The organism is Paenibacillus sp. FSL R5-0914 (genome assembly GCF_038004525.1).
Taxonomy (GTDB): Bacteria; Bacillota; Bacilli; order Paenibacillales; family Paenibacillaceae; genus Paenibacillus_AQ.
In genome coordinates this window covers 576,557-1,037,929 of record NZ_JBBORH010000002.1, presented here as the reverse complement: position 1 = coordinate 1,037,929, position 461,373 = coordinate 576,557, and the positions used below count along the sequence as shown (strand labels likewise).

The 461,373-nt window shown below is 41.9% G+C and carries 395 protein-coding genes, 7 pseudogenes, 1 riboswitch and 1 other annotated feature (2 of these 404 only partly in view); of the genes and pseudogenes, 77 read left to right on the top strand and 325 right to left on the bottom strand.

From position 1 onward, the window contains the following. The 7 genes from treP to MKX60_RS20735 all read right to left on the bottom strand — a co-directional run. Positions 1-1,158, bottom strand: the 5' portion of a protein-coding gene (gene treP, locus MKX60_RS20765; protein WP_076283739.1) for a PTS system trehalose-specific EIIBC component. The gene continues 813 nt to the left of window position 1, outside the view; the window shows 1,158 of its 1,971 coding nt (coding positions 1-1,158); the start codon lies at positions 1,156-1,158; the stop codon falls past the left edge of the window. Positions 1,159-1,208: 50 nt separating this feature from the next. Beyond that, on the bottom strand, positions 1,209-2,912 hold the full coding sequence (treC, locus tag MKX60_RS20760; RefSeq protein WP_341060849.1) for an alpha,alpha-phosphotrehalase: 1,704 nt from the start codon (positions 2,910-2,912) through the stop codon (positions 1,209-1,211). Between the two features lie 310 nt (positions 2,913-3,222). Further along, positions 3,223-4,404: a NupC/NupG family nucleoside CNT transporter gene (locus tag MKX60_RS20755; RefSeq protein WP_042188403.1), complete on the bottom strand. Its 1,182-nt coding sequence runs from the start codon at positions 4,402-4,404 to the stop codon at positions 3,223-3,225. 15 nt (positions 4,405-4,419) lie between these two features. After that, on the bottom strand, positions 4,420-5,766 hold the full coding sequence (locus MKX60_RS20750; RefSeq protein WP_256721589.1) for a purine/pyrimidine permease: 1,347 nt from the start codon (positions 5,764-5,766) through the stop codon (positions 4,420-4,422). A 3-nt stretch (positions 5,767-5,769) separates the two neighbouring features. After that, positions 5,770-6,477 (bottom strand): purine-nucleoside phosphorylase, encoded by a 708-nt coding sequence (deoD, locus tag MKX60_RS20745; RefSeq protein ID WP_076283741.1) that lies wholly within the window; start codon positions 6,475-6,477, stop codon positions 5,770-5,772. 161 nt (positions 6,478-6,638) lie between these two features. Then, positions 6,639-8,072 (bottom strand): helix-turn-helix domain-containing protein, encoded by a 1,434-nt coding sequence (locus MKX60_RS20740; RefSeq protein ID WP_341060848.1) that lies wholly within the window; start codon positions 8,070-8,072, stop codon positions 6,639-6,641. Between the two features lie 119 nt (positions 8,073-8,191). Further along, positions 8,192-8,743 carry a biotin transporter BioY gene (locus tag MKX60_RS20735; RefSeq protein WP_076283743.1) on the bottom strand — a complete coding sequence of 184 codons (552 nt, stop codon included), beginning with the start codon at positions 8,741-8,743 and terminating at the stop codon, positions 8,192-8,194. A gap of 247 nt (positions 8,744-8,990) precedes the next feature. On the opposite strand from MKX60_RS20735, the gene MKX60_RS20730 reads away from it, so the two are divergent. Then, positions 8,991-9,968, top strand: a complete 978-nt coding sequence (locus MKX60_RS20730) for a biotin--[acetyl-CoA-carboxylase] ligase (RefSeq protein ID WP_076299795.1) — start codon at positions 8,991-8,993, stop codon at positions 9,966-9,968. A 138-nt stretch (positions 9,969-10,106) separates the two neighbouring features. Here MKX60_RS20730 and MKX60_RS20725 read toward each other — a convergent pair whose 3' ends face one another. The 7 genes from MKX60_RS20725 to MKX60_RS20695 all read right to left on the bottom strand — a co-directional run bounded on the left by MKX60_RS20725 (position 10,107) and on the right by MKX60_RS20695 (position 18,269). Then, positions 10,107-11,006 carry an NAD-dependent epimerase/dehydratase family protein gene (locus MKX60_RS20725; protein ID WP_076283745.1) on the bottom strand — a complete coding sequence of 300 codons (900 nt, stop codon included), beginning with the start codon at positions 11,004-11,006 and terminating at the stop codon, positions 10,107-10,109. A 172-nt stretch (positions 11,007-11,178) separates the two neighbouring features. Continuing rightward, positions 11,179-12,057, bottom strand: a complete 879-nt coding sequence (locus MKX60_RS20720) for a LysR family transcriptional regulator (RefSeq protein WP_076283746.1) — start codon at positions 12,055-12,057, stop codon at positions 11,179-11,181. A 76-nt stretch (positions 12,058-12,133) separates the two neighbouring features. Next, positions 12,134-13,486, bottom strand: a complete 1,353-nt coding sequence (locus MKX60_RS20715) for an MATE family efflux transporter (RefSeq protein WP_076283747.1) — start codon at positions 13,484-13,486, stop codon at positions 12,134-12,136. 242 nt (positions 13,487-13,728) lie between these two features. Beyond that, positions 13,729-14,412: a MarR family winged helix-turn-helix transcriptional regulator gene (locus MKX60_RS20710; protein WP_081393031.1), complete on the bottom strand. Its 684-nt coding sequence runs from the start codon at positions 14,410-14,412 to the stop codon at positions 13,729-13,731. A gap of 764 nt (positions 14,413-15,176) precedes the next feature. Continuing rightward, on the bottom strand, positions 15,177-15,698 hold the full coding sequence (locus MKX60_RS20705; RefSeq protein ID WP_341060846.1) for a PadR family transcriptional regulator: 522 nt from the start codon (positions 15,696-15,698) through the stop codon (positions 15,177-15,179). Between the two features lie 30 nt (positions 15,699-15,728). Beyond that, entirely contained in the window at positions 15,729-16,577 is an 849-nt protein-coding gene (locus tag MKX60_RS20700; protein WP_076299789.1) for a sialate O-acetylesterase, read from the bottom strand. 177 nt (positions 16,578-16,754) lie between these two features. Continuing rightward, a complete protein-coding gene (locus tag MKX60_RS20695; protein ID WP_341060844.1) occupies positions 16,755-18,269 on the bottom strand; it encodes an NAD-dependent epimerase/dehydratase family protein in 1,515 nt (504 codons plus the stop codon). A gap of 170 nt (positions 18,270-18,439) precedes the next feature. Between MKX60_RS20695 and MKX60_RS20690 the strand changes: the two genes are divergently transcribed. Then, entirely contained in the window at positions 18,440-18,997 is a 558-nt protein-coding gene (locus MKX60_RS20690) for a TetR/AcrR family transcriptional regulator (RefSeq protein WP_076283751.1), read from the top strand. Here the strand turns inward: MKX60_RS20690 and MKX60_RS20685 are convergent. Continuing rightward, complete coding sequence (locus tag MKX60_RS20685) at positions 18,978-21,638, bottom strand: family 78 glycoside hydrolase catalytic domain (RefSeq protein WP_341060843.1); 2,661 nt, start codon at positions 21,636-21,638, stop codon at positions 18,978-18,980. The two genes, MKX60_RS20690 and MKX60_RS20685, sit on opposite strands and share 20 nt — an antisense overlap. A gap of 210 nt (positions 21,639-21,848) precedes the next feature. On the opposite strand from MKX60_RS20685, the gene MKX60_RS20680 reads away from it, so the two are divergent. After that, entirely contained in the window at positions 21,849-22,727 is an 879-nt protein-coding gene (locus MKX60_RS20680) for an AraC family transcriptional regulator (protein ID WP_076283753.1), read from the top strand. Between the two features lie 53 nt (positions 22,728-22,780). Here MKX60_RS20680 and MKX60_RS20675 read toward each other — a convergent pair whose 3' ends face one another. The 8 genes from MKX60_RS20675 to MKX60_RS20640 form a co-directional block, all read right to left on the bottom strand. Then, positions 22,781-23,563: an ABC transporter ATP-binding protein gene (locus MKX60_RS20675; RefSeq protein WP_076283754.1), complete on the bottom strand. Its 783-nt coding sequence runs from the start codon at positions 23,561-23,563 to the stop codon at positions 22,781-22,783. Between the two features lie 38 nt (positions 23,564-23,601). After that, on the bottom strand, positions 23,602-24,288 hold the full coding sequence (locus MKX60_RS20670) for a FadR/GntR family transcriptional regulator (RefSeq protein ID WP_076283755.1): 687 nt from the start codon (positions 24,286-24,288) through the stop codon (positions 23,602-23,604). Between the two features lie 164 nt (positions 24,289-24,452). Next, complete coding sequence (locus MKX60_RS20665; RefSeq protein ID WP_042188380.1) at positions 24,453-24,830, bottom strand: VOC family protein; 378 nt, start codon at positions 24,828-24,830, stop codon at positions 24,453-24,455. Positions 24,831-25,061: 231 nt separating this feature from the next. After that, complete coding sequence (ppsA, locus tag MKX60_RS20660) at positions 25,062-27,674, bottom strand: phosphoenolpyruvate synthase (RefSeq protein ID WP_341060841.1); 2,613 nt, start codon at positions 27,672-27,674, stop codon at positions 25,062-25,064. A gap of 231 nt (positions 27,675-27,905) precedes the next feature. Further along, entirely contained in the window at positions 27,906-30,557 is a 2,652-nt protein-coding gene (locus MKX60_RS20655; protein WP_341060839.1) for an endo-beta-N-acetylglucosaminidase, read from the bottom strand. A gap of 247 nt (positions 30,558-30,804) precedes the next feature. Continuing rightward, a complete protein-coding gene (locus MKX60_RS20650) occupies positions 30,805-31,731 on the bottom strand; it encodes an aminoglycoside phosphotransferase family protein (RefSeq protein WP_341060838.1) in 927 nt (308 codons plus the stop codon). Positions 31,732-31,974: 243 nt separating this feature from the next. Beyond that, entirely contained in the window at positions 31,975-32,307 is a 333-nt protein-coding gene (csaA, locus tag MKX60_RS20645; protein WP_341060837.1) for a chaperone CsaA, read from the bottom strand. Between the two features lie 42 nt (positions 32,308-32,349). After that, positions 32,350-33,258 carry a DMT family transporter gene (locus MKX60_RS20640; RefSeq protein ID WP_341060836.1) on the bottom strand — a complete coding sequence of 303 codons (909 nt, stop codon included), beginning with the start codon at positions 33,256-33,258 and terminating at the stop codon, positions 32,350-32,352. A 151-nt stretch (positions 33,259-33,409) separates the two neighbouring features. On the opposite strand from MKX60_RS20640, the gene MKX60_RS20635 reads away from it, so the two are divergent. Continuing rightward, positions 33,410-34,351: an AraC family transcriptional regulator gene (locus MKX60_RS20635; protein ID WP_042188375.1), complete on the top strand. Its 942-nt coding sequence runs from the start codon at positions 33,410-33,412 to the stop codon at positions 34,349-34,351. A gap of 60 nt (positions 34,352-34,411) precedes the next feature. Here MKX60_RS20635 and MKX60_RS20630 read toward each other — a convergent pair whose 3' ends face one another. The 5 genes from MKX60_RS20630 to MKX60_RS20610 all read right to left on the bottom strand — a co-directional run bounded on the left by MKX60_RS20630 (position 34,412) and on the right by MKX60_RS20610 (position 38,075). Beyond that, entirely contained in the window at positions 34,412-34,891 is a 480-nt protein-coding gene (locus tag MKX60_RS20630; RefSeq protein WP_042188373.1) for a DUF6530 family protein, read from the bottom strand. 75 nt (positions 34,892-34,966) lie between these two features. Next, complete coding sequence (locus MKX60_RS20625) at positions 34,967-35,326, bottom strand: GIY-YIG nuclease family protein (RefSeq protein WP_042188371.1); 360 nt, start codon at positions 35,324-35,326, stop codon at positions 34,967-34,969. 53 nt (positions 35,327-35,379) lie between these two features. Next, positions 35,380-36,591 carry an MFS transporter gene (locus tag MKX60_RS20620; protein WP_341060835.1) on the bottom strand — a complete coding sequence of 404 codons (1,212 nt, stop codon included), beginning with the start codon at positions 36,589-36,591 and terminating at the stop codon, positions 35,380-35,382. Between the two features lie 291 nt (positions 36,592-36,882). Then, the gene (locus tag MKX60_RS20615) at positions 36,883-37,407 is read right to left on the bottom strand and encodes a GNAT family N-acetyltransferase (protein WP_341060833.1); all 525 of its coding nucleotides are present in this window, start codon (positions 37,405-37,407) and stop codon (positions 36,883-36,885) included. Then, positions 37,407-38,075, bottom strand: a complete 669-nt coding sequence (locus MKX60_RS20610; RefSeq protein ID WP_341060831.1) for an epimerase — start codon at positions 38,073-38,075, stop codon at positions 37,407-37,409. Before MKX60_RS20610 ends, MKX60_RS20615 begins: the two co-directional genes overlap by 1 nt. Before the next feature lie 367 nt (positions 38,076-38,442). Here MKX60_RS20610 and MKX60_RS20605 point away from each other — a divergent pair, with 367 nt between their 5' ends. Next, a complete protein-coding gene (locus MKX60_RS20605) occupies positions 38,443-39,300 on the top strand; it encodes a class I SAM-dependent methyltransferase (protein WP_341060830.1) in 858 nt (285 codons plus the stop codon). Positions 39,301-39,365: 65 nt separating this feature from the next. Here MKX60_RS20605 and MKX60_RS20600 read toward each other — a convergent pair whose 3' ends face one another. The 4 genes from MKX60_RS20600 to MKX60_RS20585 form a co-directional block, all read right to left on the bottom strand. After that, entirely contained in the window at positions 39,366-44,288 is a 4,923-nt protein-coding gene (locus MKX60_RS20600; protein ID WP_341060829.1) for an S-layer homology domain-containing protein, read from the bottom strand. A gap of 25 nt (positions 44,289-44,313) precedes the next feature. Beyond that, positions 44,314-45,405, bottom strand: coding sequence for a peptidyl-prolyl cis-trans isomerase (locus tag MKX60_RS20595; protein ID WP_341060827.1), 1,092 nt, complete (start codon positions 45,403-45,405; stop codon positions 44,314-44,316). Positions 45,406-45,598: 193 nt separating this feature from the next. Beyond that, on the bottom strand, positions 45,599-47,764 hold the full coding sequence (locus tag MKX60_RS20590; protein ID WP_076283768.1) for a GH92 family glycosyl hydrolase: 2,166 nt from the start codon (positions 47,762-47,764) through the stop codon (positions 45,599-45,601). A gap of 63 nt (positions 47,765-47,827) precedes the next feature. Continuing rightward, positions 47,828-50,005 (bottom strand): beta-galactosidase, encoded by a 2,178-nt coding sequence (locus MKX60_RS20585; protein WP_341060825.1) that lies wholly within the window; start codon positions 50,003-50,005, stop codon positions 47,828-47,830. A gap of 307 nt (positions 50,006-50,312) precedes the next feature. Here MKX60_RS20585 and MKX60_RS20580 point away from each other — a divergent pair, with 307 nt between their 5' ends. Then, positions 50,313-51,554 (top strand): response regulator, encoded by a 1,242-nt coding sequence (locus MKX60_RS20580; protein WP_341060823.1) that lies wholly within the window; start codon positions 50,313-50,315, stop codon positions 51,552-51,554. Continuing rightward, complete coding sequence (locus MKX60_RS20575) at positions 51,535-53,313, top strand: histidine kinase (protein ID WP_081382913.1); 1,779 nt, start codon at positions 51,535-51,537, stop codon at positions 53,311-53,313. Before MKX60_RS20580 ends, MKX60_RS20575 begins: the two co-directional genes overlap by 20 nt. A gap of 307 nt (positions 53,314-53,620) precedes the next feature. On the opposite strand, the gene MKX60_RS20570 is transcribed toward MKX60_RS20575, so the two are convergent. The 14 genes from MKX60_RS20570 to MKX60_RS20505 all read right to left on the bottom strand — a co-directional run bounded on the left by MKX60_RS20570 (position 53,621) and on the right by MKX60_RS20505 (position 76,250). Next, positions 53,621-53,869, bottom strand: coding sequence for a hypothetical protein (locus MKX60_RS20570; RefSeq protein WP_042188352.1), 249 nt, complete (start codon positions 53,867-53,869; stop codon positions 53,621-53,623). Between the two features lie 220 nt (positions 53,870-54,089). Then, positions 54,090-55,118 (bottom strand): cache domain-containing protein, encoded by a 1,029-nt coding sequence (locus MKX60_RS20565; protein WP_341060822.1) that lies wholly within the window; start codon positions 55,116-55,118, stop codon positions 54,090-54,092. A gap of 63 nt (positions 55,119-55,181) precedes the next feature. Beyond that, positions 55,182-57,629 carry an alpha-L-rhamnosidase-related protein gene (locus tag MKX60_RS20560; RefSeq protein ID WP_341060820.1) on the bottom strand — a complete coding sequence of 816 codons (2,448 nt, stop codon included), beginning with the start codon at positions 57,627-57,629 and terminating at the stop codon, positions 55,182-55,184. Between the two features lie 99 nt (positions 57,630-57,728). Further along, positions 57,729-59,156 (bottom strand): ABC transporter substrate-binding protein, encoded by a 1,428-nt coding sequence (locus tag MKX60_RS20555; protein WP_143759488.1) that lies wholly within the window; start codon positions 59,154-59,156, stop codon positions 57,729-57,731. 141 nt (positions 59,157-59,297) lie between these two features. Beyond that, on the bottom strand, positions 59,298-60,182 hold the full coding sequence (locus tag MKX60_RS20550) for a carbohydrate ABC transporter permease (RefSeq protein WP_076286758.1): 885 nt from the start codon (positions 60,180-60,182) through the stop codon (positions 59,298-59,300). 5 nt (positions 60,183-60,187) lie between these two features. Then, a complete protein-coding gene (locus tag MKX60_RS20545) occupies positions 60,188-61,120 on the bottom strand; it encodes a carbohydrate ABC transporter permease (RefSeq protein WP_218640913.1) in 933 nt (310 codons plus the stop codon). Between the two features lie 274 nt (positions 61,121-61,394). After that, the gene (locus MKX60_RS20540; protein WP_076299771.1) at positions 61,395-63,500 is read right to left on the bottom strand and encodes a hypothetical protein; all 2,106 of its coding nucleotides are present in this window, start codon (positions 63,498-63,500) and stop codon (positions 61,395-61,397) included. Further along, complete coding sequence (locus tag MKX60_RS20535; RefSeq protein WP_076299770.1) at positions 63,493-66,135, bottom strand: glycoside hydrolase family 2 protein; 2,643 nt, start codon at positions 66,133-66,135, stop codon at positions 63,493-63,495. Before MKX60_RS20535 ends, MKX60_RS20540 begins: the two co-directional genes overlap by 8 nt. Before the next feature lie 653 nt (positions 66,136-66,788). Beyond that, the gene (locus MKX60_RS20530) at positions 66,789-69,593 is read right to left on the bottom strand and encodes a glycoside hydrolase family 2 TIM barrel-domain containing protein (RefSeq protein WP_341060818.1); all 2,805 of its coding nucleotides are present in this window, start codon (positions 69,591-69,593) and stop codon (positions 66,789-66,791) included. A 230-nt stretch (positions 69,594-69,823) separates the two neighbouring features. After that, positions 69,824-70,936: an alpha/beta hydrolase gene (locus MKX60_RS20525; RefSeq protein ID WP_341060817.1), complete on the bottom strand. Its 1,113-nt coding sequence runs from the start codon at positions 70,934-70,936 to the stop codon at positions 69,824-69,826. A gap of 238 nt (positions 70,937-71,174) precedes the next feature. After that, on the bottom strand, positions 71,175-73,634 hold the full coding sequence (locus tag MKX60_RS20520) for a GH39 family glycosyl hydrolase (RefSeq protein ID WP_341060816.1): 2,460 nt from the start codon (positions 73,632-73,634) through the stop codon (positions 71,175-71,177). Positions 73,635-73,736: 102 nt separating this feature from the next. Further along, positions 73,737-74,873: an MFS transporter gene (locus MKX60_RS20515; RefSeq protein WP_076286764.1), complete on the bottom strand. Its 1,137-nt coding sequence runs from the start codon at positions 74,871-74,873 to the stop codon at positions 73,737-73,739. Between the two features lie 131 nt (positions 74,874-75,004). Continuing rightward, complete coding sequence (locus MKX60_RS20510) at positions 75,005-75,631, bottom strand: FMN-dependent NADH-azoreductase (protein ID WP_341060815.1); 627 nt, start codon at positions 75,629-75,631, stop codon at positions 75,005-75,007. A gap of 34 nt (positions 75,632-75,665) precedes the next feature. Then, complete coding sequence (locus MKX60_RS20505) at positions 75,666-76,250, bottom strand: DUF3238 domain-containing protein (RefSeq protein WP_042188329.1); 585 nt, start codon at positions 76,248-76,250, stop codon at positions 75,666-75,668. A 152-nt stretch (positions 76,251-76,402) separates the two neighbouring features. Here MKX60_RS20505 and MKX60_RS20500 point away from each other — a divergent pair, with 152 nt between their 5' ends. Beyond that, entirely contained in the window at positions 76,403-76,876 is a 474-nt protein-coding gene (locus MKX60_RS20500; protein ID WP_340969498.1) for a MarR family winged helix-turn-helix transcriptional regulator, read from the top strand. A 133-nt stretch (positions 76,877-77,009) separates the two neighbouring features. On the opposite strand, the gene MKX60_RS20495 is transcribed toward MKX60_RS20500, so the two are convergent. Beyond that, complete coding sequence (locus MKX60_RS20495; protein WP_341060813.1) at positions 77,010-78,113, bottom strand: Gfo/Idh/MocA family protein; 1,104 nt, start codon at positions 78,111-78,113, stop codon at positions 77,010-77,012. 24 nt (positions 78,114-78,137) lie between these two features. Next, positions 78,138-78,797, bottom strand: coding sequence for a ThuA domain-containing protein (locus tag MKX60_RS20490; protein ID WP_340969496.1), 660 nt, complete (start codon positions 78,795-78,797; stop codon positions 78,138-78,140). Positions 78,798-78,964: 167 nt separating this feature from the next. On the opposite strand from MKX60_RS20490, the gene MKX60_RS20485 reads away from it, so the two are divergent. Further along, positions 78,965-79,801 carry an AraC family transcriptional regulator gene (locus MKX60_RS20485; protein WP_076299762.1) on the top strand — a complete coding sequence of 279 codons (837 nt, stop codon included), beginning with the start codon at positions 78,965-78,967 and terminating at the stop codon, positions 79,799-79,801. A 140-nt stretch (positions 79,802-79,941) separates the two neighbouring features. Here the strand turns inward: MKX60_RS20485 and MKX60_RS20480 are convergent, their stop codons facing one another. From MKX60_RS20480 to MKX60_RS20470, 3 genes are read right to left on the bottom strand one after another with little or no spacing between them, the layout of a single operon-like run. Beyond that, positions 79,942-80,922 (bottom strand): aldo/keto reductase, encoded by a 981-nt coding sequence (locus MKX60_RS20480; protein WP_341060811.1) that lies wholly within the window; start codon positions 80,920-80,922, stop codon positions 79,942-79,944. 41 nt (positions 80,923-80,963) lie between these two features. Beyond that, positions 80,964-81,359, bottom strand: coding sequence for a cupin domain-containing protein (locus tag MKX60_RS20475; protein ID WP_076299760.1), 396 nt, complete (start codon positions 81,357-81,359; stop codon positions 80,964-80,966). Positions 81,360-81,414: 55 nt separating this feature from the next. Beyond that, positions 81,415-82,257, bottom strand: coding sequence for an SDR family oxidoreductase (locus tag MKX60_RS20470; protein ID WP_341060810.1), 843 nt, complete (start codon positions 82,255-82,257; stop codon positions 81,415-81,417). Positions 82,258-82,584: 327 nt separating this feature from the next. On the opposite strand from MKX60_RS20470, the gene MKX60_RS20465 reads away from it, so the two are divergent. Then, complete coding sequence (locus tag MKX60_RS20465) at positions 82,585-83,148, top strand: TetR/AcrR family transcriptional regulator (protein WP_341060809.1); 564 nt, start codon at positions 82,585-82,587, stop codon at positions 83,146-83,148. 64 nt (positions 83,149-83,212) lie between these two features. Here the strand turns inward: MKX60_RS20465 and MKX60_RS20460 are convergent, their stop codons facing one another. Next, positions 83,213-83,779: an NADPH-dependent FMN reductase gene (locus MKX60_RS20460; RefSeq protein ID WP_042188313.1), complete on the bottom strand. Its 567-nt coding sequence runs from the start codon at positions 83,777-83,779 to the stop codon at positions 83,213-83,215. Positions 83,780-83,798: 19 nt separating this feature from the next. Next, positions 83,799-84,854 carry an LLM class flavin-dependent oxidoreductase gene (locus tag MKX60_RS20455; protein ID WP_076299756.1) on the bottom strand — a complete coding sequence of 352 codons (1,056 nt, stop codon included), beginning with the start codon at positions 84,852-84,854 and terminating at the stop codon, positions 83,799-83,801. A gap of 245 nt (positions 84,855-85,099) precedes the next feature. Between MKX60_RS20455 and MKX60_RS20450 the strand changes: the two genes are divergently transcribed. Next, positions 85,100-86,146, top strand: coding sequence for a stalk domain-containing protein (locus tag MKX60_RS20450; RefSeq protein WP_341060808.1), 1,047 nt, complete (start codon positions 85,100-85,102; stop codon positions 86,144-86,146). Between the two features lie 47 nt (positions 86,147-86,193). Here the strand turns inward: MKX60_RS20450 and MKX60_RS20445 are convergent, their stop codons facing one another. From MKX60_RS20445 to MKX60_RS20390, 12 genes are all read right to left on the bottom strand, one after another. Continuing rightward, positions 86,194-87,474, bottom strand: a complete 1,281-nt coding sequence (locus MKX60_RS20445; protein WP_341060807.1) for a M20 metallopeptidase family protein — start codon at positions 87,472-87,474, stop codon at positions 86,194-86,196. Then, a complete protein-coding gene (locus MKX60_RS20440) occupies positions 87,471-88,808 on the bottom strand; it encodes an LLM class flavin-dependent oxidoreductase (protein WP_341060806.1) in 1,338 nt (445 codons plus the stop codon). Before MKX60_RS20440 ends, MKX60_RS20445 begins: the two co-directional genes overlap by 4 nt. A gap of 75 nt (positions 88,809-88,883) precedes the next feature. Next, positions 88,884-89,363, bottom strand: a complete 480-nt coding sequence (locus MKX60_RS20435; protein WP_341060805.1) for a DinB family protein — start codon at positions 89,361-89,363, stop codon at positions 88,884-88,886. Then, entirely contained in the window at positions 89,363-90,538 is a 1,176-nt protein-coding gene (gene solA, locus MKX60_RS20430; RefSeq protein WP_341061137.1) for an N-methyl-L-tryptophan oxidase, read from the bottom strand. Before solA ends, MKX60_RS20435 begins: the two co-directional genes overlap by 1 nt. Continuing rightward, a complete protein-coding gene (locus MKX60_RS20425) occupies positions 90,535-91,716 on the bottom strand; it encodes an amidohydrolase (RefSeq protein WP_341060804.1) in 1,182 nt (393 codons plus the stop codon). The genes solA and MKX60_RS20425 overlap by 4 nt, the downstream gene beginning before the upstream one ends. A gap of 51 nt (positions 91,717-91,767) precedes the next feature. After that, positions 91,768-92,784, bottom strand: coding sequence for an LLM class flavin-dependent oxidoreductase (locus tag MKX60_RS20420; RefSeq protein ID WP_149645630.1), 1,017 nt, complete (start codon positions 92,782-92,784; stop codon positions 91,768-91,770). 11 nt (positions 92,785-92,795) lie between these two features. Continuing rightward, the gene (locus tag MKX60_RS20415) at positions 92,796-93,548 is read right to left on the bottom strand and encodes an amino acid ABC transporter ATP-binding protein (protein WP_149645629.1); all 753 of its coding nucleotides are present in this window, start codon (positions 93,546-93,548) and stop codon (positions 92,796-92,798) included. Next, positions 93,545-94,255: an amino acid ABC transporter permease gene (locus tag MKX60_RS20410; RefSeq protein WP_341060803.1), complete on the bottom strand. Its 711-nt coding sequence runs from the start codon at positions 94,253-94,255 to the stop codon at positions 93,545-93,547. Before MKX60_RS20410 ends, MKX60_RS20415 begins: the two co-directional genes overlap by 4 nt. Further along, on the bottom strand, positions 94,252-95,037 hold the full coding sequence (locus MKX60_RS20405; RefSeq protein WP_076299747.1) for an amino acid ABC transporter permease: 786 nt from the start codon (positions 95,035-95,037) through the stop codon (positions 94,252-94,254). The genes MKX60_RS20410 and MKX60_RS20405 overlap by 4 nt, the downstream gene beginning before the upstream one ends. A gap of 33 nt (positions 95,038-95,070) precedes the next feature. Then, entirely contained in the window at positions 95,071-95,922 is an 852-nt protein-coding gene (locus MKX60_RS20400; protein ID WP_042188293.1) for a transporter substrate-binding domain-containing protein, read from the bottom strand. A gap of 4 nt (positions 95,923-95,926) precedes the next feature. After that, the gene (locus MKX60_RS20395; protein ID WP_076299746.1) at positions 95,927-96,442 is read right to left on the bottom strand and encodes a GNAT family N-acetyltransferase; all 516 of its coding nucleotides are present in this window, start codon (positions 96,440-96,442) and stop codon (positions 95,927-95,929) included. A gap of 118 nt (positions 96,443-96,560) precedes the next feature. Further along, positions 96,561-97,454: a LysR family transcriptional regulator gene (locus tag MKX60_RS20390; protein WP_341060802.1), complete on the bottom strand. Its 894-nt coding sequence runs from the start codon at positions 97,452-97,454 to the stop codon at positions 96,561-96,563. A gap of 363 nt (positions 97,455-97,817) precedes the next feature. On the opposite strand from MKX60_RS20390, the gene MKX60_RS20385 reads away from it, so the two are divergent. Next, positions 97,818-98,351 (top strand): GNAT family N-acetyltransferase, encoded by a 534-nt coding sequence (locus MKX60_RS20385; protein ID WP_076299744.1) that lies wholly within the window; start codon positions 97,818-97,820, stop codon positions 98,349-98,351. A 134-nt stretch (positions 98,352-98,485) separates the two neighbouring features. Here MKX60_RS20385 and MKX60_RS20380 read toward each other — a convergent pair whose 3' ends face one another. From MKX60_RS20380 to MKX60_RS20365, 4 genes are all read right to left on the bottom strand, one after another. Further along, complete coding sequence (locus tag MKX60_RS20380) at positions 98,486-100,423, bottom strand: hypothetical protein (protein WP_341060801.1); 1,938 nt, start codon at positions 100,421-100,423, stop codon at positions 98,486-98,488. 216 nt (positions 100,424-100,639) lie between these two features. Further along, positions 100,640-101,533 carry a sugar phosphate isomerase/epimerase family protein gene (locus MKX60_RS20375; protein ID WP_076299742.1) on the bottom strand — a complete coding sequence of 298 codons (894 nt, stop codon included), beginning with the start codon at positions 101,531-101,533 and terminating at the stop codon, positions 100,640-100,642. Between the two features lie 25 nt (positions 101,534-101,558). Next, positions 101,559-102,416 (bottom strand): sugar phosphate isomerase/epimerase family protein, encoded by an 858-nt coding sequence (locus MKX60_RS20370; protein WP_341060800.1) that lies wholly within the window; start codon positions 102,414-102,416, stop codon positions 101,559-101,561. Further along, positions 102,413-103,471 carry a Gfo/Idh/MocA family protein gene (locus MKX60_RS20365; protein WP_076299740.1) on the bottom strand — a complete coding sequence of 353 codons (1,059 nt, stop codon included), beginning with the start codon at positions 103,469-103,471 and terminating at the stop codon, positions 102,413-102,415. The genes MKX60_RS20370 and MKX60_RS20365 overlap by 4 nt, the downstream gene beginning before the upstream one ends. A 123-nt stretch (positions 103,472-103,594) precedes the next feature. Here MKX60_RS20365 and MKX60_RS20360 point away from each other — a divergent pair, with 123 nt between their 5' ends. Together MKX60_RS20360 and MKX60_RS20355 are read left to right on the top strand one after the other, a co-directional pair. After that, positions 103,595-104,464 (top strand): helix-turn-helix domain-containing protein, encoded by an 870-nt coding sequence (locus MKX60_RS20360; protein WP_042188277.1) that lies wholly within the window; start codon positions 103,595-103,597, stop codon positions 104,462-104,464. 180 nt (positions 104,465-104,644) lie between these two features. Continuing rightward, positions 104,645-105,214: a hypothetical protein gene (locus tag MKX60_RS20355; protein WP_076299739.1), complete on the top strand. Its 570-nt coding sequence runs from the start codon at positions 104,645-104,647 to the stop codon at positions 105,212-105,214. Between the two features lie 35 nt (positions 105,215-105,249). Here the strand turns inward: MKX60_RS20355 and MKX60_RS20350 are convergent, their stop codons facing one another. The 6 genes from MKX60_RS20350 to MKX60_RS20325 form a co-directional block, all read right to left on the bottom strand. Then, positions 105,250-106,149, bottom strand: a complete 900-nt coding sequence (locus MKX60_RS20350; protein ID WP_081382910.1) for a glycerophosphodiester phosphodiesterase — start codon at positions 106,147-106,149, stop codon at positions 105,250-105,252. 141 nt (positions 106,150-106,290) lie between these two features. Continuing rightward, positions 106,291-106,494 (bottom strand): biotin transporter BioY, encoded by a 204-nt coding sequence (locus tag MKX60_RS20345; protein WP_076299738.1) that lies wholly within the window; start codon positions 106,492-106,494, stop codon positions 106,291-106,293. A gap of 153 nt (positions 106,495-106,647) precedes the next feature. Next, positions 106,648-107,637 carry an ABC transporter substrate-binding protein gene (locus MKX60_RS20340; protein ID WP_149645619.1) on the bottom strand — a complete coding sequence of 330 codons (990 nt, stop codon included), beginning with the start codon at positions 107,635-107,637 and terminating at the stop codon, positions 106,648-106,650. A 130-nt stretch (positions 107,638-107,767) separates the two neighbouring features. Then, positions 107,768-108,742 (bottom strand): helix-turn-helix domain-containing protein, encoded by a 975-nt coding sequence (locus MKX60_RS20335; RefSeq protein WP_076299736.1) that lies wholly within the window; start codon positions 108,740-108,742, stop codon positions 107,768-107,770. A 284-nt stretch (positions 108,743-109,026) separates the two neighbouring features. After that, complete coding sequence (dhaK, locus tag MKX60_RS20330; RefSeq protein WP_341060799.1) at positions 109,027-110,787, bottom strand: dihydroxyacetone kinase subunit DhaK; 1,761 nt, start codon at positions 110,785-110,787, stop codon at positions 109,027-109,029. 1 nt (position 110,788) lies between these two features. Beyond that, on the bottom strand, positions 110,789-111,925 hold the full coding sequence (locus tag MKX60_RS20325) for a glycerol dehydrogenase (RefSeq protein WP_341060798.1): 1,137 nt from the start codon (positions 111,923-111,925) through the stop codon (positions 110,789-110,791). A gap of 202 nt (positions 111,926-112,127) precedes the next feature. Here MKX60_RS20325 and MKX60_RS20320 point away from each other — a divergent pair, with 202 nt between their 5' ends. Further along, positions 112,128-113,162, top strand: coding sequence for a PocR ligand-binding domain-containing protein (locus MKX60_RS20320; RefSeq protein WP_341060797.1), 1,035 nt, complete (start codon positions 112,128-112,130; stop codon positions 113,160-113,162). Here MKX60_RS20320 and MKX60_RS20315 read toward each other — a convergent pair. The 12 genes from MKX60_RS20315 to MKX60_RS20260 form a co-directional block, all read right to left on the bottom strand. Then, positions 113,125-113,661 carry a redoxin domain-containing protein gene (locus MKX60_RS20315; protein ID WP_341060796.1) on the bottom strand — a complete coding sequence of 179 codons (537 nt, stop codon included), beginning with the start codon at positions 113,659-113,661 and terminating at the stop codon, positions 113,125-113,127. The genes MKX60_RS20320 and MKX60_RS20315 overlap by 38 nt on opposite strands. Continuing rightward, positions 113,658-114,377, bottom strand: a complete 720-nt coding sequence (locus tag MKX60_RS20310) for an ABC transporter ATP-binding protein (RefSeq protein ID WP_076299731.1) — start codon at positions 114,375-114,377, stop codon at positions 113,658-113,660. Before MKX60_RS20310 ends, MKX60_RS20315 begins: the two co-directional genes overlap by 4 nt. Next, the gene (locus tag MKX60_RS20305; RefSeq protein ID WP_076286793.1) at positions 114,370-115,191 is read right to left on the bottom strand and encodes an ABC transporter permease; all 822 of its coding nucleotides are present in this window, start codon (positions 115,189-115,191) and stop codon (positions 114,370-114,372) included. The genes MKX60_RS20310 and MKX60_RS20305 overlap by 8 nt, the downstream gene beginning before the upstream one ends. Then, on the bottom strand, positions 115,191-115,748 hold the full coding sequence (locus MKX60_RS20300) for a nitrous oxide reductase accessory protein NosL (RefSeq protein ID WP_076286794.1): 558 nt from the start codon (positions 115,746-115,748) through the stop codon (positions 115,191-115,193). Before MKX60_RS20300 ends, MKX60_RS20305 begins: the two co-directional genes overlap by 1 nt. After that, entirely contained in the window at positions 115,745-117,103 is a 1,359-nt protein-coding gene (locus MKX60_RS20295; protein WP_341060795.1) for a right-handed parallel beta-helix repeat-containing protein, read from the bottom strand. Before MKX60_RS20295 ends, MKX60_RS20300 begins: the two co-directional genes overlap by 4 nt. Before the next feature lie 202 nt (positions 117,104-117,305). After that, positions 117,306-120,473 carry an ATP-binding cassette domain-containing protein gene (locus MKX60_RS20290; RefSeq protein WP_341060794.1) on the bottom strand — a complete coding sequence of 1,056 codons (3,168 nt, stop codon included), beginning with the start codon at positions 120,471-120,473 and terminating at the stop codon, positions 117,306-117,308. A gap of 102 nt (positions 120,474-120,575) precedes the next feature. Next, on the bottom strand, positions 120,576-120,992 hold the full coding sequence (locus tag MKX60_RS20285) for an SRPBCC family protein (protein WP_042127759.1): 417 nt from the start codon (positions 120,990-120,992) through the stop codon (positions 120,576-120,578). Further along, positions 120,992-121,321 (bottom strand): ArsR/SmtB family transcription factor, encoded by a 330-nt coding sequence (locus MKX60_RS20280; RefSeq protein ID WP_371915753.1) that lies wholly within the window; start codon positions 121,319-121,321, stop codon positions 120,992-120,994. Before MKX60_RS20280 ends, MKX60_RS20285 begins: the two co-directional genes overlap by 1 nt. Positions 121,322-121,473: 152 nt before the next feature. Then, positions 121,474-122,382 carry a hypothetical protein gene (locus MKX60_RS20275; protein WP_256721774.1) on the bottom strand — a complete coding sequence of 303 codons (909 nt, stop codon included), beginning with the start codon at positions 122,380-122,382 and terminating at the stop codon, positions 121,474-121,476. Further along, positions 122,379-122,936, bottom strand: a complete 558-nt coding sequence (locus MKX60_RS20270) for an RNA polymerase sigma factor (RefSeq protein ID WP_076286805.1) — start codon at positions 122,934-122,936, stop codon at positions 122,379-122,381. Before MKX60_RS20270 ends, MKX60_RS20275 begins: the two co-directional genes overlap by 4 nt. A gap of 319 nt (positions 122,937-123,255) precedes the next feature. Beyond that, on the bottom strand, positions 123,256-124,029 hold the full coding sequence (locus MKX60_RS20265) for a hypothetical protein (protein WP_076286797.1): 774 nt from the start codon (positions 124,027-124,029) through the stop codon (positions 123,256-123,258). Then, positions 124,026-124,892, bottom strand: coding sequence for an alpha/beta fold hydrolase (locus tag MKX60_RS20260; RefSeq protein ID WP_076286798.1), 867 nt, complete (start codon positions 124,890-124,892; stop codon positions 124,026-124,028). The genes MKX60_RS20265 and MKX60_RS20260 overlap by 4 nt, the downstream gene beginning before the upstream one ends. A gap of 157 nt (positions 124,893-125,049) precedes the next feature. Here MKX60_RS20260 and MKX60_RS20255 point away from each other — a divergent pair, with 157 nt between their 5' ends. From MKX60_RS20255 to MKX60_RS20245, 3 genes are all read left to right on the top strand, one after another. Next, positions 125,050-125,748: a MerR family DNA-binding transcriptional regulator gene (locus MKX60_RS20255; protein ID WP_341060792.1), complete on the top strand. Its 699-nt coding sequence runs from the start codon at positions 125,050-125,052 to the stop codon at positions 125,746-125,748. A 626-nt stretch (positions 125,749-126,374) separates the two neighbouring features. After that, the gene (locus tag MKX60_RS20250) at positions 126,375-126,671 is read left to right on the top strand and encodes a DUF2089 family protein (RefSeq protein ID WP_076287105.1); all 297 of its coding nucleotides are present in this window, start codon (positions 126,375-126,377) and stop codon (positions 126,669-126,671) included. Positions 126,672-126,673: 2 nt separating this feature from the next. Further along, entirely contained in the window at positions 126,674-126,958 is a 285-nt protein-coding gene (locus tag MKX60_RS20245; protein WP_076287106.1) for a hypothetical protein, read from the top strand. Between the two features lie 533 nt (positions 126,959-127,491). On the opposite strand, the gene MKX60_RS20240 is transcribed toward MKX60_RS20245, so the two are convergent. The 3 genes from MKX60_RS20240 to MKX60_RS20230 all read right to left on the bottom strand — a co-directional run bounded on the left by MKX60_RS20240 (position 127,492) and on the right by MKX60_RS20230 (position 129,540). After that, positions 127,492-128,358, bottom strand: coding sequence for an SDR family oxidoreductase (locus MKX60_RS20240; protein WP_341060790.1), 867 nt, complete (start codon positions 128,356-128,358; stop codon positions 127,492-127,494). 3 nt (positions 128,359-128,361) lie between these two features. Continuing rightward, positions 128,362-128,865 (bottom strand): hypothetical protein, encoded by a 504-nt coding sequence (locus tag MKX60_RS20235; RefSeq protein ID WP_179086706.1) that lies wholly within the window; start codon positions 128,863-128,865, stop codon positions 128,362-128,364. Between the two features lie 108 nt (positions 128,866-128,973). After that, the gene (locus tag MKX60_RS20230) at positions 128,974-129,540 is read right to left on the bottom strand and encodes a MarR family winged helix-turn-helix transcriptional regulator (RefSeq protein ID WP_341060789.1); all 567 of its coding nucleotides are present in this window, start codon (positions 129,538-129,540) and stop codon (positions 128,974-128,976) included. A gap of 51 nt (positions 129,541-129,591) precedes the next feature. On the opposite strand from MKX60_RS20230, the gene MKX60_RS20225 reads away from it, so the two are divergent. Beyond that, complete coding sequence (locus MKX60_RS20225; protein ID WP_341061136.1) at positions 129,592-129,987, top strand: transposase; 396 nt, start codon at positions 129,592-129,594, stop codon at positions 129,985-129,987. Between the two features lie 292 nt (positions 129,988-130,279). Here the strand turns inward: MKX60_RS20225 and MKX60_RS20220 are convergent, their stop codons facing one another. The 3 genes and pseudogenes from MKX60_RS20220 to MKX60_RS20210 form a co-directional block, all read right to left on the bottom strand. Beyond that, on the bottom strand, positions 130,280-130,942 hold the full coding sequence (locus MKX60_RS20220; RefSeq protein ID WP_341060788.1) for an NAD-dependent epimerase/dehydratase family protein: 663 nt from the start codon (positions 130,940-130,942) through the stop codon (positions 130,280-130,282). 59 nt (positions 130,943-131,001) lie between these two features. Next, positions 131,002-131,130 (bottom strand): annotated as a pseudogene (locus MKX60_RS20215) (MarR family transcriptional regulator); the annotation flags it as partial. A gap of 135 nt (positions 131,131-131,265) precedes the next feature. Beyond that, positions 131,266-131,520 (bottom strand): cold-shock protein, encoded by a 255-nt coding sequence (locus MKX60_RS20210; protein ID WP_076301118.1) that lies wholly within the window; start codon positions 131,518-131,520, stop codon positions 131,266-131,268. A 113-nt stretch (positions 131,521-131,633) separates the two neighbouring features. Between MKX60_RS20210 and MKX60_RS20205 the strand changes: the two genes are divergently transcribed. Both MKX60_RS20205 and MKX60_RS31730 read left to right on the top strand, forming a co-directional pair. Continuing rightward, complete coding sequence (locus MKX60_RS20205) at positions 131,634-131,774, top strand: hypothetical protein (protein ID WP_179085873.1); 141 nt, start codon at positions 131,634-131,636, stop codon at positions 131,772-131,774. A gap of 27 nt (positions 131,775-131,801) precedes the next feature. Continuing rightward, a pseudogene (locus MKX60_RS31730) lies at positions 131,802-131,870 on the top strand (GMP synthase (glutamine-hydrolyzing)); the annotation flags it as partial. A 59-nt stretch (positions 131,871-131,929) separates the two neighbouring features. Here MKX60_RS31730 and MKX60_RS20200 read toward each other — a convergent pair. The 3 genes and pseudogenes from MKX60_RS20200 to MKX60_RS20190 all read right to left on the bottom strand — a co-directional run bounded on the left by MKX60_RS20200 (position 131,930) and on the right by MKX60_RS20190 (position 134,014). Next, positions 131,930-132,945, bottom strand: a pseudogene (locus MKX60_RS20200) (phosphotransferase family protein). Further along, on the bottom strand, positions 132,942-133,859 hold the full coding sequence (gene rsgA / locus MKX60_RS20195) for a ribosome small subunit-dependent GTPase A (RefSeq protein ID WP_341060787.1): 918 nt from the start codon (positions 133,857-133,859) through the stop codon (positions 132,942-132,944). The pseudogene MKX60_RS20200 and the gene rsgA overlap by 4 nt, the downstream one beginning before the upstream one ends. Further along, the gene (locus MKX60_RS20190) at positions 133,844-134,014 is read right to left on the bottom strand and encodes a hypothetical protein (RefSeq protein WP_341060786.1); all 171 of its coding nucleotides are present in this window, start codon (positions 134,012-134,014) and stop codon (positions 133,844-133,846) included. The genes rsgA and MKX60_RS20190 overlap by 16 nt, the downstream gene beginning before the upstream one ends. A 369-nt stretch (positions 134,015-134,383) precedes the next feature. Between MKX60_RS20190 and MKX60_RS20185 the strand changes: the two genes are divergently transcribed. Further along, positions 134,384-134,584: a hypothetical protein gene (locus tag MKX60_RS20185; protein WP_341060785.1), complete on the top strand. Its 201-nt coding sequence runs from the start codon at positions 134,384-134,386 to the stop codon at positions 134,582-134,584. Positions 134,585-134,927: 343 nt separating this feature from the next. On the opposite strand, the pseudogene MKX60_RS20180 reads toward MKX60_RS20185, so the two are convergent. From MKX60_RS20180 to MKX60_RS20165, 4 genes and pseudogenes are all read right to left on the bottom strand, one after another. Continuing rightward, a pseudogene (locus MKX60_RS20180) lies at positions 134,928-135,347 on the bottom strand (tyrosine-type recombinase/integrase); the annotation flags it as partial. Positions 135,348-135,731: 384 nt separating this feature from the next. After that, positions 135,732-136,229 carry a hypothetical protein gene (locus MKX60_RS20175; RefSeq protein ID WP_076301117.1) on the bottom strand — a complete coding sequence of 166 codons (498 nt, stop codon included), beginning with the start codon at positions 136,227-136,229 and terminating at the stop codon, positions 135,732-135,734. Between the two features lie 163 nt (positions 136,230-136,392). Continuing rightward, positions 136,393-136,854, bottom strand: a complete 462-nt coding sequence (locus MKX60_RS20170) for a GNAT family N-acetyltransferase (protein ID WP_076286962.1) — start codon at positions 136,852-136,854, stop codon at positions 136,393-136,395. A 123-nt stretch (positions 136,855-136,977) separates the two neighbouring features. After that, entirely contained in the window at positions 136,978-137,367 is a 390-nt protein-coding gene (locus MKX60_RS20165) for a tautomerase family protein (RefSeq protein ID WP_341060783.1), read from the bottom strand. Between the two features lie 425 nt (positions 137,368-137,792). Here MKX60_RS20165 and MKX60_RS20160 point away from each other — a divergent pair. After that, positions 137,793-139,010: pseudogene (locus MKX60_RS20160) on the top strand (IS110 family transposase). A 211-nt stretch (positions 139,011-139,221) separates the two neighbouring features. Here the strand turns inward: MKX60_RS20160 and MKX60_RS20155 are convergent. Together MKX60_RS20155 and MKX60_RS20150 are read right to left on the bottom strand one after the other, a co-directional pair. Continuing rightward, positions 139,222-139,575, bottom strand: a complete 354-nt coding sequence (locus tag MKX60_RS20155) for a VOC family protein (RefSeq protein ID WP_341060782.1) — start codon at positions 139,573-139,575, stop codon at positions 139,222-139,224. A 76-nt stretch (positions 139,576-139,651) separates the two neighbouring features. After that, positions 139,652-140,452 carry a phosphotransferase gene (locus MKX60_RS20150; protein ID WP_341060781.1) on the bottom strand — a complete coding sequence of 267 codons (801 nt, stop codon included), beginning with the start codon at positions 140,450-140,452 and terminating at the stop codon, positions 139,652-139,654. A gap of 335 nt (positions 140,453-140,787) precedes the next feature. Between MKX60_RS20150 and MKX60_RS20145 the strand changes: the two genes are divergently transcribed. Then, positions 140,788-143,784 carry an ATP-binding protein gene (locus MKX60_RS20145; RefSeq protein WP_341060780.1) on the top strand — a complete coding sequence of 999 codons (2,997 nt, stop codon included), beginning with the start codon at positions 140,788-140,790 and terminating at the stop codon, positions 143,782-143,784. Between the two features lie 55 nt (positions 143,785-143,839). Here MKX60_RS20145 and MKX60_RS20140 read toward each other — a convergent pair whose 3' ends face one another. The 5 genes from MKX60_RS20140 to MKX60_RS20120 form a co-directional block, all read right to left on the bottom strand. Then, positions 143,840-144,634 carry an SDR family NAD(P)-dependent oxidoreductase gene (locus MKX60_RS20140; RefSeq protein ID WP_341060779.1) on the bottom strand — a complete coding sequence of 265 codons (795 nt, stop codon included), beginning with the start codon at positions 144,632-144,634 and terminating at the stop codon, positions 143,840-143,842. 92 nt (positions 144,635-144,726) lie between these two features. Next, positions 144,727-145,755 (bottom strand): AraC family transcriptional regulator, encoded by a 1,029-nt coding sequence (locus tag MKX60_RS20135; RefSeq protein ID WP_076286970.1) that lies wholly within the window; start codon positions 145,753-145,755, stop codon positions 144,727-144,729. Positions 145,756-145,795: 40 nt separating this feature from the next. Continuing rightward, a complete protein-coding gene (locus MKX60_RS20130) occupies positions 145,796-146,746 on the bottom strand; it encodes an LLM class flavin-dependent oxidoreductase (RefSeq protein ID WP_341060778.1) in 951 nt (316 codons plus the stop codon). Continuing rightward, on the bottom strand, positions 146,727-147,089 hold the full coding sequence (locus MKX60_RS20125; protein ID WP_042188220.1) for a hypothetical protein: 363 nt from the start codon (positions 147,087-147,089) through the stop codon (positions 146,727-146,729). The genes MKX60_RS20130 and MKX60_RS20125 overlap by 20 nt, the downstream gene beginning before the upstream one ends. Positions 147,090-147,141: 52 nt before the next feature. Next, positions 147,142-147,591 carry an OsmC family protein gene (locus MKX60_RS20120; protein ID WP_076286972.1) on the bottom strand — a complete coding sequence of 150 codons (450 nt, stop codon included), beginning with the start codon at positions 147,589-147,591 and terminating at the stop codon, positions 147,142-147,144. Positions 147,592-147,742: 151 nt separating this feature from the next. Between MKX60_RS20120 and MKX60_RS20115 the strand changes: the two genes are divergently transcribed. The 3 genes from MKX60_RS20115 (at position 147,743) to MKX60_RS20105 (ending at position 150,533) form a co-directional block, all read left to right on the top strand. Further along, positions 147,743-148,225, top strand: coding sequence for a nucleoside deaminase (locus tag MKX60_RS20115; protein WP_076286973.1), 483 nt, complete (start codon positions 147,743-147,745; stop codon positions 148,223-148,225). Between the two features lie 141 nt (positions 148,226-148,366). Then, on the top strand, positions 148,367-149,341 hold the full coding sequence (locus MKX60_RS20110; protein ID WP_076301109.1) for a glycoside hydrolase family 43 protein: 975 nt from the start codon (positions 148,367-148,369) through the stop codon (positions 149,339-149,341). 49 nt (positions 149,342-149,390) lie between these two features. Then, positions 149,391-150,533: a glycosyl hydrolase family 8 gene (locus MKX60_RS20105; RefSeq protein ID WP_341060776.1), complete on the top strand. Its 1,143-nt coding sequence runs from the start codon at positions 149,391-149,393 to the stop codon at positions 150,531-150,533. An 83-nt stretch (positions 150,534-150,616) separates the two neighbouring features. On the opposite strand, the gene araA is transcribed toward MKX60_RS20105, so the two are convergent. From araA to MKX60_RS20090, 3 genes are read right to left on the bottom strand one after another with little or no spacing between them, the layout of a single operon-like run. Then, positions 150,617-152,041: an L-arabinose isomerase gene (gene araA, locus MKX60_RS20100; protein WP_149645589.1), complete on the bottom strand. Its 1,425-nt coding sequence runs from the start codon at positions 152,039-152,041 to the stop codon at positions 150,617-150,619. Positions 152,042-152,073: 32 nt separating this feature from the next. Further along, positions 152,074-152,769, bottom strand: a complete 696-nt coding sequence (locus MKX60_RS20095) for an L-ribulose-5-phosphate 4-epimerase (protein ID WP_042188210.1) — start codon at positions 152,767-152,769, stop codon at positions 152,074-152,076. A gap of 16 nt (positions 152,770-152,785) precedes the next feature. Further along, entirely contained in the window at positions 152,786-154,393 is a 1,608-nt protein-coding gene (locus MKX60_RS20090) for a xylulokinase (protein ID WP_341060775.1), read from the bottom strand. 261 nt (positions 154,394-154,654) lie between these two features. Between MKX60_RS20090 and MKX60_RS20085 the strand changes: the two genes are divergently transcribed. Next, entirely contained in the window at positions 154,655-155,737 is a 1,083-nt protein-coding gene (locus tag MKX60_RS20085) for a GntR family transcriptional regulator (protein WP_042188207.1), read from the top strand. Between the two features lie 103 nt (positions 155,738-155,840). On the opposite strand, the pseudogene MKX60_RS20080 reads toward MKX60_RS20085, so the two are convergent. The 4 genes and pseudogenes from MKX60_RS20080 to MKX60_RS20065 form a co-directional block, all read right to left on the bottom strand. Next, positions 155,841-156,955 (bottom strand): annotated as a pseudogene (locus MKX60_RS20080) (glycoside hydrolase family 11 protein). A 312-nt stretch (positions 156,956-157,267) separates the two neighbouring features. After that, positions 157,268-158,101 carry a formylglycine-generating enzyme family protein gene (locus MKX60_RS20075; protein ID WP_341060774.1) on the bottom strand — a complete coding sequence of 278 codons (834 nt, stop codon included), beginning with the start codon at positions 158,099-158,101 and terminating at the stop codon, positions 157,268-157,270. Positions 158,102-158,241: 140 nt separating this feature from the next. After that, positions 158,242-158,877 carry a glycoside hydrolase family 11 protein gene (locus MKX60_RS20070; RefSeq protein ID WP_076121559.1) on the bottom strand — a complete coding sequence of 212 codons (636 nt, stop codon included), beginning with the start codon at positions 158,875-158,877 and terminating at the stop codon, positions 158,242-158,244. A gap of 357 nt (positions 158,878-159,234) precedes the next feature. Next, complete coding sequence (locus tag MKX60_RS20065) at positions 159,235-160,158, bottom strand: ketopantoate reductase family protein (protein WP_341060773.1); 924 nt, start codon at positions 160,156-160,158, stop codon at positions 159,235-159,237. A gap of 148 nt (positions 160,159-160,306) precedes the next feature. On the opposite strand from MKX60_RS20065, the gene MKX60_RS20060 reads away from it, so the two are divergent. From MKX60_RS20060 to MKX60_RS20015, 10 genes are all read left to right on the top strand, one after another. Further along, positions 160,307-160,858, top strand: a complete 552-nt coding sequence (locus tag MKX60_RS20060; RefSeq protein WP_341060772.1) for a TetR/AcrR family transcriptional regulator — start codon at positions 160,307-160,309, stop codon at positions 160,856-160,858. 287 nt (positions 160,859-161,145) lie between these two features. After that, positions 161,146-162,933: a cache domain-containing sensor histidine kinase gene (locus MKX60_RS20055; protein WP_341060771.1), complete on the top strand. Its 1,788-nt coding sequence runs from the start codon at positions 161,146-161,148 to the stop codon at positions 162,931-162,933. Continuing rightward, positions 162,926-164,479: a response regulator transcription factor gene (locus tag MKX60_RS20050; RefSeq protein ID WP_341060770.1), complete on the top strand. Its 1,554-nt coding sequence runs from the start codon at positions 162,926-162,928 to the stop codon at positions 164,477-164,479. The genes MKX60_RS20055 and MKX60_RS20050 overlap by 8 nt, the downstream gene beginning before the upstream one ends. Positions 164,480-164,610: 131 nt before the next feature. Next, on the top strand, positions 164,611-165,567 hold the full coding sequence (locus MKX60_RS20045; protein ID WP_341060769.1) for an ABC transporter permease: 957 nt from the start codon (positions 164,611-164,613) through the stop codon (positions 165,565-165,567). A gap of 9 nt (positions 165,568-165,576) precedes the next feature. Further along, positions 165,577-166,479: a carbohydrate ABC transporter permease gene (locus MKX60_RS20040; RefSeq protein WP_149644533.1), complete on the top strand. Its 903-nt coding sequence runs from the start codon at positions 165,577-165,579 to the stop codon at positions 166,477-166,479. Positions 166,480-166,554: 75 nt separating this feature from the next. Then, positions 166,555-168,306: an ABC transporter substrate-binding protein gene (locus tag MKX60_RS20035; RefSeq protein ID WP_341060768.1), complete on the top strand. Its 1,752-nt coding sequence runs from the start codon at positions 166,555-166,557 to the stop codon at positions 168,304-168,306. Positions 168,307-168,431: 125 nt separating this feature from the next. After that, a complete protein-coding gene (locus tag MKX60_RS20030; RefSeq protein ID WP_042188184.1) occupies positions 168,432-169,526 on the top strand; it encodes a GerAB/ArcD/ProY family transporter in 1,095 nt (364 codons plus the stop codon). Continuing rightward, positions 169,523-170,974, top strand: coding sequence for a spore germination protein (locus MKX60_RS20025; RefSeq protein ID WP_341060767.1), 1,452 nt, complete (start codon positions 169,523-169,525; stop codon positions 170,972-170,974). Before MKX60_RS20030 ends, MKX60_RS20025 begins: the two co-directional genes overlap by 4 nt. Then, positions 170,971-172,110 (top strand): Ger(x)C family spore germination protein, encoded by a 1,140-nt coding sequence (locus tag MKX60_RS20020; RefSeq protein WP_076287027.1) that lies wholly within the window; start codon positions 170,971-170,973, stop codon positions 172,108-172,110. The genes MKX60_RS20025 and MKX60_RS20020 overlap by 4 nt, the downstream gene beginning before the upstream one ends. Before the next feature lie 249 nt (positions 172,111-172,359). Further along, positions 172,360-173,613 carry a HAMP domain-containing sensor histidine kinase gene (locus MKX60_RS20015; RefSeq protein ID WP_341060766.1) on the top strand — a complete coding sequence of 418 codons (1,254 nt, stop codon included), beginning with the start codon at positions 172,360-172,362 and terminating at the stop codon, positions 173,611-173,613. A 74-nt stretch (positions 173,614-173,687) separates the two neighbouring features. On the opposite strand, the gene MKX60_RS20010 is transcribed toward MKX60_RS20015, so the two are convergent. The 9 genes from MKX60_RS20010 to MKX60_RS19970 all read right to left on the bottom strand — a co-directional run bounded on the left by MKX60_RS20010 (position 173,688) and on the right by MKX60_RS19970 (position 205,700). Continuing rightward, the gene (locus MKX60_RS20010) at positions 173,688-179,993 is read right to left on the bottom strand and encodes a discoidin domain-containing protein (RefSeq protein WP_341060765.1); all 6,306 of its coding nucleotides are present in this window, start codon (positions 179,991-179,993) and stop codon (positions 173,688-173,690) included. Between the two features lie 97 nt (positions 179,994-180,090). Continuing rightward, positions 180,091-188,586, bottom strand: a complete 8,496-nt coding sequence (locus MKX60_RS20005) for a glycosyl hydrolase family 95 catalytic domain-containing protein (RefSeq protein WP_341060763.1) — start codon at positions 188,584-188,586, stop codon at positions 180,091-180,093. A 91-nt stretch (positions 188,587-188,677) separates the two neighbouring features. Beyond that, complete coding sequence (locus MKX60_RS20000) at positions 188,678-195,691, bottom strand: discoidin domain-containing protein (RefSeq protein ID WP_341060762.1); 7,014 nt, start codon at positions 195,689-195,691, stop codon at positions 188,678-188,680. A 210-nt stretch (positions 195,692-195,901) separates the two neighbouring features. Continuing rightward, the gene (locus MKX60_RS19995) at positions 195,902-198,970 is read right to left on the bottom strand and encodes a glycoside hydrolase family 2 TIM barrel-domain containing protein (RefSeq protein ID WP_341060761.1); all 3,069 of its coding nucleotides are present in this window, start codon (positions 198,968-198,970) and stop codon (positions 195,902-195,904) included. Positions 198,971-199,007: 37 nt separating this feature from the next. Further along, positions 199,008-199,829 (bottom strand): carbohydrate ABC transporter permease, encoded by an 822-nt coding sequence (locus MKX60_RS19990; RefSeq protein ID WP_042188171.1) that lies wholly within the window; start codon positions 199,827-199,829, stop codon positions 199,008-199,010. Then, on the bottom strand, positions 199,829-200,641 hold the full coding sequence (locus tag MKX60_RS19985; RefSeq protein WP_371915743.1) for a carbohydrate ABC transporter permease: 813 nt from the start codon (positions 200,639-200,641) through the stop codon (positions 199,829-199,831). The genes MKX60_RS19990 and MKX60_RS19985 overlap by 1 nt, the downstream gene beginning before the upstream one ends. Before the next feature lie 228 nt (positions 200,642-200,869). Continuing rightward, positions 200,870-202,180: an ABC transporter substrate-binding protein gene (locus MKX60_RS19980; RefSeq protein ID WP_042188169.1), complete on the bottom strand. Its 1,311-nt coding sequence runs from the start codon at positions 202,178-202,180 to the stop codon at positions 200,870-200,872. A gap of 185 nt (positions 202,181-202,365) precedes the next feature. Further along, positions 202,366-204,144, bottom strand: a complete 1,779-nt coding sequence (locus MKX60_RS19975; RefSeq protein WP_149644523.1) for a sensor histidine kinase — start codon at positions 204,142-204,144, stop codon at positions 202,366-202,368. Further along, positions 204,141-205,700, bottom strand: coding sequence for a response regulator transcription factor (locus MKX60_RS19970; protein WP_341060760.1), 1,560 nt, complete (start codon positions 205,698-205,700; stop codon positions 204,141-204,143). Before MKX60_RS19970 ends, MKX60_RS19975 begins: the two co-directional genes overlap by 4 nt. 389 nt (positions 205,701-206,089) lie before the next feature. Here MKX60_RS19970 and MKX60_RS19965 point away from each other — a divergent pair, with 389 nt between their 5' ends. After that, positions 206,090-206,311 (top strand): DUF3955 domain-containing protein, encoded by a 222-nt coding sequence (locus tag MKX60_RS19965; protein ID WP_149644521.1) that lies wholly within the window; start codon positions 206,090-206,092, stop codon positions 206,309-206,311. A 103-nt stretch (positions 206,312-206,414) separates the two neighbouring features. On the opposite strand, the gene MKX60_RS19960 is transcribed toward MKX60_RS19965, so the two are convergent. After that, positions 206,415-207,308 (bottom strand): hypothetical protein, encoded by an 894-nt coding sequence (locus tag MKX60_RS19960; protein ID WP_340969392.1) that lies wholly within the window; start codon positions 207,306-207,308, stop codon positions 206,415-206,417. 472 nt (positions 207,309-207,780) lie between these two features. Between MKX60_RS19960 and MKX60_RS19955 the strand changes: the two genes are divergently transcribed. After that, complete coding sequence (locus tag MKX60_RS19955) at positions 207,781-208,323, top strand: RICIN domain-containing protein (RefSeq protein WP_076285732.1); 543 nt, start codon at positions 207,781-207,783, stop codon at positions 208,321-208,323. A gap of 82 nt (positions 208,324-208,405) precedes the next feature. Here MKX60_RS19955 and MKX60_RS19950 read toward each other — a convergent pair whose 3' ends face one another. Then, on the bottom strand, positions 208,406-209,902 hold the full coding sequence (locus MKX60_RS19950; RefSeq protein WP_341060759.1) for a glycoside hydrolase family 43 protein: 1,497 nt from the start codon (positions 209,900-209,902) through the stop codon (positions 208,406-208,408). A 139-nt stretch (positions 209,903-210,041) separates the two neighbouring features. Between MKX60_RS19950 and MKX60_RS19945 the strand changes: the two genes are divergently transcribed. The 3 genes from MKX60_RS19945 (at position 210,042) to MKX60_RS19935 (ending at position 212,840) form a co-directional block, all read left to right on the top strand. Further along, positions 210,042-210,905 carry a helix-turn-helix domain-containing protein gene (locus tag MKX60_RS19945; RefSeq protein WP_076285734.1) on the top strand — a complete coding sequence of 288 codons (864 nt, stop codon included), beginning with the start codon at positions 210,042-210,044 and terminating at the stop codon, positions 210,903-210,905. Between the two features lie 111 nt (positions 210,906-211,016). Continuing rightward, positions 211,017-212,153, top strand: a complete 1,137-nt coding sequence (locus MKX60_RS19940) for a glycosyltransferase family 61 protein (RefSeq protein WP_076285735.1) — start codon at positions 211,017-211,019, stop codon at positions 212,151-212,153. Positions 212,154-212,294: 141 nt separating this feature from the next. Further along, the gene (locus MKX60_RS19935; protein ID WP_341060757.1) at positions 212,295-212,840 is read left to right on the top strand and encodes a TetR/AcrR family transcriptional regulator; all 546 of its coding nucleotides are present in this window, start codon (positions 212,295-212,297) and stop codon (positions 212,838-212,840) included. Between the two features lie 92 nt (positions 212,841-212,932). Here the strand turns inward: MKX60_RS19935 and MKX60_RS19930 are convergent, their stop codons facing one another. The 9 genes from MKX60_RS19930 to MKX60_RS19890 form a co-directional block, all read right to left on the bottom strand. Continuing rightward, the gene (locus tag MKX60_RS19930; RefSeq protein WP_341060756.1) at positions 212,933-215,206 is read right to left on the bottom strand and encodes a glycoside hydrolase family 3 protein; all 2,274 of its coding nucleotides are present in this window, start codon (positions 215,204-215,206) and stop codon (positions 212,933-212,935) included. 36 nt (positions 215,207-215,242) lie between these two features. Beyond that, positions 215,243-216,556: an MFS transporter gene (locus MKX60_RS19925; protein WP_341060755.1), complete on the bottom strand. Its 1,314-nt coding sequence runs from the start codon at positions 216,554-216,556 to the stop codon at positions 215,243-215,245. 167 nt (positions 216,557-216,723) lie between these two features. After that, on the bottom strand, positions 216,724-219,255 hold the full coding sequence (locus tag MKX60_RS19920) for a GH39 family glycosyl hydrolase (RefSeq protein ID WP_341060754.1): 2,532 nt from the start codon (positions 219,253-219,255) through the stop codon (positions 216,724-216,726). A gap of 142 nt (positions 219,256-219,397) precedes the next feature. Continuing rightward, a complete protein-coding gene (locus MKX60_RS19915) occupies positions 219,398-221,251 on the bottom strand; it encodes an ABC transporter ATP-binding protein (protein ID WP_081393174.1) in 1,854 nt (617 codons plus the stop codon). Next, positions 221,238-222,977, bottom strand: coding sequence for an ABC transporter ATP-binding protein (locus MKX60_RS19910; RefSeq protein WP_076285739.1), 1,740 nt, complete (start codon positions 222,975-222,977; stop codon positions 221,238-221,240). Before MKX60_RS19910 ends, MKX60_RS19915 begins: the two co-directional genes overlap by 14 nt. Before the next feature lie 11 nt (positions 222,978-222,988). Further along, positions 222,989-223,474, bottom strand: coding sequence for a nitroreductase family protein (locus tag MKX60_RS19905; RefSeq protein WP_076285740.1), 486 nt, complete (start codon positions 223,472-223,474; stop codon positions 222,989-222,991). After that, on the bottom strand, positions 223,461-223,844 hold the full coding sequence (locus MKX60_RS19900; RefSeq protein WP_052404285.1) for a hypothetical protein: 384 nt from the start codon (positions 223,842-223,844) through the stop codon (positions 223,461-223,463). Before MKX60_RS19900 ends, MKX60_RS19905 begins: the two co-directional genes overlap by 14 nt. A gap of 244 nt (positions 223,845-224,088) precedes the next feature. Next, positions 224,089-224,958, bottom strand: coding sequence for a methyl-accepting chemotaxis protein (locus MKX60_RS19895; RefSeq protein ID WP_076299042.1), 870 nt, complete (start codon positions 224,956-224,958; stop codon positions 224,089-224,091). A gap of 18 nt (positions 224,959-224,976) precedes the next feature. Further along, positions 224,977-226,434 carry an aldehyde dehydrogenase family protein gene (locus MKX60_RS19890; protein ID WP_179086679.1) on the bottom strand — a complete coding sequence of 486 codons (1,458 nt, stop codon included), beginning with the start codon at positions 226,432-226,434 and terminating at the stop codon, positions 224,977-224,979. A gap of 258 nt (positions 226,435-226,692) precedes the next feature. On the opposite strand from MKX60_RS19890, the gene MKX60_RS19885 reads away from it, so the two are divergent. Further along, complete coding sequence (locus MKX60_RS19885; RefSeq protein ID WP_042188137.1) at positions 226,693-227,139, top strand: OsmC family protein; 447 nt, start codon at positions 226,693-226,695, stop codon at positions 227,137-227,139. 128 nt (positions 227,140-227,267) lie between these two features. Beyond that, positions 227,268-229,160 (top strand): squalene--hopene cyclase, encoded by a 1,893-nt coding sequence (shc, locus tag MKX60_RS19880; protein WP_341060753.1) that lies wholly within the window; start codon positions 227,268-227,270, stop codon positions 229,158-229,160. Between the two features lie 391 nt (positions 229,161-229,551). Here the strand turns inward: shc and spoVB are convergent, their stop codons facing one another. Then, positions 229,552-231,108 carry a stage V sporulation protein B gene (spoVB, locus tag MKX60_RS19875; protein WP_341060752.1) on the bottom strand — a complete coding sequence of 519 codons (1,557 nt, stop codon included), beginning with the start codon at positions 231,106-231,108 and terminating at the stop codon, positions 229,552-229,554. 321 nt (positions 231,109-231,429) lie between these two features. After that, a complete protein-coding gene (locus tag MKX60_RS19870) occupies positions 231,430-234,219 on the bottom strand; it encodes a glycoside hydrolase family 3 C-terminal domain-containing protein (protein ID WP_341060751.1) in 2,790 nt (929 codons plus the stop codon). Positions 234,220-234,403: 184 nt separating this feature from the next. Between MKX60_RS19870 and MKX60_RS19865 the strand changes: the two genes are divergently transcribed. After that, entirely contained in the window at positions 234,404-235,855 is a 1,452-nt protein-coding gene (locus MKX60_RS19865; RefSeq protein WP_341060750.1) for an MFS transporter, read from the top strand. A 68-nt stretch (positions 235,856-235,923) separates the two neighbouring features. Here MKX60_RS19865 and MKX60_RS19860 read toward each other — a convergent pair whose 3' ends face one another. The 7 genes from MKX60_RS19860 to MKX60_RS19830 form a co-directional block, all read right to left on the bottom strand. Beyond that, on the bottom strand, positions 235,924-237,252 hold the full coding sequence (locus MKX60_RS19860; protein WP_341060749.1) for a family 43 glycosylhydrolase: 1,329 nt from the start codon (positions 237,250-237,252) through the stop codon (positions 235,924-235,926). Between the two features lie 37 nt (positions 237,253-237,289). Beyond that, the gene (locus MKX60_RS19855) at positions 237,290-238,132 is read right to left on the bottom strand and encodes an NAD-dependent epimerase/dehydratase family protein (RefSeq protein WP_341060748.1); all 843 of its coding nucleotides are present in this window, start codon (positions 238,130-238,132) and stop codon (positions 237,290-237,292) included. 43 nt (positions 238,133-238,175) lie between these two features. After that, the gene (locus tag MKX60_RS19850; RefSeq protein WP_341060747.1) at positions 238,176-239,399 is read right to left on the bottom strand and encodes an enolase C-terminal domain-like protein; all 1,224 of its coding nucleotides are present in this window, start codon (positions 239,397-239,399) and stop codon (positions 238,176-238,178) included. A 299-nt stretch (positions 239,400-239,698) separates the two neighbouring features. Continuing rightward, entirely contained in the window at positions 239,699-241,258 is a 1,560-nt protein-coding gene (locus MKX60_RS19845) for an extracellular solute-binding protein (RefSeq protein WP_340969369.1), read from the bottom strand. Positions 241,259-241,311: 53 nt separating this feature from the next. Beyond that, a complete protein-coding gene (locus tag MKX60_RS19840) occupies positions 241,312-242,196 on the bottom strand; it encodes a carbohydrate ABC transporter permease (protein ID WP_042188123.1) in 885 nt (294 codons plus the stop codon). A 39-nt stretch (positions 242,197-242,235) separates the two neighbouring features. Continuing rightward, positions 242,236-243,162 carry an ABC transporter permease gene (locus MKX60_RS19835; protein WP_042188121.1) on the bottom strand — a complete coding sequence of 309 codons (927 nt, stop codon included), beginning with the start codon at positions 243,160-243,162 and terminating at the stop codon, positions 242,236-242,238. A gap of 206 nt (positions 243,163-243,368) precedes the next feature. Further along, positions 243,369-245,174, bottom strand: coding sequence for a cache domain-containing sensor histidine kinase (locus tag MKX60_RS19830; RefSeq protein WP_341060746.1), 1,806 nt, complete (start codon positions 245,172-245,174; stop codon positions 243,369-243,371). 131 nt (positions 245,175-245,305) lie between these two features. On the opposite strand from MKX60_RS19830, the gene MKX60_RS19825 reads away from it, so the two are divergent. Continuing rightward, positions 245,306-248,035, top strand: coding sequence for an alpha-mannosidase (locus MKX60_RS19825; protein WP_076299030.1), 2,730 nt, complete (start codon positions 245,306-245,308; stop codon positions 248,033-248,035). A 56-nt stretch (positions 248,036-248,091) separates the two neighbouring features. On the opposite strand, the gene MKX60_RS19820 is transcribed toward MKX60_RS19825, so the two are convergent. The 7 genes from MKX60_RS19820 to MKX60_RS19790 all read right to left on the bottom strand — a co-directional run bounded on the left by MKX60_RS19820 (position 248,092) and on the right by MKX60_RS19790 (position 256,827). Continuing rightward, entirely contained in the window at positions 248,092-249,720 is a 1,629-nt protein-coding gene (locus MKX60_RS19820; RefSeq protein ID WP_341060745.1) for a response regulator, read from the bottom strand. A 219-nt stretch (positions 249,721-249,939) separates the two neighbouring features. Further along, positions 249,940-251,418, bottom strand: coding sequence for an Lsa family ABC-F type ribosomal protection protein (locus MKX60_RS19815; RefSeq protein WP_341060744.1), 1,479 nt, complete (start codon positions 251,416-251,418; stop codon positions 249,940-249,942). Between the two features lie 317 nt (positions 251,419-251,735). Further along, the gene (locus MKX60_RS19810) at positions 251,736-252,236 is read right to left on the bottom strand and encodes a DinB family protein (protein WP_076285748.1); all 501 of its coding nucleotides are present in this window, start codon (positions 252,234-252,236) and stop codon (positions 251,736-251,738) included. Between the two features lie 308 nt (positions 252,237-252,544). Continuing rightward, a complete protein-coding gene (locus tag MKX60_RS19805; protein ID WP_076285749.1) occupies positions 252,545-253,093 on the bottom strand; it encodes a CueP family metal-binding protein in 549 nt (182 codons plus the stop codon). Between the two features lie 180 nt (positions 253,094-253,273). After that, positions 253,274-254,140, bottom strand: coding sequence for an SDR family oxidoreductase (locus MKX60_RS19800; RefSeq protein WP_341060743.1), 867 nt, complete (start codon positions 254,138-254,140; stop codon positions 253,274-253,276). A gap of 183 nt (positions 254,141-254,323) precedes the next feature. Then, positions 254,324-256,075 carry a sensor histidine kinase gene (locus MKX60_RS19795; RefSeq protein WP_076299026.1) on the bottom strand — a complete coding sequence of 584 codons (1,752 nt, stop codon included), beginning with the start codon at positions 256,073-256,075 and terminating at the stop codon, positions 254,324-254,326. After that, positions 256,072-256,827 (bottom strand): response regulator transcription factor, encoded by a 756-nt coding sequence (locus MKX60_RS19790; RefSeq protein WP_042188104.1) that lies wholly within the window; start codon positions 256,825-256,827, stop codon positions 256,072-256,074. Before MKX60_RS19790 ends, MKX60_RS19795 begins: the two co-directional genes overlap by 4 nt. 308 nt (positions 256,828-257,135) lie before the next feature. Here MKX60_RS19790 and MKX60_RS19785 point away from each other — a divergent pair, with 308 nt between their 5' ends. Continuing rightward, positions 257,136-258,053, top strand: a complete 918-nt coding sequence (locus MKX60_RS19785; protein ID WP_143759379.1) for a M23 family metallopeptidase — start codon at positions 257,136-257,138, stop codon at positions 258,051-258,053. A gap of 163 nt (positions 258,054-258,216) precedes the next feature. Next, positions 258,217-259,095, top strand: coding sequence for a deoxyribonuclease IV (locus MKX60_RS19780; protein ID WP_341060742.1), 879 nt, complete (start codon positions 258,217-258,219; stop codon positions 259,093-259,095). 57 nt (positions 259,096-259,152) lie between these two features. Here MKX60_RS19780 and MKX60_RS19775 read toward each other — a convergent pair whose 3' ends face one another. From MKX60_RS19775 to MKX60_RS19730, 10 genes are all read right to left on the bottom strand, one after another. After that, entirely contained in the window at positions 259,153-259,476 is a 324-nt protein-coding gene (locus MKX60_RS19775; RefSeq protein ID WP_076299024.1) for a hypothetical protein, read from the bottom strand. Between the two features lie 100 nt (positions 259,477-259,576). Then, positions 259,577-260,797 (bottom strand): GNAT family N-acetyltransferase, encoded by a 1,221-nt coding sequence (locus MKX60_RS19770; protein ID WP_076299023.1) that lies wholly within the window; start codon positions 260,795-260,797, stop codon positions 259,577-259,579. Between the two features lie 128 nt (positions 260,798-260,925). Continuing rightward, positions 260,926-262,299: a Na+/H+ antiporter NhaC gene (nhaC, locus tag MKX60_RS19765; RefSeq protein ID WP_076299022.1), complete on the bottom strand. Its 1,374-nt coding sequence runs from the start codon at positions 262,297-262,299 to the stop codon at positions 260,926-260,928. A 253-nt stretch (positions 262,300-262,552) separates the two neighbouring features. Next, complete coding sequence (locus MKX60_RS19760; RefSeq protein WP_341060741.1) at positions 262,553-265,060, bottom strand: hypothetical protein; 2,508 nt, start codon at positions 265,058-265,060, stop codon at positions 262,553-262,555. A 37-nt stretch (positions 265,061-265,097) separates the two neighbouring features. After that, a complete protein-coding gene (locus tag MKX60_RS19755) occupies positions 265,098-266,438 on the bottom strand; it encodes an ABC transporter substrate-binding protein (RefSeq protein WP_076299020.1) in 1,341 nt (446 codons plus the stop codon). Between the two features lie 38 nt (positions 266,439-266,476). Further along, a complete protein-coding gene (locus MKX60_RS19750; RefSeq protein WP_340969350.1) occupies positions 266,477-267,637 on the bottom strand; it encodes an efflux RND transporter periplasmic adaptor subunit in 1,161 nt (386 codons plus the stop codon). Between the two features lie 20 nt (positions 267,638-267,657). After that, entirely contained in the window at positions 267,658-268,491 is an 834-nt protein-coding gene (locus MKX60_RS19745) for a carbohydrate ABC transporter permease (protein WP_179086678.1), read from the bottom strand. Positions 268,492-268,549: 58 nt separating this feature from the next. After that, positions 268,550-269,416 (bottom strand): carbohydrate ABC transporter permease, encoded by an 867-nt coding sequence (locus MKX60_RS19740; RefSeq protein WP_076299069.1) that lies wholly within the window; start codon positions 269,414-269,416, stop codon positions 268,550-268,552. A gap of 204 nt (positions 269,417-269,620) precedes the next feature. Next, positions 269,621-271,090 carry a DUF4179 domain-containing protein gene (locus tag MKX60_RS19735; protein ID WP_076299018.1) on the bottom strand — a complete coding sequence of 490 codons (1,470 nt, stop codon included), beginning with the start codon at positions 271,088-271,090 and terminating at the stop codon, positions 269,621-269,623. 20 nt (positions 271,091-271,110) lie between these two features. Then, complete coding sequence (locus MKX60_RS19730; protein WP_076299017.1) at positions 271,111-271,605, bottom strand: RNA polymerase sigma factor; 495 nt, start codon at positions 271,603-271,605, stop codon at positions 271,111-271,113. Positions 271,606-271,789: 184 nt separating this feature from the next. On the opposite strand from MKX60_RS19730, the gene MKX60_RS19725 reads away from it, so the two are divergent. Further along, the gene (locus MKX60_RS19725) at positions 271,790-272,545 is read left to right on the top strand and encodes a DeoR/GlpR family DNA-binding transcription regulator (RefSeq protein ID WP_076299016.1); all 756 of its coding nucleotides are present in this window, start codon (positions 271,790-271,792) and stop codon (positions 272,543-272,545) included. A gap of 50 nt (positions 272,546-272,595) precedes the next feature. Here the strand turns inward: MKX60_RS19725 and MKX60_RS19720 are convergent, their stop codons facing one another. From MKX60_RS19720 to MKX60_RS19700, 5 genes are all read right to left on the bottom strand, one after another. Beyond that, positions 272,596-273,402, bottom strand: coding sequence for an alpha/beta fold hydrolase (locus MKX60_RS19720; protein ID WP_076299015.1), 807 nt, complete (start codon positions 273,400-273,402; stop codon positions 272,596-272,598). 13 nt (positions 273,403-273,415) lie between these two features. Further along, positions 273,416-274,489, bottom strand: coding sequence for a Gfo/Idh/MocA family protein (locus tag MKX60_RS19715; RefSeq protein ID WP_081382806.1), 1,074 nt, complete (start codon positions 274,487-274,489; stop codon positions 273,416-273,418). A gap of 17 nt (positions 274,490-274,506) precedes the next feature. Beyond that, a complete protein-coding gene (locus MKX60_RS19710; protein WP_076299013.1) occupies positions 274,507-275,322 on the bottom strand; it encodes a sugar phosphate isomerase/epimerase family protein in 816 nt (271 codons plus the stop codon). Between the two features lie 146 nt (positions 275,323-275,468). Then, complete coding sequence (locus MKX60_RS19705) at positions 275,469-277,853, bottom strand: polyprenyl synthetase family protein (RefSeq protein WP_076299012.1); 2,385 nt, start codon at positions 277,851-277,853, stop codon at positions 275,469-275,471. 176 nt (positions 277,854-278,029) lie between these two features. Next, on the bottom strand, positions 278,030-279,124 hold the full coding sequence (locus MKX60_RS19700) for a saccharopine dehydrogenase family protein (protein WP_341060740.1): 1,095 nt from the start codon (positions 279,122-279,124) through the stop codon (positions 278,030-278,032). 129 nt (positions 279,125-279,253) lie between these two features. Here MKX60_RS19700 and MKX60_RS19695 point away from each other — a divergent pair, with 129 nt between their 5' ends. Next, the gene (locus tag MKX60_RS19695; protein WP_341060739.1) at positions 279,254-280,339 is read left to right on the top strand and encodes a helix-turn-helix transcriptional regulator; all 1,086 of its coding nucleotides are present in this window, start codon (positions 279,254-279,256) and stop codon (positions 280,337-280,339) included. On the opposite strand, the gene MKX60_RS19690 is transcribed toward MKX60_RS19695, so the two are convergent. Both MKX60_RS19690 and MKX60_RS19685 read right to left on the bottom strand, forming a co-directional pair. Then, positions 280,330-280,983, bottom strand: coding sequence for a hypothetical protein (locus tag MKX60_RS19690; protein WP_341060738.1), 654 nt, complete (start codon positions 280,981-280,983; stop codon positions 280,330-280,332). The genes MKX60_RS19695 and MKX60_RS19690 overlap by 10 nt on opposite strands. 196 nt (positions 280,984-281,179) lie before the next feature. Next, positions 281,180-282,715: an MDR family MFS transporter gene (locus MKX60_RS19685; RefSeq protein ID WP_341060737.1), complete on the bottom strand. Its 1,536-nt coding sequence runs from the start codon at positions 282,713-282,715 to the stop codon at positions 281,180-281,182. A gap of 275 nt (positions 282,716-282,990) precedes the next feature. Here MKX60_RS19685 and MKX60_RS19680 point away from each other — a divergent pair, with 275 nt between their 5' ends. Continuing rightward, positions 282,991-283,425: a MarR family winged helix-turn-helix transcriptional regulator gene (locus MKX60_RS19680; RefSeq protein ID WP_340974838.1), complete on the top strand. Its 435-nt coding sequence runs from the start codon at positions 282,991-282,993 to the stop codon at positions 283,423-283,425. An 84-nt stretch (positions 283,426-283,509) separates the two neighbouring features. On the opposite strand, the gene MKX60_RS19675 is transcribed toward MKX60_RS19680, so the two are convergent. From MKX60_RS19675 to MKX60_RS19630, 10 genes are all read right to left on the bottom strand, one after another. Beyond that, positions 283,510-284,046 carry a hypothetical protein gene (locus tag MKX60_RS19675; protein ID WP_339248051.1) on the bottom strand — a complete coding sequence of 179 codons (537 nt, stop codon included), beginning with the start codon at positions 284,044-284,046 and terminating at the stop codon, positions 283,510-283,512. A gap of 151 nt (positions 284,047-284,197) precedes the next feature. Then, on the bottom strand, positions 284,198-284,539 hold the full coding sequence (locus MKX60_RS19670) for a DUF1801 domain-containing protein (RefSeq protein WP_076285765.1): 342 nt from the start codon (positions 284,537-284,539) through the stop codon (positions 284,198-284,200). Between the two features lie 50 nt (positions 284,540-284,589). Next, positions 284,590-285,852: an RNA polymerase sigma factor gene (locus MKX60_RS19665; protein ID WP_340969336.1), complete on the bottom strand. Its 1,263-nt coding sequence runs from the start codon at positions 285,850-285,852 to the stop codon at positions 284,590-284,592. After that, positions 285,849-286,283 (bottom strand): YciI family protein, encoded by a 435-nt coding sequence (locus MKX60_RS19660; protein WP_076285767.1) that lies wholly within the window; start codon positions 286,281-286,283, stop codon positions 285,849-285,851. Before MKX60_RS19660 ends, MKX60_RS19665 begins: the two co-directional genes overlap by 4 nt. A gap of 19 nt (positions 286,284-286,302) precedes the next feature. Beyond that, the gene (locus MKX60_RS19655) at positions 286,303-287,112 is read right to left on the bottom strand and encodes an alpha/beta fold hydrolase (protein ID WP_341060736.1); all 810 of its coding nucleotides are present in this window, start codon (positions 287,110-287,112) and stop codon (positions 286,303-286,305) included. Between the two features lie 233 nt (positions 287,113-287,345). Next, on the bottom strand, positions 287,346-291,269 hold the full coding sequence (locus MKX60_RS19650) for a discoidin domain-containing protein (protein ID WP_341060735.1): 3,924 nt from the start codon (positions 291,267-291,269) through the stop codon (positions 287,346-287,348). A gap of 275 nt (positions 291,270-291,544) precedes the next feature. Continuing rightward, a complete protein-coding gene (locus MKX60_RS19645) occupies positions 291,545-291,895 on the bottom strand; it encodes a DMT family transporter (RefSeq protein ID WP_042188045.1) in 351 nt (116 codons plus the stop codon). 17 nt (positions 291,896-291,912) lie between these two features. Further along, on the bottom strand, positions 291,913-292,239 hold the full coding sequence (locus tag MKX60_RS19640; RefSeq protein WP_042188043.1) for a DMT family transporter: 327 nt from the start codon (positions 292,237-292,239) through the stop codon (positions 291,913-291,915). Between the two features lie 13 nt (positions 292,240-292,252). Next, on the bottom strand, positions 292,253-292,786 hold the full coding sequence (locus MKX60_RS19635) for a TetR/AcrR family transcriptional regulator (protein ID WP_341060733.1): 534 nt from the start codon (positions 292,784-292,786) through the stop codon (positions 292,253-292,255). A gap of 91 nt (positions 292,787-292,877) precedes the next feature. Further along, entirely contained in the window at positions 292,878-293,354 is a 477-nt protein-coding gene (locus tag MKX60_RS19630; protein WP_339271170.1) for a GNAT family N-acetyltransferase, read from the bottom strand. Between the two features lie 125 nt (positions 293,355-293,479). On the opposite strand from MKX60_RS19630, the gene MKX60_RS19625 reads away from it, so the two are divergent. Continuing rightward, on the top strand, positions 293,480-295,147 hold the full coding sequence (locus MKX60_RS19625) for a ribonuclease J (RefSeq protein ID WP_042188039.1): 1,668 nt from the start codon (positions 293,480-293,482) through the stop codon (positions 295,145-295,147). Positions 295,148-295,203: 56 nt separating this feature from the next. Here MKX60_RS19625 and MKX60_RS19620 read toward each other — a convergent pair whose 3' ends face one another. Both MKX60_RS19620 and MKX60_RS19615 read right to left on the bottom strand, forming a co-directional pair. Then, the gene (locus MKX60_RS19620; protein ID WP_341060732.1) at positions 295,204-296,301 is read right to left on the bottom strand and encodes a phosphotransferase; all 1,098 of its coding nucleotides are present in this window, start codon (positions 296,299-296,301) and stop codon (positions 295,204-295,206) included. A gap of 89 nt (positions 296,302-296,390) precedes the next feature. Continuing rightward, positions 296,391-297,947: an ABC-F family ATP-binding cassette domain-containing protein gene (locus tag MKX60_RS19615; RefSeq protein WP_042188035.1), complete on the bottom strand. Its 1,557-nt coding sequence runs from the start codon at positions 297,945-297,947 to the stop codon at positions 296,391-296,393. 230 nt (positions 297,948-298,177) lie between these two features. Here MKX60_RS19615 and MKX60_RS19610 point away from each other — a divergent pair, with 230 nt between their 5' ends. Next, positions 298,178-298,762, top strand: coding sequence for an AAA family ATPase (locus tag MKX60_RS19610; RefSeq protein WP_076298999.1), 585 nt, complete (start codon positions 298,178-298,180; stop codon positions 298,760-298,762). A gap of 117 nt (positions 298,763-298,879) precedes the next feature. Here the strand turns inward: MKX60_RS19610 and MKX60_RS19605 are convergent, their stop codons facing one another. From MKX60_RS19605 to MKX60_RS19580, 5 genes are all read right to left on the bottom strand, one after another. After that, entirely contained in the window at positions 298,880-300,913 is a 2,034-nt protein-coding gene (locus MKX60_RS19605; RefSeq protein WP_341060730.1) for an acyltransferase family protein, read from the bottom strand. A gap of 538 nt (positions 300,914-301,451) precedes the next feature. Continuing rightward, positions 301,452-303,251: a vWA domain-containing protein gene (locus MKX60_RS19595; protein ID WP_341060729.1), complete on the bottom strand. Its 1,800-nt coding sequence runs from the start codon at positions 303,249-303,251 to the stop codon at positions 301,452-301,454. 2 nt (positions 303,252-303,253) lie between these two features. Further along, entirely contained in the window at positions 303,254-304,315 is a 1,062-nt protein-coding gene (locus tag MKX60_RS19590) for a MoxR family ATPase (protein WP_341060728.1), read from the bottom strand. 75 nt (positions 304,316-304,390) lie between these two features. Next, positions 304,391-305,374: a phosphotransferase enzyme family protein gene (locus MKX60_RS19585; protein WP_341060727.1), complete on the bottom strand. Its 984-nt coding sequence runs from the start codon at positions 305,372-305,374 to the stop codon at positions 304,391-304,393. Positions 305,375-305,576: 202 nt separating this feature from the next. Further along, positions 305,577-306,110, bottom strand: a complete 534-nt coding sequence (locus MKX60_RS19580) for a YdhK family protein (protein ID WP_341060726.1) — start codon at positions 306,108-306,110, stop codon at positions 305,577-305,579. A 176-nt stretch (positions 306,111-306,286) separates the two neighbouring features. Between MKX60_RS19580 and sleB the strand changes: the two genes are divergently transcribed. After that, complete coding sequence (gene sleB / locus MKX60_RS19575) at positions 306,287-306,928, top strand: spore cortex-lytic enzyme (RefSeq protein ID WP_445670764.1); 642 nt, start codon at positions 306,287-306,289, stop codon at positions 306,926-306,928. 104 nt (positions 306,929-307,032) lie between these two features. Further along, positions 307,033-307,273: a binding site (T-box leader), on the bottom strand. Between the two features lie 11 nt (positions 307,274-307,284). On the opposite strand, the gene MKX60_RS19570 is transcribed toward sleB, so the two are convergent. From MKX60_RS19570 to MKX60_RS19480, 19 genes are all read right to left on the bottom strand, one after another. Next, positions 307,285-307,818 carry a GNAT family N-acetyltransferase gene (locus tag MKX60_RS19570; protein ID WP_076298993.1) on the bottom strand — a complete coding sequence of 178 codons (534 nt, stop codon included), beginning with the start codon at positions 307,816-307,818 and terminating at the stop codon, positions 307,285-307,287. After that, positions 307,815-308,144, bottom strand: a complete 330-nt coding sequence (locus MKX60_RS19565; RefSeq protein ID WP_341060725.1) for a GNAT family N-acetyltransferase — start codon at positions 308,142-308,144, stop codon at positions 307,815-307,817. Before MKX60_RS19565 ends, MKX60_RS19570 begins: the two co-directional genes overlap by 4 nt. Positions 308,145-308,393: 249 nt before the next feature. After that, positions 308,394-309,410, bottom strand: coding sequence for a zinc-dependent alcohol dehydrogenase (locus MKX60_RS19560; protein WP_341060724.1), 1,017 nt, complete (start codon positions 309,408-309,410; stop codon positions 308,394-308,396). A gap of 145 nt (positions 309,411-309,555) precedes the next feature. Beyond that, positions 309,556-310,161 carry a TetR/AcrR family transcriptional regulator gene (locus MKX60_RS19555; RefSeq protein WP_341060723.1) on the bottom strand — a complete coding sequence of 202 codons (606 nt, stop codon included), beginning with the start codon at positions 310,159-310,161 and terminating at the stop codon, positions 309,556-309,558. A gap of 94 nt (positions 310,162-310,255) precedes the next feature. Beyond that, a complete protein-coding gene (locus MKX60_RS19550; RefSeq protein WP_042127555.1) occupies positions 310,256-310,522 on the bottom strand; it encodes a CD3324 family protein in 267 nt (88 codons plus the stop codon). Between the two features lie 189 nt (positions 310,523-310,711). Next, a complete protein-coding gene (locus MKX60_RS19545) occupies positions 310,712-312,106 on the bottom strand; it encodes a protoporphyrinogen oxidase (protein ID WP_341060722.1) in 1,395 nt (464 codons plus the stop codon). A 171-nt stretch (positions 312,107-312,277) separates the two neighbouring features. Beyond that, the gene (locus MKX60_RS19540) at positions 312,278-314,881 is read right to left on the bottom strand and encodes an ABC transporter permease (RefSeq protein ID WP_341060721.1); all 2,604 of its coding nucleotides are present in this window, start codon (positions 314,879-314,881) and stop codon (positions 312,278-312,280) included. Further along, positions 314,878-315,561, bottom strand: coding sequence for an ABC transporter ATP-binding protein (locus tag MKX60_RS19535; protein WP_042127549.1), 684 nt, complete (start codon positions 315,559-315,561; stop codon positions 314,878-314,880). Before MKX60_RS19535 ends, MKX60_RS19540 begins: the two co-directional genes overlap by 4 nt. Positions 315,562-315,656: 95 nt before the next feature. Further along, on the bottom strand, positions 315,657-316,658 hold the full coding sequence (locus MKX60_RS19530; RefSeq protein WP_076298990.1) for a sensor histidine kinase: 1,002 nt from the start codon (positions 316,656-316,658) through the stop codon (positions 315,657-315,659). A gap of 1 nt (position 316,659) precedes the next feature. Continuing rightward, positions 316,660-317,343: a response regulator transcription factor gene (locus MKX60_RS19525; RefSeq protein ID WP_076285781.1), complete on the bottom strand. Its 684-nt coding sequence runs from the start codon at positions 317,341-317,343 to the stop codon at positions 316,660-316,662. A gap of 169 nt (positions 317,344-317,512) precedes the next feature. Then, positions 317,513-318,313: a GNAT family N-acetyltransferase gene (locus tag MKX60_RS19520; RefSeq protein ID WP_341060719.1), complete on the bottom strand. Its 801-nt coding sequence runs from the start codon at positions 318,311-318,313 to the stop codon at positions 317,513-317,515. A 393-nt stretch (positions 318,314-318,706) separates the two neighbouring features. Then, positions 318,707-319,033, bottom strand: a complete 327-nt coding sequence (locus MKX60_RS19515) for a class I SAM-dependent methyltransferase (RefSeq protein ID WP_341060718.1) — start codon at positions 319,031-319,033, stop codon at positions 318,707-318,709. 14 nt (positions 319,034-319,047) lie between these two features. Continuing rightward, positions 319,048-320,259, bottom strand: a complete 1,212-nt coding sequence (locus MKX60_RS19510) for a DUF2812 domain-containing protein (RefSeq protein WP_341060717.1) — start codon at positions 320,257-320,259, stop codon at positions 319,048-319,050. Then, positions 320,240-320,587 (bottom strand): PadR family transcriptional regulator, encoded by a 348-nt coding sequence (locus MKX60_RS19505; protein WP_371916540.1) that lies wholly within the window; start codon positions 320,585-320,587, stop codon positions 320,240-320,242. The genes MKX60_RS19510 and MKX60_RS19505 overlap by 20 nt, the downstream gene beginning before the upstream one ends. Before the next feature lie 165 nt (positions 320,588-320,752). Then, positions 320,753-321,070: an iron-sulfur cluster biosynthesis family protein gene (locus MKX60_RS19500; protein WP_341060716.1), complete on the bottom strand. Its 318-nt coding sequence runs from the start codon at positions 321,068-321,070 to the stop codon at positions 320,753-320,755. Positions 321,071-321,191: 121 nt separating this feature from the next. After that, positions 321,192-321,650 carry a DMT family transporter gene (locus MKX60_RS19495; protein WP_076298986.1) on the bottom strand — a complete coding sequence of 153 codons (459 nt, stop codon included), beginning with the start codon at positions 321,648-321,650 and terminating at the stop codon, positions 321,192-321,194. Between the two features lie 38 nt (positions 321,651-321,688). Then, positions 321,689-322,114, bottom strand: coding sequence for a DMT family transporter (locus MKX60_RS19490; protein ID WP_076285787.1), 426 nt, complete (start codon positions 322,112-322,114; stop codon positions 321,689-321,691). 190 nt (positions 322,115-322,304) lie between these two features. Further along, complete coding sequence (locus MKX60_RS19485) at positions 322,305-322,706, bottom strand: NUDIX hydrolase (RefSeq protein ID WP_341060715.1); 402 nt, start codon at positions 322,704-322,706, stop codon at positions 322,305-322,307. Positions 322,707-322,763: 57 nt separating this feature from the next. Then, on the bottom strand, positions 322,764-323,987 hold the full coding sequence (locus MKX60_RS19480) for an MFS transporter (RefSeq protein WP_339271134.1): 1,224 nt from the start codon (positions 323,985-323,987) through the stop codon (positions 322,764-322,766). A gap of 133 nt (positions 323,988-324,120) precedes the next feature. On the opposite strand from MKX60_RS19480, the gene MKX60_RS19475 reads away from it, so the two are divergent. Then, positions 324,121-325,017 carry a LysR family transcriptional regulator gene (locus tag MKX60_RS19475; RefSeq protein ID WP_340969305.1) on the top strand — a complete coding sequence of 299 codons (897 nt, stop codon included), beginning with the start codon at positions 324,121-324,123 and terminating at the stop codon, positions 325,015-325,017. A 44-nt stretch (positions 325,018-325,061) separates the two neighbouring features. Here MKX60_RS19475 and MKX60_RS19470 read toward each other — a convergent pair whose 3' ends face one another. Further along, positions 325,062-326,804 (bottom strand): ABC transporter ATP-binding protein, encoded by a 1,743-nt coding sequence (locus tag MKX60_RS19470; protein ID WP_341060714.1) that lies wholly within the window; start codon positions 326,802-326,804, stop codon positions 325,062-325,064. Positions 326,805-326,818: 14 nt separating this feature from the next. Next, positions 326,819-328,264: an ABC transporter ATP-binding protein gene (locus MKX60_RS19465; RefSeq protein WP_341060713.1), complete on the bottom strand. Its 1,446-nt coding sequence runs from the start codon at positions 328,262-328,264 to the stop codon at positions 326,819-326,821. Positions 328,265-328,696: 432 nt separating this feature from the next. Between MKX60_RS19465 and MKX60_RS19460 the strand changes: the two genes are divergently transcribed. Next, the gene (locus MKX60_RS19460; protein WP_341060712.1) at positions 328,697-329,497 is read left to right on the top strand and encodes a polysaccharide deacetylase family protein; all 801 of its coding nucleotides are present in this window, start codon (positions 328,697-328,699) and stop codon (positions 329,495-329,497) included. Between the two features lie 69 nt (positions 329,498-329,566). Here MKX60_RS19460 and MKX60_RS19455 read toward each other — a convergent pair whose 3' ends face one another. The 23 genes and pseudogenes from MKX60_RS19455 to MKX60_RS19345 form a co-directional block, all read right to left on the bottom strand. Beyond that, the gene (locus MKX60_RS19455; protein WP_341060711.1) at positions 329,567-330,709 is read right to left on the bottom strand and encodes a copper amine oxidase N-terminal domain-containing protein; all 1,143 of its coding nucleotides are present in this window, start codon (positions 330,707-330,709) and stop codon (positions 329,567-329,569) included. A 146-nt stretch (positions 330,710-330,855) separates the two neighbouring features. Continuing rightward, positions 330,856-332,016 (bottom strand): alanyl-tRNA editing protein, encoded by a 1,161-nt coding sequence (locus tag MKX60_RS19450; protein ID WP_341060710.1) that lies wholly within the window; start codon positions 332,014-332,016, stop codon positions 330,856-330,858. Between the two features lie 234 nt (positions 332,017-332,250). Beyond that, a pseudogene (locus MKX60_RS19445) lies at positions 332,251-332,349 on the bottom strand (SDR family NAD(P)-dependent oxidoreductase); the annotation flags it as partial. A gap of 48 nt (positions 332,350-332,397) precedes the next feature. Further along, complete coding sequence (locus tag MKX60_RS19440; protein ID WP_076298977.1) at positions 332,398-333,009, bottom strand: suppressor of fused domain protein; 612 nt, start codon at positions 333,007-333,009, stop codon at positions 332,398-332,400. A gap of 127 nt (positions 333,010-333,136) precedes the next feature. Continuing rightward, the gene (locus tag MKX60_RS19435; protein ID WP_341060708.1) at positions 333,137-333,718 is read right to left on the bottom strand and encodes a hypothetical protein; all 582 of its coding nucleotides are present in this window, start codon (positions 333,716-333,718) and stop codon (positions 333,137-333,139) included. Between the two features lie 136 nt (positions 333,719-333,854). Further along, positions 333,855-334,334, bottom strand: coding sequence for a DUF4265 domain-containing protein (locus tag MKX60_RS19430; RefSeq protein ID WP_339803671.1), 480 nt, complete (start codon positions 334,332-334,334; stop codon positions 333,855-333,857). 577 nt (positions 334,335-334,911) lie between these two features. After that, positions 334,912-336,363 (bottom strand): serine hydrolase domain-containing protein, encoded by a 1,452-nt coding sequence (locus tag MKX60_RS19425; RefSeq protein ID WP_341060707.1) that lies wholly within the window; start codon positions 336,361-336,363, stop codon positions 334,912-334,914. A gap of 385 nt (positions 336,364-336,748) precedes the next feature. Next, positions 336,749-338,242 carry an SMI1/KNR4 family protein gene (locus MKX60_RS19420; protein ID WP_341060706.1) on the bottom strand — a complete coding sequence of 498 codons (1,494 nt, stop codon included), beginning with the start codon at positions 338,240-338,242 and terminating at the stop codon, positions 336,749-336,751. A gap of 447 nt (positions 338,243-338,689) precedes the next feature. Then, the gene (locus MKX60_RS19415) at positions 338,690-338,917 is read right to left on the bottom strand and encodes a hypothetical protein (protein ID WP_076285799.1); all 228 of its coding nucleotides are present in this window, start codon (positions 338,915-338,917) and stop codon (positions 338,690-338,692) included. Between the two features lie 89 nt (positions 338,918-339,006). Next, a complete protein-coding gene (locus MKX60_RS19410) occupies positions 339,007-340,632 on the bottom strand; it encodes a DUF4179 domain-containing protein (protein WP_341060705.1) in 1,626 nt (541 codons plus the stop codon). Beyond that, positions 340,610-341,200, bottom strand: a complete 591-nt coding sequence (locus MKX60_RS19405; protein ID WP_076285801.1) for an RNA polymerase sigma factor — start codon at positions 341,198-341,200, stop codon at positions 340,610-340,612. The genes MKX60_RS19410 and MKX60_RS19405 overlap by 23 nt, the downstream gene beginning before the upstream one ends. Before the next feature lie 147 nt (positions 341,201-341,347). Further along, positions 341,348-342,634, bottom strand: coding sequence for an amidase (locus tag MKX60_RS19400; protein WP_341060703.1), 1,287 nt, complete (start codon positions 342,632-342,634; stop codon positions 341,348-341,350). Positions 342,635-342,708: 74 nt separating this feature from the next. Continuing rightward, complete coding sequence (locus MKX60_RS19395) at positions 342,709-343,911, bottom strand: MFS transporter (protein ID WP_445670770.1); 1,203 nt, start codon at positions 343,909-343,911, stop codon at positions 342,709-342,711. 8 nt (positions 343,912-343,919) lie between these two features. Beyond that, complete coding sequence (locus MKX60_RS19390) at positions 343,920-345,476, bottom strand: ABC-F family ATP-binding cassette domain-containing protein (RefSeq protein ID WP_341060700.1); 1,557 nt, start codon at positions 345,474-345,476, stop codon at positions 343,920-343,922. A gap of 443 nt (positions 345,477-345,919) precedes the next feature. After that, the gene (locus tag MKX60_RS19385; RefSeq protein WP_341060699.1) at positions 345,920-347,230 is read right to left on the bottom strand and encodes a voltage-gated chloride channel family protein; all 1,311 of its coding nucleotides are present in this window, start codon (positions 347,228-347,230) and stop codon (positions 345,920-345,922) included. 68 nt (positions 347,231-347,298) lie between these two features. Then, positions 347,299-347,360: riboswitch (Fluoride riboswitch) on the bottom strand. Between the two features lie 7 nt (positions 347,361-347,367). Then, positions 347,368-348,087: a YebC/PmpR family DNA-binding transcriptional regulator gene (locus MKX60_RS19380; protein ID WP_042187963.1), complete on the bottom strand. Its 720-nt coding sequence runs from the start codon at positions 348,085-348,087 to the stop codon at positions 347,368-347,370. A gap of 168 nt (positions 348,088-348,255) precedes the next feature. Then, positions 348,256-349,365: a 5-methyltetrahydropteroyltriglutamate--homocysteine S-methyltransferase gene (locus MKX60_RS19375; RefSeq protein ID WP_341060698.1), complete on the bottom strand. Its 1,110-nt coding sequence runs from the start codon at positions 349,363-349,365 to the stop codon at positions 348,256-348,258. Between the two features lie 16 nt (positions 349,366-349,381). Then, entirely contained in the window at positions 349,382-350,314 is a 933-nt protein-coding gene (locus MKX60_RS19370; RefSeq protein WP_042187960.1) for a LysR family transcriptional regulator, read from the bottom strand. A gap of 122 nt (positions 350,315-350,436) precedes the next feature. Then, on the bottom strand, positions 350,437-351,552 hold the full coding sequence (locus tag MKX60_RS19365) for a phosphodiester glycosidase family protein (RefSeq protein ID WP_341060697.1): 1,116 nt from the start codon (positions 351,550-351,552) through the stop codon (positions 350,437-350,439). A 175-nt stretch (positions 351,553-351,727) separates the two neighbouring features. Then, positions 351,728-353,266 carry a TPM domain-containing protein gene (locus MKX60_RS19360; protein WP_076298964.1) on the bottom strand — a complete coding sequence of 513 codons (1,539 nt, stop codon included), beginning with the start codon at positions 353,264-353,266 and terminating at the stop codon, positions 351,728-351,730. A 209-nt stretch (positions 353,267-353,475) separates the two neighbouring features. Further along, positions 353,476-353,838 (bottom strand): acylphosphatase, encoded by a 363-nt coding sequence (locus MKX60_RS19355; protein ID WP_341060696.1) that lies wholly within the window; start codon positions 353,836-353,838, stop codon positions 353,476-353,478. Between the two features lie 252 nt (positions 353,839-354,090). Next, positions 354,091-355,029, bottom strand: coding sequence for a cysteine synthase A (gene cysK / locus MKX60_RS19350; protein ID WP_339803634.1), 939 nt, complete (start codon positions 355,027-355,029; stop codon positions 354,091-354,093). A 70-nt stretch (positions 355,030-355,099) separates the two neighbouring features. Further along, positions 355,100-356,125, bottom strand: coding sequence for a LacI family DNA-binding transcriptional regulator (locus MKX60_RS19345; protein ID WP_341060695.1), 1,026 nt, complete (start codon positions 356,123-356,125; stop codon positions 355,100-355,102). A gap of 326 nt (positions 356,126-356,451) precedes the next feature. Between MKX60_RS19345 and MKX60_RS19340 the strand changes: the two genes are divergently transcribed. Further along, entirely contained in the window at positions 356,452-357,504 is a 1,053-nt protein-coding gene (locus tag MKX60_RS19340) for a 2,3-butanediol dehydrogenase (RefSeq protein ID WP_042187954.1), read from the top strand. A 79-nt stretch (positions 357,505-357,583) separates the two neighbouring features. On the opposite strand, the gene MKX60_RS19335 is transcribed toward MKX60_RS19340, so the two are convergent. Together MKX60_RS19335 and MKX60_RS19330 are read right to left on the bottom strand one after the other, a co-directional pair. Continuing rightward, the gene (locus MKX60_RS19335) at positions 357,584-358,180 is read right to left on the bottom strand and encodes a GNAT family N-acetyltransferase (protein ID WP_076298960.1); all 597 of its coding nucleotides are present in this window, start codon (positions 358,178-358,180) and stop codon (positions 357,584-357,586) included. Continuing rightward, entirely contained in the window at positions 358,177-358,857 is a 681-nt protein-coding gene (locus MKX60_RS19330; RefSeq protein WP_076298959.1) for an HAD family hydrolase, read from the bottom strand. Before MKX60_RS19330 ends, MKX60_RS19335 begins: the two co-directional genes overlap by 4 nt. A gap of 128 nt (positions 358,858-358,985) precedes the next feature. On the opposite strand from MKX60_RS19330, the gene MKX60_RS19325 reads away from it, so the two are divergent. Continuing rightward, positions 358,986-359,480 carry a DUF6803 family protein gene (locus MKX60_RS19325; protein ID WP_076298958.1) on the top strand — a complete coding sequence of 165 codons (495 nt, stop codon included), beginning with the start codon at positions 358,986-358,988 and terminating at the stop codon, positions 359,478-359,480. Between the two features lie 66 nt (positions 359,481-359,546). Here MKX60_RS19325 and MKX60_RS19320 read toward each other — a convergent pair whose 3' ends face one another. Then, the gene (locus tag MKX60_RS19320; RefSeq protein ID WP_341060694.1) at positions 359,547-360,995 is read right to left on the bottom strand and encodes an MDR family MFS transporter; all 1,449 of its coding nucleotides are present in this window, start codon (positions 360,993-360,995) and stop codon (positions 359,547-359,549) included. 152 nt (positions 360,996-361,147) lie between these two features. Between MKX60_RS19320 and MKX60_RS19315 the strand changes: the two genes are divergently transcribed. Further along, on the top strand, positions 361,148-361,696 hold the full coding sequence (locus tag MKX60_RS19315; RefSeq protein ID WP_076298957.1) for a PadR family transcriptional regulator: 549 nt from the start codon (positions 361,148-361,150) through the stop codon (positions 361,694-361,696). Between the two features lie 60 nt (positions 361,697-361,756). Here the strand turns inward: MKX60_RS19315 and MKX60_RS19310 are convergent, their stop codons facing one another. The 4 genes from MKX60_RS19310 to msrA all read right to left on the bottom strand — a co-directional run bounded on the left by MKX60_RS19310 (position 361,757) and on the right by msrA (position 365,764). After that, complete coding sequence (locus tag MKX60_RS19310) at positions 361,757-363,163, bottom strand: sensor histidine kinase (RefSeq protein WP_341060693.1); 1,407 nt, start codon at positions 363,161-363,163, stop codon at positions 361,757-361,759. Then, a complete protein-coding gene (locus MKX60_RS19305) occupies positions 363,160-363,867 on the bottom strand; it encodes a response regulator transcription factor (RefSeq protein WP_179085832.1) in 708 nt (235 codons plus the stop codon). The genes MKX60_RS19310 and MKX60_RS19305 overlap by 4 nt, the downstream gene beginning before the upstream one ends. 21 nt (positions 363,868-363,888) lie before the next feature. Beyond that, positions 363,889-365,079 carry a cell wall-binding repeat-containing protein gene (locus MKX60_RS19300; protein ID WP_341060692.1) on the bottom strand — a complete coding sequence of 397 codons (1,191 nt, stop codon included), beginning with the start codon at positions 365,077-365,079 and terminating at the stop codon, positions 363,889-363,891. A gap of 172 nt (positions 365,080-365,251) precedes the next feature. Beyond that, the gene (gene msrA / locus MKX60_RS19295) at positions 365,252-365,764 is read right to left on the bottom strand and encodes a peptide-methionine (S)-S-oxide reductase MsrA (RefSeq protein WP_076285815.1); all 513 of its coding nucleotides are present in this window, start codon (positions 365,762-365,764) and stop codon (positions 365,252-365,254) included. Positions 365,765-365,927: 163 nt separating this feature from the next. On the opposite strand from msrA, the gene MKX60_RS19290 reads away from it, so the two are divergent. Then, the gene (locus tag MKX60_RS19290; protein WP_339271080.1) at positions 365,928-366,836 is read left to right on the top strand and encodes an aldo/keto reductase; all 909 of its coding nucleotides are present in this window, start codon (positions 365,928-365,930) and stop codon (positions 366,834-366,836) included. Between the two features lie 55 nt (positions 366,837-366,891). On the opposite strand, the gene MKX60_RS19285 is transcribed toward MKX60_RS19290, so the two are convergent. From MKX60_RS19285 to MKX60_RS19175, 24 genes are all read right to left on the bottom strand, one after another. Beyond that, positions 366,892-367,698, bottom strand: a complete 807-nt coding sequence (locus MKX60_RS19285) for a class I SAM-dependent methyltransferase (RefSeq protein WP_341060691.1) — start codon at positions 367,696-367,698, stop codon at positions 366,892-366,894. Between the two features lie 54 nt (positions 367,699-367,752). Continuing rightward, on the bottom strand, positions 367,753-368,382 hold the full coding sequence (locus MKX60_RS19280) for a class I SAM-dependent methyltransferase (protein ID WP_341060689.1): 630 nt from the start codon (positions 368,380-368,382) through the stop codon (positions 367,753-367,755). A gap of 74 nt (positions 368,383-368,456) precedes the next feature. Beyond that, positions 368,457-368,855, bottom strand: coding sequence for an RrF2 family transcriptional regulator (locus MKX60_RS19275; protein WP_042127470.1), 399 nt, complete (start codon positions 368,853-368,855; stop codon positions 368,457-368,459). A 108-nt stretch (positions 368,856-368,963) separates the two neighbouring features. Further along, entirely contained in the window at positions 368,964-369,368 is a 405-nt protein-coding gene (locus MKX60_RS19270; protein ID WP_341060688.1) for a hypothetical protein, read from the bottom strand. 67 nt (positions 369,369-369,435) lie between these two features. Then, positions 369,436-370,209 (bottom strand): DUF817 domain-containing protein, encoded by a 774-nt coding sequence (locus tag MKX60_RS19265; RefSeq protein ID WP_339271074.1) that lies wholly within the window; start codon positions 370,207-370,209, stop codon positions 369,436-369,438. A gap of 66 nt (positions 370,210-370,275) precedes the next feature. Beyond that, positions 370,276-370,491 carry a helix-turn-helix domain-containing protein gene (locus MKX60_RS19260; protein ID WP_042187934.1) on the bottom strand — a complete coding sequence of 72 codons (216 nt, stop codon included), beginning with the start codon at positions 370,489-370,491 and terminating at the stop codon, positions 370,276-370,278. A 10-nt stretch (positions 370,492-370,501) separates the two neighbouring features. After that, positions 370,502-370,975, bottom strand: a complete 474-nt coding sequence (locus MKX60_RS19255) for a DUF2975 domain-containing protein (RefSeq protein WP_339271072.1) — start codon at positions 370,973-370,975, stop codon at positions 370,502-370,504. Positions 370,976-371,179: 204 nt separating this feature from the next. Then, a complete protein-coding gene (locus MKX60_RS19250) occupies positions 371,180-371,395 on the bottom strand; it encodes a helix-turn-helix domain-containing protein (RefSeq protein ID WP_042127458.1) in 216 nt (71 codons plus the stop codon). Positions 371,396-371,405: 10 nt separating this feature from the next. Beyond that, a complete protein-coding gene (locus MKX60_RS19245; protein ID WP_076298949.1) occupies positions 371,406-371,888 on the bottom strand; it encodes a DUF2975 domain-containing protein in 483 nt (160 codons plus the stop codon). Between the two features lie 220 nt (positions 371,889-372,108). Further along, a complete protein-coding gene (locus MKX60_RS19240) occupies positions 372,109-373,308 on the bottom strand; it encodes a hypothetical protein (RefSeq protein WP_341060686.1) in 1,200 nt (399 codons plus the stop codon). 24 nt (positions 373,309-373,332) lie between these two features. Next, the gene (locus MKX60_RS19235) at positions 373,333-374,178 is read right to left on the bottom strand and encodes a hypothetical protein (RefSeq protein WP_076285824.1); all 846 of its coding nucleotides are present in this window, start codon (positions 374,176-374,178) and stop codon (positions 373,333-373,335) included. After that, positions 374,175-374,861, bottom strand: coding sequence for an ATP-binding cassette domain-containing protein (locus tag MKX60_RS19230; RefSeq protein ID WP_076285825.1), 687 nt, complete (start codon positions 374,859-374,861; stop codon positions 374,175-374,177). Before MKX60_RS19230 ends, MKX60_RS19235 begins: the two co-directional genes overlap by 4 nt. Next, on the bottom strand, positions 374,858-375,268 hold the full coding sequence (locus MKX60_RS19225; protein ID WP_341060685.1) for a GntR family transcriptional regulator: 411 nt from the start codon (positions 375,266-375,268) through the stop codon (positions 374,858-374,860). Before MKX60_RS19225 ends, MKX60_RS19230 begins: the two co-directional genes overlap by 4 nt. A gap of 281 nt (positions 375,269-375,549) precedes the next feature. Continuing rightward, entirely contained in the window at positions 375,550-376,101 is a 552-nt protein-coding gene (pgsA, locus tag MKX60_RS19220) for a CDP-diacylglycerol--glycerol-3-phosphate 3-phosphatidyltransferase (protein ID WP_341060683.1), read from the bottom strand. Next, a complete protein-coding gene (locus MKX60_RS19215) occupies positions 376,098-376,748 on the bottom strand; it encodes a uridine kinase family protein (protein ID WP_341061134.1) in 651 nt (216 codons plus the stop codon). Before MKX60_RS19215 ends, pgsA begins: the two co-directional genes overlap by 4 nt. Then, a complete protein-coding gene (locus tag MKX60_RS31725) occupies positions 376,741-376,827 on the bottom strand; it encodes a DUF3977 family protein (protein WP_445670769.1) in 87 nt (28 codons plus the stop codon). Before MKX60_RS31725 ends, MKX60_RS19215 begins: the two co-directional genes overlap by 8 nt. Positions 376,828-376,982: 155 nt before the next feature. Continuing rightward, positions 376,983-377,639: a CatB-related O-acetyltransferase gene (locus MKX60_RS19210; RefSeq protein ID WP_076285829.1), complete on the bottom strand. Its 657-nt coding sequence runs from the start codon at positions 377,637-377,639 to the stop codon at positions 376,983-376,985. A 174-nt stretch (positions 377,640-377,813) separates the two neighbouring features. Continuing rightward, the gene (locus tag MKX60_RS19205) at positions 377,814-378,287 is read right to left on the bottom strand and encodes a DUF2691 family protein (protein ID WP_341060682.1); all 474 of its coding nucleotides are present in this window, start codon (positions 378,285-378,287) and stop codon (positions 377,814-377,816) included. A gap of 112 nt (positions 378,288-378,399) precedes the next feature. Beyond that, positions 378,400-379,896 (bottom strand): malate:quinone oxidoreductase, encoded by a 1,497-nt coding sequence (locus MKX60_RS19200; RefSeq protein ID WP_042187913.1) that lies wholly within the window; start codon positions 379,894-379,896, stop codon positions 378,400-378,402. Between the two features lie 246 nt (positions 379,897-380,142). Next, a complete protein-coding gene (locus tag MKX60_RS19195; protein WP_076285831.1) occupies positions 380,143-380,403 on the bottom strand; it encodes a hypothetical protein in 261 nt (86 codons plus the stop codon). Between the two features lie 207 nt (positions 380,404-380,610). Beyond that, positions 380,611-381,612 carry a Gfo/Idh/MocA family protein gene (locus tag MKX60_RS19190; RefSeq protein WP_341060681.1) on the bottom strand — a complete coding sequence of 334 codons (1,002 nt, stop codon included), beginning with the start codon at positions 381,610-381,612 and terminating at the stop codon, positions 380,611-380,613. 30 nt (positions 381,613-381,642) lie between these two features. Then, positions 381,643-382,731: a Gfo/Idh/MocA family protein gene (locus MKX60_RS19185; protein WP_076285833.1), complete on the bottom strand. Its 1,089-nt coding sequence runs from the start codon at positions 382,729-382,731 to the stop codon at positions 381,643-381,645. A gap of 30 nt (positions 382,732-382,761) precedes the next feature. Next, positions 382,762-383,523 (bottom strand): sugar phosphate isomerase/epimerase family protein, encoded by a 762-nt coding sequence (locus MKX60_RS19180; protein ID WP_076285834.1) that lies wholly within the window; start codon positions 383,521-383,523, stop codon positions 382,762-382,764. 24 nt (positions 383,524-383,547) lie between these two features. Next, entirely contained in the window at positions 383,548-384,711 is a 1,164-nt protein-coding gene (locus tag MKX60_RS19175) for a Gfo/Idh/MocA family protein (protein ID WP_076285835.1), read from the bottom strand. Positions 384,712-384,866: 155 nt separating this feature from the next. On the opposite strand from MKX60_RS19175, the gene MKX60_RS19170 reads away from it, so the two are divergent. From MKX60_RS19170 to MKX60_RS19155, 4 genes are all read left to right on the top strand, one after another. Beyond that, on the top strand, positions 384,867-385,703 hold the full coding sequence (locus tag MKX60_RS19170) for a helix-turn-helix domain-containing protein (protein WP_305953478.1): 837 nt from the start codon (positions 384,867-384,869) through the stop codon (positions 385,701-385,703). Between the two features lie 78 nt (positions 385,704-385,781). After that, a complete protein-coding gene (locus tag MKX60_RS19165; RefSeq protein WP_341060680.1) occupies positions 385,782-386,213 on the top strand; it encodes a GNAT family N-acetyltransferase in 432 nt (143 codons plus the stop codon). Between the two features lie 31 nt (positions 386,214-386,244). Then, entirely contained in the window at positions 386,245-387,135 is an 891-nt protein-coding gene (locus MKX60_RS19160) for a LysR family transcriptional regulator (protein ID WP_076285838.1), read from the top strand. A 317-nt stretch (positions 387,136-387,452) separates the two neighbouring features. After that, complete coding sequence (locus tag MKX60_RS19155; RefSeq protein ID WP_076286350.1) at positions 387,453-388,613, top strand: asparaginase; 1,161 nt, start codon at positions 387,453-387,455, stop codon at positions 388,611-388,613. Between the two features lie 66 nt (positions 388,614-388,679). Here the strand turns inward: MKX60_RS19155 and MKX60_RS19150 are convergent, their stop codons facing one another. From MKX60_RS19150 to MKX60_RS19135, 4 genes are all read right to left on the bottom strand, one after another. Further along, complete coding sequence (locus MKX60_RS19150) at positions 388,680-389,372, bottom strand: ABC transporter ATP-binding protein (RefSeq protein ID WP_042187892.1); 693 nt, start codon at positions 389,370-389,372, stop codon at positions 388,680-388,682. Then, positions 389,369-390,487, bottom strand: coding sequence for an ABC transporter permease (locus tag MKX60_RS19145; protein WP_076298941.1), 1,119 nt, complete (start codon positions 390,485-390,487; stop codon positions 389,369-389,371). Before MKX60_RS19145 ends, MKX60_RS19150 begins: the two co-directional genes overlap by 4 nt. A 69-nt stretch (positions 390,488-390,556) precedes the next feature. Further along, complete coding sequence (locus MKX60_RS19140; RefSeq protein ID WP_076286352.1) at positions 390,557-391,933, bottom strand: sensor histidine kinase; 1,377 nt, start codon at positions 391,931-391,933, stop codon at positions 390,557-390,559. After that, a complete protein-coding gene (locus MKX60_RS19135; RefSeq protein ID WP_042187886.1) occupies positions 391,930-392,607 on the bottom strand; it encodes a response regulator transcription factor in 678 nt (225 codons plus the stop codon). Before MKX60_RS19135 ends, MKX60_RS19140 begins: the two co-directional genes overlap by 4 nt. Positions 392,608-392,751: 144 nt before the next feature. On the opposite strand from MKX60_RS19135, the gene MKX60_RS19130 reads away from it, so the two are divergent. After that, the gene (locus MKX60_RS19130) at positions 392,752-393,225 is read left to right on the top strand and encodes a ferritin family protein (protein WP_076286353.1); all 474 of its coding nucleotides are present in this window, start codon (positions 392,752-392,754) and stop codon (positions 393,223-393,225) included. Between the two features lie 22 nt (positions 393,226-393,247). Here the strand turns inward: MKX60_RS19130 and MKX60_RS19125 are convergent, their stop codons facing one another. The 5 genes from MKX60_RS19125 to MKX60_RS19105 form a co-directional block, all read right to left on the bottom strand. Beyond that, positions 393,248-394,060 carry an SDR family oxidoreductase gene (locus tag MKX60_RS19125; protein WP_341060679.1) on the bottom strand — a complete coding sequence of 271 codons (813 nt, stop codon included), beginning with the start codon at positions 394,058-394,060 and terminating at the stop codon, positions 393,248-393,250. Between the two features lie 52 nt (positions 394,061-394,112). Further along, the gene (locus MKX60_RS19120; RefSeq protein WP_076286354.1) at positions 394,113-394,559 is read right to left on the bottom strand and encodes a MarR family winged helix-turn-helix transcriptional regulator; all 447 of its coding nucleotides are present in this window, start codon (positions 394,557-394,559) and stop codon (positions 394,113-394,115) included. Between the two features lie 147 nt (positions 394,560-394,706). Next, on the bottom strand, positions 394,707-395,900 hold the full coding sequence (locus MKX60_RS19115) for a metallophosphoesterase (protein WP_341060678.1): 1,194 nt from the start codon (positions 395,898-395,900) through the stop codon (positions 394,707-394,709). 188 nt (positions 395,901-396,088) lie between these two features. Further along, positions 396,089-396,499, bottom strand: coding sequence for a bacteriohemerythrin (locus tag MKX60_RS19110; RefSeq protein WP_081382799.1), 411 nt, complete (start codon positions 396,497-396,499; stop codon positions 396,089-396,091). Between the two features lie 142 nt (positions 396,500-396,641). Further along, a complete protein-coding gene (locus MKX60_RS19105; RefSeq protein ID WP_042187882.1) occupies positions 396,642-397,511 on the bottom strand; it encodes a cation diffusion facilitator family transporter in 870 nt (289 codons plus the stop codon). Positions 397,512-397,818: 307 nt separating this feature from the next. On the opposite strand from MKX60_RS19105, the gene MKX60_RS19100 reads away from it, so the two are divergent. Then, a complete protein-coding gene (locus MKX60_RS19100; protein WP_341060677.1) occupies positions 397,819-399,177 on the top strand; it encodes an outer membrane protein assembly factor BamB family protein in 1,359 nt (452 codons plus the stop codon). A 43-nt stretch (positions 399,178-399,220) separates the two neighbouring features. Here MKX60_RS19100 and MKX60_RS19095 read toward each other — a convergent pair whose 3' ends face one another. Together MKX60_RS19095 and MKX60_RS19090 are read right to left on the bottom strand one after the other, a co-directional pair. Further along, the gene (locus tag MKX60_RS19095) at positions 399,221-399,724 is read right to left on the bottom strand and encodes a ferritin (protein WP_042127399.1); all 504 of its coding nucleotides are present in this window, start codon (positions 399,722-399,724) and stop codon (positions 399,221-399,223) included. 96 nt (positions 399,725-399,820) lie between these two features. Beyond that, a complete protein-coding gene (locus MKX60_RS19090) occupies positions 399,821-400,030 on the bottom strand; it encodes a hypothetical protein (protein WP_231573442.1) in 210 nt (69 codons plus the stop codon). A gap of 49 nt (positions 400,031-400,079) precedes the next feature. Between MKX60_RS19090 and nagZ the strand changes: the two genes are divergently transcribed. After that, positions 400,080-401,150 carry a beta-N-acetylhexosaminidase gene (gene nagZ, locus MKX60_RS19085; protein WP_341060676.1) on the top strand — a complete coding sequence of 357 codons (1,071 nt, stop codon included), beginning with the start codon at positions 400,080-400,082 and terminating at the stop codon, positions 401,148-401,150. An 18-nt stretch (positions 401,151-401,168) separates the two neighbouring features. Here the strand turns inward: nagZ and MKX60_RS19080 are convergent, their stop codons facing one another. From MKX60_RS19080 to MKX60_RS19030, 11 genes are all read right to left on the bottom strand, one after another. Continuing rightward, positions 401,169-402,257, bottom strand: a complete 1,089-nt coding sequence (locus MKX60_RS19080) for an efflux RND transporter periplasmic adaptor subunit (protein ID WP_341060675.1) — start codon at positions 402,255-402,257, stop codon at positions 401,169-401,171. 30 nt (positions 402,258-402,287) lie between these two features. Beyond that, on the bottom strand, positions 402,288-403,670 hold the full coding sequence (locus tag MKX60_RS19075; protein WP_341060674.1) for an ABC transporter permease: 1,383 nt from the start codon (positions 403,668-403,670) through the stop codon (positions 402,288-402,290). Further along, a complete protein-coding gene (locus tag MKX60_RS19070) occupies positions 403,660-404,379 on the bottom strand; it encodes an ABC transporter ATP-binding protein (protein WP_341060673.1) in 720 nt (239 codons plus the stop codon). Before MKX60_RS19070 ends, MKX60_RS19075 begins: the two co-directional genes overlap by 11 nt. A 39-nt stretch (positions 404,380-404,418) precedes the next feature. Next, positions 404,419-407,004 carry a hypothetical protein gene (locus MKX60_RS19065; RefSeq protein WP_341060672.1) on the bottom strand — a complete coding sequence of 862 codons (2,586 nt, stop codon included), beginning with the start codon at positions 407,002-407,004 and terminating at the stop codon, positions 404,419-404,421. 136 nt (positions 407,005-407,140) lie between these two features. Next, positions 407,141-408,475 carry a hypothetical protein gene (locus MKX60_RS19060; protein ID WP_341060671.1) on the bottom strand — a complete coding sequence of 445 codons (1,335 nt, stop codon included), beginning with the start codon at positions 408,473-408,475 and terminating at the stop codon, positions 407,141-407,143. After that, positions 408,472-409,560, bottom strand: a complete 1,089-nt coding sequence (locus MKX60_RS19055) for a DUF58 domain-containing protein (RefSeq protein ID WP_341060670.1) — start codon at positions 409,558-409,560, stop codon at positions 408,472-408,474. The genes MKX60_RS19060 and MKX60_RS19055 overlap by 4 nt, the downstream gene beginning before the upstream one ends. A gap of 3 nt (positions 409,561-409,563) precedes the next feature. After that, positions 409,564-410,541, bottom strand: a complete 978-nt coding sequence (locus MKX60_RS19050) for an AAA family ATPase (RefSeq protein WP_341060669.1) — start codon at positions 410,539-410,541, stop codon at positions 409,564-409,566. Between the two features lie 139 nt (positions 410,542-410,680). Beyond that, positions 410,681-411,769, bottom strand: coding sequence for a GerAB/ArcD/ProY family transporter (locus MKX60_RS19045; RefSeq protein ID WP_341060668.1), 1,089 nt, complete (start codon positions 411,767-411,769; stop codon positions 410,681-410,683). A gap of 21 nt (positions 411,770-411,790) precedes the next feature. After that, positions 411,791-412,945 carry a Ger(x)C family spore germination protein gene (locus MKX60_RS19040; protein ID WP_076286364.1) on the bottom strand — a complete coding sequence of 385 codons (1,155 nt, stop codon included), beginning with the start codon at positions 412,943-412,945 and terminating at the stop codon, positions 411,791-411,793. Continuing rightward, complete coding sequence (locus MKX60_RS19035) at positions 412,942-414,384, bottom strand: spore germination protein (protein ID WP_076286365.1); 1,443 nt, start codon at positions 414,382-414,384, stop codon at positions 412,942-412,944. Before MKX60_RS19035 ends, MKX60_RS19040 begins: the two co-directional genes overlap by 4 nt. Before the next feature lie 159 nt (positions 414,385-414,543). Next, positions 414,544-415,404, bottom strand: a complete 861-nt coding sequence (locus MKX60_RS19030) for a DUF421 domain-containing protein (RefSeq protein WP_076298929.1) — start codon at positions 415,402-415,404, stop codon at positions 414,544-414,546. A 208-nt stretch (positions 415,405-415,612) separates the two neighbouring features. On the opposite strand from MKX60_RS19030, the gene MKX60_RS19025 reads away from it, so the two are divergent. Further along, entirely contained in the window at positions 415,613-415,819 is a 207-nt protein-coding gene (locus tag MKX60_RS19025; RefSeq protein ID WP_036678243.1) for a DUF1657 domain-containing protein, read from the top strand. Positions 415,820-415,904: 85 nt separating this feature from the next. Here MKX60_RS19025 and MKX60_RS19020 read toward each other — a convergent pair whose 3' ends face one another. From MKX60_RS19020 to MKX60_RS18980, 9 genes are all read right to left on the bottom strand, one after another. Further along, a complete protein-coding gene (locus tag MKX60_RS19020) occupies positions 415,905-417,653 on the bottom strand; it encodes a sensor histidine kinase (protein WP_076286367.1) in 1,749 nt (582 codons plus the stop codon). Between the two features lie 16 nt (positions 417,654-417,669). Continuing rightward, positions 417,670-419,256 carry a response regulator transcription factor gene (locus MKX60_RS19015; protein WP_076298928.1) on the bottom strand — a complete coding sequence of 529 codons (1,587 nt, stop codon included), beginning with the start codon at positions 419,254-419,256 and terminating at the stop codon, positions 417,670-417,672. Positions 419,257-419,424: 168 nt separating this feature from the next. Next, positions 419,425-421,110, bottom strand: a complete 1,686-nt coding sequence (locus tag MKX60_RS19010; RefSeq protein ID WP_143759369.1) for an extracellular solute-binding protein — start codon at positions 421,108-421,110, stop codon at positions 419,425-419,427. A 72-nt stretch (positions 421,111-421,182) separates the two neighbouring features. Further along, positions 421,183-422,079 (bottom strand): carbohydrate ABC transporter permease, encoded by an 897-nt coding sequence (locus MKX60_RS19005; RefSeq protein WP_042127373.1) that lies wholly within the window; start codon positions 422,077-422,079, stop codon positions 421,183-421,185. A gap of 29 nt (positions 422,080-422,108) precedes the next feature. Then, positions 422,109-423,077 carry an ABC transporter permease gene (locus MKX60_RS19000; protein WP_042127372.1) on the bottom strand — a complete coding sequence of 323 codons (969 nt, stop codon included), beginning with the start codon at positions 423,075-423,077 and terminating at the stop codon, positions 422,109-422,111. A 263-nt stretch (positions 423,078-423,340) separates the two neighbouring features. Next, on the bottom strand, positions 423,341-424,561 hold the full coding sequence (locus tag MKX60_RS18995) for an FAD-dependent oxidoreductase (protein ID WP_341060667.1): 1,221 nt from the start codon (positions 424,559-424,561) through the stop codon (positions 423,341-423,343). Positions 424,562-424,643: 82 nt separating this feature from the next. Further along, positions 424,644-425,204: a YeeE/YedE thiosulfate transporter family protein gene (locus MKX60_RS18990; RefSeq protein WP_256716256.1), complete on the bottom strand. Its 561-nt coding sequence runs from the start codon at positions 425,202-425,204 to the stop codon at positions 424,644-424,646. A 22-nt stretch (positions 425,205-425,226) separates the two neighbouring features. Next, positions 425,227-425,454, bottom strand: a complete 228-nt coding sequence (locus MKX60_RS18985) for a sulfurtransferase TusA family protein (protein ID WP_036678256.1) — start codon at positions 425,452-425,454, stop codon at positions 425,227-425,229. Positions 425,455-425,519: 65 nt separating this feature from the next. After that, positions 425,520-426,209, bottom strand: coding sequence for a YeeE/YedE thiosulfate transporter family protein (locus MKX60_RS18980; RefSeq protein WP_341060666.1), 690 nt, complete (start codon positions 426,207-426,209; stop codon positions 425,520-425,522). 174 nt (positions 426,210-426,383) lie between these two features. Here MKX60_RS18980 and MKX60_RS18975 point away from each other — a divergent pair, with 174 nt between their 5' ends. After that, the gene (locus MKX60_RS18975; RefSeq protein WP_341060665.1) at positions 426,384-427,262 is read left to right on the top strand and encodes a LysR family transcriptional regulator; all 879 of its coding nucleotides are present in this window, start codon (positions 426,384-426,386) and stop codon (positions 427,260-427,262) included. A gap of 2 nt (positions 427,263-427,264) precedes the next feature. Here MKX60_RS18975 and MKX60_RS18970 read toward each other — a convergent pair whose 3' ends face one another. From MKX60_RS18970 to MKX60_RS18900, 14 genes are all read right to left on the bottom strand, one after another. Beyond that, the gene (locus MKX60_RS18970; RefSeq protein WP_341060664.1) at positions 427,265-427,480 is read right to left on the bottom strand and encodes a sulfurtransferase TusA family protein; all 216 of its coding nucleotides are present in this window, start codon (positions 427,478-427,480) and stop codon (positions 427,265-427,267) included. A 33-nt stretch (positions 427,481-427,513) separates the two neighbouring features. Next, positions 427,514-427,948, bottom strand: a complete 435-nt coding sequence (locus tag MKX60_RS18965; protein WP_341060663.1) for an NUDIX hydrolase — start codon at positions 427,946-427,948, stop codon at positions 427,514-427,516. Continuing rightward, entirely contained in the window at positions 427,939-428,832 is an 894-nt protein-coding gene (locus MKX60_RS18960) for a PhzF family phenazine biosynthesis isomerase (RefSeq protein ID WP_076286372.1), read from the bottom strand. The genes MKX60_RS18965 and MKX60_RS18960 overlap by 10 nt, the downstream gene beginning before the upstream one ends. A 36-nt stretch (positions 428,833-428,868) precedes the next feature. After that, positions 428,869-429,606: a DUF5071 domain-containing protein gene (locus MKX60_RS18955; RefSeq protein WP_076298923.1), complete on the bottom strand. Its 738-nt coding sequence runs from the start codon at positions 429,604-429,606 to the stop codon at positions 428,869-428,871. 27 nt (positions 429,607-429,633) lie between these two features. After that, positions 429,634-430,041 (bottom strand): DUF7674 family protein, encoded by a 408-nt coding sequence (locus tag MKX60_RS18950; protein ID WP_143759367.1) that lies wholly within the window; start codon positions 430,039-430,041, stop codon positions 429,634-429,636. A 109-nt stretch (positions 430,042-430,150) separates the two neighbouring features. Further along, the gene (locus MKX60_RS18945; RefSeq protein ID WP_179086670.1) at positions 430,151-430,591 is read right to left on the bottom strand and encodes a hypothetical protein; all 441 of its coding nucleotides are present in this window, start codon (positions 430,589-430,591) and stop codon (positions 430,151-430,153) included. A 9-nt stretch (positions 430,592-430,600) separates the two neighbouring features. Next, a complete protein-coding gene (locus MKX60_RS18940; RefSeq protein ID WP_143759365.1) occupies positions 430,601-431,311 on the bottom strand; it encodes a hypothetical protein in 711 nt (236 codons plus the stop codon). Positions 431,312-431,321: 10 nt separating this feature from the next. Beyond that, complete coding sequence (locus MKX60_RS18935; RefSeq protein ID WP_076298920.1) at positions 431,322-431,837, bottom strand: TlpA family protein disulfide reductase; 516 nt, start codon at positions 431,835-431,837, stop codon at positions 431,322-431,324. 136 nt (positions 431,838-431,973) lie between these two features. Continuing rightward, positions 431,974-432,501 carry a ClbS/DfsB family four-helix bundle protein gene (locus MKX60_RS18930; RefSeq protein ID WP_341060661.1) on the bottom strand — a complete coding sequence of 176 codons (528 nt, stop codon included), beginning with the start codon at positions 432,499-432,501 and terminating at the stop codon, positions 431,974-431,976. A 1-nt stretch (position 432,502) separates the two neighbouring features. After that, positions 432,503-432,853, bottom strand: a complete 351-nt coding sequence (locus MKX60_RS31720; protein WP_443189890.1) for a DUF3024 domain-containing protein — start codon at positions 432,851-432,853, stop codon at positions 432,503-432,505. A gap of 30 nt (positions 432,854-432,883) precedes the next feature. Continuing rightward, complete coding sequence (locus MKX60_RS18915) at positions 432,884-433,741, bottom strand: S66 family peptidase (protein ID WP_076298918.1); 858 nt, start codon at positions 433,739-433,741, stop codon at positions 432,884-432,886. 20 nt (positions 433,742-433,761) lie between these two features. Continuing rightward, positions 433,762-434,397, bottom strand: a complete 636-nt coding sequence (locus tag MKX60_RS18910; protein ID WP_341060658.1) for a pyridoxamine 5'-phosphate oxidase family protein — start codon at positions 434,395-434,397, stop codon at positions 433,762-433,764. An 11-nt stretch (positions 434,398-434,408) separates the two neighbouring features. Beyond that, on the bottom strand, positions 434,409-435,170 hold the full coding sequence (locus MKX60_RS18905; RefSeq protein ID WP_076286376.1) for a class I SAM-dependent methyltransferase: 762 nt from the start codon (positions 435,168-435,170) through the stop codon (positions 434,409-434,411). Then, on the bottom strand, positions 435,167-436,153 hold the full coding sequence (locus MKX60_RS18900; protein ID WP_341060657.1) for a phosphotransferase enzyme family protein: 987 nt from the start codon (positions 436,151-436,153) through the stop codon (positions 435,167-435,169). Before MKX60_RS18900 ends, MKX60_RS18905 begins: the two co-directional genes overlap by 4 nt. A gap of 147 nt (positions 436,154-436,300) precedes the next feature. Here MKX60_RS18900 and MKX60_RS18895 point away from each other — a divergent pair, with 147 nt between their 5' ends. Together MKX60_RS18895 and MKX60_RS18890 are read left to right on the top strand one after the other, a co-directional pair. Beyond that, complete coding sequence (locus MKX60_RS18895) at positions 436,301-436,795, top strand: hypothetical protein (protein ID WP_339270991.1); 495 nt, start codon at positions 436,301-436,303, stop codon at positions 436,793-436,795. A gap of 97 nt (positions 436,796-436,892) precedes the next feature. Further along, entirely contained in the window at positions 436,893-437,651 is a 759-nt protein-coding gene (locus MKX60_RS18890; protein ID WP_076286378.1) for a hypothetical protein, read from the top strand. A gap of 70 nt (positions 437,652-437,721) precedes the next feature. Here MKX60_RS18890 and MKX60_RS18885 read toward each other — a convergent pair whose 3' ends face one another. From MKX60_RS18885 to MKX60_RS18870, 4 genes are all read right to left on the bottom strand, one after another. Then, entirely contained in the window at positions 437,722-438,195 is a 474-nt protein-coding gene (locus MKX60_RS18885) for a GNAT family N-acetyltransferase (protein WP_076286379.1), read from the bottom strand. A 24-nt stretch (positions 438,196-438,219) separates the two neighbouring features. Next, entirely contained in the window at positions 438,220-438,915 is a 696-nt protein-coding gene (locus MKX60_RS18880) for an HAD family hydrolase (RefSeq protein ID WP_076286380.1), read from the bottom strand. Positions 438,916-438,993: 78 nt separating this feature from the next. Beyond that, positions 438,994-440,040, bottom strand: a complete 1,047-nt coding sequence (locus MKX60_RS18875) for a Gfo/Idh/MocA family protein (protein ID WP_076286381.1) — start codon at positions 440,038-440,040, stop codon at positions 438,994-438,996. 18 nt (positions 440,041-440,058) lie between these two features. Further along, positions 440,059-440,946: a sugar phosphate isomerase/epimerase family protein gene (locus MKX60_RS18870; protein WP_076286382.1), complete on the bottom strand. Its 888-nt coding sequence runs from the start codon at positions 440,944-440,946 to the stop codon at positions 440,059-440,061. A 123-nt stretch (positions 440,947-441,069) separates the two neighbouring features. Here MKX60_RS18870 and MKX60_RS18865 point away from each other — a divergent pair, with 123 nt between their 5' ends. Next, on the top strand, positions 441,070-441,954 hold the full coding sequence (locus MKX60_RS18865; protein ID WP_042187825.1) for a helix-turn-helix domain-containing protein: 885 nt from the start codon (positions 441,070-441,072) through the stop codon (positions 441,952-441,954). A gap of 64 nt (positions 441,955-442,018) precedes the next feature. On the opposite strand, the gene MKX60_RS18860 is transcribed toward MKX60_RS18865, so the two are convergent. From MKX60_RS18860 to MKX60_RS18835, 6 genes are all read right to left on the bottom strand, one after another. Continuing rightward, positions 442,019-442,846: a hypothetical protein gene (locus MKX60_RS18860; protein WP_076298914.1), complete on the bottom strand. Its 828-nt coding sequence runs from the start codon at positions 442,844-442,846 to the stop codon at positions 442,019-442,021. Between the two features lie 75 nt (positions 442,847-442,921). Continuing rightward, a complete protein-coding gene (locus tag MKX60_RS18855; RefSeq protein WP_076298913.1) occupies positions 442,922-444,025 on the bottom strand; it encodes a Gfo/Idh/MocA family protein in 1,104 nt (367 codons plus the stop codon). A gap of 20 nt (positions 444,026-444,045) precedes the next feature. Continuing rightward, entirely contained in the window at positions 444,046-444,768 is a 723-nt protein-coding gene (locus MKX60_RS18850; RefSeq protein WP_076286385.1) for a ThuA domain-containing protein, read from the bottom strand. A 49-nt stretch (positions 444,769-444,817) separates the two neighbouring features. Next, positions 444,818-445,978, bottom strand: a complete 1,161-nt coding sequence (locus tag MKX60_RS18845) for a Gfo/Idh/MocA family protein (RefSeq protein WP_076286386.1) — start codon at positions 445,976-445,978, stop codon at positions 444,818-444,820. A 1-nt stretch (position 445,979) separates the two neighbouring features. Next, positions 445,980-447,080, bottom strand: coding sequence for a LacI family DNA-binding transcriptional regulator (locus MKX60_RS18840; protein ID WP_179085848.1), 1,101 nt, complete (start codon positions 447,078-447,080; stop codon positions 445,980-445,982). Positions 447,081-447,190: 110 nt separating this feature from the next. Then, positions 447,191-448,066: a LysR family transcriptional regulator gene (locus tag MKX60_RS18835; protein WP_341060655.1), complete on the bottom strand. Its 876-nt coding sequence runs from the start codon at positions 448,064-448,066 to the stop codon at positions 447,191-447,193. A gap of 129 nt (positions 448,067-448,195) precedes the next feature. Here MKX60_RS18835 and MKX60_RS18830 point away from each other — a divergent pair, with 129 nt between their 5' ends. Continuing rightward, on the top strand, positions 448,196-449,089 hold the full coding sequence (locus MKX60_RS18830; protein ID WP_076286388.1) for a DMT family transporter: 894 nt from the start codon (positions 448,196-448,198) through the stop codon (positions 449,087-449,089). 84 nt (positions 449,090-449,173) lie between these two features. On the opposite strand, the gene MKX60_RS18825 is transcribed toward MKX60_RS18830, so the two are convergent. From MKX60_RS18825 to MKX60_RS18800, 6 genes are all read right to left on the bottom strand, one after another. Then, the gene (locus tag MKX60_RS18825; protein ID WP_076286389.1) at positions 449,174-450,673 is read right to left on the bottom strand and encodes a DHA2 family efflux MFS transporter permease subunit; all 1,500 of its coding nucleotides are present in this window, start codon (positions 450,671-450,673) and stop codon (positions 449,174-449,176) included. Between the two features lie 253 nt (positions 450,674-450,926). Continuing rightward, positions 450,927-451,676, bottom strand: a complete 750-nt coding sequence (locus MKX60_RS18820) for a stalk domain-containing protein (protein WP_341060654.1) — start codon at positions 451,674-451,676, stop codon at positions 450,927-450,929. A gap of 126 nt (positions 451,677-451,802) precedes the next feature. Then, positions 451,803-452,567 carry a M15 family metallopeptidase gene (locus MKX60_RS18815; protein ID WP_341060653.1) on the bottom strand — a complete coding sequence of 255 codons (765 nt, stop codon included), beginning with the start codon at positions 452,565-452,567 and terminating at the stop codon, positions 451,803-451,805. Between the two features lie 50 nt (positions 452,568-452,617). Then, positions 452,618-453,523: a hypothetical protein gene (locus MKX60_RS18810; RefSeq protein WP_341060651.1), complete on the bottom strand. Its 906-nt coding sequence runs from the start codon at positions 453,521-453,523 to the stop codon at positions 452,618-452,620. A gap of 68 nt (positions 453,524-453,591) precedes the next feature. Further along, positions 453,592-454,917, bottom strand: a complete 1,326-nt coding sequence (locus MKX60_RS18805; protein ID WP_081382797.1) for an FtsW/RodA/SpoVE family cell cycle protein — start codon at positions 454,915-454,917, stop codon at positions 453,592-453,594. After that, positions 454,914-455,246: a PadR family transcriptional regulator gene (locus tag MKX60_RS18800; protein ID WP_076298908.1), complete on the bottom strand. Its 333-nt coding sequence runs from the start codon at positions 455,244-455,246 to the stop codon at positions 454,914-454,916. The genes MKX60_RS18805 and MKX60_RS18800 overlap by 4 nt, the downstream gene beginning before the upstream one ends. 337 nt (positions 455,247-455,583) lie before the next feature. Here MKX60_RS18800 and MKX60_RS18795 point away from each other — a divergent pair, with 337 nt between their 5' ends. Together MKX60_RS18795 and MKX60_RS18790 are read left to right on the top strand one after the other, a co-directional pair. Then, complete coding sequence (locus MKX60_RS18795; RefSeq protein ID WP_341054452.1) at positions 455,584-456,117, top strand: PadR family transcriptional regulator; 534 nt, start codon at positions 455,584-455,586, stop codon at positions 456,115-456,117. A 57-nt stretch (positions 456,118-456,174) separates the two neighbouring features. After that, positions 456,175-456,993, top strand: coding sequence for an SDR family oxidoreductase (locus tag MKX60_RS18790; protein ID WP_076286394.1), 819 nt, complete (start codon positions 456,175-456,177; stop codon positions 456,991-456,993). A 159-nt stretch (positions 456,994-457,152) separates the two neighbouring features. Here the strand turns inward: MKX60_RS18790 and MKX60_RS18785 are convergent, their stop codons facing one another. Next, the gene (locus tag MKX60_RS18785) at positions 457,153-458,607 is read right to left on the bottom strand and encodes a DHA2 family efflux MFS transporter permease subunit (protein WP_042193817.1); all 1,455 of its coding nucleotides are present in this window, start codon (positions 458,605-458,607) and stop codon (positions 457,153-457,155) included. 49 nt (positions 458,608-458,656) lie between these two features. After that, a complete protein-coding gene (locus MKX60_RS18780; RefSeq protein ID WP_076286395.1) occupies positions 458,657-459,226 on the bottom strand; it encodes a TetR/AcrR family transcriptional regulator in 570 nt (189 codons plus the stop codon). 162 nt (positions 459,227-459,388) lie between these two features. Between MKX60_RS18780 and MKX60_RS18775 the strand changes: the two genes are divergently transcribed. Then, a complete protein-coding gene (locus MKX60_RS18775; RefSeq protein ID WP_076286396.1) occupies positions 459,389-459,823 on the top strand; it encodes a DUF4395 domain-containing protein in 435 nt (144 codons plus the stop codon). 3 nt (positions 459,824-459,826) lie between these two features. Here MKX60_RS18775 and MKX60_RS18770 read toward each other — a convergent pair whose 3' ends face one another. From MKX60_RS18770 to MKX60_RS18760, 3 genes are all read right to left on the bottom strand, one after another. Beyond that, entirely contained in the window at positions 459,827-460,360 is a 534-nt protein-coding gene (locus MKX60_RS18770; protein ID WP_042187799.1) for a hypothetical protein, read from the bottom strand. Positions 460,361-460,463: 103 nt separating this feature from the next. Beyond that, on the bottom strand, positions 460,464-461,339 hold the full coding sequence (locus MKX60_RS18765; protein ID WP_341060649.1) for a serine/threonine protein kinase: 876 nt from the start codon (positions 461,337-461,339) through the stop codon (positions 460,464-460,466). A gap of 22 nt (positions 461,340-461,361) precedes the next feature. Then, positions 461,362-461,373, bottom strand: partial view of a GNAT family N-acetyltransferase gene (locus MKX60_RS18760; protein WP_341061133.1) — the 3' portion only. 225 nt of this gene lie beyond the right edge of the window; only the last 12 of its 237 coding nucleotides appear in the window; the start codon falls outside the window, past its right edge; its stop codon occupies positions 461,362-461,364.

Here is a 461,373-nt window from a genome sequence, read left to right as displayed (position 1 = left end):
CACACCGAGGAATGCAGAGACGGAAGATGTAGCCGCCAAGCCTTTTGCCTTCTGTTCTCTGACTACGAACATCATTGCAAGTGCCGCGGCACCTTGTGCAATATTGGATAACGCTAACATCGGCCAGAGGAAAGTGCCGCCCTCGCTGCCGATGAGCTGCACATCAACCGCCAAGAAGGTATGATGCATACCGGTGATGACCAGAAGCGCATAGAATCCGCCGTAAATCAAGCCACCAAGAAGCGCAAAATGATCAAATACAAAGATCAGGCCGGAGGTGATGGCATTGGCAATGCCAAACGTAACCGGACCGATAATGGTGAAGGCCAGAAAACCGGTAATCAGTAAAGTCACTGGCGCAACAACCAGCAGTTTAATGGAATCATGCACCCGGCGGTTGAGGAACTTCTCCAGCCTTGCCAGAATATAGGCCGAAACCAGCACTGGCAATACTTGTCCCTGATAACCGATCTTCTCCAAATGCCAGCCGAACAAATTCCAGGTTGGAACAGTACCCTCAGTGGAAGCACTTGCATAGTTATAGGCACTTAATAGATCTGGGTGCACGAGAATGAGACCCAAAACGATCCCGAGCAGAGGACTGCCGCCGAAACGTGTAACAGCTGCCCAACCGATAAGTGCTGGTAAAAAGGTAAAAGCTGTGCTGGCAATCGTATTAATAATCGCAGCAATGTCTTTCCATGCGGGATAGACATCCACCAGCGACTGATTATCAAAGAAGATACCAGGCCCGGTCAAAATATTATTGATCCCAAGCAGCAAACCTGCGGTTACGATAGCTGGAAGAATAGGAATAAATATATCAGCCAGCGTCTTGATCGCACGCTGCAGCGGATTCTGTTTTCGGGCAGCAGCGGATTTCACTTCATCTTTGGAAGAACGAGAACCGCCAGTGATCTGAATCATTTCATCGTATACTTTATCTACAGTTCCCGGTCCGATAACGATCTGAAACTGCCCTTGGCTAGAAAATTGTCCCTTTACTAGTTCGTTGCGGTCCAAGGCTTCCGAATCCACCTTGCTCTCATCATACAGCGAGAATCTCAGCCGGGTTACACAATGTGTCGCAACCTCTATATTCTCCTTGCCCCCAACTGCCCGTACAATATCCTCAACATTTTTGCGGTCTATAGCCATATTTTCACTCCTTACATAATTGATTTGTGCTCCTTCTCAAGTACACCTCGTTAGCGGATTAACCACATGTAGGAAGCATAAGGACTAAGCTGAAGCTCTTGTGTTAATGCAGGTGTTTCTGTTGTATTTCCAATCAGAAGCTCGTCTTTACCACTTGATGATAACTCTGCCCAGTGACTATCTTCAAAGCGGAAGGTAATCTCTTTACTGCTGAAGTTCGAGACCACTACAAGCGCCTCTCCATCACCTGTTCTGGCGTAAGCGAACACTTCAGGATGACCATCATCGAGTCTCTTGAATACACCTTCAATGAATATCCCATAATCCTTGCGTAGCGCAATCAGCTTGCGGTAATGATGGAAGATGGAATCGGGATTGGCTAGCTCCTTCTGCACATTGATGTCCGAATACCGCTCATCAACTTTCAGCCATGGAGTACCTGTGGTGAATCCGGCATTTCGGCTGTCATCCCACTGCATCGGCGTACGGGAATTGTCCCGTGAACGTTCCTGAAGAATACTCAGGGCAGTCTCAGGGCTTTTCCCCTGTTCACACAAAATACGGTACATATTCAGTGACTCAATGTCACGGAACTCATCGATGCTCTTCCATACCGGATTTGGCATCCCGATTTCTTCCCCCTGATACACATAAGGTGTTCCCTGAAGGCCATGCAGAGTTGTTGCAAGCAGCTTGGCACTCTCTACACGGTAGACCTTATCATCAGTGAATCTGGAGAGGGCACGCGGTTGATCGTGATTGTTAAAAAATAAGGCGTTCCAGCCCTGACCTTTCTGCATTCCGGTCTGCCACTCTGTGAACAAGCTTTTCATCGCCTCAAAATCATAGGGCATTAGCTCCCACTTCTGTCCATTCGGATAATCGACTTTTAAATGATGAAAATTGAAAGTCATGGAAAATTCCCGCTCTTTAGGACTCGAGTATCGGATGCAATGCTCCAATGTAGTTGAGGACATCTCTCCGACTGTCACCATCTCATACGGACCAAATACCTCTTCGTACATCGCTTTGATGTATTCATGAACCCGTGGACCGTCAGTATAGAACTTGCGTCCATCCCCCGGTGGAACACTCCCGTCATCGTTAGGGAAGCGTTGATCCTTGGAGATTAAATTAATTACATCCATGCGGAAGCCGTCGACACCCTTTTTAGCCCAGAATAGCATCATATCATTCACTGCTCTACGTACCTTCTCGTTCTCCCAATTCAGATCCGCCTGGGTTTTATCGAAGAGAGTAAGATAATATTGTCCCGAAGCTTCATCAAACTGCCAGGCAGGACCTCCGAACTTCGACTGCCAATTGTTGGGTAAGCCACCGTCCGGAGCGGGGTCCTTCCAGATGTAGTAATCACGATAGGGATTGTTCCTGCTTGAAATGGACTGTTTGAACCACTCATGTTCTGTTGAAGTATGGTTAACCACGATATCGATCATTAGCTTCATTTCACGTCTGTGCAGTTCCTGTACTAACTCGTCGAAATCCTCCATCGTACCAAAATCCGGGTTGATATTTTCATAATCCGCAACATCGTAACCGTTATCATGTTGTGGCGAGACATAGACCGGCTGTAACCAGACAATATCAATTCCAAGCTTCTGCAAATAATCTAATTTTTCAATAAGTCCTTTAATATCTCCTGTTCCGTTGCCTGTAGTGTCCTTAAAGCTCTTCGGGTACACCTGATACACCGTGGACCGGCGCCACCACTCCGAATACTGGGACTGACTCAAGTTGAACACCTCCAAAAGAATTACTTTATGTCAAATATTAAACCTGTATATACAAGTTCAAACACTTCACACAGTTTAAACCTGTATATACAGGTTGTCAATACTTTTGCTATCTGACTCGGAAAAAGAGTAAAAACTGGCGGTTCTTCTTTAATTAACCCATTTGATAATCAATTATTCTTTTTCCTATTTCCTATCTTAATAATTGTTCTATAATCACAACAAAAAAAGCCGCTAAGTAAGCGGCTTTTTATATACAAAGATGTCTTGTGCAGAATTCATAACGATGACGAAAATCCGCTAAGTTTAACTAAAAAATGATACCGATGATCAGAGCGGATAAAACGCTTACAAGTGTGGCGCCAAATAACAGTTTCAATCCAAATCGAGCCACAATATTCCCTTGTTTTTCATTTAAGCCTTTCACTGCACCCACAATGGTACCAATGGACCCAAAGTTAGCAAATGAGATTAGAAAAACCGAGACAATGGCTGTAGTACGCCCACTTAAACCATCTTGGATCTTAACAAAGTCAAGCATAGCAACGAATTCATTCGCAACAAGCTTTGTCGCCATGATACTGCCTGCATCAACAGCTTCATGCCATGGGACACCGATAAGAAAGGCAATGGGTGCAAAGACATACCCTAAAATTCCTTGAAACGAGATACCGAATACTCCGCTGAAGACCCCGTTAATTAATGCAATGATCCCAACGAAACCAACCAACATTACACCAACTACTATGGCTACTTTAAAGCCATCCATAATATATTCGCCTAGCATTTCAAAAAACGTTTGTTTTTCTTCTACCTGAACTTCAACAATATCTTCTTCAGGTGTAACTTCATACGGATTAATGATGGATGAAATGATGAATCCACCAAATAGGTTTAATATCAATGCAGCTACTACATAACGAGGTTCTAGCATCGTCATATATGAACCAACAATTGACATGGATACCGTCGACATTGCAGACGCACATAATGTATACAAGCGATGTTTTGGTAATAATCCAAGCTGGTTTTTCACCGAAATAAACACTTCATTTTGTCCTACAATTGCGGCTGCAACTGCATTATAAGACTCCAATTTGCCCATGCCATTTATTTTACTTAGTACCAAACCAATATACTTGATAATGAACGGGAGAATTTTGTAATGCTGCAATATCCCAATTAATGCCGACATAAAAACAATTGGCATCAAAACATAAAGGAAAAATGTATGGGCCCCTTCATTTGCAATCCCACCAAAAACAAAGTCAGTCCCTTCATTGGCGTATCCAAGCAATTTTGCAAAACTATCGGCAAACCCTTTAATTAAGAATTCACCTATACTTGTTTTTAGTATAATTAATCCCAAACCGATCTGAATAGCAATCATTACAATGATTGGTCGATATTTAATCTTTTTCTTATTGTTACTTCCTAGCCATGCCAGTAATAGAACAATGACCAAACCAGCAATAGAAATTAGATAATGCATTTTTAGCCCTCCAAATTATCGGTTAATTTTCTTGGAATCCTCATATCGAAATGCATCTTTCCACATTAACCCTTGTTCCAAAATAATCGCCAACAGACTTCCGCATATTAATCCATTATTTAAAATGGCTATCACGATCGGAGATAAATGGGCCGTAGCTGATGAAGGGATAAACATTAATCCCACACCCACTAAAAGGGAAATTCCACTAACGATAAATGTTCGTTCTTCATGAATGACCTTCTTCAATTCCTTTAGCGCTAGTCCGACCATCTTCACAAAAATGACGAAGGTAACGGAATAGCCTATGGGAGCTGGAATCGCTGAAATAACATTCATCATTGGCGGAAATAAGGATATTGAGATCACAAAGCAACATCCAATTAAAAATGATCTGCGCTCCTTCATCCCTGTTTGTTCAACATATCCTGCCGCTCCCGAGATAGGGACAGAACCGACCGCTCCTAAACCGCCACTAATAAGATGCGTAATTCCAGAAGTAAACCCGGCGCGCAAATAACGATGATGATCCACTTGCTTTTGTTTCATAACGGTCTCCATCAAACGGATCGACGCAACTGCATTGGTTATTAATAACAGCGTTAATAAAAATGCAGTAGTGATTGTCCCAGCATCGAATTGAGGTCTGCCAAATGGGAATATTTTCGGTAGCTTAAATATAGTATCCGCATGAGAAAACACTGGTATATTACCGCAGATAATAAATAATAGGCAGCCTATCAATATACTGAAAATTATTGAAAACTGGCTGAGTACTACAAAGCGACTTTTTCCTAACCAAAAGGTAATGCAAACCACAATCATACTAAGGATGAATACTTTAACATCTAACGTGGTGTGGGCTATGGTAATCCCCATCATCCCTTTCATAAAAGATCCACTTAATTGAAAGATCAATAAAAGTAAATAAATAAAAGTGATGGTGGGAGTAAATAGACGAGCGATTTTATCCATTAGCTTAAATGCTGAAATTAGGATAAATAACACACCGCTAATGATCATTGCCCCACTTAAAGCTTGTAAAGCACCATTGTTAGAAGAATAAAGTCCCCCCACTAAACTTGCGTAAATCGTAAAAATACTCCACCATAATCCTGCCGGACCTTCATGGATAGGGAATTTATGACCCATCAGGCCTTGTAAAAATCCAGCTATCCCTAAAGTAATCATTGTGCTCTGGATAAGCCCGGAAGTCTCTATGGGTGTTAAGTTATATAAATCTGCGATAGCAATGGGTGCAGCAATTGCACCAGCGATCATAAAAATCATCCACTGCAATCCTGACAGTATTACCTTCATTTCTTTCTCACTCTCTTTTCTAACAACACTGCTCTTATCCATAAATCAGCCATCAATGACTGTGTTAAGGGCTATTTCGACCATTTCATAAAAAGATTGTTCACTTTCTTTATGAGTCAGGTGTTCCTGTCTTAGCAATTGACTGCCGACTGTTAAAATCGATAACGCTTTTACACCATATTTAGCGGCTAAAGTGTATAGGGCTGTACTTTCCATTTCTACTGCTAATACACCAAAATCCATAAACTTGTGAAGTCGATCTAAATTTTCACGATAGAATTCATCAGAATTATAAATGTTACCAACAAAAACATTTGCATTTTTAGCTTGTGCTTGTTGATACGCTTTCATTAACAATGAGAAATCTGCTGTAGGTGCAAAATTACAACCATGAAAGATCTTCTCCGTCATATTACTGTCTGAAGACACCGCTTGGGCTATTATAATATCGCGGATATTAATTTCACTTTGCATCGCACCACATGTACCAATGCGAATCAATTTCTTAACTTCATAATCGACGATCAATTCTGTAGCATAGATACTCATCGATGGATTTCCCATCCCTGTCCCCTGAACCGACACCGGTACACCCTTGTATAATCCAGTGTATCCATACATCCCTCTTACTTCGTTATAACAATTAGCCCCCTCTAAAAAGTGTTCTGCTACAAATTTTGCACGTAAAGGATCTCCTGGGAGCAAAACGCGCTCTGATATTTCTCCCTTATTTGCACCTAAATGCCTACTCATAGTTCTTCCTCCAACTTTTAATAGTAAACTGAGGTTTACCGAAATCGCTTTCCACTTGCCCTCAAGTAAAATCAGTTTCGAAACTAGATTGAGCATAAGGTTTTTTAACATTACAAACTAGACCAAAAACTTACGTAGGTAACGGAAAATAATTGGTCAAATTATAAAAGCAATTCTTTACGGATATTGTCCAAATCTCTTTTAGAAGGGATCGTAGAAATAATAACAACAGGCACGGTCTTTAGTGCAACCGGGATATTACTAATGACAAGATCAATATTATTTTGCTGCATGATCTCGTCGGTTAGCCCTTTCATAATGGAGGTATTAAGGATCAACTGATCCCCTATTTCCTTCTTTATCAAATCTGCTATGTAATGACGAATTGAAAATTCCTCTCCGATCACTAAGAAAGCCCTCTTACTCTTATAACGTAAACTCGAACGGACAATTAAGGTTAGTTTTGTTAAATGAAAATTATTGAAGAGAACGGAAGGGTAAGTTTTATTCCACGTTTGCATACAGGTTTGCATTTCTTGATAAATCTGCTGGCACTCCTGCTCTACATATGTTGTTAAATGACTTTTCGAAATCATCATCCATTCCGGAATGGCATTTTCGATTAATAACTTGTCAAAGAACCCGTAAATCTCCAAGATAAATCGTTCATGCATATCCAAGTTCGGGTATACCTTTGCCAACAACATTAGAAGCAGATTCCCCATTTGATATTCTTCTTTATTTTTGTGTAATTCGACTTCTTTAATCGGAGTGATCTCTGACCCTTCATAATAATGATATTGGCTGAGACTAACCATGGATTGCATAAAGAATATTTCACTCTTTGGAAATTCGATAGACAGCTTTTCTTCAAGACGCTCTGCTATGGCTCTCACTGGTATATAAAACATCCCCTTTTCCCAGGGGTATGCATTTTCGTCGATGGTTACACAATTTCCTTTCCCAGCTCTTTCTATTACAATTGCCAACAAAAAGGACAATTTCCTTTTGGAATTGATAAAATATACAATGTTATTCTCAATCTCTATATTTGTGATCAACTGATTTATATAAGCAAAATCGACATTCGCAAAGGGCCATCCTGTAAACTCATACGCATCACAATATAAATTCCAATAAAAATACCGAATATTCATTTCATTCCCTTTGATCACAGGTGTAGAGTAACTAATGCGTAACTTATACGCTTTTAGATCATTATTATTTAATTCCACAATCAGCTTCTTCAAAGACGAGGTACTCATAAACATGGCTTCAGAAAGCTCCTCCACAGACATTCGACCAGCATTCGTAAACAATAAATGCATCAGCCGATAAAAAATGGTTTGTCTGAACATAGAAGAAATCACTTCACTTATCGTACTTTGCCCATCACGTAGAAGAACGATTCCCTTACCTCTAGAAACTTCAATGGTTACAGTAGAGGGTAGTTGCTTACTGATTTCCTCCACCATCTTCCGTATTGTCTTATCTGAGATCCCTAAACTTTTTTCCACTTCGGCTAAGGTAAACCATCTTTGTTCTGTATCAAGCAGCGTTAATAGTTGGCTAGCTAAATTAAATCCCTTATCCATTGTTATCCACCCTATTTCAATTTCATTTTAATTTTTATAGTATAAACAAATTCACATCTATAACCATATTATTTTTCAATAAAAAACTCGGGTTTCATTTACCCGAGTTGCACATCACATTATATTTGTGTTTTTTCTTCAATAGGGCTAATTGCTTTCAGCTGCATCGTTATGACGGCTGCTATAACGGCTTTGATGATGTCCCCCGGAAGAAAGGCTAACGCTCCGACAAGTCCAGCCCAGATCGACGTATTGGTTATTAATGCCATGACTGGTGCACCAATCAGGCTCACTAGTAATACACCAAAGATTATGTTGATCGCTATCAGCTTCCAAGTTCGGACCTTCGGCCAGATTTTTTCAGAATACCAGCCGATAAGGCCGGCCGCGATAGGGAAGCTAAATATGTATCCTGCAGAAGGACCAATGAGCACTGCGATTCCGCCACGGCCTCCAGTCAGTACAGGCAGTCCAATGGCTACCAGAATGATGAAAATGACTAGACTGAGGGCGCCCATCCGTTTCCCCAGAAAACATCCAGCTAACATGACGCCAAGCGTCTGGGCAGTGATCGGAACGGGGATGAAGCCGAGGGGGATGGGTGGAATCATGCCCAGCACCGCGATAAGTGCTGCGAATAATGCAGCATAAATTAGTTCTTTTGTCTTCAAAAAATTGACCTCCATTGGATATAAATAATTGTATTCTGGTTAGTAAATACGTCCAGTAAGCTGAATTATAATGGAGATATTCATGATTGTAAACCAAAAATTAATTTATAGTTCACAATAGAATGAAATACCAAGCTTGAGTTTTTCCAATTGTTATATAGAATTAGAGTATTCAGTCGCAATCGTTGGATGTTATTATATTCAATGGGTTTTGGTCGGAGAGTTATACTTTTGGAGGTTTAAGTTCATGACAGTAAAAGAACATATTCTTGCCTTGCTCGACAGTAATAAGGGTGAATACTTTTCCGGCGAGGAAATAGCCGTTCAGTTATCCGTGACGCGCAGCGCTGTCTGGAAAGCCATAAAATCGTTACAGACAGACGGATATTCCATACAAGCTGTAACTAATAAAGGATATTCCATGTCACCTCAAACAGATATCCTATCTGCAAGTGCAATTTCAAAATATCTGGATACCCAGGGGCAAAAGTTACGTTTAGAAGTCTTTAAGACACTATCTTCAACGAATGAAGCAGTAAAAAGTCTTGCCTCAAATGGAGAAGCTGAGGGTAAGGTGATCCTTTCCGAAGAACAGACCGCTGGACGCGGGAGAATGGGCCGAAAATTCTTTTCTCCACCGGGAACGGGTATCTATATGAGTATCCTGCTGCGTCCCAAGCTGTCAGCAACAGATTCCGCTCTGCTGACCACTTGCGCCGCTGTTGCAGTCGCCCTTTCCATCGAGAGCGTATCCGGTAAAGAAACGCAGATTAAATGGGTGAATGATGTCTTCATGGAAGGTAAAAAGGTGTGCGGGATTCTTACTGAAGCATCCGTGTCACTGGAAAACAGCTGGCTTGATTATGCCGTTCTTGGTATTGGTATCAATGTAGCGCTGCCGTTCGACGGCTTTCCTAACGACCTTACCGAGATTGCAACAACTGTAATTTCTGAAAACAATTCTTATGGTGATCTCCGCAACCGACTGGTAGCAGAAGTACTGAACAATTTCATGGGATATTATGAGCAATTAACGGACAGATTGTTTCTTTCCGAATATAGAAAACGGTTAATTTCACTTGGCAAACCCGTAACAGTGATAAAGAATAATGAACAGCTTAAGGCAACAGCCATTGATATCGATAACGATTGCCATCTGAAAGTCAGATATGAAAATGGTGACGAGGAATATCTTTCAAATGGAGAAGTCAGTGTTAAAATTTAGCTATTGTTCTTTTTAAGATAGGCTAGCTTATGACGTTTTTCGCAGAAGAAGCCACCTTGTAGGCGGCTTCTTTTGCGTATATGTTATTCGTGGTGATCGTCAAATTTAAACATGGAGAAATCATTTTTCAGTGGTTTATTATTGCAAATTATTTTTTATCCAGCTAAGCAGCGACTCTTCCTTCGGAGCCCAAGCAAGTAGATTTCTTGCATGGGTGGCACGCACACGGCTGTTCGAGGCGATAGCAAAACGCGCCCAGTCTCCAAGTTCTGCTATCGCTTCGTCTGCGGGCCAGCTTATGGTCTTGCCCCCAAAGCCTAACGCCTCGCTGACAGATTTGGCGATGTCCCCATAAGATTCCTCCCCATTTTCGGCAAAGAAATACGATGCAGACGGTGCTTTTTCAAGTGCCAATACATACAGTTGTACCAAATCTTTGATGTGGACATTAGACCAGCGATTTACGCCTTTACCTACGTGAACGCCTGCCTGCAGCTCTCTCGACTTGCGAATAATCTGCGGCAATTGATCGCTTTCCACAGGCAACGCTAGTGCATCACCATAAATCATAGATGGGACTATCACGATGCTTCTCACCCAATCCTCAATTCCAGCCTTGCGTACGAGGTTGTTTATCGCTACGCGGTTTTCCCTAATATCCATAGGTACAAATGGTGTTTCCTCGTCAAAAATTTGTTCGCTCGCCGTTTCGCCACGGGCATCATCTCCAACCACACTTGAACCCGATGTATGCAAAAATGGCTTTCCACTTCCACGTAGAGCAGCTATAAAAGTTTCAACTGCCAGCAAATGATCAGAATCGGCTGTGTGAATTACTGCGTCGCTGAGCTTAGCATATTTCGTTAGCGTATCCGTATCTTCCAACGTGCCGAGTATAGGCTCTATACCAATATCCCTTAATGCTTCCACCTTATCGGGATTGCGAACCAGACCGAAGACAGTATGCCCGGCATCAAGTAAACCTTTAGCCACCGACCCGCCGATATAGCCTGAAGCTCCTGTGATAAACACTTTCATAATAATATTTCCTCCTCATCTATGCTGTTGATGCTTGTCCATTCGACAAAGTGTAGTGCCAGTCTCAATTATTTATTAATTTTGCTGCTTCTTTATTGTAAGCTCCAAAACATAAATAAAACAAATTATGAAATAGCCACTTATTAATAAATAATTTTATAAATAATACTAGCTAATCCATCTTCTTTTCCCTTAGGACAGATATGATCTCATGAATCAGAGGCAAATGCTTATTCTTTAACTGATAAGCGATATATAACTCGTTTTTTACTTTTAAATGCTTAGAAACAACTTTTGATTTGCCTTCTTTTAACGAGTTTCGCAAGAGGTATGTAGGTATGACACTCAAGCCCACCCCGAGCTCAACTGCCTTCAGGATCATGTGTAAATTAGGAATGATATGAATAGGTCTAATTTCAGGACGTTTCTTAAAATGTTCTCTCCAAATTCTTCTTATTATCGGCAATTCCAAGCCATAGCTGATCCATTTCTGTTCAGAGAGCCATTGCTCTTCAAGCTTCAGAGTATCAAATTCAAGGATTTCATAATCGCTTGGAGCTACTATAACAAACTCTTCATCCATTAGTTTCAGATACTCGACACCGGGAGTTTGGAACCTTTTTGACATAATGAGGATGTCTAGCTTGTCTTCCTTCAGGAGCTCTAGCAATTGCTCGGCGGTTCCAAAATGCGAAATGGTGCAAGTATTAAATTCAGGAAGCAGTGGCAATATTTTTTCACTAAAAAACTCATGCGCCGCTCCCAGCTTGATTACACTCAGCGTAGGCAAAGAAGCCGATTTAAAGCTTATTGTCGTATTCTCTAATGATTCTATAAGTGGAGCGAGCTGGGAATATAACTCCTTTCCCCGCTCTGTTGGGGTGATTTTTCTAGTCGACCGAATAAATAAAGTTTCTCCCACCTCCGCCTCCAAGGCGGCTAAGTGCTGACTCATGGCTGGCTGCGTCATCATGCGGGTTTTTGCGGCTTCAGAAATCGATTGATACTTATATATTGTGCAAAAGCTTCTATACCATTCAAAATCAACCATACTCTAGGCTCCACCTTTATACTGTAAAATTTATATTAGAAGATGAACTTAATATATCAACTTAAGACCCTGTATTCTACTGTGCTAAAGCATCTAAATCCGGCTGCATCTTGTTCCGCAGAACATACAGCATGATGGCACCGACAAGGAACGCAACGGCATCCGAAATGACGAGCGACCAGACCACACCATGGAAACCATTCATTCGATTGGCTATATACAACACAGGAATCAGAGTAACTCCTTGAATAATTGACATTATAAATGCAGCAGTTCCTTGCGCTGTAGCTTGGAAGATCCCGGTAAACAACGAAGTCATTCCTGTAATGAACAAGGATAAAAATGTCACATGCAGAATGTAGCTGCCCATTTCAATTAATTGCGGGTCATTCGTAAATAAGCCAATTAAATGGTCGGAAATCAGATAGACGATAACGCCGAACACGACAGCTAAAGCTATTATCGCTTTGATCGTGAATCCGATGGTATGCTTCATGCGTAATTTATTCGCTGTAAAAGAGTAGGCAATGAGCGGCACGACTCCCTCGCATAAACCCATCAGAATACACTCAGGTAATTGCAATAAACGGGATGAAATTCCGAACCCCGCTATGGCTTGATCTCCATATTCGACAAGAAAATGGTTCAACACGAGTGACATTGCACCCAAGAAGATGCTCATAATAAAGACAGGGATTCCAATTTTGAATACATTGCTTAGTATATCCTTGGTAGCTTTGAACCATTTAAAAGAGACAGTTAAGAATTGGCTTTTATAACCCAAATGGTAGGCGTAGAATGCACTCGCAACCAAATTAGAGATGACCGTAGCAGTCGCAACGCCAATCACGTCCCAATGGAAGACGAAGATAACTAGCGCATCGAGAATAATATTCACGACAACACTTAGAATCATCCCGATCATCGATGTGATTGCTGAACCTTCCGAGCGCACGATATTCTCCAATGTGAAGCATAATACAACGAATGGTGAGCCGATAAGCATAATCGTTACATAGTCCTTTGTAAATCCGAAGGAGTCGGGCGTCGCTCCCAGGCTATGAACAATTGGATCAATCAACGGGAGGCCAACAGCCATCACGATAAGACCGATAACTAAACTGCTGTAAAAAGCGAATGAAGATACATGCTTTACATCATCATATTTTTTCTCCCCTAGCAAGCGGGAGATGAATGTACCACTGCCCATGCCAATCAAGTTTCCTAGCGCCATAATGATCGCGAATAACGGCAAGGTTAGTGCAAGTGCGGTTAACATAGCCGTATTGCCCAGTGTGCCAAGGAAATAGGCATTCAAGATGGAATATATGACACTCATTGACATACCTAACATCATCGGTATACCGAAGTGAGCTACGGCTTTTGAGATGGGTGCTTTTTCAAAGTAATGAAGGTTTTCTGCATCCATGTGGGTCACCACTTTCTTCATCTATTTGGTATTCAAATTACTTAGAATTCTAACTATTTATTGAATATGAGCCATGACGCAGCAACAAACAACCCCGTACCGTAACATCGACTTTACGGGGTTGGTGTGCGAAATTAACTGTTCTTCAGTTTCCAAGAAAGTACGTCATTGCACCGCCTTTGCCGTTCATCTTTCTTTTGTGAAAGGCACGCCACTGCTACTGTTTGACGAAAAGACTTTTCTTACTTATCGTCCGGATCATGTGACTGGTCTGGTGACGAATTCCTTCCATCTCTGGAAGGCCAGCCGAATCCGCGCATGTCACGATGCCCTTCCCCGCCAAAGCCAGGGAACCTTCCGCTAAAGCGTTCGTCCCTAGAATTCCCCCACATTTTTTGCATTTGTCCACGCATGGCCATTAGTTTTTCGAATTCCTCTGTTCCCATACGCTCCTTTGCAGCCTCCATCCACATAGCCATTACATCACGTTCTCCGTCCGTTCCAAGCTCTTCTTCTAAAGCCATAATTACGCGGGTTAAGTAATCCCCGAAAGTGACCTGCTCTTCTGAAGATAGGCTAGAAAATATGTTGACGCTGTCTATCTCTTGCCCCTCTTCCTCTTGTCCTTTTTGTGTTAAGTAAATCAACATGATGCGTTTGTCTGTTTCTGATGGCTTACGGGTGATATATTCGGCTTTTTCCAGTTTTGCAAGCAATTCATTGAGGGATGATACACGGATGTCCAGCATATAGGATAAATCTTTGGTGCTGATACCATCTTTCATCCGGAGAAATGCCAGTATCCTGCCTTGCCCGCGGGATGTGTCGGCCATAGGGCCAACAGCAGCGTGTGTTTTTAAGTGTTGGCGTTGCAGCAGCCATTGCAGTTTCGCGAGTTTTTCGTATAATTCAGTATTCATGTCCATATTGGATCCTCCATAAAGTTTGTATGGTACCTGTTAATCTTTGTGACGGTACCTGTTGATTTTTATTATAACGGTACCTGTTAGATATGTCAAAATGTTTTTTACAGGTACCGTTAGTATATTGTTGATTGTTACCGTGACAATGTAGCGGACAAAATTACTTACATCCTTATTACATTTTTTATCATATACTTACTGTAAGTTCGCTTGCACGATCGTCCAGCCCTCACAAAAGATCAAGTATTTCAGCAGAAAACGGAGTTTACAGCAGGTAATTATGGCAACTATTTAAAATATATACTAGTAGTGGGCAGGATTCTAAAATAAGTAAATACAATTCACGAAACGCAAAACGAGCCTAAAAGGGATTTTAGAGGCTCGTTTTTGCCTTATTTTACAAGGAGGGTTATTAATAAATGAAACACCCCATTCTAAGTAAAAAATCGCTCATACTAATATTTTTTTTGATATTCCTTATAGGAATATACTTTTTATTCTTCGGATTACCATGGAAGTCCATAGCCCATAAAAAACAATTCGAAGTCTATTTAGAAGATAAGTATCAAATTGACTTCAAGTTAAAAAAGATGGACTATGATTTTATGCACCGAACATATCTTACTTATGCATATCCCGCGAGTGACCCAACTTTAGTTTTTTTTGTAGGTCAAGATATTGAAAGCAAAGAAATTCATGATCTTTATCAATATGAACTAGAAAAACGTATGTTCAAATAGGTTACTAGAATAACCGTTGTGCTGTGATCAGTTTTCTTTTTTTATATCTTCAAGCAAACCTTCAAACCATTGAACATTTACTATATGGTGGGAAAGTGAATTTTCTAACATTTTTTTAAAATAAGCAGTGATATTTTCATCGTTCTCAAGAGATAGCTGTATTAAAGAAATCTTATTTTTAGTTTGTTCGATTTGTATTTCTATTAATTTAGTTAGCTCTTCTTTTTTATATTCATCTGAAAATAACATTGCTACATAAAAAGATAGGTTTATATAGTCTGTCTTAGACCCATATTTGAACATCAACTTTTCAAACTCTTTTTCCCCTAATTCCGTGATGTTATAATTATGTGTCTCTCTGGTGCTGTCTCTTTGGTCAACTTTTACAATATACTTTTTCTCTACTAATTGCCCAAGATTATAATAAAAGGACCCTTTGGTGAAATTCACTATATATTTATAGTGTTTTTCTTCCATTAAGGATAACAATTCATAACCGTGAGCCCCTGGATTTTGTTTTAATAATCCTAAAATTAGTAATATTATCAACTCAACGCCTCCGTCAAAATGCTACTAGGTTTAATCATTGTTGATTTGTATAAACTTGGCTTGAAATTCGTCAAATGATATTTTTCCCCATGCAAAATCCATACTCAATATATACATTTTTTCCGCTTTAGTGTGTGTTCTTGCATTATGGAGACTTAACAACTCCTGTTCATTAATTAGCGGCTCAAGTACATGTTGCTTATTAATAAAAGCTTCAAAATATCGCAACCCAAATTTTCTTTGAGATATTGCATCGATATGAATACCATCCGGATTAGAAGTTAAACCTGAAGCTGTAACAAAGTAACAATCATCTTGTTCAAAAGCAAATTTTTGTAACTCTTGATTCATCAACTCGTATTCAGTGCAATGTTTCCCAAATCCTTCTTTGCCTAAAAAATCCCCTAAGCCACCAATTATAAATGGAATATTTGGAGCATCTGACTCTTTTCTAAGGGCCGTAACCATTAAAAGTAATTTCTGATAATAGACTTTGTAGCTGCCATTACTACTATCACTTTCTCCTTGATGCCATAAAATCCCCGTTAATTCACTATTTTGCATAGCAAATTTAGTTTCTTGCAATGCATGTTTAAAAAGTGCCCCATCTACAGCCCATTCATCAATGGTGCTCCCACCCTCAGCACAAGGAATTAACCCAATGATGTCTTCTTCATTTTCACGACACCATGCATCCGCAAATGATCCTGCCAGACTTATTCCTGAAACAGGACGGTCATAATTAATAGGTTCAGCCATCATTTGCCATCTACCATTACGTAGCATTTGTATTCTCTCGTTATAAATTGGGGGTACTTCATGTATAAATCCTCGTCCAGCCATATTTGACTGTCCAATCATTAGAAATGATTTGATCATTATTCTCATCCTCTCTACAATAGTCTAATTAGACTGTTTATATTATTAGTCTAATTAGACTATTTGTCAACAAATACGCTTTTATTCTCTCCCTCTTTATGAAATCAAAAAAGCTGATCTTCAAAAAGATCAACCTTTGTATGAAGTATTAACATCTCAGAAGTGAGGTAATACCATCTAATTCTGATACGATTTCATATACTCGCGTCCGTCTGCCTTTCTTTGAATAGGGTTCCAAACCTGAGCAAAGAACGGTTCACGCTTCGCACGTTCTTTGTAATTCCAGCTTTCGAGCTCACACTGCGGGCAGAAATGTCCACCTTCTAGCATAAGCTTGGGGCTAGCCGTAAAGGTATGGTCGAACGCACATTTGAAATCAAGTTTGCCTGCCCAATTCCCCGTTTCCATATCTGTTGAAAGACATTCACCACCACGAAATTTCGCAGCACCCTTGATATCTTCAAGATTTAATTGCGATGTTGGCTTATTCTCATCATACCCGTGGTCAAGTTTGATGACTTTATCCCAATCTGCGAATTTCTTCATTTCAGACACCTTTGCAGGAATCGCCTCCCAGTTGTTCTTGCTGCCCCAATAAGCGTCTATTTTCTCAATGTCATTTTCCTCGATAAAACGTATCGTTCCTCGCTCTTTTACTGCTTGCTTTTTCATCGTCCGCTTAATCATCGCACCCATCAATTTTTGACCTCCGGGCAATTTAGTGATGACTTTCGCAACAGGCACAAGTGCGCCTAGATTATCAAGGTAGCTTTGATAGAAATAATCTATTGAATCTCGGCGAAAGTGAAAATACTCCTCCAGCTTATCAGAGTCCAGATAATATTGTCCGTGAAAATTCCGTGTTGCATACCATTTAGGATCTATCACATAATCAAGATTTGTTAAACCTAACTTACCATAAAGCACCTGATACATCTCAAGCGTGCTGACTCGACAGCTCTCGCCCCCGCCAATGTTGTAAATATGTTGCCAAAATCCTTCATTTAATTCTCCGTCTATATCCGAGATGCAGAGGTTTCGCATTAAACGTCCTGAATCCCGATCTGATACGTATTCAAGCACATTTTCTAGACAGTTATGGAACATAATAGGGTCTTCTATCTTGCTCATCGCTGGCCCCATAATACCTGTTTGGCGGAGGCTCACCCAATAGCGTAGTCCTGATTCAATTACCATACGCTCGGCGGCAATTTTCGAAACGGCATAGTAGTCATAAACACTTGGTTTGAGAGGGTCGCCCACACGTCCCCAATGGATCGGCGGCATACGGTCACCCGTTTCCGCAATTGTACCGATATTTACGAAACGCGTTACATGGGCACGATCGCTTTTCTTGATGGAATCGACGATGTTCTTCGCTGAACCATAATTAATCTGCATCGTTCGTTCGGGAAACTCATCTGCAGCAGGAGATACAAAGGCTGCTATATGAAGCACAATGTCGGCATCTTTCACACATTCATAGACAAGGTCGCAGTCTAGTAAATCGCCATAGACTACTTTAACGCCACTTAGTCTCTCATATTCTTTCAGCTTTTGGCGGCTGGTTGAATTGTCTAAATCAAAGAGTAACAGCTCGCATTTCGCTAAATCGTTTCTAAGAAATTTCAATGTTTCGCCACCCATATTGCCCGCTGCACCTGTTATCATGACTCGTTTTTTCTTTACCATATTCTTCACCTGCATTATAAGATTATTGACAAGTCATTCGTCTCCCTTCAGAATACAGACACAGTGTCTATTTCACAACCACCAGTTGATTATCAAACTGATGTAATATAGACAGTCGAAGATATTCTGTCCATTAGTTTTCAAAAATTTTTATAGGGGGTGAATCAACAATGAATCAACGTGAACGGTTAACCAAATTGCTGCTGAAGCAAAGCTTGATTCGTCTGCTCAAAGAAAAAAACATAAGCCAAATCAGCGTAAAAGAATTATGCGCTTCAGCAGGCATCAATCGCTCTACCTTTTATTTGCATTATGCAAATGCATACGATCTGCTTGAACATGTTGAGCAGGAGATTATTGATAACACAAATGCATATCTAGAAAAAATCGAAGCTAATGACAATGGCATCACTTATATATTGACCTTCTTAGACTACATCAAAAAGAATGATGATTTATTTGCCATCATGCTACTCAAATCAAATGAAAACGAGTTGTTTTCAAAACGTTTGCTTAATGAAGTACTGATGAATATTGACACTTTCCTTCAGCTTGACGTTCCCGAAAATATGAAGCGTTTTACTTACGCTTATTTGGTTAATGGAAGCTTAGCAATTATACAGGAATGGATATTAGAAAATTTCATTATATCAAGCGATGAATTGGCTCAACTTATTTTCTCTTTGGCGGATCATTCCTTATTAACGTTTAAGTCATCGGAAACTTGAAGTAATAGTCACCAGATCCAACTAGTAGTTTAAGGCCTTCTGACATTTGTTCCACACTGGATAGACCTATGACTTGTTCTATTGGTGTCCCAGACTCCAAGATACTGTCCTGATTCATCGTTGGAATAATAATCTCAGCTGTTGTATTGGATGGAATCAGCACTTGCATTTCTACTGAATCTTCGTTCTGTTTTTTCCAAGTTACCTTGATCGTTCCATGGACAGATTCAAGCGAAGCATCAACCCACGTCAAATGTTCCCCGATCTGCGGCTGGATCCGTATTTTTTTATAGCCTGCTTCTAATAGTTCGATGCCACCGGCAGTGCGATAGAGCCAATCTCCAATAGCACCGTAAGCATAATGGTTATAGGAGTTCATATCATCGCTCCAGAACGAACCGTCCTGTTTTATTCCATCCCAATGTTCCCAAATGGTTGTAGCCCCTCGGATTACAGAATATAACCAGGAAGGATACTCTTTCTGCAGTACCAATTGGTAGGCTACATCCGTATTACCAAATCTAGAGAGAACTAGACACAGATAGGGAGTTCCTACAAAGCCGGTCGTTAGGTGCACTCCATTTTCTTCGATATGGTCGGCTAGCATCTTGGCCGTCCGATGACGATCCTTTTCCTCTAATAAGTCAAACATAAGGGCAAGTGTATACGCAGTTTGTGTCGGTGAGGCCACCCGACCATTTGGCGTTACGAACTCTTGACGGAATGCCAGAACAATCTTCTCATGCAATGCTTCATATTTTAAGGCATCTTCGGGTTTTCCAATGACAGCCGCTGTCTTAGCTAGTAATTCCGTTGAATAAGCATAGAACGCAGTAGCGATCAACTCTTTTAGTGTTGCTCCGACGTAGCTGTTTTCTTTGGCATCCAGACCTAACCAATCTCCGAAGTGAAAACCTGTATTCCAAAGATATTCGTCTTCACCTTGGGCCCGAATATACTCGACCCATGCTTTCATACTTGGATATTGCGTTTTCAGCACACGAATGTCCCCATAACATTGATAAAGCGTCCAAGGACAAATCACTGCGGCGTCTCCCCAAGCAGCAGAGCCGTATCCTGCCGCTGGCACATCGGGAATAACATGCGGAACTCTTCCGTCTTCTTCTTGATCCGCGGCCAAATCCTTTAGCCACTTTTCAAAGAACGGGACGACATTCATGTTGTAGGCAGACGTGCGAATAAAAACTTGAGCATCCCCCGTCCATCCCAATCTTTCGTCTCGTTGAGGGCAATCTGTTGGGATATCTAGAAAGTTCCCCTTTTGTCCCCATAAAATGTTGTGCTGAAGCTGATTCAAGAGTTCATCTGAACAGTTGAAGTTTCCCGTTTGCTCCAAGTCCGTATGGATGACGCAGCCGATGAATTGTTCCAATAATTGATCTAGCGTTATGCCAGTCACTTTTACATAACGGAATCCTTGGAAGGATAAATACGGCTCAAACGTTTCTGCCTCCCCGCCATGGCATATATAAGTAACAGTCTGCTTTGCAGATCGTAAATTTCCGATGTAGAAATTCCCCTCGCGGTCCAACACCTCAGCATGTTCTAAAGTAATTATCGTTCCAGCTTCAGCATGAACCGTAAATCTTACCCATCCAACCATATTTTGTCCCATATCCAGCACGTGTTCGCCTTTAGGTGTAGTAATGACTGCAATAGGCTTGATGGTTTCTATAACCCTGGTCGGTTCGTTTTCCTGAGCAACCAATGAAGTCTCTGGACGGTCCTTGAGAATAGTCTTTTGCCACTTTACATCCTCAAAACCGGGAGAAGACCAACCTTCTACCTCGAGCCTCGCATCATACGTTTCGCCATGATACAATTCTGACATCAAGAGAGGACCTGTAGAAGTACGCCAGTTGTCATCCGATACAATGATTTGTTCAGAATTATCAGATAATGTGACGTGTAGCTGGATAAGCACAGCACGATCCTCACCAAAGATGTCTTTCTTTCCTTCCCAAGCTAAATATCCTTTATACCACCCGTTTCCCACCATGCAACCAAGAGCGTTATTGCCAGCAGCAATCAAAGAAGTCACGTCATAGGTCTGATATTGAAGCCGTTTATTATAACTGGTCCAGCCAGGGTTAAATAACGTGTTATCTGCTGGTTTACCGTTTATATATAAGCGGTACATCCCAAGAGATGTTGCATACACACGCGCTGATACAACATTATCAGGGATTGAAAATTCCGTACGAATATAGTCACAAGGATCAGCCCCATTCTCTTGATGACTCGGAGGTGCTGCTATCCATTTTGCCTGCCACTCATCTACCGATAACAATGCCGTTTCCCAGAACACAGGTTCACTCCATTCTGAAACTATCCCATGATCGTCCCAAGCTCGAACCCTAAAGTAATACCGAGTGCGGGATTGTAAGGCGGGACCTTCGTATTCAATATGCACATTGCTATCCGATTCTACCTTTTCAGAATCCCATATGATTTTTGAAAAGAATTTGTGATCATTCGCGACTTGAACTTGATAGGCTGATTGGATAAATCCCCGTATTTCTGTTCTGATCCACCAACTAAGCCGCGGATGTAAATCATCAATCCCCAACGGATTCTTTCTATAGTTCACTTTAAGATTTGTAACTTCAAAATTGGACATTTGTATCAACCTCCTATATTCATCCAGTAACCTGCCGGAACACTTTGAACTGTATTCATAGATCTTTGATCCGGCAGCTATTTCTATTGTATGAGTTGAGAGAATTTAGAATTGGGGGTGTTTCAGACATTTTTATAGGTGGATCTAGACATTCATTCATTAGTTTCGTACGATATGTCTAGCCTTAGCAATTTGAAAGGGGCCACGATTATGAGTATCAGACGCAGCACTTTTGTCATGTCTGGAGATAGCTTTTTCGAGCCTGGTGTGCCAATTTATGTGAACAGGGCTTACGAAACGTTCGAATTGAATGCGCATTCCCATGAGTTTATCGAAATTACTTATATCAGTGAAGGAGCAGGCGTTCACTACATTGACGATGAGGCTGTTCCTGTCGAGCACGGTACGTTATTTTTTATCCCCATTGGGCGCAGTCATGTATTTCGACCTAAGACCCCGATGAAAGACCGCCCGCTCATCGTTTATAACTGTTTATTTCCAGTAGAGTATTTATCAGAACTTCAGGCTACCTTTCCTCACGCTACAGATATTTGTGAATTTTTCACAGACATGCAATTGCTATGGTTCTCTATGAAAGATGTCAATGGCGCATACCATATTATGTTTCGTGAACTGTTTCGTGAATTCTCGGCAAAACCGCCAGGATATCTAGCTGTCCTCGATGCTCTTTTCGTACAAATATTAACAGGCTTGTTTAGACACCGGTTGCAGATTGTTGCGCCGTCAGGGGATAAGCCGCAATGGATGGCAGTGGATGATGCGATTGCATTTATAAATTACAACTATGCCAATGGGCTTAAACTTAGTGATCTCGCCAGTAAAGCGAACCTTAGCGAACGGCAATTCAGTCGCCTTTTTCAGCATCAGACTGGAATGAGCTTTACAGATTATACGCAAAGTATTCGAATGGATGCTGCATGTCGTATGCTTTCAGGAGGTCATAGAAGTGTAAGCGAAATTGCCGCTGCAGTTGGATATGCTGACCTCAAATTTTTTCACCAAATATTTAAAAAAAAGATAGGAATGAGTCCCCGACAATATAGTAATTCTATTCGAAGTGAGCACTAGCTTCTAACATTCAAGATAATAAAAGCTGCCTAGCAATTGCTAGGCAGCTTATCCTACTTATCACCGGCAAGTGTAAGCCACTTACGATTGTGATGCTCCTGAACTTCAACGGGGGTATCAAAGAAATCACTCAACACATCCGACTGCAAGCAGTTTTCTGTCTCATCCCCTTTATAGATTTCTCCGTTCTTCACCAGCAAAGTATGTGTAAAGCATGGTGTTATCTCCTCGATATGATGCGTTACATACAGCAAAGTTGGTCCGTTGGTTTGCTTCGTAATCTTCTCAATCATTTGCAACAGCTGTTCTCGGGCAAAAATATCGAGTCCTGTGCAAGGCTCATCAAGGATCAATAGATCTGGATTGGCCATAAGTGCGCGTGCAATGAGGACTTTTTGACGCTGACCTTGCGACAAGGTATCGTATGTACGAGCGGCTAAGGAAGAGCAGTCTAGAAATTCCATCAGCTCCTCGGCTTGCTTTTGATCCTCTTCATTCGTCTTGTCGTATAAACCGATAGTTGCGAATTTTCCGCTGAGGACGATGGTCAGCGCAGTCTGATGGCCATATAGCTTCTGTTGCAGCGAGGTGCTGACCCAACCGATTCGTTTCCGTAACTCTCTAAGATCCACATCGCCAAAGCGGTGGTCTAACACTTCGACTTGCCCAGTCGTCGGCCATATATAGCCGTTTACTACGTTCAGCATCGTCGTCTTGCCTGAACCGTTTAGTCCGACGATACACCAGTGTTGCCCTTGTTTCACTTCCCAATTCATATCGCGTAAGATCATTGTTGTATCACGTTGCCATGATACATTTTTGAGTGATATAATCATGCCCAAATTCCTCCTCTACATGAATGTCTATATTGAACTTAAAGCTCAGAAAGTGTTCCATTTAAAATTTTGAGCGTCAATTGTACTGCTTGATCTGAATCCCCATTTTTAATAGATTCATACACTTGTTCATGGTAATCGGATTGAGGATCATGGGAACTATAATTACGGTTTAATTTACTCATTGCATCTGACAAAATATGAGTAAACGTTCTATATAAGTCAATGATTACAGCGTTTTTACTTGCCATCGCTACAGCCATGTGGAATTCTATATCCGATTTGGCATACAGTTCACGATCATTCTGCTTTAGAGCCATATCTCTTGTATCCAAATGTTTTCGCATGTTGAATAAGTCAGTGTCATCATGCCGTAGAGCTGCTAATCTTGCGATTTCTAATTCAATCATTTTTCGAGCTTCAAAGACCTCAATCAATTCTGCACGAAGTAAACGATGGGTAAGTGGTTCTTGAATAATAGGACTGGATTTTAAGTAAGTTCCAAAACCCTGCTTTTTCTCCAATAGACCAGCATGAACTAACACACGGACTGCTTCTCTTATCGTTGATCGCCCTACATTAAATAATTTCATTAATTCAGGTTCTGGAGGTAATTTGTCTCCTGGCAGGATTGTTCCTGTTGAAATTTTTTGTTGTATTTGATTAACAACATCGTCCACTAACTTAGTGGCTTGAACGGGTTGGAACGACCCCTTTTCAAACATCTGATCATCTCCTCTTTTTGCAGAATAACATGATATTCTTTACTTAACAAGTAAGATTTTGAAGTTTATAACGGTCATTATGGGTATGAAAAAGCAGCTAATCATTTTGATTAGCTGCTGACGTAATTTATTTAACTATCCCCTTATTGCATGTTCATTCAATTTTATTGTCCTTTTTCCATTACAGCAAAGTAGTTATTTTCACCGTCTGCGAAATTGAATACTCTTCCACCAGGAATTTCTACAATATCTCCAACCGTAACATTTTTGTCCTTCAACTCTCGATTCAATTGATCAAAATTATCCGAAAAGAACATTAAAGAAGGTGTTCCGAGATTCATTTCAGGATTCATTTGGGCAACCAACTCTTTATTATGAAGAACAATGCTAGTCGCTGCACCTTTCGGAGCAAGCTCGATAAATCTCATAGGGCCATTTGTTTCGTCTAAAATCACTTCGAATCCTAGCTTTTCTGTCCAGAATTTTTTGGATTCCTCTTGGTTATTTACATATAACATAATTTGTCCAATTTTATTAATCATAAGTTATACTCTCCTTCTTAGTCGGGATAATTTATTGCTTTTACAATATACCTCATGAAGAATATTCACGTCAAGGAATATTAATTCGAACTCCCCTTTTGCAAATATAAGTTGGCTTTGTTTCCGGAGGTTGTCCATATCCCCATATTATTTACTTTCTTTTCCTACATTAAACCGAATTTCAGACCAGCGAAAGAGAACATCGATAATTATTTTTATTTTTAAATACCTCTACAATATTTCAATATAACCTTCTGTTCCATTCACACGAATTCGTTGCCCGTCTTTTATCAGCTTGGTGGCATTTTCCACTCCGACAACTGCTGGCAAGCCATATTCACGAGCGATAACGGCTCCATGGGTCATCAGTCCGCCAACTTCGGTGACCAGGCCTTTAATAGATACAAACAATGATGTCCAGCCAGGGTCAGTAAAGGCGGTGACTAATATATCGCCATCTTCCAGATCTGCCTCTTCCATGTTTAAGATGACACGAGCTCGTCCCTCTATTACTCCGGTAGAAACAGGGAGACCTATAATCGCGTTGTCTGGCAAATTTTCTCGTTTGTATTCACCTGTAATAATTTCACCATCAGATGTGATTACACGTGGCGGAGTAAGTTTTTCAAAAAAATTGTAATCGTCTTTTCGTTTACTGATGATCTGATCATCCAGTTTATTTGTGCGTACGACTTCGTGAAGTTCTTCAAAAGTGAGATAGAATATATCTTCTTTTTCATGAATAACGCTAGCTTGTACAAGTTGTTCGGCTTCTTTCAGTAAAGCCTGCTTATAAATGAAGTAGCGGTTAATCATTCCGTATTTTGGATATTCACGGTAACCGATATAATTCCGGATAAAACTGATTACTCGTTTTGTCTCTTCAGCTTTTAGTTCTCCATCCGGTAATTGCTTCAATCGATCTAATAACTCTTGTTCTTTTTCTAAAGCCTCCTGTCGGCCTTGCTCAAATTTTCGATTGCCAGCATTAGGCTCAAAGTTTTTGATATTACTGAGAATCATGGGGACAAGTGTAATCGGCTTTTCACTCCAACGAGTTCTCGAAATATCGATTTCACCGGCACATCGCATTCCGAATTTGTTGAGATAAGCATAGATTGCATCTTGAGTTGCCTGTCCACCATCAAACTTAACCAGTTTATCCAAAAAACCATCATCTTTTACATGTTGTAAATAATCAACTATTTCCGGGTAAGGACGAATCACATCTGCAACATCCAAAAGCGCCAGACCCATTTCTGAGGTAATGTTGTTTGGTACAGATTGAGAAAGCATATCTGCTGCGTTTTTTTCACCTAACCACTCGTACATTTTTTCATTAATCCATGACGAAGCGTTCATAGCAGTCATAAAAACCTTTGTACTTTGTGGGTCAGATAAGAACTTCTTTAATTCCTGGAGATCTTCAAGAATAAAATCAAATAGATCTGCTCCTGATTTCGTTCGGATGTTTTGTCTTAATTCTTCTATCGACGTTTGACTGTTCTTAATCAAATCAGAAACGATTGCCGGATCATTTTCGATTAATGCTTGAAAACCTTCTGACGAACTATCTTTACTGCTATTAACGGGACTCTGTTCTTTTCTATCGTCTGGTAACGATTTTATATATTCTCGTTCTATTAGGGTCATAAATGCGTCTTTTATGAGCGGATCGGATTTCCCAAGGGCATTTATGAAATTTTCTCTGCTGACAGGTGAAGCCAGCATATGTGTAACATCAACAAACAACCTTCCACCGGCCTTACGCATGGGTGCAGGAGTGATTAACAGGTAAAAAGACAATCCTAGTGGTTTCATGGGATCCGTCATCATTTGTTGATGACCGACAGATACGTAAACGTGATTTTCTTGATAATTTACTTCAGGGATCGGGTATAAAGTAGTGATTGGCCGGCTTTGAACAATATAAAAAGTATCATGATCCAAACACCATTCGATATCTTGTGGACAACCAAAATAAGCTTCAATCTCTCTACCTATGCGTGCCAGTTGTAAAATTTGTTGTTCGGAAAGGGTTTGAGTCTTTTGCTGATCGAGATCGATTTTCAGGGTCTCTGTTCCACCTTCTTTTAATCCATAGATAGCCAATTTTTTGGTTGCTATCATCATATCGACGATTTCCTCTTCCTGTACTTTATAACAATCGGCAGATACCAAGCCAGAGACCAGAGCTTCGCCAAGCCCAAAACTGGCATTAATAGATAGCAGCTTTCGATTAGAAGTCATCGGATCAGCTGTGAATAAAATTCCTGAAGCCTGAGGGAAAACCATCTTTTGCACGATAACAGATAAATATACCTGTCTGTGATTAAATCCATTTTGCATGCGGTAGATTACCGCGCGATCCGTAAATAGAGATGCCCAGCATTTGCTGATGTGCTGCATGATTGCTTCTCTTCCGATGATATTTAAATAGGTGTCCTGTTGACCGGCAAATGAGGCATGTGGTAAATCTTCAGCAGTTGCACTAGAGCGTACTGCATAAGCCTGTTCTTCACCAAGTTGGGAGAGATAGTGAGTAACTGCCGTCACAACATCGGAAGGAATTTCTACTTCCATGAGGAGTTGTCGAAGCTTCTTACTGATTTCACCAATTTGCTCTCGATCGTCTACGTTTAATATGGATAGTTGATCCAATAAAATATGATACTTTTCGTTCTTTTCGATGGCTTTTTGGTAGCCCACTGTTGTAACACAAAATCCTTCTGGTACTTTTATTCCTTCGATAGTTGATAATCGCCCTAAATTCAACCCTTTTCCGCCCACGAGCAAAAGCTGTGTGGTTTCTATTTCCTGAAAACCAAGAACCAATGAATGCATACAAAATCTCTCCTAACCATTAAAATGAGAAAAAATTTGACAAGAGTTTAGCTGCATGGTATATTATAAATATAAGATGCATTATCTGTGCCTTTATATTTTTTGTAGTCGTGATCCGATTATATCATCGTGTCTTTTTATATGCAATATAAAAGAACCTGAAAGCTATTCAGGTTCTTTTTTGTGTTTCCCGCTATTATTTGTTATTCAAAAACCATGGTTCGAACCGAACTACAACCCATAGACTTCAAACTCATAAATTCGTGCTGCTGTATCGGCTCCTTGGGTGGGCTTAAGAGTTATTAATTTTACATAGCGAGCTTTCACCAAAGCAATCGCGTCTGTCGACTCAGCTGCCGAGTTTCCTTGCACGTTTACAACATCCGTCCAGTTCGTTCCGTCGTTACTCACCTGAATGGTATAATCGCTTGTATTAAACCCGGACCATTCTCCTCCACTCTGAGCATGCTTGATGATAAAAGTGCTGATTTGATGTTCGGCTCCTAGATCGACTTGTAGCCAATGAGGCAGATTTCCAAGTGCACACCATTTGCTATTATCCGTCACTTTACCGTCAACTGCGTTTGGTGCGCCTTCTTTGTCTCCACATGCATGATCGGCTGTTGCAGGTTTTCCAAGTGCTAAATTCCTCACCGCACCAGCTTCCTTACTCACTGTAATGAGCGCCTTTTTCATAATTGTGTCTTGGCCCGAACTGTTGGTTGCAGTTAGTGACACGTTATATATGCCCTCCTGATTGAACGTTACAACCGGGTTCTTCGATGTGCTGACAGCTGGGCTACCGCTTTCGAAGCTCCATGACCATCCTTCTGTCACTTCGGTCGACAGGTCGGTGAAGTTTACGCTTTCACCTGGAGCTACCAAGGTCCGATCAGCCTTGAACTCTGCAATCGGCTTCGGATAAGCTGGCCAGCTGATCTTCACGCTGGAGGCCTGACCTTGCTCGTATCTTCCATTGATTGCAACGACCTTTAATGCTGTTAGTGTTTCTTTGTCTATTCTTCTCATCTCAGGAACGTAAAACACATGATTTGGCGTTGCGCCCAATAAAACCTCACTGCCATCAGGAAGTACTCGATAGATTTCGTATTGCTTCACCTGCTGGTCAAGTGGTTTCCACTCCAATCTAGCATCTCCATAAATTCCATCGCGGAAATCGGATTGGGTAACCTTCAGATCGCGAACCGCTGGTAGCGTTTTGATCGGGTCGTTGGCATTTTGGATGGAGAGCTGGCCAATTTGAATACTATAATTATTAATCGTATCCTTGGAATCAAAATAAAGTGACAATGCTACGATTCGTTTCCCTTTGTATGGGGTCAAATTCAAAGTTTCGGTAGTCCAGCCTGGTGCTGTCTTATCCTTCACGTTAAGAAAGATAAATTGATCTGGTTGGTCTGCAAAAGCAAGACCTACCTTCATGCTAGGCTTGTTCAGTGTTTTATAAGTAACCGATAGCTTTGTGCTTGCTTCGATTTTAAGGTCTGTCTTGTAGAGCTTCAGATGTGTTGCATTGTTATGGCTCAGATCACCTGAAATCTTCAGCGAACTGCCACCGTAATACGCATCTGACCAATCGAGCTCTGGAGTAAGTGAAGTTCCTTTGCTGTCTGCGATCCAGCGCCATGTTGGCAGGATATCCTGCAGGCTCCGGTTATTCCATCCCTTATCTCGTACCTGCTGCCCTCGGACATAATATTTCTGCCCGCTTCCTGTATTGAAATTGGTGATGAAAGGTAGCTTATTTACAGGGGATGATTCTACCACATTGTTCGCGATTCCTTTCCAGGCCTGATCGCTCACGGTGTTACCCGGATTCCCGTTTGGCCCCACCCAGAATTTGTTCTCGCGTGCGAAGAAATCCTCCATGCTTTCTGCGCTGTTGAAAGCCCAGTCTGGACGGTAGATACCAAGGGAAGTGACGGCAGGTTGACCATCCGGAAACAGCAGATTCCAGTTCACATTCGTATCGTAGCCCTTGGCTTCAACATCTATCCCTGCATACAGGTCATACGGACTTCTATCTAAACTTTTGGCCTTCTCTGCCGAGCTTTTAAGATCTTTCCACCAGAAGTTCAGGAACACATTGTCTGTTATTTTCTTATTATTGTCTTGCAGGAACATTGCATTCTTGTCATTTAGCGCATTTTGCCAACTGATACTGCCCTCCTTGGTCATGGAGTCGTACCATACGATTTGCATAGATGCAGATTTGTGCGATTCTAGATAACTTAGGAAAGCTTTCATTTTCTGGGCATCAGCTGGTGTTCCACCCTCAGTCTCCTGGTTAATAAACCAACCGTCAAATCCGTAATACTTCGCAACCTGGATCAGCTTATCTGCGGCAGGAAAGGAACCGTCGCTGTTCTGCTGAAGCATTTGCTTCACCCATTCAAATTTCCCTCCATAAACAGTTGGCGGGAAGAACACCGTTCCGACGATCGGTACGCCATTTTTATGTGCTGCGTCGATCGTATCACCGCTTGGTGGTACGATAATTCCTTCCCCGGCAGATCCGCCCCAATAGACCAGCTTGTCAACATATTGCCAATAAGTAAACGTATTAGCTCCAAATTTGTCTGATCCCTGTGATGGCACACCACTTGTTCCCGAGTTCAGTGCTGATAAAGCCATAACTTTTGGCGCTTTTGTCGCATGAGCATTGACTCCATCTGTCACAAAGCGGTCTTGCAGCGGAATTGTACTTCGGTTGAATACCGCATCCGGGTCGGATGCAGGACTCCACTGAAGCAATTGCTCTGGAAACCAGTAGGATGAATAAGGCTGTTTAGCGAACGCAGTAGTGGATAATGCTACGAACATCACAAATAAGAATATAAAACCTGCACCAATCTTTTTCATGCCGTACTCCTCCAATCGATTATTTTATGATTGCGCTTACATTTTATCAAGTTGGACAAAGCTCTAGATAGTGGATTAATGACAAGTCCAGGTGCAAATATTACAGATTGTAAGTCTGAAGCTAGTATCAGACAGCACTCCATAAATAAAAGAGCCCTCATTTAAACAAATGGGGGCTCTCAATCTTTTTATGTCATTTAGAATCAATACTGGACTTGTTTGGGATTTCAAGTTATGTATCCTGACGTTAAGCATTCAGATTTAAAAGAAATTGCCGTGTGTTCTGATAAGCATCGTTCCATCCCATTTTAGCATAGAAGCGTAGTCCGTCGAGCCCCTTGAAATAATAAGCTCCCATTAGCCGCTCTTTAAAATAAGGTATCTTTATGCTGGCTTTCTCTTGATTGATTTGATATGTCTTAATGACATCACTCCACGGCATATGCCGATCGAGAATCGCAAGGTCTATGAGAGAATCACCGTACATGCAATTCCCATCGATGATGCCGGTAATTCGTGTTCCATCGGACAAAATATTCCACTGTTGAAAATCTCCGTGTATAAAGCTTCTGTACGATTCATTATAGGGTACGTAGTCCATCAACCGACCGTATATTTCTTCATATACATCTCTCTCCAAGCGAGAAGTACGGAAGAGATCATGCCAGTTCTCCCAGAATGTTCCCCTTTGATCCTCTGCATTTACAGCAACGACGAAGTCTTTCCATGATACATAGGATCCGTTGCCGTCAGCAGCGATCCACCCATAGCCGTTAGTTGACCCAATATCTGCTTCAGCCATTTTTTTCAAAATACTAATAATCTCAGTCAACTGATGAGTTTGTTCCTCTGCTGTGAAATCGGATAGATTCCGTCCTTCAATTCGTTCCATGATTATATAGGTTAACTGGTTAATTCTCCCTAACGCCAAACATTTGGGGAAAGGGATGTTTTGACCTGAGAGCAAATTGGATACATAGTGTTCCGTTTCATATGCTCCTTCCAGATCACTGAATTTCATAACATACCCCTTCCCTTCGTGGTTGAATGAAAACACATTACTTATGTTGCCGCCAGAAAGCGGTTTAATCTCAGTCGAACCAGGCCCAAGATGATTGTCTAATAGTTTTTCAATTGCACTTATGGCCAATTTCGGTTTCTCATAAGTCACCATTGCTTCAACTCCTATAAATCGAATAGTCTCGGATCTATATCCTTTGAGGACTACTTCAAAATTTTCTTAGCCTTTCGTTTCCTAATACGATCAATTTACGTACAGCTTACCAGATAGTATTGATAAACTGGATAGTAAAAACAATTATAATTGAATTATCCGCAACTGAGCATTATTGAACAGAGGGGACATTTTTAGGGGACCAACTAGTTAAGTATTAGACTTAATTATATTTCTGGAAAATCATCCTATGGGTGTTCCATTAGGCAGTTTCATATCTGGCTTCAATAGAATTACGTCACCCTTTTCAGGTACACCTCCAAGGACTAATACCTCTGAATTAAAGCCTGCAATTCGTCGAGGAGGAAAATTGACTACCGCAATTACTTGCTCTCCGATGATATCTTCAGCCACATATCTTCTAGTAATTTGTGCACTAGATTTCTTTATTCCGATCTCATCTCCAAAATCAATCTCAAGCTTGATCGCAGGAACTTTTGCTTCGGCGAAGAATTCAGATTTAATTATTGTTCCAACACGAATATCCAGTTTCAAAAAATCATCAATAGTAGCCATATAGCATTCTCCCTTTAAATGATATTTTCTTAATTTATTTGCTTATCTACTTTGATTCTGATATTTAACAGTAGTGTAATTGAAGGCTTTTACCCAGAAATACATCCCCATGCCGAGTAGAGTCATCATCCCTCCTATAAATTGAAAGCTAGTGATTGTTTCTCCCAAGAATAGATAAGCTAGTATTATGGCGAGAACAGGCTCACCAATAATCCCTACAGAAATAGTAGTTGCACCTAAAGATTTCAATAACATATTAATAATAGATTGTCCCAAAATAGTTGGGATTAATGCGAGTAAAAAGAAATAGATCCAGTCCGAAGTGTTATAATCTATCAAAGAGAAATGGTTTGACAAATTGTAGATTAACAAGACGCTTCCGCCAAGGAAAAAAACAATAACACTGTATAAACTTGCTCCTATTTTATGACTTACTTTTTGTCCTGCCAGCATATACGCTGATACAAAAACGGTTCCTAATAATGATAAGCCATCCCCTATTAACGCCACTTTAGAAACTCCAAAGTCTCCCCAAGCGATAACTATTGAACCCAGAAGTGCAATCACTAAACAAAGAATGTTTACCACATTTACCCGTTCTCTGAAGATGAAGTATGAACCAATCATTACAAATAAAGGCTGCAATGATAATATCACCATAGAGCTTGCAACCGAAGTATAAACTAAAGACTCCATCCAAAATAAGAAGTGTAATCCAAGAAAGAGACCCGCTAAGAAAACAATACTCCAGTCTTTTTTACTCATCTCCAGACAGCGAAGCTTTTTCCATGATACAAAAGGAAGCAATAAAATTACAGAAGCAAACAATCTATACATGCCGGCTACAGAGGTGGGAGTATTTGAAAATTTTATCATGATGGAAGAGATCGAAATAGATAAAATACTAATAAAAAGCAAAATGTACGGATATGACGGTTTATTTGATTTCACATATAATCCTCCAAAATGTTCTATCTACTTCCTGTGCACAGAGTGATAAAATCAAGATTGGATATAATAATATCATCATCATTGTTTAAATTGTGTCATTATATCGTTGTATTATATATAAATATCATCATTTTAGAAGGGACGTCATTAGATGTCAAAACTGCTGCACGAGAACATTCTTTTTCCTGATGCTTCATTTCCATACATTATGTACACAGCTAACTCTCGGAAAATTATCCCTGAAGGACGAGGATTTAATGACTTACATTGGCACGAAGAACTTCAGATCACTTTGGTTACTCAAGGTAAACTAGTTATACAAGTGAATGGTATTGATTATGAATTGAAAAATGGCCAAGCCATTTTCATCAATAAAGGTGCCCTTCATGTTACGACGCACCTGACTCCTGACGGTCAGTATGTGAGTTTCAATTTTCCTGAAAAGCTGTTGGTCTTTTATGCAGATAGTGCTATGGAAAAAAATTATGTATCACCTTATACGAACTCTTCCTTACTGTCTCTAGTAATTAAAGGAGATGCTGAATGGCAAAGAGATGTACTAAACATGCTTTTGGAGCTGAAGAATAGATTTGATATGCCAAAGAAATGGGGATGGGAATATGAGGTTTCTATCAGAACCGTACAACTCTGGTTAACCTTGATATCTAATATTTCTCTCTCCTTTGAGGACACAGCTAAATACGTAAAAAGGCAGCAAGAACGACTTCAACTCATGCTTTCTTTCATCCATCAGCACTACGCAACTAATATAACTTTGCAAGATATTTCTGATGCTGCTCATTTAAGTGTTTCAGAATGTACCCGTAGTTTCAAAAAGACCCTTCATATCACACCGTATGAATATTTAATAAAGTACCGGATTAAGAAAAGTATGGAGCTATTAATTTCAACTGATTATACAGTAACTGAAATTGCCCATAGAGTTGGTTTTAATCATGTTAACAACTTCATTCAGTCCTTTAAAAAACATCAAACAAGAACACCTAAAGATTTCCGGAAATTAAGAAATGAAATCAAAATCCAAGATACTTTGCCAATAGATACTCCTGGACGGGGGCCGGAATTGTTTTAAACTATATAAAAAGTGGCAGTCACGAAGGCTTTTTTGCCCTGTTTGACTACCACTTACTGTTTAATATCCCATATCCTTCAATATTTTGGATAACGTGCTCAGACGCTCACCGATCATTTCATCGTCATCGCTAAGAGCTTGATTAAATAGCTTAATATCTTCATTAATTCGCTCATTATCTGTACATACCGCTACAGTCATCGCATCCCCTTGCAAGCCAACTCTGTCGATGACGGGCTGCTCCGGGTCATATAAATTCTCATATCGATACGCTTCGCGGAAATGTTCTAACGACCGGCAAATTAGAATGGACAAATCAAGCACGCGATGAAGAGGCAGTTCCTCAGATTGTCTGGACCATTTTTCCCCGGTATATCTCCATACCTTAGCCGAAATATCGACCTTTCCTCTATCATTCCACTGCGCCAATCCTAAGGAAAGACCTTTCGCATCTGTGTTTCCAGCCATTCGGCCGTCAACCTTCTCATAATTCTCCGATACGACAACAGGCTTATGTTTTAAAGTTGTAGGTATTTTCATGTTTTTTTTCTTCCTTCCAGTTACTATTTTACTAATTTACTAAACGTCGGTTTCATCTTATCTTGGATTTCATCGTTAGTCAATTCGTGGTTTGTTATAACCTTTATCTCCGTAGGGCTGTAACTTCTCTAACCATGGCTTTAAGATTTTCTTCCGTTCCCAGCGCATATCAGTTACCTTATCTATCTCCTTCTGTTCTAGTACCTCATAGGTAAACGCATCCGCACCGAATTCTTTCCAATCCTTCTGGAGCTGGGCATTTGCAAATCTCCCTGAATCCAACTGCATTTGCAGGGTAAGCCATTTGTTTTTCAAATTAGGATAGCTGTCGATAAATATTTTGCCGTTGATTTGGTTTTTGATTTGAGCAACACCCATATAAATCTTAATTTGTTTGTACTCCTCGATCAGCTCTTTGCGTTTATTCATATCCATATCTTTCTCTCCTTATCTTAGATAATAAATTCATGGAAATTGTAGTTGGATTTTCATTTTCCCAGCGATTCCAGCTGCACTTTACTTCTTTTCTTAACCACAATAGGAAGCAGAAAAAGCGCACCAATAATCACAAATACACCACTCGCCATAAATACGCCCATCAAGGAGAACGTATCCTTTAGGTAGCCGGAAATGAACATGCCAACCACCATCATTCCCATAAAAATAGGCATGATTGCTCCTGAAACTCGGCCAATAAAGGCCCCTTCGGTATTTCGCACAAGAAGTGTCTGAATCCCTCCTTGAATGCAAGGGTAAAACAAACCACTGATCACCAAGAAAATAATCGTCAGCCAAATTTGCTTAGAAGCACCCATTCCAACCGTACAGACGGCATTGACGAGTAAGCCTATCAAAAGCAATAGCTGTGGCCTTACTTTTTTGGCTATCCCGATTATTGCAGCTCCGCCTACTAACATGGCTGCCCCACTAGCCATCACAAGCCACTGAAGAAATTGTTTGTCCTTACCTAAATTTTCGATGACAAGAAAAATCTGAAGCGGCTGAGTTAGTCCTGATGCCAATCCCACCGCCGAGAAAGTTAAACTAAGTGTTCGTAAGGGTTTACTCGATCCGATGTAACGCAAGCCAGCCGTTAACTCTTTGATGAAGCCGCTGGCTTTACCTGACTTCGGTTCTTCTTCATCCCGAGGAAGGGAAGACAATATAAGCGAAGAGCCCAGAAACATAACGGCTGTCAGGATCAGAGATACGTGAATTCCAAACTTAATAAAAATAAACGTACCGATAACAGGTCCCAAAACCATAAAGACAGCGACAAGGGTTTGGGACATCGCCATAACGCCTTGCAGCTGTTCAGCTTGCACATGTCTCTTGTACAGTTTCATCGCCGAAGGCTGAGAAAATTGAGATAAACTGGCAGATACAAAAGATCCGATAAGAAGCGCAATCCATCCGCCATTCATGACCGCAATCAGCACCACCCCGACGGACAAGCCAGATAACAAATCGCTCCATACCATGGTTCTCTTCGGCCGCCATCGGTCGGCAAAGGTCCCACCAATAAGACCAAAAAGAAAGATCGGTGCAAATTCGGCAACCGATATCAGAGATACATCTACCGGATTATTATTCGTCAATTCAGATACATAAAGAAGGACGGCATAATTCCGGATCCATATTCCGAGCTGCAATAACACACGGGAGAGGATAATTGTTCGAACATAACGATTAGAAAACATTTTAATTCCCCATATCCTTTACTATTTTTTACACCTTCTCAAAACTCTCCAACATGACAACAGGATTATGTTTAAACGTTGTTGGTATTTTCATTGCACCACTCCTATTTAATAATTTACTGATTTACTAATTTACTAAATCACTGCTTCATTTTATACAGGATAGTGTCGTTCGTCAAGCCGTTTTCAGTCTCGATATTCCACAATCCTTTTTTTAAAGGTGTTAATTGATTCTGTAAACAAATAAAAAAGTGGAGCAACTGCCGTAGCATTTGCTCCACTTTTTTACGTTTATCTAATATCAAAAAATTCTTTAGCGTATTCGACAACGCCATGGACATCTGAGAGACCGTCATCTATAAGCTCAACGGCCATAAAATTATCGTCTGAAACTTCGAAAGGTGCATCTATACCAAATTGACTAGCTTTTTTATAACCAAACTTCGGATAATACTTATCATGACCCAAAACGACAGAGCCTTTATATCCAAGCTGTGTTGCGATTTTGTGGCCTTCAGTAATCAGTAGCTTCCCTATACCCTTGCTTTCCATTTCTGGTAGTACTGCAACAGGTGCAAGCGCAACCAGAGTTTGATCACCCACTAGAATTTCTGTAAAAAGGATATGACCGACGATCTTATTCTCATATTCAGCTACAAGAGATAACTCCGGAATAAACTTTGTCGAGCTCCTTAGTCTATTTACCAAATTGTGCTCATCATGATCTGAATGTTCCGCATTTTCAAATGATTTTTGGACTACATGGTAGACTTCGTTAATATCTTGAGCTTTTTCTTGTCTAATGATAATGTTCATTAAATTAACCTCCTGATCATGGATTTGAGCTCATTGCTTTCTATTCTGGGTCTTGGATAACCGTTAATCGTTACCTGAATCATAGCTCGTCCCAATTGTTCCGATGTAATGACACTGTTTAACTTCTTTAGTATGGGATAAAGTGGCTTCATCACATCATAAAAAATCTGATACACTTTTGTTTTGGATTGTATGCCATATAGGGGTAGAATTACACCTGGTCTGAACATATAAGCGTCCTTAAAAGGTAGCTTCAACAGATCGTTTTCTGTCTTCCCTTTCACTCTTGCCCACATAGAGCGTCCTTTTTCCGAACTATCTGTCCCACTTCCAGAAACATATACAAAGGTCATTTGAGGGTTCAATCTTGCTAATGTTGTTCCGGCGGATAGCGCGATATCATATGTTACTCTTTTATATTCATCTTCCTTCATACCAGCAGAGGAAACCCCAAGGCAGAAAAAGCATGCATCATAACCTGTGATTTCATGTTCTATACTTGATAATTCAGCTACATTGGATAGTTGAATTTGTCTTAGTTTTGTATGTTGATGCTCTGTCTTTTTACGCCCAATCGTAAGTATTTCTTGAACTCTATCATCCATCAAACATTCACGCAACGCGCTTTGACCAACCATACCTGTAGCTCCAAAAATAATGACCTTCATATCATTGACTCTCCAATCTAAGAGATGATTCTATTTCCAATATTAACAGGCATTTCCGAAGCCAACAATCTTTTGGCGTAATCATGGCTTGTAACAATGTGCTTGCTTCTTGATCCTTTATAATCATGTAACAACAGAAGGATTCCCAATTTCCGCTTCACCTAATATAAAGTCCTAGAAAGCTATACTATAAATCTATTAAAGTTTGACCTTGTTTAGGATCAGTGAGACGAGCATATTCTATCCAGATTGATAATAGTATGAAAGAAATGAAACCCACTCCAAGCCCTTCAACTGAACTATGATGCCCTAACCCCAGCTTGGCCTGGGAGGAATAAGTGAAACGATTAACGGAGGTGTTTTTTATATGCAATGTATTTTGTGTGGCCCTGCTCCAGCTATTACCGTATTCCATGAGTATCATTCGTTTACGTTGATACGGTGTAGCAACTGTGGTCTTATCTTTAGAGCGAATATTGCGGAGGTTGATACAACCGGCTTAATCGCAGATATTTATAATACAGAATGGATTGCAATGCGTGAAAAATATGCTCAAGCTACCTATTCTGATCATGCTCTGTTTAATTTAATGCTGCTGGAAATGTTCAGTCCAGAAAAAGGAGCATTGCTAGAGTTTGGTTCTGGAACAGGTGAATTTTTACATGCTGCTGAAAATGGCGGCTGGAGAGCGGTTGGCATTGAACCCTCACAATTGTCACGAGCCTATGCCAAATATAAATACGGTGTGGATCTGGTTAAAGATGAATGGAAACGCACCCAAGACGATGACTCGGCTGAAAATCCTGATCTTCCTCGTTATGATGCGGTAGTGTTCTGGCATGTGCTTGAGCATATTTCCGATCCATTTTCATTTTTGAAGGATATTCGTAATCTTTTGACAACGCAAGGGAAAATTTATTTCAGTATTCCCAACAGCCATTCTTTAACCAACGAAGTCTACGGACCTGAATCACCGTTATTTATTGAACCCGATCACCTGTATCATTACACGGACGCTAATGTGCGTGAATTACTCAATCAGGCTGGATTTGATATCAATTCGATATTCACGCGGCAACTGGTCTCCGTTTCGGATGTATTGATCGATGCACATCCTCACTATGGGCCGAATACTCCATTTGTTGAACGAATGGCTCTTTTGGCCAGATGGCAAGGTGAACGTCGCGGACATGAGATATGTTGTGTGGCCAGTCTGAAGGAATAATTTATTATACTTGCAAGAAAAAAAGCTGGAGCCAAATACACTTGGCTCCAGCTCTTTTGTGATGATTACAATCCCATAATTCTATAAATCAAAGCAGCAGCCTCCGCACGGGTGGTCAGATTCAGTGGTCTGAAGGTTCCGTCGGAATAACCATTGATTATCCCTGACTGCTGCAGGTACTCAACTGCTTCCCTGGCATAAGCTCCGATTTGCTTCTGATCAGCAAATACTACGGTTTTGCTGGAGTAATCCGGCTGAAGAGCAGCTAAACTCCGAGCGCGAAACAAAATAACAGCCATTTCTTGGCGAGTAATCGGTTCTTTTGCGCCAAAGAAGCCTTCGCTGCGTCCGTTAACAATCTTTAGCGCCTGAGCTGTTGAGACAGCTTGGTAATACCAAGCGTCTGGACTCACATCTTCGAAAGTATTGCTGTTCTCAGCCTGAAGGTCCAGTGCCGATACCAGCAGTTGAACAAACTCCGCTCTTGTGATTTGGCGGGCAGGCTCATATTTGCCATCTCCTGTGCCGTGCACCAGGTCACGGGAAGCCAACGCTTCTAGGATAGCAGCGAAGTCCGAATTGACATCAGAGAAGTGTATATCTCCATTCGCTGCAGCGTATAATCCGAAGTTCCGTGTTGTGAAGGTGATGCTCTCTGTACCTGAAACGTATTTGGAGTTCTTGACCACTTCCGCCAGCCCCTCGCGGGTAATAGAATAGACGATGGCTTGATTCGGCGCTTCACTAGGATTCAATTTATATCCAAACGATACCTTCATTGCCGCAGATTGACTTAATGTTTCTATTTGCTTTCCGTCTACCATCAAGGAGATCCGGAACACGGCATGCGTTTTCCATTTCTCTTTTAATGCAACAGAAAGGGTTGAAGGATCAACAAAATGAATGGACAGCTCTAACTGCTTGGAGCCCTCCGGAATATTGCTACCCCTCTTGTCAATTGGGAACGTTACGGTGGTTGCACCTGCTTTTATTGTAAGAGAGGTAACATTATCTTTCAGTTCGGTAACGGGCAATTGAAAGGTTACACCCTTAGCTGTGGCATCTAATTTAGTAAGCTCAAGTACCAATGCACCATCTTGCACACCATTCATCGCTTTTTGAATTTCTCCAGTAGGAAGCTGTGCAAGGCGCATTCCTTCAGTATCAGGTGAAGCCTGAATCTGAATATGGCCGGCTGAGATTATATTCACTGGATTAACTATTTTCCCTCCACTGTTACTATTGTTCCCGCCATTATTGTTGCCGGACGAACCGCCGGGCGTTTCTGTTCCCCCGCTGTCTTCACTCCGTACCACTTTCAAAGTGTAGGTCTTTGTTGTTGTTCCATTTGCGGCGGTAACTTTGATGCTGACGCTATTTTCTCCTACTTTTAGTTCACTTCCGCTAGTTACTGTTAATTTGGCTTTCGGATCTAAAGGTATCCCTGTTACAGTCACGGCTGTTTTAGAAAAGGGTACATTTATTGTATAGGTGAGTGTGTTCCGGTCAAACCCGGAAATATCTGTACCGTCCATACTCAAAAAGCTCAAATCAGCATTATCACTCGGTTGTGTCCCCTCCTCATCTTCGACATTCATAAACTGGAAGGTGCGGAAGAGTGTCGCATCTTTCGCAGCGCCAATGCCTGATCCCCACTCAATATACCCTTTTCGGCCCGCACCATCATTATCGTTAACCAACATCGAGAAGCTCAAGATATTGCCTAATGCTGCCCGAATTGGACTTACTTCACTCCAAGGTAGTGCCAGTGCATATGAGGTAATCTTAGCCGCTTCATCTCGGGTTACACTTAGAGTTCCTTTGGTCAACACTCCAGTAGCAGCACCTTTCATGGACAGCCAGCGGTATATTTGCGGCCCCTCCGGCGTCTGTGAAATTCCGTATTCATACCAGGATTGGCTATCGCCCGGTACACCGGGAGCAAGGCTGAATTGAATACTGTCATTTTGCCAAATATTAATCCCGGAAGCGTTATGGCTGAATACATCATCACGGATGTCGGCGGTTAAATAAATGTTATCCGCATCCCAGCGTAATTGCGCTGTTCCGCTAAGATCATCCGCACCGTTATACCCGCTCAACAAAGGGGTTCCGTCTGCAAGATCAATCAGCGCGGGAGTTTCTGTGTCTGACTGATGCTTCATCCGGTTAATATCTATGTTTTGCTTGAGGTGAACTGTCTCATAGCCTTCAAGGTCAACGGTCAACTCTAGTGGATATTTAACGCTTTCAGAGAATCCCGGCAAGGGTATTGGATAAGTAAATCCGCTATTCGGAGCGATTTCAGCTAGTTGCGACTGGCTACCACTGAGCTGATCACTTCCTTCTCCTATTTTCCAGGAAATTTTGTTAATTCTCAGAGGGTCTACTCCAGAACTGTTTGTAAACTGAAGTTGAAGGGATATGCCTCCGTTTCTACCATCTGTAATATGAGGAGCAATTTTTAAGCCTTGAAAATATAATCGCAGATCATCCACAGGTGCTTCAGGCAGTGTGGCAGGATCAAGTCCGGGTCCATTATAGGCTCCGATATTCGGTGGATTTTCTGCTGAGATAGAGTTGCCCCAATAGTCACGGCCTCCGTTGTCTGCAATGATTGCACCAGCCCCAAGCGCAGGGGAGCCTTCTCTTAACTTGTAACCGTCCACTGTATTCCAGCCAATTCCACCGCTGCCCTGAGCAACCAAGAGCGGATTCGCTGTGACGGGATTCGTATTTTCCGGCTCGCTTACCGGATGATTTCCATACAACAGGTTGTGGTCGAAGCTGCCATTTACCCCAGGCAGATTATAACCTCCCTGTCCAAGGTTGTAGACCAGATTGTTCCTGAACGTATAGGGAGCGTTGATATTTCCTGCGTCGTCCCATTCATGGTCGATTATTTTGGTGTTTTGCCCAGTGCCGATATAGATCGTATTGTTATAGATTTGCGTATCCGGCGTAACCCCACCTGCAAAATTAAACGTATGCGTCAGATCATTCTGGCTGATGTTGTATCTGACTACATTGTTAGAGGAGCCGGTCAGCACTCCTGGAGTTAAACGGGCATCGACAAAAAGCATGAATCCGCCCTTATTGCCATGGCTGTAATTATATTGAACTACACTGTCCATAGTATCAATATCCAGATTGAAGCCCTGACCATCTCCCTCTGGTTTATTTGTGTTAAAGGACTCATTAAACTGCACGATATTATTCTTACCCCGGGTCGGCCAGATTGCGGCTGAGCCGTTAAACTCGCCTTCTTCGGAGTAGTTCCCACCTTCTTCTGCTATGTTATGCTCAATTAACGCTCCGTCCGCACCGAAGGTGAGAATGCCGTCGCTGTCTGCTTGTTTGACATAATTTCCGCGGATCGTAACATTGACCGTAGCATAGTCGGCTCCGTTGAAACGCTGATCCCATACGACAATTCCTGTCCGTCCAATTCGTTCGACCGTGTTGCCTTCGATCCATACCCCATCGAATTTGTCCGTGCCCGTCGTTCCGCCCACATATACGGAGATTCCACCGAACGCATGTGGACCCCCTTCTGCACCGGAAACTGTCGGATAACGGAAGCTGCTTGATACATCATGAACATAGTTATCCTGGATGAGGATATTTCTTAATGTCCCTCCGTTTGCGTTCTCCACCATTATGCCTTCCCGGTAAACCGTTCCTCTCTCGGAAGCATAATTAGTAACCTCAAGATCCCGAATTACCCAGTTTGAGGCATTACGCAGGTATACAGCTGCTCCGGCCATGCCTCCACCATTGATAGTCGGTTTACTTCCGCTGCCATAGGCAGTGATTGTTATCGGTTTATCGTCTGTTCCGCTACCCTTAGGATATAATTGTTCATTCCAGATTCCGCCCTTCTTTAACAAAATTCGGTCTCCAGCCTCAAAGGTGGTCTCGTTCACTACAGAGAAGGTCTTCCAGGCTGTCTCAGGTGTTTTTCCATCATTGCTGTCGCTGCCTGCAAATGAATCGACGTAATAATCTCCGTCTCCACCGCTGTTCCCTCCATCTCCAGGCAAGCGGTTGGACAAGGAGACCGATCCTAGCTGCATCAGCCAAGGGGCGGAATCGCCGCTGAGCTCGATTTTTAAATAATGAATGCCGGAAGGAATCCCTTGTGCTGGGGTATAATTCGTCCCGGTCCAAGCTGCATCTCCTGTAGATTGTGGAGCTTCATGTATTGCTGAAATCTCTGTCCAGGTGGATGCATCCGCCGATCCATAGAACTTTATGCTTCCGCTAGACCCGGCAAAGGAATGCAGACGGACGATGAAATGCTGCAAATTATGCAAATGGTACACAAGTGATTCTGCCGAATCTGCTGTTCTCACAGCACGAGAATGATCTCCACCAAAAAAAGTGGGATTGCTTGTATCTAAAGACCAATTTGTACTAAATGCATACAGCTGTGAAACATCATCAAGCTCATCATTAATCGTTTGGGGTGCAAGTGATACATTGGAGAGCGTAAGGTGTCCAAGCTGTATCAGCCAGCTGTCGAGGTCGCCGCTGATCTCGATTTTGAGATAATTGACATCATTCGGAAGTGCACCGGCGGGCGTGTATACTGTTCCATACCAACCAGAACCGGTTGCTGTGGGACTGTCATTAATGACTGGAAGCTCCGTCCACGCTGTCGCATCACCCGATCCGTAGAACTTGATTACAGCTGTTGAGCCAGAGAAATAATAGGCTTGAAGCGTAAACGACTGAATTCCTGTTAATGAATAAACGGCATAACCGGTATCCGTGGATGTCCTGACCAACCGCGTAGCATCTCCGCCGAAGAATTGAGGATTGCTGCTGTCATTCAACCAATTCTCCGAACGCAGCTCCGCTGCTGGCAGTGCCGAGAAATCATCGGCATACGTCTCTTCAGCATGGGCAGAAGCACCCATTACAGGGAACACTGTCGTGAAGATCAGCACCATCATTAGCAGTGATTTTGCGAGTTTTTTTAACATTGTTGTGTTATTCCCCCTTGAACATTTATTGAATGACTTGGTTTGCGAGTCTTTCAGCCATTGGGTAATTCCATTCTGGGACAGCTTTGGATAGCTTATCGTCCACCATGGATCTAAACTTCTGTTGCGCCAAATGAAGTGTGATAGCATCCTTCACTTGATCGAAAGGTATAACTCCTGCATCCTCTACCGATAGACAGTAAAGTAGATGGATGGCCCCATTTTCAGCAAACAAGCCACTAATCTGTCCAGGTGCAAGCTGATCTGCAGCAAGCAATACCTTAGGATTTTCCAGCGCTGCTGTTCGTCGGGAAGCACTTGTTATTTTGACTTCGCCCACGTTTATACCCAGCTCTTTTGCCTGCTGATGGATGCCTGTGTCTGATCTTATTTCTGCTGCTATTACTGCTGCCCGGAGCAATTCCATTTTCTCCAAGGCCTTCTGCTGATCTTTGTATTCTGTTTCCGGACCAAAAGGCAGTGACGCCCATTCAAGATGTATAGCTCCCGGCCGAGAATATTTAGCAGCTAGATTTGCTTCATATTCCAGCCTTACCTGTTCATCTGAAATCACGATACCTCCGTTGCTGCGCATTGCCTCAATCGTGGCATCCTCAAGGTTGCTCATGTAATAACTGTAATAGGCCTGCGCTTCCAGATGAAGAGGACCATACACCACTTCCTTATTCGCTGCCGCCTGACTCCGCCGTTGATTCTCACGCCCCATTCCTTTTAGAAAACCTTCATAGCTGATATCCGATACCACACCTGCTTCTTGAGCAAGCTGCAACTCCATCCGCTTCGTCAGTAGCTGCGTCTGGGATTCTTTTATCCACCTGTGGATTGGTTTTTCGCCGGAATAGTCGGTAGACCAGAATTTCTCTGAGTAGTCGGCATCGTAGGTCTGTTTGAAGTAATCAGCAGTCAGTGCCCGATTCATTTGAAGATGCCAGTTGAACTCCGCTGCAGTGACCTCCTGTCCGTTAAGGGTCAGAAGTGGTTCTTCTGCTTGTGGAGCCTGCACATTCATCGCGCCAATCAGCAGCAGGCTTCCCGCAATCAGAGCGAATAGAATAGTGATAAGTCGATTTCTTTTGGAATGAAGCCTTAAAGTCATAAGTTGATTCCTCCTCTCCGCATTCTTATTAAGCGCTTTCATTCTCTTCGATATTAGACATGTTACCCTTGAAAAAACAGGCGGGAATGCTGCGAAATGGTTTGCCATTTCACGATTTGACCAAAAAGAGCAATTTCACTCCATCCAAAAAACAAAAACAGCCCGAAATAATCCGGACTGCCTTGCATTGTTTTTAGGACGGGACTACCCCCGGACACATACTGAAGCTCAGGACGCCGCCTTTGATAATCTCTTCATGAGGCAAAGAGTGGTGCTCCCAAAGCGTGTGGTTCCAGTGGATTGATTTACTGTACACATTGGCGGGGCTGTTGTTTTGTGCTTCAATGACCCATTGCCGCCCATTTTCAAGCCGAATCGTTACTTTATCAAATAGTGGGCTGCCCAGTACATACTCGGGAATCCCGGGACTTAACGGATACAGTCCGATGGCGCTCCAAATATACCAGGCACCCATGCTGCCATTATCCTCGTCGCCGGGTAACCCATCCATTCCACAATTGAACAGTTTAGCCATGGTTTTGCGAACCCAGTACTGTGTTTTGGACAACGCCCCGAGTCTGGCGAAAATATAAGGAATATGGAAGCTGGGTTGATTGCTGATGGCAAACTGCCCTAGATCGGCCGCAGCCATTTCCGACATTTCATGAATTTCCAAGCCATAAGATCCCACTTTGAATATCGGTTCCTCGGCCATTAACTGGTCCAGACGCCGAACAAAAGCTTCCTCGCCACCCATCAGACTGGCTAATCCCGGGAAGTCATGGGGCACTGCCCAGCTCCCTTGCCAAGCTCCACCTTCACAAAACGGATCACCCCACGCCAAAGGATCAAATCCTTCCTGCCAAGTGCCATCCTCGTTACGGCCTCTCATAAACCCAACCTCGGGATCAAACAGCAGCTTGTAATTTTGCGCCCGGTCCATAAAACGCTCATAATCATCCATTTTGCCGAGTGCTTTGGCTATCTGGGCTATACAGAAGTCCCCGTATATATAATCCAGCGTGTTGCTTACACTTTCATGAAAACGATCATGCGGCAGATAGCCGTGCTGCAAATACAATTCTAGCCCCCGTCTACCCAGCTTCTCGTCTGTAGCCGGACGATCTGCATGTTTCAGCAAACCTTCATATATTAGCTCTACGTCGAAGCCGCTGATGCCCTTAACCACGGCATCCGCAGCTGCCGCATCGATCAGTGTGCCGGGCATGGCACTGCGTTCGCCTGGTGACAGCCATTTTGGCAGCCAACCACTTTCACCGTAAGCTAATGTCCAAGCCTGCATGATCTCACCGAGCAAGGATGGAAACAGGATACTGTATAACGGGAAGCTAGTCCGGTATACATCCCACAGTCCGATATCTGAATACATTGGACCCCGGCAAATGCTGCCGTTAAAAGGACTGTAATGAATTTGCTCGTCCTGCTCGTTATATTCATGCCATGTTCTAGGAAACAGGCAGATCCGGTACATACAGCTGTAAAAGGTACGGAGGTTCTCTTCATCCGCGCTTTCGACAACAATGCGGCTCAGCCGTTCTTCCCAGCCTGCCTCTGCTTTGCTCAAGATCTCTCCGAAGCTGTGCCCACCGACCTCCCGATCGAGATTCAATTGCGCTTGCTCCCCACTAATAAAGGAAGTGCCGCATTTCACTTCTATTACACCGGATTCCGGTATGTTTAATTCTACGTATGCGCCCAGCTTATCGCCGGTTCCTTCATACGTCCTTAGAGGTTGGTACTCCCCGTCAAAGATTCCCGAATCCTCCATGAGGATGTCTGTGTCGAATTGGAAGACGAAATACATCGCGAAATTATCGGGTACCCCGGCGGTATGGCCTCTTGTAAAGCCGATGATCCTGCGTTTCTCCGGTTGAAAGGTGAGTTGAGACTCGCCTTTAAGCGGTGCTATTATGAGCCTGTTCTGTTGTCCCTTAGCGTATGTTATTCTAATCACCGCACAGCGCTCTGTAGGGGTCAGCTCCAGTCGGGTACGATATCGTTGAAGAGACACACCGAAGTAGTGTGGGGACACTTGCATCTCTTCCGGTTTAAAGGAAGATGAGCGCGAATCAGGACTGAGCAATAACGGTCCAGTCTGTGGCAACAGTGTTAGATGTCCATAATCTCCGATCCAAGGACTGGGCTGGTGAGTTAGTCGTATGCCCTCCAGGTGGCGATGGTGCGGATGGAAGAACCAGGTCCCCCCTGCTTCGTGGGTTTGTGGGCTCCAAGCCGCCATGCCAAATGGCATCGCTGTAAGCGGCAGCGTATTGCCGTGTGAGTAGCGGAAATCCGACTTAGTCCCCTGTAATGGATTAACATAATCTAACAAAGCCAAATGGATACACTCCTTTGGCTGGCTTACACCAGCTCTATAATCTCCGACCTTAACTGCTGCCGGCTAAGATAATCGAAATACTTGAACATCTCCAGCTTCTACCCGTATAGACAGGTGAGTTGTTGAAGGTTCAAACGGATTTATTGGCTGAATTTTGGCATTCCCATCGTCAAACCATGGCTCTGCTGAAGTATAATTGGCAGGCAGCGTAACTTTGGCTTCTGCCAACGTCTTCCCTTCATTATGCACATAGAGGAACGCACCTCTGTCTTCTTCAACTTCCCACTCGGAAAGATCAGCGCGGACACCTCCGCTTACTTGCACATTCGGCTGTAGCTTCAATTCCTGCTGTAAAAGATCGCGCACCAACTGGAGCGTTCCGGTATGTCCATCCTGCCAGTAGGCAGCCGCAAGTAAGGTACCGAACCACACAGCACGCCCATTTCCATAAGCAGCGGCCGTCAACACAGGCATGTTGTCCTCGGCAAATTCGGCTAGGACCTTCACATGACTTTGCAGCGAAATATCTGATTTGTAATAGGAGCCGTGTGCCTTATCATCTGCGGCTGCTTCCCCTTCCTTGCTGTGCTCCATTACATTAAGGAGTGGGATCGCCGTCCGTGATTCGAATGCTACCTGATGATAGCTATGATCCAGATTCTCGGCAGAATGAATCCAAGTCTCCCGAACCCCAAAGACTTCATCAAATCCGTAACCGGGAACTGTATAGCTGTGACAGCCATTCTCTGCCTGAAGCGCGCCGAAGGAGCATTCCGAAATCAATATGCCTCCCTTTTCTACCCACTCACGCAGGAGGTCACACAGTTTACGGTTCAGATACAGTGGATAAGGCATCCACAGGCAGCGGTATTGCTCCAATGTCTTTTCCGTAACATCCGACTCATGCAGAAATTCCACTTTATAATTAAGATCATGTAGCAGTTTATGGACGCCTTGAAGGGAATCGTTATAGGTGTCCAAATGATCATGGGCAGCAAAGTTTGCGATTTGGTTCTGTGGGCTGAATAGAATAGCAATCCCGTCCCCACGCCGTTTTGCCTGTAAAAGCTCTTGCTTATTGTCTTGCACAAGCTTATTTAGTTGGGCCATATCCTTGTACCATGGGGTTGGACTGCCGTCCAAATACACACTACCCCAAGCCGGAGCCTCCTGTCCTAATACCTCCGGTCTATACTGCCAGAACAGATATCCCGTGATGCCACGGGCGAGCGGGGTCAGAATATGCTGCTTCATTTCTCGCAGCTCCGGCTGGCGCGGTTTCATCGCCGTATTGCCAGGCAGCGCATGAATCTCTGAGTTGATGATCGGTTTGCCTTTGGCGGCAGAGATCAGTAGATCAGCCGACCAAGCTGAGGACCCTAGGCTATTGCCTGTCAGGTCACAGGGCTCAGCCAGCTTAAAGTCGTCTGAACCTGCTGTAATCATATTAAAAATAGGAGCTGGCACAGTATGTGCCATAACAGGATGCAGCAGATCCAGTGACTTCACAGTATCTACCCGGCTCCGCAGCTCATCTGTTAAAGTACCGGACATGTACAGCCGCCAGTCCACCAAATCATTGAATACGCCTTGCCCACGCGGTGCCTCTACTTCCTCCCAGCTTCTGTAAGTCCGCTGCCATGATTCGTTCAGAGCTTCCAGAGCAATATATTTATTTTTCAGCCATTCTTGGAATGCCAGCACTGAGTGCTCGCAATAACATACCTGGTTGTCAAATGACAGCTTGCGCTTAATCCCTGTCGTCAGCTCAGGCTCATTCCATAAATCCCACACCCAGAGTGCAGGATGATCTTTGAAAGTCTTCACTGTTTCCGCCAGAAATTTCGCCTTCTCCGTGGCTGCAGCTGCATGGTGATAACAAGGTCCAGGAGCTCCGCCAATCTGGCGGCAGTTAATTGCCCTTGGTTCCAGAACGGAACCGTCTGCTGTGATCATTTTGGAATCAGGATGTTTTTTATAAAACCAGGCTGGCGCCACATCGAAAATCACGTTCAAAATGACCTTTAAGCCATTCTGTTCAGCAATATCCATCAGCTCCTGAATATCATCGAACTGGTAGATCCCTTCTTTGGACACGCTGGCGCGCCACTGCACCCAATACTTCACACAATTGAAGCCCTGCCCGGCAATATTGCTTAGGTCTTTCTCCCATTGATCCCGGAATGGGGTTGGGGAACGGTAATATTGAAACCCGAATGGAATAAATGATTTTTGTATCAAGGGTACTCCTCCTACAGCGTTCAATTTCGATGTCATGTATTTATAAAAGCGCTTACCGCTCTTTTACGGTTAAAGTCTATCACAGTACATTTTGCAAAAGTTAGGATGGAATCCTATGAAACGGTTTGTTAAGCTGTTGAAATGTTTAGAACTTCCGCTATGCGGACATTTTTGTACTTAGCCACCGGTGAACATACTGCGAAATCGTTTGTGATCCTGACAACTGAGAAATTACCGCTCCTCTAAAAGAGGTTTCATGTTTATAATGACTGTAAGACATATTAGAAACTACTTCGAGGTGAGGCCAATGTTGAAAGCGCTTATAGTAGATGATGAATATCTCGTCCGTATGGGCATCACCCAAACCATAGACTGGGCAGAATACAACGTCGAGATCATAGGAGAAGCCAGCAATGGTGAAGAGGGTTTGGAGCTTGCACTACAGCACCGCCCGGATGTGATTATTACCGATATCCGTATGCCGTATATGAACGGTCTTGAACTTATCGAGAAAATACGGGAGCAGGACATGATCGTAGGCATTGTCGTACTTAGCGGTTATGACGAATTTCAATATGCGCAGGCTGCATTACGTTATGGTGCCTCCACCTATTTGCTGAAGCCCATTAATATAGAAGAACTCGCAGATACAGTACGAAGCGTTGGCGAAGAAATTCTGGGGAAAAAGCAACTCTCCAAGCGATATTCACAGCTTAATGAGGAAATTGCCGCGATATCCAAACAATTCTGGCAGGATTTACTGCATGGCCAGCTGCATAGTGAGGAATTCATTACCAGCAAAATAAAGCTGCTGGAGCTGCAATTGGAACCAGGAAAAGCTATGCTGCCGCTGTCCATAGCCTTCCCTGCTGATAATGGTCTTCAAGGAACTGATGTAGGCAAAGCGTTGGAGGATGAAGCAGCGGTTATTCTGGAAGCGTATTCTTTTGAACAGCTCTGTCTATTCCGCGATAGTCATCTGGAGTGGGTTATGATTCTCCGAACCGATGAACCTGAGCTTGCCGGCGATTCTGCCCGCAGATTAGGTAAGCAGCTATCGGAATGGAGCCAGCAGCACTTCGGCCAGGCTCTTAGCGTTGGCATCGGCAAACCAACTGAAAAATGGAACGGAATCGTAGATTCATACAAACAGGCTGTGCTTGCTGCGCAGCGTGCATTGTCTGGTATTGAACGCGTGTTGTACGCTGAGGAAGAGGCCGGAGCTCGATGCCGGCGTGAAATCAGAGACGCCCTCGCTTTTATCCGGGAGCATTATGCTGGGAACATTACCGTGGAGATGGTTGCTGCTGCTGTGTTCGTCAGTCCAACCCATTTAATGCATCTATTCCGCAAAGATTTGAACAAGACTTTCTATGAATGTCTGACGGAATATCGGATTGAAACAGCCAAACGTATGCTACGCAATCCGATGTACCGGGTCTATGAGGTGGGCAATCAGGTTGGTTTCACCGACTCCAAATACTTTAGCCAGATTTTCAAAAAGATGACGGGCATCCCGCCGAGCGAATATGCAAAAACCTATGGTTAAGCTAACGATGGCCAACCGGATGGATTCTTGGATGCGGAGGTTCAAGATCAAAAGTCGGATTGTTGTTGTCCTGTTAGTGGGATTGTCTCTGCATCTGGTGCTGATGCTTGTTATTTTCAACTTCTATTCCTATACCTATCTGCAGAAGGATCTGTATCGCCATGTGGTCCAGACTCAACGCCAAATTGGGCTCAGTGTGGAGTTGATGGTCGATGACATTCAGATGTTGTTCCTGCGATTTCTGGTGAACAGCGACATTTACCAGATCATTAATAACGATTCCCTGCCGGCAGCAGACAAGGAATTACGGATCGGGGCTATCATCGACGGTATGCTGGCACAGAATGATCTGGTGGGCAATGTAATCATCAACACCAATGATAATATGCTTTACTCTTATCAGTCCAAGGAGCAGATGCTCGAGGTTCCCGAAGCCTTGTTCATTAAACGTATACAGGAGAGCAGCATGCCTGTTGTCGGTGAAATCAAACGGGATGGGGACGGCAATGCCTATATCCCCTTCGGACAGCAATTCCGGAACTTCAATACGGGGCAAAATATCGGGGTCGTCATCATCTATGTCAGAGAAGCCGCCTTGGCAGATCTTTATTCCTCCAGTTTCACTGGCATTGGCTACTCCTTCCTGACTTCCAGCGAGCGGATTATATCTCACCCCGACAAGCGGCTCTTGGGCAATTTTTTGGAGGAGAACGCACCTCTTCGCCCGGGTCAGAAAGAAGGCTACCGCACCTGGTCAGATAACGGGAATTCCTATATCATTGCTACTTATCCTTTGAATCCTAGGTTGGAAACGCTTGGCGTTAGCTGGGAGTTCACCAGTGTGATTTCTAGCCATAAGTTGCTGGAGGGAATTGCCAAGGGTAACCGAAATGCCCTTCTTTTCGCCAGTGTTACCTTCATTGTCCTACTGATTCTTTCCTTTTATCTGGCGGCCAAAATCACCCGACCACTACTGAACTTGAAGAAGAAGCTGAGTCTGTTTGGCAAAAAAGACTTAGCAGCTGTCTATGAGCAGCGGGCACAGGTCGATGAGATTTTCCAGCTAGAGAACAGCTACTATCAGATGGTAGAACGGATCAGCCAATTAATGCTTGAAAAAGATGAGGAAAAAGAGAAGCAGCGCAAGGCGGAGCTGACTGCGCTACAGTCGCAGATCAATCCTCATTTCCTCTACAACACGTTAGATGCGATTGCCTGGATTGCCCGGCTGAAGAAGCAGCCCGACATTGAGCGGCTGATTTCTTCTCTGGCGACCTTTTTTCGGATTAGCCTGCATAAAGGCGATAAATTCGTTACTGTCGACGAAGAAATCCGTTTGGTGGAGAGTTTTGTGACGGTCGAGCAAATGCGTTTCCCGAATAAATTCGAGATTGAATACGATATTGAGGAATCGCTGCGCAAAGTCCGCATTCTAAAGCTGATTCTTCAGCCTATCGCAGAGAATGCGATCAAGCACGGCATCAGCGAGAAACGTGGCATGGGCAGAATCTGGATTAAAGGCGAGCTGCTGGAGGATGAGATTCGCTTTACAGTGACGGATGATGGAGTCGGCTTTGCCAACGGCGCGACACTTAGCCAAGCTAAGGAAGATGTGCTATTCCAGAGCGGATATGGGTTGCGAAATGTGGACGAACGGATCAAGCTGGAATACGGTCCTCAATATGGGCTAAGCATTTCCAGCACTCCGGGGCAAGGCACAACGGTTACGATTAGCTTGAAGAAGGAGCTGCCCAATTAACTAAGATTGTTAATGAATGCGGACACTATAAAGAAATCGATCTTTTTGAGAAATAGGTGGTAATTTCACTTTACTCATAAAGAGCGATTTCTTTTTTTTTTACGTTTGAGTAGTGTAAATAGTTATTCTGTTCAAAACGGAGGAGAGAACGAACCGTCTGTGGGCTAGCGGTTCAGCAGAAAATAATGTAGTAGAATGCCCCTAGAAATAGAATCAGCGACAGCAATGGACGAGAAAATAAAGCCCTGGACTGTCGCTATTACGTTTTAGTAACGTTTCCCGTTTGCTCAATGCTGTCAATACTGGTTTAGTAAATAATATCGTGTTGTTCCCCGTCTTTGGGATCGTTAATAACAACCCACTGTTCCTCAACTATGTTTAGTTCCTCATTGCAGAATTCCATTGCTTCTTCTAATGTTTCATAACAATAGTCAGCATTTGCACCCTTATTTTCATGAGTTTCAAATAGAAATAAATAAACACGATACTTTGATTCATAAATCATTACCTTACTTATGTCCCCTATTGGTTCTGTAAGAAGAGCATACATTCTCATATTTTCACCCCATATGTTCTATTGCATTATCTTACCATAACGTTATCCAGCCCAATAGTTGAACAAGCCCCTACGAAGTAGATTCGCTGTGATCGGTTCCCACCCAAGTAGATATAAGCACTGCTAGCCAGTGACCTTTTGCAGATTTTAGCGGGTAACCTGAAATTCCAATGCTTCATAGATTCTGTCTGCCATTCTGCTGCCATTCCGACTGCCAATCTTAGTCTTTCATCGTGGAGTTAATTTTCAAATACAACTGTTTCAGCGGATTAACAATACTGCCACTAAGCATTGAAATCAGCAACCAGAACACTATGAACACGACGATGTTTAAAACGATCATTAAATACTTAAATGTCCGCAGCTCTGCATTCATCCCGTCTGCAGAGATATAGGTGACAATCCGCTCGTCCGATTCGGGCAGCGGATAGAGCAAAATCAAGCCGTCGGCCGTTTCACGCTCCAACAAATCCATAGCACCGCTACTTGAACTATCTTGTTCTTCCGGCATAGCTGGATTATCCTTCTCCGGTGTGGTCAGCGCAGTTCTAATTTCTTGCAGTCGCTTCATGGGCACATCCGCCGCATTCAGCAGCTTTCCGTTACTTGTCAGCAGATAAACTTCATTCTCGCCGTAGATCGTATTCTTGCCTGACAGGTAGAAGCTGTACAGCTTGTCAATCTCAACTTCGAGCGAGAGCAGACCTAAAATTTGCCCCTTCGTATTCTGAATTTTTACCTCAAGTAGCAGACGGTCGCGCAGATCAGAAGGCGCGTTCATCAGATGTTCCCGGTTCAGCACCGTCCAGCGTAAAGTCTGTTCCCGGTTATCCAGAAATTGTTCCATCCCCGGAACCTTCTTGATCTCTGCAAAGGGGAGAAGCCCCGACACATTGCTCGAGGAGTAAGTCCCTCCTGCTTCACCCCAAATATAAATGCCGAGAATGTCACTGCTAGAGGAGCGAATGCCCTCAAGTATCGGAGAAATTGCTCCGTCGTACGCTGGTTTTTTCAGAGCGTTTTGTACCACCTGATTGTTGGAGATAAGCTTGGAGGTCTCCTCCAGCCAGTTCATGAACAAAAGAGTATTCTTATGCTGCTGGCCAGTGTATTGAACAGATAACTGCCGCAACATATCCAAGCTTCTATGCTCCATAGTACGGTACAAAATGAAACTCGAAGCGACAATGTAAACGGTAATAAACAGCACCAGGACAAGGCGGATGTTGCGGCCAAATGATCTGAACATATAACTCCCCATCCCCCTCTGGTGTATGAATCAACGAAACGAAGATCAATTGAAATCAGACTATCAGCTAAAGTGACTAATGTCGATCTCCTTATAAAAAGAACCTGCAGCTGTCAGCAGCACTTCATGATTAGGCAAGATAATTGTAATTGACGAACCGGCTGGCCAGTTAGCTTCAAAATGGAAGTTTTTATGTCCCGCTTCTGAATGGATTTCCCATTTTACATGTATTGGACCCAGACTTGTGCTTACGATTCCACTGGCCTGTTGCAGTTCGCCGCAATGTGGCTTTACGGTTATTCCCTCTATCCCTTGCTGGACACCCAATATCCCTCTGGTGAACTCAGTGATCGGCAGCGCGCTCCAGGCGTGACAGTCACTTCTGGTTCCGACAGAGTCCATTTCTGGGAGTGTAGTGAGGTTCAAATCCAGCTGTTTCATCCAACGAGCCCATAGTCCGAAGGAGCGGTCATACAATCCGCAATGTTCCAACGCGCGAAAAAGATAATAGCTCATCGGCAGCGAAAGTTTAGCCAGTGATGTGTCAGCCATTGTAGCCTCTAGTAGTGCTGCCCCCTCTACAATGTCCACCGTGCCAGCTAAAATCGCCCAGACCTGCGTATGCTGGCTCAGTTGCGTTTCCGCTGTTGCCGCCGGACTGTCGCGGAACATCAAGCTGTTCGATTGGCGACAGCAATCCAGTACCGCAGCGTTGACCGCGGCTTTGCGCTGACGCAATTCAATTGCAATCTGCGTCCACCCGCTGGCGGCAAGCAATTCAGCCGCTTGCTCCAACGCGTTCGCATACATCAGGCTAAGCACGGTTGCAGGTGCATCATCCGTACAGTCTGGTGCACCAAGTGGCCATTCTTCTACCCAGTCGAAATAATTCCAATATTGGCGAGGTGTTCTGTCCACCAGACCCTGCGGTGTCAGTCGCTGATCGAACCAGTCCAATACGGATAACAGTGGCAGTCGATACCGTTTTACGATATCCAAATCCCCAAAGGATCTGTAGTGGTCATGAATCATCCCGATCCAATACAAGGAGAAGGAGGGGATGACCTGTGGCAGTACGGAGGGGAAGCGGCTTTGCAGCATGCCGTTTGGCAGCTGCGAAGCCCTATAATCTTCCATTGCCCTCTGTGCCAATCGGTCGTCTCCTGACAACAGGTACGTAAACTCCATCATCAGTTTGGTATCCATGGTATATTGCAGCTGTTCATAATACGGCGTATCCTCGTAGGTCTCATGCATGCAGCGTTGTAGGGTTCGGACACTCAGCTCCCAGAGCTGGTTATATCGTTCATCGTTGCAATGAAAGCTTCCTTCCGCCAGTAACGGATACCCAGTCTCTCGATAACTGAAGCCGGATATCGTCAAAGGTTCAGCTCCAGTATGCACCTCCAGTCGGACATACCGGAAGGTACGAAACCAGAACGGTTCATAGGTTTCCATCTGCACCGAGGTGCCATAACCGGCTGGGTGGTAGCTGTCATATCCGCCTCTTAGTACATGCTCCCGCATATCATCGCGGACAGCTTTGCGGCGGATCTCGTCATCCCCAGTCTCTTCTTCGTAGCACTCGGCGTAAAGCAGGGTGATCCGGCTACCTTTCCCCCCAAGAAGCTTAAGCTGCGGATAAGCTGTGATTAGCTCACCTGCATCCAGCTCCAGCCAGAGTTGCTGTCCCGCTTCCACGTGTATTCCTGCTAATGGCGTCGAGGCTCCACCAGCTTCATTCCGCAGCTCCAGACTATGCCCGTTTTCAAAAAGGGCTTCCCCTTCACCACTGCTGCTGCGCATCAGCTTCAGGAAGAGTTGCTCGCGCTCATACAGCAGCGGAATCGGTCGCTCCGCCAATTGCCAGGGGGTTAATTGACCATAATCATCCCGCACCGGCTGTACAATCCCTGCGGCTAGCCAGGCGCTGTCGTCATATTCCGGCAGAGTCCATTCCAACAGCGACAAGTCCCCCTCCACCTCTTCCAATCCGCCCATCCAGCGCATAATCGGAAACGGCTGAAGCCGGTAGCTGTGGTCCCTAATGCTTTTCCATGAGGTATCCGTATTGAGTTCCTGCACAAGCTGCCCATTGTTCATAACATCCGCTTCTACAAGCAAGCCGCCTTTTTGCGAGCGCCAAATCGATAGAGGACCGTCTTCACCCAACTCAAATGGCGAAGTCCCAGCATAATGAACTACCACAACAGCAATCACATTTATACCTGGTTGTAAAATGTCGTCCAAACTGAACTCCTCATAATAGTGTACATAACCATGACCCTTGCAAGGACCGGCCCATAAACGCTGCCCGTTAACAAAGAGTCTGTAGCGACTGTCAGCAGTAATGGCCAAATTCAGACTGTAAGCCCTCCCGGCTCCAGCTGGCAGCTCAAACATTTTGCGAAAATACACCCGCTCGTGTTGCTCCTCCCAACTTTCTGTCCCTTCCTCATCCAAAGGCCAGATCCATCGCGCGTTCCATTCTCCCCATTCTTTTGCTGCCATATAATGCACCTCTCCTTTATCCCTTAGAGTAGATTTGGCAATCTACGCAGAAACGGCATCGCCGCCCTTCAGAAGGTCGACGCCGCCGTTTGACTGTGCTTATTTCACCTTGTCGAGATAATCACGTTGGAATTCTTCAGCAGCCTTAGTTAAAATCTCCAGTGGATCTGCGTTTTTGTCCGTTAGGACAGTTTGCAGTACAATATCCAGCTTCTGGTACAATTCCTGAGCGTTGACCGGCTCTTCTGCCCGCATGCCTTTGCTGCCGTTGTCCATATAATCACGGAACAAATCCAGGTTCACATTGTTGTATTTGTCGAGAATCTTCTGTTCTTCACCAATCCGTTTCTCATCTGTCCAAATCCGCAGGCCGTAAGGGCCTACGATCAGCCCCTGATCACTCAGTGTCTTTTTCTCGATATCCCAACCAGTTAATGCCTCTTCTGAGGACTCCGGTGTGAAGCCGTAGGTTTTTAGCCATTTGAATCCAGCATCAATCTGCTCAGGGGTTACATTAGGCGAGAACATATATAGACCACCGCCGAGCAGAGTTACAGGTTTCCCGATCGGTCCAACTGGAAGGGCGGACATTGCTACATTATCTTTAGACATTTTGGTCTGCTGCTGGATGACTGGAGGCCAGTCATTCATGCCGAAGCTCATAGCGACTTGATCGGTTCCGAACATGCGGAACATGTCATTCGTAACATCCACCAGATTATTGTCCGGCAGGACATCATATTTCCATTTCAAGTCCTTCACATATTGCAGGGCCGCCGCTGCCTCTGGAGAATTGAACACCGCTTGCCATTTTCCATCCACCTGTTTCTCGAATTCCGCGCCGTAAGCCCAAGCAATGTTCATGAACATCCAGCCGCCCTGGCCGCTTTTGGTTGGCAGGAAGATTCCCGCCTTACCGGTCTTTTGCTTGATGATCTGCGCAGTTTGTGCCAGCTCTTCATATGTTTTAGGGAACTTTGGTATGCCCTTATCGTCCAGCAGTCCAGCTTCCTTGAAGAGATTCATATTGTACAGCATCCCCATCACGTAGCCGTCCTTCGGAATCCCGTAATATTTGCCGTCCTTGGTCACCATCTTCAGCAGATCTGGATTGATCGCTTTGTCATAGCCATATTTTTTCATCGTATCCGTGATATCTGCCGCGTAATTTGCCTTAATGATTTTGCTAGTTTCTGTAAAAAAGGTTTCGTACACCGTAGGAAGCTGACCGCTAGCCGCTTTAGGCAAGAAAGAGCTGACATCATAACCCCATTCATCCTTGTCCACAGTGATATCTGGATAATTAGCTTTCATCTTCGCCATGAGCTGCTCATACTGGGCAATTTTGGCTTCCTCATTCGGCTTCGGCCAGTTGCTGACCTTGATCGTCACCTGTTTGTTGCTCGCTTCCTCCGTATTCACTCCGGCGTTCTCATCTTTGGAGCCTCCGCAGCCAGCCAGACCGGCCGTAAGGAGCAGCGTTAGCGCCAGTGTAGCTGTAATTTTTTTGGTGTGTTTGATTCTCAATGTAATTCCCCCTAGTCTTATTGTTAAAGCATTCTTCACAACATGTAAAGCGCTTTCTTTTAAATCTGAAATCATCTTACCACGCACCTTCTGCAGCACCCTACGGGGCAAAGCTGTGAAATGGTTTGTGATCGGGTGATGTTACCCTTTAATGCTGCCGCCCATGGATTGTCCGTTCATAATGTACTTTTGGAAAAAAACAAACAGAATAATCGGCGGCAGAATCGCAAACGTCAGCGCAATAAACTGAATGTCCTGCGGCAAAGTCGCTTTCAGATTATAGATGGCCACAATGACCGACCAGGTCGATTTATCCTTCAGCACCATAAAAGGCCAGAAGAAGTCCTGCCAGACACTGTTCATCGTTAGTATCGTAATTGTGGCCATAACTGGTCCGCTAAGCGGGAGGATTATCCTGATAAAAATGCCGATGGTGCTCGCTCCGTCAATTTTGGCCGCTTCCAGCAACGCCAGTGGGATGGTATCAAAAAAGTTCTTGAAGATCAGAATTACCACTGGATTCACGGCAGCCATAAACCACATCGGCCAGTAGGTATTGGTCAGATTCAAGTGCAGCAGTGGAAAATCAATCAGGTTTTTGAAAAGCGGCACCATACCGACTGTATTCGGAACCATCATAGTCCACACGATCAGGGCAAACAGCAGTGCACTCCCTCGAGGCTTCAGCTTAGAAAAAAAATATCCTGCCAGCCCGTTAAACGTAAGACAGAACAGTACAGAACCGACAGCTAAGTAAGCCGTATTCAGATAGTAACTGAGAAAGTTAAATTCCTGCCAGGTCTCCCATAGCTTGCTTACATTGAATGAGCGAGGAATCAGGGTAGGCGGGATCGCATAGAACTCTTTGATGTCTTTAAGACTCGAAACCATAATCCAGACCGGAGGCAGAATACAGACGGCGGCAAGCACAATCATCAGAATGAACATGCACCAATACAGCACGCGTACCCAAGGTGACCTGTATTCTATATTGCCGATAATGCCAAATGCTTCTTTTGTTTTCATAGCTTCTACTCCCTGTTCAATTTCTTATCCAGCCGGAAATATATAATAGTTAGCACCATCAGGACAAGGAAAGTAATAACCCCCAGCGCCATGGAATGGCCTGCTTCAAAACTCCGGAACGCATAGTAATAGCTTTGGAGCATTAACGTCATAGAGGCGTTGTTCGGCCCACCTTCGGTCATAACCAGAGGCTCGTTGAAAATCTGGAATACACCGCTGATCTGCAAAATCATCATCAATCCGATCATGCTGGAAATTTGCGGAATGGTGATGCTTTTAAATCTCCGCCATACATTCGCACCGTCGATGGAAGCCGCTTCGTACAGATCATGATTAATGCTTTGCAGACTGGCTAGATAGAGCAGCACCGTTCCCCCGAAATTCCGCCAGGTAATCGTGAAAATAATCAGCATAATCGTCATGTCCGGGTCCTGAAGCCACTGCTGCACCGGGAATCCCAGAGCGCTCAGCATAATATTCAGCACGCCGCCCTTCCCAGGCTCAAACAGAAACATCCATAACATCGAGGCAGCTATGCCGGGAACCATGCTCGGAAAAAAGACCGAAAAGCGGAAGAACGATTTCCCATGCCTGAGCTCATTGATCACAACTGCGACTATAATGGGTACAGCAAAACCGATCAGCAGCGACCAGAACACATACACAAAAGAGTTGGTCAGTGTCTGTTGAAACGCTGAGTTCTGTATCACATCCTTGTAATTCTGCAGTCCGGCAAAGCTTACGGCATTATAACCCTCTGTATTGAAAAAAGAGAGCACAATGCCCTTGACGAGCGGCTGCCAGGAAAAAAAGAAAAAGGCAAACAGCGTAGGGACAATTAATATCCAAGATGACCAATCTCTAAATAGACGCCGCACAGGATAACCTTTCTTTTTCTTAGTCATTAAAGGATTTAGTTCAGTGGTTTTTCCAATCATGCTCCTGTCCTTCCTTCCTCCCGAAGCCAAGAATTCACTCCGGTCAGGCGTTGTATAGTTGTTATATTTAAATGATAGCGCTTCCTACAAAACCTCGAAATCCGGTAACCCTGCGAAAGCGTTTGTAAAGCTACTTATTTTGCTGGCAAGCAATCATGCGAGAAATATAAGAGATTGTGTATGGTATGAAACTTATACTTTCTTATATTTCAAAAAAGCGATGTACGCACCGGAATGGTCGTACACCGCTTATGTTCATGGTATGACGTTTTGTTTAGGCCTCACTTAGCCCTGAGCTAATGCATAGGACGGCTGCTTCCGCTCGAAATGCTTCGCTCGCCGGATTGGGCTGCTCCTCCAAAATGCGGAGTACCGCCTGCGGCTCCACGCCGGGCTGCGGCACACGGGATGGAGATACTACGTTCCAGTCCTGTTCACCCTTGAGCCTGTAAGATAACTCATAGAGATAATAACCCGCATGCTGCCCGTCAGCGAGTTGACTTACCCCATCCTGCCACGAGCAGAGTTCAAGAGGATGCTGTTTGTCAGGTAAAACACCGGACGCGAGGGTAATGCACTCATTACGGACTACCTGCTGCTTCTGTTCCCAAGCCTGCTGATCTAGGATTCCCAGCTCTAGGCGGTATTCCATTCCCGGCTCTCCATAAAGAGTCCAAGCCACTGGACTACCCACCGCTACGAACTTCGGTGCCTCCAGAAAAACTGGCTGAGGAACCGGAACAAAACGTTCCGTCTGCTCCCACTCGCCCACAGCTGGACTGCGTCTGCGATAATGCACCGTCCCCGTGAATTCAAGCTCCTGTTCCTGTAGTATAGCTTTTAGACACAGAGCAGCCTGCTCGTAAAGGTCCGTGCAGTTGTTATGCCCGAAGCGGTAGCCGATCTCATGGCGAAGTGGAATGCCGTGACTCCGGACCAAGGCCGCGAAGGCAAAGCTGAATCGGCTGAGGGTAAAGGCATCATGCGTGCCATGGTTTATCAGTAGCTTAGTGCCGCTCGCTTTAAGACCGTCTAAGAAGAAATCGGATTCCAGTCCGGTCGTTTCCCGCAGACTTGCAGAGTCACCAGCTCCCGTAAGTGTCTGTAGCAGAGTCTCGATACCTGATCTTCCGGTCTGAGGATGCCGCCAGTCCTTCTTCCAGATATCCCGGTAACCGGTGTCCACCTCTGCCACATGCCAGATCAACGGGCATGCCCCTTCCGCAAACTCACGGGTAAGCCCATTCAGAATTAACGGAGGTGCATAACACAATGTGTACCGCACCCGGTACGGCAGCCTTAGAGGATTGCCTCCCGCCAGCAACGCGGTCAGCCCACCGCGTGAGCCACCCACGGCCACAACCTGCTCCGCATCACCACCATAGCTATCTTGGCCTCTGGCAATTGCCGCACCAATCCCGGCGTAAATGGAGCTTTGCAGGGAGCGGCTGCCGATGTAACCTCCACCGTTCCAGAGAACACCAACAATACCTTTGCCTGTGCTGGCTAGAGTCTTTCCGATGATTTCCAGAAATGAGGGACCTACAGTGCTGAAGGTATTTTCATTGGCATCATAATAACCGTTGAATAACAGCGGATAGCCCTTAACACTTTTCGCACTCCAATTGGGCGGCAAAATATAGGACGCAAGGCTATGCTGACCGTTCTTCGTAACTAACAGACTGCCGCTGATGAGCTGAACCACAGGCGCATTGCTTAAAAGAGCCCCATCGTCAGCGGATTCATTACGGTAGACCACCGGATACCCGAAGGTCTTCAGGATACGGTCGCTCAAGGAGATGGCAACTAAATCATCTACTGCATAGAGACTGTAGCGGTCACCAATATAGCGTTCAAATTGCGGGGTTTTAAGTTCTTTATCCCCTTCGTTACTGCCGAACAACTGATAATCTTCGGTATTGTATACATAAGGGCTATCTGGATCGTTATTATAGAGCCGTACATGCTCAGCTACAACCTTCTCTCCAGCTTCGTCCATCCGCAGGGTCCCGATGCCGTCGGTCCCACCATAACGGAAGCCGCCTTTCCCCTCAGCAGCACTGTTATCCCAGTGTGACACTACTGGAAGCGTATTGATCAGTAACGGACTGACCAATACGAACACTCCTTCCTCTGAATTCTGGGTTCCTTCCGCCTTTTCAGCCTCGACTGTATCCTCTCGCAGGGTTGACCAACCGGCTTTGTGATAAGTTACTTCACCGCTCCGCAAGCAGGCTAGTAGTAGTTCTGCATCGTGCATTTTTAAGTAATCGGCCACAGCCCTAGTAATGGGTAGAGCAATGGGTTCAGATCCACCACTCAGAATAAAACGACTTAGCGGAACGTATTTCCCCGGTACAAAACACAATGATTTACTCATAAATTCCTTCTCCTTCATCTGGTATCGTATCGCCATGTGCTGTCAGAAACGAGCAAAATTTAATTTCTGGCAGACCGTCGGTACTACAGTAATTCTCCCCAGCCAGAAATCCTCCCGACAGTTTTGGTGTGCAAGTAACCGTCACCGTCCTTTTTTCTCCTGGAAAAAGGGTGAGGAACTGTTCTTCTGCTTCCATCCAGTAGCGGTCCCCCTTCTCCTCTGCATGTACATGTAACAGTACTTCACTACCAGTATTATGGAGAGTGAAGTGAGCTTGGTGACTTATCTTTCCTACACCAGTAGGTTGCCATAAGCTTTCCTGCCGCACCTGAAGATTGCCACCTGTAAGATCAAGTGCTGGGGCATAAAGATGTTGGTTAGCGGTAGAGAGCACATATAAATTTTGCTGCGATTCTTCTTCAATGTTCCGGAATGACAATCTGACAAAATATAATAGATCCTCAGGCTCAGGCACGCTGAAATTCAACTCCCCAACACAGACAGCACGATCTTTGTCTCCTTCTGCCTCGAAGGTTTGCCGATATAGGCTTCTACCCGTTGCATCTAGCACTTCTGCATCAACCTTTACCTTGCCTCCATCCACACCATGCACGAATACATTTCCATGAAATCTAGTACCAGGCGTTAAAAGTAGGCTGCGATAATCTAGCGAAGCATGCTGCGGACGGAAGGCTTGTTTCACCCAGTGGTAGGCCATTTTAGTTTCACCATAATAATCTACAAGATTGGTGCAAGACACATTCGGCCATGGCTCGTTGAACTGCCAGACAATGCTGCCGCTGTTCCGGAATTTGCGGCGACGGTTAGCCTCAAGCACGAAGCGGATTCCTTCTGCCTGCATCCATTGGCTGCAAGCAGAGAACTGCTTCAAATCATTCATGCTACCGAACATTTCTTCTTCACGGCTTAGCGTATCCCACCACTCCCCGTGATGTCTCCATACGGCGCTGTTCTCCATCGAGACAGGCTGCTGGTTGGCTTCATTCAGAAATTTCTCTAGGCTTTTGAGAGAACTCAGACCGTCCACTCCAAATTCGCTATGCAGCAGATTATCGTTACTGCCATATAATTCGTAGTGATAGGGGTTGCCCATATACTTCCAGTAGCCATGAACATCATGCCCCTGGCCCTTGGCTTCTGTAATATATTCCACTGGACCGGACGCCGAGGTCGGCAGAAAGAGCCGCTGCGGATCATACTGCTCCACCAGACTCTTCAGCATCGCCAGATTGGAATCGCTGAGGTCTGATGGCTTGTTCGGTTCACTCATTAATTCATTACCACCGCTCCATACCGTCAGCGATACATGATTGCGTTTGTCACGGAGTGCGGTGCAAGCCGTTGTGTGTAGCAGTTCCAGAAACTCAGGCTGCTTGGACGGAATATTATCTATGCCGGAGCTCGATTGAATGAACTCCTGCCAGATCATAATGCCGTTCACATCACATAAATCGTAAAAGGCTTTTTTCTCAATGATTCCGCCGCCCCAAACCCGAACAAGATTGATATGTGCCGCTTTCATTAAATAGATCATCTGCTGATACTGTTCGATCGTCACATTTCCGTAGAGATGATCCAAGGGTGTCATATTTACACCTTTTATATAAATCTTGCGCCCGTTGATCACGACCGTATAAGGTAGTGCGTTGTCGGGGCTTCCTTCATTAAGGATATAATCGAGCTTGCGGATGCCTGTCTGTAACCTCCGGGTATCCAGCACCATATCCTCTTCGTCCAGCAGCTTCAGCTCAAGGCTGTAGAGCGGTTGCTCTCCGTAGCCGTTCGGATACCATAGCTGAGGCTCAGGAATATCAAGCTCCGCGTTCAGAACTTCTCCCGCGAGAACCGAGTATGTCTGAACCACCAGCGGATTCCCCTCCGGATCAGAACAAGTGATACTCGCTGTCAGCCTTCCTGTATGTTCAGGACCAGCCATCTGTTTGATGCTTGCCTGAATAGAAATTCGACCAGACACCTGCCCGTCATTTTCACCAAGCTCCGCATCTGTAGTGATTGACACGTCTTGCCAAGAACAATCCCGGTGAACCCTCAGTACCACATCATCCCAGATTCCGACGTTAACTAACCTGGTGGAGAAATCCCATTTATAATTAAAACGGCTCTTCTGCGTGAAGGTGGCCGAGGTTTTGCCGATTTGCCCCATTTCATCCGGTGCCTGCTTCAGTAGCACTGAGATTTCCAGACTCTCCCGCTCCGAGAGGAGATCTGTAACATCAAATACAGCCGGCTCGAACATTCCCTTATGTTCACCCAACAGGATATTGTCGGCGTAAACAGCTGCTTCATAGTCTAGCCCCTGAAAGACCAGTTCAACTCGGGATGCCTTCAGCTCAGGATGTTTCAAAGTCGTGCGGTAAACCCACCAACGGTTCTCTACCCATTCACAGCTTAAGCTGTTCAACTCTTCATAAGGATTGCTAATCCAGCCCTGTCTGTAGAGATCATAATGAACTCCACCCGGCACAGTAGCTGGCATCCAGTCTGTAACTCCCATCAATTCCTGCCCCAGCTCCATGCTGGTGCCCTTTAACGGCACCCAAGGCCAGTACCCTTTGACTTCCCACTTTAGATCGTTCAATAAAATTTGTTTCATGTCTTCTCCCGTTCCCCCAAATCCTGCTTAATTTGGCGCTGTTCATGACTAAGAACGGCTCTGGCGCCATCGGTTAATGCGCTTACAATTCTATTCATCCAGCTTCATTACCAATGATAGCATCGGGTTATCATTTTCGAAGGCCCCTAACCCTGTGAAATCGTTTGTTAATCTGCGCAGTTGCAGATAAATACAAACAACTATTCTAGAACCAAGCCGTTTGTAGAACGCGAAAAAGGAGTTCCCTCAAGCCGTGAAAGGCCACTGGGGATCTCCTTTGCTTTTTGTTTGGTTTGAGATTCAAGAACTCCTGCAACGACGTAGCACCTATCGGACTGAGATGACCCTAAGCGCAGTATTATTACACTTTTGGAATGCTAACGGACCCCGAGTCGCTATTCGCATAAAAAACTCTGTAATTGAGCCTCTTTCTGAGCAATAGGTTCACTGGAGTCCGAAACTCTCACAAGCTAGAGGATGATTACACTGTTGAAGTTGAAGTCTGCTCCCTAACTAGCACCAAAAGAGCAGCGGTTCTCTCGTAACTTAGAGAATCGCTGCTCTGCTGTTAAACGGTCCATCGTATATAAAGAAGCACTGTCCCTGTGTTCTGTTCATCCATATGAAATACAATGAAGAGTCTTAGCAAACCCCTACTTGATTAACTCAAGAAGCTCGTTAACAGTTGCTTTGTATTGTGGTTTGAACGCTGCGGATTTCATGTAACCCGCAAGGCTTGATAAGAACTGTCTTCCTTCAGGCGTATCGCTTACCTTGTCTGCATCTAAAGCGCACACTAGTAAGTTGCCTGCTCCTACGCTGCATTCCACGAGGAAACTAAGCTTATGATTTCTTTCAAAATTGTCGATGGTCTGCACCACGGGATTCCAACTTCGATCAGCTTCATCCATGATAATGGATTTTGAGTGCTGAACGATATTCCACCATGGATAGGTTGAATACTCCTCGGTAGGGAACTCGTGGAATACAGGATGGCTGTTATCAATTAACAGCCCCATGGTACCCACAGGAACTGGCCGGTTCATGCTCTCTGAGATAGAGCGGAACATTGGGTAACACCAGAAATCTGTGCAGTAATAACCCTCGACAGCATTTTGGAGAGTTTCCGGTTTCGGCATCAGCAGCACGCTCTCACCTTGCTCCAGCAGTGCAAACGCATCACTAGACAGCTTGTCGAATACATGGATGCCTTCCAGCATATTGCCGCTCTTTTCTGGGTAAATCCATAGATCGTAGCTCTTGCGAATATCTGTCCCCTGTATCGAGAGAGACAATACGATTGTACTCATCCGGTCAACTACAGGCAGCGTTATTTCCAAATCGCAGATATCGATGTAATTCGTTCCTGCAGGAACGTTCACCTCGGTTGTCCCTTCTGCCAAAATACCATTATCCACAGTCAGTTCCCAACGTAATTCAAGTGTATCTTGCAAACCGCTGCGGAAGCAGCTTAGCTCTACATGAGCATCGAACGGTTCACCGGAGACATAGTTATACTTAGGAAATCTCGCCAGCAGAACGGCATCATTGCAAAAGGTTCGCCATTCCTCAGGGCTAATCATTCCTTTGGAATCCATAAAGGCGTCGAGGACACCTACTAATGCTGTTCCCTGACCGCTGAAATCCTGGAGATCCAGGAGCTGGAAGCCGGCAAGCCGCCGGGAGCGGAATGCCGCCTCGAGTTCCTCTTTGTAACAGGCTACGGCCAGCTGCCCTGAACATTCGAAGTATTTAGCGGCTAAATGCCCCAGTCCCTTACTTTCCAAGCGTTCACGGAAAATTTTGAAATTCTCGGCCTTGAGTGGTCCGTTGTATTTTTCGATCTCTTCAAAATTTGGATAGGTTGCGTATTGTCCAATCTCATGCGAAACAACAGGAATGTGCGGTATCCATTCTCCGGAAGCCTCATCTGCCTTCACGGTCTTTGCTTCGGTACCATACTGAATCTGGATCTCACCGCCAGCTGTATCTTCCATCTTCTCTCCATTCAAGAGATCCAAAGGTACGATTTGATCATCATAATCCTTCATTGTACTCGGCAAGGCAGTCTGTACATGTCCTAGTGGTGCATCACACATGGCATAAGAGCCTCTAAATAGTCGTTCTCTGGAAAAGCGTACCCCACTGAAGAAATCGTCATGTTCCAGAATTTCCGGTACCCATTGGTGGTTATTGGAGCCCTGTGTATAGAGAATCCGTTTATCGAACGCTTTATAGTCCTTCAGGAAAGAATCAATTTTAGCTTTACTGCCCCATAACTCATTACCAAGGGACATCATCACGAAGGAGGGATGATTGCCGAAGGCCTGGAGAATGGCATAACCCTCACTGATCAGATAATCCTGCTCTGCTTGATTATGGCCATCATCGGTTTTTTCCGTGATTGTACCCCAGAATGGAAGTTCTGGTTGCATATAGATCCCAAGCATATCCGCAGCGGTAAATGCAGCCTCCGGTGGACAGCAGGTATGGAAGCGATAATGATTGATACCGTAGGACTTGGAAATGCCAAGGATTCTTACCCATTCCTCGACATCAGTTGGGGCATAGCCGGTGAGCGGGAAGATCAGGCCGTCATGTTTGCCGCGGAGAAAGGTTTTCTCTCCGTTGATTGTAAACTTGTCGCCCTCCGCTCGGAATTCCTTCAAACCAAAGATGAGCTCCTGTTGGTCAGTAATATGTCCATCCCTGTCTTTCAAAACAAGGGTTATATTATAAAGATTGGGAGCGCCTTCACTCCAGAGCAACGCGTTTTGGCCCAGCACATAATCGACGGAAAAAAGCCCCGGTGAAACAGGAAACTCACGCTCGTCCACCGCGTGTGTCTCTTCACTATTGAAGCTTTGGGCAGACACCGCAAGCGTAGTTTCACTGTTGCTGTCCAAGGTTGCTGTAATACGAACCGTACGTGCAGCCAGATTCGACTCCAGTCGGATATTAGTAAGCTGCGATTCCCCATAGAACTGAAGCTCCATACGACCGGTAATTCCATTCCAGTTGGTCTGGGTATCCTGTGAAGTCAAATGTCCGCCTTTGGTTGGGTAATCGGTATTGTCCACACGGACGGTGATTGTATGAATTCCAGCTTGTAGCTTCGGCAATTCATATATATGCGGGGTGTTCAGACTGTTACGCCTACCGATCTCCGTATTGTCCAGCCAAAGCGTCGTAAGTCTCGTCCGTTCCAAAAATAGATAGCAGGCCTTACCGGCCAGCTCATCCGGAATGAATACCTCTCTTGCGAACCAGACTTGCCCTTCAAACAAATATTCATCGGTTAGAGCGCTTACTAAAACTACCTCGTTCTTTGGTCCTTTACGTGCGTATGACGTTGTTCCCGGCAGTGTGATAACATCTGTAAAAGGCAAGGTTAGTCCCTGTTTTGTCTCATCCAATTGCAACTTCCATTCGCCTTCTAGGTTGATCTTTGTCTGCAAAATATCACTCCTATTATGGTAATCACTGAACTCTAGCAGTATAATGCTCTACTATATAAAGCTTAGCATATTAAGCCAGATAATTCAGTAGAGTGGTTAACACTCATTTGAATGACGACAGGTCTAAACTTACAATATAGCCGGAGCATGAATGTGCCTGATGACAAGATTTAATAGTAATTTCAGAACAATAAAAAAAGCCGCAATGAGCGGCTTTTGAATAAAATTTATTACACATTCTCCAGCATGAAATTCCCAATTTCAATCAAACTATCTTCCGCTTGCGGTGTGACCCCCACCTGATCGGCAAAGCCGTGAGAAAGTCCTTTGTACCGTACCGTTTTCACTTTGACGCCCGACTCCTTCAGCTTTAAGGCATATGCATCATCCTCAATCCGCAGAAAGTCATATTCGCCAAACAAAATAATGACAGGCGGCATCCCTTTCAGATCTCCTCGCAGCGGGCTCACATGAGGGATTGTATCATCGGGCACGCCCAGATATTCACCTAATCCGACAGTTCCTAAACCACCGCTCAACAGATCCAATATAGATCTAATTTCTTTTTCCTGAGAAGGGGATATTTCATAAACATCTCTGCGCTGCATATGTTCCTGCATACCTGCTGCGTCCACGCTTGGATATAGTAGTGCCTGTGCCTTTACCATCTGCGTTCCTTCATCCCGATCTTTCATTGCGCATACCGTGGCTAGATTCCCACCTGCAGAATCACCGGAAATACAGATGCGATTCGGATCACCATTAAATTCTTCGGCGTGAGCATATATCCATTTCAACACGGTATAACAGTCGTCGAGCCCAGCGGGGTATGGGTTCTCCGGAGCTAAGCGGTAATCAACCTGAATCGATACACAGCCCGTATTTGCAACCACAAGCTTGCACATCTCCTCTACTACTTCGGGTCCTCCTGCTACGAAACCGCCTCCGTGGATGTAATAGAACACTGGCTGCAACTCTCCACTCTTCTTCTGCGAAGTGTAAATTCGCACCGGGACAGCAACATCACCGTTTTGAACGTTAGCATGCCTCACATCAACACCTTCAGTAATCGGAATGCTGTTCACGCCATTCATCATCTTGCGCATTTGAGCTGCACTTTTTTGGATATTTTTCTTTCGGCTGCCTTTCAACATCATCTTAACCAGCATTCCCTTGAAACCTTTTAGGATTGACTCCATACTTTGATAAAAGCGAGGATCCAGCACACCAGGCTCATCGGTTTCAGGAATAGGCTTAATCAGGATATCCAGTCCATTTTCATTAATTACATGTTGCCTTTCAAGCATCGATGTAAGAAGCTGTTGCGAATATTTACGTTCCATGATGATTACTCCTTTTCAAATGTTGTATGGTAAAATGATTTGCGGCGATTTGTATTGGTTGCCATAACTCAATTATAGGTTTGGGTTTACAGAAAAAATATCGCATTATTTCTTTTGTTATATCCTTCTTTTATCATTATTATTGAAAGCGATTTCAAAAATGATGTCGAGAGCAAAAATACAATATAAAAAACAAAAAAGGACAACACTAAAGTCATCCTTGTTATACATTCTCTATTTAACGTGTTAACCTAATCACTTGTACCTCATGTGGTTGTACAACAGCATTTACCACAAAATTTGCTGTCACCTGCAGCGAACGCATTTGAAATAACGGCAGGGACCGACCTTCAAGATAAGACCATTCTTCTGGACGCATGTCCTTAGGTGCCCCCATATTCAACCATTCATCAAAGGCGCTTCCCCCAGCCGGACCTACTGAATACCTTCGCTCTGTATAAACACCCGGCGTTAAGCCGTCTAGACGAATGTGATACTGACGGGTATTGCGTATATTGAACACGTTGTAACGTTCGGTTTGAGTCAAGTGAGTGGTATGACGGTAGCGATATAGAGTATCATAATGACAATAATTATATAGAAATATCTGTATTTCACCTTTCGAGGAAGTTATAAAATACCCATCACCTTCAGCTATCAGACCGCTTCCTGCATAACGCAACAATTGTAGCGCCCGATAACAGCTTTTGGACAAACCTCCGCGAGTGAATAAACCAAACCCGCCATGAAAAAGATCCGACGAAGGAACAATTTCCTCCATATGGTCACTAAGCGACCAGTATCCCATAGCCTCAAAGTGGTCGTAATTCTCCAGAATATTTTTGAAAAGAAAAGCAGATTTGTAGGAGGTATCATTACACAAATCACGCTGCCATATGTTATTACTCCACTCTTCAAGAATCACAGGCAGACTAGCGAAACCACGTTGACGCAACAGCTTTTTGACCTTATGTAACGCGTGTTTCATAAACTGTTCATCGCCGCTTACCGCAAGTGGAAAAGCTTCATCCTCTGCCATGAGCTGAAGACCAGTGTCTTCCTGACCCGGTAAGATGCTGTGATAAGCACGTAGAGCCAGAGAGTCGGGCAAACAATTCCCCTTACTGCAAGACACTAGGAATTCGCTGATAAAATTACTAGAATCAATGTTGCTTCCTGGACCAACAATATGTAGCTGCGGATCGATAGCACGGATGGCGTGGCTGGTTTCACGGTAAAGCACCCAGTATTCTTCCATGGTAAACACACCATATCCTGAGAACTCTGGACTCACGAAAGGAGCAAACCTCCATTCCCGCACGGACTCAATCCCATACCGATCAATGAAATGCCTAACAAGGGAAGTCACAAGGTCGAGCCATTTTTCAAGATGCTCAGGCATAGAAAGGATGCTTGGCCTCTTAAATGGAAACACGGCTTCCCTCGCTAATGCAGAAGGCATATAACTAAATTCAACATAAGGCTTTAACTCGACTGAAAGCATGAAGTCCATTACCTCATCTACATAAACAAAGTTGTAATCTGCGCTACCAGACATTTTCCTGACATACAGCATCATGTCATCGTCTAACAGACCTTTGCAGCGCATATAGCGAAAGCCAAGCTCCTTTTGCAACTTTCGTATTTGCGCCTGTACCGCGCCATTCAACAGATCCTTGGCGTAACCTGCATTAATCAACGTCCGCCAGTTATGACTCAGCGTCCGAATCTTACGGCCAGTGTCCACATGAAGATCATATCCCTCATTGACCTGAGGTTGGACAATGGAGTGCTCGTTGTGATGCAAATGCCGCATTAGTGAAGTGAAATCGGTCGTAAATCCCGCTGTGACCATTATGTTCTCCTGTGGATCTGTCGCATCATGCTCATTTACTAGACGGTATTGCCCTGGTGTAACACCAAAGCGCCGTTTGAAGGCGTCGATCAAAGCGTTGGTACTTGGAAATCCAACTTCTGAGGCGATGTCCGTGATCGTTCTTTCACTACGAAGAAGTGCCACTGCCTGACTCAGTCTGACATTTGTAAGGTAGGCAGTAAAAGTAAGGCCTAGCTGTTTCTGAAATAAATGGGACAGGTAGGAGCTACTTAAATAGATAGTAGAGGCAAGTCCACTCAGAGTAATATTTTCCCGATAATGTCGGTGGAGATAGTCGGTTGCTTTGCGCAATCTTTCCTTACTTGAGGATTTGGAGGGATCCTTCTGCTTGTTCTGCTCAAGAAAAGTATGCACTAGACTGTTCAGCAGTACACCTACACGACTACGCATTAGTATAGGTAAACGAGATTCGTTTTTGTAATAGGCCTGGAATACACTGGCGAACTCACTTCGGATTACATTAAAGCGAGCTTGTTCGTCCTTAGGGTATAGAAAAGACTTACACTCTATAATTATACTTTCAATCTCAGGACAAAAAGCTGCCAAAAATGCCGGCGAGATAAACAGCGATAGCGCCTTGCCAGAACCTTTCATATTTAAAGCGTGCAGTTGGTAGCTATTCAATACAAAAATGTCATCCTGCTGAACTTCATAGGTAAACTGATTGTCATCCAACTGTAGTCCCCCAGTTCCCTGCAAGATGTACATTACCTCAAGTTCTTGATGCCAGGAAGCGATAGCGTCTTCAGGGAGATTAATTGAAAACCTGAAATCCGAGGCTATCAATGTATTTTCTTGCATACCCAACCTCCTATTCTTAATCTTAATAGAGCCTTGCCTCATCCAAAATCCTATCATATAAACCCATGAAATCAAGTTTACTGTCTTATTGATAACGAAGGTTCAGGTTGTTTTTAGTGTCTTTTTTACAATCAATATAAAAAGCACCAGACTAATAAACCCAGATATAGCACAAGTAATAAATACCATCTGATATCCCATAAGCTGTGAAACAAATCCAAGTAGTATAGCTCCTAAACCAATTCCTAAATCAAAAGCAGTAAAGAATGTAGCGTTCGCTACACCTCTTTTCGCTGGTGGGGCTAATCGAATCATCGCTACTTGAAGCGCTGGTTGAGCTGATCCGAATCCAATTCCGTACAAAATAGCTGTAATAACCACTCCAGCAATTCCTTTAGTCATTGTTAGGACGAATAGTGCGACTATCAATATGAAAAGAGCAGGTACAATAATGACCCCTTCCCCATACTTATCGGATATCTTCCCTGTAAGTGGTCTAATTACTGTAAGTGTGACTGCATACACTAAGAAAAAAGTACCCGTGTTAACTTCAATATTTGCCGCAAACAGTGGTAAAAAAGTTGTAATACCACCAAAAGTAAATGATAAGAAAAATGTAACGATAGCGATAGGTAAAACTGTTTTTTCATAAAATGATATTGTTTTTTTTGATGTGTTTTGAACTGTTGGAATTTTTGCACCAAATCCAAGTATGAATGCAATCAAAGCTAATGCTGTGCATAGAAGAAATAGGTAATGAAATGAATAAGATTTTGTTACCCAAAGACCAATGATTGGTCCTAACGCCATTCCTAATGTCATTGCTAGTCCATACCATCCCATTCCTTCTCCACGACGAGATTGTGGAATAACATCAGTCACAGCCGTTCCTATCGAAGTTGTAGCAACTGCCCAGCTGACTCCATGAAGGATACGTAATATTACTAAAAATATAATGCCTGTTACCCAATCATAAAAATACATGGTTATAGCAAAAAATAGTAATCCGCTTATTATAAATGCACGTCGACCAAACCGATCCATTAATCCTCCAATAATAGGACGAAAAATTACTGCCGATATTGTAAACACTCCAATTATTAATCCAACTTGAGATTCACTTCCACCTAGTTGTTTGATAAACATAGGCAATGTTGGCATTAGTAAATAAAATCCACTAAATAGTAATAAAGCTGTAAGGGTCAGCATGATATAGTTTTTTGTCCATAAACGTTCCATTGTAATGTAATCCTTCTTTCTATCGACTTTACGTACTCCCCAAAAATAGTGAAATAGGCGAATAAAAAAGCAGCACCACCGCTATAAAAGTGTTGGTACTGCCCTATATAGACTGATACACGCTTGGTTAATTATAACGTCCTTGATACTTTAACAGCTTTTTCAAGCCCTGCGACAATAATCTCTTCTGCCTTATCAGGGAATTGGCTGTGCCCTTCAATGATAATAGTCTCTATATTTTTCACACCAAAGAAGTTCATCATACTTGTTACATATTTAACAGCCATCTCTAAATCAACTTTTGGTCCCTCAGAATACACACCACCACTTGCGTTTAATAACACTATTTTTTTATTTCCAATAAGCCCTACTGGACCTTCTGGCGTATATTTAAATGTTTTGCCTGCGCGGTTTAAGTAATCAATATATGTGTGTAGTACAGCTGGGATGGTTAAATTCCATAAAGGGAACCCAAATACGACTTTATCAGCTGCAAGGAATGGATCTAAATACTTATCAGCAACAGCTACTGCTTTTGCTTCTTCTACTGTTAAATCTAATCCTCTACTAGACTTAAATGTTCCGTTAATCATATCTGCACCTACGTAAGGCAATTCCTCATTGTATAAATCCAGCTCTACTACAGTGTCATTTGGATGTGATTCTTTATAGCTCGCTAAAAAAGCCTCAAATAATCTAACACTTACCGACTGATCTGCTGGTCGATTGTTTGCTTTTACAAATAAAACGGTTGTCATTCCTTGTTCCTCCTGATGTGCACTCTTATGTTGTTTATAATATTTTTTTGAAGCTATACTCCATTTCTCCAGCCATAGCTTCAGGAGTATCACCAGTTACTCTGTAATCATGTGTATAAATTTGTTCGAACGTTCCAAAGTTCACTTGTTTATAAAATTCAAAACAAGGAAATCCATCATGTGCTCCTTGCATATTGACAGTACCATCCTTTTGAATATGAACTATTAAAAGATAGTCAACTGGAGGTGCAAATGCATTTAATGGATTGCTAGCACTTGCACTCATTTGAAACCTAACGTCTTCAGAGCCCCACACAATATCAGTGCACAAAATACCTTCTGTAGTAGCTTTTCCTGTTTTTTTATTAACAGAACCATCTGGAGTAGTGACTCTTTCTGTTGTAATACCAGTATTTGCATATGTGAAAATATCTTTTTTGTAAAAATCTACAACTACTTCTTGTTCCACTCTGGAGCGCATAGCGTTGACAGCATAGGGTGTGAATTCACGTGAGTCACCTTCAAAATGGATTACGTTTCCTGTTTCTTCATCCTTCCTAGGATCAGTCCACGGTGTTGGAATAAATACACTTGCTCTAACTTTAACAATATTAGTCATGAGAACCCTCCATAATTTATTAATTCTGTTTCAGTAATTCCTGTTTCTTTCACAACAGAAAATATAGTCAACTTGATTGACTACTTTTCGCATAGTACAATGTATTTCGTACAAAGTCAACTAAGTTGACTTTATTTAAGGAGGTTTTATGTATGACTCAGGAAATCTTTAGTGAATTGGATCTGACAACACTTTTATCATTATCCTTTAGTACATCAATTAATGAACTACATGATAGATTGCGTGAATTAGGATTTGCAGATATTAGACCTGTACATGGTTTTATGTTTAAGTGTATTGCTCCAAACGGAGCAACAGGTATAGAATTAGCCGAATATTTAGGAATTACGAAGCAAGCTGTAAGTAAAATGGTAGATTATCTTGAGAAAAGTGGTTATGTAATTCGCGAAAATCATCCCACTGACAAGAGAGGAAAAATCATTGTTTTGACTGAGCGAGGTTGGTTAGCAGTGAAAGCAAAAGAGGAAATACTAACTGAGATTGAGCAACGTTGGATTGAAATCATAGGTACTGAACGACTGCAAATGCTCAAAGATGATTTAACAACACTTGTATATAAAGCAAATGAAGATAAATCTACTATGAGATCAAGACCTGTCTGGTAAGTGTATGGTGAAAATTTGGTGTATGCTGTGATTCATCAAACCAAAAAGGGTAGAAGACTTAAAGATCTGTCTTCTACCCTTTTTGAAAGCTGATTATCTGCAGCGTACATTTAGTATTTGCTCTGGGAAATTACTACTCTAAATACCCTTTGACTAAGCCCAGCGGCAATGGCTTGGGCTGCTCGCAGCTGGTTACCAGTTGAGCATATTGCTTAGAGTCGGAACTTGTATGGAATGCATGCATGATCTCAAGTACGTGATTGGCGAGTTCTCCGTTTGCACGAGGAGTCTCCCCCGTGTCGATGCAGTGTGCCATATCTGCTACTCCTATGCCTCTACTATTATCTGCATAATTGTAGATAAGTGGGATCTCTTGGAATTCCGAGCTGTGTGCCGGGCGTAAAAGGATCGGCCCTCCAAAGTTGTTAGGGTCCGGTACGATCAAGGTTCCTTGCGATCCGTAGATTTCGATCCTCGGTAAAGTACTGTGCCAAACATCAAAGCTGGTAATCATGGTTGCCACAGCGCCACTGTCAAACTCAATCGTTCCAGCAACATGTGTGGGCACCTCTACATCAATGACTTTGCCAAACTTTTTGTCGCTCGTGATCGTTCTATGAGCAAAGGAGGTTTTAGTGATGCCGCATACTGTTTTAGCTGGGCCTAGCAAAGATACTAACGCAGTTAGATAGTAGGGTCCCATGTCAAACATGGGTCCTCCACCGGCTTTATAATAAAATTCCGGATCAGGATGCCAGCTTTCATGTCCATGACAAAGCATAAAGGCAGTTGCTGCCACCGGCTCCCCGATATAACCATCCGCAATCAGCTTACTGCAGGTTTGCAGACCGCCTCCAAGGAAAGTATCTGGTGCGCAGCCAAGGAACAGGTTCTTTTCCTTCGCCAGACGAACTAGCTCAGTGCCATTTTCAAGGGAAAGGGATAAGGGCTTCTCCACATACACATGCTTGCCAGCTAGCAAGGCTTGCTTGCACACGTCAAAATGAAAATTAGGCGTTGTTAGATTAACGACTATTTCAATCTCTTCCGAAGCAAGTAATTGTTCTGTCGTCCATACATGAGGAACGCCATATTTCTCCGCCGCATGCTCTGCACGACCTTTATCCAAGTCGGAACAAGCATAAACCTCAGTATTAACGAAAGTCCCGTTCAAATTTTCAAAATAAATGCTGCTGATGTTTCCGCAGCCGACTATACCTACCTTCACTTTGCGCAAGATCATTCCCACCTTATCTCAGTTTTAGTTAGCCGCCCACAAAAAGCCTTTTCGCATCAGTTCCTTGGCTTCCGGTATATCGAAAACGTCTGCATGATGGCCAAGTGAATTATAGAAAACCTTCCCTTTTCCCCATTTCTTCGTATATACAACGGGCATCGTGATGACACCATTTGCTGAATGCTCACCCTCACTCATTACAAACGTAGTTGTTGCCAAGACATCCACTGCAGGATCTACATGTAAATAATATTGTTCCGATTTCACCTTGAAGTCTTGGATGCCCTCCACAATGGGACTGGAGCCAGAATGCATGATATTAACTTCGTACTCTACCCCATCGTTAAATGGATGTGCTACCCATTGTGACCCGGTCAAAAATTGCCACTCTGTATTGTTACGGAAAGAGTCGCACATCCCTCCATGACAACCGGCAATTCCTACTCCAGAAGCTACTGCCTTCAGAACTGAGGATACCTGATCATTACTGATTTCTCCCATGGTCCATACTGGTACAATAAGGCTTAAATCCGTAAGCTTATCTACACTGTTGAAGCTATCCAGCGTATCAGACACTTCAACTTCAAAGCCTTCAGCCTCTAGAATGCCAGCAAAAATTGCGGCTACTTCATTTGGTTCATGCCCATCCCATCCACCTTTTACAATCAATGCTTTCTTCGTCATCCTGCAATCTCCTTTTCCTTTATATATGTAATCAACCTTTCGTCCATCTGATGAAATTGTAATCCAGATCAGAGAGGTGTGCTCGCCATTTCACTTGTAGGAATGGTCATTTTTTGCTAAGTTTTAGAGGTGAACCTAAAATTCAAGCCACATGAACAGGAGATCTCATGAAAGCCTTTCACGAAAATAGAACTTACCATTCGACTTTCCCCTTCACTGTAATAATGTCTAATGATATTGATTTTCTAGCCCACTGGCATAACGATCTTGAGATAGTCTATGTATTTGAAGGTTCAATTCGGATGGGAATTAACTCCGAAACGAGGATCTTGAAAGCGGGAGATATGGCTATATGCAGCAGCGGAGACATCCACTACTATGACAGTAAAGACAGCAGCTCCAAGATAATGATGGTGATATTCAATCCTTCATTAATCGGCTTTCCTGGTGGATGGCCTTTGAATGTGAGGCTGACTTCCCCATTTATGGAGAAACGAATAGCAACACGAGAAGAAGAAGTCCGTATCAACAACCGTCTTTCTCTGATCCTGCAGGAACTTATGGACGAATATAATCAGAAGCTGGAATATCATGAACAGGTAATCATTGGCCTTTTGCACGAGTGGAGCGGACTCATTTTACGGCATGTTCCCTTGGATAAGATTAATCCACAGAAAGATAAAAGGCGCATCACTAACATGAAGATTATGCAAGGGGTTCTTGAATACCTCGACGTCAACTACATGCATCCCATCACACTTGCTGACGCCGCAAGGCAAGCCAATATGAGCCTCTTTTATTTCTCCCGCTTCTTTAAGAGTCTTTCGGGTATGAGCTATATTGCATACCTTAGCAACATCCGAGTCAACCAGGCAGAACAGCTGCTGCTGACCACAGACAAATCCATTTTAGATATCGCACTGGAATGCGGTTTCACTAATATCCGTACCTTTAACAGAGTATTTAAACAGATTAAACAACGGACTCCAAGTGAATTACGTTAAAAGATACATGGTCTGTTATCTTATTAAGTAAACAAAAAACCGAAGATCTTTTGGTTTAGATCATCGGCTTTATTTTAATATTCGAATGCACAAAGACGGCGAAAAGGTCTACGTTTAAGTGACAGCTTACCCAGTCCTCATTACTGAGCTCCAACTATTGGATGTGGAACATACAACTCTTCAAGGAATGAAATTTCTTCAGGTGATAATTTCACCGATAGAGCATCTACTGAATCTTCGAGCTGAGCAATTTTCGTCGCGCCCACAATTGGAGCAGCTACAGAAGCTTTTTGCAACAGCCATGCAAGTGCGATATGAGTACGTGGTACGCCTCGTTTCTCTGCTAACGACGCTACTCGCTCAACAATTAATCGATCTACATCAGCGGTTGAATCATACTTTGATTTTTGAATGAGATCGGTTTCGGATCTGCGTGTTGTTTCCGACCAATCGCGAATCAATCTTCCTGATGCCAGAGGACTATAAGGAGTTACTGCAATTTTTTGATCCTGACAAAGCGGCATCATTTCCCTTTCCTCTTCTCGGTAGATGAGATTAAGGTGATTTTGCATGGATACAAAGCGAGTCCAGCTATTTGTCTCGGCCACATGTAATGCTTTTTGGAATTGCCAAGCATACATAGCAGACGCACCGATATATCTAGCCTTTCCAGACTTCACCACATCATGCAAGGCCTCCATGGTTTCTTCAATGGGTGTGTTATAATCCCAGCGGTGAATGATATAGAGATCCACATAATCGGTCCCAAGTCTCTTCAAACTGTTATCTATTTCGCTCATAATAGCTTTTCGAGAAAGCCCACCACCATTAGGACCTGGACGCATCTGGCCCCAGACCTTCGTGGCAAGTACAATTTCATCCCGATTCGCATAGTCCTTAAGCGCACGTCCGATAATCTCTTCACTGGAACCACTTGCGTAAATATTAGCTGTATCAAAAAAATTGATGCCGAGCTCAAGCGCTCTTTTAATGATAGGACGACTGTTCTCCTCATCGAGCACCCATTGGTGCCCTCCAGGCAGCACTTTTCCAAAGCTCATACAACCAAGGCAAATCCGAGAGACGTCCATTCCCGTATTTCCAAATTTGATATGTTCCATAAAGCAAGCCTCCATTTCTATGTTTAGATGAGTTTTAGTTCTTACAGAGCTTCAAACCATTCATCCTCGACAGCTTCAAACCATTCTGTTTCGCCTGGAGTCATAGCCAAGTGAACAAACCAACTATCCTTTGTCGCGCCATGCCAATGTCTCACATTAGCTGGAATGTTGACCACATCACCTATTTCGAGCAATTGAGCAGGTTTTCCTTCTTCCTGATACCAGCCATTTCCACCAGTGACTAACAGAACTTGTCCAACCTGATGAGCATGCCAGTTATTGCGTGCGCCTGGAGCAAAGGTTACATTACCAATTGCGGTATTAAGCGGCTTCGGATCTGTAAACACCATTTGCAAATAAGCGTCACCCGTAAAGTTTGCTTTAACCTTTTCCCCTAAAGGAAAAATAGTGCTGCTACTAAGTTGTTCATTTTTCATCGTTCATTCCTACTTTCTGCCTATAGTTAATGTTTATTAGAGCCCTGCGATCCTCTTACTCTCCCGCTGGAAAATCAGTAGAAGCTGCCAGTTCAGTCTGCTTCTCATAGTCGGCAACACGAGCTTTGAGGGTCGAAATCGTGCTTGCCAGTGCATGAGATCCAAGTATCATTCGTATCGGTGCCGGTTCTAATTCAACACTTTCTATGATTCGGGCAGCCATCCGCACAGGATCTCCAGGAGCTAAACTCTTAGAAGCGTCCAGCATGTTCAAAAAGTTATGCGCTGGGTTGCCTTCGTATTCTGTCATGAGTTTCGTTACCTGTGCGCTCCCATAACGGAACTCGGTACGGGCTCCTCCCGGCTCCACCAATGTAATACCGATGTTAAAAGCTTCAACCTCCTGAGCAACGGACTCACAAAAGCCCTCTATCCCAAACTTGGTCGCATGGTACATTGAATTTCCTGGGAAGGCGATCTGCCCGCCATAGGAGGAGATCTGAATAATGCGTCCACCACCCTGAGTGCGCAAATGCGGGATAGCTGAACGAATAAGCTGGATGGACCCCGTTAGATTCGTGGCAATGATATGATTAACCTCGTCGTCAGAGAGTTCTTCTGCAGCCCCGAAAAGTCCATAACCAGCATTGCTTATGATAACGTCGATTCGTCCAAACTTTTCAAAAGATCTATCGACAAGATTTCGAATGGCAGGAAAATCGGTCACATCTAGAATCTCGCAACTGAAGGTTTCGGGATAGTTCTCAATGAGGTCAGCGACCTTGCTTTTGTTACGAACAGTACCGATAACCTTATTGCCCTTTTCAAGAAGCTGTCTCGTCATCTCATAACCAAAACCACTGCTCACACCGGTGATAAGCCATGTGCGATTGTTCATAATCATTTCCTCCTAAACTTCATATTCCGATTTTGCTGCTGGAATACTTAGCACATGAGTAGTTGTGACGAATATTTAATACGCATAATTACAATAATGATCACATGTCTATTATTATAATCAGATCAAATTTGGTGCCAATTGTTAATTTGATGCGTTTTGTACATTAATAAACAAAACCATCGAAATTGTTTATTTCCTACTGCGTATTCGCGATTCTTTTATATAAATTTATAATCAGATGTCCCATTGATGAGCTCGTTATAGTATGTTATATAATGAATTCTTACTCTTTTGTTGATGAATAAAGAAAGTTCGGTGAGCAAATTGTCTAAAGTCGATCGAAGAATCTTAAAAACACAGGAAGCCCTGAAGACAGCAGTCATTGAACTAATGAATGTGAAAAATTTTGATGATATAACCCTTCAGGAAATCTCTGATAAAGCAAACGTGAGCCGTGGTACTATTTACCTTCACTATATGGATAAATATGATCTTCTTGATAAGCTTATCGAGAAGCATATCAATGAACTTCGTGAAAGATGTGAAGCAGCCTCTGATTTGGATTTTGTAACGGGGTCCGTGATTTGGACGGAATACTTTGAGAGTAACTATGCCTTTTTCTCCATGATGTTAGCTAGTAAAGGAGCCCCTTTCTTCCGGAGTCGTTTTCTGGAATTTCTTATAGAAGAGTTCAAAGACGAAGTGGATATCACAAAGGGTAAAAACGAAGGTTTAAATAAGGATCTAGTCGTACAATTTGTAGCTTCTTCGTATGTAGGTGTAGTTGAATGGTGGTTCACGAACGAAAGACCAGTAACCTATCAAGTATTAGCAGAACAGCTTGGAGCCTTATTGGAACGAAATTGTACAAATAACCCCTCATCCTAAAGGATGAAGGGTGACTTGGAAAATAGTAACTAGTTTGCGAAATGTTAGCCTATTTCGATCTTTCTTAGAAACCATATTTTGCTTCTTCAGCCTCTCGAATTTTGGCATAGGTCTCAGAGAGTACATAGGTATCTTCCACTAAGCGGTCTATACGGAATAGCACATCATCATTTACTATTTCTTTTCGATAAAAATCCTTCTCTTCTATAAATACATACGTTTGAACAATTTGCGCTTTCATATAGGCCAATATCGGTTTCAATTGCTGCTCAGCTACCAGATAGTGACGTGCAGAACCTGCCGTGACGAGCATACTTACAACCTTGTGTTGAAATGCTTTTTCGGGTGCTAAATCGAATATATTCTTTAGTGTTGCTGGGATGGAAGCTTGAAATATTGGCGTTCCGATTACGATTACATCTGCTTCCATGATCGTTTGAATTACGTACTTGGTGTCCCCTTCGTATTCCAGATAATTGCGACCATCACTGAATTGAACATCATACTCCGCCAGATCTAGAAGCGTAACTTCTGCATCTTTGTATTTTTCATGAAACGAATTTATTGTGTAATTCATAGCGATTCTGGTTTTCGATCCTATCTTTGACCCTGATAATGCTACGATTTTCATAATTCTGACCTCCTGGAGTTTATTTTTTTGCCGTATATTTTTTAATAGCTGGTAGAATTTCAGAACCGATTAAATCTATGTTTTTCATTAAATTTTCAAAAGGTACGCCACCAAAATCCATTTGTGCGATATATCGTTGATGGCCGAAGAGTTCATGTTGATATAGAATTTTTTCAATGATTTCCTGTGGGCTGCCAATATTCATAACATCGCGCGGATCGGCTCCTTGAGCAAACGCCTGTTTAGGAAAACCACGTCCATTGGTTAATTTCATTCCTTCGTTTATATATGGATAATAGGCTCTTTGTGCCTTCTGTGTTGTTTCATCCGCGTAAAAGAATCCAGCAGTCGCTACAGGCAGCTTCGACGGATCGAATCCGTTCTGGCTTGCAGCTTCACGATAAGCATCAATGGATCTTTTAAACAAGACTGCGGGACCCCCTAAATGGGCCAAAAACATAGGAACACCTGCAATGCCTGCTTTGATCGCACTGGCAGAAGTCCCACCTACAGCTCTCCATATCGGTAAGTTTCCCTCAGGACGGGGGAGGATTCTTGCATTTTTGAGAGGGTTACGAAATTCTCCCTTCCAATTCATAACTTCGTTTTCATTTATCTTTAATAACAAGTCGAATTTTTCTTCAAATAATTCCTCATAATCATTAAGATCATAGCCCAATAGTTCATATAACCCCACTCTAGAGGCACGGCCAGCTATTATTTCAGCTCGACCATTTGAGATCAAATCAATTGTAGCGAAATCTTCGTACACCCTAACCGGATCAGAGGTGCTTATAATCGTAGATGAGCTACCTATTTTCATTTTCTTAGTAGCCTGTGCAATAGCTGACAGCACAACGGTATGCGCCTGAGTAGCAAAATATTCTTGATGACTCTCTCCTACACTAAAAAAATCAATTCCTGCTTGCTCCGCTAATTGAGCCAAGTCAATAATTTCACGTATGCGTTGTTTGGCAGATATTCGGCTCCCAGTTTCAGGGTTCGCTAGATGATCACCTAATGTATAAAGTCCAAACTCTAAGCCGTTGTCTGCATTGATCCGATATTGTTCCATGATTATCCTCTTTTCTTTAAGAAGTAAGAATTCATTTATGATTTGTCGATTAAATATAATTAAGTAAGTCACTATAATAAGTATAGTGAAGTGCTTGCATAATGTCAAACTAATGATCCTGTTAAGAAAAAAACTACTCGATTTAAGCCTTGTGCTAAGAATCCCCTATAATAATCTCCACATGGTATATTTAGGATATTGATTTGATTATTAAAGTGATAAACAAAAAAAGGAGACTTGTATTCATGCACAACCGCCGCTTCATGAACGTATTACTTATTCTTTTCTTATCGGCTTCCAATTCGACTCCGATCTTTGCATCGGCTTCGGTTGTACCGAAGTTATCCGATTCTATCAAACGTTCTGCAATCCAACCCTCCGTCACAATTAATGGCATAAACTTTTCCTTTCAAGATGAGTTGCCTACGTTAATAGAGGGAAAAACGTTCGTTCCAACCCAACTTTTTGAGCATCCCGACATACAAGCCGATATTTCGAAGTTTATAGATAACCCTTATCCGCATGTTTTTATATCACATTTTAACGGAGCACTTTCTATTTATCCGGATAAAAATGATTATATGTTTAGCGATTACGACGAAGATATAGAGGATTCTGATGTTTGGATCAATTGGAAGAGTCCTACACCTTATCTCTCCGGCAGTGATATTATGGTTCCATTGCGCGCTATTGCCGAACGAATCGGGATCTCCGTTGATTGGGATGTAACAACTAGAACAGCGATCATTACCACGGATGATGACTTTCGTGCTGAACTCGAATCTCCTGAGGAGTGGGAAGATTGGCTAGGAATGAAACCTATCGAGATGGATGATCCCTCAGGAGAGGCAATAACAGAGCAGGAGTTAACTGAATTTGCTATTTTGAGCGGACTCCCAGTTCTGGATTCTCGGATTATTGATAAATATACAGCTGTACTCTTACATATCGAAGAGGAAGATGGCGTAGAATCGCTTACGTTGAAATACGTCGATCGTTTAAAAAACGGGAGTTTGGACTGGAGTATGGATTTAGGCATGGGGGATGATGGAGACGACGTCCAAGTGAAGAGGAGCGGACAACTCGTTAGTGTCGGTATGTTCGATCAAGGTCTTAAGAAGCAATTCAGTCATTTCGAGGTAAGTTACAAAGTTCATGATAAGAAAGTAACTCACACCTTTGATATCGCGGGTAAACAAGGCATGTTTTTTGACATTCCTGAGGAAGTGACAAGCGGTGAGATAACTTTCTTTGGGAAAAACGGTTATACATTCGAAACGTATTTCTGGTGAGTTGACAAGCCTAAACAAAAGTAAAAGGTATCCCATTGGGGTACCTTTTACTTTTGTTTGCCGCTGGCCGATCCATTATGCTGTATTGCGAGTCTAACCAGTATCCTCGCACCATGAACTAGCATCGCTTCATCGATATTAAACTGTGGCTGATGGATAGCATGGACAATTCCCTTCTCCTTATTACCGCAACCAATAAAGGCGAAGGCACCGGGAACCTTTTCAAGATACCAACCAAAATCCTCACCAGCCAGACTTGGCTGCTCCAGAAGTATTACCTGATCCTCACCTAGAACTGCACGGGCTGCATGAAGCACCTGCTGCACCGCTTCCGCATTGTTCACTACTGCAATTCCTTCACGCAGCTCCAGCTTGTATTTCCCTCCATAAGACTCAGCTATAGCTGAAGCATGGCGCTGTAAACCATTTGTAATTGCAGCTACCGTCGTCTTGGTAAACGCTCTGAACGTTCCTGTTAGTTCACTGTATTCAGCGATCACATTAACAGCAGTACCAGCCTTCAACGTTCCGAAGGCCAACACCGCCGCCTCCTGCGGATCGATTCGATTAGCCATCATTCCGTTAATCTCTCCTATATATCGTGCCGCCATCTGGATCGCATCTACAGCTCTGTGCGGAGCACTATGATGACCGGATATCCCCTGAAATTCCACCTTAAAATGGCTGGACGCTGCCATGGCATCATGAGGGTGAATACCAAGCGTTCCGACCGGAAGCTCTGGCATGACATGTAGCGCGTAGGCATGGTCGACACCTTCCAGCACGTTATCCTCAATGAGATCGCGGCCGCCTGAGAGTAATCTTCCATCAAGCGGACTCTTGACCGCGCCTTCCTCAGCTGGTTGAAAGACGAAAATGATCGTGCCCATCAATCGTTCCCGGAAGGCTGCCAAGGTTCGGGCAGCGCCCAACAGCATAGCGGTATGGGCATCATGGCCACAGGCGTGCATGATGCCGTCATTGACTGACTTGTAAGGCAACTCATTGCACTCTTGTATCGACAGGGCATCCATATCTGCCCTAAGAAGAAGAGTGGGCCCACTATTGCCATTGTCTGCTAAGCCTTGCAGGAGGCCGACCACCCCCATTCCGAAATGTTTACCGACATTTCTACGTACTGTGATCCCCCACTCCTCTAACAAATCTGCTACTTTATTAGAAGTGCGAACGACATCATACAGTAGCTCCGGATGGGCATGCAAATCACGACGGTATTCAATCATTTCATCCTGCAGCTGGCCGGCGTAATGCATCATCTCCGCAATATTCGAGTTTTGGTGGATTGCGAATACTGGATCAACCGTCAAATTTGCCCTGCTGGCTGAGAAGCTTTGGAATAGCGGTTCTCCGGCAACGGAATGCCGAGGTTTCCACGCAGCGTGTCACTTTCGTATTCAGTGCGGAACAAACCCCGCTCCTGCAGAATCGGTACCACCCGATCGATGAATTCCTCCAGTCCGTTAGGGACGGCAGCCGCGATCATAAATCCATCTGCCCCACCACTCTCAAACCAAGTTTGAATCTGATCAGCTACTTGCTCCGGTGTGCCAATGAAGCTGCTGCGTGGGGTAGCCGACTGCAAGGCGACCTGTCGAAGCGTCAAGCCTTTCTCCTTCGCATCCTTTTTGATTTTATCCGTGCCGCTCTGAAAGCTATTGCGCCCCAACTCGCCAAGCTCAGGGAACGGCTCATCCAGTGGATATTGCGAGAAATCATGATGCTCGAAGAATCTGCCTAAGTAGTTCAGTGCATTCTCAATCGTTACAAGGCCAGCAACCTCCTGGTACTTGCGCTCTGCCTCCTCCGGCGTGTCACCGATGATTGGAGCAATTCCAGGGAAGATCAGCACCTCATCCGGATTCCGGTCAAACGAAGCTACCCGTGTCTTAACATCGTTATAGAATGCTTGGGCATCTTCTAGTGTTTCGTGTCCAGTGAAGATAGCATCTGCTTCCTTGGAGGCATAATTCTTACCGACTTCCGAGGAGCCTGCCTGAAATACGACTGGCTGCCCCTGTTTCGAACGAGCAATATTCAGCGGCCCCTTCACAGAGAAGAACTCTCCTTGATGGTCCAGGGTATGCATTTTTTGCGGATCAAAGAATACACCTGATTCCTTGTCTCGTACAAACGCATCATCCTCCCAAGAATCCCATAGTCCGCGTGTCACCTGCAAATATTCGGTGGCAATACGGTAGCGCTTGCCATGGTCAGGATGCTCTTTTTTGCTGTAATTTGACGCAGAACCTTCCAGAGGTGAAGTCACCACATTCCAGCCGGCCCGGCCGCCGCTGATTACATCCAGTGAGCCGAATTGACGCGCTACGGTAAATGGTTCACTGTACGAGGTAGACAAGGTACCAACTAAACCGATGTTAGTGCTGACGGCTGCGAGTGCGCTAAGTATGGTCAGCGGCTCAAACCGGTTAAGGAAATGAGGAATGGACTTTTCATTAATGTACAGACCGTCTGCGATGAAGATCAGATCCAACTTGCCTTCTTCCGCCTTCTGTACCCACTCTTTGTATAATTCAAAGTTTACACTGGCATCTGGTTTGGCATCTGGATGGCGCCACATCGACGTGCTGCCTCCTACCCCATGCAGCAGTGCACCCAGCTTCAGTTGTCTTGGTTTGGTCATGTTCATTCCTCCTAAAAGTTTTGTGAGCATACGCTTCCTTGATTTCACTTCATGCAAAACTGACTTCGGAAGCAATCATTGCACAAACGATGCATTAGCTGCGCCCTGTTTGATTCGCTCGATCTGACCAAGATGTCTCTCCACATGTCCAGTGAAGCCGTGCACGATATCGGAAATTTTCACGGTCTCCCCCTTGAAATTAATTCCGCTTTTCTCCCAATCTTCTTCGCTAAGCCGTTCAAACAAAAGGCTGTTATAGTAAAGCAGGCTGCGGAACAGCTCCAGATTGTCGGAAGCATTGCCGCTGTTGGCGTACTGACCGCTGACCCAAGCATCCTGATTGAAGACTGGAAGCTGTGTAGTCGTAGCAGCGAGAATATCACGAATGCGGAACGAAACTACGATGCTGTGATCAGCCAGATGAGTCAGTACCTCAGTCACACTCCAACTGGCGGGTTCTGCCTTCCATTTCAGTTGTTCCTCCGTTAACCCGGCGGTCGACTTTACTAATTGATGATACGTCCTTAGATAATCACTGATTTGAAATCTGCTCATTAAATCCCCTCCAATATAAGACTTGTTCGCGAATGATCCGGTGGTGCGAAACGAGATAACGAAAAAGGCTGGATGTTATGAGTTGTAACTCCGCCGATCGCTAAGTCAGCCAGTATTTCACCCACAACACTAGAAAATTTAAAACCATGCCCCGAAAATCCTCCAGCTATCAGCACATTGGAATGGAGCGGATGGCAGTCTATAATGAAATCTTCATCAGGCGTATGCTCATATTTACATGCAGAACCTTTTAGCAATCGACCAGCCGCACCGGGCATGTAAGACTCCAGTACCTTGCGGAGGTCACCCTCATCGCTGGCTTCACTGCCGAACGGGGCAAGCTGTGTACCCGGCTTCCATTCCAGCCCTGTATCATGCCGGCCGATCTTCAGGCCAGCTCCATCAATGCTGGGAAATCCGTAATAGCCACCTTCCTCTGCTCCTAACGTAAAGCCAGGGAAATTACCAGCAGCAAAAGCAGGGGAGCTCTCAAACCAGCCCACAACTTTTCGGATTGCTTTAATCGGCAAATGTACAAAAGGTGCCAATTTGCCAAACCAAGCTCCGGCACTAAGAATAACTGCCGCTCCGTGATAATCGCCATTTGTCGTATGAACCGTAACGCTGCCTTCGCGAGCGGTGACATTCACTACTGGAGTGTTCGTCAACAGTTCCGCACCATGTCCAAGGGCAAGCTGACGGTAGGCGGAAATACAGCGTTCGCTGTACAAATATCCGGCATCTGGTTCATACATTGCCGCGAATGATTCCGGTATGTTCAATGCCGGCCAGCGCCGCCGGATCTCTTCGGCATCCATATGATGGACCAGCACCTTCCGTTTCTTCGCTTCTTCGAGTCGACCGTTGAAGGAATACACTGTGCTATCCGCGAGATTCAACACGCCTGAGCGGACAAGGAGTTCTGTTTCGCTCAACTGTTCCGCTTCTTTCCATAGTGTATCTGCCCGCAAAGCTAAATCAATGTAGGCGGGATCACCGCTGTAAGCATGCCGGATCAGCCGGGATTCCCCGTGATGGCTGCCCTGTGTATGTGGAGGATCGAAGGCATCCACTAGTAGCGTCTTCACTCCGCGCCTCGCAAGATTGTAACCAGCGCTCATGCCCATCGAGCCTGCGCCTACGATAATTACATCGTAACTCTTATGTTCAGCTATAATTCTGCACCTCCACCGGAATTGTAGTACTCAAGGGAACGTACAGCCGCATCCGCAAGGAAACGTGCTGCCGCAGGCAGTGCCTGTTCATCCAGATTGAAGGCTGGATGATGCCATTCTTGGCTTCCTTCAGTACCTATAAAGACGAATAATCCCGGTACCACGCGCTGATAGAAGGCAAAATCCTCTCCGGCCAGTGAAAGCTCTGGTTTGACCGCTCGGTAGCCAAGAGCTTCAGCCGACTCTACCCCTAACGCCGCTAAGGCGGCGTCGTTGATGACCGGAGGCGGCCCTTCGATCCAGCGGACAGTGGCTTTAGCTCCAAGAGCAGCTGCCACACCAGTCGCCACTTCCCGAAAGCGGTCAAGTACTTTGCTGCGCACCGTTTCATCAAAGGTACGGATTGTACCCTCAAGCACGGCTTTTTTGGGGATGATATTCCATGAATTTCCGCTGTGAATCTGCGTCACACTGACCACCGCACTTTGTAGGGGACTGACATTGCGACTTACAATGGATTGAAATGCAGTCACGATATGCGAAGCAGCTACAATCGGGTCTATCCCAGCTTCTGGAACGGCAGCATGAGAACTGCCACCCTGCACTTCAATGACAAATCCGTCAGCCGCTGCCATTAAAGGGCCCGCCGTAATACCGATCGTTCCGACTGGCAGTTCCGGCTTGTTATGCAGCCCGATTACTGCCCGGACTTCTTCTAGCGCCCCGCTAGCAATGATCCGCTGTGCCCCTTGCGCCTTCTCTTCAGCCGGTTGAAACAACAGGCGTACCGTTCCTAGTAACTGACCCTCTCGCTGCTTCAACTGATAGGCGGCACCGATCAAGGCAGCCGTATGAAAATCATGTCCGCAGGCATGCATTTTGCCGGGATACAACGACGCATAAGCTGCTCCAGTTTCCTCCTGGATTGGCAAGGCATCGATATCTGCGCGCAGCGCGATGACCGGACCGGGCTGCTTGCCCCCAATTTCTGCGATCACTCCGGTAGACAGACCGTAATCTACGACCCTGACTCCTGCCCGCTCCAGCAGGGAAATAATATATTTTGTTGTCTCATATTCTTCGTTCGACAGTTCCGGGTGCCGATGCAGATGACGGCGTATCCCGATTAATTCTTCTCCAAGCGCTTCCGCACTCAGCTCTTTAGCTTTACTAGTCATATACAGTCACCCTCCTTTAAACGATTTCCCGTGTGATCCTGATCCGCCCGCTTATGCCTCTGCCGGCACTTCAGCGATTGCTTCGCTCAGTAGCTCAAAGGAGCGGAACCGTTTGTCAAAAGGCTGCACATTCGTAGTTATGATGAACTCCTCAACACCGGATGCCTCTGAAAGTGCCAACAGCTGTTCACGTACAGAGTTCTTTGTTCCTTTGGTAATCTCTGGTTCCAACTCTTCAATCGTGTATGCTTCATTGCTCTGGCGGGCAAACTCCTCCGCCTGTTCCCGGGTTCCAACGGTTAGCTTCTTCCCGCTTGCCAGCTGAATCCGAATCAACTTATGTGCGCCCGCCAGTTCCTTCGCTTCCTCTTCGGTATCAGCCACCACTAGTGCTAAAGCGATAATTGCTTGCGGTTGTCTGCCCTGTGAAGAAACAAAACCACTGCGGTAAGCACGAATAGCATCTAGCGCTACTGTCTTATCGCTATTAATAAATAGGGAGAACACATAAGGTAATCCAAGTTCAGCAGCAATCTCTGCACTGCCTACACTCGCACCAAGCACATACAGCTCGGGCGGAATACCAGGAAGGGGACCTGCCTTCAACCCAGCCAGCGGGTGGTTTTCTTCGAGCCGGTTATGCACATATTTCTCCAGCTCGATGATTTTGTCCGTTAAGCTAGGGGATTCGGTTCTTTCCTGCTGAAGCGCTTGTGTGCTGCGCGGGAGACCGCCGGGAGCACGTCCCACTCCGAGATCCACTCGGCCAGGAGCCAGAGTAGCCAGCACATTGAAGTTCTCCGCCACTTTATATGGGCTGTAATGCTGGAGCATGATGCCTCCAGAGCCAATGCGGATACGCTCTGTTTTGGCCAGCAGATGTGAGATAAGGACTTCTGGAGAAGAACCGGCTACCTGCTCAGAGTCATGATGCTCGGAAACCCAGAATCGATGAAATCCAAGCTCCTCAGAGAGTTGTGCCAGCTTAATGGTATGCTGGAATGCTTCCTCTGGCGTTTCTCCCGGAAAGATCGGACTTTGATCGAGTACGCTGATTGTAATAGCCATTGTTTTTCCTCCTATATGGAATAGTTAAATTCAGGTGTGATTCGCTTCAGGAACTGCTTCGTTCTTTCTTCGCGCGGATGATTAAATAGCTCTGTCGGCGTTCCTTCTTCAACAATGACGCCTCCGTCCATAAAAACCACATGATTCGCCACATCACGAGCAAATCCCATTTCATGGGTGACTACAATCATTGTGATGCCTTCCTTGGCAATTTTTCGGATAACAGCCAGAACCTCACCCACTAGCTCAGGGTCCAGAGCCGATGTTGGTTCGTCGAATAAGATAACCTCTGGCTCAAGCGCCAAGGCTCGGGCAATTCCTACACGCTGCTGCTGACCTCCGGACAGCTGACTCGGGTAAGCATCCAGCTTGCTGGCAAGACCAACCTTTTCAAGCAGTGCAATACTCCGCTTTCTCGCTTCGTACTTCGGAAGCTTTTTGACAATTAACAGCCCTTCCATCACGTTCTCCAGCGCGGTTTTATGACGGAACAAATTGTACTGCTGAAATACCATTGCCGTTTTTTGCCTAAGCTGATGAATCTCCTTTTTGCGGGCATGTTTGCAGTTCACTTTAAAATCGCCAATGGCGATCTCTCCGCTGCTTGGCCTCTCCAGATAATTCACGCAGCGTAAGAGAGTCGTTTTGCCGGAGCCACTGGGGCCGAGAATGACGACAACCTCTCCCTTCGTCACCGTTAAATCTATATTGTTTAATACCTGATTCCGACCGAATGACTTCGAAATTTGCGCAAGCTTGATCATGCTACTCCACCTCGATTGTACAGATTAATCCTTTTCTCAATGACCGACGTCACGCGTTCGATCAGAAATGTTAGTGCCCAGAAGATCAGCGCAGCTGCCAGATAAGCCTCAAAAAACTTCCAGTTCGTTGAAGCCACTATCTGTGCCTTAGCATTGATATCCACCACCGAAACCGTAAAAGCAAGGGTAGATCCGTGCAGCATACCGATTACTGAATTCGAAAGATTAGGCAGACTTGCCGCCAGCGCTTGAGGAAAAACAATCCGCTTTAGTGCTTGGGGCGTAGTCATACCGATAGAGTGGGCTGCTTCTAGCTGACCGCGATCCACAGCGAGCAGACCGGAACGGACGACCTCGGACATATAAGCTCCAGCAGTAATCGAGAACGAAATATAAGCAAAACCGATCATCGGAATCGAAACCGACCTAAAGCTCCAGCCGAAATGCGCCGCCAGAGCATCAATCAGCACAGGAAGCCCAAAATATATAAGCAGCAGATGCGTCAGCATCGGTGTCCCGCGGATGAACGTAACATAACCGACGGCCAGCGGATGCAGCAGTGGAATTCTGTATAGCCGGATCAAGGCTACAGCCACTCCAATCACAAAACCAATCAATACAGAGACAACGGTAATATATAAGGTCGTAGGAATTGCACTTAGAATTTGTACCAGAGCAGTCCATATAAACGATGGGTCCAGTTTCATAATCCGGTGCCTCCTTTGCCCGGTCCCAATTCTGCAATAATGCGTCGGTAGGACCAGCTTTTGTTGATTTTAAACAATTTTTTCTCAGGCGTATTTCGCTTTTCATGCCGTAGCAGATGGTGTTCTGCTACAAGCAGCAGCTTCTCAATCGTAAAGCTGATGACCAGATAAATAAGCGCAAGCGCGATATAGGTTTCAATAAAATGCTGTGTTAAGCTGCCAAGCGTCTGAGCTTTACCTGACATTTCCATCACCCCGAGGGTAAAAGCTAATGACGTATCTTTCAGTAGTGCAATTACTAGATTGGAGAATACAGGAACTGCTATACCTAGCGCTTGGGGCAGCACGATTCGTGTAAAAGCTTGAAACCCCGTCATCCCTGCAGCGTATGCTGCCTCCACCTGCCCCTTATCCACCGCCATCACAGAAGCCCTAATCATTTCGGACATGTATGCTCCCGTATGCAGACCGTAGGTTAGAATCACAAAGACAAGTACAGGAGTTCGGGTCATATCCACATGGACCAGCTTCATGATTTCAGGCAGACCATAATAAAACAAGAAGAGCTGGATAAGAATCGGAGTTCCCCGAAAAAAAGAAATATAGATTTCGGAGAGGGTCTTTAACACAGGCACTTTATAAAGTCTTGGCAGAGCTACGAGAAAGCCGACAATAATTCCTGTCAGTAGAGAACAGGCGACAATCAGAAGCGTGGTGCTTAAAGTCCCTAGTAACTTAGGCAAAAACGAAAATACAAAACTGATATCAAACTGTGCGCCCATATATTCCCTCCCTTCCCGTGCTCACCGGCTCAATCATTTAACCGAATCCGCTGTAACATCCGCACCCAGCCATTCCGTGCTCAGCTTACCCAGTGTTCCGTCCGTCTTCAGCTCTTTAATCGCACTGTCAATCGCATCTGACAGCTTTTGTGAATCGGCATCATCCTTACGGAAAACATAGAGAATGTCCGCGGAGGACAGCTCGTCGCCCGTAGCTTTTAGCTGACTCTGCGGATCAATGATCGGCAGGACAAAATCTGCAGCCAGCGTAGCGTCCACACGCCCAGTACTAATCTGTGCGACGGTATCATTCGCTGCACCGTTCTGATACACGATATTAATCGCATTGTCATGCTCTTTATTGTAGTTTTCCAGAATTTGCGCTTGTGCGCTTGTCGCACCGACTAATACCTTTTTTCCTTTAAGATCATCCAGTGATTGGATCGAATCATTATCCTTCGCCACTACGATGCGGTTTCTCCAGTGGGCATAGGCTTCTTTGTTAAAAGAATATTTCAACTCCCGCTCTGGATTTTTCTCCATGACATGGGCAACCAGGTCGATTTTTTTAGTTTCCAGACTCAGCAGTAAATTGCTGAAATCCATGGTTTGAAACTCGAATTCATATTCAGGCAGCTGCTTATCGATTTCTTTGAGCAGTTCCACATCGAAGCCTGTAAGCTTGCCGTTCTCATCTATGAAGCAGACCTTCGGAAAAGCAGTACCCGTGCCTACGATGATCTTAGTTACCTTTGTCGAACTATTTGCCGTTGCCGAAGCTTCGGCTGCATTTCCATTCTGACTACTGTTCGTGCTGTTATTTCCGCAACCTGCTATCGCCAGTGTCAATAACGATGCAATTACTAATGAAATGGACTTTTTCATTGTTCTATCCCCTTTGAATGATTTGTGGTTTATCTATAAGTGTTTTTTTCATCAGAAACATAATGCCGTCACCATTCTGCTGATCCAGTTCCAGAAACCGTTCATACCCCCGGCGTTCATACATTTGAACTAACCATGGGTGCTTCTTCGCCGTTGCCAGCGTGACCGCAGCCGAACCCAATTGTCCAGCAATAATGTGCTCTTCCACCCAACCTAGAAGCTTTCCACCATAACCTCTGTTACTGTAATCCGGATGAGCAGCAAACCATTTAATAAAAGGCAGTGGGCTAATCTTCTTAATCTCTTCTTCTTTTGAAAGTGTTATCGTCGCAACTATCGTTCCATCAACTTCAAGCACATAACACTCATTCGTAGCAATATTGTCTTCAATAAGTGCCAAGTCAGCTGTAGCCGCCGGCCAATGCAGCCCGAGCTCACGAATCAGCTCATACGCACGATATGTAACCTCAAGCAAAATCTCCGCATCTTTCAGTTCTGCTAGTCTGTATGTCTCACTCATCGCAAGCCCTCCATCCTTACGAAATTAAATTTATAATTCCTATCGAAATAGTCGTCATTATATGCAATTAACTTTATCACTGCATGTGTCCATGCGCTAATAGAGTTTTTTAATACATCTATACAATTAGTCGATCTCCCGTTTTACCAATCCCGAGTTCAAGTAGAGTTTCTATGAATTCAGCGTTCTCCCCATTTAGTGAAATCAGGCTGGTACGTAAGGAGATGCCTTCCGTCTCCGCAATATCCACCCGTACTAACGTCCCAGCTGCTACTTCCTCTTGCACACTATGTGCCGGAAGGAAACAGATACCTGCTTTTTTCAACACCAGCTTCTTGGCTGTCTCCAGGTTATCCACCTGATATTCAATTTTCGGCGGCTGTTCCATGCTCTCAAATACACGATGCAGTCGCATCCAATCCAAAGACCCGCATTCAAAAAAGACTAACGTCTCCTGGCGAATATCCTCCAGCGATGTACGTTGTGCCTTAGCTAAGCGATGCCCCTTCTCTACATACAGCGAAATGGGGTCTTCGCAGAAAGGAAAGGCTTGAATGGCTGGATTTACGACCTTACGGATAAAAGCCAGATCTAGCTCTTTCGATTTCAGCTTATCAATCAATACCTCCGTAGAAGCTGTCGTCAGCTTGATCGTGATATGCGGATACCTGCGCTTCAAATGAAGCATCAGTTGCGGCATTAAATAATTGGATACCGAGACAGTACTGCCGATCCTCAGTTCATTTGGAATAAGCCCCTTGGCCTGAACCTGATATTTACCGTTCTGATAGATCTGGAGAATCTGCTGGGCATAGGGAAGAAATTGCTTACCTTTATCCGTTAGGCTAATCTGCTTACCTAACCGATCAAACACTCTGCAATCCAATTCCCTTTCGAGCGATTGAATCCGTGCCGTAACTGTCGGCTGAGAGAGATATAGGACTTCGGCCGCTTTATTGAAGCTTCCATAATGATTAATGTAGACAAAAGCCTCAATATTTTCAATGTTCATCCCTACTCCCCCTAAACTAATATTAATTTTACTATTCCGATGAAAAAACAATGAAATAAAACGATGCTTTCCTATAGATTTTGTTTATATCTTATGCACCCCCCTATTTTTTGTCAACTTAAATTCCGTGTAAAATAATCGGATTTCCACAAAACTTCATTCATAAATGATTAATAATTTAAAATTTGAAACTACAGAAGTTATAGTAAATCCCTTTATAATCGACTGTTATGTTTATTTCATATAGAGCTTTTCTATTCATTTATCAAAATAATAAAATACCCCTTATATAACTCGGAATTATCGTTTATAATGACTTCATTCGTATGAACTATACATTAACTGAAAGGGGATCGCGAGATTATGTCACAAAAGATTATTATCCGTGAAGCTGAGAATAATGACCGTGATGCCATCGCTGAAGTGATACTGGACGCTTACCACCAATATTCGGAAATCATGCCCGAGCCGTTGTGGCTAGCGTACCGGAAATCACTTCTTGAATCTGTCCATGGCGATGCCCCGATCGTGCGGATCATCGCTGAAATCGACAAGAAAATCATTGGTAGCGCACTCTTGTTTAGCTCCTCGGAAACGGCTTACGGTAAACCAGAACTAGGCATTCACTCCCCTATCCTACGCTTGCTTGCCGTATCCCCATCCGCTCGCGGCCTCGGTGTTGCAACCCATCTAATTCACGAAGCTGCTAGGAGATCTCATGAGTTAGGAGCCACCACTTTAAATCTGCATACTTCAGAAATGATGGCTTCAGCAATCAAGCTCTACTATCGCTTAGGCTTCAAACGGGCGTATGAGACCGATCTTATGAACGGGGAAACCCTGGTACAGGGTTTCCAACTAGACCTACAGAATTCCGTCCGTACTTCAGCAGGATAATTATAAAATTCAAGTACAGACTAACTCGATGAATATAACGCATTCTTAAGCATTGTCTTGAAATAATAAAAAAGAAACCTCGGGAAGCTTCCAATGATCTTATGTGATCATTGCGGCGAACTTCCGAGGCTCATTTAATTTCCTTTTTTATAGGTAATTTCTTTAAAACTCACAGTGATATCGCCTTCAGTATCTGCATCATCCAGGCGATGATCTAAAATTACAGTTGCTTTGGCGGGGATGGACGAAAAGCTAGCCCCCTTCTGCTTCTTCTTTACATCATAGAGATAATAAGAAACATTCTTAACCTTCAGCCCTATAGTATCCTTGTACAAAAGTTCTACGGAATAGGATTTTATCACAGCTACATTAGCGTCCATCCATCCTACAACTTCAACCGCTGCATCTTCTTGGTCGCTTTCAGTCTTAATGGAGCCGATGGGAAGCCCATCCTGATTATAAAAATTAATTTTTTGTGGAGCGATTTTCAAATAATCGATGTCGATGTCATGGATTCGGTTTTGGTTCATCTCTGCTGTATCCATCCAGGCAATCGTGCCCGCCGGGTTCCACTTTATTTTCTCAGAAGGTACATACTGCTCTTGTGGTAACTGCACAGTACGTAGCGAAGCTCCATTATTATCATAAAAGGTTAATTGGCCGCTCTCATCATCATGTACAAATCTCTTAAAGGTTGGTGAAAGAAACAGGGATGGCGCACCGGTCGTCGAGTGAGGGATTACCGGATATTTTAGAAGATGCACATCGTCCTTTCCTTTCCTCAGATCAAACAACCATACATTGCCGAGGTAACTTTGCATAAATAATATTTGTTCATCCGCATTCCACTGGAATTTATAGATGTAGTCAGAATCATCAGAAAGCGGCCAAAAGTCTTCCCGAAGTCGCTCAATATCTCCTGTAACAACATTATAAGAGGACAAATGATATTTCCCAGCTTCTTTCGTCAGATCCGATTCCAGAAATAATAGATGATCCTCGTCCAACTTGATTAGCATATTATAGTTGTTCATAAATGCATTGTTCCAACGGTTATCGGTATCGATCAGCTCATCGCTCCATTTCACCATCACCTCATCCGTAGCAGGATCATGGGCTAGTAAAGCGTTAACTGCATTATGGTCGCCATAGAAAAAATGAATGGTATGATATAAGATTCCTTGTAATTCAACCACTGCCCCACCGTTTAATAGATAGTTATTTTCGGTTATGCCAATTGGTTTAGCCACCAGTTCTCCATTTGAGCTCCGTACTGCATTAAACTCCAGCCCCTTAAAGTTTGCTTCCAAGAATATAAGCTTTTTTAACTCGATAGTTGATTCCTTAGTAAGTGTGTAGCCTGTGCTTGTTTCGTTCACATTCATTAACATGCCTTGCTCGCTTGTTTCGTTAATCCATAGATGAAAGGCATATTTATTATTATTTGAAATTAGAACAATATCATAGTTAGGCGTTGCGGTATTTAAATTTCCTGGTATTTGTACAGCGGTACGGATGGCTCGGACGAAAGTTTCTATGCTTTCATGATCTATGTATTCAGCCTTTATGTTAGCATTCACTGAACCATGTGCTAGAGATTTCGCTACTGTGATTCGCTTGATTTCCTCGTCAATTTTTAGATTATCGGCTTCTACTTGTTGCTCATTGGGTTGAAATAAATCAAGTAAAACTACTTTTTTTGTTTCCGGCAGCTTGTAATGTCCATTTTGTCCTGATTTGGTGAAAAGACCATTATTCTCGCCATTAATCCAGAATGAGAACTTTTCGTTTTCTTTATTCTTCAATTCAACAGTAGCTTCATAATCAGGTGCTGCAATATCAAGCTTGGCGCTGTCATACTCAGCAGTATGTATGGCTTCATTGAATTGTTCTATTAAATTATTGTCCGTTATGGTCATGGATTCACCGCTATCGTTCTGGATTGTTATGGAATTAACAGAGCTCAGATCGATCAGGGTTTGATTCACTTTATCCTTATTCCCTGTATTGATACATCCAACAATGATTACTGAAATGACTGCTAAAAGGGCTAGTAGATTTATCTTTTTCATATAGGCTCCCCCTTCATGTTCTCTCTTCTTTAACGCCAAATAGAGGATAAAGTTGCAATAAATGAGATTAGCAATTGGATCAGATTCTTATCCTGAATTAAGTAACATTGTTTGTAGCAATAAAAAAAGCCACCGTACAGGCCTGTTCTCCTGTAAGGCAGCTTCTCTTTTATCCCAAAGGTTGGATGAACTATTTAATCATTATCACTACCATGTTCAGACCCGAAAAGCCTTTAAAAAATTCACAGCCTGGCGGATATCTTCCTCTGGATTAGTGCCAACTTCCCGTTCTATGGTCAGGAAACCTGTATAACCGATGTCGTTCAGCGCTTGTAGATAATTGTTCCAGTCGACAGAACCTGCTCCAAGTGGAACTTCACGGAACGCCGAGCCGGTCTCGGCCATTTCAGCCATCTTCTCATGGTCTAATGCGGGTGCTTCATAACCATATTGACCGTAAACATCGCGCGGATCGATATCGGCAAGTTTGAGACCATCTTTAGCATGGGTGTGTACAATGTAGTCTTTTAGTGTATGAACACCTTGCACGGGATCATCACCAGTCACCATCACCATGTTGGCCGGATCAAAATTAACAGAAACCCCTTTGGAACCCAAACCGTCGAGGAACGTCTTTAGACGCGCAGCGGGTTCTGGCCCAGTCTCAATCGCAAAGTAAGAATTCATCTCATGTGCGTATCTGCTTAGTTCCTCACAGGCGATATGCATGGTTTCATAAATTTTACTGGTGTGGTCAGAGGGAACAATTCCGATATGTGTAGTTACGATATCTGTACCTAGCTCCTTAGCCAGCTCCATAATGCGTTTGGACTTTTCGATTTTGGCACGGTTCTGTGCAGGGTCCTGAAATCCATGTCCGCCTAAATCTCCAACGAGGGCAGAGATTTCGAGACCCAGTGAAGCGATGTATTCCTTCCATTCACGGCGGGCTGAAGGAGAAAGGTTAGCGGGATCAAATTCACCTTGCACCGCATAAATCTGAACTCCATCAGCCCCTGCTTCTTTTGCCTTGCGCAACCCCTCTTTTACTCCGACCTGAAAACTGTCTACGATAACGCCGATTTTGTTAGTGATAATTGGTTTAACCATGGCAATAATCCTCCTTTAAAATGAATTAGTTTTGGTTCCAAACCCGCTTGATGTATTGGAGCCCAAGTCTTGTCCCCTTACGGCACTCTTCCATTCCCTCAAATTCTACAGAGATATATCCGTCGTAGCCACTTTCCTTAACGGTTCGAATGACACTCGGCATATCAATGTCTCCTTGACCAACGATGGCACCCCTCAACCAGTTCCCACCAGTAGACTGGAACCAGCCTTCGCCAGGCTGGCGATCCTGCGGACGAATATAGAAATCTTTGAAATGCACCATCGAAGCAAGCTTAATATTGTTAGTCACAGCAATAAGCGGATTCTCATCTGCGCACAGGAAGTTACCAATGTCGAGTGTTGTACGGAAGTTATCTCTTTCTACTGCGTGAACCAACGCCTGTACACGATCGCTGTGCTGAATAAAGTATCCATGATTCTCCACACTGGTCGTGATGCCCAAACCTGCGGCATAATCGGCAATTTCTCGACAGGCTTCAGCCAAATGTGGAAGCTCTTCCAAAAAGTGCGTAATTGATAGATCATTTGACGAGGCTACATCATGCCGCATCCGCTGAATGCCTAATGCCGCACAGACGTCTACTTCCCGCTTTACCCGCTCGACTTCCCGCTGTCTTTCCGCTGTCTCCAGCCCGGCAAAATTCGCCCCGATAGCATAATTAGACAACTCTAGTCCACGACCTGCTGCCGTTCGTACAATCTGATCAATTAGCTCAGGATTCTCAACCAAATTGATGCCCAAGGGTACAATCTCCGCATGCTCCGCGCCCAGATCGGCGATCGTCTCAATGACTCCTTCAAGCGTAAGCTCACCCGTTGAAAAAGCTGAATGCAAACTGTAGGTACTGATTCCTAGCTTCATAGTTTCACCTCTTCACCTTTGGCAGCGGATTCATAGATCGCGCCGAGAATCTTCATGATTGTAACGCCGTCCTGCACAGGACTAATCGGTGTAGAGCCGTTGCTGATGTTGTTCGCAAAGTGATTAATCTCATTTTGAAATGCACTGTTGAACTCAAACCCCTTATGATCGGTCTGCGGATAGGTATTGACGATCGTATCCGACAGTTCTTTGACGAGGACTATCTCAGGATCAATTTCAAACCCACCCTTGTCACCGTACAGGCGGACTGAGCGCTCGTCTTCTTTGGCATGCAGTGTAAAGCTTACATCAACCATCAGCGAAGCTCCATTCTCAAAACGAATTAGTGCATTTGCTAAATCTTCCACCGTATTGTTCGCTGCGTCGTAATCAGCGGCTTTATAGAAAGAAAGGTTCTTGATATTGGAACGATTGCCGAGCTTCCGGTAAGTATTGGCGCTTACTGATACTGGATTCGGACGGCCCATCAAATACCAGCATAGATCGATCACATGGACGCCGATATCAATCAATGGTCCGCCGCCGGAGCGTTCAATATCACTGAACCAGCCGCCGGGATTACCAAGTCTCCGGAACGTCGTTGCCTTCGCATAGTAGATTTCACCGAATTCTCCTTGTTCCACCAATGTCTGAAGTAGCTGGGCATTAGAGTCATAACGTCGTACAAAGCCTACTTGCAAAATTTTACCGCTCTTTTCCACTGCCTGCTGAACCTGAAGCGCTTCTTCAACCGTGCGGCAAAGGGGCTTTTCCACAAGTACATGTTTGCCTGCCTCAAGTGCCGCGATGCTAATCTCAGCATGAGAGTTGTTCCATGTGCAGATGCTGACTGCATCTATTTCGGAATTAGCCAGCAATTCACGATAATCCGTGTATACGTTCTCCACGTTATACTCAGCAGCAACAGCTCGTGCACGCTCTTCATTCAGGTCACAAACCGCATATATGATTGTCTGCGGATTATTCCGATAAGCACTTAAGTGCATGCTGGAGATAGAGCCGGTTCCTATTACGCCAATTTTGATCATATCCATAAATACTCTCTCCTTTATTTTGCATAGGTTATGATTCGTATTATAATGATTTCAACCCTAAACACCATGCAGAACCTTGCGGTTTCATTTGTACAATTGTGCTATAGGAGGTGCAGTCAATAAATGTTGGACTATGATAAACATCTACAGGAACCCATGGACATGCCGGATCCCGAGTTTCCGATTAAAGTACATACCCAGCGCTTCAACCAAGAAGGAGTTTTGTTGTTCCCACATCATTGGCATGAGCATCTTGAGTTTCTGTTTATTGAAAGCGGTGAGGCTGTTTTTGAATGCGGACGAACACCGATCAACGTACGGGCTGGTGATTTAGTTGCTGTAAACAGCAACGAGCTGCATTATGGGGTGAGCGCTTCTTCTGATTTATTGTATTATGCGATCATTGCAGATACTTCTTTGCTGCATAGTGCGGTAAGCGACGCTGCCGAGACCAAGTTCATCGCCCCGATTCAGCAGAACCAGCTGCTGTTACGTAATCATATCCGGGGAGATCAGCACATTACAGACTGTGCGCTGGCGATTATTCGGGAACTGGAACTTCGCGAATTCGGATATGAGCTGGCCGTGAAGTCCGAGCTATACCGCCTGCTAACGTTGCTATTGCGCAGACATATCGTCACCGTACTCTCACAGGCTGAGCAAGAAAGACGTATTCAAACCGTTGAACGCTTCGCACCTGTTTTGCGTTATATCGATACCCATTACCAGGAGCCCATTCAAGTTGACGAACTTGCGGCTCTAACAGGGCTAAGCCGCTTCCATTTCAGTCGTCTCTTCAAGGAATTAACTGGGCATACGATATCGGAATATATAAATGCTGTCCGTTTAGACCGTGCAGATTATTTGCTAAGGCATACCCAGTTAACGATTTCTGAAATCGCTACCACAACTGGCTTCAGTGATATCTACTATTTCAGCCGGACTTTCAAAAAACATAGAAAAGTACCCCCAAGCAGTGTGAGAGGGTTCTAGTTAGGGTGAACAAAGGAAGCAGTCTTGTACTTGCTATCGCTCCTTAATTTTAACATCAAAAAGGTCAGGAAAGGGTAATCCCCTCTACTGACCTTTTTTTATTTTATTAATTGCATAAAAGAAACTATCTTCCATCTTATGGGTATAATTAACATAACAAAAATATAGGAGGAGATTTCATTGAGAAAAATAATTAAACTGACTATATTAGCACTTTGCATAATGATTCTACCGGGAACAATGATTTATGCCGCATCGAACCAATCAGAAGTTTCATTATATTTCAATAATGTGGTACAAAAACAGGCAGCAGTAATATCCGAGGGGGACATTCTCTTACCTGTTGAACAGCTCTCTAAAAATTTGTTTGCTTTAATCGCTTTAGATGAAACAAGTAAAACGGTTCGAATCTACAAGCCAAATGTGAACATGGTATTGCTTGATAACAATGGAGAGATTTTCGGTAAGGTAAAAAGCCCTGCGCGGTTTGCCTTTTCAACCTTATTACAAGTAGATCATTTAAAAACAGAAATTTCAGATATAAAACTTACGATCACTGATCCCGCAGATAAAACAGAAACTATCGATAATCAACAAATTAAGAAGAGTGAAGAAAACTTTTGGTTCAAAACTAACGAATTTACTTATTCGTTTAATACAAAAGGCACCTATACTATTCAAGTATTTTTTAAAGACGTAAATTCAAAAACATGGTATCCTGTCTCTGAAATCGATGTATTCGGCATATGAGTTTCCGATAGTTGAATTCCCGTTTCCGTACTTCCTCACTTCTTATTATTCTTAATCACTTCATTAAAACGGTCAGGAAAGTTGGTATGTACCCCGTCTACCCCCCAAACCACAGCTTTGTCCATATTCACTTGATAATTCACTGTGTACGGAAATACCTTTAGACCCGAATTTTTCACCTGTGCGACATAGGAGGAATTTATTCTTTGAAAGTTAGGGCTAATACCAACTGCATAAGTTTTCACCCGATTGATAAAAGACTCTGGTACTTTGTAAACCGGAATATTATACCAAACAATTTGATAAAGCGGGATCTCTGGGTTAATCGAATGAAGCTTACGTAAACTCGCCTCACTAAATGAATGTACGGAAACATGATCAGACAGATTATATTTTTCAATTTGTTCGTTTAATATGGTTTCGATATTCGGATTCAAAGCAGGATCTTTAATCTCAATCATATAGTCCACTTCTTTTCCAAACCTTTCAAATACCTCTTCTAAAGTCGGAATACGTAATCCAGCATATTGATCCCTAGCAAACATGGGATATTGTTCGTTAAACCAAGAGCCAGCGTCTAATTTCGAAAGCTGCTCTAAAGTATAATTCTTAACATACCCCGTTCCATTTGTCGTACGATTAATAGTTTCATCGTGAATAACAACAGGAACACGATCCTTTGTTAACTGAATGTCTAACTCGATATAATCGGTATCCATATCAATGGCTAGTTCGAATGCAGGTATAGTATTCTCAGGAGCATATCCCGAAGCGCCACGGTGAGCAATGGTATAGACTTTGTCCGCAGGCTCGAGAATTTCCTTCACTTTAGTACGAATCCATGGAGAATAGGCATACATTGAGGTACACAATAAGATCAATAAAAATATGTGAATAAATATAAAGTACATTTTAGAATTTTGAATCCTTTGCATAAAACTTCCCTCTTCTTTTCAATAATTTATTGTTGTTTACTTGGTGCTGTTTTCTACATCATATCCAGTTAATTACCATCCATAATCCTATCAAATCTCCTCTTGATTTATAATTATGTAAAACCTGCGGATTATTCTAAGCTATATCGCAATGATGGCTGCAATAACCGCTTTAATGATATCACCTGGAAGAAAGATCACCACACTTGTTAATCTAGCCCAAATGGAAGTATTCGTAATCAATGCCATGATAGGCGCACCTATCAGATTAATCAACATTACACCAAAAATCAAATTTACGACAATCAGCTTCCAAGTTCTGACTTCCAGCGAATCATGCAGCATATACAAATTCTTTGATTTTCATGAAGAAACCCTTCATAGGAAAATTGAATGCATTGATTAGATTCATAAAGTTGGAAGAATCTCGAACTAAAAAAACACTGATCCAGATTAGGATCAGTGTTTTTTAGCTACACAATTTTAAACAGAATAGCTTTACTTGTTGATATGTTCATTGATTTGTTCAGCGATTTGTTCCAGTAATGCCTCTTTCCCTAATGCAAAGAATGCTTCATTGTAATTTTGTCTGCTTGTCATGCGATATATATTTTTCGATTTTACAGCTTTTAAGCTGCTCCAGACCTTACTTTGGTCTAGAACATTCCGGTCATTATCAGATAATAAAATGATGTGGTCTGGATTAAAAGTAGACAGTGCTTCTAGACTTGTTACTTTTCCTCCCCATGGGTCTGGTTCCGGTGTACCTGGCGCGATGAGTAATCCAAGATCATTAAAAATCATATCTGCAATACCTGTACGGGAATAGATCCGGATTTCTTTCTCTGTAGCTTCGATTACCGCAAACGTTTCTTCTTTAGTTATCTTTGTGATTTGATCATGCAGTTGTTGAGCACGTTGATCATAGGCCTTCAGCCACTCATCCATTTCTGTTTTCTTATCAAGTACCTCTGCAACAAAGGCAAACCGCTCTCTAAAAGCATTAAAGCCATAAGGAACCCTCACTGTTGGAGCAATCATATTTAGTTGATCATAGATTTTCTCTTGCGTAGGCCCTGCCAGTATCAAGTCAGGACTTGCTGCACTAATCGCTTCCAAGTTGACTTCCGTTTGAAACCATCCAACGGGCGTTACATTAGGCAGTTCTTTTTTTAGAATAGGTGTGATTTCCAGTGAATTAGCCATGTCTGTATTCCCGGTAATCACAGGTTTATATCCAAGCACTAAAAGTTCTTCAGTTGAGCCAGATACATCGGCAATTCTAACCGGGTTTACCGGTATTTCAACATCTCCCTTGGCGTCCTTAATGGTACGTGTTTCGGAGGAATTCGTAGCGACGGGTTCAGATTTTACCGCAGGTGGGGAGTTCTCCCCTTGAGCCTCCTGCCCTGAATTCCCACATCCGTACAACATCACCATCATAAATAAGGCGATTCCGACAAAAGAGATACGTTTTAAACTGAACATTTTTTCCAACCCTCTCCAATCTATTGATAATCATTCTCACTACTAGCAAGTCCGATCATACACTCTGCTGATAGGGCTGAACTACCGATAGAGGGATTGAATAACGGTTTGGCGGATATTTATTTGTTGTCTAACGTTTTTTTATTATTTCAGAAGGATTTATTCCATATTGCTTCCGAAACGCCTCCGCAAAATGACTAAAGTTGTTGTAACCTACCATCGTCGCTGTTTGACTAACACTACTCTCCCCGGAACGCATGATTTCCCATGCTTTTTCTAAACGTTTGTTCCGTAAATAGGCAAATACAGTCGTACCATACTCTTCCTTAAAACCAACTTTTAATTTGTATTCGTTAATACCCGCCAGCTTGGAAAGCTCTATGAGTGATGGAGGGTTTGCCATTTGCTCGAGTATGATTTCCCTGGCTCTCCGAATGCTTTCCCGGTCAGTGCGAGATAAATGCAAGCTACGTTTAGTATGACTCTGCTCAAAAAGAAAAGCGCCCAAATATGCGGAAAGGAGTTCTAATGCCTTACCCTCTGCGTATAACCTGCGCATTGAGGTATGATATGGGCAATCTCTCAATTGAACCAATATTCGGGAGGTTTCTGGAAGAATAGGCATACGGAACATACGAAATGATTGTGTATCTAACAGCCCGGATAAACTGCAAGTATGTAGAGATCCTTGCTCTACCATCCATGAATCGAACAGTGTTACCGGTACACCAATGGACAGTAAACGGATGGGTTCAGCACTGCGATAGTGAAATTCGGCTTGGAAATCTCGCATGAGCTGCAATGAACAACTGTCGGGCACCAACTCGTGACTATTGCCTGTTACCTGAACTTCTCCGCTGCCCTGTAGACAAAAGCTTAGCTCAATCATAGCTGCTTCGGATTGAACTCGGACTAAACGATCCTCAGTGAAACGGTAATCACTATCTACAATTTCGATCCCGGAAGATGTGATAACCCTATCGACGTATCCATGGTCACTAGGTTGTGAGAAATGCATTCGCTCTGTGGTGTCCCTTATAGCCGGAGTCTCAAACAATGCATTGAAATACCCGTTGTAGATGTTATGAATTGATTTTCTTGTCATTAATTCATACCCTCAGCAGATCTGTAGTATGCTGTAACCCCAATGTAGTGTTTTATCATGAGGAGATCACCTTTATTCATGTATTAAATGATAACGATTATCATTTAGATCATTATATCCGAGACATTAGCTAAACTGCAACGAACAGTTTATGAGGAGTGTTAGCGTATGATTCCAAATACAAACACCCCCTCATTCTAATGGATAAGGGGGTGTCGATTTCTGTTAATCAGCTTTTAACTTTCGTAGCATTATTCAGATCCGGATTCAGTTTATATTATCTCTTATCTCATCGCTTTAGCTAGCTCTGTGAAAATAACTCCAAGCGCGTAAGCTCCTGCATCCGGATAACCAATGCTTCGTTCACCTACCGTGCCTGCTCTTCCCATACGCGCGACGATATCGGAAGTCTTCCGGGCACCGAGAACCGCCGCCTCAGCAGCTTTGATAGCTGCCAGCTTTATATCTTCGCCTTGTTCTGCGCTTTGTGTCCAGGCATCCGCAAAAGGTACAAGCGCATCAATTAAAGTCTTGTCTCCAACGACAGCACCTCTCCCGAAAGACCTTTCGCCCGTATCTTGAATTCCTTTGACGACCGCTTGCATCATATTGGCAAATTCCTGAATGGATAACTCCTGCTTCTGCTGCGCAGTCTTGCTCGCAGCGCGGAATCCCGATCCCCAGATTGGCCCGGAAGCTCCTCCACAATGCTCCATAATGATCAATGAACAAGCATCAAGGAAGTCACCGATATCACTCTGATGATTAGCTAGAATATCTTCCCATTCTACTTTCAACTGCTTAAAGCCCTTGGCTACGCTCATCCCAAAATCACCATCTCCGGCGTGGGCGTCTAGCTCGCAGAACGGTACCTCATTCTCGATAATGACCTCACTCATTTGATCGATCAAAAATACGATATTTTGTAAGGAAAACTGGTTGTTCTTAATTACCGCTGCTTCAGCATCCGTATTATTCTTGAAGGATACCGTGCTGTCTGCTTTCTCTTCCTTGATGACTTCCGTATATTTCACAGGCTCAAATGAACCTTTAACCGACAATGCCGGAGTATCACACGGAGCAGACAACCATTTCTTCAGCGTCTCATCCAGCTTCATAATCGACACTGATGCGCCAGCCATATCGATGCTGGTCATATAGTTGCCAACAAATACTTTAAACACTTGCTTATTCTTCGCCGTCAATTCACGGATCACAGAATTATTCAACAAATAAAGCTCTTGCAGTGGTGTTCCACCAAATCCATTGATCAAAACAGCAACTTCTTGCTGCGACTCATCGTTCATTTGCAAGTTGCTCAGCAAGGACGTAACCATTCGCTGAGCGAGTTCATCCGCTGACACGGCTTTTTCTCTGCGAATTCCAGGTTCACCGTGAATTCCAACACCGTATTCCATCTCATCCTCTTCGATATGAAACGTCGGGGTTCCTTTGGCAGGAACGGTGCAAGATGTAAAGGCGAAGCCGATGGTGCGAACATGGTCAATCGCATGTTGCGCCGCTTCTTTTACTTCCGACAGGGACAGCCCTGCTTCTGCCGCAGCCCCGGCTACTTTATGAACGAGAACAGTTCCGGCCACCCCTCGTTTCCCTACGGTATAGAGACTGTCTTCAACGGCAATGTCATCGTCTACTTTGACATATTCCACTTGTATGCCATCTTCACTTGCGAGATGAGCCGCATTTTTAAAGTTCATGATGTCACCGCTGTAGTTCTTAATAATAATCAGCGTTCCCTTTTTACTAGCAGAGCTACGGATCGCTTGGTAGACCTGAATCTGGGATGGAGAAGCAAACACATCGCCACACACGGCTGCATCCAGCATACCACTGCCTACGAACCCGGCATGGGCCGGTTCATGCCCACTTCCGCCACCGCTTATAAGTGTAACTTTATCGGTGTTGATCTCTTTTTTAGAAATCACTTTGAATTTATCGTTGAAATCCAGCTCAGGATGCGCTAAGACAAGTCCATTACACATTTCCCGGACTAGCGTTTCCGGCTTATTCATAATTTTCTTCATCTTAAAGCTCCTTACTTAATTTGTATTGACGGCCTAATTGGTCGGCAGCCATAATCGCCGATGCTACGGCTTCTTCTGTAATGGGGAACGGCATCGAATGAATCGATTCCTCAGCAATACAAGCTTTTTTAGCAACCTCAAGAAGTTCTTCGTAAGTTACTTGCTCCACTCCGATATCTGCTAAGCACACCGGAAGCCCAATAGACAGGCAGAAATCCAATACTTCTCTTAATTCGGTACGGTCTGCATTTTCAAGCACCAATTGAGCAATTGTACTGAAGGCTACCTTCTCACCATGATAATAATGATGTGTTCCTTCTAAAGCTGTTAAACCATTATGGATCGCATGAATCGCAGCCAATCCTCCACTTTCAAAGCCTAGTCCCGATAACAAAATATTCGTTTCGATGATATTCTCCAAGGCTGGGGTTACGATATTCAGATCGCAGGCCTGCTTCGCCTTGAACCCATTTTCAAGCAAAGTGTCATAACACAGTTTGGCAAGACCTAGTGCGGTTATTGTTCCTTTAGCTTCCCCACAAACACCCTCACGAACCCCGCAAGGCAATCCCGCATTCACATTGGAATAAGAATTTGCTGTAGCTCTTGCTTCGAAATAAGTGGAGAGTGCATCTCCCATCCCTGCAACAAGAAATCTTGTTGGTGCTTTGGCAATGACTGTTGTGTCGATCATGACTACACTTGGGCTTTGCTTGAAATAAGCATAATCATCAAACTCACCTTCTGGGGTATAGAGTACTGCGGAGTGGCTTGTTGGTGCATCAGTGGCTGCTATCGTTGGAACGATAATCAACGCTTCTCCTTCTGCTACGCATTTTGCCGTATCAATCGCCTTACCTCCACCCAAACCAATCGTACATGCACATCGATGTTCCTTAGCCAGAGCCTGTAATCTTGCGACTTCTTGTCTTGAGCATTCCCCATGGAAGCCACTTTCAACAAGCGTTATATTAAATTTCTGTTTAGTTGACTCCAATTTATCTTTCACACGTGTAACATCATCTGGATGTGCAATGAGCAGTGCGGAATCACCGAATGTTTTTACAAAATAGCCTAAATTCAAAAGTTCATTCTCACCTTGCACATATTTCGTCGGACTGATAAACGCTCTTCTCATTTTCATTCCTCCTAGGTTGTATATAGTTATTATTATAGATTGCTCTATTTCGGTATGCATGAAACAATAAGATCAGAATAAAGCGTTTTCTTATCGAGTTTTTTTGTCTTCTTATTAAGGAATAGTATTATCTTGTCCTTTTGAGCAAAAATTCGCTATAATGTTCAATATGTTTCTATAACTTACCTAGGAGAATATCGTGATGTCCAAATCTCGATTTAATTTAGAAGAAATAATTGATTTGAAGAAATGGGAGAAACTGCAGGATTCTTTATCACTCGTGACTAAAATGGCGATTCTTACCGTAGATTATAAAGGCGTTCCCGTGACTAAGCACAGCTTCTGTCAGCCTTTCTGCCAAGGCGTTCGCCAAGATTCTAATCTCTCTCCTTATTGTCAAAAATGTGATGCTCGTGCCGGCATTGAGGCTGTACGCCAGAACAAGCCTTATATTTATTTATGCCATTTCAATATTATCGATATCGCGATTCCAATTATTATTGACGATCAATATTTGGGTGCAATTATGGCTGGACAGCTTAAGCTTCGTGAACCTGATGTGTCACAGCTGGAGCAGATAGTATCTAGGCCACCTAATGTTGAGTCGAACATGAAGTTTCAAGCGCTTAAAGAGGATTACGAAGCACTTCCTGTCCTATCCTACGATGAAGTAACCAAGTGCGTGGACCTACTTCTACAGTTAAGTACTTACATCGTGGAAGAAGCCATTCAAAAGCGTACCACCGTTGATTTGTACAAAAGAGTACTGACCACAGATATCGATATATCTGCTTCAGCAGAATCTTTCGAGGAGACAGACCTTACTTATCGCAAAATTCAGTCTCTGCAGCAAGAGTTGTCAGGAGCGCTTATTGAGACCAAATTGAAAAATGGAGCACAAAAGTTGGTCTCTTCAAATGCAGTGCTTCAGCCTGCGTTCGATTACATCTATGCGCACAAAAATGAAAATTTCAGCCTAAAAGAAATGGCCAAGCTTTGTCATATCAGCCCCAGTTATTTCAGTCGCATATTTACAAAAGAAACAGGCGAGAACTTCTCCCTCTTCGTTGCCAGGCTCAAAATTGAATGGGCCAAGCAGTTGCTGGAAACCACAGACGCACCTATTAATCAAGTGAGCGATGATTTAGGATTTTGTGATACTGGTTATTTTATTAAAACCTTCAAACGGTTCGAGAATCTCACTCCAGCTGTATACCGGAATATGTATATGAGTTGATTAGCTGCATTAAGGGGAAATCTGTGATTTCGCCTAATATAGCCTCTTTGATCTTTCCCTCTCCGTTTATAATAAACGTAGCAGGAAGCGCACTAACTCCGAATGAAGTAGATATTTTTCCGGTAACATCGATGACAACTGGAAAAGAAAAACTGTGATCCTTAAGATATTCTGATACTGTCCCTTTAGACTCACCAACATTAATAAACAAGGTTTCAATTTGAGAACTAGTGGATTTGTGAATGTCCTTCAGAAGGGGCATTTCACGCACACATGACGTGCACCAGGAAGCCCAAAAGTTAAGCACCACAATCTGTCCCTGAAAATCGCTTAGTCGAACCTTTTTACCTTCTATAGTAGTAGCTTCAAATTCGGGAGCGATAGAGCCCACTGCAATCCTCTCAGATGAATCTCTTGTTTCATTATGGCTAAATATCCATACAACAGTCGTGACAGCTGCGATGATCACCAGCAAAGCAATGATTCGACGCATGCTCATTTCAGACCCAGACTATGATTAAAGGCTGTATACAGAGAACCAAATTTCGCATGAAATTCTTTGGTCGGACCTGAACCAACATTTCTTCCATGACTTAAAAAGACAATCTGATCTGCGATCTTATCAGCGATTTCTAACTGGTGTGTGGAGAAAATAACAGTATGCCCTTCTTCCTTGATTCTTTGGAGTAGGTCTACAAATTCATTCATCCAGAAAGGGTCAAGACCGTTTGTGGGTTCGTCCATAATTAGCAACGAAGGTTTGGCCAGCAATGCCTGAGCAAATAAGATACGCTGACGCATTCCCTTTGAAAAGGTGTTGACCAGACGATTTCGTTTATCCTGTAGACCTACTAAGCCAAGGACTTCGTTTACTCTCGCTTTGCGATTGGGTACCCTACGGAGAGCGGCCCAAAAAGTCAGAGCTTCCTCTGCCGACAGCCCCTGATTGAATTGATAATCATCCGGCATATAACCAATTTGTTTCGAGAATTGTTTGCGTGATTTGTGCCAGTATAAACCTCCCACTGAGATTTCGCCCACCGAAGGCTGAAGAATACCCGCAACCATTCGCAAAACGGTACTTTTGCCAGCCCCGTTACCGCCACATAGTGCAAGTATGCTCCCAGTGGGGATTTGAAAGCTAATCTCTTCAACTATTGTTTGCTTTTTAATAACCTTAGAGATTCCTCTTACATTCACTAAGGGGTTATCCACGAGAGCGCCCCCTTTCCCATATCCAATATACAAACAGGATCGAGCTCAACATCCAGACTAGACAGACTCCCATAAACAACAAACTACCCTTCGAACCATTTATCCATTCTACCCATTGGTAATATTCAGGTCCCAGCACTGAACCTCCGCCCAGCTTAATTACAACGAATAACCGAACAAGCTCTGCTGGGTTGAGTATTGTGAATACGACCAGCAAGGGCTTAATCCAGAGATAAGGCATTAAACCTAAAAAGGCGATCAAAAAGGTCGGCCACCCTATTACTGTGAAAAACCACACAGCAACAGAAACAGTCAGCGCCTGCCAGCGGTTTCTTGATAATGAACCGATAAACAAGGCGATGGTCAAGAATAGTAAAACAAGTCCTGCGGAAAACAACAAAAATAGAAAGTAAGTAGTAGAATCATAGGCCATGCCCAAGAATCCACTAATCATTCCCATTAAACCATAGCCGAAAGCCACAACCGTAAGTAATACGACAGCCAGCCCCACATACTTGCCAAGAATAAATGACAATGTTCCTATTGGATAAGTAGATAAAAGCTGCCAACTACCTTCTTCCTTTTCTGAGGTCAGTGAAAAAGAGCCTAGGAATAAGGTCATAAGCGGCAGCAGATACAAAATCAGACTTAGCATGGAACCTGTAACTGCGGTGTAGCCTTGAATCTCATTTTGTGCATTAATCAGCAGTAAGCCAAGACTAAACGCACAAAATAATGCCAAAAAAGAATAAGCCCATGGATTTCGAAACCCCATTTTAATCTCTCTGCGTGCGACTTGCAGGATATCAACCATTACATATCCATCTCTTTATCCGATGTCATACCTTCCATTTCCTCAGACTTATGCTCGTCCATATGACCTTCTCCGCCATTCATATCCATTTGCATCATATCCGTATTTTGTTTCCATTCATGCTTGGACAGATCACTTGCTGACAGAACGCTGCCAACACCTTGTTCCTTCACAAAAGCTTCGGCTGAAGCAGTGTCCTTGAAGCTGATAACTCCATAAGCCATAGGTGTGCGTAGTGTCTCATCATAGACAAAGCTTGCCTTACTGAATTCCACCCATTCTTTGTCGTTATAGTCACGGACATAATCCTTTCCGATGTTTTTGGTTCCATTCTTGTTCTTCCATTCATTCATACAACCAATATCATCAAACTTATAATTCTTCCCGTCTTTCGTTGTTAGCTGAGTAGCAAAGGCATCGTCCTTAACCTGCATATTGCAAATCGCGCAAATATCAACTTCTTCATTAATCGCCAAAGGTTCAAACTTTTTGGAACCACAAGCCGCTAGAATTAACAAACCCACCATCAACATCAGCATTAAACTCCATTTTTTCATAACCGTAATACCCCCATATATAGTATTGTGATCACAGAGAAAAACAAAAGCAGCCAACCGGCTACCATCACCGACCCTTGCCCCTCACTAACTTGTCCAACATCTGCATGAACTGAATCCAATTGCATAAGCGGCTCTGGATCGGTGGACCATTGTTCTTTATCATTTGTATACAGATCGCTTAAAAATGTCATGCCCGGTGATTGAAAAAAGAGCTGATAAGCAGCATTTTCTGTAACTAATTGCTGATAAAATGGATTAATAGCATATGGCAGATCACTTAAGCCATCACCCGATACATCCAGCCCTGCGAATGAATCCCAAAAATTTCTCGTCATCTTATTATTCTTAGAATCCGTTGCCTGTGCTTCAATCACATTTGCAATAAAAGCATTCTTCTGAAAGCGGTTGCCTTCAGAACCCTCAAATTGAATCCCAATATAATTTCGGAGCACCATATTATTCTGGAGAGTGTTGTCGGAGGATTGTTGCATATAAATTCCTACCCGATTTCCTTCCACGAGGTTATTTACAATCTGAGAGGTACGAACGTCAAAGAGCAGGATTCCTTGAGAATGAACATTCTGATTTTGTTTACGAAAAGAGTTTCCTGATACCATAACGTCGCTCACTCCCATCACCATCGCGCCAGTAATGTTGTATTCTCCAATATTGTTCGTAACAGATGATCCATTGATATACATACAGTGAACACCGTATCGTAAATGATAGAGCCGATTGTGATCAACCTTTGTATTGCGACTCTTCTCTAAATAAATGCCATCTCGGAGATAAGAGATTTCATTCTCTCTGATATCTGAACCATGAGAGTTATAGAGATCGATGCCATTACCTCTTTTTCCCGAAGCAGCACCTTTAGGTATAAACCAACGGATTTTATTGTTTACTATAACTCCACTATCAGACTCACGTAGCATAATGCCAAAGCCAAATGTATGTATGACTAAATCTTTCAAAGTTACCTGATCGGCTTCCACCCGAATCGCTGCTGCTTCTCCCCCGTTATGCTGCTGTATATTAAGTCCTTGAAGCTTTACCCCATCAGCCTGAATCATAACTGCAACCTCAGCATCGGGAGATGAATTTAATAGTGTTGCCCTTCCTTCCCCGCTAATCGTCAGCCTTTTATCAATTTGAACCGGACCCAGGTAAGTACCTGGAGCTAAAGTAATCGAATCTCCGATTTGGGCCGCATTAATAATCGGCTGGAGTGGAACCGCTTTCGAAGTAGTATTTGCACTGGCACTCCCACTGTAGGTCGTGATTATTAAGAAAAGGCTGAATAACATCATTAGCATTACTCTGAGGTGACAGAAACTTTTGCGTATAACCATTGTTCACCCCCTATCAGTAATTCATTCTCTAATCTATCATTTGCCTAATTGTAAAGAAAAGGAAGTTGCATGCCTATAGCTCAATGTAGCTATCCCTATTAATAAGATGTGTCTAAATTGTGAGTTATGTCACATCGTTTACTATCCCAAATGTGTGTCCATATAATAAAAAACCGCGCATAGCGCGGTTTCATTAGGTTAACTAATTATTTTCAAGGTAATGATAAACGGCCATCATTTCTTGTTTATTTAACTCCCGAATACGATTGAAAATTGGAATATCTGCTACAGCCTCAATATTTGAGCTTTCAGACATAACATCACTTACATTGCCAGTTAGCCAAGTTTGTACTTCAATGCCTTCGACAATTTCTTTACGCCCTTCATCATTAATGCCACTTGCGTAACAACTAACACATGGAATCGTTAACTTATAAACGCCATCGTGAAGTCCATCTTCGGATATGACTTTCTTTCCTTTACAGAATGGACATGGCTGACTAGCTTTTATTTTATTAATTTGAGTGACCAGTTTTTTGTAACCAAACGCTTCATAAACATAGGTCAGCTTTTTGTATTTTCCATTCGTGAAAAACTTATCAATGATGTATTCTCTGGTTTCGGTGATATTCTCAAAATCACAAATCGTAATCTGATTATTCAAGCTAATAGATTCAATACTGCCGCTAATATCGCCCCAGAATGGCAGTGCATTTTGCAATACCATTTCATAGTGTGCAAAGCTCGCTACTTCAAGTTCAAGCATTTTTAGAGCAACTTGTATTTCCCTAGGTAATAGAGAGACATCCACTGTTAGAACCATATCACCGCCGACAATAGCTTTCATTTTTTCAAGCATCGGTAATTTGCCAACGGTACTGATCACTTGATCAAGAGGTAGTCCAATGATCTCACGAATATCTGTGTCGCCAAACTTTAGCTTCTTATGATGATTTAGTACGGTTCCTTCACAGATTGGACAGGTAATCAGTATTTTGGACTGTTTAATATGCTCTTTAATAATCGCTTTTGATATCACCATGTAGTTCCCAATGATGTAATTAAAGCCTTCCCAAGTTCTTGTTGCCTTGCTTGCTTTATCATAAAATGACTTTTCCCAATATCCGTACCAAAAAGTATGCTTTTCTGCATCCGTCATCTCATTATAGCTCTTACTGATATCTTGTCCGAGTTCATTCTTAATCTCATCAAAGATGAATTTTATTTTGGGGAATTGATAGAATTTCAGAATATCCATTGCATCTGGATGTAATAAGCCATCCCAAAATGGCACATTTTTATCCTGAAGAACAACTTCAAAATCAAATTTTTCAATGACTCGACGTCCCTTGCAGCATGGACAATGATTGTCTTGATTATAGAAATCGAAGCTATTTGTATCTTTATTAGTTGGATGTGCCGTTACAATTTGGTTGATCAAGCCACCAATTTCATATAGAAAAGTATATTGACTATATAAGTGTCTTTCCAGATCAATGGCGATTACAGGTGCAATGGTATCTGATTCATATTCACCATATATCAAACGCGCCATAGAGGATAAACTTTTTAAGATGCCACCTTTATAAACGTTTTCCGCATTTTTAAAGTAGGCAATTTGATTTTCTTTTAAATAGTTAATGCCATTTTGTTGACGCAGTGTTGAAGAAATTTGCAATGGGGCGACATGATCTTCACTGTTTTGCTCGAGATAATAATTTTGATGACCGACAACTTCTAGATGCTCAACAGGTTCAAGCTGTCTTTTACCAAAATCAACGATAAAATCAGAGTTTTCCAGCATATACGAGTTATGTTCAATCATCATTATGGAGACCGATTCGTCCTGAAGAATGACTCTAATGCTATCAATGAATTGATTTAGAATATTTTGTGATAACCCTTTGGAAGGCTCGTCAAAAATGAAAAGTGTATTTGGGTTTCTTGAACCTGCAAATAGTTCGGAGACTAAATGAACACATTGAAATTCACCTGTGGATAAAGACTGTGTTTTTCTTTCCAACGTTAAATAACCCAGCCCAAGCTTGATCAATAAACTTAAACGTTTATGAGCGATGTCTTCATTTGGCAGTTCATCAATAATATCTTCAATTGAGCGCTGAAAAATATCATCAATCTCTTCGCTATATTTTGTGAGCTTTCTCTTAATATCAAGAAAAGTCGCAACCGTAGACCGGCTGGTAATCGATTGATTTCGATCCTGCCCCACAATCACCAGCTTATCCTTGGGATATCGCTTCACAAAATCCTTGGACATACACTCATTGACCAATGTAGATTTACCGCAGCCAGATTCCCCTGTGAACGTTACAAGTCTATTACGAGGAATCTGAATTTCGGCGATTTGAATATTACGACAGTAAAGATCATGAAAATGATAATATTCAGTTGGAGCTGCCTGATTTATTTCTCCATTGATCGGCGCAGGACGTGGCGATTCTTCAACGATTTTCCCGCCATATTTACCACTTCCTGGTCCAAAGAACAATCGCTCGTCCGTTATGTCTAATACAGTATCCGAATGATCAATAAGCCAAATTTGATTCTTAAATCCTAGTTGTTTTATCTGCTCTAATATTTTCAAAAGGGTTTGGTGATCCAGACCCACAGAGATTTCGTCAATGATAATTACTGTATTTTCACTTGTTGCCATGAATTCTGCCAAGTAAAGTCGTGTTAACTCTCCACCTGACAAGGTACCCATTATACGATTTAAGGTTAGATAACCAATATTCATATGGATTATGTTCTTTAGAATGTTTTGTTTACCTTCACTAATGTTTAGAACTTCTGCTAGAGAAAAAATGGTTTCAATGCTTAAGTCATTAATATCGGAAATACTCTTGTCTTGGTCTAATAACTCCATTTTGTATTGTTCAGCTTCGTGATTATATCGCTTACCCTTACACTTTTTACATTCGACATTTTTAGTAGTGCCGCGACCTTTACAATCTGGGCACCAGCCTAATTCATTATTAAATGAAAAAACCTCTGGCGATAGGTTATATTGTTCAGCAATCGCAACTCGAATCTCTGTGAACACACCCGTATGTGTGCCAATGGTTGAACGAGGATTGGAAGAAATAGATGATCTCCCTAGAAAAAGTACAAGTGGCATTTCTTCCATCTGAATCGCACTGAAATTAGTCTCCATAATGTTAGGGAATAAATACTGATATTCTGCCTTTGGCAATAAAGAAACGAGACGTTTCTTGGATTCTTCGCCGATGGTTTGACAAAAGGTGGTTTTACCAGATCCGGATAAACCAGCAATCCCTAGGGATTGCTCAACTGGAAGTACTGCATCTAACTTATTAATATTGTTCGCAATCAATCGATTGATTTTCATAGTGGTATCATCTCATCTCCATTCTCTTCATTTAGTATTGCCATCATTTATTCCATTAAAAAGGGCACTTTCCATTTTCAGAAAAGCGCCCTATTCTTGAAATTACAGTTCTGCTAATACTTTTTCAAGCTGACTGCCCATATTCGCCCAAGCATATTTAGCTCCTTCAATAGCGCCTTGGCGAGCTTTGGTCTCCTCACTAAATCCAGATTGAGCAAGATGCAGATGAACCTTACCATCTTCCTCTTTGCTCAAAGTCCAAGTAACTGTTGTACCTTCTCCGGCACTATGCCAAGTATAGGATAATGTATGTGGCTCATCTACTACGAGAACCTCGCAATCTACAATACCATCCCACCATTCATTTGGCTCTGCACGAAATTGAAATTTATGCCCTACGACTGGTTTAAAGTCATTACTCCAAATCCATTTCGCAAGTGTATCTGAATCCGTCAAAGCGTTCCATACCTTCTCGATGGAGCTTGTAAATTGATAATCTAAGGATACATCTGGTTTCATTATTCTTCCTCCAATAAAAGTTTTAGTTTATCGATTCTTTCTTTCCAGAAGCCTTCGTAAAAAGATACCCAATCCCGAATTTCTTTCAATGGATTGGCATTCAAACGATACCTCGTTTCTCTACCAACCTTTCGAGCAACTACAAGATCAGCCTCTTTAAGAATAGACAAGTGCTTAGATACTGCAGTACGGCCCATTTCGAAATGAATCGTGATTTCATGTAGGGGTAATTCATCAACATCAGCCAGGATTTGAAGTAATTTTCGCCTTGTTGGATCTGCAACAGCGTCATATACATCCCTCACTTGACTATTATCGTTCAAAACCACCCCCACCTTTTCCGTAATATTACCTGTAGTGTGACCGATTATACTTCATCAGTACCCAATTGGACACCATTTAGTGTCTATTTGATTATAGGACACCAAAAGGTGTCGTGTCAATAATCTTAAAATTATATTATTTATTTTTAAAGGAATACTCAGTAAAGCGGCAACACTTCTTGTTTTAGCCCTGAAAAAAGATCTCCAGATTGTTCAAAAAAGGTGTCAGGCAAATGATAGTAAGCATCTCCCATAGATACGACTTTTAATTCAGGAATGATATACATGCCCATATAGGTTCCATCCTTGAGGTTGAACTTTAACTGATACGATTTCCCTTGGGATTGCGCCTCTGCAATAGCCTCGTATTCTTTATTACTTAAATCAGCTGTTTTTGCGCTGTACAATCCATCAATGATAGACTCCACAGAAGCATGATCTGTCATCTTCTTTAACACGTCATTTCCCACATGATTAAGAACATGGATATCTTTTGCATGCTCTTTTAGATTAGACATATCCAGATATTCCTTAGCGGTCATCGTTGAATCGTTAGTCTTCGCCACGATTTCTGCCAAATAATAATGCTCCTCAACTTTAACAGCGATGCGGAATTGGGATGGGTATGTCGGAATTTCATATAACTTACCTCCAACAGCGAACGTAGACGAAAAATCCTTTTCTACAACTTCTCCTCCATTGTTCTTCCCGGTCTCTTGGTTAATATCAAAATCTATGGTACCAAGTGATTTTTCAGGCTTCATTCCTGTGAACTTAAACTGAGCACCATCACTTACGAATGCATAACGAAATCCGTTGTAATTTAAAATTTTCCGAACTCCGGTAGGAGCTGAAACTGGCGTTTGCTGCGAGATTTGTGGTGAATTCGTTAATGAAGACTTTAGAGGAGATGTATAAATGGCCACTCCTAACACAAGTGCAGCACAAGCAGCCATGGTTCCCCACTTCGCATATGTTCTCTTATTAGTACGCCTCGCTGTGTTGGCCTTTTCCACCAGATTGCCGTCTACATAACCAATAGTCTTAAATAGATCTTTATTATTCATAGGATATAGCCCTCTTTCATAAGGTATAATTGGAGTTTTTTTCGTGTTCTAAAAAGAACCGATTTCGTTTTACTTTCACTTATTGAGAATCGAGTTGCGATATCAGCCAAAGAATCGGAATACCAGTAACGTCTCAGAAAAATATTCCGATGATCTTCATTAATCTTCAGCAGAAAATTGCTTATAGATTCAGCGATTTGTTCTTCCTCATATTGACTTTCGACATTGTCTGGAGAGGATAAGCAATCATTTAATTCATCAAGAATCGTATCGAATGTTTTATTCCGCTTTTTGGCCATGTAATAATCGTGTTTATTTAACGCGATATTTCGTGTGATCCTCCCCAAAAAAGATGAGAGCTTAGCAGGCGTCTTCGGCGGTATCGTTTCCCACGCTCCTAGAAAGGTATCGTTCACGCATTCTTCCGAATCTTCAAAATTAGACAGAATGTTATGAGCAATCTTGGTACAATAATTTCTATATTTTTTGGATGTTTCTTCTATTGCTGTTTCCTTGCGGGCAAAGTACAGCTGTATGATTTCACTATCGTCCACTCCATCACTTCCGTTCAGTTTGATTAAGGCCTCACTTATAAAGTAAGAAAAGAAGGGTTTTGGTTGCAAAAAAGTTTTTTTCTTATGTACTAGTGTGGGAAATCATTTTATGTCTTCATAAGCTTCGACATTCAATGCCAATAATATGACGTGTGATCTTATCCTTTTGATTCCTATGAAAAAAGCCGGTGTACCCTATAATGGGCAACACCGGCCAATATATTAAAAGTAGAAACTATAGAGGAATTGCTGCAGCTTCATGATAGAAGCATAGACGCTCCGCGATTTCGTGAACTGACCTTTTTTTGTTCAAATCATGCTATTCAGCCACAAACCGTTTATTGTTTAAATCCAATTTGTAAAAGATATCTTTTGCCTCTGCTTCTTGTGTACCTGCTCCAACTGGTGGATGGACTACTAAGATATTATTTTCGACACTTGGTAAAGGCTCAGCTTCTGAATAAAGAAGTGTTTTCGAGACTTGATCCTTCTTTACGATTTCTAATGGGAATACATCTTCATTTTGCTTATCAATCGCGAAAATATATCCTTCCACGCCATGACCTGTTTGATATTGAGGAGTAAGGATGTAAACCTCAGCTTCTTTAAAACTCAGCTTCTCAAAAGATATTTTTTTGCTGGATGGTCGGAAAAACAAGTAATTGGGTAGTTCCATTAAGACTTTGTCCTGATCTCCCTGTCTGTAGATAATAGAGTAATTACTCTGAAACGTCTGATCACCCTCTTGTCCCATCGTGCTCGATACGACCAAATGCCCAAGTTCTTCTCTACCTTTGGCTATCATCAATAATGTTCCCTTTTCCGTTTGCTGTTCCGCCCGAATTGATTTATCCTCATTTACTGCGTCAATTACAATAGAATCCATGAGATCGTTTTTTGGAAATAAGCTAACCTCTGATAGTTTTTGTTCCTGAGTAGATGAGTTGATTTGTTGATGGTTACAGGCAACGAGTAAACTAAATGCTAAAACCGATGATGCTACTTGCAAAATAAGCTTGTTAATTGTAACCCTCTCACTTTCATTTACAGCTGGGTACAACTGCTCCCGAATTACAGTCCAGTCTGTATTCATAATTGTTTTATAAACCAGGGCTTAATTAATGGTATTACCATGGCTGGTTGCATAGCTTTTGTATGATCCATTTGGCTTCCCGTTAGCACTTCAACATCCCAGCCTAAATCACACAGCTTCGTCGTATTCTTCTTTAATATCCCAGCAATATCAACGGTAACATTTCCAAAATTTTCACCATATACGATAGTATCATTTTCTCCTGCAAAAGCTAATTTTGGAAGACTAAGCAATTGGTGAATACTACGATCATCAAAAGCAGTGAGGCTCTCGTATAAGGCAACAAATTGAGCTGTTACACGGGTATCCATTGATACTTTGATGTTGTCCCAGTCTATCTCATCAGGATTCTCTGTTTCCATAGAGCTTTTTTCAGCTGCCTCATTTTGATTATTCAAAGCTTGGGTATGTGTTTTTTGAGTTACAATCAGCATCTCTTGATAGGGACCATTATAAGGCGGAAAACCTCCCATGACCAAGCTTTCCAGACGATTTGTTCTGATAGCCAATTGTAGTCCAATTAAAGCTAGCCAGGAATAACCGTAGTAGCTAAAGCTCTTAACGTTCATTTCATTAGCAATGAGGAGCAGATCCTTCACAATATGGTCTACGGTTAAGTTGTCCACTGGATGTTGAAAGAGATGACCTTCATAATCAAAATAAAGCACTTGAAACGTATCCGCTAGACCTTCAACAAAATGTTTACCTAATTCAGGATCTACGCCCCATAGCTTTAGATTTTCTGCCTCCTGATTGTACACGGATTTTTTAGCGATAGGTAACATAATGGTTGGACGATCTGATCCTCCTGTCAATCCTACTTCTATTGCTGAATGGTTGGTTAATCGTATGATTTTTTTCAAACAATCCTCTCCTTACTGTTTTATAAAAATATCATATAACATTCATGCAATCTTTCGGTTTATCCCATACTAAGCCTTGATATATCTAATTAAATTAGATTTAATGTTGTTGTAGCACTTGAAGGTTTAACTTTAATGTTCTGGGGCGATGACGATTATGGGAGATAATTATACACCAACAATGATAGCTAAGAAATTAAATGTAAGTACCACTACATTAAGAAGATATGAAGATCAAGGCTTAGTTCCCGAAGTCCCAAGGACTCCTAGCAATCGCCGGTGTTATACAGACATTCATGTCCAAGCTTTTATTACGATTCGGGCACTTTTACAAGGATATGAGATTCCAGTTGTGTACGATGTGATGAGAAAGATTAAAGCTCGGCAAATTGAGGATGCACTTTGGTCAATCAATCAGGAACAGTTTAATACACAAACGGAAAAGCATAGGTTAGAGGATGTGTTACGCATGTTCCGAAATGCAGATTTATCAAAATACAACGATTTAGAGGTCACAAATGCAATGACTATTGGTGAAGTTGCACAAATGGCAGGCGTTAAGCCTTCAGCCATTCGACATTGGGAACAAGAAGGCCTTATTACTTCTAACAGAAACAAAGACAACGGCTATAGGGTCTATACTATAACGGAATTAAGAAAGATTATACTGATCAGCAGTTTAAGGAAAACCGTGTATTATATCGAGAACATGAAACAACTCCTGAATGAAATAGAGACACAAAACTATAAAAAAGTAGAATTGACATTCGAGCTTGCGTTACAAAAATTAAACAGTCAATTAATGAAGCAGTTTTTAGGGATCGCTGAGCTTATGAAATATGTGAAATACTATTAAACTTGATAACTTGATAACTTGATATCAACAAGCAATCTTCCCAAAAAGAAGAAAACTTAACTCAAATACCAGTGCACCTGCATCCCCCTTCTTTCGGCAAGAAGTCCTTACAGCAATAAACATATTCTGGCTCAGAATTCGATCGAAAGCATAGATTTTTGGGAACATAATTAATCCTTCTTAAAATCATTTATAAGAACGCAAAAAACTCCTCCCTTAAGGGACGGAGTTGATTTCGCGTTACCACCCTGATGGATGTATTCATGAATACACCCTCTCTGTTATCGTCTAATAACAATGCTCCCTTGTAACGGCAGAATCCCGGAACTATTTAGACAGCCGCTAGTTTATTGAACTAACGTTCCCCGTTAGCTTAATCATAATTCCCAAAATGAAGGAGGAACTGTTTTTATTGTATCTACTTTATACACCCTCATATCCCTTAAAAAAATCATTATTAAGCGTTTCTAATCTCTTCATCAGCAAGAAAATTGAAGTAAATATAACTTATATACTTATATAAATTAATTAGTAGTTTAGATTCATGTTAAATAAAGTTTATATTTTGTTTGATTTAATTAAAGTGATGTGTTACTGTATTAATGAGAAAGGAGGGGGAACATGCCATGGATATAAAAAAAGTGCCTAACTGGATATTATCCTTGGAAAATGAGGACTTAGAATTCATAAAAAATTTAGTTCTCAAATCAGGTTCTTTGAAAGAAATCGCAAAAGTATATGAAGTGTCATATCCAACAGTAAGGATTAAGCTCGATAGATTGATCGAGAAAATAAAAATCAATGACGCTATAGATAATGAGGACTTCATCAAATTCATCAAAAAACTATCGATTGATGATCGCATAAACGTAGAGGACGCAAAACTGATCATTGAAAAATATAAACAAGAAAGGAAAGAATAATAATGGATGATTTATACAGACTTTTGGTTATAGTCGGGATATTAGCGGTTCAATACTTTTTTTCAACCAGGAACAACGTTTATTGGGGATCAGTTATACCAGTAGCCTATATTGTGTTTTTAATATGGATGTTTGTTACTAATCGTATCGAAAACACTTTAGGTTTTATCCTTTATCTACTATTAGGGTTGCTTTTCCTTATTGCAGAATGGAGTGCAGGAAGAAAGTCCCTTAGCCAGAAGAGAAAAAAAGAATTGGATAAGATAAAGACTCACGACTTAAAATAGTTTGTATTCAGAAGAAATCAAAGAATGGTCATCTCCTAGAATTAGATGATCATTCTTGTCATGTAAATTCAACTATCCTGCCCGTTAGCCATACATGCAGCGCAAGCGCCGCACCACAGATGATGAAAATGGGTAAAATCAGTCAATACTACTACTACGGCTGGCGAAGAAGGTCGATGAGCTATGGTGCCTTAGAGCCCATCCCTTAGTCTGACTCCAACGACCCCGGTGCATCACAGATTGTCGCTCCCTTTCGGGAAGCACTCATGGGAGATTAATCCTACTCTGGTTTTTGCACCAGCCTAGTCTTTAGTGATTGTAGAACGAAGTTTGTTGTTTTTCTGTCTGCCTAACTTTATTTAAGTACACATAAGGCTCAGCCTTTTTTTAAAAAGTGTCTTTCTGGGTCTTCTTTCTTATGTTCTTTTTCTAGTTTTGAGCTATTTTAATTTTCATGGGAGCTCAAAAACTTGTCTGAGATCGGAATTAAATGCTGCCAACGACACAAATTTCAAAATAGGTGGACTCCGCCTCTACCGGAAATTTTCTACACACTCATGCAGAAAGGCATTTAGCGTGCGTGGCTCTCTGCCGAGCAAGCGCTTCACAGTGTCATTTGGACTTTCTGGCACCACCGTAGACATGGTTTGAATTTCCACAACGTGGTTCGCGAGCCAAGGAGGCATATGGCCGTACTCGATAAGATTACGTAGTAGTACTTGGGGTTCCATGTTGATGTAGCTTATCGGCCGATTAAGCAGGGCGGACAGTTGACTCGCGATCTGGGGATAACTGAAAATCTCCGAACCAGTAAGCGTATATATTTGGCCTGATACCTCGCGGTTGGTCAGAACTTCTGCAGCAACATCAGCGATATCGCGACAGTCAATGAAGTTACACGGTGAATCGCCCATGGAGCCGAAGAAAACATTTTGGGTTGTGATCGTTGGTGCAAGGCGCATTAAGTTTTGCATGAACGCATAAGGGCGCAACACGGTGTGGGTGAGACCCGATTCCCTCAGCGTTTTCTCGATTTCTTGATGCCAGCCAGCCACTGCCACTGGAGAACTCTGCTCAAAAGCAGGGCTGGATATTTTTACGATGTGTTTGATTCCGGATTCAGCGGCAATCTGAATGATTGAAGTTTCCAATTCAATTTGTCTTGGACTGTTGGACATGGCAAGGAAGAGCTGGCTAGCACCTGCAAACGCGCAGCGCAGCGATTCGGGGTCGGAAGCATCCGTCAATGCGACCTCGATAGTCGAGCGGCCTTTTTCTCCGATCTGATCACGCAACTTCTCTGGCTCTCTGCTCAGCGCCCTGACGGGTAAGCCAAGATCAACCAAACGTTCCAAAAGCGCACTGCCTATCGTACCTGTTGCTCCCATAATAACTATCATTTTTTATCTTCTCCTTTTGGATGAAAAATTTGTTGCGACGGCAAGACGCCACCGCCATGTCACTATCGTACTTGCTATGAATCCAGACAAGGGGAAATCGGTCCAGACACGACCGACCCAGGCCAAGTCATTGCTCGGAATCATAATTTCTAGTAAACCAGATGTCGCCCATGCGGCGAATAGGCCAAACGAGGACCCGGCCAATGCGAACACCCCTACCACAACCAAGTGAGGTGCACCGATGACCCATCCCAAATGGCCCACTCGGCTGCGCAACAAAAGGCCAATCATCAAGGCCATCAAGGCCGATGCAGTGCCGATTGTGGTCAATGCCCCTATTTGAAGCCCCCTATCGGAAGTAACCAATCCCCCGATACCTGCCATGATGGCAGGAGCAGCATAGGCCATTACAACTTCGCGCCATAGTACAAAAGTCTTTTTCTTGGAACCAACAGCCTTGATACCGTAAACATCATCTGTCTGATTCTGGTATTTCATCTGGTTCATTTAGTTGCTCCCTTCTTCTTTGAAATAGTTCAACGATTGCTTTCAGTGAGCTATAATTAGGCACCTAACTATATAAGAGTAAAAATAGGCTAGCTTCACTAGCCCATTCTACTCATTACTGATGTTTCCCTTTGGTTTCGAGACAAGTTCGCCCGTAAGTGCTGAGATGCCTTGTGTAACTCGGCCTAGCAAGTCGAGAAATACGCTGCGCTCATCAATACTGAGTAAGCCCACCATTGCTTCCAGCCGAGCGAAATGCTCAGGAGCCATTTCACGGAGCTTCTTCGCTCCTTCTTCCATCAAAATGACCGATCTCTGACGGCCATCGTCTGAGCTTGATCGCCGAGAAACTAGACCATCTCGTTCAAGAATGTCGATAAGACCAGTCACTGTAGCACGTGTAACCCCTAGATGCTCCGCTAATTGCGAAGGCAACTCTTCTCCTTCGTTATCTTCAAGATCTGCCAATAAACGATATCGCCCTGTTGATAAACCGAATCTAGAGAAATGAATTTCCGAGGCATGTCCAAGCTTGGCTCCCGCTGCCATTAGCCTAGACGCGACGAGTATAGCCTGTGCGTCTATGTCTAGGTTATAGCGATCAATCTGACGCTTGGATTGTACAAGCGAGGGAATAGCATCGATGTCATTTATTATTTTATTATTGTTGTTCATATATATAGTATGGCTCCTAATTACTTTTGTGTCAACACATTTTTATAACACATCAACACCTCGGCTTTTCCGAAAAAGCTGCTTCTCATTGATGCCACTACGATGACTGTTGGGAAAATGCGTTTGCCCTGGGCTCCTTATCACGATGAACGTGCAGGTATCAAACTTCATGTGGCCTTGTGGGCTGAAACAGTGCAACCTCTAAACGTCATGGAAACGATCGGATCCAGACATGACAGGCCGGTAAGTGAGCATTTAGAACATCCCGACTATATTATGGTAATGGATCGAGCTTACGAAAAGTTGGAGCGTTTGGATCGTTACAAAACAGACAAGCAATCCTTTGTTATTCGGCTTCGGGACTTTGAAGATAGAGAAATACGCGTTGTTACGGATTTGATGCAAGTAACACCAGAACAAATCGCTCAAATCTATAAAGCTCACTAGCAGATTGAAGTGTTCTTTCGCTGGATCAAACAACATTTGAATATTCCTAAGTTATTTGGCACGACAGAAAACGCAGTATATGGCAAACTATTAGTGGCTTTAATGGTCTATGTGCTGTTTAAATGGCTTTTTGATTCGGCCAAGCATGCGTTACCTCGCCACGCTATTACGCATATTCTGGATGCGCTTTGTACTTGAGGAGAGCGATACATTGAGAATAATTACCCGGATAAAACAGCTGTATTATTGAGCTCAGATGAATTAGATTATGAGATCAGCCAAAAGTACCCGGTTAAGATTTAGCCAATTTAATGATATCCTTGCTCTCCAGAATAGATTTATCATATCCTTTTGTAACAGTATGAATCATTGCAACACCAAGCTCCTTTAAAGACACAGTAAAGTTTGGAAATAGTCTTCTTAGAATAGGATATAGCCACATCAATGCATAATAAGATTTATGCGTATTTTTTAATCCCTTTATTGGATGGATGTAGGCAGGGCGAAACATGTACGCTTTTTTGAAAGGCAGCTGCATGAGGTGATTTTCTGTCTTGCCCTCCACTCTTGCCCACATCCTTTTTCCTAATTCTGTACTATCCGTTCCCATTCCGGAAACATAGCAGAATACCATATCTGGATTCAAGCTTGAAAGTATGCCTGCCACATGCATTGTAAGATCATACGAGAAGCGCGCGAACTCTGCCTCCTTCAAACCAACAGAGCTTACACCCAAACAAAAGTAGCATGCATTATAGTTACTTAATTGAGACTTTATTGCAGATAAATCAAAAAAATCTTTGTGGATGATTTCAGTTAATTTGGGATGTGAAACGCCGCATGGTTTGCGGTTAATCACTAAAACGTGTTCCACATCAGGATGCTGCAGGCATTCATGTAATACACCCTCGCCAACCATCCCCGTAACTCCTGTAATTATCGCTCTTATTTTCACGATGGATCCCTCCTTTTTCTCAATTAAATTGTTATTAACCAATTCGTCTGTCCATAGTGAAGCTTGGCTCCCGCTGCCATTAGCCTAGACGCGACGAGTATAGCCTGTGCGTCTATGTCTAGGTTATAGCGATCAATCTGACGCTTGGATTGTAGAAGCGAGGGAATAGAGTCAATGTCATTTATTATTGTTGTTCATATATAGTATGGTACCTAACTACTTTTGTGTCAACACATTGTTATAACACATCAACACCCCGCCTTTCTTCATATCTGGAACTGTATTCCTCCTCGGTTACATTCATGAAGTACGTTTCGATTCCTTCAATCCTCTAAAATTTGCAGATTCTTAGCTGTCCAACGCTGAGAATCAACTATACTCGGGAACTCGAATAGGTCGAATGCAACTTTTTGACCCTCTTTAAGAAACCGAAAGCCGTTCGGTAACCTAATAGGGTCTGGTAGTATTTCGCTAAAGTGAACAAAAACATGGTTACCGTCCTGCCCGTCTAGCATTATCCGTCCGTAACCTTTATCTTCTTTGAACCATTTGACCATTCCACATCTTCTTTCCGCCATTTAAGCACCTCCTCTGTCACTTTATTAAGTATCATGGAGATTGAGCTTTTTTTCCCCGCTTCCGACGCATAAAAAACAGATGCCGTTCTTAATGTGAAGGTGAGGACTTGGCCATGACTTTGACAAAACGTAAGATATTGCAGGGGTACAGCCTTGAAGCACAAGTCGAAGAAGTTAAGGCCAAATGTCGGCAGGAATCCAGGAAGTTTCCAGTAACGATGACGTACATCGGAGCTTCCGATGTGACGCCGTAAACATTTGTCAATTCCACTGTTGATTCACCGACTGGAATGTCCCGCGTCGTCTACGACATCACGAGCAAGCCGCCGGGGACGATCGAATGGGAGTAATGGAAGAAACTCCGAAAACCCATTACATTCAAGGGTTCTCGGAGTTCTTTTTTTAGAGTTCAACCCTGCGTAGGGCTGGTCTTCATTTCATAGATTTTTTGGAGCGTATGGACACGCTTCGTCTTCTCGTCATCGTCCTCTGTGTGGAGATACCACTCCACAAGCCTGTAACCGAATATGAGAAGGATCAGCTCGTAGACGCAATGATCAGCGATAGGGGATACATCCGCATACTCCGAAAAGCCTTTGTAATACGCGGGGACACATCGCTGGTAGTATTCGACCATGTGATCGATATCCGCTTCATCCGCAATCAAGCTTGCGAGATCCTCGCCCAGGTAGCCCCATCCGCATGTATCCCAGTCGATGAGCGCGATTTTCCCGTCGGCATAGATCAGGTTAGTCACCCAGAAGTCCCGGTGGCATAGCACGAGGGGCAATTTTTCGATGCGGGCGAGTATCTCGTCTACGTGCTCATCGATGTCGATGTGCATTTGCCGCACGTGCTGCGGGAATTCGCAGTCCTCCGAGCGTATATAATCGTAAACGACCGGCCATGACCGGTAATGCAGATACGTATTCTTCATGAGATCCGCATGGCTCAGGTTGGTCAGGCTCTGCAGCACAGTGGGCTGTTCCGCATACAGCTTGCCTCGATAACGTCCCAACTCCAGCGCGGCCTGTTCATACATGTCACCGGTCAAGTCTAAACCGGTTACGCCATCGATATATTCCAGCCACAACTTGAATTCATTTTCTTCGGCATTGATCTCGGCGTGATAACATGTCGGCCAGCGGAAAGCATCCGAGAACGTCGCTCCCAAGTCAGACGCATAGAGATCATATTCCCGGCCCATGAACTCGGATCGCCGTAACGCTCACATTTTTTCTGGATTTTCAGCACGATACGGTACGGCAATTTTTCGCCATCCGCGGTTTCGGCGATCCCCGTTACCAGGTACACATTTCCCAAAGTTCCGCCCTGTAACGGCATGGTTTGGCAGTCGGCCGAGATGATATCCTTCTTGAACCGTTGGCTTAAGGCATAGATCAGCGTTTTGAATTTAATATTCATTTCTTCCATCCTCCTTTTTTCTTCGTTTGCTTGCTCCACAAGGCGATCGTTTTGTTTCGAGCCCTCTTGTCGATGAGGTAGCTTGTTTTATCCTGGACATACTTGTGCTCATGCTGCTGGGCAACATAATGCTCCCACCGTTCACGCGGCAACGAACCGGCGGCAAGCGCGGCGAGAACGGCACAGCCCGGCTCGGCTTGATGGCGGCAATCTGCAAACCGGCATTGTGGGAACCATTCCTCCGCATCGGTAAAGCTTGCGCGTATGCCTTCGCCGGCATCAAAAAGCCCAAGTTCACGCATTCCCGGCGTATCGATGACCATCGTACCGGAGGGGAGCATGAACAGCTGACGGTGCGTTGTCGTATGCCGCCCCCGGCTGTCAACCTCCCGGATCGCCTGAACCCTCATTACGTCCTGTTCTATCAACGCATTGAGCAGAGACGATTTGCCGACGCCAGACATACCGAGAAAGACGACTGTTTTACCAGGCATCAAGTAGGGAGCGAGTTCGTTCAGCCCCAGGCCGGTATGACTGCAAATCGCATGAACTGGCACATCAGGGATGCTTTGTGTAACTTCTGCGAGCGGGAGATTATAATCTTCAACGAGATCAGCCTTGGTCAGAATGACGACTGGCTGACTGCCGCTCTGCCTGACTTGTGTCAGGTACCGCATGATGCGGGTAACGTTGAAATTCCAATTCAGAGAAGAAAGGATAAACACATAATCAAAGTTGGTTGCGACGACCTGTTCCAGCACGGTTTTGGCATAGCCTGCGGCATGCCCTGAATAATCCGCGCGTGAGAACTTGGAGCGGCGGGGCAGTACCGTAACGATGAGAGAATCTCCGCTTTCGTTGTAGTGCAGCAAGACGAAATCACCGACGCACGGAAAATCTACGCGTGTTTCCACGCTGTGATAAACGCTCCTTTGAGCAACGCCGTTACTTCGCCGCGCTCGGTCATGACCGTGAAGCGCTCGCGCCGAAGCTCCGTCACCCTGCCGGGCAATGATCCGTCGGGAATTGCTTCTATTTCTGTGTAGCCATAGGTTTTCAAATCCATCATGTTTTTTTTGTTAGCTCCTTCAATGTTGTTTTTTGGACGCAAAAATGCCGCGTGACAGCAGCCTCTAAAAGAAGCTGCTGTCACGCGGCATCAGGACGCAAAAAAAGATACGACCTTCATCGTATTCTGCAAACAGCAATATTCACGAAAGGTTACTTTGGATGGCATACCAAATAACACGGGCGTTTTCTCGCTTTTTTCGCGTATGCCTTCTATTCAGTTTTAAGACCAAACCACCATATAAATAGTTGCCATTAAAACACATCTCCCTTCGTGTCAAGAACTTGCTTATCGCTAAGCTGTCTATAAAATAACCTATTTTGGAAAAAAATCAATGCCGGACAGCGCAGATTGTTTCGGCCTGCTCCATTGAGTCATAAAGAACTCACGAGCATCAAAAGTCAGCGTGAGCGCTTCCTCAAGTTGTTTGAAGGAAACGGCGTCGATGACGACCTGTTCGTCGAACTACTCGGCGAGTTGAAAGACCGTCATGAGCGGCTGTTGTCCCGGAGGAGCGAGGTCGAGCGCAAACTGGAGGACAGCATGGCGGAGTCCATTCCCCTTCCGTAAGTCAGGCAAGCGTTGACACAGTTCCACAATCTGCTGAAGGAATCCCCGCCCGAGACGAAGAAGACGCTGCTCCACACCGTGGTCAAGCAGATTCACATGAAAGACCGAAAAAAAGAGTTCGAGTTCGACCCGACCATCCAAAAGCATTTTTTTGAACTGGCCCCTTCCGCCAAAACGGCGGAGGGGGACTCATCATTTTGTGACCCCAAAAAGCTCGCAGAAGCCCGTTTACGCCGATTTCGCCACCAAGCTTGCCCCTTCCTGAAGCCATGTCCGGCAAAGCGCCCTTCCAAACGTGCTGCGAGCTTTTCTCCAAAAAACTTGCCCCTACTTATGGTACGGTTCACCGTAACGTATCTAAACACAAAGTGAAGTTTGACCATAAAATATACATCAGTATATAAAGGAGAAACCACTCCCAATAATGGAATGGTGTCTGACAAGAGATCTTCAGATGAATTACATCTTCCTCCATCAAAAACTTAGGAATTCGCTTATCCATTTTGGGTTCACGTAGTTTGAGCGAAGGGTTGGTAGGTAAATAGGTTTCTTCATATGCAAAACGGAATAGGGAGCGCACAAAACGGATGCGGTGCTCTAGGCTACTTGGCTTTAGTCGGTCTGACTGCTTAGCTAGGTATTCCTTCAGCAGATTCAGAGTTACCTCGGAAATAACTATATCCCCAAGATATATAACCAGCATCCGGAGCTGCAGAGCATATGCTTTCAATGTATTTGAACTAAACCCCTCGAGTCGCTTGTCCGCTTCATAATAACGCCAAAGTTCGCTTTAAATTATAATAAAACCTCCTACTAGAGCAATTAATTCTAGTTTGCTTCTAATAGAAGGTTTTAGACTATTGATTCAACTAGCATTTCCCTTTAGCTGTATCAATGTAATAATTATCCTTTTGTTTAAGCCAATTTATGATGATGTTTTTAAATGTTAATGTTGGCAACTCGCAATAGGCTCTACTATCAGAATATGGGTCAATAAGTTCAACCCTCATAGTCACACCTCTTATTCATGCACTACTTTCTTCAATAGTTCAACATTGATTTCGAACTACCCTGCATATTAGTTGAACAAAGGCAGTCGATTCACTGATCGGCTGCCTTTATGTCGTAATTGAGCTATCGTGTCCCGTTAGCGTAATGACTTTCCATATTTTTTTTTCCAATTATCACTCCACTCTTTATAACTTAATCCTGTTACTTCCTCCAAGGTTTTACCATCCAGTGAATAACATCCTCCGTCGCTATCGTTATCAGGAAATGAATAGCCACCGATAACTTCACTCTTAGAAAGCATGATATAAACATTTATTTTCGATTTATATATCTTTTCCAACGGATGGTTTTGAACTGTGTAGCCATATATTTTTATGACTTTCCCAAAATATTTTTCTGGTTCTACCTTTTGAACGCCCCAAGTCTGTTGAAAAGGTATTGATTCTGTACTTTCGAAAAGTTTGCTCTTTTCTAAAGTATAGCTATAAACTTCGCCTTTGTAGGTGATATCTTTATAACCTTGAGCCATAACGTATTGTTCGGCTATTTTTTCATCACCTGTGACTTCATTGTTACATCCAACAAGAATTAATAACATCAAACCAATCAAAATACCGAAATTTAAATATCTCAATTTAAACGTCCCCCAACATGGAGAAATCCTCCTAATATCTAGACGGAATCGAAGTAAATGAAGTTGCGTTAAACTGCCCAATAGTTGAACAACAAGAGGAGCAGCTGCCGCGGCACTCTGCTCCACTATCGTGTCCCGTTAGTTGAATAGTCGAAAGTATTAATTATTCAATCTTTAACTTATATATAGGTTGCTGGTAAGTATTTTCTTGGTTTTGGCTTATAAACCCCGCCTTCTCATATAAATCAATAGCTTTCTCGTTTTCTTTTTCTACTGTTAAAGATATAACCTTACATTTACGGTGTTTTTCTTTTATATATTCAATAATTTTATTTAGAGCCTGTTTTCCGTACCCTTTACCTTGAAGTTCCTTATCAATCTGAAATCCACCAATCCAATAATTTTCCTCACTGTTTGGTGTATAGCTAATATAAAACGCACCAATAATTCTATTGTTTTCATATAAAACGTAAGGGTCCAAAGCCTCATCCCAAGGTTTTATATAAGCAAACGCAAGTGATTCTGCAATATTTGGAACAAAAGATTTTTGGCTTTCGTGTACTGATAGTTCAAATGCTTCTTCCCAATTGTTCTTTGTGATTTCTTTAATACAAATATCATACATTTACTTTCGTCCCCCAATACTTCAAATAATTATATTTTACAACATGAATCAAAATTCTCTTAAACTAAACTGAGTCGTTCCAAAATTAAAATAGGCAACCAAATCTGATCGCCTTATTAAAGACTATACATTTACATTGTAATTAAGCTGAAGCTCATCACCAGGTAATCCCCTAATTCCCCAATTTGATTTAAGAGTCTCGATGATTGTTATTTCAATATCTTGTGGGGAAATTCTTAGTTCTTGTTGGATGTGTTCAAAAAGCGACCGTATCAAATATTTTTTCGATTCCACCGAACGCCCTTCAAATATACTTAGTTCAATTATGGTATATGCTTCTGTACGTTCGGGGGCATAATGAAAATCTTCCCTATCCATTGGAAAAAAACGATGGAATTTTTTATCGGCGGGTAATTTAAATGCTTCAACTACACATGTATGAATTACCTCCGAAAACCTTTCCTTTATTGGGTTTAAATTTTCCTTCAAACCAAAAATTTTCACTTGAGCCATGCTCCTCATCTCACCTTTCTCTTCTCAACTTTTCTCGACTATTTTCGGGTACAACCAAATTATAACAGTTACTTTCAGACTATAAAACCCGTCTGCCCGTTAGCGTAATAAAGGCTACCGATTAAATTAATCGGCAGCACAGCTGGTGTTTATTGTGCTATCGTGTCCCGTTAGCCATACATGCAGCGCAAGCGCCGCACCACAGATGATGAAAATATATGTATCTGTTAATACTGCTATTATGGCTGGGAGAGGAAGGTCGATAAGCTATGGTGCCTACGAGCCCATCCGTTAGTCTGACTCCAACGATCACGGTGCATCACAGATTGTCGCTCCCTATCGGGAAGCACTCATGGGAGATTAATCCTACTCTGATTGTTGCACCAGCCTCTTACCTAATTTAGCCGTAGAGAGGATACTTTAGAGTGGAAATCGTAGTTGAACGGGCATGTGGTATGGATATTCATAAGGATAACATTACCGCATGTATTCTAACGTCTAATGGAAAGGAGATTCAAACGTTTCCGACTAAAACAGTGTTTCTTTTACAATTAATTGACTGGATTAAACAACATGAATGCACTCACGTCGCTATGGAAAGTACAGGTGTATTTTGGAAGCCTATTGTAAATTTTACTTGAAGCTGAAGGCGTTGAATTTTTAGTGGTGAATGCCCAGCATATGAAAGCTTTGCCTGGACGTAAAACAGATGTCAAAGACTCCGAATGGATTGCAAAGCTTCTTCGTCATGGGTTACTTAAAGCAAGTTTCATTCCAGATCGAAATCAACGGGAGCTTCGAGAACTTGTTCGTTACCGTCGGAGTATTATCGAAGAACGAGCTAGACAACATAATCGAATTCAAAAAGTGTTAGAAGGAGCCAATATTAAGCTCAGCTCTGTTGTCTCTGATATTATGGGTGTCTCCTCTCGTGATATGCTTCATGCTATTGCTGATGGTGAGGATGATCCTGAGAAACTAGCGAACTTTGCTAGACGCACCATGAAACGAAAGAAGAATGAACTTGAACTTGCTTTACACGGCTATGTAAACCCTCATCAACGCTTGATGATTAAGACTATTTTAACTCACATTGATTTTTTAAGTGAACAAATCACAGTACTAGACCAGGAAATCGCTACGAGGGTTGTTCCATTTTCTGACGATGTCGAACGTTTAGATTCAATTCCTGGAATAGCTACTCGAATGGCAGAACAAATCTTAGCCGAAATTGGGACCAACATTAAGAAGCAGTTTCCCAGTGCTGCGCATTTATGCTCATGGACTGACTTGTGCCTGGGCATAACGAAAGTGCAGGAAAAAGAAAATCTGCTAAATCTAAAAACGGAAACAAATATTTGAAGTCCGCCTTAGTTGAAGCAGCCCATTCCGTAGCAGCCTCAAAGAACTATCTTGGTGCCATGTACAGACGAACAGCGGCAAGAAAAGGAAGAAAAAGGGCTGCAATCTCTGTCGCGCATGCTATGTTGAGAATAGCCTACTATTTGTTGACTCGTGAAGAAATGTATGTGGATCTAGGCGAAGATTACTTTGACAAGCAGAAGCAACAATCTATTGTGAAATACGCAGTTCGAAGACTAGAAAACTTAGGCTATTCTGTAACTATTGCAGAAGTCTCCTAATTCATTAAGACACTCATATTCTTATTTCGGATGCTGTGACATTCAAAAAAATGAATGGACTGCGTCTTATTTACTTTGCTTTTTTACAGTTACTGCAGATTTAATTTTCATGGGAGTTTAATAATAAAAGGAGCTACCCTATAGGAAGCTCCTCCACTATCGTTTCATGATTGTTTAATAATCTAGATTTCTGCACGCCGTGATCGTTTATCTAATGTCCATGAGCAAGGATGTTGATAAGTTTGCCAAATGGGTCGCGGACATAGAATCGCCGAACACCCCAAGGCTCATCAACAGGTCCATATTCTATTGTATATCCAGCACTCTTCATACGTTCATACACAGCATCGACATCATCAACTTCAATCGATAGATCAGGAGTAGGCGTATTGGAGCCGCCCTCTGATGCGAAGCTTATTTGAATGTTCTCCTTCCCCAGTAAGCCGTATGTTTCAATCCAACCATGATCCATCAATAAATCAAGCTCGAGTACGTCCTGGTAAAAGCTTTTTGCTGCCGAAACATTCTGAGTTTTAATATTTGTGACAATTCGTTTTACTCTCATTCTCAGACCTCAATTCTAATGGTATACTTTTTTAATTTTATTCTATGATCCTGTCCGTGAGCGGAATATCCGAATTTTATATCCAATCCTCGAAATGATCTGTTACAAACCGAATCTCGCTCTCATAGTGGGCCAAGTGACCCTCATCAACCATTTTCTGAAAGGCAGGATTCCCATCAGCAGCACCATTTCTCAATGTATCACACAGTACTATCAAACGTTGTATAATCCACTGTCGCAGATTATTTGGGACGGGAATTCCATAAGCTTCAAAAAACAAATGAATTCGCCGACGTCGCTCTACGTCATGTATTTCACATTGGTATGCTACTATGGTTCCAGAAGTATGGTCAGGTGCAAAACTCGCAAGTGGAACAGATGTGTAAAGGGTGTACGCAATGTCCCACATACGCGGACCTGGACCTGCCATGTCAAAATCAATGAGCGCCACAGGAGCCTCCTTTTGAAAGACAACATTATACAACGCTGCGTCATTATGACAGATCACTTCATATTCGGCATCATCGGCATAGCTAAGCTGCCATCTGTCCTCCATATTGGACCTGAACACTGTAGTCACATCATGGAAACGACGTATAAGGTGTGCCAGACCCACAAGCGTTTCGTCCGTCCACATATACGGTTCAAGGTTTGGATAATTATTCCCTGGAACTTCTCCAGAAATAAATGTCAATATTTCACGACCTGAATCATCGATTCCGAGGAATTTTGGTGCTCCCTCATAGCCCTGTTGTTCCAAATGTTTGAGTAGTTCATGAACATTCGGACTCCAATAACCTATAGGGCGGCGAACAGTGTTCGCCATACGGACTATATGATTTACATTACCGCCTTTTAACACTTCTTCCTTAGGCATTAGGTTCATTCCTTTTCTATTCAGTGCATTACCTATTGCAGATTTTGACCTGTTAGCGATGAAAACTCCCTCTCTAATAATAACAATATTTACTAGTTATTGTTTATAAAGAACAATTATAACTATACTGTCCTTTAAGATCATTGCTGGCATTTGCTCATCTTATATAAATATAAATCCATTTTAGAATCTAGATCAGAATTATTTGCTATAATGTTCTCATGAAAAATAATACGATCCTAAACAAATTAGCAATTATTCTACTTTTTATCAGCATTCTCTTTGGCCTACGCTGCATTTGGTTCAGCATATTTAAGGTTTCCAACAATGTACCTATGATTAGCAACGGTGTACTGGATTTACGTGGCCAGGATCTGGAGAAAGCTAACTTATTCAGGCTAGATGGTGAATGGAGCTTCTATCCTTCGCAATTTGTTTCATCCAAGACTTCCACTAGCCCAAAACAATCCCAAGCGCTTCAAGTTCCTGGGAAATGGAGCCACGCTATCGGAACTGATAACACAACTTCATATGGATACGGGACTTACCGTCTGCGTATTTTGGTAGAACCGCTTCAGGAGCCTATCTCGTTCTGGATCAAACAAATTTATTCCGCCTCCAGTGTGGAAATTAACGGTACCCCTGTTCTCAATAATGGGACAGTTTCTCTCGATGCCAATACATATGCACCAAAAACTACCTCATTTACAGCATCATATTTTTCGGAAAATATGACAGAAATAGATGTACTTATTCAGGTAGCAAATTTTGATCACCCCTATAAAGGCGGTATTAGTGGGCCTATTTTCTTTGGCTCTCAGGAAGTGGTTAACCGGACAAATTTTTATACCGTTGGATTTCAAATACTTACTGCAATCATCCTGCTACTACATGGGCTGTATGCCTGTATTCTGTATTTATTTAATCCTAAAGAACGTGCCCTGTTTCTTGTAGGGCTAATGACATTATCTGTAGCCGTAATCCTTTTAGCCCGAAATGACAATTTAGTTTTAGCATTACTGCCGATTAATTACACTTGGTCATTAAAAATCCGTTTAATCGCCTTCTTATGGCAGAACCTTTTTATTCTGCTTGTTTTCAGGAAATTCACCTCAGGTGCCGAAGTCAACAAGTGGTTACGTGCTTACACGTGGTGTCTTTTCCTTTATACCTTATTTATATTTATCGTTCCTGCTTATTTGGTCAGTACATCGATTCACTGGGGAATCATTCAAGTGTTTCAGTATATCCCCTTCATCTGGTTAATATATAGCTTGGGGCGCTTATTGTTCAAAAGGCAAGATGAAAAAGATGTTGTTTTTCTACTGATATCAGGTGCGGCCATCATCTCTAATTTGTTATGGAATTTGTGGGATAATAACGGCCATTATTCCATTGTTTACTATCCTGTGGATATTATTGCCGCCATCGTTGGCTTCTCAGCTTATTGGTTTAAAAAGTATTTTCAGAATGCCAAAGAGAACATGGAGCTAAATGAACAGCTGAAAAAAGCGGACAAACTCAAGGATCAGTTTCTCGCCAATACTTCTCACGAGCTGAGAACACCAGTTCATGGAATTATGAATATCGCGCAAAATATAATAACGAAGGAAAAGGATAGACTCTACGAGAGTAGCCGGCAAGATATGGAGTTACTGATTACTATCAGCCGCCGTATGTCCCATATGCTTGGTGATCTACTGGATGTAGTACGTCTTCAAGAGCATCGCGTTATTTTGCATCAGGAGCCTATTTTGGTTCAATCGGTGGTTCCCGGAGTCATCAATATGCTTCAATATATGATTGAAGGCAAACCGGTACGGCTATCCATGAACATACCAGAATCTATGCCTCCTATTCTTGCGGATGAGAAACGACTAGTACAAGTATTATTAAATTTAGTGCACAACGCGCTCAAATACACCGAGCAAGGACTTGTTTCTGTTTCAGCTGAGGGAAAAGACGCTCATGTCTTTATATATGTAACAGATACCGGAGTAGGCATGACCGAAGAGACCCTGGCGCGAGTATTCCTCCCCTATGAGCAAGGCCCTCACGGAATAAATGACGGGCGTGGAATTGGACTGGGACTAAGCATTAGTAGGCAGTTGGTAGAACTACACGGTGGCAGCTTGAGCATACATTCTGAACTCGGCAAAGGTTCAACTTTCAGTTTTGCACTCCCCCTTGCTGATTCCTATAGTGAACAGATAGTAAGAGAGGTTGCACCTATAACAACGTATACACCTGATGAGATTTATAAGCAGATGGCTGAATGGGGGATTTCCGAACAAACTAATCAACACACTGACAAAATCCCGCCACTCTTTACAGATGCGAAGGTGAATCTCTTGGTGGTAGATGATGACCCTGTTAATCTGAATGTGCTAAAGGGCATTCTCGAAAGCGAACCTTATCTCATTACGACAGTGAACTCAGCGCAAGAGGCACTGGATTGGCTAGATAAAAAGAGCTGGGATTTACTGATTAGTGATGTAATGATGCCGCATATGTCAGGATATGAATTAACGCAAAAGGTTCGCGCTCGTTATTCCCTATATGAGCTTCCAGTGCTATTGCTGACTGCCCGCAGTCAACCTGAGGATATTTACACTGGATTCTACTCCGGTGCAAATGATTATGTTACCAAACCGGTGGATGCAGTTGAACTCAAATATCGCATTCGAGCTTTAACAGCGATGAAAATTTCTTTTAATGAACGGGTGCGTATTGAAGCGGCTTATCTACAGGCACAAATACAACCCCATTTCTTGTTCAATACATTGAACTCTATTGCGGCACTCAGTGATATGGATACTAAAAAGATGCAAGAGCTCATCACTGCATTTACTTCCTTTTTGCGAATCAGCTTTGACTTTTTAAATATCGGAGAACTCGTGAACCTTTCTCATGAACTAGAGCTGGTAGAATCTTATTTGTATATTGAACAAACACGATTTGCAGAACGAATTTCCGTTGTTTGGGAGGTAGATCCAGACATTAATATCCTGTTACCCCCTCTATCCATCCAACCCTTGGTAGAAAATGCTATCAAGCATGGTCTGCTCAAGCGTCAACAGGGGGGTACCGTTTATATTCGGATCTCACGTCTGAACAATGCTGTAAAGATCGAAGTGGAGGATAATGGGCAAGGTATGGATCATAGAACGCTCGCGTTGTTGCTGGAACCGACCATAAAAGCTAAAAGTGGCATCGGACTGGCTAACACCCATCGAAGACTGATGCAATTGTATGGTCAGGGTCTTTTTATTCAAAGTAAACAAGATGAAGGTACTTTGGTATCCTTTGTTATACCGGAGGACAGTGAATAATATATCAAATAAAAAAGCCATTCCATAAGGAGTGGCTTTTTGTGTATCGATACATTTAGAAAATAGTAGGTACCATGCCCCCATCCATACGGATCGGAGAACCTTTAAATGCAGAGGCATAGGGACTGCTCATAAATGCTGCTAGTCTACCTATTTCATTAGGTTTAATAAATCGCTGTATTTCAGATTGCGGTAAGTTTTTAGCCATGAATTTTTTCTCTTTTTCTGAAAAAGTCAACGCTTCATCTGGGTACATTCCATCAATGATTTGGTGCACGTTTTCAGAGAGTGTTGGTCCTGGCATGATAGTATTGACGGTAAGTTCTGTTCCGATTGTTAATTTAGATAAGCTTTTTGCTAATGATAATAGCATTGATTTTGTCATTGCATAATGTGGCATTTGAGCTGACGGCATTATTGCTTCTTCACTAGCGATAAAGATCACGCGACCAAAATTGTTTTCTAACATTTTTGGTAAATAAAATTTTGTTAATCCATTTGCAGCAAGAACATTCGTACGGATGTATTTTTCAAATATTTCATCATCAACGTCGTCATAGCTCATCAGTTCATAAATCCCCATATTATTAACTAAAATATCGATATGGGAGTGTTTTTCAAATAAAGCTTCTCTTTGCTCCATATCTACAATATCGGCTGTAGCATTCAGTGGAGAAGTTTCCGGAAATTTTGCTTTAATTTCATTTACTGTTTGTTCTACCTTTTCATAATTACGTCCATTTATTAGTACATTAACGCCTTCGTTGGCAAGTTCAAAGGCGATAGCTTTACCAATACCTTTTGTAGATCCTGTAATTAAAGCTGTCTTATTGTTTAATCCCATATCCATATTTCATTTCTCCTTTAATCATGGCGAATTAATTAGCAGTTTCTCAAGAACTGTACTGAGCATCGGCTAGTATTTATACTATCTTACCGGGATTATTCAGTAACTAGTGTCTTGCGCCAAACTTCTTGTTTAACACGCCAATTTGAAGGAGTATCTCCTTCCCAAAGTCGGAAGGCACGGTAGAACGAGTTCTGATCTTCATATCCGATCAAGAAAGCTACCTCTTTAACATCGAGAGATGGATCTGCTAAATACGCTCGCGCCTGCTCATGTCTGGCTTGTGTCAGCAAATGCTTGAAGCTCGTATTTTCTTCAGTAAGCCTCCGCTGTAAGGTACGAGCACTCATCCTTAGCTCTTTAGCAACAGTTTGAATCTCGGGTTGCCCCCCGCTAAGGCTGCGTTTCATGATCCATTTGACCCTTTCAGTAATTGAGCGACTGTCCTGCTGTTCAGCAAGTGTCCGATCCAAAACGGGAGTCAGAATTTCTAGCAACTCTTCGTTATACGAGATAAAGGGCAGATCCAAATCACTTCGTCGTAGTGTTAAGCGGTTAGTCTCAGCACCGATCTGAATTCGACAGCCGAAATAAGCCTCAAGAACCTGTAAATTCCCTATGGGTTGTGAAAATTCTACAAACTGCGCTGTCATAGGTATACCAGTTCCCCGCCGCCCAAGCTCCAATAAAAACGCCAGTGTAAGACCAAGCAGCAGCGGTGGACCGGAATACTCGGGATGCTGCCAATTCAATTCGATTGCACACAACTCTCCCTCCTCGACGATATGCAAGCTTTCTGGAGGGCACATTCGTTTATAGCGCACCATTCGGTTTAGAGCGTCGCGATAATCTTTAGCATGATAAGTGGCTAAGACGGTCGGCGGATATTGTGTGGTTTCAAAAACGGTTGCTAGCTTGATGATTCCCTCAGCAGTGTCTCCAACGAGATCCGAATATGCCTGCCAGATAGCGAAATATTGGGCTGTGGTGACTGCTGACTCCGTGATAAGGCTCAGGGGAAGACTTGCTTTACTGGCTATATCTTGAGCGGTTATCCCTAATTGAATTAATCCAGCCCAAAATCCGGGAGGGATTTTAATGGAGTCAGAAGTATGAGTCTGCATCTATGTGGACCTCCTTTAGCATCATTGCATGAAGAAAGGGCTAGTTAGAATTCAAGCAAGCACGGGCAAGCAACTCAAACGAATGCAACCGTTTCTCATAGTCTGGAATCATAGTAACGATAATGAATTCATCAACTCCATACAAGTGAGATAACTGTTCCAGCTTTTCTTTGATGCTTTTGGGTGTGCCTATCAGCAGTTTACGTTCCAAAAGCTTGGATTTCTCTTCCTTTGAGCCTTCTTGTTGAAATAATGTCATACCGGAAGAGGCTAGCCGCTCTGCTTCTTCCTCAGTCTCGGCGCAAATAACGCCAACAGCTACGATAGCCCGAGGGCTAGCATTAACTGAAGAAGGGATAAAAGCTTCACGGTAAGCTTGCAAAATCTCTTCCCCAGCTACATCGCTCATGAATTGACCAAACACATAGCCTGCTCCAAACTCGGCAGCATATGCCGCACTTTTCTTGTTTGTACCCAGCATCCACAGCTCTGGCGATTCGGGTGGAGTCGGACGGGCGGTTATCTTACGTCCTTCATATGAATAGTTCCCCTGCAACAATTCGGTGACTCCCTTAAGCAGTTCCGGCATTTTCCAAACATTTTCGAGAAAATTTCCGCTCAGCGCTAAGCTTACTTCAGCAGCACCGCCAGGAGCCCTGCCTAACCCAAGGTCGATGCGTCCCGGATATAAACTTGCCAGCAAATGAAAAGATTCCACTACTTTTAACGGCTTATAGTGCGGCAGCAATAAAGCTCCCGATCCGATGCGGATATGCTGTGTTCTCGCTCCGATATGCGATAAAAACACCTCTGTGGAGGTACACGCTAAACCCGGCATATCATGATGTTCGGCAACCCAATAACGAGTATATCCCAGTCTTTCAGCTGTTCGAGCCAGTTCCACCGCTTGTCCTAATGCAAAGCTTGCATCCACATTATCAAATACAGGTACAAGGTCCAAAACGCTAAGCTTAATGGATGTCGTTGTCATGGCTACGTCCTACTCGAGGGTTTCGGTAAAATTCAATCATATCAATAAAAGTAACCTTGTAATCGCCGGCAATCGCTGCCAGATTATACATTCGTCCATGGCCGTCTTCTTTGGACGCGAACACAACATCATGCCGCAGCTTATCCATAATCACTTTGCCGATGAACTGGTGCTCGTATTCCGCATATTTCTTTTTAAACTCTTCATTAAATTCCAGCAGGTCCTGATAAGAACGCTCAAGCATTGCATTTACCAAGGTCAGTTCATTGCCCTCTTTTTGTACCGCTACGTAATAATTCCCACGCTCATCCTTGATCAAATCCTTATACAACTCAACGTTCAAAGTTAATTTCTCCTCTCTGATTCCTAAGGGATAACTCCTTTAGAACTTAACCTTACATACTTGATGTTAGCACTGTTGGCTCTGTGGTAATTTGTACGTTTCCTGCTACAGCTCTGGAAATCATACAAGAGCCTTCTGCTTTATGGGCAATACGAATTGCTTTATCAATATCGTCCTGTGACGCATCTTCGGTAAGTGTGATGATGGGTGAATGTTTGATCGCTTCATATGTAAAAATGTTATTTGTTACATCCACTGTCGCCTCTGATGTTAACGTCAGGCTGGAAGTCGTAAGCCCTGATCGCTCCAGCATAGCTGCTAGTGTAATGAGATAGCAGGTTGCCGCCGCACCCAGTAGCATCTCATCCGGATTCGTTCCAACTCCTGGCCCGCCCATTTCTTTCGGAATGGAGATTTGAGTCTTGAGTTGTCCAGCTTCAATCGTTCCCTCACTATTACGACCGCCGTTCCATACGGCATTTAATATAAATGGGTGTTTCATTTCTAGATGTCCTCCCTATCTTGAAATTGCATGACATATTTTTAATCGAATACTTTACATGCTAACATAGAAGAATGCGGTGAACAAACAGGCTCAGGCCTACTGTTCGTGAGATTTATCTATAAATTAAATTTCGGGAGGCTCTATCATCATGTTAAACGATACCGATATCAAACATCTTCAGCGTTGTATTGAACTTGCCCGAATTGCACTCGAGGTTGGGGACGAACCTTTCGGCTCCATCCTGGTCTCAGCAAATGGAGAGGTCTTGGCCGAAGACAGTAACCATGTAGGCGGTGGTGACCATACTCAGCACCCCGAATTCGCTTTAGCTCGCTGGGCAGCTCAGAATATGTCACTGGAAGAACGTAAGCAGGCAACTGTGTATACTTCCGGGGAACATTGCCCTATGTGTGCGGCGGCTCACGGTTGGGTTCAATTAGGAAGGATTGTATATGCCAGTTCTTCGCAGCAATTATCACAGTGGTTAAGCGAAATAGGCATTGCAGCATCACCTGTCCGTAATTTGACCATTCAGGAAGTTATCCATAATGCAGTCGTAGATGGCCCTGTAACGGAGCTTGCAGAACAAGTGCGGGAACTTCATCGACAATTCCACGGACAAAGACAGTAGTAAAAAAAGAACCTTTGAATAAAGGTTCTTTTTTATGTTCTAAACTTTGTGGGGTATAAACTATAGTTGCTATATATACAGAGTCCTAAAGTTCTTATACCATTAACTTTGTAAGCGATTAACTTTATAGGAGGAAATGATTTGACAAAGCCTGTGCAGCCCAATGAACCTCTCGTAACTCATATTTATACTGCGGATCCTTCCGCTCATGTATTTGAAGGTAAAATTTATATTTATCCCTCACATGACCTGGATCACGAAATGATCTCTAATGACAACGGTGACCAATATAATATGGAGGATTACCATGTTCTTTCTATTGATGGAGATGGCTCCCCTTGTGTTGACCACGGTGAAGTGCTTCATGTGAAGGATGTTCCATGGGCTAAGCAGCAAATGTGGGCTCCGGATGCAGCATACAAAAACAATACCTACTATTTGTTTTTCCCAGCTAGAGACCATGACGATATTTTCCGAATTGGGGTCGCCACCTCAGCTTCACCTTCCGGACCCTTTACACCTGAACCAAGCTACATTCCCGGCAGTTATAGCATTGATCCCGCCGTTTTCGTTGATGATGATGGTAAATCGTATATATACTTTGGGGGTCTTTGGGGCGGTCAACTTGAAAAATGGCAAACCGGCTCATTTGTTCCGGATGCCGAGGGGCCGTCTGAAATGGCACCAGCTCTTGGACCTATCGTAGCTGAATTGAGCGAGAATATGCTGAGCTTTGAAGGTGAACCTAGAGAAATATCCATCATCGATACGAACGGAAATCCGATTCTTGCTGGAGATGAAGAGAGAAGATATTTTGAAGGCCCATGGGTACATAAATACAACGGATTTTATTATCTTTCTTATTCCACTGGTACTACCCACAATATTGTATACGCTATCAGTAAAGATCCGCTTGGACCTTATGAATATCAAGGAAAAATCCTTTCTCCAGTGTTAGGCTGGACAACGCACCATTCTATTGTTCAGTTTAAAGAGAAATGGTATTTATTTTATCATGACAGTTCTTTGTCTGGTGGAGCTGACAACAAGCGTTCTGTAAAATATACAGAGCTGAGATACAACGATGATGGCACCATTCAAACCATCCATCCTTAGTTTTTATTAAAATGGACTGCATGCTGTAGTTCACAGGAGGGCGTTTTTGATGACAATGAAACAACAAGGTGCTTTTTATACAGGGGAATATCGCAATATATTTAAGGAGCTCGGCTTTTCTGAAGATGATATCAACGCTAAACTCAATGAAACTTGGAATGATTTGTTTTACGGAGATCCGAACGTACGAATATACTATCCACAGGACGAGGATAAAAGCTATATCCTGGATACAGGTAATCTAGACGTTCGGTCGGAAGGAATGTCCTACGGGATGATGATGGCCGTTCAAATGAATAAAAAAGAAGAGTTTGATCGTCTATGGAACTTCTCAAAGACGTTTATGCAGCACAAAGAAGGTCGCTATGCCAATTACTTTGCTTGGCACTGCAAGCCTGACGGTACAAGGATTTCTCAGGGACCTGCACCGGACGGCGAAGAGTTTTTCGCCATGGCTCTGTTTTTTGCCTCAAAACGTTGGGGGAACGGTCCGGAACCTTATAATTATTCTGAGCAGGCCCGAACGATATTGCATGCTTGTGTACATAAAACTGAAACAGGAGATGGCGACTCAATGTGGGACGTGGAAACGAAATTGATCAAATTCGTACCGGAATCCACCTTCAGTGATCCGTCTTACCATCTCCCCCATTTCTATGATTTGTTCGCCTTGTGGGCTGACGAACGTGACCACATGTTTTGGCGAGAAGCCGCGGAAGCCAGCCGCACATATCTGCATACTACATGCCATCCGATAACTGGCCTTGCTCCCGAATATGCTAATTTTAACGGGTCCCCGGCAGAACCCCAGCCTCATGGTGATTTCAGCCATTTTTTCAGTGATGCTTACCGGGTAGCGGCTAATATCGGTCTGGACTGGGCTTGGTTCCAAAAGGACATCTGGCAGGTCGATCAATGTAACCGGATTCAGGCCTTTTTTAGGAATATCGAAGTTTCCGATTACCGGCGGTATACCATTGAGGGACAGCCCTTCGACGAACCGGCGCTGCACCCGACAGGTCTGTTGGCGACCAATGCCATGGCTTCCCTTGCTTCTAATGGCCCGGAGGCAGAGTATTTTGTCCGTTTGTTTTGGGATACACCATTGCGCACTGGACTCCGTCGTTACTATGACAACTGTCTGTACTTTTTTAGTTTACTGGCTTTGAGTGGAAATTATCGCATCTATTGAAGGAAATCGAACAAAAAAATAGGACTCCATTCCTCGAGCCTTTTGAAGAATGGAGTCCTATTAATCGTAATAAAGCTTTGCTATTATTTAATAACTACATATTCCAAGTTTACAAGTTTTGCATAAGCAATAATTTGGTCTGTTGTAAGCGTTAATGAAACTACGGTGTGGTGACCGCCACCATTTTCGATCCAAGCTTTAACCCCATCTTGGAAGTTAGGCTTAACATTCCAAAGTACACGAGCTACTGGAAGGTTGGGAGCTGGAACCGTTGGTTCGAAAGCAGTAACTTCATTGATCAACAGTTTGTAATGAGTCCCAAAGTCAGCCATGGAAACAACCACACCGTCTCCTGCTTTACCGTCAAATACTAAACGTGCTGGATCGTCTTTACCACCAATACCCAGTGGAGATACGATAATTTTTGGTTTGTTGCTTGCCAAAGTAGGATCTACTTCAAGCATATGGGATTGAAGAATGGATTCTTGACCAACCGTCAATTCATAAGTGTAATCTTCCATAAAGCCAGTGGATTGGTTATGGCTCATCACTTTAAGCAAGCGATCGAGAGCTGCAGTCTTCCAATCTCCTTCTCCAGCAAAACCATAGCCTTGTGCCATCAGTCGTTGAACAGCAAGACCTGGAAGTTGTTTCATTCCGTGTAAATCTTCGAAGTTCGATGTGAAGGCGTTGTAGCCACCTTGATCAAGGAATCGTTTAATAGCAATTTCATAGCTTGCTTGAACTCTCACGCTAGCTTCCCAAGCTTCTTTGCTGTTAGTCCCATAATCAAATTCATACAGCTCTGAATACTCAGCGAATAAGGCATCGATCTCTTCTTCTTTAACTTCATTAATGATTTGTACTAGATCGCCAATACCAAAGTAGTCAACAGTCCATCCAAATTGAATTTGGGCTTCAACCTTATCTCCTTCGGTTACGCCAACGTTACGCATATTGTCACCAAAGCGAGCGACCTTGATATTAAAGCTTTCGTTATAAGCAACGGCTACGTCCATCCATTCTGCAATTTGCTTTTGGACTTCAGGACGTTCCCAGTAGCCTACTACCACTTTGTTTTGTTTGTTCAAACGGGCGTTAATAAAACCATATTCACGGTCACCATGAGCGGCTTGATTTAGATTCATGAAATCCATATCGATCGTTGCCCATGGAATACTTTCATTATATTGCGTAGCTAGATGTAGCAAAGGCTTTTGTAGCATTTTAGTTCCGCGGATCCACATTTTTGCAGGCGAGAAGGTATGCATCCAAGTGATAACACCGGCAACTTCGTCGCGGTAATTGACTTCTTTCATGATGTTTGTGATTTTATCTGCGCTGACAGCCAAATCCTGCAATACTAGTGGGTAAGGCAAAACTCCACTTTTATTCAAAGCATCTGTCATCGTTTGGGCATGCGCCTTAACTTCAGCCAAAGCTTCTTCCCCATAAAGATGTTGTGAACCTACGACAAACCAAAATTCTTTTGCTACTGCTGTTGACATATTCATCCTCTTTTCGTTATTTTGTGGTTTAATTATTTTTGTCCGTAATAAGCGTCTTTTCCATGTTTTCGCAAGTAATGTTTATCTAAAATACGTTGTGGCAACTCCTCAGCAAAATGGTTCAGCTCTCTTGCAAACAAATTCATTTTGGATACTTCATCCAAAACTACGCTGTTTATTACCGCCGATTTCGCATTTTTCCCCCAAGTAAAGGGTCCGTGTCCTTTAAGTAAAACACCAGGAACCGCCATAATATCGATCCCACGTTGTTCAAAGGTCTCGATGATTACATTACCCGTTTCCGCTTCGTAACCACGATCGACTTCTTCTTGCGTCAAGAAACGCGCACAAGGAATGGAACCATAGAAGGTATCAGCATGGGTCGTTCCCATGACAGGAACATCTAGTCCTGCTTGAGCCCAAATGGTCGCCCAAGTGGAATGTGTGTGCACGATTCCCCCGATCTCGGAGTAATGCTTATAAAGCACGGCGTGAGTAGGTGTATCGGAGGAAGGTCTCATATCTCCTTCAACCACATTGCCATCCAGATCAACAACTACCATATCGCTGGCTTTCATTGTTTCATAATCTACACCACTAGGTTTGATTACGAATAATCCACTTTCACGATCAATTGCACTCACATTTCCCCATGTATATTTAATAAGTCCTTGTTTCGGCAATTCCAGGTTGGCTTGAAAAACCTCTTCTTTAAGTTGTTCTAACATCTTGCTACCTCCATTTTCACACTAAATTGTCAACAGCGGACTGCTCAATCGCCAGACCCTTTTTATAACGTTCGATAAAGGTTTCAAATCCTTTAATGTCGGTTGCCTCTGGATGAATTTCTTCCCCCTTAACATCTTTGAACACTTTTTGATCGAGGAAGTCTTCTAAACTTTCTTCCTGATTTTTATTCATCATGTAAGCGGCAAGAATAGCCATTCCCCATGCACCGCCTTCACCGGCAGTCGACATTACGGAAACAGGAACATTCATTGAAGCTGCCATCATTTTTTGGCCCACTACCGGAGTCTTAAATAAACCGCCGTGACCTAAAATACTATCAATGGCTACATTCTCTTCCTTCGTCAAAATGTCCATTCCAATTTTCAAAGCACCAAAGGCGCTGAATAGATGCGTACGCATAAAGTTGGACAGATTGAATTTGCTCTCCGGCGAGCGGACAAATAGCGGACGACCTTGTTCTAACCCAGTAATATTCTCTCCTGAGAGATAACCATAGCTTAGTAATCCACCGGCATCAGGATCTGCTTCCAAAGCTTTATTTAATAGCACGCTGTACAATTTATTGGCATCCACTTTGTGTCCCATGGCTTCATAGAACTCGCGGAATAACCCGAGCCAGGCGTTGAGGTCACTTGAACAGTTATTCGCATGAACCATGCCCACTGGACTTCCGTTCGGAGTAGTAACCATATCAATTTCCGGATAAACCTTGGAAAGTTCTTTTTCTAATACAATCATGGCAAAAACAGAGGTTCCTACTGATACATTCCCGGTGCGTTTTCTTACGCTATTCGTTGCAACCATCCCGGTTCCAGCATCCCCCTCTGGAGGACTAAGCGGAATACCTGATTGTAAATGCAGCGATGGATCCAGAATTTTAGCTCCCGCTTCGCTTAAAATACCTGCTTGCTCTCCTGCAACATACACCTTAGGAAGTAAATCACTGGTCTTCCACGGATAAGCTTTGCTTGCAACCAGTTCATCAAACTGCTGTATCATGGAAGCGTTAAAATTTCCTGTAGTTTCATCAATTGGGAACATACCGGATGCATCACCAACACCAAGTGCTTTATTTCCAGTCAATAGCCAATGAATGTATCCTGCTAGTGTCGTAACAAAACGTATCTGTGGCACATGTTCTTCTTCATTCAAAATCGCCTGATAAAGATGAGCTATGCTCCAGCGTTCTGGGATATTAAACCCAAACAGCTCGGTCAATGCTTTGGCAGCCGCACCCGTAGTTGCATTACGCCAAGTCCGGAATGGAACAAGTAGTTCATTGTGCTCGTCGAAAGCCATGTATCCATGCATCATTGCAGAAAAACCGATTGAACCAACCGTTTGAAGGGTGATTCCGTATTTTTGTGCAACTTCTTCCTTCATCTCGCGATAGGCGTCTTGCAGACCTTTGATAATATCTTCCAAGTTGTACGTCCAAAAACCGTCCTTCAACTGATTTTCCCATTCGTAACTTCCAGAAGCGATCGTTTGAAAGCTATGATCGATAAGTACAACTTTAATGCGCGTGGACCCAAATTCAATACCAAGCGAAGTTTCTCCCTTATTAATCGCTTGTTCGATGCTTAATCGATTCGATATCACGTTTGTCACCTCTCTGAGAGCGCTTTTTTAAAAGGTCATGATAAGAATTTGCTTTCTTAATTGACAGCTATAGTATAATTTTTTGTACGTACATTTGTCAATTGAATAGTTATATATACATACAAATATGGAGATAATAATGATTTAACATATAAAAAAAGAGCCCCTTTCTATTTTTTTCGTTGTCATGCTATAATTTGTACATACAAATTTACCGAATATACGAATAACTTAGCGAACAAGAATGGAAAGAGGAATTACATGAAACCAAAGTATCAAGTGATATTAGATGACATAAAAAGCAAAATCCTTTCGGGAGATTACAATGTTGGTGAACAAATCCCTACTGAATCTGCCTTGCAGTCCATGTACGAAGTTAGCCGGCAGACTGTTCGAAAAGCAATTTTAGAACTTTCCAACGAAGGCTTCCTCCGAAGCGAAAAAGGGTCTGGTACTTATGTCAGCAACCAATATCGTTCGAAGACCGGCGGGAGTTCCCATAAGAAGACGATCGGCGTAATTACGACCTATATTTCCGACTATATCTTTCCTTCCATTATCCGTGGGATCGAGAGCCGGCTAAATGAGGATAATTATTCTCTACTATTAGCTAGTACAAATAACGATGTTGCTCAAGAAAAAAAGGCCCTTGAAATGATGCTGTCCTACGGTGTAGATGGTTTAATTATTGAACCGACGAAAAGCAATCTATATAACCCCAATATTGCTTACTACCTTTCTTTTAAGGAACAGGATATTCCGATTATAATGATTAATGCCTTTTATGAAGAAATAGAACTGCCGTACCTTTGTCTTGATGACGTGCAGTCCAGCTATTTGGCAACAAAAGAGTTGATAACCAAAGGGCACACCCAAATAGGGCTCATTGCAAAAATGGATGATTTACAAGGAAAGTATCGGATGAAAGGGTATATTAAAGCACTCGGAGAATCCAAATTACGATTTTATCCTGAGCAGATTTTTTCATTCAATACGGAGACAAAACAGACGTTATCTACAGACTTGAAGGATTTTCTGAATAAAAATAGAGATACGCTCACTGCTATTGTTTGTTATAACGACGAGGTTGGGTTGGAAGTGGTTCATGCCTGCAGACAGCTGGACATCACTATTCCGGAGGAATTATCGATTATCGGACAAGACAATTCCTATATCGCCAAAAACGCGAACATCAAACTAACCACCTTGACACACCCACAAGAAGCCATGGGACGCGATGCAGCGGATTGGGTCATTAAGAAACTACAAGGAAAAAAAGACCTTCCAAACAACACTTATTATCAGCCTGTGTTAATTGAAGGTGAGACCGTTGTTGAGAGATAGGTTGTAACAAGGCAAGCAACCCACCAGTCATGGCTGGTAGGTTGCTTTTTTCATTTTGTCTCTACATTAAGCAGTCCGGCTCCAATTTCCGTGTTTGGAATATTTACTGGATTTCCAGATAATCAAGATAAGCATCCCATGTCCCGTTATCAGCTGTTACGACGAGCTGGATTTCTTGATTTCCGGTTCCATGACTGACATTGTTTAGAGTATAAACGGCGGGACTGCTTCCCCCGAAGTAAAAGGTGCCCTTGGTCACTCCACCGATTTTCAAATCGACTCTCGCCATATTAGAGTTATTCGAAGCCCCGCGGAGTGAAAAATTATGGGTACCGGTCGTAAAATTCTGTGTGTATTTCACTAGATCATTGTTGGCGTATAAAGAAACTCGGAGAATGGTGAGCTTATATTGGAGGTATACTGACCACTTTTAGTCATGTTTTCAGCTTCTATTTTTGTGCTTGTGCCTGGATTTGGTGTGGAGGTTGGTGTTGGGTTTGGCGTTGGCGTCGGATTCGTACCTCCGCTACCTCCGATCGTAATTGTATTGCTAGTCACGGTAGCTGTTCCACTACTTTGATAACCCTCTACCGTAAGCGAAGTTTCATACATCTTCCCCATTGACATTCCTCTGCTCTCCCACGCTTTAAAGTGTTCACTAACAGATATGGTTCCGCTTGTACGTTTGGTCGTCCGGACACTCCAATATTGTTTAAAGGTTGCTGTGCCTTTAATTGAAGGTTGGTTGACTCTGGTAGTCTCATATATGTCATATGTTCCCCCATCAACGGTAATGGTACCTTTAGACGTTCCACCAGGCGGACGCCAGCTCCCCCAGCTATCAACGATGTAATATTCGATTAGTGGATCAACGGTCCATCCGTAGACACATAAATACGAATTTCCGTTTGGTTGGTAGTTGGCACTGTAGTTAACAGTTATGTTTCCAATTTGCTGGTGTGTCTGGGTCTCATCGAACTTCTTACCTTTACGGAACAGAGCATTTCCGATGTTGCTCCACTGAGCACTGAATGTACCTCCACTATCAAGAGTCATACTCGTGGTACCGGAATCCTTCCATAGCTCATAGTAGTAGCCGTCTTGGGTGCCGCTTTGATTAGATGTGATCGTTGTTGCGGCATTTACACTTACTGCAGGCAATGCAAGCATAAAACAAATAATGATTACTAAAAATAAACGCATTCTCTTCTGTTTTATTTGCTGTCCTCCTCTTGGTTATACTGCAACTAGTCTTACTAAGATGCTGTGCAACCCGTTTGATTAACCTCCTTTTTATTCCATATTTATTAATATAAGCGGAAACAATCAGATTCTATCATTGTCCTAATTTTTTCATATGCATAAACTAAAGCTTATACCGTGAAAAGTTTAGATCTTTTGTAGTTGGAAATAAACGAAATTAAATAAGCTGCTTCCGGTAGAGTACCGGAAACAGCTTATTGGCTAGATCATTTTATCATTGCCTACGAAATGGAGTCTTAACTTAAAAGAGAATAACCTTCCCGCCGTTTACTCACCACGACTCACACGAAAGCCTTGATCAGGTCCCATGCCATTTGCGTCGAACTTGCCTTGAAAAGATATCTCGTTGTTGGTGATGTTGCCGATCCAACCGCCGCCCTTCACAACCCGGTAATATCCGACATCGCTTCCCCTATCCCCATACCAGTTCCAACACCATTCCCTTACATTCCCTGACATATCATAAAGTCCTAACTCGTTGGGCTGTTTGACACCAACATTTTTTGTTTTATTATTGTTGTTTTCAATGATAGGCCAGTTCCATTCTCCCGATAAGTATTTATCTCCAGCGTTTTTCCAATACCATGCTACCTCATCTGCATTATTGCTTCCACTGTAGGTGTAACTCTTGCTTAATTGACCTCCACCTGCAGCATATTCCCACTCTGCTTCTGTCGGTAATCGATAACCATTAGCACCTTTATTGATCGTTACGGTCCATTTTATATTATCGTTTTCGCTCTTATTATTTGTATCTATTTTATTCTTATCTATATTGTAATAGGGTGTTAAACCCTCTTTTATACTCCGCTTATTACAGTACTCAACAACGTCATACCAGCTAACCATTTCAACCGGCAAATTGTCGCCCTTGAATTCTGAGGGATTACTTTCCATTACCTCAATCCATTCTTTTTGAGTTACCTCATATTTACCGATATAAAAGTTCGATAGGGTTGCACCATTGTAGTTGGACTTTGTGTCTATAAAAGTCCCTCCCTTTACAAATACATTGTCATTACTCGTTTCAGGCTTTTCTTGTGAGCAAGCGCTGATAACAACTATTGTTGCTATGAATAGGAAACTCAATAGTTTTCTCATTGATTTATCTCCTTTGAACGGATAGGAACATAATAAGTCGTTAGTAGTATGTAAGTCTTCTTTCGGAATAAATAAGGCCGCCGGTTGTGAGACCGGCAGTCCTTAGTATTATCATCGATTAAGAGGCTACAGTTTACCTGTTACCACACCGTTACGTTAGAGCTCCCACTACTTTGATATCCTTCAGTAGCTAACACTTGGTAAGCCCAACTACTTCCCAAATTCATTCCATATTTCTTCCATGCATTAACGTGATTGCTAAAAGTGATAGCAACATTACTCCCAGTTGCTCTCTTCGACTGTCTTACACTCCAGAACTGAGTGAAAGTTGCAGTGCCGTCAATAGAAGGTGCGTTGGTTCGGGTAGTCGTATAGATGTCATATGTGCCACCATCACTGGTTACGGTACCTTTAAATGTTCCAGTTGGTCTATAAGTGCCCCAGCTATCAACGACGTAATATTCTATGAGTGAGTTTCTCGTCCACCCATAGAGTGTCAAATATCCATTACCGGAAGGCGCCCAGACTCCGGCATTGTAGTTTATTGTCCTTGTTGGTGATCCGGTATTCCAGCCTTTACCGACAACAAAGTTCCCGGTGTTTGACCATGTAACACTGTAATTCCCACCGGATCCATTCGTAGCATTTACTGTTCCTCCACCATCAGTCCAATTTTGCCAATAATCTGTCGCTGCATTTGTAGTTGCTGCAAACAAGCTAAAGCTCATAGTAGCTGCGAAGAATACAGTCAAGATTTTCTTATTCATCTTAAACATAATCTACCTCCTAAGATTTTTTTGATTACATACTACTTGACTGACCTCTAGTATTCCAAGCAATCGTCTGTGGTTTTCTTTGTTGTTTGGTAAAACTCCCGAGATCACCACATCCTTCCATTTATATAATTGTAAGCGATTTCAAATAGAAGTTTATCATAGCTTACGCACAATTTAATCTGTTCAAATTAAAGGTTTTACCCCAAAAAGTATTGTTCTTTTGTGGTTATAAATGGAAATATAAAGAAATTACAGACAAAAAAAGAGGACTTAGCGTCCCCCTTTTACTTGTCATATATCAGATTAATTATGTTCATTACAAGCCCCTCCACAATACTATAATATTTTAACAAAAAATTACTGAACATGTATTTCTGATTTGATATCATGTTGACTTAAAAATTTCATTAAATCATTACTCAGCTGCACAATCTCATTGTTAGCATTATTCGCATAATCCGGCAACATCATATCCCTAACCATTTTAGTTCGTAGCCATCTCATAAAGAAAAGGTCCAAAAATAAGTTTGGAAATTTAAGCACCATTTTAAGCATTGGAGGATCAATTGAAACGCCAGCTTTTTGTATTGCCCTTAGATACGCTTTTAAAGTGAATGTTATTTCACGTGCCGTCTTTCTAGTTCTGGCTGTTTTTTTGTCAATGATCTTATTCTCAGAATGCAAAAAGCTCAACATGGCAATGTCTGATACGGAATGTGTGATTAGATACGCTTGCATATCTTTTTTAATAACGTAGGGAAGCTTTGCAGTTTTAAATAATTTTGCAAGGTTTTCTATGCGCTCTGTCACTACACCATTAATTTCTCCAAATGCAGTTGCCGCTATAAACTTTGGTAGAAATCGAGCATGCAATACTCCATCTTTAATCTGTCCGCCGAAGCCGGGAAAAGCTGGTAAAAGTCTATCCCCTACGATATCCAGCCACGAAGAAAATCCAATTGAATTACTAGTCATCGTAACTATATTTTTGCTTTGATTATCTTTTAGCGCTAACAACGCTGCTTCGGACCGATCATAACGAACGGTAACGAAAATAAAATCGTATACATCGTCATTTTCGAGCGTATCAATGACATTCACTTGTATCGATCTAACTGTACCTTTTTCTATATACTGCAGGCCATTTTCTCTTAATGATTTATATCTATTCGAATGTGCAAACAAGCTAACGTCAAACCCAGCTTCAATAAGCTTAATTGCGTACATGCTCCCGATGACACCTGCACCAAAAATTAAAATTCTATCTTGTTTTGCTGACATATAAACCACCCCTACTTATTAATATTCCCTTTTGATTATCCGACAACATGTTGTATGATGTGATTATAAATCTTCATTATTCCTTGATCAACCATCAGTTTTTTATGATTTGTCGGATGATATTCTTATTCACTAATAGGAGGGAAACATGAAAAAGCAACCCCAAATAACGGAGAAAACAAAACAAAAGTTTGTAGAAGTTTTTTGTGAGTTATATAGCCAAAAGCCGATTGAGAAAATCTCGGTTCAGGAAATTTCGAATAAGTCAGGATATAACCGCAGTACCTTTTATCAATACTTTACTGACATTTACGAATTGTTAGACTCTGTTGAAAATGACTTATTGAATGAAATGAAAAAAGAATTGGCGAATAAAGAGCTATCGATGCATATGGTTCAAGATACGCTCTATTGTCTGGACAAAAAAGAACATCTCCTGGTTCTAAACGCCCTTTTGGGTGATTATGGAAGTGCCAGTTTTTTAAAACGCTTAAAAAAAGAAATCACTTTGGATCAATTAGAATTAAACGTTCCGCAAAACCATTCCTTAACGCCATACTTCATTGAGTTTTACCTGACAACTTCCCTTTCTTTATTTCGTCTTTGGCTTCAGCGTCAAAAGGATTTATCGTCAGAAGAATTTTTCAAGTTAGTAGAGAACCTATATTCAAGAGGGATTACACCCTATTTTAAAGAATGAGTCTGTTATTCAAACCAAATCCTCATAAGGGTCCGCATTCTGGTTTAAGAATTATTCTTCGGTAAAGAAAATCGAGACCATTCAATTGGATAAAAAAAACCATTGATCTAGTTGACTAGATCAGTGGTTTTCTATTTTTTTTGTAGATTTTTATATAATATACCTCTTTCCAAAACTCCATAACAGAAGACAATAAATCCCTAAATGATCACATATAATGGAAGTTTGTTTAACGATATACTTTTATGTAAGCGTTAACATTCTGTTGAAGGAGGTGGCCCATAGTCGTGTATGCTCGTATCATCACTCTTATGAATAATCTAAGACTCAGAACGAAATTATTTCTGTCATTTGGCTGTGTTGTTCTAATCCCGGTCTTAATTGTAGGGCTGTTCCTTACAAATGAACTACGGAATATGGCAATGGCTAATGCGCTTGAGCAGATTACAGCCAACGTGGATCGTGTGAAAAAACGGACTGGCGAAATGCTCAACATCCCGCTTGATATTGCTTATCGCCTATCGAATGATAGCCGCCTTGAAGAAGTTGCCAATCATCGTTATGAGTCTGTCTATGATGTTGTTGAAGCTTACTGGAACTATCCTGATTTCCGTGATTTTGTTCGACTATACAACGAAGTTTCCAGTATCCGCTTATATATCGATAATCCAACGGTTCTTAACAACTGGGAGTTTCTACAGACGAATGAGAGTGTTACGCAGGAACAATGGTACCAAACCGCACTAGCCCAAAGGGGACTGGTCTGTTGGAATTATATTCGAGACAACCGTAATGGACAATATTATTTAAGTCTAATCCGAAAGGTCAATTTTTTTAAGGCGAGAACCACCGGTGTGCTAGTCGTGAATGTGAATACCAAAAAGCTCAATGCGATCCTCAACCAAGAATCTTTTGAAACTCTTATTATGGATGAGAACGACAATATTGTCGCCTCAAATCGTGTAGATACACAAGATAAATCACTGTCGAATATTGACCTAGCAACCTTATCCGCTACAGGGCAAGGTCCCCACGATGTAACCATTGATGGCAAACCCTTCAAAATGGTGATCGATCACTGGCAACCTGGAGGAAGCTTGAATAGCCTGCGTATCATTTCCATTTTTTCTGTAGCAAGCATCGTCGATGAGCCCAACCGAATTATCTTTCTAGCTTCAATTGTAATTCTTTCAGCAATGATTATGGCTATTCTCTTGATTTACTATGTCTCACGGCTACTCACCGGAAGGATGCTACATTTGAGCAAACATATTTCTAAGGTCGCTGCGGGAAATTTAGGAGCCACGCTTGTTATTGACGGTAAAGATGAAATCGGTCAGCTTGCCAGACAATTCAATCATATGGTTCTGAACATTAATGAACTAATGAGTGAGGTACAAGAATCTAATCGACAGAAAAATGCGACTCAGCTTAAGCAAAATGAAATTAAATTCAAGATGATGGCCAGCCAGATCAATCCTCACTTCCTCTTCAATGCCCTAGAATCAATCCGCATGAAAGCTCTTGTCAGAGGACAAGCGGATATTTCTCAAGTCGTTCGACTGCTGGGAAAAATGATGCGTAAAAACCTTGAGGTCGGCAATGGGAGGATCAGTCTGCAAAGTGAGCTAGAAACCGTAAACAGTTACCTAGTCATCCAAAAATTCCGCTATGATGACAGACTCACTTATGAGCTACTTGTGGACCCAAAGGCGAATCCTTTTCAAATTCCCCCTTTAATTATTCAGCCACTGGTAGAGAATTGTGTCATCCACGGATTGGAGAATCGAATTGAAGGCGGCATGGTTCGGGTGGAAATCCGCTTAGAAGACAGTTATCTAAAGGTTCAGGTATCTGACAATGGAGTGGGTATTTCAAAAACACGGATACAAGAAATTAGGAAGATGTTGAATAACAATGATGACTATGAAACTAATAATATTGGGATGCGCAATATTCATTTGCGGCTGCAGCTGACCTACGGTCCACAATTTGGGCTGACCTTAGCAAGTCAAATCGGATTCGGAACGCAAATCAGCTTTGCGATTCCATTAAGGAGTGATTCTTATGTATAGCGTGTTGATAGTGGATGATGAGCTGGCGATCCGTGAAGGACTAGTTGCTCTGCTAGACTGGGAGAGTCTTGGATATCAAGTCATCGATTCCGCCGCAAATGCCATTGAGGCTAAACATAAATATGAACTTTACTCCCCTGATTTAATGATCGTAGATATCCGTATGCCCGGTAGAGATGGTCTAGAACTTGTTGAAGAACTGAGAGCACTTGATCCGGAAATGCACATCATCATCCTCAGTGGCTATGCGGATTTTAACTATGCTAAGCGAGCGTTATCCTTTGGCATTGATACCTATTTGCTCAAGCCTGTAGATGAAGATGAACTACAGCTATACTTGGAGAATCTGTCCATTGAGCAGGATGTACGTAATACTGATCGTAAGAAACAGGCCGCAGTCAAAGTATGGAACCGGGAGATGCTAGTTCAATCCTTGTTAATGGATCGAAGTGCGCAGACTCCGTCAATAATGGAGGCAACCGTTCTTGAAGCAGAATTACTATGGGATTCCTATCAAGTGGTTCTGATTAGGCTGATACTTCAGGACAATGCGGATCATGGACCTTCAACAGTCGTAAAGGCGAGACTTGCAAAAAGCTTTGAAGAAAATGACTGGGGCATAGTATTCTTGCTAGATTCTTATTTGGGGGTTCTGCTTCAGCCCTCATTTCAGAAAGAACTTGTACATAAGTTAATGGTCCAGAATATACAGCAAGTAGTATTTGACCATGAACTTGAATGTATCATCACCGCAGGTGATATGGTGAACTCTCTGGAGGATATCTCCGTCTCCCACCTATCGGCGCTGGCAAGGATGAAAGAGCATTTCTTCTATGACGAGACGGGGATGATTGGACCGGATTCCATGAAAATAAAGAATGGGCTGACAGTTAGTCCAGAGGAAATAGAGAATAGGCTGGAGTCCGTTTTAGAACGGATGTTTTTTTGTATGGATATCGGCAGTTGCGCGTTACTCTTCACCCTGATTCAAGAAGCTGGAGAACTTATGATTACCGCCGATTATTCCGAGATGGCCGTGAAATCGCGTTATGTGCGTATCGTCTCTTATCTACTCAACAAACTCTCGTTTCAATATAAGGAGCTGAGTCCTCTGCACAGCAACATGGATGAGCAAATTGAACAAATCTATAAACATACCTCTCTGCCTCAATTGCAGCGCTATGCCTCCACTCTTCTTGAGTATTATGCAAAAGGCATTACCCGCGACGATATGGAGGTCTTCCTAAAGCGGATGCTGGACCTCATCCATCGACATTATAATAAGAATCTTAAGCTCGACACGCTAGCGGATGTATTTAGTTATAGTAGCGCTTATCTAGGGAAGCTTTTTAAGAACAGCACGGGGTATTCCTTTAACAGCTATCTAGATAATGTCCGCATGGAGAAGGCCAAGGAACTGCTTACTCAAGGCTACAAAATCCATCAGGTCGCAAACGAAGTGGGCATCAGTGATGTAGATTATTTTCGTGAAAAATTCAAGAAGCATGAAGGTGTCTCTCCCTCCGACTACCGCAGAAAGAATTGAAAAAGACTCAACATTTTTCAGAAAACGCTTACGAAAATAACAGATATACCCCTGTTTTTTATATAAAATATTCGGGTGTTTCTTTCACTTTCTGTAGATTATGATTATGGCATATCGAAGGAGGGACATAAATGAAAGCGATTACCTCAAAAGCTCAACCGGAGCTGAAGAAGCCTGTTTCACGCTTTTGGCCAACTTTTATACAGCAGAAATACCTCTATATGATGGCCTTCCCATTTGTGCTCTGGGCATTTGTATTTAATTATTTTCCTTTATGGGGCTGGACGATGGCTTTTCAGAAATACAAACCCGGGAAATCCTTTTTCGATCAAAAATGGGTCGGCTTACAGTACTTCAGAGAGCTTTTTCAAGATGATCAATTCTTTAATGCACTTCGCAACACACTCGCTATGAGCATCATGGGCTTGTTGGCTGGATTCATTATTCCCATCATTTTTGCTATCCTTCTGAACGAGCTACGGCTTCAGTTTCTGAAACGGTTTGTACAGACAGTCTCCTATCTCCCCCACTTCGTATCTTGGGTGGTTGCTGCCGGAATTATTACCAAGATGCTCTCTACCGATAACGGTGCGGTAAACGACCTGCTGCTAAGTCTTCATCTAATTAGTGAACCTATACAATTCATGGCTAAAGGTCATTTATTCTGGGGGATCGTCACAGCTTCTGATGTTTGGAAGGAAACCGGGTGGAACACAATCATTTACCTTGCAGCTATCTCAGGTATAGGTCCAGAGCTTTATGAAGCAGCAAGAGTAGACGGTGCAAGTCGCCTGCAGCAAGTACGAAACATTACACTTCCAGGTATTCAGACAACCATCATTATTCTCCTCATTATTTCCATCGGGCATTTAATTAGCATTGGGTTCGAGAAGCAGTTCCTGCTAGGCAATAACCTGGTGCGCGACTACTCACAGACGCTGGATCTCTACTCATTGAACTACGGGCTCGGCATGGGCCGCTTCTCCTTCGGTACAGCCATTAATATCTTCAATTCTGTGGTAAGTGTGATTCTGCTGTTTGTCGCCAACGGGATATTCAAAAAAATAACAAAAGAAAGCATCATATAGGAGGCCCTTATGCTAAGTAAAAAACTGGCCGCCGTGTCATGGTCGGACCGCATATTCGATCTGGTAGTCTATATTGCGATCACTGTAGTGACCATAGTTACGCTATATCCTTTTCTGAATGTGTTGGCAATTTCCTTTAACGACTCCACAGACAGCATTAAGGGTGGAATTACGATATATCCACGCGTCTTCACTATTAAGAACTATGAGACGATCTTCGCCTATTCCGGGCTGATGACCGGACTCAAAATCTCTATATTACGTACGGTGATTGGCACGATTCTTGGGTTGGTTAGTGCCTCCATGTTAGCTTTCACTCTGAGTCGGGTAGACTTCCAAGCCCGAAAGTTCGTCTCTACATTTCTCGCGCTTACGATGTATGTCTCAGGTGGTCTCATCCCTGGCTACATCCTGATTAAAGATCTTCATATGATAGGAACCTTTGGCGTGTATGTCCTCCCCGGTCTAGTCAGCGCATTTAATGTATTTGTCATCCGTTCCTTTATCGATGGCTTGCCCTATGCGCTGCAGGAATCCGCTAAGTTGGACGGGGCTAATGACTTCACGATTTATTGGCGGGTTATTCTTCCGCTGACCAAACCTGCGCTGGCAACCATCGCTCTCTTCCTCGCCGTTGGCCAATGGAATTCATGGCTTGATACTTATCTTTACAATGGTTCCAAGGATGCGTTGACTACCCTCCAGTTCGAGCTAATGAAGGTCATACAGAGTACGACAACTAATGCAGACAATTTCCGAGGTCGCAATATGACAGAGGTTATGGCACAAATTTCTCCGGAATCAGTCAAAATGGCAATCACGATCGTAGTCACAGTGCCTATTCTAATCGTCTATCCATTTTTGCAGCGCTACTTTGTTAAAGGTATGACTTTGGGTTCAGTAAAGAGTTAGTACGGTAATGGTATAAGCAGGCTCAGCCTGTATACACAATACATTTTTGACCAGAAAAAGGGAGGGTTTCTATTCATGACAAGAAATACAGTAAAATCGCATGTGATGTTGATGGTCTTGACTTTACTAATTAGTGTGCTGGCAGGTTGTAGCGGATCAAGCAACAAAACAGCAGATAACAACGAAGGAACTAAACCAACGAATGAAGTTAGTGCCACTGCAGAGGCTACCGCGGAAGCAACTGCACAAGCCGAAGATTTAAGCCCGCTTACACTCTCCTTCTTCGCTGAAGATCCAAATCCGAACTGGAACAATATGAAAGACGACATCAGTAAAGTGATTACAGAGAAAACAGGCGTCACACTCGATGCGGAATTTGCGGTAGGTGATCCACAACAAAAAATCGCCTTAATCGCTGCTGGTGGTGATTATCCGGATATCATCTCTGCCAAAGCTGATATCGGTAAACTTGTAGATGCTGGAGCAGTCATCGATTTAACGGAGTTAATCGACAAGTATGCACCAAATATTAAACGTGTGCTTGGTGACAACCTTGCCCGGGCAAAATACACGAATGAAGACCAATCGATTTATGCCATTCCTACCTGGGCAGCGGTTGATGAGAAGAAATTCGTGGCTGGCGGTGGATTTGAGCTTCAACATCGCGTCTTGAAGGAAGCCGGATACCCTGAAATCAGAACAGTCACCGATTATGAGAATGTAATTAAAGCCTATCTTGAGAAACATCCAACTGATGAGAACGGCAACAAGAACATCGGAGTCTCCCTTAACGCGGATGATTGGCATATGTACATTTCCGTCACTAACCCTGCTGTTGCAACGACAGGCGGTTCGGATGACGGGGAATATTACGTAGATCAACAGACACATGAGGCGATCTACCACTTTCGCCGTCCGGAGGAGAAAGAGTATTTCCGCTGGCTGAATCATATGAATGATATCGGATTGCTAGACAAAGAGAGCTTCGTGCAAAAGTATGACCAGTACAAAGCTAAAGTAGCCACAGGACGTGTGCTTGGCTTGATTGATCAAGATTGGGATTATAATGATGCTCAACAAGCGTTGAAAACGGCAGGAAAGTTCGATCAAACTTATGGTCATTATCCGGTAACATTAACGAAAGAATACAAGGAAACTAGCTTCTGGCCTACCGGCTTCATGGGTGGTTATGGCATCTCGATCTCCAGCACAAATCCGGATCCGATTCGTACAATTAAGTTCCTGGATTTTCTCGCTTCTGACGAAGGACAAATCTTGAATAACTGGGGAATTGAAGGTAAGCATTATGTGGTAGAGAACGGCAAACGGATCGTTCCGACAGATGTACAAGATCGCATCAACAATGACAACACAGCCTTCACCAAGGAGACAGGAATCGGCTTCTACTGGAATATGATGGTTCATTACGGAGACGGCGCTAAGGATGCAAGTGGAAATTATTACACTAAAAACTTCCCGGAACAACTTGTACTTGGGTATAGCGATGTTGAGAAAGAAACTTTAGCTGCCTACAAGGCAACCACTTGGAAGGATCTATTCCCGAAAGAAGAAGAATTCACTGAAAAGGCCTATGGTGCAGCATGGAATATCGCGATTCCAGGTGAAGATGAGGTCACCATTTTAGGTAACAAAATGAGAGATATTACATGGAAACGTATTCCGGAAGCCATTCTTGCCAAACCAGCAGATTTCGATAAAATCTGGGCTGACTACATGGCAGCTTTGGAGAAAGCCGGAGTAGAAAAAATGGAAAAAGGCTATACCAAATATGTGCAGGATCGTGTTGCCTTATGGAGCGCTAAATAATAACACTTTGAGCCGAGCGGATATCCGCTCGGCTCTTTACGTTTTGCACTGCTCAATTCTCCAGAATAAATCACCTCAAAGAATGGCATTATAAGGTAGACGGTGGGTCCGGTTTATTTAGGAGGATGAGGAAAATCAAAACAAATATTACGTTTATTCAATCCATCATGATTATTATGCTGAGTACAGGCCTTCTAAATCATGTCATTATCATCCCCATCCTATTGGACGCGGCAAAACGTGACGCCTGGATCTCAGTGCTGCTTGCTGGGGCATGTGCGCTAGTTTGGATCTTTATCCTGCACATTAGTACTACAAAAATCAAAAAACAGCATCTTTTCGCTTGGCTGGCTAAAGCTTACCCTCCTATCGTGAGCCGTATACTTGCGGTAGTCGCTAGTGTATATTTGTTTGTCTTATGCATGATTACAACTAGAGACACTGTATACTGGGTGCATCTGACCTTCTCACCAGAGACACCTATACTGGTCCTTACGTTCGTATTACTTTTGATTTCTGTGATAAATGCTTATTTAGGTATTCACTCCCTCGCGAATACCGCTGCTATTTTGCTGCCTTTTGTTATTATATTGGGTTTTTTTATAATGTTCTCTAATACAACTCATAAAGATTATTCCTTATTAAGACCGATGCTTGAGCACGGTATGCAGCCCGTTTGGAAAGGGAGCGTGTACGTAGGAGCAGGTTTTGTTGAGGTCATCATGCTTTTCTTTATGCAACATCACATCAAATCGCGATTGTCATATCTATCGTTTATGATCATGATCCTGCTTATCTTAGGTCTAACCATGGGTCCGATAATTGGTGCAATTGTTGAATTTGGTCCGGATGAGGCTGATAAACTCAGATTTCCCGCGTATGAAGAATGGAGATTGCTGACGATTGGACGATACATTGAGCATCTAGATTTTTTTAGCGTTTATCAATGGTTCAGTGGTGCTTTTCTGAGAATTTCTCTAACAATGTTTCTAATTCTCGATATACTCCAAATTCAAAGCAAAAAAGTGAAAATGTTGGTTCTTGGAAGCATTTCTTTTGCTATTGTAGTGTTCACAGCCATTCCATTTAGTGATCAATTTTTTCTGAGTATGTTAGCTCACTATGTACTTCCTTTTTCTTTATGGGGGGTACTCGCTTTTTCTGTAATTATTGCAGGGCTGATTAGCTTGGCTCAACGAAAGGGGAAAGCAACATCATGAAAGAGCCTGAGCAAAAGGAATCCAATACGTTCGAGGATGTGTTCACACGAGTATTTGGTTCAAGTTCAGACATTAAGAGACTAACTATCTCTTTGTCTGACTCGGACAATGCCGTTCAACTGGTGTATTGCCAGGGGTTGTGCGATGAAATCAAAGTGGAAGAATATATCATCCCGGAATTAAAAAAGATCCCGGAATCTATTCTCACATCACGTGAACTCGATCTTATGCAAAAGGTTCCGTTTCACATGACCCCCCTTCCATCAAAAGAGATTAATGCTTCAATGATTGATACTGTGCTTAATGGTGATCTTTTCCTTCTTTTTACGCCATCGAATCAATACTATGTTGTGAAATTGGCTGATCCACCTAAACGGCAACCTGAAGAACCCAATACAGAAGTGTCCACAAGAGGGCCTAAGGATGGTTTTACGGAAGAATCATTTACCAATATTGCCCTTATTCGAAAAAGACTTAAGACCGAATTATTGGCTGTTGAACAATTCAGTATTGGAATCCAAACCGCGACTGAAGTTCATCTTTTATATCTCAAGGAAACGATTAAACCTCATGTACTAGATGAGATCAAGTCAAAACTAACCAACATTCAAATCCAGGGATTGGTGAGTAGCACCCAGCTTGAAGAAAGTCTGACTGGGTTTTCATTTTTTCCATTATTCGCATATACGGGCAGACCTGACTATGCTGCGAATTCACTGCTTCATGGCAAATTTGTGCTTTTGACGAATGGTTCGCCTACTGTGATTATAGCGCCAGTGAGCTTTAGCTTCTTGTTGAATACTTCGGAAGATGCACATATGGTAAATATCTTTGTTGCTTTTACTAGGTTATTAAGAGTCCTAGGGGTTATGCTTTCCTTGTTTTTGCCGGGCTTTTGGATCGCGCTTACTACGTTTCATCAAGATCAAATCCCCTTTACGCTGCTTGCAACGCTAGTAAATTCGAGACAAGGCGTGCCTCTTCCGGCTCCCTTGGAGGCGATTGTGATGCTCATTTTGTTTGAGATTTTTCGGGAAGCAGGGATGAGATTACCTACTGCTTATGGCCAGACCTTATCGGTAGTTGGAGGTTTAATTATCGGTCAGGCAGCCATTAGCGCCGGCATTGCAGGTCCAGGTACGATTGTGGTAATAGCCATTTCAGTATTGGCTACCTTTACATTGGTCAACCAGTCATTAGTTAGCGTTGTTAGCTTGCTTCGAATTGCTATTCTCATCATTAGCGGGTTTCTGGGGTTGTTTGGTACGATGACATGTCTGCTTGCACTGATCCTCTTTATGGTCAATCTACGTTCTTTCGGCACCTACTATCTTTCCCCTCTATCCCCGCCTCACTGGAAGGATTTTTATAAAGTTATTTTCAGAATGCCGTGGGGAAAGGGAAAATTCACGGACAATACGGGAAATAAAGGACGAGAGCGATCATGAAATTGATCCGATGCATGCTTGTTACTGCTCTGCTCTCCATGCTGCTTACAGGTTGTTGGGGATCAAAAGAAATTGAGCATATGATCTATGTGAATACATTAGGCGTCGATTATGTAGATAACAAAGTCGTTGTTTATATTCAAATGGTTAACTTTAGTGGCATTGCGAAAAAAGAGGCGGGGCAGAGCCAAGAACAAAAAACCTTCATAGGGAAAGCAGAAGGAGATTCGTTTGATGCGGCAATATTTAATTTATATGCCACTAGTCCACAAAGAATTATCTGGAGTAATGTGAAAACAATCGTATTTAGTGAAGCAGCGCTAAAGAAGGGTAGCGTCATCAATCAAGTATTGGACGTTTGGGATCGATATTATGAATTTCGATATACCGTTTGGACCATGGCAACCAACGATCCTATGGAAGAAGTGCTGACTACCCCGTCGATCGCCGATCTGTCAGTGATCTACTCGCAGCTTAACAGTCCCATGCGAACCTATGAACAGAGCTCGGTTGTCGCTCCGTTGTATCTGTACAAGTTTATATGGAAATGGAGAGAGAAAGCCGAAACGGTTCGATTACCTTTTCTTGAAATTGCGCCAGACTGGACCAGTAATAAGGAACCTTCCCCTAACATTAGCATGACGGGGATCTGCTTTCTGCAAAATGAGCAATTTCGTGGTTGCCTGAAGTCTAAAGAGATATTAGGGGTTCGATGGCTGGAAAAAAAGACGCAACGAACGCCTCTGATAATCAAAGATGACAAAGAAGTACTTGCTGTGATCGTCATGAACAAAGTTAAATTCTCTATTAAACCCAAGATGAAGCATGGCAAACCTATTTTCGATATTAAAGTGTCTATGCAGGGCACTCTTCCGGAATTGAGCGCAAACCTTAATCGAAAAGATATTGAACTGAAAGCGATAAAAGTAATTGATGATCAGATTAGGGAAACTTACTTGAAAGGTTTAGAAATAAATGCCGATGTATATGGACTCTCAGGAATATTCTATCGTAATCTTCCAAAAGAGTGGAACAAACTGAATGATAAAGGAATCTTACCGCTCGATTCAAGCAGCATCGAAAAGATTGATATCAAGGTGAATCTGATCAGTGGTGGGATATCTAAGATTGAGTAAACTCAGATGAAATGATCAACTAAAGGCTGATGAACAACTTTTAATTACTAAAAGTTGTTCATCAGCCTTTTTACTTGAAATGATTAAACGACAGGTTTCGCACGCACAGTATAATTCTTCCTGTATATGTAACTTTCTTCTCAATAGTTATTTTTAGTGCCTTCACATCGCTCCCTCAGAAGGAGGAATTCATAGTCACAACGAATAAACAGTATATCAAATTCTTTCTAAACTATTGGGAGGGCTAATATGCTGTATGTTAAGGATATTTTACTGCAATTATTGTTTGCCCTAACCCCTTTTGTCCTTTATACCATTTACTATCGTGACAAAGCCGAAAACTATTCAAAACAATTTATTACGATTGCTTGTATGTTTTGCCTTTTTATGTCGATGACCTTTCCTGTTAGTGTACAAAATGGAATCATATTCGACATTCGTTACGTGATCATGTTTTTCGGAATGGTGTATGGCGGCATAACTACTGGAGTGTTTCTTCTCGTTGAGTTTCTAGTATACCGCTTGCTTATAGGTGGCCAGGGACTATTTTCCGCGATAATTATTCTCTCCATCACTTTCTCCTTATCCGCATTGTTATCCAATCTATACCGTCGTCGTTCCGAGTACCGAAAGCTTATTACACTCATTGCAGGGATATGCTTTTCCATTATTCCAATAGGTACTATGTTTGCAACGGAATACCAATACACGATACAGCATTTAAAGTTCAATATCCTCGTTATGCCAGTACAAAATTTCCTCGGAATTTGGATATTGATTTCCCTTTTTAATAAAGCAGTTTCTGATAAGGAATTATATCTCAGGTATCTTCAAAGTGAAAAATCGGAAACGATTGCTCATGTCGCAGCCTCTCTAGCTCATGAAGTCCGTAATCCACTTACAGCCGTTATGGGATTTTTAAAATTATTGAAGGATGATTCGATCACAAGAGAAAAGAGTCAGAGATATATTGAAATTTGCCTTGAAGAGATTAAGCGGACAGAAGTTATTCTTTCTGAATATTTATCGATAGCTAAACCCAATCATTCTATGGTAGAGAAAATTGAACTTGTGCAGCAAATCTACTCAATTGTAGACATCATAACGCCGTACGCCAATATGAATAACGTTACTTTGGAGATGCACCCCTTGGAGGATAAACTATATGTATCTGCAAATCCTACTGAAATCAAACAACTATTCATAAATTTCATCAAAAACGCGATAGAAGCTTGCACTGTTCATTCAACAGGAATTGTGAGCATCCGTATTGAGCGTCAATCCCAATTCGCAAAAATAATAATAATTGATAATGGGGTTGGAATGAGCAGCGAGCAGATGGATCGACTGGGAAGCATTTATTTTTCAACTAAAAGCAAAGGTACCGGTTTGGGACTTACGCTTTCTTATCAACTGATCCGTTCGATGAACGGTGATGTAAATGTACGAAGTAAATCAGGAGAAGGAACTGAATTTATTCTCTCGATTCCATTAACTGACTGAGTACTTAGATGCTCCAACGAAACAAAAAAACTCGGCTCAAACTTATCGTTTGAACCGAGCCTATTTAATATTACTTAATTCATAAACTTCAAATATTGCAAAAGCTGTTTAATCATCAACGCTGCCTCAGCACGTGTTGCTGCGTCTTGCGGAGCAAATGTTGTTTCTGTTTTCCCTTTGATTAATCCTTTCTCTACCGCTTCTGTTACCGCTTGGGTAGCATAATCAGAGATTTGTTCCTGATCGGCAAATGGAGTCCGGATTTGAGCTTCTGCTCTATGATCTCCTTGAACGAACTGAATAGGGTTCATGATCATCACAACCATTTGCTCTCTCGTAATCCGTGAATCCGGACTAAATTCCCCTTCACCAACGCCTTGAACCAAACCAAGTTTCGCTGCTGTATTCACATCCTGTGCATACCACGCAGTTGTACTAACATCTGCAAACATATTCGTTAACGACTCCGTCGATAACCCCAGTCCTCTTACCAGTAGTGCCGCAAATTGAGCACGTGTAACTTGGCCTGCTGGTGCAAACGTCCGATCCGACATTCCGTTAATGATCAGTTTAGAGACTAAGGTTTCAACATCCTTTTGTGCCCAATGTCCAATCATATCATCGAATGTTTTCTTGTTCTGAACGATGGTGTATAGACCATTTGCATGTCCGAAGATCGAGACTACAGTCTTACCGTTTTTCACATTAAACACCGATGGCACGAAACGCATTTGTCCTGTAACCGGATTGAATAAAACAGCGGTCGCAGTCGATGGATCTTGAATAACGCGATCCATATTTATGACACGTGTCATAAACGGATTTCCGAAACGTTGAAGCTCTTCTTCTTTATCATTCGATTTAAGAATGACTTTGTACGCGATAATGTCGCTTACTCGTTTCATTCCTTTTTCTACTATGGATTGTTCAAACTTCTGCTCATGCTGTGAAGTCACATTATCCATTCGAATGATTAAGGTTGCACCCGCAACTTTAGCTGCTTTCTCAAGTTCTTCACGATTAAGATTGGCAAGCGGAAGTTCATAACTGCCTAAATGGCCTCTTAGTGTTATGATTGTGTCCTTATTTGCTTTCAAGCTGTTGTACAAGACATCCAGTGGAAGATTCACTGCATTCCATGAATTCACTCCTGGAATCTCAATATCGAGATTAGGGGTTCCTGTAGTTTTGTTAAGTGCTTCTAATTTCTTCGCTAAAGCTTCTTTATCAATGTTAATGGTCAGGCTCGTTGTTCCATTCTGTGCAGTTTCACTTTGCAGTTCTTTTCCCACTGGAACATAACGATGTGGATCTTCTTTCGCCGGTGGTGTCGTTGGATTGCCTGGATCTACGCCCGTTCCTGGACCTGTACCTGGATCAATAATTTGCATTTGACCACTTATGGTTATAACCATGTCTCCTTGGACACCAGAACCATCAACTGCTGTAGCTACCACCTTCACAGTCCCGTCTTTCACAGCTGTGAGCAAACCGGATACATCAATGGTTGCGATATCCGTTTCTGTTATACCATCCACTTCGTATACAGCCCATGTTACTGACTTATTCGTAGCATTAGCAGGTAGCACGGTAGCACCTAGTTTCAAAGTTCCATTCTTAGCAGTAATCGCGGACACATTTCCTGAGCTTGTGATGTCAATCGTTCCAACATACACTGTTTCAGTACCCGGATCGATAATGTCCGTTTGACCACTTATGGTAATATCCATTTCATCATGAACACCTGAGCCATCCGTTGCTGTAGCTACAACCTTCACGGTACCATCTTTCACAGCCGCCAGCAAACCGGATAGATCGATGGTTGCTTTGTCCGTTACTGTTATACCATCTACTTCATACACAGCCCATGTTACGGATCTATTAGCATTGGTAGGCAGCACGGTAGCGCCTAATTGGAGAGTTCCGTTCTTAGTCGTAATCACTGATGATCCACTTGTAATCGTGATCGATTGAACCATCTCATGTTTATTGATACTCTCCTCCATCACTTGCAAGGCAGCAATTAAGTCATTCGCCGCTTGCTGCAATTGCTGCTGGGTAACAGATAAGCTATCGCGCACTTTCTTCGCTTGATCAATGGCTTTTTGCAATGTTTGTTTTGAACCTTCTGGATACTGACCCTCTTCATTCCCTTCTACAGCACTATCGTGCTTACTTTGCACACTTGTAATGAGCGCTACAAGGGCTTGATAGTCCTCCTCCATCTCATTCTTCATGATGTTAATCTCTGCTGCGGAAGCCAATCCACCATGACCTTCGATAGCAGTAAGTCTCAGGTATCTACTAGCAACCGGAACGAAATCCGCGACTTTCTCAGTATTGTCTTCATCCCAGCTTCCGCTTATAACAGGTGTAAAGTTAACTCCGTCCAAACTTGTTAATATCTCATAAGAAGTAATATTTCCGTTTTGTGCCCCATTTTGTCTTGGCAAATACTTTAGTTTCGAAATGACATGCGTATTACCAAGATTAAGGGTGATCGACTGTGGCAGCGGATTAGACAAATCCCACTTCGTATGCCAGATTGTTGACGAATTACCGTCGATGGCTTGCGAAGCGTCATTATTCTCGCCGCTTGTCTCTTCACTCGTTGCCGTAGCTGTCATTTGCGATTGTGGAATCAACGACGTATCAACCGGAACCGCGCCATAAACATCAAATTCCCAGAAGCTCGCCCAACTATCGGACAACTCCGTCACTTGGATTCGAACATATCTTGCGTGTGTATTGAAATAGTCAAACTGCACTTGCTGTGAGCTTGACTTTTTCGCTACTGACACCCAGTTTACATCATCATCCGAAACCTCGATTTGATATCCATAATTCTTATTCTCCATTTCCCATTTCACCCTGGTACCCGATAAGTCATAAATCGCCCCAAGGTCAACCTTGTACCAGTGCCCAACATTACCGTCGGCTACGCTCCAACGAGTCGTTTCATTTCCATCGTTACCTGCCGAGACAGGGTTATTATTTTGCGAGCTGTCAGCGGTAGCAGGCTTATTAAGCGCAATGTTCTTAGGATCGCTGTAGACTTGAATTTCTTTGATCGCTGGCTTCTCCGTACCACTGCCCCCTGCAAGAGAATCTACAAATACTCGTACATATCTAACGCCAGTTGCCGTGTAGTTGTCTGGTCTCATATCTTGACCTGAAGCCGAGCGGCCCGCCACTTGCGACCATTCTTTACCGTTGGAGGATACCTCTAATCTGTAGGAGTAATAGATGTTATCCCTTCCCCAAAGGATTTTACTGCCTGAAAGATTGTAGGAAGCACCCAAGTCGACCTGCCACCATCCAGGTGCATTGCTGCTAGCCTCCCACCAAGTGGCATTGATTCCATCGTTTGCATTGTAAGCTTCGTTGCCAGTTACCGAACTGCTTGCACTGACGGACTTATTTAATGCGACATTCACCAACTCTGGATGCCGCGTCGCCTGATTTTGAAACGATGCTACTCCAAATACTTTTATCTCATTCAAACTAGCCTGACCTGTTTGTGCACCCGTTAACGTTACGCGCACATACCGTGCGTTAGCAACGAGCTTATCCCTTTGCAGCGCCGTTGCCGTCTTATATTGGGTTTTATCCAAAATAGTCGTCCAATATCCCTGATCTTCAGATACATCAATTTTGTACTGATTATTGGAGCTCTTATTCGCACAAACGATTTCAGATCCCGTAATGTTATAGGCTTCTCCTAAATCGACTTCCCACCATTGATCCGAGCTGCTATTTGAAGCTGTCCATCCAGCATTTTCGTCTCCATCATTGCCGTTTGTTCCTGGATTACCGCTTTGCTCGCTACTTGTTATTACAGGTTTGTTCAAAGCAACATTCTCACCTTCAAACCAGTTGTCACCTCCATCACTTCCACCAGGAACGAATACACTGTGACTTGCAATACTGGTGATTTCAGCGCTTCCAGGGAGCAATCCACTCGCTGATGCCGTTAATTTCAAAGTGCCATCCGTAAGTGAGGATTTCACGATTGCAGCGGCAACGCCACCTTCCACGGCAACAGGGTTGGCAAACGTTCGCGTTACACCATTACCGATAAGTCCCCCCGGACCGCTCAAGTTTAGGGAAACAGAAATAGAGTTTGTTGGAACAATGTTATTGTCAGCGTCCCGCACCGTAATATAAGCCATCACTAGGTCGGAACCGTCTGCAACAAGATCCTTCCCTTTCGTATCGTACTCAACAGCCAAATGATGTGGCTTTCCCGGTGTTTTCACGGTATGAGAAGCCACGATCTTGCCGTCAATCAATCCGTCAGCTCGTAATGTTCCCGCCGCCCAGGACACATTGTTGAATGTAAATGTCGGATGGGTAACATACTTTAATCCACTATCGGGACTTTGGGTAGCGATGAGTGTATCGTTCAAATAAAGCTTAACTTGCTTCGTATTACTAGCGACTGTGACATTTCTTGACGAAGATGGTGTCCAATAATTAGCGATATAGACCATCGGTCCAGATTCGACACCACTTAGCTTCACAGCAGGATTACGCTGGCTCTGGAAGAAATAATAATTAAATTTCGGATACCGATCCAGATCCACTAGGCCTGAATATGCCGGGTCAGAATCCATACCCCGGTTGTTGTCGCTAAAGCTCCAAACCGAATGTCCGGCTATACGTGAATTGGCATTGAGGCCCGCCCAGTCGAAGTAGCCTTCACCATTTAGCGCCTTTTGACGCATGATCATGGAGTTGAGCATGTCGGTTTCGCCCACTTTGCGTACCGATCGATAACCCGTTGGACTTGTCGCGCTTTCCGACCAATCGTCTCCCCATTCCCTCGTAAAGAGTGGTTTGAATGCTGTATCTAATTCTTTGTAGTTTACATCATAAACTTCTTTACCGAAGAATCCGTATTCTGCAGATGTGTACGTCTGATCTCCAGGATATTCTTCATGGGTAGCTTTATGAGCATTTTGTGCATACTCCAGCGAGTATGTCGTTTCATTCAAGCTGGACTCCCACATAATAATACTCGGATGGTTTCGATCACGGCGTACCATATCCCGAATGGCTTGATAGGAACGCTCTTGGAAGACAGAATCTCCGAAGAACTGCCAGCCTGGCGTTGGGGAGATGACAGTCAATCCAACCTCGTCTGCCGCATCAAGGAATGCTGGATCCTGTGGATAATGACCCGTTCGCACGTTATTAAAACCGCCTTCTCGAAGCTGCACAGCGTCTCTGTACTGTCCAGAATTAGGCATTGCATTGCCGACATACAAATACTCTTGGTGGCGATTTGCGCCATTTAACATTAATTTTTCTCCATTGATGAGAAAGCCTTGATCAGGTGTAAATTGAATATGACGAATCCCGATACGGGTCTTGTAGCTATCTACATAAGCAGCCCCATCATTCACAGCTGTATACACCGTATACAAATTAGGATGGTCAGGATGCCAAAGCTGTGGTTTAGATATCTTCGTCGATTGGATAAATGTATAATCGCTTCCCGCTCCTATTTTCTGTGGATCACTCACCATTGTAGCAACCACTTGATTATTGCTGTCTACAATTGTGGTTTTTACACTGGTGTTCTTAGCGATCATGTATTCATTGATGATATTTGTCTTCACCTGCACCATCGCTTCCTCTTTACTCACCTCTGGGTAAGTAACAAAGATGCCACCGTCCGCCACCTTATTTGCGTATATAGCATCGGAGACGTGTAAATTGTCCATGACATGCAGTTTAACATCTCGATAAATTCCTCCGAAATATTGAAAGTCCAAACCACTTTGCGGCTTGCCAGGTGGCGTTTGTGGGTCATCTCTGTTATCCAGCTTGACTGTAATGACGTTTGTTGCCCCCTCTAATTGAACATAGTTCGTGATGTCGAATGTAAAAGGGGTGTAGCCTCCGTGATGGTTTCCTAGATAAGTGCCGTTTATCCACACTTCAGCATTGATCATCGCACCTTCGAATTCTATAAATAGCTTCTTACCGCTGTAAGAATTGTCGAGCGTAAAATGTCTTCGATACGTTGCAAAGTCTTGATAGCTTTGATTAGAGCCGCCGCTGATCTTCGGCTCCAGACGCACACTATGAGGTAGATTGACTCCCTCCCAGCCGCTATCGTCAAAATTTGCCTCTTGGGATCCGCTTACATCTTCACGTTTGAATAACCAACCTGTGTTGAAATTTAGTTCCTCTCGATTTGTCGAATCGGATGACAGATTCAAAAAGTTATGCTCTGGGATAGCAGATAATCCCGTAATAACGCTTACATTTTCTGCTTCAGCTTTTGGAACATTTATAGGTTGCTGTACAATTAAACCTACCGTTAATAAGCTGACAATCAAACGTTTGGCTAAAGATTTGATTTTGAACAAAATCATACTCTCCTCTTTTGTTTATGAAATAAGTAGATAAACATTGTGCTCGGCTCAATCTTAATAATTCAACCGAGCACAATATATTAATCTTTTACTAATTCATAAACTTCAAATATTGCAAAAGCTGTTTAATCATCAACGTTGCTTCAGCGCGTGTTGCTGCATCTTGCGGAGCTAATGTTGTTTCTGTTTTTCCTTTGATTAATCCTTTGCTCGCTGCTTCTGTTACCGCATTACTAGCATAATCAGAGATAAGGTCTTGATCAGCAAATGGAGTACGTACTTGAGCTTCCGTTCCATGATCATCTTGAACGAGATGAATAGCTTTCATGATCATGACGATCATTTGTTCTCTCGTAATCATTGTATCCGGGCTGAATTTGCCTTCGCTTACGCCTTGAACTAAGCCTAACTTCGCTGCTGTGTTCACATCCTTCGCGTACCACTTCGTAGTACCAACATCTGTAAATACGTTCGATAATGAATCCGTCGTTAGCCCAAGACCTCTTACCAAAAGCACCGTAAATTGAGCACGAGAAACCTGGCTTGATGGATTGAACGTCCGATCCGTCATTCCGTTAATGATCAGCTTGGAGGCTAAGGTCTCAACATCCTTTTGCGCCCAATGTCCAACCATATCATCGAATGTTTTCTTGTTCTGAACGATGGTGTATAGACCATTTGCTTGACCGAATATTGTGACTTCAGTCCTTCCGTCCTTCACAGTGAACACCGATGGCACGAAGCGCATTTGTCCTGTAACCGGATCGAATATAACAGCGGTCGCAGTCGATGGATCTTGAATAACGCTATCCATATTTATGACACGTGACATAAACGGATTTCCGAAACGTTGAAGCTCTTCCTCTTTATCATTCGATTTTAGAATGACTTTGTACGCAATGATGTCGCTTACTCTTTTCATTCCTTTTTCTACTATGGATTGTTCAAACTTCTGTTCATGCTGTGAAGTCGCATTATCCATTTGAATGATTAAGGTTGCACCCGCAACTTTAGCAGCTTTCTCAAGTTCTTCACGATTCAGATTGGCAAGCGGAAGTTCATAACTTCCTAAATGGTTTCTAAAAGCTATGATTATTTCCTTATTCGTCTTCATGCTGTTGTACAGAACATCAAGCGGCAGATGTACTGCATTCCATGCATTCACTCCTGGAATCTCGATATCGAGATTGGGGGTTCCTGTAGTTTTGTTAAGTGCTTCTAATTTCTTCGCTAAAGCTTCCATATCAATGTTAATGGTCAGGCTCGTTGTTCCATTCTGTGCAGTTTCACTTTGTAGTTCTTTAGTTGTTGGAATATAACGATGTGGATCTTCTTTTGTAGGAGGGATCGTTGGTGTAGGTGATGGCGTTGGTCTGGTTGATGTCGTTGGGTTACCTGGATTTGTTCCTGGATCTGGAGTAGGCTCTGGACTTGAAGTAGGGTCAGGAGTGTCATTTTGACCGCTAATCACAATCTCCTTAAATCCATGAACCGCAGAACCATCCATTGCACTGGCAACCACTTTTACAGTTCCGTTCTTCACAGCTGTCAACAACCCGTTTACATCAATAATTGCTTTATTCGTAGGTGTGCGGCCATCGGCTTCGAATACAGCCCATGTTACAGACTTATTAGTTGCATTGTCAGGTAACACGGTAGCGCCTAATTGAAGGGTTACGTTCTTAGCGGTAATCGTCGACACATTACCTGCGCTTGTGATGTTAATCTTTTCAACATTCACAGGATCAGTGCCTGGATCAATAATGTCCGTTTGACCACTTATGGTAATAACCATGTCCCCTTGAACACCAGAACCATCCACTGCTGTGGCTACCACTTTCACAGTTCCATCTTTCACAGCCGTGAGCAAACCGGATACATCAATGGTTGCAATATCCGTTTCTGTTGTGCCATCTACTCCATATACAGCCCATGTTACCGACTTATTGGTTGCATTGTCAGGTAGCACAGTAGCGCCTAATTGAAGAGTCCCGTTCTTAGCGGTAATCGTTGACACATTTCCTGAGCTTGTGATGGTTATTCTTCCAACATTCACTGGATCAGTACCTGGATCGATAATGTCCGTTTGACCACTAATGCTAATATCCATTTCATCATGAACACCAGAGCCATCCGTTGCTGTGGCTATCACCTTCACAGTTCCATCTTTCACAGCCGTTAGCAAACCGGTTTGATTAATTGTCGCTTTGTCCGTTGCTGTTATGCCATCTACTTCATGCACAGACCATATTACCGACTTTTTCGTTGCATTAGCAGGCAGTACAGTAGCGCCTAATTGGAGAGTTCCGTTCTTAGCAGTAATCACTGATGATTCACTTGTAATCGTGATCGATTGAACCATCTCATGTTTATTGATACTATCTTCCATCACTTGCAACGCAGCAGTTAAGTCACTCGCCGCTTGCTGTAATTGCTGCTGTGTAACAGGTAAGCTATCGCGTACTTTCTTCGCCTGATCAATGGCTTTTTGCAATGTTAGTTTTGAGCCTTCTGGATACTGACCATCTTCAGTCCCTTCTACAGCACCGTCGTGCTTGCTTTGGACTCTTGTAATGAGCGCTTTAAGGGCTTGATAGTCCTCATCCATCTCATTCTTCATAATGTTAATCTCTGCCGCTGAAGCCAATCCACCATGGCCTTCGATAGCAGTAAGTCTCAGGTACCTACTAGCGACCGGAGCGAATTCTGCGATTTTCTCGGTGCTGTCATCATCCCAGCTTCCGCTTGTAAACTGTTTAAATGTTGTTCCGTCTAAACTGGTTGATAATACATAAGAAGTAATATTCCCGTTTTGTTCCCCGTTTTGTCTTGGCAAATACTTTAGTTTAGATATGATTCTCGTATTTCCAAGATCTAGGGTGATCGATTGCGGCAAATCCGCCATAGGATCCCATTCAGTATGCCAGATGGTTGAAGGGTTTCCATCTATGGCATTATCCGCTTCGTTTCCACTGCGATTACTGGTAGATGAAGCTGTCATTTCACTTTGCGGAATATCATTTGGATCTGTAACTGCAGGTGTATAATCATTCGTTCGCGTGACAATAAATCCTTGAGTTGCTTCTACGGAATCCGTACCAGGGATCATGCGATTGAAGTTGATTTTCTTGTCAACATCACTTTCTTTAAAACTATTCCCCGTGACAGTAACAGCTTTAGAGGCATCAAATGTAAGTTCAATACCACCTTGATTTGCAGTATTGTTCGTAAACGTTAACCCGTCTACACTCTTTGCATAAATCTCAGAATTGCCGCCCACCTTGTTAAACTGGTTGCCGTCAATCTCAATATGACTATGCACGGTCTTATCGGGATTCGTCAGGGAAGTATTCGGATCAATACTGATCACCGCGTTACTGTTATTATTAAACCTATTGTTACGGATCAAGACGTCCTTCACCATTCCTGATTCGTACCAGCTACTAGCATCATGTGCGATCAAGATCGCACTCATCTGCATGCCATTAAACGTATTGTTCTCGATTCGAACAGAGCCGCGCGTTGTTACGAGGAGGCCTCTTGTCGGTATCGATTCAAACGTTGAATTCTTAACGGTGACATTCGGCGTCCATGTGGCATTTTCAACGACATACTCATTCGCAGTTATCGAAGAAGGCACCGGTTTATCTAGCGTAAGAACAATTTGAGTATCATTTAGGCGTGTCACATCGGTGACCACTGCACTTTCCTTCGAAAGTAAAGTCGACTTGTTGATATATTCGATCGTATCTCCGACGGCAAATGCATCAAAGCCCCAGCTCTCAGGATGCATAAATTGTACTTTGACCTGATTGGATGACGTTACTTGCACAATTTGCAGATGAGTGCCGTGAATGTTAATCGCATCATCGTGAGCTCCGGAAAAATAAGAGTTTAACACCCGAATCTCACCCTTGCCTCCAGAAACTTGCAGGAAGTCTGCCATTGATGCGTTCGTCCGTCCACTGCCTGTCTTAGGTGCAAAGTTCAAGTTATCGAGCGATACATTTTCACTATATTGGCTGATAATTCCAAGCCCAGGTGCAGCATAGAAGTCAACATCTGACCACGCAATATTCTTGCTTCGATAGATCAACGCACCTTGTTCTCTTCTTGTTGTATCCCGAAACTGAAACGTGTTTCCTACCGACAAATTTGGGCTCTTAGTGAAGTTGAATTGCACCTCACGTTTACCGAGATCCTTCGTGCTTGTTGTGCCGTCTAGAGGATTGGCCACTCTCCATGTCTGTTTCGTAGCTGGGTTATACTCTTGCACAGCGCGTACATTTTGTGTTCCGTTCTCTGTCCAGTTCTCCTCACCGAACCATACTAATTGATTATTCTGAATAGAGTACCATGAATCCGGATGTATACTCGCTTTCATGTAGTTGTTGCCTACTTCAGTAACAGTCATCTCCGATACGACAGGACGATTGAAATCGATGTTAATTCCGTTCACTTTAATATTTGTTGCATGGTCGAATACGATAGGTGTCATCACACCATGGAATAACAAGGTCGAACCATTCCCTCGAATGGTAAGATCATCGATATCCTTGAATATAAGACCTACCTTACGAGTGCTACTAGGTGTCTGTTCTTTTGTGGTTGTATTTGAAATGAAATATTGCACTTGATTTGCGGTTAATGCTTTAAAATGATACGTTTCTGTAGGAAAGTCTAGGATGACAGGCTTCTGCGCCGCTTTGGCAGCCTCGATTGCCGCTCTTACTGCATCACCTGCGTCTTCACCATTATAATTCAGGGTGATTACGCTATGATTAACTCCGTTAATTGTTTCTATAGTCTGTATATAATAATCTTCGGCTTTGTCCACGCTCTTAACTACACGAGACTGAATATCCGCTCGATCAACTGAAATATATGTGTTGTTCGAATTGTCATTCTTTTGATCTGTCACCCGAATTTTGAGTACATGCTCCTGATTCAACATCTCAGAGCTTTCAAAGAGCAGTTGTTGATCTAAACGTGAAGAGGCGTAAGTATCAACCAATTGTTCAGGACCATCATCGATAGAGAATGCAACGATACCCTGATTATTGTTCTTAGCCCCATACAATTGCACTTTAGAGCCATTAAAACGCAAGAACGCATATGAATCCGTCTCGTTTGAATAATGATTGTCACGATTGTATGCCCCGGATTCGAATCCGCTATACTCCCATCCCGAGCCATATACAAACTGGTCATTCCCTGATCCGGTTGCATTGTCGTTCACGGTTCTATCTAATGAAAAAGCAAACTTCTGGTTACTCCCCTTACCGGCTTTATTTTGTACGAATTGTTCACCACTAGAAACACTGTTATTTGGCATGTCGATCACTTTGCCGCTAGCCCGATTTCTCAATTGATAATAGCCATCACCAGCATCTACGACTGACCATTCATCATTGTAGGTTGCATCATCGGTGAATGTGGCTTGAATTATCCCTGCACCATCCGCTGTTGACGCATTCTCTACAGCCAACACTTTTGAACTGCTCATTGAGATAATTTTGTAATAACCCGGGGTTGTCTTCATAAACATCCATTGTTGATTTTGACCCGAACTTTCGGACCATTGTATGATAGCGGCGCCATCTGATTTAGAATCCTCGTTCACGTCCATACGAAGATTGCTGTGTTGGATGGTTAGATTGAACTTTTGCTGATCAAAAAAGTCTCTCACAGGATCGATTCTCACCAATTGCTCATCAGAATCTGTGATTGAAGATTGGATCAACTCTATCCCAGTCCCTGTGCTAGTGTTTGAAGCTGTAATCGCTTTACCACTACCACGATTAACCAACTGAGAATAACCGTTCCCTTTATCAACGAGAAGCCATTCATCATGATAAGAGTTGTCTGAAGTGTAGGTTTGTTGAACGAGCTTTGCACCATCAGACATTGATTCATTTAGCACAGCAATCACTTTACTGCTCAAGCTATTTGTGATTTTGTAGTATCCATCACTTACGCTTTCTGCATACCACTGCTGACTCTGTGATAACGATCCTGCTGTCATTTGAACAACCGCTGCTTGTTCTTGCTCCGATGCCCCTTCAATATCTAGCAAATGACCACTATTTTTCATTGTCATTGTCAACAATTGTCCATCTTGTAAAGGAATTGAACCAATCGTGTAAACGTCTCCAACTTGAGTGTCGAAAGAAATCTGATTGTTATTGTCTACGGAATACTTTACATTTTGTCCCGCTTGATTCATGACAGTTGCTCCAGCTATGCTTGGATAAGAAACAACTGCACGATTGCCTTTATTAGATTTGACACTGATGCTTGTAGCTCTAGCATTGTTCCAATTCACACTAACCTCAAATCCCCCGCGGGCAACCAAGCCCGAATAACTTCCTTTCGGCCATGAAGCAGGGAGCGCTGGCAAAACATCAATATTGTCCAAATGACTTTGTAGCAGCATTTCAGACATGCCGGACGTAGCTCCGAAGTTGCCATCGATTTGGAATGGCGGATGCGTATCGAATAAGTTGTTTAATGTACTTCCAGTAAGCTGACCCTCTAGAATCGTATGTGCATGTGTGCCATCTTGCGCACGAGCCCACATGTTAATTTTGTTAGCTTTGCTCCACCCGGTACCCTCGTCTCCTCGATGCTGCAATGACACTCTGGCAGCTTCCATAAGCTCAGGTGTATTTTTGTTAATTTGCTTGCCTGGATATAAGGCAACTAGTTGGGACAAATGGCGATGCTTGTTATTCGGATCGTCGATGTCCTCTTTCCATTCTTGAATTTGACCGTACTTTCCTATTTTAATTGGAGACACCTGATTTAATTTACTTTGTACTTCCTCACGAAAATCGGAATCGACAGCTAATGTTGTACTTGCCTCCAAGTAGTTAGTAAATAAATCTTGTACAAGCTGCTGGTCATAGGCACATCCTGTACTGATCGTACCTTGCTCTGGTGAGTAACATGGTGTGGATACCAATGTCCCATCCGTATCTTCTACTAAATACTGGGTCCAAAATCGCGTCGTTTCCTTCAATATTGGATAAACACGTGACTTTAGTAGATCGACATCTCCGGAAAATTTATAACTCTCCCAAATGTTATTCGAGATAAAAGCATTGGATGCTGGTGACCAGCCCCAATCAAAATTCCAACCCGGCGCAGTATATCCGAACGGATTGTTTGCCACTCCAATCGACCACGCATTAGTAATGCCATAATATTTTTCGGAAGAAATACGCCCAGGAGTACGCAGCGAATCTATGTAATCGATCAGTGGTGTCATTGTCTCCGAGAGATTCGTTACCATCGCTGGCCAATAGTTCATTTGAATATTGATATTAAAATGATGATCGCTGCTCCAAGGCGCTCTATTAGAATTATTCCACACGCCCTGTAAGTTGGCCGGTAGTGAACCGGGACGAGAAGATGAAATCAACAAATATCGGCCATATTGATAAAATAAAACCTCAAGCGCTTTACTTTTCGTTCCTGCATAGGTGGCTAAGAGCTCGTCTGTCGGAATCGTAGGCTTAGACTCTCCCAAATCTAATTTCATACGATCAAATAATGACTTATAATCTTTCTTATGATTCTCAAGTAATGTTTCGTAAGATTTACTCTCAGCGGCATCCAATATCGCAACTTCCTCATTATGCGGATCAGTGCCTCTATAATTAGGATAGCTGTTGGCATAGTTGGTGCCTAATGATGTAAGGATGGTTAATGAATCTACATTCGCTGCATGGATCTTTCCGTTACCTGATGTTATATTTCCACCTTGATTTAGGACGCGGAAGTTACCTTCATATAGCATATTGTTGTCTAGTACATTACCCCTAATATTAATGTTGTTGCCATTCGCCGTGACGGTCCCTCCCTGAGCACTTGTCGGGCGTACATCCAAGGACAGCTTACCCGGCTGATTGGCTGTCAGGCGAGTAACCATTACTTTATCTGGATAACTGACAAAGTATTCTCGTGTATACTCTACTCCATCCAGCGTGTATTTAACTCGAGATATCGCGTCTTCAAGATCAAGCTCCCGGCGATAATTCTCTACATTGGTTGTTGAGGACTTCTCAAAGTCCAGGTACAAGTCACCAAAGGTTAGATAACTTCCTAAGCCTTCATTCAAGCCTGTAAGATTCTCATCCGCTTCTTTGTGAGCACCATCGATATCCCCCGCGCGGAGTTTAGCTCGGACACTCTCTAAATGATCCGCACCACCCTCACGATTACCGAATGTATATGGGATAGAAGTCGTTGGATCATCCGTGGAAGGCCAAGTATATACAAAAGAAGAACCTGGACCACCGGACCACAACGTTTTCTCATTTAACTGAATGCGTTCTTGCTCGATGCCACCAAAGATCATCCCTCCCATAAGGCCATTGCCAATTGGAAGCGCATCCGTTTCCCAATTTATCGCTGGTTGTCGGTACCATAGGGACAATTTATGTTCCGGTGCATCGGATAATCCAGTGATAGCGCTTACAGGATTTGCTTTAGCTATGGGGATAGATAAAGGATGCTGAATAATTAAGCTCAATGATAAAGCGCTCACAATCAAACGTTTAGCTAAAGATTTGATTTTAAACAAGATCATTCCCTCCTCCTTATATAACTAGTTGATAATTATTGTGCTCGGTTCACAGATCAGTGTGAGCCGAGCACAATTTTTAAACATTTATCTAGTTCATAAACTTCAAGTATTGCAAAATTTGTTTGATCATCACTGCTGCCTCAGCACGTGTGGCTGTATCTTGCGGAGCAAAAGCTGTTTCTGTTTTGCCTTTGATTAATCCTTGGCTTGCTGCTTCTGTTACGGCTTGGGTAGCGTAACCAGAGATACTAGCTTGATCGGCAAATGGAGTGCGCAATTGAGCTTCTGCTCTATCATCTCCTTGAACGAGCTGAATAGCGTTCATGATCATCACGACCATTTGCTCTCTCGTAATCCGTGAATCCGGACTAAATTTCCCTTCACCAACGCCTTGAATCAAACCAAGTTTCGCTGCTGTGTTCACATCCTGTGCATACCACGCAGTTGTATTAACATCTGCAAACACATTCGTTAACGACTCCGTCGATAACCCCAGTCCTCTTACCAGTAGTGCCGCAAATTGAGCACGTGTAACTTGGCCTGCTGGTGCAAACGTCCGATCCGACATTCCGTTAATGATCAGTTTAGAGGCTAAGGTTTCAACATCCTTTTGTGCCCAATGTCCAATCATATCATCGAATGTTTTCTTGTTCTGAACGATGGTGTATAGACCATTTTCATGTCCGAAGATCGAGACTTCAGTCTTGCCGTTCTTCACATTAAACACCGATGGTACGAAACGCATTTGTCCTGTAACCGGATCGAATATAACAGCGGTCGCAGTCGATGGATCTTGAATAACGCCATCCATATTTATGACACGTGTCATAAACGGATTTCCGAAACGTTGAAGCTCTTCTTCTTTATCATTCGATTTAAGAATGACTTTGTACGCGATGATGTCGCTTACTCGTTTCATTCCTTTTTCTACTATGGATTGTTCAAACTTCTGCTCATGCTGTGAAGTCACATTATCCATTCGAATGATTAAGGTTGCACCCGCAACTTTAGCTGCTTTCTCAAGTTCTTCACGATTAAGATTGGCAAGAGGTAGTTCATAACTGCCTAAATGGCTACTTATTGTAATGATTGTGTCCTTATTCGCTTTCATACTGTTGTACAAGACATCCAATGGCAGATTGACTGCATTCCATGAATTCATTCCCGGAATCTCGATGTCAAGATTAGGGGTTCCTGTAGTTTTGTTAAGTGCTTCTAACTTCTTCGCTAAAGCTTCCTTATCGATGTTAATGGTCAGGCTCGTTGTTCCGTTCTGTGCAGTTTCATTTTGTAGTTCTTTACCAGTTGGCACATAACGATGTGGATCTTCTTTTGTAGGAGGGGTCGTTGGTGTAGTTGTAGGACTCGTTGATGTCGTTGGGTTGCCTGGATTTGTTCCTGGGCTTGGAGTAGGCTCTGGGCTGTCATTTTGACCGCTTATCATAATCTCTTTTATTCCGTAAACTGTGGTGTTATCAACGGATGTTGCAACGACTTTCACAACGCCGTTCTTCGCAGCCGTTAACAACCCATTTGTATTGATGATTGCTTTATCCGCTATAGTTTTTCCATCTGCTTCATAGACCGCCCACGTAACGGTTTTGTTCGTAGCATTAGCCGGTTGGACTTCCGCTTGTAACTGCAGAGTTCCTTTCTTCACTTCAATGGACGACGAAACGCTCGTGATTGAGATAGACTGTACTTTAACATGTTGATTCTTTGAAGCCTCTAATACTTGAATTGCTGAATTCAAATCATTTGTTGCTTGTTCTAACTCAGACTGTGTAGCTGAATCATTGTCAAGCACTTGCTGTGCCTCCATGATCGAATCCATCAGTTTCTGTTTCGAACCTATTGCATACTGACCAACAGCCGTTCCTTCCACGACTAAATCATGAATGGCTCGTGCATCTGCGATTCGTGCGGCAAGTTGTGCTCTATTAACATCATCGCTTACGATCACATTCGCAACAGCTGGGATCACTGTGCCGTCTACCGCTCCACTTACGCTAAAGACACCCGCTTCGGCATACTGTGAAGGATCAATTACGTCCCATACAACTGGTTTATTTTGGCTTGTTCCATCGCTGTACACAGCCGTTACAACTGTAGGCAGTACAGGTGGAGTTCCAATCACCGTAGCTACATTGACTGGCATGATATTTGTAATCACTGGTGCAGCTACAGGCTCCCATTTCGCATAGAGAGTAATATCATTTGCCGGAACCGTATCAACAGTAAAATCCCATACTGTATTCAAGGCTGCGTCTTGATACCAATTCACAAATTTAAATCCATCACGAGTCGGTTCTGTAGGCGCAGTAATTTTCGTACCGACTTCAACCCCATACAAGGAAGAAATCGAACTTCCTCCATTACTATTGAAGTTAATAGTCGTACCGGTCTTGAATAGAGAAGTATCCCACTCATCATGCCAACTTACCGCAATTCTGCGATTCTCGTTATCGAGTTCAATCGGAAGCCAAACATATCTGGAATCACTCAAATTACTCGGGTACCAGCGATCGGCCATAAAGATAAATTTATTCGGTACCAGAACACCATTACCATCCCGATAAGGCAGTACAAACGTGCTTTGGCTCCTGAAGGTATTTCTATTGTCATTAACCATAGGATTTCCTTTATTTTCCCACGGTCCAAACATTCCCTCAGTGGAGACGCGGTATTGGGCTTCGTTAGGATCCCAACCGGACAAACCGGACGTAATCATATAATAGACTCCGTCTTGCTTAAAGATCGTTGGTGCTTCTCTCCAATCTTTAAACGCTCTCACATAGTGAGTTCCTTCTAAGGATTCACCCTTCTCATTCTGGGCTGGACCAGTATAATCATCGTTCAACATCATGATTATGGTCGTAGCATTTTCTTCGGAAGAAAAAATCAAGTAGGCTTTGTCATCCGTCGCTTCATTACCATCGTCATCGACATACAAGGTCATATCACGAAGCATTCCTTCATTGCCATGTTCATCACCTACATTTGGCAATCGGGATGAGCCGAGATATTTAAATGGTCCAGTCGGCGAATCACTGACAGCAACACCACCTTCGGCTGTCCAATATTCGCCAGCAATCGGTCCGTCTTGATGCCACCACAACACATAATTGTTGTTCTTCTTGTTGTAGACGACTTTAGGACGCTCGACAACTTTATCCCAGTTGAAATTCTTATACATCTTTTGCTTCTCTTCATTCGAATAATTCGCATACAGCGCATTTAGCTCAGCGATTCGAGCTGGTGAATTATGTTTACTGAGCGTATTGTTTGGTGCTTTCATGTTACCTGTATAATCTTCATCTTTACTTTTAATTTCTACTTTCCTATCCGGATCGTATGGAACCCCGCTATTCTTGTACGTTTCAGAATTTTCATCTAGATATAATGGCAGGTCATTTCCAGCCGGCACTACAGCTTCGCCAAGTTGAGGGTTATTGAAGACAGGCAATACAATGCCTTTATTTTGCCATTTGTACAAATCTTTGGACGAATATGCGTGAACTCCAGTAGGAAGATAACCTTCCGTCTTGTCTTCACCGTACCAGTAATATGTCTTATTCTTCTCGTTGTACAGAATGCCTCCGCCATGTGCTTGAATCGGCACGCCTTCCGTATCCAACCATACTTCACCGCTCTTAATGGAGTTTCTGTTATTTACAGTCAAATAGAGATTGTATAAGTCATTTATCTGTCTGGTGTATTGCGAAATGCTTTCTTCGGTTAAATCACTAAGATCACCGATCGTTGTAATTTGCTTTTCTATCGCAGCTTCCACTTTTGGACTAATGTCTGACAACGTACGCAATTGATCGATTGCTGATTGTAGTTTACTAGTATCAAAAGTCGCTGTTTGTTTCTGACTAACTGCAATTTCTGCAGCGCTGAGTGTGTTACCGTCACCGCCAGTAGTTATAGCCTGAATCGCGATATACCGAGCTTCAACGGATTTGAACGTTGCGGATTGAACACTCGTGCTATAGTCATCAAAAGAGCCATTTGCTGCAAATTTGAAATTCTTGTCCAAATAATCTTGCGTACCGACAGCGTCAGCAGGTAAATCCTTCAGATTCACATCGCTGTAATAGATTTTGAATCGTTTGATGCGGCCGTTTGCCTTGTCTTGTCTTGGTGTAACAAGCACCTTACCAACGTCACGCATGCTCTCACCCAGATCTACAACGATATAATCGCCAGATTTATACTTCACTCCATTCTTGTCCCAGTTCGATTCGAAGTAGGTAGATATGTCGTTATCCACCATTAGATTGGCTGGATTCGCGTAATAAGCTTCTGGTGTATAGAAAAGGCTCATTCCCTTAATATTTGGATCACTGTTTTGAATACTGGATATTTCAGTTAAGATACGGCTGGCAAATTTCGCGATCTCTTCTTGTGTCGCTGTTGCGCTATTTAGCAGAGTACTAGCTCGACTAAGGATCGCGTCCAGATTCTTGAAGTAAGACTCATCTTTCCCAGAATCTGTTTTGAACTTCTCTGCAGCTTGAATTGCGCTGTCTAAGCTGGAGAAATCCACTTTATATCCCTGCTTGTTAAAAATATTGATCTCTGCAGCAGATGCATATTGCTTACCTGCATCGCTTCTCGATTCAAGTGCAGTAAATCTAACATATTTAGCACCCTGAGCATTAAAGGTTGCTGTTTTCTCTGTCTTATCGGCATTCCAAGTTCCTTCTGCAACTACTTTGGTGAATTTATCACCATCGTCACTTACAGAAACTTCGAACTTAGTGACTACACCATTCCAGTCTACATCCTGTCGTGGCAAATATTGAAGTTTATAGATACCGTTATATGCTTTACCGAGATTATAAGTAATGGAATGCGGAAGTGTTGAATAATCGTTGTTATATGCAGTATGCCATTTGGTCCAAAGATCGCCATCAATAGTCTTCTCCGGTCCATCCTCAGATGCGGAATTGTCAGACGCTGCCGTCATCTGGCTTTGTGGGATAAGTCCTTGGCCTAAAACGCTATATTCGACGTTCAGTTTGTAAAGGATTTGTGTGATCTCTTCCTGTGTTGCTAAAGTGTTCTTTTGAACAACTTTGGCTTCAACCACCAACTTTTGCAAATCCGATACATTTACATTTGCGTTATTAGCTGAGATATAGTCTTCTGCTCTAGAAATTGCATTAGCGAGTGAAGTCGTATCCACTGTGAAATTGGACTTTCTCATAATATTTATCTCTGCAGCCGATGCGTACTGTGCTCCAGACCCATTACTTTCATCTACGTTTAACCTTACAAACTTCGCTTTCTGCGTAGAAAACGTTGCAGTTTTTTCGGATTTATCGTTCTTCCAGGTTCCTTTCGCAACCGGTGTGAAGTTATCGCCATCGGAACTAACTTCGATGGTGAACTTCGTTACAATACCGTTCCAATCGTTATCTTGTCTTGGCAAATAACTCAGCTTGTTGACATCTTCATAGTCAGCTCCAAGATCATAGGTAATCGTATGTGGTCCCTCAGCTTTAGGGTCCCACGAAGTGTGCCATTTGGTCCAGTTATCTCCATCCAATGTTCTCTCAGCTTCTTCACCTGACTGAGCGCTACTTGCTGTTGCCGTCATATCACTCTGAGGAATTAGAGAGTCGCTTGTATAGGTAGCGCCATCAATTACGAAGGTTGTGATGGATTTTGCTCCAACAGTCGTTTGCAACATATTATCCAGAACAGGAACTTTAGTCTTCTGTACGACATTCTCTGTCGCGGAAGAAACATAAGGCGTTGCATCTCCAGTGACCGTATCAAACTGTGACAAGTCTAAAGAAATATTTTGACTGGTTACGTTAGGATTTCTATATACAACATGAATTTTGTTAGTTGAAGGATCATAAGCGGCCAACGTGTTATCGTCTGTATCCCCTATGAAGCGTGAACCCTGTGGAATAAATTTGCTAAATTGCTGCATAGCGTAATACTTCTTCGTGTACCACCATTCTTGCGTGTCGAAATCCGCGTGAAGGAGACCCCAGTTACTGTTCTCCTTATCCTTCTGCATGTTCTTCTCGCTTTCAATCGCTTGCCAAGTAATCCAAGCCTTAGGTTCAAGCCAAGTAATGTCCGTCATAATTCTTTCTGCCAATGCTAGTGCTGGTTCGAAATCTTCATGGTCGTGGGCAATCCCGGAAGGACCTAAATCCACTTCAGACATCCATAACGTTTTGTCTGCAGCTTTAGCGGCATCTCTGATCTCAGCTCGCTTTGAACCACCGTAGGAGTGGGTATTCATTTTACCAACATTAGCTTTGGTTGTCTCATCATAAGAGTTCCAGTTACTTACAAAGGTGTCCAGAATAGATTCATCCATGGCAGCAATTTGTATAGATTGTAGATTTGCCGCATCCAATTTAGCACGTGTCGTATTAATGATCTTCATCTGAGAACCAACATCCCAGTGGGAACCTTCCTGTCTCCCGCCGAATCCCCAGTAATTCGTATTAGGTTCATTCATTGGTGATAGATAATTAAAGTCAATATTCCAATTTTCTTTGAAATGCTTCACTACATCAGTTAAATAGGTAGCAAAGTTCTCGTACTCATCCGGCTTCAAGTTGTCTTTCCCCGAATCCCAATGACCAGTCGTACTTCCGCTTTCCGTCATATAATACGGAGCAGAGTTCGAGAACGCTTCCAGAATATTGGCGCCTCGATCTTTAGCTGCCTGCAGCCACCAACGTTGATTAGCATCTTGCGTCCAATCGTATACTCCTGGAGATGGTGAGAAGCCAGGTACTTCCCCCCCTTGACGCATCGTATTGTAGGCAGGATTCTCACCGCCACCTATATTATATCTGGCAATATTAAAGTTTAATCCTTCTGGAGAATATAGTGCATCAGCCATTGCATTTTTGACTTTATCGTTCCAACCACCAGTGATATTACCGAACCAGGCAAGTGAGGTTCCCCATCCCTCCCAAGATTGCTTCATATGGTTTGGATCTAATTTAATCGTAGTATTCGCTGCATCTACCTTCTGACCTGTTAAACCCATAAACATAGGTGCGACTAAAGAAATAGAAAGAAAAGACATGGTCAACCTTCGTTTAACTGTAGTAATCATCCAGATTACCCCCTTCTCATAAAAATAATCATAGAAACCACTTCTTTACTATCTTCCGATCAACATTGCAAACTATTTTTTAGATTACAAACACCTCCTTCATAAAATGTAAACGATTACAAATATGTATAAATAAACTATTACATCATTCACAAATAGGATTTGGTTGCCCCAACCTTATCCATTGAGGCAACTGCTATCCGGCTCTAATTATGCTCTGCGAATTGTAAATTCAAAATCCAAATCTATTGATGGATCAATTAAATATTCATCAAGAACTGGTGCTCCCCAGCTGTCATCCCCGCCAACGCCCATTTGACGACCGGCAATCGTAACAACGGTATGATGAATGTTCGGTAGCTCATAATGATGCGTCGCATTCTCCAGCTCCATTGCCGAATATGGCGATATGTTGGCTTCAACAGGGGCTGAGACTGGTGAGGATATAATAATCCCTTGACCAAGATCGTTGGTTACGGATACTTCGCGCACACCTGTACGGTTGCCCGATTCCTGCGGTACCAAATAGGACGATACATTGTCCACCGCATGATTCTGAAAGCGACACAATCTCGCGCCAAACGAACGGTCAATATAATTTTCTTCTGGCCCATTCGCATACCAATTCAGCTGGTAATAATCCGCTGGCACCTTGAAGGTTAAAGCGAAGAGGGGAAACTTCGGTAAACCCGGCTCTCCATGGTAGCTTGATTTTACCTTTATGCTCCCATCGGAGAACACCGTGTAAGTTACACTTACTCGTACTCCTTCTGACACACTCAGTTTATACACATAAGTCACAGTCGCTCGGTCTTCTTCTTCCATAAGCTCGAAGCTTAAGGTTCTTCGGCTCAAGCTTGCAGCATACCAAATGGAAGAGTCGAAATGCATTCCCGCCCCCTTGTCGTTGTCTGTCATCGCTCTCCAGAAGAGCGGTGCCGGCGGCGAAGAGATCATTTCCCGTCCCGAATATTTGACGGATATTAGTGTACCAGCCTGCTTCGAGAACATTACAGAGAAGTCACGACCGTGAACGCCAATATTTACATCCCCTTCAACTACGCGAAAATCATTTACATTAGTGCTTACCTTAGGCTGTGTTGTAACCTCATCTTCTGACTTGTTCTCCACTTGAAATACATACTGTCCAAAAGCGATTTCATAACCAGCGCTTGCCCATAACGAATCTTCTTTGAGCACAAGAGAAACATCTAAACTATACTCACCAGACAGGTTAGTCTCTGGTAAATCAAGTTCTACATATCTTTCTTCTCCGGGTTTAACCTGGGCGAATACAATGCCACGATGAAATTCTTTGCCCTCATAATTCAGACAATAGTTCAATTTATAAGTATCCAAGCCAACAAATAAATTCTCATTTCTGATGGTAACCCCATAGCAATCAGGGGAAAGTTTGACGTTCTGATATAGAAATTTCACTTCCTGCATTTTCGGAGACCATCTGCGATCCGCATACACAATTCCGTTTCCGGAGAAGTTGTAATCGGTTGAACGGTCATCGAAGTCTCCACCATAAGCCATATAAGGTTTGCCATATCGATCATTTTTTACGATGACCTGATCCATGAAATCCCAGATAAATCCACCTTGATACATTGGATACTTCTGCTCTAGCTCTGTGTATTTATGCAATCCTCCAACGGAATTCCCCATCGCATGCATGTATTCGCAGCTAATATATGGCTTTAATGGATTCTCTTTTAGATACATTTCGATATCTGCTGCTTTCGCATACATCCGGCTTTCCATATCACTCGCATCATCATAATCCCGGTTATGGAACACCCCTTCGTAATGAACCAGACGCGTAGAATCCTTCTCACGAAAATAATTCGCAACGTTCCGAATGACTTCTCCGGCAAAAGACTCGTTGCCACAGGACCAAATCAGAATCGATGGATGGTTCTTGTCTCTCTCCACCATGGAAATCGCACGATCCATTACGATATCCTGCCATTCAGGCTTACTGCCCGGTATGTTCCAAGACGGTTCTACAACACCCATTTTTTGCCATGATCCATGCGACTCTAAATTCATCTCGTCAATAACATACACACCGTATTCATCACACAGCTCATACCAGAGTGTTTCATTCGGATAGTGCGACGTCCGTACAGCGTTGATATTCGCCTGTTTCAAAGTCTTTATATCCCACAGCATATCTTCTTTCGTAATACTGCGTCCGAAGCGCGAATTAAACTCGTGCCGGTTGACACCTTTGAATACAATACGTTTACCATTTAAGTGCATAATCTTATCGATCATCTCGAATTTTCGAAATCCAACCTTTTGCGGCACGACTTCCACAAGATCCCCGGATGCGTTGAAGACAGATACGTAAAGGGTATACAAATTAGGATCTTCTGCGCTCCACAGATGAACCTTTGATGCCTCAAGCGTAAGCGAAACGGAATCTCCTGAAACTCCAGTCTCACTACGAACTACAAGATTACCTGCCTTATCCTTAAGTTCAAGGACCACTTTCGAAGCAGGCTTACCCATCAACTGCAATACAGCCGTTAGCGTTCCCTGCTCAAACTTCTCATCCAGATCGGTCTGAACGTGGAGATCCCTCACGTGAACATCAGGCACAGTATATAGATACACATCGCGAAAGATTCCGGAGAAGCGCCAGAAATCCTGATCCTCCAACCAACTTCCGGTACTGCGCTGATAGACCTCAACCGCCAGCTTATTCTCACCTGCCGTCAAGTACGGTGTCAGATCAAATTCACTCGGCGTAAAGCTATCCTCGCTATAGCCAATAAACTCCCCATTTAGCCAGATATAAAAAGCGGATTCAACTCCCTGAAAAGAGATATACAGTGGACGTTGTTCCCAGCCTACAGGCACTTCAAAATATTTAACATAGCTGCCTACAGGATTGTGATCCTCAGATATCATCGGAGGTCTAAGATGCTCATGACCATCCCATGGATACATCGTATTCACGTACTGAGGCTGCCCAAAACCCTGAAGCTGGATATGTCCAGGAACCTCAATATCATCCCACCCTCTACAGGACACGTTCTCCTTATAAAAATGCGCCTGTCGTTCCATAGCATTGTGGGCGTAGCTAAATTTCCAGCTTCCGTTCAGGCTATGGCGCCAACGCATATCTCCAAGCCCTTCGGCTTCAAATTTCGTCTCGTAATACCGATGATCGGAGTGCGCGTGTATTCTGCCTACTGCATAAATGGAAGGGTCTGACAACCATTCCAAACTTGGAGATACGCCCCGTTCAACCTGCTGCTTCATCTAATTTTCCTCCTTCTGCTTTAAAATGATAGCTTTCTTATTTAACTGAACCCGTCATACCAGCTACAAATTGCTTTTGCATCATGAAGAATACAAGGGCAGTCGGCAGAGTCGTAATGACAATCGCGGACATAATCAGACCATAGTCAGGCGCATAACCCGATCCGAGATTCGATATTAGCAATGGCACGGTCATATTTTCTGGTGATTGCAATACGATCAAAGGCCATAAATAGTTGTTCCAGCTGTTAAGGAAGGTGATAATCGCCGCGGCAGCATAAGTTGATTTCATCGTTGGCATATATATGCGGAAGAATAAACCAAATTCCGAAAGACCATCGATGCGACCGGCTTCCATCATTTCTTTAGGAAACATTTTTGTATTTTGACGAAAGAAGAAAATTAAGAATGCTGTTGTAAATGTCGGCATAATAACTGCTGCTGCTGTATCGATACCAAGGAACGGCACAACACTCGATACTTTTGCAAACATTTGAAATAGAGGTACCATGATTGCCGCGAACGGAATCATCATAGAGGCTAGTAAGATATTAAATACGATATCTTTACCACGGCTGCGGTACATTTCAAAACCATATCCAGCCGCCGATGCTACCAATAGTGAAAGTAAAGTAGTAACAACAGAGATTTTTGCAGAGTTCCAAAGAGCCTGCCACATATCCACTGAACTAAAGAGATTGTCTATATTCTTAAAGAGATGCGTACCAGGAAGTAATGTCCCTTTTGTTACATCAACCGACTGATTTGTGGCACTAATAACCATCCAGATAAATGGAAAGATAGAGATCAGCGCAGCGATGACTAGAAACAGGTAAGTAAACATGCGTTTAGTTTTCATTATCTCTTGTCTCCTCCTACTTTGTTCTGAATCAGCGTCAGAATGAGTACCATTACAACAATCGAGTAGGAGACGGTTGCAGCGTATCCAAAGTCAGGTGTGTATTCAAAAGAAAGGTTGTAAATATATTGGGAAATCGACATGGTTGCATTGCCGGGTCCACCTTTCGTGATGTTAACCACCTCATCAAACAACTGAAGTGTTCCAATGGTCGATGTTATCGTCGTAAACAAGATAATCGGTTTCAATAGAGGAATTGTGATTTTGAAAAATTGAGTAAATGCACTAGCGCCATCTATGTGAGCAGCTTCATAAATAGATTTGTCTACATTTTGCAGGGATGATAAATAGAAAATCATATTATAGCCAGTAAAGCGCCAGGTGATAGCAATGATGATCGTAACTTTGGCCCAGAAGGGGTCAGTAATCCATTGAATCGGTTCGCTGATTAGATGAAGATTCACCAGAAATTTGTTAATGATCCCTTCGGCTCCAAACATGTACTTGAAAACAACGGAATACGCTACAAGTGAGGTTACCGTCGGCAGAAATATAGCCGTTCTGAAAAAACCCTTAAATTTCAGTCTATCGTCATTTAGCAGGACGGCGATAAAGAGCGCCAGTACCAGCATGACTGGAACCTGAATAATCAAATAAATAAATGTATTTTTGACGGCAGTAAGAAAAGTAGTATCGCTAAACAAGCGAATATAGTTATCTAGTCCGGTAAACTGAAGATTGTTGCCTCTACCCGTCTTAAAGGATAGAATTAACGCTTGGATCATTGGATAAAAATAGAAAATACTGATCATAATGACCGGCACAAGGACGAATAACCAACCCGTCAGACGGATCTGCCGTGACCCTTTAGAGCTCTTATGTTTTTGCGGGCTTAGCCCTGTCTTTATAGTTTCCACTCCACTCCGCACCCTTCTGTCTTATATATTAGAGATGAAAGCCCCTGCTACCTATCCTTCTGTATAAATCCAATTTACAGGAGAAGAAGGAGCAAGGGCATCGGTTGTACAGCCTAAGTGCGATTAGCGAATTTGAGTATCCGCTTGCTTCTGCGCATCTTTCAAAACAGTATCTACATCTTTGCCACCTAGATAAGATTGTACTGCTACAACCATAATGTCCTCGATTGCGTAAGTGTTCATGCCATAGTTGACGTTAGGAATTTGCTCGGTCCATGCTGCAAAGTCTGATACGACCTTTTGGCCTTTGAAAAATTCATCCGCAGCTGAGTAAGCTTCACCGCTCGCCGCAGCTTTCAAGGTGCCGATAACACCAACTTTTGTATTCAACGTCTGATACAGTTCAGCATCAGAGGCAAAAGTCTTAGATAGGAACTCAGCTGCTGCTTCTTTACCATCTACATTCATTACGTACCAGGAACTACCTCCAAGGTTGGAAGCGTGAACAGAGCCTTCTGTTGCTCCTAACTTAGGTAGTGGAGCTACTGCCCATTTACCAGATTGAGAAGCTTCTGCTTTAATCGAAGGTGTAATCCAGTTACCTGTAGGTACACTAGCCACTTCACCACCATTGAATGCACCTACAAACTGACTCCAGTCTGAAATTACTTTTACGATACCGGAATCCATCATTTCTTTGTACATTACAAGCGCCTCTTTCAAAGCAGGGTTGCTTTCTATAGTCGGAGTCTGACCATCATCTCCGGTATACCATGCGCCCGCCGATTGGATCATCACTCGGATAAGTCCTAGATCGTTCGGATCAAGTGTTAGCATGCTTTTGCCGGTTTTCTCTTTTACAGCTTTACCGATCTCGATATATTGCTTCCAGTCGATATCCTGTAATGCATCCAGGCTGTAGCCTGCTTGCTCGAGATAGTCTGTCCGTACATACATTCCAGTTACGCCAGAGTCAAACGGAACACCGTATTGTTTGCCGTCAACACTGGTAGGGCCAATCTTATAATCCGCAAAGTCAGCAGCCTTTACAACATCCGTCAATTCATAAAAAGAATCTGGATAAGCTTGTAAGAAGCTCTGTGCACGATAATCTTCGATCAACACAATGTTAGGAAGACCCTTCGTGGAACCAGAGTTTAGCCCCGTATTCAGCTTTTGAACGATATCAGCTTGCGCGTTCTCAACGACATTAACCGTTACGTCCGGATTAACTTTCGCATAAGCATCTTTGGCAACATTCATAGCGGCAATGTTAAACGCCGGATCCCAAGCCCAAACTGTAATCTCTTTTGGCTTGCTGCTACCTTCGGCACCGGAGTTACCAGAGTTGCTCGTTTCATTTTTCGTTCCACCTGTGGAACATGCCGACAGTAGAACCACACTAGCTAGCATTACGGATAATAATTTTTTCACTACGTAAACCCCCTTGATAGTCTGAAAAATAATAAAGATGGAAGCGTTTTCTCTGCTACGCCTCCATCTTATCATTTTGTATTCGTTTTCTTTGGCAGTATCTTTGTTAGGTTTGGTGATATTATTGGGTCCTATTTTGATTCTCATATCGACTCTGGTACTATTTTTAGATTCATGTAAAATTTTTAGTTTTTTAACAATGGAAGCGTAACAACGATTTGTGTACCTTCATTCCGTTTGCTTGTAATATTAATCCCGTATCTCTCACCGTATAACAATTTGATTCTGTCATCCACATTCCGTATACCGATCCCGGAGAACAGTTGGCGTTTGTGCTTCGAAGCTGGTAGCTGCTCCTCTTCCAGCAAATTCGGGTCAAGATCCATTCCATCACCGTTATCTACAACTTCACATACTAGTTGCTCTTCCTGCACGGAAATCATGATGAGAATTCTTCCCTCATCTTTAAGGTTGAATGCATGAAAGAATGCATTTTCGATAAAAGGTTGAAGAATTAGCTTCGGCATATGATAATCCAAGCTCTCTGGCTCCACAAAGTAATTCACACGGATCTTCTCACCATATCTCACGTGATTGATATACACATAATGCTTCAACGACTCCAATTCTTGACTAACAGGAATGGTAGAATGAACATCGCTTACTGTATTTTGCAGGAGTGAGATTAGTGAATTTATCGTTCCAGCTGCTTTTTCCTTATTGCCCTGCTGCACCAGAAATTTGATAGAAGCCAGCGTATTATATAAAAAATGTGGGTTAATCTGCATTTGGAGTGCCGCCAGCTCCGCATTACGTTGTTGCTTTTGAGTCTCCATCAGCTTATCAACATAATCATGAAGTGAATCAAGCATAAAATTGAAGGCGTTACCTAACTCCTTAACTTCATAACTACTATTAGTGACATCTACATGATTATCGAAATCACCTGTAGGAATACTCGACATCTGTTTAACGAGTACACGCAAGGACTTCGTCATTTTTCGGGTAATCAAAAAAACAATAATGAGCGATATTGCCACGATAGCCATGATTGTCAGTGTCACCGCTTTGGCATTCACCATCTGTCCGGTCACGGCGTTCTTATCTATCAGGTTCACCATATAAAAATCAAATTCAGGTAAGTATTCCGAGAAAACAATTCGTTCATTCCCCATCACATAGGTAGAATCGCCATTTTTACCTCCATCCTCTACTTCTTGCAGCAGCTTTTTATCGCGGAGCCCAATCATTTCTGTCTTGCTGCTGGATACAATTAATCCCTTCTTATTCAGCAACACAACGTCATTACCCTCACTCGTAAAGTTAGCATAAAAGGGCTTGAAATCTCGATCACGAATGGCAACGTACATGGTGCCATAAATTCTTCCGGTCGAATGATCAAATAAAGCTTTGGAAGCTACCAGCATAGGCTCTTTCACGTTCTCTTTATTTTCCCTTAGATCGAGCTGATACAGGATTTGATCAGGATGGGATATGGTTTCCTTCGTTATTGGGTGAGCCATTAGTTCATCTGCGGAAATGTCCCAATACCATGGATCTGTTGAATAACTCCTGCCATTTACACCCACGATCATGATACCAACATCAACGGCGCTGAGGTTAGAGCGGATTGCCCGCATGCCCTCTGTCATGTGATATGTTTTGATCGCAAGATTCACTGCATCCGTCTCTCCGCTAGATAAATAATTCCGGATAGCTTCATTTTGAGCCATCATAGTAGCACCGGTAGCAATAATGTTGTTATACGATTCCAGGTTTGACTTCATCTGATTCAGCAGTTTGCCGTTTGTAATACTAAAGGTCTGTAAAAATAATTTCTCCGACATACTAATTGTAATAGCCAGCGTCAAGAGTGATACAGTTACGATGCTAATTAGGGTCACGAGAAACAGCTTGAGGAATAAGCCCTGCTTTCTAATATTGTTAATGAAATTTCCAATCATGGCTGCTCTACGTCCCGTCTCCGGTACCGGCTTGGAGAAATGCCAGTCTGCTTTTTAAATACCTTGGTGAAATAACTCTGATCTGAATATCCCACGCTTGCGCTAATATCAGAAATTGATTTTTCTGTTGTCTCGAGCAATTCCATAGCTTTTTCCAAACGGACTTTATTCAGGTACTCACTAAAGCCTTCTCCATTATGGGCAGTAAAATAACTCGATAAATAAGAAGCATTGAAGTGGAACTGTCTAGCTACCCCTGTCAGTGTGATCGGATCTGCATAATGATTCTGAATATATTCGAGTAGCTTTGTCATATTGGGGTTAACCGATGAATTCGTCTCACCAATCGTGCGCTCAACTTCTCGAATGAATGCTTCGGTAACAGCAATAGCATCACTTGCATACATCGCTTCATCTATTTTTCGGAAGTAGTCGTATTTGGTCTCCTCCAGACCTCCGATCTCACACTTCATTTTTCCAAGCGTGGTCGCTACGTTAAATATAAAGTTGCCCAATAGCGATTTAAATTCGAAAATATCAATGCGATAATCCATTGAACGCAGATGGACATATTCAAGAAACTCTGTAAATGCCTTCTGGAATTGCTTACGTCTCAACTGGTCCATTAATTCTCCCATATCAATTTCCTGATATGCTCCCGGAAGACCCGGCAAGTGATCATTCTCAATCAGACTTCGTTCTGGCAAGTAGAAACTGTATCGTGTAAGCTTCAAGTAATTGTCTCGATAAATCTCACCAAGTCTCTCAAAGTGCGCAAAGCTCTGACTGATAATAAAATGTGTTTCTCTCACACGATGTTCTATTTCTGAGATCAGATAACGGAGTTCAATCACAAGCTCGTCCCAATGTTCTGGATTAACGTTAAGCAAATAAATGACCGAGTCGTTAACAAACTTTAACCGAATAAACACAACATCGTCCAAAGCTAACTTTTGAATTCCTCTTTCGATTTCATTTGCGAACGTTAACTTATCACCAGAATCTTTAATATGCTTCATATCTGCTCCGAAAATTGCGAATTGTGCGTGTGGAAACTTGGAATGAAGCAAAGCAGGTTCTAGCACTGACTCATAACCCGTCATGAGCTTCTCGATCGCGAACAAAAGCTGCTTTTCCTCTGGATCTGCCCCTGGGTCGCTTATCTTCATCCCTGCCATCTTAGCTGTAGTTTTATTTAGGATGGACAACAGATAATCGGCTTCCAGCTTTGGCTTAAGGATATAATCTGCTACCCCACTCTGAAATGTGGAACGGACATAATCGTATTCACTGAAGCTGCTTAAGACGATTACTTCAATGTGTGGGTACTTCTCCTTAACGATCTTGACTAGCTTCTCCCCGCCCATTATTGGCATTACGATATCCGTAATAATAATATGAGGATTCAGCTCATCCATCATACTCAGTGCTTCAACACCGTTAGAGGCCTCTCCGACGATTCGATACCCTTCTTGTTCCCACTCCAAAAGATGTTTAATTCCCTGTCTAACCAGCATCTCGTCATCCACAATCATAATCTTAAATATTGGTTTCATATCTGCCCCCTTGCAGCTGTTCAACCTGTTATTATGTTCATTCACTGATTGGACAAATTTAAAAAGTCATACAAATGACCAGAACGCCATTCCTTCATACTATCGAAGCATTGGATGTAACCGTTTTCTATTTATCTGTTACAGTTCAATCCATCCGACTCGGAGCGACCTTCTATACAAATAAAGCCTTGAGACTTACTTAAATTTGTTTAAACCAAATAATAGTCCTCACCAGCAATTATGGTCAAGTCCCCATTTTCAAATCCAATTCCAAGCACAAGTTAATTCATTTGATTTACAATAATGATATATCGAATTACAATAAATTAATGTTGATTCGCGAATGTTTTTTGTGTATTATATGATTATCAAGCAAAGGAGAATGTCATATGAAAAAGAAATATCTAATAGCCGCTTCACCATTATTATTAAGCATCATCAGTTTAATGATCTCACGTATGGTGGGTTCAAGCGTGGGACCGGATGGAATCTTGCATGAGCCGGCTTTTTTCTTAATTCCGCTTAGTTACCTATTTTTTTTCTGCAGTATTGTAGCATTCCTATTCGTAGGTCTCGGGTCAGTCCTCAATAATAGAAAAAAGATTTCGTAATAGCGTTGTATGGGGACATTAACTTTTATAGCAAAAAGAAAGAAGCCGCAATATTTCGCGGCTTCTTCTGCGTTGGATGTTCATTTTAAATTTGACATGGACTCTATAAACTCAATTTCTGCTGGAGTAAGACTACCAGCTCTTCAGCTGTATCCCAAACGATTGGACGGATATTTTTCACTTGTACAAAAAGATCATTGGCATCGCTGCTGTTCACAGTCCAAATCACTGGAATGTTCAACCCGAGCGCATATCCTGCAGTAAAATACACTTCAGGAGATTGGCCGGTTAAATCAGCGATAATCAGTTTACTCTCCTCTATAAGCTCCAAAGAATACGGTTCAAGGTTTTGCATTGACGTATGCCTTAGTAACCGTGGTATATAACCAAACTGCTCGATTTTAGGAAGCAGCTTATCCACCCACTCCGTGTGCAAATCCTCCGCATCTGACAATAGAACGATACAGGGTTTTAATTTTTTACCTCCTGCGATTGCGGCAGCTTCATTCCATCCCTTGTCCGTCAGCTTAAAAGTCATGCCTTCCCTGATCATAAACTGCTCGTTAATCAGCTTATCTATGATATATACCAGTTCTTGCAGATTAGGCGAATACGTTAGGTTATAGCTACTGGAGAGTGGCTGAATAACAACGGATTCCCCAGGGGCTTCAGAATGTCTGTATAAGTATTGCAGTAAACGGTTTCCTTTATCTTCAATCGTCACTGGAATTTTCGAGGAATTTACAATGGATTCTAAATCGTCGGCCGATAGACTGACCTTTTCTCCACGATCTGTCAGCTCCCGTATATAAGCCGATATCACATGAAACATATCGCGTTTCTTTGGATGCGCGAGAGAATTTATAGGCTCATAGCTGTCTCTCAATAAGTTATAGAACCCGTCAGGAGAACAATTACAGCCTAAAAATCTATCGTAATCACCTTCCGATGTAATGGATACCATCTCATCACAGAACAAGCAGTATTTCTTAATCATTACAACTCATCACCTCTTATTCATTGATATCCCCTTACCTTACCAAGAATATCTTAAAAAGTAGACAAGAAGATATTTCCTTTAGCACTGAACAAAGAAGTGAAACATCATAAATGTCCACAAAAAGACACTGACTTGTATCCGTGTCTTTTTATGGTCCGATGAGTATTTTTTTGGTTTTTGATATGCTCATTTAAAGCTGTTGATAGTATTATTTTTATATAAATAGCGAAAAAAATCATATTGACTCATTATTTGAAATTAAAGTATATTCTTAGCAAATGAACCATTATTTATTTATATTTTATGTATTTACTTTTGAGGATAGAGTCCTTTTTCAGATTCTATCGAATGACATGCAATACATTTACTGATTTAGGAGGTGATTAAGTTGAATACATAAAACTTGTTTTTAAAATGGACAGGCGGCAGGTTAAGAAATTAATTATAATTGAAGAAGGAGTGTATTTTCATGAAACGAGTTCAAATTAGGTACGGAGTGAAAATGTTTTTGGCACTTGTGTTAGTTGTATCTGCATCGTCACTCGCACTAACTTCAACGACGCACGCTGGAGTGCCAATTCCTCTCAAAATTATCAATGAACACAGCAATAACGTGCTGTCAGTCAGCGGAGCGGATTCACAAGCAGACGGTGCGCTTATCGTACAATACATCGATCAAGGAGCAGAGTATCAAAAATGGTATCTCGAAATTGCAGAAAACGGATATTATAATTTCAGAAACATAGCTAGCGGAGATTTATTGGATGTCAACGGAGCATCTTCATCCGATGGGGCCAGTGTTATTCAATGGCCGAGCAATAACGGGTGGAACCAACAGTGGGAGCTTATTCCAACTGGTGAAAAAAACATGTATAAAATTAAAAACCGAGCCAGTGGCAAGTTATTGGATATATCGGGACAAGATAAAACCAGCGGTGCGCAGGCCATTCAATGGAGTGATAACGGCGGTCACAATCAGCACTGGTATATAGAATATATACGAAAAAATTAAGCTATTTCCAAATACAAGAAATGGCGGTGCAGGGAAACATCCCGAGCATCGCCATTTCTTAATTTAACATATTTTAGGATTGTTATTCCTTTTGATAGCGGAACCAATCATAATATGCGATTGTTCGGTTGATAGAGTAGTTATACATCCCAAAGAACACTCCGGTAAATCCGCCTGCCACTTCAGTAGAGATCAAGTGTGTCTCCGCTTCACCTAGTGGATGCCATAACTGATCTGCACCTCGATAAGAGAACAAATATTTCTCAGGTAATGCTTGAATCTTCAATTCTACGACTGTGTCTTCCAATGGAGAAGAATATTTCACATCACTTATGCTACCCACTTGTCTTCGCAGCGTAATCACATTTTCACCTTCTACCTGGGTTAGTCCGATTTCGTAGTGATACATCTGATCCATAAACACAACAAGACCCGCTTCATCACCATCTAGTGGGTTGAATTCCATTTTAGTGGAAATTTCACAATCCAAGTGACGCTGTCTACAGCCAATAAATGCAGGCGTTCCCTGTTCGCTTAATCTCACATCAGCTCCATGTAATGCTAGCCACCCTGGTCGCTCCTGCAAAGACCAATCGACTTTTTTAGCATTGCGAATACAATTCCAGCTCATTCCTAAATCAGATCGATTAAAATCATCGGTCTCAGGCTCGTCTTCCCATAGCACTGGTGGTGGAGTGTCAGCTTCCATTTCTAATCCAACAACACCGTGATCTCCAATCATCGGCCATCCATCTTCACTCCAATGGACCGGAGCAAGAAATGTCTCTCTGCCAAGATGATGTCGATATGGATATCCTACTGGTCGAATCCCTAGAAATACCGCCCACCAGCTGCCATCCTGTGCTTCTACCAGATCGCCATGTCCCGTAGCTTGTATAGGGTAATCCGAGCTCCGGTGAGTCAAAATGGGATTCCGGGGTGAGGATTCATAGGGTCCATAGGGTGATTTACTTCTTGCTATGGTTTCCATGTGTCCATATTCTGTCCCGCCTTCAGCACACATTAAATAATAGTAGCCATTTATTTTATAAAGATGTGGTCCTTCAGGAAATTTACCGCCACTGCCTGTCCATATCAAACGAGAATCGCACAGCTTATGGCCCGTTTCAATATCAATCTCACATTGGTAGATTCCCATACCATCCTTGGTGCCAGTGCTTGTAAAATATACTTTTCCATCGTCAAAAAATAAGGATGGATCAATCCCTTCCTGATCCACATAAATAGGATCCGACCACTCACCTGCTGGGTCAACCGTCCAAACGTAGAAGTGTCCACCGCTATCCTGATTTGTCGTCACCATGTAGAATCGACCATTATGATGACGAATGGTTGGTGCCCACACCCCTCCAGACACGACCGATTTATCAAATTGAAGCTGGGAATCACTTGTTAAGCAATACCCGAGCTGCTTCCAATGGACTAAATCTTTACTATGCCAAATGGGTATTCCCGGAGAGTAAGCAAATGAACTGTTTACCAAAAAGTAATCCTCGCCTACTCTGCAAATGCTTGGATCTGGATAAAAACCTGGTAATATCGGATTGTTATATTTCATGAAGCATTCTCCTTTTGTTGAACATTTGCATCTATGTCAAGGATTATACTCCACTAGCTAAACGATAAACCTTGATTATCCAGTCGTAAAATAGCATGATATAGACATTCATCTAGACATACTTTTGGAGGGTTACGAATTGAGCGAATTTTATTTGAATTGGTTTACATCAGATCAGAAATTCCCATTCTTTATTCAATACGGCTTTCACGACAATGATACTGACCTTCATAGACATGTGGACTTTTCAGAGCTCGTAATCGTCTTGAGTGGTACTGCTACTCATATTGTGAATACCGAAGAATCATTCATCAAGAAGGGGAATGTTTTTGTGATTAACGGTTCAACCCCGCATGCTTTTAAAGATCCTCAGGATTTTAAGATCTGTAATATTATGTACAAGCCTGAAATGCTGTCGACGGCTGGATCGGATCTGCGAACTTCGAACGGCTTTCAGGCGCTGTTTGTATTGGAACCGTTGTATCGTCATAAACATGCCTACACAAGTAAACTAAGCTTGCCAATTCCCATGCTGGAGTTTGTCACTGCACTCATTGCCGGTATGATTGAAGAATATAGCCACAAGCTTCAAGGATATCAGACGTTGCTCGTCTCACGGTTTATGGAACTGGTTGTCTATTTATCAAGGCATTATGAAAAGCAGGATAAAAGCAGCCAGGATAATCATCTAATACATTTGGCGAAGTCGCTCTCTTTTATGGAAGACCATTATCTTGAAGCGTTGTCGCTGGATCAAATCGCCGTACACGCAGGGATATCTGTTAGACACTTAAACCGGATCTTTCGCTCTTACTATCAGACGACTCCTATCTCCTATCTCCATCGATTGCGTCTGGAACGGGCTTGCAGCTTGTTGAAGCATTCTAACTTCAGTATTACTCAGATCTCACATGAAAGCGGGTTTAGCGATAGCAATTACTTTACACGACAATTTACCAAAACCTACGGTATGTCTCCTAAGGCTTATCGGAAGAAGCTATAAAGGAACTGTTCACTCGCCCTTTTCAGAAGGAATTGTGTCGTTAAGTTCCTTGTTCCATAGAATAGCTTAATGATGTTTCTGGAGTTCAACTTGGCCAAAAGAGGTGAAACGATGAGTTTTTCTGTGAACGGGGGAGCGCCCTCTGGATATTACCGGAGTGTCTTGGAACTTGAAACAGAATGGGGACAAAAAAGAACTATCCATGAAGCTGGACAGGTTATTCCGTTTGATTTCGGTCAGGTGGCCGAGTTCACCGCTCCTAAAAGCATTGAATCGAGTATTCATTCTGCACTGACGCCTTATTGTTTACAGCCGTTTGGTGGATACGTAGCCACCATCTCGAGTGGAAGGGTATGGGGAGAATCTGGTGCTGTTCTATCTCCGGAGGGAAAGCTGATCTTTGATCTGTCACAGGAATATGACGCCGTTCAAAATAGAATGCTAGAAGCAGAGGAACACCCTGTGTTCCACCGGTGGAATGATCCAAAACTTCAATATTTAGAAGGAACCGTGGCTGTATTGACGTTTTGCGGAAGCCATAACTATTTCCACTGGTTGTATGATGTGCTCCCTAGGCTGGCGATGCTCAAAACGAGTGGAATTCCTTATACCTCTATCATCATGAATCCAAATCCATATGGACCATTTGTGGAACAAACCTGGGCTATGCTCGGTATATCAGAGTCTTCAGTAATCCGGACAAATCCTGAAGCTTACTTTGAAGCTGATCAGCTACTTGTCCCTTCTTTGATGATGAATTCCCACTATCCCCCGTGGACCACGGATACACTACGTAAATTATTATTGCCTCACAGGGAATCAACACTCGCTACACCTGAGCGTATTTATATTTCTCGAAACAAAGCAAGCACCAGGCGTTTGGTTAATGAAGAGGAAGTTATACGCTGCCTTGAAGAATATAGCATTCAACCTATTTATCTTGAGGATTGGACGGTTGCCCAGCAAATCCAGTTATTCGCTTCGGCAAAGGTAATCATGGGAGCACATGGCGCTGGACTGGCCAATCTGGCTTTTTGTCAATCTGGAACACAAGTTATTGAAATTGTTCATGAACAGCATGTCGTTCCAACGTATTGGATGATCAGCAACCATAACGCTCTTGATTATTACATGATGTATGGTCAAGGCTGGCCAGATCCTGCTATTCGTTTTCCGGGATTCGAAGATATCTATGTGGATATAGATCGTCTGAAGCAGATTTTGCATTTGGCAGGTTTGAATACTTAGCCTATCGTCATTGAGCTTGTCTACGCTTCTTAAAGAGAAATTTGCGGGTTTCTGGTTTTTTAAAGCGATGTGTGTGTTTTGTTCAATACTGAACAGGTCCTATAAAAGTGTTCATTTTTTTGAAAGTAAGGAGAAAATCAAATGTCTAAAGTGGATAGAAGGATTCTTAAATCACAAGAAGCACTTAAAAAAGCTGTTATTGAACTGATGTCCGAGAAGAATTTTGACGACATTACCATACAGGATCTCTCCGACAAGGCAAATGTAAGCCGAGGAACCATTTATCTTCATTATCAGGATAAATATGATTTGTTAGACAAGCTTATCGAGGAACATATAGAAGTTCTTAGAGTACTTTGCGAATCGGCAGCAGATTTAGATTTTATTGAGGCCACGTTGAAGTGGACGGAATACTTCGATAATCATTATTCTTTTTTCTCTATGATGCTGGCGAGCAAAGGCGCCCCTTATTTCCGTAATTGGTTCTTAACCTTTCTTCAAAAAGAGTTTAGACATGAAGTAAATGTAACGGAAGGGATAAACCACGGATTAAATGAAGAGGTTATCATTAGTTTTGTGGCATCAGCTTATGCAGGGGTTGTGGAATGGTGGTTCAAGAATGAGAAGCCTGTAACACATCAAATCTTGGCTGAACAACTTGGGACTTTGTTGGAAAGGAACTTATAGCTCCACCATCGGAAAAACCGATTGATATACAAAGCACCGCCTGATAAATTCTTCAGGCGGTGCTTTGCTTTTATTTTTCCGCAGAACGGTTCTTATTTCCGGTAATTCTTCGTTCTTTCATCCTCTATAACACCATTCCAATTCATTCCAAAGGCAAAATCATATACATTTCCTTCTGAATCCGCATGACAATCCATGTCATGTGCCACATCTTCCAGCTGCTCTTCTACCGTTTGCATACCTGATGGCATTTGTACTGGGAGCAATCCCGAAGGCTCCTCGGCACCCGTTAACACCTCCATAAGTGCTTGATCCTGTAACCCAAAATTAACAAGTATAGCATCAGCCTCTCCCTCAAATTCGGCAACAACCGAAGGATTGGACAATAACATCGACACAATTACCGGTTTGTCTTTCATCAGCTTGCGAGCTTCCAGGACACGATCCAGATCGCTCTCATTATGCGTAACAACGGTTTTTCCTTTATAAGAACGGTTAAGTACATCGTTATCTCGCGCATCTCCAGCTAAGCTCTGCTCCCGAGCATGTTCCGCAGTGTACGGTCTATATTGCAAGCTAATGGGCACATAGCCGTTACCGCCTTGCTCAAAATCTTCCTGACTAAAGCCTACTCCTGATTTAGGACTGCTTATGAAGACAAGAGCAAAGTCTGCTTTTTCCGGCTGATCTGTCACATGATAATATTTAGACACAACATCCAGGTTCACCGGATATTCTGTCTTTTCCGGCATTGGGTTGCCGAACCAATCCTTTCCTGCTGGAGTATAACGCTTCGGAACATATACGGTTTGTTTCGCTGCCAACGGCAATACCCGATTTTTGTTTTTCAGCAGCACGATCGACTTCAGCTGTGCTTCATAGCCTGATTGCATAAACTCAGGATTCCCAACAATCTGAGCGCTCTCCTCAGGCTTCAAATACGGGTTCTCGAAGAGACCCAGACGGAAAATATTAAGTAGAAGCCGAACAGCTGACCGCTCAAAGCGATTCCGCATCCATACCTCTCCATGCTCAGCTACTCCCATTCGGTATGCTTCAAGGACGGGCTCCATCTCATTATTGCCGCCGAATTGGTCAACGCCTGCCATCAAGAGCTTGTAATGCCGTTCTGCGACGGACATACCCTCTACGCCCCAAGGTTTACCACTGAGAAAGGAATCCTTACTATCTGATTCGTCTGCTGTAATGAGCCAATCTGTGCACACAACGCCATCGTAACCGTATTTTTCCCGAAGCAGATCGGTAATAAGATAGGAACTATAAGAATTCCCGACATTCTCCCCGTTCAACTGATCTTGATCTGTAGAAATTGTGTAGTATGGCATGACCGCTGAAGCCTGCTTGGTTGGGCCATCCAGCTTAAAAGCTCCTTCTGTAAAAGGAATAAGATGTTCATCAAAGTTACCGCCCGGATAGACAGCATATTTGCCGCAAGCATAATGTGCATCCCTTCCGCCTTCCCCGGAACCACCGCCAGGCCAGTGTTTTACCATAGCGTTCACGCTGTCATATCCCCAGCCTTCGTTAACCTCCCTGTCATCTTCCGAGCTCTGGAAGCCGTCGACATAAGCCTTTGCCATGTCAGCAGATAACTTCGAATCCTCGCCAAAAGTGCCGTTAAAACGAAACCATCGTGGATCTGTAGCAATATCGATTTGCGGCGATAGCGCCGTCCCTAGACCAAGTGCACGATACTCACGTGAGGCAACTTGCCCGAAACGATAGGTGATCTTCGGATCGAAGGTTGCCGCAAGGCCCAGCGTCTCCGGCCACATGGAGATTTGCCCACCAGCGCCAGCATTAAACTCTGAATTAGAATCTGAGCCATGGCGTGGGTCGGAGCTGTTGTTGGCTGGAATCCCAAGGCCGGTTCCTTCTGCAAATGCCTGCACCTGGTTGTTCCAGAGGGCAGCAATTTCCGGACTTTCCACGGTGGTCACCAGAATATGTCTTAGATGGTCCTGTGCCAGAAATGCTAATTGTTCATCGGTAAGCTCCCATGGCTTAGCTCCGCTCTCCTCATAGGATTTACCGTTATATGTTCCTGAGAACCAGCTGCTACTAAGTGCTGGGATGGATTGATGACGACTATACAGCATGAGTCCAGCAATTTGTTCAATACTCATTTGTGAAGCTAGATCTTCAGCCCGCTCTTGCGGCGTCAATCGCCAGTCCTCATATTTATCCAGCTTGCCATTACGATTCAGATCTTTGAAGAAAAGTCCGTCCTGCTCGAGAATCTGCACTCCAGAATCAGGGGAATAACCCAAGGTTGGACCGCCCTTATTGCTTACGTAAGAAATGGTATGAAGGCTTTTAGTGTTAATAGTCTCTCTCTGATTCATATGGTTTCCCTCCACTGTTTTCTTGTTTGTTTTTTCTTAGACCAGATTGGCTTTTTGTGATTGCGCTTCGACAGCTGTTAGTTCAGCAGTTTGAGCTCTTTTCTCTGTTCCCACTTCTGGAAGTGGCTTCACTGCCAGCATACCGAGTATAGTGCAGACGGCAAGGAAGATGTAAAAGAAGGTCCAGCTGCCAATGCCTAACAGCACAGGAGCGATTGCTGGAACAATGGACTGAGGCAACGCATTAGCTACGTTCATAATCCCGAAGTCTTTGGCTGAATCCTCTTTACTTGGAAGAATGCGTGCAACGAGTGCCATATCTACGGCTGAGAAGCAGCCAAAGCCCAATCCGATCACTGCAGCTCCGGCAATGTAGGCCGGATAACTTGGCACAAAAGCAAACAACAGAACCCCAATAGCAATGATGAACCCTGAAACAATCAGGAATGGTTTTTGCTTACCAAATTTATCTGACAACACCCCACCGAAGATACTTGTAATTGCAACACCCACTAACATAACGATATTAATCGTAGCAACCTTTGCGGTGGCCAGCTCTTCCGTAAGTCCCATCCGGTTTACCAGCATGACTGTGAGGTATAAAGTGCTACAATATCCCATCATGATCAGGAACTTGGATACGAAAGCCCAAGAGAATTCCGGGAATTTACGTGGACTAGGAAAAATCGTACTCAGCTTCTTGCCCAGCGATATTTGATTATGTGTCTTGGGAACAAGTTCTACTTTACCTTCTTTAATAATCAACGTACTGAGAAGTGGACCTATGATGCCGATTACACCTAGCAAAAGCCACTTAATTTCTGAAGAAACTGAGGTCATCACTGTCATCATGATCATCCCTACCGTCATAGCGATTGGAATAGTGAGACCGATTAATCCGGAGATTGTCCCTTGTTTCTCCTGAGGTACTTGGTCTGGAATAAGCGCTGTATAGGCTGCCATCCCTACATTGAAGAAAAATTGTGCGACTGCCCAGCTAATCATGATCTGCCAAGGCTCGTTGGCGAAACCAGTACATACCAGCGCAGCACAGCCAACTAGTGGACCTAGGATAATCCACGTGCGCCGCCGTCCGAACGAAAGATGGGTTCGGTCACTGAGTGCACCGCCAATCGGATTTCCGATAAGAGCAAAGAATGCGCCTATTCCTGCAACCAGTCCATAGGAAGAGGTATATCCATTCGGATCCACTTCAATCATTTTAAAGGTCAGCAGCAAGGTGGCAGGTGTCATCAGTGCCAGCATCATCATGCCGTAACCAAGCAGAATACCAAAGGTCAATCTACGAAAAGGGGTGTGAACCTGCCCTTTAGACGATGCTCCAGTCATTGTAATTCCTCTTCGTCCTTTTAGAAAACGTTTACAATTTGATTATAAAATAAACCACCTCTTGGAGGAGAGGTGGTCAATTACACACTTTTAGGTTCATTTTTAATCTAAATGAAAGCGTTTCAATATCATTCATCAAGATGAAGCTTAAAAATTGACTCATTTTCTCAAAACAATGGAGTCAGCTCAATAAGCTCTACGCTATGAGGTTCCATTCTAATGACAACATAAAGCTCTTCACCTACTTCAAGAAGCTGAATCTGTCTGCCTGGAAGAGAGGCAGCTTTTATATAAGCAGTGTCCTCTGCAGTCAGAACGGGTGGAGCCCCCATTTCTACCCACTTGTCAAAGCTGCTGCCATGTGCCCTGCTGATCGTATGGTTCACTTGCTTATATCTGCCAGATGGTAATCCAGTTAATGTGAGCTCAATTTTAAGATGCCTCTCGTTTTTGAAGCCATTATAACGACTAGTAGGTGTAATGAATGAAGTATCACCAAGCGCGTACAAATCATCAAAATGACAGTAATTATAAGCCAAAATCTGATAACCACCTCTTCCAGCCGCCACAATATAACCCTCTTCATGTGCGACTAGCCGATCCCCCAGTTTAGCGAGCATTTCATAGGCATGCATAGCGGCTTTCGGAATTCCATACTGAGCCATAAGTCCAAGACCACCATGAAATATCCGGGATGAAGCCGCCGTTTCTTCAATATTGTCACTCAGTACCCAATATCCGAACCCGCTGATGCTATCGAGATTTTCGATGATATTTTTTACGATATATGCAGCTTTATATAATGTGTCATTGGTCAGTTCACGATGAAATGCCGTTGAATTCCATTCGGTTAAATATAGCTCTTGTCCGTTAAGTCCCAACTCAGCGAGCAGTCCGATTTCACGCTCCAGTGATTCCTTCAAATAATCGGGGTTTGGGGACACTTTGTTGAACCCCTCTACTGTAAGTGGAGATATTTCTTTTTCACTTAATCGTTCTTTAGGCTCCCAATTTTTACTAAGCAGATCATCCATGTCCTCATGCGGATAAAAATGTAACGGGATAAAGTCTGGAAGACAACCCCGTTCTTTGCAGAAAGCGAAAAACTGTTCACAAAATGCATTGGAATTCAGAGTAATAATTCTACCGGGAGCGCCAATCTGAAGGTTCGGAGAGATGGCTTTGAGGGTGTCGAACGTTCGGGCATACAATTCGTTGTACGCTTCTTCCGTCGCAGGCCAGAACAAACCATATTCCGGTTCGTTCCAGAATTCAAACTTCCAGCTTTCCACCTCTTCAAGACCGTACCGATTGAGACAATGGCGAATAAACCGATCTACCAATTCACACCAGCGGTCCATGGATTTAGGCGGACTCACGTAACTCTTTTCATAAAACACATGTTTACTGCTGTCTGCTGCGAGATCAAAAGGCATAAACCCCAGTTCTATAAAAGGCTTCAAGCCGATCGATAACAAAAAATCAAACAACTGATCTACAAAGCGAAAATTATAATGTGCCTGCCCTTCGTGATCCTCCTGGTACACCATCATTGAATCATCAAAAATTCCATGAAAACGCAAATAGCGAAACGGACACCGCTCTTGTACATATTTCAAATGAGCTTGTACATCACTTTGAAGTCCTTCATTTGCTTTACTAATCGTAATGATATTTTTCCAGCTATGCTGGATTTGCCGCTGAATCCTGTCTAATGGAATACTCGCAGATAGCTGAACAACCGCATGTACGGGTTCAAGCTGGTGCGACTGACTACGCCGCAGGAATTGCCGAACAATGCCCAGTGCGCTGGATTGATTAAATGCTAAGTAGCCGGAAGCAGAACCTTCCTGTTTCGCATGAGTTTGAGGCCGATATTTTTTGCGATACTCATGTGGTGTAATATGATATCGGCTTTTGAATGCAGCGTAAAAAGATTTTGCGTTTGGAAAGCCCTGCTCAAGTGCCAGCTCAGCAAGCGAATGCTCTTGATCTCTTAAAAGGGCTTCTACGGTATTTTTCAAACGAATGCTGGTTAAGTAAGTCTGGAAGTTGACCCCAATGTTCTCGCTAAAAAATTTGGACAAATACGGCACCGACAAATACTCTCGTTCTGCGATTGTCTGCAGTGACACCGGGTCTTTATAATGTTCATCTATATAAGTGATGATGCTCATCATTCGTTCCATATATTTTATATTCATCGCTTCGCCGGAATTTGGCAGTTTGAACTGTTTGACCAAAATAGAGAATAACCCAAGCATACGCGCTTCCATCTCCAGCTCATAGGCTTCTCCGCCTTTATACTTCAGCTGTACCATTTCAGCCATGAGCTGACGCATGTTATCTAAGCCATTTTGCTTCTCAGGACCGACTTCAGCAGAATAACATTCAAAGCTGATCTTCTCCACATTGTGGATGTGCTGCTTAAGATAGGTTGTTGGGATTTGAAAGGTAGCGATGATATTCTGATCTAATCCGATAACTTCATGCACGTAACACTGGTTAATGAGTAGCATATCGCCTTCTTTAAGCCTATATTGACGGTTTCCGGTCGAAACCTCTAGATTACCGGACAGCACAAAAATCAGCTCCACACTCATATGCCAGTGATTCGGCACAAAGTTGACGCTATGTAAAGAAACATCAAACGGTAGTTTGCCTTCGGTCTCAAGCTGCTCATAGCTGGAATGGCTCAAATAATCACTTCCTTGTTTACATTATCTTGTAGTAGCATACAATGTCGCGTTTCGGCGGTCAATTCGATGGTCTGTGGTCACCTTTCTAACAAAAAAACACTGATCCAAGTCAGTGTTTTTTCACAGCCATACAAACGTTTCTTTAAATCGCTCGTTTGAACTGGGTATTGTATAACTCGTAGTAGGCGCCCTTCATCGCAAGAAGCTCCTCATGATTTCCTTGCTCAGCAATTCCTCCACCCTGGATCACGAGTATGCGATTGGCGTCCTGGATCGTACTAAGCCTGTGGGCGATTACAAAGCTTGTTCGACCCTTCATCAAATTCTTCATTGCTTGTTGAATGTGCATTTCCGTACGTGTGTCCACGCTACTGGTTGCTTCGTCAAGAATTAATATGGCAGGATCAGCTAAAATTGCGCGAGCAATCGTTAACAGCTGGCGCTGGCCATGACTCAGATTACTGCCTTCTGCATTGAGGAGGGTCTCGTAACCATGCGGCAATCTTTTGATAAAAGCATCCGCATTGGCTAGCTGAGCCGCTTGCTCAATCTCTTGATCGGTCGCATCGAGTCGGCCAAACCGAATATTCTCACGAATCGTTCCCGAGAATACATGCGCATCTTGCAGCACCATCCCTAGTTGACTACGAAGTGCGTTTTTATCCAGCTCTCGGATGTCGCGACCATCAATTCGTATGGAACCGCCATTCAAATCATAGAATCGGATCAGCAGGTTAACGATGGTTGTTTTACCTGCTCCTGTTGGGCCAACGAGTGCAATTTTCTCCCCAGGTTTTGCTTTAAACGTAACGCCAGACAGAATCGGGGAATCCGCTTTATAAGCAAAAGAAACGTCCTGAAAAACAACCTCCCCTGTTAATCTTGGGAGATCCTCACTTTCTTCATCCCCGTATTCGGACGGCATCTCCAAAACCTCAAACACACGCTCCGCACCGGCGATTGCAGATTGAATTAAATTGTACTGGTTAGCAAGATCAGAAATGGGTCTACCGAACTGTTTGGAATAGGTAAGGAAGCTAACGATTATACCAACCGTAGCCATGTTATGGAAAGCCATCCAGCCCCCAACCCCGGCAATGATCGCAAATCCAAGGTTATTAATCATGTTCATCACGGGTCCTACTAATCCTGATACGATTTGTGCCTTAATGCTGACCTTATTCAGTTCTCCGCTTATTTTTCGGAATCGTTTAACTTCTGACTCTTCCCTACTGTATTGTTTGACCACCTTTTGTCCGCTGATGGTTTCTTCGATGAACCCGCCAAGTTCACCTAAATGTCGCTGCTGATTTCTAAAATAAGTGCGGCTTAAACCAATGATTTTTCGACTAGCCAATAATACGAGCGGGATCGTGATTAATGAGACTACAGTCAAGGGAACGTTCAGCATTAACATAATAACGAGGGAGCCGCTTAGTGTAATCAAACTATTTAACAATTGGGTCACACTCTGATTGAGTGTGCTGGATACGCTCTCAATATCGTTAGTTGCCCGGCTCATCAATTCTCCGTTAGCCCGAGTGTCAAAAAATTTAATGGGCAGCTGCTGATACTTGCTGAACAGATCACGGCGCAGCTCAAAAACAGTATTCTGCGAAACAGATGTCATGACGTATGCTTGCACCCAGGCAACTACACTGCCTAGCCCATAAATGCCAATAAGGAGTATGCAAAACCGAATAAGACCCTGATAATCGTGTGGAATAACCGCAGTATCAATCGCTTTACCGATGAGATACGGTCCGATCAATGAAAGAAGTGCATTCAACACAGTAAATACATATACAATGATTAACCCGAACCGCTGACGATTCAAATAAGTCCAGATGCGTTTAAGCGTGCTCGCTTGATTTTTGGCGCGCACGATTGGCACAGCGCCGCCGCGTCCGGGGCCAGATCCCGGTCCTATTCCTGTTCCGAATCCGCCTGGTCTATGGATAGGGGGAGTGTTCATGCCGTTGTCATGCTTTGACATAAGGAACCTCCTCCCCTTTCATCTGTGATTTCCAGATGTCTCGATAAATTTCACTGCTACTCATTAGACCATCATGTGTACCTTGTACAGCAATTCGGCCGTTTTCTAGAATTAAAATGCGGTCCGCATCAATCACAGATGTGACACGCTGAGCAATCATAATATTAGTGCTACTACTCAGCCGTTTTTTTAACATTTGCCGAATTCGCGACTCTGTCGCCGCATCAAGTGCGCTAGTACTGTCATCCATAATAAGAATTGTTGGCTGAATTAACAACGCCCTTGCAATCGAAAGCCGCTGCTTCTGCCCACCGGACAAGTTGATGCCTCGTTGGCCAAGCACTGTATCATAACCCTGTGGCAGCTCTAAAATAAAATGGTGCGCTTCAGCAGCTTTTGCTGCTTGTTCCACTTCTTCATCCGTAGCCTCCGGTCTGCCATATCGGATATTATCACGGATTGTTCCGCTGAACAGAATGGCTTGCTGCATAACGTAACCGATCTTGCGACGTAAATGTTCCAAAGAAATTTGCCGAGTGTCGGAACCATCAATTGTGATTGATCCAGAAGAAACATCGTAAAGGCGTGGAATGAGGCTCACCAAGGTTGATTTACCAGCACCGGTTGCTCCAAGGATGGCTACAGTTTCACCTGGCTCAGCAGTGAAATGGATGCCATCTAACACGAGGTTCTCATCCGTAGGATCATAAGCGAATGAAACGTTGTCAAATACAATTCGACCGTTTTGTAGCTTATCTTTTTCAGCTTCGGTTACATCTGTAATCTCGCTGATCGTAGAAAACACTTCATTCTCCCGATCTGCGGAGACCTTTGCACGCGAGAAGAATGTGAGCATATTGCTCAACATCAGCATGGACATCAACAATTGGGTGATATAGTTAATGAAGGCAATTAACTGACCGACCGGCAGGGAGCCGTTCCAGCTCTGCAGCCCACCAAACCAAAGCACAGCTACGATACTGACATTGAGCACAAGCATCATGAGCGGCATATTTAACGACATTAATCGCACCGCTTTTATCGCAGTCTCAGTGTAATCCTTGTTCGCTGTATTAAACCGTTTCTGTTCATGCTTAGCACGGACGAAGGCTTTGACTACACGAATACCCGATAAATTTTCCTGCAATACTGTGTTGACGCCGTCTAATTTGACCTGCATTTTCTCGAACAAAGGGAAAGAAAGTCGAATTAACCCATATAATATTGCAACCAGCAATGGCACGGCAACGACAAGGATAAGGGTCAGCGAAGGACTAATCCGTATAGCCATTATCAAGCTGCCGATTAATAGCAATGGAGAGCGAATATTCCGCAAAATCATCTGAACAAAGGTTTGTAGCTGCACCACATCATTTGTTAGACGAGTAATCAATGAACCCGTCTTCAATTGATCCAGATTCTTGTTTGAGAATTTCTGAATATGTTCAAACAGGTTAATCCGTAAATCATTCCCGAAATTTTGTGAGGCGATGCTCGAAAAAACGGTGCAGCCCACCCCACCAATTAGACCGACAAATGCTACTCCAAGCATGGTCAATCCCGTCGAATAAATATGTGATAAATCTTTCGTCATAATCCCATGATCCACAATGCTCGCCATTAGTGTAGGTTGAAGCAAATCCATAAACACTTCGAGCATCATCATAAGTGGTGCTAACACAGACCACAACCAATATGGCCTTAAGTAACTCTTAAGTTTCCACATTCCATCACCTTTTAAGATAAATATGTGATTTTTGATTTCATCGGTGTTCTTGGCTTAGCATTTGGAACTTCCTCCGGATATCCAATGCCAAATAGTCCAATCACATCGTAATCTTGCGGGACACCTAGAATTTCACGATTATGAGGTAAAGCACCTAAAGAAGCCCAATAGGCTCCAACTCCCACTTCATGTGCAGCTAATAAGAAGTTCTGTGCGAAACATGCGGCAGCCATAACATTCTCATCACGTTCAAACGCTGTTGCACCAGGTTTAGATAAGATAGCAAGAACGACAGGAGCGCTTCCAAAATTCGTCTTATGCTTTAATTTAGCTCTAGTCTCAGGCCCGATAAATAGGAGTTCCCAAGGTTCGTTCATACGATGATTTGGAGCATAACTAGCTGCTTCCAGCCAATTCAATAAATCATCCTCATGAATCGAATCCGCCTTAAATTGCTTAATACTTCTACGGGTTTTTATAAGATCAATGGTTTTCATTTTTTTGATCATTCTCCTCTTTTTTAATTTCGCCAACAGTCTTATCTTCCGGCGTTACTTCATGAATCTGAAAAATATGGATAAACTCTTCAATGATCGCTTCCGTTGCCTTCAATTCACCGCTAATCACTTGCTTAATCGAATCCAGCTCCGGTGTTTGCAGCTGCCGCTGTAAAGTGGCTCGATTCACATTCAGCTTTTCCAAAAATGCTAGAGCTCTGCCGCGACGAAAAGTTTGAGCACTTTTGGGGGGACCATCCATAGAATCCATCCCATGTCTGCTCATATGCTCGCGATCTCTATGCTCTCCACGGTCTTTGTGTTCCCCATGTTCTCTATGACCGCGTTTTCCGAAATGTCCATCACGCATATTTACTCCTCCTTTTTTGTATACATATGTATACGTTTCGTTTATGTATACAAATGTATACGAGATGATCTAATCCTGTCAAGTTTTATTTTTCCATTTTGTAACATCAGCATTATTCATTTCTGAATCCCAAAAAACAACAAAAAAACCCGCGTAAAGCGCAGGCTTAAAGAGAGAAAAGAAATACAAGACAACTGTATTTCTTCTTATTAATTCTTATTAATGTGTAATCAATATTGATTGCTTATTGACTTTTATCTTTTCTAAAAAGCGTTTCTTCCGCAACCTGCGCTAGTTCCTCCGCTTTTAAGCTTATCTCTTGAATCGTTGCAGAAAATTCTTTTATTGCTCCTGATTGACTACCGGTAAGCGCGTGAATATCAGAAAACGTATGATTTAACCGTTGCAAAAGTTCCTGAATATTCTTAGAAATTCCATTAATCTGGTCCACATTTTCCTTGGAGCTCGTCGCCAGCTTCCGAATTTCATCGGCAACGACCGAAAATCCTCTCCCAAATTCTCCTGCTCTTGCCGCCTCAATAGAAGCGTTAAGTCCTAACATGTTGCTCTGATCCGAAATCTCTTTAACTACAGTCGAAATCTTTCCGATCTGCTGAGCACTGGAGCTAACATCCTTCATTTGATTTGTTACGTCTGTCACACGACCGGTAAGATGAGAAACCGATTGGCTGATGTCATCAATAGATGCCGTTGTCTGTTCGACAATAGCGGAAAAACTCTCTGCCATTTCAAAAAGCTTATTCGCTTTCTCGAGGCTTGTCCCCATACCGATACCACCGATTACCTTGCCCTGCTCGTCATGAAGCGGTATCGCACGTGCAGCAAGCGGAAAACCAAACAGCTCTTTCGGAACGACAGCTGATAATGCTGTATCATTCCTAATCGCATTTGTTACAATATCCCCTTCCATCAGTGGATCACCAGGATTGACATTCAGCGAGAATGTTTTCCCCGGAATGTTGATGATCAGTTTTTCCGTGTCATAAATGCCAATTGTAATGTCATCGTTATAGAGACTATTCAGTAGTGGAGCCACTTTTACGAAAGCATTAATCAGTTCATGCTGTGTTTTTTCTACAGTTATCTCATTCACATTTTATCCTCCAAACCCTTAATAAGGGAGTTTTCTTTGTCCATAATTAACTGAAATCCATTTCATCGTTGTAAATTCATCCAAGCTCCATTCCCCATTTAAACGGCCTATACCGGACTGTTTCTCTCCTCCGAAAGCTACAATCGGCTCATCGTTAATCGTGACATCATTCACATGAACCATTCCAGTGTGGACCTTCTTAGCCATTTCTACACCACGCTCAAGATTGGAAGTATGAATTGCTCCGCTTAGCCCAAAACGCGTATCGTTGGCAATTTCAATAGCTTCCTCATCCGTTTCGAACGGAATGATACATACAACTGGTCCAAACAGCTCCTCTTGTGCAACAGCCATATCCGTTTTAACATTAATAAGGATAGTAGGCTCTACCATTCGGCCGGTAATCTTACCATGCAACAGAGGAACAGCGCCTTGTTCTATGCCCTTAGCAATTAACTTTTCCAGTGTCTCTGCTTGGCGGTGGTTGATGACTGGTCCAATGATGGTCTGTGGATCACTCGGATCACCTGTTGTAAGTGTAGATACCTTCTCTTTGAATTTATTTACAAAATCCTGATAGATCGTCTTATGTACAATGATTCTGTTGGCAGACATACAAATCTGACCTTGATGTGTGAATCTGCTGAATGTCGCAGCTTGTACTGCGTAGTCGAGATCCGCATCTTCCATGATAATGAACGCGCTATTGCCGCCAAGCTCAAGTAACGGCTTTTTGAAGTTCTTGATTGCCAGTTGACCTATATAGCTTCCAACCTTAGTCGAACCCGTGAAGGAAATGATTCTCGGAATCGGATGCTCGACGAACGCGTCGCCAATCTCCTTTATATCCGTCACTACAACATTTAATAGCCCCTTCGGTACACCTGCTTCTTCAAAAATTTTGCCGATCAGAGTTCCACCCGTAATGGGTGAATCCTCGTGTGGTTTAAGTACCACACCATTTCCAGCACCCAGCGCAGGAGCAACCGACTTCATAGACAAGAAGAAAGGAAAGTTAAAAGGACTAATCACCCCAACCACGCCTGCAGGGATGCGGTACAGCCGATTCTCCTTACCATCCTCTGTAGAAGGCAGGATCTTACCCTCCATTCTAAGTGGGAACGTTGCCGCTTCTTTTACCATATTTTTTACAAGACCAATCTCAAATGCTGCCTTCAGCCTCGTTCCACCCAGTTCCTTAACAATAATGGATGTAATTTCTTCCTCATTCGCTTCAATATATTTAACAGCGTTCTCAAGGATGTCACGTTTAATATACGGGTTAACCTTATCCCATTCCAGCTTTGCTTTATAAGCTGCTTGATAAGCATCGTCAATGTCAGCAACGCTGGCAATTTGAAAAGTATGGATTACATCATCATTATATGGATTGATGTCTGTCAGTGTTTTACTACTCTTCCCTTCTCTCCATTCCCCACCTATAAATTGTTTTCCTAGTTCTGAATAGTTCATAATATCCCTCCAGTGTATATAAATACCAAACAATCTATATATTTATCGACATAATAGAGATAGTTGTGAAGTCAATTTTCATATTCACGTAAACGTCATTTCAACGACACATTATCTACCTCCAATAAAACAAATCAAGTATTGACAAGGTACAAAGAATAGAACTATAATCTAAACAATTCCTAGAAAAATACTATGAATTACATAAAATTCGAAACATCTAATCATAATTGGGTTGTCCAGAAGAAGGAGTGTAGACAAATGCCAAATGTTCAAACTTTCAAAGCAACTGCCCATTTACAAGATGGGGTTAAAGTCATTACAAAAGCAAGACAATTCGAGCTCGTCATCGATGAACCACAAAATCTTGGGGGTACGGATACAGGAATGAATCCTGTTGAAGCTTTGCTTGCTTCTTTAGGGGCCTGCCAATCTATTGTGGCTCGAGTTTATGCTTCCAAATTTGAGGTAGAGCTTGAAGATTTCAGAGTAGACGTGGAAGGTGATCTGGACCTCGATGGATTTTTTAACCGTTCTGAAGTCCGTCCCGGCTATTCAGATATTCGCTATACATTCTACATAAAGACCCCATCCCCTGCCGAGAAGGTCGAAGCATTCGTACAATTTTTAGAAAGCAAATGCCCTGTGGGTGACACGATTGCTGCCCCGGTAAATCTTAAGCTGAACCGTATCGTGATTGAAAATTAACCGATTGATTAGCTAAATATTATCAAGGGCTGTGAGGTTGCATAAAGCAACTTTACAGTCCTTTTTCATTTCAACCTCTCATCCATCATATAATACTAAAAATGAAGGACCTCGGAGGTACCTAAGGAATGAATCCTATACTGAGCACAGTAGATAATGAGATCGAGCGTTTAACGGCATTCCTGATTGATCAACAGCAGCAAGATGGATCTTGGCACTTTTGTTTTGAGAATGGAATCGTTATCGATGCCTATGTCATCATTCTCTTTCGGATTTTGAACGTACAGAATGAAGCCCTGATTCGACAGCTACATGATCGCATTCTTGCTGAGCAGCAATCCGCTGGATTCTGGCAATTGTATAGAGATGAAAAAGATGGTAACTTATCCACCTCGGTTGAAGCCTACTACGCCCTTCTCTATTCTGGGTACAGTAAGGTGACAGATGAGCCGATATTGCGCGCAAAGCATTATATTCAATCCAAAGGAGGAATTGGAAAAGTAACTAGCATCCTAACCAGAGTCATTCTCGCAGCTACTGGACAGAGCAAATGGCCTTTATCGATCTCTTCGATTCCCCTAGAAGTTCTGTTGTTCCCGTCTTATTTTCCTATTAACTATTTTGAGTTCTCTGGCTACTCAAGAGTGCATCTCACGCCTATGCTTATTATGGCCGATCGACGTTTCTCGATCTCAACAGCGAATGCTCCCGATCTATCTGATCTCATAGACACACGCATTGAAGATACTGAACCCGCTTCCCGTGGATATCATGAGCTGCAGGACGTTATTCAAACTGGCCTAAGCAGACTTCTTGGAAGCCCTCGCTACATTCACGAAGTTGCCCGAACTAAAGCAGAACAGTTTATTCTCCAGCGGATTGAATCCGACGGGACTCTATACAGTTACGCAACTAGTACAATTCTTATGGTGTATGCCCTTCTGGCTCTGGACTATGACCAGCAGCATCCTCTGATTACGAATGCCATAGATGGGCTTACCTCGATGCAATGCCGTTCGGAAAGTAAAACAACAATTCAAAACTCTCCGTCTACGATATGGGATACGGCTCTAATCGCTTATGCTTTACAGGAGGCACAAATTCCCGATCATCATCTCGCGATTCAACGTGCTACTCCTTATCTGCTGACCAGACAACAGCATAAAACTGCTGATTGGAGCATTCATAATCCGGATACGACTCCGGGGGGATGGGGTTTCTCAGAATCTAATACGATTAATCCGGATGTGGATGATACGACCGCTGCTTTACGAGCCATTCGAAGTTTATCAATAACTCAGCCATCCTATCTAGAGTCATGGAATCGTGGACTGAACTGGGTCCTATCGATGCAGAATAAAGACGGTGGCTGGCCAGCTTTTGAAAAAAACACCAATAAAGAAATGCTCACTTGGCTCGCAATCGATGGGGCTAAATCTGCTGCTATTGATCCCTCGGAGGCAGATCTAACCGGGCGCACCTTGGAGTATCTCGGGAACTTTGCCGCCCTTGATACGCGAAACGAATTCATCGGGCGAGGTGTGAAATGGCTGATTCAGCATCAGGAGAAGGATGGCTCATGGTACGGAAGATGGGGCGTTTGTTACATCTATGGGACTTGGGCTGCCTTAACAGGATTGCAGGCCGTTGGCCTGCCACTGGAACATGAAACATTGCAAAAAGGAGCAAATTGGCTCCTAAGCATACAGAACTCGGATGGGGGTTGGGGGGAATCTTGTCATAGTGATCGGCTTTTGAAATATGTGCCATTAGGCGAAAGTACGCCTTCCCAAACCGCATGGGCGCTTGACGCACTCATCACCATTCAGCCGAAATCAACAGCTGCGGTGGAAAAAGGAATTGAAAGATTAATCATGTCTATTCATGAAGAGGATTGGAAAACTTCTTATCCAACAGGCGCTGGTCTCCCCGGTAATTTCTATTCCAATTATCATAGTTATCGCTATATCTGGCCGTTACTTACACTGAGTCATTTTAGAAAAAAATACGGTCAAGGATAATACTCGGTAATAACTAGCGTAGTCCTGCTTCACTTCTCAAGGTGTCTCATAAAAGCTAGATCGCGCCTTATGTAGTCCTTTTTGAGAATCTAGCTCCCCTTTCCAATACCCCGCTCCGGTATGTATTCATCAGTTCAAACAAAAATTCGTAAAAAACATCAGAGCAGCGATCATCGTTATTGGAGAATCGTTGCTCTGATGTTATGAACCGGGGGTTGAATACTTTTGTCCGTTACACTTCCTTCTAAATCACCCATCCATTTATAGCTGTACAAAATACAGTTAAACACCTCGCTGCTCCCGTTACCTTCATCCGCCTCCATACTGTTACACAGAGGGTTACATCATTACTCGATTTACTTTTTGGAGCATGATACCGAAATATTCCCTTTCAAGAAACAGGCGTAATCGTCGGTGGTTTCGGTGACCGTTCCCAAGCATGGGTTACCTGCAATGTTGCAGCATAGGTGATCAATGAAACGATTAGAGTTCCGGACAGTTCAATAATCTGCCCCAGGTCCATTCGTTCCAGTATACCGTGAGCCGTCATCCCGCAAATCGTCATGATAATTCCTCCCGCGCCCACCTTGAATACAACGCGAAAGTCAAAATAAAATCCGATCGTTCCTGCCACAGACATAAAATTCAGCAGTGTCAGCAGCAAAAGCCCCAGTCCGAACCCTATAGCAACCCCTTCGATGCCAATATTAGAACCGAGAACAAAGATCGCAATCACTTCAAAAATATTCGTAAGAATATGGTTCCACATGACGGTTGATGCTTTCCCCAAACCAAGCAGAATCGCTTGCAGTGGTGCTCCAAAATAATAAAGGAAAAATAAGGGGGCAATCAACCTTAGCAGCTCGCCCGCTTCTGGCGAATGATAGATCAAAGTAGTTAATGGTACAGCCCATAAGTACAGGATGATTGTACATGGAAGACCAACAATAAGCGCGGATCGCATAGCCATATCCATCCGACTATGCATAAGCTTGCTATTATTGCTCACACTTGCTTCGCTGATCGCCGGAATTAATGCAGTGGACAACGATTGTGTGAAGAAGCTGGGGAGAAACAACATGGGGAGAGCATATCCCGCTAAAAGTCCAAATTGCTTAGTCGCCATCTCAACCCCCACACCAAACAGGACTAGACTTTTCGTAATCAGCAATGGGAGAAACGCATGATAGAGAGAATGAATAAAACCGCTGCCTGTCATCGGTAAGCCGATGCGCAGCAGATCTCTCAACGTACTGTCTCCTTTGGGTGAAAAACTTGAATTAGGCGGTGGGGTGGGTTTGATCTTCCCTCGATTTGCCCATTTGAAGACAGCAAACAAATAGAGCAAACCAAAACCTTCGCCGATCACGGAAGCCGCCATAGCGCCCGCAGCTGCATAAGTAATCCCATAAGGCAGCAAAACGTTCACAACACCGATAATGACAATGATTTGCGCCAAATTCTCAATAATATCGGAAAAGGCCAGCGGGTTCATGTTCTGTTTTCCACGAAAATAACCTTTTAATACAGCTGACATCGCAATAATTGGAATGATCGGCGTAATAGCGACCATAGCATAATACGCCCGCTGATCGGCTAAAAAAACCGACGCGATCCATTTGGATCCAAATAGAGCCACTAAAGTTAGTATAATACTCAACGTACCCGTAATACTTAAAGATACTTTGAGAATTCGCTTTACTCGCGCTTCATCCTGCTTAACCTCAGCTTCTGAGACAAGCTTTGAAATCGCAACAGGAAGCCCCAGCTCTGTCAGCGTAATAAACAAGGGTAGCAGCGGATGAGCAATCATAAGCAGCCCTACCCCCTCGGCTCCTAAGAAACGTGCCAGCAAAACGCCATTCAAAAATCCGAGCCCTTTTGTAAAAAATGACGACACAGTTAAAATGAACGTGCCACGAATAAAGCTTTGTTTACGCATCCCCATCTCTACGCATCTCCACCTATGGTTTGTCCTGGTCCTACTTTCTAACTTATTCGAACAAACACAAGTACATGCAGACAAGTATTTGCAAAGTATATAATCTGCAAAAAGCCCGACACACCATAGTTGGTATACCGGGCAATTTCCTCATATTCTAGTATCCGATAAAGGAGTTGAAATCCCCCCTCCATACTCATGTGGAGTAGTGGAAATGAAATATATGATCCCCCCGCAACAATAAGTACAACAAAAAAACCGCGAAAAATATCGCGGTTTTTAGAAATGATTAATATTAACGATCTATCTAACATTAACGCATGACACCTAGTCGATTTTATTGAATTCAATCCAATCGATCTGCAAACCTGGTTTGATGAACTCCAATTTCATATCATAAAGACCTGCTTCGAGTTCAACTTTCACAAGCTTTTGTCTGATCCACTGACCTTCAGTACCATTTGTTTGAATGGTTGTCATCAATTGATCATTCACTGATACATTGCACGCACTTTGAGCCAGCTCAGGTTCCGTTGACATGATATGCACCAGGATACGGTATTGACCAGCCTGTTCCACTTTAAAGCTAGTCGATCCTTCTACGACAGGTTTAACCTGTGGATTCTGTGATAAGGATTGAGCTTGTTCTCCAGTAAGTGAAGGATTAGCTTTAAAGAACTCTACAGTTTCTACAATTTCCTGTTTTCTCGAGAATACAGGTGCATTCATGATAAACTCACAAATGTTTATGGCAGAACGTTGGAGCTCTCCACGGGTTAACGTACCATTTTCCAAGGACTCAATGGTGTTATCATTCCATCCGTTAATTTCTGCACCATAGTTAGGTACAACCATGTAGAGGTCGTTTTGTGCACGAACCATCCAATTTGTAAATTTCCGATCTGCTGGTCCACCATTAACTACATCATTCATGATCGCCCACCAGTCAGTCATTACAATGCCTTTAAAGCCCCACTCCCCACGAAGAATCGTGGTGTTCAAATCATAATTCGAAGCCGCCCAGTGTCCATTAACTGGATTGTAGGAGGTCATTATAGAATTCGAACCGCCCTGCTTCACGGAGATTTCAAAACCTTTCAAATAAATCTCACGAAGTGCACGTTCAGACACCACGGCGTTTACTTTACTACGATGTTTCTCCTGATTGTTACAAGCGAAATGCTTCATCGTAGCGGTTGAGCCGCCTTTCAAGATACCGCGAGTACATGCAGCAGCAAACACCCCAGAGATCAAAGGATCTTCTGAAAAATACTCAAAGTTACGTCCATTAAGCGGACTGCGTCGGATATTAAGGCCAGGTCCAAGCAAGGAATCCACGTTATTTCTTAACAACTCTTGCCCTTCCATAACATAAAGCTCTTCTACCAAATCCGCATTCCAAGTAGCTGCAAGAAGCGTTCCGATTGCAACTTGAGTCGCCTTTGCTCCGCTGTCCATACGAATCCCTGAAGGACCATCAGCTGTACAAGCCACTGGAATTCCGAGATTAAATAAACTGTCACTTACTCCTCCAAATGCAGAAGCCGTGCCCGGTGTAACTAAAGGACTGCTCATCCCTTCACCACGTACAATTGCAGCCAAATCCTCATCACTGAGCTGTGCAATGAAGGCTTCCATGCTAACCTTCTGTTCATATACGTCTCTTAATTTATATCCTTTATTACCTGTTTGTGAGATCGTCTCTGGAAGATTAGTTTCAATTCGCTCAGCCAACGAAATTTTACGTTTAGGAACTTCAACATAAACAATCTCGTACGAACCGTCCGCCTTCTGAGCGCCTGGCATCATTCTCGTAAAGCTTTCTGTAGGCGCGAGAGCTTCTTGCAATTGCTCCACAACTTGAAGAGCTTCAACGACATAGCCGTCTTTACCCTCAACACTGACTGCCACCACTTGTTTAACACTAGTTCCCACATACAAGCGGTACGTACCTTCTTCGAGAACATAGGCAGAAGCATGTCCTGTCACGCCTGCGTCATCATAAGAAGCCATAGAATGAGCTGAGAAACTCACGTTAAGGCGCTGTGCTTCACCTGGTTCAAGAACTTTCGTCTTACCGAATGACACCAGAGCTTTAGCTGGTTTACCAAGCTTACCTTGCGGAGCTTCATAATAGACCTGAACAACCTCTTTACCAGCAAAGGAAGTTCCTGTATTGGTAACGGTTACGCCGATTTCAATGAAAGACTCGCCTTCTTTGGTAATCAATTTGGCTTCTTCTGGCTCGATACTAAAAGTTGTATAAGATAAACCATAACCAAATTCAAATTGAACCTTATCTGGACAAAATGTCTCGAAATAACGATATCCTACATAGATATCTTCCTGATACAAGTTCGTAAATTCATTGCCGTAATTCTGTGTTGATGGGTAATCATTGATGGAATAAGCGATTGTATCCGTCAGTTTACCACTTGGAGTTACCTCTCCAGACAGCACATCTGCAATCGCATTTCCGCCTTCCATACCACCCTGCCATGAATAAATCACAGTTGAAATTGGATATTTATAGCTTTCATCGTTCATCCAGTTCATATCAATAATGTTGGAGACATTCAGGACAACGATTGTTTGCTCAAAATATGTAGTTACCTGCTTCAGCATTGCCTGTTCATCATTTGTTAATTGGTAGCTGCCCGGTGCATCAGCATTATCCTGATCTTCCCCTGCCGTGCGTCCAATTACAAGAATGGCTTTATTCGATTTGTTTCTAGCTTCGGAAACCAATTCATTGCTCAAAGACATTTCCTTCTGATGCCAAGGTTCTGCAGCCCATGCGCCTCCACCATTATCAAATGGATTCTGTTCAATCCACTTTTCATAGACAGCAGCCAGCTCTTCGTTAACTGTAAAGTTCTTCTTAGTGCGAAGACCATCCAATAAATTGGTCGTATAAGTAACATGGACACTACCGCCGGAACCTGTACCACTGCGATAATAATTCACTTGGGATCTGCCAAAAATCGCAACATTATCGCCTTCGCCAAGCGGAAGTACCTGATTATCATTCTTCACCAGCACCGCACCTTCAGCGGCTACTGTCCGGCTAAATTCTGCAAAACCTTCTAATGGAATTCCCACATTCTGTGTGCTCAACTTATTTCCTCCTGTTGTTCAATTCTATAGGTTGTTTCTTGAAATCTTCAATTCCTTTAATAACATGCTAACAATGCATCTATATCATTATAGTACATTGGAAAACTGGAATATATATAATAATTAACTTTATTAATATAATAATTTTAGTTTGGACCCTTCACTAATTTAATAACGAGTAATTTTGCTGTTGGATGTAAGACCGAAGGAAGAATATGATATGGCACATATTCCAGGGGCTATATCTATTCCTATTGAAGAATTAGAAGAGAAGCTTGCTTACTTACCCTCAAATTGTGATGTAGTCGCTTATTGTAGAGGACCTTACTGTTTAATGTCCGTGGAGGCAGTCGAATTATTAAAAACAAAAGCAAGAAGATTAAGAAGTGTTGCTAGAAAGGCGGAAAATCTAATGTCGACGAAAGTTAGTGATTCTACAAGTATTAGCAATCACCCTGAATGGTTACAAAGTTACCTCGTTTCTCCAGAAAAGCAACACCAATTATATCGGAAAACACTATTTATTGTCATCATTTCGCAAATTTTTGGAGGAGCAGGTCTTGCTGCTGGAATCACTGTAGGCGCCCTCCTAGCTCAAAACATGTTAGGAACCGATAGCTTCTCGGGCGTTCCTGCTGCACTATTTACACTAGGATCTGCTGGGGCAGCATTATTTGTAGGACATCTATCGCAAAGATTCGGAAGGCGTTCTGGTCTTGCTACTGGCTTCTTAATAGGCGGATTAGGAGCAATCGGAGTCGTAATTTCTGCTTTAACTAATAATATTCTACTTTTAATGTTCTCATTGCTTATCTATGGAGCAGGCACAGCAACTAATTTGCAGACACGTTATGCGGGTACAGATCTGGCGGCCCCCACTCAACGAGCAACAGCGATTAGCATCGCGATGGTTTCAACTACATTTGGTGCTGTTGCTGGGCCAAACTTAGTTAATGTAATGGGGAAGTTCGCTGAATCTATTGGTGTCCCGGCTCTTGCCGGACCGTTCATTCTAGCTGCTGCAGCATACATTGTCGCTGGTTTAATCCTTCTAGCTTTACTTAGACCAGATCCGCTCGTTGTTGCAAAAGCTCTTGCAGAGGCACTAAGCTCCACTCCAAGTCATCCTGATCATTCAACAGGAAATACAGCTTCTTTCAACAAAAAGGGCGTTATTATTGGAGCCACAGTAATGGTCTTAACTCAAGTTATCATGATCGCAATAATGACAATGACTCCAGTACATATGGGACATCATGGACATGGACTGAAATCAGTGGGACTTGTTATCGGATTTCATATAGGTGCGATGTACATCCCTTCTCTTTTAACAGGGATTCTCGTTGATAAAGTTGGACGAAAAGCAATGGCAATTGCTTCAGCAGTCACTCTACTTCTTGCAGGCATAACAGCGGCTATAGCTCCTGCTGATTCTTTACTTGTGCTTATCATTGCATTGTCTTTGCTCGGACTAGGTTGGAATTTCGGTTTAATTAGCGGCACTGCACTAATCTTAGATTCTACTACACTAAATTCCAGTTACGCCATTTTATCACTTGGTGGAGGCTTCGTTGCATTATTGCTTATTCCAGTCGTTCTTTCGTCTCGAAATTTGAATAACAATAACAAAGGTTGACCTCAAGAAAGATATGAGATCAACCTATGACTTTTAATAGTAATTTATTTTAAAAAATAGCGTACATTTCAATCCACAAGTGGGCTAATCGTCATTTGTATAATACTAATTTCACCATGACCGCCCGTGATTCTCAGCGTATTAATAGCACCCGGCAATACATTGACGGTAATATTCGTACGGCCACTAAATTGTTGATCTCCACCAGTGGAGAGGGCATTAAGGAGCGAGTAATCCTTATCATTGACGTATAAATTCACTTTTGCCAGACGTTCACTCGTAGCATAATGAAGTTCAATGGAAGCTCTGCCTCCCTCTCCTCCCTCTATATTATTGAAAATAACGTAGGAACCCTCTGTTTGTAAGTGGCTCACCACCTGTTGACCTGATTCTAGCGTCTGTATTTCTGCTCCTCCAAAAACCATACAATCCGCAGCCGGATATGTCTTAAGATAAGGATTGACTTCCGGTGTAGTTCCAATCGATGAGACGCCCTCTTTTGTCTGAATAACCGGCTTGATCGTACCGTCTTCGTTGAACTCTAGGTAATCGATACACACGCTACGCAGATTACCTTCTCCAGAAATGGACTGATTATGATAGAACAAATACCATTGGTCTTTGAACTCCACCACGGAACCATGAGTTGTTGAACAGCCTGTCGGCTCTAGAAAGATCCCTCTGTACATCCACGGACCAAGCGGATTCTCACTGGTTGCGTATCTCATTCGATTATTGTCTTCTAAGTTATCCGCATAGGTAAGGTAGTAAAGACCGTTTCTTTTGAATACCCAGGCTGCTTCATGGAAATCTTCTAGTCCCTCCATTTCAGTCATCCCGTTCTTCAGAGACAACATATCTTCATTCAGTTCCCCGCCAAGACATGTACTCCCTCCGCCGTAATACATATAAGCGCGATCATCTTCGTCCACTAACACACATGGATCGATCAAAGCGAATCCACCAAGCCCTGGAATATATCCCTGATCGGTAAAATCACTTGCTGGCTTCTTGCTTGTCGCTACCCCAATTTTCCACGAATCATTCCAATTCGAGTCACTCGGATGAGGATAATAGAAATAGTAGGTTCCATTCTTGTACGCACAGTCTGGAGCCCACATGAAACCGCCTTCAGGTCTGCCCCAAGCGACATCGTCCGAACTAAGAATTTCACCTTCATCCACCCAATTCACCATATCTTGAGAGGAAAACACGTGGTATCTGTCCATAAGATCACAGCCTCTGGCTGGATCCATATCATGGGAAGCGTAAATATAAATCTTACCATCACTCCAGACATGAGCTGATGGGTCAGCCGTATAGATGGATGTAATTACAGGATTCAAAGATGTTCTCTTTTTTGATTCGACAATTATATCTTGATTGTTGTTAGACATGATAAGACCTCCTAAAGTATGCTTTTTTGATAGGTTGCTATTCTACTTCTGTATTTGACCATGAGTATTTAGGTTGCCAAGACAGGAGCTTTTTCGCCAAAGTATTACTGACAATAGCCTCTCTATCTTGGAATGTCTTACGCAAGTCTCCTACTTCAGAGTAAAAGCTCTTCAGCAGTTCTTCTGTTGTTCGGTCACTTAATGTATCATCTCCAGTGATGTTCAGGTGGATGGCTCCATTAAGTTCAGCTTGAAGAGCGGCAATACAAGCCGTCACTGCATCCCGAATATCAATATAACTCCATAAAATAGGTTTGAACGTCTCCGGTTTTGCTATCGCAAGATGTCGATAATCTCCAGGACCAGTAATCATAGAGAAACGTAGGGATGTCACCTGCATACCGTTTCTCCGGTGAAACATTTCAGCAGTCAGCTCGTTGACGACTTTGGAGAGTCCATAACATTCTTGCGGTAGCTGTGGATGGTCTTCGTCTACCGGAAAATAATGCGGTGAAAAGGGTTGTGGAGCCCAAGCAAATCCGTAGGATGACTCACTTGAGCCCATTATCACTTTACGAATACCCAAGAGAGAAGCTGCTTCCAGTACATGATAACCAGCCACTGTATTGTTCGCATAAATATAAGAATATGGATAATGAATCGGAGCAGGTATTGCAGCTAAATGTATGATAGCATCTACGCCTTCAAGCGATCCCACCACTTGCCCGAAATCATTCAGATCGACTTTAATCTGCTTGCAATGAATTCGATCAGACAGATGATTATCTAACGACACAACATCATATTTCTGCTCTTGGAGCATCCCGATTACTTGAGAGCCAAGTTTGCCCCCACCACCAGTAACGGCAATAGTGTTCATTTCAATCTACCTCCTTGATCTGCGGTTATTTTAGTACTGTAATCTAAGGGCGTACCAATGTTCCGTCTGCTTTGCGGTCCAGAGGATAAGGCCGGTGATATTGACTAGAACTCCATTGTTCTCTGAGAAGAGATTTAGCCTGCACTTCATCGATATCAATACCTAATCCCGGTTTGTCAGAGGGGTACAGGTACCCACCTTGTCTGACGATATGTCCTGGAAAAGCTTCTAATTCTTCCTGCTTGAAATGATTAATTTCCTGGATGCCGAAGTTCCAAAGTGCCATATCCAGATGAACTGCAGCTGCCTGGTTCACTGGATCATTTTCTCCTCCTTCTTGCCAAGCCGTGCGGACACCGTAGATTTCACCCAATGCGGCTATTTTACGACAGGCACTGATGCCCCCTGCCTTAGAAACTCGTACCCTAATAAAATCAATCAGTTTCTCCTGCATAAGCCCTGTCCATTCCTGCGGGTTCACAAATAACTCACCCACAGCCTGCGGTGTTGCGCTCTGTTGCCGAAGCTGGCGGTACCAACCAATCTGCTCTGGTGCTATTGCATCCTCTAAGTAGAAAAGACTGTAAGGCTCTAAGCGTTTTGAGAGTTGAATCGCATGTATAGGCGAGAGGTGCTCATGGACATCATGAGTGAACTGAACGCCGGATCCAAATTCCACACGAAGCTTCTCGAACATGTCAGGAATGGCATTCAGATAAGCATGCTCGTCAAATACAGGACCACTGCTCCAAGGATGGACAGGAAGCTTCGCTTCCTTCCCGCTGACAAACCCACCGCCGCCGTATCCTCCCATCTGGACACGAATCACTGTGTAACCTTCCTCAATGAATTTATAGACATCTTCCTTGAGCTCTGTGATATCATTGCCACCAGCATGGCCATAACAAGGGATCGCCGAACGGCAGGCACCTCCCAGAAGCTGATAGACTGGCAGGTTCGCTTCTTTACCTTTGATATCCCACAAGGCCATATCAATACCACCGATAGCCGTATTAAGAATCGCACCGTTTCTCCAATAACCACTCATATGCATAAGATGCCAGAGGTCTTCAATATTTGCCGGATCACGACCCTTTAGAAGTGGTGCAAGCAGTTGCTCAACAACTTGAACTACAGCCTCAGGATTATACAAATCTGATGCGGAACCAATCCCATACAATCCATCCTGATCCGTCGTTACTTTCACAATTGTCCAGCTTCCATCATGTCTGGTGCGGATGCATTCTACTCCTGTTATTTTTGCCATGATTTCACCATCCCCTTTTGTGTCGCTTTTATTTTAATGTAATCATCGACACATCCAAACGGGACGTTATTAAACTTTCCACCGCATTTCTATCCTCTTCCTGTTGATGGGATAGAATGGAACAAAAAACGTCCCAGACTGTCGTAAAACGACAACTTGGGACGCCTTTTTATTAATCAAAAACCCTTATGATAATCACTTCAAATTATAAATCCGATACAGTAGGTCTGTGGTCTCCGCACGTTTCAGCAGCCTTCTGAATTCAGATTGGCGTCACTTCCATGCAGTAACTCCGCAGCTTATTTTTTGGCAGCAAGATAAGCGTCTATTTGTTTCTGAGTTTCAGTAATAATTTTATCAAGTCCGTTTTTCTTTTGAGTCTCCACATAATCCGCTACAGCTTTGTTAACATCCTTCACCATACCGTATTCAATCGGTCTGCTGATCTCATCGGTGGCTTGATCGCGTTTAGCTAATTCATTCTTCATAGCATCTTCAGCAATAAACAGACCGTCAATCGGGGAATTCACATTGTACGGCTGATTAGCAAAATCGGCTTCTTTCACCCAGAAATCTTTAGCATAAGTTGTTGTTGGACGCATGTATTGAGGTTTCCAGAACGCCCATTGTCCACCCCACTCCATGTAATTACTCGTAGAAGACTGCATGCCTTCCGGATAATCCGCAGCTTCACCATTCAGGACATAGGTTTTGCCTTCGATACCGTATTGCAACAAATCATATAGCGTTTGGTCAGTCTCAACCATATCAAGGAAACGAAGTACCCGATCTGGATTCTTGGAGTTTACATTGATGGCTACAACATTAGCAAGTGCTGTACGGTTGACATACTTTTTGTCTGGATACATGAGCGACATCCCTTGTTTATAGGAAGCATCAGAGAAGCCTGGATCAGCATAAGCCCATTCATGTGATGTTACAGTAAAGAGCAATTTACCGTTTCTCCACTGATCTTCTGCTCCTTCTTTATCAATCATGGCATCTCTGTTGATCAGTTTGTCGTCATACCATTTCTTTGCCAAAAGAGAAGCTTCGAGGAAGAAAGGCTGTTGTTCAACAGATTGAATAGTAATTTTTGGATCACTCAGATAGAAGCCTAACCCATGGAAGTTGAGATCTACCCATTCATCGCGGATATAATACAAAGATAGAGGTGTAGTACGGGAAAGCTTCTCGTTCGGATAAGCTTTTTTCAGCTCACGAAGCAGATTGTCGACATCTTCAATCGTTTGAATAGAATCCGGAGCGATGTTAATGCCTGCTTTTTCAGCCAGATCTGAACGCCATCCAGCAAATTTACGTTCATTCATTTTCATTGTCCATGGAAGTCCTACGATTTGTCCGTTAACTGTTGCAGCTCCTAACGTTCCTTGTTCTACATATTTCTTCTCAAGATTAGGCGCATATTTCGGGAGCAGATCATTTAAGGCCATGTAGGAACCTTTTGCAGCCATTTGTTTATAGGAGAGCCAATCTCCATCAAAGTTCATATCCCAGTTATCCCCGGATGCGGCCATCACGAGCATTTTTTCCTTGAAGTCGCCAAAAGGTATGAAATTTACGGAGAACTTAACGTTTAGGCCTTTGGATTTCACGTAATCACTAATTTTGGACCAAACCTCGTCCGTGGCCGCCTTTTTGTCCCCACCGAAATAGAATTTGAGTGTAACTTCATCTTCACCTTTCGCAGGCTCTGTGTTAGAACCGGTGTTGCCCTTGTTTTGATTCGTTTCATTGGATGAAGTATTTCCGCCACTCGAGCTACATGCGGACATAATCAGTCCTAGCAATAGCATTGCTATCAGGACGATCTGAAATCTACCCATGCGTTTGCGCATCCTAATCTCCCCTTTTACCTTTAATTTATACTATACGACTTAAGTCGACATAGTTAACCTTTAACTGCTCCAACCATAAGACCTTTAACGAAATAACGTTGCAGGAATGGATACAAGAAAATAATAGGTCCAATGGTTATAACTGTTAGCGCCATTTTGATAGACTCGGAAGGAATCTGAGCTGAAATCCGCTGCATCGCTGCCGCATTTCCAGAGTTCTTCAAGAAATCGACATTAGAGATCAATGTACGCAGAAGGAGTTGCAGTGGTTGAAGCTCTTGCTTATCGACGAACATTAACCCGAGGAACCAGTCGTTCCAATACCCGAGTGCTACGAACAAGCCAACAGTCGCTAGAACTGGTAGAGCCAGTGGCATGATCAGCCTAGAATAGATTCTGAATTCACCTGCACCGTCCATTTTGGCCGATTCATGCAGATCCTCTGGAATAGAGAGCATAAAGTTTCGAATTAGAAACATATTGAAGGCATTCCCCAGCGATGGAAGAATAAGCGCCCAAATCGTATCTTTCAAATGCAGGTATCTGACGATAACGATATACCAGGGAACCAATCCCCCACTGAAGAGCATGGTGATGATGACAAAGATAGAAAGAATATTCCTATATTTAAAAGAACGTCTTGCCATTACATAAGCGCCCATGCTCGTTAAGAAGAGCGACAAAATAGTTCCGACAACAGTGACGAATGTGCTGACTCCGTACGCTTCAAAGATTCGATTAGAGCCAAGAAGTAAAATACGATAGGAATCAAATGTTATCGTCTTCGGCCATATAGAATAGCCGTACTGCATAATATCTTTTTCCGTACTAAGCGAGCCTGAGATCACCATGAGAAACGGGAACAGGCAGGCCAGACTGAATAGGCCGATGACCAAAGCGATTAGGAACTGGCTGAAAGAGAATTTTCTTGCTGACATCGTGTGGGATGACCTCCTTAAAGTTAGATGAGCTTGGCTTTAGAATATCGCTGAGTCTTTGTCGATTTTGCGTGCCGCATAGTTACTCCCAAGGACTAGGAAGAAGGCAACAAAGGACTGTAGAAAGCCCGCAGCGGAAGCCATCCCAATATCACCAGATTTACGCAGGCTCCGATAGACAAAGGTGTCAATAACATCTGTGGTTGGAAAGAGTAGAGAAGCGTCACCTACCATGGCGTAGAACATCCCAAAATCAGCATTCATAATTCTACCTACTGCTAGTAGCGTCAGGATGATAATCGTTGGCCGCAGCATAGGAATACTGATGTACCTGATCTGCTGCCATCTAGATGCTCCATCAATGGAAGCAGCTTCATAATAGGAACTGTCAATAGAGGTTAACGCGGCCAAATAGATAATTGTGCCATAGCCAGTGATTTTCCAGCGGGCAGCAATGGTTAGGATAGCCGGCCACAGCTCGGCTCTACTATAGAAGTCAATCGGTTGAAGATTTAGGTACTCCAGGAAGCGATTTATCGCTCCATTCTCATAGTTCATCAGATTATAAGCGAATACACCTACAACAATCCATGAGATAAAGAACGGTAAAAAGGTCAAGGATTGCGTAATTCGTTTGAAATACTTATTGCGCATTTCATTCAATAGGAGAGCAAACCCAACTTCAAAAACGAGCCCTATTGCTATAAAGAGAGCATTTAATAGGATCGTGTTGCGGATGGCCCGGAATGCCACCGGAGAAGAGAATACATAGTCAAAGTTGCTGAACAGTGGGTCCATCCAATCACTTCCAAAAATCCCTTTGGAGAAATCAAAATTCTTGAAGGCGATTACAAGACCAGCCAGCGGTAGATAGTTAAAGAGCAAGAACAGTACCCCGACGGGTAAGAACATGAGCAGCAAGGTGCGATTTTTGTACAGTTCCTTGAACACTCCGTTTAGTTTCATATCGATTTCCCTTTCGCTGTTTGGATAAATTAATTGTAAAAGAGTGGATGTGCACTTACTATGAGTCAATCTTGCACTTTGTTGATTCATTTTTATCCTGATCCACGAGATATCCAATTCCCTGTGTAAAAATAAAAGTAGCGATTCTCTTAGATGCGAGAATCGCTACTTTATAAGTCTTTTAACGATTTGATTGAGTCAGGCCATTAATGGGCCTCACCTGTTTTGGACAATTCTTCGTCTACCTTCATAGGGTGTCGCAATAAAATACGGGTCCCTCCTTGTGCTCCGATCTGAATCTGTAGCTTATAGTCAGAGCCAAAATACAGCTTCAGACGGTCGTTCACATTGCGCAAGCCCACACCTCTCCGAGTAGTTGTATACATTTCCTCCTCAGGATCTTCATAATCCAGCTCGTCAATGATACTTTGTGGAATGCCTTTTCCATTATCTGCAATCTCGATGATCATATCTTCCTTTTCACGTCTAGCGGACACAATGATTTTCCCCTTCTCGAAGTCAGTCCGCACACTATGTTGGATTGCATTTTCTACTAGAGGTTGTAGCAGCAGGCGAAGGAATGGAAAATCCAGCAAATCCTCATCTATGGAATATAAAATCCGGATTGTTTTGCCCATTCGGGCCTGTTCAATCAGCACATAAGCTTTAACTTGCTCAATCTCACGCCGCAGCGTGGTAATCTCCTTTCCTTGATTCAGGCTGAGCCGAAGTAGATTTCCCAGTGCAGATACCATATCACTAATGTCGCTGCGGCCATGATTTTCTGCCTTCCACCGAATAGATTCAAGCGTATTATAGAGAAAATGTGGGTTGATCTGGTGGCTGAGCACCTGAAACTCCAAAGCCTTCTTCTTTCGCTCGGAACGCCACGCTTCCTGGATCAATACGTCAATCCGCTGGACAAGACTTCCGACGCCTCGATACAACCAGCCTACTTCATCTGTTCTTGACGAAGTCAACGCTTCTGTCTGGAAATTGCCCTCTTCCATTCTCCGCATAAGCCTTACCAGACGTGCGATAGGGTGGGTGAAATACACCGTAATGTAAAAAACAACGGCAAAGCAGCAGACGAGATAAATAAACAGAAAGATGATTAGCAGACGTGTCATTTCATCACTTGTTCCAGTCAGTTCCTTCAATAACGTCAGGCTGACAATCGCCCAAGGCTCACTGTCTAAGCTGACATAAGTAGTAAGATACTTGTGTCCATCAATCTTGATCGTTTGTGAGCCTGCCGGATTTTTTTGAAGATGGGTAATGAACGAATTCGAAGGAAATCGTGTGCCGGCCCATTCATTGGATGATGAGTCATAATAAATAGTACCGTCACGATTCATGAGTAGCAGCTTCTGATTCTTCAATTGCTCAGTGGGTGAGAAGTAACGCTTCAAATGATCCTCTGAAACTTCTGTAACGACCATACCTCGGGGCTTACGGTCATAGAGTCCTGAAAAACGCTTAATATATCCTAGCAGAGGGCGTCCATATTTTCCTTGCTGTGGCATAAATAACTCCCACATTGGACCTACAGTCCCTTGTGACCGCGTAAACCATTCCTCTGAAGTTATATTCGCCGCTTCTCCCAAAGTATTCATATAAGAAGGATACAGCGAAGGATTTATTGGATATACTCGCACTCGGAAAGCATCGATTTGTGGAGTGGCCTGATAGAGCACAGTAAGTAGATTTACAGTAAAATCCTCTTCTTCAGCAGAATTGGCGGGCGGATCAATCAGTAAATCTTGTACACGTTTATTGCCGATAAGAGTGTTGACCTGATCATTAAGTGTATTAAGATAAATCTCAAAATTTTTAGCTGCTTGCTGAAGGTAGCTCAGTGAGATCTTAGTGTTCGTATTCGTGATGCCTTCAATAGACTTAATATGCGCAAAGTAAGCAAAGATGAGAAAAGGCACAATAATAATCATAAAAAATACCAATATAATACGGTTCCTTAACGATGCGCCCAGACGCAGAGTGAAACGATTCATAACAATTCCCCCAATCCTTACATGTCGACAATAATCCCCGCAATAATTTGCGATCCACTCATTGTGGCAAAAAATGCATTTTATATAATTAGGCTGTAGCATTCATCATCTTATGGAAAAGAGGAATCGTATTGACTGGAGCTAGCAAAACCGTTGTACATATCATCTCTCATACACACTGGGATAGAGAATGGTATATGCCCTATGAAGCCCATCACGTTAAGCTTATCGAAACTATAAATTCTTTGATCGAGACGTTTGAATCCGACCCGGATTTTAAGAGCTTTTATCTAGATGGACAAACCATAGTAGTGGAAGATTATTTACAGGTCTATCCTGAAAAGCGTGAAATCATCCAGAGATTATGCGATGCTGGCAAGCTCTCTCTTGGGCCGTGGTATATTCTTCAAGACGAATTTCTGACAAGCGGTGAAGCTAATGTTCGCAATCTGCAAATCGGACATCGTGATGCAAGGACATTCGGTCCCATCTCTAAGATCGGCTATTTCCCGGATTCTTTTGGCAATATGGGCCAAGCTGCACAGATTCTTCAGCAAGCTGGAATCGATACAGCCATCTTCGGCAGGGGTGTGAAAGCTACTGGGTTCAACAATCGCGTGGTAGATGCCTCTGATCAGGAATCTCCTTACTCTGAGCTGATCTGGCAATCTCCTGACGGCTCCAAAGTGCTCGGTATTCTCTTTGCGAATTGGTACAACAATGGCATGGAAATTCCTGTTGATCCTGATACTGCTAAAAGCTACTGGGACCATCGCATTGCACGTACCAGACAATATGCTTCCACCCGACATTTACTGCTTATGAATGGATGTGATCACCAGCCCATCCAAACCGATCTTTCAGAAGCTTTACGTGTTGCGCGTGAATTATATCCAGACTGTGATTTCATTCATTCTAACTATGATGATTATATAAAAGCCGTTAAAAATGAGCTTCCCGATGACCTAACCCTTACTACAGGGGAGCTGCGTGGGCAACATACAGACGGCTGGTACTCACTAGTAAATACTGCTTCAGCGAGGGTATACATCAAGCAGCTCAATCAACAGAACCAGACTCTTCTAGAAAAAATAGCTGAACCGCTAGCCGCTATCGCACATGGATTAGGCAAAGCTTATCCGCACGGTCTAATGCAATATGCCTGGAAGACGCTTATGCAGAACCATCCGCATGACAGTATTTGCGGCTGCAGTGTAGATGAAGTCTACCATGAGATGAAGACTCGGTTTGCAAAAAGCATGGAGGTCGGATCAGCCCTCATAACTGACAGCGCCAGATTCATTAGTGCTAAGGTCGATACCTCTATCTTCGCATCATTTGGAGAAGACGCCACTGCGTTCGTAGTTTATAATACTAGCGGCTATTCTAGCAGCAGCGTTGTGACCTTGGAAATTGAGTGGTCTCATCGTTTCTTCAATCAAAGTGAAGACCCAAGTGCCGTGTTCAAGCAAGTCTCTGACAGATCGCATGGCGAGGGCTACCTGGTCAATTCCCAAGGTGATCGATTAGACTGCACTGTTGAAGATCTGGGTGTACGCTTCGGTTACGAGCTGCCTAACGATAGATTTAGACAGCCTTATATGGCGCATGCATTACGGCTAACCTTTGAGGCAAAATCGCTTCCTGCCCTAGGACTGGCAACTTTTGCTTGGATTCCCGCAATGGACACAGCGATATCGAAATCTTCAAGTGACACACTGATTACCGATGACTTCACTATGGAGAATGAATTTATTCGAGTCATAGTGGCACAAGACGGCAGCTTTTCTATGTTCGACAAAGGCAGCGATGAGCTGTACAGCGATCTTGGTGTATACGAGGATGTCGGCGACATAGGTAATGAATACATCTTCAAACAACCCGAAGGTGATGTAGCCATAACTACACGCGGCATCCCTGCTGAGATTCGCCTAACGGAGAATACCCCTTACAGAGCTGCTTTTGAAATCAGACACACCTTAGAAGTTCCAGCCACAGCAGATGAACAGTTACAGCAGGAAGTAGAAACCATGGTTGAGTTCCGTAAGCGGAAGTCGGTCCGGTCACAGCAGCTTGTCCCTCTAAATATTGTGACTCGAATCAGTCTGGAGCGTGAAAGCCATGCATTGCAAGTGCATACTCGAATCGACAACACCGCCAAGGATCACCGTCTACGTGTTCTGCTGCCAACTGGCATTAAGACGGCGCTTCATTACGCAGATTCCGTCTTTGAAGTCGCAGAGCGCGAAACCATACCTGCACCGGAATGGGAGAACCCAAGCAACTGTCAGCATATGCAGGCGTTCGTGGATGTACATGCCGATGATCGCGGCTTGACCGCAGCCGGTAAAGGTCTTAATGAGTACGAGGTGTTGCAGGATGATAAAGGTACAATCGCCCTAACACTCCTTCGTTCCATAGGAGAACTTGGCGACTGGGGCGTCTTTCATACCCCTGATGCTCAGTGCCTTGGCGTTAATGTAGCAGAGTGGAGCCTTATCCCACATGGCGGAGGTGACAACCGCTTCGCGGCCTACCGTGAAGCCTATCGTTATGCTGTTCCCGTCACCACTGCTCAGACCGGTATTCATGAAGGAACACTTCCTCCTGTGCACAGTTTTCTGGCATGGGATGGTAAAGAAATGGCTTTTTCCAGTTTAAAAATCAATGAAGATAATGGAGATTTAATGGCACGCTGGTACAATCTTGCTTACACGCCTTCGAATTTGAGTATTAATACCCGAGAAAACTCCCTGCTATACCACAGTAATATCATGGAAGAAATGACCTCCGAGGTTCAGACACAGCCGATTCCTGTATGTAAGGCTGGGATTGTAACTATAGGAATCACGCCACTATAAATACTTGCAAAGATCCAGGGTGCCAGGTTCTTCCGAACCTGAGCAACCTGGATTCTTTATTCTTCAGCAATTCCAAGCTGTCTTCTGAAATCCTTAGGGGTGCAGCCTACCTGTTTCTTGAAAAGCTTTGAGAAATGCACCGGGTCTTTGTAACCGACCTGATAGGAGATTTGATAAATTTTAAACTGCACATCGTATAGCATTTCTTTTGCCTTTTTAATGCGAATATCTGTTAAATATTCAAGAAAGGTCATATGCAATTCTTTCTTAAATAACTTACTAAGCCAAACCGGAGTTACGTGAACCGCAGAAGCTACAATTTGCAGCGTTAGGCTTTCAGCATAATCACGGTGTAAGATCTTCTCAGCTTCGCTAACAATTTGGCTAGGTGTATGCGAAAGCTTTCGAAAGTCGGCAGCAATCTCATGCAGAAAGACCTCTGTTTGTTCACGAAGCGCCTGCAGGGTATCGTATTGCTCCAACAGCTCCCAAACTGCGATCGGATTATTTTTCCAATGCTTAAGGACGGTTCCCTCCGCTCCTCGCCGGAACACTTCGAACAGCCATTCAAAAATTTTCTGCTGGATATCCCTAAGTTGTGTAAGCTGCCAAGACTGTATCATCTCGATAAAGGTATCCATCGCTCTTGTTATATCTTCATCCGAACCATATCGAACTAAATCAAGCATTTCTTCCGGGTTCTGAAGTGACAAGTTATCACTCTCCCCGTCGTAAAATAGTCCTTGCTCAGTGAATAATCTGTTGCCCCCATAAACCGCCTTTTGCTCCATTACACTCACAGCCTCAATATACATATGGTGCAAGTTTCTTGTATTCCCTGGTTTAGTCAGCATTCCTGCACTAGCAGTGATTTTGACAAAATCATTGATTCTTTGAATGAAGAGCTGTGCCATGCCCTGTGCGATATCCGTCTGCTCATGCGAAAGACTTCCCAGCACGATAATCCAGCGGTTATAACGGTCCTTATAGAGAGCAGAAGGGTGGGCGTATTCCTCTTCGAGCGTCTGATGTAACACATTACTGATCCCGAATAGAATCAGTTCCTTCTCATGCGGATTCTTATTCTCTATCGCTTTTAAATTATCAGCCTCAACGACAATCAACATCGTAGGCTCCTTCAGCATCCATTCAAGCTCCAATGTTTGAAGACGGTGGTATCTACGCATTTCAAGATTAGGATCATAAACCTGCTCAATCATTTCCTTTAATAATTCCTCGCGCATTTTGGAGATGGCGAAGACCGCTTGATTCTTAAGCATCTGCCGGTTACGATGATCCAACTTCTTTTTATTGATGTTCTCTATCGATTTATCCACCATTTTACCTAGTTCATCCAAATTAATTGGTTTCAAAATATAATCGCATACCCCTATTTTCATGGCCTGCTTGACCAGTTCAAAATCATCATAACCACTTACAATAATCTTCTCAGGCTTATAGTCCTCTTCCGCAGATAAGGCGCTAAGGAATTCCAGACCAGACATGCGGTTCATCTTGATATCTGTAATAATCAGAGCGGGCCTGATCTCAAGTGCCGTACGTAAGGCCACATCACCATCATCCGCAACAAGAACCTCTGTAATATTGTAATCCTCCCAATGAAAGCGATTCCGCAATCCTTCACGAATCTCATATTCATCATCCACTATAAGTACACTAAGCATCTGATCTCCCTCCTGATCCACTTGGATGTACAACTGTTTCTTTTGGAGATTATAGTCTTTAGTTTCATAGTACTCGACACGAGTTAGGATTGCACGGAGGTAATCCATAACTTTTATAGGGTGATATTAAATTGCTTTTTTAAATGTGCAGCGTTTGTAAAATAATACAAAAAAGCCGACAGATAAACTCTGTCGACTTCCCCCATTTCTTCATTTTAATTAAAGTTCAACGATTTTCGTAGCAACATTGTTGCAAAATTCCCGATCATGCTCCACAAAAACAAGAGTTGGCGTGTATTCAAGCAACAGCTCTTCAATTTGCATACGTGAAATGACATCAATAAAATTAAGCGGTTCATCCCAAATGTACAAATGAGCTTTCTCACTAAGGCTTTTGGCAATCAGCACTTTTTTCTTTTGACCACCACTATAAGTGGATATGTCTTTATCAAATTGGATTCTAGAAAAATCAAGCTTTCGTAGAATAGATTTAAACAGACTTTCATCGATTCCGTTGTCTCTGGTATAATCCGTTAAATTCCCCTGCAGATTAGAAGTGTCTTGGGATACGTAGGAAATGATAAGCTGATTATCCTTTGTGAGAGTGCCTGTGAAATCTATATCCTCATCACACATCAATTTGATGACACTTGATTTACCTGAGCCGTTTTTACCCGACAGAGCAATACGCTCACCCTGCTCGATAGTGAAGCTTACGTCTGAACATACCTTTTTTTCACCGTAAAAAATCGAAATATTGTCTAGCTCAGCAAGTTGACGTTTATGATAGTCAAGCTGTGTAATCTCTAGATTCTCAGAATTTTCGATATTTTTAAGAAGCTTAGACTTTTCGTTAATCGCAGAATTTTGTCTTTGTTCAATGGCTTTAGAGCGTTTCATCATTTTAGCGGCCTTGTGTCCAATGTAGCCTTTATCTACCTTTGAGCCGGAATTTCTCGTTCCGTTTTTTGTTTTTTCCACTTCATGTGACCAGTTGCCTGTCCGTTTTGAAGAAGCAGATAAGCGTTTAATATCTCTTCTGAGTTTCTCGTCCTCTGCCAGCTCAAAGTTATCTTGTCTGACTTTATTCTCCCACCAGCTTGAAAAATTGCCTTTTTGAATTTCTATATTCGTCTTATTTATAGACAAAATATGGTCTACACAATTATCAAGAAAAGATCTGTCATGAGAGACCAGAATATATCCACTTTTCGTATTGAGATAATCACTGACCAGCTTTCTTGCCGTCATGTCTAAATGATTGGTAGGTTCATCGATCAATAGGAAGCTATTTTCCTTAATGAATAGAGTGGCTAACAGCACTTTCGTCTGCTCTCCGTTAGACAATGAATCAAAGGGCCGATATAACACATCTTCAGACACCTTTAATAATGAAAGTTCACGCATTAATTTCCAATGAATATAATCCGGAAAAATCTCGCTGATCACATCAATGGTATTAAGCTCCTTGTTATCCACCTGAAAAGGAAAATATTCAAAAGTGACATGGGCAGAAATATTTCCGCTGTATTCATATTTTCCGAGTAATAAACTCAGAAAGGTGGTCTTTCCTCTACCGTTTCTTCCGGTAAAGCCTAATTTCCAATCAGTATCGATTTGAAAGTTAACATTCTCAAAAATATTATCGTAGCTGCCCTCATAGGCAAAGGTTAGATTTGTAACATTTATTAATGACATATAAGTATCCTCCTGTATGAAAAAAATAAAAGCCACAAGAAAGTTACTTTCTTGTGACTCAAATAAATACAGCAAATCTAGCCCCAAATGGAGTTAGATAAGGATATATTGTTCGAGTGAAAAGAAGTAGTAACTTTCTTGCATACAAAAAATAAAACAAACGAAATAAACCGTTTTTGTTGTTTTATTCATCATGTGTCGCAAGAATAATTACTACACTATACTTTTCAACTCCGATCATTAATTTGTATCCATGTTATCATGCCGATTTGTTTTTTTCAACTTTCCGATCCTTAACTCATTAAGAAATTCATTAATTAGGCGTTCGCTAATTCATCTGCAGAGGGGCCGTAAAGGCCCGGCACTGGTATATTTAGAAGTCGGAAATATACCCCAAGCTGTGCCCGGTGGTGAATCATGTGATTCAAGCCGATGGTACGAAGCGCGACTGCCCGTGTCTGACGGCGGATAACCGCTGTGCCATTACGCAGTGTCCACTCCGCACCAAGCGTCTCCACATTGCTTTCAGAAATTAATTCTTCAATCTTGCGAGCGCTCATATCGAACTCTTGCAGAACCGCGGCGGGGCTCTCCAGCGCTTCTCGTCGATATGGCACAGATGCCAAATCAAACTCCGAGTGAAGAAGAATGGCTGATTGCCAGTTTAGCAGATTGACGAGATGTGTGGATAGCCCACCGAGACTCATTGACTTTTCGTGTGGTTTCCATGTCATATGCTCCTGCGTCAGCTTCTCCAGCATACGACGCGTACCAGCTAACTCCTGCAAAACATCACCGATGATCAGATCTTTATCCATCCCTCTATCTCCTCTCAAAAATGAAGTACCAACTAAAGTTTATCATAGAGAATCACCCTTGAGTTTTTCGACGATACCCTTCTTCAAGGAACACTCCCTATAAAAGCTCGATTCTTGATATCCATCAGATTATACCATTTCCAGGAGGTGGAAAATTACTATAATTAAACTTTACCTTATTCTTACATAGAAAAACCCTCTCATAATTCGAACCTATTAGATCAAGGTTTCATGAAATGGAAGGATTTAAAATGGCAGGTCCGATATGGAATTTTCAGAGGAAGTAGTGACTTCGCTGTCTCTGATGCTTAGATACTCTCTACTAATTGCATGGTCGTAACACATGTATTATCACTCTTAAAAGTGGAAAGTGCGGCTTTCGCTTTTACACCATCCTGTTCAATCGTTACATTATATTTCTTATCACGAGGTAACCAAAGATCAATGAATCCGTTAGATTGGGACTTCATAGTTTGATCCACAATCACATTGCCCGCAGTGTCCTCTACATATACATCAAACGTTTGTTCTGTTAATTCCCCTTGGCATCCAGTCAAGCTATGTGTTGCACACGGGTGTGTATTCTTAACATATGGTGCGATGGAAACAAAAAACTCATCTTTGGGTAAGTCATATTTGGTTGATTGATTGTTGCTGTCGGTCACAATAAGCTGCTCTGAAGTGATGGAAGCAGAGAGGTCTTTCATGCTGCTTGAACTATATTCCTGCACTAATTGTTTAACGTTAGATGTATCGGTTGCTGCGGGTGATTTTTTATCATTTCCCCCCACAAATAAAACTGCCCCTAAAGCAACAACAACTACTGCACCAGAAGCCATCCAAATTTTTGTCCTCATTGATATTCATCCCCTTCTCTTCGATTCAATCATTTTCATTACACCAATAGTTCACATATGTTTCCTATTATATCATTATTATTACTTCACGAAACCTTTATCGTTGATGTTAACGATGCACAAAAAAAAGGCCCCTTCTGGTTTTTCACCGAGAAGAAGCCTTGAATCTTGATATATTATTTAAGCTTGCAGACTATTTACAAGATCACTGATAATATCCGCTAACGGAGTGACTGGACGATTCAATACTTTCTCTAGATCGCCACTTTCAATATCCAGCCATCCTTCGCGAATACCACGTTGAATCGCAACAACGAATGGCAGAGCAGCTTCTGGTACACCAACCTCAGCCATGATTTTCGCATAAGCTTCGTCGTCAACTTGCAGCACTTTAATTTTTTTACCAATTACGCCACTTATAATTCCAGTCAATTCTTCTTGTGTTAAAGGCTTGCCAGACAATTCATAGACAGAATTCTCATGTCCTTCCCCAGCTAGAACATTAGCAGCAGCTTCTGCATAATCTCCTCGTGCTGCCCAACCAACTTTACCACTACCAGCAGAAGTTACCCATGGGGCACCTGCTACGGCGCCTTGGATAGATCCAATCTCGTTCTCCATGTACCAGTTGTTGCGAAGGAAACTGTAAGGAATTCCGGTAGCTCGAATGGCTTCCTCGGTTACACGGTGTACTTCAGCAAGGAACAGCTCACTCTTCTCTGCATGTCCTACGCTTGTATAGGCAATGAATCCAACAGCAGCTTTAGCGGCTGCATCAATAGCTGCCTTATGTTGGCGAATCCGAGTCTCGTTATCTCCATCTGAAGATACAATTAGCAGTCGATCCACACCGGCAAACGCTACATCCAATGTTTTCGGCTTATCAAAGTCACCATGACGGACTTCCACACCACGCGCTTTAAGATCACTTGCTTTATCTGGATTCCGGACACTTACTACAAGGTCCCCTGCGGGTACAGTTTTAAGTAGAGACTCTATCACCAATGATCCGAATTGACCTGTTGCTCCTGTTATAGCTATTTTCATTTTAAAATCCTCCTCAAATTAGGATGAATTTCATCCTCTTAATAATCGCTCACCTGTAACTATTGTAGTTACATTCAAAAAAGATGTCAACTCCTTTATTTTTATAGCCTTGACTCATCCTAATAAATACAAACAACCCTCGCGGTATCCGGTTGGAATACAGCGAGGGCTTGAATGAAGATATCAGCTCCATATTAACTTAATAACCGTTCCTTTACCTACGTGACTCTCGACAGTAATCCGGCCCCCCATACATTCGATCAGTCCTTTAGAAATCGCCATGCCGAGCCCAGAACCGTTGGAGGTAGACGCTGTATCCGTTCCTCGATAATATCGTTCAAATAGCCGGATCATTGTTTCTTCATCCATTCCATCGCCGTCATCAGCAAATTGAATGATAAATCCGGTGTCCCTATCTTTATGAATAAGCGAAACGGTCAACTTCGTATCCGGTGGGTTGTGGAGCAGCGCATTCGCAGTTAAATTGTTGACAACCCTTTCTAGCCATGGCGTATACAATTGAGCTCTTACTTCGGTTTGTGCAGGCAGAAATACTATTCGCTGCTTCCCGTAGGCAGGATTGGCAGCAGCTTGTTCGAGAGCTTGTTGCAGCCAAGCGTTCAATTCAACTTCCATCGTCTCAGGTGGTTTAATTCCTGACTTTAGACGATAGGTCATTGCAAGATCACTGATCAGCATGTCCATATGGGCCGATTTATCTAGCATAGTCGTTGTAAACTTACGAACTTCCTCTTTCGACCAATCGTATTTTGGTTCGGCCAGTAAATGAGCATATCCTGTGATTGAGGATAATGGGGTTTTCAAATCATGAGTAACACCGGCGATCCATTCCTCGCGTAAGCTCTCCGTCTCTTCCCGCAGTACTTGATCACTCTTCAAGGTTGCCGATAATTTCTCAATTGAAACCATCACATCAGCAAAAACACGGTATCTTCTCCTCCATTTACCCACGGCTGTTCGACTGCGACGAAGTCCTTTACGATCCGTTGGCTCTGTATAGATGGCATTTCCGATGGAATCGAGCCACACGAGCATATGCAGCATAGGTGCACCGAAACGATGAGCTTGCCATAAAGAGAGCAACACAAACGCGATCAATAAAGCGATAAGCATGGCAAATGAACCGATGATCACGACCTTTACTTCCTCTGGTATCCACACTTTTTTACTTGGATCTGTCCCTTTGATATTGGGTTCTCCCACGATCCAAGTACGACCTGAGTCCTTATCAAAAGAAGAAAGAACATGGTACCCATATCGTTCACTGTACAGGGTGCGAAGTGCAAGCTCTTGAACGGAGTACTGAGTGGGTATCATATTAGGTCTATTATAAGAAACCACTTCATTGCCTGATGAATCTATAAGTTGAACAAAAGCTTGGGCCGATTTAATTTCTTTTTCAAGTTCATCAGGAAGTACTGGGTCCCCTTTCGCAGCAGCGAATGTCCCCTCACTCACTTTCTTTAATAGTGGACCTAATACATTAGGCGCACCATACACCAGTGCGAGCTGTTTACCATCCTTTTCTTGAATCCATAGTGCCAGATTATAAGGAAACGGCTGAGTGCCCGTCCAATAAGCAACTACTTCGCCAGGGCCATATTGAATGGGTACATCTTTAGGTGTATTATAGGCACTCTCAACTTGCCCATCTTCATTTAGACTTTGTAGCCAGCCTTTATTTTTCTTCACTTGCTCCAGTAAACTCGGAGAAAAATGTATGCCATCCTCATCAATCTTAGAAGATTCTACCAATTGTTCAAGACCCACATTGGCAAAATCACGCGAGAGACTAATATCAAGAAACCGCAGCAAAATCCAAGTAAATGTTATGGCAGAAATAGCGAGTACTACCATGCCCGTAATTGCGAGCTGAAGAACAAACTTTAACGTTAACCGGCGCTTAATATTCATGGCGCAGACAACTCTTGACGTTCTACTTTAACCAGTTTGTACCCAAGACCTCTAACATTAACAATAAACTTCGGATCGGATGGGTCTGCTTCTATACGCTCTCTTATACGGTGAATATGCACCATGACCGTATTATCATCACTTAAGGCTTCTTCACCCCAAACCTTTTCATATAATTCACTTTTGCTGAATATTTGATTGGGATGTTTACATAAGAACAGCAGCAATTGGAATACAAGTGCCGGACAAGAGACCGACTCACCCTCAACCAGCAGCTCCCCTGCCGTCTCATCCAGTTTAAATCTCCCGTAATCGTAAACGTTCGCAGATTTGCTGTGAACTGTCGCTGTGATCTTATCAGTATCTGATGGAGCAGGTGAACTTAAGTACCGCCGCAACTGCGCTCTTATTCGAGCGACAACTTCAAGTGGATTAAAGGGTTTAGTGATATAATCATCTCCACCTATAGCAAATCCGGTCAGCTTATCAAAATCAGAGGTTCGAGCCGTAAGAAACAGGATAGGTGCGTCCGTCGTCTGCCGGATAAAAGGACAGATTTCAATTCCACTGCGCCCTGGCAACATCACATCCAATACAATCAAATCATATTTTTTGGCTTCGCAGGCGCTTATCGCTTCTTCACCCGTCACCGCAGTATCAATATTTAAATAACCCTCTTTGCGTAATACAGTCTCCATAATCTCCAAAAGCGATTGTTCATCATCTACAAGTAAAATCGATGCTTCATTCATTGTGAAATTCCCTTTCCAAATAGCCCTTGTTTTTATCATCATAGCATGATTCTTGACGCTATCAATCGCACTTACCTTAACAGAAGCTTAATTCGTATTCGTCTACTACACCAAAAGTTAAGATCGTATTAATACTGTGTTTCAGAAGAGCTAAGACTCATTTGCTATAATTTGACTAATGGGAGGCGATATTCTTGAAAAAAAGCTCTAAAAAAATAATCAGCATACCGGGAATGTCAGCAAAAACAGTTTTGGCAATAGGATCACTTGCCTTACTATTAACAGCTTGTGGAGGAGGAAAAACGGATATGAACAATAATGCGAAAGTGGAGCAAACATCCAATTCAGCTGTAGAATCAAACGAAACAATGTTCCTGCCTGATGATCTGCCAAATTTTCTGCTTAAAGGGAACTATAAAGAAATGTACGCCCACTTTAGTCAGCCTTTGAAAGATGAGGTTAGTGAAACTGAATTAGCTGAGACCGCTAAGGAATTCACTAAGGATATCCAGACACTGAATAAAGCTTCTGATATGCAGCTTAATGGATTTGATCGACGTACTTGGGTGAGTGATGCAGGTAATAAAGGGCTTATCGGAATGTTTGATCCGGATGGAACCATTTCATTAATCCAGATTCAAGAACTGACATCCTCTCCTGAAACCGACTCGAAACTTAGCAAGCAGGAATACGCGTTGCCTTTCGAAGGTGACTGGTTTGTATTTTGGGGCGGAGAGAATATTCTCGTAAATTATCATTATGAAGTAGAGATCCAGCGTTACGCCTATGATTTCATTCAGGCCAAGGAGAACTATTCTTATAAAGGTGATCCGCTAAAAAACAAAAGTTATTATGCCTTTGGGGAAAAAATCTTCGCCCCTGCAGATGGTACAATCGTATCGGTTATGAATGATATTAAAGATAATGAACCTGTCGGTGTTATGAATCCAAACCAGGCAACCGGCAATAACGTGGTCATTGATCACGGTGGTGAATTCAGCCATCTAGCACATCTCAAAAAAGGTTCGATTACAGTTAAGCCAGGCGATAAAGTCAAAAAAGGTGATATCATTGGGCTGACGGGTAACTCGGGCAACTCTAGTGAGCCCCATTTACATTTCCAGATCTCTGACGGAGTGGATTTATTCAACTCTCGTTCTATCCCTGTTAGGTGGGGGAACGGATTGAAGCCGATCCAAGGCGAGACGATCACCGCTGCTGAATAACGATCATTCTGGGTGGGTAAGGTTGTCTCCCTTATGAGATAGACGGACGAGACAACCTAGCCTGCGCTGAAATACATATAATTAGGGCCTTCTACAAATATTAATAGACATGCAGTGACTAAATTTCGGTCTCTTTCTCTGAAGAAAGGAAGCGTTGAACCAGATGACTTTACTCCTAGGGTCACATGTATCCATGACTGGACCAAAAATGCTCCTTCGAGCTAGTGAAGAGGCAGCATCTTATGGAGCGACCACCTTCCTAATATATACCGGAGCTCCTCATAATACACGTCGCAAACCCATTGAAGCTTTGAATGTTGAAGCTGGACAAGCTCACATGAGAGCTAACGGCATTTCAAATATTGTTGTGCATGCTCCGTTTATTGTTAACTTAGGGAATACGCAATCGAATCAAGTCTTTGAACATAGTATTGAGTTTCTTCAATCAGAAATTATAAGAACGGAAGCTTTAGGCTCAACACAAATTGTCCTTCATCCCGGGTCCCATGTTGGTGCGGGTCCACAGGCCGGAATTTCTCGGATCGTAGAAGGTTTAAACGAAGTGTTAGCCAATAAACGAAATGTTCAGGTTTCATTAGAGACCATGGCTGGAAAAGGTAGTGAATGCGGAACTACATTTGAGGAACTTGCGGCTATTATTGATAGAGTGACGCACAATGAGCGCCTGTCTATTTGTATGGACACTTGCCATATCCACGATGCTGGTTATAATGTGAAGGAAGATTTTGATGGCATATTGGATCAATTTGATCACATAATTGGAATAGAGCGCCTAAAGGTCATTCACGTAAATGATTCAAAGAATATCATCGGCTCGCGAAAAGACAGGCACGAAAATATCGGACATGGATATATCGGCCTTCAGGCGCTTCGATATGTAGTCCACCATCCACAGCTAACAACCATTCCCAAGCTCCTGGAGACCCCCTCCATCGGTGAAAAGAAATATGTCAACCCGCCCTATAAGCATGAGATTTCATTGTTACGAGGAGAAACGGATGAGCCGATAAAACAAGCATAAACGCCTTCGGCGTCCTTATAAGGACGGTAAGCGTTTATGCTATAAACTATAATCAATTTATCCTTTTGCAGGATCATTCGTAACAGGTGCGGTTTCGTTCATTTGAAGTTTCTTTAGCGAGTTTTTCTTTGCGGTTAATTCTTTTGACAGATCAGCTTGCATACGATTTAAGGTTTTTATCTCATCATTCAGCTTTTTGATTCGCGACATTTTACTGCTCAAATCTGTGTGAGACTTGCTAAATTTCATATCCTGTTCTAATTGGTTAATTTTGAATTTAGATTTTTCTTTTTTGTTCTGTGTGCTCTTGATTTTGTTTTCGAGCTCGGTAATTTCTTGTTGTAATTTAGTGATCATTGGTTTAGTAAAATTAATTGCCATTCTTACACCTCATATCATATTGTGTTGCTGAGAGATTATTCTACTATAAAAAGAGCAAAAAAGCACACTCATTAGAGTATGCTTCAAAGGTTCACATATTTTAAAAATAATCAGAGAAATAAGGATGCTCTGGTCTAATCAGTCCTTCCAGCAAATGGATCGTGGCATCATCCGTCTGAATACGTCCGATGCGAGCCAGGTAGGTTGGCCGCTTATAGCCCATTAACATGGTTGTTAAGGTAGGAATATCAATCGTGAGTGAAGGATTTAATCCCCCTTTTCGCAGGGTCCCCTTCCCTTCTTTATCTACAGTTAGTGAAAATGTCCCTCGATTCCATTCCAGCATCGGATCGCTTAAGTTAAAAATGAGCTCACAGTCTTTGTCCTGCCGTTTAAAAGGATACTGTTCGATAAATAAACGGACATCTACAATCCGTGCCATAAAGTATGGAGCGATCGTTTCTTTAATATCCCCATCATCTAATATGAATGACAACGGTTCTCCTTTATAAATATCCCCTTTAACCAGCTTAATCATTGAAAAGTGCGCACTAATAAAATTCCACAAGCCCGTTCGAGCCTCTTCAACAATGTATACCATCTCTTTGATATAAAATATTTCTTCGGCGACCCAATACAACAAGTACCCCATGGGTTCATCGTTGTTATTGTAATAAATACCTACCGTCATATCATCTAAATCCCACCGCAAATATTCTTCCCAAGCTAACTCATTACGAATCATCGCCCCATGATGCTGCACGGCAAACTGATCATAAATCACTTTGATATCTGGATGTTCAATGGATACACGTTCCACATTTCCTGGGACATTTCTCATTTTTGGCAACTGTGTATCCGGAACTTCAAATGAGATTTTATCAGTGATGATTTCCCAGCCTTTTCTTCTATAATAAGGGATTGAATACGGATAAAGATAAGATATCGATTGTTTACGATCCCGCATTTTAGTTAAAGCATGAAGCATCAGTTTATTCATTAAACCTAAATTGGCATATTCGGGATAGGTTCCAACACCCGTTAATCCACCCATCTCATAGATATGCCCAAAAATATTAACCTGAAATGGGTATACGGCTAACTGAGAGATGAGCTTGTCTCCATCAAACCAACCTACAACATCAGCATACTTAAGAACTGGCAACTTAGCCTGAGTGATTTCACGATTCTCCCAGCCAAAGATTTGCAGATCACGATTGGTCACTTGAAATACATAACGTAATAGATTATTAAATTGTTCTGCGTGCTTAGTCTCGACATTAGCTAATTTGATTCTATCCTGTAACTTACTGCGACTCACTGTTATTACCTCCGATAAATTGACCACTTTTTAAGCTTAGATCACTAGCTTGATCACATTGACTCAACGCATAGTATTCTTTATATACGTTGAATCAATGCATTAGGTGTCCATTATCTTGAGATTTCTTAATCTTTACCCAATGAGTTCCTTTGTAATCTAGGGATCAACGCGTAAGCAAACGTGATGAATGGACTTAACCATAAGAAAGTTGCATACGGCGCATATTCTATCACGGGTACACCCAGAGTCACTGCGAAGAAGGCACCACTGACACCCCATGGAATCAATGGATTAACGAGAGTGCCGCAATCTTCTAGCGTACGGGACAGTGTCTTCGCTGGAATGCCACGGCGATTATATTCATCTTTGAACATTTGACCTGGCAAAAGAATCGAAAGATACTGTTCACCCGTCATGCCATTTACCGCAATGGATGACGCTCCGCTCATCAGTACAATGCTGCTCTTACGCTTGAGTGGTTGAATGAGTTTACGGAAAAAGGCCTCAATGACACCGCAATGCTGAATCAAACCACCTAAGGATAAGGCAATTAAGATTAGAGATACAGACCACATCATCGATTGCATTCCTCCGCGGTTCACGATAGAAGCAACCATTTCATTCGCGATATTACTGTTATATCCACTCTGCATTACACTAAACCAGACATCGATTTCAGTCTGCTGCTGAATCAAAGCCGTCACAAGAAGACCACTGACAATACCAACAACTAACGTAGGCAGGATCGGTATCCGCTTGATCGAACAAGCGATGACAGCTAGCGGAGATAGCAGCGTTAACCAATGAATATGGAATCCATCTTGTAACGCAAGCTTAATGTCTTTAATCGAGGATAAGTCGATCGAATTCCCCTTTGGAGCGAACAGAAAAAAGAGAGTGGTGATAACAAGCGCCGGCACCGTAGTGTATGCCATATTACGAATATGTGTAAACAAGGATATACCCGCTACTGCAGGTGCAAAATTCGTTGTATCGGAAAGTGGCGACATTTTATCACCAAAACAAGCCCCACTGATAATTGCTCCAGCAGCCAAAGTTGGGGAAATCCCCGTAGTTACTGCAATTCCCATTAAAGCAACGCCGATGGTGCTTACTGTCGTGAAGGAGCTTCCAGTGAACATCGAGACGATGATCGTGACATATAATGCGCTCACCGCAAAATAATTCGGATTAATATAATCCATACCATAATATAAAAGCGACGGTACTGTACCGCTCATCATCCACACAGCGATCAGAATTCCAATCAGCATGAGGATAAGAATTGGCATTATGGCCGTTTGTATCCCTTGAATAATTGCTGATTCGATCTTCTTCCAAGAGAAACCAAACATTCCTAGTAAGACGGCCGTGCCTATTGTAGTTACGAGAAGCGGTAGATGCGGCTCCGCTTTCAATAGAAAGATGGATACAAATAGAAGTGCTAAAATAAAAACGATGATGATCATGCTTTTTGAGAAACTAAGCTGTCGTTCCATGAAAATAATGCTCCTTAACATTGTATTGGGTATAAAAATAATGATCGAACGCTTCCGCACTTTTAAGCTTTTTTGCTTTTTGGCATTGAAGCGCAGAGGTAATCTTAACGAAAAGACTGAGAACAGTCAATGTAAAGAACATACATTGAAGGAATTTCCATAAAAAGTTCATAAGTATAGGCGAGAAATAAAAAAAGTGCTGGCAATTATGCCAACACATTTGACTTGGTTCTTAACCCAGCTCACTACAATTTTAATTGTCAATGTTTTTAGTTGTTCTCGGTTCCGATAAAACGTAATTTAACGGGTAAGACTGACTCCCTAACAACATCCTATGACCCTGAAATTCATCATATAAATTTATACGGAAGCTTCCTCCCCTTAATTTATTGTAAAGGTTACTATTAAATGAAGTTGTGTATGACTTATTTTTGCCCATTGGCAAATCAGTCCCCATTACCAAAGTCTTCTCCATAGATTGTCCGTAAGGGTCAATAAGCTCTAAGACTAACTTATGCTCATAGGCACCTGCTTCAAAATCCTCTTGTTCGGATAAGCTATAATTTACAGCTATATCTAATGTGTCCCTTTCTTCTGTAATGTAACCCACTGCATTTGCAACCGAAAGGTTGTAAGGGAATAGATCAACACTTATTAGATTATTCTGTGAGATTACTGCTTTAGGGGTAAGTGCTAATTTAACACTATTGATAAATCCAGTTGATGTCCCCCCTAGATCTGTAAGCTTACCGTCAGCAACCCCTTCTCCAATATATAGCACAAGCTGAGAGGTATCCACACCTTGGGGAAGCTTACTCCAGATGGTAACCAATTTTTTACCATTTGGGCTAGTTGGCGTTGTCGATTGGCTAACCATCGCGTTGAAAAATTGGTTATCAGGTGTTTTGTAATAAGCTACCAGCTGTGCCTGTTTCGACTGGCGTGGTTCTTCGCTAATCATTTCCAGTTCCGTATAGATCAAATTAGATTTGTTAGAATTATATGTGGTTGTCCGACGCTCACGGACTTCTGCTTTTTTGCCTAACGAATTCATATGATGAGATTCACCTGTAGCAATCGTATGGATCACATTATTTAGCGAGTTTGAATACATGGAGAGAAACTTCGTGACTTCATCTCCAGAGGTATCTTGTAGTACAATTTTCAGCTGATTGAAGCTATAAGAATATGACACTTTCGCTATCACAAATATCTCTTTTGCTTCATTAGGAGCTAGTGACGTTTGCGAATTTGTGGTCACGATCTGGGCTGTACTGCTCAGATCACTCATTCCTGCTTTGACTATAGCTTTTAAAGAAGGTAGCTGTACTGAGGTTAAGCCTGTGTTCCGGATGCTGATATTAGTTACGATTTGATCACCATCATCCCAAGGCAACCGCTGATAGGATCCAAGCTTCACCATGAACTTCCCGTACCTGTTCTCGACCATATACTCTTGTCCCATCAGATTATTATATTCTAGAGCATACGGAATGTTATACAACGCAGTTGGAAAAACAATCTTGTCATCAACAGCGGGTTCCGTCCACTCCAGCTTTAACGTACCTTGATTAAGTGTTAATGGCACATCCGCACTGAGACTGACGATCTTTTCTTCAAGTGGTTTCAATATTACATTCGCAAGTGCTTTTGAATCTACCGGAATACTTAATCCTTCAGCAGCTTTAACCGTAAGCTCATATGCAGGTAGCGTGACAGGTTTATTCCCAAGATTCTTTAGGCGGAATTGAAGATTCCATTTCGCAAAGTCATTTTCCGAATATACGGAAGCACTCTTCAATTGTGTTTCAACCGTGTTATTCTTGATAGAAATCTTTTTCACAGCATAATTAGCCACAGCGAAGTCAGAAGTTGTTACTGAAGGAAGCTTAAAAGATTTAACAGGTAGCATTATTTTCAAAGCTTCATCTTCTTGTGCAAATTGCAAGATCATATGTTCAGTCTTCATATAGGAAGGAACTTCAGTTAAATAATAAATCGTCTTCTTTTCTTGGGACTGTACATCGAAACTGCTGCTAGCATCCTCCTGCTTAAGTTCGAACACCGAACCACCAGCTGATCTCAGGTACGCAATATAAGTAGAATTGCTTAGCACTTTTTTACCCAAATTCGTGTAACTAACGCCAACTCTCATATAGACTTTTCCATTCCTTTTAAGCCTTTGCATACTTTCCGCTTTGATATCAACTTGCAGATTATCCAGCGTGAGCTTCTTGCTCTGGCCTTGAGGAACGACAACTGAGTAACTTGCCGGAATGGCGAATTCGCCTAGCTTTTTCTGATAATCCTGGCTACTGAAATCCCACTTCAATAGGGTCACTTTGGTGCCGTTTAATTTTGTAGACTCTCCAATATTCACGTAGTAAGTTACAATTTGACTACTCATTGAAGGAATATTTTTTTTAGTAACATCTCTCGTGACAGGTTTACCTTGTATGACTGTCCCCCCAGTTGTAGTAACCCTTGAGAAATAATCTACGTGAGCTACACTATTGGTACTACTATTGCTATAACTAAGTGTGTATATAAGTATATTACCGCTCGGTTGCTCTAAAATATCCATATCTATTAGCTTCACGTTGACATTGTTTTTTAAAGCGATCGACCCAAGTTTGTCAAGAGTGAATACCGCTGCAGTTGAAGCACTTGTCGGTGCTGCGTAAATGCTGTTTGCAAGAGGTTGGCTTAACATCATTGCACTGAGCAGAACTACAGCGTATGTCTTTAGTGGTTTGTGCATGAGTCTCCCTCCTTATACAAAATCCTGTTCAATACTTCTATTCGTTTAGAACGGTTGCTACTCGATTCTGGATCAGCTTTGCAACATCTTCCGCAGATTTTTGTCCACTGAAGAATGATGAGGACTCCTCCCCAATAATAGAAAGCACTTTAGTATCCAGTTCCGCATATTGATCTACCGTATGAATGATTTCTTTAAACTTAGTAAATTCTTCATCAGAAACCTTAGCCGCTTTTCCGGTTGGAAGCTTATATGCTCCACTTTCCACCTTTTCCTGAACATCGTTTAAATTCTTATCGTTCACTGATTGGAGCAGAGAGAATCCTTCTCTATCTTGCAAGGACTGTGCTTCTTCAGATAACAAGAAGGTCATAAACTTATAAGCTTCTTCTTTCACCGGAGTATTGGCTTGTATGGCGAGCGATGATGAAGGAATGATTCTCATACCACCAGTCTGACCTGCATGTGGCTTTTGAAGGTACACCGGATTTTCAAAGTAAGAATATGGACCATCGATAAAGTCTGTTGGTGACCATATAACGATGGAGTTAAAAAGCTGATTACCTATCTCCGCTGGCTCCGAAGTCATAACTTGTTCTTTATACATTTTCTTGACTTGTTCCAACAGCTCCACAAAATCAGGCGAGTCGAATTTCGCTTGTTTCGCTTCACTATCAACAAACAAATTATAATTATCAATAGCCATTTCTTGGAGTGTCATTTCCGCTGGGTACTCCGTTAAGGCATAAAGTTTGTTTTTAGCGTCCTTCCCAGCCTGTTGTATAATTTCCTTCGATTGTTCCCCAAACTCTTTCCAAGTCCAATTCTTATCGTCAATCTTCACATTTGAGTTCTTAATCATATTCCCATCACCTATGAACGCTCTAAAAGCGAACCCGGTAGGAATGAAATATAGGCCGTCGTTTACCTTCATTGCGTCCAAAACATTCATTTCTAAATCACTCTTATTTACCGTTTTATCGTGTTCAAATATATCATTCATGTTCACAAGCAACTTTTTACTCACATAATCATTGATTGAAAAGGCGCTTACATCAAAAATATCTGCACCTTTTCCGGAGAGTAGGGCTGTATTCGTTGTTTTTTTATATTCTACATAACCATTCTCCCCCCACTCATTTCCCACTTCTTTATATGCCTTAATTTGTAGGTCGATATCCGGGTATTTCGCTTCAAACTTTTTCTCTAGCGCCTGATAGAATGCACTCGATTCTGCTAGAGATAGAGTCAAGATTGTCTTCCCCTCTTCAGTTGTCGTTTTCCCCTTACTTTCCACTTTCTCATTACCTCCGGAATTACATGCCGTTGTCATTATCAAAGCACCCATTAATAGTACAAAAATAGACCTTTTAAACATTTGATTTCCTCCTACTATTTGCTCGTTTATTTGAATTCTTATTGCAGTCGAACTCGGTTCCCGTCTTCAAGAGGTTCACTACTTTCCAGAATAATTGAATCCTCCTCATAGAGAATATCCGATTGAATCATTGTTTCTTTCTCGTTTTTTTCACTGGAGTGAATACGAACTTTTTGAGCGACAAAGACATTGCCTAATGCCCCCCGCTGCTCGTCAACTTTATAGACAAACAAACCTTCGCGATCCTCATGAATAGCTTCATTGGATAGGAGTAATCCCTCTTGGAGTGAATGTTTTTCGATTTTGATCTGAGCCTGTTCACCTCCTTTAAGTTCTGGATCAACGACTTTTATTCTCAAATTCTTTTGAGGAATGGTTTGAGTCTTCCCGGACTCATTACTAGAGGGGCTATCAGTACGTGACTCTGAATTCGCAACTTCTTCGATGGAGCCGCTTAGGGTCCGTGCTTCTTGTCCATGATTCATATCAACCTCGACCTCTATCTTTTCTCCAGCAGAAATCCCTAAATTTGACAAATGCACGGAATCCACGATAATATCCAATCTGTAACCCCGACTGCTGTTCGATACAATCACATCCGGTTCTCCCATTGAAATTAACCCTTCGACGGCATTTAATTTTGAAATCAGACCATCGAACGGAGACAGTAGTTGTTTTTCGCTTGTTAGACGATTTTTTAGTCCGCTAATCTTATTCTCCTGAGCTAAGATATCTAACTTCCCTTTTTCGATATCACGTCTTGTATTTCTGATTTTGAATTCATCCTCCTCCAGCGCGGATTGGATGTACTGATCTTGCCTATTCTGTTGATCAATTTTCTGCTTTTCTAAATTTGTTATTTCGTCTTTCAATTCTTGCTCAACAGTTTTGCTCTCATAGATAATAAGTTTTTGTCCCTTCTTTACACGTTGTCCTTCTTTCACAAGAATTTGTTCGACCTTCAGTCCGGAAGTATTCGAAAGTCTAACTTCAGCAAGTGGCTGCAATATCCCACTACCTTCAATCGTAAATAAAAGATTTCCCTTTGTTGGTTTTTCGGTTCTAACTTTCGGCAAGGTCAAAGTTTGTATTGTGTTACTGAACAATGTAAAAAACAACAATAATCCCATAAAAACCATGAAGACGACTTGAATATTTCGTTTACGTCTACGATCAGTCGGCTCTATACCTAACTCCATATCCCGTCATTCTCCTCCAATCAACCTTTGATACCAGACAATTGAACACCTTCAATAAAATACGATTCCGCATACAGAAATAGCATCACCATCGGAGCCATATAAAGTATGGATGCAGCAAAAGCAATGCCTCGCTCGCCTTCATTGATCCTCGATAAAAAGACTGACAATGGCTGCTTAAACGGATCATCAAGAAAAATAAGCGGCTGCTCCACCATATTCCAATAATCAACGAACAATAATATGACGAGTGCTGCCAGGCCAGGTTTAATCATCGGAATAATAATCTTGTAGAAAATCAGAAAATGTCCAGCACCATCCATTTTGCTTGCTTCGATATACGCATACGGTATATCTAGCATGAACTGTCTGAGCATAAACACACCAAAAGCTGCGAAAATTCCAGGCAATATAATTGCATATGAACTATTTAATATTCCTAGCCTATCCGCCATAATATAGTTCGGTACTAGCGTCACTTGGAAAGGCATAAGCATCGTTAGGACATAAATAAGAAACAAAGGATCTCGTCCCCGGAATTTCAGCTTCGAGAATGCATAGGCAGCGAGTGCTGCTACTAATGTTTGTCCTGCAATGATGGGCACAACCATGAATACTGAGTTCCAGAACATCGTCAGATATTTAGGGTTGTCTAGGAGAACCTTAGTATACTGGTCCAAGGACACTTGATCCGGCAGCAATTTTAAATTTACAAAAGGATCTTCTCTCCCTTCAATCACCTCATTCATCTGCCCGATAGGTCCATAATTGATCTCAATTTCTTTCTCTGTCATAAGCGAATTTGTGAATGTGATCACAATCGGGAATAATAACAAGACTGCAATAACAGCCATGACGAGTGTTAATGCCCCTTTTCGCAACACTTTGACAACTGGCACAACCTTTTCACCCCTATTCCATGAATTGTCTATGCCTCCGTTCAAATGCAAACAATCCCAACACAATCAATAAAATACAACCAAACATCAAGGTCGCCGCGGCAGTCAGCTTCTGAACATCGAGCGACATGAACATATTGTTCATATAATGCTGCAGCATGTAAATGCTGTCGTGCGGATAATCACCAGCGATTAAATACGTTTCTCGAAACACTTTGAATGAATTAATAATCGACATGATGATTACAAAAAACATCGAAGAGGTTAGATAGACAAGCGTAATACTGCGAAACTGCCGTAATCGTCCAGCACCTTCAATTTGAGCCGTTTCATAATAATCCTTCGGAATTTGCTGCAATCCCGCCAAGAATAAAATCACGTTATAACCGATGTTCTTCCATAAATAAACAACAATGATTACATTTCTAGCTGCATCCGTCTTCATCCAATCCACACGATCGATACCGAAGTTGTTCAGCCAGGCGTTAAGCGAGCCATTCCAATCGAAGAGCATCTGCCAGATCAGAATGATAGAGGCGACAGGTACGACAAGCGGCAACACGTATCCAGTCCTCAGCCAATTCCGAAGATATGTATTTTTATTCAATAGCATTGCTAATCCTAACGAAAGCACAAGCATTAGTGGAACACTTATCACGCTAAAATAAAATGTATTAGATGCTGCTTTACGGAAAGAATCGCTATCTAGCAGCTCTCGGTAATTATCAAACCCTACAAAGTGGCCCTCTATCGTGCTATCCATAAAAGAATAGAATACTCCCATAACAAACGGTATAAGGTAAAACATCGCGAATCCGATACCGCTTGGTGCCAGGAACATTATTGCCGCTGAGACATCCTTTCGGAGCCATTTCTTCATAATTGGGTTTATCATTCTTTCAGTAACCTCCTTCATGTACTTAGAATAAGTAAAACTTTTTAAAAAGAAGTATGGTATATATTAAGTATTTCTTAAATTTCAAAAAATGAAGATGTGGGGTCACAGAAAAACCGTTGATAGAATTATCAACGGCTAAAAGAGTTAATATAAAATTCAATCTTTTGTTTAATCATTCATTGCTTTCTAATTCTTCGAGTACAACTCCACAGCCTGCGTATCCATAATTGGATTTGTATATTTCTCTAACGTTATCGTTAATGGCTGAGGATAGTTCTTCGCTTCCGCGCCAAAATTATATCCAAACTCGTTCACAGCTGAGCCATCCTTAGAAGTCGTATAGCTGCTGAAGCTGCTTGTGGAAGGTGCTCTATTATATACCTTCCCTTTTGCGTCAGTAAAAGTCTCAGCAAGTCTAGTAGAGCCTTCTAAATATTGAGCATTCTCAATATTACGTCTTAGGAGGATTTCTCCTTCCTCTACGTTATTCTCTGGCGTTGGCGTGACTAACTCAAGTCCAGTTCCGGGCGCTTCAATAAGCTGATATTTGTTAAGATCCACGACAATTTTCATTTGATCCTTTTCGACAGCCGAAATTCCGAATGCTTTCAACGTCACAGAATCCGACTGCTGGCTGCCCTTACTATTCTTGAACACTAACGTGAACATGGAGTTGTCCGTATAGACTTCAGAATTGTCAGAATTGATGATATCGGGGTAATACAACTTCTCAACTGTGTCCCCTTTTTTACTAATCAGTACTGGATTAATTAATTGAAAAATCTGTTTATCATTATTCTGATTATATTCCAGATCCACATAGGTGCTAAGCGGAGTATACTGCACTTGATTCACTCTAATCTTTTGCCCGTCCACTGTCAGTGTTCCGTCTGTATCCAGCATACGTTCCTGTGCTTTAAGCATGTCAGGGTCAAGCTCGAAAGCAACATCTAGACTAGTCCGATACTTATTACTACTGGATAGGAGAGCCTTATCTGAAGTTTCGGTAAGAATTATATTATAGTTGACTTTCTTTGGATATTTAACCGATGGTGAAAGATTAGTGGAGTATATAAAATCCATAGACTGTCCGGGTTGAATTCGGCTCTCACTAGCGAGCATACTTAATGATGCGCCTTTGTGAAGAGGCGACTCCTGTATCCCTTCAAATTGAAGCTCAAAATCTGCGTGTATAACTACTTCGTCCGTATTGTTCTGAACACTGTATAAAACATAAACCTTCCGTCCATCTGTAACTGCACCTGTCACATCTATTCGGTAACCCTTGTTTTCCGCACTTTGACCGACCGGCACAACGAGATTCTGCTCAAGGGCACTGGCTAATGCAGGCTCTAACCTTGAGAACGAGCGATAAGCTTTGAAATTATCCGTGTTTTTAGTGCTTGCTGATTGTACTGAAGGTTGTGCCACTCCCTTATTCGGTAATCCGATTGTTGAGTATGTAAACAGTAACGCAACCACTGCAGCTGCAACCACGCCCATACCTGTAGTATAGATGCGTCGTTTTTCTCGCTTCTTCCCTTCCACAATTCCCTTTTTCATAGCGTTGTAGATTTTCATCTCCTGTATTGTTTCGACATTCTGTTGCACTTCATCGACGTTCTTACGTAGAATACGTTCTTCTTTTTCTGTCATTCCATTCACCTCCAATATCGCTATAGATAACTTCGAAGCTGTTTGAGTCCTTCGCGCAGCCAAGTCTTAATCGTACCTTCTGGCCTTTTTAACACTTTGGCAATTTCGACAGTGGTCATGTCATGGTAGTATTTAAGCGTTACAACATGCCGGTATTTAGGTTTTATCCGATTCATCGCACGCTCCAGATCAATTCGGTCATTACTCTTCATTTCCTGTGCCTCTTCCTCCACCATCTTCTCCGCTACAATCACACGCTTTTTGCGCCGTAGCTCATCCATGCAGCAATTAATCGTTATTCGGATCAGCCAAGGTGTGAAGGACTGTTCATCCTTTAATTTTTTACGTTTCATCCATGCCCTGCATGACGCTTCTTGGATCACTTCCAGCGTGTCTGCCTCTGTTCGCAGATAACTGTAGGCAATAGCGTACATTTTTCGATGCTCCACATACAAACGACTAAAAAAAGCTTCTTCATCCATTTGCGCAAAATCTACCATTCTGACTTCATCCATTGTGTTTTCCACCTTCCACCACCCCCTCTATCTTCTATCAGGAAGATGCATCCACCTCATATATCTATAAGTAAGACGGAGTTGAACGTAAAAACGATTGATTTTTTTCAAATTCATTTCATATGTAGTAAAATAGTAACGTTAAGTACAACCTTTAGAGCATTTTATGAAAAGAGGTGGATCAGTGCTAAAAGCTGACAGACAGGCGTATATCCTAAAAAAAGTAGAGACCGAAGGCCGCGTCGTTGTCCAAGAATTAACACAGGAATTAAATGTAACAGAAGATACCATACGAAAAGATTTACAAAGCTTGTCGAAGCTGGGACTTCTCAAACGAATTCATGGTGGTGCTCATAGCCTTATTAATGACATGAAAGATTTCAATTCACGTGTAGAATTTAATAGCCAGACCAAAGCTGACTTAGCTAAACGAGCTTGCACGCTTATTGAGAATGCAAAGGTTATTTTTATTGATGGCGGGTCCACAAATTTAAAAGTAGCTGAGAACATCCCTGAGCATTTTGATGGAAGAATTATTACCAATTCCCCCTCAATTGCGTTATCGTTGTGCCGGTTGTCCAAAGCTAGTATAACCTTGTTAGGTGGAGACCTCGATAAAAAGAACCAAGTGTTATTCGGAGCCGCAACGCTTAGAGCGATACAGCAAATCCATTTGGATCTAACAATCCTTGGCGTATCCACGCTGGATTCAAAGGTGGGCATAACTGTTCCCTCTTATGAGGAATCCATCATTAAGAATCAACTTTTTGAACAATCTTCCATGGTTATCGCCATAGCTACGAAAGAAAAGCTGGAGAAAATATCCACTTTTTTTGTAGCCAAGGTATCCGCGTTAGACTATTTAATCACTGAAGGTACAGTAGACAATAAAATTGTTGATACATATAACAAACTCGGCGTTAACGTAATTACAGTATAGATACTTTCTAAATTTGTACAAAAAAAGATGAACACCTTTGAAGCTTGTGCTCATCTTTCATTTAAAAAGTTCTCAATAGCCTCATAAGAATCTTGATTATGTTGCTTATTACTGATCGTTTTCGAAGTAATCTCAATAAATTGAGCGTTTGGGATATATTCTGAGAGTAATCGTCCGTAGGCGTATGGATGAATAGGATCAAGTTGACTAGCTAGGATCAATGTGGGCAGCTTTAAGGTCTTCCAAGCCTCACGATCCTGATTAGGACAATCCATTGGCAGCTTCACAAACTTCATCGAGGTTTCTTTTACATAAGGATATTTAAACTGCCCTAATAGGGATTCACCCGCATAAGTAGATATTGAATTTATGGATTTATAGACCTCTGAATTTTCGTATCTATATTGAGCGGTCAGAGGATCTGTATCCTGCAGTACATCATGAACTTTGGCGTAGGCTTCACGAATCAACACCTCTTGCGGCTTATCCTTCCAGGCTGGACGTGACAAAATAAGCTTCTTAACGCTACCCGGGTACCTCAATGCCAAATGAAGCGACACTCCAGCACCTGTGGAAATCCCTCCAATATTAAATGAACGGATATGAAGGTGTTTCGTTAAAGCCATCACATCTTCGGCGAATTGTTTAAAAGAAAAGTCATCCGCATGTCCAAACGCCACAGTATTTCCATGACCTCTAAAATCTAGTGAGATCCTTCGTATGTGATCTGTTTGCTTCATTAAACCGAAAGTTTGATTAACGTCACCACCCAAACCATGAAGAAAAATAAAAGGCTCTCCATCCCCTCCATCATCTTCATAATAAAATCGAATGTGCTCGTAGGTAAAGTAAGGCATATTCTCCCCTCCTTTACAAAGGACCAGAAACATCACTTAGATAAATCGTATTTCCGGTCTTCACCGATTCTTCAACAGCGAGCATCGCTTTCATCGTAGCAATCCCATCTTCAATCGTTGCACCTACACCTGGCTTATTATGCAGAATTGAATCTGCAAAACCTTCAATCTGCAATCTATAAAAATGACCATCTGCTCCAAGCGGTCTATGGTAGCTGTTATCACTAGCTTTGAAAATTTCTACATCGCTTGATTTTAATGTCCACGGGTTGTATGTCTTTCCTACTACTGATCCGAATTCACCATAAATTTGGAATCCTTCATGCCAATCCATCCGAACCGCAATGGTCAAATCCAATTGAGCTACAAAGCCGCTTTCAAACTCTGCAGTAATAAACCAACAATAGGCACCGAATTTTTGCGTATTCCATGCTTTCAAACTTACAATATTTCCACCTAGATATCTTGCGGTATCGAACAAATGGCTTCCATGACCTAAAATATAATAGCGTTCCTTGTTCGCTTTTGGATCTCCAGCAGGTCTCTTTATATTTTCACCGGATATAATCACTGGCTGAACATTCTCAGTAACGGTATATCGATAGGTAGAATCACAATACCAAGCTTTTAGGCCAATAATCTCACCCATTTCATGATCCACAAACTCTTTAGCTGCTACTATACCGGGGTCAAATCTTTTCATATTCCCCACTTGCACTTTGAGATCGGTACGATCCACAAGCTCTTTTAATTCTTCCACTTCTTCGATGGATACACCTAGAGGCTTTTCTACCAAGACATGTTTACCTGCACGCACGGCTTGTTTAGCTGCCTCCACATGAAATTGATCGGCAATCCCAATAACTACAGCATCTACGCTCGGGTCCGCCAGCATTTGATCATAATCCATATATACCTTGTCAGGTTCATAGATAGCATTCATTCTTCGAAGTAAGTATTCGTCTACATCGCATATTGCGTAAAGGTGAGCATTACGTGAACGCCTTATAGAGTCAAAATGCGCCGCTTGTGAAATCTGACCGCAACCTAATACGCCGATGTTCAACAATTGGTTTTCCTTTTTCATATTCATGTCCTCCTATTCTAGTTAAAGTAATTCAAAGCATGTTCTACATCGCCCTCAGCTAACCCATGCATAATAACAGGACCGTCATAAACCTTACTTAATTCATTTAGATATTCCTTTAAGGGCAAGTTTCCTTTACCCACCGGTGCAAAAGTGATCTTCTCTTCGGTTACAAAAGCATCTTTGCAATGCGCAATGGCAATGTGCTCCTTCAGCGCTGTTAGCGTTTTTGAAATCTTACCTAAGAGGTCCTTATGATCCTGTGGGGTTACTAGATTTGCTGCATCATACAAAACCTTAAGATAGGGTGTGTCTAGATCTTGTAATAGTCTCAAAGCATCTTCTGCCGTACTCACCACATTGGCTTGTTCAGGTTCAAATATTAACGTTACTTGGTTGTCTTCTGCAATTTTCAGCATCCACGCAAGACTTTCATGCAATAGTGACCATGCCCTCACTGTATGATTGTCAGGATGAGAACTCCAGAAATCTTCTTGGTTCAAACTACCCGTAGAAATCGAAACATACGGAACAGCTAATGCAGCTGCAGCCTCAACTACATTTTTAAAACACTGCTGATTTTTAACTTTCTTCTCCTCATTTAGCTCTAACGTATTAAACGTTCCTGAGATCACAGCAATGCTAACTCCACTGTTCATTACTGCTTCTCTGATTTGATGGATGGTCTCCTGACTAATCTCTTTAGGCAAGCTTTCCAGTCCTACATTAGCAAAATTGAATTGAACGCTACTCATGCCTTGCGCTTTGATTTTGTGTAAGGCGCTCTCCAGTTCATAGTTCAAGTATACTTTTGAGAAAATTCCTAACTTCACAAGTTACACCTCCTTTATCTATTTTCAACTTCATCATACACGTATTTTCGATTATAAACAATAAAATTCAATTACAAAAAAAAGAACTAATAATCTGCAAAAAATATAAAAAAGCGCTGGCAATAATGCCAACACTTTAGAATCAATTATCGATTTCGATTAATCATGTAATTCAATAAATGCTTCAGAAAAGCAATATTACGAGGGATCTCCTTTAACGCTTCCATAGCGAGACAGTAGTGTTCCCACATCTCTTTTCTTGCGCCGTCAGCACCAAGGATAGATACAAACGTTGAATTGTTATTCTCCACATCCTGACCTATCGGCTTACCTAGTAAATGATGATCTCCTTCCAAATCGAGCAAATCATCTTTAATCTGAAAGGCAATCCCCGCATGATAGGCAAATTTTTTCAAAGCCAGAACTTCAGTTTTCTTAACCTGAGCCAGAATCGCTGGCATCACTAGTGAAGCTTCAAATGCAATTCCGGTCTTATAAAAGCAAATCATATTTAATTGCTCTAGCGTCAATGCTTTTCCCTTAGAATTCAGATCCATTGCCTGACCCATACATGTATCTTCTGCTTTTTGGGCTGAATATTGCATCAAGGCTAGCACCGCTTTTGCATCAAAAGAATGAAGTGACGCCTGTTCCTCGATCGACTTCTGAATCAGAAATAGTCCGGTTAATTCCGCCGTTGAACTAGTATACATTTCGTGTAGAGTTGCACGACCTCTTCGGGTTGAAGCATTATCCTGGGATGGAAGATCATCGAAGATTAGAGAAGCGGTATGCATATATTCCAAAGATCTTAGAAGCGGCACAATTGCGGATGCATCTAGACCATATTCGTTAACACCCATGACCCAAGTCAATATAGGTCTTATCCGCTTGCCGTCGCCTGCTAGACTATAATTAGCCGCATCAATAAGCAACTCTTTCATTTCTGGCGTCCCGTCTGGCTTGGCTATCAGCAATTGTTTATTGATTTGATCGCGAACCTTTTGGATCGTATCTCGAAATTCCACTTTTTCCTTCTTGCTGTTTTTTAGATTCAAAAGCAACTGATCCCGAAGCAGTTTATCGAAAAAATCCACATCGTCCGCTTTCTGCACCATCTGCTGGACAAGCCGATTAAATGCTGGTTGACCAGAAGCAAAAATCTCCATGATCTCTTTATACTTCTCATTTCCTACACGTTCTTTACATCGCTTGAGTCCATTAATGGCGCGATCTAATATTACTTCACGGGTTTTAGGATCAGAGCGATACACAGTGTGTATTAAATGGGAAATGACCGTCCAGTATAATTCAAAAGGATTGATCAGATCTGTACGTTGACTACGGTATTTTAAATAATAAGTATAGGGGGTTACCGCTCCCGCTTTCATATCGTCAAACATATCCGCAAAATCATCAGCCAGCTGATTATATAACCCATAGAAAAAGGTACGTTGATCAAATCCGTCATCTGCTGGAGCACTAATTACGGATCGGACAATTAAACGGGAAGAAGAGGATTTTAAAATGATGGGTATGAAAAGCTCTTCATTGCTGTATTCAGAGTTAGAAAGATCCTTCATACGATCCAATTCCTGAGAATGGAAAAATACAAAAGACTGCTCGAAAAATGCATCCTGCATTTCTTCCCGCTGATACCCTCTAATATACTCAAAAGCCTCCTTGAGCTCCGAATGTACAAATCGAATGAACGGCATGTTCTCTCCGGACCATTCACCCAATTCCGGTACAACTCTATTAAGGATCGCAGTGCGTATCATATGAGAATACTGTTCTTTCTCTTGGTCGGTTAAGACACTGGAATCAAGGAGATCATCAATGAATGGATAAGTTAGGCCATATGAAAAACCAAGTCTAATGGCTTCACCAATCCTCTTGGATCGCTCCACAGGTGGTACGTCATCGTCCATCTCTTCCATCACATGGAGAATCACCCCAATAATGATCTTGATTAATTTACGCTGTGCTTGCTCGGGATTCATTTCCTTCGGAAGATGTGCTGATACCAGCTTAAGTTTGTCTATCACCCAAATCGTGGCCGTTTCAACGCCTTCCTTCTGAGCCCAACGGTAAATCCCGGTGAAATTCATGAAATCTGACTGATCCTCCGAACTTGTGGAACCTGGAAGAATCATCTGATTTCTAATATCGGCAACCATACGCTTAATCCGGAGCTGTGTATTCGGCGAATCCAAAGCTTGCCCCAGATCTCTCATATAAAGATAGGAAACACTTCGATCCAAATAATCATCCAATTTACCAGTCTGATTCAGCCATCCTAGATATCTATGATAATCCTGAGAATCTGGTTTCCTCTTGCCTCTTGATAAAAAGGACAACCATGAACGGCGATGAATATGGTTCTTCTTCCACAATTGAAAATCTTCAATCAAGGTGGACACATAAGTTTTTTCTTTGAATTGTTCACGAAGAGATGTAAAATACTGAGCTGCCTTCTGCTCAGCGATCGAATATCCTGTATCGGCGTAATCTGTAAATTTTTCATTCATAGGTGATGACCTCAACTTCTCTTTTTGTTAACATGACCCATTAGGGAAGAACCGAATTTCTTCCTGAATGAAATGTTCATCAGTTAATACGGTCAAAACTCTTTTGGGTTACGAAAAAGAAGCTTGACTAATCAAGCTTCTTTCAAAATAACTATACACAAATTATTCTATTTAGATTAATCTGCATTATGCTCCTTTACTTGGATCTTTAGCGAGAGCGTCGATCCTAATTCCTTTTGTATATATGCTAAATCTGTTATCTGCTCGATATGATAAACGCCGCCTGGAAATGAAGAATCATAGAGGAGCTTTGATACTGCTGCTGTCACTTTTGCAGTGATGATGGATTGATTCTTTCCTTGCAATATTAAATCAGCATGCATTGGCTTCCCCTCTCGATTTCTTCCACGAGCCTCAACCTTGATAGCGAACTGGTCGCTCCCAATATGCAGCCGCTCCATAGCACTAACCATCCAGCTGTTCACCCAGCTTGTCTTTAACAAACGAACGGCTCCTGTTTTTTTGGCTATAGCCAGCATTTTAGTAACGAAAACTGAGTCCAGACAAAATCGTGTGGAGATGGACGATGCTTTGAGCGTTCGGGCAAGCGTCTGTTGATCTGAGAATGGGAAACGATAGGCATGGCGATTCCCTAAATCGTCACCAAAGTGATATGACTTTCTATCGGTGAAGCTCTCTACCTCTACCTGACGATTCTTCTGCTTAACTTCAAACTTTTCTCCTAAACTATTCACTGTCCATTCGATCGCCGCCTTACCATGAGAATCACCAAGTCCGAGCATAATCGCGATTTCGATGTCCTCCGTCTGTTCTATCAATCTTTCCGCTTCAAGAGCCATTAGATTGGTTATGCCGGGTGCAAGCCCTACACTAAGAACGGCACTAGATCCATGTCGTGCAGCCTCTGCGTATAACGCCTCAATTTGAGATAAAAACGGACCACTCGCTGATACATCCACATAATACGTACCGCTGCGAAAGCAGGCTTTTACAAAATCCGTATTCGTTTGATCCAAACACATAATGATTAGCTTCACTTGATCTAGTAAATGTGGAGGTATCGGCTTATTAATATCTAACTCTAATGGCTTGATCCTGCCGTGAGTAGATTGACTGAACCTCTCTGCTTTTTCAAGACTTCTCCCTGCAGCAAATACTTTACCTGGATACTTCTTCTCTAATATTTCACATATGGTACGCCCTACATGTCCATAACCACCAACAACAACAATATCTTCTTTTTCCTGCATTATTATCACCGCATCCTATATAATAGAGTTGATTAAGAATCATTCTCAATTATACGGATTTCGCTTCCGTTCACTATCCCACAAATGTGGGAGTTCGATATAATCCATTAAGGACTAGAGGGCTACTCAATGAATACCCATAAACAATTCATTCTAATAAAGAAACAAATCATTAAGCTAGGAATGATTACTGATTCATCTCACAACTACCGTACTTCCTTGCTGTCTCTCTTACGTGAAGCAGTTCCCTTTGATGCTGCCTGCTGTACTCATGTTGATCCACAGACATTGCTTTCGACAGGTGCGGTTACTGAAGACAATGTAGAGTCCATTCATCCCCACTTGTTCCAGATCGAATACGGTGAAGATGATGTTAACACCTATGAGCAAATGGTTAATAGCAAACTCCTCGTCGCTACAATATATGAAGCAACCGAGCAGCAACCCGAGCGGAGTGCCCGATATCGAAAGGTTTTGTCTCCAGCAGGTTTTGGGGATGAACTACGAGCAGTCCTTATTCTTGGAGAATCTTGTTGGGGATATTTGACGCTGTACAGAAATACAGATCAATCGGAATTCTTACAAGAGGAGTGTGATTGGATCACCTCACTCATCCCTTTGATTGCAGCCAGAATGCGGGCTTTCAGTCTTGAGCTTCCGGAGAGAGATGAGACTTGGCTTGAGGATCATTATGGTTCCGGGATTGCAGTACTATCTGATGACTTGGCTCTTCTTTCCTCCAATCCCACAGCGGATCGCTGGTTAGGCAAACTCCGATCATTGGAAATGATCGATGTTCATGTTCTGCCTCGTCCAATCCGTGCTGTAAGCACGCAAGCGTTAAACAGCCCTTCCGAATCTATGGGGATAGCGAAAGCATGCATTCGTATGACTGAGGGACCCTATTTAGTCGTTCGAGCAAGTCGTCTTAAGGCTTCCAACGGTCAGAACCAAATTGCCATTTCATTCGAACCCGCGCGTCCTGCTGACATGCTCCCCATCATTGCTGAAGCGTATGGTTTGACGGAACGTGAGCTGCAGCTATTACATGGTGTAATTCGAGGATTATCCACTAAAGAATTGGCTTCTGCACTATATATTTCTGCATACACCGTCCAAGATCATTTAAAATCTATTTTTAGCAAATCAGGTGTCAGCAGCCGTAGAGAACTTATTTGGTATTTGCATTCACGCTACAATATTGCTCAAGCTTGAGTAATCCGAGATAAAGGATATACAAGTTGTATGTCCTTCTCTGTAATTAGTCCTTCATATAACGAATGATTATGGTCTGCACCTACAATACACAAGATTCTTTTCTCTGGGTGGCCTTTTATGGCATTTTTGATTCGTTGAATCATTATAAGATGTCTACACAACCACCTGAACTGATGCGCTTGAGGATTGATTCGTTCTAACCATTCATACTTCTGTCTTGTAATAGTGTCATATTCTAATGAATTAAAGGGAATTGCACTTGAATCCACTGTTGAAAGCTGTCTTTGAAACCATTGCTCTAACTCATATTCCAATTCTTTTCTCTGATCTTCTTTATAGCTATTAAAAGGATCAAAATCTGTCCAAACATCCAATTCAACCCAATCAATAGGGACAAATTCATAATTCTCTTCTTTACACAAAGGGAAAATGAGATCCCAATATTCACTTGCAGGTTCTCCCCAATATCCACGGTAATTACTGTCCTTCTTATAATGTTCCCAACTACTAGGAAGGACTTCTCCACAAATAATATCTGGATTAAACTCTAAAATTAAATCCTTTATGAACTCTAAAGAAAAATGATATTTTTGCCTAAGTTCATCATCGTGAACCACTCCTAAAATATCTACAATTGACACGAAAAATCCTCCTACCTTCAATTAATTCTAATATCATCTAATTTTACAATCGTCAAATTTGATAATATTACAATAGGAATATAATGTAAATCATTGTTTTAAAAAAATAGACTGAGCACCTATGAATAGAGGGCTCAATCTGTTTAAATGTAACATTTCACTAGTGCATTCGTTAATATTGCAAAGCAGCCAACCTTTAATGCGAAGCCGTATACTCTCCCAATTCAGAAGCCGGATCAAATTTTTCCTTACTCATCACAAATGCAGCCAGTAGAGCTATAACAGACGGAATAATTGCCCATGCAAAAGTGTGAACAAGCGATGAGGATAATCCCTCTGTAATCTTATCAAGAACTTCCGTAGGGATTTTCTCACGAGTATCCGGAGTCAAAATAGTACTTGGATCGCTTAAATTTACCCCTATAGGTGTTGCACCACTGCTACTGAACATGGATGCTAATTTATTCGAAAACACATGACTTTGGATAATACCGAATACTGTTATGCCGAGTGTCATTCCCAGCTCCCTTGTAAAACTAAGTGTCGAACTTGCGGACCCACGCTGCCTTGCTGTAAATCCATGAATGGCTGCGTTACTTAGAACAGAGAATGAAGAACCTATTCCAAGACCTACTAGAAACATAAATATGGTGACCATGAACCGTGAAGAATCTGGTGTTAATGTGGTTAGCAAAGCGATACCTAAAACAAGCAGTATTAACGTCGATATCATGATGGCGCGATAATTGAACTTCGAGAGCAGGAATCCGCCCCCTGCTGCAGTGATAACGGAGCCGAGCATCATAGGAAGTAGAACAAGTCCCGAATTCGTTGCTGAGCCGCCAATTACCCCTTGAATGTAGATTGGAATGTACACCGAGGCTGTAATGAATGCTGCTCCGCTAAATATAGCCATAACATTACTCGTAGAATAAAGACGATTCTTGAACATGCCGAAAGTAATGATGGGTTCTTCTGCACGACGTTCGATAAAAATAAATCCCACGATAAACACTACAAAAGCTAAGAACAATCCTAAAATCATAGCAGAGTCCCAGGCATATTTTTTACCACCCAGCTCAATCGCAAACATGAGACATAGGATGGAAGCTACAAGTGTAAACGCACCTAGGTAATCGATCTTTTCCTTGGAATGCTCAACAGACTCTTTGTAGAAGAAAGCAATCAAAAAGAAGGCAATAACACCTATAGGTAAGTTGATGTAAAAGACCCAAGACCAATGAATGTAATCCGCTATGTAAGCGCCAATAAGGGGTCCGAAAATACTTGATATACCATAAGCTGCTCCGAATAATCCACCGATCTTCCCCCGTTTTTCCGGAGCAACCACATCGAACATGATGGTGAACGCAATTGGAACCAGTGCCCCTCCACCGATACCCTGAATCGCACGATAAATACTCAGCTGAACTATAGAGTTTGCGGTACCACATAAAGCAGATCCGATCATAAATACAATAATTCCGAAAATAAAGAAACGCTTGCGGCCATACATATCCGATAATTTTCCGAAAATCGGCATTCCTGCCATCTCAGCTATCATATAAGCAGAAGTCACCCACATCAGTTTGTCAAAACCGCCAAGATCCCCTACGATTGTTCCCATTGCAGTTGCTAATATAGTGTTATCCATGGATGCCATAAGTGTGGCCAGCAATAGAGCCGCTATAATAATCCCTACATTATTTTTCTTCTCCAAGTTCTTTACCATTCTCTTTTGTTCCCTCCACTTTTCCTTAATTTCGAATTTAATCTTATCGTTATAAGATCGCACACCAACCTCTCTCTAAACTTCTTGATGCATTACCTTTTGCAAAACTTTAATAATTCCGATAAAATGAATTCAATTAATCGTACGTTCATCGAGTATCTTTATTGTCTAATATCTCGTTTATCAAGATATTAATATTTTAAAAGGAGGGCTCTCTTTTGTCAAGAGATCGACACAATCAAGTGAAAAATCAGCAAGAAAACTTCACCTTGCGTATGCGGGGTCTAGGAAGTCGAACGATACTATATCAGCAAAATGTGGCAGCTTCACTTGGGTTATATAATAATGATTATCTATCCATAGATATCCTCCATGAAAGAGGTCCCATCACCGCTGGTGAACTGTCCAAACTAACCGGACTGGCTACAGGCAGTGTTACGGCATTAATTGATCGACTTGAAAATAATGGTTTTGTTCGCAGACAAAATGACCCCAGTGACCGTCGTAAGGTAATTATTGTCCCTTTGTATGAAAATAATGAGGTCGGGAATGCCTACCTTCCCCTGCATGCCGAGATGCTTAAATTAGCTTCCACCTACTCGGATGAAGAGCTTGAACTTATTACACAATTTGTTGGCAAAGCAAGTGTGGTTCTGGAAGAGCAGATTCATCGTCTAAGCTCCGCAACAAACAATAATTCTTCCTCTTAAGCCTTAATTATTCATCAAAAAAGGACAATACCCATTGTCTAATTACAATGGGTATTGTCCTTTTTTTCTCACATTATTCGAATGTTACTTCGTATCTATGGAAATAGATAGCTTTCCATTGGATTCAATTAAAGAAATTTTGGCATTATCCGTCTGCCATACCCTACGAAAGTTTGTACCTTCGCCTTCTTTTTCTATATCTGCTGTGTTACCTTCACTCTTAGTCGTAAGCTCTCCAAGCTGTTGCGTTATCTCTTGCGTTAATTTTTCCTTGGTAGCTTCTTCAAAATGAATCGTCTCTCCAATCACTTTTCCAGTGTGATCATAGGAGACCTGAAGATTTGCTTCGTGATTCACAATCTTCTCGTTATATTCGCGGGATAAAAGAGTAGAATTCGTACCTTCATTACGATTAGGTGCGCCTTTGCCGAGAGCTTGGACAACTTGAGCATCCTCTTTTCCAATCAAAGTGGCAAGTTCCTCAAGGCTAAATCTTTCCTCAGCTCCACTTGGCACAACCGTTGGAGGTGGTAGCTGGGATTTATCTGCTACTGGTCTTGAGCATGCACTAAGTGCAAGGACCGTAAGCAGTAGCAAACAAGTTTGTTTTAATATCTTCATGGGTTTCATTCCCTTCATTGCTAGCTCTTGATGTATTTTTCACAATTTATTGAATGATTATGTATTGCTGGAGCCAAATTCGTCCAAAAAAGACGATATCCCATGAAGTCAAATGACTTTGAGATACCGTCCTACATCATGAATCTTGCAATTAAAGGGAAGCTGAGGATTGGCTAACCCAAGCCACTAATTGAGCCGTATCCACTGTATCCCCTTTTCGTAGTTTCAGTGTTTTTCTCTCCGGAGGGCCCTCGAATATCCCTTCTGGAAACTCAAGTTCATTCGTATTAAAAATAACAAAGCTTACTGCATCTTTCGAAGTTGAAATAGCTGCTGCGTACTTACCATTTTTCAAAAAATGAGGCTTCTTATACTGAATTCGTTCCTGTACATCTGGGATTGCTTGGTGAACAACCTCACGAAGATTAGTAGATAACTCCACCTGCCATGGTTCTTTTAATGCTTCAATAAAATCGATGACTTCTTGATTCATATTTTATCTCTCCTTTATGTACGTACCGGTTTAAAATAATATTGAATTAACTACGATGTTCCTAAGTTACACGCTGCCGCCCGATTCAGCAAAAGAATCCTTTCACGTTCATTCCCAGTCAAGGATGCGGCACGTTCAAACTCTGTACGAGCCTCATCATATCGACCCAGCTTCAGCAGAAGATCACCACGAACGCTGGGCAGCAGATGATATTCCCTCATAGATGGTTCAGTATTTAGCTCATCCACAATTTGCAGTCCAAAGGTTGGGCCGAACGCCATGGATATGGCGACCGCTCGGTTTAATTCGACAATTGGCGAAGGCATGACTCTCGAGAGCGCTTCGTACAGTGCAGAAATACGGATCCAGTCTGTCTCTGCTGCAGTAGTCGCCTGTGCATGACAAGCAGAAATCGCAGCCTGAAGCGAGTAAGGTCCCGGCGGACGACCAAGCTTTCGGCTACGCTCTAAAGCAGCCAGACCACGACGGATCAGTAATTGATCCCACTGTGCCCGGTTTTGATCCATTAGTAGAATAGGTTCCCCTTTGCTATTAACCCTCGTCCTAAAACGCGAGGATTGAATCTCCATAAGGGCGACCAGTCCATGAACCTCAGGTTCATAAGGGTTAATCTCAGCTAGTACCCGTCCTAATCTCAGCGCCTCCTGGCATAACAGCGGACGGATCCAATCCACTCCAGAGGTTGCAGAATATCCTTCATTAAACATTAGGTAAAGGACTTCAAGCACCGTAGACAAACGGTCTTTAAGCTCTTCTTGAACGGGTACCTCAAAAGGAACCTTGTTAGCACTTAGGGTTCTCTTCGCCCGAACAATTCGCTGAGCAATCGTTGATTCGGCGACTAGAAAAGAACGTGCGATTTCATCTGTCGTCAATCCACATAACAGTCGAAGGGTCAGGGCTACTCTGGCATCTTGTGACAACACCGGATGACAGGTCATAAAGATCAGACGAAGGAGATCGTCACTGATCTCCTCATCTAACGCATCATCTATGTCTACCTCAGTGTATAAATCCATGCTATGTGCAACCTCTACGTATTTCTGATCTCGAAGCTTGGTCCTGCGAATAAGATCAATCGCACGCCGTTTCGCGGTGGTCATCAGCCAAGCACCTGGATGATCTGGAATCCCCGTCTCTGGCCATCGATTAAGGGCAATTACTAATGCGTCCTGAGCAAGATCTTCTGCGAGACCTACGTCCCGTACCATGCGCGTTAAACCCGCAATGATTTTTGCCGATTCCATTCGCCATATTGTATCAATCGTTCGATGCGTATGGGAGAAACTCACGTTTGCTTATGCTCCTCAACCTGTTTACGAAGTGCTACTTCTTTCGCCAATGTTTCGGGATCGTCCATTAATTCCCCCGGCTCGAATACCTGCCTTAACTCAATCTCTCCTTGGCCAAATCCATGAGGGTCCGGCATACGTAAAGCCCATTCAATGGCTTCTTCTCTTGATTTGACCTCAATCAGCGTATATCCAGCGATCATTTCTTTAGCTTCTGTAAACGGACCATCCATAACTTTCGGTTTGCCGCCAGCTTCCGGATATGAAATTCGAATACCACTGGAACTCGGTTGCAATCCATCGCCAGCCAGCAACACACCTGCTTTCACCAATTCCTCATTATACTTCTGCATAGCATCAATCAGTTCTTGACTAGGCATAATTCCCGCCTCTGAATCTGTGGTAGCTTTAACAATCATCATAAATCTCATAGGTGTATCCCTCCTATTTTTATTTTCCCATAAAGAATGCAGTAAGCTCAGTTGAAATGATCCTTGTATTGAGTTTCTTCGTATGACCGAGCCCCTTTTTACTTAATAGTTTCGCATTAGGTAGTACTTTAGCTATTGCCTGAGCACCATGCCGTAAGCCAACAGGACTCTCCGTACCTTCGAGGACCAGCGTTGGAATGGTAACTGTGCTCCACAAGGTGGCAGGAAGCGGCTTTCCGTCCATATACCCATCCAATAAAACAGCATCATAGGGAAGAGTGTGCGCTACAGCCATTAGGTTAGACCATACACTTGGCATTAAGCGCATCAATTTAACTACAAAAGCAGGTGCTCCCATACCTTTAGTCATAAAATACTTAATTGCCTCAGATCGGCGATTTGTAGCAATAAGCTCAGTAACATTCATTACGAAATCTAGAGGCGGCTTGGGATCCGAAGCATTGACAACAAATGGAGGCTCATGTAGAGCTAATTTAGTAATATTTGCTCCATCCGCTGCTGCCTGTAGAGCAAGAACTGCTCCAGAAGACAATCCCCAGACATATGCCGATCCTCCGGCCGCATTAATTATAGCCTGCAGATCTTCGATCTCACGAGCTATTGCGTATGGCTGAGTGTCTCCGCTATCGCCACGACCTCGTCGATCGTAATTGAAGACTGTGAAATTCTCAGACAACAGATCAGCTAACTGTACCTGACTTGGGAATTTTCGGTAACTAAATGCACCTGTCACTAATATAAGTGCTGGCCCTTGACCCATTTTGTCATAGGCAATCTTAGTTCCATCCATTGAAGTTACTAAATGCATTTCATCTCTCCTTCGCTTTAACGTCTGATATCCGGACTTCTATTTAAACGACGAACGGAAGATGATGAAATCGACACATTCCTAAAAATTTATTTCTTATGAGATAAATACTATATCCTACCATTTATTTCTTGCTCATCAAGTCAATATCCTTCTCCGAAGTTTTAAATTTTCACTATCCACAATATAAAAAAAGGGAAAAGTTCCGAAGAACTCCTCCCTCACACTATCGCTTAATGAATCGTCAGATTAAAACCGCTCTGAATATAATTCAGGTTGGGGTTAGCGATATTCGTAGTCGTCAGGTTGTTAAACGTTGCTGAACCATTGCCTGTGTAAGTATAGATTGCCGAACCCTGATGTGGCCCTGAGAAACGTGAAGTAGTAATACCATCAAGCCCAGTACCATTAATATTGATGTTATTAAACACGATATTCTCAAATCCACCACCATAACCGAACTGGATTGCATCACGTTGTGTATTGATGATATCAATGTTGGTAAAGGTAACGTTCTTGATGGCATCATTCGATGCCTCTAAATCGATGGCTCCACGTTCTCCACCATACAGATCTTTACTGGTACCACTTGTGATAATCGTAGTATCTGAGAAAACAATGCCCGCATTATTCTGGAAATGGTAACCAGGGAAAACGGTGTTCATACGAATACCAGAACCACCTACAGTGTCGATGATGTAGTTATGATCAGCCTTATGACCGCCGCCTCCAAAGAATGCTATGGCTGCTGCACGCCAGTTATTCTCAATCGTGTTGTAGGAGAATGTGTTATTTACACCCGCCGGAGCACCATTGGTGTTACTAGTCCATACTGCAAGACCATCGTCACCGTTATTTCTTACGTTGGTGTTTCGAACAATCGAATTGCTAGTGCCTTGGGAGTAGTTGATACCATCGGCAAGATTGTTCCGAATCCGGCTGTTTTCAACCACAAGCCCACTGGCATAAATAGCAGGTGTATGAGCATAGTCGCCTACCCACATGCCACATTCAAAATGTTCTACCCAGACATCATGGATAATTGAATTAGTACCAAAGTTATCCATAAATCCTTTGTAAATTGCATTTTGTCCATAACGGGATCGCAAATTCGAATTCATGTAAACATTACTAAAATCTAGCTTGCCGCTAATACGGAGTGAAATACCGCCTCCCGCCGCATTAGGATTAGTAAACTGGAGGTTCGTATGCCAGATTCCAGCACCTGTCACCGTAAAGTTGTTAATCATATTGCTGGCAGAACCAATTTCCCACATGCTGCTAAGATTAAATGTTCCGGCAGGAATATACATGCTCTTACCGCCTGCAACAGCTGCATTCACCGTTGCTTTAAAAGCTGCAAGGTCATCCTGACCATCATTTGCTACAGCACCATAATCTGTCACTGACACGGAGTTCGCCGGACGAGCGACTGCAGTAGGAACGGGTTCGATTTCGAGGAAATCAACACCATACTCCAAGCTATCTCCATTGTTCTTCTGAATACGGATGATATCTCCAGGCTGGAGAGGAGTATCCAATTTCCAGTGGACTTCGTCAAATCGGAAGAGCGGACGCCCAGCACTAGGAGTATCACCAGGCATATCGCCCGAAAAATACTGCCAGCTGTAGTAGGATGTCAACGATACCGTTTTGACTTTTACTCCATTCACATACACGTCAAGTGAACCATTCAGTCCCATACCATCCGAAGAGTCAGGCATAGTAAATCTCATAGTCACACCCGCGCCGCCTTGTCCTTGTCTGACTGTCCATCCCACGTTCGAGCCGTTTGTAGGAAGGGCTACATAACGCTGACCAGATGCTTCTGAAGCAATTAGTGCTTGATCAAACGTAGGTGCTGATTTCAACGTAGCACCACCACCGAGAGTAGCATCTTCGGTATCGTACCGACTATAAGGCATGCTTGCACCACGTAAAGCATAGACCACCAGATTAGTTGTGCTTATATTGTTTGATTGCTTCGCTGTTACCTCATTAGCATCCACTTCAACAGTAGTGGTTACAGTGTAATTACCGTTGACTGCTGTCCATGTCCCTGGAATCGTGACGTTAACGGAAGCTCCAGCAGCAAGGGTCCCGGAATAGGATCCATTAAATGCTTGAATCGTGGTACCCGCTGAGTTTTTAAGAACTACAGTAACACCATGAGAACCGCTTGCAGAAGCAGTGGTTCCTTGATTCTTGAGATTTACGGTAAAAGCTACTGTACTATTAGCTACTGGATTACTTGGTGTCCATGTAGTCACACCAACTAAGTCAGAGCTGGAGACTGGAGCGATAACAAGAGATGCCCCGTTCGTATAGCTGTTATTCCCTTCGTTCTGCTCGAAAATCAAATTGTTCTCATCTACTTTAGCGCTGAGAGCATAGGTCGCAGCGGTTTTGGCTCCAGCGTTTAATGTCATTGAGGCTGTTGTTGATGCGCCTGCAGTTAATAAACCTACTGGAGCAGATCCAACGAGCTCATTGTTTAAGTAAAAGTTGACAGTGGTTGCTGCGGAGCTAGCATTACCGTTGTTCTTAACAACTGCATTTAATGTAATTGCACTTGTCTCGACAGGAGTAGTAGGTGACCAGGACATACCCGTTATCATTAGATCAGGGTTCGCCCCTGGTGTACCGAATACTTGAAACTCCGCGATTTGCCCAGCAGGAGCACCAGAGTTCGAAGTGATATTCAACTGCAGACGTTTAACCGTTGCCGTAACCGGGATGGTTACTGTGTTGCCCGAAGCTGGATTAAACGTATACGATTGAGCCGATACCAAATTACCGAAGGTAGTCGTGTCTTGATTGTGACCGAGCACCTGAATCGTTTGTGTGCGAGTACTCCATGCAGAGGCTGGATTCAGCTTCAAAACGATTGACGTAATGTTGTAGTTCGCCCCTAAGTCGAGGGTGAGTGAACTTGGATTGCTGCCACCTTCCCAGTACGTGCTTGTGTCATTATCGTTCGCATTTGTTGTTACGAACGTTTGTGTACTGGAAGAAGCGGTAATCGTCTTGCCGACAGCAATATTACTCCCAGGAGCAGGTGTTGGTGTTGGTGTCGGCGTTGCTGTTGGTGTGACCGTCGGTGTTGGTGTGGTTGTTGGCGTTGGCGTTGGCGTTGGTGTTGGCGTTGGTGTTGGTGTTGGTGTTGGTGTTGGTGTTGGTGTGGCTGTCGGTGTCGGAGCAGGTGTTGCAGGTGGTGTTGTTGTCGTCGACGCTACAGTGATTTGGTCAAGGTTAACATTGCCAGAATCACCAGCATCATATTTATATGCGATAGTGTTGTTACCCGCATTTAGATTAAGAACTTCTACTTTAGTGCTCCATGAATCCCAATTTGGTAAGTTAGATAATGAGGTCTGGCCAATTTTAGCACCATTGACGTAGACACTTATTGTCTTTGCACTGCCACTTGCATTGGCGTATTTCAATGTCACCTCACGACTACCTGCTGCTGGCACGTTAACCGTGAATGTCGTTGTTGCACCTTGTGTCAAATATCCATCCACGAAGCCCGCGCCGGAGTAACCGGCATGATCCGTGTTCACTTTAGCTCCTCCAGACAGTGAAGCAGATTCAGCTTCATAAGTGCCGGAAGGCGATGGAGTTGGAGTAGGAATAGGGCCACTAGCGCCGTAAATCTCGAATTCAGAGAGCTGAGCTGCCGGCCAACCTGTGTTGCTCGTTACATTCAGACGAACATAACGCGTACTGGTTGAGGCAAAGTCGATGGTAACACTGTTCCCTGCCACTGATGGATTGAATTCATAATTTGCAGAACCTACAATATTCGTGAATGTCGAACCGTTTGTGCTCCCTTGAACAGCCAATGTTTGCGTCCGCGTCTCCCAACCAGAAGGGAGCTTTAGAACGATTTGATCAATATTCGTATTTGCACCTAAATCGACTTGAATCCATTGCGGGAATGCATTATTCGTACTTTCCCAATACGTGCTTTGATTACTGTCTTTAACATTGTCAGGACTATAAGTTTGTGATTGACCGCTCGCAGTTACATTTTTGCCGAGTGTCAGGTTTGGTCCTCCGGAGGCTGAAACAAAATTAAGTGGGCCCGCAGCCAAGAATAAACTTGAAATCAGCATGGATACTACCAGCGGCCATACAACATACTTGTTACGCATTTTAATTTTAATCCTCCTTAAATAAGTTAGATTCTCAAAAATTCACGAACCTATCAGAGTGCTCAAATGGTAGCGTTTTCAATAGAGATCATCCAGAGCACATTAAAAAGAACCACACCCTCCCTTCACTTTCAGACACACTCATTATAGATAAATAGTAGCTCAAACTATAAGATGTAATTCTACGGAAAAGGTAAGTGATACCATTATCGCGAAACTATGCGATTTATGGAATCTATGACATCCGTTTAAAAATAAAAAAAGAGCCTGATTTATCAGGCCCGTACTTTGTCTTCACCTTTGGCAGGAGAGTTTAATAATACCACTCCTCCTACTATTAATACTATTCCGGCAAAAGTAAGAATACCAAATGGATCTCCCCACACGACAATACCCACAATTGCAGTTAGAACAGTACCTACACCCGACCAAATCGCATAAGCTAAGCTTAACGGTAATTCTCTAAGGCTTATGGATAAACTATAAAAAGCAATAATAAAACCAATAATAACCCCTATAGAAGGGAGTAATTGCGTGAATCCTTCTGACATTTTCAACATAGTAGTCCCTACGACTTCGCTAGCAATCGCTATACTTAGAGCAATATATCCTACATTTCTTTTCATGCTGCAGCCTCCAAATTCTAATGAGCCCCACCTGAGAGCTTCATAATGATTACACCACCAATAATAAGTAGTAGACCTAGTAATTTCTTACGATTAAAATTCTCCTTATAAATAACTACGCCAATTATAGCTGTCAAAGCTGTGCCCACCCCTGACCAAATCGCATAAGCTGTACCTAATGGAATTGTTTTTAACGCTAAAGAAAGACTATAAAATGCTAAGCCCATACCAAGGATCACGCCAATGGATGGGAATACCCTTTTAAACCCGTTAGACACTTTTAGCATTGAACTGCCAAATACCTCACAGATGATCGCTGTTGCAAGTAATACATATGAATTCAAAGATAACCTCTCCTTACTTCGTCATATTTATCAATTCTTGAATGACTTTCGTGCGTAATTCATCATCTAACACACCTAATCCGAACATTTCGGAATACCATAACCCATCTGCTGCCAACCTAACGATAGTGGAGCGTACAGGATCAATGCCATCGTTCTCTATGTTTTGTTGCCACGTTGCATATTGACTTTGAAATTTGTTAAGAATATCTGGATTTGTGAAAAGAGCAGCAAGAAGCGCGGTACCAATCTCTTTGCCCTCTTTAATATCATCATCCATGGCTTTAGTAATAGCACGACTCCACTTCCCTTTTTCAACCGTTTCGCTCATTGCTCTATCTTGAACATTGGTAAAAAAATGGTTCGTTAGATCTTCGACCATCCCTATGATCAAAGCTTCTTTATTTGGAAAATGGTGCAGTAGCCCGCCCTTACTGACCCCGGCTTCTTTAGCCACAGCTTCAAGCGTAAGCTTCTCTACTCCATTATTTTTAACAACTGTGGAAGCCGCCAATAAAATAGTTTTACGTTTAGAATTACTGTTCACATTGATCACCCCTGATATTTACTATACCGTCTGGACGGTTTTGTTGTCAAATAAAAAATAAGCCTGTTAATCCAGGCTTACTAAACCATAATTAAATTAACTCTTTAATATACCAAGCATCACATGCGAAATGCTCTGAGCCAGCTAATGGGGCATCTAAAAGTTCGAAGCCGTTTTTCATATAAAAACGGTTAGCTGCATGCATGTTCTGTAATGTCTCCAAATAACATTTATTGTAATGAAGCTTGGCAAAATCCAGCGCCGTATTTAGGAGTTCAGAAGCTATCCCATTACCTCTAACGGACGGAGATAAGTACATTTTTTGCAACTCACATATGTCGCCCTCATTGCCGAAAGGCGCAATGCCACACCCGCCCAATATATTTCCATCTTCTTCCACAACCCAATAAGCCTGATTATCGCTTTGATTGTAGTACTCATATAAATGATGCAGGCTGTCATCTTCCCACGCAAGCCCTGCCCTATTCCCGCCAAACTCAATCAGACAGCTCCTAATAATCTGTTCAATCGCACGATTATCGTTCTTATATATTCTTCTGATGTTCATGATCAATCTGTCCCCTAACTTTTGAATATCAATCTATTGTTATACTATTGTACCACCTCAATGAAAGGATAATTATAAGGGATTTCATACATAATATAGGTGAATTTATAAAAGGAGGGACTTTAATGAAAGTGGCAGCTAAGCAGCTCTGGATTGCAGCATTAGGCGGTGTGAATGAAATTGGTAAGAATATGTATTTCCTGCAATATGCTGATGATATTATTGTCATTGATTGCGGTTCTAAATTTCCGGACGAAAGTCTACTGGGGATTGACCTCATTATTCCTGATGTTACGTATTTATTAAGCAATCTTGATAAGATTCGAGCATTAGTAGTTACACATGGACATGAGGATCATATTGGAGGAATTCCGTATCTACTCAAACAATTAAATCTTCCGATCTACGCATCTCGGTTAACCTTAGGTCTAATTGAAAATAAACTGAGGGAACACGGAATATTACGTCAGACCAAGCTTCATGTCATTGATTCTGAGTCTACTTTACAGCTAGGAGCGATTACTACAACGTTCTTTAATACCAATCATAGTATTCCGGATTGCCTTGGTGTTGTATTCGATACCCCAGAAGGGACCGTTGTTCATACAGGGGATTTCAAATTTGACATGACCCCTGTTAATAAGCAGTATCCCGATATACATAAAATGGCTGACATCGGGAAGAATGGTGTAAAGTTCCTGCTCTCAGAGAGTACCAATGCAGAACGCCCAGGCTTCACCCCCTCTGAAAAACTCGTTGGCGCTCATATAGAAGAAGCATTCATGAAAGCTGACCGTAGAATTTTTATCTCTACCTTTGCTTCAAATGTACACCGTCTACAACAGATCATTGAAGCTGCTCGTTTAACCGATCGTAGATTAACCTTACTTGGCAGAAGTATGGTTAATGTTGTCCGAGTAGCCCAGGAACTCGGGTACTTGAGCATTCCAGATAACATGCTGATCGAGCCTACTGAAGCTGCCAAACTCCCTCCAGAGCAAGTAACTGTATTATGTACAGGCAGTCAAGGAGAGCCCATGGCTGCGTTATCGCGACTGGCTAACGCAAGTCATAGGCAGATGGAAATCCAGGCAGGAGACACCGTTCTGATAGCAGCTAATCCCATTCCCGGGAATGAACGCAATGTATCTAGAATCGTCGATAATTTATACGTGCTTGGCGCTAAAGTCATCTATGGATCACGCAGCGAGCTTCATGTATCTGGGCATGCAAGCCAAGAAGAGCTTAAGTTAATGTTAACCTTGATGAAACCTGAATATTTCATACCGATTCATGGTGAATACCGTATGCTACATCATCACAGCTTGTTAGCAGAGGCAGTTGGTGTTAACCCCAATAATATCTTTATTCTGAAAAATGGAGATATCGTCGAGTCATCATCAGGTGTCGTCCGCCAATCTGGCCGAGTGGCAGCTGGACAAACCCTAGTGGATGGCCTTGGGATTGGAGATATTGGTAATGTTGTTCTTCGCGATCGTCGCCAGCTGTCAGCAGACGGTATTTTGATTACAGTGATTACATTAAGCCAAGAAGATGGACGTTTATTAAACGAGCCGGATACCATATCCAGAGGATTCATCTATGTCCGTAACTCAGAAACTTTAATGGAGGAGATCAACAAGCTTGTAACCTCTACCCTTCAAAAGATGAGTGAGGCTGACCTAGGCGAGTGGAATATCATCAAGCAGACCATCAAGGAGACCCTAAGTAGATTCCTGTACGAAAAAACGAAACGACGTCCAATGATTCTCCCCATCATTATTGAGGTGTAGCAAAAAGGAGCTCCTGTAATAGGGGCTCCCTTTTCATATCTAATGAGAATTAAGAACTATGTTGTCCATAATTTCAATGTCTCTGCTTCTAGCGTCATTTTTTGATGAATAATAATGATTTGCTCTAGCCGATTAACCCGCTCCTGAAGATTAGCGTTTAACAGGTCAGATTGTAGCTGAGCATTCAGAGAAAAGTATTGTGGCACTTCCCAGACACTGCGTAAAGCAGTGCTTAAACAATAACCATATCTTGCAAGGGATTCGTCCCCCTGCCATCCGCTAGCCTTTAATCCTTTGATATACGAATGGAATAAAGACTCTTTAAATTCCTCGTAACGATGGATAGGAATTACACCAAGACTCATATTTACGCCAAACATTTTACCAAGATCTTCACCTAAACCTGATATACTCATAAATTGCCAGTCTATCAAAACTAACTCTCCGTTTTGAGTTAACAGCATATTCATTTGACTGAGGTCCTGATGGGCTAATACTCGCGGCAAGCGATGGAGAGCATTCAAGTTACTGTCTATCCGCTTCGTGAAGTCTTGGAACCAAGCCCAAAGGCTTCGGTCATTGTCTCTATGTAATTGATGAATATATTCTTCAGGGTTAGGTGCATACATTTTACTTGCGGTAGTCCATGATCTAAGCCAGCTTCTACATATCCATTGGTTATTAGGAGTGTTCTTTCCTGAAAGATAAGCTCCATTAAATCGGCCTAACCGTTCAGCGATAATATCAAACTGCTCCTTCGTATGTGCAAATTCTCCTTCAATACGTTCCATCCATAACCATACAGTACCATCTTCTTGCTCCTCAACAAGATAACACTTAGGAGCTTGGATTGAGACCGGAAGCTCATCCAGAATCTTAGATTCAAAGACTAGGGCTTCTCGTCGCCAGTAATTGTGATGTGCTGGATCCTCTTTTTCTGCACTATCAGACTTGATGATTTTTAATATGATTGACCATGGAAGCTGCTCGTGATTAACTATTGCCAGACCATGAATAGAAAAGATGCCTGCTGTAGTAAAGTTAGGCGTTTTATAATTTAAATTTTCACAAGTGAAACTGATTATTTCTATTTCTTGTTCTCCAAAAATTCGTTGAACACTGATGTTAAGCTGATCCATTTTATTCTCTAACACATAGACCCTCCCCACTATCCATAAAAAAGCCTATAAAGCGTAACTGATTCGTTAACACCTCATAGGCTTGTTCAATAAAGATTTGCTTATTAGAATACTTTTGTTGTCCAATCTTCGCAATTCCAGATATCGGTGACAATGTCTTGATAAAAATCTGGTTCGTGAGAGATCATGAGAATGCTTCCCTTATATGCTTTCAGCGCACGTTTCAGTTCATCTTTGGCATCAATATCCAAGTGGTTCGTCGGCTCATCTAATACGAGAATGTTGGTCTCACTGTTAATGAGTTTACATAGACGCACTTTAGCTTTTTCTCCACCACTTAGAACAGCAATCTTACTTTCGATATGTTTCGTGGTCAGTCCACATTTGGCAAGAGCAGCACGTACTTCGAATTGTGACAGGGATGGGAATGTATCCCAGATCTCCTCGATACAAGTCTTGTAATTGCCTTCTTTCATTTCTTGCTCAAAGTATCCAATCTCTTGATGGTATCCACGTTCTACCGAACCGGACAATGCTTGGATTTCGCCTAAGATGCTGCGAAGCAAGGTGGTTTTACCGATCCCGTTCGCACCGACCAACGCGATCTTTTGTCCACGCTCCATTAACAAATTAAGCGGTCTGGACAACGGTGTATCATATCCGATAACCAATTCTTTTGCTTCGAAAATCATCTTGCCCGCAGTTTTACCTTCTTTAAAGTTAAACTGTGGTTTTGGCTTCTCTTTTGCAATCTCGATGATTTCCATCTTGTCGAGCTTCTTCTGTCTGGACATTGCCATGTTACGGGTAGCTACGCTGGCTTTGTTACGTGCAACGAAGTCTTTCAGCTCTGCGATTTCTTGTTTTTGACGGTTATAAGCAGATTCAAGCTGTTGTTTTCTCATTTCGTAGACCTGCTGGAATTGCTCATAATCACCCACATAACGAGTCAGCTTTTGATTTTCCATATGGTAGATCAGGTTGATAACACTGTTCAAGAAAGGCATATCATGTGAGATCAGAATAAATGCATTATCATACTCTTGAAGATAACGTCTCAGCCATTCAATATGCTGCTCATCCAGATAGTTCGTAGGCTCATCTAGGAGCAAAATATCTGGTTTTTCAAGCAACAGCTTCGCAAGCAGGATTTTGGTACGCTGACCACCACTAAGATCAGCTACGTCACGATCCAATCCAATATCTGTGATTCCTAGACCGCGCGCGGTTTCTTGTATCTTCGCATCGATCATGTAGAAATCTTGATTTGTAAGCGTATCTTGGATCGTACCAACTTCTTCAAGCAGCTTTTCCAACTCTTCAGGCGACACGTCACCCATTCTGCCATACATATCATTCATCTCTTGCTCAAGATCAAAGAGGTATTGAAAAGCGCCTCTGAGTACATCTTGAATGGTCATGCCTTTGGTCAACACTGCATGCTGATCGAGGTAGCCAACACGCACCCGTTTGGACCATTCGACTTTACCTTCATCCGGTTGCAGCTTTCCTGTAACAATATTCATAAAAGTGGATTTACCTTCGCCGTTAGCGCCGAATAATCCGATATGCTCGCCTTTTAGAAGACGGAATGAAACATCCTTGAAGATCGCACGATCTCCAAAACCATGACTTAATCCTTCTACATTTAATATGCTCATTTATGGACACCTTTTTCTTATTTTTCTCGCTATATTATAAGCAGGATTACACAAAAACTCAATGGAGAAGCAAAAAAATATCATATTATGGACCGTAACGCGAAATATCTCAGGTTCTCAAAACCTACGGTAGATGAGGATTTTACGCTGGCGATTACTCATCTTCTTTTATATGATAGTATGCAGAGATACATTATGGAGTTGAATTGAGGTTCTAAGGAGAGACAATGATGAACAAACTTGTATTTTTTCTAGGGCCAGCTGGGGCAGGCAAAACGACATTAGCTAAAGCGATCGCTTCCCGGCGTAAAGTACCCTTCTTTGATATGGATATTCTATTACGTCCAGCGGCAGACGCCATCATGACCTTACACGGATTGGACCCGGCAGACAGAGACTCTGCCGATTACAAAAGATTATGCCGTGATTTGGGCTACCGGATTACGATGGATGCAGCGCTAGACAATATAGGCCTGAATGTAGATGCATTTGTGGTTGGACCATTTACTAAAGAAGCTGCCAACCCTGACTGGATCAGCAGTGAGTTATCTCGAATCGGACGTTCGCTGCAAGATGTTGAGGTTAAAGTTGTCTTGGTCGAACTAGCCAATGAGGAATTGTATCGGACACGAATTCACGATCGACAATCACCATTAGATGAATGGAAGTTCCAGCATTGGGATGAATTTCGCAAATCATTTGGAAACCGCAGTGTGAAGTGGCCGCTTCCAAGTTCTAATGTGAAAGTGATCGATAATTCTGATCCAGACATAACTAAGACTGTGGCTGTGGTGGAGCATTTTATCTACGACTAGGAATTAATTAGCTCTTCAATGATCATTCGTTTACGAAAAAAAAGACCGGCAAAGAGAGAACTCTCTTGCCGGTCTATTAAAATATAATATCAAAAAGTTTGGAGATTCAATTAATTCTTACTTACTTTCCAAGGCTTTCGCAAGAAGTAAGGCGTAACACTTGGAGCCCTCTGGTTTAAGATGCACACCATCTTGGTAGAAATAATCGTCTTTTCCTTCACTTGCAGAGTACCAGTCTACTACGGTCGTATTACTATATTCACTGGAAACTTTTGAAATATTGTGATTCACATTATTCTCCCATTTTCTTGGAACCCGTGTATTGACCAAAAAAATCTGCTCAGCATCACTTAATGAATCCAGTAAATTACGTAATTGCTTTGAACTAAAGGATCCGTTAGTCCCAAGCTCGATTATAACCTTTTTACCCAGCCGGCCTTGAGCTTTAAGCTGATCCACTACCTCCTGAGCTTTAGCCATCTGCCGACCGATCTTTCCCTCGATGACAATGCCAGGTAATTCCTCTGAAAGGTATGGTGCTGCATCCAAAATGACAGAATCTCCAATGGCCGTAACATCCGTTCCAGCTTGACTCTTCTCAGCCACAGGTTTCTTTTCTTCAGGAACAGATTTTTCCACTTCTGATTCAGGCTTTGCTATTTCTGTATTTGTAGTTCCCACCTTAGTATCAGCTTTTTTTACTTCAGGTTCAGTTGTAGCTGTTGCCAAGGCTGGTATTGATGGTTTATCAGTTACATTTTCGTCTATCGCTTTATGATCTGCGGGATCATTCTTTCTTCCCATATCTTGTTGTTCTTGCTGCTGCAGTCGTTGTTCTTGCTGTTGCAGTTGTTGTTGTTCATACTGCAAATCTGCCAATTCGATCGCAGACGTATCCGATCCAGCGTTTAACAAATAACCTTTGCATGCGATTGGGATAAGAATCACAGCAATAATAGCCATTAAGAAGCCTGGACGAAGACCACCCCTTCGCTTTACACTGATGTTCTTCCAAGTTTCTTTAAATGAACCTCGACGAATGGGCTCCTCCACATACTTATATGACAATGCAGCTAGAAGAAAACTTACTGCTACCTGAATGATAATCCGAAGCATGCTGCTTTCTTCAGTACTCACATTCGGACTACTAAGGATAATGACTGGAAAATGCCATATGTACAAGCTATATGATCGCAGCCCGATCCAACGCAAAGGTTTACAGCCTACGATCGATCCCAGACGGCTAGCAGGATGAGCTAGAACGGCAATAACTACAGCTGCAATCAAAGAAATCACTAAAAACCCACCACGGTAAAGTAAATCATCGAACTCATTAACCTTATTAAAAAGTACCAACAATAGAATGAGTCCTAATCCCCCTACAATATCAAGCACACGCCGAGCCGGTTCTGAGACGTTATCATTAAGTTTCTGACTTGGCCAAGCAACTGCAAGTGCTGCTCCAATGAGAAGCGCAAATAAGCGGGTATCCGTTCCATAATATACTCTACTTGGGTCTGTCCCCGGTACGTAGATCAATACCATGGCTAAAGCCGAGACTGCTGCGCAAGCCATAATCCATGCAATAAGCTTACCTCGCCGACGAGCGATTTTCATCACGATGATGAGAACTATTGGCCATAGAATATAAAACTGTCCTTCAATAGAAAGCGACCATAAATGTCCGATAGGAGATGGTGGGCCAAAGCTTTCAAAATAGGAAACATTATGAAATATTAGCCACCAGTTATTGAAATAAAATAAGGAAGACATAAAGTCACCCTTGAGCCCAAACAATCTTGATGGTTCTATAATTAAAAGCCATATGGCAACCACAAAAAGCATAACGGCCATCGCAGGCAACAGCCTCCGCGCCCTACGAACCCAAAAGTCTACAAGGTTCAGCCTTCGGTGCCGCTCCCACTGGCTAATGATTTGGTCAGTAATGAGATATCCGGAGATTACAAAAAATATTCCAACGCCGAGAAGTCCACCCTCAGCCCAATTCAGATTCAAATGATATGCGATTACAGCGAGTACTGATAAAGCCCTTAGACCATCAATTCCTGGCACATAACGCCTGCCGCCTACAGATTGTATAGAAGACTGGCTCCTCATATTATTTCTGAAAAGCTTCGTGTTGTCTTTCATAATGTTTCAGTCCTTACCGTCGATTTATCGTTCATAAGTAAGACGCTGTAAACGTATGAAAAGTTCTGTAATCAACTGAAAATGTTATAAAATAAAAAAATGAATCTTTGTTGATCGAAACACTTGTCCATTGTGCTCCCTACATTAACTCAGATGTGTAATAATAATTTTTTCAACTTCTGTACCCCGTAACTCTACGTAAAAAGGCTGCACCTCATCATTTAGACAATACTCCAGCCGCAGTCTGAGGTTTTTCCATGTGACCATTTCCAATGCTTGTTCTATCGAGAAAAACCCAACTTCTAAGCTCTCGGAACTAGTAGTAGGTTCGCCGCCGATGGCTTTCCCTAGAAATAGGTTAGTACAAATAGATCGATCAACATTTTGAAAAACTCCGCAGAACTTATTAATCTCTATATCAATACCCGATTCTTCTTTGGCCTCCCTGTTCATTGAATACAACGGTAGCTGCGGAAAGAATATGTTTTGGGGTTGTCATATCGGTTACTCCCTCTAATCATTTCTAAGATCTTCTACCTTAGTTAATTCTGAATACAGGTCCTTTGGGTGAGAAAGGCAAGTCATTTCCCTTGGGCAAAATATAAGCATGGTCTCTTTTAATGGTCAGCTTGTCACAATAACCATCTGTAATAATTAGAAGTGGTCCTTTTTTCGGAAAATCCTCAGCTTGTTGAATCAAATCAATAGCTGGTTGTAAGATCGTTCCCCCTCTTCCCTTCACTTGTACCCGATCCGCGATAGCCTCGGGGGGCATGTAACCTGCATCATAAGGACAAGCATCACAAAAGATAATCCGTGCAAAAGGAACATCACGAGCCTGCGCATAACTTGAAATGGCCCCTAATGCTTTGGCCAGAAGCTTTTTATCCATTGAGCCTGAGGTATCTAAAATAACTCCAAAAGTACGGCCATCATCTGCAGCACCGCTATGAACCCACTGTGGTCGAGGGATATCAGGCGTAGAAGATTGACGTCTGCTAATTCGTGAATAAGATCTGGTCTTCTCAAGCGGTGAGAAATAATGATCAAACCAACGAGCAAGCTCTACATCCCATTTAATAGGTGGCTGGCCCAGCGCTCTAATCTCTTCAACTAGTCCTGATGGCAAAAGACCGCGGCTTTGCTCTTCATGATACATAAGTCCTTGTTGCATAGCATTCTTACAAAAATCATCAAGCGTTTGTCCTTCTCTCACATCCCAAAAGCTAGATGAACCGTTATCTAAAATATCACCGAGTCCGTTGCCTCTCAAGGTTGCCAGTTTCTTATAAGTGCGGATATCTCCGACCATACGATCATAAATCGTTTCAGCAGATAAACCTTTAAGCTCAGGATCTAATAAGAGTCCAATTCGCGGATACTCCCCTACACTCATTTCTATTAGCCAAAGATTTATTACGTAGTCACAAGCCACATTCCAAAGATAATGATCTCGACCAAGACATCGCTCGTGATGCTGAAGCCCCGCATGCAGAAGCTCATGCGCCATCACGAAAATACACTCCTCGTCGTTTAGTCCGGCTGCAGGGTTCATAAATATTTTGCGCTCAATAACGTCAATGGCAGCTATGGAAATATCAAATCGCCAACATATCGCTGGATCTTCTATAATCTCAAAGCCGGCGGCAAGCGCACCTAATAAAGGATATCTGTCCATAAACCATCGTTTTGCACGTTGTGGAGCGGTTAATGAAAGTGCAGGGTCACTAATAGTATTAGCATGGCCTCCAGCAACACTTACTGCATTCGTCACAGCATTAGATAACCCATAAGCAAAATAGGCTTCCCAATCCGGTGCTTTTCCCCAGTATCTTTTGGTGGTTTCTCTAACATTCATATCCAGTTTTGAAACACCCGCAGTCCCAAAATATCTGGAGGTGTCCGGAATTCCTTTTATCATAAATTGCTCGTAAAGCTGTTGTTCATCTTTAATTGTAAGATCAATTCGCGACTCCATATCTGCGGGTACTTTCCCAAGCTTCAAGTCATTTAAAAACTTTGCTATGTACACATCACATGCAACGTTCCACGCCACTTGATTCTCTTTAATCTTTAAATGTCCAAGACCTAAATGAAGAAAACAATGTGCCAAAACGTACATCCATTCAGCAACCTCGCCACGCCTTTTAGGATGAGTGTAAATATAACCGTTATTAGTGACAATTGCCCAGCCGTCTTCAGGATAGGGACTATTTTCATTATGAATAATCGAAGCTCGAACAGATAACGGTGCAAAAATAGGATGATCCGCGATTAATGAACATGCTTCATTAAAATTTTTCAAAGCGGGATTATCTGGAGTTGTTTTTTTAGCCATATTTACCCCCGCTCTTTTATTGCAAGACGTGGTAAATCACGTACAATTTCAACCATTAACCAATCTGGAATATTATCACTTTGCTCCTGCTTAGCAACTACTAGCTGTGCAATTTCAAAGCTAATGACGGACAGGTCTTTAATCAGCTTTTTAACAGTGTGTGCAAATTGGCGATGTCCATCTCGTACGTTATCTTTAATCGGAGGGAGTTCTTTGATAATCTGGGCACGCAAGGATTGCGCCAGGAAATACAGGAGATCCCGATCTTCTGGAGCCGTTGGAAATGAGGAATTACCATCTATAATTTGATTAAGTTCATATTTTCCAGTTAGATTTTTATAAAAAGCCCTGAATTGTGTGGCGTGAGAAGGTGTCAGTGAACCATTCGCTAAAATCCCCACGGCATCCACATTTATATCATCCCCAAACTCATGTAGTGCATCACTAAGCATATGCCAAGAGCGTGGCGTGGAGAAAGGCTCTTCAGTCTTTGGAGGTGCACTCCACAGATGATCGGGACGCAATTCCAGATATTCAATAACCATAGGATGAATGCTATTCTCATATGCCCAAGAGATCCAATTCTGAAAAGATACATTTAGCTGTATATGGAACATCCGATTGATAAGCGCGGAGGACATAGGTTTAACAATTGCACTATCTTGTGCACGGTTACCAGCTCCTATTACTATAGAGCCCTCAGGTAGGTGATAATCGCCGATGCGGCGTTCGTGGATAAGACTATAAAAAGCTTTTTGCACCTCTTGAGAACAGGCATTAAGCTCGTCTAAGAACAAGCAATACGGTTCGTCCCGAGCAATCATTTTCGGAGGACAAAATTGGCTCTTGCCGTTAACGATTTGAGGTACCCCAATGATGTCTTCCGGTGCTAGTTGAGAACCCAGAAGAGAAACACATGGAAGACCCACCTGATCAGCAAAAGCTTCTACAAGAGAAGACTTTCCAATACCAGGCGCCCCCCAAATAAAAACAGGGCGGATCACAGAAACGTTTAGAAGTACTTGCATAAGTTGAATAGGTGTTACAGGAGTTGCTAGGTTCAAATAAATGCTCCTTTTTTATATGATATATCCTCATTATCTATTCTAAATATATTAAAAACTACTCAAAAGGATTTATTAAAGCTCTAAACAAGCTTTGTCATTTAGGGCATCCTGAATATTACGGGCAAGCCACTCTCTATCCTGCTCACGCTGTGACTCCGAAAACTCTTGAAATAACAAAAGCACTAATTCCAGTCGGCGCTTCTCAATAAAGAGCGGGAGCTCTTCTAGCCATTTATTGTCGAGTGCATACTCTCGATTATACCCTTTCATAAAAGACGTCAGCATGGCTGCCGCAAGACTAGAAGTTCTACTCTGCTCTACCTCCGGTTTTCGCCAATCCCCAAAGATGGTCGAATAATAAACGGCAATGGCAATATCATGCACCATATAGTCGTATCCGCAATCATCAAAATCAAACACGGTGATCTGCCCCTCATGCACGAAGAAATTACCCGGATGCAAATCACGGTGACATAGTCCATAGCCTTCTCGATTCCGCGGCAACTGGTTAATCCGATCATTTATTTGAAGCAACTTTTCAAAAAGCTGCTGTTCAACAGTACCAAAGTTAGCAAAGTCAAAATCTAGCTTACCCTGATGTGGTCTTGCCAAAACAGTCTCCGGATTGTATTGCAGAGTTAAAGCATGCATTCTTCCTGTTACCTCACCCCATTGCTCAAAAAGCTCCGTTCCCCAATTGGGATCGGAAGCATTAACATGACCACCTGGTGCTTTCTCCATTACACAAATCATAAATCTTTCCTCATCTTTGAATAGCGTTTGTACCAAGCTGCCATCCTGAAAGGGAATGGGGCGAGCCAGTTGCACGCCATGTTTTGCAAGATGGTCCATAAAGTCAAGTTCAGAGATGACCATCTCCTGCTCCTGATGAGAATGATGTGTTACACGTAAAATATATTCATGATCATCTTTTGGAAAGCTATAGACAACATTTTCAAAACCACCAATATACTTAATCGTTGTCCAATCGACTTGAATCTGTTGTGCAGCTTGTTTAAGCATTTCTTCATCGAATTTCACCTGCCAGTTAGGCATTTCAATCACGCTCCTACCTTCTAAGAAAACATCAATTTAAATGGTATATTTTGTATAGCAGTGCTTTATAAAGATATTTTAACACTTCACTACCAATAAAAGAAGCAATCAAAAAGGTAGGAGCAGCCTAGAACTTTAACAAAGTCCATGACTGTTCCTACCTTGATCATTTTTCATTACTTAAGAGCTTAATTTCTATTGGTTACTTTATTGCTGAAAGCTCATCTTCCGTTACCCATTTATGATTTTTCAATTTATCTCCACCCGTAGTAGGTGTGTAATCAATCATATATACCGTAGTATGTTCAGCTGAGTTAATTTGAGCCGTTGCACCTTTCATATCTTTCATATGGTCAGCTTCCATTACGACTTCTGAGCCGGATTCATAGGGTTTGTCGGCTGCTTTTTTGATTTCCTCATGAATAATCCACTTGTGATTTGTAACTGGAAATCCGCCTGTTGCGGGCCTATAAGAAACGATATACGCAGTGGTATCAAAAGCTCCAACTATCGTTGCTGTTGCCCCTTTCATACCTTCCATATGCTCCGCTTGGATAATCGCTTTACTTCCTATTTTAAAAGTAGGATTCTCTGCCACTTTCAAATTTTCAGGTACGTCGCTTGAACTGGAATATGAGGTATCTTCCATTATCTTATTGCCATAGCTATTATCATTACCACATGCGCTAAGAGTGAGTGCAGCTACGATTATGAATAGATATAATTGCTTTTTCATATATAAAACCTCCGAAGTTGATGTGCCTCTGATTATTCATTTACCCATTTCATAGGATCACAAACCTAATGAAGTATTTTCGAAAATGTAAAATGGATTATTAGATTACCAATAAATGAGTGTTGTCTCAGTTATTGAAGGTTATTTATAATGTTTTCTGAAAGGAGGCTACTACAATGAAGACTAAAATATTCACTTTGTTGCTTCTTTTGGGTCTGGTAAGTATGGCTACTATGATCGGTTCTGCTAGTGCTGCTCCGGTATTAACCGTAGGGAGTTCTTCTCGAGATGTGTGGGATCTTCAGTATCGATTAAAAACTCTGAATTTCTATACTCAGCCTTTAGATGGTGTATATGGAGCACAAACGAAAGCTGCCGTTACTAAATTTCAAAAAGCCTACGGATTAAGTGCCGATGGAGTTACTGGTACAAAAACATGGAATGCTCTAAAAAAATACACGCTTAATATTGAGGAAATGGATATTCTGGCGAAAGTCATTTATAGTGAATCTCGTGGTGAGCCTTATAAAGGTCAAGTCGCAGTTGGCGCTGTAGTTATGAATCGCATACAATCAAGTCAATTCCCAGACAATATTAAAGACGTTGTATTTCAAAAAGGCGCATTTACAGCCGTATCTGACGGTCAATACTGGCTTACTCCAAACCGGACTGCCTATTTAGCTGCTCTTGATGCTGTCCGAGGTTGGGACCCAACAAACAATTCGATCTATTATTTCAATCCAGATACAGCTACTAGTGCATGGATCTGGACTCGTCCTCAGAACTTAAAAATTGGTAAGCATATATTTGCGAGTTAACGCTTCAAATAAATGTAATATCCGGTCAACCTTAAGGTTGACCGGATATTTTTTGCAATAAAAAATATTTCTTCTAAAATGAAAACAAAAAGCCCCCTAGTCCGAAAAGGGACGAGGAGCCGCGGTACCACCCTAAATTAGAACTATTCTGTACAACAAACAGAAATGTTCTCACTTAAATATTTAACGGTTAAAACCGGTACACCTCTACTTGCCAACAATGGTTTCAAGGGACTGCTCCGGAGTGAACTTCGATCAACCCTTTTCTCTAGAAACGCTCTCAATCTCCGGCGTTTCCTCCCTGTAAAGAGGTATTGAACTACTTTTCTCCATCAAAGCATTTGTTTTGATTAGCTTTATCCATTACAAAAATTAAAAATCATCTTTAATTCATCATCAAAAGACTTCTTACATTCTTCTTGAAAGCTGTTACCAGTATATTCTTTTAGTGTCTTTCTCCAAAAATGCTGGGCTCTCCTATTAGTAGCTGTGGGATTGGTTTGTAGCTCCCATTTTCCAATATGAAGATTAAATACCTCCTTAGCCGCACGTTCAGCGATTCCCGTACCTCGGAAGGGCCGCAGGATAAAGAATTCGTTTAAATAAAATTCACAACCTGGTGGTGTATGAGGTGGTGTCGCTACTAATGCAAAACCAGCAGGAATTCCATCCTCTTTTATTATATAAGGATATAAAATCCCCGGCTTCTCCCACCATATGTCGAAGACTTTATTCTGTTCATTCAGCGTCTGTGTTTCATTATCCTCGTATACCCCGTATTGATTAGGAAGGTTCCCCCATATCTCTGATAGATCGTGTAAGTATAGTGGGTAGAGATTGTTAATCTTAAACTTCGTTGTGCTGTCAGTTAATGTTACGGTGGTATTCATTTCGTTCTCCCCCTTCTATCGAATGCTTGAATATATTTTTGGAGATCACTCAGATAACGTTCTGTATAGTTGTCTTTTGTAAAATCCTTAAGCACTTTTCGCCAGAAAGCTATGGCAGGTTTATTATTTTCCATTTGAGCTAGTTTCCATTTAGCTTCTTTAAATAGATCAAGTGTTTTTATTGCGGCAGCAGTACCTATTCCATTTCTTCTGTATTTCTGCAAAATCATAAAATCATAGATCACATGAGTTGGATCTGGGTCTTTATCTAAGTTTTCAAAAAGAACAACCACAAATCCAGCTACGTTTCCTGAAACCTCAATCAAATATGGATTCCATCGATGATCCCCTTACCTCTTTATCTTCAAACGTTACTGGAACAAGATTAATTTCCATCATACCTCCACGTTTTTTCTCTAATTTCACTTCCATACTCAGTATAATTACGACCACACACTAGTAATATGCCATGTTCAATTAGAATTAAATTTTATATAACGTCATTATTCTTCTAAAATAAAAAGAGTTCACCTGAGTTTTACACTCAAATGAACTCCAATATAATTAACTGATGATTAAGTTAGATCTACAATAACCTTGATCGTTTCTTTTGCTGCAATTGCTTTATCGAAGGCGGCTTGAATATCCTCTAATTTATAAGTCTGTGTCACCATTGTAGAGATATTCGTTTTCTTGTCGTTTATATGTTCAATTACCTTTACAATATCTTCATGTGTGTATCCACTAGCTCCAACTATGTTAACTTCTTTACTCATCACTTGAGCAAGGTTTATAGGTACTTCATTTTTATAAACGGCAATGATTGCTATTCTTGCTTGTGGCTTTACAATCTGCATCACTTGTTCAAATAAGATTGGAGCGCCCGCTGCGTCCACAAAAGCATCTACATTGGGTACACTCACACCGTATACGTTCACTTCGCCGAAGTGTTTGATTAAACCCTCTGCTAATGTTTCAGTCGACGTATTAACTGTTAATGCGCCTAATTCTTTTGCTTTATCCAAACGCCAGTTGTCAATATCCACTACGCAAACATCTTTAATGCCTTCACCAATTAATCCTGCAGCTGCAGATAAGCCAATAGGACCAGCACCAAGAACTACGATTTTGTCTCCATGTTTGGGCAGTATGCTAAAAGCGCCATGGAAGCCTACGCTCATGGGTTCCATTAATACGGCCTCTGTTGCCGAAACGGAATCATCAAATTCATAAAGGTTATAATTAAGTGCTGCATCTTCAATTAAAACATATTGTGAAAAGGCTCCTACCTCCAACGAATACCGGCGACCTGCACGTTTTGCAGTAATTGGATTCACACCTACACGCATGCCAACTTTCAAATCATTTTCCGCATCAGAACCTAATTCGACGATTTCACCAAACATTTCATGTCCAAACTCTGAGCCGAAACGGATACCCATTTCTGAGCCTGCTTTTACTATATTAATATCTGTACCACAAATTCCCCCCGCTAAAATACGAACCAATGCATCTTTTGCTCCTACTTGAGGCATCGGACGCTCTTCTATCCCCACACTATTTTGACTGTGATAAATGCCGACTTTCATCATTCATTAACACTCCTTATTACTATCTATTACTTTCATGGTAGTAGTTATTAAGGAGCTAAGCAATCTACAATAATACTGAAAGCGTTAATAAAGCAACAGTTGATAAATAAGTGTTAATTAAAAATTTAAATAGTGAAACAATTCACTATATCTTTTTATTATTTGCAGGTATAAATGGATTTAACTGTATGATTCGTTCTGCTAAATATTTAGGTGTATAAGGCATATCATTGCCTAGCCACATGGAAATTGTACCAATGATAGCCGATGTTCCATACCAAGCTGCAATATCAGATGGAGTATCAACGGTTAAGAAATCCTCTGTTTTTTTAATCGATTGTTGTTCTGTAGTTGTTAATATCAATTCATATAACAGATCCATCAATTTCGGTGTGAAATAAGGAATGTTTTTGGTTACAAGCAACACCTTATACATATGAGAATTCTCTGCAATATGCTCAAGCAATAAAATCAGCGAGGTAAGTTCATCCCCTGGTTTATAGGATTCTTCAAATTTATCTATGAGTATTTTCTTTAAATCTGCTAATAAATCATCCAAGATACTATCAATCAAATCATTAATATCTTTGTAATGTAAATAAAATGTGGCTCGATTGATTTCAGCCTTTAGCGTAATAGCGTTGATCGAGATCTTATTCAGTTCTTTCTCTGCTAATAAATCTATAAAAGCATTCCGGATTGCTTTTCTTGTCTTTCTTATCCGTAAATCTAAGTATGTTTTGTCTGCCATGTATCTTCCACCTCGTAGTTAATGAACATACTGTCAATTATAATACAAAAAGCCACGTCAGAGCTTCCTCTAACGTGGCTTTTTGGGATTATAGCTATTTTTTTGTGTAAACAATCTTCTTAATACTGTCCCTTGATAGGCAGTATTCATCCGAAAGCTGGTCAACCGTTGCTCCAACGGCAAACCTTAAACAAATCTCAATATTTCTAGATCTTAAGTATTTTCTGCTCCCTGACTTCTCGCCCCATTTTACATGTGCTTCTTCAGGCTTAGGGATATACACCAAACCACCGTTAATATATTTCTGAATTTCCTCTAATAATTCTTTTGGAAAAATCGTATCTGCATTTACATATTTCATAGTCGCTCTGCTCCTTAAACTTTTTTTGAGTTTGAAGGTAGCAAAGTCTATTCTAAAAACAACCCTGCACAGTGCACTGGCGGTAAATCAATTTTTATTCGCTCTATACAAACAACCGCCGTTGTTTATAGTCTAGACTTTGCATAGAGCTTATCGCTAATTTTCTCACTATTGTCCGCCCTCCTTTATTTAATGTGTAATTACTTGTTCCAAAATGCGTTCCGCTGTCTTCTCTCCATTTGCAATACAATCAGGAATACCCACACCATAATAAGAACATCCAGCAAGGATTACATTCGGATAATGATCTGCAATCTTCTTCTCTAAGGATACTACAATCTCGTGATGGCGTTTGTGGTAATTTGGCATAACATCATGCCATTTGGTCACATCGTGGGTAACTGGCTGTCCAGTAATTCCAAGACTGGTCTGTATATCATTCAACGCCACGTTTAATAATTCCTCTTCTGAAAGCTTAATCAAGGACTCATAATGCGGTCCTGAGCTTTTATAAAAGAGTCTGACAAGCAGACGTTGTTGACCAGACGTGTGCTCCCACTTGCGACTTGTCCACGTACAAGCATTACAAAGAACATCGTCACTGTTGGCTGTTATAAACCCTGTACCGTTCGCTGGCAGTTGACTGTCAGGGATATCAAATCCTATATACACACTAATCATAGAGCTGTTAAACAACTGTTTGAAATCTTCATTCAGCGCTTCGTCTTGAAGTAATGCTTGTGCAGTAGAATGCATCGTTCCTAGTACGGCAAAATCGCTCTCCAAGATTCGTCCATCTGCCAGTGTTACCCGGTACCGTTCTCCATCCTTTGCAATGCGCTCTGCCCGAATCCCTTTGATGATCTCAACATCGGACAGCTGTTCTTCCATGGCATCAATCAGAGCAGATACGCCACCCTTAAAAGACATAAACTTCTTATCGCCGTTCCCCTGGAATTTAGCCTTATTCGCGGACAATCCCTGAATAATACTTCCATATTCATTTTTATAATCAATCAAATAAGGAAGGGTCGAGGCAATGGTAAGTTCGCTCAATTTCCCGGAATATACACCTGATAGGACAGGTGATATTTGCTTCTCGACAAGTTCTTTTCCAAAGAAAGCTTCCAGAAAGTCACCTACAGAATCGTTTTTCGTAAAACGATCATTCGGAGTATAGAAATCTTTAAGTGCTTCAACTTTACCTTCAGCAGAGATCAAATCTGTAGTAGCAAGCGATTCAATACTGAGAGGGATGCCAAAGACTGCATCTTTAGGAATTTGCTTCAGCTTACCTTCTGTGTAGATGTATGATATTCCTGTCGCGTTATATACAACCTCATCCTGAATGCCTAATTCTTCAATCAATGGTGCTACATTTGTCTTGCGAGTGACAATTGAATCAGCACCAGACTCCATGATGAAGTCATCATGCTGAAGTGTTCTGATTTTGCCGCCCAGTCTATCGCTGGCTTCAACCAAAATGATTTTTACATCCAACTTATTATGCTGTATAGATTTCTGTAGATAGTAAGCGGTAGACAATCCAGTAATTCCCCCGCCAATCACGACGACCGTTCTCAAGCGTTGACACCTGCCTCTAAAGTTATAATCTGTTAAATTCAATTGAATACATTATATCATAGGGATTTATATGTAATAACATACCGTTCGTGTCATATATGACACAAAACACCCCCAAAAAATATAAACCTTCAGAAAAGTCAAAAAAGCCGCGATTATCGCGGCTAATCCTTATATATTCTCCTGTTTTAAAGCATCAATAATATTTTCCTTCTTCACTTTTGAACTGGAGTACAGCATAGCTGAGCTAACGATGATAAATACAGCGACTATGACATACAAGATACTCATCCACGGAAGTGCAAATCCATAGGAGAAACTACTCATCATGGATCTAAAGATCAAGTACATCACGACTATGCTAATCGGAAGCCCGTAAAGTAGTGATTTTATCCCATAGAAGATACTTTCATAATTAATCATTTTATTAAAACCGTTTGGCGTCATCCCTACAGACTTCAACATCGCAAACTCTCTTTTACGAAGTGATATGCTAGTTGATATCGTATTGAAAATATTCGCAATCGATATTAATGTAATCAAAGCAATAAAACCATAGGTAAAAATAGACATTAACATGATCATCTGCTCACTATTTTGTCTATTTTGAAACACATTTTGAACATAGACATTCCGCTCTTTCATCTCTTCAATGGCTTGTTGTGTCGCTAATGGATCAGAGCTGTTCAGGTTTAGTCGGCTTTGAATATCGTTACTCATCGTATCATTTGTTAATTGATCGAAGACTTGGTCAGAGACAATGATGTTTAATCCACCAACTTGTGCTGAATGAACACCCATAGGGCGTTTATCAGTTAATGCGACGATTTCTACTGGTGGTAATTTCGTCTCTTTCTCTGTGTTCCAATCCGTATAAATTAAATCAAGCTTCTGACCGATTTCCGAATGAAGAGCTTTGGTCTCAATAATTTTTTTGGCGTTCTCATCCTCAAAGGTGACGGTATCATTCACAATAGCTGACATCTGATTGAGATCCGTTAATTGTTCATAACTTACACCGACGGATTCTGCATAGGTTCTCAAACTCTGTTCATTTAGGGCATGGATCTGAATGTAGTAAGGATATTTCCCATTCTTTAAAATACTGCTATCCTTCTCCACGATCTCTTGCAATTCTTTTGCCATATCCTTTTCATCAATCCATGAACTCAAGCTTAGTTCCCTGACCACATTATATTCCGTTATATTAGGTAAGGCAGATATCGATTTCGTCAGCCGATCTACTTTTTGAGTGTCCTCAGTCCCCATATAAACTTGGATATCGTAGTTCAAACCATCCTGTGAGAGTTCTACCGACTTTCTCATATTAGTAGTGAACGAAGATACGGATAAAAACAGAACAATACTAATGACAAGTGAGAACACGGTTGCTTGGTACCTGCGTTTATTTCTCTTTAAATTCTTCAAACCAATTTCTGCTTCAATTCCAAACAAATTGCGAACGAATTTGGAAGTTTTCACCGCTTTACCAGAGAGCTTAACATCGGTTGTTTGTCTGATCGCATCAATTGCCGAGATCTTTGAAGCTTTTCGGGCTGGAAGATAGGTGGATATAAAAATCGTCATAATTGAAACTACACAAGCGGTTAGAAGAGATAGAGGTGTAACAACCAACGTTAATTTTTCTGTTATCCCTAATACATCTTGAATCATCGAATTGATAAACATAAAAGTGATCCCGATTCCTGTAATTCCGCAAAGGATCCCAATAGGTATACTAATTAAACCGATGATCATCCCTTCAAAAAACACTGAATTCTGCTTCTGCCTCTTTGTAGCACCTACGCTGGAGAGCATTCCTAAATGGCGTGCACGTTCCGAGACAGAAATTGCGAAAGCATTATAGATTAAAGAAACGGAACCAATGATAATCACAGTCATAACGATGACTGACAATGAAAGAAGTGTATTACGTAAGCCATCGTTATTCGTCACACCATAATAGCGGAGCAAACTATTATTATAAGAGATCGACTCGATATTGTTTTCTTGTGCCAATTCCTCTGCATGCTTGTATATGGAGCTATCCACCTTATTTAATACAACCGTCGCTGTGGTTTTTTCAGCTGCTCCAATCAAGCTTTCATCCACATAACTTAGAGCAGTATAACCCGGGGACCATGTTGGTTCCCAAGTAGGGCGCTTTATCACTCCCACAATCGTGTAGTTCATTGGTTTTTTATGAATGATCTCTTCATTCAGGGTGTCCTCTTCAGTCCGTAATCGTTCGTTCTGAGATAAGGGCTGCCCACTATTTTTATCATCCCTAGTGACTCGCTCTCCGACATCGAGAGTTAAAGTTTCACCAATCTTGTATGTTACTTTAGCGTTTTTTGCAATTTCCTCAGAAATGACTACTTCATAGTTAGTCTTCGGGAGTCTTCCATCCAGAAGTTCAATCGGAAATTGTTTAAAACCAGCTAAATTATATTCCTTAATATACCAATAGGGCTTGTTCTCATTCTGTCCCCCCTCTAAAGGGGCATAGCCACGATCATTTGAGATGACAAGTGTTTTCGTTGCATCATCCGCTTCTATCGCTTTAAGCTGAGCTTTAGTAACATTTCTATATTGGACATGCCATTCTCCATTTGTTGAGATACTCTGCTGCCTCATTAATTCCATAAATGAAAAACCAAGCGTTGCCACAGCCGTCACCATAGCCACAGAAATGATGACTCCAATGATAGTAACCAATGTTCTTCGTTTATTTTGCTTCAAATGTCTAAGCGTTAATTTATTTACGATATTCACGGACGAATCACCTCATCTTTGGCGATCCTTCCATCTTCAATGGTAATCACTCTATCCGCTTGTAATGCAATCCGTTCATCATGAGTAATGACAATCAGTGTTTGATTATAGGTTTTATTAAACATTTTTAATAAATCTATAATTTCACCACTGTTCTTACTATCCAGATTACCGGTTGGCTCATCTGCCAGCATGATTGCAGGATTACTAATTAACGCTCTACCAATAGAGACCCGCTGTTGTTGCCCGCCTGAGAGCTGATTTGGGAGATGGTTTAAGCGATTCTCCAAATTTAACGCCTTTACAGTATCCGCAAATTGTTTCTTATCTACCTTATGCTGATCAAGGAGTAAAGGAAGTGTGATGTTCTCTTCGACCGTTAAGACCGGTATAAGATTATAGAATTGATAAATCAGCCCAATTTGTCTGCGTCTAAAGATCGCCAGCTGTGTTTCATTCAATTCATAAATATCCGTGTTATCTACGAATACTTTGCCGCTTGTCGGTCTATCCACTCCGCCTAATAAGTGCAGAATGGTCGATTTCCCGGAGCCAGATGGCCCGATAATCGCTACGAATTCACCTTTTTTAATCGAAAAAGATACATCATCCAGTGCCTTTACCGCTGTTTCGCCTTTTCCATATGTTTTAGACAGATGTTCAATCTTTAAAATGTCCATTGTTAGACCTCCATTTGTTGATGAGATCAGTATATCTGTCTACAATGACTATCCAGTGACTCAAAAGTGACATTCTAGTCACTAAGCTACAAGTGCTAAATGACTTGCTTATAAAATTTAATCTGAAATTGTGAACCCTTCCCCACCTCACTCTTCACATCGATCGTTCCGTTTTGTCCTGTGATAATGCTTTGTGCCAAGGCAAGTCCAATCCCTACACTATCTTCGCTTGCATTCTTACCTTTATAGAATCGTTTGAAGATATAGGGGAGCTCTGCCTTTGGGATTCCTTTGCCGTTATCTGTAATGAAAATTTCCGTAAACAGTGCATTTTCTGCAAAAGAAATCGAAATTTCTCCCCCAGCAGGTGTGTGCTCTACACAGTTTTTCAGAATATTAATGATCGCCTCAGTTGTCCAATTGAGATCGCCCGTAAATGTGGTGCTATCATCTCCATCAATCAAGATCCGTTGTTCTTTAATATCCATTGGAATTAACATGGGCTCCAAAGATTTTTGAACTAGCTTGTTCACCAGAACAAGATCTTTTTTAAAATGAATGGTTCCTGCATCGATCTTGGAGAACTTTAATAAAGAGGAGACTAGCCAGCCAATTCGTTCGAGTTGGATCGTAATTTTCCGGGTAAACTCCATTCTCTTTTCAGTGTGCAGCTCAGGATCACTTAATAAATCTGCCATCACAGTCATGGAAGTAAGCGGGGTTTTGAGCTGATGAGAGATATCCGAAATCGCATTGGTGAGCTTCATTTTATCTTCTTGTAATTGCGCACTCTGCTCGGATAACATCAGCGTCACTTTATAAATGTCATTCTTCAGGATACTAAGCTCACCTTCCTGATTATCACGAACATCGAGCGAATAATTCCCACTACTGATTTGGCGTAGATACCCTGAGAGTTTTTCAATTTCACCATATCTCCAGCGGGTAAACAATACACTGCAAGCTATAAGCAAAGCTGAAGTCCCAGCTATGAGCCCTACCGCCTCTAACGATATAAATGTCGCCACCGCTGTAGCCACAAGACTGATCAAGCACATCGTAAATAATAACCATCTAAATTCTCTATTACGAAGCATCCTAATCACCTACCTTGTAACCCAACCCTCGAACTGTTTTGATCAGTGTTGGTTCTTGGGGGTTATCTTCTAACTTTTCCCTAAGTCTTTTTATGTAAACCGATAATGTATTGTCGTTCACGAATTCACCTGCCACATCCCAAATCCGTTCTAACAATTGATTTCTTGAGAGAACCTGACCAACATGGTTAGCAAAGATCAGTAATAATCGATATTCTAATGCGGTCAATAGCACTTCATCGCCGTTCTTATAAACCTTTCCTTCAAGTGTGTTAATCCGTATATTCTCTAATTCGATATTGGATTGGGTCTGAGCCTGCTTGTTATATCTCCTTAAGACGGATTTAATCCGCGATAGCAGCTCCCGAATCCGAAAAGGCTTGGTTATGTAATCATCTGCCCCCATATCGAGTCCCATCACCACGTTGACCTCATCATCAATCGCCGTTAAAAAAATTACCGGTATATCACTTTGCGCTTTCACGATCTTGCACAATTCATAACCGCTGCCATCCGGCAGTGAGAGATCAAAGATGCATAAGGTGAGCTCTGATAACTGCTCAGATAACACCGCTTTGGCTGAGCTGGCGTCATAACATAGAAGGGTTTCAAAATGATCCTGCTGTAATGAATATTCAAGCCCTGATGCTATCGTTCTATCGTCCTCGACAAGAAAAATTTTCATGGATGATCATCCTAACATTATAATATATTCTATCGTTCCATTCGTTCCGATGATCATTCTCTCATAATTATAGAGTTATACCAAATTACAATTCATATTATAGTATCTACAACTCCACGGTAAATATAATAAAAACGTCTACTCCATGGAATAGACGTCTCTAAAAGGATTATATTGCAAAAGCACCACACTTATATTGATGTATCTGTTGAAACCCTAGCCGTAGTGCCGATTTTTTCGAAGCTTCATTATCTAGTGAACAATCCCAGTAAGGAATAAAGCCATTGGCGAGCACATCTTCAACTACTAGCGTTGCTAAATATGTCCCCACTCCTTGTTTCTGATATTTAGGAAGGGTTTCAATTCCGATTGCGTGAGTATCCTGTGTAACAAAACTAGAATAGCACACCCCCATAATTTCAGATCCCTCAACTGCAGCATATCCGTAGCCTTTTTCGGCAAAGTCTGCTTTCGATGACCAGAATAAATCAATATTTTCATGTACAAATTCTATATTCTTTAGATCTGAGTTCTCCCAATCCAGCATTTTAAGATTTATAGTTCTAGTCCCATTAGTCTGCGTCGTAGGCGGCTTGTGAAGTAACTTGAACACCATCTGTTCAAACGGATATAGCTTCCTAGAAGGAAACATCAATTCCAGATTCCATTCATCATGTTGACCAGAAACTTCGAAATGTTCCATCCCGAGTTCCTTCATTCTAGGTACAATATGATCTGTTACATAACTGTCCAGTGCATGGATAAAGGCTTGGTTGGTGTGATCGCCAATAAGATAAAACCCTTCAATCCCCTGACTCCATACTAACGCACTCTTTGGTGCTGTAAGTTGATCGACAAAGATCCAACCAGGATTATTGCCTTCAATCAAAGAGAGAGTTTCGGGATGGATATGCTCGCCTTGAAGTAGTGGCTTCACTTTATAATAATCCTCATGAGGTATTTCATGCATACAAACACTCCCCTTATTTTCCTTACAGATGCTGTATACATAAGTATAAAGTAATCGTCCTTCATCGGCTGGTAAAGTTCATTCATAACTGAAAATTACTGTCCACGTATAACTGTTTTTCTAGCCTTAATTATTAAAAATGAAGGTCTCCTTCTTTCATTTATTAATTTGGGCATCTTCTCAAGACCCTCAAGGCTGGATTCAGGTTCAACAATTCCTTCAATAGTCAGTCCATTTTGGATCAAAGTATTAAGTAATGTTGAAAGTTTTCTATGATATTTTATGACACCATCAATTCCCCAAAACTGTGATCTGAGACCTTCTTCTCCATAATTATCAATGGGCCAATGTAGGATATTTTGATCGGAATCTTTAACCCACCCACTTTGAATCTTATTTGATAAAACAACAGGATGCTCTGAATTCGATTTCTTCCATAGAGCCCTGTATATAACGGATCTCAGGTCGTTTCCTTGCCATAGCTAACATCTTCTCTGATATATCTACACCTGTTACCTGTGAAACGTGGTTATCAATCATATAGTTTGCCATTTCACCAAAACCACAACCCAGATCGAGAACATTTAAATCTTGTAGGACAGGAAGCAAACCTCTTATTGCAGGTTGTTCAATAAAGTCATTGTATGTAATTCTTGACTCCCTTAAGTTCTTATACATTTGAAAAAACTCAGGGTTGTCATAAATGTTCTGTTGCATCATACACCTCCACGAAATTATTGATGATGTTTACGAAGTCGGTTGTAATATAGCCAAGTCCGAGTAACATATGAGCCAAACATTAGAATTAATATGGCGTACAAGATCATATTTATGATCTGCAATCGATCCAGGTTAGAATAAGTCGATAATCTTACATTTAAACCAATGATATACATATATAAAATAGTGAGGGGTAAGAACATAGCAGAATACGTTAAAGCTATACGTCTAGCTAGTTTCAACTGATTTAACTTATCGCTGTATATTTGCGGTTTGGCTTTACCTGGTACATATTCTTGGCCCCATAAAACCCATTTCTGACTCCATGAACTCGAATGATACAGACATATCCAGCCAGAATCCGTATGAATGTTGAAGTAATTGGTATCAGCAGTATTTTGTAAGTCCGCACAATAACACATCTTACGAGGCTTCCCTTTTTTAAAATAAAAGGCAGTTCCTGTTTTGCCAACGCTGTACAGATTATATCCCTTTTCTTCCATTCCCTCTAGCCACTCTTCAAGCCGATCCGGCGAATACATCCATCCAATCTTCCACTTCAAAACAAGTTGACCTGAATTTTTCAAACGCTTCTCTTCATTCTTACTTAGCCTGTCTTTCAGAGGGGATGTCCCCTGACCATTTTGCTTGTTTGGTTGTATGAATTCCCCTGTTAATCTTTGGTTCGTCTTGTTTAATGTGATCAGCGAATATACGGTGAAAATGCATAAGATAATGCTAAGCCCTAATGCAGTAGCGGGAATAAAACCATAAGGTCCGTTGAAGACATTAAAATGACCAGACTCGGAAACACTCAATGCTATCGTACTTATTATAATTACATTGAGTAATGCAACCATTAAATAAATCAATATCCCCATAAAAATATACATGATCTTCTTGTTATGCTTTACGATTCCCTCTCGATCAGGGAGAGCTCTAATCTGTTCTAAAGGCAGCCGATTCATCGTCACAACCCATTTGCCGCTCTGTAACACCTTCGTCCATCCGAAATTTAATAGACCCTTAGAGAGGGATTGGTTGGGAACTTTATCGAATACGATTCGATAGTTTGCTGCTTTAGGTTCGCCCTGCTGAAAGTAAAAATATCTAGTTAAACGGTTGATTCGGATAAGTTCGTAGCCTTTTTGGGCCATAGAAGCTAACCATTCTTCAGTTTTCTGAACATCATAACTCCAAAGGGGTCTAAATATTTTGATAATCATCTATGTCACCTCCATATTTTGTAGCATTCTCATGTAGCTCTTTAAGCCTATTAATCTCCGTAGCAAGAATTAGCATCCCTATGTCTGTTCTTTCGTAAACTGTTTTTCTCTCTTCATCAGCAAAAACAGTAATCATCCCATCTTTTTGCATCTTCGTTAACGTGCCATAAACTGTACCTGAACCTAACAAAAGACGTGCTTTCGTGATTTTCTCCACATGCTTCACTATTCCATATCCATGACGTGGTTCATCTAAGGATAAAAGAATATAGAATGCTGTTTCAGTCATGGGTACGTATTTCTTCAATACTTTCTCAGGGTTCAACATGCCCAGCTCCCTTTATTTATACGTCGCATTTAAATATGTCTTAACGTGACTATATCACGTTGTGACATAGTCTACAATATTAATGCTCGAAAAAAAATAAAAAAAATGTGTAGAATCGCTTCATCAGCCATTCTACACACTCTGCATTCAACTGCTCCAACCTGCCTAACGAATATCTTTTACACGAATATTACTTCCTAACAGACTCGAATCACTACTTAATCGGAATGACGGGTAATTCTCATCTGCTTCAAGTCGCATCTGTTCATCAAATAAAGACTCCTGTTGCCGGTCAACAAAAAAAGTAAAAGGTTCTTTCTGAACTTCAATATCTGTAGCATGAGGTTCACTAATGACCTGAATTACGATCACGCCATTACAACCACAGCCCTCTGTATCGAAGAATAATTTAAAACATCCTGGTCGTTCACCAAGGCTTTTTTCTAACTTTTCAATAGTTTGGGAGTTCAATTGTATGAACATAGGATGATCTACTCCTTATTTATAATCGAGCTATTACTTTCCCAAAGTATAATTTGATTTGCTTCCATCCTCGTGTGACTGCCATCACTTCTATTTTGACAGACATGCGACTGAGCATAAATTAAGCCGCCTTCTGCGTCTCCCGTTCACCACCTAGCTTAAACACGAGAATACCTCCAACAATAACAATCACTCCGACCAACTGCTTCCAAGTAAAAGGAACCTTTTCAAGCCCTAACCAGCCTAGTGAATCCCAGAGCAGTGCAAACCCAAGCTGAGAGATTAATACGATCGAAATCGCATACGTAGGGCCCAATCGCTTAGTTCCTTGCACAAGGCATATTACTACCCCAACCCCGATCAAACCACTGATCCAATACCAAGGCTCCATATTTCTCAAAGTAAATATACGGTTTCCTTCAACGATAAGACTCATGATAAATGAAGCTAGGAATCCCATCCCTAACACTAAAGTTGTCGTGGCCCAAGATCCAACCTTTTCATTAACTTTTGTATTAAATATATTTTGCAGACTCACTAGTGATCCCGCGATAAGCGCTAATATCAAACCAATAATCATAACTTAACTCCTCCATTTATCGACTTTACGCAAGGCCATTAAAATTTCAGTATCACTACGCCAACGATCATCAACCCGATGCCGATGAACTGCGGCAGTCTCATTTTTCTCTTTTCCATTCCAAACCAGCCTTTAATATCAATTAAGAACGTCAGACATAGCTGAGCAATCAACAATGAGGATATCGTAAACGTAACACCAATTTGCTGAATGGCCGTTACTTCACTAAAAATAATAACAGCCGCAAAAGCGCCACCGATCAAATATAAGGGTTTCACTTGCTTAAAGCCTCCCCTTTTCCCATCTCTAACGAACAAAAGAATGAGAAAGGACATGATGAACCCTGTTAATTGTGTAATTGTAGCCGCCTGCCAAGTCCCGATATCTTGACTAATTCGAGCATTTGACACGCCCTGTAGCGTAATACAAGCCCCCGCTAAAAATGCAAATATAATTCCTCTCATTTCTCTCTCTCCTCAACTTCGATCTCTTACATATTAAATAGCAATTCAAGGGTTTAAAAAAGGACATCTGTCCTTAATGAGAAGAAACGTTGCTATCGCCCAACAACGACCTTTGGCTCGTAGAAATAAAAAGACCGTCTCAAGCCAACTTGCTGGCTTAAAACGGACTTCAAATGCTGTATATGGTTGATTATGAGAGCAAATTCTTCTCATGCAATTGATCAAAAATAATTTGGGTAACAACAGACACACGATTCCGATCCTTATAACTTAGCCAAGACAATTCCTCGATTTCGGACGCTGGCATTAATGTCCCTTCATAATCCGCAATATAACAGGTCATTTTGACTGTAACACCCTCTGCTTTCCCATGAGCTTCTGCCTCAAACGTTCCAAAATAAGAAACAGTCTCTGTCTTGATCTGAACAGAAATCTCTTCCTCGATTTCGCGCACGAGCGTCTCCTTGTCTGTTTCGCCGGCTTCTCTTTTTCCTCCAGGCAAATAATAGGTATCTTTCCCTTTGGAACGTGCACATAGAACTTGTCCATTCTCGATATGAATCCAAGCGATTTTATCAATAATTGTAGTCATATTGTTCTCCCCATGCCTTTTTTTCAACAATTATATCATACAGCTGAATGTATACATTTATGCAACGTCAGCTTTAGATTTTTGAACGCGAAGCTTAGATTGAGGTAGGTGATGAAGCAAATAGTATACAGCAACTGAGATAAGCGTCACGAACCCTGCAACTTCGTACATCATACGGTAATCTGTATAAGAAGCAACTACACCCATAATATAAGAACCCGCTCCATACCCCAAATCAAATAACAAGAAAAAGGTTCCGTTTGCGCTTCCTCTACGTTCTTTATCGGCTAATTTAAGTGCAAGCGTCTGAAAGCATGGCATAAGTGCGCCATACCCAACCCCCATAATGATGCCTGAGAACATCAGCATGAATCCGGATTTAGCTTGACTTAAGCTAAGCAGACCTACAGCGAAGATCAGAATTCCGGGATAAATGAGAATATGTTCATTATATTTATCGAATACTTTACCGATTAGCGGTCGAAACAGCACAATCATAATCGCAAAGGCCACAAAAAAATAACCGGTAAGCTGTGATTGGTTAATTTCTTTTGTAAAAGACGCGATAAAACCAGATAAAGAACTATAGGAGAACGCAAGCGTAAATCCAACAAGTGAGATGGGCAGTGCTTTGGGTTCAATGACGTCACTCCAGCGAAGACCCTTTCGCATCTTCACAGGTTCCTTAACGGCTTCTTTAACCGTATCCTTCTCTTCTTTGGGCATACGAACGCCTAATGTGAATAACAGCGAAAGCGCAGCAATCACACATACACCTAACAGCAATACATGAATGTTCTCATCTTTCCATAGAAAAAGACCCAAAGCTGGTCCAATGACCATCGCAATGCTCATAAACATACTGAAATAACCGATACCTTCTCCTTGGCGTGAGAAAGGGATTAACGTGGAAGCTATTGTACTTGTCGCTGTCGAGGCAACCGCATAACTCATACCGTGAATGAAACGAATCACCAGAAACAATACAATTCCATTAGCTCCGAAGTATCCTATACAGGCGAGTAGAAATAAGACCAGCCCAATAACCGCCATTTTCTTTTTACCGAATTTATCAACCCATTGTCCTGAAAAAGGACGGATCAATACACCTCCGAGGACATAGATGGTAATGGCTAACCCCATTTGCTGCTGATTCCCGTGCAAGCTTTCCTTCACGTATAACGGGAATGCAGTCGCCAGAATGTAAAAGGTCAGAAACATAAAAAAACTACTCAAACAAACAACAATAAAATTCCGGGTCCATATTTTCTCTCTAATCACAGCAGACTCTCTCCATCCTACCTAAATCTTTTTATATGTTACAATAGTATAGGACCGAAAATTAATTAAGTAAAATACAAATTATATGATGGATATATCACATTAGAGTTATGAATAAAGAGAGGTCAATGTTATGGAATTCCTTCAGCTTCAATATTTCCGTGTAGTTGCTCGTCTTGAGCACATGACTAATGCCGCCAAAGAATTAAATGTATCTCAACCCTCACTTAGCAATTCCATCCAACGTTTAGAGAAAACCTTAGGTGTTCCCTTATTCGAACGCCAAGGCAGAAATTTAAAATTGAACGAATTCGGAAAAACATATCTTCGTCGTGTGGAGCAAGCATTTCTGGAACTGGATGAAGGTCAGCATGAGCTCACGGATATGGCTGGACTTGAACATGGAGTAATATCTATAGCAGTAACACTACCGTATGTATTGCCCACTTTACTAAAAGAGTTTCTTACCCTTCACCCGCACGTTCGGATCATTCAGCGTCAGCTTGGCTCAGCATTAGAAATGAGAAACGATCTGGAGAGTGCGGTGATTGATTTTTGCATATCTTCGACACCTGTCACCGGACCAGACATCGAATGGTTTACCTTAGCAGAAGAGGAATTATGTTTAAGTGTGCCTAAGAATCATCGTTTTGCCAATCGCGAGAGTATTTCTTTGATTGAAGCTGCTGGTGAGAATTTCATTTCTTTGTCTTCTAGATCTAATTTCCGTGAAATTACAGATGCATTTTGCCGTCAAGCTGGATTTGAACCGCTAATTGCTTTCGAGCTCGAAGAAGTAAGTGCCGTTCAAACCTTAGTTGAGATGGGGCTGGGTATCACCTTTACTCTCCCTTTAGCCTTAAGCAGGAGAAGTAAAAACACAGAAATCGTTCAATTGAAAATAACCGATCCGCTTTGTCAGCGCACTTTTGGCATCGCTTGGAGCAGAAAACACTTTTTATCACAAGCGGCTATACAATTCCAGAAATTCGTTGTGGATTTTTTTAGTAAACCTCATGAGTATAGTTAATGAGAATATGCCATCTTATATCAACCGCAATCACATCTAATAAGCTACTTATACCAAGAGGATTGTAAAGCGTACATGTTTGCATAAATCCCATTGTGATGTACTAAGTCTTGATGATCTCCTTCTTCAGCAATTTCTCCATGATACATAACATAGATCGTATCAACATTCTTCGCCCAACCCAAGCGATGAGAAATAAAAATAGCTGCTTTATCTTGGCAGATTTCTAATAATTTCGTATAGATCTCCATCTCGGCATTCGGGTCAATTGCAGAAGTAGGTTCATCGAATACTATAAGTTCCGCATCATTGTATAACGCGCGCGCAATCGCCAACTTTTGCCATTGTCCCCCTGATAGCTGCCTGCTTCCTTCTACTATTTGCCCCAAATTCACATCTAATCCGCCTAATTCATGGAGCAAATCTATCAGCTCACATTGTTCTAGAACCCTTAGTATTTTAGCATCATCTGAAGGTGTATTCGCATCGCCCAATAGGATATTTTCTCTTAGTGTCAGTTCAAACTTCACAGCATTCTGAAATACAACGGACACCTTACCGTGAGGTTCTAAATGATCCTTCCAGCAAATCGTTCCGGAGCTTGGTCTATATTGACCTAATAACATTTTAATCAACGTAGATTTCCCTGCTCCATTTTCCCCGACGATCGCTATTTTCTCACCCGGCTTTATGGTCATATTGATGTTAGATAAGACATTCTTGTTCGATTTGGCGTATTTAAAATAGACATTTGAAACGGTAATTGGGAGCATAGAATCAGTCGAATTATTTATGTTATTTTTGCGAAAATCCCTGTTCTTATATGTAAGTACTTCATTTAAGTCATATAATTTGCTACTGCTGATGTAAAGCTTGCTTAACGGCCAGGTCAAACTCATAATTTTACCACCACTCGATAACAGCGCCAGAAATAACACCGAAATTGTTCCAATTGTAACTGTATTAGACTCCCCCATTTTGTTTAACAGGTACACTAGAACTACAAAGATAGCACTCGTCTGGACCATAGCCACGACCATCCCTGTTTTGATCTCGAATTTTCTGGCACTAAATCTTTTATTATGCTGCTTCTTCATAATCATTGCCCAGAGATTTGTAAAATAAGAGATGGAATTATAAATTCGCATTTCTCGAATCGCATTAGGGTCTTCCAAAGTGTTAGCAAGATAGTCTCCCATTCTTCCATCGAAGGTGAGCTCTCTTCCTGTTCTTCTCACTTTAATTTCCGTAAATAATCGAATGCATAAGGTAGTCACGATCATAAGTGTTACCACGAATGTGACCAAGAAATAACCACTTGTCGCCGACAACCAGATGATGCTTATTAGTCCTGAGATAATTCCTACACTCGATACCAAAAAACCTGTAATCCCCTCTAAATCTTCTCCAACTACCTTTTTAGCTCTTTGCAGTTTATTTCCAAACTCTTCATCATCAAAATCCTCAAAATCAACCCGGTTTGCAATATCTATCAATTCGGATTGAAAAGCGAGGGTTAGTTCCGCATTCATTCGATTCTTCATCATGTTGGTTATGCTTAATGAACAAGCTTGTACGCCATGAATCACAACAAACCATAGAATAGGGAGCAGCGTCATAACACCGCGAGCCACACCGTTAATGATATTCACTTGGACAGCGTAAGAATAAAAAGTTAATAAACCACTGATTATAGGGACTATGATAGTGATTGTTGAGATCATCGGACTTTTTCTAACCATTCTCACGAGTATCATTACAAGATTAGTGATGTCAGACCTCAGCATGGATTTCTCCTTTCTTATACATATAAAGAGGACTGGCGATTAAACATCTTTTTGTATTTACCATCCACCCTCATTAATTCTTCATGCGTTCCACTTTCCACGATTTCTCCTTGCTCAAATAGAAAAATTCTATCGACGAATTTGGACATATACAGCCGATGAGTCACAATAATGGAGGTCCGCTGCTCTCCTAATTTCATAAAGGTATCGAACGCCTGTTGTTCCGCATAAGGATCCAGGGCAGCAGTCGGCTCATCAAAAATCATAAGAGCGCCGTCATTGAGATAGGCTCGAGCAATCGCTAGTCTTTGCCATTGTCCCCCAGACAAATCTATCCCTCCAAACTGAGGACCTACTAAAGTATCCAACCGAACACCATAATTATCGGCTTCTGCTGTTCTCATCGCGGCTAATAATCTTGAATCGTCATGAATAGTAGCCATATTACCTAATGCAATGTTTTCTCTAATTGGTCTTTGTAACATAATGAAATCCTGAAAAACAACTCTGGTATCCTGTGTCACGTTATGCGCTAAGACTTCATTCTCACCTTTAAACCACTGGATGTTTCCAGCTGTTGCAGGATACAACCCTAAGATCAACTTAACAAGCGTAGATTTACCCGAGCCATTCTCACCTACAAAAGCAATTCGTTCACCTGGATGAATAGTCATGTTTATATTACTCAGGGTGTTCTTAGCGTTGGTCGGATATCTAAAAAACAGCTGATGAACTTGGACCTTCATCGGATCGGTCTTCCTATTGGAATTCACCTCCTGATCTCTAAGCACCTGCTCTTCCAAATCTAAATAAGACGTATAATCCTCGTACCGTAAACGACTCTTCGCTAAGTCAGCGTAAACTCTTGTTAATGCAGGAATAACGATGAATAATTGACTGGATATCTGAAGCAATAACACAAAAAGCCCAGCGCTCTGTCCGCTACTTCCAATCGTGATCGCCAAAATGGCAATCGTTGTCCCATTTAATAAGATTATGATTATGCTTTGGGAGAAGTTGAGACTTTCAGAATAAATAACCTTACGGTGCATTTGTTTAAAGTTATTCGTAAAGCTCTCTTTCATTGAGGAAAACAAATAGGAGGACATTCTGTACATTCTTACTTCCGGAATGGAATTTCTGTTAATCAACAAATCGACTAAATAGTTGATCATTCGCACAGAGGAGGTTTGATTCGCTGAAATGGACTCTACTTTCTGTGACATTCGCTTCATAAGATAAAGCTGTAGAATCTGCACCCCTAAAATAATCAAAGCCAGAATATAGAAGCCATAAACAGATAAGACAACCATTAACACAACTAATGTTATTAGGTGAACTGTCACACCTGTCCATTGGTCTAACAGATCAATCAAGGAAAGTCGTTTTGCTTTTTCTCTTTTAGTTTTTGTAGCGGGGTCCTCCAAAAGTGCCGTAGATAATTTAGAAGTCTTTTCCAAAATGGTATGTTCCAGTTCATATATACTGGTGGATGTTAAATTGGTGATAGCAATGGCTCGAAGAGAACTATTAAGGCCCGCGAGATATAACATTACCATAAGCAAACTTACTAATAACAAGATATGTTGGTAGGTGTTAGGATTGAAGTTCTGAATGAGGTCAACCACATATTTCGTTGTGAATAATTCTCCAAAAAGGATTGGGGCACTCAGTAAGTTAGTGATAAAATATAAAAGTGAGTTTCTTCTGTCTTTCACATATAATAGTTTTACAACATAGAGAAAGTCAGGCAGGCAGCATCTCTCCTTATAAGTGTATTCCATTCTGTAAACACTTTCATTGTTTAGACGTGGAAACCGATTATAACGTTTAATGTTTATAATTGGAAGAGGTAATTTTCGAAATGACCAAACGAACAGGAGTGTACATTCATGAAACTTCAATTTAACTTATTCCCGGGCGGATTGCCCAAGGCGCTCACCATGAGCTATGATGACGGACAGAAACACGATATTCGCTTAGCGGAGATTTTTGATCAATATGGGATTAAAGGTACTTTCCATTTAAATAGCGCAATGATAAACGCACCCGGATTCTTATCATCTGCTGATGTTAAACATTCGCTCAGAAACCATGAGGTATCTGCCCATTCCGTTACCCATCCACATCTAGAGCGTCTACCTTTACCTATGGTGATTGATGAGCTGTTCGAAGACCGTAAGCGACTGGAGAAACTAGTGGATTATCCGGTACGAGGCATGTCCTATCCATACGGTACATACTCTCAGGAAATCATTGCTCCTCTACAGTCTGTTGGGATTGAATACAGCCGAACTGTCCATTCTACCAAACAGTTTGATATGCCTTTGAATTTCATGGAGTGGCATCCAACATGTCATCATATAGAAGATCTGCATCACGTATGGGAGCGATTTACAATGGAAGGGCCATCCCAAAAACTGAGACTCTGTTTTGTTTGGGGTCATAGTTATGAATTTGCACAGCAGAACAATTGGGAGCTTATCGAATCCTTTTGCCAACAAGCAGGTGGACATTCGGATATTTGGTACGCTACCAATATAGAGATTTATGATTATGTTGCTGCGCTATATTCACTGAAGATGAGTGCTGACAAAACGGTCATCCGTAACAACTCAGCTATTGATGTTTGGGTATCCGTAAATGATCAACCTGTTCAGATTAAAGGTGGAAGTACGATGATGATGAAATAATCCAAAATGCAAAAAAGAGCGATTTTAAACATCGCTCTCTTTTTGCTTATTACATAAAAGTGATTGAAATTATTTGGATTGAAGTGTAAATGTCACTGTTTTTGCTTTTTCCTCAAGGATTGGAGTATAGGTGAATGTCATTACATTCCCTTTGCGACTCTTCAACACTAACATTCTGGTCAATACATATGGATCTCTGCCATCATTTACTCTATCCCATTCCTTACGATCCTCACTAGTAATTAGTTTTTCATAGAGATTGATGATTTCACCGGTGTTGCTATAAACTAAATATAAGTGTGTCGTATCTAATAAACGAACGAGCACAACGTCTTCCGCAGCATACTCCACTATGAAATCTCCGGTTGCTCCTGTTAACTTTTCCATCTCAAATAACTTGCCCAAACCGCCACCCTTAGTAATATATTGAACTCTCTTCCCATCGGTCATATACACCTGAGTGGAAGGCACTTGTGGTGCATGGATATAAGCCGAGTTATTGTAATGATAGTCCATTTGCTTGAGAATAGTGCCCGCTTTGACCAATACTTGATAGCTGCTATTGAAATCGGTGAACATGGCATAATGATTGTCCGTTAACTGGAGTAAGTCCGTACCATTGCCCACTTTTTCAATCTCAAAAGCGTAGTTGTACGCAGATTCCTTAAAAGGTAGTCGACCAATAATTACTGGTTTCCCAGTTTCCGTTGCACGGTAATACAAATCGCCGTTTTTTTGAGATATCCAATAGGATTTTCCATCTACAGAAGCAGAAACCAATCTAGCTTCATCTATAATTTGGATAACCCCATCCGTTTTATTAAGCCCCGCTTTACCTCCAAGTAGACTGACCGCTGAGATCAATGGCACGTACACCGAGCCTTTTATAATACGTGGGGATTTTGTTAAAGTCACCACGGCCTCGTTCACTTTTGACTTTACAGTACCAGCCGTGAAGATAACCTCACGCTCAGGACGAACCAGTTTGGCCGTTTTGGACGGTTGATCCCAAGATAATGTATACCCCATAGCATCTGCGAGTGATTTCAGGGGTACAAAAGTTGTATTCTCCGTGATCACCTGTTTACTGCTGATTCCGATTTCTTTATAATTGAATTGAATTTGGTTTTCTGCTTGGGCTGATACCGATCCATACCCCGTACTTAAAATCAAAACAGTCAAGATTCCTAGCGTTACCTTCCATTTATTCATTTCTTTTCGTCTCCCTTGACTCTATAGTCATATGTAATTAGACGATAGAATTTGGAAAAAGTTTCTTGTTTCCGTTTTACGTATAAAAAAGACCTGATCCACGGTAGACTACCGCAGTCAGGTCTTCTGTCTTTTATAAAGTAATCTTAACTTCTAGCAAACTCATAAAACGCCAAGGCATCTCCCCATGTCGGGAATCCTGCTTGCGCTAGTTTATCACTGCCTCCGCCTTTTCCATTGTAGGCACTAAGATGCTCTTTGAAAAAAGCTCCACAGGAGATCTCCGCGCTGCCATTCTGTGCAAATACAACCTTATTCTCAGTAGAACTAGCCAATAAAACCGGAACATCGCATTTCGCGGTAAGCTTGTTAGCTAAACTTTGTAAATCTTTCAGCGATTTATCCTCGAACACTTTTGAGATCAGCTTTCCTTCTTGCTGTGCTAAAAGCTCCTGTACGACATAATCATCATTCTTCTCTTTAAGTAGGGTAATTTCAGCTTGCAGCTGCTTTTGTTCATTCTCCCATTTTTCAATGCGATCGATAATTTCATCTTTTCCCGTATTGAACTTGGAAGATAGAGCTCCAACAATTTGCAGACTGCTATTAAATTCCTCCAAAGCACGGTATCCACATTTAAAATAGATCCGCGTATTGCCTTTTTGTTTCTCCGCTTTCAGAAGCTTAATTATACCAATCTCACCTGTTGAAGATACATGCGTACCACCGCAAGCGTTATATTCAACATCTTTAATTTCTACAATCCGGATATTTTCCGTCACTTTAGGTTGTTTGACCAATTTAAGCTGTGAAGCCTCTTCCCCCGTTACAAAATAGCTCAGGATACTATGGTTCTGGTAAATCTGCCGATTAACCTCCCACTCTATGGAATGAAGTTGTTTAGGCGACAGTTCTGGCGCTTCTATATCAATGGTGCAATAATCCTCACCCAAATGAAAGCTTAGAGTCATAAACTGGTACAAATCGAGACAGATGGCTGAGAGCAAGTGTTGTCCACTATGCTGCTGCATATGATCAAATCTTCTCTTCCAATCGATTTGACAAGTGACGGATAAATCATCCGGCAGACGTTCCAGCTTATGCAGGACAAGATCTTCCTCACTGATTACATCAAGTACCGGGATATCCCCAATAGTCCCTAAATCACAAGGTTGCCCACCGCCATGCGGATAAAAAGCGGTCTCCTCCAAAATAACATAGAGTCCATCTTCACGTTCTATATTTTCAGTAATACAGGTCTTCCAATCAGTAAGGTATGTAGAATTGTAGTATAGTTTGTTGGTCATATATGTATCCCTCTCTTTTATACGTTTTCGGCACATTAAGCTTATAGTATCATATCGGATTTCTAAGACAAACTGCACAATGAAAAACGCCTTGCGGCGCTTTTGGAAGGAATTCACTCTTTTGTTCTACTTTCAGTTGTCTTCTACCTTGTACATCAGTAATCCTGTACTCTCATCCAAGAATTCCGCTGTCATACTCTAGAACCATTACCCCTGTTCAAGGAAAATAATGCCCTAGCCAAGCAAGCGCTTCACAGTGTCATTTGGACTTTCTGGCACCACCGTAGACATGGTTTGAATTTCCACAACGTGGTTCGCGAGCCAAGGTCCCATCTGTGGGGATATGGTTGGTTTAGTGCGAATGATATTGAACTGCTCTTATTAATCAGGACGAGTGGGATCAATTATGGAATAGTAATGATTATCTATGTAAGCATCAAAAGCATCTATGCCTTCTTGTAAAATTATACGCGATTCTTTGGGGGTAATTGGTACTACCCACAAGACATTAATTATTTCTTCACCTATTTTTATTTGTTCTAAATCCTCACTTTCTCCTCTTAGTTCATCAATCAAGAGGGCTTTTGTAGTCCAATTTTCAGGTGCGAGTGCGCTCTCAGTCATTACTCGTGGTACTTCCGAAGATTGGATATGTTCAATATTATGGGCAATTATGTCACAGAAATATGAGAATATGCGATCAATGTTTTCTTGTCCCAAATCGGGTTTTAAAGCTATCATCCATTCATTCTCAATAGGTTTTCCAGTTTTCCGAATGGAATTAGATAGGCCGACTGTTGCGAATCTTGCAGGAATATTAACGTCAATTGAGGGAAAATAATATAACTCAATATATACGCCAATCTCCGGTTTTGTCATTATGACTCTATATTCTGGCATAGACCATTCTTTAATATATAAATTGAGAATAATTGTTCTCCTAATGTCGAATTCCAGAATGATCCCTCGGCATGACTCTTTATTGATTTGCACATCCATCACCTTTTTTCAATATTGGTTTTTTGGTTTAGAATTTGGGCTGGTATCATTGTCCTCCTTCATCGTTCGCGGCCTGCCATTTCAGTAATTGAAAGGGCAAATCTCTCCAATTAAGAAGTTATTAATCTCTTTTCGATGAATGGTGCTTCATGACTGCTTCTTGAGCTTTAAGGACAATATCATCTACTTCGGAAAGCTGACGCTCAATAGAGGCTAGAGCCTTTAGTAAAAATAAGCCAAGACTTTCATCCCCTAAGGATAATTCCAATTCGGCGAAACATTCGATGTCTTGGAGTTTTTCTATATTTTTTTTGTTATTGATTTTTTTAGGGTATTCGATGTATTTATAGAGGGTTAAGACTGCTTCTTCCCCCTTGGTTTTAAAGTTGTGAACAGTTCCTTTGAATAGGGTGTCTTTGAATCCTTCCATAAGCCTACCTTGTTCATTCAAGGCATCCAGATGAAAGGTTGCTAAATATTTTTCGTTTCTTACGGCATGATCATTAATGCTGTAGGATACATTCTCTTCGTCAAGAATCTTTATTATTTCATCAATTGACTTGAACTTCAGTCTTGCAAATCTCGCCGGAGAAAATTGCTTGCGCAAGAAATCTTCATTATTTGAAAGGTATGCCTTAAAAGAAATTTCAGCATTTCCTTCCAGGAGTTCTTTGAAATAAACAAGATGCCTTTCATCTACCATATCTGCCTCCTGCAACTCTTGAGCTTTTGGGTATATTATGATTACGCGTTATTTTTTGACTCAGGATTGGAGATCATATTGAAAAATATGGGCCAAAGGTAGTGTATGGTGCCGGAGAACTGATATTTTGAAGCGATTAATCCAGATCTCTAGCCCAGCTAACTAACTCTTCATCGTCAAAGTTATATGGATATTCGTAAATATTAGAGTAATAGTACTCCGATTCTAATAAATCTCTAATTATATTGAAAACCTTATTGGTGGCATGAAATCCATTCCTGATGGGCGCGGTGAAGGCAAGCGAGCCATTATGAAATCCATCTAAAGAACCGGAAAGCTCTCGTTTGACTATAGATTCAGCTGTCTCTATCTTTTCTTTAACAAGCTCCTCTTTGTAAATTTGAATGCAGAAATTTCCACCATGTTTGATTAATTCAAACTCTCCATTGGGATGGAGTTTTATTGTATCTCCTTTCGCAAGCCCTAGAGCCAGCCCAGGAGATGCACATAATTTGAATATTTTATCGCTTATGCATTCTGCAGGAAGCTCTTCAAAGACTGCTTCCTCTGAATTTATGCCGGCAAAAACATTAATTAAGGTTAATTTATGTTCCATACGAATACTCCTCAATACTGTCTCTTTTAATGTATGAGATTTGAGATTACATCCTTCATGTATCCGCTATCGCTTGTAATTCAACGGATCGATAATAAAGGAGGTTCCTCTTTTTTTGAACGGGGTTACTTCAAGAAGCTTTCAAGGCGGCAATGTCATGTACCTTGTTAATAATTGGGGCGTTGCTGGCCCTGCTTTCTCAAATCTAGGAAAGATATTCAAGAAATCATAGCAGGTACTAAAACGCCTCGTCAAGTGCTAGAAGCGGTAGACAAGTCTTCGACGCCGGATATACTCGGATCACGAGATTCCGGTAATGAACGGAAAACCAACAAATCCGATGTATAGTAACATTGAGCTTTACTGCCAGTATGTAGATTGTGAATCACCAAGGATTGTGCAAGTAATTCAACAAAAGAAATGTTCAAGTGGTATCTCTACTTGAACTTTAAATGGTTATATTGAGGTGAATCTGGCGTTAAATCAATTCTTTCTCACTATTTCGTAACTCTACTTTCCGCTGTACCAAACAAAATACGCTATACGCATTTTACCAATAAGCGAACGAACAAAATGCTTATTTTCGGAGCGAGGCATTATATCGGTGAGTGTATACAAACCATGTAATGCTTGCTGTTAATAATGCCGACGAAATCAAAGCTGTAAGAACACTATATGTTTGCCAAATAAGTATCGTTGACCAATCTAATACACAGCACATTATACACAGGGCAATCGTAGCAATCAGCAAAATAGCTGTTACGATTATTCGCTTTTTTGTAATTGGCTGCCGCTCATTCGTTTTCCTTCTGCGTAATCCTAAGATAAAGAACAGAACAGCCAATAGGCAAAGAATAATTGTGATAGACGATAAAATGATGTCCAAAAGCTGTGTGCCGCTTATTTCATATGACTGCGTTAGATTGCCGTCTAATATATCTTTAACTTTTAGTACCATGCTTCTATTGATATTTGCGCCGTTGGTCAGCAAGCAGACGGCTGTTCGTTCATTTGGCAGTATGGCCACTTCAGTTCCGAAATTGGGATTGCCCCCTGGGTGTTCTATAATCGTTTGGTTGGCGTTTACCGACCAGCCCGATGCATAATACATTTCGTTGACTGCCGGAACAGACATATCGCCCTGATGTGACTTTTCGATAACCGTATGGAATATTTCGGGTATGTCCTGCACAATACCCATCTGTATGCCCATCCAACGCGCCATATCTTTTGTACAAGAAATGATGTAGCCTGCGGGTTTATTCCCGGAATAATCCGGTGCGTTATATGGAGTTGTCATAAAAAAGGAAGAACGGTAGCCCTGTGCCAACTGTCCGGTGGCTTGAGCATCTTCTTTATAAACATACGTCTGGTGAAGACCTAACGGCTGAAATACCTGTTCCCTCATAAAGTCTTCATAGCTTTGTCCCGACACAATCTCAATAACCAAACCCAATACGTCATAATTAACGGTTCCGTAGCTATACTGTTCACCGGTAGGGAACGCCAACTCAGCATCTACCAGCATTTTCACAGTCTTTTGCAGCAAATCTGGTGTATTGCCTTGTGGAATATTTTGAGAATGCCTACTATTTGTTAGGCCGCTAGTATGGTGAAGAAAGTTATTGAGTGTAAGGCTTTGCATATCAACAGGTTTGCCTTGATATTTTAACGTAAACCAAGGTAAATATTTTTGGACAGTGTCAGTCATTGACAGCAGCCCTTGCTCCTCCAACAGCAGAATACCCATGCCGGTAAAAGCTTTACTGACCGAGGCCAACTCATATAGTGTATTTTCACTTGCAGACAACCCACTTTCACGGTCTGCATACCCGGAAGAAAAGTAGAACACTTCATCATCAGCAAGTATTGAGATCGACATTCCCGGCACACCTGATATACGACGGGCATCATCCAGCAACGCCTGTATTGCCGCAGATTGCGTATCTGACAACGACGCATAACTTTGTGTTGCGAATCCTGAGAATAATATAAGTATTGATAATACAAAAACAATAGTCTTTTTCATAAACTCTCCATTTCGAAAAAATATAAACAACCCGTAGTACGCCTTATCTGCCTAATGCGTCGTTCCATTATACTTAATGCTAGACGTTCAATGATTAGATTACTATTGTAAACTTCACAGACCCATGTATATTATTTCTTGTTTCGCAAAAAAGGCCCCTCTGTCCCATCTTACATTTCCTTTATAGTATTTTATTAGGTATCAGTGAGGTTTTTATTAAATGAAGTATTACCAAGCCCTTATCATTTTTCGACCAATCGAAATATAGACCTCTGTCAAGTTGGTCTAACAGCAAAAAGAAATGAGACTAACCAATATGGCTAGTCTCATTTCTTTTATAAAAATTTCGGCCTATTATGATAAAGCTCAGTGTAGGCAAGTTTCATTAATCTTTCCATGTTACCGGCCATCCATATGACTGAAGTTTAAAGTATTTATTAAACTCCGCGACTACGGACTTTGCGTTCTCTTTCGATGTTGCATGAAATATAGTTATATCGACTATATTACAGTCTGAAATTTCCTCCAACCCTTTAAGTCTTGATGCATCTACTCCAATCTGCTTTAGACTCATACAATTTTTGAGTATTGTTAAATCTCCAACCGGATAAGTGAATTGCTTTAATTTCTTCAATTCTCCTATAACCTCTATATGTGATTCATCTATTGCACAGCTATCCGTCTCAAAAAACGTTAGATTCTTTAAACCTTTTAAGAATGATAAATGTGGTATAGTCACTTGTTTGAGCTCTAGTTTTATTAACTTACTAAGGTTTGAAATATAAAGCAGGTCGCCAACCTCCATTTCTTCTAAACTTAGTTCCTTCAAATTTTTTATAGTTCCTATTAATCCCCTATCAATTGAGTTCATTCTACATAATCTCAAACTCTTTAATTTCTTTATATCTTTCAGTTTATGTATATCTTTTAATGGAAGTCCTATTAATGTTAGCTGCCTTAGCCCATCTAAAGAAACTAAGTACTCCAAATCAGACTCTTTAAAGCCTTCTGATCCTATCACAAGTTCTGCTAAAGAAGGCAACCGTTTAAGTACATCGAAATTAGTAATTTCATCCGCATGTATAATAAGTTCTTTAAGATTAACCATATGTGTTAAAATATCCAAAGAAATTGCTCCGTATTTTTGAGCTTGATCAGCTCTAATAAATACCATTCTCTTTTTTTTCAATGTTTTTGAAGATACAAAACCACTCTCAACATCGTCTTTAAAATACTCTTCCCAAAATCCACTTACAGGGATAAGGCTGTTCTCTTCGATATCCATTTTAGTCAAAGCCAAAATATCATCCAACAAACTTCCACTTTCACGGGATAATATGATTACATCATCTTCTTCACTAATACCAATACTACTATTTCTGAGGCTCGAATCTATAAATTCAAAGAAATGTCCCAAACTTTCCGCAATAACATATGAAAAACTAGAATTGTGATCTATCGTTATAATTTGCCCATAAACGCCCTTTTCTCCGGGGTCTAAATCAATTGCCAAATATGAGCCTCCACCATCTTCGGCAAAAGGAATCCAGCCTTCTCTGTAGTTCCCATCTTTTATTATATCTGGTTTGCTGGATATAATATCGTATGCTGATTCCAAAAGGGACTTCCAGTTGCTTACTATCGATTCAATGTTCATCCAACCAAGACCAGCCATAACGCCAAAAATCTGCTCTCCTTCTCCATTAGAATTCATGTATAACTTTCTAAAATCTTCTGGAAATTTGCAGTTCATCATGCTCTCAAAAAGATTTATTTCTGATTCCTCGACTGCTGGATTCAGTAATTCCTCTACATTTGGTATATGCGATTTTAATGTCTCGATCAGTAAACACTCTTCTTTTTCATTAACTAATGACATATAGTGGCCCCCATTCTACAGAATCATAATAGTTTCAGTAAACGTCCTTGGTTGATCATCAATCATTTTGTTATTAATCATCTTCAACAGTTCCATCAATAATTAATTCTATCTTACATATGGAGCATCTATTTCCTGATTTAGCAATATCGTATCATGAATTTGTAAATATTGTTGTATTAAGTCATATAAAAAAACTAAGAGGCATCTTAGGGGTTAAACCCTATTTATGATACGTTTTCCCACGTTTGAACTTCAACTATCCTGCCCGTTTGCTGAATAAAGGCAGCCGATCACATTGACTGACCGGCTGCCTTATCGTGTTTATTGAGCTATCGTTACCCGTCAGATCAATAAGAAAGAAAAACAGTATCCTCCTAATGTGACAGGAAAAAGCTTTACTTTGATCGTTGATACAAGGATCAGGAGGTTCAGAAGTTCAACGAATTAACAAGCACAAGTAACATCTTTTAAATTTCGTATAGCAATAGCATTGAGTCGGAGCGCTTCAATGATTGAATCTCTTACTGCTAACAATTCAAATCTTTCGCGACTGCCAATAGGCAATCTGCAAAGCAATGCTTCAATTCTTTTAAGGCTTTCCTTCAGAACCACTCTTTGCTTACGCAAAGCATTCAAAGCTCTTTGAATTCTTCTCTTCTCTGCAGCAGTCATAAACTACCACCTCTTTTCGATTGTGATAGTATATGAGATGCGACAGAGCTCCTATCTGCTTGTACATTCCGGAAGGTAAATGATTGATTTTACTGCTTTTTGCTAGCTTCCATGATAGGAACGGACCAATCTACATTGGTGTACAATCGGTTGACTATCGTGCGTATTAATTGAAGCTGATCAGGGATCGTAGTAAGGCCAATTGCACGGAATTCAAAAAAATTCTTTTTGTTATTTGACTGCGATTCAACGATTACGATATAACCATCTTTCCATCCGGACCCATCAGTAGAATAAGCTCCTCGTCCTGAGAGAGGATACTCTTTACCCTCAAGACCCTTAAATATCCACTCACTGTTCATAAATTCATTTCTCAATCTTCCGCTAAAATGTAATGAACCTTCCTTCGTTGATCCATTGGTATCAGGCGGTGATTCCACAGTAAAATCATTTAACATCAGCTCATCTCCATCAAATGCAAAGGGGATCGGATGCTCCTTCAACTTGGATGGCTCAAACTGTACCATCGAACCATCCTTTTCTAGAATGAAATACCCATCGAGCACAAAAGTATACGGCGTATCCTGAGGCAAATATTTAAACGTATAGCTCCAATGCATAAGTCCAGGTTTATCACCAGGTGTCGAAGATCGTGACATTACACTATCCTTACTCGGCAATTTCCTCGCATTAACACTGTGAATCTCTTCACCCGCGCTATCCTCAAAATGGAACTTCACCCCTTGCTGCTTCCATAATTCACCTGGAGAACGGTTTAGCGCCTCATCACTCAACTCCGTATCAAATTCAAAACGAACACCTTGTACCATATGAGTTAATTTTTTCAAGGTGACTGTTAAACCATCCGGAGAAGTGTAGCTACCCGTTAGGGGAGTTGAGGTTGTTTGTTCATTCGCTTTTGTCATATCCATCGAAAAACTAAAGTTCCAATCGCCTTGAAGTGCAGGAATATTTCTGTCCTTGCTTCCCAACTCAGTAATATGACCTTCGACTGTAATTTGATCGGTTTGCAGTGGCTCCGAGAAATTAGCGATCATATAGTAAAAATCATTGGTAAATCCAATATCGTATAATTCTCCTACGATCTTTCCTTGATCATCTTTAACTTCAATCTTATTTCCTTCACCAAAACCCAAGCGATGTCTGTCATGCTTTCCATCCGGTCCGAACAACTGTAGAGCGACAATCACACGAGTAGGATCCGCTACAGCTTCATCTATTTTTATCGTATAGCCTTTATCCTTCACCTTAATATTAGGATGTTCTACCAATCCAAATTCTTGCGCTCGCAAAAGGCCAATGTCCACATTATCTTTTACAAAAAGAGAACGTAAAGTCTCTGCCAATGTGGGCACAGAATATAAAATCACGGCACTCAGAACAACAAGTAACAAAGCCGCTCCCATGGCTATTCTTAGTGACTTAAGTATCTTCGGATTCTTTCGCTTCCTGTCAGGTACCGTTACTTTCTCTAGTTCTACGTATTCTATTGAAGCCATAACTTGAGCAGTAAAAGAATCTGGCAGCTTCTCTTCAAACAACGCTTGCGACCACTCCTCTTGTTCTTCTAATAGTGTATGATAGATTAAATTGCAATGGGCACAAGCAGCGATATGATCAACAACTTCAAATGGTCGGGAGGTGGGTGTACTTAGGATGTATTGCTCGATCTCAAATGGACTTAAGCACTTCATCGCTCTTCACCTCCTGGTGTGTCATAATATGTTTCAATCGTTGTTTTGCACGATAAAGGTCATTTTGGATCTTACTTAAAGGGACCTCTAAGAGCGTACACATTTCTTCATAGCTTAAATCATTGGTATAACGAAGCAGCAAAGTCGTACGATAATTAGGTGGTAGCTTCTGCATTAACTGATGCAGCTCTGTGCGATGCTCCGATCGAATGAATTCTTCTTCTGGATTATCTGAAAGAGATAGTTCAGCAAGATCGTCTGGTAAGCTCGCAATAGGACGAGTTTTTTTCCACAGATCCTTCAGTACATTAGTCGCGATCGTATACAGCCAAGCCGCAAAGTTTTTATCCAAATCATGTGAGGCTAGCTTACGATAAGCTTTTATAAAAGTCTCCTGAGTGATGTCTTGCGCGTCTTGGTGATCGGCCCCCATTCCTCTCAATAGGCCATAGATTTTATTCTTATATCGATTCACAAGATACGAATAGTCTTCCTTATGCCCATCCAGAACGTTTAGGATCCATTGCCTTTCTTCCTCTTTTTCAACTTTCGGTACATGTCCCTTCACCCTTAAGCCTCCTTGAAGCACGATACTCTATAGACGATCCCTAACAAAAAAACTCTCACTTTATACAAAAAAAGTAGATCTTCAATTGTATTGAAGACCCACTCTGTTATCTAACCTCGAACATGCCCCATCTGCAGCCAAATAGGCTCACCCCAGTGCTAGTGATACAAGTCTACTCCAATATATAAGCTCTTCATCCTGACCGTAAGCCCCAATACATTGAAATCCTAAAGGCATGTTATGAATAGTGGCTGAAGGAATGCTCACAGTTGGCGCTCCTGCGTATGACCAAATGGCCGTCATTCCAGCCCATCCTGTCCGTGTTCCCCACAATGGAGCAGTTCCTGCTTGAGCGGGCGAGACCCAAATATCAATCCCCTCTGTCTTTTGAACATCCAGTAGATCATATCTCAATTTGATTTGTCCTCTACGATATCGCTCCAGTTCTTCCTCTTTGATGGTTTGACCTGATTCAATACCATCACGCATCGCCGAACCATAGTAATCATTATATTTTTCAAATCGTACAGCATGCACTTGAGCCATTTCCCCTTGTACTAATCTCAACATTGCATCCCCATAGATGAAACTATCTTCCCATGGCATCTTAACATTTTTTATGATGAAGCCCGCCTCTTCCAACTTCTTAATCTGGCTCCAAAAAGTATGTTTAGCGTCCTCTTCCAATAAAGTCATGAATACCCCTTCTGGAATACCAAGCACGGGTTTACGGTTAGATTCGAAAGGCCTCCATTCCGAGATGAGTTCTGAAGAGATCCGCTCCATGCTAACCATATCCTGTGTAAAAAATCCCATCGTATCAATTGAAGGGGACATCAACTGAACACCATCCAAAGGGATACGTCCATAGCTTGGCTTAAATCCAACAACACCACAGAAAGAAGCAGGTGCCATAACAGAACGTAAACTTTGTGTGCCTATCGCAAATGGACACATCCCCGTGGCAACTGCCGCTGCAGACCCTGCACTAGAGCCGCCTGGTGTATGATCCAAATGATGAGGATTACGAGTTGGGAGATGCCCGGCATATGCGAACTCTTCGGTCACCGTTTTGCCTGTGAACCATACTCCTTTTTGCCGCAGCTTTTTAATAAAACTGCCTTCTGAACGTGTTAATTCCTGTGGAGGAAGATTTGAACCAGCACGAGTGGGCAAGCCGTCTATATGAATTAGATCCTTAACTCCTACTGGAACTCCGTATAATGATGGTTTTGGGAGTTCATGATAGGTTTGTCTTAGCAGCGCTACTTCACTCATGATTCTATCTGTTCTTTTCTCTTCCGATACAAAAGCATGGATGTAAGGCTCCAACTTATCATAACGATGTAAATGCTGATTAAGGAATAGCTCGAGTGATGAGTCAATTGGCTCTAATCCTTTGAACTGTGTTAAAGAAGATGTATGGATATACATACCTAACCCCCTCCACAATTTACCGAACTAAGATCCCCTGGACTATGATAGTATTTATTTGGAATAACATCATGTTAATCGTAGTCCTTTGCTAAGGCAAGAAGTTTAATCACTGCATACAAAGCGCACATAATCACTGCAATCCCTGCGAAAATAAGAATTGTCTCCACTTGGACACTATCAGCTAGCGGACCAAACAGCACCATCCCGAGTGGCAAAGCACATGAATTCGTTACTTGAACAAGACTAAATACCCTACCTTGCATATCCGGATCCACATTCTGCTGCAACAATACTGTCAAAGGAGCGTTAAAGCAAGGCATCGTTATGCCTATCAACAAGTTAAACAATAGGTACACTGCAAACATAGGAGCGACGCCAAGTCCAACCATCAGCAAACCGTAGAAAGCACATGCTAAAATGTTGGTATGCATACGAGACTTAAAGCCGCCCCATGATGCGATTAGAACCCCTCCAACTAACGCCCCAGCACTGAAAGTCATCTCACTTGCGGTCAATCTCCATACTTCTGGACCAAAGGATCGACTCACCATTAGAGGGGTTAAGAAGGCGGCTGGACTAATTAGTATCATTACGACAAATAAATAGATTAGTAATTGCTTAATAAAAGCATGATCCTTTAGATACTTAAATCCTTCCTTAATGTCTTGTACATTCGATTTCTGACCATTCTCCACTTTAGCGTGAGCTGGAATAACGATTATACACATCATACCGATCCCAATAATTGCAGTCATCACATCGATAAAAAAGGCAGTTTCAATGGTACTAATCGACAGGATCACGCCACCTGCAGCTGGAGCCAGAAACATCATCAAGGATGAAATACTGCTGTTTACTCCGTTTACCTTCATAAGCTGATCTTTTGGAACAATTTGAGGTATAAGTGCGTTCACAGCAGGAACCTGTATGCCCGTACCTGCTGCTCGGATCAGCAAAATTAAATATAGCAACCAAATATTGTTATAACCCATCAAAAACATCACAGCGAGAAGAAGTGTAGCGATCGCAATCATACCATCTGCTAGCATGATCATTTTTTTACGACTATAGCGGTCGATCCATACCCCAGCAAACAGCGAGATGGCCATCTGCGGGAGAAATCCACAGACGGTTGATATCGTCATCATCACCCCTGAGGTAGTTGTTAGAGTGATATACCAAATAATCGCATATTGAACAAGCGAAGATCCAAATAAAGATATGGTTTGAGCTGTTAGAAATAGGGTTATTTTTCTTTTCCAATGATCATTCATGGTTTTCATTAGTACTTAACTCCTTTATTTCTGGTCTCATCTCCTATGTTGAGCACACGATCAACCCATCCCTTATAAAATTGTTCTTCATGAGAAACAAGAATCACAGTTCCACCAAATTGGATTAGAGCTTTCTGTAAAGCATCTTTTGTTTCAGCATCTAAGTGATTGGTCGGCTCATCCATGATTAGAAAGTTGTATTCTGAAAGCAGTAATAGGCACAGCTTAACTTTTGATTGCTCCCCGCCGCTGAGTGTACGTATTGACTGTGTTACAAGGTTATCTTTAACAACACACTGCGCTAGATAGCGACGTATTTCCTTTACAGTCAGTTTGGGATCATAAGCTGAAATCACCTGAATAGGTGTCATTGTATCGTCTTCCCAAGTTAAATCTTGCTCGAAATAACCCACTTTAACTTGTTCTGCGAACTGAAACCTACCGGTAATCCCTTGGATCTCTCCAACCAACGTCTTTAGTAAAGTTGATTTCCCGATTCCGTTGAACCCCGTAATCACGAGCTTTTGTCCACCGCGAATGGAGAACTTCAATTTAGGCAACAAAGGCTTATCGTAACCTACGACTAAGTGATCCACTTTTAGGGCTACTTGTGACATGCACGGAAGCTCCTTAAAGCGAATAGACGCTTTGGAGACAAATGTCGGAGCGGCGATTCGTTCCATTCTATCCAGCTGTTTCTGGCGACCACGGGCAATTTTGGAATTAACACCTGCACCGTTTTTTCGAATGAATTGCTCAGTGGTTTCGATTTTTTTCTGCTGTGCATGATATTGCCGGATATGACTCTCTCGTAAATGTTCCTTCTGCTTCACAAAATCTGAGTATTTCCCGTGGTATTTTTTAATCGTTTCGCCCTCAATATCGCAAATACTAGTGGATATTTTATCGAGAAAGGCATAGTTGTGAGACACCACAATGAACGCTTGATTGAATGCAATCAGATACTCAGCGAGCCAGTTAACATGTTCCTTATCCAGATAATTGGTTGGTTCATCGAGTAATAACACATCAGGTTGTTCAAGTAAAAGCTTGGCCAGAATGACTTTCGTCCGTTGCCCCCCGCTTAACTGCTCGATGGGACGGTCGATTCCAATCGCGTTGATCCCTAGACCGGTAACCATCTTACTGATGTTGCTCTCCATTGAATAATAGTCTAGCGCTTCTAATCGTTCCTGGTAGTCTGCTGCCTTTTGTAATAACGTTTCGTTGCCAGTAACAGCGCACTCTTCATAGAGCCCATTTATTTTTCGTTCTAGTTCATATAATTCTGAGAAAGCCTGTCTTAAATAATTATGAACCGTACGGTTTCCATCCATGACAGCATATTGATCGAGATGACCGATTGTAATATTGGGCTGCCACTTTATCATTCCATCATCCGGGATCACATCGCCTGTCAAAATGCTAATAAACGTACTTTTCCCCGTTCCATTCTGGCCAACCACACCGACATGCTCACCCTTGTACAATTCCATAGAAACATTCTTGTATAGAACCTTATCGCCAAAAGCATGTGATAAATTAGAAACCTCAAGTAAACTCATTTCCTATTCCTCTTTTCTAAAATAAATTAAGAACGCAAAAAAAGCAGAAGACACTGCACCCTTAGGTGCAAGCCTTCTGCTTGTCAGTGCACGAATGAACGGCACAAACATATAAATGTCAGTGTAGAAACTGAGCAATATAACACAAAAGGCTGTAGACGAAAATTGTCTACAGCCTCTTAATCATTAACATCGAAAGATAGCATAACCAAATAAGCATGATATTTCACGCTAAATCGGATTCGTTATCATTCGATGATATAAAAGCATTACGCTTTTGATTAAGCTCCGGACAACGTTTCATCGTTTGTATCCGTTTGTTCGGAGCAGCCTCTGGTATATAACTTTACAGTTTCTACATGAATCATGTTAAACCATCCCTTCGTTTGGCTACATTTTAAATCGTGTACCCGCACTTGTCAACCACCATCCGAGAGGTGCTGTTATTTTTTGCGGGCGCGTTTGACCGTACCGATCCTAGTCCCTTGAGGAATTGAAATGAACTGGCTCTTCGATACACCAATAAGCTGTGAAGTATAAATACTACTATGTCCGGAGAATAAATAACTCACCACACAAGCGATGAACATGTATACAGCACCCTCTGAACCAAATAGCTCAATCCCCATTAAAAAGCAAGCGATAGGCGTACTGGTAGCACCACAGAAGACAGCAATGAATCCGAGAGCAGCCAGAAACGGTCCATATACATGTAAAATTCCAGCCAAAGCATTGCCTAATGTGGCTCCAATTGCAAATAGCGGAGTAACCTCACCACCCTGAAATCCTGTTCCTAAGGTAAAGGCGGTAAAGATCAGCTTCCATAAAAAATCGAACGGCGAGACATTTCCCTCAAAAGAATCCTTGATTAATGGAATTCCGAGGCCTAAGTAATCACGGGACCCTACAAGGAATACTAAGGCAATGATAATCAATCCACCCACTGCACCTTTTATCATTGGATTGCTTATCATGGCGGTGAAGGTTCTTTTTAGAAAATGAGTCAGTTCACTGAAAAGCATACTCACGAGACCAAAAATTACAGAGGCCAATACCACTTTTAGAATAATCATTAAACTTAAGGCTGGAAATTCATTCACTACATAGTGAGTATGATGAACGCCCCACAATCGAGTGGTGACCAGATCACCAACAAAGCTAGCGACAAAACATGGAAGTAATGCCTGTTGGCTAATAAGTCCAATGGTTACTACCTCTAGACCAAATAAGGTTCCAGCCAGCGGTGTTCCGAAAATAGAACCAAAGCCTCCGCTAATCCCGCACATTAATAGTATTTTGCGATCTAACGGGCTGATTTTGATTAATTTCCCAAACCACTCCGCGAGGCTTCCTCCCATTTGTACAGCTGTTCCCTCCCGTCCGGCAGATCCACCAAACAAGTGAGTGACCAGTGTTCCTAACAATACTAAGGGTGCCATGCGTAATGGAATGGTCTCTGTACCATCCTGAATTTGTTCTATAATAAGGTTATTTCCTTTAGCGCTGTTTTTTCCGTAACGTATATATAAGAAACTAACAAATACTCCCCCAAGAGGCAGCAAATAAAGTAGCCATGGATGCTCTAAACGTACATCTGTTACATAGTCTAAGCTTTTCAGAAAGAAAGCCGAGGCAGTTCCCGATAAGAGTCCAACCACACTTCCGAGTACAATCCATTTGATAAATGTACTCCAAAGTGCAAAATGACTTCTTTTCTTCACGAATTCATGCCATCGTGCAGACCATTGATTCATAACAGCAACTCCCAAAGTCAATATAAATTAGTCTCTGGCAACAAAACAGACTCCTACCAGTGAAGCTCACTCTGGTAGGAGTCATTAGTCTGAAGAGACGGTTGTGGCGAACTCCATCGCCTTGTTATATGTTATTCTTAGTCCTCAGAATCTACGTTATGATACACTTGTTGAACATCTTCTAAATCTTCTAAGGCATCAATCAATTTTTCGAATTGAGCTTGTGCATCTTCAGGAAGTGTTACATAGTTCTGTGGAAGCATGTTCAGCTCAGCAACCGTAAATTCAGTGATTCCTGCATTCCTGAACACTTCTTGTACGGCATGGAACTGATCAGGTTCAGCATACACGATAACCGCTTCATCCTCTTCCAGTACATCACGTACATCTAGTTCTGCATCGAACATCATCTCAATCACTTCATCGGCAGTTTTACCTTCTACACCGATAACAGCCGTTGAGTCAAACATGTAGGCTACAGATCCGCTGACACCCATATTCCCGCCATTCTTACTGAATGTAGAACGGATCAAAGGCGCTGTACGGTTAACGTTATTCGTAAGTGCATCGACGATGATCATCGAACCGTTAGGTCCAAATCCTTCGTAACGAAGCTCTTCATAATTCTCATCACCGCTGCCTTTGGCTTTATCCATTGCGCGGTCAATAATGGCTTTTGGTACATTGTAAGTTTTTGCACGTTCTAATACAACCTTCAAGGCCCGGTTTGCTTCTGGATCGGGTTCACCTTTCTTGGCTGCTACATAAATCTCAACACCAAACTTTGCATAGACGCGACTTGTGTTGGCGTCTTTGGAGGCTTTCTTTTCCTTAATATTATTCCACTTACGACCCATATTGTTCCCGCTCTCTTTCAACATGAATTAAAAACAATTGTTACTTATTATACCCTTGATTAATAGCTCTAGTAAAGTGCGCTGGTAGGTTAATCCTCTAAGCTGTCACAATACACGCATAAAAAAGGCCCCTGAATCAAACAGGAGCCTTCTAAAAACTTATTTTATTTATACCCAAACCTCTTGGGCTGTTTCAATTACGAGACGTATTTTATCCCACTGCTCTTCTTCGGTTAGGATATTTCCTTCCTCGGTTGAAGCAAATCCACATTGAGTACTTAAGCAAAGCTTCTCAATATCAACATATTGTGCCGCTTCTTCAATACGCGCTTTGAGCTGCTCTTTGCTCTCAAGACCACCATGTTTCGTAGTTACTAGTCCCAATACCACAAATTGATCTTTAATAAAACGTAAGGGCTCAAAATCGCCCGCCCGCTCGTTATCATACTCCAAGAAAAAAGCATCCACTTTACTATTCGAAAAAAGCTCTCCGGCCACAGGCTCATAACCACCAGCTGCGAACCATGTGGAGCGGAAATTACCTCGGCATACGTGAAGCGCAATCGTCATATCATCTGGACGACTGGCAATGCTCTCGTTAATCAGCCTAACGTAATCCCTAGCCAATTGATCTGGATCTGTACCTCTGCTTCGTAAATGCGCCCGATGTCTACCACTACACAGAGTTCCCCAAGTTGTATCGTCTAATTGGAGGTAACGGCAGCCTGCATCATAGAACGCTTGGATTGCAGTTCGGTAAACAGCAATAATATCTTGGAATAGGGTTTCTTGATCCGGGTAAACTTCATTCCCGTTAAAATCCTCCACAAAGTGAAATAAAGCGGGTGAAGGGATCGTCATTTTCGGAATTCGGTCTCCGGCCATTTGTTTCAAAGCGATAAATTGGTCGATCATTGGTTGATCTTCAAAGGCAATCCGGTCCACGATTCGAAAAGATTCCGCGCGCTGAGCCGCTTCCGCTCTTCCTTGATTTAAGTTAATTTTCTCAGTTCCTTTAATCCCTACAAAGAAATCGAGATGCCACCAGGAACGGCGAAATTCCCCGTCTGTGACCGCCAATAAACCCACTTCTTTTTGCAGTTCTAGTAGTTTGGCGATTTCAATATTCTCAATTTCATGAAGCTGACTGCCCGTGATTTCACCATTGTCATATTGGAGGCGGGCTGTTTTTATCTCATCCGTTCGTAAGAAGCTGCCAACGATATCGTAGCGAAAGGGTGGAGCATTTCTCTGGGTGCCAATTACGGGTCTAATCATACCGATCCTCCTACTGCTATAGTAAAAAATGATTTAGATCAAAATAACTTCCTGAAACCAGGTCATTCAAAATCTCGATATACTTAGATGCCATTACACTCGGTCTGCGATCTTTATGCGCTATCCAGCCAACCGTAAATACTTCATTGCTCTCAAAAGGAATCGTCTTCAGTCCATCACCATTTAGATCAGACGCCAGAATTCCTGTGCCTACCGTATAGCAATCCGTACCCATTAATAAATTGGTCAGTGTCGCTCGGTCATTCACCTTAATATTCTTCTCAATTTGTGAAAAGCTTAACATTTCCTCTGAGAAGTGCAGTGAATTGTTCTCACCCTGTTCAAAAGTGATATAAGGGAACGGCACAATATCATCCTGTGTAATGACGTCCTTATGAGCCAGCGGGTGTCCGGTTCGAACATAAAGATGCGGATCGGTATTAAAAAGTGGTGTGAATTTCAGATTGCCATCACTAAACAGTTTATTCATATGCTTATAGTTACTCTCGTTAATATAAAGAATTCCTAAATCACTGCGCAAGGTACGTACATCTTCGATAATCTCGTAGGTTTGCGTCTCTCTCAAGCTAAAGTTGTATTCTGAGACATCATTGTGCTTCATGAGATTTACAAAGGCGTCAACCACAAAGGCGTAGTGCTGCGTAGAGATGGAAAAATAGATCGGACTACGCTTTTTCCCCGTATAACGATTCTCCATAAGCTCCGTCTGTTCAATAATTTGGCGGGCATAACCCAGGAATTCCATTCCCTCGACGGAAATACTGATTCCACGGTTGGTCCGCTCAAAAATCGTAATCCCCAGTTCACTTTCTAATTCTTTAATGGCATTGGACAGGCTCGGTTGAGAAACAAAGAGCTTCTTTGCCGCCTCATTCATGGAGCCACTATTTGCAATTTCGATAGCGTAGCGGAGTTGTTGCAACGTCACTCCTATTCCCCCTGTTCCAGACCTGTTAGTTCAGTATTCTGTTTCATGCTAGGTGATATCGTAGCATATTTTCATATGGCAATCCAAGATAATCCTTATCTTATTTACGTATTAAGAGTGCTTTAGCGTGTACGCTTCTTAGCAGCATCAATTTTGGAGGGGTCAAGTCCCTGCCAAATATTCGGCATATCGACTTGCTCAGGGTGCTCAAACACAAGAAAAGCCGTAGGTAAATATCGTTCCCCATATTGAGAGGATGGCTTGTTCATAATCTCGTTGTCTTTTACCAGCACAGTAGAAGAACCTCCATCCAAATTGGCAGCAATCACTGCTCCATGCTTAAGAAGGATTTGCTGCACATCGTATAGATTTGCCCCAATACTATAAGTAGGTTGTCTTCCATCAATAATAACAAATATAATCGCTCCGTCAGCTCGCTGGCCCATCGCTGTTCTTGGTGCAATTCCCCAACCTTCAGCCGCGTTCTTAATCAATCCTTTTCCATTGACGATTAAACGAGGGCTAAAAGTCACTGCCTCCTGAACACCCATTTTACTAATCTCGTCTAAAGAATAATTTCCAGCAACCATCTTCCCTTGTTTATCAAGACCTACGATTTGCGTGGATTTCTTGCCACCGAGACCGTTGTAATATAACTTACCTTGTGAGATCACAATACCGATAGGTTTAAATCCGTTACCTTTCCAGTTGGGGTCAGCGAATCCACCACCGTTAACTCCAGCGATAGCACCTGTGCGCTTCACCATACTAGTTACTTTCTCACCTGACCCTACTTTATCCGGAATTCCCAAACGAACTTTAGTAGGATCATTAACGATCATGACATATCCGGAATATCCAGTACCTGATACATTTTCTATCTCGACCAGTGGTTTCTCTTTTACTTCTGGTTCAGGAGTGATGGTATGTGTGTCCTTTTCGACCCCCATCTCTTCAAATTGGGCGCTATATTCAGTCACTCTGTCCTTTAATCCGTCCTCGCCAATAATATATTTAGCCATGTAGCGGTGCTGTGTTGTAATCAGTGTATCAGCGATTGAATAGCGCAGATTTTTAGCCGAAGGTGCAAAGTAAAACCAGCCGCCCCCAGCAATCAACAAAATTAAGCAGAATAAAAATACTTTGGATAGTGTTCGGAAAAAGCTCCGTTTCTTACGTTTTTTTGTTGGCTTCTTTTTGCGTACGGTGGAACGTTGAGGTAATGATGAAGTGCTCACTTCTTTTTTCCTCCCTGACTATTACGGAATTTGAAAATAAATGTCTAACTTTATCATAGACGATAAATTTTATGAAAAGTTACTATTAAGTAACAACCTAAAACAAATAAGTAACCTTCTAAAACAAAACAAGCAGGTTTCGGATAACCCGGAAACCTGCTCATCTTCAACCTTTTTAGTGTCTACCCGCTCCGCCACCACTGCTGGCGCTACCCCCACCACCTGATGAGCCACCACCGCCGGAATAACCTCCTCCACCGGAGCCACTATCATTGTTAGAGTAGCTGCTGCTGGAAGAGCTGGAAGAGCTAGAAGAATGTCTACCTGCACCTCCGCCACTACTCGAGCCTCCGCCCCCACGATTCTCGTTGCTTGAGGAATATCGTCCTGCTCCGCCACCTCTAGTAGATCCGCCTCCACCACTGTTTCCCCAGAAGCTTGACTGTGAGTTATTGGATGGTGTGTTTCTATGATGATGGTGGTGATTATGATGGTGATTATTATAACGTCTGTGCCAACGTCTACCATAACCGTAATCCGCTTGACCGTACCAATTCCCATACCGACGAATATTTCTTGGGCTATACGGATTAAATGGCAAGCCATACATTTCAATATATTTATTGCGTCGTGAAAGACCATATCCGAACAGTATGAGCGGAGCAAATATCAATAAGTAAATTAGAAGGCCTTTGCCTACACTAACACTAGTCTCCTTTGCTGAAGTGGTTGTTGAGGAAGAATTGGCGGCTGTAGTGCCTCCACTATTTCCCGTCGCTCCAACGGATTGATCCGCTCTAGCCAATAAGAAGCTGTACAAAGCATTAGAAGTTGCCGTAGCTCCCGTTCCGTAATCTTTTTTCACAAATTGGGGCTCAAGTACAGTATCCAAAATATTGCTGATTGCATCATTAGTTAGAACCTTGTCGATGTCCTTCCCTTGCAGAACATGATAGTTGTCTCCACCTATGTCTAGCACGAGCATAACATCCTTAGGGCCAGCAGCAACGGAGGCAAACTTCATGTAGGTATAATCCTGAAGCGTTTTATCTCCTGCGTTCTTTACAGTAACCACATAAATTCCGCTGCCAGTTGTAGTTTTATATCTGTTGCTAGATTCGTTCAAATAGTCCTTTGTTACTTTTTTGAGTACACCGGCATTATCGGATACATAGTTTTTGGTGCCGACATTCTCCACCCAGGTCCCACCCATGGCTTGAATAAAAGCGCCATAAGTTTTACGTGCACCGTTACTATAAGTTTTAGCTGCAAAATCCGGCTCAAGATATTGAGAGAGAATATCTTTAATCTTACTGTTAGGCAACGTGTCCTCAATACCCTTACCTTGTACCGCCCAGTAGTCATCATCTTTTATAGAAAGCAGTAGCAAAAGCCCGTTATTCTTATCCGCAGAGCCTACGCCCCAGCTATTGAATAGCGAGGTTGCATACTCTTCCATCGAAACTCCATTTGTAGAATCGACTGTCACCACTACGACTTGAGCACCCGTATCCTGATGTAATCGAATTCCATAGTTCACCATGTAATTCTCAGCTTTCTCGTCGATCACATTCGCAAAATCATTCACATAAAATGACCCAGTATGCTTAGGTACAGCTGTCTTAGCTGAAGTTAAAACCGGAAGAAGCAAAACACTTAACATCAGGGTGGCAAGTGTGGTAAGAAGCATTTTCCTGAAAATTCTGTAGTTCATATGTACCTCCTGCGCTATCATAATCTCTTTTATTTATCGGTTACGCATGGCTTAAGCAATAGTTCCATTTTATTCTATTCTGTGTATTACACAGCGAAGAATGAACTGTGAAACTTTAGTCCCAATTAATTAATCTATTCATATTTTTCCCTCTATCTTCCTAATCCAAAAAAACAATCCACTTCTTAATTCTACTAATCCATATGTACTTATTTTACTATCGTGAAATCTTTCTCACTCTCATGAATAGGCAGATCACTCATAGTTACTTTCTTTACAGATGCCCGTTTCAATGATTGCATGCAATGAACTAAAAAAGAGATTTGCTGCTCTTCTCCTTGTACTTCTACCTCTACACTTCCGTCGTTTAAATTTTTCACCCTACCCTTTAACTTCATTCTTTCAGCAATCGTATATATTTCCAAGCGGAATCCTACGTTTTGAACTCTACCCGAAAAAACCACTTTCTTTCTAACGACAGGACTTGAAGGAAAATCCAGTAACTGAATACGATTTGCATGCCAAATCACATAATTATTTCTAACTTTTTTGAACACATTCACACGTTTCATACTCCTTTTTTAGAACTACTACGATTTATGCTATATTGTACCATAGCCATTGGTAAAATAAGGGGCTGAATTGATTTGATCACTCTTTAATTACTAAATACACAAAAAGACTCAGCATTCCGCTGAGCCTCCTTGTTTGTATTAACCTCAGTGCTAGAAATTAAAATACTCTGGATCTGCACCCATCCGATGGGTTTGATTCAATTCGTTAATTCTAGCCACTTCTTCTGTATTATCTTAGGTCAAACCAATCTATTCGTTAAAATCAAACAGAGTAGTTGTTAAATAACGTTCACCAGTATCCGGCAAAATCACTACAATCGTCTTCCCTTTATTTTCTGGACGTTTAGCAATTTCTGTAGCTGTATATACCGCGGCGCCAGACGAGATCCCTACAAGTAATCCCTCGGTCTTGGCAATTTCACGCGCTACATTAAATGCGTCTTTATTCTTCACCTGAAAAATCTCATCAACAACCTCTTTATTGTAAATCTCCGGAATGAAGTTAGCACCAATCCCCTGAATTCCATGCGCACTAGGCCGGCCACCAGATAATACCGGTGAATCAAACGGTTCGATAGCGACGATCTGTACCGAAGGGTTCTTAGCCTTCAAAGCTTCCCCAACCCCTGATATGGTGCCTCCAGAACCAACACCCGCAATAAAAATATCTACATTTCCATCAGTATCCCGCCAAATTTCCTCTGCAGTTGTCGTTCTGTGAATTTCAGGGTTAGCTGGGTTGCTGAATTGTTGTGGAATGAATGCATGTGGAATTTCCGCTGCCAATTCCTCCGCCTTTTTCAGAGCACCGCTCATCCCTTCAGCTCCAGGTGTTAATACAAGCTTAGCACCAAGTGCAGCCATCACCTTACGGCGTTCAATACTGAACGTATCCGGAAGTACGATAATCAACGGGTACCCAAGGCTGGTCGCAGCCATTGCAAGGCCAATGCCGGTATTGCCACTTGTTGGCTCAATAATTACAGAATCTTTGTGAATTAAGCCTTTATCCTCAGCATCTTTGATCATCGCATAACCTATACGATCCTTGACGCTACCTCCAGGATTAAAAGACTCTAACTTGGCAAGGATTTTTGCTTCAACGTTCTGAGATTTACTATATTTCGAAATTTCCAATAACGGTGTATTACCAATCAAATCTGTTACGCTTTTATATATATTAGCCATAATAATCTCCTCATTTCATATTCCCCCATCAACTTACTTAGTATTAAGTCTAACAGGATTTAGAGGATTTTCAACCTGTCGTACTACGCTTAACCGAAACACTAGACTCTCGCACAATTAAACGCGGATCAAGCTGTACTCTTTGGTAGTCGCCCGTAATATTATCCTGAATGCGTTGCAACAGAAGCTGAGTAGCCAATCGGGCGACTTCATTGCCCATGATCGAGACCGAACTAATCTGCGGACTTGTAATGGTTGTCCATGCGTTATTATCCACCCCTACCACTGCCACATCCTCAGGAACACGAACGCCTAACTCTTTAAATCGGTTTACAATCCCTATAGCAACCATGTCATTTACAGCATATATTGCATCTGGCATATGGGTCAGGCTATAGAAATAATCTGCAGCTTGTACCCCCGTTTGCAAGGAGAAATCCTCTCCAAAATAAACCAAAGAAATATCCACTTGATTTAACGCCTGCTGATAGGCAAGATAACGATCTTCAATGAGATCCTTCTGAGCTCCTGCGTAAGCAATTCTAGTTCGGCCAATATTGCTTAGATGTTCCATGATTAGCTGGCCCTCAAAACGTGACAGGCTTACGACATCCGCTTTCACATTCTCTGTAATGCGTTTCCCGTAGTTAATGATGGAGACAGGAACACTCGATTTATTAATTAGCTCTACCATAGTCTTGGGATAAGCAAGAGGCATGATAATGAGTCCATCAACATGTAATTTCTTGATCTCACGAATCGTTTCGAGCTCTGTCCGCGGATTTCCGGAAGTATTAATCTGAATGACTCGATAGCCGTCCTGTTTAGCTGCTTGCTCCACGGACCAGGCGATTTCTGGAATAATGGCATTTCGAATGTCGGGAACGGCCAGAGCGATTTGCTTCGTTTGGCGAATCTTCAGACTTTGTGCAGAGGTATTAGGTGTAAAACCCATCTCCTCAATCACTTGCAGTACTAATGCCTTAGTCTTGGAACTAATTCCCTCCGAATTATTAATCGCTCTTGAAACAGTAGCAATACCTACTCCCGCTCGTTTCGCTACATCCTCTATGGTTACTTTGTTTTTATTAGCCAAGTTGATAGTCCCCTCATTTTCGGAATCGTTTCCGTAATCATAGCTATTATTAAATCTATCCGTCTCATTCAAGCCGTTTTCCCAATGTATTCATTATAACATATATGTACTTATAAAAGCACTTATAGCAAGTATCACACAGTCTATATATGCCTGCTATCGCTAAGTTTAGGTGAAATTTTTCACTAATTTTCGATATTAATATTTTAGTATTTAAATTTGACAATATGAAAATTATGTGACATATTTGTTCTCGGAAACGTTTCCTCTTTTCCAGGAGAAAAACACTATTTATTATCAATTAATTAATCTAGGAGATGAATGATATGCAAGCATTAAGATGGCATAACGTCAAAGATCTACGGTTAGAAACGATTGAAGAACCAGCAGCACTTGAAGGAAAAGTGAAAATCAAAATAGAATGGTGCGGGATTTGTGGCAGCGATCTTCACGAATATGTAGCCGGTCCTATTTTCATTCCCCAAGGTACAGATCATCCCCTTACTGGTGAAAAAGCGCCAGTCGTAATGGGACATGAATTCTCTGGACAAATCGTTGAAGTAGGTCAAGGCGTTAGCAAGTTTAATGTTGGTGATCGAGTTGTCGTTGAACCAGTTTTTGCATGTGGTGAATGTGTAGCTTGTCGACAAGGCAAATACAATCTTTGTGAAAAAATGGGCTTCCTGGGTTTGGCTGGAGGCGGCGGTGGATTCTCAGAATACGTTGCAGCAGACCAACATATGGTGCACAAAATTCCTGACAGCTTGTCCTATGAGCAAGGCGCTCTAGTAGAACCTTCTGCAGTTGCTCTGCATGCTGTTCGTTCCAGTCAATTGAAGGTCGGAGATAAGGCTGTAGTATTTGGCGCTGGTCCTATCGGTTTGCTTGTGATTGAAGCTTTGAAAGCTTCCGGTGCAGCTGAAATTTATGTTGTTGAACTCTCAGAAGAACGTAAAAGCAAAGCTGAGGAACTTGGTGGTATTGTAATCGATCCTAAACAATATGATGTGGTTGAAGAAATTCAAAAACGTACCGATGGCGGCGTGGATGTTGCTTTTGAAGTCACAGGTGTCCCTCCCGTTCTAACACAAGCTATCAATTCCACTAAATTAAGTGGTCAAATCATGATCGTTAGTATTTTTGAAAAAGATGCTACGATTACTCCAAACAACATCGTACTTAAAGAACGTAATTTAACTGGTATCATCGGATACCGTGATGTATTCCCAGCAGTAATTAGTCTCATGGAACAAGGTTACTTCCCTGCAGACAAACTAGTGACTAAAAGAATCAAATTGAACGAAGTGATTGAACACGGGTTTGAGGCGCTTTTGAAGGAAAAAAATCAAGTGAAAATTCTTGTAAGTCCTAAACAATAACCATAAACAGCCAAGTGGCTGATCTATAGAGCAAGAGTCCTTCTCCATAAGAGAGGGACTCTTGGCTTCTTTTATACAATTATGAGTACTTCTCATTTAATAAATAGTGCAGATTCTCTTTTACCGATGGCCATTCTTTATCCAAAATACTAAAGACAACATTATCATGAATCGAACCATCAGATCTAATTCTATGCTGGCGTAGGACCCCTTCTTTTACAGCCCCTAATCGTTCTACCGCTCTTTGTGACCTCAAGTTAGTCTTCACCACTGTAAACTCTACACGAATCAGCTTTAGCTCTTCAAAACAATAGTGAAGCAGTAATGACTTAGCCTCGGTGTTCACACTCGTTCTCCAATATTCAGGTGAGATCCACGTACATCCGATTTCAGCATTGCGATGAACCAAATCCGGATGCATGATTCGAGTGGTACCGACGATTTGTCCAGTAGCTTTTTCAATGATGACGAAGGGAATTTGCGATTCATTGTTTTGATTTGCGAATGCGGTTGTGATTAAATCCTGTACCTGCTCGTCCGACGTTATTTTTCGCCAAGTAAATTCCCAGATGTTTGGATTTCTTAATACTCTCGCTAGCCCTTCTACATGGCTGTCATCTATTGGAACCAGCTTGACTGTATTGCCCTCCAAGATTGAATTACGAGGTTGGATCATTTCGCACACCGCTCTCTTAATGATATATGTTGGATGATATCCGCAATTTCTTCTACTCGATAAGCGATATGATCTGCCCCAGCATTCTCCAGTTCTTCTTTAGGTCCGTAACCAAACGTCACACCAATAGATTCTACTCCACAACCTATAGCACCGATAATATCATGCTCTCGGTCCCCAATCATCACAGCTTCCTCCGGAAGAATAGCATTTTGATCGAGTACGTACTGTATCACATCTTTCTTTTTAGAACGGGTGCCATCTAGATTACTACCACCGATATGCTCAAAATAATGATCTAGTTTATAATGCTCAAGAATTTGTTCTGCAAAAACAGTAGGCTTGGAGGTAGCTACATACAATGAAAATCCTTTATTCTTGAGGTCTTCCAGCAGTTGCGGTATACCTTCAATCACCATATTCTCAAGCATTCCAACGGTGCTGTAACGCTCACGGTAGAATGCAACTGCTTGTTGCGCTTGTTCCTCTGAGAACTGATGCAGCTCGATAAATGAATCATAAAGAGGTGGGCCTATGTAAGGAAGAAGTTTATCCAAATGCTCGATCTGAATGTCAAATTTGTTCAATGCGTATTCTACGCTTTTTGTTATGCCTTCTTTAGGGTCCGTTAATGTACCATCCAAATCAAATAAAATACTTTGTAGTCCTCTTCCCACTGCTGTCTTGCTCCCCTCAATTGTTATTAATGGATGTATTTATAATACCTTCGTTTCTACATACTTTCCACATACTTCTCGAATACGATCAGTACGAAAGTTATTTTTATATATCGGAGGAGTATTTTATGAACATGACCCATTATATGTCTTTGCTAGCGGATAATCAGCCTTGGAACTTGATTTTATTTATGGCGATCCCTGTGATTTTTGCTGAGACGATCACCGTTACAGAGTTTATTATTTTGTTCACCAAAAATCTAAAAGGCTCTTTACGGACCTTTAACAAATTCTGTAGCATTCTGGCGGGGTTGTACTTCACAGGGGTATTCCTCTACTTGTTTCCTACCGCATTCATCCCTTTGTCAGTGAATGGTGAGTGGCACACATGGGTTGACGTGGTAGCCGTAGGCTTCTATTTGAGCGGAGTGCTTTTCTTATTACCGCTAGCTTTGTTAGATCTTGGTCTGATCGCTCGTAAACGAACAGATGAACAGAAAATGAAGCTTCATTTTATACTCATCAGTGGATTCTTGGTTGTAGCACATATCGCGATGATATTCGGGATGATCAATCCGGAAATTGTGGGCAGCATGGGTGGAATGGGCGACATGATGCACTAACTTAACATATAAAAAAAGCAGATCAAGACTAAGCCCTTGGTCTGCTTTTCTAATGTGATGCGAAGGTTATCCCGCATTTTGAACAGAAATCACACTACGCTTCTTGCGCAATAAAAACATAAGTGGTAATCCAAACAACACGATGATAGAGCCGACTACGAATACATCGTTCACACCCATAGTGAACGATAATAATCTTATCGAATCTGCATTACCTGCACCTGAACTGATCAATTCTTTAGAGTGTAGTAAGGATCTTGTGGACAAAATAGAAGTGAACACCGCAATCCCAAGTGAGCTTAACACATTCCGAACCCAGTTGTTGATCGATGTGGCATGACCTGACCATTCGACTGGAATTTCCTCCATAGACGCTGTGCTACTCGGAACGTTAGCTAATCCAATACCTAAATTCCGAACAACCATTGCCCACATAATGAAGCTGTAAGAAACATTTGTATGCAGCCGGCTCATCATGAATAAACCGATGAAAATAAATAAAATACCAGCAGAAATTAACTTCACAGGCCCAAACTTTGGATACATCTTACCCACGATAGGACTAAGTAAAGCCAGCAGAATCGAAGATGGCAATAAGATAAGCCCCGTTTTAAGTGTTGTTGCTCCTTCTACCGTTTGTAAGAACAATGGAGTTAAATAAGTTCCAGCATACATTGCTATCGTCACCAAACTATAGATACTAAGCATGGCAGTAAAGCGCCGATTTCGAAAGACACGCAGATTCAGCAGTGGTACTTCCGCCTTCAGCTCGTGCAAGACGAAGAAAACTAAAAGTACGATCCCCACAAGTATTAAGGATAGGGTCTTCCATGAGCTCCATCCCCAGCTATTGCCTTGGCTAAATGCGGTTAATAAAGATAAGCTGCCCAGTACAACAGTTAGGAAGCCAGGAATATCAAATGATTTCGGAACATTCATTCGATAGTATGGAATTAACGTTACGGTTAGAATAATAGCAATGATCCCAATGGGGATGTTTATTAAAAATAACCAGTGCCAGCTAGCATACTGAAGTAACCATCCGCTAAATGTCGGACCTATGGCTGGGGCTACCATCGCGGATAGCGACCATAGGCTCACGGCGAAAGGTCTGCGTTCAGCTGGAATCACTTGGAATATAATCGTCATCGTACAGGCCATAATCAGCCCGCTGCAAGAGCCCTGAAGCATTCGAAATACAATCAGAGAGGTTGGATTCCAAGCTACTGCACAGAGTAAGGAGAACATGGTGAATCCCATCAAAGCGAATAGATACAGTCGCTTATAGCTAAATCTGCCTCCCAGATATCCGGCAAGTGGTGCAGTTACTCCCGTTGCTAACATAAAACCTGTAACCATCCATTGCATAGTGTTCAGGTTCGAATGGAAATGATTCATTAAAAGAGGAACAGCTATGTTGATGGTCGTTGTACTTAAGACAGAGACGAAGTTTCCGAAGAATATGGCAATCATTATAGGCCAAAAATGAATTTTACTTTCTTGTTTAACGTCCATGCTACCCCTCCTTATCTTTATTATATGTCTACTTTTACATATATAATTTAACTTAAATAATGTTATAATCATATTGAATATATGTCAATGATGACATATGCCTAAAAATCACAATAATAACGGATATATAATAACTGGAGGGCTTCAGAGTAATGAATACACTGTCTTATGGACTTCTTACTTTACTTAGTGCTAATTCGTTGTCTGGATATGAATTAACACAGAATATCAAACCGTTATGGCGAGCAGGACATAGTCAAATCTACCCTCTTCTAATGAGCATGGAGCAGCAAGGTTATATTTCATATCAGCTCATTGAGCAGTCGGATAAGCCGGATAAAAAGGAGTACTCCATTACGGAAGCAGGACTTGAGCAATTGCGGAGATGGGTGGAGACTCCAGCAGAGCCTCCAGTTCTACGGGACGAGCTACATTTTAAGCTGTATAGTCTATGGCTCTCCAAACCCGAGGAGGCAAAAGAACTTCTACAAAAACGAGCGGAATTTTGTAAAAGTGAGCTAGAACGGTACAAGGTCTTGCTGAAGGCTAACGAAGTCTTACGTGATGAACGAGGTGAGACTCGTGAATTAAAAGCAACGACTTTTGGACGCTATTTACTCATTCGGAAACGAGTGCTCGATATGGAGAGCTCTATACAATTTTGCGAATGGGCACTTGAAGAGCTTGAGCCAGCAAAATAGCGTTAGCTGACATCAATTAAAAAGAGACTTCGCGTACATACGCAAAGTCTCTTTTGGCTCTTACTTTTCGGATTTTGTTAATCTAGGCAGCCGTACCTCGCATCGGGTTCCAACTCCAGGCTGACTTGTAATTCGAATCTTACCGCCGTGTAATTCTACAAGCTTTTTAACAATGGATAGTCCAAGACCTGTACCACCATATTGCCTGGATCGTGATTTCTCAACTCTGTAGAAGCGTTCAAAGACATAGGGTAGTTCTTCCTCAGGAATACCTATTCCGGTATCCTCTACAATAAATAAAACGGTATCTCCGTCGACATCCTCATCTACATGGATGGTAATCTCACCTTCATCCGTATAACGGATCGCATTCTCCAGAAGATTCATCATAATCTGTTCCATACGCTTTTCATCTCCACGAACCCTATACGAAACTCCATGATACATAATCTTCAGCTGAAGTCCCTTTTCTTTGGCTTTCAATTCCACTCTGCGTAACGCTTGTTCTGCCATGTGCTTAAGATCTATCCAGTCCAGTGTAAGTGAGATCTTGCCTTCTTCCATCTTTGCCAGTTCAAATAAATCTTCTACCAGATGCTCAAGCCGATGCGCTTCCTCGTGAATAATATCCAAATACAGATCTCGTTCCCCTTCGGTCTCATAAAGTCCATCCTTTACGACCTTGGTATACCCTTTCAAATAGGTGATGGGTGTCCGCAGTTCATGAGAGATGTTGGCTAAAAATTCCTGACGCGTATCCCTGTATCTTTGCAGATCTATAGCAAGGTCGTTAATAGCTCCTGCCAAAAAACCGATTTCATCGTTACTACGTATGGAAAGTCTCGTTTCCAATTCACCGGCAGCAATTTTTCTAGTCGCCTTCTGCATCTTGATCAGCGGCCTGGATAACAACAAACTAATTATTCCAGTGATCCCTAGTGCCAATATAAAGGCCCCAATTCCTGCGAGCAACAGTAGATTACGGATAGAAGCCAAGGATTGCTTCATGTTCTCTGTTGAGGACATTACATATAGTGCAGACTGTATGGTTTGACCCTTTGAAATTGGTTTTCCAGTGATGAAATATCTGTGTCCAGTTGGATCTGTATACTCAAAATTCACACTTTTTCCGGCAAATATCCGACTAATATCCGAAGCATTTATGAATGAACGATCTGCGCGGTCATGAACACCCGAATGGAGAATGACACTACCGTCTTTTGAAATATTAAATATACTCACGTCCGAAAACTCTGCAAAAGTACTCATCATCTGCTCGTTTGAACTATCCGGTGATTCAGCCATTCCGATAAAATGCGAGGTTAGCTCCTCAGTTTCTTTTTGCATCTCGTTGTAATAAAAACTGGTAAACATTCGGTCTATCGTTATCCCAAGAATAAGCAAAACAACTAAAAAAACAGACATAATAACTGACCCGAGCTTCAGTCCGATAATATTATTCTTCATAGATGATTACCTGGGATCTCAAATTTATAGCCTAATCCCCATACCGTTTGAACAGGATTATAAGACAGACCCGCCTTATGTAATTTCTCGCGAATATTCTTAATATGTGTGTCGATGACACGGTTCTCACCCTCATAATCATTGCCCCATAAACGCTCCACTAGTTCTTCTCTCGTAAAGACACGGTGCGCATTTTGTGCCAAGGCCGTTAGCAGATCAAATTCCTTGAGTGTAAACTCAACTGCTGTATCCAGAATATGTACCTCACGAGCATCCGGGTAAATCGCTAGCTCAGGGTAGCTCAGAACCTTTTTCAGATGTTGTTGGGTCGATGTAAGCATTGAACGCCGTACCAAAGAATAAATTCTTGCCACTAATTCCTCTGGCTCGAACGGTTTGGTGAGATAATCATCCGCTCCTATGCCGAGACCACGAACCTTGTCCTTAGTTTCCGAGCGAGCTGTTAGCATTAGAACGGGGACAGAGCTTACCTCTCTAACGGCTTTACAGACCTGCCAGCCATCCATATCTGGCATCATCACATCCAACAGGATTAGATCAAAGTTCTGTTGTTTCAGCAAAGTGAGTGCCTCATGCCCCGTTGACGCTTCTCTAGTCGTTATTCCTTCTCTTGTTAAATAAATCCGAATTAAATTCCGCATGTTCCATTCATCGTCAACGATCAGTACCTGAAGCTTATTCAAGTTGTTCACCCTCTTCGTGGCCTAGTGACCGGAATGTGGATTGCCTCCTGCCGCCGGTGAGATTTCCAGCATATCATCGATTTCGCTTTGGGCACTTTCTTTTATTGCGTTGATGTCCCCAGTTAACCAAGCATGATTATAGGGGCCTTCTGCTGGTGAATCTTGAAATTTAGGTTGAAGGGTCATCATATATTCCATCACGGAATCTGGCAACCCGTCTTTTTCCGTAAAGATAAGCGGTGCATGTTTCCCTAAATGCGAAAAAGGTGCAGCGGCGATTGCCAGCATCGTTGAATCGGTAGTCAACAAAGACAAGTTATGTCCAGGTGTCGTTATGCCCCAACCGAAACTGTTGCTGGCGTCCTTAAAAGCAGCAAAAGCAATGGCATTCTCATAAATGTCTTTTCCAGCTATACGGGTTACTGTGCCGAATTCCTGTAATTGCTTTTCTACTGCTGTAGATACAACTTTTTCAGGTCCTAAGATATAAATCGTAGCCGAACCTCCACGCTCTTTCAAAGCATTAACGGTAGGATCTGGAATTTCATCTTTTGTTACATAGAGAAGCGGCTCTGGCATATGGGCGATCCAATTCACTGCAGGCAGTGTGTACTCAGGACTATCCATAGAACCTACAATGACTGCCTTTGGAAGTTCACCAGAAGCTTTTGCATAATAAGTATCAATGGCTTGTGCTATAGCTGCCGGCTCGTCCCCTTCAATACGGTCTACTTTCAGATCCATTGTCTTTAATTGTTCTTCAACATTGGAAGCCATGGGTCCGACGAGCACTACTTGTACACCATTATTACCTTCTGCGCCTAAAGGATTCAATCGCTTAAGCTCTGCTAACGTTGCCTCAGGGACACCCTCTTTAGTTGTAAAAAGAATAGGGCCATTATTCGGATGATGGATCAAATCCGCACTAACCGCGGCAATCTGCCAATTGCTTACATCCGTTAATACTACACTTGAAGGTCTGTTGTTCTTCGTCTGTGCAGTCCATAGGGTTTGTGAAACGATAACTGCTGCCTCAGTCGGGTCAGAAGTGTTTATACGAGTTGTGTTTTTTGATGCGATCCATGGTTGATCCACTGACGATATAGAAGCTTGCTTATCTGATCCAGATGGGGCATTATTGCCCGATTGACAGCCAGCTAACACTGCACTTAGAAGCAATGTTACAGCAACTATGGGTATGATTTTTTTCATCTTAAACCCTCCATTTTAATTTCTCGCTTAATTTAGAGTAGTTTAGTCTATAAATGTGTAGAAAGTATGTAGAATTTAAAATATATAAAATTTGTATATGATGCAAAAAGAGCATCTGTAAGCCATGAACGACTTAGGATGCTCTTTTACTTTAGAAATTCCGTTTCTGCAATTACCAGTGTTTAGCGATAAAGGTATCCCGTCCGGATTGCTCACGATCCTCTTTATAATGCTTGGGATTCTTGTGATGATAGTCCTGATGATATTCTTCCGCTCGATAAAAGGTTGGCGCTGGAAGGATTTCCGTCACAACGGGTCCTGAGAATCTGCCACTCACAGCAACCTGCTCCTTCGATCCAAGGGCTGCTAAACGTTGTTCTTCGTTATAGTAAAAGATGGCTGTCCGGTATTGTGTTCCTCTATCCTGAAATTGTCCACCATCATCCGTGGGATCAATCTGAGGCCAATATAATTCAAGCAGCTTCTCGTATGAAAAAAGCGCTGGATCAAACGTAATTTGTACCACCTCGTAATGTCCTGTTGTTCCTGTTTTGACTTCTTCGTAAGTTGGGTTCTCGGTTAATCCTCCAGCATATCCTGATACAATCCCTTGGATACCTGGTAACTCCTCGAACGGTGTAACCATGCACCAAAAGCAACCACCTGCAAACATTGCTTGTTCCATATGTTCAAGTCTCTCCCTATCCATCATCATCTAGTAAATAACATATGCTATGACGATAATGCTTCTAGGTTATAATGTCAAAGGAAATCATTCATTTACATTCGAATTCGATGCTTTAAGGCGTTATAATATAACAAACAACGGAATTAGAAAGGAACAACCTATGAATAAAAATCGTTTGGGTCAGTCCGATTTATATGTAAGTGAAGTAGGACTCGGATGCATGTCCTTAGGTACGGATGAGGCAAAAGCCATTTCCATCGTCCATGAAGCGCTCGATCAAGGCATTAACTTTTTAGATACAGCCGATCTGTATGATGAGGGTCGTAATGAAGAGATCATTGGTAAGGCGATTCGCCACCGCCGCGGTGAGGTGATATTGAGTACAAAAGTGGGTAACCGCAGAATTCCAGGTCAAGAAGGCTGGAGCTGGGATCCATCAAAATCCTATATTAAATCCGCAGTCAAAGACAGCCTAAGACGCCTCCAAACGGATTATATCGATCTGTATCAGCTGCATGGCGGAACGATTGATGATCCGATAGATGAAACTATTGAAGCCTTTGAAGAACTTAAGCAAGAGGGTCTAATCCGATATTATGGGATCTCTTCTATACGACCTAATGTCATTAGAGAATATGTAAAAAAATCAAATATTGTCAGTGTAATGAGCCAATACAGCATTTTAGATCGACGTCCTGAGGAGGAAATCCTCCCTCTGCTGGCCGAGCATGGGATCAGTCTAATTGCCCGGGGTCCTTTGGCGGGTGGCATCCTTTCGGAGAATGGCCGCAGCAAGGCAGAGAAGAAGTACTTAGATTACAGTAGTGAGGAGATTCTGAAGTTGCATGATCAGCTTGTGCACGCAACGAGTCACACTCGCCCCCTAGCACAAACTGCGCTTCATTATTCGCTTGGTCATCCGTCTGTAGCGGTTATTATCCCTGGAGCGAGTAGTATGGAGCAGTTGAAGAATAATGTAACGGCTGCTAAGTCAGCCCCACTGTCTTCGGAGGAAATCGAAATGATCCGCGGGTTGAGTAAAGCGAACCGCTACACACTACATTTGTAAAGTAGTCTGTCATTTATAAAATTAAGAGCGCCAGTTAAGAAACTGGCGCTCTTTTTTATTTTCTTTTACCGATGTATAACAAATGGGATGAGATGCCCAAGATTGAGGGATCATTTGCTTTGGATATGAGAAAGTTAATCAAGCTCTCTTCCCCCTCTTGGTGAGTCCAATACTGTTGCTGCTCTGCAGATAACATGGCTGCAATACTTGATGAACCAATTAAATCTATCGACTCAAATCCATTCCTTTCCATGAAAGGCTGAATCTCATCAATGTTAAAATAATAAGCACCTGTAAATCGGCCCTTGTCACTATGATTAAAGATTCCGCTCTCATAGAATTCATTGATGGTGTTCATATTATCGTTCGGTTTCCACTGCTGCGGGGATTGTAACGAATTAATGGTCATTCTCATTCGACTTTGAAAAGCCACGAATACTAAGCCATCTTGCTTGGTCACGCGATGCAACTCTTTTACTGCTAAAATTCGTTCCTCTTCCTTCTGCAAATGATACAAAGGACCGAGCATCAATGAAACATCATAATTCTCATTAGGTATTCCTTCTAAATCAATAGCATTTAAGTTATGAAACCCGTCAAATTGCTCAGTTAATTCTAGTTCAGCTGCCTTTTCCGTTGCTACTTCAACTAATTTAGGTGTGATATCTGAAAGGGTTACTGTATATCCGAGCTTAGCCAGTTCCATCGCGTATTTACCGGGTCCTGCGCCATTATCCAGCACCTTCCCAGCTGATGGCATATATTTCTTGATATAATGGAGATTAATAATGAACTCTAAGGGTTCTCTATCCAGCCTGCCCCACTCATCAAAGCTAGAGTAATAATCAATAATATTGCTCATCAATATAATACCTGCCTTCTTTTGAAATATTATCTTCGATATGTCGAAATTTTTCTATAGTTCTTTCTTACATTTTACCATTAAAAAGTTTATCGACGGTTTATTGATCATGTCCTTGTGCGGCTCATCAATTTCAGAGAACTCAACTAGTCCATAGGTTTCAAACTCTTGTGTAATGGATTCAGCATCATAAAAAAATATTTTCACGCCATAATCTGTCTCATAGTAATTTTTATCCAATAGAGTACCTTTTCCAAACATAGGAGCTTTTTTCGAAACTGTTGTAAAAATCATATAACCACCTGGGTTTAACTGGTTGTAGCAATCCTTAATGAACTTTTCTCTTTCACTTTTATTCAACAGATGAATAAGACCATGGCAAAATATTCCCTCATAGAGGTTATTATCATACGGCATGTCATTCACTGAACCATGAAAAATGCTAATATCAATTCCATTTTGCCTCGCCAAATCAATTGCTGTTTGAGAAATCTCAATACCCGTTACATTTATCCCACTCTCTATAAAAACCTTTGCATTTCTGCCATATCCAATCCCTGGTACCAATATGTCTTTAACATTCCTCTCAAGGAAAAAATCCTTAGTGGCGATCGCAGAGTCTGTAGGTTCAAATCCCCACATCGTTTGTTTTTCTATAAAGCTTGATTCCCAGAATTCCGTCATATTTCATTCTCCTTTATATTAAAGTCATTACGGACTTATATTATCTTTAATTATATTCAAAAAAGAACGGATCTTTACTCCGTCTTCATTGTTTTCGCCAAATCTGCAATTTTCTTGTTCTCCAAGTACTGCTCCATCTGTCTTTCAGCGTCAATCACAACTTGTTGAATCAGGCACTCGCTACCGTGATCCAGGCTACATTCGAACAAAGATGCAGTCCCTTCGATCGCATGGATAATATCCAGAAAAGAGATCTCTTCGGACTTCCGTCTGAGACGATACCCTCCGTTTGCACCGGGTGCAGATTGAATCAATCCAGCCTTGACTAGCTTGGTCATCATTTTGGACAGATAGGTTTGTGAAACACCCAGCTTCTCAGCAAGTAATTGAACGCCTACAGGCTTATCGGACGCCGCCGTCACCAGATAAAGCATTGCATGAAGCGCATAGTCTGTCGCTTGGGAATATTTCATTCAGCACCTCCATTAACGACTTTGAAAATCCATAATAACTCTAATCGTTAAAAAAGACAAGCATGTGCAATCAGCTGGTTCCTCTATCCTCTGGAAAGAAATTCAGATCTATATAATTTCCCTTACAACTGGTTCCGATGTTGAAATAATATCAACGACATGGTCAATACAACAGATCCCATAGTGCTTATATGGTTTTGGAAAATCCTTTGATGCGAATATTCCATTAGAAATAAAATCAAGATACCTTGATTTCTTATAAATCCTAAATGTTTTTCCGTCAAATTCCTCGTAATCATCCCAAGAAGTAAAGAATTCATTTCTAATCGAATATGCAATATAGGAGTGAAAATCAACTTGTATTATGGGAGAGCTTTTCTCACCATCCATAAGAGGCTCAGCTATATCACTAGCTTTGCTTTTACAAAAAGATAACCTTAATTGATTTACCTCCGGCTCTATTAGACCAAAGAAAAACACATCCTGCAATTCTTTTAAATCTGTATAGTCCATCTCATCTCCCCCTCATCACTAATTTGTTCTTACTCCATGTACTACTATTTCCTTTGAAGACAATACTCTACTCTTTCGCGTTACGGTTAGCTTTAACATGTTTAAGCTGAGCAACTATAATGACACTAATAATGACCAGAAGGAACCATGAACTGATCTTACTGACACTAACCACATGCCATACCTGATTCTGATCTGGGTATTTCCAAGCATTAAAGAATGTAGCGATATTCTCAGCTAACCAGATAAAAAAACCTACTAAGAAAAAAGCCAGTGTCAAGGGCATCCGATAAGTAGTGTTTCGTACCCGATAAATGATCCAAGTCTTCCAAAAAACAATGAGTACAAGCCCCTTTAGCCACCAGCGAAAATCAGGAATGAAGTGATGCGTGAAAAAGTTCAGATAGATAGCTGCTCCGAGCGATCCAGCAGCAGCAATTCCCGGCCAGCCCGTCATATCCATTTTCAGTCTACGCCAAATTTGACACATATAGCTCGCGACGCTCGCGTACATAAACCCGCTATACAGTGGCACTCCAAACACCTTGGTTAGCCCGGGTTCAGGGTATGACCATGACCCCATTCTTATCTTATAAATTTCCAACAGCAAACCAATAATGTGAAATACACAGATGACTTTAATTTCATCTAGCGTCTCTAATCCAGTACGGTACATAAGGTATTGAACGGTAAGCAATATAATAAGAATGGCATCATATCGGTAAATGTAAGGCAGATCTATTACGTTAGAGAGAGCTAAAGTCCCAAAGATCGCAATAGGAAATATGCAACTCATCGCCTGATGATAGCCAAAATGCAGAAACTGCGTTGTTGATTTCAATGATGCTCTCTCCTTTCCAGGCAATGCTGTTCTTTTCTATCTGCGGAGTCGATTACTCATTACGATTTAAGCATCCTCGTCCATTAGGTATTCTAAAATATCTCCAGGCTGACATTCTAAAGCTTTACAAATCGCATCAAATGTTGATAGTCGAATCGCTTTTGCTTTTCCATTTTTCAATATAGAAAGATTGGCCATTGTTATTCCAACCCTTTCTGTAAGCTCTGTAACGCTCATTTTTCTTTTAGCTAACATCACGTCAATATTCACTATAATCGCCATTATTTTCACCTCAGACTGTTAAGTCATTTTCTGATTTTATTTCTATGGCATTTTTCAAGAGCTTTTGAAGAACAGCAGCAAAGACCGCAATCACAATTGGAGCACAAGTCATGACAAGTCCAAGTACGATTAGACCTGGTGCATCGGCTTCCTGTGCCATTTCGTAAATAAGTGGCATACCTGCCGCATATAAGATACTGATGATGATTGCACAGTAAATTATATTTTTTAAAGCCTTAATGGATAGTTCTGAGAACGCTTTGTTCTTGTCAATATAGCTTAGAAGTCTTAACGCCTGATATAAAGCTACGAAATAGGCTATCACTGTTACATACACCCCTATAAGAACGGGATAAACCAAATACACCGGATAATCTCCAGCTGCCTTGTTAGGTATCGTAGGTAACCAAAAAATACACAAAGCAAGAACCGGAAGTCCAATAAGAATTACAACTATCTTTAAAAAGAGTGTTTCTCGTTTCATAAACTGCACCTCACAAAGTTAATAATCTGGATTCAATTTATCACATAATTTATCGTTATTCAATATATTTTGATTGTATTACAATTATTTTTTATCATTAATATATTCCCTTATTATTTTTCACCTCCAATTATTGCACATCAAAAAGGCCCCCTTCTCATAAAGATTGAGAAAAGAGCCCTGCCTCTACTATTCATTTATTTCTTAAGTCTCCTCGTCACTTTTGTATTCTAAAATATCGCCAGGCTGACAATCTAAAGCTTTGCAGATCGCCTCTAATGTTGATAATCGAACCGCTTTCGCCTTTCCATTTTTCAATATAGACAGGTTAGCCATTGTTATTCCAACCCGCTCCGAAAGCTCGGTCACGCTCATTTTTCTTTTAGCCAGCATCACGTCAATATTAATAATAATCGCCATTGTTTTCTCCTCAGACCGTTAAGTCATTTTCTGATTTTATATCAATAGCTTCCTTCAAAAGCTTTTGGAGCACCGCAGCAAACACTGCAATCACCATGGAAGCAAAAATCACAACCACCCCAATGACAATGAACCCTGGGGCATCATCTCTCTCCGCGACGAGATAGAAAAGTGGCAATCCCACTACATAAATTCCACTGATTGCAATTGCACAGTTCCTGATATTTTTTAATACCTTTACAGATAATTCTGAGAAAGCGTTGTTGTTGTCAATATACCCTAACAATTTGATCGCTTGATACAATGCAAAGTAAAAAGGTATCGCCGATGCATACAAATCAATGTACAAGAGATATTTAATATAGGTTTGATCAGGGTATAATTCTGCTGCATAATTCGAAATCGCAGGCACAAAAATTATACACAAGGCAAGAACTGGAAGTCCAATAAGAACAACAGCTATCCTTAAAAAAAGCGTTGATCCAAGTTTCATAAAACACACCTCACAAAGTTATTTTCAAAATTGAATCTAACATATAGTTTATCGTTTTACAATATATTTTAATCGAAAAATAGTGTTTAATGACTGTTTTATATTTCACGACTAAAAAGGCCGAGCTAATCGACTATTAAAAGTCATTAGCCCGGCCTTTGTCACCTTTTTATATCTCTTTATGTCTCTTTATATCTAATTTTCTATTCTAAAAATAATTCTAGAACTGACCGAGATCGATAAAATTCAAATCCATGTTAGCTTCATCTTCAGCCTGCTTGGCGGCCTCTGTTGATATTACTTTTCCTTCGTACTCAAGGTTACCGCTTGTCAAATTGAATACATATAGACGATTACCTTTGAAATTCTTATACCCCATAATATAGAGATGGTCTTGTTTAAAAGCATAGGTAATGTTTTCACTTAAATCTATATTTGTATTCTTCAGAGTAGTCTCATATTCTTTACTCACGAGATCGTAAGAAATAACAGTGAATCCTATATTTTCCTTACTCGATACAGCTTTTTGCAGGAAATAAATTTTCTGTCCATAGGCATTCATAATATTATTCAATAACATTTCATGCCCTTGGAACGTGAGCGGCGAGATTTGCCCTGTCTTGACATCCACTTGATATGCCTTTCTATGATTATCTCTACTAATCCTTAAAATCCATTGCTCAGTGTGCTCCAGATTTTGATTGGCTAGCCATGCATATTGAGTATCCCCGTCTGCCGCTACAGATTTACCGCCTGGTAACGCGAGCGGCTCATTCTTAATCTCTTTTGTGGTTAGATTGACACGGAGGATCTGCGGTTCAGATACATAACCTTTGGCACTGTGATTCATAAACACCATAGCAACAAGCTGCTGATCAATAAGCTGTACATTTTGTACATACATATCTGAAATATCATGATCTACATTGATATCGGATGTGATTTCAAGCGTATTGTTCTTCTGCTTGTTGAGTACAGAAATACTAAGCTTTGCATTTCTCTTCGCTGATGAATCATTTGATCGCTTCGTATCTACTGTCGCCTTAACATAAGCAAGCATTTCCTCATTCTCATAGAAACCAGATGTGTTTGTCTTACCCCGCATGAACTGACGATGCTCTTCAATCCACTGATCCAATTGCGTTTTCATTGGTCTTCGATTTAAACTCTGGCTAATCGCAGACTTTTCATCTGGATAATCTGTACCATTTGTCGTGATATAAGCTCGTTTGATGCCAAAAGTACTATCCTTAATCATGTAGTTTCCGTATACAGCTATACCTTCAACGAGGGAAGCATCCCCTTGAACCGTCGTCAGCTTATAATTAGGTGGTGTCTCTTGTGAAGCTTGTACATAATAAGTCCCGATTGTAACAACCGCGAACACTACAAGAACGGCGGTAACCATATATTTTCTCATTCCTTAACCTCCATCCCCCTTCAATTATACCGATATTTTCTTACGCAATAGATACAAGCTGTACCAAAGCGAACCTCCAACAATGATCACTATTAATCCGAGACAAGCGCCTATGATTTCACCTGGATAGAAGTAGCTATCGTAACTGCTATAACCCATAAGAAATGGTATTGAGGCTAGTCCAGCCAGAACCGCTAAATATAGTACGATAAAGCCAATCCCTTTCAGTCTGTAGCTCCGCTCGATTAGAATCACTGTGAACAAGACGATCAAGCCAATAATGCCCAGTCCATAGTATAGTACAAACTCAGAAAAGTAGGGCGGAACCAGAACTTTAAGCACAGTAGGATACTTCAAAAAATCAAATACCGAGATGTTCCGATATAATTCAGCAGGAAGAATCGACTGTGCTATCAAACGCTCCAGTGGAACAAGGATAATTTGCAGGGCGACAAGTCCAAATGCGAATAGCAAGATCGTAACCAGCTTGGCAAAATACAAATTCGCCCGATTGGATGGCAACGTGAGCAGGCGATATACTACCGTATTTTTACCTCTCCAGTCACGGTACCAGATGAAGCAGCTATATATTAGCAACACTGTGATGCTCAAAAATATGGGTCCGAAATATAGAAGTCCATTATAGCGAGCATACATCATACTGTTTAGCTGAATATATCCAGTCACATTGTGATATTGCTCAAGGGTCCATTGATTCACTCTCATTGCCTCATTCGCAGAATCCAGCCAATGATTAGCACCGAGGGTGACTGCTACAAGTTGCAAGGCGACTGTCAGCACCAGGAGTCCAAAATATATTTTGGCAAATCGGTTCATTTCAAAATTCAATAGCTTCACAAAAGCTCTCATTTCATGTACACCTCTCTCATTACGTCCGTAATGGACTTACCTTCCTGCTCGCGAACTTCTTCACAGTAGAATTCACGTTCTACCTTCCCATGCTGTAGCAAGACCACTTTATCAATTAAATGCTCAATATCGTTAATTTCATGAGTTGTAATAATCACACCACGATCCTCGATCAATTCACTCGTGAACACATCAGTAATTTGCTCGCGGCTGAACATATCAATCCCCGAGAACGGTTCGTCCATTAGGATGTAATCACAATCCAAGGCAAGTCCGAGCAACAAATTTAACTTCGCAGCCATCCCCTTCGACAATGAAGACACGCGATCTTTAGAGCTCAGTTGGAAGAACTTAAGCAATTCCTCTGCACGTTCAGCGTTCCAATTCCGATAAAAGTCAGCCATAAAGCTGAAGCAATCAGCAATTCGCATATTGGAGGGCATCGTTAACGAATCTGGAATAAAAGTCATTTTCTCATACATCGAAGGTATTAGTGATGCATTATCGATTAAGACTTCACCTTTGTACGGTGTCAGTCCCATGATGGACTTCAGCACCGTTGACTTTCCGGCACCATTGATTCCGATCAGGCAGGTGATCTCTCCCTTGGCAGCAGTGAAGCTAACGCCATTTAGTACCTTCTTGAATCCGTAATTCTTCACCATCTGATTCACTTGGATCATCTTGTGTCACCACCCTCTGGAGATCGCTCTGATGTATATTTTGTCTTTATGATGCCTACCAGTTCTTCAACTGGAATTTGAATATTCCGAATGGAACCGATGAATATATCCACTGCACTTTCGATTAATTCAGCACGAATCGAGCTTAGTATTTGCTGATCCTGTGTAATTCGACTTGGGGAATTTCCTTCTGTTACGATCAAACCCTGTTCCTCCATTTCCTTATATGCCTTCTGTGCCGTGTTCGCATTAATCTTCATTACTGATGCCAGTTCACGACGTGAAGGAATCTTGTCTCCTGCTCCGATTTGCCCTGTAGCAATCTGTTCTTTAAAGTAACGGACAACTTGAATATATACCGGTTCTCGAATATTAAAGCTGACACCTGATTTTTGTTCTTCTGTCATACAACCAACTCCATATACTAAGTGTGTGTACTAAGTGGTTCATACATCTTATTTATGTACTATACGTGTAATACACTTTTGTGTCAATAGTTCGGATTTGAGCTTAGACTTGGCATACACATGCAAGGGTTATGGGTTTATTTGCAGTAAATCTCATAAATATATTGACGTTATTAAGTAAAAAGCACGAGGATATACATAAAATAAAGGCGAATTCTTACTCGAAATGGAGTGAGAATTCGCCTTTATTTATTTGTTATTCAGCAACCTTTTTATCGAGCTCATGCTTCTAATTTTAAAAAACGATAGTTATTTCTTATGTAGTTAAATCCTGAATAGATAGTTATGACTAGTGAAATATAGATTAGGATTTGATCGATAGGTATATTCGTAAAAAGGGTGAATGGATGGTTTGTGAACATAACTGCAGTAATTGCTACAACTTGCGATACCATTTTAATTTTTCCGTATCGATCAGCTTGCAACACTATTTTCTGAGTGACAGCAACAAGTCTAATCCCTGTAATGATCACTTCCCTCGCTACAATAACTAAAGCAACCCATGCGTATAACATCTGCTGACTTACCAGTAGAATCAACGCAGCAGAAATGAGCAACTTATCCGCTAATGGATCAAGTAACTTTCCAAGGTTCGTAACCTGATTATACTTCCTAGCAATATAACCATCTAGTTTGTCAGTGGCTGAAGCGAGTAAAAAAACAATAGCTGCATAATAAATCCCCTCTGGCCAATCAGGATATTTTGAGAAAAGCACTATAAAGATGGGGATTAATAATATTCTGGCGATTGTTACTTTATTTGCAAGATTCATAATTCCCTCCTGAATTCATTTTCAAGAATATAACCTTCATTGGAATTTTTTATAATGATATCAAAGTTTCGATGAAAAGGATGCATAAATAACTCATATTGAATTCTACGGTCTTCATGAGATTTTCTTAAATATTTGATGTCTGTTCCTCTTTCAGAGACATCACGTATACTCCTTCTCATCAATTCAGTGTCTCCATCCGTATATAAGTACACCTTCAGATCAAACAAATTCGGGTCTGTAAAAGCAACGCTCATGCCCTCTACAATATTCACTCTGTTTTGTGAAGCTATTATTGCACTCTTTAAATAATTGGTGTCTATTGTATAAAAATCTAAACCATCTCGCATCATTCGGATGTCTCTCTCTAGAGCAGATATATTATGAGCAGAAGGATGACAAGCTGTCATTTTATTACGATGACGTTCATTGTTATAATCATAATCGATTACAGTGTACTTTCTAAGATGAGAGCCGATAATATAGGGATCAGTATTCATATAATTCACTTTCTCATGACCCAGAAGCTTTAAAAGATTATGGGCAAATGTTGTCTTTCCAGATGCACCATGACCCGAAATCCCAATAGTAACTCTTTTTTCCTCACTGCTTATCAAATTGGCTATTTCATTTAATATTTTATCCATAGTTTCCACTTCCATCCCGTAACTCCATTTCGGTTCTAATAAACCATGTATTACCTAGACCAAATTCAATATATTTCATATATCTAGCACACTTTCCTCCCAAGAGATTAGATGAGCCCATTCATATTATCATACTAATTAGGATTAATCTGGTAAAGAACAATTATTGTTAAACTACCTTAACTGATAAAAGAACAGGCTGCCGAATATTTGCGGCAGCCTGTTGTGATTGTGTTATGATTTTATTTCTCTTAGATAAAACTCATATAATTGATCAATCGATGAACTTGAAAAGATAGACGTAGCTTGTTCAATTTTCTCACGTTTCCAATCAAACCAACGCATTTCCTTTAACTTTTCGATTTCACGATCTGTAAATCGTTTTCTAATCTCTTTAGCAGGATTGCCACCTACTATTGTATATGGTGGAACGTCTTTTACAACAACCGAGCCTGCCGCAACAATAGCACCTTCACCTATTTTCACACCTGGCATAATCATTGCATTCATCCCAATCCAGGCATCACTTTCTATGATCGTATCACCTTTAGGTTCGTAAGAGGTTTCAATCTGGTCCACAAAAGGATACACGGTAATCCATTCAGGATGATGATTGTGATTTCCACCCATTAAAATAATTACACCACTTGCAATACAAACATAATTTCCTATAATCAATTTATCTAAATGCCACCCAAAATCTTCGATCGGGTTAAATAACTTTCTTGACGTTTCGTCTCCCCAAAGATATCTGACGCACCCGTCTTCAAAATGATGACTATCGTAATAACCAGAGTAGTACGAGTAATCCCCTACCTCAATCATTGGGTTGGTGACAATATCCTTTAAATACTTCGTTTCTGACCAGTGGTTAAACAACTGTTGTTTCATTCTTTTCCCTCGCTTCTAAGTAATTTATAGCATTTATACTTAGAAGCTTGATACAGTAGCGACATTCTTAAACCGTTTCAAACGACGAACCATCGTCCTCATCCTTTTCCTAATTGATGGGGTCATTGTAACAAATGAATGATTTGTTCGTCAAATTAACCTTACGGTTTCCTTCTACCATACTGATAATCTTGTTCTGAAGTCATTTTCATTCGTAATGTACTGAACATCTTCATATCCACTTGAAATTGCGTTATGACACAGTGCTTCAAGCATCCCCTGATCTTTACAATAAACTGTAGCATATTCACAATCGACGACTAAAAGTACAAGCTGGCAATCACTATTTAAGAACTCCTCATAGGTCTGAACATCTATTACGTCCTTCTCTTGTGGAAAAGCCTTGAAGTTCGCAAAGATAATATAATATTCATTATTCTCCAAAAGTTCTTTCAAAACCCTGCCGTCCATTCCATATATTTCTTCATGGAACATGAGCTCCCCTATTGTATCGTTTTGGATAAAATAAGACTCCTCGCCACCTATATACCAATTGAATGTTTCGGTATTAAATGGCTTTAGTAGATCTCCAAGTATTTTCCCGAATTCATTAGGAATTTTAAAAATGATGCCTCGTTTCACATTCATCCCCCCTTCTTTCTTTTCGAATTCCTAAACAAAAAACCTATGAATGAAATCCATAGGCTTTCTTGAAGAAAATCTCTGTCAATTATCATACTTTCGAGCGATTGATCATTGCTTAACTATGCACTCGCTCTTTTCCACCTAGACCCAATGTAGTTGCCGTTAATGTGTGCACTTCATGCAAAAGCTCTGGATTTTCCAGTAGTGACAGGCCATAAGAAGGAATCATTTCTTTAATTTTCGGTTCCCACTCTTTTATATGCTGAGGGAAACATTTATTAAGTACTTCAAGCATCACGTGAACAGCCGTAGAAGCACCTGGGGAAGCCCCAAGCAATGCTGCAATCGAACCATCTGCGGCGCTAATTACCTCTGTACCGAATTGAAGGATACCTTTGCCATCCTCTGTATCTTTGATTACCTGTACGCGTTGGCCTGCTACAACTAGATCCCAATCCTCTATTTTGGCATTCGGGATAAACTCTCGTAATTCCTCCATGCGTTTTTCTTTCGATAACAACACTTGCTCGATCAGGTATTTGGTCAAAGACATGTTCTTTGCACCTGCCGACAGCATCGTTAGGAGATTATCCGGTTTAACGGAAGTGATCAAATCAAACATTGATCCGGTTTTTAAAAATTTTGGTGAGAATCCAGCAAACGGTCCAAATAACAACGATTTTTTATTGTCAATAAATCTAGTGTCCAGATGCGGAACAGACATTGGAGGCGCTCCAACCTTAGCTTTACCGTATACTTTTGCATGATGCTGGGCTATAACTTCTGGTTTATTACACACCATAAATATTCCACTTACCGGGAATCCGCCAATATGTTTCCCTTCAGGAATACCGGATTTTTGCAGGATATGCAAGCTTCCTCCCCCGCCACCAACAAAGACAAATTTTGCAGTGTGGTGTTCAATAGTACCGCTGTCGTTCTTCACTCTCAAGTCCCACGACCCATCGCTAGTACGTTTGATTCCATCCACACTATGTTTATAATGGAGATCTACATTCTTACTCTTTAAGTGATCAAATAACATACGCGTTAAAGCACCAAAGTTAACATCTGTGCCTGAGTCGATTTTTGTTGCTGCTATAGGTTCATTCGATGGACGATTTTGTATAATAAGCGGTATCCATTCCATTAATTTGCTAGAGTCATCGGAAAATTCCATTCCTTGGAACAAAGGATTTTTTGATAGCGCTTCAAATCTTCTCTTCAAAAAAGCTACATTCTTCTCCCCTAGTACCAAACTCATATGGGGCAAGGGCATGATAAAGTCCTGAGGATTATGTATCAACTTACGATTTACCAAATAAGACCAAAATTGCATTGAAAGTTGAAACTGTTCATTAATTTGGATGGCTTTACTTATATCTACAGTTCCGTCGGATTTTTCGACAGTGTAGTTAAGCTCGCAGAGCGCCGCATGTCCAGTTCCTGCATTATTCCATTCATTAGAGCTTTCCTCACCTGCATTTTCGAGCTTTTCAAACACTTTAATCTTCCAATCCGGCACTAATTCTTTTAAAAGTGTTCCTAAAGTCGCACTCATGATTCCAGCACCAATTAAAATGACGTCTGTTTCAGTTGCACTTTTGCCCATTATTACCATCCTTATCCCCTGAATTTTGCAGAAAGGATGTGGGCGCTCCTTCTTAGGCGTCACACCTTTTCTGTCTCAATTATACCCTTATCCGAGTGTATTACAATTATTTATAAATTTAATATCTACTATTATATGAAAAAAATAAATTATTTAAAAGCTTGCAAAAAAGAGAGAAATAAGTCCTCCAGGTTAAGGAACTTATGCTACAGCCATAAACCCGCTTCTTGCAAGGATTAATAACAGTTAAGCATTATAAATAAAATAAATGAACATACCGCCCGCAGCAGCAAGATCAACAATTGCCCATAAGAAGCTTTTTCGAATTAGCATGAGTAAAGCAGCAATTACACTAACAAAACAAGCAATGAGCATAATAAAAAAGGTGGTGAATAATCCACCAGAAAGAAACATCAGTACGTATAATATGACAAAGATAAAAACAATGGTCTGCACAATGGAAATTAGCTTGGTGTTCGTTCTAATGTTCAGTAGTATTTTCTCCATATTGTATGCACCCTCCAGATATCTTGCTGTTAATAACCTATACTTACTTTAGATTATTCCACTAAGGAGAATTAATCAAATCCATCTTCCTCTGCAAGTCGTAGTCTTCTTAGTGTTTAACCAAATGCGGGAAGTCACTAAACACGAAAAAGCTGCCTCATTCGTAGATAAATCTACATATGGAACAGCCTTCGCTATATTTATGACTTATTTGTTCCTCTGCGATGAGCTATAAATACGCTTCACCAGTTCCAGCGCCTTTATCCCCTCAGGACCATCTAGCCAAAACTTTGATCCACTGAAAATATGGTCATAGAAGTCCTCAATTAGTCTCTTATGCCCAGTCCCCCAATACGATTTGCCTTCCGCAGGACTGAAAATAGGCTCACAAACCAAGGTTTCCTTCCCATCTTTCCAAAGATATAAGTGCTCTCGACGGAGGTTAAGCGTCCCCTCTTCAAAAACTAGCTCCAACTCCACCGGAGAGTTCTCAAGATAGGTATTCGTGCCATAAAACAGCCCGCGAACATTATTGGCAAAGTCGATACAAGCATGGGCAGTATCTTCTACTTCAATGACGCCATCAAGCACATCCGTGGTAATACTGCCTTTCACGGATTTAATCTCCCCCCCATACCACTGTAGTAAATCCAAGCTATGAATGGTCTGATTAATTAGAACACCTCCGCCTTCCGTGGACCACCTTCCTCTCCAATTGCTATCTTTGTAGTAACTTTCGTTTCGATGCCAGGTTACGACACCTTTCATACAAAGCAGTTTCCCTAAATCACCAGAATCTATAGTCTTCTTAATATAAACGGAAGCATCATTATAACGATTCTGGAACACCACACCAAGCTGGCCGGAGCTCACTTGCGCTGCTTTCAGCATGCGCATGGCTGAAGGAAGGTCCACGGCGATTGGCTTTTCAGTTAACACGTGCTTCCCCACACGTAATAGCTCTTCAGCCATTTCTGCATGAAGATGATGAGGTGTACAGAGATGAACAACATCAATACGATTATCATTTAATATTTCTCTATAATCATCAGTGGCATCGCAGGCATATTCTATTCCCGCTCGTGTAGCTTTATCAGCATCAATATCTGCAACTAGAAGTAGATTTACATCTTTTATTGCTGATATTGCTTTAGCATGGAGAGGAAATATCGCCCCGCAGCCAATAATCGCTACTCCAAGTTTGTTCATCTTTACCACCTCCATTCATTATTCCATTCGCTATTTTAGTTGATTAGGAGTTAGATTCATCGCTTGGGCTTGAGCCTTCAAACATAGTTCAGCAGCTTTGAAGACATGTGCTTGAGTCATGGACAGCTCCGTCCGGTTCAGACAATCGAGGATAAGTTCACCAAAGAACGGAAATCCAACCTTTCCAGCTACATGTTCGTAATGCTCCCCTTCCCCGTTCACCCAGTACACATGATCCGGTGTATTTGAACGCCCGATATCGCTGTATTTGCGCAGTTCAATGTACCCTTCAGTTCCCATGATCATTGTACGTCCATCTCCCCAGGTTCCGAGTCCGTCTGGCGTAAACCAGTCTACACGGAAGTATTGGGTTGCCCCATTGTCCCCAACAAGCGTCGCATCACCGAAGTCCTCCAATTCAGGGTAAGACGAATGATTATAATTAGCTACCTTACTGTGAACAACTGAAGCATCCTGACAATCTGTATAATACAAAAATTGTTCAATTTGGTGGCTGCCAATATCGCATAGAATTCCGCCATATTTCTCCCGCTCGAAAAACCATTCTGGACGGCTAGATGCATTTAAACGATGCGGCCCTAATCCAATGACTTGAAGAACACGACCAATAGCCCCCTGACGGATCAACTGTCCCGCATAGATTGCGCTTTCAACATGAAGACGCTCACTATAGTAAACCATATACTTCTGATTGGTTGCTGCGACCATAGCTCTAGCATCATCCAGTTGTTCAAGTGTTGTAAAGGGGGTTTTATCCGTAAAATAATCCTTCCCGTGAGCCATAACCTTATTTCCTAAGGGGCCTCGTTCTGAAGGAATAGCTGCCGCTGCAACTAAGCGAACCTCTGGATCTTCCATTATTTCATCCATAGACTCAGCAGCCCTAACTCCAGGATATTTGGCTATGAATGCTCTAACTTTCTCTTCATCCGGATCATATACCCATTTCAGCTCTGCACCAGCCTCAACCAGCCCATTACACATCCCGTAAATATGACCGTGATCGAGTGCAATAGCTGCGATGATGAATTCACCTGGCTTCACTACAGGTTTAGCTTCATATGTGGGTGCATAGGTCATCCCATCTATTCTATTCATCAGAATCCTCCTAATGGTTTCTTATCGATTCTATAATAAGCTAATGAGATAGCGCAGACTCATCTCTAAGCTCTCAAAAGGATCACGTCTACAAACATCCTGCTCCACTACGTACCATTCAACACCCGTCTCACGACAAGTAGTAATGATCTCCGCATAGTTCATGTTTCCTTCGCCTATTTCAGCAAAAACCTGTTTCCTATCAACTATCGCCATATCCTTTAAATGCACAACCTGCATTCTGCCTTCAACTTTACGTATCCATTCTTCCGGACTCGCGCCACCTGCCTGCACCCAATATAAATCAAGTATGAAACCAACTGATGGATCAGTCTCATTGAGCAGTACTTCCATTCCAGTAGTACCTTCAAAGCGTTCAAATTCAAAATCATGATTATGATAAACAAATTGCAAACCGTGTTGTTCTTTTAATGTTATTGCAATTTCAGATATCAATTTCGCAAAGTACCGGTAGCTTTCAAGTCCCGTACGAAATTCTTCTGGTAAACTTCCAAGTCCAATATATTTGCAATTCCACAGCTTATGCTCTGCGGCAAGCGCATCCAGATCATTCACTAACCGATTCCAGGACACATGGGTCGCACATATAGCCAGCCCCGCTTCATCTGCATATTCTTTAACGAGCATCGGATTAATCGGTCCAATGGATGAAATCTGAATGCTCTCATAACCCATTGCCGATACCTTTTGAAAAGTTGATCTTAAATCCTCCGCAGTTTGAGTATAATCACGTAACGTGTACATTTGAGCCGCAATCATCGAACGTTTCATAGGATTCAACCTCTCTCTTTCGATTTAATGAGTTCCTTTAACATTCAATGTTTTAGATTCTGAGGTTTCCTTTTGGAAAGTCGAGTTTTTTACTTTTTCCATCAGCTTATCGTAGAATAAATCCGAATCCATCGGAAGCTCCACCCAATTGTCCGTCCAAGCCGATAAATACATGGCATTTGAAAGGGTTAGCCCCTTAATCCCTTCCTCCCCAGGAGCAAGTAATGCCTCATCATGCAAAATGGCATTCGTAAAGTTCCGTAGAATTCCTTTATGCTGCTCCCCTCCGCCATCTTGTACAGGTATCTCACATTTCCAACATTCTGGACTACCGAAACCTCCCGTGAACTCTGCGTTGAACTGCGGCTCCGGTGTACGTAAACGCCAAAAGGTTAGCTTCCCGTCTTCCACTACGATTTTTCCATTATCGCCATTGATTTCAAAACGATTAGTTCCCGGTGCCTCTCCAGTTGTAGTAATAAACAGACCTGTAGCGCCATTCTCGTATTCCACATAAGCGGTTACATCATCTTCAACCTCAATGTTGCGATATTTTCCAAAGTGGCAAAATGCTCTTATCCGCTTCGGCATCATGCCTGTCGTCCATTGCCATAAATCTAGCTGATGAGGATCTTGATTAAGCAATACCCCGCCACCTTCACCCGCCCATGTCGCCCGCCAGCCACCAGAATTATAGTAGTTCTGCGATCTATACCAGTCGGTGATAATCCAATTCGTCCGGCGGATCTCACCTAACTCACCAGACTGAATAAGATCTCTCAGCTTCTGATACAAAGGATTTGTACGCTGATTGTACATGATTCCAAATTTGCGGTCAGACTGTGCTGCAGCATCGTTCATCTGTTGAACAGCTTTCGTATAAACACCTGCCGGCTTCTCCACTAGTACATGATAACCATGCTGAAAAGCTTCGATTGCAAGTGTAGGGTGATCATAATGCGGAGTACAGATTAATACCGCATCCATGATACGTGACTCGAATAATTCCTTCGGCGTAGAATACTTCCTAACATTCTCAGGTAACTGCTCTTCAGCCCATTTCAAACGTTCTTCTCTTATATCACATACGGCTGTAAGCTCAGCCCCCTTAATCTCACTCAGCAGACTTTGCGCATGTGCGGTTCCCATATTTCCAATACCAATAATCCCATAACGAACTGTACCCATCTCTGATCACTTCCTTATTAATGGTTATGGTTAGAGGATATACTTTATTTAAGGACATGAACATGATCGAAATTAAGAACTATTTGTATTTAAGTAAGATGTTTTAGTTAAATGAAACCGTTATAATGAGGATACAAAAGCTTTAAAGGAGTTAAATGATGAACAATTCAGGGAACTTATCAGGACGTCTCCTGCAGAATCTCAAGGTTACTGTGACCCATGCCCAACTTAGTAATAGATATCCCGGATGGAACCGCACGCTGGAAACCCCCGCTTTTAATCGGCTATATTTTATTGATGGGGGTGAGGGGAAAGTAATTATAAACGGGATTACCTACTATCCGAAGCCAGGTCAGCTAATGATCATGCCTGCGGGGAGCACACAAACTACCGAAACTTCTATTGATGATCCCTATATCCGTTATTACTGCCACTTTGATGCTGACATTGGAGAATGGCCCTTATTCCATGCGGAGAAAAAATTATACATCTGTGATTCGCCAAATCCAGATTCAATAAGGGCAATTTTCGTGGAGATGATCGAACAATTTCAAAAAGACGATGTCTTATCTATCCTTCGCACACAGGCTTGTTTGCTTAATCTCATTGCCACTTGTCTTGAATCGAGCGACAGTAGTCATACAGATTTTATGACGCAATTCATACACACCGGAGACCATGGTAAGCTGGCTCATGTGCTCCATTACATCGATAATTGTCTAAATAAGCCCATAGAGATTGATGAACTAGCAGAGCTTGTCCACCTGCACCCGAACTATTTTATACCTTATTTCAAAAGATTCATGGGGGTGACTCCAATGGCCTATGTTCAATTGAAACGTATGGAGCACGCTAAAAGACAGCTTTCTTACACAGATTACAGCATTTCAGATATTGCGGAACAAGTCGGCATGGAATTGGCTCATTTCTCTAAATATTTCAAAAAGACGATGGGTCTATCCCCATCCACTTATCGAAATAGTACGAAGTAATGCACATAGAGATGTTCCTCTGAATGAGATGAACTATAATAAAAAACAGCATGAAACAACATTTTTTTAAGGTGGCGGATGATCATACATATTAGGACAGCTACATTTAAAGACACACAAGATATTGCAAAACTATCCAGTGAGCTCGGATATCCTTTAAATATCGAACAGCTAGCAGATAGACTTCAAGATATCAGAAATCGTAAAGATCATGCTATTTATGTAGCAGAGTCGGATAGCCAATTCATCGGATGGATTCACGCCAATGTGCGAATGTTAATTGAATCTCCGCCCTTTGTTGAAATTTGTGGTCTGGTGGTCGATGGGCAGTATCGCGGAGAAGGGATCGGCAGACAACTTGTTGAAACCTGTGAACGCTGGGCAGCACAAATTGGAGTGAACAAATTAAGAGTGCGCACCAACCAAACTAGAGAAGATGCGGTATGTTTCTATACACGTATTGGATTTTCGCAGAAGAAAGCTCAGTTCGTGCTTGATAAGGAACTTTAAATACATTCGAGACTTTTAGTGAGGGAATTCTATGATTGTGGATACATTACGGGTTTTCGTTACAGTTGCTGAGCAAAGTCATTTCTCTAAAGCAGGAGAATTACTGAATCTATCTCAACCCGGTGTCAGTCTACATATCCGGAATCTTGAGAATGAACTAGGCGCAAAGCTTCTACACCGATCTCCGAAACAAGTAAAATTAACCGAAGCAGGTACAATACTTTATAACCACGCCAAACAAATATTGGCCCACTTCGAAGAAGCTCATCAGGAAATACAAATGCTACAGGATGAGGTTACTGGCAGTATACATATTGGTGCGAGCTTTACGATTGGAGAGTATATATTACCCTCAAGACTTGCGGAATTTGCAAATCAATACCCACAAGTCAAGCTTCAGGTGACGATCGGTAATACTGAAGAAATTATTGGTGGGGTAAGAGCCAATGAATTGGATATTGGGTTTATCGAAGGAGAAGCCCATGAGAATGATCTGATCGTTACACCTTACATGAAGGACGAGATGATTATCGTTTCCCCGGCCAACCACCCTTTGTCAAAAATAGTCTCTGTGGAGCAAGGGATGCTACAAAATCAGGTTTGGGTTCTGCGAGAGCTTGGCTCTGGAACGCGTGCTTTCAGTGATCATTTCATTCAAGCAGAAGAGATTTCTGTCAAAAGATCCTATGTCTTCAACAGTAGTCAAGGAGTTAAGGAAGCTGTTGCCTCCGGTTTGGGAATCGCGATGCTCTCCAGATGGATTGTGCGCAAAGAATTAGCAAGTGGTGAAATCTGTGAGCTTCCCATCAGACAACATCATCTTGAAAGACAATTCTCCATCATTCGCCATAAAGAAAGCTCCTCCTCCATGGCTACCCATGTCTTTATTCAAAAACTACTTGTCTCTAGAAAAGATAAGTAGTCAGGTATTTCTAATAACTATGCCGGACAATCTCATAAAGATTGTCCGGCATTATGTTATTTATTCATCTCTATTATTATGTAATAAAATATAACATTAATATTATATTTCACTTTAAAAATAATATAATAAAATTCATAGCATACACAAGAAATCAATAGATATTCTTTATTAATAGTGTATTTAAGCGTTTTATTAATATGTTAGTAAACTTGTCATTATAATATATTCATAGATATAATCCAATCATGAATCACGTTTATGTAATATAAAATAACATGAATGTGAGAATACATATCAAATGGGAGGTTACATCTATGAATGGATTACAATCAATGCTCGCCAAAACTACTGTTGCCGCAGGACTCTCTTTCACTCTACTCTTCTCTGCTACAACAATGCTTCCCGTTTCTACCACTTACGCCGCTGAGGTTACCCAAACGATTGAAGGAACGGTTAAGCTTCCAAAGGTCCAAGTCATAGCAACCGGTGGAACTATTGCCGGTAAATCTGTGGATGAGACCAGCTTCCAGAACTATAAAGCCGGGACTTTGTTAATGGAAGATATGGTTAAAGCACTGCCTAACCTTAAAAAGTTCGCCGATGTAACTAGCTATCAATTTGGGAATGCAGGCTCTGGCTCGTATACCATGCAACAACTATACGATCTCTCCTTAAAAGTAGATAAAGCACTAGAAACCCAAGATGGCATCGTTGTTACTACAGGTACGGATACGATGGAGGAAATTGCATATTTCCTTGATCTTACAGTGCGTAGCTCCAAACCTGTCGTAGTAACTGGCTCTATGCGTCCATGGACAGTTATCGGAAGTGACGCTCAGGCCAATCTATTTAACGCTATTAAACTAGCAGCTAGCGGAAAGACGAAATATTACGGTACTGTGCTCATGCTAAATGACGAGATTCATACGGCTAGAGAGGTTACCAAGACGAATGCCTATCGTACAGACACTTTTGAATCTCCACAACTAGGAATCCTCGGATATATCGATGAGAATAATATAAGAATTTATCGAGCGAATTCCAGAGCACTATTGACCGCTGACAAATGGGCAACGCCATTCGATCTAACAAAGATTAAGAGCAGTGATATGCCTAAGGTAGAAATTGCTTATGCTTATCAAGATGCCGGTTCTGGGGCAATTACAGGTTTTGTTCAAGATGGAGCAAAAGGTATTGTAACTTCAGGCACAGGGGCTGGCGGCGTATCTAAAGCTATGGGAGAAGCTCGTACGAAAGCTATTAAGGAAAACGGAGTTATCTTCGTGTCTACCACGCGTACGGGTTCCGGTTCCAACTATGCTTCAAGTGATGGCATAATTGCCGGAGATAATCTGAACGCAGCTCATGCCCGAATTCTATTAGAGCTGGCACTGTCATTCAGCAGTGATTTCAACACGATTAAAGGCTGGTTTGACACATATGGCTCAGGCCAAGTCACCATAGCTGACAAATAAGAACAAACTATTGTTCACACACCAAAAAAACGATTCATGCCATAAATAGCATGAATCGTTTTTTTACTAAATTTTGCTTAACTCATGTTCAACCAAATGACCATCTTCCAGATGTAGCACTCGATCACACCATTCGAGCATCCGTTCATCATGAGTGACCATTACAGCAGCTTTACCCTCATTCTTTACTTCGTCAGCAATCATTTGCACAACTTCTCTGCCTCGTTTGAAATCTAAGCTTGCTGTTGGTTCATCTGCAAACAAGATTGCAGGTTTATTCATCCAAGCTCTTGCGATAGCTACACGTTGCTTCTCCCCGCCTGATAGTTGCTCAGGATAATGGTTTCGACGTTTCCAGATATCCAGACGCTTCATCAAATCAGCTGCCCGTTCCTTAGCTTCTTTAGAACTCATCTTCCCCTGTTTAGCTACAAAGAGAAGCTGCTCTTCTACCTTCAAGTAAGGCAATAGCTGTGCGCTTTGGAACATAAAGCCTATCTTCTCTAATCGCAGCTCAGTCAGCTCACTTTTACTTTTATCTGTAAGAGATTCTCCGTCTATGAATATTTCACCACTGGTTGGCGTAAGAAGCGCACCCGCTGCTGATAGGAATGTACTCTTCCCTGTTCCAGAAGGTCCAAGGACAGCAACGAATTCCCCTTCATTGACTATAAGATTCAAATTATTCAGAACAGATACCGTTGTATCGCCGTCTCCGTAGGTCTTGGTTACTTGCTTCATCAATAATTTCGCACTCATGCTCCAGCCCTCCCAATTGCTTCTAATGCATCTACTTTTGCCACTTTAGCGACAGAAATAAGTGATCCTAAAAGAGACATCCCCACGAACAAGCCGCTGGTTAAAAGAATCGTAGAAGGTTCCAGTTGGAACGGCATAGTGTCTGGTAGTACCTGATTCATTCCAAAGGTTAGCAGCAAGCTAATACTTAGACTTGCAATAGCCAATATCATGACCTGCCCTACAACGCTCCAAGCCAAGTAAGACATTTTTGTACCCATGGCTTTCAGAATGCCAAACTGGCTTGTTTTCTGAATTGTAATGACATAGAAGAATACAGCCAGAACAAAACCAGCGATTACGAACAGGAAGGCAATCATCATAAGCAGTGAACCTTGTTCTGATGAATAACCCGGAATATTAGAGATCGCTTCTTTTTGCGTAATAACTTCCACATTTTTCGTACTAGCAGAGATCTTATCCACTTGCCCTGCGTTTGCATTAAGCGCAATTACATTAAAAGGTGCTCCGGATGTAGCCTCACTACCTTGATTAACGCCTTGTCTCATTTCCTGCCAATCTTTATTGTTAATATAGACTACTGGGGTATGGCTGTATGAGCTATTCTCAACATATCCTGTAACTTTAAATTCCTTCCCAGTTGCCTGATCTTGGATCGTGCTACCAATCTTAATGCCCGACTGTTCCAAGCCACGATCAACGATGACACTTCCCTGCGTATCATTCGTAATCTTGTCACCTTCAATCACTTTTGGAGCCAGTAAACCGTTCATATCAACTGCGAAAAAAGTTACGTCTGCTTTAGTATCCACATCGTTCGTAGTCACTGTACTCATCTGTAGAGCGAGTGAAGAGGCATTATTATCTCCTACTACTGCTCGAACACTATTAAGCTCCGTATCCGTTAACTGAGAACGTCTAAACGTCTGATCCGCATCCTTCTGCACCACGTAATAGTTTGCCGGCATATTCTCTATTGCTGAGATATTAGCATACGCTAATCCTCTGGCCAGTCCCGTTACGAAAAGTACAAGAAAGGAAACCAATAACATGATTACCATTATTAACAGGTATCTGGCTTTAGAATGTCGCATTTCTCTTAAGGCTAGAAACATATTACCACTCCTTCTAATCTGTATAGTCACAGTTTAGAAGATGAAAATGAACGGAGTATGAATAACGAGTTACAAAAGCGGAAGAGTTACAGTAAAGGTCGTGCCTTTGCCAACTGTACTGGATACTTCTATGGTTCCGTTATGTGTCTCTACAATTTTTTGCGTAATCGCCAGCCCAAGACCGCTACTATGCGTTTCTCGTGTACGTGCCCGGTCGACTTTATAAAAACGGTCAAAGATGAGTGGTAATTCCTCAGCATGAATACCCTCCCCAGTATCCGAAAAGGTTACTACACAGTTCCCTTCGTCAAGCTTTGCGGAAATCATAATAGATCCCTCAGCGGGTGTATATTTGATAGCATTAGTAATGAGGTTCATCCACACCTGATACAATAGATTGGAATCGCCATGTACGCTAATGTCCGCAAGACTTAAACGAACCGCTAATTGCTTCTCTGTTAATCTCCACTCCATGATTTGTACAACCTGCCGAAGCTGTGCACGCAAATCTATAGGTTTCTTCTGCAAGGAATTCGGATCATAATCGAGGGAAGATAACGTTAGCAGCTGTTTACTAAGCATCGATAGACGATGGCTTTCTTGATCAATAATATTGAGGTACTCTATCCGTTCATCCTCTGGTAATGTAGGATCTTTAAGGGTTTGGGCAAATCCTTGAATAGAAGTTAATGGCGATTCGATTTCATGAGACACATTCGCAACAAACTCTTGACGCGCACGATTGGTCCGTTCCAGCTCACGACTCATAATCATAAAGTGTGAGGCTAACTGGCCAATCTCATCCCGGCGCCAAGTATTTAATTTAATATCATATCTACCTTTTGAAATCCGTTTAGTTGCCGTTGTCAAACGTGTAATGGGTCTGACCACATGCAGTACGCTGATCATGACGAATCCTAGACTGAATAACACGGTAAAACCGATGATGACAGCAAAAAACACGCGCAGTTCACCGAACTGAACCTCTGCATCCGGCCGCATGAATAACGCAAAAGTCTCATTATTGACTTCAATAGGTACGCCTATCGTATTGCGTAATTGATTATCAAAAAAACCTGTAATAAATGCGCTGTCAGGAAACTCAGCAACACCGTGATACACTTGTCCATTCAGGACCTTCTCTAATTGTTGCGGTTCTAAATCCTCTTTCCGAAATGGCTTGCCGTAAAACCGGGATTGACCTTCTGTATCGGTTAAATAAATCTTATATCCCAGTACAGCTACACTTCGCAGGTAATCCTCCATAGATTCCGGGTGAGATTCTGCAAACTGCTGGATTTCAATGGCCATCCCCGTAAGCTTCGCATCGTTCTGCGATTTAATCTGAGCTTGGTAATAAATATTAGACACCAAGAAGCCAAGAAGGCTGCTCACCACAATGGCCGAGCAAAAGAGAATGCACATTCTCACATACAAAGACTTCACGAGCTCACCATCTCCAATTTATATCCAATTCCCCGTACCGTCCGAATCACAAAGTCATTCTGATAATCCAAAAACCGTTGACGCAATCGCTTGATATGTACATCCACCGTGCGTTCATCACCTTCATAATCCATTCCCCACACTAGTTCAATCAGCTCACTGCGTGAATACAGTCTTCCTGGATATTGTGCCAGTTGTGCGAGCAGTTCAAATTCCTTTACCGGTAACAGTAGTACTTCATCACCATCAGTGATCTCATAATTTTTACGATCAATAACTAGTGAATTTAAACGAATCCGATCATCCGAAGCGATGGAATAACGCCGAAATAAAGCTTTGATCCGAAACAACAATTCTTCCGGCTCAAAAGGTTTCGTTACATAATCATCTGTCCCCCGCAAATAGCCTTGTTCTTTATCACTTAGCTGTTGCCGGGCTGTTAACAAAATGATCGGTATATCATACGTTTCTCTTATATGCTGGCATAGCTCTAACCCATCCACATGTGGCATCATCACATCCACAACGGCTAAATCTGCAATGCTTTCTTTCAGTTTATGTATCGCGTCCCGGCCATCGCTTGCCTCCATTACTTGGTAACCTTCTCTGGTCAATACATGCTTTAATAATGTACGAATATTACTATCGTCATCTGCTACTAAAATCTTTTTCATCGTTTACACTCCCTGAATAACGGATGAACCCATAGTATCAACTTTAAAGGGTTAGAACAACTAAAGAACCGAAAGAGACCATTTTGGGCATTCGTACATATACTACTCTAATAATAACGAACGAATCAGGAGGTAATAAGAACTATGAATTGGACTCCTTTATCTCAGAATAGATCTGATTTCAAACCTATCTGGGCAACCTCTCTTCCTCAAGCATTAAATTTAATCAAAGAAGCTGTGCAAGGTGAACGAAATGATGAGCTTTTCTATGATGAACTTATCAAACTGGCCCCAAATTCCGAGCAAGCCTCCATCATCACCTCAATACGAGATGACGAAAGGGGTCACAACTCCATGTTCCGCGGGATGTTCAAAGAAATTACGGGTCAAGATATCACTGGAATTAGTAGTGAGCAATATCAACGGATCAGTTCCTATGAAGAAGGTTTAGAAAAAGCACTCCAAGGTGAACTGGCTGCAGTCGAAAAGTATCGCAAAATATGGTTTGGTCTACCTGTTGGAGTATACCGCGATACTGTTTATGGGATTATATTAGATGAATTAAAACATGCCAGTAAATATAATTATTTACTTACCTTAGATCGAACCACTATATAGTTGAATTAGTTAGAGTCATTATTTAAACCTGAAGGAAAGTGATTATACTTTCCTTCAAAGAGGTAACAGGCCGTCCCATTAGTCTCTCCATATCTTTTGAAGTAGAAGCTGTATCTATCTTCCCAAGGAGTGAATAAATCCAGTGCTGAATGCTTGAATCCTGCCGATGAACGATTCTTTTTCCTGTCAGCTCGGATAATACCTCCGCAAGTTCGCTGAAGTCCCAAGAGCGCGGTGCGGTTAATTCATAAATCTGATTAATATGACCAGTAGTTGTAAGCACGACCGCCGTAGCTAAAGCGAGATCCTTTCGTGTCACCGAATTAAATAGCCAGTTCCCAGGATAGGTGATTAACTCACCGCTTTGGATCGCCTCTTTCAGCCCTAGTACATCTACAAAATCCATATACAAAGCGTTGCGTAGAAATGTATAGTCAATACCTGATTTAAGAATCATCTGCTCTGTAAGTAAGTGAACATGATTAGCTGGAATTTGTCCTTTAGGTGGAAATGCGAAGCTTGTATACAGCAAATGCTTCACCCCTGCCTTTGATGCTGCATGAATAACCTCAGAATGTTGAGTTAATCTGACGTTATCATCGGGATGTGAACTAGAGATGAATAATGGCTCTGCTACACCTGTAAAAGCTTGAATTAGAGTATCAGGCTGATCATAATCGCCAAAGCGAATCTCAACCCCTTTTTCCAAAAGATCATTTGCTTTCTCCCGATCACGAACACATGCGATAATCTCACCTGCCGGCACAAACTGAAGAAGATTGTCTATAATCAAACTTCCTAATTGACCAGTAGCCCCAGTAACCATAATTGACATAACACCCCAGCCTTTCTGTTCCATGTTTTCGAGACCACAACATTATTTATTTCTAGCCATTGCTAAGCTTTTCTAATAAAACGATGAGTTGCCGAAGCTCTTGTTTATCCAGACCCTGCATACGTTCAGAGACCGCTTGACGATTTCCGGGAAGATGCTCCAAAAGTAATCGTTGTCCTTCACCCGTAATTGAAATAACGCTCTTTCTACCATCCTGAGTATGGTTCGAGCGGGTAATCCAACCATCTTTCTCCAGGGGTATCAGCAACAGACTAATATTAGCTTTGGTAACCCCAATATTGTGAGCCAATGTAGAAGGTAAAATCGTTCCGCCCTGTTTAGATATTTCTACTAGGATACGAATTCTTGCGCCATTTAATCCTTTCGACTGCCAATATTTATCAGAGACAGAAACTAAGCTTGCAGTAGTATCAACTAAAGTGAAAAATGCCTGAGTATGTAGCGGCTGATTCAATACCAACGGTTGTAAATGATCCATCTTAGATTTTTCAACTCCAATTTAGTTAAGTGCTTAACTATTTTAAACCATACTACAAGCTCTACTAATTGTCAAAAAAAAGAAACTGCCTCAGCTCGCAGAAAAATTCTACGGATTCGGGCAGCCTCATATCATTAAAAATTTCTTTTAGATTAACACCGTCTTTGTAGACACGGCTTCTTCACTGTATTGTTTAGTCCCTTCTAACACCACTTCAAGCTTAATAATCTCCGAACGGCTGGCTAAACGGATTGGAGGTCCCCAGGTCCCATAACCAGAGGAAACAACGACATGCAATTTATCCTTGCGAAGGTAGCCCCAGTCCAGTTCGAACAACCGCTTGGTGATCCAGTGATTAGGAGCAATCTGTCCACGGTGCGTATGACCTGAGAGTAGAATATCTACGCCTTCTTGGGCAGCGACATCAAATCCGGTAGGCTGATGATCCATCATGATCACAGGACGCGTCAGATCGAGGCCATTCAATAAGGAGTTTACGCTTAATCTACCTCCGGCTTCCATCGTCTCGGCAGTCTTATCTTTTCGACCTATAATATAAGTTCCCGCCACTTCTTCAACCTCATCCTGTAGGACTTTAATGCCTATGCTACTCATTAAATCTGTATATTCCTTGATCGAACCACCGTAATATTCGTGATTGCCCAGTACCGCGTAGACACCATGGCGTGCTTTTAGCTGCTTTAGCTGTTCACTCATACTATTGCGAATAAAAGGCTCAATACTATCGTCAAGTACATCCCCAGCCAGCAAAATCACATCAGGCTTCATAGCATTCATTTGTGCAACCATTTTTTTGAGATGCCGATTGCCGACGATATTTCCTAAATGCAGATCGGATGCAACCGCGATGGTAAGTGGCGTACTAGTTCCGATAGATTTATCAATGGGAATAGGATGGGTACGAACTACTGTACTCCAAGCGTTGATCGAACCCCAGACTAGAAAAACAACCAGTAATATTAGCAATGTACCACCCGCTTCTGAGACGTAGTGCGTTCGATCGACACCCATCCAGCCCAGCAGCACATATAACAGATCAGCTAATGGCAACATGATAATAGCGAATTCCATGCAAGCTAGATAATACGACCCAATCACCTTAAAGAATCTGGCTAACGGCTTCACTATTGTAGGCCACGGTATCATTCCAACGACATACGCAAAGGCAACAAGCAGGAATAATGTCCAGAACAGAACAGAGGAAGCACCTGAGAACCATTCATGGACAAGCAGCCAACCGTGATACCCAATGTAAAAATTAACAAGGCCCAGAATAAGCAGCATTGCAAACCCTGAAGCTAACATTCGTAATGTTTTCATCGTTCCACTCCCCTTTACCATACTAACTCTATACGTCTTATCTCAAATCATAACACAAACCGTTAACCCAGTATAAATTACGATGCTGTCTTTGGAAAATGGATCAAATAACGTACTACAATTCTTTATCACATTCCCCGTCAAAAAAAAAAGAAAATGCCGTCGGCATCTTCGTTGGAGGTATTCAGTTATACTGCTCTATCACGCGTGGCCATACATTCGCCAATTAGCTTATCGCATTTATTAATGTGATTCAGAAGCCAATCGGTTAACGTACGGTTAAGCTTAATCGTCGAGAGAACGGAGACTCCCTTGGTTTTAATCGTTTCTTCTAATTCAAGAACGGCTTTCACAAAATTAGCGTGCGTCTTACGATGTTCCGCCAATTCAGGAAAATCGATCTCTTCCATCAATTGCTCTTCATTGCTAAAATGCTCGATGGTATATTCCTTCAAGAATTTGAGCGTTTCTTCGATCTTCTCTTTCCCCTGCTGCTTACTGCAAGCATCAAAAAATTCATTCAATTTCGCCAGCAACTGTCTGTGCTGACAGTCTATTTTCTCAACACCGATATCATAAGAATCCTTCCATTCAATCACGAAATCACCATTCCATTTCCTGAAATTAACATATCGATAAATACAACTAATTCTCCACCTTTCCGCACAAAAGATCTATTAACAACATCACAAGGAAAATCCCATATCCATCCAAGGGAAAGTCACAATTCATTGTCCGTTTCTACTTCATTACAGGTTCTATGTGGACAAGCACATTTGAAACTTGGTGCCGATCTTTCAATTGTTCTTCGATTTCTTCCGTAATATCATGGCTCTGCACCACACTAAGCTCGGAATCTACTAATACAGTTGTATCTACTAGTACGTTATTTCCGTGGATGCGAGCTTTAATATCTTTAATGGATTGCACACCGTCAATTTCAGCAACGGTTTCTTTCATGAGTTCAAGCTCTTCCGCATCAAAACCATCCGTTAAGTCATGTGTAGCTTTACTAAAGATATCCCATGCCGTCTTGCAGATAATCAGGCCGACAATAATCGCTGTAAGCGGATCAAGCCATGGAATTCCAAATCCAGAAGCCACAATTCCGACAAAAGCACCTATGCTAACTAAAGCATCTGATCGATTATCTAGTGCTACTGCTCGCATAGCGTTACTATTAATAGAGCGGGCCAGTCTAATGTTATACATATATACGCCCATCATTATCACAGCACAAAAAACTGCCGTCCAGGCTGCTATAAGATCTGGACTTTCCAGTTCGGGTTGAATAAATTTGTTCACGCCCTGGTACAGCACTTGAAGCCCTACAACGATCATAATAAATGAAGCAATTAAGGATGCCACGGTCTCTGCTCTGAAATGCCCGTAGCTATGATTGGAATCCGGCGGTCTCCTTGAGATCTTAAGACCGATTAGTATGGCGATAGAAGCGATAATATCAGTACTGTTGTTCAGGCCATCTGCAAGCAGCGCTTGAGATCCCGCGACCGTACCAATAAACAGTTTGATGGCGGACAGGAATATGTAGGCAACTATGCTTAGCCATGCTCCTTTTTCACCTTGTTTGATGTCGTTGTAATTTTCCAAAAAAAAGAACCCCCAAAGAATAGTATTGTTCTATACTACACTCCGAGATTCGGGTGGGTCTAGAGAAACAGTGTTGCTAAGAGGCGTAATAGTTCCCTCCGTCAAATAGAGTTGCTAGGTCATAACTGTTTTGCGGAGCGTAACATAGTTTGCCTTAGTTCAACTTTAAGTATTATATTTCTCGCTTAAACGCTTACCGTCCTTAAAAAAAGCCGTAGGCGTTTATGCTTGTTCTACAGAAGTAGTAACTTTTTGCCATTTATAATGTCTAATTATAGTAATCACTATTTTTGAGGAGCGTGAAACGATGATTCAGTCTTTACACAAGACAATGATTAAAGTTTTAGCTGTTACATGCATTGCATCCCCAATAGCTTACAACGGATCGTTATCCGACATTTCCGCGGAACAAGCAGTTATAAGTACAAGCAATCCCTATTACAATGAAGTCAAAGCACCTATTCTTGTACCTGTATGGTCATCACCGCTTGCCATCTTAAAAGAAGATAGAATCACTGGGCAGAACGTTACAGCCCTTGCCGAGAATGGGAAAGTCTTTGCCTTGCAGCAGAATGAAAAACTAGTCGCATTGAATGCTACAACAGGAAAAAAAATGTGGGAATTCGGAAGTGCATTAGCCCCGTTGTTCACGTACAGTAATGGATTTATCTATGGTTTGACTAAGAGTGGCTCTCTGTATGCCGTTAATGAAGCAGGTAAAAAAGCGTGGTCAGCTTCATTATCACTACCTAAAGCCACCAGTATACAACGGTTAGGCTCCACCATCTATGTAACACAAGATAGTCAACTGGCCGCTGTCGATGCGGTCAGCGGGAAGATCAAATGGAAGGCTGCGGAGGAGAGCAATAACTTTACAGGCTTATCGGAACTTATGGAAACGGATGGGGTTGTTATTCGAAGTTATCTCTCACAGGGAGCATTAACAACTGGCGCACTTGCTGCTTATGACAGTCTGACAGGAAAAAAACTATGGGACCATACCCGTCAATGGTGGCCACTAGCAGTAAAGGACGGCCTCCTCTACTCCATTACCAATACGTTAATGATGGATGATGACGCTGTGAATCGTAATGTTAAAATTTCTGTATTCAACGTTAAAACGGGTGAACTTAAAGGAGAACGTTTATATAAATGGACAGATACCGAGAATAAAGATGGAGCATTCACATTTGGTGGTGTAAATGGGACCGCATTCTTGGATGGAAATGACTTCTATATTTTTCAGGGCAAAAAGCTTGTGAAATATGATTTTTGGAATTACTCAGCGGAAGGTAAGCCAGTTCAAACCTGGACTTCTATGGCAAAAGAGAAAGATTATCCTCTAAACCAAGTCCATCAGCAAAGAATGTTATATTCCAATTATGATACAGGTACGTTATCCGCACTCAAACTTGGAAATGGTCAGGCGGTAGTCCTCAATAATGGTGAGAATCCTGTAGTTCAGACGGATCTTTTTGGAAATGTGGTTTATAGCGGACAATCAGATGGCCTATTTCACGCTTATGACATGTTGACGTTGAAGCCTATTTTTACCGTGAAGACAGGATCTCGTAACTTTGCCCCTTCTCTTAAAACTGGAGGCATGCTGATCATCCGAACGGATAATAAGCTGCTGGCTATTAAACTGCCTTCATCAATTAAATAAAAAAAGCCTGATTTCTCAGGCTTCTGATCTTAAGTAACTTTACTTACTCAGCAGGAGCTGTAAAAGTACGTGCAGCAAATTCAGCATCCAGCATGTAGAAGGCGTTGCTATCTTTATCAATTCGTTTCAGTTTACTAATGATGTTGCTAAAGAGCGCTTCCTCTTCTACTTGCTCGTCAATAAACCATTTCAAGAAATAGATCGTTGCATGTTCACGCTCATCCAGCGCCAAGTCAGCTAAATGATAGAAGCGTTTCGTGTTTTGTTGCTCATGCGCGAATGCATGTTCAAAAGCATCCAGCATCGAAGAGTATTCGTTCTTTGGCTCTGGTAGAGCTTCAAGTGTCGCCCGATTATCGCGATCATTAAGGAACTTATAGATTTTCATGGCATGGAATCGTTCTTCTTCTGCTTGAATTAAGAAAAAGTTTGCGAATCCATCGAGACTTTCCCCGGAACAATAGGCTGCCATAGCTAGATAAACATGAGCGGAATAAAACTCGAAATTCATCTGTTCATTAAGTGCGTTTACTAATCCATCTTTCATTTGACCGTCACCTCATAATTCAATTTTAATATGTAAAGATTTAAGTTCATCTTATCACCGTGTATCTAAGTCAGCAAGGATTCATCCTTCTGACATCTAAATAAGTAACGAAGGGACGACTATTCTAATGACCAGATTTACACGCAACATCCTTAGACCTACATCCTCTGCTAGCTTTTTAATGGCTTCTGCTATGGTATCTATGCTTCTGTTAACTAGCTGCTCCAATAGCAGTAACAGCTCCCAAGCTGCCGCTACAAATCCGCCGACTGCCGAATCCACATCTTCACCTGTTACCAGTTCCACAGCAGCTCCCTCCTCAGAGAGTGATCCAATTGCTGTTCAGGTTTCCAGTATGAGCCTAGAAGAGAAAATTGGACAAATGCTCCTTGTTGGCATCGACGGAACCGTTCTGGATGATCAAGCAAAAAGGATGATTGCCGAAGACAAAGTCGGTGGAATCATCCTTTATAAGAACAATATTCAAGATCTGAAGAGTATGGTCAGCCTTGTTAATTCCATGAAAGAGAGCAACAGCGGCAACCCTGCCCCTTTATTTATGAGTATCGATCAGGAGGGCGGAAAAGTCAGCCGGATGCCTAAGGAGTATGCTTCCTTCCCCTCTAATGGAAAGGTCGGTACCCGTAAGGATGCTAACGCTGCCGAAATGATGGGCAAGCTGCTCGCTAGAGAAGTATTGTCAGCAGGATTTAATATGAACTTCGCTCCCGTCCTTGATATCAATAGCAATCCAGATAATCCTGTAATTGGAGATCGTTCCTTCGGTAACTCCGCTGAACTAGTCAGTACGCTAGGGATTGCCGAAATGAAAGGAATTGAGAGCGAAGGTGTTGTTCCTGTCGTCAAACATTTCCCTGGTCACGGAGATACTTCCGTCGACTCCCACCTTGAGCTGCCGATTGTGAAAAAGACCGCTGCAGAGCTCGCTGAATTAGAATGGCTCCCTTTTCAAGCGGCGATTAAAGAGGGAACCGACGCCGTTATGGTCGCTCATATTTTGTTTCCTAAGCTTGATGCTGATAAACCAGCATCTTTATCCAGTAAAATAATTGGTGATCTGCTTCGTGGAGACATGAAATATCAAGGACTCGTAATCACAGATGACCTAACTATGGGTGCAATCATGAAGAATTACGACCTTACCACAGCAGCGTTAGATACTATAAATGCAGGCAGTGATATCTTACTTATCGCTCACGGCTATGATAATGAGAAACGGGTATTAGAATCGCTTCTGGACCATGTAAAAAAAGGTAAGATACAGGAATCACGGATTGATGAGAGCGTCTATCGGATTTTAGCATTGAAAGCTAAATATAATCTATCCGACGAGCCAGTTCCGGTTCCTGACCTTACCGAGCTAAATAAAGATATTAAATCTTGGCGACTCACGATTGAGAAATAGGCTTAGGTCTATTTCAATCTATTGAAGCACAACAACATCTCCAACCTTTAACCCTGAGACGGCCTCTGTTTTGTCAGCCGTCTCCATGCCCACTTTGATATCTCTTCGTTCATACTGCCCATCACCTTTATCCAGCATCACGTAGGAGAGATCTCCTTCATGCATTACAGCGATGCTGGATACAACGATGGCATTTTCTTTACGGACCGTTTCAATTTCTCCGCTCAAGCTAAGTCCACCAATCAAGTGCTCATCAGACTGCAATGAGATTACCACTTCAAATTGTGGAACCGAAGTAGCAGTAGTATTTTGACCTGAAGCCGACTTAGCAAATTTGGATACCTTAGTTACCTCTCCAGATAGCTTTGAATCTTTTAAAGCTGTCATTTTAACATCGACCTTCATTCCCGTCTTAATACGGAAGACATCTTGTTCACCTACAAGAGCAATGAATTCAAGCTTGTTCATATCTACAATTTTGCCGATGTATTGATTATCTGTCACTGTTTGCGGTATTTCACTCGCACTGTCAAATAGAAAAACACCAGTTGCCGGAGCATAGAAGAGGGCCGTTTTAATCTTGGCCTTCTTTTCTTTTAATTCACGAGCCTGTATTTCAGCATTTACTTGGTTAAGCTCATCTCCTAACCGAGCTGTTTCTTGGGCTGCGAGGGCTTTTATACGTTCGGCTTCTGTTGCTCCGAGAGCTGCATTCTCCTGGTCCTGCTGACTAACAAATTCATTTAATTCCGCTTCTAGCTGTGCCTTTCGGATGGTCGCCTCCGATGTAGCAATCTCATTCTTTAAGGCTTCCTGATCGAGGGTAAACAGCAAATCCCCCTTCTTTACTTGCCCACCGTTCTCAACCTTCCATTTTGTTACTTTAGAAGCATATGGTGCATATACAAGTGTTTCTTGCTCATATCGTGAATTCCCCTTAACCTGAATGGAGTTCGTGATGGTTTCCTGTGTCACTTCAAAAGTTATCGCTTGTGGTGGTTCAATAGGTTCTAGCTGTGCCTCAGTTTTATACATCTTGCTGTATACAAAATAACCCGCTGCAATAATGATCAATACCAATACAATCCACTTGATTCTCCTCTTCATCACTTCTGCTTCCTTTCAACTTAAAAATAGCTAATCCCGTTTTATCGCCGTGAGCGCATTTGTTCTGGACGCGCTTATCGCCGGATAAATTCCCGATAGTACTCCTGTCATCACTGCAAATGCAATGCCAATTGGAAGGGTCATCAGAGGAATAGTGATAACCAAGGGTTCACCACCCATTCCCATGCCTCCTGTGGTACCAATGAGCTTATTTATGCCAAACACAATCAAGTACGAAAAGCCTATGCCGAGTAGCCCCCCCAGCATCCCGAGCAATGCCGCTTCTGTAATGAACATATTTCGGATCTGCCCCATATTAGCGCCCAACACTTTCATAATACCGATCTGCCGACGACGCTGATGGGTGGACATGGTCATTGCAACGATGATCGAGATCGAAGCAATAATTAGAATAAATATACCAATACCAAGCGCTGCTTTCTTGAACATGCTGAATGTAGAAGCCATCGCCTCTTTTTGATACAAATTCGTACTTGTATTTAGTGTAAGTTTCTGGATAAGCTTCTCCACTTGCACAATGTTGTCCGTACTGTCGACTTTTACAATGGCGGAGTTGTAGACATCCTTCTGCCCAGCAGTTCCATTCATTAGTTTCAGTTGTTCAACCAGACGCTCCCCAGTCTCTAGCGAAACATAAATCTTCTTGTCGTACATCGCCATATCAGGGTTCCCAGTACTATCCAATATCCCAACAATTTGAATGGGTGAGCTGATTAGAGACTGTCCAGTTTGAGAAGCAGGGTCATATGATTGTAATTGAACCTGTTGTTTGAACATATCCGACGGAAGCATGCTTAAACTGTTGTACTGTTCCATTATTTTATTATTATAAGGATCAGTACTCAGTTGTTCAAAAAGACGTTGCCGAGTCTCGACATCAATCAATCCTACAGTTGCTCCATAGTTTAGTACTGCCATACCAACCGAATCAGAAGGACCACCCTGCTTAAATTTATGGTCATATTTCGTTAGTAGTCGAAGATCCGTTCCGATTAACTGTACGTCCGTAATTTTATTATCGATAGTAGTCATTTGTAGGTAGCCAAGCTCTTGAAAAGGTGCTGCTGCGGTAACATGCCGCAGGCCTTGAACAATTTTCAGCTTCTGGGCCGTTAGCCTGCCGGGGTCGAGCTTTGCATCAGAGGCAGAGGCTTCTTTTCCTTCTCCGCCCCCTTGTGAAGGGATGCCGCTGTTCGGAGTCACCGTAATTTCATCCATTTTGAAATTACGGTTAATTTCCCGCTCCGTATAGCTTTGCGCGGAATCTCCTATACTTAAAGCAACAATAATAGCAGCACAGCCTATCGATATACCTGCCATACAAAGACCTGTGACAACTTTCCGTCGTTTGACTTGCTCCCAAGCCAAACGTGAAATATCACTAATCCTCAATGAGTTTACCCCCTTCGAGTTCTTTATCCGAAGAAGTTTGTTTCTCAGTAATCATATATCCGTCCTGAAGCGTGAAAATCCGTTGCATTTGTTCTGCTACTTTGAGCTCGTGTGTTACAACGATGAAGGTGGTCTTCATCTTCTTGTTCAGGTTAAGCAGGATATTGATAATTTCCTCTTCTGTCTTCGAGTCCAGATTTCCGGTCGGTTCATCTGCGAAAATAACGGACGGTTCTGTGATCAAGGAACGTGCAATACTGACCCGCTGCTGCTGTCCGCCAGACAACTGTGAAGGGAACAGGTCGGCTTTATCCGGAATGCCGACCCCTTCCAGCAAGGCCAGAGCTTTTTGCTTACGTATTGATGGTGAAACGGATTGGAACACAAGCGGCAACTCAACATTTTCACGGACAGTCAAGCTAGTAATCAGTTCATAAGCTTGAAAGATAAACCCGATATGCTTCCTACGAAATTCAGATAGCTTGTTTTCGCTCATCTTCACAATATCTTGGTCAGCAATGTAAATGTGGCCTTCCGTAGGCTTCATCAGACCAGCCATCAGGTTGAGCATGGTTGACTTACCGGAACCCGAGCTCCCCAGTAATGCAACCATCTCCCCCTTTTTCACAGAAAAATCTATTTGATGAAGGACTGCCGTCGTTTCATTACCATTCTTAAAAGAATGCGTTACATTTTCCACTCGCAACATTGGAGCTGCTCCTTCTCGTACATTAATAGATATGAATTCCTACTTCTCAGTTACTGTTCTATCAATCTTTATGCTATATACCTGGCTTGCCAGCTCGATCCGTTCTCCTTGGAACTCATCATACAGTGTGATTCGGTACGAACCACCCTCCAAATTCTTGTACATATTATTCGTAAAGGTCGCAGTATACGAGTTGTTATTCCCTTCAAGAAGTTCGGTACCGATGTTCAAGCTTCGTTCCTGTGATAAGCCATACGGATCTGTCATTTTGAGTACTAGTTTATGGGTGAAGGTTCCCATATCGTAGGTACTGTCACGAAGCAGGTTGTAATTCATAACGATGTCTATAGTGTTACTTCCTTTCAGTGATCGCCCTTCCGAACTTAGGACAGACATCGTGTATGGATATAGCGCAACTTTCGTCAAGTTATTCTCCGGTGGAGTAGAAACTGGATTTAGACTCAATGAAGCAATGTTAATGAATCCCGTTGGTTCCTGACCAGGTTCAGACAGCTTATTCCCAGTAATTCCTGGACCTAGATACATACTTACGTCTGATGGAATAACGGATTTAGGCAATTTTGCCCAGTACGTTATTAATTGCTTACCACCAGGTGTAGCTGAAGTATCTGGCTGATTCACTGTAGCTTCGAATAGCTGGCCATCTGCCGTTTTAAAGTAACCCTGAAGGCGAGCCATTTTGCTTTGTCTTTTTTCCTCACTGCTAAGCAGTAGCTCTGTATATACGATATTAGAATTGAGACCTTCATAAATAATTGTTTTGTTCTCTTGGACACTAGCGTTCTTGCCTTTACCGGTGATTGCATAACTTCCCCCACGTTCAATAGTCGCTACAGCATTCATCGTACTGTTCGTGCTAAGCGACAGGAACGAGCTCTTCTCTTCTTTTACTGTTGTAAAGAGGTTCACTTTTAATTTATCGAACTCTTGTGTGTAAGGGATTTTGGAAAATACATAGATTTCCGCATTTTTTCCTGGTGCAATCGTCGAGGTTTCCTTGTCCATAAACAGTTCTGTAGAGGAAGACACATCGTCATTGTCTACTTGCACAGATCCTTTTAATTCTGGAAGTGTTAATGCCACCGATTGCGAATTCTTAATATTTATTCTAGCAACAACGATGTCATCATCTTTCCAAGGAAAGCGCTGTAAAGACAGCAAGTTATAAGTGAAAGAACCATATTCATTGGATGCACTATACTCCACGCCCTTTTGAACCTCTGGCCGAAGTGTGTAGGAAATTGTGTAGTAGGCAATCGGTACTGTCAGCTTGGCTGTATTACCCGTACTGACATTATTCCCTTCTGATCCCGTTCCCTCACCTGTACTGCCCGTATCTGTATTAGCTGGAGCTGAAACAGCCTCTATCATTTGCAATTGCAGCGAACTCTGCTCAACCTCAAGCGGAATTTGTGCGGTAAGTGGAATGATTTTTTCTTCCAAAGGTTTTATGGTTAAGCCGCTCAATCCCTTCGCATTGATCGGAAAGGTTGTCCCTGTTGAAGATTTGACGGCAAGCTCATACGTTGGCAACGTAACGGACGTCTTCCCTACATTTTTCACTCGAAGCTGGAAGGTCCAAATCCCTTTATTATTCTCAGCGTATACGTTTGCGTTGTTTAACTGAGTTTCTATCGGATTATTATTAATGGTGATTTTCTTGGTCACACCTTTACCTACCACCAAATTAGGGGTTGTAGCTGCCGGTAGCTTGTACGAGGATTTAGCGATCTCAAGCTTCAGTGCTTCATCTTTTTGCGTAAATTGCAGCTTCATATTATCCGTCTTCATATAAGGAGGAATCTCGGCAAAATAATAGATAGTCTTCTTCTCCTGCGGCTGAATCTTGTAACTAATCTGAGAACGATCAAGTGCTAATTCATACGAACTGCCACCTGCAGAGAGTAAATAAGCCGCATAACCCGGATCACTGAGTACCTTACTGCCCTTATTGGTCAGGCTTATACCCACCTTGGCATAAACTTTCCCATTATATTTATAGAGCTCCAAGGACTCACTTTTAGCGATGACAGGAATGTCATTCATTGTGGTGCTAACATTTTTTCCATTTACAGCAGTTGGGGAATAATTAGCTGGTACAGTAAAACTTCCTGCATGCTTTAAATAACCTTTGGTTTTGGAATCCCATACATACATGGGAATCTTAATCCCTTTTAACGAATTGGTCTTGCCTATGTTGACGTAATATGTAACCCGCAAGCTTTCTTTAGCACCAATCTTCTTCTTAGTCGCGTCAGCGCTCAGTGGGTTACCCGGAATAACCGAACCCCCTGGCGTCGTCACTCTCGAAAAATAATACATAAGGTTTGCGTTTTTACTGCTCCCATTCGAATAATTCAGAGTATAGGTTAAAATATTTCCACCAGGTTGTGACCAAATATTGACATCTTCTAATGTAGCTTTGATATTTGCTCCTAAAGAAACGGAACCCAGATTGCTGGGGGGTGTTACTGTCGCCGCAGCTACAGCTGGATTGGTACGAACAGCATTAGCGGATGCCGCTGAAGCGGTATGGCCAGTCAGTTGACTGATGACAAAGGTACTTAATAGTAAAACAACATATGTACTGCTATGCTTTCTCATTTACTTCCCTCCACGAGTATTTTGCTAGAATTATTATAGTGGTAAGTACAAAACCAATTGTATCCATGTTGTAACACTTTTGAAGCGTTTGTAACCTATTTGTTCCTATTTGCATGAATTTGAAGAATATTCTATTCTATAATTTCAATTCATCTTTCAATGCAGCCACATCATTAGCAGAAGGATTTTCTTCTCCATATCTAACTTTTTCATATAATTCAATCAATGAATTCGACGTATGAACCGTACGTTCTTCGCCTTTATGTTTAGTCTTGTTATGAGCAGTCCATTTAATAATATCTTCTTCTGTTTCCTTCGGCGTAAGATAACTCTTAACTTCATAACCATGATCGTGCTTCAAATGAAGCCAACGCCGATATAACCAGCGAACACGCTCCGTTTCACTATTCATCTGCTCCCAGCGGTCTTTTCGATGTCTTGGCGTAAGGCGAGTACTCCAGAAATCCTTTAGATCTTGAAGCGTTTGCTCCCATGTAAATACACTTTTTTCCTCATCAAGATAAGTTGTATTGTCCTTTGGAGTATGTTCCCTGCGCAGCATGGCTAGCAAGGCATCCATGGCTCTCTTTAATTTCCCACCGGCATTTCTATACAACCACCGAAGTCCATAATAAGCTGCAACGCCCAATAACACAGCTCCAGCAACATATAAAGCAACATCTAATATAGCAGCTAGTAGACCAGGCTTTTCATCTCCTACAAAAGGTAGTTCCGGACTCGCTTGGGGCTGTTCTACTGGCGGAGGTAGCGGCTCACTTGACCCAGAGAATAAATTACTAATCCATCCGAAGAACGAGCGTACCATATTCCATAGCAGTGTCCCTATAGCTTTTCCGACTCCTGCCGCTAACACGGCCGCAACAATTCCTATTCCAATGACATAAATACGGTTATTCCTTTGTAATCCTTTTGGCAAAGCTTTGCCCTCTTGAGAAAGCGAACTATACTGTAAATAGCTACTATTAGAAATAAATAGTGTGAGCAATAGACACAAACTACCGCACCAGGTCAGTAGTGTAACACTTTCCTCCAAATCGGGAATTCTCCCATAGACAATGGTCGCAACAAAATAGATTACAATACCTATCCAATACTTCTTACTGGACTGATCTCGAGAGTCAGTAGTCATTCCGAGAAAAGCGCATATAAAACCTGCGACACCTAAAGGCAGACTCTCGATAGACAGACTTCCTGCTGACAAAGCCCCAACCACCGTCCCAAGGATTAGAGCAGCCAGCAGCTGCTTCCATCTAACACTACACTGTTTTCGTAGCAGAATACCTACTAATGATATTAGTGGTATGGCGGTCAGCCACATAGGTTCAACTTGCTTGGGCAGTACATAAACCTGAAACAGAATCCATACAGGTAAAACTAATAATAGTTCCAGGATAGAGTATATCCAGAGTTTGACCGTATTCCATACGTAACCAGATAACGGAAGTTTCATGCGCTCTCTCCTCCCTGTTCCGGAATATCCAGCCATTCTATACCATTGCCCAACACCAATAGGAGGTCAGCAGCCTCTTGTAATTCTGCTCCTCTATGACAGCTAATGATCAGAAAGTCTGTATCACTTATTCCGCTCTCGGCCTGCAGGGCTAGCAATCGACTCATAGGAAGCGTTCTGTCTAGCTCCAGCTTTGCTAACAGCTCTAGCAATTCTTCCAGCTCAGCCATAGGTTTTGCTTCAACAGGATCTCTTTCGCCCCCGTTATCCAATCTGCCGTTACAGATAAATCCCGTCTCAATTCCATGGCGCATGGCGTATTCGGCGATAGTGGCTGCATACCTTATCCCTTGCTCGATACGTTCCACATCCGTTACCGCTCTCCACATGGAATCACTGTCCTCTATATTCAAGCAAATGACGAGCCTAGAATCCGCAGTGTAGTCTTTCTTATGTACCTGCATAGTCCCTGTGCGCGCTGTAGCCTTCCAGTTTATAAGTCCCATAGAATCTCCTGAGCTATACTCGCGAATACCTGCAGTCAGGAAAGGATCTTCTACGATCCATCTTTTCACCGGAAGTTCACCTAGCCAGCTATGTATCGGTAGCGGAAGATCGTCTAGATTCAACAAATTAGGATAGACTAATAACTCTAATTGGAGAGGATACGTTTTATTTTTCCGGATCAATCCAAAGGGATCTCCAGTGGTCATGGTGACTGACTCCAAACGGTATATCCCACGCCGTTCGCAAGTTACTTGATGACGCCGTTTAATATGACGGTAAGATTTAAGAAAGAACAAGCTGATATGATTCTGGTAGATTTCACCCGTGCTAATGCCGAGATTATCTTGACTTCCAAATTCCAAGCCTCTGGCAATACTAGATTCCAGTCGAAGCCATGGTAATGGCAGAAGTTTCGCGTTAACGATCTCCTCGATCATCTCAAGTTGATCCCCTTCATAAGCGAGCTTAGTTGAAAAATACCGAGTATAACTAAGCGCTTTCAGACCATTCCGTTCATAGATAACGGCAAGAAGGAACAGGAGAGCTACTGTAATGAAAATGAACCAAGGCAAAGCCATAGCTCATTCCACCTTTCCGCCTCTTAAGGACGCAACGAGTTCAGTCGGCACCTCTACCTCACGAAGCACTTGTAACACAATTTCCGCGGCCTGTCCCTCTTTTGAACCCAATCCACGATGAAGAAGTAGACGATGTGCAAGCACCGGAACAGCTACGGCTTTAATATCATCTGGTGTAACGTAAGATCTACCTTGGATTAGAGCATATCCTTGAGATGATCTGAGCAATGCTCCACTTGCACGTGGACTCGCCCCTAGTTTTACTGCCGTAGATTTGCGAGTAGCTTCCGTAATCCGAACGATATACGCTAGCAAATCATCACTAATACTCACGGAAGCGGCCAAACGCTGCGCAGCTTGTATATCTTGAGCGGCAGCCACAGCAAAAGACTCTTCAAGTGGATTATTCTCACGAAAACGCTGCAAAATATGAATCCCTTCGTCAAATGAAGGATAACCCGTAGTAATCCGCATCAGAAATCTATCTAATTGAGCTTCAGGCAACGGAAAAGTGCCTTGGTTATCAATCGGATTCTGAGTAGCAATAACGAGAAAAGGTGCTTCTAGGCCATGAGTCACGCCATCGATCGTGATTTGCCGTTCCTCCATACATTCCAGCAGACTGGATTGTGTTCTTGGTGTTGCACGGTTAATTTCATCAGCCAACAAAATATTCGCAAATACTGGACCGGGTCTAAACTGAAATTCACCTGACTTTTGATTATAAAAATTAATCCCGCTTAAATCAGAAGGCAGCAAGTCTGGTGTAAATTGAATACGCTTAAATGTACAATCTAAAGACTTTGCAAGGACTTTGGCTAACAAGGTTTTACCTGTACCCGGAACATCCTCCAGTAGAACATGACCATTGGCAAGTAATGCGGTTAATAGCAGGTCTACTCCATCCTCTTTTCCAACGATGACTTTAGCTAGATTGGTTCTAATAGATTTGATGAGTTCAGTAACTTCTTGAAGATTCATGTAAATACACCACCCAATCCGAGGAAATTATTGTAATAAGTCCTTTCATCATAACAGAAAGTGTATCCAATATATAATTCACAAGAAAAGGCCCTGCCTATTAAAAAGGCAGAACCTAAATTTCCCCTCATGGTTACATTTACTTCGCAGTTTTATTCCGATATCGAAAGAAAGCCGTGATGGCGTAATAGATCGGGATGCTTTCAACGATTAGCCAAATAACGGCAATAGCATAGCTATTATAGTGTTTATAATAACTGCCTATGTGTCGTGAATACAAAAAAGCTATCGTGATTGAAGCTAATGTTAAGAAAGGAATATACATTTTTCTAGCTTTTGTATTAAACAAGCTGGATACACATCTAGAGGCTATGTAGATAAGGAATGAGCTGTGAATGAACATAGAAGACGACCATAATCCAATTATGAGCGGATCCGAATTGCCTAGTAAATTTTCTTGTTTGGAGCTGCGTACCAATTCAAGGAAAGGATATTGCAGTTCCTGACCCAAATGGGGTCCAAAACTCATCATCGTCAGTGACCAACCAATGAAGACAGTTACCATGAGAAAAATTCCAGTGAACACCAATCTCTTCAATATCTTTGCTTCAAGTTTCAGATCGGGCACCACAAACAAGAGAACAATCCATTCTCCAAACCATGACATGGCTACAATAGAGTCCTTCAGCGCAATTCCGGGATCATGATAATGAATGAAGGCGGGTAGCATATTGAAGTCCGCATTCGGGAGAAATAAATTAAATAAAATGATCATTGTAATAAAAAAAATAATAAAAAGTCCATCCGCCATATACGCCATCGTTGTAAAGCCTAAACTAGCCGTATACATAATCACTAACCCAATTACACACTGAATAAACAGAGGTGGAGTTCCTCTCAGATAATTAGAACCAAAGAATAGCACAAAGTTCTCAATATCAGTGGATGCATAATAAACACACCAGCATAAGAGCAAAAGAAGCATGAACTTGTGTGGCCATTTACCTATGATATCTTTTCCAAAGCTTGCCCATGCTTGATTAGGCCGCAACATACCGACGTGGAAAGTAAACCATAATAATATCAACCCTAATAAAGATCCCACTAATAATGCAATCCAGCCTTGATAGGATGAAGTGGCAATTAGATTCGGAATCAAAAAAATAGTGGTTTGGGAGTTGAAAAAAATAATAAAAAAACGGAAAAGCTGCCATTTCGATGTTCGCATAACTTCTCCCTCTAAATGTTTTTATTTTGCTGTTCCATAATCTACAATATGAAAATCTGTCTTTACCTTAATATCAGCTTCATGGGCATAATAATTCTCCCACCGCTCTCGAATCTGCTTCCATAGCTTTGGATCGTTCCATTCCAGTAACAATCCGAGTTGCAGAACATCGGCACCTGCTTTTTGGGTATTACGAATGGCTTCGGTAAGATTATCAGAAACTTTCTCTTTAAGCTTCGCAATGATAATTTGGCTGAGTTCTTCTTCATCTCTATTCTTAGGATCCCTTAAATAAATAACACTAGCTTTCCCCTTTAAATTCACTGTGAACACAGGTCCTTTAACCGTTTGCTTTAACTTCTTTGATGATGTTGTGCTTACAAATATAACACTTGCGGCACTTTGTCCCTTATCCCAATCGACGGAATAAACTGCCAACTTAAGACTGCCTAACGCCCAAGCTAATGCCCTTCCCTCTTTAAGCTTAAGTATTCCTTTCATCTTATCTTTTTGAAACAGCATTGCCCCTTGAATTCCTGCCCAGTACTCCGGTTTTCCTTCTTTCGATGTTTCTTCCTTTTTACCAAATGAAAGATTGTTGATAGCAAATCCAACTCCTGATGCCTCTGCAAACATGCAATCCTTAATCGTCGTTGAAAATAAATATCTCTCTGATCCAAAGTTCTTTAGTACATCCGAAGGCAATTGCTCGTAAATAGGTGTTAATGTATTCATCTCTTTTGCACTACCGGGGCTAGCCAGAACATAAGCGCCCAGAGGAAGACTTGGCTCTCTTTTAATCCATAGTAGTAGTTCGCTGATTCCTTGTTCAGCATAGGTTTTTCCTAAGACAATTACTTTTAATTGAGAAAGACTAAGTTGACGTGTTAAGTCTTTTTGAATTAACAGCATGGCTTCTGGAATCGTTTCTGCGGTCTTAGAAATTGTAGAATAAGTATTACCGTCTCCTCCACCGCCAATTGAAGGTTGTCCAGCTGCGTTAAGACGATTGGGCAAGGGTGAATTAATCGTAATTTCAACAGTCCCTGGTTCTTTGCCTTTATCGATAAATATTCCGTATACAAATGTTAGTTCATCCAGCTCTACCTTCGTCGACCAGCAACCTGTTATATTTAGGAGCAGGATTACAATAACTCCTATCTTCAGGATTCTCATTTCTCTTTCTGTCTCCTTTTATTCCTATCTGTATAAAGATTGCTGCGCTTCTTCATAAAGTTCGAGGGGAAGCGCGCTAATGTATCCTTCCAGTCCTGTAACACAAGTGGGGCAACGGGTTGCAAATATGGAGCACCTAACGGTCTTAAGTTTGCTAAATGTCCGTAAATCAAAAAAGCTGTAATATATACCCCGAGCAGCCCCATTGTTCCACCCATAACCAGTAACGGGAAACGAAGTAGCCGGAAAGTCAGACCTAGCTCATAATGAGGAATGATGTAGGTGGCAATTCCAGTAATAGAAACAACAATAACCATTGGAGCAGATACAATTCCTGCTTGGACCGCAGCCTGACCAATAACGATACCCCCAATAATTGAAACCGTCTGTCCTACAGGTTTCGGAATTCTAGTCCCGGCTTCTCTAAGTGCTTCAAAGGTAAGCTCCATAATTAAAGCCTCGGTAAGCGCTGAGAAAGGAATGTTCTCTCTCGCAGAAGCAATTGTAATTAACAGGTTTGGTGGAATGATTTGAGGATGAAAGGTTGTAATCGCTACATAAAGTGATGGAAGAATCATGGATATGATTGAGAACAGAAATCTAACAATACGAATCCAGCTTGCTGCATAAAAGCTCTGGTAATAATCCTCAGAGGATTGCAGCATGGTGAAAAAAGATGTCGGAGCGAGCATTGCAGTAGGTGTGCCATCTTGTAAGATTCCGATTCGGCCTTCCATTAAAGAAGCTGCCACCGAATCAGGACGTTCTGTATATTGAAATAACGGAAATGGCGTAAAGTTCCCCTTCCTCAACTCTTCCGATATATAACTAATACCTAGTATCCCGTCAATATCTATTTCATCAAGTTTCTGTTTAATCTCAGCAAGAACTTCTTTTTTGTAAAGCCCTTCAATATATACAACATACACATCAGTTTTTGTATATTTACCAATCGTATAATGAATTGTCTTTAGATCCGGATGTTTAATTTTATGTCGAATCAAAGAGAGATTCGTTTCAATATCTTCAATGAAAGCCTCTTGGGGACCAATCACTACAAGTTCGTTTTGTGATTCGGTCACTGATCTTTTTTGATATTGGGTAATTTCAAAATAATAAACATAAGGAAGATCCTCTATACAAAGTACTACTTTTCCAGCAACGATCATATCTACAATCTTCTGTAAATCAAATGCCTTGAGATATTGGATAGGAAAAACAATTCCTTGATCTAACCGTTCTAAAAAATTCGGCCATTCCAGCTTTGCTTCTGCTTCTGTTTTTAGTGGCAAAGCAATACTTTCATGAAGTGTCTTAGAATCGATGATGGAAGGTATATAGATCAAAAGACAGGTATGCCCATGAACAGAAATGGATTGATACACCGCATCACTGCATCCCTCCAGTTGATCTTTAATGGTTTCTAAAATTCCTGACATAGGCTGTATACCTCCTGGGTTGTGACTTGCGAATCTGGCTTAGTTTGCCAATTGTTTACGAGGTTTATACTTCATACTCCATTTAGCTGTATACGAAAAAAAGAACCGATGCGAAAAACCGGTTCTTTCTTGCTTTTAGGTATGAGGTTTGTTAGCACATCAACTTTGGATTAAAGGCTTTAGCACTTTCAAAGATGCTTGCAATTGCTCTGAGCATTGTTCATACATTTTTTTAGCTTTTTCATTTTCTGTCGACAAACTGAACATTTCCAGATCAGCTTCACATTTTTTGAGCAAAGCATATAATTGTGGTTTGTCTTGTGGCTGTGGAACTTTAAAGTTGTCGGCATACAAATCGACCGTTAGCTCACCGTAAGAATCAACTTGAGCGAGAAATACATTCTCGACGGTTAGCCCCATTTTCTCTAGCGCTCCATCAAGCCAGCTGCGAGTCAGATTTAAGGTATCTAACGGTTTATCTAATACTTTCCCATCCATAATGACGGCTTGTGACTCTTTCTGTGGGGCAACCTTCACACCCAGGTCTTTTGCCGATAGAGGGAGATACTCCTTCTTAAGCAGAATATTAATCGCTCCATCAGACTCCATAATCGCAAATTCCACTTCAGATATATTGAATACATCCTTTTTACGTAGCTCTTCCAATAATTCATCTGTTGTTAAACGTTCCTTTTTCATATGATCTTCGAGTATTTTCCCGTCCTTTATAAGAACGGTAGACTTAAAGTCAATGAAGTCTCTTGCTTTTTTACTCTTCATCTGAAGCCATTCAATTCCTAAAGAACAAGCGACCCATACAATCAGTGCAATGAGTCCTAAATGCCAATACTTATCCGTATCCAAAGAAATATAGGCGGCTAAGCTGCCGACGGTTATCCCCGTAATATACTCGAAGAACGAAAGCTGCGATACTTGTCTCTTCCCCAGTAATTTAGTTAAAAAGAAAAGCACAACCACAGCAAAGAGTGTTCGTACTACAACCTCCAACCACTCCGGCATCACAATTTTCCTCCTTTTTTAAATCAACACTTGTTTAGTAACACTCATTATTTGTCAAAAAAGGTCCATTCAATCCTCAATTAGGCTACTTATTTATGGAAATCGGTTAACGTGTAAAGCTTGTATTTTTTTCCTGCATAACTAAAGTAACGGTTGAGGACAATAGGAAACGTCATGCTAGAAACTTAAAACAGAGGAGAGAAACCTAATGACAGTAGCCTCACAAGTTAAAACATGTTTATCTTCTTTAAAAGGCGCTCAAGCGAGCTTGGAGCAATTTGCACTTGAAACACAAAACGAAAGTGCAAAAACTTTATTCACAAATGCAGCTGAGCAAACACAACAAATCGTTACACAGGTTGAAAATCGGGTAACTGAATTAGAGTCAGAAGAACCTCAATACAAAGGTTTCTAACTTTCACTTGAATAATCAAAGGGGTCATTAAGCTAGCGATAACTAGCTTAATGACCCCTTCTTTATATCATCACTGCAATACCGCTTACTTTCTTTTTTTGGCAGGAATCAGGATCTGAACCGATGTTCCAATTCCCACACGACTAAAAATACTTACGCCATACTCAGGTCCATATTGCAGTTTAATCCGTTGATCCACATTACGGACGCCATAACCTGTATTTGTATGTCCCTTAGAATCAAAAATTTGATCAATACGCTCTTGTCTGATGCCTATACCATCGTCAATGATACGGAAGAGAATATTATCGCCTTCCTTACGTCCTACAATCCGTAAATGAATGTGATCGCCGCACCAAGCATGCTTCAGCACGTTCTCTATAAAGGGTTGTAGAATCAGTTTAATGGTTTCATAAGGCCAGATCTCTGTATCAAAATCAAACATAACCTCCAAGCGATCACCATATTTAATTTTCTGGATTTCTAAATAGGCGTTTGCTTGCTCAATTTCAGTTGGAACCGGAATCATCGTACGGCCTTCATTAAGCGTTAAACGATAAAACTTCGCTAATTCCAGTACCATCTTCTGCAGCTTCTCATTTTGACCAAACTTCGCTAATTGAATAATAGACGACAAAGTATTGTACAGGAAATGTGGGTTGATTTGCGATTGTAGGATTTCAAGCTCCGCTTCCTTCTTCTGGAGCTGAGTCAGATATACCTCTTTAATCAACATATCAATATTTTCACCCATATCATTCAGCGCGGTTGCTATCTGAGAGAATTCATCCTTCCCTCGATATTTTATACGTTTGTGAAGATCGCCTTCCCGATAGGCATTAAGCACATATACGAACTTATTAATCCGAATCGAAAAATAACGGGATATAAATATGCCTACAAAGCTAAAAACCACACAGCATATGAGACACATTAAAATAATAAACAAACGTACCTTCATTGCATCCTTTTCAAGGATTGCAATCGGAACAAGCGCGATTAATTGCCATGCTTGGTTAGCAACCATAATCGTTTCTTTAATCGTCAGGTAATCCTTATTTAGTTCGGCTTCATTAGTATAGTTCTCCGGTAGTTCACCCGATTGATACATCGTTCTTCCAAATTCGTTCTTTATAATTAAATTACTTCCTTTTCCTATCTTCGTATAATTGACACTGTCAAATAGATCTGGAATCCTTACATTAATCCGCAGGAATCCTATCTCTTTAGGCTTAAGAGGCTCGTATGTATCAATTAGTCTACGGAGCAACGAGATACGATTATTCTCTACATCGCTCTCGATCTGCCACCATTTCATAGTTTCAGCGTATTTTTCAGTTGGAAAATCATAATACCAGGACTTACCTTCAATCCGTTTCATGTGGTAGAGATGATAAAAGCTACTATTGTCCAAATAGCCCTCAAGTGAATTCGAATAGATCTCAGGGATCGATTCATTTTTTAAGAATAGCGACATCCCTATCTTCACACCTGTAGATTGAATAGCTACGTCAAGCTTCGGTAGCACCTTCTTAGACATCCGATCGTAATTTTCCCAGCCTTCCTCATAACTCCGAAGATTCCGATAAAAATCAAAATCACTGTATAATTGCGTTGATATTCGAGTAACTTCGTCCATTTTATAATCAATATTGTCACGAATCTGCAATAACGTTCCTTTAATATTCGTATTGATATGTTCGCGTAATGAATCATTATACATGGAATGAGAGACGAACCCTATCAAGGATATAGGGATAATAATAAAAAACATATACGTCAGCATTAACTTATACCCAATCGGCACATACTTATGTCTTCTTCGTATTTTCATAGAACATCATCCCCCATCACTTGTCGCGCTTACGATACTCCATAGGTGTCATACCATAAGCCTCTTTGAACTGTCTGCTGAAATAAGGGAGATACCGATAGCCTACCTTGCTAGCGATTTCATAGATTTTGCAGGTCGGATCTTTTAAAAGCTTGCCTGCTTGATCCATTCGAAGCTGTGTAAGTACTTCACTGAACGTTTTCCCTGTTTCTTCTTTGAATAGATAGCCCAAATAGTTAGGGGAGAAAGAGAACTGCTGCGCAATATCTTTAAGCGTAAAGTTATCGCTCATTCTGTCCTGCATCGTTTGGATGATTTCTCTAATCAATTTATGGTTCACTGAATCTGATTTACTACGCAGGTACTCGGAGATCTCAAACGTTTTGAGTACGAGCCACGAACGAATATCACTGATCGTATCGAATTGGTGTAAAATATCTAAACTATGTATTTCCATACCTAAAATTTCAAATAAATCCTCACTAACATCCTTTAACTGCTGATCCAGCTTCCAAATGATATACATTGCCAGATTATGAATAGTGAATTTGGATCTTAAACTACTTACAGAGCGGAATAACTTGTCGATCTCATCATAAATAAGTACTAACTCATACTCTTTCACCGCTTTAAACAACGTATCCATACGGGTATCTAACATACGAGCATCGATCATCCCTGGTTCACTGCTAACGGTCTCATACATTATAAGATTGCCTTTGCCAATAAACATTTTTCCGTCCACAGCTTCCATAGCTTGTCGATAGGAGATATGAATCTGTTCCATAGAAAATGTTGGTTTGCCTACACCTACAGTCATTGTGACTGGAAACTTCGCACGAATCGAGGCGTAAATATCCTCAGTGAACTTTTCCATTTCCTGCTCGTTAATCAATAATGCAATCCGATAGGACGATACCTTGTAGCAATGTGGCATTCCGTGCTTCTGACCTATTCTATTCACTTCATAAAGGAAGTCCTTGGCCATTTGATGTTTAGATAGATTATCCTGTCCTTGAAGCCAGTTGAAGTAGTCAAGCTCCAAGACAGCTACACGAACAGGCCAATTCAGCTTATCCAGACCGTATGACTTCACAAGCGATAACATTCCGGCCTGGCTACCCTCTTCCCCTTCCCATTCCCCTTCGAATAAGCGTATCAACAAATCATTTTTGGCCATTGGAATCATATGCTGATAGGCTTCTTCAACATCACGGCGTTTACGTTCATCGTCTAAATCCTGCCTTACTTTCTGAAGTGCAGCAATGAGTTCACTATCATCCATTGGCTTAAGGACGTAGCTATACGCCTTTAGTGACAGTGCTTGCTTAACATAGCTAAAATCTTGGTAACCGCTTACAAATATCACGCGTATATCCTTTTTTTTCTCTATGGCAATTCGAGCCAGCTCAAGGCCCGACATATTCGGCATATTCACATCGCTTACGATAATATCAATAACATGCTGATCTAAAATATCGCACGCGGTAAACGCGTTATTTGCTGCCTCCACAACTTCCATACCAAGCTCATTCCAAGGAATAAATTGTCTCATACCTTCTAGATCCAGCATCTCATCGTCTACTAATAATACGTTGTACATCAACAAGTCCCCCTTTGAAATGCATAAATCTGTCCCTGTAAATTCTACCATTACTCTTTCCCAGTATACCATTCATAAATTTGTCTAACAGCCTATAAACAATGAATCATCAGAATACAACGTAAAAACGAAGGCTTGCCTAGTAGCAAACCTTCGTATTACTAATTATTATTTTCCTAAAGCTTTCTTGTTTTCTGTCCATACTTTTGTAACATAATCAAGGAATTTCTCATAACCAACCTTCATGGAATCATCATGTGCTTTGTCAAGAATGGCTAATGCTTCTGCATCGGTCTTCGCATACATTGATTTCGCTCTAGCAGTTAGCCAGATATCTCTAACGCTTTGTCTGATAATACCTTCTTCACTGTCTGGAGCCGGATCCCAGTTTAGGAACTCCGTAAAGTCGCCTTGTGAAGCCCACGTTACTTCCATCTGCCAACGGTTACTAAAGTCGATCTTATCAGCTGGAAGGGTTTGCAACATCATTTTCTTGGTATTATCCAAGAAAACCGTGTTTCCTACCCAAACCAAGTCACCAGCCTTACCGCTGATTTCAGACAATGCTTCTGGCTCATTTAGATATTTATCTTTATTAAATTTAGGAGTAAGTCCATCTGCTTCAAATCCATCCCAGTAAGCGTCTGGTCCTGGAGGGCCCCAGTTCAGAACCATAGAACCTTCTGCACCTGTCATCCAATCAAGCATTGCGAATACAGCTTCTGGATTTTTAGCGTTTTTAGTGATTGTAGCAACGTTCCATCCTAACTGATTGTACGTTCCCGGTGTGATTTTACTTTGATCCAAGCCCGGTTTGTAGATTGGTTTAATAAACATATAACCATCTTCCGGATTTTTCTTCTTCATCTCTTCATCAGCAGTAGCCAGCAACTTCATCGGATCGAATGTCGCAATCACAGCGAACTTGCCATTCATCGCTTTCTCTCTAATTTGGTCTTCTGTTTGGGTATTCGCATCCTGTGTCATAAGCTTCTCACGCATTAATTTAGCACCAAAGACAACGGACTCACGGAACCCTTCATCTTTGTAAATGGAAGCCATTTTGTCGCCATCAGGTACAGCATATATTCTAGTATACGAAAGGTTATTCTCTTTAAAAGAGGAGAACAACTGGTCAATACCGTTACCATCTTTCGCTAAGCCAGTCTCAAACGGAATAACATCTGGGAACTTCGCTTTAACAGCATTTAAGTAAGCATACAAATCATCCGTAGTCTCTAGCTTAGGAGAACCGAGTTCTTTGTAAATTTTCTTATTGATCGCATAACCGGCATTACCGTTTGGCTGTGTTGTATAATAATTCGGCAGCTGATAGATTTTACCATCAGGAGAACGAAGCAATTCCAAATGTCCAGCTGTTAAGTACTTTTTAAAGTTTGGATATTTATCAATGTATTCATCCAAAGGAACTAGCATATCCGCTTGACGAAGACGCTCTACGTCAGCACCTTTCTCAGTCCATACAATATCCGGCAGCTCATTACCAACAATCATCGTTTGCAGCTTCTGAGCATTATTACCACCAGAGCTAATTCCAGTGACATTGATTTTCAAATTATCTAAAATCCATTTAGAAGCAGCATCTTTGCCCCATTTCGGCATTTGATACCAGCCGTAGTTTCCGTAGAATGATACTTCAAGCGGTTCTTTCCCTAACTCATACAAATCAGCCGCTGGAGCTTCAGTTGCTGTGTTAACCGCTGTTCCTCCTTCTTTCACTGGTTCAGCAGTTGCAGCTGGAGCGCTTGAATTGTTGCCACTACAACCCGCCACCACAGTCGACAATAGCAAGGTAGACAACGTTCCGAGAAGCATCTTTCTCTTAGTCTTCAATGTATTTTCCCCTTTCAATTTGTAATCTATGTTCAAAGCAATACGCTCTAAACCCCATCTCATTCTATCATCCTACTCTTTCAATGATCCGACCAAGACACCTTTAACGAAGAATCTTTGTAGGAATGGGTATACACATACAATCGGAATGGTTGCAACCATGATCGTAGCCATCGTTAATGACTTCGACGTTATTTTCTTGGCTGAGTTAATATGAGCAATGGAACTTGCATCTACATTAGACAGCTGTTCTGAAGCAATATTAGAGAACAAAATCTGTCTCAAGATGGTCTGAATCGGCATTAACTCCTCTTTCGTAATGTAAATACTCGCTACGAACCACTCATTCCAGTGATTGACTGCTGTGAACAATGATAATGTTGCGATGACAGGCCCTGACAAGGGAAGTACGATTCGGAGAAAAGTTCCCCAGTATCCGCAGCCATCAATCTTTGCTGACTCCTCTAAACCTTGCGGAAGACCTTGGAAGAAGGTCCGGAATATGATCATATTCCATACGCTGACAAGTGCAGGAATAATAAACACCCAAAATGAGTTGAAGAGGCCTAAACTTCTGATAAGCATGTATGACGGAATGAGTCCCCCACCGAAATACATTGTAATGATACACATAATCATGTAGTATTTGCGACCCATTAGTTCGCGCTTCGACATCCCATAAGCAAATATCGAAGTGGCCAATATCGCTGTTACTGTACCAATTACCGTCCGCAATGTTGCAATGACGAATCCACCCATTAAACGAGAATCTTCAAATACGATCTTATAATTCTCAAGCGTGAACTCACGGACCCAGAAAGTAATTCCGCCTTTGGAAGTATCCATCCCCTCATTAAAAGAAATCACAAGTGAATTCCAAAATGGATAAAACGCGGAGAATGCCAGTAAGGTCAAGAATACATATATGAATCCAATAAACAATCGGTCTCCTATGTTAGTACGTTTCATAATTCAGTCCCCCTATATTGAGTAATTCATTACCACAAGCTGTTTCCCGCTCTTCTGGCAATGAAATTTGCAAAGGTAAGTAATGTCACACTGATAACGGCCTTGAACAATCCGATAGCAGTCGCATAGGAGTACCTGAAGTTATCTATACCGACACGTACAACATATACATCAACTGAATCTGATACCTCTCGTAGAGCCGGATTGGAAGCAAGGATCAAAATATCTTCAAATCCTGCATTCACCAGATTACCGATTGCCAGAATCATAAAGATGATCACAACTGGCATAATGGAAGGCAACGTAATCAAATATATCTGTTTAAAGCGACTCGCACCATCCATCGAAGCAGCTTCGTATAAGTGCGGATCAATACCAGCAATGGCAGCTAAGTAAACGATCGAGGCAAATCCAATTTCCTTCCACACATTGGTTGTAACTAAAATGCCCCAGAAATATTCGGTCATAGACAGGAAGTTAATCGGTTCATCGATAAATCTCAATTTCTCAAGCAGCATATTTATACTGCCATTATCTACGGATAGCATCGAGGTAACCATCGAGCCGATAACCACCCACGATAAGAAGTGAGGCAAGTATGTAACGGTCTGAATAACCCGTTTAAAGAACATCTTACGAACTTCGTTCAGCATTAACGCCAAAATAATCGGTGCAGGAAATCCAAAACAGAACTTCAGTAAGCTGATTATGATTGTATTTTTCATAACCACTTCAAATTCAGGAGCATTAAAGAAGTAAATAAAGTGCTTTAATCCAACCCAATCACTGCTAATAAAGCTATTACCTAACTTGTAATCTTGAAAAGCGATTAGAATACCGTACATGGGGATATAGGCAAAAATAAAAACTAAAACAAGTGCTGGCAATACCATAAGCTGCAGATCTATTTGCTTAAAAAAGCGTCTTATCCCGCTGGTCCGATGCTTGCCGAGATTCGGTCTTGATGTCTTGTCTGGTGCGACGCTTGCGTTCGCCATATGTAAGTCCTCCTAAACCTAGATTCTTATAAATAAAGCATCTTTCATGGCTTTCTCTCTTTTTGCAGCCTTGGTTCTCCTCTACTCTCCCTCCGTTGATTTGCTATCTTATGAATTAATCTTAATATCTAAGCGCTTTCAAAGGTATATGACAAAACAACTATTATTGATACTTTGACACTTTCTTGAAATAGCTCGTCCAATTTAATAAAAGCATAATTTAAAAAAGCCCTATGCAGAGATATCTGCATAGGGCTTTTTCATCAATTCGTTAGAGCATTCAATATGTTATCACTTATCTTGTCTGTAATTACTCTTTGGATCTTTCCATCATCTAGATAAACAATAGAAGGAACTGAATCTATTCCTAGCTTGACAGCAAGTCCGGGTGACTTATATACATCTACCTTTGTGACCCTGATCTCAGTATGGGATTGTTCAAACGCCTCAAAGAGTGGTAATAGCTCCCGGCAAGAAGGATCAGTTGCATTCCATAAATAAACAACGGATGGTTTTCCTTGATTTAGAATTTGATGCTCATAGGTCTCACATTCAGAGATATACTTCTCTGCACCATACCCTGCAATGGCACCATCACCGACAGCTGTAGCCACTTGCTTAAGGAACTTATCACATACATCGCCTGCTGCGAACACACCAGGTATATTTGTTTCCATTTTTTCATTGACTAGGACATATCCATTTCGATTCAACTCAACTACACCTGATAAAATTTCCGTGTTCGGGGTATATCCAATAAATAAGAAACATGAATCAACCTTTACGTTTTGCAGTTCATTAGATTTTAAATTTTTCAGGACGACGGAATTCAAACGTTCCTCACCTTCGAAAGAACTTACCACCGTATTCCACATGAATTCCATTTTAGGGTTTTCTAGTGCCTGCGTTTTGGCAATTTCATTACAATCCATTTTCCCATGATCATGCATAACAGAAACGATTACTTTATCTGCAAACTTGGTCAGAAACATTCCTTCTTCAATAGCTGCATCACCACTGCCAACAACCATAACCGTCTTTCCCGTATTTGCTGCAGCGTCACAGGTTGCACAGAAAGAAATTCCTTTATCATATAAGAACATATCTTCATTTGCTGCCCCGGTAATTCTTGGTTTTCCCCCACTGGCTATAATAATGACCTTGCACTCATAACGAACCCGAAAGGTCTCCACTACCTTAATATCTTCCGCTACCGAAACAGATTTTACATCTGTCATTTTAAAATCCACACCAAATTTCTTAGCTTGTTTATGAAATAATCCCATAAGGTCTGTACCGGTCGTTCCTTCAGGAAAACCAGGATAATTTTCTATTTCATTAGTATAAGTGGCAAGACCACCTACCAGTGATTTTTCCAAGAGAAGAGTCTTTAATTTTGCACGTCCACAATAGATTCCCGCTGTTAAACCAGCAGCCCCGCCACCGATAATGACGACATCATACTGTTCTGTCTTCTTTTCCATTCCTTTTGTCCCTCCTGTGAGTCTGTGCCTTAATAAAATAGGCTGACTCTCGTCAGCGCTACAAGCTCAGCCTATTTCACTTTTACATAAAGAATTTGGCTAATAATTTACTGCCTATAAATGCGCCAACCAGCAGGAACAATCCAAATATCCATCCTGAAAGCGATAAAGAAGCTATAGCCGTAAACAATGCACCAATATTACATCCATTAGCCAGTCTAGCTCCGTACCCCATGAGTAATCCACCAAGTACCGCTGCTACAACCTGCTTTTTGGACTTAATTTTCTTCAACTTGAATTCGGAAGCAAACAATGTCGCTGCTAAAGCACCTAATATTATCCCTAGATTTCGAATCGAACCACCATCATTCAAAAATCCGGAAGATAATGTTTTTTGTGCTTTTTCCGAACTAAAATATGCCCATTGATCTACATTTCCGCCTGCTAATCGATACAACCAAGCTCCCCAATCTGCAAAAGCGCTAGTTACTCCCCATCCTTTAGAGAAAACAGCCAGATGTGCTGTAGCGAACACAGCAAGAAGTACAGCTCCAGTTACATAAGTAAACGGTTCTTTGAGCAAGCGCTTGTAAAAGCGGTTAGACGATATCTTCAACCAGAATTCGTTCACCGTTTCATTCACCGTCCTTTCCTACTCAGCGATCCTATTTTACCTTCTCAATAACAACTTCCCACTCGCCATCATCAACCTCTTCGATTTCCACATTATGTCCCTGTTTTCTCGCCCATTCTGGAACGTTCTTCATTGCGCAGCTATGATCAATAGCTACTACTAGTACATCACCTACATTGAGTTCAGTCATTTTCTTTTCTGTTCTCATTAACGGAACCGGACAAGCTTCTCCCATGCAATCAAGTGTAAATTCAGCCATCTTAAAAACCACCTTTATATTTTTTTGGAATAACAATAGTGAAAATATTCACGTAATAATCTAAACTAATCTGCGCTTCCCATCTTTTTCTCTTGCCATTTAACAGCTGCAATGTATAACAGAAGAATAATCAGGAACTGAACAACCAGTGCTCCAAGCCAACCGAATACATCAGGCAAAAATACAGTTGGTGCATCCTTTATAACGTTAGCTCTCCACCAACCCATATCATGTGATCCCCAAAGTGAACCAATGACAAAAAACACAAGTGAAAGCATCTGCATCGTGAATCCTTCACCTACACGCATCAATGTACCCGAAGCGCATCCACCCGCGATAACCATGCCAATTCCGAATAATACAGCACCAATGATCAAAGCCAAGCTGATTTGACCCACATTATCCATCCCAGGAATCGGTTTACCATCTAGAAACGCTGGGTACTTAATCGCTGTAAATCCGATGGTTGCAAGGGAAAAAGCAATCAGAACCGCTCTTGTAACTGATGTGCTGCCTGTAATACAGGGATCTCTAAGTGATGCAGTAAAGCAGAAACGTGATCTTTGCAAAATAACGCCAAACGAAATACCGAAAAGCAGGTAGACAACCATTTTATCGTGGGAATGGTCTAGGAAAAAACCAAACCCAATAATGAGAGCTGTGAACAGCAACGCGATGGGCAACTGACTCTTTTTAGGTTTTCTAGGAGCTCTAGTTCGGGTTGATCTCGTTTCGGGACTTACGGTTTGCCCCATAGTCTAACACCTCCATCGTTTTTATGTAATTGACTATGTGAAAATAGTAACATACTTATTTGAGCTGTGGTTATCTGCTTTCTTTATGCTGTATAAGTGTTACTAATGGCACAGATGGAGCGTAATCAAGTATGCTATAGTGTGCACTAACAGCGGGCAACAGGAGGAATAAGTATGAATATGGAAACGCTTAAATTGTTTTTAGATATCGCTTCGTTAAAAAGTATATCTAAAGCCGCTCAGAAATCTCATATCACCCAATCCGCACTTAGTCAGCAGTTGAAATCATGGGAGAATACCCTGGGTTCTGAACTTTTTGTGAGAAGTAATAAAGGCGCTAGCCTAACCGAAGCAGGGATTATTGCGGAGAAGTACGTGGAGCAAATCTGTAAATTGTATGATGATATGGTCACAGAGATCAATCATTTACAGCCAACACAACATGAGCTGTCTATTTATGCGATTCCAGAAGTCTGTAATTATGCCCTGCCATGCACCTTATATGAGGTAAAAAAGCATTTTCCCAATTGCCATATCACTTTAAATGAAGGGGCATCACCCTTAGTAGAAGAACGTTTACTTCTTGAAGAAGGTGATATCGGGTTTATTTCCGGTCCCTCTCCAAAATCCGAATTAAGCTCACATATGGTATTTTCAGATCAAGTTATGTTGGTGGCAAGCAATACGACCGTTTGCCCTGATAAAATCACATTGACTGAGCTCCCCAATTATCCTTTAATCTGGTCCTCACAGCTTCATTGTGTGCAAAGGGCTTTGAATGCAGTGGGCGAGCTTAAATTAAATATACTCTTTAATCTAGACTCTCTTGAGGCGGTAAAGCTTGCTGCCATTAGAGGGCATGGTCTCGCCTTTCTCCCTTATATGTCCATAAAAAAAGAGTTGTATAGTAAACAACTCAAGATCATTCCTATTGATCAGTTCCAGGTCAATAACGATGTCTACATGATAAAGAAACAAAATCAGCGCTGTGACAACGATACGAAACAATTAGTTCGATATATTGAAAAGACTTTAATAGATACTTTGTGTTGAGCCTAAACCTCAATCGTAATTTCCCATACTCCATTAATCACTTCTTGAATGGAATGATTTAAATTTGAACCACGACAGTAATCCGCGATAGAAACTTTCGCGCAGCTATGATCAGTAACTAGCATTACCTTTTCACCCTTCTGAATGACTTTTTGATGTTTTTTTAACATCATTACTGGTACTGGGCAGATTTCACCCAAACAATCAATTTCAATCATGAAGCTGCCTCCATTACATAGATCATTAAAGTTCTAATAATGACCCAGCATTATTTTCTTCACAAAAGGGGTTAAAGCAAGGTTGTTTAGTTGTTTGATTTCTATCCACTGTGCCCCATCAGAGTCTTGTCCGTCTCCATCGGTCTTAAGCTCAAAGTTCACATCTAACAATGAAACATTATATATGATCCCTATATGGTGTAATTCTTCTACCTGGGTATCACTGTATGGATAAATTAACGTATAGGAAATGGAATCATGAAGCAATCCTTTTAAACTTGTAATTCCGGTCTCTTCCCAAAACTCCCTCTTAAGGGCCTCATACGGCTCCTCTCCAAACTCAATAGAACCCCCTGGAAAGTCCCACTTCCCCGTATGAGGGCCTCTTGCTTTCTTAATTAGTAATACTTTATCGTTCTTCACTAAGACTCCATACACTCCAAGCTGAGTATATTTTATCATCTCCATAAATCTACCTCCCCCACAAATACCGCAGTTCCAGAAATAAACACATCCATTCTATCAGAATCTAATCGATACACTTCTACATTTACTTTCCCATCTCTACCGATTTCTTGTCCTTGTTCTACAACAAATTGGATCGAGTCCAAATGCGGATCAATATATTTTAAATAATAAGCCCCCATGACTCCCGATGCTGTACCTGTTACTGGATCTTCAACGGTTCCTGAATAAGGAGATGAGAAATGTCTGGCATGCATTAAAGCGTGCGGATCAAGCGTTTGGAGTGAAAATGGGTGTACAGATGCTTTTGGAAGCTGCGTTAAAATCTCCGGAAACAACGAGTTAATCGGTTTCATTTTATTAAAGCTATCTATTCTCTTAATCGGGACTAATAGAGTCCATGCGCCAGTACAGCCATAAACAATAGGCAGATCCTCTTCTATCTCGTCAAGGGTTAAACCTATGGCGTGTGCAAGCTTCGCTCTATCGCCGTTAAATTCAATAAACTTCGGTTGATCTTGCTTCATTTTTATTAGTAAGTGATTATTGTTGTCCATACTAAATTGAATGGGTAGCACACCCACATTTGTTTCGATCTTTACCGAGCTAGCCTCTCCAAGAATACCCTTTGTTTTTAAAGCAAATAAAGATGCCATTGTTGCATGTCCACAAAGATTGATCTCATGGCCTGGCGTAAAATACTTAAGCCTTAAATCAGCTATTTCTGATGAGACTACAAAAACTGTTTCATTAAAACCGACCTTATGAGCTATCGATTGCATGTCACTTTCGCTTAAATGATCAGCTTCTAACACTACTCCCGCAGGATTCCCTTTGTTCGGATAGGGAGAAAACGCATCATAATGAAGCACTTTGATGTTGTTCACTGATAAGTCTCCTTTATTTAAATTCATATAGACTGACTAAGTAAGACACTCTGCTGTGACAATCTCTATTTCTCTTAAAACTTCTTGGGGGTTAGATATCGCATTACATATAAAAAAACGTTCTTTATTGTGCTCATAAAATGATTTAATCAAATTAGGCTGCTTGATGATTATCTCATTGAATTCTTTTTTAAGAGCTTCACAATCAATTTCAGGATGAGTATCATGAAGTTCCTTGAGTTCAAAAGCAATGACATCTTTTTTACACTGGATTATTTCACAGACCACATCTTTTGCGTATATACCGTGAGTTAATAAGATTCTCAATGCCGAAAGGTCATTGGCTTTTTCCTGTGAAATCTTAATTAATTCTGCTTGTATCTGTACGACTTGTACCGTATTCCAATGATTAATTAATACTTCAAAAATCCAGTACACCCATTCTTGATCATCGCTGTGTTGATTTAGTACATCTTTAACATATGGAATCATCGGATCCCCTATTTCAAGTAAAAAATCAGCTATTTCCCCCGCGCCTGGCCAATTCCTATCTTGTATCCATTCAAGTAAACCCGGCAATATGCTTTTCACACGTGGATATCCTAAACGTATGACTGTTTCAGCCGCTCCATCCCAATAGTCTTTTGATATAGGTTGTACTAATAAATGCAAATCTTCATCCTTTATGTATTGTAGCTTATTAATTGCATCTTCCTTTTCCTCTTGGGGTGTGTCCCATGATAATTTTTTGATTAGACTAGATACTTCTTCCACTAGATTCACCCTTCGAACTTGAATTTTTCACCTATTAAAATCAGTACTGTTCACTCTATTGTATTCTTCTACTAACTTGATATATCGATCTTTATCCTCGTTTAACATCCATTCGAATAATCCCTGTAAATCTTTAAAAATATATGGTTTTACTTTATATGGAATAGCCTGCAAGGTACTTTCATCTTCAACTAAATGTTCATAAAAGCCAACACAAATAGCATTATGCATATAAGGACTTCGCTTATATTGGTTAAAACACCACTCCGCATAATTATAAATTTTCTCCTGTTCTGTCAAATCATTATTTCTATGCGCTTCTATAATTCTATCTCGCAGAAATACCAATAAAGAATAGATAGAATCATCTTTATGATTAAAATGAAACCTGAGATCATAAAACAATTTTTGGGCAATTCTCCTCCATGCACTCATAGTTATCGCTTATTCCTTTCTCTCTACGTAAACCCAAAGAAATGCAAAAATAATTACACAAACAAAAAAAACAAGTACAGAGTTATCTCATTTCACCACGCCGTTCTAGCTACAACACTGCTTTCTTCCGCTTTATTATCCAAATTATTAATAAGACGATAACCGATGTCCCCAATAAGAAATACATCCAAATCGTTTTTTTAACCAATTCATCATTGGGATAATGGCCTTTATTATAAGCTTTTACAAAGATATCCTCTTGGGTCTTAATAGCAATAAAATCTTTTGGATCGGTATTGATAATTGAGTAGTAGGGCGTACCTTTAGGATAAATATTCGAGAAATTCCCCCTGTACGTGCCTTCCTCATCGGAAAATTTAGTTACATGCCCTATCTTCTTATCGATTTCTTCCGAGGGGATGAGTTCATCGTCTGATATTTCGTAGATGTCACCTGAATAAACAACAAACGAACCGGCCCAATCCGCGGAGACCGTATGCAATGGCAATAAAGCAATTATGGCTAGAATTACAATAATGAATTTCTTCATCTCAACCTCCTAGCTTTGGGATTCGATTGATTTATAGATTGTTTTGAACTCTTTTCCATTATTTAATCCATCAATAAGCTCCACTAAACCTGACTTTCCAACGATTCCAAACCATCTATTAATTTCTGAATGGGCGATCTCATAATTTTCTTTTACATGTGAGGGTTCATAAAAGTCATCTCTACTACTTAGCTCATTTATCTTGTCAAAACTTATAAACTTATCGCTGTTATATCTATAGTCAACTAAGGTAGCCAAACCTTCATCAAACCACACAGGAACCTTATCCTTATTCTTCAACCTCTTTCTTAACTCACTATGCATCAATTCATGGGCGATCACATCCGCGTTAAATCCGTCTGGACCAATAACAATGTAATTTCCCCAATAAGTATAATAAGTCTGGCCCGTTCGATTCTTCTGAGCATACTTCTCTAGAGCGTGTGGAGATTGAACAAAAAGAAGGGTTGGATTGTCTTTTAAATCTTCGAAGAACCCAGGAACTCTCTCCCTCGATTGTTCGAAATCGTTCAAAAGTATCGTTGTTGTGACCTCTGAAATATCTGGTTCTACATAAACATGCTTACCTTGCTTCTCCATACTAGAAAATTCTACCATCATTGCATTAACAGGTTGAGGATTTATCATATAGACTACAATCAGCATCAGAAGTAAAAAGGAAAGAAATGCGGTGATGATTATGGGTTTCTTTGATTTCATATATCTCACACTAATCATAGTTTTTAATGAAAATCTTAAACGAGCTCTCAATAGCGTCAAAATCAGTCGAGCCAATAATTTGATCCATAACCTTGCCATCAGAGTTCATAAAAAACAACGCAGGAAAAGCTTGTTCACCAAATTGTTTATGGAGATCACCTGTTTCATCTAGGAGAACGGGATACTTAATGTTGTAATCCGCCACGTATTGTTCTACTTCAGAAAGATCATCTTGATAAAGCAAATTGATTCCGTATATGTTCACTCTATCTTTATATTTCTCATACAATGAGACAATCTTAGGAGCGTCGTCATTACAATATGGACACCATGAGGTGAAAAATACGAATACAGTGGGTTTCTCCGAGAAGTCCACTTGTATTTTGTTTCCATTCGCCAACTCTTTTAGTTCAATGTTTTCAGGATACTTAATGGGTTTAGCAGTGTTGTTTACCACGACAAATATAATCGAGCTTAATGCAATCAATAATATAAATGTACTTACAATAATAGATGTTTTCTTCAAAAATAATCCGCCCTTTTCTAATCTATTCACCCACTGCTATACATTCTCTTCCACTAAACCTATATCCTCCATATTGATCATTGAACAGCTCAAAACAGCCCCTACTTCAGAAATTTCTCTTAGGCGGGGGCTTGATTTATACTTCCTTAGTTACATTGAGCTTTTTCCATTTACGAATCTTCGAACGAAAAGTCTTGAACGGTGCAACGGAATTGATATGAATCCATTTGACCATAGGCCATCTTGGATTCTTCCCTGTCCAATTCCGGACTCCTTGTGTAAAGAGCTCTTCATCACTTAAAGAATCAATCCAGTTCTGCCATTGCTGTTCTGTTTCTTTAAATAAAGATCTTAATTCGTCTAATGAGTAGGTAGCATATGTATGATAAAACGATTGATATAATCCGCCAAGTTGATTCCATTTATAGTCCGGTGAAGGCGTAATGACGGTTTCACCTGCTTTTTCATCCCTATCCCATTTCATTACAAGGTTCAACCAACCCAATTGATAGGCAAGGATTTCTGCAGGAGTACGATCGACCCCTTCCATTCGAATGTCTTTTTGAGCATTCTCAATGCCCTCAAATTCATGATCAAGAGACAGGTAGGCCGTATGTATAGCATTTTTCAATGCTTCTTTAGATGGATAGTCGTTTGTAGACATCTTAACTCTCCTTTATGTGCTTAACTCCAGAACATGCCTCTACTATCGTTATCAACAATTTCCAGTTGCTTCTCAAAATCATCTTGGGGGGCAAAATCATCGACAAAATGCCACATTTCTTACTATCTCTCCAATAGATTTTCCATTTATTTTCTTCAAATCGAAATTGTGCGATGGGTAACTCTACCCATACTTCACTCATATATGCAGGCCTTTCTTCATTTAAAGTAACGCTATTCCCTCTGAACTTATAGTTAAGCCTGATTTGGTTTCTTACATGCTTTGGAATCTTCGCTTCAATGTAAGTCGACAATATCTTTTCAATTCTCTTTTTAGTAAATGAATCCAGCAACTGAACACCCTCTTAGTAGTAAATTTGATCTTATAAAGTTATATTCTCACCCACAACAATACACTTACTGTCACTACCATGCCCGATCTCGTTCGTCTTCACGATAGGAATCCCGCTGATTTCCTTCAAATACGCTTCAACGATTGAAAATTCATTATAGCTCTCAAGCTCAGTAAACGACCCAAGAATCACTCCAGCACATTTATCAAAAGTTCTAGCTTGCTGAAGCTGAGCAAATAAGGAGACGATTTTGTTAGCTCTGCCACTTAAACTCTCTAAGAATAAAATCTTGTTCGAAGGGTCTGGAAAATAACTTGTTCCTGCTAGCTTCATAAAACATCGAATATTGCCGCCAATTACAATCCCACTCATCTGGTTCCCACGGACCCAATGAAAGTCGAAATCGTAAAGATCGTTATGTCCTTCGAAAAATGTTCGATAAAAAGCAGCTTGCTGCTCCGCACCATCAGAAGATACGAGATTCATCAACTGATAGTGATAGGATTTTGAATTACTTTGCGTATGTAAAGCGTTCAAAATAACGGACAAGTCACTCATTCCGAAAAAAGGCTTCGGATGCAAACGAATATTATCGTAGTCGAGATATTCCAAGATCTGGTTCGCGGAATCCCCACCTGAAATATCAAAAATCGCAAGAATTTCATCATTATTAAATAGACGATTCAACTCCGTTGCTCTTTCCTTAGGATTGCCACTGAAATAACCATCTCTTCTAAACAAGGTGTTAGACATTACTACCTCTAGACCAACTGAGTTCAGAATTCTAATTAATTCTTCTACTTTAGGCAGGTTCTCCAGTCTCACACCATCAGAACAAGCGATAAGTCCTACTTTATTCCCTGGAGTGAGTTTTAAAGCTTTGCTCATCTTAGTTAATCCTTTCATTTCTAATATAACCGATTCTCATAGCTATCCTTTAATCCCTTTGATACATCCTCTTGAGAAATCCCAAGCTCTTTCGCATGTTCTGCAATGATTACTGAGGGTTTAGGCAGCTCTGCTTTCAATGGCCAATACGTATCATCCCATAGATGTGATCTTTTAAAAGCTTTAGCACAATGCATATAACACTCTTCCACTTCAACGGCAATGCCCAATTTCGGTAGTTTACCTTGAGCCTCCATATGAACCATTATTTCTTGATCTTTGATAATCCTTGCATGTCCATTTATTCTTAAGGTTTCTTCAAGACCGGGAATAATAAATATCAAACCCACTTTTGAATTTAAAAGGATGTTGCGCAAAGAATCAAACCGTCGATTACCAGGTCGCTCAGGAATCACTAAATGTTTGTCGTCTAACACATATACAAAACCTGCAGCATCCCCACGCGGAGATACATCACAATTGCCTGATGAATCACTTGTTGCTATAAAGAGTAACGGTGATTTGGATATATAATCTCGGGAATGATGATCGATGAAGGTTATACTCTTATTGTTAACCAATTCACTGGGATACCCATACATTGACCTTAACTCTTCTTCAGAGTCTATAACTTCTTTGAAAATATTATGGTTCATCTTTCTCCCCCCTATTTTCGCAGTTTAAAAACCAAAAAATCGCTGCAGCGAAAATCCTCCTCAAAAGACGGATACTTCTCAAGCATTTCAGCAGATGGCTTCGGCTCGATCATTTCTTCAATTTGAAAGCCAGCCCGTACAATCGTATTTACATAACTGGATAACGTCCTATGAAAAATCAGAAACTTTTCCTCTTGATCTATAGGGAAGATCTGATTATAAGTGCCCTCGTAAAAATAATTATCTACTTTCCAATAAAGCTTCTCACCAGTATCCGACTTCACCCATCCGCTACCAGGGGTTACAAAGCAAGGATGTGGAATTGAGAATATAAACGTCCCTCCATCAACTAACAACCGATACATTTCATGAATCGCCATCTCATAATCAGATAAGTCATGAATCACCATGTTAGAAACGATGAGATCATAACTCTCATTCTGAAGAAAGCTGAGATCTTCACAATTGCCATGATGGAAGTTTATCTTTAATTCCTCTGGTGATTTACTCTTGGCTATCGTTATCATGTTCTGCGAGTAATCAACGCCAGTGACTGAGGCACCTGCCTTAGCTAACATTCTGCTTAAATATCCTTCACCACAGCCTGCATCTAGCACCTTCTTATTTTCAACAGAACCCATAAGACTGAATAAAGCTGGATTCAAAAAAATTTCTCGATGGATATCCCCGTTTTTGCTGTACGAAGTTGAGATTAGTTCTGCGTATTTATCCCATCTTTTTATGGCCTCTTTACTGCCCAATTCATCATTCATTTGATCACCTCTAAATTTCTGAAATAATCCATTTTACTGTCGATAAATCCATTGTCAAAGTCAGCTGCACCAATAAGCTCACCTTCACTGAAACATAAAGCAAATAACCAAAGCTGTCTAAGCGCAACGAACATAGGTACAGCACTAATATCATTGTCACTGAGATCTCTTAAACTTTTATATCCATTTAAAAATGATGCCCATAACCGTTCTACTTCATCTTTATCATGGCCGCTATGAATCTCTCTTGCCAATCTAAACTCAGCGATATCATAGGCTCTCCATCCGTAACCACAAATATCGAAATCATAATGAGTTAATTTCCCTTCGTCCGTGAAAGTCACATTCGTATTCCCATGCAAATCGCCATGGCAGATGCCCCAGTCGAGCCCCGCTTCCAGATGTACTTCAATCTGCGCTTTTAATTGTATGGCAAGGTCATACAGGAATTGATAATCCTCTTGTCGATGGCTCATATGCAGTTTGATCGTATGAAGCGGTTTCTCAATTAAATGTTCAAAATCAAGCTTACCTCTTACATGTTCACTCTTAAAGTTGTCCGTAGCTGTGTGGATTTGTGCAACTGACTGACCAAATAAATAGCTGTCTTCTACCGCATGAATAGGCTTTTCATTTCCTACAGCAAAACTAAACATAACGCCATACTTCACACCCTCAGGCACCAAAAATTCATTAAATATGATCCCATCTTTTCGAGGAATAGGAATGGAGACGTTTACACCTTTTTCGTGCAAATCGTTCAACAATTCTAATTCAAAATCAATCTCCGATCTACTCCGTCTATCCGCACGATAAACACGAAAGATGTATTTTTCCAATGCCGTTTCTAAGATGTATGTATCGTTCATGCCTCTAAGAAAATACTGCAACTGTACTGGTTCTGGAATCTCATAATGCTCTTTAATATGTAATAATAATGCGTCTGTTGCCAACAGTGAGTATGTAATAGGAAAAAAATTCAAGTGTATCCCATCCCTTTAGGTTTTTGATAGTAATATTTACACCATACCATATTTAGGGAGTTGAATCATTTTCTTCTTGAAGCTGTGAAACCAATGTATGGAAATATAAGTATAATAATACAGAATCAATTACATGGAGGTGTTCGAATGCGTAAATCACCGTTGATATTGAGTATGATTTTATTATCCCTAACGTTAATTATGGGCTGTAGTTCAGAAGTGGATGATGCCACTAAAGCCGCTGAGAAGTACAAAAATGTTGAATATACCATTAAGGTTTCTGATGATTTATTTTCTGAGGAATCCATTCTAGCCCGAAATGAAGAAATGAAACCGTACTTTACTGAATACTATACCGAAAAAGCTATAGGAAGCCGAATCACAACTATCCCTTTTCAAATCGCTAATAAACAAGAGCTTTCTTTAAAACCAGATAATCTAAAGTTCACCCTTTCCGAACAAAAGAAAAATATTGTTGAGTTAAAATATACTTGTGATCTTGTTTTGTTGGATAAGAATGACAAAGAAAGTAAACGTGTCCCTTTGGAGGGAATACTGACTATGTTTGATGTGGATGGTCAATGGTTAGTGCAAGGAGATCGTTTTGACTCGGAGGCTTTAATGAAATTGATTTATGACTAAACACCCTTCATATACCATATTATTACTGGAACATATTATCTAACAATAGTAATATTAATTTCCAGTACATAGTAATATGATAAGGAGCTAATGAGTCATGAAGCGAACTGCATGGATCATAGTAACATTACTTTTATTATTGGGGAGTATTCCAATTACTGCGTCAGCAAAAGCACCAACTGTAAAATCATGGAAGACACTTTACTCTGAGTATATCAAGAAAACGTTAATGGATGCTACTAGAGACAGGTCTTATGACGGTGACTTCAATTATTTCACTTTAGTAGATTTGAACTTTGATGGTACTCCTGAACTTATACAGGGGTATTCTTTACGATTCATTCAGCCCATCAACATTGCTCTAACCGTCCAAAATGGAAAAGTCATTCCATTCAATTATCAAGGAAAACTGAAGGATATTTCAGAGGGTATATTTAATGTAGGTATGGGTGGATTTCTACCGCGCGATGAAAATCGTGGCCTGCATCTCTATAAGAACAAAAAAGATGGAACATTACGTTATATCGCTTTTGTAGATGGCAGTGGTTCGTACAATTCTAATTTGCAGGTTTTCGAGATTAGTTTCCAAGGAACCAAATTTAATGACAAAGAGATATTCTTGGTCGACATTCCAGATCAAGAAAAAACGGATGATTTGCCAAGCTATTATGTAAATCAAAAAGAAGTGAATAAATCCGCCTATGATAAGGCGTATAAGCAATATTTTTCAAACTTGACGTTAGTACCAAGTAAAGTTATCACTGCAAACTATACAGACCTGTTTAATAATGAAGTTAACAAATTCGTTCCAAATGGAATCGCTAATTTTATAAATCGTTATTCTTCATCCAAATAAAGCTTGTTGATTGATCCTCCTTCAATAGATAAAAAAGCAGACTGCTCACCATAGCAATCTGCTTTTTTGATTAAATTAGCTTTTTACTCATCCGATAATTAACTAACAGTACTCCTTTTCGTTCTACACTTTGTTTCATCATAAGCTGGTATCCCTGTCGTTCAAAAAAGGGTCTAGCTGTAATACTTGCTTCGGTATCCATTTCATGAAGACCAAGCTCTCTCGCCTTCATTTCAAGCTTGTTCACGAGAGCAGAGGCTACGCCTTGGCCTTGGAAATCTTTGTGGACATAAAGACAATCCAAATGTCCTTCCAACGTCATATCCGAAAAGCCAACTATGTACCCGTTAATTTCGGCTACATAAGTAATATTTTGACGTAAAGAAGTGCTCCAAGCATCAAGTTTGAGGGTCTTTTCCTCTTTAGGTGCCCAAGCATCAAGCTGTTCTTGTGAATAATGTTGTTTGTTTACGAAATGAACTGTCTCATAGAACAATGAGATAAGCTGACTAATATCCGATTCTTGATAAGCTCTAATTTCCATTGCTTGTTCTCCTTGCTGGCATTGCTACAACCCCACTACATCTTTAAGCTCCAGAAGAGAACTAATCATATAGTTAGGCTTGAGGTCTTTAGGAACCTCTATATTCTGGCGATTGTAATAGCAGAAGTCAATGTCAGAATTCACAGCACCATGGTAATCATCTTGTAAAGAATCCCCAACGAACAGCACTTCATGATTGCTTAGCTGTAGATCTATTAAAGACATTTCAAAAATCCTTTTATCAGGTTTTCGGATGCCTACCTCATCAGAGATCATTATGGATTTGAATATTTCATAGATCTTACCGGCTTGCAGTCTTTTTCTTTGTGCCTCACTGATCCCATTGGTGATAATCCCCAGAGCATACTTATCTTTAAATGAAGTTAAGATCTGTTCCGCTCCTTCTTCAAAATAACAGGAATTGCAAAAATAATCCCAATAAGTATCTGACAGTTTGCTATGAAAAAGCTGATCCTGTTTAAGGGTGTCTCTAAAAGAATACCTCAATACCTCTCCTATAGTCTTCACCTCACCACCACCCACAAAGTTCATCCAATGGCGAAAATTATGACCTGAAAACTCTCCATAAAATAAAGACCACGCCTCAATATCTTCTACGAAGAGATTATGATCGTTACAGGTTCTTTTCATCGCTTCGATTTCACAAGCACTATAATTTATTAATGTATTATCTAGATCAAATATAATGGCTTTGTACATAATATCCTCCCCGAATAATGTTCTTATCTATCATAACATGAACATTAAAGTTTGGATAAAATTAACAAAAGGTTTTCATCACTCTGAGGTACTCATGAACTCTACTAGATCAATTTTCTGACCTGTTTTAGCACTTTCCAGCGCTCCAAATACCATTGCCATACTATACCGATTATCTCTACAATTTGTCTCTGCTGGACGCTCTTCTGCTAGTGAAAGGAACATTTCCTCCAAACATCCTTGATGGAAGGTTTTGTCCATATTAACAGCTTCTCCATTTACACGCTCTACATCACGAATAAATTTATCACTCTGATCTCCTGATACGACTACCTCTGCATATGGCATCTCATGACCATCCCAAATCGCAGTTCCTTTTTCCCCATTCAGACGCCAAGCTGCTTCCCAAGAGGTAGAGGCACCTTCTGCACACCAAGACCCCTGATAAGTAAATACAGATCCGTCCGACATCTCAAAGATACACACTGCCGACGCATTCCCCTTATACCATGATCCGGGAGGATTAAACTCCTGACAGTAAACGGAAATCGGATTGGCTCCACTAATAAATCGGGCCTGATCAAAGGTATGAATCGCCATATCCAGCAGCAGAGGACTTTCCATGACATCACGGAACCCTCCGAAATGAGCGCCGAGGAAAAAGCTAGAACTGATGTATCCTACTCTACCAATGGTGTCAGACTCGATTAAGTTGCGCAAAGAACGAATACGAGGGTCATAACGTCGGTTCTGCATCACAGCATGGGCATTTCCGGTTCTTTCAGAGATCTCAACAATCTTAGTGCACTCTTCCATAGTCTCGGCCAGTGGCTTCTCACTAAACACATTACATCCGAGTTCTAATGCAGTGCTAGAAATGCTGTAATGGCTTCCTGGAACTGTAACGTCAAACACAAGATTAGCTTCAGTCGCCTGAATTGCTTCTTTAATGTCAGTAAACGTCAGACAAGAAATCTCATGCTTTGCCGCCATCGCTTGTGCTGACTCCAATCGTATATCTATAAGTGCAACAATCTGAGTATCTGAACGTGATAAAGCGTATTCAATCCAGGCGTTAGCCATTCCTCCGCAACCTGCAACCGCTACACGGTACTGTGCTGTCATCATTCTCCCCCTCTACGGTTACAGCGGATTAGGTACAAAGCTACCGCCCCGGCATTGTTTTAAATAATTTAAAGCATGTACTTGTCCCATCATTTCCAGCTCATCCCGATAAACAGGATCATGCCAGCCTTCAATATCAATCGTACCTTTATAACCTGCCTGACGCAAAATAGAAATAACATCAGTCCAGTTCGTATCTCCAAAGCCGGGAGTACGGTGCCATACATAAGGATTGGGGCCATGAATTCCATATTCTTTTACGATATCCCAAGCGATGGTGGCATCCTTACCATGTACATGGAAGATCTTATCTGTCCATTTACGAAGCTGCGGAATCGGATCAATTAATTGGACCATCTGATGACATGGCTCCCATTCGAGTCCTATATTATCAGCAGGCACAGCATTGAACATCTTCTCCCAAGCTAATGGATTGTGAGCAATATTCCAGTCACCTGATCCCCAGTCTCCACCCATGGAACAGTTCTCGAAGGCAATTCGCAAACCGCGATCCGCTGCTCTTTTGGACAACTCTCCAAACACCTCGGTGAACTTCGGAATAGATTCATCAATGGATACCCCTGGTAACCTTCCTGTAAAACCTGATACCATATCCGTTCCGAACAAATGAGCATGATCAATCAGTCGCTCCCAGCTCGCGATTGCATCGGAATTATCACCAGTATTCGTCAATGGATTGCCGAAGATCCCAACAGATGAGATCACGAAGTCATGTTCTGCTGCAAGCTCTTGCACACGCTTTCCAGTTTCCACGAGATCTGTTTTCCCTGTAGTTTGCCAGAAGGTTAAGCTAAAAGATTCAAATCCATGTCCTACTATTTGTGGAATCACTCTTACAGCGTCGCCGCCGCCTACTAATGTTCCAATTCGCATTGTATCCTTCATCTTGTGACCACTCCAATATTGGTTTATAGTAAGTGCTATAACCCGAGTATATACTGCTTCTGAGCTTAAAACTCTTATTATCTTGTGTTTATATAGTCGTATCTTGTGGGAGTTGAGTGAATTATGAGTTATCCTAATGATCTTAAAGAATATCCTCAATTAGAAGAAAAAACGTATCCATTCCGTTTATTTTTTAATGAATGCAAGAACGCAAAGATCGGTCAGAATATCCTGTATTTACACTGGCACGAGCATTTCGAAATCATCATTATGCAAGAAGGCAGCGCCATTTTTCACATAGACAGCAAGCCCTATGAACTGCATGCCGGAGAGGTATTGTTTGTTCCCTCTGGAGGTTTGCATGTTGGGTACAGTCTGCGGGATGATCATGTTCGTTTTATCTCCGTCGTATTCCATAGTTCTTTATTTAAAGATTGGAAGCAGGATCCTCAGCATGAGCAGTTTGTAATCCCTTATTTAGAGAATCGTTATCAGCTGCCGGTCAAACCTGCAGAGCTTGTTCCGACCTGCTCCACATATTTTTCTCTTCTGGATACCATCGTTGATGAAGTACTGCAGAAGGGACCTGCTTTTCAACTGGTCATCAAGAATCAACTGCATTTACTCTTTGTGCTGCTCTCTCGCACCTTTCTACCTGAACAAGTATCCGGTAGAACGAATGAGCGGCACTCCTTTAATCGCGAACGTTTTAAGCCACTTCTAGAGTACATGGAGAATCATTTCGATGACAAAATGACCGTAGAAAGCGCCGCAAGATCCGTAAATCTAAATCCATATCATTTCTGTAAAACCTTTAAGAAGCTAACAGGTCGAACCTTCATCGATTATGTTAATCTTTGCCGAGTAAATGAAGCAGAGCGATTGCTGCTCGAGACCAATTTTACAGTGACTGAGATTGCAGGTAGAGTCGGCTGCGACAATCCCAATTATTTTACCAAGCTGTACAAGCAGTACAAAGGGATCACCCCTTCAGGGGTTCGAAAATAGGCGATTCTCTCTATTCACGAAAAATAGCACCGTTTGCCTCTCCCAAACGGTGCTGGCTATTGGATTATTCCGTAGCATTAAGCTGTAACCTCCGCACACTTGCAAGCGCGGGAAAAGATTCATCCACCATACCGGTACTCCATAGCTCAACCTGCTGTCCAACCTTCAAATCCTTAAAGCTAATCGATTCTCCAGCTTCATTAAACATTGTTGACTTCTGATTGAATGAGAACCAGTAAGAGGGATCTTCCATGCCAGGTTCAAGGATGAGAATCCGCTTCGCCTGTTTGGTATCGATATCTACGATTTGACCTATTACATGTGGTTCGCCTAGCTCTGAAATGTCGTAGGTCAACATATCAGGAGCGATCCATTTTTCTATCTCAAGTATGGCCGTTTCAGCATAATCAGATGGAATTGTAATCGTTACTTTATTACCAATCGTGTCCACACCGGAACCGTATAGATTAAGCTTCTGATAGAGTTCTTGTTTATGCAAAAGCTCTTGTGCAGCTAATAACTCTTGCATCGAATATTTAACATCATGGAGCTCATAAGTACCTGCCGCGAAAGTCTGAGCAAACCGCTGCTCAATCTGCGAGTTCAAACCCACTATATTGATATGAACCTTATTATCCTGTAGATAGATATCTCCGTTAGGAATCTTCTGAGCGGATAGGAAAGCTTTAATCGCTTCAGGATCACTGGAGTAAAGCACTTTTTCAGCTTTAGGATCTTCTATTCCAGCGCTCGCAGTAGGCGAGATATCTGGAGTTGCAGTAATTGCAACAGCTGGAGCCGGCTCCTTATTCGATTGTTGATCTTCTGAACATCCACTTATGAATAGTATAATAACAGAAATCCATATCCAGCCACCAAGCCACTTACGCATCCTTGTCACTCCCTCACTCTTTATCTTCTCAAACGGAGATTGGAAGTGATAGGTTGCAGATTCAGAATGAATTCTCTAATCTAATGTATAAGGAGCGAGTCCAATCGGAAGAGCTTCAGGACGGGTGCAGGTACTCTTCATTTCGTAGAATGAATGAGTATCTGAAGAATCATGGAATGCCCACATCGCTTCTAGTACATGATAAGCCAATTCTCCACTGGCGCGGTGCTTTCTTCCCGTCCGAATGGCATATGCCATATCCGCTGGACCAATTCCGCGTGTATTTTGATCATATCCAGATAACAGCGTTTGCTCTGTCCATTCATTCTGACCCATGAGCCTGAATTTCACCGGACCGCCAAAGTTATTAGGATCCGGAACTTGAATCGTTCCAAGTGTTCCGTAGATTTCTATATGCGGCAGGTTACTGCCGCCAAAGATATCAAAACTTGTAATCAGCGTTGCTATGGCTCCATTCTCAAATCTTAATGTTCCGGCAACGTGAGTTGGAATTTGAACAGGAATTTTATTACCCGATTTCTTCTCACTTGTAATCGTGCGTTCGACTAGCGCTTTACCAGTCATCCCGCTAACCGTACGAATTGGACCCAATAACTGCACCAATGCTGTCAAATAGTATGGTCCCATATCGAACATTAGACCTCCACCAGCGGCATAGTAGAATTCTGGATCTGGATGCCAATGCTCATGTCCACGCCCCATCATAAACGAGGTGGCTGCAACGGGCTGACCAATTACACCCTCATCGATCAATTTGAGCGCCGTCTGAATGCCGGTTCCAAGGAATGTTTCCGGCGCGCTGCCTACTAGTACGCCCTTTTCTCGAGCCGCTGACAGAACTTCGCGTCCTTCTTCTCTCGTCACAGCAAGTGGCTTCTCAACATACACATGTTTACCCGCTTCGATAGCTTTCAGGCATACATCCGCATGAACAGCTGGAATCGTCAGGTTGATAACGATCTCTATCTCCGGATCATTCAGTAATTGCTCTGTGGTGTAAACGCTTGGAATATTGTATTTATCGGCTTGTTCCTTCGCTCTCTCCAAGTCCAAGTCCGCACATGCAACTAGATCAAGAATCTCGAACTTCTGACAGTTCTCCATATATATGCTACTGATTTTACCGCATCCGATAATTCCTACTTTGACTTTATCCATTCGTTGATCGCTCCCAGAGATTATTGACTGTCTGCCATTCCGCTATAGCTACTACTAACCGCTGAAATTTGGGATTGTGCGCGAACTTTACCCTCGGCAGCCCATAGCAGTCCTCTGCGCATCATTTCCTTTACCTGTGGCATAGCTACAATATCGGCATGATGTCCGAGTGAATTATAATACACTCTGCCATGACCCCACCGTTTGGTCCAGGCTACTGGCATATCCACGGCTTTGTTGAAAGAATGTGGGCCTTCAACAACTGGAAAACGAGTCGTTGCAAGTACTTCTACAGCTGGATCTACATGCAGATAATATTGCTCTGAACAAACGGTGAAGTCTTCTAATCCTTCTACGAGAGGACTTGAGCTTTGGCAAATCTCTACGGTGTAGTTCACACCATCATTGCCGGGATGAGCTACCCATTGCCCCCCGGTCATAAACTGCCAATCCACATTATTTCGGAAAGAATCACACATCCCGCCATGGCAACCCGCAAGACCCGTTCCGTTCTGGACAGCTGCCGAGACATTATTCACAAGATTCTGTTCGATTGTACCCATCGTCCATACCGGAACGATCAAATCTAGTTCAAGAAGCTTCTCCGCATCGGCAAAAGCCTCAAGTGTATTCGATACCTCAACTTCAAATTGTTCCTTTTGCAGTACTTTAGCGAATATATCAGCTACCTGTTCAGGCTCATGACCATCCCAACCGCCCCATACTATCAATGCTTTTCTCATCTTTCGCACTCCTTCTAATAGAGATTGTTCAAACACGCATTTTTGTTGATTACATCTCAGAGATATCGACCCACCGGCGCTGTTCAATAGAGCGTTCTACCGCTTCTAACACAGCTTGGCATTTCACTCCATCATGGAAATTAGGTACAGGCTGACGTCCTTCTTCAATCGCGTTAGAAAGCTCCAACATTTCGTGAATAAACGTATGTTCAAAACCAATCGTATGACCCGGCGGCCACCAAGCCTCCGCATATTCATGAGCTGGGTCCGTTGCTAGCACACGCCGAAAGCCCTGAACATCCTCTGTATCTGAGGTTAAATAAACCTCGAGTTCATTCATTCGCTCGAAATCAAATTTCACACTTCCAAGGCTTCCGTTGATCTCAAAAGAATTGGTAGAGCGATGACCTGCTGCGAATCTTGTAGCTTCAAAACTACCTAAGGCACCGTTATCAAAACGGGCTAAAAACAATGTGGCATCATCTACAGTTACCTTGCCCTTAGGAGCATCCTTATCCCCTTTTGCACTTAATCCTGTCATTTCAGCAGCAAGTGGACGTTCTTTAATGAAGGTCTCACTCATACCGATTACTTCCTTCACATCACCTATTAAGAAATGTGCGAGATCAATGAGATGCGCACCCAAATCACCATGTGAGCCTGAACCCGCAATCTCCTTCTGCAATCTCCACACTAACGGGAACTCCGGATCAATAATCCAGTCTTGTAGAAACCAAGCCCGAAAATGATAGATCTTCCCAAGCCGCCCGCTCTCTACTAGCTTTTTAGCAAGTCTAACCGCCGGTGAAAAGCGATAATTAAAACCAACCATATGTGTAACCCCTGCATCTTCAGCGGCTTGCAGCATTTCACGGGAATCCGCCAAGGTCAGTGCGAGTGGTTTTTCACAAAAAATATGTTTACCAGCTTTGGCTGCTGCTAGAGCAATCTCCTTATGTGCATTACTAGGGGCATTTATATCAATAAGATCGACATCCTCACGAGCGATTAGATCTTTCCAATCCGTAACACAATCCGACCATCCTAACTGAGTGCCAGCCTCTGCAAGCGCTTCAGCATTCCGTCCACAAATCACAGACATCTCAGGTTTAAGCGCTTTCGGGAAAAACATTGGCAAACTGCGATAAGCATTACTGTGCGCCTTACCCATAAATTTATAACCGATCATTCCAATGCGAAGCTGTTTCATCTTATTCCTCCTCAGATTTCTTAGATTTAGATGAAGCTCGTATTACTAGTTCAGTCGGTAAGTTAATCTGGATAACTTGGGAGGGGGTTGATATTTCTGAGCGACTATTCCCCTGTAATTCTAATACCTTAGATACAGCAATTTCTCCTAGCTCATAAAAGGGAACACGCACACTGCTTAAGGCTGGTGTAGTAAGCTCAGCAGCATCTGAATCATCATAACCCACCATGGCTGGGATGCGATCTCTTGGGATGCCTAGTTCCTGTAGACCTTGCTGCAATCCAATGGCCATGCGATCATTGGCCGCTACAATGGCATCAATCTCATTCAGAAGAGGCAACATCTTCTTGGCAGCAATAGCACCGCTTTTACGACTGAAGTTACCTTCGAATAGAAGTGATTCATCTAAAGGAAGGTTAGAATCCTCCAAAGCGCGCAAATAACCAGTTAAACGATCTCGGCTGTTCGAATAAGATGCTGGCCCGTTTAGAAAGGCAATCCTCGTAAAGCCCTGATCCAGTAAGTGCCTGACCGCTTGCCAGCTTCCTTCGACATGATCAGCATCCACCTCGTGAAAAGCCTCTCCTTCAAAATGCTGATTAATCAGGCAAAACGGATGACCTTCCTCCTTCAAACGTCGAAGTGAGGCTAGCTCACCTGGATCCTCTTTGGCACCGAGTACAATACAAGCATCAATCTTCCGCATCTTAAACAATTCGTTATAGTCCACTCTCTCTTCGGCATTTCGAAACAGCATTAACAGATCATAACCCTCTTCTCGCGCCTTACTCCCAATTCCACTTAATATTTCTGAAAAATAATAAGTGGAGAACAAGCGTGCATTTGGCAAATAAGGCATTACTACACCAAGGTGCCCACTTCTTCTACGAGCAAAGCTCTGCGCGAGTGAACTAGGGGTATATCCCAGCTTGAGCGCAGCCGCCAACACACGTTCCTTCGTTTCTTCCTTGAGCGGGCCTACGTTGTTTAACACGCGAGAGACTGTGGCTTCTGACACTCCGGCAAGCTCGGCAACCTCTTTACGGCTGGCGATAGAAATCCCTCCTACGAAAGCGCATTCAATAAATGTACGCGCGTACATTCTCTCATGAACAAAGTCCCTCGTCAACCCTTATTTTGGATATTCATTCATAATAAAACCCCTGAATTAATCAGGGGTTTTGCTCATTCTAAACGGTGTATTCTTAGGGTTCAGGGATGCCCCATCAACCACGCTTGTACATGCTTTAGGAACTTTTTAGTGGCGGGAGATGCGTATTTCATAGAATGTACAGCGATTCCAAGTGATCTGAAACTACGTTCTTCCAATTCAAGCATCGTTACATTATAATTCTGACGGGTTAATACAAGCTCTGGCAAAATACTAATTCCGAGTCCCTTCTCCACCATGGCCATAATGGCATAATCATCACCTGCTGAGAACTTAATATTCGGTTTGATGCCCGCCTTATCCAGTACACGCCTAACATCATAATCTGAACCAGCCTTCGGGATGATGAAATCCTCTTTAGCAATTTGGGATAAGGAGAGAAAAGGTTCTGCACTAAGCAGATTTTCTTTGGATACGATTCCTAACATCCGGTCCTTTTTTAAGGGAATCACTTCGAACTTCTCACGCGTAGGCAGAGAAATAAAACCACAGTCAACGACTCCAGCCTCGATCCATTGTTCAACCTCTAAATAACCACCTTCCATCAACCTGATTTCGATATAGGGGTATTCACTGCGAAATTGCTTAATCATTCCTGGCAGCCAATGCACGGATACACTTGTGAATGTACCGATGGTAATGGTCCCGACCTCTAGCCCATTTATATCTGCTACCTCCTGCTTCAATTTTTCATTCCACTTCAGAATTTCACGGATAGGCTGTAGTACTTGCTCCCCGTTTACCGTCAATTTAACGCCAGATCTATTTCTAATTAATAACGTGAAACCAAATTCCATCTCCAAGCTACTAATCGTGTGGCTAATTCCAGATTGCGTAAAGCCCAGCACATCTGCTGCTTTTGTTAAGCTACCTAGCTCTACAACTTTTAGAAAAATCTCATACTTATTGATGCTCAACCTCTATCCCTCACCTTTTTAAATTACATAAGTTTTACTCATGTATCCTATGATAAACATTCAGTTACCTTATGTATAGAGCCGTATTATACTAAATTGAGTTGAAAATGAAGAAGGATGGATGACGAGATGAAACCGCTCAAAGCTGAGCTGATGCTGTTAGTTGTAACATTATTTTGGGGTTCCTCCTACATATTTATGAAAATGGGGTTAGGCACGTTAGGCGAATTCAATCTGATTGCACTCCGCTTCGGACTTGCTTTTATATTAGCCACAGTGATCTTCCACAAACGTTTACGAAAAGTTGACATCAAAACATTGAAATATGGTGCTCTACTCGGATTTTTACTCCTCGGTGTGTTCACATGTATAACGTTCGGACTGAAGACCACGACAACCTCCAACGCTGGATTTTTAGTAGCCTTGACGGTCATATTTGTACCGATACTAGATCGTATACTTTTCAAAAAAAGAGTTGCACCTCCGCAAGTCTTTGGCTCCGTACTCGCTATAGCTGGCATTGGACTTCTTACATTAAACGCTACCTTAAAAATTGGGCCAGGTGACTTCCTCTGTATTCTTTCGGCGGTGTTCTATGCGGTACAGATCTTATTTACAGGCAAGGCTGTAAAAGAGTGTGATTCACTGAATATTGGAATCTTACAGTTGGGTTTTGCCGGAGGGTTTGCTTTAGTGTTATCTGCGCTATTCGAGACACCTTCGCTTCCTTCGACCTTACCAGCATGGATTGCGATCCTCGCACTTGGGATTCTCTGTAGTGCCTGTGGCTTCATCCTACAACCCATTGCTCAAAAATATACTTCACCTACACGCACCGGACTGATCTTCTCCCTTGAGCCGGTTTTCGCCGCGTTGTTTGGCTATTGGTTCGCCGCTGAAAAGCTATCGATACAAGGATATGCTGGTGCAGCCCTTGTTCTACTGGGGATTATAGCCTCGGAGCTACTCGGTAAAGTTACATTCAGCCCTAGGTGGGCTCAGAAGAAACCAGAACATCTATAGGATGATTTTCTCATATAAAAAAGGCGTCGTTAACTATACAAGCTGAACGATGCCTTTTTTTATTATCTAAGATTATCGTATAAATTAATGTCCCATCATCATTGCTGCATCTGCTTTCTGACTCTCATCGGAGGAGGAATCATTCGAGGAAAGCTTTGGTTTGCGCAGGATAATACTCATAAGTACACCTACTACAGCTATACAACCAGATAGAAAAAATACATCATCAAAACCTAGAACTGCTGCTGATAAAGGATTACTTCCTGCTTTCAATGCTCCCATATGCACAGTAATTTGACTTGTCAGATAACCCGTCAAGCCTGCTACGGCAAAGGCCACAACCACCTGCTGTGCCGCTGCTGTAAGCGATGTGACCCGGCTCACCAATTCACGCGGTGCTGCATTTAGAACATGTGTATTGAGTGGCATCATCGCTATACCCATCCCAAATCCTAATAAAGCAAGATACATCATAATGGTATTTAGACTTGTAGTCATCGAAATCCCAGACAGTAGGAATAGGGTAACTGTAATGATGCTCAGACCCACAAAAGCCAGCGGTCGTGCCCCTATCTTATCAAACAATTTACCACCAAGCGGCATGCCGATTACACAAGCTAAAGCTTGCGGAAGCAGAATCAGCCCCGTCTCTAGTGGTGTATAAGCCCGAATCTGCTGTAAGTATAGCGGCACGAACAGCATGGAACCAAACAGTGCGGCTTGCATGACCCATGTTAAAATAATGCCGCGGGTGAAATCTGAGGAGCGAAAGACGCGCAGATCCAGCAAAGGCTGTTTATGCCGCAGCTCAACGATTATAAATAGAATCAGTGCAACGCCCCCAACAGATAATCCAAGGATTGCTGGAGTCGATGACCAACTATTCGACCCACCTTCATTTACTCCATAAGCTAGCATGGAAAACGCAATCGGTGCCAGTATAATGCCAAGTATGTCGAGGTTGCCTTTACCGATCTTCTCCGTCTTGGGCAAATACTTAACACCAAGAATAATACCAACAATCCCAATCGGCACGTTAATCAGGAAGATCCAATGCCAGCTAACATATTCAACAAGCCATCCGGACAATATCGGGCCAAGTGCAGGTGCAAGCAGCATGGGAATCCCAAGCATGCCCATAATCGATCCTCTTCGTTCTGCTGGAGCTAACTTAAACACCATAGCCATCCCAATAGGAGCTACCATCCCCCCACCAAGTCCTTGGATCACACGAAAAATAACAAGCTGCGAAGAAGTTTGAGCCACAGAACATAACATGGAGCCAAGAATGAACAACGTGAGCGTCACCAGAAACACTTGTTTAGAACCGAAGCGATCTGTCATCCAGCCTGCGAGCGGTATTACAGCAGCTAAAGCTAACGTGTAACCTGTAATCGCCCACTGAATCGTTTTTAAATCTGAAGAAAAATAGTCCACCAGTTTGGGTATAGCCACATTCACGACGGTTCCATCCAGAATAACCATAATCATCCCGACGATAATAGCAAGAAGCGGGGGGAGGATCGCTCTTAGCGAGAAGGGCCGTTCTTCTGTCGGGCTACTCTGAGTAATTGATTTTGTCATCCAGTACTCCACTCTTTTCTCTAATTTAGTTAAATGCTTTAACAATTATTTCAAATTTTAATTTACCTTCGATGAATGTGAAAGTCAACAAATAAAACCCTTTTTTACAATATAAATACATTGCATTTACATTCATCTCAGAATATTTATTGAAACACAAAAAAGGCTATGCATGGTCCCAAGAAGAAATTTCTTCTTAAGGGACGCACACATAGCCTGTTGTTCTAAACCTAAATCTTTATTATTCTTAAGATTAAACGGAAGGAAGGTTTCCTTTTAATTCAACAATCTTACCAGACTTATTGAGAACAAACTCAAGGGACGCATCCGTTACAGCAAAGCCAAGTACACATTGTATTGACATTTGATCTTCTTTTTGAATACTTTCAGTAGACTTTATCCCATGGTAAGTACCAGCTCGTGCAGTAAAATCAGCCCAATATTTCTGTAAACCCGTAGTGGAAAGCGAACGCTTCATTTCATCACTAAAGAATCGATTCTCTAACTCTTGAAATTGTCCAGTGCTCAGCAGTCCCGCTATCACACTTGCTGTAACCTCGGGCGCATAAACTTCCACTAGATTAGCTTCAGCATTATAAGAGGTTACCAGTCCAGCACTAGTGAAAAAAGAGAGCGGAACATATAAGTGTTCCTTCCTAAACACAACATTATCCTTAAAGTCTCTTTTCTCTTTATCATTAATGGTAATATAGTCGTTTCCTACTTTATATTCAATCTTTTGTTTGACTCCGCTTAATGTAATGGTGTCCGTACTTTTTTGATAAGTGGTTTGATATTTCAAGACGCTTGATGCCTCTCTAAGGGGTAGCATGACCGTAGAACCGTTTGGATACGCTGAATATTGATCTGATTTCAGAACCTGACCATTCAAAACCACCTTTACTTCACTAGCATCTGCCCAAGCCGTAGAAGAGGTAGTTCCTCCAAATCCATTTACCAATAACAGTACACTTAACACTACAACAACCGCGATTTTGTTCATCCGTTCGAAACCTCCCTTTTTTTGACTATTAGTATTATGTGCGTTTCCAGCATCTGCTAATCCTAATGGTAGTAAAGCTCAACAAAAAAAGTGAATCGCTTCTTACATGGACATTCAAGTTCTAGGTTATTCCACCTTGAAGTCAAAATATTGTTTAGGATAAGGTTCCTTGATCAACGTAAAATGCCACCATTCTTTACTGTAAGGTTTAAATCCCTTTTTTACCATCGCCTCTTTGAGGATCGCCCGATTTGCTTTCTGAGTCTTGTTGATTAAGGGCGTATCGTAATAGGAGATGTCTCCGAAAAAATCAAAAGGGCTTCCCATATCAACTTCAGCTCCCGTTTCTTTATTTACGATCGTTAAATCGACGGTGCTACCTCTGGAATGGCCTGATTTTTTAGCTATAAAACCAAGTTTAAATAGATTACGTTTATCCAGTCGCGGATAATATTGCTGTTTCATTTTAGTATCTACGGCATTCTGTGACCATCTTACAAAATGATTCACCGCCGTCTGCGGACGATAAGCATCATAAATTTTAAGAATATACCCTTTGTCCGCTAAATCCTCACTTACAGCCTTCAAAGCTGTTGCCGCTGTCCGCGAGATTATCGCTAAAGGCGCCTTGTAGCCATCAATCCGCTTCCCCACAAAATTATTATCTCCGTAATATCGAATCTCATATTGTGCCGTTGGAATCACTTCATCCAGATAGACAAAACCTTGCGGTAAATGGTTCTTCTTCTCCATTTTCATTTGCTGCAGCACAGAGTCTGTTGAAGAGCCGACATAAGCAGCATCAGCACTACCTATAAACATACTGTTTGTCCACAACAACAGCACGACTGCGAAAACTGGAATTCTTATTCCTTTTGATCCTAATCTCAATTAATCCAGCCTCTTCTCAGATGTTGTCTTGTCTTTACATACTCTAATAATTACGAGTTTACGGTTTCAACTAGAAATTTTTCTATTACAGGAGTGAATTTATTATTCGTAGAATTAAGTAATTGTAGTAGCTTTTCTAAAATCGAAAGAATTCTAGTATCAACTTTGCTGTTTTTCAGTGCATTCTCATACGCCTTTTTTACTTCTGGTTTGATAACTTGCTCATCATAGTCATATGCAGGTGTATTACTTGTTCCATACAATAAGCGGGACGTTGCAATGAGAAGTTCTTTTTGAAGAACGGTTGAACGGTTAGAAGCAGGATATTTCGTCACAAAATCCTCTATTGCAAGCGCTCTATTCGTTAACTCGGTCCAACTGATTACAATCGCTGCATCAGATACACTCGGTTGATTAGATTCGGTGGCCATGATGTCAATATAAGCTGCGATGTCCTTCGTAATATACGGCTTAAAGATCTTAAATCCCTCATAATGCATTACCGGATAGTACATGCCCTCACTGGTCTCCAGCTTATATCCCTTATCCCGGCCTTCAATTAACACATTGCGTACGTTGGCATCTTTGATCGTATTAAAGAGTGAGGTATAGGTTAGATTTTTGCTTTTGGAAAAAGCACTGTTTATCTCTTTCTGCATCTTGTCCGGAAAAACCTTTTCTGAGTATACAGATAAATGTGCCTTCTGTGCATTCTCGAGCTGAAGTGTCATCTGAGTCGCTGTCCAGGTATCCACTTCTTTGATATGGTTAATTAAATAATTACGTGCGCTAGCAAGAGATGTCGGCTTCTGTACATACTGCTGGAATTGATTATAAACGCCTGCAGATTCCGTTGCCGTTGCGGCAGATACTGGCTCTATACCCAAAGTACTGAATCCTGTCACTGAACCAAGGGCTATAGCAATACTTAACAAGCCGGATTTTTTCCAGTTCAATAGATGACCTCCCTTTTGCCATATATGTAATTGTACTTAATATTTAGACATACGGGAAGATCCTGAATCTAATCCAGCACAGTATTATCTTGGACGCCTTCAATATCCTTCCTACGATAAATGCCCATCAAAAGTCCAATCGCAGCATATTCAAACCACACATGACTCCCATAGCTGAGGAAAGGAAATGGAATTGAGGTCAGCATCATTCCCCCACTCAAAACAGCAAGACCATAGGCAAATCTTATGGCAAGAAAGAATGCTAAGCCAACAACAAGTGCCTGTCCGTAAGGTTCACGAATCGCTCGTATCGTTGAAAGAAGCTTAATGAAAAGCCAGGTTATAACAGCTACCAGAAGCAATCCACCCGCCCAACCAAAGCAATGGATAAGATAGACTGGCAACATATCGGAGTAGACATACGGCAGCTTTTGTTCTACTGATCCGAATCCGTGACCCCACCAACCAGCTGAGCTAATCACTTCACGCATGACTTGATAAATATATCCATAACCTTCTGGATCTAAAGATGGATTTATAGCATTTATGAATCTAGCCAGTAAGTATTCACTATTTATAATAAAAAGTAGTCCAGCTATTAAAAAGAACCCTAACAACACGACGCTCTTTAACCAATCGCGAATAATCCATAAATACAGTACTAGTGAGGAGACAAGATACAACACTAACTCTGGAAGAGCGTTTAAAGAGATAAGCAACAAAGCGGGGAGTAACAAAATACCTACTTCGAACAGCCCACTTCGCCAAGTTTTCTTGATAGCTGCTTCCCTACTATTTACTAGAATCCCTACTAGCGCGACAATCAGCATAAAAGGACGATAGGATGTCATGTCAGGTAAAATGTTAAATATAGAAGGACCATAATTAATTCCATTTACTGTTACTCCCCAGAACATACTTGTTAAAATTCCTGTTATAGATAATCCATATAACACCCATGAAAGTCCCTTTAATCTTCTGAAATCAATGAAATACAATCCAAACATCAATACAATCCCAATGAGTATATTTATGGACTGCCGTCTAAGCGCATTATCTAAAAAAGAACCTTTAACAATATCACTATAGCCAGCATCCACTGAGCCCATTCCGATTAAACTAATCGCGGACAACAAAGCAATAACTCCAAACAATCCCCAAGGAACTCGTGGTTTATGTATTTGGTGAAGTTCCTTCCCTAACGTTTGCGGGTTCCCCATTTGTGCGATTGCCCAAGCTATTGCTTCATCCCGGGGCATGCCGGTCGCTTCTTTTTCACAGATCAAATCTTCTAGATGACTAGCTAATTCTTGGCGTATCTCTGGATGAGTTTTTTTCGCTTTAATCTCTGCACATACTTCGTCCAAAAATTGCTGCTGCCTCTCTTTCATCATACACCCCCCTCTCCCAGAACAGAATCAACTGCACCTTTGAACATAACCCATTCTGCCCTTTTCTCCTTGAGCTTCTCTTTACCGTCATCCAATAATCTATAGTACTTACGCTTTCTTCCGTCTACCTCCATCCAGTAGGCTTCCACCCAACGTTCGCTTTCCATCGCATGCAGAATCGGATACAAGGTTCCTTCTTTCAAAGAAAAAACACCCTCTGATCTCAGCTCCAGCTCTTTGATCAGCTCATAACCATATAATGGTTTCTCCAATAAAAGAGTCAGAATCAACGTACCCGTACTGCCTTTCAGCATTTCTTTACTTACTTTCAATGGTCTACACCTCCTGATCTCTAAATAACTCCAGTGACTAATATATCTGAATATCACGAATATTTTTTATTCTTGTATACCTAGGACAACTATACATCGTAAATCTATGTATGTAAAGTTCCCACAGTTTTAGTACGTAAAAAACTACATTAGCATCTGGAGTTTTATGTTCCTCACCTTATTTATCAGGATTAGACACAATGATTTTGACAAATGAATATCCTAAAAAAAATAAAACAGATATATTTATTCAATATATATTGACACAATATATATCTAACCGATATATTATAAGCGTGATATACAAATATTTCTAAACTACAAAGGAGGTTCTATTTTGAACAGTCAGGATGTTATTTTAGGCATGCTTATGAAAGAATCGAAGACTGGTTACGAAATAAAACAGTTATTGGAGAATATATTCTCTAATTTCTATAGTTCCAGTTATGGAACGATTTATCCCACACTTGCTCGAATGGAAAAGGAGGGTTTGATAACTAAGGAAAATGTGCAGCAGGAAGGTAAGCCTAATAAGAATCTTTTAAATATCACAGATAAAGGAAGAGATAGTTTTAACGCCTATTTACTTGCCCCACTAGAGGCTGACAGTATTAAGAAATCTGATTTTATGATGAGGCTATATTTTGGTGAATTTGTTGGGTATGACAAGGTGATTCTTTGGTTGAAGCAAGTACAGGAGGAATCACAACATAAGTTAGATCAATTACTTGAGCAGTATTCACTTTATAAAGATACAATGCATCCAGCACAGATCATCTGTATCCAAATTGGCATAGAAGAATATAAAGCAAAACTCAGAATCATTGCCGAAGGGTTGTCAAACATGGAGCAGCTAATGCTTACAAAGTAAGTTTTGTACGAACCAACTGAAGAGGTAACGCTCAAAAAACTTTAGGAGGAATTGTTAATGAAAACAATTTTTATAACGGGTGCTTCGTCTGGCATTGGTAGAACTACAGCAAAGCATTTTGCTGAAAGAGGATGGAACGTCGTAGCCACGATGCGTTCACCTGAACAAGAAAGTGAACTTATTACACTTGATAATGTATTGGTTTTACAGCTTGATGTTGAGAAATCAGACACAATTCAACCTGCGTTAGCGGAAGCGATTAAGCGGTTCGGTAAAATTGACGTTCTTCTCAATAATGCTGGTTATGGAACAATGGGTCTTATAGAAGTAGCTACAGATGAGCAGATCAGAAGACAGTTTGAAGTGAACGTGTTTGGCCTTATCAGTATGACTAAAGCCATATTGCCGCATTTTAGATCTAATCAAGATGGTTTGCTAATCAATATCTCTTCTATGGGTGGAAAAGTAACCTTTCCTACAATGTCTCTGTATCATTCAACGAAATTTGCCGTAGAAGGTTTTTCTGAATCCGTATCTTATGAATTAGCATCACAGAACATTAAAGTTAAGTTAATTGAACCAGGTGCTATTCAGACGGACTTTGGTGGAAGATCGATGGAGTTCTTTTTTAATGATGCATTAACGGATTATAAACCCTTTACTACTGCTTTTTTGGGTAAATTGGGTGAGATGGAAAAACAACCTACCTATGCTTCGCCTCCAGAAATTGTTGCGGAAACAATATATCAAGCCGCCACAGATGGGACAAGTCAGTTCCGGTACATTGTTGGAGAAGATGCAAAAATGCTCATTCATATGAAAGAAAATACAGATGATGCAGAGTATCTGACTAATATAGCCCAGCATTTTTCTTAAAAAGAAGTTAGGTGGCGGACGCTTCTCGGTATTCTACCGGGGAGAGGTCCCTCTTTCTTGTTATGATTAAAAAAATCCCCTCCGATTAACAGTGGTATGTTCATATGTACATGAACCTTCTCCACTATCTACCGTAAGGGGATTTTACAAGCTTAATGATTAATGCATTGGTGTATTCATTTTATGATTAACGACTACTCTTTTCACGAAGAACGCAAGAATTAGACCTACAATCGCCATACTCATTCCGAAAATAAATGCATTTTGTACACCTTGCGTGAATGCAGGCAACATATTAGCTGGATCGGCAGGATCGGCCACAGTCTTCAAATAACTCTTAGAACCTGCGGACATAATGCTGACAGCTAATGCAGTACCGATCGCACCAGCAACTTGCTGCAATGTATTCATGATCGCTGTACCATCTGGATATAATTCTAACGGCAGCTGGTTAATTCCGTTGGTTTGTGCAGGCATAAATACCATCGACACACCAATCATAAGCGTACTGTGAAGTACGATTACGAATACGACCGTAGAAGCTACAGTAATACTGGAGAAGAACCATAAAGCTGTAGCTGCAATAATTAGACCCGGAATAACGAGCCATTTGGGACCGTATTTGTCGAACAGACGACCCATGATTGGGGACATCAATCCGTTAATAATCCCCCCTGGAAGTAGCAGCAAGCCTGCCTTGAACGCTGTATACCCTTGACCCTGTTGAAGATACATTGGAAGAATCAACATGGATGAAAGGATAACCATCATACAAATAAATACCATAGCCACACCAATAGAGAACATTGGATATTTAAAAGCTCGCAGATTAATCATAGGCTGCTTCATCTTCATTTGGCGCAAACCAAACAATAAGAGTGATACCACACCTACTACGATAGCAATGATTACTTTTGGACTTCCCCAACCAGCTTCTTCACCGGCGCTACTGAAACCAAACACGATTCCACCAAACCCGATTGATGATAACACTATGGAGAGGATGTCGATCTTCGGCTTCGTAACCTTCGTCACATTCTGCATGAAGAGGATCCCGAATATCAATGCGATAACCAGGAATGGCAGTGACAGCCAGAAGATCCAGTGCCAGCTAAGGCTTTCAATTAGAAGACCGGCAATAGTAGGACCGATCGCTGGTGCTACCATGATAACCAACCCTATCATCCCCATCGCGGCACCCCGTTTTTCAGGAGCAATGATAATAAGGATCGTATTGAACATAAGTGGTAAAAGAAGCGCTGTACCCATTGCTTGTACCACACGCGCTGTTAATAGGAACTCAAAACTAGGTGATACTGCAGCTAAAAACGTTCCAAGTATTGAAAAACATAATGCAGCAACAAACAACTGTCTAGTCGAGAACCACTGAAGCAGCATACCCGAAATCGGTACTAGAATTCCCAGTGTAAGCAGATAAGCCGTCGTCAACCATTGTGCTGTTGCTGGAGTAATTTGAAGGACATTCATAAGATCACTTAAAGCTACATTCAGTGCGGTTTCACTGAACATTCCGATAAATCCTGCAAGTAGTAAAGAGACTAGAATCGGAATGGTTTTAAACTTCTTTACTTCCTTTTGTTGCTTTCCTTGCATAGTTGCTTCCACTCTTAATCCCCCTGATGTTCTTATCTATTGTCTATCTCTAACCAAGTATTGCTGGGATAATCTTCGCCGCCGCGAGAAGCGGCTGTTCATCCCGTAAAGTCAGCGTCTGAAGAAGCGCTCCTTCAAATAATGAGACTATTACTGAAGCCTTATCGGCTGCAGTGTTACTCTCCACACCTTCTTCCAGAAGGCGTTTCTTGATCACATCCTGCAAGTCTATAAACACAGATTTACATGCAGTCCGCAGCTCCTCACTAATACAAGAGGTCTCCGCCGCTAACCAAAAACTAAATGGAACAATCCCCTCAAATGAAGATTCCACTGCATCCATAGCCATGCCTAGAATAAATTCCTCCATTGCTTCAGCTGCACTATTGCTGCTCTCTATATGACAGTTCAGTTTCTGAGCGACTGTTAGACTAGTCCGGTTAATGCATGTTAAAGCCAGCTCTTCTTTACCGTGGGGGAAGTAATAATAAAGAGATCCCTTCGGTGAATCGCTGTCTTTAATAATCTGATTTAGTCCTGTTGCATGATATCCCTGAGAAAAAAATAATTTCGAAGCGGTGTCCAGAATCGCCTCACGCGTATTCGGCTTGTTCGACAAGCTGACACTTCCTTTGCATTATAACAATTGGTCTACATAATAAAACCATATTTTTAAGAGATATGTCAACATATAAATTACTTAAATTCAAAGTAATCTACTTCCCATTCCCTCAACCTCAGCGTATACTATAATTATTCCAATGAGAAAGGTGTGAATAAAATGCATGTCGTGCCCAAAGGAATTCCACGACCATTAGTAAAGACTAATCAGGCGTTTATCGTCATTTCTGTAATATTAACATGGCTAACAGGACAGCACTGGATTCTTGCGCTGCCCTTGTTTGCCGGATTGCTCGGACTCTTGTTCGGTTATAATCCCATCATTAAACTGGCTGCTAAGTTTCTGACAAAAGAACGTTCGCACTATGTACTCGAAGACTGGTCACAGCAACAGTTTAACCAAACGATTGCTGTCTTCTGCCTCACAGGTGGTCTGATCAGCTTCATCGCAGGGTGGACGATTGCTGCTTATATTTTCACAGCGCTAGTTGCAGTGGCAGCCACTGTTGCGATACTTGGTTTTTGCATCGGATGTTTTATCCATTATCAGTGGAGAATGTACAATTACAGACGTAAACAGAGCAGCACACACTAAATCTTAATCTTTTTCTTCTCCAACAACATCCCAGCGATGGCGAAATTTTAGTAGCCTTGGATGAAGTGATGAAGGTGCAGATGGCAACAATAAGCGGATTTTTACAATCCACTCTTCAAAAGAGGAGTAAGACGCAAACTGATTTGCCACCTCAGGTGTTAAATACAGAAAAATCGGCGAAGGATAGATTTCTGCAAGATGCCGAAGCGCGGAATCAAGCGGAGTATATTTCTTTCGCTTTCCCTCCAAACTCTCAACCGTGATGAAGCTAAGTCCTTGCTCCCTCTTCCATTCATGCAGCCGGTCCTCACGCTTATAATAAGCGCTCACCGGCTCTTTGGTCATCCGTCTCACCGTTTCTTCATGAAGCGGATACAGCACTAGCTTAGTGAAACGCCGATCGGTGGCCGTTTTTGCCGCGATTACAAGCTCCTGATCTGTTATATGTTCAAAAGAATCGTAAAACACTAACGTCCCTTTACGTTGTTCAACCGGTGGCTCATAGCCGTAGGGAACATGCTGAATGTCTCTTTTCAATGAAATCCCTCCTGCTTGTTCTATTTATAAATCATATCATGTGACAATAGCAGGGCTATCATTCTTATCTTACAGCTTAAGCAGTTCTCACTTCCCACCTACCTCAAACAATTCCTGCTCTATCCCAAGCTAATTTAAATTCCGCTACACTCTGATACCGCTGCTCACGCTCCAGACTAACCGCCCGTAAAGCAATATCGTAGTGCGCTTGGCTCGCTTCCCATTTTGCAAACGACCGGTCGGAGGCTCCTCCTAAAAGAACAAATGCTGTTGCGCCCATATTGAATACATTGGTAACTTCATCAATCGGTGCACCCAAGATAAACTCTTCCGGTGACTTGAATCTCGATGAGCCCCAGAAGTTCTCTCCCAGGTCATTTACAGTTGGCTTAGCTCTATAAAAATCAATATCACAAATCCTTGTTTCATCGTTCACGAAATTATAAAGAATACTTCCATCGTAAAAATCGACAGCGACATAATCCTGCAACTCAACATGTTCATGAAATGCAAAGATTACGTCTAAGGACGCTAAACGTTTTTCAATAGATAGTTGCTTATAGCGGTAAAAAGGCGATTCCGGATGGTTCAACTTAGCTTCTCCCGCAAACAGCCAATGCGAATGCATACATTCACCTTCAAACCATTCAAACACCGCTGCATATCCCACTCCAACTTCAAAATGTGACACCAGAGAGATCAGTGTTTCAGATTCAAGCATATTATACAACGGAATAGCTTTAATCAAATTATCAATAGCATCCGAGGAGTTCCCATCGTAAGTCAAAGGCTTTGCACCAGCAAATTTCACAAAATACTTCTGACCCTCCTTCTCCACACCAAAAGAAAGATTTCCCGAGTCCTGCTGATCGAACACTTTGAACACCCTGCCAAGTTTAGATAACCAAGCAAAATCACAAGGCTCTTGCAATTGAAAAGTTACTGCATCGATTTCGTATGTAAAATATTTTTCGCTCAAATGTACCTCCACATTTACTAACCTAAGTTAGCTC

Excerpts from the sequence above, each read along its gene's own strand:
- MKX60_RS20755 (WP_042188403.1), bottom strand. The coding sequence starts at position 4,404 with ATGCATTATCTAATTTCTATTGCTGGTTTGGTCATTGTTCTATTACTG.
- MKX60_RS20750 (WP_256721589.1), bottom strand. The coding sequence starts at position 5,766 with ATGGATAAGAGCAGTGTTGTTAGAAAAGAGAGTGAGAAAGAAATGAAG.
- deoD (WP_076283741.1), bottom strand. The coding sequence starts at position 6,477 with ATGAGTAGGCATTTAGGTGCAAATAAGGGAGAAATATCAGAGCGCGTT.
- MKX60_RS20740 (WP_341060848.1), bottom strand. The coding sequence starts at position 8,072 with ATGGATAAGGGATTTAATTTAGCTAGCCAACTATTAACGCTGCTTGAT.
- MKX60_RS20730 (WP_076299795.1), top strand. The coding sequence starts at position 8,991 with ATGACAGTAAAAGAACATATTCTTGCCTTGCTCGACAGTAATAAGGGT.
- MKX60_RS20725 (WP_076283745.1), bottom strand. The coding sequence starts at position 11,006 with ATGAAAGTGTTTATCACAGGAGCTTCAGGCTATATCGGCGGGTCGGTG.
- MKX60_RS20720 (WP_076283746.1), bottom strand. The coding sequence starts at position 12,057 with ATGGTTGATTTTGAATGGTATAGAAGCTTTTGCACAATATATAAGTAT.
- MKX60_RS20715 (WP_076283747.1), bottom strand. The coding sequence starts at position 13,486 with ATGGATGCAGAAAACCTTCATTACTTTGAAAAAGCACCCATCTCAAAA.
- MKX60_RS20710 (WP_081393031.1), bottom strand. The coding sequence starts at position 14,412 with ATGGACATGAATACTGAATTATACGAAAAACTCGCGAAACTGCAATGG.
- MKX60_RS20700 (WP_076299789.1), bottom strand. The coding sequence starts at position 16,577 with ATGATCAAATCATTTCTAATGATTGGACAGTCAAATATGGCTGGACGA.
- MKX60_RS20695 (WP_341060844.1), bottom strand. The coding sequence starts at position 18,269 with ATGGTAAAGAAAAAACGAGTCATGATAACAGGTGCAGCGGGCAATATG.
- MKX60_RS20690 (WP_076283751.1), top strand. The coding sequence starts at position 18,440 with ATGAATCAACGTGAACGGTTAACCAAATTGCTGCTGAAGCAAAGCTTG.
- MKX60_RS20685 (WP_341060843.1), bottom strand. The coding sequence starts at position 21,638 with ATGTCCAATTTTGAAGTTACAAATCTTAAAGTGAACTATAGAAAGAAT.
- MKX60_RS20680 (WP_076283753.1), top strand. The coding sequence starts at position 21,849 with ATGAGTATCAGACGCAGCACTTTTGTCATGTCTGGAGATAGCTTTTTC.
- MKX60_RS20675 (WP_076283754.1), bottom strand. The coding sequence starts at position 23,563 with ATGATTATATCACTCAAAAATGTATCATGGCAACGTGATACAACAATG.
- MKX60_RS20670 (WP_076283755.1), bottom strand. The coding sequence starts at position 24,288 with ATGTTTGAAAAGGGGTCGTTCCAACCCGTTCAAGCCACTAAGTTAGTG.
- MKX60_RS20665 (WP_042188380.1), bottom strand. The coding sequence starts at position 24,830 with ATGATTAATAAAATTGGACAAATTATGTTATATGTAAATAACCAAGAG.
- ppsA (WP_341060841.1), bottom strand. The coding sequence starts at position 27,674 with ATGCATTCATTGGTTCTTGGTTTTCAGGAAATAGAAACCACACAGCTT.
- MKX60_RS20655 (WP_341060839.1), bottom strand. The coding sequence starts at position 30,557 with ATGAAAAAGATTGGTGCAGGTTTTATATTCTTATTTGTGATGTTCGTA.
- MKX60_RS20650 (WP_341060838.1), bottom strand. The coding sequence starts at position 31,731 with ATGGTGACTTATGAGAAACCGAAATTGGCCATAAGTGCAATTGAAAAA.
- csaA (WP_341060837.1), bottom strand. The coding sequence starts at position 32,307 with ATGGCTACTATTGATGATTTTTTGAAACTGGATATTCGTGTTGGAACA.
- MKX60_RS20635 (WP_042188375.1), top strand. The coding sequence starts at position 33,410 with ATGTCAAAACTGCTGCACGAGAACATTCTTTTTCCTGATGCTTCATTT.
- MKX60_RS20630 (WP_042188373.1), bottom strand. The coding sequence starts at position 34,891 with ATGAAAATACCTACAACTTTAAAACATAAGCCTGTTGTCGTATCGGAG.
- MKX60_RS20625 (WP_042188371.1), bottom strand. The coding sequence starts at position 35,326 with ATGGATATGAATAAACGCAAAGAGCTGATCGAGGAGTACAAACAAATT.
- MKX60_RS20620 (WP_341060835.1), bottom strand. The coding sequence starts at position 36,591 with ATGTTTTCTAATCGTTATGTTCGAACAATTATCCTCTCCCGTGTGTTA.
- MKX60_RS20615 (WP_341060833.1), bottom strand. The coding sequence starts at position 37,407 with ATGAACATTATCATTAGACAAGAAAAAGCTCAAGATATTAACGAAGTC.
- MKX60_RS20610 (WP_341060831.1), bottom strand. The coding sequence starts at position 38,075 with ATGAAGGTCATTATTTTTGGAGCTACAGGTATGGTTGGTCAAAGCGCG.
- MKX60_RS20605 (WP_341060830.1), top strand. The coding sequence starts at position 38,443 with ATGCAATGTATTTTGTGTGGCCCTGCTCCAGCTATTACCGTATTCCAT.
- MKX60_RS20600 (WP_341060829.1), bottom strand. The coding sequence starts at position 44,288 with ATGTTAAAAAAACTCGCAAAATCACTGCTAATGATGGTGCTGATCTTC.
- MKX60_RS20595 (WP_341060827.1), bottom strand. The coding sequence starts at position 45,405 with ATGACTTTAAGGCTTCATTCCAAAAGAAATCGACTTATCACTATTCTA.
- MKX60_RS20580 (WP_341060823.1), top strand. The coding sequence starts at position 50,313 with ATGTTGAAAGCGCTTATAGTAGATGATGAATATCTCGTCCGTATGGGC.
- MKX60_RS20575 (WP_081382913.1), top strand. The coding sequence starts at position 51,535 with ATGCAAAAACCTATGGTTAAGCTAACGATGGCCAACCGGATGGATTCT.
- MKX60_RS20570 (WP_042188352.1), bottom strand. The coding sequence starts at position 53,869 with ATGAGAATGTATGCTCTTCTTACAGAACCAATAGGGGACATAAGTAAG.
- MKX60_RS20565 (WP_341060822.1), bottom strand. The coding sequence starts at position 55,118 with ATGTTCAGATCATTTGGCCGCAACATCCGCCTTGTCCTGGTGCTGTTT.
- MKX60_RS20560 (WP_341060820.1), bottom strand. The coding sequence starts at position 57,629 with ATGGCAGCAAAAGAATGGGGAGAATGGAACGCGCGATGGATCTGGCCT.
- MKX60_RS20550 (WP_076286758.1), bottom strand. The coding sequence starts at position 60,182 with ATGAAAACAAAAGAAGCATTTGGCATTATCGGCAATATAGAATACAGG.
- MKX60_RS20545 (WP_218640913.1), bottom strand. The coding sequence starts at position 61,120 with ATGATTGGAAAAACCACTGAACTAAATCCTTTAATGACTAAGAAAAAG.
- MKX60_RS20540 (WP_076299771.1), bottom strand. The coding sequence starts at position 63,500 with ATGAGTAAATCATTGTGTTTTGTACCGGGGAAATACGTTCCGCTAAGT.
- MKX60_RS20535 (WP_076299770.1), bottom strand. The coding sequence starts at position 66,135 with ATGAAACAAATTTTATTGAACGATCTAAAGTGGGAAGTCAAAGGGTAC.
- MKX60_RS20525 (WP_341060817.1), bottom strand. The coding sequence starts at position 70,936 with ATGGAACGTAAATATTCGCAACAGCTTCTTACATCGATGCTTGAAAGG.
- MKX60_RS20520 (WP_341060816.1), bottom strand. The coding sequence starts at position 73,634 with ATGCAAGAAAATACATTGATAGCCTCGGATTTCAGGTTTTCAATTAAT.
- MKX60_RS20515 (WP_076286764.1), bottom strand. The coding sequence starts at position 74,873 with ATGGAACGTTTATGGACAAAAAACTATATCATGCTGACCCTTACAGCT.
- MKX60_RS20510 (WP_341060815.1), bottom strand. The coding sequence starts at position 75,631 with ATGACAACCGTTTTATTTGTAAAAGCAAACAATCGACCAGCAGATCAG.
- MKX60_RS20505 (WP_042188329.1), bottom strand. The coding sequence starts at position 76,250 with ATGACTAATATTGTTAAAGTTAGAGCAAGTGTATTTATTCCAACACCG.
- MKX60_RS20500 (WP_340969498.1), top strand. The coding sequence starts at position 76,403 with ATGACTCAGGAAATCTTTAGTGAATTGGATCTGACAACACTTTTATCA.
- MKX60_RS20490 (WP_340969496.1), bottom strand. The coding sequence starts at position 78,797 with ATGACGAAGAAAGCATTGATTGTAAAAGGTGGATGGGATGGGCATGAA.
- MKX60_RS20485 (WP_076299762.1), top strand. The coding sequence starts at position 78,965 with ATGAAAGCCTTTCACGAAAATAGAACTTACCATTCGACTTTCCCCTTC.
- MKX60_RS20480 (WP_341060811.1), bottom strand. The coding sequence starts at position 80,922 with ATGGAACATATCAAATTTGGAAATACGGGAATGGACGTCTCTCGGATT.
- MKX60_RS20475 (WP_076299760.1), bottom strand. The coding sequence starts at position 81,359 with ATGAAAAATGAACAACTTAGTAGCAGCACTATTTTTCCTTTAGGGGAA.
- MKX60_RS20470 (WP_341060810.1), bottom strand. The coding sequence starts at position 82,257 with ATGAACAATCGCACATGGCTTATCACCGGTGTGAGCAGTGGTTTTGGT.
- MKX60_RS20460 (WP_042188313.1), bottom strand. The coding sequence starts at position 83,779 with ATGAAAATCGTAGCATTATCAGGGTCAAAGATAGGATCGAAAACCAGA.
- MKX60_RS20455 (WP_076299756.1), bottom strand. The coding sequence starts at position 84,854 with ATGGAACAATATCGGATCAATGCAGACAACGGCTTAGAGTTTGGACTT.
- MKX60_RS20450 (WP_341060808.1), top strand. The coding sequence starts at position 85,100 with ATGCACAACCGCCGCTTCATGAACGTATTACTTATTCTTTTCTTATCG.
- MKX60_RS20440 (WP_341060806.1), bottom strand. The coding sequence starts at position 88,808 with ATGACCAAACCAAGACAACTGAAGCTGGGTGCACTGCTGCATGGGGTA.
- MKX60_RS20435 (WP_341060805.1), bottom strand. The coding sequence starts at position 89,363 with ATGAGCAGATTTCAAATCAGTGATTATCTAAGGACGTATCATCAATTA.
- MKX60_RS20425 (WP_341060804.1), bottom strand. The coding sequence starts at position 91,716 with ATGACTAGTAAAGCTAAAGAGCTGAGTGCGGAAGCGCTTGGAGAAGAA.
- MKX60_RS20420 (WP_149645630.1), bottom strand. The coding sequence starts at position 92,784 with ATGGCTATTACAATCAGCGTACTCGATCAAAGTCCGATCTTTCCGGGA.
- MKX60_RS20415 (WP_149645629.1), bottom strand. The coding sequence starts at position 93,548 with ATGATCAAGCTTGCGCAAATTTCGAAGTCATTCGGTCGGAATCAGGTA.
- MKX60_RS20410 (WP_341060803.1), bottom strand. The coding sequence starts at position 94,255 with ATGAAACTGGACCCATCGTTTATATGGACTGCTCTGGTACAAATTCTA.
- MKX60_RS20405 (WP_076299747.1), bottom strand. The coding sequence starts at position 95,037 with ATGGGCGCACAGTTTGATATCAGTTTTGTATTTTCGTTTTTGCCTAAG.
- MKX60_RS20400 (WP_042188293.1), bottom strand. The coding sequence starts at position 95,922 with ATGAAAAAGTCCATTTCATTAGTAATTGCATCGTTATTGACACTGGCG.
- MKX60_RS20395 (WP_076299746.1), bottom strand. The coding sequence starts at position 96,442 with ATGAGTGAGACATACAGACTAGCAGAACTGAAAGATGCGGAGATTTTG.
- MKX60_RS20390 (WP_341060802.1), bottom strand. The coding sequence starts at position 97,454 with ATGAACATTGAAAATATTGAGGCTTTTGTCTACATTAATCATTATGGA.
- MKX60_RS20385 (WP_076299744.1), top strand. The coding sequence starts at position 97,818 with ATGTCACAAAAGATTATTATCCGTGAAGCTGAGAATAATGACCGTGAT.
- MKX60_RS20380 (WP_341060801.1), bottom strand. The coding sequence starts at position 100,423 with ATGAAAAAGATAAATCTACTAGCCCTTTTAGCAGTCATTTCAGTAATC.
- MKX60_RS20375 (WP_076299742.1), bottom strand. The coding sequence starts at position 101,533 with ATGGTTAAACCAATTATCACTAACAAAATCGGCGTTATCGTAGACAGT.
- MKX60_RS20370 (WP_341060800.1), bottom strand. The coding sequence starts at position 102,416 with ATGAAGCTAGGAATCAGTACCTACAGTTTGCATTCAGCTTTTTCAACG.
- MKX60_RS20365 (WP_076299740.1), bottom strand. The coding sequence starts at position 103,471 with ATGGATATGATCAAAATTGGCGTAATAGGAACCGGCTCTATCTCCAGC.
- MKX60_RS20360 (WP_042188277.1), top strand. The coding sequence starts at position 103,595 with ATGTTGGACTATGATAAACATCTACAGGAACCCATGGACATGCCGGAT.
- MKX60_RS20350 (WP_081382910.1), bottom strand. The coding sequence starts at position 106,149 with ATGCAAAGGATTCAAAATTCTAAAATGTACTTTATATTTATTCACATA.
- MKX60_RS20345 (WP_076299738.1), bottom strand. The coding sequence starts at position 106,494 with ATGCTGCATGATTCGCTGGAAGTCAGAACTTGGAAGCTGATTGTCGTA.
- MKX60_RS20340 (WP_149645619.1), bottom strand. The coding sequence starts at position 107,637 with ATGTTCAGTTTAAAACGTATCTCTTTTGTCGGAATCGCCTTATTTATG.
- MKX60_RS20335 (WP_076299736.1), bottom strand. The coding sequence starts at position 108,742 with ATGACAAGAAAATCAATTCATAACATCTACAACGGGTATTTCAATGCA.
- dhaK (WP_341060799.1), bottom strand. The coding sequence starts at position 110,787 with ATGAAGAAAATTATGAATAAGCCGGAAACGCTAGTCCGGGAAATGTGT.
- MKX60_RS20325 (WP_341060798.1), bottom strand. The coding sequence starts at position 111,925 with ATGAGAAGAGCGTTTATCAGTCCGACGAAATATGTGCAAGGTGAGAAT.
- MKX60_RS20320 (WP_341060797.1), top strand. The coding sequence starts at position 112,128 with ATGTCCAAATCTCGATTTAATTTAGAAGAAATAATTGATTTGAAGAAA.
- MKX60_RS20315 (WP_341060796.1), bottom strand. The coding sequence starts at position 113,661 with ATGAGCATGCGTCGAATCATTGCTTTGCTGGTGATCATCGCAGCTGTC.
- MKX60_RS20305 (WP_076286793.1), bottom strand. The coding sequence starts at position 115,191 with ATGGTTGATATCCTGCAAGTCGCACGCAGAGAGATTAAAATGGGGTTT.
- MKX60_RS20300 (WP_076286794.1), bottom strand. The coding sequence starts at position 115,748 with ATGAAAAAATGGAGTTTAATGCTGATGTTGATGGTGGGTTTGTTAATT.
- MKX60_RS20295 (WP_341060795.1), bottom strand. The coding sequence starts at position 117,103 with ATGGTTATACGCAAAAGTTTCTGTCACCTCAGAGTAATGCTAATGATG.
- MKX60_RS20290 (WP_341060794.1), bottom strand. The coding sequence starts at position 120,473 with ATGAAAATCAATCGATTGATTGCGAACAATATTAATAAGTTAGATGCA.
- MKX60_RS20285 (WP_042127759.1), bottom strand. The coding sequence starts at position 120,992 with ATGAAACCAGATGTATCCTTAGATTATCAATTTACAAGCTCCATCGAG.
- MKX60_RS20275 (WP_256721774.1), bottom strand. The coding sequence starts at position 122,382 with ATGAATAATAAAGATCTATTTAAGACTATTGGTTATGTAGACGGCAAT.
- MKX60_RS20265 (WP_076286797.1), bottom strand. The coding sequence starts at position 124,029 with ATGAATACAGACTGGACTGTAATTCGGGAGCAGTTGTACCCAGCTGTA.
- MKX60_RS20255 (WP_341060792.1), top strand. The coding sequence starts at position 125,050 with ATGGGAGATAATTATACACCAACAATGATAGCTAAGAAATTAAATGTA.
- MKX60_RS20250 (WP_076287105.1), top strand. The coding sequence starts at position 126,375 with ATGGATATAAAAAAAGTGCCTAACTGGATATTATCCTTGGAAAATGAG.
- MKX60_RS20245 (WP_076287106.1), top strand. The coding sequence starts at position 126,674 with ATGGATGATTTATACAGACTTTTGGTTATAGTCGGGATATTAGCGGTT.
- MKX60_RS20240 (WP_341060790.1), bottom strand. The coding sequence starts at position 128,358 with ATGATAGTTATTATGGGAGCAACAGGTACGATAGGCAGTGCGCTTTTG.
- MKX60_RS20235 (WP_179086706.1), bottom strand. The coding sequence starts at position 128,865 with ATGAACCAGATGAAATACCAGAATCAGACAGATGATGTTTACGGTATC.
- MKX60_RS20230 (WP_341060789.1), bottom strand. The coding sequence starts at position 129,540 with ATGAACAACAATAATAAAATAATAAATGACATCGATGCTATTCCCTCG.
- MKX60_RS20210 (WP_076301118.1), bottom strand. The coding sequence starts at position 131,520 with ATGGCGGAAAGAAGATGTGGAATGGTCAAATGGTTCAAAGAAGATAAA.
- MKX60_RS20205 (WP_179085873.1), top strand. The coding sequence starts at position 131,634 with ATGACTTTGACAAAACGTAAGATATTGCAGGGGTACAGCCTTGAAGCA.
- MKX60_RS20190 (WP_341060786.1), bottom strand. The coding sequence starts at position 134,014 with ATGATGGATTTGAAAACCTATGGCTACACAGAAATAGAAGCAATTCCC.
- MKX60_RS20170 (WP_076286962.1), bottom strand. The coding sequence starts at position 136,854 with ATGTATGATATTTGTATTAAAGAAATCACAAAGAACAATTGGGAAGAA.
- MKX60_RS20165 (WP_341060783.1), bottom strand. The coding sequence starts at position 137,367 with ATGGCTCAAGTGAAAATTTTTGGTTTGAAGGAAAATTTAAACCCAATA.
- MKX60_RS20155 (WP_341060782.1), bottom strand. The coding sequence starts at position 139,575 with ATGAGAGTAAAACGAATTGTCACAAATATTAAAACTCAGAATGTTTCG.
- MKX60_RS20150 (WP_341060781.1), bottom strand. The coding sequence starts at position 140,452 with ATGCCTAAGGAAGAAGTGTTAAAAGGCGGTAATGTAAATCATATAGTC.
- MKX60_RS20145 (WP_341060780.1), top strand. The coding sequence starts at position 140,788 with ATGATTAGCAACGGTGTACTGGATTTACGTGGCCAGGATCTGGAGAAA.
- MKX60_RS20140 (WP_341060779.1), bottom strand. The coding sequence starts at position 144,634 with ATGGATATGGGATTAAACAATAAGACAGCTTTAATTACAGGATCTACA.
- MKX60_RS20135 (WP_076286970.1), bottom strand. The coding sequence starts at position 145,755 with ATGCAGACTCATACTTCTGACTCCATTAAAATCCCTCCCGGATTTTGG.
- MKX60_RS20130 (WP_341060778.1), bottom strand. The coding sequence starts at position 146,746 with ATGACAACGACATCCATTAAGCTTAGCGTTTTGGACCTTGTACCTGTA.
- MKX60_RS20120 (WP_076286972.1), bottom strand. The coding sequence starts at position 147,591 with ATGAAACACCCATTTATATTAAATGCCGTATGGAACGGCGGTCGTAAT.
- MKX60_RS20115 (WP_076286973.1), top strand. The coding sequence starts at position 147,743 with ATGTTAAACGATACCGATATCAAACATCTTCAGCGTTGTATTGAACTT.
- MKX60_RS20105 (WP_341060776.1), top strand. The coding sequence starts at position 149,391 with ATGACAATGAAACAACAAGGTGCTTTTTATACAGGGGAATATCGCAAT.
- araA (WP_149645589.1), bottom strand. The coding sequence starts at position 152,041 with ATGTCAACAGCAGTAGCAAAAGAATTTTGGTTTGTCGTAGGTTCACAA.
- MKX60_RS20095 (WP_042188210.1), bottom strand. The coding sequence starts at position 152,769 with ATGTTAGAACAACTTAAAGAAGAGGTTTTTCAAGCCAACCTGGAATTG.
- MKX60_RS20085 (WP_042188207.1), top strand. The coding sequence starts at position 154,655 with ATGAAACCAAAGTATCAAGTGATATTAGATGACATAAAAAGCAAAATC.
- MKX60_RS20075 (WP_341060774.1), bottom strand. The coding sequence starts at position 158,101 with ATGAGAAAACTATTGAGTTTCCTATTCATAGCAACAATAGTTGTTATC.
- MKX60_RS20070 (WP_076121559.1), bottom strand. The coding sequence starts at position 158,877 with ATGTTTAAGATGAATAAGAAAATCTTGACTGTATTCTTCGCAGCTACT.
- MKX60_RS20065 (WP_341060773.1), bottom strand. The coding sequence starts at position 160,158 with ATGTCAGCAAAACAAGATAGAATTTTAATTTTTGGTGCAGGTGTCATC.
- MKX60_RS20060 (WP_341060772.1), top strand. The coding sequence starts at position 160,307 with ATGAAAAAGCAACCCCAAATAACGGAGAAAACAAAACAAAAGTTTGTA.
- MKX60_RS20050 (WP_341060770.1), top strand. The coding sequence starts at position 162,926 with ATGTATAGCGTGTTGATAGTGGATGATGAGCTGGCGATCCGTGAAGGA.
- MKX60_RS20045 (WP_341060769.1), top strand. The coding sequence starts at position 164,611 with ATGAAAGCGATTACCTCAAAAGCTCAACCGGAGCTGAAGAAGCCTGTT.
- MKX60_RS20040 (WP_149644533.1), top strand. The coding sequence starts at position 165,577 with ATGCTAAGTAAAAAACTGGCCGCCGTGTCATGGTCGGACCGCATATTC.
- MKX60_RS20035 (WP_341060768.1), top strand. The coding sequence starts at position 166,555 with ATGACAAGAAATACAGTAAAATCGCATGTGATGTTGATGGTCTTGACT.
- MKX60_RS20030 (WP_042188184.1), top strand. The coding sequence starts at position 168,432 with ATGAGGAAAATCAAAACAAATATTACGTTTATTCAATCCATCATGATT.
- MKX60_RS20025 (WP_341060767.1), top strand. The coding sequence starts at position 169,523 with ATGAAAGAGCCTGAGCAAAAGGAATCCAATACGTTCGAGGATGTGTTC.
- MKX60_RS20020 (WP_076287027.1), top strand. The coding sequence starts at position 170,971 with ATGAAATTGATCCGATGCATGCTTGTTACTGCTCTGCTCTCCATGCTG.
- MKX60_RS20015 (WP_341060766.1), top strand. The coding sequence starts at position 172,360 with ATGCTGTATGTTAAGGATATTTTACTGCAATTATTGTTTGCCCTAACC.
- MKX60_RS20000 (WP_341060762.1), bottom strand. The coding sequence starts at position 195,691 with ATGATTACTACAGTTAAACGAAGGTTGACCATGTCTTTTCTTTCTATT.
- MKX60_RS19995 (WP_341060761.1), bottom strand. The coding sequence starts at position 198,970 with ATGAAGCAGCAGGTTGAACGGGGCGTATCTCCAAGTTTGGAATGGTTG.
- MKX60_RS19990 (WP_042188171.1), bottom strand. The coding sequence starts at position 199,829 with ATGAAAACTAAACGCATGTTTACTTACCTGTTTCTAGTCATCGCTGCG.
- MKX60_RS19985 (WP_371915743.1), bottom strand. The coding sequence starts at position 200,641 with ATGATCAGTATTTTCTATTTTTATCCAATGATCCAAGCGTTAATTCTA.
- MKX60_RS19975 (WP_149644523.1), bottom strand. The coding sequence starts at position 204,144 with ATGATTGGAAATTTCATTAACAATATTAGAAAGCAGGGCTTATTCCTC.
- MKX60_RS19970 (WP_341060760.1), bottom strand. The coding sequence starts at position 205,700 with ATGAAACCAATATTTAAGATTATGATTGTGGATGACGAGATGCTGGTT.
- MKX60_RS19965 (WP_149644521.1), top strand. The coding sequence starts at position 206,090 with ATGAAAAAGAAATATCTAATAGCCGCTTCACCATTATTATTAAGCATC.
- MKX60_RS19960 (WP_340969392.1), bottom strand. The coding sequence starts at position 207,308 with ATGATTAAGAAATACTGCTTGTTCTGTGATGAGATGGTATCCATTACA.
- MKX60_RS19955 (WP_076285732.1), top strand. The coding sequence starts at position 207,781 with ATGAAACGAGTTCAAATTAGGTACGGAGTGAAAATGTTTTTGGCACTT.
- MKX60_RS19950 (WP_341060759.1), bottom strand. The coding sequence starts at position 209,902 with ATGAAATATAACAATCCGATATTACCAGGTTTTTATCCAGATCCAAGC.
- MKX60_RS19940 (WP_076285735.1), top strand. The coding sequence starts at position 211,017 with ATGAGTTTTTCTGTGAACGGGGGAGCGCCCTCTGGATATTACCGGAGT.
- MKX60_RS19935 (WP_341060757.1), top strand. The coding sequence starts at position 212,295 with ATGTCTAAAGTGGATAGAAGGATTCTTAAATCACAAGAAGCACTTAAA.
- MKX60_RS19930 (WP_341060756.1), bottom strand. The coding sequence starts at position 215,206 with ATGAATCAGAGAGAGACTATTAACACTAAAAGCCTTCATACCATTTCT.
- MKX60_RS19925 (WP_341060755.1), bottom strand. The coding sequence starts at position 216,556 with ATGACTGGAGCATCGTCTAAAGGGCAGGTTCACACCCCTTTTCGTAGA.
- MKX60_RS19915 (WP_081393174.1), bottom strand. The coding sequence starts at position 221,251 with ATGTCAAAGCATGACAACGGCATGAACACTCCCCCTATCCATAGACCA.
- MKX60_RS19910 (WP_076285739.1), bottom strand. The coding sequence starts at position 222,977 with ATGTGGAAACTTAAGAGTTACTTAAGGCCATATTGGTTGTGGTCTGTG.
- MKX60_RS19905 (WP_076285740.1), bottom strand. The coding sequence starts at position 223,474 with ATGAAAACCATTGATCTTATAAAAACCCGTAGAAGTATTAAGCAATTT.
- MKX60_RS19900 (WP_052404285.1), bottom strand. The coding sequence starts at position 223,844 with ATGCGTGATGGACATTTCGGAAAACGCGGTCATAGAGAACATGGGGAA.
- MKX60_RS19885 (WP_042188137.1), top strand. The coding sequence starts at position 226,693 with ATGCCAAATGTTCAAACTTTCAAAGCAACTGCCCATTTACAAGATGGG.
- shc (WP_341060753.1), top strand. The coding sequence starts at position 227,268 with ATGAATCCTATACTGAGCACAGTAGATAATGAGATCGAGCGTTTAACG.
- spoVB (WP_341060752.1), bottom strand. The coding sequence starts at position 231,108 with ATGGGGATGCGTAAACAAAGCTTTATTCGTGGCACGTTCATTTTAACT.
- MKX60_RS19860 (WP_341060749.1), bottom strand. The coding sequence starts at position 237,252 with ATGTCTAACAACAATCAAGATATAATTGTCGAATCAAAAAAGAGAACA.
- MKX60_RS19855 (WP_341060748.1), bottom strand. The coding sequence starts at position 238,132 with ATGAACACTATTGCCGTTACTGGTGGTGGGGGCAAACTTGGCTCTCAA.
- MKX60_RS19850 (WP_341060747.1), bottom strand. The coding sequence starts at position 239,399 with ATGGCAAAAATAACAGGAGTAGAATGCATCCGCACCAGACATGATGGA.
- MKX60_RS19845 (WP_340969369.1), bottom strand. The coding sequence starts at position 241,258 with ATGCGCAAACGCATGGGTAGATTTCAGATCGTCCTGATAGCAATGCTA.
- MKX60_RS19840 (WP_042188123.1), bottom strand. The coding sequence starts at position 242,196 with ATGTCAGCAAGAAAATTCTCTTTCAGCCAGTTCCTAATCGCTTTGGTC.
- MKX60_RS19835 (WP_042188121.1), bottom strand. The coding sequence starts at position 243,162 with ATGAAACTAAACGGAGTGTTCAAGGAACTGTACAAAAATCGCACCTTG.
- MKX60_RS19830 (WP_341060746.1), bottom strand. The coding sequence starts at position 245,174 with ATGAATCGTTTCACTCTGCGTCTGGGCGCATCGTTAAGGAACCGTATT.
- MKX60_RS19820 (WP_341060745.1), bottom strand. The coding sequence starts at position 249,720 with ATGCTTAGTGTACTTATAGTGGATGATGAATATGAGATTCGTGAAGGA.
- MKX60_RS19815 (WP_341060744.1), bottom strand. The coding sequence starts at position 251,418 with ATGTCATTAATAAATGTTACAAATCTAACCTTTGCCTATGAGGGCAGC.
- MKX60_RS19810 (WP_076285748.1), bottom strand. The coding sequence starts at position 252,236 with ATGGATAAAGATCTGATCATCGGTGATGTTTTGCAGGAGTTAGCTGGT.
- MKX60_RS19805 (WP_076285749.1), bottom strand. The coding sequence starts at position 253,093 with ATGAGGACAAAAATTTGGATGGCTTCTGGTGCAGTAGTTGTTGTTGCT.
- MKX60_RS19800 (WP_341060743.1), bottom strand. The coding sequence starts at position 254,140 with ATGAAAATAGCTATAACAGGAGCAACAGGTCAATTCGGATCATTGGTG.
- MKX60_RS19795 (WP_076299026.1), bottom strand. The coding sequence starts at position 256,075 with ATGAATATTAAGCGCCGGTTAACGTTAAAGTTTGTTCTTCAGCTCGCA.
- MKX60_RS19790 (WP_042188104.1), bottom strand. The coding sequence starts at position 256,827 with ATGAATGAAGCATCGATTTTACTTGTAGATGATGAACAATCGCTTTTG.
- MKX60_RS19785 (WP_143759379.1), top strand. The coding sequence starts at position 257,136 with ATGAACAATAATGCGAAAGTGGAGCAAACATCCAATTCAGCTGTAGAA.
- MKX60_RS19780 (WP_341060742.1), top strand. The coding sequence starts at position 258,217 with ATGACTTTACTCCTAGGGTCACATGTATCCATGACTGGACCAAAAATG.
- MKX60_RS19775 (WP_076299024.1), bottom strand. The coding sequence starts at position 259,476 with ATGGCAATTAATTTTACTAAACCAATGATCACTAAATTACAACAAGAA.
- nhaC (WP_076299022.1), bottom strand. The coding sequence starts at position 262,299 with ATGGAACGACAGCTTAGTTTCTCAAAAAGCATGATCATCATCGTTTTT.
- MKX60_RS19760 (WP_341060741.1), bottom strand. The coding sequence starts at position 265,060 with ATGCACAAACCACTAAAGACATACGCTGTAGTTCTGCTCAGTGCAATG.
- MKX60_RS19755 (WP_076299020.1), bottom strand. The coding sequence starts at position 266,438 with ATGTTTAAAAGGTCTATTTTTGTACTATTAATGGGTGCTTTGATAATG.
- MKX60_RS19750 (WP_340969350.1), bottom strand. The coding sequence starts at position 267,637 with ATGGAGTTAGGTATAGAGCCGACTGATCGTAGACGTAAACGAAATATT.
- MKX60_RS19745 (WP_179086678.1), bottom strand. The coding sequence starts at position 268,491 with ATGGCTGTTATTGCAGTCTTGTTATTATTCCCGATTGTGATCACATTC.
- MKX60_RS19740 (WP_076299069.1), bottom strand. The coding sequence starts at position 269,416 with ATGAAGAAATGGCTCCGAAAGGATGTCTCAGCGGCAATAATGTTCCTG.
- MKX60_RS19735 (WP_076299018.1), bottom strand. The coding sequence starts at position 271,090 with ATGACAGAAAAAGAAGAACGTATTCTACGTAAGAACGTCGATGAAGTG.
- MKX60_RS19730 (WP_076299017.1), bottom strand. The coding sequence starts at position 271,605 with ATGGATGAAGTCAGAATGGTAGATTTTGCGCAAATGGATGAAGAAGCT.
- MKX60_RS19720 (WP_076299015.1), bottom strand. The coding sequence starts at position 273,402 with ATGCCTTACTTTACCTACGAGCACATTCGATTTTATTATGAAGATGAT.
- MKX60_RS19715 (WP_081382806.1), bottom strand. The coding sequence starts at position 274,489 with ATGAAAAAGGAAAACCAATTGTTGAACATCGGCGTATTAGGTTGCGGT.
- MKX60_RS19705 (WP_076299012.1), bottom strand. The coding sequence starts at position 277,853 with ATGAATGAAAAATTTACAGATTACGCCGATACAGGATATTCGATCGCT.
- MKX60_RS19700 (WP_341060740.1), bottom strand. The coding sequence starts at position 279,124 with ATGCAGGAAAAAGAAGATATTGTTGTTGTTGGTGGTTATGGACATGTA.
- MKX60_RS19695 (WP_341060739.1), top strand. The coding sequence starts at position 279,254 with ATGAATACCCATAAACAATTCATTCTAATAAAGAAACAAATCATTAAG.
- MKX60_RS19685 (WP_341060737.1), bottom strand. The coding sequence starts at position 282,715 with ATGGTAAAGAACTTGGAGAAGAAAAATAATGTAGGGATTATTATAGCG.
- MKX60_RS19680 (WP_340974838.1), top strand. The coding sequence starts at position 282,991 with ATGCGGGGTCTAGGAAGTCGAACGATACTATATCAGCAAAATGTGGCA.
- MKX60_RS19675 (WP_339248051.1), bottom strand. The coding sequence starts at position 284,046 with ATGAAGATATTAAAACAAACTTGTTTGCTACTGCTTACGGTCCTTGCA.
- MKX60_RS19670 (WP_076285765.1), bottom strand. The coding sequence starts at position 284,539 with ATGAATCAAGAAGTCATCGATTTTATTGAAGCATTAAAAGAACCATGG.
- MKX60_RS19660 (WP_076285767.1), bottom strand. The coding sequence starts at position 286,283 with ATGAGATTTATGATGATTGTTAAAGCTACCACAGATTCAGAGGCGGGA.
- MKX60_RS19655 (WP_341060736.1), bottom strand. The coding sequence starts at position 287,112 with ATGCATTTAGTAACTTCAATGGATGGAACTAAGATTGCCTATGACAAA.
- MKX60_RS19650 (WP_341060735.1), bottom strand. The coding sequence starts at position 291,269 with ATGCGTAACAAGTATGTTGTATGGCCGCTGGTAGTATCCATGCTGATT.
- MKX60_RS19645 (WP_042188045.1), bottom strand. The coding sequence starts at position 291,895 with ATGAAAAGAAATGTAGGATATATTGCTCTAAGTATAGCGATTGCTAGC.
- MKX60_RS19630 (WP_339271170.1), bottom strand. The coding sequence starts at position 293,354 with ATGAACATCAGAAGAATATATAAGAACGATAATCGTGCGATTGAACAG.
- MKX60_RS19625 (WP_042188039.1), top strand. The coding sequence starts at position 293,480 with ATGAAAGTGGCAGCTAAGCAGCTCTGGATTGCAGCATTAGGCGGTGTG.
- MKX60_RS19615 (WP_042188035.1), bottom strand. The coding sequence starts at position 297,947 with ATGAGCATATTAAATGTAGAAGGATTAAGTCATGGTTTTGGAGATCGT.
- MKX60_RS19610 (WP_076298999.1), top strand. The coding sequence starts at position 298,178 with ATGAACAAACTTGTATTTTTTCTAGGGCCAGCTGGGGCAGGCAAAACG.
- MKX60_RS19605 (WP_341060730.1), bottom strand. The coding sequence starts at position 300,913 with ATGAAAGACAACACGAAGCTTTTCAGAAATAATATGAGGAGCCAGTCT.
- MKX60_RS19595 (WP_341060729.1), bottom strand. The coding sequence starts at position 303,251 with ATGGCTAAAAAAACAACTCCAGATAATCCCGCTTTGAAAAATTTTAAT.
- MKX60_RS19585 (WP_341060727.1), bottom strand. The coding sequence starts at position 305,374 with ATGCCTAACTGGCAGGTGAAATTCGATGAAGAAATGCTTAAACAAGCT.
- MKX60_RS19580 (WP_341060726.1), bottom strand. The coding sequence starts at position 306,110 with ATGAAAAAGCAATTATATCTATTCATAATCGTAGCTGCACTCACTCTT.
- sleB (WP_445670764.1), top strand. The coding sequence starts at position 306,287 with ATGAAGACTAAAATATTCACTTTGTTGCTTCTTTTGGGTCTGGTAAGT.
- MKX60_RS19570 (WP_076298993.1), bottom strand. The coding sequence starts at position 307,818 with ATGAATACCACCGTAACATTAACTGACAGCACAACGAAGTTTAAGATT.
- MKX60_RS19560 (WP_341060724.1), bottom strand. The coding sequence starts at position 309,410 with ATGATGAAAGTCGGCATTTATCACAGTCAAAATAGTGTGGGGATAGAA.
- MKX60_RS19555 (WP_341060723.1), bottom strand. The coding sequence starts at position 310,161 with ATGGCAGACAAAACATACTTAGATTTACGGATAAGAAAGACAAGAAAA.
- MKX60_RS19550 (WP_042127555.1), bottom strand. The coding sequence starts at position 310,522 with ATGAAATATGTAAATGCAGATACGATTTTTCCAAAAGAATTATTAGAG.
- MKX60_RS19535 (WP_042127549.1), bottom strand. The coding sequence starts at position 315,561 with ATGGACATTTTAAAGATTGAACATCTGTCTAAAACATATGGAAAAGGC.
- MKX60_RS19530 (WP_076298990.1), bottom strand. The coding sequence starts at position 316,658 with ATGCTTCGTAATAGAGAATTTAGATGGTTATTATTTACGATGTGCTTG.
- MKX60_RS19525 (WP_076285781.1), bottom strand. The coding sequence starts at position 317,343 with ATGAAAATTTTTCTTGTCGAGGACGATAGAACGATAGCATCAGGGCTT.
- MKX60_RS19520 (WP_341060719.1), bottom strand. The coding sequence starts at position 318,313 with ATGCATGAAATACCTCATGAGGATTATTATAAAGTGAAGCCACTACTT.
- MKX60_RS19515 (WP_341060718.1), bottom strand. The coding sequence starts at position 319,033 with ATGATGCAACAGAACATTTATGACAACCCTGAGTTTTTTCAAATGTAT.
- MKX60_RS19510 (WP_341060717.1), bottom strand. The coding sequence starts at position 320,259 with ATGATTATCAAAATATTTAGACCCCTTTGGAGTTATGATGTTCAGAAA.
- MKX60_RS19505 (WP_371916540.1), bottom strand. The coding sequence starts at position 320,587 with ATGTTGAACCCTGAGAAAGTATTGAAGAAATACGTACCCATGACTGAA.
- MKX60_RS19500 (WP_341060716.1), bottom strand. The coding sequence starts at position 321,070 with ATGTTCATACAATTGAACTCCCAAACTATTGAAAAGTTAGAAAAAAGC.
- MKX60_RS19495 (WP_076298986.1), bottom strand. The coding sequence starts at position 321,650 with ATGATTATTGGTTTGATATTAGCGCTTATCGCGGGATCACTAGTGAGT.
- MKX60_RS19490 (WP_076285787.1), bottom strand. The coding sequence starts at position 322,114 with ATGAGAGGAATTATATTTGCATTTTTAGCGGGGGCTTGTATTACGCTA.
- MKX60_RS19485 (WP_341060715.1), bottom strand. The coding sequence starts at position 322,706 with ATGACTACAATTATTGATAAAATCGCTTGGATTCATATCGAGAATGGA.
- MKX60_RS19475 (WP_340969305.1), top strand. The coding sequence starts at position 324,121 with ATGGAATTCCTTCAGCTTCAATATTTCCGTGTAGTTGCTCGTCTTGAG.
- MKX60_RS19470 (WP_341060714.1), bottom strand. The coding sequence starts at position 326,804 with ATGCTGAGGTCTGACATCACTAATCTTGTAATGATACTCGTGAGAATG.
- MKX60_RS19460 (WP_341060712.1), top strand. The coding sequence starts at position 328,697 with ATGAAACTTCAATTTAACTTATTCCCGGGCGGATTGCCCAAGGCGCTC.
- MKX60_RS19455 (WP_341060711.1), bottom strand. The coding sequence starts at position 330,709 with ATGAATAAATGGAAGGTAACGCTAGGAATCTTGACTGTTTTGATTTTA.
- MKX60_RS19450 (WP_341060710.1), bottom strand. The coding sequence starts at position 332,016 with ATGACCAACAAACTATACTACAATTCTACATACCTTACTGATTGGAAG.
- MKX60_RS19435 (WP_341060708.1), bottom strand. The coding sequence starts at position 333,718 with ATGGTAGATGAAAGGCATCTTGTTTATTTCAAAGAACTCCTGGAAGGA.
- MKX60_RS19430 (WP_339803671.1), bottom strand. The coding sequence starts at position 334,334 with ATGGAACATAAATTAACCTTAATTAATGTTTTTGCCGGCATAAATTCA.
- MKX60_RS19425 (WP_341060707.1), bottom strand. The coding sequence starts at position 336,363 with ATGAAAAAGACTATTGTTTTTGTATTATCAATACTTATATTATTCTCA.
- MKX60_RS19420 (WP_341060706.1), bottom strand. The coding sequence starts at position 338,242 with ATGTCATTAGTTAATGAAAAAGAAGAGTGTTTACTGATCGAGACATTA.
- MKX60_RS19415 (WP_076285799.1), bottom strand. The coding sequence starts at position 338,917 with ATGACTGCTGCAGAGAAGAGAAGAATTCAAAGAGCTTTGAATGCTTTG.
- MKX60_RS19410 (WP_341060705.1), bottom strand. The coding sequence starts at position 340,632 with ATGAAGTGCTTAAGTCCATTTGAGATCGAGCAATACATCCTAAGTACA.
- MKX60_RS19400 (WP_341060703.1), bottom strand. The coding sequence starts at position 342,634 with ATGTATATCCATACATCTTCTTTAACACAGTTCAAAGGATTAGAGCCA.
- MKX60_RS19395 (WP_445670770.1), bottom strand. The coding sequence starts at position 343,911 with ATGAATGATCATTGGAAAAGAAAAATAACCCTATTTCTAACAGCTCAA.
- MKX60_RS19390 (WP_341060700.1), bottom strand. The coding sequence starts at position 345,476 with ATGAGTTTACTTGAGGTTTCTAATTTATCACATGCTTTTGGCGATAAG.
- MKX60_RS19385 (WP_341060699.1), bottom strand. The coding sequence starts at position 347,230 with ATGAATCAATGGTCTGCACGATGGCATGAATTCGTGAAGAAAAGAAGT.
- MKX60_RS19380 (WP_042187963.1), bottom strand. The coding sequence starts at position 348,087 with ATGGGTCGTAAGTGGAATAATATTAAGGAAAAGAAAGCCTCCAAAGAC.
- MKX60_RS19375 (WP_341060698.1), bottom strand. The coding sequence starts at position 349,365 with ATGATTAGACCCGTAATTGGCACCCAGAGAAATGCTCCACCCTTTCGC.
- MKX60_RS19360 (WP_076298964.1), bottom strand. The coding sequence starts at position 353,266 with ATGAACTACAGAATTTTCAGGAAAATGCTTCTTACCACACTTGCCACC.
- MKX60_RS19355 (WP_341060696.1), bottom strand. The coding sequence starts at position 353,838 with ATGAAACGTGTGAATGTGTTCAAAAAAGTTAGAAATAATTATGTGATT.
- cysK (WP_339803634.1), bottom strand. The coding sequence starts at position 355,029 with ATGGCTAATATATATAAAAGCGTAACAGATTTGATTGGTAATACACCG.
- MKX60_RS19340 (WP_042187954.1), top strand. The coding sequence starts at position 356,452 with ATGCAAGCATTAAGATGGCATAACGTCAAAGATCTACGGTTAGAAACG.
- MKX60_RS19335 (WP_076298960.1), bottom strand. The coding sequence starts at position 358,180 with ATGATCCAACCTCGTAATTCAATCTTGGAGGGCAATACAGTCAAGCTG.
- MKX60_RS19325 (WP_076298958.1), top strand. The coding sequence starts at position 358,986 with ATGAACATGACCCATTATATGTCTTTGCTAGCGGATAATCAGCCTTGG.
- MKX60_RS19320 (WP_341060694.1), bottom strand. The coding sequence starts at position 360,995 with ATGGACGTTAAACAAGAAAGTAAAATTCATTTTTGGCCTATAATGATT.
- MKX60_RS19315 (WP_076298957.1), top strand. The coding sequence starts at position 361,148 with ATGAATACACTGTCTTATGGACTTCTTACTTTACTTAGTGCTAATTCG.
- MKX60_RS19310 (WP_341060693.1), bottom strand. The coding sequence starts at position 363,163 with ATGAAGAATAATATTATCGGACTGAAGCTCGGGTCAGTTATTATGTCT.
- MKX60_RS19300 (WP_341060692.1), bottom strand. The coding sequence starts at position 365,079 with ATGAAAAAAATCATACCCATAGTTGCTGTAACATTGCTTCTAAGTGCA.
- msrA (WP_076285815.1), bottom strand. The coding sequence starts at position 365,764 with ATGGAACAAGCAATGTTTGCAGGTGGTTGCTTTTGGTGCATGGTTACA.
- MKX60_RS19290 (WP_339271080.1), top strand. The coding sequence starts at position 365,928 with ATGAATAAAAATCGTTTGGGTCAGTCCGATTTATATGTAAGTGAAGTA.
- MKX60_RS19285 (WP_341060691.1), bottom strand. The coding sequence starts at position 367,698 with ATGAGCAATATTATTGATTATTACTCTAGCTTTGATGAGTGGGGCAGG.
- MKX60_RS19280 (WP_341060689.1), bottom strand. The coding sequence starts at position 368,382 with ATGACGGAATTCTGGGAATCAAGCTTTATAGAAAAACAAACGATGTGG.
- MKX60_RS19275 (WP_042127470.1), bottom strand. The coding sequence starts at position 368,855 with ATGAAATATTCCCAAGCGACAGACTATGCGCTTCATGCAATGCTTTAT.
- MKX60_RS19270 (WP_341060688.1), bottom strand. The coding sequence starts at position 369,368 with ATGGACTATACAGATTTAAAAGAATTGCAGGATGTGTTTTTCTTTGGT.
- MKX60_RS19260 (WP_042187934.1), bottom strand. The coding sequence starts at position 370,491 with ATGGCGATTATAGTGAATATTGACGTGATGTTAGCTAAAAGAAAAATG.
- MKX60_RS19255 (WP_339271072.1), bottom strand. The coding sequence starts at position 370,975 with ATGAAACGAGAAACACTCTTTTTAAAGATAGTTGTAATTCTTATTGGA.
- MKX60_RS19250 (WP_042127458.1), bottom strand. The coding sequence starts at position 371,395 with ATGGCGATTATTATTAATATTGACGTGATGCTGGCTAAAAGAAAAATG.
- MKX60_RS19245 (WP_076298949.1), bottom strand. The coding sequence starts at position 371,888 with ATGAAACTTGGATCAACGCTTTTTTTAAGGATAGCTGTTGTTCTTATT.
- MKX60_RS19240 (WP_341060686.1), bottom strand. The coding sequence starts at position 373,308 with ATGAGAAAATATATGGTTACCGCCGTTCTTGTAGTGTTCGCGGTTGTT.
- MKX60_RS19235 (WP_076285824.1), bottom strand. The coding sequence starts at position 374,178 with ATGAGAGCTTTTGTGAAGCTATTGAATTTTGAAATGAACCGATTTGCC.
- MKX60_RS19230 (WP_076285825.1), bottom strand. The coding sequence starts at position 374,861 with ATGATCCAAGTGAATCAGATGGTGAAGAATTACGGATTCAAGAAGGTA.
- MKX60_RS19225 (WP_341060685.1), bottom strand. The coding sequence starts at position 375,268 with ATGACAGAAGAACAAAAATCAGGTGTCAGCTTTAATATTCGAGAACCG.
- pgsA (WP_341060683.1), bottom strand. The coding sequence starts at position 376,101 with ATGAATCTTGCAAATAAAGTAACAATCGCCAGAATATTATTAATCCCC.
- MKX60_RS19215 (WP_341061134.1), bottom strand. The coding sequence starts at position 376,748 with ATGGATAAAATATTAAATGAAATAGCCAATTTGATAAGCAGTGAGGAA.
- MKX60_RS31725 (WP_445670769.1), bottom strand. The coding sequence starts at position 376,827 with ATGAAATATATTGAATTTGGTCTAGGTAATACATGGTTTATTAGAACC.
- MKX60_RS19210 (WP_076285829.1), bottom strand. The coding sequence starts at position 377,639 with ATGAAACAACAGTTGTTTAACCACTGGTCAGAAACGAAGTATTTAAAG.
- MKX60_RS19205 (WP_341060682.1), bottom strand. The coding sequence starts at position 378,287 with ATGAATGTGAAACGAGGCATCATTTTTAAAATTCCTAATGAATTCGGG.
- MKX60_RS19200 (WP_042187913.1), bottom strand. The coding sequence starts at position 379,896 with ATGGGCAAAAGTGCAACTGAAACAGACGTCATTTTAATTGGTGCTGGA.
- MKX60_RS19195 (WP_076285831.1), bottom strand. The coding sequence starts at position 380,403 with ATGGAGAAAATACTACTGAACATTAGAACGAACACCAAGCTAATTTCC.
- MKX60_RS19190 (WP_341060681.1), bottom strand. The coding sequence starts at position 381,612 with ATGAACAAACTTGGAGTAGCGATTATTGGCTGCGGGGCGATATTTCCT.
- MKX60_RS19185 (WP_076285833.1), bottom strand. The coding sequence starts at position 382,731 with ATGAATAGAATAGATGGGATGACCTATGCACCCACATATGAAGCTAAA.
- MKX60_RS19180 (WP_076285834.1), bottom strand. The coding sequence starts at position 383,523 with ATGAAACGTTCGATGATTGCGGCTCAAATGTACACGTTACGTGATTAT.
- MKX60_RS19175 (WP_076285835.1), bottom strand. The coding sequence starts at position 384,711 with ATGGGTACAGTTCGTTATGGGATTATTGGTATTGGAAATATGGGAACC.
- MKX60_RS19170 (WP_305953478.1), top strand. The coding sequence starts at position 384,867 with ATGATGAACAATTCAGGGAACTTATCAGGACGTCTCCTGCAGAATCTC.
- MKX60_RS19165 (WP_341060680.1), top strand. The coding sequence starts at position 385,782 with ATGATCATACATATTAGGACAGCTACATTTAAAGACACACAAGATATT.
- MKX60_RS19160 (WP_076285838.1), top strand. The coding sequence starts at position 386,245 with ATGATTGTGGATACATTACGGGTTTTCGTTACAGTTGCTGAGCAAAGT.
- MKX60_RS19155 (WP_076286350.1), top strand. The coding sequence starts at position 387,453 with ATGAATGGATTACAATCAATGCTCGCCAAAACTACTGTTGCCGCAGGA.
- MKX60_RS19150 (WP_042187892.1), bottom strand. The coding sequence starts at position 389,372 with ATGAGTGCGAAATTATTGATGAAGCAAGTAACCAAGACCTACGGAGAC.
- MKX60_RS19145 (WP_076298941.1), bottom strand. The coding sequence starts at position 390,487 with ATGTTTCTAGCCTTAAGAGAAATGCGACATTCTAAAGCCAGATACCTG.
- MKX60_RS19135 (WP_042187886.1), bottom strand. The coding sequence starts at position 392,607 with ATGAAAAAGATTTTAGTAGCAGATGACGATAGTAATATTCGTACATTA.
- MKX60_RS19130 (WP_076286353.1), top strand. The coding sequence starts at position 392,752 with ATGAATTGGACTCCTTTATCTCAGAATAGATCTGATTTCAAACCTATC.
- MKX60_RS19125 (WP_341060679.1), bottom strand. The coding sequence starts at position 394,060 with ATGTCAATTATGGTTACTGGGGCTACTGGTCAATTAGGAAGTTTGATT.
- MKX60_RS19120 (WP_076286354.1), bottom strand. The coding sequence starts at position 394,559 with ATGGATCATTTACAACCGTTGGTATTGAATCAGCCGCTACATACTCAG.
- MKX60_RS19115 (WP_341060678.1), bottom strand. The coding sequence starts at position 395,900 with ATGAAAACATTACGAATGTTAGCTTCAGGGTTTGCAATGCTGCTTATT.
- MKX60_RS19100 (WP_341060677.1), top strand. The coding sequence starts at position 397,819 with ATGATTCAGTCTTTACACAAGACAATGATTAAAGTTTTAGCTGTTACA.
- MKX60_RS19095 (WP_042127399.1), bottom strand. The coding sequence starts at position 399,724 with ATGAAAGATGGATTAGTAAACGCACTTAATGAACAGATGAATTTCGAG.
- nagZ (WP_341060676.1), top strand. The coding sequence starts at position 400,080 with ATGAGCCTAGAAGAGAAAATTGGACAAATGCTCCTTGTTGGCATCGAC.
- MKX60_RS19080 (WP_341060675.1), bottom strand. The coding sequence starts at position 402,257 with ATGAAGAGGAGAATCAAGTGGATTGTATTGGTATTGATCATTATTGCA.
- MKX60_RS19070 (WP_341060673.1), bottom strand. The coding sequence starts at position 404,379 with ATGTTGCGAGTGGAAAATGTAACGCATTCTTTTAAGAATGGTAATGAA.
- MKX60_RS19065 (WP_341060672.1), bottom strand. The coding sequence starts at position 407,004 with ATGAGAAAGCATAGCAGTACATATGTTGTTTTACTATTAAGTACCTTT.
- MKX60_RS19060 (WP_341060671.1), bottom strand. The coding sequence starts at position 408,475 with ATGAAACTTCCGTTATCTGGTTACGTATGGAATACGGTCAAACTCTGG.
- MKX60_RS19055 (WP_341060670.1), bottom strand. The coding sequence starts at position 409,560 with ATGGCTTTGCCTTGGTTCATTTTCATTACAGTAGCTCTCCTGTTCCTT.
- MKX60_RS19050 (WP_341060669.1), bottom strand. The coding sequence starts at position 410,541 with ATGAATCTTCAAGAAGTTACTGAACTCATCAAATCTATTAGAACCAAT.
- MKX60_RS19045 (WP_341060668.1), bottom strand. The coding sequence starts at position 411,769 with ATGCGAACATCGAAATGGCAGCTTTTCCGTTTTTTTATTATTTTTTTC.
- MKX60_RS19040 (WP_076286364.1), bottom strand. The coding sequence starts at position 412,945 with ATGAGAATCCTGAAGATAGGAGTTATTGTAATCCTGCTCCTAAATATA.
- MKX60_RS19035 (WP_076286365.1), bottom strand. The coding sequence starts at position 414,384 with ATGTCAGGAATTTTAGAAACCATTAAAGATCAACTGGAGGGATGCAGT.
- MKX60_RS19030 (WP_076298929.1), bottom strand. The coding sequence starts at position 415,404 with ATGCCGGAGTGGTTGGAGGTTGTAGTACGAACACTCTTTGCTGTGGTT.
- MKX60_RS19025 (WP_036678243.1), top strand. The coding sequence starts at position 415,613 with ATGACAGTAGCCTCACAAGTTAAAACATGTTTATCTTCTTTAAAAGGC.
- MKX60_RS19020 (WP_076286367.1), bottom strand. The coding sequence starts at position 417,653 with ATGAAAATACGAAGAAGACATAAGTATGTGCCGATTGGGTATAAGTTA.
- MKX60_RS19015 (WP_076298928.1), bottom strand. The coding sequence starts at position 419,256 with ATGTACAACGTATTATTAGTAGACGATGAGATGCTGGATCTAGAAGGT.
- MKX60_RS19005 (WP_042127373.1), bottom strand. The coding sequence starts at position 422,079 with ATGAAACGTACTAACATAGGAGACCGATTGTTTATTGGATTCATATAT.
- MKX60_RS19000 (WP_042127372.1), bottom strand. The coding sequence starts at position 423,077 with ATGGCGAACGCAAGCGTCGCACCAGACAAGACATCAAGACCGAATCTC.
- MKX60_RS18995 (WP_341060667.1), bottom strand. The coding sequence starts at position 424,561 with ATGGAAAAGAAGACAGAACAGTATGATGTCGTCATTATCGGTGGCGGG.
- MKX60_RS18985 (WP_036678256.1), bottom strand. The coding sequence starts at position 425,454 with ATGGCTGAATTTACACTTGATTGCATGGGAGAAGCTTGTCCGGTTCCG.
- MKX60_RS18980 (WP_341060666.1), bottom strand. The coding sequence starts at position 426,209 with ATGGGGCAAACCGTAAGTCCCGAAACGAGATCAACCCGAACTAGAGCT.
- MKX60_RS18975 (WP_341060665.1), top strand. The coding sequence starts at position 426,384 with ATGAATATGGAAACGCTTAAATTGTTTTTAGATATCGCTTCGTTAAAA.
- MKX60_RS18970 (WP_341060664.1), bottom strand. The coding sequence starts at position 427,480 with ATGATTGAAATTGATTGTTTGGGTGAAATCTGCCCAGTACCAGTAATG.
- MKX60_RS18965 (WP_341060663.1), bottom strand. The coding sequence starts at position 427,948 with ATGGAGATGATAAAATATACTCAGCTTGGAGTGTATGGAGTCTTAGTG.
- MKX60_RS18950 (WP_143759367.1), bottom strand. The coding sequence starts at position 430,041 with ATGAGTGCATGGAGGAGAATTGCCCAAAAATTGTTTTATGATCTCAGG.
- MKX60_RS18945 (WP_179086670.1), bottom strand. The coding sequence starts at position 430,591 with ATGAAGAAATTCATTATTGTAATTCTAGCCATAATTGCTTTATTGCCA.
- MKX60_RS18940 (WP_143759365.1), bottom strand. The coding sequence starts at position 431,311 with ATGAAATCAAAGAAACCCATAATCATCACCGCATTTCTTTCCTTTTTA.
- MKX60_RS18930 (WP_341060661.1), bottom strand. The coding sequence starts at position 432,501 with ATGTCTACAAACGACTATCCATCTAAAGAAGCATTGAAAAATGCTATA.
- MKX60_RS18915 (WP_076298918.1), bottom strand. The coding sequence starts at position 433,741 with ATGAGCAAAGCTTTAAAACTCACTCCAGGGAATAAAGTAGGACTTATC.
- MKX60_RS18910 (WP_341060658.1), bottom strand. The coding sequence starts at position 434,397 with ATGAACCATAATATTTTCAAAGAAGTTATAGACTCTGAAGAAGAGTTA.
- MKX60_RS18905 (WP_076286376.1), bottom strand. The coding sequence starts at position 435,170 with ATGAATGATGAATTGGGCAGTAAAGAGGCCATAAAAAGATGGGATAAA.
- MKX60_RS18895 (WP_339270991.1), top strand. The coding sequence starts at position 436,301 with ATGCGTAAATCACCGTTGATATTGAGTATGATTTTATTATCCCTAACG.
- MKX60_RS18890 (WP_076286378.1), top strand. The coding sequence starts at position 436,893 with ATGAAGCGAACTGCATGGATCATAGTAACATTACTTTTATTATTGGGG.
- MKX60_RS18885 (WP_076286379.1), bottom strand. The coding sequence starts at position 438,195 with ATGGAAATTAGAGCTTATCAAGAATCGGATATTAGTCAGCTTATCTCA.
- MKX60_RS18880 (WP_076286380.1), bottom strand. The coding sequence starts at position 438,915 with ATGTACAAAGCCATTATATTTGATCTAGATAATACATTAATAAATTAT.
- MKX60_RS18875 (WP_076286381.1), bottom strand. The coding sequence starts at position 440,040 with ATGACAGCACAGTACCGTGTAGCGGTTGCAGGTTGCGGAGGAATGGCT.
- MKX60_RS18870 (WP_076286382.1), bottom strand. The coding sequence starts at position 440,946 with ATGAAGGATACAATGCGAATTGGAACATTAGTAGGCGGCGGCGACGCT.
- MKX60_RS18865 (WP_042187825.1), top strand. The coding sequence starts at position 441,070 with ATGAGTTATCCTAATGATCTTAAAGAATATCCTCAATTAGAAGAAAAA.
- MKX60_RS18860 (WP_076298914.1), bottom strand. The coding sequence starts at position 442,846 with ATGCGTAAGTGGCTTGGTGGCTGGATATGGATTTCTGTTATTATACTA.
- MKX60_RS18855 (WP_076298913.1), bottom strand. The coding sequence starts at position 444,025 with ATGGATAAAGTCAAAGTAGGAATTATCGGATGCGGTAAAATCAGTAGC.
- MKX60_RS18850 (WP_076286385.1), bottom strand. The coding sequence starts at position 444,768 with ATGAGAAAAGCATTGATAGTATGGGGCGGTTGGGATGGTCATGAGCCT.
- MKX60_RS18845 (WP_076286386.1), bottom strand. The coding sequence starts at position 445,978 with ATGAAACAGCTTCGCATTGGAATGATCGGTTATAAATTTATGGGTAAG.
- MKX60_RS18840 (WP_179085848.1), bottom strand. The coding sequence starts at position 447,080 with ATGTACGCGCGTACATTTATTGAATGCGCTTTCGTAGGAGGGATTTCT.
- MKX60_RS18830 (WP_076286388.1), top strand. The coding sequence starts at position 448,196 with ATGAAACCGCTCAAAGCTGAGCTGATGCTGTTAGTTGTAACATTATTT.
- MKX60_RS18825 (WP_076286389.1), bottom strand. The coding sequence starts at position 450,673 with ATGACAAAATCAATTACTCAGAGTAGCCCGACAGAAGAACGGCCCTTC.
- MKX60_RS18820 (WP_341060654.1), bottom strand. The coding sequence starts at position 451,676 with ATGAACAAAATCGCGGTTGTTGTAGTGTTAAGTGTACTGTTATTGGTA.
- MKX60_RS18805 (WP_081382797.1), bottom strand. The coding sequence starts at position 454,917 with ATGATGAAAGAGAGGCAGCAGCAATTTTTGGACGAAGTATGTGCAGAG.
- MKX60_RS18790 (WP_076286394.1), top strand. The coding sequence starts at position 456,175 with ATGAAAACAATTTTTATAACGGGTGCTTCGTCTGGCATTGGTAGAACT.
- MKX60_RS18785 (WP_042193817.1), bottom strand. The coding sequence starts at position 458,607 with ATGCAAGGAAAGCAACAAAAGGAAGTAAAGAAGTTTAAAACCATTCCG.
- MKX60_RS18775 (WP_076286396.1), top strand. The coding sequence starts at position 459,389 with ATGCATGTCGTGCCCAAAGGAATTCCACGACCATTAGTAAAGACTAAT.